Below are 461,373 nucleotides of genomic sequence, written 5' to 3' on the forward strand. Positions count from 1 at the left end.
TATGCTCATTTTTATCTGCAGACAACTGCGAGACCTTTTCGAGTAATTCTTCAACTTTGGCTTCAAGCTCTCTTCGATCTGTTTGTTTGAGGCCAATTTCTTCTCTCAGTTTAGCTAATTTGACCGTTTCTTTTTCAATCAACTGTTTTTTCTCAGCTAATAGGCGTTCTTGGTCTTCTTTGTTTTTAGCAGAAAAGCCTGCCTTTTGATCAAGAATATTTTTCTGCCCTTCTAACTGCTCTATTTTTCTAACAATAGCCACATACTCATCTTGTAGTTTATCTAAGGCCTCATCTTCAACCTTAGCATGCTGATGGCTATCAGCTAATGATGCCTTCAATTGTTTTTGTCGGCTCTCTAAATTAGTTAGTTGCTCTTGATAATGTTCAATTTCTTTCTTACCCAGTTGCCACTGCTCATTTAGCGTTTCAATCTCTACTGCGATAAGGGCAATCTCTATTTCACTCAGAGCTGCTCTCTTTTCTTTGTATAAAAGAGCGGTATTGCGTTGTTTTTCAAGTGGTTCTAATTGATTAGTAATTTCATGTAAAATATCTTCTACGCGGTTTAAATGTTCCTGAGTATCAGAGAGCTTTCTTTCAGCATTGACCTTACGATTTTTATATTTCGCAATTCCAGCAGCATCTTCAAATATTGACCGGCGCTCTTCTGGTTTATTTTGAAAGATTTGTTCAACCTTTCCTTGAGAAATCATGGAGAAGGAATCCTTCCCAATCCCTGAATCCATCAAGAGATCCGTAATATCTTTTAAACGGCACGGCTTCTTATTAATAAAACAATCGCTGTCGCCATTGCGATTGATGCGTCGCGTTAAGCTGACTTCTGTAAAATCAATCGGTAATGTCCGGTCTTCATTGTTAAGGACTAAGGTTACTTCAGCGATATTGATGGGTTTTCTCGATTGAGAGCCCGAAAAAACAATATCATTCATTTTTTTACCGCGCAGGTTACGGGCTGATTGCTCTCCCAATACCCATCTGACAGCTTCAGATAAATTGCTCTTCCCACTCCCATTTGGTCCAACAATAGCCGTTACGCCTTTGTCGAATTCAATGATTGTTTTATCAGCAAAGGATTTAAACCCTGTCATCTCAATTCTTACGAGCTGCAAATAAAACATCCTTTCATAACATTTATTTTTTTAGGGCCTTGTTTAATGCCATTTGAGCCGCATTTTGCTCCGCACTCTTTTTACTTGTACCACTACCGCGTCCAAGCACGTTACCATTCACAAAAACAGCTACTTCAAAATGTTTAGCATGTGACGGCCCTTCTTCTAGCACCGTTTGATATTTAATTTGAATATCCCCGTCTTTTTGCAATTCTTCCTGCAAGAGTGTTTTATAATCCATCGCATGGGAAAAAGCATCCTCTTTAATTTTCGAAAGCACAACACGGTAAATAAAGTCTTTAGCTGCTGGCATGCCTTGATCGAGAAATAACGCACCAATAAATGCTTCGAATAAATCACACAGCAGAGCTGGTCTCTGGCGACCATTCATCCGTTCTTCACCTTTTCCAAGACGAATAAACTGATCAAAGCTACATTCCTTAGCAAAAGCAGCTAAACTTGGTTCGCAGACAATTTGAGCGCGTAGGCGAGTTAATTTCCCTTCATTCCATTCTGGATAATGGTGGAATAAAAACTCAGATACAACAACTTCTAAAACTGCATCTCCTAAGTATTCGACTCTTTCATTATGCTTTAGTTGTAATTGACGATGCTCATTCACATAGGATGAATGAGTAAATGCCTCCTCTAGTAATGAGTCATTACGGAAGCTGACATTAAATTGCATTTGAATCATTTTTTTTAAATCTTCCATTATTCTCCTCCTTTCATCTTTTACATACCCTCATATTATACGTCAAAATAAGCATTCTTGCACCCTTATCCGAAAGAAAGAGCTAGCTATAAAAAAAGGTTCTCTGTCAAATCGTGTTGGTGACCCTATAATAGTCAAAGTGAGAATTAAATTCTCACTTTGGCTTTTTCTTTTTGTCTAGCTTGTTCGTCTTGATAGCGTAATGCCTTGGGCTCAAAATGATTGATAGTCAAGCGGAAACTGACCAGAATACGCGCACGGAGATTCGTATAATTACGATAACCAAACCCAGATCGCTTTATGGTCTTAATTTTATTGTTAATACCTTCAATGGCGCCATTAGAAAGGGTATAAAAACAGGCATTGCTAATACCCACTCGATGTGTCACTAACGTTTGGACGGTGGTACGGATCTTTCTTGGTAATATCTGTTGTCTAGTGTCTTCTAAAATCGTGCTAAATTGTTCAAAATCATGCTGATAAAGGGCGAAACGGAGATGATTGACTAACATGTAAACCTGACGCAACTGTGGATCAAGGGACAATAAATAATCAACCATCATCTTTTCAGTCATCAGACCGTCATAAAGACGATGGGTTCGGTAATCACTCACATTTAATTCCCAGTCATTTTTTAAAAGCAACTTCCATTGTTTCTTTAACTTGCGGTAATCCCTCGGGCGTTTACTGTAGAGATTATTCATCACACGAATACGATGTGTATTGAGTGCGCGATTGAGATGCTGCACGATATGAAAGCGATCAATGACAATTTGGGCGTTTGGAAAACACGTTTTTACCACTGCCATATAAGGCGAATACATGTCCATCGTGACCGTCTTCACGCTATAACGAGACTCTTTTGGATACCGTAAAAAATAATCAATGAGATGATCTTTTCTTCTGTCTTCAACGACATCCATTAACCGATGGTTTTGAGCATCAATAAATAGAAAACTCATCGCACCTGAGACAGCTCCAACTGACTTAAATTCATCAATAGAGAGATGTTGAGGCAAGTAGAGATGCTTAGAAGCTAGCGGTTTCGCAACCTGTCTAAGCACACGAATAACAGTACTCGTCGAAACAGACAAGTGCTGAGCTACCAATGTCATGGACTGTATTTCACGCAGCTCCATCGCAATAGTTTGTTTAATAATAGTGGAGATAAAACAATGGCGTTCAACCAGAGTTGTTTCAGCGATAAAAGTCTGATGACAATGCTTGCACAAGAAACGTTGTTTCTTTAGGCGTAGAAGAAGTGGCTGAAAATTGATGTGCGTCAGCTTAATGGTCGATACTTTTGTTCCATTCTTGATTATATCTTGATGAGATTGATTTAAAACACCACAATTGACGCAACAACGCGGTGTATAGGTCAATTTCCCCTGTATAATCATATGATTGATTTGGTTTAGTTTTTCAAATTCTACAGGAATATCTTCTAAAATAATATTTGGGTCTTTTATTCCGAACATTTTTTTAATACAATGAATTTGGGTCATGTGAATCCTCCTATTATTTGGTGTGGTAACTTAATTATAGGGGTTCACTGACCTTTTTTGTGTTTAAAAATAGAAAAAGGTGTTAGTGAATCATTTGAACTGCCCCCTGTCAAGTAGACAGGTAAATAAACAAAATCTTTGTCCCATGTATGATACTGTTCATGCATGGTTTTTTTATGCCGGAATGCTTAAGCCCATGTTTAATGTCACCCGTTGGGTATTATAAAAACCAATATATTGTTCAATATCACGCTCTAATTCTTCAAAGCTCATATAAGTCTTCAGCCGATACATTTCTTCTTTGATAATGCCCCAAAAGTTCTCCATTGGACCGTTGTCAATGCATTTTCCCACACGAGACATACTGTGGGTGAGTTGATGTTTCTTCACAAAATTATTAAAGTCGTATGACGTGTATTGATATCCCCGATCGCTATGAATAAGCGTTTGGGTTGATATAATCTTGTCTTCAATTTGGCGAACTGTATCACGAACTAAGGCATTATCATTACGTTTCGATAGTTTAAAGGCTACGATCTTATTTTCGCCATAATCCAATATGGCACTAAGATAAGCTTTGGCGTTCTCTCCATACTTAAATTCAGTCACATCGGTTAATAAGACTTCCATCGATTGATAGTCCTTTCGGAATTCTCTATTGAGGATATTATCGGCGATATGTGCAGGATTGTGGGGCTTGTAACGATATCGTTTCCGACGGATAACAGCTTTCAAGTTCAGTAATTTCATCAAACGATAGACACACTTATGGTTTACTTTAGCGTTCATGAAGTGGTTTAGATAGATAGTTATTCGACGATAGCCATAAATACCTTTATGCTTTTCATAGACTTGAAGGATTAATTCAACAAGCTTTCGAAGCCGTTTTTCCGACGCAGTCGGCTTGCGTTTCAACCACTTATAATAACCCGCTCTGCTCACACCCAAAGCATCACAGAGATGGATTACTTTGTATCCTTCTTTTTGTAGTTTCTTGATCGTTTGGTATTCCGCTTCATACCTCGTTTGCGTGACATCAACTCTCTTTCCACTTCTTCTAACTTTTTTAACGCTACGTTCTCCGTTTCTAGATACTCATTTCGTGCTCTTAAAGCTGCATTTTCAGCCCGGATTCTTTCTTCTTCCGTTTGAACAGAGTTTGGTTTGCCGCGACCCCGTCCATCTACTAGTCCGTCAGGACCATGCTTCTTATATTTTTGAACCCATGAATACACGTTATTGTAGGATACCTGATACTTCTCAGCAGTTTTTTTATAAGATAAACTATTAGCTAGGCAGTCTTGGACTATTTTGATTTTTTCTTCTTGTGTTGATTTTTTATCTGTCATCGTATACACCTCGGATTTTGGAGAATAGCTCCTCATTTCTTCCCCTTTAGTATACTTGTTTATCCAGCTCCTGACAGTATCAACTTTTGGGATATTATATTTAACAGCTAGCTGACCTATAGGTAATCTATCTTCTAAATATTCTTTCACGACTAAGTCCTTAAATTCTTTACTATATTTATTGGACTTAGATTTAACTTGAATCCCACTAATTCCATGCTCTTGGTATCTTAAGACTTTATCCCAAAAGGACGTCCAATTAATTAATAAACCATAGGCTTCTTTTAATTCTTTGAAACTGATTCCTTCATTCAGATACATCAAAATATATCTTTCGATTTCTTCAGTTGTATGTTTACTGTTTGAACGCATAAAAATCCCCCTAAAGTAATTTTACTTTTTTAAGTGTCTACTTTAGGGGGAGCATATCAATTTCGATTCACCAACACCATATATTATAGAACCAAAAAAGAAAGAGCTGAATAAATCAGCCCTTTCTTATCATACAATTCGAATTAGTATGCAGTTTCGCTTGTTAATTCTACAACTTCCCAGCCATCAGTTGAACCGTAAGTAATTTCATAGTTCTTAACGCGGTTGTTAACTGCTTGTACTTCTGAACGCCACAATGTTGGAATAACGGGTACGTTATCAAACATGTGTTGTTGCCATTCACGGAATGCTTCGAACTTAAATTCTGGATCGAATGAAGCTTCAGAGTTAATCTTGTCTAGGATAGCAGTATGCTCATCGCTCACATAACGCGTGAAGTTGAATGATGCTGTTTCGCCATATAGACCTGTTGGGTTTGGATCATGTCCTGTTCCCCAAGCAGCTTGGTAAACATCAATTTGCTCATCGTCAGCTTCTAACATATCGTAGAATGCTTGGAATTCAATCAAACGTCCTGTTGCAAGTTGTACGTTCAATCCAATATTTTGCCATTCTTGAATATAGTATTGTGCGATTGGTTCAGCAGTTGCACCACCAGCCATAGATGCAAAGTTAATCACTAGCTCTTCACCTTCTGGTGTTTCACGGAAGCCGTCTCCATCAGTATCTTCGTAACCAGCGTCATCTAAGATAGAAGCAGCTAATTCTGGATCATAGTAGAATCCTTCGATTTCTTCGTTTACGAAATCACCGAATACTGGTGGAATCATTGCTTTCGCATTTTCACGCAGTCCTTGGTAGAACTCAGTTGCGATAGCGTTGTTGTCGATTGCGTAAGCCATTGCTTTACGTAATTCAACATCTCCCATTTTAGCATCTGGGTTAGAAACGTTTTTAGCCGGTTCAGTTACCTTACCATCTTCATCTGTTACAGCTGGTTCCCAGTGTCCTAATTTAAATCCTAGGTAAGTATATGCCAGTTCTTGACGTCCTAATAATGTTACGTTTTCGAAGTCTTTATAAGTATCGTATTGGTCAGTTGGCATTTTAGCAACATCGTAGTTACCATTTTGCATTTCTGATACAATTGTTTCAGGAGCAACAACTTCTGCAACAACGCCGTCTAATTTAGGAGCGCCTTTCCAGTAGTATTCGTTTGCTTCGTATTCTACAGATTCACCTGGTGTGATTGATTTCACGCGGAATGGACCTGCTGAAACAGGATTGCTACGAATTTCTGATGATGCTGCCATGTCTTTAATTGCAACTTCGCCAAGTTGATGTTTAGGCATTGGGTAACCCCAGATACCACCACCTGATTGTAAAATAGATGGGTTAACTTCAATGTATTCAATTGTGATGTTTCTATCATCCGTAATTGTAATACCAGAAATTGTATCTGCTTCACCATTATGGTATTCTTCCATACCAACAATGTTAGCAAAGTCCGCACCATAACGTGCGCCTTCATACTCTGGGCTACCAATCACTTCATAAGAGAATAAGACGTCTTCTGTTGTTAATGGTTCACCGTCAGACCATTTTAGGTCTTCACGCAATGTAATTGCAATTGTTCTTGCTTCTTGGTCAAACTCAAAAGTTGCCATACCATCTTGAGATAGCATGAAGTTCTCATCTACTGAGAATAGTGGTTCATGAGAGAATCCCATCAATTCAGAATCAAATGCATCTTCATAAAATTCTGGTGAGAAAATCCCTTGGAATGGTGAACTTGAAACAAGCGCATAGTTCAATACGCCACCTTCAATTGCTGCTTCATCATTTGACATCACAGTGTCAAATTCTACAACACCTGACGCTTCTCCGCTTTCTCCAGCAGATGAATCGTTCGCTCCATTATCGCTACTATCAGCGTTATCAGAACCATTGCTTTGGCATGCTGCCAAAGTTAATACAAATGCACTCAAAGAAAGTAAACCTAATTTTTTCTTCATCATACATAATTCCTCCCTTTTCTAACCTAATCTTTGTTTAGAGTCTGCCGCACGCTGCAACGCTTGGCCGACATAGTTTATACTCAACATCAATACTAAAATTAATAGTGACGCTGGTAACCAAACCCATGTTTTGTTTTCAATGACATCTGGGGATGTCGCAAACCCAATCAGTGTTCCTAAACTTGGGACAGTTGGTGGTAAACCGAAACCAAGGAAGCTTAACCCTGTTTCAATACCGATATTCCCTGCAAAGTTCAATGTTGAGTTAACAATAATCAATGAACTTAAGTTTGGCATCACTTCGCGGAACATTATTTTGATATCACTTGTACCTAATGTCTTCGATGCATTGACATAATCACGATTAGCTTCAGATAAGGTACGACTCCTAAAAATACGTGCCTTCCCTACCCAACTAAACGCACTCATGATAGCAACAAAGGTGAAGATATTATAGTCGGCAACAACTGATACAAAAACAATAATAATCATATTAATAGGTAAAACCATAATGAAGTCAACGATACGCATGATAATATTATCAACAATACCACCATAGTAACCAGAAATGATTCCTAAACCAATTCCGATAATACCAGTGATAATAGTTACGCTGAATCCGATAATAATCGAGTTACGAGCTCCGATAAATAGTTGGCCGAGAACATCACGACCACCCTCATCTGCTCCTAGAACATATTCCACGCCAGGTGCTTTATAGCGGCTAAGAATATGAACTTTCATTACCTCACTTTGATCAAAAAAGAAATATGATCCAATGAAAATAACAACGAGTAGTGTAATTAGTAAGCCTAGAGAAAACATGGCTAATTTATCTTTTTTAAATTCACGGGCAATAACTTGGAAACCAACTACTGCGCCTTGATCATCTGATGTATCTGGTAAAGGTGTTAAGTTAGAATCAGTATGGTCAACGTGTTCAATTTGCGTTGATACTTCTTCCATTTTACCTGTTTTTTTATCTTCTTCCGTATGCATTTTATTACCTCCTTTTCCTTATCTGCTGCTATTCAATTCGAATACGTGGGTCAACAATACTCATAATGATATCTGATAACAATGTACCAAATAGAGCTGTTAAACCAAACAGTAGAATTAATGCAGTGATGACACTGTAGTCACGAGCCATTAGAGAATCGATAAACAAGCGACCCATCCCAGGGAATGAGAAGATTCGTTCGATAAAGATTGACCCTCCGATAAGACCAGTGATGTCATATCCGATAAAGGAAGCGATTGGTAAGATTGAGTTACGGAAAATATGTTTGTTATAAACTTTGTTCTCAGGAACGCCTTTTGAACGAGCTGTTTTCACATAATCTTCTTGCTTCGCATCAATAACCCCTGTACGTAAGTACTGAATCGTACTTGTCGTAGCTAACAAGGCATAAGATAAAGCTGGTAAAATCAAATGATAAAAACGACTCAAAACGTATTCAAAGGTTCCAGCTTGTAAACCAGTTTGCACTGTTCCTCGAGTTGGGAACCAACCTAGGTTGAATCCGAAAATCCAGATTAATAGAAGTGCAAATACGAATGTTGGGATGGCAAAACTAAAGTAGTTATAGAAACTGATTACTTTGTCTCCCCATGATCCATTGTAACGACCTGCGAACATTCCAAGTGGAATCGCAATAATATAAGTGAAAATTAAAGATACGATTGACAACCAAATCGTGTTACCCACACGTTGTCCAATAACTTCAGAGACAGGGATCTTATAAGTAAATGATTTACCAAAATCACCTTGTAAGGCATTAACAATCCAATCCCAATAACGGATATACCATGGATTATTCAAACCTGCTGCCTCGCGCAAGCGTTCAATTGTTGCAGGATCCATATCCGGCGTAATTAAACCTGTAAATGGGTCACCAGGCATAGCCTGAGCCATTAAGAAGACAAATAGACTAAGAATAATAATTTGCGGAATCATTAAAATTACGCGTCTTAAAATCGTTTTCCACATAATTAGTCACTCTCCTTTACTGAATTAACATTAATTGCTACTTGATGTGTTTCAGTTAGAGGTGATAGATCGTAAACACGACCATTTTGATCATAGAATTTCTCTTGATTTATTTCATATTCCTTCTCAACTGCAATTCTCTCAGCCTTGTGCTTCTTACGGTTGATTGGATCAATCGTCGGAATTGCTGACAATAAGCGTTTTGTATAAATGTGTTGTGGATTTGTGTAAATATCTTTTTTGTTACCATATTCTACAAAGCGACCGCGATACATGATTGCTAAGTCATCACACATGTGTTTAACAACGCCTAAGTCATGAGAAATAAAGAGATAAGAAATATTGTATTCTTCTTGAATACGTTTCATAAAGTTCAATACTTGTGCTTGAACAGACAAATCTAAAGCAGATACAGGTTCATCGGCAATAATCAACTTGGGATTAGTTGCAACGGCACGCGCTACACCAATTCGTTGTCTTTGACCACCTGAAAATTCATGTGCGTATTTAAAGAGTGCGTCTTCGGGCATATTAACAATATCCAATAACTCCATGACACGTTTTTTCGTTTCATCTGGTGATAAGCGTTCAAAGTTATCTAGTGGTTCTGAAATAATATCAATCACGCGTTTTCTCGGGTTTAAACTAGACATTGAATCTTGGAAAATCATTTGAACGTTACGATTGTAATCTGACGTTCTCTTACGTGCTTTGTTTGTTACGTCCTGACCTTCATAGATAACTTGACCCGACGTAATTTTTTCTAAACCAATAATTGATTTACCAATTGTTGATTTACCAGATCCTGACTCACCTACTAACCCGTATGTTTTACCTTCTTCGATTTCTAGGTTAATGCCATCAACAGCATATACATGGTCTGTTACAGTATTCCAAAAGCCACTTCGAATTGGGTAGTGTACTTTTAGATCTTTAATTTGCATAAAACTCAAATTATTCAGCCTCCCCTTCAAAGTGGAAATGTTCATGACACGTACATCTCACAAAGTGATTTGGAGAAACTTCGTGAAGAGTCGGATGGCCTTCATGAGCTTCAGCTGGAATCCACGGGATACGTGAAGCAAAACGACAACCAGTTCTAGGAAGATTTTTTAATGAAGGAACAGTTCCTTGAATAACATGTAATTCTTCTGATTCACCATTTATTTCATCTGATTGTGGCATAGAGTTTAATAATGAACGAGTATAAGGATGTTTAGGATTAGTAAACAACTCATCTGCTGTTGCCATTTCAACCACTTCGCCAGCATACATAACCGCAACACGGTCAGCTGTTTCAGCAACTACGCCCAAGTCGTGCGTAATTAAAATAATGCCTGCTTCAGTCTCATCTTGTAAATCATTGAGAAGATCAAGAATTTGAGCTTGAATTGTTACGTCTAAAGCTGTTGTAGGCTCATCTGCAATAATGATTGGCGGCTTACAAGATAAAGCAATGGCAATAACAACCCGTTGTCTCATACCACCTGATAGTTCATGGGGATATTGTTTAGAAACACGGACTGGATTTGGAATACCAACTTGCTCTAATAGTTCTAAAACGCGAGCTTTTCTTTCATCAGCTGTCATTTTAGTATGATAAATAAGTGCTTCTTCAATTTGATCTGAAATTGTCATTAACGGATTTAAAGCAGACAATGGATCTTGGAAGATCATACCGATATCGTTACCGCGAATACGGTTGTATAATGTCTCATTTAATTCAATTAAGTTTAGATCTTGATATAAAACTTCACCTGTAATCTTGGTATTTGCTTTATTGTGAAGACCTACAATTGTCGTTGCCAGTGTGCTCTTACCAGAACCTGACTCACCTACAATTGCTAAAATTTCATTTTTTTCCAGTGTCAATGACACGTCGTCTACTGCGTCATAGTAGTCATCCTTAATTCTAAAACCGGTATGGAGATGATTAATCTCTAGTAGTGGTTTCCCTGTTGACATGGGATACCCTCCTTCTAATTGTCTATACGTGACATTGTATTGTTCGTATATAGCTTATGTATTTTTAAAAACAACGATTGTTCCTTAGTCACAAACCTTTATATCTGAAGATTATTAGATTGTGAATAATGTTTAACATTAATCAATTATATACAGTAACCATTAGAAAGGCAACCTATTTTTCATTGTTTTTTAATTTATGCACCGCTATTTTTACGTTATTTTGTTAACTTTGCTTATGAAAAAGCAACATTGTCTTTTGTAACAAACGGCAATGTTGCTTTAGTTTATTATTAAACAAATGTTTACCTATTGATTACCGTCGATATAATCAACAGCGTCGCCAATTGTGGTTATTTTCTCAGCATCTTCATCGGAAATCTGGATGCCAAAAACGTCTTCCATTTCCATAATCAACTCAACGACATCTAATGAATCAGCTCCTAAGTCTTCTTGGAACTTTAATTCACGCGTTACTTTTTCCTCATCAACGCCAAAACGTTCGATAATCATTTGGGAAATCTTTGTAAAAGTACTGTTCTCAGTCAAAAAAACACCTCCTGATTGTAATTTTTTCAAAGTATAAAGATCTCGATTTTGAAAATTACATTATCAATTCTACCTTTCAAAATAAGCTTTGTCCATTATTTTTTTTAAGCAGTCATTCAACTATTCATTTTCTTTTTGTTTTTCAAAATGATGAACCAAATCATCAATCACATTAGAAGACAGAATCTTGCGAATTTGCTTAATAGTATAAAAGACCGCTGTCTTATCAGCAGAGCCATGAGTTTTAACAACTGGTGCACGCAGGCCAAACAAAACAGCCCCACCGTGTTTAGAATAGTCCATGATGTCTTTCACCTCACTGAGCGCTCCTTTAACCATTAAGCCACCAATTTTAGCTTTAGCACTACCGTTCATGATGCTGCTCTTCATCAACTTCATCAAACTTAATGCTGTTCCTTCAATTGTTTTCAAAACGGCATTTCCTGTAAAGCCATCTGTCACGATAACATCAGCGTCACCGGTTAGTAACTCTCTCGCTTCAATATTACCAATGTAATGAAGAGAATCATCACCTTCTAATAACTCGTATGCCTTCTTAGACAGTTCGCTTCCTTTACCAGCTTCTGAACCGTTATTAAGCAAGGCAACACGCGGATTTTCGATTCCTAAGACAAACTTGGCATAGTATGAGCCTAAAATTCCGAATTGGTGGATATTTTCTGGCTTGGAATCAGCGTTGGCCCCCACATCCATAAAGACAAATTGTTGGTCATCTTTTCCAATAACAGGTAGAACAGGCATTAGACCCGGACGATCAATTCCTTTAATACGTCCAATAATTAATAACCCTGCTGTTAAAAGAGCCCCTGTATTTCCTGCTGAGAATAAAGCATCTGCTTCTCCTTCTTTTACAGCACGAGCTGCAAGTACCATTGACGCGGTCTTTTTAGAACGAATCGCACGAACAGGTTCATCATCCGACGTAATTTTTTCATCCGTATGAATGACCTTAATGTTCGCTTGATTCACTTTATCTCCTAATAAGGGATTAATTTGTTTTTCATCACCGTAAAGAAGGAACTCAACGTCCGAGAATTCTTTCTCTGCCATTAAAATACCTTCTACGATTGCCTGAGGAGCGTGATCTCCTCCCATTGCATCAACTGCAATTCTCATCTAATAACCTCTTTTCTTTTTCTGTATTACATCTATTTTAAATAAACTCATCTGAAATGTCATCCTTCTATGGACATCATTGTAATTTTTTAGCGGTAACTTGCTCATTCATGACATACTCCTTTAATGGAAGATAACGTTCAGAAGAAAAGAAATCGTCTAAAGTCAACAAGGAAATAGCGTCACGGTTAGCTGCCTCTAAAACATTGGCGTGGGTCACAATATCACCGTATTTAAAATCAGGCATTCCCGATTGTTTAACGCCAAATAAATCACCTGATCCACGTAGCTCTAAGTCTTTTTGACTGAGATAAAAGCCATCGGTGGATTCCGTCATAATTTTCATACGTTCTTTTCCATTTTCAGTTTTGGGGTTGGCAAGTAAAATACAGTAAGATTCTGCACTTCCCCTTCCCACACGTCCTCTTAGCTGGTGGAGCTGTGACAAACCAAAGCGTTCAGCGTCTTGAATCACCATAACAGTGGCGTTAGGAACATTTAAGCCTACCTCAATAACTGTTGTAGAAACGAGTACTTGATAGTCGTTATTTTTAAATTGTTGCATAATGGCATCTTTTTCATCTGCTTTTTGGCGACCATGTAGTAAGCCAACTTGCCACCGCCCTTGATAGTAAGCTTCAACACGTTGGTGCATTTCAGTCGCATTCTTCAAGTCCATCAATTCAGACTCTTCAATCAAAGGCGTAATAATATATGCTTGACGGCCTTGTTGCAGCTGTTTGTCAATAAAATCAAGAGAGGTTTCCATTTGCTCTGATTTACTCCAAACGGTCTTAATAGGAATACGACCAGCTGGCATTTGTTTCAACACCGATACATCCATTTCGCCCATCATCGTAATGGCAAGTGTTCGTGGAATTGGGGTGGCAGTCATATAGAGAACATTAGGACTTTGCCCTTTTTCATTTAATTTTTGACGTTGAGCGACCCCAAATCGGTGTTGTTCATCCGTTACAACCAAGCCTAAGCGATGGAATAGAACATCATCTTGAATCAGGGCATGGGTTCCAATCACTAAGTCCAACTCGCCATTAGCAAGTTGTTCGAGCAATAACCGTCTCTCCTTGGTCTTTGTGCTACCTGTTAATAAGGCTACTGTGAATGGCGTATCACGAAATAAATCGAAAATGGTTTGAAAATGTTGTTCTGCCAAAATTTCTGTCGGTGCCATCAATGCGCCTTGATAACCATCCAGAATAGCTGCTACCAATGAAATAACGGCTACAATTGTTTTTCCACTACCCACATCACCTTGTAATAAGCGATTCATTTCGTAGGGTTCTCTCAGATCACGACAAATTTCATTCACAACTTGTTTTTGGCCATCCGTGAGTTCAAATGGCAAGCTTTGAATAAAATCTTTCAACCGATGAACATCGTATAGGATGGCCGTTCCTTTACTAGACGCCTTGCGATTATAGCGTAGAAGCTGTAATCGCATTTGATAAGTAAAGAATTCTTGGTAGACAATTTGTCGACCGGCTTGTTGAAATTCTTCTTCATTTTTAGGAAAATGAATAGCTCTAATCGCATCTTTGTGCGCCATCAATTGATACTGTTGGTTCAGCTCTTCTGGAATGATTTCAGGAATCAAAGGATAGTAGCGTTCAATAGCTGCTTCAATCAAATTCACAATGGTTTGTTGCTTAATCGACTTATTAGCATGATAAACAGACTCAAATTCTTTTTGTTCATCATCGGAATCGTAAGACCCTAATATTTTAAAGCCAGCTAAATTCTGTCTAATCGAGTCCCATTTTCCAAAAACAGCAATTTCTTCTTCTAGTTGAATGCGACTTTTCAGATAGGGTTGGTTAAAGAAAGTGACACTGACAACCGCATCTTCCATGGCTAATTTAAAGGAAAGTCGGCTTTTTCGGTGTCCATAAAAATTAACGACTGCCTGGGTAACGACTCTCCCCTTCAACGTAACTTTATCCTGATCTTCAATCTCACTCAACCGTTTGACTTGGATATCTTCGTAACGAAAAGGAAAGTGAGTCAGTAAATCATTGATAGTAAAAATACCTAATGAATGCAACGCCTCTAGCCGTTTTGGTCCGACGCCTGGAAGAACGTCAACCTCATCATAAAGGCTTTTTTGGATTAATTCTTCCATTTCTTCCTCCTCAATCTAAAAAAAGGCTTAGGCAAACGCCTTAGCCTTTTTTAGAAATCCTATTCTACAGATATTAAATAACTGTAAACTGGTTGGTTACCAGCTTGAACTTCAAATTCAATATCTTCAAATTCTGCTTCCATTGCTTCTGCAATTGCTTCGCACTCTTCAGCAGTTGTATCTTCACCATAGATTAGCGTTACAATTTCACTGTCTTCATCAATCATGGCACGAAGCGTTTCTTCAACAGCTGATGGACGATCTGGGTTTGATACAACGATTTTACCGTCGATAATTCCCATGAAGTCATCTTTATGAATAGATACGCCTTCAATAGCCGTATCACGCACAGCTGTTGTAATTTGACCACTCTTCACATTATTCAATTCAGCCGTCATAGCTGTCTTGTTATCTTCTAACTCTGCTTGGTCGGTAAAGGCTAGCATTGCTGCCAAACCTTGCAAAATTGTTTTAGATGGCACGACAACAACCTCTTTATCAGATACCGCTGCTGCTTGATCAGCTGCCATGAAGATGTTTTTGTTATTTGGTAAGATAATTGTTTTTTCAGCATTTGCTTCATCAATTGCTTTCATAATATCTTCCGTACTAGGGTTCATTGTTTGTCCACCATTAATGATTGATGATACTCCTAGACTCTTGAATAAATTATGAACGCCTTCTCCAGCAGCAACAGCAATAACAGCATAAGGTTTTACTTCTGCTGGCTGACTTGTTGCTCCTTTAACAGAAACTTCGTCATGTTGCATACGCATATTGTCTACTTTAATTTTAATTAATGATCCGAATTTCTGACCATAATTCATGACTTCGCCAGGATATTCCGTGTGAACATGAACTTTTACGATTTCATCATCAGCAACAACTAATAATGAGTCGCCCACTTCGTTTAAATGATTACGGAATGTGTCATAATCAAATGTATCCGTTACTGTTTCACCTTCACCAAGATTCACCATAATCTCCGTACAGTAACCAAATTTAATATCTTCATTGGAAACCGCATGGGCAATATTACTAAAATTCTCTTGATGAGCAATATCAGTTACTTCAGCCTTTTTAATAGTTGAAGTCGACATAGCCACTTTCTCACCTGTTAAAGATTCTAGGAAGCCTTGATAGATGTACAATAGACCTTGTCCACCACTATCAACGACACCTACTTCTTTTAAGACAGCTAATAGGTTTGGTGTATTATCTAAACTCACTTTACCAGCATCCACTACTGTTTTCATGATATCAATAATATCGTCTGTTTCATTAGCTGCTTCAACACCAGCAGCGGCTGATTCTCTAGCTACTGTTAGAATAGTCCCCTCAACAGGTTTCATTACTGCCTTATAGGCTGTTTCAACACCTTGTGAGAATGCTTGAGCGAACTCTTGTGCATTTAAAACCTCTCTGTCTTCCATAGCTTTTGAAAAACCACGGAAAAGTTGCGATAGAATAACGCCTGAGTTTCCTCGAGCCCCCATCAATAGGCCTTTTGCTAAATCTTTACTCATTTGGTCAACGCGATCTGTCTCAGAATAAGAAACGCGCTCTGCTCCTGAAGTAAATGACAGGTTCATATTCGTACCGGTATCACCATCGGGGACCGGAAAAACATTTAATGAGTTTACATATTCTGCATGTTCACTTAAACGCTCTTGCGCGACCTCCACCATCGCCTTTAAATCAATTGCAGTCAGTTCTGTTTTCTTCACCTTACATATCCTCCTTCACCATGTGGAATGGTGATCTCTCCATTAATCATTCAATACGCGAACACTTTGTACAAAGACATTCACTTGCTCCGCTGCAAACCCAAGTAATTTTTCTAAATTATATTTCACTTGCGTTTGGACATTGCGAGATATTTCAGAAATTTTAGTGCCGTACAAGGCAACGATGTAAACATCAACTGCCACGCCGTCACCATCTTGTCTGACGATAACACCTTTTGAATAATTTTCTTTTTTCAATATTTCACTGATATTATCTCTGATTTGGTTTTTGCTAGCCATACCAACAACACCGTAGTTATCAGTAGCAGCTCCTCCCACAACCGTCGCAATAACGTCGTTTGTTAATTCTATTTCTCCATACTTGGTTTGGATTTTTACTGTCATAATGATACAGCCTCCTTAGTATAATGGGAACAAACACTAATCATCATTCATAATAGCATATAATGCGTCAAAAAATAACTTTTATCTTGAATTTATTATAATAAACAATCAAATTTTAGTGGAATCCGATACATATTAAGTGGTTCTTTCATTAATCTCATTGATTTTTTAAATTAGCTGTCAAGTATTTTTGCTTGAATGGCTTGCATTCAACACAGAGTTATGATAAATTACTAAAGTGTATGAAATTGGAAAGCTAAAGCTCGTAAATCAGTTATTCTGAAAGACTGCTAAAGGAGGTCAAAATCATGTCAAAAGAATGTTACATCACTGGACGTAAAACTCGCTCAGGAAATAATCGTTCTCACGCTCTGAACCACTCAAAGCGTACCTTCAAACCTAACTTGCAAAAAGTTACTATTTTGGTTGATGGTAAACCTAAAAAAGTTTGGGTTTCAGCTCGTGCGTTGAAATCTGGTAAAGTAGAACGCGTTTAATACGCTTATAAAAAAAATCCTCAGATAACGTACGTATCTGAGGATTTTTTTATTTTAATCGTTACTTTGAATAAGAGCAATTAGCCCTTCTTCAAATGAAAATGTCATTTGTTCTCCTAAAAACTCATTGCTGACTAAGGCAATCGGAAACGAAAAATCATGACCAGTCAATGGATACTTTGCATCTTTGATAACAAGCTGTTTAACCGCGGTCATCCCTACAAGAGAAAGGTACTTTTTATCCTTTTCTTTTAGAATATGATAACGACCTGGTCTATAATAAGACAAACTATTGCGACTGTCGACAATGGTAATTTGCGCTAGCAGCTGCTGATAGCTTGGATGGTAAGCAATCCATAGGTTACTCATTAAATGGTCTAGCCGGCCCCCTAAGAGACCTACCATCTTGATTTGGGCATCTGGGTAATACTTTACCACATAATCAAGCGCAGCTTCTGTATCGGTCATATCCTTTTCAGCAGGCAAGATAATGACTGTTTCAACACAATCATTAATCTTTTCTAATTCTTTTGATGAGATAGAATCAAAATCGCCAATCGCCACATGACAATCAAGACCTGCATCAATTAAGCACAATGCTCCCCTATCAACACCAATGACTTTCTTACCTTGCTGAGATTGGCCAACTAATTCAGCCAACCCCTCTACTTGCCCGCCAGATACAATGACAACATTAGAAGTCATTGCTAACAGCTCCTTCTAACTTTTGAAAAGCACGTTCCATATCATCTGCACCGTAAAGATAAGATCCTGCCACAAAAATATCAGCACCCGCTTGGTGACACACTTTAATGGTTTGATCTGTAATCCCACCATCGACTTCAATTAAATAGCGATAGTTGTGTTTTTTTCTTAATTCATTAAGTTCTTTAATTTTGTCGACTGTGGACTCAATAAAGGACTGACCACCGAAACCTGGATTGACGGTCATCACTAACACAAGATCGACATCGCCTAAAACAGCCTTAATAGCATCTACCGGCGTTCCCGGGTTAATGACTACACCAGCTGCAACTTGTTCTTTTTTGATGAGTTGGAGAGCACCATGGATATGTTTGGTTGCTTCAACATGAATAGAAATAATGTCCGCCCCTGCTTTTGCGAAGCTCGGTATGAACTTTTCTGGGTTCTCAACCATCAAGTGACAGTCTAATGGCAGTTTCGTATGTGGTCGGATGGCTTGAACAATATTAGGCCCTAACGTTAAATTGTCAACAAAATTTCCGTCCATGGCATCGATATGGATGTATTTAGCACCTGCCTTCTCAGCACGCTTAACATCGCGTTCAAGATTTGCAAAATCTGCACTTAAAATAGATGGAGCTATTAACATTCTCTTACACACACCTTATTTTTTATTTTTTTGATAGTTAGGTTTTCGATTTTGAATTTCACCCAAGAACTGCAAATAATGATCATATCGCTCTTGATTAATATCGCCTTGAGCAACCAGTTCTTTAATACGACACTTCGGTTCGTTTAAATGCTTACAACCAGAGAATCGACAATCATCTCGATTAGCTAAAAATTCTGGGAAAAGATCTGGTAAATCTTGCTCGTCAATTTCAGTTAGTTCGACGCTAGAGAATCCTGGCGTATCGGCGATAAGTGCCTCACCTACTGGTATGAGTTCAACGTGACGGGTGGTATGTTTACCCCGCCCTAATGCCAGTGATATTTCACTAGTTTCAAGTTCTAAATGCGGAAGTATATGATTTAGTAAGGTTGATTTACCTACTCCTGATTGTCCCATAAAGACTGCTGTTTGATTATCAATCGCTGTTAATAAGGCATCAATAGCTGTTTGATTCGTATGCTGGTCGGATAAAAACACCTGATACCCCAACGACTGGTAAAGCTCCTGATATGTTGCTAACTCTTCTTCCTCTTCAGCATTCAATAAATCTGTTTTAGAAATATAGATAACAGCGGCCATATGCTGCCCTTCTAAATAAACTAAAAAACGATCTAATAAATAAGTTGAAAATTTCGGTTCAACCGCAGACATGACAATCACTCCCACATCAATATTAGCAATGGGTGGTCTCACGAGCTCATTTTTTCTTGCTTTAATGGATTTTAAAATACCTTCTGAAATGGTTTCACTTTCAAATGTAACAAAGTCACCGACTAAAGGCGTTGTATCCTTCACTCTAAAGTTTCCTCTACCACGAGTTTGGTAGGTTTCGCCATTTGAATAAACATAATAGAATCCACTTAGAGCCTTTCTAATCTGGCCTTCTCTCAAGCTAACGCCTCCTTCTCTTTTTATTTCTTTATAATTATAACAAAAACTGTTTAGCTTTGCTTGTTTAGATAGGTGGCCTAAATAAATAAAGGCCGGAACAACTGTTCCGGACCTTACCTCTCGTTACTCTGTTAGGTTTTTCTCTTCTAAAATGATCTTCCCATCTCTCTCAACAACAAAGGCACCACTTTCGCCTTGAAGGATACGGAAGTTTAACGTTGCTTTTGTATCACCTGTAATATCAAACTCCCTAAAGACATCACTGATATTATGATCTGCATCCGACATATAGATGATAATATGATTACTGTTTTCTTGACTACTCTCTGAGCCACTATTATCATCAGAGTTTGATGATATTGTTTCAAATGGAATCGTAATGTCCCGTGTGAAGGTTAGAAACTCAGGTTCAGCTGGTCCTTTCGATAGAACAACGGTTAAGGAGTCACCGCTTGTAAAATTGCTCATAGGAGAAATAGACTGTGAGATAACTAAACCTTCTGCTACATCGTCAGAATAGTCATCTTTGAATTCAACATAAATGCTGTACTCATTAGCAAATGCTTCAACAGCTTCTCGATCTAGTCCCTCAAGACTATCCATCGTAAAGGTTTGTTCCCCCATACTTACCGTTAAAATAACAGTTGTCCCTTTAGGAATAACTTCTTCATTCGGTTCAATGCTCTGTTCTAAAATCGTACCTTCTTCAGCACGGTCATAAGCAAATTCTCGTTCAACAATAAACCCTAACTCGCGAAGCTCTGCTCGAACCTCTGCGTACATGCGATCAATATAGTCATCGAATAGAATGGGCTCAATCCCTTTACTAATATACAAATCAACTTCTGACTGGTCTTGTATCAAACTTCCTGCTTCTGGTTCTGTTTTTATAACGAATCCTTCTTCAATCTCATCGCTAAACTCTTCACTGACATCACCCAGAACAAGATTATGTTCTTCAAGGATTAAGCGAGCCGCCTTCTCACTAACATTGACGATTTCTGGCATTTCAATCGGATCTGGTTCTTGGTTGTTCATAACAGCATAACCAATCACAGCTGCAAGCAAAAGAAGAATGAAGAAGATGGTAAAGCTGATTATTTTTTTCTTTTTATTGTTTTTCTTCGATTGACGTTCCTTCTTCTTATTACCCTCAGTTTTTTCTGCCACCGTCTGTCCAATCGTTGGTGCAGCTTGTGCGGGTACTTTGACAACTTCCAACACCTTAGTTTCGTCTAACATAGCAGCTGGTGTAAAAACAGCTTCATTCAAACGGCTACTATGCAACGATGTTTCTAAGTCATGGAGCATGTCTTCACAAGATTCATAACGATCGATCGGTTCTTTAGCCGTTGCCTTTAAAATGACATTTTCCAAACTTTGTGGAATGGAAGGGTTTTGCTCTCTAACAGACGGTGTCGGTTCTTGGAAATGCTTCAATGCAATAGATACTGCCGATTCACCATCAAAGGGCACTTTCCCTTTTAGAAGTTCGTATAAGACAATGCCTAATGCATAGATATCTGACTTAATCGTTGTCATACTGCCCCTTGCTTGTTCAGGAGATATGTAATGGACGGATCCGAGCAAAGTATTCGTTTGCGTAATTGATGTATCAGAAAGTGCTACAGCAATACCAAAGTCGGTTACTTTTATTGTATTATCTTGATCAATCAATAAGTTTTGCGGCTTAATATCGCGGTGAATAATACGATTACGATGAGCTAACGCCATTGCGGATAGCACTTGACTCATAATATGAACAGCTTCCTCAGGCGTAACATTGCCGTTTTTTTCGATAAATTTCTTAAGGTCTGTTCCTTCAACATATTCCATAATAATATATTGGAGGCCATTGTCTTCATCAACATCATATACGCCTACAATATTTGGATGGATGAGTTGAGTTGCTGACAAGGCTTCTCTTTGAAAGCGTCGTAGCGCCTCTTTATTATTTTGAAAGTCATAGCGTAAAACCTTAATCGCGACGTCGCGATCAAGAATTAAATCATGCCCCAAGTATACATTTGCCATTCCACCCGTTCCGATGTGTCTAATAATTTTATAACGCTCACCAATTTTTCTTCCTATTTCTAACAATCTCAACCCTCCTCTCTATCTGAAAAAGCAGCTAAAATAAGTGAAATATTATCTAAGCCACCTGCATCATTTGCAGCATTAATTAAAGTTTCTACTTTATCATCTAGACTTGACCAATCTTTTAAAATATCTCTTATTTGGTCTTCTTCTATCATGTTACTCAAACCGTCCGTACATAAGATTAATAAATCTTCTGTCGCTAGCGGCATTGATGTTAAATCAACTTGAATGGTCTCTCTTGTCCCTACTGAACGCGTCACAACATTTTTTTGTGGGTGTTTTCTCGCTTCATCCACTGTTATTTCACCTGATTTAACGAGTTCGTAAACTAGAGAATGGTCTTCTGTTAATTGTTTTAACTGATAATTTCGATAAAGGTAGGCTCTGCTGTCACCAACATGAGCGATAACTAGCTCGCGATCAACATAGGTTGCTGCAACGAGTGTTGTTCCCATTCCATCTAAATCAGCATAATCAAGTGATTTTTGGAAAATGAGACGGTTAACTTTTTGGATGGTATCTAAAAGCCAACGCGATACTTGTTCACAATCTCTGAACTCTGTTAATTTCCAAGCTTCTCCCATATGAGAAACAGCCATTTCACTCGCAACATCACCAGCGCGGTGCCCACCCATGCCGTCACACAGCAATAGTAGTGGTTGTTTCGCTCGATTAGCAAACCAACTGACATAGTCCTCATTTACTTTTCGGTTTTTGCCCCTATCGCTTCCATACGCAATTTGCATGTTTTTCTGTCTCCTCTGTTAGTCTTGTTTTTCCAATACACAAATGAAAAAACCATCAGTGCCAAAATCATCTGGAAAAATTTGAATGTATCCTTCAGACGTTACAATTTGTTCAGGAACAGCGACATTATTCGAAGCAGTTCCACTCTGGTTGGCAGGTCGCACACGATAATGAGGAAAGAGAGTTAAGAAGGTTTCAATCACCTCTCGGTTCTCTTCCTTGGCTAATGTACACGTACTGTAAACTAGTCTACCGCCAGTCTTAACCAGTTTTTCAACTGTATTTAAGATGTTTAGCTGTTCTTTTTGTAAATCTTTAATGGTTGTTTCTGTTACACCGTATTTAATTTCCGGTTTTCGTCTCATTAAACCAAGGCCAGAACAAGGCGCATCCACAAATACTACATCAAAGGATTGAGCGTCAAACTTACGATCTGCCTCTTTAGCATCTAACAAATGCGTTTGAACACGGTCTGATACATTCATTCGTTTGGCATTTTCTTCAATCAAGCCAATTTTATGTTCATGAATATCTAACGCATGAACGTGGCCATCCTTTAGGTAACTTGCCATATGAACCGTTTTACCACCTGGTGCCGCACAGGCATCTAAGACTTGATCTGATTCTCTTAGTTTACCAAATAAAGCAACCAATTGACTAGACTCATCTTGGATCGTCACATCACCATTTTTAAAGAATGAACTATTCGTTATTTTTCCTTTTACTAGTCGTAATCCGTTTGGTGAAATGGGACTTTCTTCTGTTTCAATGCCTTCTTCCTTAAGCCCTGCTATGATTTCTGATCGTCTAGATGCATCATGCAAACGAATGGCCACATAAGGTGAGTGTTGTAAGGACAGCAAGATACTTTCCGCTTTTTCTGATCCAAAATCAGTCGTAAACTTTTTAACTAGCCATTCCGGGACACTAGCTCCAATGGATAAGCGTTCAATTGGATTTTCAATCGTTTGCCAATCTTGCCAGCCTTTTCTTTGGAAGTTTCTTAAAATCGCATTGACTAGCTTGGCGATACCTTGATGCCCTTTGTATTTGGCAATCTCAACAGCATCATAAAAAATAGCATGATCCGGAATCTTATCCAAATAAACAATTTGATAAATAGATAGGCGGAGTAAATTAATAACCCAGCTCTCCATTTTTTGTGGTTTACGGACAAATGGTTTCATATAAAAATCTAAGGTTAATTTGCGTTGAATAACACCATAGACTAATTCAGTTAATAAGCCTGTATCAGCAGGACTCAATTGTTCTTTTTCAATCGTCGCATTTAAAAGGATATTAGAATAAGATCCCTCTACTTCTACAGCATCTAAGATTTCCATCGCTAAATAACGAACGGAATGAACAATTTTTGATGGTTTCTTTTTACTCATATTACTCAAATCCTATTCTTTTCACAGCCTCAATATCAACGCCGTTGATAAATTGATGAACAGCCATTTTTTTCTTGCCTGCTTGCTGTAGTTCGGTAATCTCAAGAATACTGCCTTGACCACAAGCAATATATAAGGCTGTTTTTGAAACATCGACAATCGCTCCAACAGCTTGTGTCGTTGTCATGGTTGTTGCTTTGGCTTGCCAAATTTTGCATCGTTGACCTTCCAACATAGCATGGGCAACTGGCCAAGGACGCATCCCACGTACTTTATTGGCAATTTGATAAGCTGTTTGATTCCAGTCAATTCGTTCTTCTTCGCGTGAAATATTAGGCGAAAAAGAAACCTGTGTTTCATCTTGTTCAACAGCCTCAATCTCTCCCGCAAAGAAAGCTGGTAAAGTCGCCATTAATAACTCTTTTCCTAACAAGCTTAATTTATCAAACATACTTTGAACATCATCATCTTCTTCAATTGGAATGGCACGTTGCGCTAACACGGCCCCTGCATCCATTTTTCTCTCCATATACATAATGGAAATCCCAGTTTCTTGATCCCCATTAATAATAGAATAGTGAACAGGTGCGCCACCACGATATTTAGGTAATAATGATGCATGAACATTGATAGCACGATAAGTTGGGGCATTTAATAATTTAGTCGGTAAAAACTGTCCATAGGCAGCAGTCACAATTAAATCAGCTTTTAAGGCAATTAAGTCATCTAACTCTGGAGAGCCGACAATCTTTTCAGGTTGATAGATTGGTACTTGGTGTTTCAAGGCAGCTTCTTTGACAGGTGGCGGAGTTAACACGCGTTTTCTACCAACTGGGCGATCTGGTTGTGTGACAACAGCCACCACCTCATAATCACTCTCAAATAAAGCTTCCAAAATAGGAACTGAAAATGCAGGTGTTCCCATAAAAATAATACGTTTCATTGTTTCGGCATCTTGCCTTATCGCAGATACCTTCTCCCCTTTCATCCACTAACTTACACAATCAAAAGAAATTAACGGGCTCTGTATCAATAGAAATATACAAACCTCTCGCATTATCCTTTTGTGACTGGTCAAGTATCGTTTTTAAAACCCCATGTAGCTGTGGTTCACTCTTGTACTTCACTAATAATTGGAAATAATAACGGTTATTCATTTTAGCAATGGAACTTTTGGATGGGCCAAGAATAATGGTTTCTTGACCCATTTTATTTCTGATTAAAGCATTGATTTCATGAATTTTAACTTGTGCCTTTTTCTCATCGGAATCACTGACTGTTATTTGCGTTGTAAAGTAATAGGGCGGATAGCCACTCAGATGCCTTAGACTCATCTCCTGACGGTAAAACCCATCATAGTTATGGTGTTTAGCATAGGAAATAGCGTAGTGTTCAGGATTAAAGGTTTGAACAATCACCTCTCCTGTTAACTCTGCTCGACCTGCTCGTCCACTCACTTGAGTGAGAAGTTGGAAGGTCTTTTCTGATGAACGAAAATCAGGAAGGTTCAAGGATGTATCGGCATTAATGACACCTACTAGGGTAACAGTTGGAAAGTCTAAGCCTTTTGCGATCATTTGAGTGCCTAGCAAAATATCAGCTTCGCCTTTTCCAAAAGCTTGCAACAATCGCTCATGAGAGCCTTTTTTTCGAGTCGTATCAACATCCATCCGAATAATACGCGCTTCCGGAATAAGCTCTTGTAATTCCTGTTCAACTTTCTGTGTACCCGTTCCGTAATAACGAAATTGTTTGCCAGAGCATTTTGGACAATGACGTGGTTGTGGTTTTTCATGACCGCAATAATGGCATTTCATCGCCTTAGTATCCATATGGAAGGTCATACTAATATCACAATTTGGACATTCCAAAACATAACCACAATCACGGCACATAATGAATGACGAGTAACCACGTCTGTTTAATAGAAGAACACTCTGTTCTTTCTTCATCAAACGATCTCTTAATTTATCTTGCAGGACCTGCGAAAAACTACCATGGTTGTTATTTTGAAATTCTTCTCTCATGTCCACCACTTCAACATCAGGCAGTGGTTTCGCGTTCACTCGTTCTGGTAGTTCCACTAATTTATAAACATTTTTTTGTGCCCGTGCACGCGACTCTAGTGAGGGTGTGGCACTGCCCAAAACAACCGGACAGTTATGGTACTGCCCACGATAAATAGCGACATTTCGAGCATGATAACGAGGATTATCTTCTTGTTTATAAGTCGTTTCATGCTCCTCATCAATAATGACGATTCCTAAATTCTCTACCGGAGAAAAAACGGATGAACGGGCGCCCACTACAACATGAGCCTTACCGCCTTTAATTTTACGCCATTCATCATATTTCTCCCCTGCAGATAACCCACTATGCATAACTGCAACATCATCACCGAATCGCTCTTTAAAATGACGCACCATTTGCGGTGTCAAAGCAATTTCAGGAACCAACATGAGAGCGGTCTTCCCTTTTAAAAGCACATCTCCTATTAGTTGCAAATAAACTTCCGTCTTCCCACTTCCGGTGACACCTTTTAATAAAAATACATCATGTTGGTTCTTGTCACTGGACGCTTTGACTTCATCAAAGGCGCGTTGTTGTGCAGCTGTTAGCTCTTTATTTTGAGTTTGTTTAAATTGCTGATTTTTCAATGGATCACGAAAAACTTCCTTGTTTGCTTCCTCTAGCCAGCCTTTTTTGACAGCTGTTTGAAGGGTAGCGGCAGTCAAATCGAACTGCTCTTGAAAGTCTTTTTGGCTTAGCCATTGGTCTTTTATTTCTTTCAAGGCCATTAATAGGTCTTTTTGTTTACGAGCATTCTTTGCTAGCGAATGATTGGCTTCTTCAATCTCATTATCGGATAATCTCGAACGATAGGCCTTTATCTTTTTACTCTTTGCTTGATTTTTAAGTAGGTAGCGTAAATCAACTGCTCCCTCTTTCTTTAAGTCTAAAAGTTGTGGCAGCAAGTCTCTTTCGATCGCCTTTTCCCACGCTAGATGGTCTTGCCCTTCAAAAAGATCAAGTAAATAGTGGTCGTGACTATCTTCAGTGATGACAAATTCTTTTTCGTACTTGGCCTTTAACATGGTAGGCAACATGGTTTGATAGCAATAGATTTGATAGGAATAAACCTGTTCTGCCATATCTTTTCCTAATTGAATCAATTCATCAGTGAGAACAGTCTCCATATCTAGTGGCCGGATGATTTCCTTTAAGTCGCCGCTATAGTCTGAATCGTAAACAATTTCCGTAATAAATCCTTGAATCGAGCGCGGGCCAAATGGTACTTCAACTCGCATACCTTTTTCCAACTTCTTCATTAGATTGAGAGGAATAGCATAATCAAATGGACGGTTCGTTTGCATCGCTGGTACATCAACAATGACCTTGGCAATTTGTTTCACTGGTTTTCCTCCTTCTCCAATTGTTTCACTATTCATTCTACTAGATTAGTAGATTAAAGTCTTGTTTATTTTCCGAAAATAAACGGACTACAAAATAAAAAGTTGCTGGATTCGACAAGCAAATTCAGCAACTCATATGTCATTTTTAGTTTTGTGAACCGTCTTTAACCGTTAACTCGCCTGCAACGATTTCTTCTAATGCGCGGCCAACATTTTTGTAAGATTTGTATTCATCTAGTAATGGCTCTGCCTTATCATGTAATTCATGAGCACGCTTTGCAGAGACGATGACCATTGAATATTTAGAGTTTACTTGATCTAGTAGTTTGTCAATTGATGGGTATAACATCATTTGTAAATCACTCCTCTTCTTTTGATTACTTACTATCTAAAATACGAGAAACTTTTAAATGCTCGCTTTTAATAATGGCTAATACTTTATTTACAGCATGATTTACTGTATCATTTTCTACTGCATAATCATAGTAGCGAATTAAATTAAGTTCTTCAACTGCTTTTTCCATGCGTTCACGAATAACAGGTGATGCATCTGTACCGCGATTAACAATACGTGATTCTAATTCATCCATATTTGGAGGCGTAAGGAAGATAAAGATACCTTCTGGCATGCGTTCTTTCACTTGCATAGCGCCTTGAACTTCGATTTCAAGAAAGATATCGTTCCCAGCTTCAAGTGTTTTCTTCACATAATCGATTGGTGTCCCATAGTAATTACCAACATATTCTGTATACTCGAGCAATTCATCTTGTTCAATCATTCTTTCAAATTCTTCTCTTGTTTTGAAGAAGTAATCAACGCCATCTACTTCACCCTCACGTTGCTGACGAGTTGTAGCAGAAATTGAATACATAAATTCTTGTTCACCCTGTGAAAAAATCGCTGATCTTACTGTTCCTTTACCCACTCCTGAAGGACCAGACAACACAATTAATAATCCCTTTTCGGTCATTAGTAAATCCACCATCCATCTAATTTGCTTACCTTTGTTATTTCCCACTGAAAAAACGTGTAAGTTATTTCAACTAGTGTACCATAAATCAAGAAGACTGAAAACAATCTAGGCTCTTTTCACATCAAATTTTCAATTTATACACAAAGGACGACAGGAAATTCACCTGCCGCCCTTTGTGTTACCATTATTTTCGGATTGTTTTTTTATTACCCATATCTTTTACTTTCATCATCCGAACAATTGATGAGCGCTCATTTTCTTCAAGCTTCAATTGAATATAACGAATGGTCTCTTCCAGTTGCGGAATCATTTGATATTCCAAGGCATTTACTCGACGTCTTGTCTTCTCAATTTCATCCGCCATTAGTTGGCAGGTTTTTTCAATTTCACTCAGCTCTAGTAAATGAGGAAGAACCGACTCAATCTTACCAATCGATTCATCTAGCTCACTACTTGAATTCAAATACCCGTATTGAATATCCGAACTTACTGCTGATTCCTTGATATTAAAATCCATTTTCGGAACACTAACACTCATAATATTTTTTTCTTGAATGTGGAGCTCCACATTCGTTTCTGCTCCTACAAATAACTCTTCAATAAATTGTTCATTAATCAGTGATTTCGCAACCACAAATTCTCGCATAGAATCCGTCAAATCCGCTTCTACTTGATCTCTTAATTGGTTATTTGATTTAATTAAACCGATAAACTGGCGCATTAATTCATCTTGTTTGTCTTTTAAAAGCTTATGTCCTCGCTTGGATAGCTTTAACCGTTCTTTCAAGTTAGCTAATTCCATACGAGTGGGCTTCACATTTAAACGGGCCATCGGATTACTCTCCTTCCGGCATGAACTCTTCGATCATATCATTCTTGATTCGTTTCAATTCCGTTTTCGGCAAAATAGATAACAGTTCCCAACCTAAATCAAGAGACTCCTCAATCGTTCTATTGGTATAAAAACCCTGATTAATATACTCTGCTTCAAAGCGGTTAGTAAACTCAACATACAGCTTATCAGTATGAGATAGAGCTGATTCTCCAAGAATGACAGCTAACTCTTTGGCTTGTTTTCCTTCTGCGTAAGCAGCAAATAACTGGTTCATTGTCGCTGCATGATCCTTACGCGTCTTGCCTTCTCCCGTTCCCTTATCTTTCAAACGGGATAAAGATGGTAGAACATCAATTGGCGGTTTCACATTAGCGTGATCCAAATCTCTTGATAGAATAATTTGCCCTTCAGTAATATAGCCCGTCAAATCTGGAATAGGATGGGTGATATCATCTTCTGGCATCGATAGTATCGGAATTTGCGTAACTGAGCCCTTCTTACCGATCAGTCTTCCGGCACGTTCATACAAGGTTGATAGGTTCGTATAGAGATAACCTGGATAACCACGTCTTCCTGGCACTTCACGGCGAGCTGCGGAAATTTCACGTAAAGCTTCACAGTAGTTCGTCATATCCGTCATAATTACTAAGACATGCATATCTTTTTCAAAAGCCAAATATTCAGCCACAGTCAATGCCATTTTGGGTGTAGCAATTCGTTCAATAGCTGGATCATTAGCCAAGTTCACAAACATAACAGAACGGTCAATAGCTCCTGTTTTACGGAAATCTTCCATAAAGAACTCTGCTTCTTCAAAGGTAATCCCCATTGCTGCAAAAACAACGGCAAACTTCTCATCACTGTTTAAAACAGATGCTTGACGCGCAATTTGTGCTGCTAGTTCTTTATGAGGCAGCCCTGAACCAGAAAAAACGGGTAATTTTTGCCCACGTACAAGGGTGTTCAGATGATCAATAGCTGAAATCCCTGTTTGAATAAATTCATCAGGATAGTCACGGGAAACGGGATTAATCGCTTGTCCATTAATATCAAGTGATTGCTCGGGGATAATTTCTGGACCCTCGTCAATGACGCGTCCCATCCCATCGAAAATACGGCCAACCATATCTTCAGACACATCGATAGATAATGGTTTCCCTCTGAAACGAACCTTTGTATTCTTGATATTAATACCTGCTGGTCCTTCAAAAATTTGGACCATCGCTTTATCTTCTTCAACCTCTAGAACTTGCCCTGTTCGAATATCACCGTTTTGCATTTGTATTTCAACAAGCTCGTCGTATTTAACGCCTTCTACTTGTTCAATAGCCATTAGAGGTCCGACAACTTCTGTTACTGTTTTATATTCTTTAAGCATGGTCTGTCATTCCTCCTTGAGCTAATAATTCTGTCATCGTTTCTGATAAATCTGTTTTAATTTGCTTAATAAGAGCTAGTTCTTCTTCTGAAATAAACTTGCTTCGAGCAATACGGTCCCGAATATCTTCTGTTCCCGCCATAATTTCAGCAAAGTATGCCCCCAACGACATAGCTTGTTTTGCCTCTTGTTCAAAAGTCAAAATAAGGTCTAACATTAAGAATTGTTTTTCTTGTGATGTGTAGGTATCCACATCATCAAAAGCATTTTGTTGTAAGTAGTCTTCACGAATCGATTCAGCAATTGACATCGTTAAACGATCTGTTTCTGATAGCGATTCAATTCCTACTAATCGAACAATTTCCTGTAATTCTGCCTCTTTTTGAAGAATACTCATCGCATGATTAACCATATTGGACCAATTTGAATCTAGTGTTTCATCTAAGTATTGACCAACTTCGGTATTATATAGCGAATAAGAATCCAACCAGTTCATTGATGGGAAGTGGCGTTTTTGTGCTAAGAGTGCATCCAAGGCCCAGAATACTTTAACAACACGGAGTGTGTTTTGAGTAACTGGCTCTGACGTATCTCCTCCTGGGGGTGACACAGCACCAATGGCTGAAATACTGCCCTCTCTACCCTCGCTACCTAATGTAACAACACTACCAGCACGCTCGTAATATTCTGCAATACGGCTACCTAAATAAGCAGGATAGCCTTCGTCTCCTGGCATCTCCTCTAAACGACCAGACATTTCACGCAACGCTTCCGCCCAACGTGATGTGGAATCGGCCATAATGGCAACACTGTAACCCATATCGCGGAAGTATTCGGCGATCGTAATCCCCGTGTAGATAGAAGCCTCGCGTGCTGCTACTGGCATATTAGATGTATTGGCAATCAGAATCGTCCGTTCCATCAAAGATTCACCAGTGTGCGGATCAACTAACTCAGGAAATTCGTTCAGAACGTCTGTCATCTCATTTCCACGTTCACCACAGCCTACATAGACAACTAGGTCAACATCCGCATACTTGGCGATTTGGTGTTGAACAACTGTTTTCCCAGCACCAAAAGGACCAGGAACAGCTGCTCCTCCTCCTTTTGTAATAGGGAAAAAGGTGTCAATGACACGTTGACCTGTTTTCAAAGGAACATGAGGATTCAATTTTTGTTTAATCGGACGGCCTCTTCTCACCGGCCATTTTTGCACCATCGTAAATGATTTCAAACCATCTTCTGTTTGAATAGTGTAGATTGTATCGTCTAAGGTAAAGTCACCAGACACTTCTATTTTTTCAATCGTTCCTTTTAGACCATAAGGGACCATAATACGGTGCTCAATCACTTTTGTCTCTTGAACAACCCCTACAATGTCTCCAGCTTCCACATAATCCCCCACTGATTTCATTGCTTTAAATGCCCATTTTTTTTGTCGATCAAGAGCATCGACGTGCACACCACGTACAAGGTAGTCACTTGATGTCACTGTTTTAAATGTATTCAAAGGTCGTTGAATACCATCAAACATTTGTGATACGATTCCTGGTCCTAGTTCTACAGATAATGCTTCTCCTGTTGTTACAACGGGTTCGCCCGGTCCAAGACCTGACGTTTCCTCGTAAACCTGAATAGAAGCAACATCCTTACGCATTTCAATTATCTCACCAATCAAACCCAATTCACCAACTTGGCAAATGTCTTGAATGTTTGCGTTCTCCATGTTTTCAGCCATAACTAAAGGACCGGAAACTTTAATAATTCTTCCTTTATTCAAACAAGTTCCCTCCTATTTATAAGATATTTTGACCAACAGCTTTTTCAACATTTTCTTGTATCCGTTGTTTCCCTATTCCTAATGACCCATTTTGGTTTGGAATGAGAATAATAGCCGGTGTCAAGCGATCATCATATCGCTTAATGGTATCTGGTATTTGTGCTGCTAGTGTTTCTGTTAGATAGATAATACCATAATTGTCTTTTGCCAGTTGATCGATTGTTGTTCTCGCTTCTTGTTCGTCGTGACAACCAAAAACGGAAAAACCTAAAATTTTAAAAGGCAGGATGGAATCTTTGTCTCCGACAACACCAATTTTATGCGCCATAAATGGTTCTCATCCTTTCTCTTAATATCGTTTCATCAATCTGATTATCTTTCCCAACTAAAACCAATCGCAGATTAGTAATTTCGGTTTCTTTTGCATAAATGTAACCAAGCAGCGGCATCGGTCCAAAAGCTTGATAGATTCCTTCAGATACAATCTCACTAATTAACTCATCCATGATTTTATCTAGTTTGAGGGTATTAATTTTATTGTCTTCAATAACAACTTCCAACTTACTACCATATACCTTGCTGCTATAATACTTCTTCAATACAGAGACTGCCCCATTAATTGAATCGTCAATTAAGTCCTGTTTAGAAACAGTTCCTGATGAAGATAGGAGCGCATATAAATGACTACGCGGTTTACCTTGATTTAAACTACGGACTAGTGTTGTTAAATTGTAAAGATCAATCAAGATATCTACAATAGCAGAAATATCCTCATTTTGTAAGTCATCAGAAATAGCTCTTAGGTGACGCAAGTAGTAGGTATCCATATAAACCGTCACTGCCTCAATTAATTGCCTCTCTTCGAAATCCTCTTTAGTCAGCCTCACTGCTTCAACCATAAGTGGGTGGGCATTATCGTTCTTTCCACTTGAAACTAAGGTTTTTAGTTGGTCTACAGATAGGCTGCCAATCGGAATTAATAAAGTCTCTTGGTTTGACTCAAGGAATAAATCTTTCAGCAATACTTTTAAATTGTGGTAAGTGTATCTCAGCGTAAATAAATCAAGTAACTGTGGTTGTGGTGCAACTTCATACATTTCTCGATAAACATCTGCTAAGTGAGCCATTAACATCTCATTAAATTGTTTAGTTTGCAAAAGTTCTTCTTGATCAAATTCATAGTCTGTTGCCTTTAAAGTATCTAATGTTGCCTTCAAATCATCTGCTTTCAGCAGCCGTTCAAAATCATCTTTTTGAAGCAGCTTTAATTCGTATGTTCGAATTAACGTATTGATTGCTTTATAATCAATATCTTTTATCAAGATGGCACCTCCTATTCATTTTTTTCAAATGCTAAGGATGCTAATTCGGGAGAAAACTCTTTTTTAATCTCCATTATTAACTGTTCAAAGAAAAAGTTGTAGTCAATCCCATCAATTTCAACAATAAATCCTGCTTTGTTAGGAACTGTTTCCTCTGAGATAGTCATTTGACTATAGCCGTTTTTCAAATGTTCTTTAAACTTTTCTGTGAAGTACGCTCTAGACTGTTCTCCAACAGTCAATTTAAAGTCCTCTCCTTCAAAATGCTTCAAAATACTTTCGGTAAACTGCTGAAATGTTTCATCATCCCAAGCACTCATCTTATCAATAACAGCTTGATAGACAGATTCTAAAATCATTTGCTTTTCTCTTAAGATGGCATTTCGCTTTTTATTTTGTAATGATTGAAGTTGACGATCATAATCAGCTTCACTAGCAAGACGTATGTTGTGCTTACGCTGTTTCTGCTGTTCAACTAAGTGCAAACGACTATCTTCTAATTTTTTTTCCAATTCAACTTCGTGTTTAGCAATCCGATCTTCACCGGACTGTTTAATACGACTTAATATTTGTTCAGAAAGTGCGTCAAGTTGTTTCATCTCTAGTCATCCCTTCGTCCGTATTTTGTTATTTTAGAACGAGTAAGAAAGAAATAACAAATCCTAAAATGGCATATGTCTCAACCATAGCAGCGTAAATAATTCCTTTAGTCGTATGTTCTTCACGTTTAGCTAGAATTTGAATAGCTGCCGTTGCAACACGTCCTTGCGCAATCCCTGATGTCAATCCTGTAAAAGCAATTGGCAATGCAGCCATCATCATATAAAATCCATCTTGCAAGGCCATATCTGAACTCATATTTAAGTAGATAAGAAATCCAACAACAAATCCATACAAACCTTGTGTACCTGGTAGTAATTCTAGAATCAATGATTTACCAAATTTATCTGGTTGTTCTTTAATCAGTGCTGCTGCAGCCTCACCTGTCATTCCCACGCCTCGTGCTGATCCCATTCCAGAAAAAATAACTGCTAGAGCTACTCCAATAGTAGCAAAAATAAATCCTCCGTTGTTTTCGATAAAAAATTGTAGCCATGTTTGGTTTTCCATTATTTTATTCCTCCGATTTATATATAAATATGTTTTTTAAATCAATATGTTCTTCGGATGTCTTTAAGGGGTTTAAGGCTTTGCCGCCACCCTCATAAAACTTACCAAAGAATTCAACAAAAATTAAACGTGCTCCATGAACATAGGCACTTAAGGCTGATAAGCCTATATTCACAAGATGTAAAACAATAAAGAGTACGATACCCACCGTAAACTTAGCAGTCGGTGGTAGGAAATCAATAATCATATTAAATGCAAGTCCGATACTTCCACCTGATACACCTAAAGCCATCAGACGTGTATATGAAACAATATCGCCAAGATAACCACTAATACCATAGAGATTGTAAAGTCCAATCCCAACACCTAGTACTTTATTTGAAGTTGCCATTACCGTTGCAATAATGATTAAGGTGGCACCCGCAATAGCAATCCCAATTCCTATTGTAGATAATAGCTGATTAGGAAAAATCAACTTAGAAACGATTAGTAATATGAATCCAGCTATAATCGTTAGCCAACCAACCCCATCACCCAGTGCCCCATAGATGTTCTTATCTCTTAACATCATATAGGTTTTTAATCCTAGACCAAAAATAATTTGAATAACACCAAATACTACTGATATTAGCAGAATAGTATTCACATCATCCATGGTTGATAACAACATAATTGGCAGTTCTAAGCCAAAGAATGACCCATAAATAATTCCCCATACAATGCTAGCAAGACCCAGTAGTTGAAAGAACGTCATACTACGCTTCAAGGATTTAGAAAGAGGGAATCCTTTCAAAGTAATAGTTGTTACAAGGAACATCATTAATCCGTAACCAGCATCTGCCATCATCATTCCGAAAAAGATCAAGTAAAATGGCATTAAGAATGGTGTTGGGTCGATTTCATTATATTTAGGCAAACTATACATTTCTGTTAATATTTCAAATGGCGCCACATACTTATTATTTTCTAAAACAATAGGAATGCTCTCTATATCATCTGTTTCGACATCCTGAACGACAAAGGCATAGTCTGCTTCGCTTAGATTATCTTGTAAAAGACTTTGAACAACTGACACTTTCTTCGTCTCTAACCAACCTTCTAGTACAAATAAATGTGTTTCATCGATTAAAAATAATTGTCCTTTTAATCGTTGTAATTCCGCATAGGACAACTCTATTAAAACTTTTAACTGCCATTCTTCATAAGTTAAGTGAGATAACTGCTCCCGAGTCGATTTCTGTCTTTCTAACAATTGAGTGTAGTCTTTTTGATTTTTCACCAATTGCTCTTTCGGAGTAAGCTGATAGGGATAATCAAGCTTAAAGAAATGATTAGCATCTAATAAACGCTCAACTTCTTTTTCATTATATTTATCAAACACAACTGCTATACCATATTCATCTCTTGTTTGGAAAATGTCTTCGATAACGATTAAATCTGATTCTCTTAAAGAGCGGATAAAATCATCTGAAGCCGTCTGAGGAATCGTTCCAACTCGCTTTTGAATGTAGCGATAATCACTTTCTTGATTAGGAACCACAGTCAATTTTTCCCATTTTATGAGAAAGTTTTCTTGTTCTCTTAAATCATTCATAGATGATTCATAATCACTCAAATTTCGAATGGCCTCTTGTATGGTCGTCATCAAAATCTCTTGATTAATTTTTTTCCCTTCAAGTTCTAACTCCTCGATTGTTCGCTCCGCTTTCTTTTCCTTTAATACGTTTAAGAACGGTTGCTTAGGTAAATGGATCTGAAGAAAAGATAAATGACTACAATACTCATCATACTTTCGCTCGAGAATCTTTATTTCTTTAACAATCTCTTCTTTTTGAGATGGAGCAGCTAACGATGACGACTCATAGGCTTGAGACATATCTACTAATTCAACACTACCCAGCCCCTGTAATAATTGTAGAATGTCATTCTTTTTTTCTTGCAGGGAAATGAGTTTTATTTTATTCATTTTAGCTATTGCCATATTGTTTCATCACCTCTTCAATGACACGATCAACGAGCTGGTCTTTTTTAGACAGATACTGCTGGTTTAAGTCGACAATTTCTTTTGCTTGTTGTTCTTCTAAAATTTTTGCGCTATCACTGATTTTTTTATTTTTTAGCACTAGTTGCTCTTCTTGGTAATCCTTTATATTTAAATTAATCTGTTCTTTCATTTCTGAAATATTTTGCTCTGATTGTTTTAGCAGATGCGTAACCTTTTCTTGATAGAATGCTTCCAAATCTCTTGCAGCCTGTTCAATTTTATTAACTTCATCAAGTGTATTCATAACCATCACCCCGTTTTCATTAGAAAATTACTTCTTTATTCTAACACTCTTTTTGATAAAAATAAAACTTGATTTTTCGAACAAACGTTCTATAATGAATATATACAAACAAACGTTCGGAGGTATTGAATTGGAAAATTATTATGATGCCCATTCACTAAATATAGCAAAGTCGTCTTATCATCAATCACATATATCTCTTGCTACTAATCCTGAACTCAGTCACGCCGTCATGCCCCTTTATCAAATTATACGCTTCGCTAACCAAGCTGCTGGTCTAAAGAAAAAAGTTTCTATTACTATTGAACGTAAACTTGGTCATGCCCAGTACGAACGTCTTGAGTTAATTGGAACGTTTGGTTCATCAGTGAATACTAACAAACAAATCACATTTAAAGCTGACCAAGGTATGGTCTATATCCTAAAAATAGATCAAATATTGGCCATTCAACAACTTTAATAACCATTTCTTAGAATAAGACCCAGCTGGCTAGGCCAACTGAGTCTTATTCTTTTTTCATTACAAGATTGGCGATAACAAACGTGAAAAATACTGTTTGAATTTTCGCCAAGTTGACTGGGTTTCAAAATAGGCTTCATCAGCAATAAAACTTTTTTCTAAGTCATTGATAAAGTTCGTTTGCAATTCCATCGCTATTGTATCGTCATAAATAAATGAATTAATTTCAAAATTCAATTTGAAGCTTCGAACATCCATATTAGCTGATCCAATGGAAGCAACTTCACCGTCGACGATTAAAACTTTCGAATGGAAGAATCCATCATCATAGACATAAACCTTCGCGCCATACTTAATAATATCCTTAGCAAAATATTCGGTTGCCCGATAAACAAACGGATGATCTGGCTTGCACGGAATCATGATGTTCACATCCACTCCTGACAAGGCAGCCATCTTAAGAATTTCATGAACACTATTATCCGGAATAAAATAAGGTGTTTGAATATAGATCGAGTGTTTAGCCTGACTAATCATCCTGATGAATCCCATTTTGATAGATTGAATATCATCACCTGGTCCACTGGAGACAATCTGCATTGCCGTATCACCTATTTTGGGTGAAATAGGAAAATACTCCTCATCATAAGCACGCTGTTCATGTTTAGATGCAACGGCGTTCCAATCCATAAAAAAACGACTCTGTAAGGTTAACACAGCATTCCCTTGAATCCGAATATGTGAATCACGCCAGTTCCCTAATCGTCCTTGTCCAATATATTCATTACCGATATTGTAACCACCCATATAGCCTACTTTACTATCAACAACTATAATTTTACGGTGATTACGGTAGTTCATACGTAAATTGACAAATGGGATACGGGAGCCGAAGAACACAAGTGTTTTTCCGCCCAACTCTTCTAGTCGCTTAAAGAATTTCGGGTGATTCCCTCTACATCCAAGAGCATCAAATACAACTAATACCTCTACCCCAGCAGCTGCACGATTTTCTAAAGCTGCTACAATACGTTTTCCAAGGTCATCTGATCTAAACGTATAATATAACAAGTGAACATGATGTTGTGCATTCATAATATCTTCGATAATTTTTTCGAACTTAGCTACATTATCAATCATTACTTCAACTTTGTTTCCACTCGTTAGAATTGATTCATTGCTCTCTAAAAACAAAATTGCCGTATGACGTTTAACTTCGCTCTCGTCATCGGTTATGACTTGATCATTTTCTTCCAACATTTCCTTTTGGTAACCTGCAAGTTCGGACATTCCTAAACTCTTTTGCGTTTTAATATCATATATTTTATCTGCAGGTATTTTTTTACCTATAAATGTATACAGGATAAAACCAAAGACTGGTATAAATGCGAGCGTCAATAACCATGCCCAAGTTGTCGGAACATCCCGTTCTTCGTGAAAAACAGTGTAGATTGCTCCGATAAAGTTTATAGCAAATATAATGACGATAATCCATTGCCAAAGATTCATAATGCTACTCCTTTTCCATTATAAAGTACAGAAAAGAGGTGAAAATCATTCCACCTCTTTTAAATCGGTTATTTAGTGTTAAAGTTAATCATTTAATAATTTAGATTTTTCTTTTCTACTTAAAAATGGTGTGTCTCTTGGAATAAATACTTGAGGTAGTACTTTAGCTAGCAATAGGAAAATAAGGATTGCTGCTCCTGCAATTAAAAGGAAGGATAGACCTTCTCTTTTTAAAGCATCAGTAAAAGTAAGCGTAGCATCATCTGATGATACTGATCCGATTAACACCCAAACAAAACTTACTACGGTTCCTAAAACAGATGCTGTTATGATATTTAAGGCTGCATTAGGGAAACGTTTGTTATTTAATGTGCGTTGTGTAAATTTGGCAAAAAAACCAGCAATACCAACAAAGGCAAAGGGACCAAACTGATTAACAAGATTAGTCATCAAGTCTGCATTGCCATTTAGGAAAACTGCAACAATAGCCGTTACAATCCCTGCAAAGAAGCCTTGTAGCATGCCTCTTCTTAAACTGATAAATAAAATTGGTAAGATTGATAGGACAAACTGACTATCGCCTACCGTAATCGGTAAAAATAATAGCCCAATACCAACCCCCGCTGCTATAACGCCTTCTATCCATGCTTTTAAACTAGCTGAACCCATATAACGATAACGCTCCTTTAAGTCTTGAAATTTAAACAATCATCCGTTTATTTTTTTAAATAGCTAGATGCTTCCATAATGATCGGAAGAATAACAGGACGACGTTTAGTCTTATCAAACAAGTAACGACTCAGTGAATCACGAATCTCTTGTTTTAACGTAGACCATTCAAAATCCTTGTTTTCTAGATTATCTTCTACTACTTTTTTCGTGATTTCGGTACTTTCTTTTATTAAATCTTCACTAGCTTTCATATAAACAAAACCTCGAGAGATAATTTCTGGACCTGAAACGATTCTGCCTTGACGACGAGAAATCGTCACAACTGCAATAAATACGCCATCATCTGCCAATAATTTACGGTCCCTTAAGACAATATTTCCAATATCGCCTACGCCAATACCATCAATCAAGACATTCCCTGCTGCTACCTGACCTGCCATTCTCATACGACCATCCTTATATTCAATCACATCGCCTTTACCAGGAATAAAGATGTTTTTATAAGAAATACCCACTTCATGCGCCAATTCAGCATGAGCTGCTTGAACACGGTAGTCACCTTGGACAGGTATAAAGAAAGTTGGATGTAGCAAATTCATCATTAACTTCAAGTCATTTGGTGTAGCATGGCCAGATACTTTAAACGTATCAGAAATTTCTTTTACGCTTCCTCCAGCACCGTATATCATGTTTTTAGTCCGTCCGACAACTTTTTCCATCGATGTTGATGGTGTTGTTGTAATATAAACCAAATCGCCGTCTTTAATGTTGACTTGTTTATGTTTACCTTTTGACATTCTTTGCAGTGCTTCAAAGGGTTCCCCACTTTGTCCTGTTTCTAAAATAACTAGTTCATCATCTGAATATTGATCTAGGTTTTTCTCTGTTACAATAACATTTTTAGATGGTAATATTAGTTTACCTAGGTTAATAGCTGTATCAACCACTTGAACTAGTTTGCTGCCTGTCATAAAGATTTTGCGTTTCGTTTGGTGAGCTGCATCAAAAACTTGTTGAATACGCATCACATTGCTTGCTACGCAAGAAACAATAACACGCCCTTCTGCATTATTAAAGGTGTCGATGATTTCTTCCGTAACACGCATATCACTAACATTTTCAACGTAAGATTCAGCATCACTTGAATCACTCATCAATGCTAAGACATTTTTTTGACCAATTAAAGAAATCGCTGCAAAGTCAGTTTTATACATATCAGAAGCACTTTGATCAAACTTGAAGTCACCCGTGTAAACAATAGTGCCATCTTGTGTATCCAAACAAATAGCAACTGAATCCGGTATAGAATGTGTTGTACGGAAGAATTTAACCGTCACATTATCAAATTCAATTTCTGTTTTTTCATTAATAACATGGTAGTTATTGAAATTTGGATTCAAACCTGTACTTTTCACTGAAATTTTCGCTAATTCGATGGTTAGCTCTGTACCGAAAACTGGTGCATCAATATTTTCTAAGAAGTAAGGCAATGCACCAACCGCATCTTCATGACCATGCGTTAAGAAAATACCAGCAATACGGTTTTTATTTTCTTCTAAATAGGTAAAGTCTGGAATCACCACATCAATACCTAATAATTCATTATCTGGATACATTAATCCACAATCTAATACAAAAATTAAATCGTCTACTTCGACGACATACATATTTTTTCCGTTCTCACGGACTCCACCTAACGGAATGATTTTTATTTCACTCATTCTGACACCTCTTCTATTTATTCATCATTTATTTGCTTATTTAGGAGTTAAGGAAATCTGAGACTATGCTCCTTTAAAAACGACTATCTGTCTTTCTTTCAGAAAGCTCCATTGAATGACTAGTTGGTGACTGACAAATTCTAAATAAAATAATGTCAGTCTTCAACCGTATTCCAATTAGCTATCATGCATGGCGTTCTTTTCTGTTTTTAAAAAGATGATAAAATTTTTTAATAAATTGGATATCACGTTGATATCACTAACCGAAGTTCTCCTAAAATGATTATACCTTATAAAGCCATGTTTTGTAATCATTAGCATTTATTTTGTTAATAAAAGCAAGTGGGCAATAGAAAAAGGTTGGGCTAAACTCCCAACCTCGCTCTTGATTATTAAATAGGATTAAATGAGTTTCATTTTTACCATCGTTTCAGCAATTTGAAGGGAGTTCCATGCAGCCCCTTTAATTAAGTTATCCGATACAATCCATAAATGGAAGCCATTTGCAACATCTGGATCTTTACGAATTCGTCCCACAAATGTTTCTTTCTTGTCTTCTGACTCTGTTGCGAGAGGATAGAGTTGGTTGGCCGGATCATCTTGTACAATCACACCATCTGCTTTTGCTAACAAAGCTTGAAGATCAGCTACCGTGATATCATCTCTATCTATTTCGATATAAACGGACTCTGAGTGACCATATTTAACGGGTACACGCACACATGTTGCCGAAACTTTTAAATCAGGTAGTCCCATAATTTTTTTCGTTTCATTAATCATTTTCCATTCTTCGAATGTATAGCCTTCTTCTGCAAATAAATCAATTTGCGGAATGACATTATAAGCAATCTGATAATGTTTCTTGTCGCCTGATGACGGTAAGATTGCCGCTTGTGGTTTTTCACCTTTTAGAAGGCTGGCATTTTGTTGGTCCAGTTCTTCAATGGCTTCAACCCCAGCCCCACTAACAGCTTGGTAAGTTGAAACAATCACACGGTTTAACCCATATGCTTCATGAATCGGTTTTAAAGCTACAACCATTTGTGTTGTTGAACAATTAGGGTTAGCAATCAATTGTTTGTGGCTTGCTAAGGCCTCTGGGTTTACTTCTGGTACAACCAGTGGTGTTTCAGGATCCATACGGAAGGCACTCGTATTATCAATCACAACTGCCCCACTCTGGCGTGCTGCTTGCTCGAAACGTGTTGTGATAGAGCCACCCGCACTAAATAAAGCTATATCAACACCTTCAAATGATTGATCGGTTGTTTCTTCAATAGTCACGTCAGTTCCTTTAAATGAAACAGTCTTACCAGCAGAACGTTTCGACGCTAATAATTTAACTTTTTTTAAAGGGATTTCTGTATGTTCTAGTAGTTGGATCATCTTTTGTCCAACGGCTCCTGTAGCACCTACTACAGCAACTGTATATTCTTTCATGCTATTCACTCCATCTTCTAAGCCTTAAAAAAGCTCGTTCTAAATGATATGTCACTCATTCTAGCACATAAATGAGATTTTTTTAATCTATTTTATAGATTTATTTTTATTTAAACAAAAAAAAGCTGGGAATCTTATCGATACCCAGCTTTTTGATTACTCTTCGCCTTCTTTTTTCAATAGAGCCTTACGTGATAAGTTAATACGTCCTTGACGGTCGATTTCGATGACTTTAACATCAATCTTATCGCCAATTGCTAGTACATCTTCAACTGCACGAACACGTTCGTGGGCAATTTCTGAAATATGAACAAGGCCGTCTTTACCTTTAATAATTTCAACGAATGCACCGAATTTTTCAATACGTTTAACCGTACCGTTGTAAATTTCGCCTGCTTTAACTTCATGCGTTAATTCTTCGATAATTTCTTTTGCACGTTGAATCATTGCTGCGTCAGCAGAAGCAATACTTACATTACCATCTTGATCGATATCAATTTTAACGCCTGTTTCATCAATTATACCGTTAATAGTGTCGCCACCTTTACCGATAACTACTTTGATTTTATCAGGGTTAATTTGCATCATTTCAATCTTAGGTGCATATGGTGATAGCTCAGAGCGTGGTTCTGCGATTACGCTTGTCATATGATCTAAAATTTCAATACGTGCTTTTTTAGCTTGTGTTAAAGCTTCTTCAAGAATTTGGTTTGTAATTCCTTCGATTTTAATATCCATTTGTAAGGCAGTGATACCATCTTTTGTTCCAGCAACTTTAAAGTCCATATCGCCTAGATGGTCTTCCATACCTTGGATATCAGTCAAGATTGTATAATCGTCGCCATCTTTAACGAGACCCATTGCAATACCTGCAACTGGTGCTTTAATCGGAACACCTGCATCCATCAATGCTAACGTTCCAGCACAGATACTTGCTTGAGAAGAAGAACCGTTTGATTCTAATACTTCAGCAACAAGACGGATGGTGTATGGGAAATCTTCTACATCAGGAATAACTTGTTTTAAGGCACGCTCTCCAAGAGCACCGTGACCAATTTCACGACGACCTGGTGAACCAGCACGACCCGTTGATCCAACTGAGAATTGCGGGAAGTTATAGTGGTGGATGAAACGTTTGCTTTCTTCCACTCCTAAGCCATCTAAGATTTGATGTTCGCCAAGTGGTGCTAATGTTGCTGCAGAAACAGCTTGTGTTTGCCCACGAGTAAACATACCTGATCCATGAACGCGTGGTAGTAAACCAACTTCTGAATCAAGGTCGCGAATTTCATCTAATTGACGGAAGTCAGGACGGATTTTGTCAACCGTAATCAATTTACGGACTTCTTCTTTTTCAATGTCTTCAGCAATTTGTTTCGCATCTTTTAAGATCGCAACAAAGTCTTCAGATTCCATATATTTTTCAGTGAAGTAATCAACAATAGCTGTCATAACAGCTTCAATGTTATCATTACGTTCTTGTTTATCTTTTGTTAAAATCGCATCTTTCATTTGAGCGCTGAAGTTTTCTTGCGCTTCTTTATGAAGGTCTGCATCTGTTTCTAATAGGGTTACTGTCATTTTTTCTTTGCCAATTTCAGCAATCACTTGTTCTTGGAACTCGCACATTGCTTTAACAGCTTCATGTCCGAATAACAATGCTTCTAACATATCTGCTTCTGAAACAACTTTAGCGCTACTCTCAACCATGTTGATCGCTTCTTTTGTACCAGCAACTGTTAATTCAATATCTGATTGTTCTGCTTGTTCAGGTGTTGGATTAAGAATTAATTGTCCATCAACACGACCAACGTTTACACCTGCAATTGGACCTGAAAATGGAATATCAGAGATTCCTAATGCCAATGATGATCCTAACATTGCAGCCATTTCTGGTGTACAATCTTGATCAACAGACATAACAACGTTTGTTACTTGCACTTCGTTACGGAAACCGTCTGGGAACATCGGACGAATTGGACGGTCAATTAAACGAGCCGTTAGTGTTGCATGTTCACTTGGTCTTCCTTCACGTTTAATAAAACCACCTGGGATTTTACCTACTGCATACATTTTTTCTTCATAGTTTACAGTAAGTGGGAAGAAGTTTGTATCTTTTGCTTCCTTGCTTCCTACTGCAGCAGTTAATACAGCTGTGTCGCCGTATCTTACTAATACCGCTCCGTTTGCTTGTTTGGCAACTTGTCCAATTTCAACTTGCAATGGACGACCTGCCCAATCCATTTGGAATACTTTCTTTTCTGTCATTCCTACATTCTCCTTTTAGCATACTTCCCTTTTGCTGACTACTAAACAAAGGTCAACCTTCTCTATAAAAAGGCTCACATTTGTATAGTAGTGCCATGCTCAGGGAGCTAAGTATTATTATAAACGAAATCGCAATGCTTTTGCACACAATTAGTTAAATTAAATAAAGAAATACATAAAAACATGTTAATCGCAAAAAATAAAACGGATTCTCCATGAAGAATCCGTTTTATGATCTATTATTAAGATAGATTAACGACGTAGACCTAATTTTTGGATAAGATCGCGGTAACGTGCAACGTCTTTTTTACGTAGGTAAGCTAGTAAATTACGACGGTGACCTACTTTTTTCATCAAACCACGGTATGAGTGGTGGTCTTTCTTGTGAAGACGAGCATGCTCGTTAAGTAGATTAATTTCATAAGTTAATACAGCAATTTGCACTTCTGGAGAACCAGTATCTCCTTCGTGAACAGCGTATTGACTGATGATTTCGTTTTTCTTTTCTTTTGAAATTGCCATTCTTTTCACCTCTTCGATAAAGTATTCCTTAGTCTGAGTAACACGTTGGTGACTCGTGAAACCAAGAGTAAGGTATTGTGTTTTACACAAAAATAAGATTACCTTATTTTTAGTAAGATTGCAAGTGATAATTCTTATTTGTAAGCAGTTTGTAATTCTAAAATCACATCGCGTAATTCAGCTGCTTTTTCGAAGTTTAAATCCTTAGCAGCTTGACGCATTTCTAGCTGTAACTCCTCAACTAAAATCGCCCGTTGTTGACGATCCATTTGTTTGTAAACCGTCATCGTATCTGCCTCAGGTGCCACATCTTCCGGCGCATGGGTAATGCGAATTAAGTCCCGCACTTCTTTAATAATAGTCTTTGGAACGATACCATGTTCTTCGTTGTAGGCTTCCTGAATCGACCGTCTCCGTTTGGTTTCATCGATTGCCTTTTGCATGGAATCAGTGATGCGATCAGCATACATAATAACCTTCCCATTTTCATTTCGGGCAGAACGCCCAATGGTTTGAATCAAGGCCCGTTCGCTTCGCAAGAACCCTTCTTTATCGGCATCTAAAATCGCTACAAGCGACACTTCCGGAACATCTAACCCTTCCCTCAACAAGTTAATACCGATGAGGACGTCAAACTCACCTAATCTTAAATCACGAATAATCTCTGTCCGCTCTAGCGTTTTAATATCACTATGGAGATACTTAACCTTAATACCGACTTCTTTCAAATAATCTGATAAGTCTTCGGACATTTTCTTCGTTAGAGTTGTAATAAAGACCCGCTCATTCTTTTCAGAACGTATATTGATTTCACTAATTAAATCATCAATTTGACCCGCAATTGGGCGAACCTCAATGATTGGATCCAATAAACCGGTTGGACGAATAATTTGTTGAGCAATCCGATTTGTTTTCTCTCCCTCATAAGGGCCTGGTGTTGCTGAAATATAGATAATTTGATTAACATGGCCTTCAAACTCTTCTAGGCGAAGCGGGCGGTTATCTAAGGCTGATGGTAATCTAAAGCCGTAATCAATGAGTTGTTGTTTACGCGCTCGGTCACCGTTATACATCCCTCTAATTTGAGGCATCGTCATATGCGATTCATCCACAACAATTAAATAATCATCAGGGAAGAAATCCAGTAACGTATAGGGTGCCTCGCCTGGTTGACGACCATCCATATGACGAGAGTAGTTCTCAATGCCGTTACAATAACCCATTTCTAATAACATTTCTAAATCATAGTTAGTCCGTTGTTCCAAGCGCTGTGCTTCCAAGAGTTTGTTTTCTGACCGTAAAAACGTCAGTTGTTCTTTTAATTCTGCTCGAATGGTATCAACAGCACCTAATGTCTGTTCCTCATTCGCCACAAAGTGAGTGGCTGGAAAAATCGGATAATGTTCGACATCATTTTTAATTTCTCCGGTTAAGACATCTACTTCGCGAATGCGATCAATCTCATCACCAAAGAACTCCACCCTAATGGCTTCACTATCGCGTGAAGCTAGGAAAATCTCCACAACATCCCCTCTCACTCGGAAGCGTCCCCGTTGAAAATCAATATCATTTCGTTCAAACTGCATATCGACTAAACGTCGTAATAAATCATTACGAGAAATCTCCATCCCTTGACGAATCGATAGGACGTGCTCTCGGTAGTTTTCTGGATTAACGAGACCGTAAATACAAGAAACTGAAGCAACCACAATCACATCGCGTCTTTCTAATAAAGAACTTGTTGCAGAGTGACGAAGCTTATCAATTTCATCATTGACGCTAGCCTCTTTTTCAATATAAGTATCACTAGAAGGAACATAGGCTTCTGGTTGATAATAGTCGTAGTAAGACACAAAATACTCCACAGCATTATCTGGGAAAAATTCCTTAAGCTCGCCATATAGTTGGCCGGCTAAGGTTTTATTATGCGCTAAAACAAGGGTTGGTTTGTTAACTTCTTGGATAACATTGGCCACTGTAAATGTTTTACCTGTTCCGGTAGCACCTAATAAGGTTTGAGCATGGTGTTTTTCATTCAAGCCCTCCACTAAATAGCGAATTGCTTCTGGTTGGTCTCCACTAGGTTTGTAATTTGATACTAACTTAAATTGATCTTTCATATGCGTACTCCTTATAGTAAGAAATAATAGCCATTCATCTCTCGCTCCGTTCTAGTCTAGTTTACCACCACAAGGCTTTTTCACCAAATAAGGCGATTTAGCTCATATTAATGAAAATAAAAAGTCGGTTTCTTAATTTTTATTGCATTTGCAATCATCTTTAGGTATAATATTGCGTGTTGGTAACAAACATCTGACGTTTTTAACCGAAATACTGAAAGAGGGGTGAACCCATTGCCAAATATCGATTCAGCAATCAAACGTGTTCGTACAAGCGAAAAAGCTAACGAATTGAACAACGCTAAAAAAAGCGCTATGCGTACTGCAATCAAAAAATTTGAAGAAGCTGTAGCTGCAAATGCAGAAAACAGTGAAGCTCTATTACAAGATGCATTCAAAGCTATTGACTCAGCAGCATCTAAAGGCTTAATCCACAATAACAAAGCGTCTCGTGACAAATCACGTCTAGCTAAAAAATTGAACAAATAATAAAAAAACAGACCCCCTTAGGTCTGTTTTTTTATTGGTTAGCATATTTCAGCATAAATAATTCAAACTGGATATCCTTTAATCCATCGCCCGTCTTCATCTTCTTCTCTGCTTCTACGAGGCCTAAATAGGCTGTTTGCAATCGTTTTTCATCCATATTTCGAATTTGCCCACTCGCTAACTTCACCCGGTAAGGATGAATTTTTAATACTTTAGCAATATCAGGCTGTTGGTAGCCTTTCTTAGCCAGCAGTCGAACTTGAATTAACAAGCGAAACTGCCCAAGTAAAATAGCATTAATCTTAATGGGTTCTTCCTTTTGAAGCAATAAATCACGATAAGTTTGAATAGCTTTTTGACTGTCTTTCTTCAACACATAGGTTACAATATCAAAGATATTTTGCTCTAAATTTCGAGGCACTAAGTCTTCTACCATCTGTTTCGTTATCTTTTTATCCGTCATCGCTGCTAAAAATAACTTCCGAAGCTCAGCTATTCCCTTAGACAGATTGTTTTCAATCCTTTCAAAGAAAAAATGTAGGCTTTGACGGTCCATATGATAGCCTTCATTTTGAATGACTTGGTTCAAGTAATTTCTAGTATCTGTTTCCTTTAATGGTGCCACACTAACAACAGTCGCTTTTTTTTGAATGAGCTTACTAATTTTCTTACGATTGTCTAACTTCTCGTAAGCTGCAAAAAAGACAAGAATTGTTGAGTCAGAAGGATCAGTTAAATAACGTTCCAACCACTCCGTATCGTGCTCTATCCCCGCCTTAGCTTTTTCACCAGTTAAAAAAACGGGCTGGTCGACAATAACCAATCTACGATCACCAAAAAAAGGGATTGATTCCGCATCTTCTAACGCATGGCTAAGTGGTACCTCATCTAAGTTATACGTTCCCACATTCAAATCCTGATCTTCTTCAGGCACGGCATGTTCTAATAAGAGCTTACGCGCTTCTTGAATAAAATAGGTTTCTGTTCCTAAAAAAAGATATACGGGACTAAATTGTCCTTTTTTTATTTTTGCTATTTCTGCTGCATAGGTCATTTGCTCACATCTCATTCTGATAAAGTATCTATTCTTATTGTACCATAATCTTGATGGCTTTCTTATCTGAAGTATAGACAAAATGAACAGCTCCATCACGATCAGTCCGAAATACAGAGATCTCTTTTTTTGCTAAACGATCAATTACATCAGCATGTGGGTGTCCGTAATGGTTATTTTCGCCGACTGATACAAAGGCAAGCTGAGGAGATAGTTGATTGATAAAGGCATCGGTCGTTGATGTTTTGCTGCCATGATGGCCTACTTTTAAAACATCTACGTTTAAGTTAGGATAGGTGTTCAACAAGACTGTCTCTCCTTCTTTTTCTAAATCACCCGTAAAGAGCCAATCCAGCCCACCAATTCGACTGAACAAAACTAAGGAATCATTATTTTCGCCCTTACCTTGTCCGTAAGGTGCTAAAACATGAAAGTTAAAACCATTCAATTGAATATTATCGCCTGCTTTCAGCTCGGATCGCCTAATAGACTTATCTATCTGCTCCAACAGCGATAGAAAGTAAGCATCTTTTGCCATTCCATCAGCATAGTAAATGTGGTCAATCGCTAATTGTTCTGATAAAAAAACGAGATTGCCAATATGATCAATATCGCTATGCGTCAAAATAAGAGCATCCAACTTTCTAACCCCTTGCGCTTTAATCGAAGCTGTTAATTGCTTAGCATGGTTTGTTTGATTTACCCTTTCTTGCCATTTTTCGTCCCTTCCAAATAATAGTTTCCCACCAGTGTCAATCAGCACACAACTACGATAAAAGGGACTAATCAAAAGAAAGGCGTCTCCTTGCCCCACATCTAGCATGATGAGCTGTCCATAGGGGGTTAAGTAGGGTGACACATAAAAAATGAGCATTGTCGCCATCAATATGATGGTCGATTTTGAAACCAGCTGTTGCCGTTCTATTGCTATTAAAAAGACTAGACTAGCTAACGCGACTAGAAAATAAAAAACGTGATAAGGCCGTCCCGTTACAACTGAAAAACCATTATAGCTAGCTAAGAAGTGAGTCACCCTTTCGACCATCTCAATGGATCGATCTAGAGCTGTAATCAATGGCTGATAAAACGTGATAGGAACATTCAAGCTAATCAGTAAGGAAATTAACCAAAATAAAGGGAAAAAGCAGACAGAAAAAATAAAAGAAAACACAATATTCACAAACAACCCTATCCAACTCACCTCAAAATAATGGTAACTTAAAAATAAAAAGGATACTGTTGTCATCAAAAACGATAAAACCAAATCATTTAAAAGTCGAATAGAATGGTTATTTAGCCGTTTAGATAGGAGATATAAGACTGCTGACAAACTATAACTCAGCTGAAACGCAAGCGAAAAGACCACATAAGGATTTATCCAAATCGCCAATAAAAGAGTCCATGCGAAAGCATCTAGGGGCTGAAAATCTTTTCTTAAGATTTGAGCGATTAGTAATAGGCCGTTCGTTACAATTGCACGAAAAATTCCCACACTGTAACCAACGACTAGTCCATAAAACAAAATACTAAGGAGTAAGATCGGAACAGTTGTCTCTCTACTAATGCCCAATCGCAACAACACATAACGAAGCAGCTGGATTAAAAAATGAATATGCATCCCTGATATTGAAAATAAATGAATAACCCCTATCTTTTGATAATCTGCCATCGCCTGACTATCAATATCGTCCGTCACATTAAACAAAATTGCCAATAAGTAGTCAGTCGTTTTACCATCAGCCAGTTTCTGTTTAACGGCATGGATGATGTTGAGTCTGAGTCGACTAAACACAGTCGCTATACGTTCATCTTTAGTAATCTGTTGAAGCTCACTTAAGTTAGCCGTCCAGTGAATTTTTCGCCTAAATAAATATGTTTTATAATTGAATTGATAAGCATTTCGAGCAACTGATGGTTCTTTTAACTGCATTGAAGCAGAAAAGGAAATGGGATAAGTTAGGAATTCCCACTGCTTCTTTTCTTCTTCTGAAGGGATTTGGTAGTAAAAGGCTAAGGATTCGTTTTTACCAGCTAATTGCAACTCAACGGTTCCACTAAGTAAATCCCCATCAACCTTATAAGACTCAGGGTTCAAATAAAATATGCCAGACGTCATTGCCTCGTCTAACTGAGTGCGATTGTCTTTTATATGCCATACAGTTACAGCTAGTGTCACTGTAGCAATAACGAGAGCCACTATTAAAAATGCCGGTTCTTTAAAGCTAATAAGTCTTAGTAGTAAAAAACAAAAAAGACCCCAGACATAGCCATTTTCGGGTAGCAAAATGAGTAGAATGAGGTTGATTGAAAATAGAGCAAAGAAACTATAATAGCCTTTAATGATTTTAAAACGTTCTTTAAACTGTTTAACAGCAGTTGTGATTGCCATCTTTCTCCCCCACCGATTCATGATTCGAATGGGTCGGTTTAACAAGCGTTGTAAAATAGCTTGGATCTAATGATACTTTTTCATAGGGTATAGCCATCTCTTCAAGCAAATGAATAGCGTAGGGATCATTCCGATAATCTTCAAGATAGTAAACTTTTTTAATACCCGCTTGCAAGAGCATCTTCATACATTGCAGACATGGAAAATGGGTTACATAAATTTCAGCGCCATCTGTTTGAACGCCTAGCTTGGCACATTGCAAAATAGCATTCATTTCAGCATGAATCGTTCTTAAACAATGTCCATTAATGATATAGCAACCGTCATCAATACAATGAACATCACCTGATACTGACCCATTATAACCGCCAGCAATAATTCGCTTATCGCGGACAATCGTTGCGCCAACTTCCAATCGTTTACATGTACTTCTTAAAGATAATAAGACAGCCTGTGCCATAAAATATTGATTCCATGGAATTCTTTCTTGCATCAATGACCACTCCTTTTACATGTTATCATACACTATTCAGCCTACTTTAACAGATGTTTTTTAGTTGTTTGAAATGGTTATTTTGTCAGCAATGGCTTCAAATGTCTTACTCCCTATACCACTAACGTTCATTAAATCTTCTATTTTACTAAACAAGCCGACATCCTCTCGATATTGAATAATCATTTCCGCTTTCTTTTGACCGATACCATTCAGTTCTTGCAGTTGGCTAGTATCCGCCGTATTAATATTAATTTTATTGCTTTGTTGTTGGAGTTGACCGGGCGTAGAATCCGTTGTAACTGTCGCTAAGTCAACTTCTTCTCCTTCTAATGGCACATATATCAGCATTTGATCACTTAAGTGCTGGGCAAAATTAAGGTGTTTGGTAACTGCGCCATCTGTTAAGCCACCAGCCAATTGGATGGCGTCATAAATCCGCATTTCTTGGTTAACTTGGTAGATACCCGGACGTTGAACAGCCCCTTTAATATCAACAATCCAAATGGTATGACTTTCTTCTAGTGATTCTGGTTCTTCCTCTTCCCAACTTTCTTCAATCATAGGCGTTTCTAGTAATAAACTGGACAATTCTACTTCATCACTCTCCTCCTTATCAGACATTGGAAAAATCCATTGCATCATTAAAAATAATGATTGCACGACCAAGAGAACAACTAGCAATAACCATTTATTGTCTATTAACCACTCTTTAACTGCTCTCATGTTTATTCCTCCTCTACTAATAATATCCGCAAAAGAATTAATTTCCGTTTTTTTATTTTAAAATCTATTTTTGTCTCTTATGGACGTTCAGATGATCATTTACACCTGAACTTTCTCGTCTTATTTTTACTGTCAAAAAAGAGCCCGAAATTTATGAAAAATTTCGGGCTCTTGCTATTTCACTGCTTATATTTTTCAATAACAGCTTGATTAATGGCTGGCGGAAGGAGTTTCGAAACATCTCCGCCAAACATAGCGACTTCTTTTATCAAACTTGAACTTAAAAAGCGATATTCAGCTGATGCCATCAGAATAACTGTTTCAAGTTCTGGATGCTGGGTTTTATTCAACAGAGCAATGCTCTCTTCATATTCAAAGTCCTTAACATTGCGGACTCCTCTTAATAAGGCATGACAGTGATAGTCCTTTGCCATATCAACCGTTAAGCCACCGCTATGCTTCACAACTTTTACAGAGGTTAAATCCTTTAGAACAGACTGAATCAATTCAAAGCGTTCTTCACCATTAAACAAGGATTTTTTAGATGTATTTGTTGAAACTGCTACAATAATTTCATCAAAGACGCGTAAGCCTCTTTGAATGGTATCAATGTGCCCATTCGTTAGTGGATCAAAGCTACCCGCAAATAAAGCGACTTTCTTCAAACTATCCCTCCTATAATGCTTCAAATATTTCTATCGCAATGGTGCCATATTCTACCCGTTTTATTTTTTGATAACCGGCAATTTGATCAGTTAATTGAGTATGTTTATCCATTTCACAAACAAAGGTAGTACGGTCGTCGACTAACCCTTCTTTAACAAGCAATAAAATATCTTCTTCTGTTTTTTCTGCTTGATAAGGAGGATCAATGAACACTAAACGAAACGTTAGATTGTCTTGTTGACTAGCTAACTTCACAACATTTCGTCTAGAATCACCGGCTAAGACCGTAAACTTATCTTGCTCTTTTGTTATTTCAATATTAGTACGGATAACGTCTTGGGCTTTTCTATTTTTCTCAGACAAGAAGGCATGGTCAATGCCACGTGATACAGCTTCAATAGCAAGTCCACCACTCCCAGCAAACATGTCTAAACAACTCCCACCAGCAAAGTAAGGCCCAATAATATTGAACATAGATTCCTTTACTTTATCGGTTGTCGGTCGTGTTGAATCACCTGGAACAGCCTTTAAATGTCTTCCTTTATATTCACCTGCTACTACTCTCATAAAGTTCCCCTTAACCTTCTACTTTCTCTTCCTGATTGCCTTCAAGTGCGTGTTCAAATGTCATATCAATTTCTGGTCGATGCGAAATCTCTACTTTACGCACATAGTGTAAACTGTTTAATCGATCAACTGTATCCGATACTTCTATTTGATCCACATACATAACAATATATTTAAGGCGGCTTGATACATAGTGAATGTAGCCAATACGCTTTAAGTTTTTAATTTGACGTAAGGTGTAAACCCATACGATGATGCCTTGACGTTTCCTTAGTTCAAAGTTCAATGTCTTTCCTCTTTCCTAAATGAATTTCACAAGCTGTTGGCAGGCCGATTAATGATAGCGAGAACGCATCACCTGCGGACACTAGAATATTTGTAGAAACTGATTTTGCTAGTTTATCAGCAATCAAATCCAATTGGACTTGTAGTTGCCGCTCTGCAATACGAAACTCATAGACGACTTCATCTAAGTCCATTTCTCGCTTAGCTTGATATAATTGCTGGCGGTAGCTTAAAAAGTCCGGTGCATATTCACCATAAGGTTCTATCAGTTCAAATTGTTCTTGCTTGCGTTTAAATTGTTCAATTTTAAGTTGTGCTTCTTCAGATGATTCGATTCTTTGCTTGGCTTCTAAATAACCTACCATTGCCTCGCTTTCTAAAATTCGAATAATCAATTGATCACATTGATCTTCCAAAGCTAATAAAGCTTCGTCATAAATCATCTCAATCACCTTTCTTATTTCGATTCATTTACAAATAAGAGTAGATTATCATCCTCTATCGCGATACTCATATCTTGATTATTTTCATTAAGGACAATTCGTTGATTTTCTTTAGTTGAATAAAACAAGCCAAATTTCATAGCTGGGTCATAAACTTGTGTTCCACTCATATATTTAAGCTTAAATGCTTGATCTGGAAATTCAGGATGTCTGTAAGACGTTAGTTCTTTATAGCTTTGGAAGTCAATCGTGTCGTCTCTTAACAAGTCGTTTACGATCGATCGTCCCTCATCAATGTGAGGATAAGGGGCCAAATTAGCATTTAAGCGTAGCACATTGATATACTCTTCGAGCATAGCTTGGTTAATCTGATCATTCGCTAGTCTGTTTCTATTTTTGATTGAAATCCCCTCTTCGTCACTATTCATTTCTTCAATGAAATAATAATTTAATCCTAATATCTTTTCATAAGTCAAATAACGGATTGCATAAATTTCATCACGATCAGGATAAAAATAAAGAATAGCAAATGATTGGTTATCAAATTCAACTAATGGGAAGAGTTCCATATTTCTCTTAGATAACGTCAGTCGATACATTCGGTCACTGTGACTAAACATAAATTGTTCGCCTAATTGCGTTTCATCTAACACATTTTCTCGGCTCATCCCAATTTTCAATGACCCCGTATTAATCGCATCACCTAAAACAAATATGGATTGAATCTCTTGATTGTTAACTTCTATTTGAACATATTCATGACTGTTTTCCAGATAAGACCACCAACTTGTCTGTGGGTCTTGTTCGGACGTTATCATGTGTTCAGGATCGCCATAGCGACTTTGGTAATCAGCTACCGATTGTCCAAGGTAATGTTCATAGCCGCTTACTGGTAATGGGTAAACACCATCTATTTCAAGCGACATAGTTTGTTGATTTGTTTCAATTTTAGGTTGGCTATAGTCAGGTGAAGACATGAAAATCGGTATATAGTAGAGCGCCAATAAAAAAAATAACAATGATGCAATAAATCTTTTAATCATAACACCCGTCCATTTCTAACCGTCTTTCTTATATAAGTTTTATTTTACCAAAAAGGAAGCGCTAATTGGCTTCCTTTTCTAAAATATGCTGATTTAGTCGTTGATTAATGAAAAGGTTATTCATAATTCCAACGGCAATAGATGACACTAACATACTTGACCCACCGTAACTAATAAACGGGAAGGTCACACCCGTTAATGGCATAATACCAACGGCTCCACCTAAGTTAATGGAACCTTGAATTAAAAACATGGCTGCTATACCGATATAAACCAATTGGCCAAATGAGTCTGTCACTTGTAAACTTGTCCGGAAAATAACATAAACGAAGTAGAAGAAAATAGCTAAAATAAAGACGACTCCGACAAGCCCAATCTCTTCTCCCATGATTGGAATAATAAAGTCTGTGTAGGATTCTGGCAAATAGCCCGATTTCTGGATACTTTCACCGATCCCTACTCCAAACAATCCTCCCCTTGCCAGCGCATAGAAAGAATTGACCAACTGAAAGGAAGAATTTTGTACATCTCCAAAAGGATCTAAATACGCAGTGAAGCGATTCAACATATACGAGGGTATAAATGGAATGGTGCCTACTAGTTGAATAAATAAAATAAACACACTGTAGGCTACGCCAGCAATCCCAAACGTTGATAAACTTATTTTAAAGGGCACACCACTCAATAAAATCATGACCACACAAATACTCAGGAGAATAATCACCCCACCTAAGTCTGGTTGAATAAGGATCAAACCAATAAACAGCCCTAAGCAAAGAATAGGCTTTTTAACTACTGTAAAAATTTGGGAAATAATCCCTCTTTTTTTACCGTTCTCTTTAGCAGGACCATCATAAACTCGACCAATATTAGCCAACTTACGTTGATTATTAGATAGAAAGATAGCTAAATACAAGATCATCGCAATCTTGAAAAACTCAGAAGGTTGAATATTAATCGGACCGAAATCAATCCACGCGCTCGCTCCATTAATCGGATCAACTCCAAACGTTACTAAGTAGATCAACATAAATAGTAAAACAAAGAGAACTGAACTAATAAGACCGATTGATTTTAACAGTTTGGTATTAACGACGGAGAATAATAAGACAACAATCAAGCTAATCATTGCATACATCAACTGACGTTGAAAGAAATGCTCCGAATTGTTAAATTGTGTCATAGCAAAATAACTGCTTGAACTATATACCATAAAAACGCCCATACCTAACAAAATAAGGTAAGGAATCAATAAGTTCCAATTAAAATTCGCTAGTTTTTGCTTGATGGAGTGGCTTATTGATTGGTTTACTTGTTGCAACTTTAATTGCCCCCTTCTCTAAGAGGCTTCGTTGTCTTTTGAGTGAAATAATCGGAGTACATATGATTTAATGATGTTTCAAGGTCCGATAAAATTAAGTGCCCTTCTTCTTGTCCCAAAATGCCCAATTGAACTGCAAAATCAATTTGTTTCGATAAGCCAAATAATTGCGTGTCGACCACTTCTTCAAAAGCAGGACAGGCTGCAAAGCATAGGTGTTCTTTTTGACTATTGATCAAGGAATAAATTTTTTCAGCATCTTGCTTCAAAATTTGGCGAGCTTGGTCTTTATTTTGTATAGTCATATGAATCCTCCTTGATTCGAATTTAAAAAGTTTCGTTTATTATAACACAGAACGAGCAGACATTAAGCGCTCTTCCTTAGAAAATAAACAAAAAGTGTACCTTCCAACAAGGAAGACACACTTTTTAAATAAATTAGTCTTGTTCAAGTGCTTTTTTCTTACGTTTAGCAGATTTTTCACGTTCATTTTTATCTAGAATTTGTTTACGTAGACGGATGCTTACTGGCGTAATTTCACAATATTCATCTTCATCCATGAATTCAATCGTTTCTTCTAGTGTTAATTGACGTGGACGTTTGATAACATTCGTTTGGTCTTTATTAGCAGAACGAACGTTAGTTTGTTGTTTTGCTTTCGTAATATTAACGGCAATGTCATTTTCACGGGAGTTTTCTCCGACAACCATACCTTCATAAATATCAACACCAGGCTCGATAAAGATCGTTCCACGGTCTTCAACACCCATGATACCGTAAGTTGTTGATTTACCAGTTTCTGTTGACACGAGTGCACCATTACGACGGCCACCAATTTTTCCAGTTAATTCTGGTAGGTATGCTTCAAACGTATGAGACATAATACCATAACCACGTGTCAATGAAAGGAATTCAGTTGAATAACCAATTAATCCACGAGATGGCACAAGGAAAATCAAACGAATTTGACCATTTCCTGTATTTTGCATATCTTGCATTTCACCTTTACGTTGGCTCAATGATTCAATAACAGATCCCATATATTCTTCCGGTGTATCAATTTGTACACGTTCAAATGGTTCACAACGTTCGCCATCAAAATTCTTGATAATTACTTCTGGACGCGAAACTTGTAGTTCGTAACCTTCACGACGCATATTTTCAATTAAAATTGACAAGTGTAGCTCTCCACGCCCAGATACAATCCAAGCATCAGGTGAACCTGTATTTTCAACTTTAAGTGACACGTCTGTGTGCAATTCTTTCATCAAACGCTCTTCTAATTTACGAGACGTAACGTGTTTACCTTCACGACCTGCAAATGGTGAGTTATTTGTTAAGAATGTCATTTGTAGTGTTGGCTCATCAATATGTAACACTGGTAATGCTTCTTGATGATCAAGCGGTGTGATTGTTTCACCAACGAAAATGTCTTCCATACCAGAAACAGCAATTAAATCTCCTGCTACAGCTTGATCAATCTCTACACGGTCTAAACCGAAGAAACCAAATAATTTTGTAACACGGAAGTTCTTCGTTGTGCCATCAAGTTTTAGAAGTGATACTTGATCGCCAACTTTAATTGTTCCTCTGAAAACACGACCGATACCAATACGACCAACAAAGTCGTTGTAATCTAGTAAAGCTACTTGGAATTGAAGTGGCTCTTCAGAATTATCAACTGGAGCTGGAATATGTTCCAAAATAGTATCAAACAAGAAGTCCATTGTATCTTCTTGATCAGCTGGATCATCTGTCAAGCTTGATGTTCCGTTAATACCAGATGCATAAACAACTGGGAACTCCAATTGGTCATCATCCGCACCCAATTCAATAAACAATTCTAATACTTCATCAACCACTTCAGCTGGACGAGCTGTTGGTTTGTCAATTTTGTTTACCACTACGATTGGTGTTAACTTTTGTTCAAGTGCTTTTTTCAATACAAAACGTGTTTGTGGCATTGTACCTTCATAAGCATCAACAATTAAAACAACACCATCAACCATTTTCATGATACGTTCTACTTCTCCACCAAAGTCCGCATGTCCTGGTGTATCCAAGATATTAACGCGCGTTCCTTTGTATGAAACAGCAGTATTCTTAGCTAAAATTGTAATACCACGTTCTTTTTCAATGTCATTTGAATCCATTACGCGGTCATCTAATTGTGTACGTTCATTCAATGTTTCTGATTGTTTTAACAGTTCATCTACCATAGTCGTTTTACCATGGTCAACGTGGGCAATAATTGCAACGTTTCTGATATCATTTCTTAATTTCATGTTTTTCCTCCAAACATTCACATCCCAAAAAGAAAGACCCAAACTGAATCTAGTTTAAGGGTCGGTCCAACGGTCTCTTGAAAATACTTTTCATCAATTTATCTTTTTATTGACGGTCCATTTCAACTGTTCTATTGTATCATGGCTCTTTTCATTTGGAAAGAAAAAAGATCACTATCAAGTGAAATTAATTATTCTTTCATAAATTTAGAGATAATTTCTTGGTGTGCTTTCGGATTAGCCACAACAATTGGATTCTTAGTCAATAAGTTAACAGCTTTTCCTTCTCTTGTTGTAAACGATAAACCTAATTCGGTTGCCATCATATAGCCTTGAGCAATGTCCCAAGCATTTAATTCATTAGTAACGTAGGCAGATACTCGGTTCGTTAACACTTGTATCATTTCCAAACCAGCAGACCCAATGAGGCGAACTCCCAATGTATCATTGACTAATTCCTGAGTGATTGCTGTTTCTTTAGTCACCATCTTAGTAGAGATTGCAATTAACCCTTCATTTATTGAATGATCAGGGATAGGCTTAAGTTGATCGTCGTTACGAAAAACACCATGACCTTTCACACCCATATAAATGTCGTTGTTAATGACATCATTAATAAATGAAACAACGCCCTCACCATCTTCAAACAAGGCAATCATCGAACAGAAATTACTCTTTTGCTTTACATAGTTTAATGTGCCATCAATGGGATCAATAATCCAAATAAAGCCACTCATGTCTGTGATGTCATCATACGTTCCCTCTTCGCCAAAAATTTTATGGTGAGGAAAGTGTTCTCTAATTTTCTCAACAAAAAAAGCTTCAATCGAACGATCCATTTCTGTTACTAAGTCACTGGCATTCGTTTTTTCTTCTATTTTAATTGATTGATTAGATAATGATTCTCTCAACAAGTCACCTGCCTCTTCTACCCATTGTTTAGCTAGCTCAGCAATCGCTCCATATGTCATGATATCTCCTACTTTCCACTCATTTTAATCGTTTTTAACGTCTTGTCTTGAGCCTTTTTTACCACTTGATATAAGGAATAACCACTATCTTTTTCAAACTGATTAGCGTAGCGTTTCTCCTCGCCCTTCGAAGGGATAACCTCCTTAAAGGCACGGTAGCGGTTTAAAAACACCTCACGTTCAATTTTATTTTCGTAAGCTTCTTCTACTGCATTCCAAAGCTTGATAACTTGATCCATTTCTTGGTATGTCCAATCCAAATCGATTGGGTACTGATAATCTGCCACTAAACATTCTCCTTAGTTCTTTATACCACTATCATATGAAAAAGAGACCTTGAAAACAAGTTCAAGGTCTCTTTTTTAATTTTACAGATTAGATATGGATTGGTAATCCTAATGCTAATTCAGCAGCATCCATAACGGTCTCTGCCAATGATGGATGAGAGTGGATGGTTAATGCAATATCATCAGCGTTCATGCCAGATTCAACCGCTAAACCAAGTTCAGCAATCACATCACTTGCACTTACACCGGCAACTTGTGCACCAACAATAACGTTATCTTCTTTAGTTGTTACTAAACGTACGAAACCTTCAGTAGCGTTAAGAGAAAGAGCACGTCCATTTCCAGATAATGGGAATTTAGATGCTTTAACGTTCAAGCCTTTTGCTTTAGCTTCTTTTTCTGTTAAACCAACTGACGCTAGTTCAGGATCTGTAAATGCTACAGCAGGCATCGCCACGTAGTCAATTGCAGATGGATGTCCAGAAATTGCTTCAGCAGCAATTTTAGCTTCATAACTTGCTTTATGAGCAAGTGCAGCGCCTGGTGTGATATCACCAATTGCGAAAATGTTTGAAATGTTTGTACGACCTTGGTTATCAACTTTAACTAAACCACGATCTGTCATTTCAATGCCAACAACTTCAAGTCCTAAATCATCCGTATTTGGACGACGACCTACAGATACCATTACATAGTCCGCTTCGATCGATTCTTCCTTACCGTTAGATTCATAGTTAATTGTTACACTGTCGCCGTTGTCAATCGCTTCTTTAGCCATAGCATTTGTTACGAAGTTAATGCCTTTTTCTTTGAATGATTTTTCAACAAGTTTAACCATGTCTTTTTCGAACGATGGTAATAACTGTGGTGAACCTTCAAGAATTGTTACTTCTGCACCTAGGTTAGCGTAAGCTGTTCCTAACTCAGAACCAACAACCCCACCACCAATAACAACAAGTTTCTTAGGAACTTCTTTCAAGTTCAAGGCACCAGTTGAATCGATAACGCGTTTTCCAAATTTAAATCCTTTGATTTCAATTGGACGGCTACCAGTTGCAACGATAGCATTTTTGAATGTATAGGTTTGTGCAGCGTCTTCAGTGAATACACGTATTGTATTTGCATCATTAAAGAAAGCAGTTCCCATAATGATTTCAACTTTGTTTTTCTTCAACAAGTATGAAATCCCACTTGTCAAAGTATTAACAACTTTGTTATCTTTCCATTCTTGTGTTTTTGTAAAGTCTAATTTAACACCTTCAGCTGTTACTCCAAAAATTTCTGAGTTCAGTGCTTCTTGGTAACGGTGTCCTGCAGAGATCAATGCTTTAGAAGGAATACAGCCAACGTTTAAACAAACGCCTCCGATGTATTCTTTCTCGATTACTGCAACTTTTTGTCCTAGTTGAGCAGCGCGGATAGCAGCTACATAGCCACCAGGTCCTGAACCAATTACAACTGTATCTAATTCTACTGCGAAATCGCCTACTACCATTCTTCTATCATCCTTCCATTAATAATAATTCTGGATCAGCTAATAAACGTTTAATATTGTTCATAGCTTTTTGAGCAGTTGCTCCATCAACGATACGGTGGTCGAAGCTTAATGAAAGTTTCATTACACGGCCAACAGCAAGTTCACCTTCAGCATTAACGATTGGTTGTTGAGCGATTGTACCAACACCTAAGATCGCAACTTCTGGGAAGTTAATAACTGGTGTAAACCAGCCACCACCAACAGAACCGATGTTAGAGATTGTAATCGAACCATTCTTCATTTCAGCTGCAGTTAATTTACCGTCATGAGCTTTAGCAGCTAATGCGTTAATTTCGTCAGCGATATCAAACATACCTTTTGAATTTGTATCTTTAACGTTTGGTACAAATAAACCTAAATCTGTATCAGTTGCAATACCGATATTGAAGTAGTTTTTGTATACAATTTCTTGAGTTGCGTCATCAATTGATGCGTTCAATACTGGGAAGTCACGAACTGTAGCAGTCAATGCTTTAACAACGTAAGGTAAGAATGTCAATTTAGTTCCGCGGTTAGCAGCAACATCTTTGAATTTCTTACGGTGATCCCATAGTTTAGAAACTTCAACATCATCATGCAATGTTACGTGAGGAGCAGTATGCTTGCTGTTCACCATTGCTTTTGAAATTGCTTTTCTCATTGGTGTTAATTTTTCACGTCTTTCAAGCTCTTGAACATTTGAAGTGTAAGCTTGAGGAGCTGCTACTGCTTTTTCAGCTGGAGCTGCTTGAGTTGTTTCAGTAGCTACTGGAGTTGCTGCTTCTTGTGCTGGAGCCGCTGGTGCTGGAGCCGCTGGTGCTGCTGCAACGCCATTGAAGTTATCGATATCTGCTTTAATGACACGGCCACCTTTACCAGTTGCCGTAACTTGTGTAATATCAACACCTTTTTCACGTGCATATTGACGTACTGAAGGCATCGCTAGTACACGACGGTTAGGGTCTGCTGCTACAGGAACAGCTTGTGCTGTTGGAGCTGCTGCTTCTTGTGCTGGTGCTGCTTGCGCTGCTGGAGCAGAAGCTGGAGCGTCGTTATGACCAGGTGCATCAATTTCTACTAACACATCACCGATAACAGCTACTTGGCCTTCTGGAACAACGATTCTTACGATTTTACCTGTTACTGGAGATGGAATCTCTTCAACAGATTTGTCGTTTTGGATTTCTACTAGCGTATCATCTTCATTGATTGTATCGCCTTCTTTAACTGGCCAAGAAGCGATTTCGCCTTCTATAATTCCTTCGCCTAGTGCTGGTAATTTGAATTGGAAAACGCCAGCTGATGCTGCTGGAGCTGCTGCTTCTTGTGCTGGAGCCGCTGGAGCTACTGGTGCTTCAGTAGCAGGTGCAGACGCTTCACTATCTTCGTAACCAGGTGCATCGATTTCTACCAATACATCACCGATAACAGCTACTTGACCTTCTGGAACAATAATTTTAACAATTTTACCTGTTACTGGAGATGGGATCTCTTCAACAGATTTGTCATTTTGGATTTCTACTAATGTATCATCCTCATTGATTGTATCGCCTTCTTTAACTGGCCAAGAAGCGATTTCACCTTCCATAATTCCTTCGCCTAGAGCTGGCAATTTGAATTTAAAAGCCATTATATTAACATCCCTTCGTATAAAGATCGATTTGTTTTATCCATGTTTAACAGAATAAGAGAAAATACAGTTCTAGTGGTCAGAACCGTATTTGCTCTTTTATCTTGTCATCCATTAATTAGAAGTTATAAGTTTCTCTAACTTTTGCTTCGATATCTGCTGCGTTTGGCAACCATGCGTTTTCAGCTTGTCCGAATGGGTAAATCGTATCAGGAGCTGCAACACGACCGATTGGTGCTTCTAATGAAAGAACTGAACGTTCAGAAATTTCTGACATAACCATTGCACCAACACCAGCTTGACGTTGTGCTTCTTGAACAACAACAACACGACCAGTTTTTTCAACTGTAGCTGTGATTGTTTCAATATCTAATGGAGAAACAGTACGTAAGTCAACAACTTCTACAGAGATGCCTTCTTTTTCTAGGTTTTCTGCAGCTTTAACTGCTTCACGAACCATTGCACCGTAAGTAATAACTGAAACATCAGTACCCTCACGAGTAATAGCAGCTTTTCCTAGTGGAACAGTGTATCCTTCTTCAGGAACTTCTTCACGGAATGAACGGTATAGTTTCATGTGCTCTAAGAAAATAACTGGATCGTTATCACGAATAGCTGAAATTAAAAGTCCTTTTGCATCGTATGGGTTTGATGGAATAACAACTTTGATACCAGGTGATTGAGCAATCAATCCTTCTAGGTTATCAGAGTGCAATTCTGGTGTGTGAACCCCACCACCGAATGGAGAACGGATAACTACAGGCATGTTACGAGATCCACTCATACGGAAACGTGTACGTGCCATTTGAGCTACGATTGAATCCATAACTTCAAATACAAAACCAAAGAATTGAATCTCAGGAATTGGACGGTAGCCTTCTAATGCTAAACCGAAAGCTAAACCACCGATACCAGATTCTGCAAGTGGTGTATCGAATACGCGATCTTCTCCAAATTGTTCTTGAAGTCCTTGAGTCGCACGGAATACACCTCCGTTTTTACCTACGTCCTCTCCAAAAATCAGGACATTTGGATCATTCTCAAGTTCATGAGCTAACGCATCTGTGATAGCTTGAATCATTGTTAATTGTGCCATGATTATTTATTCTCCTTTGCTTCAAAAGTTTCGATTTGTTCTTTAGCAGTTACAAAGCTGTTATCTTCATACATGTTTTTCAAGAATGAAGAAATTTTTTGTTTAGGTGCTTTATCTGCATCTTGAATAGCTACTTTAATTTCTTCTTTAGCAGCTTCAATAACTTCGTTTTCTTTATCTTCTGACCATAGACCCTTTTCAGTTAGGTATTTACGCATACGGATTAGAGGATCTTTTGCTTGCCATCCTTCTAACTCTGTATTATCACGGTAACGAGTTGGGTCATCTCCTGATAGAGTATGTGGTCCAAAACGGTAACAAATTGTTTCAATTAAAACAGGTCCGTTTCCAGCAATTGCGTATTCACGCGCTTTCTTAGTAATAGCGTAAACTGCTAAGAAGTCCATACCGTCTACTTGGATTCCTGGGATTCCAGCTGCAACAGCTTTTTGAGCCAATGTTTGAGCTGCAGTTTGAACATGACGAGGTGTTGAAATCGCCCATCCGTTATTTTGAATGAAGAATAGTGCAGGAGCTTTGTAAGAACCAGCAAAGTTGATTCCTTCATAGAAGTCCCCTTGTGAAGAACCGCCATCACCAGTATAAGTGACTGCAACATTTTGCTTACCGCGTTTTTTAAGTCCTAGCGCTACACCAGCAGCTTGGACGTATTGTGCACCAATGATAATTTGTGGTGGTAATGCTTTAAGATCCTCAGCGAAGTCACTTCCACCTGCATGGCCTCTTGACCATAGGAATGCTTGAGATAATGGTAAACCGTGCTTAATTAATTGTGGAACATCACGGTATCCTGGAAGCAATACATCTTCTTTTTCGATTGCTGCAATACTTCCTAATTGACTCGCTTCTTGACCAGCAGTTGGAGCGTAGAAACCTAAACGTCCTTGGCGGTTCAACGCTGTTGAACGTTCATGTAAAATACGTGACCAAACCATGTCAGACATAAATTGAACAAGTTCTTCGTCTGTAACGTCTGGCATTAAGTCAGGGTTAACGATTTTTCCTTCCTCGTCCATAATTTGAACCATACGAAAATCTGTATTCGTTGGGCTCAGCAATGCGTCAATATCAAATGTTGTTTTCTTTGTAGCCATGCTAACACATTCCTCTCTTTTTCAAATGAATTTCCATTCTACAATGGGTTTTTATACAGCCTGACGAACTGTATTATTCTTGTTACCTCACAACATAAATTTACCACTGACTTGTAGTTTATGCAAGGTGTTGATTCCTTTTTTTATAAAAATGTTTGTCTTAGCAAGGATGGAAACGGTTATTATTTTCGTATTGCTCAATTATTAACAGGTTTGAAACGCTTGGATTTTTGCTGATTTTTATCTTTTTATAGTTCTCTAAAGCACTTTTTCTGTTCTAATCTGTTTTAGTATAGGATTAAAACTGTATTATTATCGAAATTAAAAACGTTATTTTAAGATAAGTTATGTTATAACAGTCTAAGATAAGTTAATTTTAGCAACACATTGGCCTATTTCAACTATTCTTAAAGAAAAAAGGACTTTGTTTTTTTATTTTTCCAAAAAAAACCATTAGATAATTATATCACAAACAAAAATTATACAAAATAAAAGAGGTAAGAGAGGCTATTTTCTGACAAGCAGCCTCTTTTACCTCTTATTTATTAAACGACACCTTGAAAGACCATTGCATTTGCTACATTTAAAAATGATGCAATATTAACGCCAGCTAAATAATTACCCTCTAAATCATATTCTTTAGCTGTTTCTTCAACGGTTTTAAAGATATTTTTCATTATTGCTTTCAATTCTTCATCAACACGTTCAAACGTCCAATGGCCGTGCTGTGCATTTTGCGCCATTTCTAAAGCACTCGTTGCAACCCCACCAGCATTAGCTGCCTTAGCAGGTCCATAGTAAACGCCATTTTCTAAATAAACATGAATAGCATCCAAGTCACTTGGCATATTTGCCCCTTCACTAACGCAATACACACCATTTTTAACAATCTGCGTTGCTTGATTGCCACTAATTTCATTTTGTGTTGCACACGGAAGAGCAATAGCAAACGGAACATCAATATCCCAAACACTACCTTCTACATAGTCAGCACTGTCTTTTCGATCAGCGTACTCAGTTAAACGCTTGCGCTCTACTTCTTTTATTTGCTTAAGTAGTGCCAAATCAATGCCTGATTCATCATAGATATAGCCATTTGAATCAGAACAAGCAATAACAGTACCACCAAACTCATGAACTTTCTCAATAGCGTAAGTTGCCACGTTACCACTTCCAGAAACAACCACTTTTTGATCTTTAAATGATTTACCGTTTGCTTGAAGCATTTCTTCTGTATAATAAACTAAACCATAACCGGTTGCTTCTGTTCTAGCTAAACTACCATTCATACTAACAGGTTTTCCAGTTAATACGCCTGAATGTGCCCCGTTTAAGCGTTTATACTGACCATACATATAGCCAATTTCACGGCCTGAAACGCCAATATCTCCGGCCGGAACATCTTGGATAGGACCAATATATTTTTGTAATTCAGTCATAAATGACTGACAGAAACGCATGATTTCTTCATCTGATTTCCCTTTAGGGTCAAAATCAGCGCCACCTTTACCACCACCAATTGGTAGTCCTGTTAAACTATTCTTAAACATCTGCTCAAAGCCTAAAAATTTTAGAATACTTTCATTTACAGTTGGGTGGAAGCGAATGCCACCTTTATAAGGCCCTAGTGCAGAATTATATTGAACTCGAAATCCCTTATTAATTTGAACAGTTCCATCGTCTGCTACCCAAGGAACTCGGAATGAAACCACTCGTTCTGGCTCAGCCAGTTGTTCTAATATATTCCATTTGATAAATTGAGGATTCTTTTCGATAGCCGGTTCAATTGTATCAAACATCTCGCGAACAGCTTGTAAAAACTCTGCTTGGTGAGGGCCTCTCTTTTCGACTTTCTGATAGACAGTTTCAATATAGTCTTTTGCTGCAGTCATGGCATTCGACCTTCCTTCTTTTGTTTTAATCTAATTCTCATTTTATTATTTTACATTTTTTTGACATTAAGTCAATTAATTTTTAATTCATTTTAAAGAAAACCTTATAAATAAGAGAATATTAACCTTTTTCAATGAAAATAAATCAAATTCAGTTGAAAATTAATTTGTAATTCTATACTATTTAAATATTATATAGTACTATAGTAATGGTATTTTTAAGAACACCACCTGTTCTTTTTTATTTAATGATTCTATTATTAAAGGAGCTATACATGATGATTACAATGGATGACATCGTTCGGGAAGGCCACCCTGCTCTTCGTGAGAAGGCAGCTGAGCTAACGTTCCCCTTATCAAAAGAAGAAATGATACTAGCTAATGACATGATGACGTTTTTAAAAAACAGCCAGGACCCTGAACTTTCTGAAAAGTATGAACTTCGTGCAGGAGTTGGTCTAGCAGCACCACAACTTGCCATTTCAAAACGCATGATTGCTTTACTTATACCGGGTGAATACGAAGATGATCCTCCTGAAATTGAAGAAGTTATGATTAACCCTAAAATCGTAAGCCATTCTGTTGAAGGTGTCTGTCTGAAAGAAGGCGAAGGTTGCCTATCAGTTGATCGTGAAGTGCCTGGTTTTGTTGTCAGACACAGCCGAATTACACTAACTTATCAAGACGTCACAGGCAAAAGTTATAAAAAACGTTATAAAGGTTATAATGCCATCGTTATTCAACATGAAATTGATCACCTAAACGGCGTGATGTTCTATGATCACATCAATGAGAAAGAACCATTTGAACTGGATGATCAAGTCAGTGTCATTGGTTAATATAGGATAATAACGAAAGCCACAAGTGGAAAACATCCGCTTGTGGCTTTTTATTAGGCTTCTTCTTGGAATTGACTGTTATATAAATTGTAATAAAATCCTTCTTGACTCATTAGCTCGTCATGATTACCTTGTTCTATAATTTGTCCTTGATCCATTACCAATATCAAATCAGCATCACGAATCGTAGATAAACGGTGGGCAATCACAAAGCTAGTCCGTCCCTTCATAATCTTAGCCATCGCTTTTTGAATTAACGCTTCTAGTCGCGTGTCCACTGAACTTGTTGCTTCGTCTAAAATTAATACTTTAGGATCAGCAATAAAGGTTCGGGCAATCGTTAGTAATTGTTTTTGACCTAAGGAAATATTAGATGCTTCTTGGTTGATAACCGTTTGATAGCCTTCCCCTAAGGTTTGGATAAAGTGATTCACGTTTGCAGCTTCTGCGGCACTTACAACGTCATCGTCTGTTGCATCCAAACGTCCAAATCGAATGTTTTCCTCAATCGTATCTTGGTACAACCAAGCGTCTTGTAATACCATCCCAAATTGAGAACGATAATCTTGGCGACTAAAATCACGAATGTCATGACCATCTAACTTAATTGCACCTGAATCCACATCATAAAAACGCATCAACAGATTAATCATGGTTGTTTTACCTGCACCCGTTGGACCGACAATCGCAACTGTATCCCCACTCTTCACATCAACATTAAAGTTTTTAATTAGTGTTTGATTTTCTGTATAACTAAATGAGACATTTTCAAAACTAATTTGACCTTCAATCCTATCAGGAAGTGATTGGTTATTCTCTTCCATTATTTCCTCTTCATCAAGGAAACCAAAAATACGTTGTGTTGCTGCTGCTGCGGACTGAATAATAGCCGACAGCTGCGTAATCGTCGAAATCGGTTGGTTAATTTGCCATACATATTGGGCAACTGCTTGTACATTCCCAATTGTCATGCCACCAGCAAGCACTTCTAAAATTCCTAAGACAGCAACCACAATATAAGCACTATTAGAAACAAGAGCAGTAAATGGTGTCATCAATCCTGATACAAAGGCTGCTTTAAATCCGCTCTTTTGTAAATTACCATTAATTCTCTGGAACTCTGCAACAGAGTCGTCCTCTTTACTGTACAATTTGACAACTGAAAACCCAGTTAAATTCTCTTGTACAAAGCCATTTAGTTCACCCAAATATTTCGCTTGTTTTGTAAAATAAGGTTGAGAAAGTTCTGTAATTTTACGAGAGATGACATAGGCTGCTGGAATCATAATAAGCGCCACTAGCGTTAGCTTCCAACTAATTAAAACAAGCATCACTAATGCGAAACTGATACCTAAAATAGCATTCACAATTTGTAGTAACGATTGTTGCAAAGCATTTGAAATAGCGTCAACATCATTGGTTACACGACTCAGCACATCACCAAATGATTGACTGTCAAAAAACGAAACCGGTAGACGATTTATTTTGGAGTCCAAATCACATCTCAAATCACGCATAGCGTATTGGACAACACTCGTCATCAAACGCTGTGAAAAGAGGTTAGTTAATTGATAACCTAAAGCACGTAAGAAATAAAGAATCAAAATATTTCTTAAATAAGGATAGTTAATACCCGCTCCTGGTAAATTTTGAAGCATGGCTGCAGCATTGTTTCCTAATTCAGTAACAGCCAAGCCCAATATAAATGGCTCTAGTACATTTAAAATTGACATCAGAACTGTTAATAGAATTGACGTAATAAAGCGTCCTCTGTAAACACCAACGTATTCCCAAATACGGAATAGGTCATTTAATTTTCGTTCATTATTCATGCGAGTTCCTCCTCCCTTAATTGAGAAGAAGCAATGTCATAATAAATATCACTTGTCTTCAATAACTCTGAATGCGTTCCTTCAGCTACTTTCTTACCTTCATCCAATACAATAATTTTATCAGCATGTAAAATCGTGCTGACACGTTGCGCAACAATAATAACAGTAGACTGACCTGTTTCTTGTTTTAAGCGCCCTCTTAATTTCACATCAGTCGCATAGTCCAAAGCAGAGAAACTATCATCAAAAATATAAATATCCGGCTTACGAACAACGGCACGCGCAATAGATAAGCGCTGCTTTTGGCCACCGGATAAGTTACTTCCCCCTTCAGCCAAATGTTCCTCAAAGCGATCACTTTTCTTTAAAATAAAGTCTTTCGCTTGAGAAATATCAGATGCATCAATTAAATCATTTTCCGAAGCATCCCATTTTCCATAACGCAAGTTATCAGCAATCGTTCCTGTAAATAACAGCGATTTTTGCGGGATGTAACCAATCTTATTTCTTAAGGCATCAAGGTTATAGTCCCTAATATCATGACCATCGATAAGGATTCGACCGTCCGTAACATCATAGAAACGTGGAATCAATTGCAACAATGTTGATTTCCCACTCCCCGTACTTCCGATAAAGGCGATGGTTTGACCCGGTTCAGCAGAAAAACTAACCTGGTCGATAACAGGCGTGTCATGGTTCCCAGGATAAGAGAATGACACGTTTTCAAATTGAATGTAACCATGCGTCTCAGTTTCAGTAATACCATCCTCATTGATTGAAATTGAACTCTTTGTATCGAAGACTTCTTGAATACGGCCAGCTGAAACCGCCGCACGAGGATACATCATAAAGACAATGGCAAAGTTTAAGAATGAGAATAAGGCATGAAATGAATATTCAATATAAGCAACCATATTACCAATTTGCAAAGTCCCTGCTTCTAGTTGAGAAGCTCCAAACCACATAATCCCAATAATAATCCAATTAATAACATGAGAAAAAATTGGCTGTGTCCATGCCATCAAATAAAACAATCGCTTGCTGACATTGCTATAAGCTTCATTTACAACGGCAAAACGTTTCATTTGAAATTTTTCCCTAACAAATGCCCGAATTACTCTTAAACCAGACAATGCTTCTCTTAGAATTAAGTTAATATCATCTAAATTAGATTGTTGGGACTCAGATAAAGGACGTGATTTCTTCCCTATAAGCAATACTGATCCTAATAAGATTGGAAATGCCGGAATCAGCACAGCAGATAAAGAGCGACTCGTCTGAAAAATCATATAAAAACTTGAAAACAACATTAATAAGGTTGCTAGTCCCATACGCAAAATCATTTGACTAAATTGCATTAAAACAAATGCATCATTCGTGACGCGAGTAACCAGAGATGACACACCCAACCGATCAAATTCTTCATGAGAGAAAGTTTGGATAACGTGATACATATCGTTACGCATTTCCTCAATCATTTTAGTTGTTAATTGACTCGTGGCATATGAAACAACACTGCGGCCAATAAAACCGAGAACTGTAAAAGCAAGCATAACTAAAATTGTATTTATAAATAACTCTCGACTCATCCCAGCTATTGTCCCGTTTATTAAACGAGCAAGCATAGTTGGTAAGCCAAGCTCAACGAAAATAAATCCGAATGAACCAATCACATTAAGCAGCAAAAACAATTTATAGCGCTTAATATATTTCCAGATTAAACCCACTTTTTCATCCTCCATTACATTTTATAATAATCATCATTATACATTAGCCAAAGTTGCAACAAATGTCTATAGTCAGATCATATTTTTTGTTTATTTTTTTAACTATAACATTTCCACCCCACATTACGTTAGATTTCTATGCGCATTTAGATGGATTGTGGTAAACTTATACTAACGATTGTATCGAAAATACAAAAAAGACCAGTTTGGCGTTAAATTGTTTTTTCAATGCGAAAAATATAGAAATACCAGGAGTGATCATATGTTATTTAAAGTGACTTATCAAGAAAACAAAATTGTGATTCCGACAAGAGAATCCACAGAATCGCTTTACATCGAAGCTGAAAACCAAGTTGAAGCAAGACGTATATTAGAAGAAAATACCCCCTATAATATTGAGTTTATACAACCATTAGAAGGAAAGCATCTGGAGTATGAACAACAAAATCCAGACTTCCAAGTAACGGTGTTTCCTCAATGAAACCAAATATTCGTAACAACGAAGTAGGAGTATTCGCCTTAGGGGGACTAGGCGAAATCGGAAAAAACATGTATGCCGTACAATACCAAGATGAAATTATCATTTTGGATTCCGGCGTAATGTTCCCAGAAGATGATCTTCTAGGAATCGATTATGTTATTCCAGATTATTCTTATTTAGTGCAAAACCAAAGTAAAATTAAAGGTCTTTTCATCTCTCATGGTCATGAAGACCATATCGGTGGCGTACCTTTCCTCTTAAAAGAGCTGAACATCCCTATTTATGCAGGTGAAATTGCGCTTGCATTAATCCGTAATAAACTTGATGAACACGGCCTTTTAAGAGATGCAGAATTACATGTTATTAAAGATGAAACAGTTGTAAAGTTCAGAAAGACAAGCGTTAGCTTTTTTAGAACAACTCACAGTATCCCAGACACAAGAGGTATTGTTGTAAAAACACCACCAGGTAATATTGTCTTTACAGGTGACTTTAAGTTCGACTTAACACCGGTTGATGGCAAACCTGCTGACTTACATCGCATGGCAAAGCTTGGCGATGAAGGTGTGTTACTTCTAATGAGTGACAGTACTAACGCTGAAGTGCCTGGCTTCACGCAGTCTGAACGAACTGTTGGCCAATCGTTATCCAATATTATTCAACGTATCGATGGTCGGATTATCTTTGCCTCTTTTGCTTCTAATATCTCTCGTCTACAACAGGTAACCGAGGTAGCATTGGAGACAGGAAGAAAATTGGCGGTCTTTGGTAGAAGTATGGAGAATTCGTTCCAAACAGCTAGAGAATTAGGTTATATTGTTGCACCAGATGATACGTTTATCGATGCTCGAGAAATTAACCAATACCCTGCTGATAAAGTTTTAATTCTATGTACAGGTGCTCAGGGTGAACCGATGGCTGCGTTAAGTCGTATCGCTAATGGCACTCACCGTCAAATCAGTATCCAACCAAGCGATACTGTTATTTTCTCAAGCTCACCAATTCCAGGTAACACTGGTAGTGTTAATCGCGTCATCAACCAACTTTTAGAAGCTGGTGCACGTGTGATTCACGGTAAAGTAAATAATGTCCATACTTCTGGACACGGTGGACAAGAAGAACAGAAATTGATGCTTCGTCTAATGAAACCAAAATACTTTATGCCGGTCCATGGTGAGTTTCGCATGTTGAAAATCCACGCTAGCCTAGCTGAGCAATGTGGTATTCCAAAAGAAAATAGCTTTATCATGGAAAATGGTGACATTCTTGCCTTAACAAACGATACTGCTCGTCCAGCGGGTAACTTCCCTGCTGCTGATGTTTATGTTGATGGTAAAGGAATCGGCGATATCGGAAATATCGTTTTACGTGACCGTCGCATCCTATCACAAGATGGTTTGGTTGTTGTCGTCCTAACAGTCGATTTTAAAACAAAACAATTAGCTGCTGGTCCAGATATCTTATCACGCGGATTCATTTATATGCGTGAATCGGGCTCTTTAATTAGCGAAGCACAGTCATTGATTAAACAAGAAGTTAATCGGACACTATCACATGATGATAAAATAAATGAAAAACGTCTAAAAGATGCCATTATCGATGTTGTTCAACCTTTCTTATTCGAGAAAACAGAACGCCGTCCAATGGTTGTACCGGTTATCATGCCGTTATAATGACAATAAAAAGGTTGGAGAATTTTTCTCCAACCTTTTTTGCTATTCAAAACTATAAGAAAAGCGGACAAGTCCGCCTTGGGACCTAGACATTGATGGCTGAACTTATAATCCCCTAGTCTATAAAAAAAGCCATCTTTTTAAGACAGCCTCGTTTACATTTATTCTGTTATTTTGTGGAAAAGGTAAGCCGGTTCATTTAATTTCTCATCAAAGGCAACTTCCAAATTATACCCTGCAAAAAACCATTCATCATTCTCTTCGATAAAGTAAGAGATATCATTCACTCTTTTAAGAGCAACGACATTTTCTGGTTCTGCAACTTGGATACCAACAGAAAAACCGTCATGAATCGGGCTATCGCCATAAATCTTTGCTAAAAAACGAACACCATTATTGTTTGTAATAGCCATTTCTTCTTCAAACCATTTTTGTGCTTTTTCTGTAACTGTAATTTCCATATGCTTACGCCGGATCAAACACTTCCGACTCCTCCTCTCAATTACTTGCTAAATCAATTATAACACAGATAAACAAACTGTATCAACATTATGAACTTATCGTAAAACAAAACTTATTAAAACAAGGTTAACAAGAGACGTAACAGTAATTAAACAAAACAATAACAGTTTACTTGATTAGCTGATGTTTGAAGGCATAAATAGTTGCTTGTGTCCGATCTTCCACTTGTAGTTTCGATAAGATGTTCGATACATGAGTCTTAACGGTCTTCAGCGTAATGAAGAGTTGATCAGCAATATCCTGATTGGAGTGTCCTTCTGCAACTAATAGGAGCACTTCCATCTCTCGAGATGTTAAATCTTCATGTAAGTAATGCTTTGCTTTTCGTGTTAGTTTTTCAAGCATTTTATCGGTCACTTCAGGTTCTAAGACACGTTCACCTTTATAAGAAGATCGAATAGCATCCGCAATTTCATGAGCAGATGAGGTTTTTAACAGATAGCCTGCTGCACCTGCTTCTAAAGCAGGATAAACCTTCTCATCATCAATAAAGCTCGTTACAATAATAATCTTTGCTTCTGGCCATTCCTTTAGAATTAGTTTTGTGGATTCTATCCCATCCATGACGTCCATCACCAAATCCATCAAAATAATATCTGGACGATGTTCTAGCGCCATTTCATACCCTTTTTGACCATCGCTCGCTTCTCCGATTACCTCAATATCGTCTTGAATCGATAGGTAGGCTGAATAGCCTAAGCGGACCATTTCATGGTCGTCTACAATTAACACACGGATCATTTCATTTCACAACCTTTTCAATCATTCATCGTATTAGGAATTCGAATTTCAACAATAGTCCCTTGAGATGGGAAACTAATTATCTTACAAGTCCCACCTAGACCACTCACTCTCTCTTGAATATTTGCTAAGCCATAAGACCCTGCTTTTTTCACTTGGCTATCAAAGCCAACACCGTCATCAAAAACGCGCAAACTAATTTCGTTGATAGTCTGAGTCAGGTATACTTCTAATGTTTTTGCCTTAGCGTGACGAAGGGTATTCGACAATAGTTCCTGGATAATCCGGAAAAGATGGTCTTCGACACCAGGAATCGTATCAATCGGCATAATCTCCCACTTAATTTTGATTTGTATTTTTGTTTTCAGTTCGTTTAATAATTGCTCAATTCCCTTTTTAAGGGTCTTCCCTTCAAGCTTAACAGGTCTCAAATGAAGCAGTAAGGCTCTCATTTCCGATTGTGACTCGTTGACAATTGACTCCACCAATCGCAACGATTGTTTGATCTTTTCAGGTAAGGTATCAGAACGTTCATTCAATGCCGATAACATCATCATTGCTGCAAACAATTGTTGACTCACTGAATCATGCAATTCTCTTGCAATCCGATGACGCTCATTTTCTAAAATTTCTTCTTTGCTTTCTTTACCGATTAATTGGGGTGCACTGCTCAATTCTTGTACTTCCCTTGATAAATGAACCAACTTGTTTCGCAACTGGCTTATCTCTTCCCTAATGGCACTAGACCCATCTCTCGAAAGGACTGAAGACTCCGAGCCATCTAATTGCTCGTCCAAATTATAATTACCTATATTTAAACGATGTAGTCTATCAACAACGTTGCGTTCGATCCGAGTTAAGTTATAGTAAATAACCCATGAAAAAACAAGCGAGAAGCCAATAATAAATACCGGCATGACCATAAAAATAGGCACTTTAAATAAATTTTCAATATCAAGTAAGTCTCTAAAATTTAAAAGAGGTCGAATCGAGAATAATGTTGCAAAAACAGTGACTAAGAGTATGGATAAACTAATGAGAAAGGTTTTGAAAAAAAGTTTTCTTCTCATAAATAAATCACCTCAAAATCACCAAAAAAACTATTTGAGACAATTTTTATTTTCCGACTCGCTTCAGCATAATCATCACTATAAAGAATTAAAGTCTCATTTGATAATTGATAGGTTTCATGTTGAAACGTCACCTGCCCTTGAAGCGCAGCATGATGAAGAGAAACCCCTACACCTGCTGGTACGATAATCCGAGTCTGTCCGAAACCTTTTCTAATCAAGATTATGTTTTCTTCGGCCGGCAATAGTGTATTACCCAAATCAATAATCGTATCTCCCATTAAAACAGACATATTGATATTATTCCATTCAAAAATGTGGTTACCAATCGTTTGATTGCCCATCCACTTTTGCTTGAACCGTTCGCCTGAATGATCAATGGGCCTTTCAACTTCTATTCCTGTATAACTTTTTTTATTCCATGGAAAATCAACCCAATTACTAATATTCAAATCTGAGAATAATTGATCCCCATTCATAATTAAATAGAAGACTGCTAAAATCAGCATAAACCAAACTGTAAAAACAGATAGTAGACTGAAAATGATCAAGGATAGCCCGATCCAAAACAACAGACCATTTTTACGGCCTTTTCTACTGCCTAATTTTAGCAAAATGGAACCACCGATAATAACTGCTAACAATTCGTTATTTTTAATCAATAAAAATAACGTTAATAGGAGCAACATTGCTTCCAAGAAAAGAAATAGTTTAAATGTTTGGCAGCGCAAATGCTTCCCCTCCTTCACTTTTTCTTTTATTATACCGAATGATGACACATGAAGATGTGCACCTAAGATGGAAGCTGCTCTCAGCCTAAAGTCTTAGTCAACTTAATCTTATCATTAAACGAAAAAAATCAGAACAATAAATGTTCTGATTTCTTAATCTAAGGCTATAAAATCATTTTCACGTCAGTAATTTTTACAATCATTTCTCCACCCGGTGTTGCTATGCTGACTTCGTCACCAACTTTTTTACCTAATAAAGCTTTTGCAATAGGTGAATCGTTTGAAATTTTACCTTCTAGCGGGTTAGCTTCTGCACTACCAACGATTGAATAGGATTCCTCATCATCGTAAGGTAGTTCAACAAATGTCACTGTACGTCCCAGTGATACCACATCTGCTTCAATATCTTTATCATCAATAATTTCAGCAAAACGAATCATTTTTTCAAGCGTTGAAATACGACCTTCAACAAATGCTTGTTCATCCTTAGCTGATTCGTATTCTGAATTTTCGGATAAGTCACCATTGCTACGTGCAATTTTAATGCGTTCTACGATTTCTTTTCGTTTGTTAATTTTTAAATCTTCTAATTCATCTTCTAATTTACGTTTTCCATCTAAAGTCATTGGATAAACTTTTTCAATCATACTACCTTCTCCTTTTTTGCCATGTTTAATCCACAATAAAAATGATAGCGTTTTAATTCTTTCTACTGGAAAGAGAGTTTATTTTTACGAAATCAGGCATTCGCAAGGCTATGCGAATACCTGTATCAACGGCTATTTTTACTGTTTCTTTGTTTCTGCTTAACAATGATAATAAAATAACATCATCTGCATAAAAAAGCAATTATTATTTTATTTTTTCTAGTCTTTTGATGACTCTTGAAGAATAGAGGCAATTTTCGTCGTCATTAAATCAATGGCAACCTGATTCTTACCACCTTCAGGAATAATAATATCGGCAAACTTTTTAGTCGGCTCAATAAATTGGTGATGCATTGGCTTAACAACTGCTAGGTATTGATTAATAACACTATCAAGTGTACGGCCTCTCTCTTCAATATCACGCTTAATACGACGAATAATACGAATATCGTCATCCGTATCAACATACACCTTAATGTCCATTAAGTGACGTAATCTTTCGTCCTCTAGAATCAGAATTCCTTCAACAATAATAACTTCCTTAGGGTCTCTTGTAATTACTTGATCACTTCTTGTATGGTTTGCATAATCATAAACAGGTTGCTCGATACTCTTATAGTGAATCAAGTCTTCTAAATCCGAAATAAAGCGATCATTGTCAAAGGCAAACGGATGGTCATAGTTTGTCTTTAAGCGCTCCTCAAACGGTAAGTGACTTTGATCCTTATAATAATAATCTTGTTCTAATAGTAATATTGATAAGTCCGAAAACTTCTCAAAAATCGCTCGGCTAACCGATGTTTTCCCACTACCCGATCCACCGGTAACCCCAATCACGATTGGTCTCTTCATATTTGCGTTCACTTCCATCTATCTTAATAATTATTCTGCTTCTGATTCGCTATCGGGAACTTTAATGTACTTGTCTGAAAGCTCTAGGTGTTCTTCGTAAGTTTCAGCGAAGTAAACTTCCCCTGTCTCTAGATCAGCCAAGAAGTAATAATAATCCGTTTCAATTGGATCTAATACCGCTTTAATGGCGTCTTCTCCTGGGTTATTAAATGGCCCTGGCCCCAAGCCTTTGTTAGCATAAAGGTTATAAGGTGAGTCAACTTCTGTATCTGCATAGGTTACAAACTCTTTATGTTCTCCTAATGCGTAAAGAATACTAATATCTGATTGAATAGCCATATCCGTTTCTAAACGATTTAAGAAAACATCCGCAATCATTTGACGGTCTTCATAGCTAACACCCTCTTTTTCTACTAGAGAAGCGAGTGTTAATACTTGATGCACGGTCATTCCAGATTCTTTAATCTCAGTCAAATAGGGTTTAATAACCTCATTCGTTTTTCTGACCATTTCATAAATGAGATCTTCAACTGTATAGTCTGACAAAATATCATAGGTCGCTGGGAACAAATAGCCTTCTAATCGATAATAATACAAGTCTTCTTGCTTCAAACCCTCAGTTATAAGCTCTGGAAAATCAGCTGCAAGTTTATCGATAAAGGTAACATCCGCAATGACTGATAAAAATTCTTGTTCAGTATAATCTGTTTTTTCTGAAAACTCCTGAGCAATTTCAGCAACCATGGCTCCTTCTTTCACCAAGATTTTATTATCTTCTGATAATGGTGCTGATGTTCCACCAGCCTCTAGCGTTGCAATCACTTGGTCTAATTCCATAGATGGAGAGAATTCATAAAAACCAGCTTGAAAATCAGATGCATTTTGTGTCTTCATATAATAATTAAAGACCGTTGCATCTTTAATAATGGTCTCTTCTTCCAATATCTCTGCGATTCGTTTTGTTGAAGAACCCATGGGTATTTCGACTTCTACAGTCGTTTGATTATTAGAATCAAGCGGTTTAAGAGCAGTCGTGATGTAGTTGTAACCTACAATTCCGACAATCAAAATTAAGAGAATACCTACAAAAATAATTGAAAAAACAATTTTCTTAATTAGTGAGTTTTCTTTTTTTCTCATAACCCATTTTTCCTCAAATTCTGTTTGTGGCGTAGCTGGCTTCTTATTCTTGCTACGCATCTTTTCGGTTTGTCTGGTATCGTCTTTCACCAAATACGAACCTCCTTCTCCAACATTTTCAGTCATAACATACTTAACTCAAATCATTATACATGAAAACTATGAAAAGTGAGTAATTTTAACTATTTTTTATCTATTTCTAAAGTTTTCACCAAAATAAAGGGTTGGGATTTTTGTCCCAACCCTTTATTTCATAGTCTTTAGTTCATGTCTTCGTCTTCGATAAATGTGTTTAGAACTTCTTCAATCATATCCCATTCTTCTTCGGTTTCGATTGGTTCTAAATCGCCCTCAGTTCCGTCAGCATTTTCAACGTAAGAGTAAGCTTGTAATTCAATTTCGTCACCTTCAGGAACACCTGCTGGGTAAACTAAAACGTATGATTTACCAAAATCATCTGATTCAAACGTAAATAATACTTCGTATAGTTCTTCATTACCATTTTCATCTACAATTGTAATATGTTCATGGTTATGGTGGTCATGGTCGTGATCATGGTTATGATCGTGATTATGGTTGTGATCGTGATTATGTTCTGTCATATTAACACCTCGTTATAGTATTTAAGTCATTTTAACCTTATTCAGATTCAATTGCTAATGATATTTCAATGTGCATCCAAATAATTTTGCAATAGAATAACCGCAGCTAGTTTATCAATAACTTTTTTTCTTTTCTTACGTGATACATTGCCTTCATTAATCAGCATCTTTTCAGCTTGAACTGTTGTTAGTCGCTCGTCAACATAATCAACTTCTAAACCAGTCTCAGCCTTAACTAAATCGCCATAGGCTATAGAAGCTTCTGCTCTAAAACCGATACTGTTATCCATATTCTTAGGAAGGCCAATCACGACTTTCTCAACTTCATATTCAGCAATGAGCTCTTTTAAACGGTCCATGCCAAACTTTTCTTCTTCTTCATTGATTTGAATCGTTTCAATACCTTGTGCGGTCCATCCCATTAGATCACTTACAGCAACACCTACTGTTTTAGACCCCACATCTAATCCCATTATTCTCATGATTGTTCACGATTAGTTACTGATAAATAACTTTTCAGTAACTCTTCCATAATTTCATCACGTTCAAAACGACGGATCATGTTTCTCGCATCGTTATGACGTGGAATATAAGCTGGGTCTCCTGACAAGAGGAATCCTACAATTTGATTAACCGGGTTGTAGCCTTTTTCCTCTAGTGCTGCATAGACTGTTGTCAAGGTATCTCTCACATTCTCTTTTTGATAGTCATCGAAGTTGAATAACATCGTTTCGTCTTTTGAATTCATTTAGACACCCCATTTTTATGATATAACCATATTTTACAGGACTTAAACTCAAACTACAACCGAATCTGTCAAAGAAATGAAACCATTATCATAGTCTGAATGCTATTTCTCTGATAAGTAAGTGACCGCTCGTTTTAAGGCATCTGAAATACCAGCCGGGTTCTTTCCACCAGCTTGAGCCATGTCTGGGCGGCCTCCGCCACCACCACCTACTAGAGGTGCGATTTCCTTAATGAGGTCACCCGCCTTAATACCTGCTGCTACCTTATCTTTAGAAACAGCTGCGAGTAAGCTAACTTTTCCATCTAAGTCTGATGCGACAACAAAAACATCTGAAACGGATTGTTGACGCCATTGGTCAGCTAATTGACGCAAGGCATTCATATCTTGGTTTTGAATATGATACGTAATCACACTTACACCGTTAGCATCTTGAATATCATCAAAGATACTTTGTGATTCTGCCTTCATTAATTTTGCATTAAGTGAGTCATTTTCAGCTTGAAGGTCTTTTAGTTCTTCCTTCAAGGTTTCAATACGTTTCGCTACTTCTTTAGTTTGTGGTGCTTTGACTAAGTGCGCAGCTTCTTGCAGTTGCATTTCTTTTTGTCGGAAATATTCATATGCTCCTTGACCTGTGACAGCTTCGATACGTCGTGTTCCAGCGCCAATTCCTGATTCAGATAGAATTTTAAACAAGCCAATATCTTGACTGTTTTGAACGTGGACACCACCACATAATTCAATCGAGTAGTTCCCAATTTTAACAACACGAACTTCTGAGCCGTATTTCTCACCAAACAGTGCCATCGCGCCTAATTCTTTCGCATGGTCAATGCTTGTTTCGATTGTTTCAACTTGTAAAGCATCCCAAATCTTTTGGTTAACTTGGCTTTCCATTTCGATAAGTTCATCAGCTGTTACTTGTCCAAAATGAGTAAAGTCAAAACGTAAATGATTTTCTGATACAAGTGAACCCGCTTGGGTTGCATGACTACCTAAAACATCACGTAATGCTTGGTGTAACAAGTGAGTTGCTGTATGGTTTTTCGTAATACTTCTACGACGACCTGCATCAACTTCAAGTGTGTAAACAGTGTTTGCTGTCATGGTTGCCTTAACTTCAACAATATGTAAGTTTTGACCATTTGGTGCACGTTTAACATCTGTTACAAGAGCAACAACTTGATTGTTATCGTCTTTGATAACGCCTGTATCAGCTACTTGACCACCCATTTCAGCATAAAATGGTGTTTGATTGAAAATGAATTGTGCTGTTTGGCCATCTTCAATTTGTTCTTTTAAGTCATCATCAGCAACTATAGCAGACAACTCCGCTGTTAATTCTGTACGGTTGTAACCCACGAATTCACTCGGAACAATAATATCAGCTAAGATAGCTGATTGCACGTTAAATGAATCTTCCACTTGTCTAGCCGAACGTGCACGGTTACGTTGGTCTTGCATGGCTTCATTGAAGCCCTCACGGTCAACAGTAAAGCCTTTTTCCTCCGCATATTCTTCTGTTAATTCAAGCGGGAATCCATAAGTATCATACAGTTTAAAGGCATCTTCGCCAGAAATAACAGTTTTCTTACGATCAGTTATTTTTGCAAAAACGTCTTGTAAAATGTCTAAGCCACCATGAATGGTTTCTTGGAAACGTTGTTCTTCGTTAGTAATCACTTTGATAATAAAATCTTGGTCTGCCTTAACTTCTGGATAATAGTCTTCCATAATTTCAGCGACAACAGGAACCAACTCAAATAAGAATAAACGATTGATACCCAGTTTTTGGCCGTGCATGACAGAACGGCGAATTAAACGGCGTAAGATGTAGCCTCTACCTTCATTAGAAGGAAGTGCACGATCACCAATCGCAAAACTAACGGCACGGATGTGGTCTGCAATAACTTTGAATGATGTGTCAACTATATTATCTTGTCCATAACGAACACCGTTGCTTAAAGCTTCAATCTTTTTGATAATCGGCATAAATAAATCGGTTTCGAAGTTTGTCGGTGCATCTTGAATAATGCTAACAACGCGCTCTAATCCCATACCCGTATCAACGTTTTTGTGTGGCAATGCTTCATAGCTACCATCTGGTTTGTGATTGAATTCAGAAAATACTAAGTTCCAGATTTCTAAATAACGCTCATTTTCGCCACCTGGATACATTTCTGGATCTTCATCCGGAAGATCTTGGTAAGCTGGTCCTCGATCATAAAAAATTTCAGTATCTGGACCACAAGGGCCTGCACCAATATCCCAGAAGTTATCTTCAATAGGAACAATATGGTCTTCTGATAATCCTACTTTTTCCATCCAAATTCGCTTTGTATCTTCGTCTTGCGGGTAGTAAGTCACATAAAGTAATTCAGGATCGAACGCTAACCATTCTTCACCTGTTAAAAACTCCCATGCCCAAGGAATAACTTCTTCCTTGAAATACTCACCAATTGAGAAGTTACCTAACATTTCGAATAACGTGTGGTGTCTTGCTGTTACCCCAACATTTTCAATATCATTAGTACGAATACTCTTTTGTGCATTGGTAATTCTTGGGTTTTCTGGAACAATTGTACCATCAAAATATTTTTTAAGTGTTGCAACACCTGAGTTAATCCATAACAAGGTTGGATCATTAACAGGTACTAAGGACGCACTTGGCTCAACCTGATGACCTTTTGAAGCCCAGAAGTCTAAGAATAATTGACGAACCTCACTACTTTTCATTTGTTTCATTTATTTCGACTCCTTATATTTTCTTATTTTGAAGAAACAAAAAACACCCCACAGCATTCAAGGGCGTTTGACCGCGGTACCACCTTGATTGCAATGGAATGTTACCATTCTTCATTACTTCTTAAAAGCCGATATCGCTGGCAGCGATGGTATTTCTACCACATTACTAAAAGGGAGCATCATCTAGACTGTCCCCTTTCACCAATGGCAGACTCTCTACTGTTTCTAAATGATATGGCCTTTTATAATCGTTATAAGTATAGCTAAAATAAAGCCTTGAAGCAAGCATATTTTGACATTTCAACCCACTATTACAATTTGTTAATAGTTCATAATCGTGATAAGATTAGGCATTATATCTTACGTTTATTAAAAGGAGTATCAGATGACCATTCGCTATCATATCATCGCCAATCTTCATTCAGGATCGGGAAAAGGTAGAAAAATTTCCCTAGATGTTCACCGTATTCTGGATAAACAAGCGATTCCTTTTACCTTTTACCAAACTGAATACCGTAAACACACTATTACGCTTATCCAAACTATTGCTAGACAACTTAAACAAGACGAGCGATTCCTCATTATTGGCGGTGACGGTACCTTACATGAAGCTGTCACAGGGTTAATTCAAGCTAATTTAAAGATTCCAGTTGCCTACTTGCCAGCAGGAACTGGCAATGACTTCGCACGATCGATTGGGATGAGCAGCCATTATAAAACTGTTTTGAAAGCTATTCTAAAAGCTGACCAACCTACTCTCGTTGAATGTTTTATTTATCATGACGAGGAGAAAGACGTGAAAGGCATCGGTCTTAATAGCTTAGGTATGGGCTTTGATGGTAAAATTATTCAAATTTTGAATGACAAACACACTAAGAAAACGATACTATCAGCTGTTGGCTTAGAAAAACTTATTTACTTAAAGAGCATTTCGTCTGCCTTTAAAGACAGAAAAACCTTTGACATTTCTGTCATTGTTGACGGTGAGACCTATACTGATTCAGATATTCTTATTGTAGGTGCAATGAACCATCCTTATTTTGGAGGGGGAATTAAGATTGATCCTGAATCCCGATCCAACAGCCATGAATTAGCAGTTATGGTTATTAAGAACATGGCTTTTCCAAAGCTCGTTAAATTATTGACTAAGGTACTAACAACTGGCAGCCATATTCATTCTGAGCAGTTCCGCCGGATGAGTGGCAAAAAAATTGCTATCCAAGTTATGGCCACTGCCCCTACCCAAGTGGATGGTGAATCCCTAGCAGAAGATGACTACCACTTTAATTTTGAATTAGCATCATTTTTACTGTGGCAGTAAAGAAAAAGCGTTAGAGAATCTTATTCTCTAACGCTTTTTATATTAATGAATAAAGTCATATGGTGAGATATCAGCCATCCCAATCATTGGATCAATATTACCCTTTTGGATTTTTTCAATTGTTAGCTGATAATCAGGTTCAGTTACAGTGGTTTCAAACTCTTCAACGACTTGACTAATTGTTTCTTGCTTAATCGGTTCAGCTTCAATAATAAATTTATCGCTATTTTGATGGCGAACAACTTTCTCAATCAACATGGTTTTTCTCAAGTCACCAGTGTTCTTAATAGCATATTCAAATGCTTCTACTTCACCACACAAAATCAACTTACTTTTGCTACGAGTTACGGCTGTATAAAGTAAATTTCGCTTTAACATACGGCCATATTGACGAACCATGGGCAAAATAACCATTGAAAACTCGCTACCTTGGGCCTTATGGATGGAGCAACAATAGGCTAATGTAAATTTGTTCCAATCATTCTTTTTATAGGTGACTTCCACGCTATCAAAAACAACCGTTATCTCATCTACTTTATCTTCTGTTTCCTTCGCATATTGAATGCTAACAATTTCACCAATATCACCATTAAAAATATTTAATTCCGGCTGATTAACTAACTGAAGAATTTTATCGCCTACTCGGTATAAGGCATCGAAATACTGCGCTTCTCTTCTTCGTTTATCAGGATTTGGATTTAGAATATCTTGCATCATAACATTCAAAGCATTAATACCAGCCGGCCCCTTATACATAGGTGCCAGTATTTGGATGTCCTTAGCAGTATATCCTTTGGCCTTAGCTTTTTCCACAACAGTACGAATGAGTGGTTCAATTTGATTCGCCTGACAAGCAAAAAACGACCGGTCACTGTGATTACGAGTAAAGTCAGGAGCAAGTCGCCCTTCTTTAATTTCATGAGCTAAAGGAATAATTGAAGACCCACCCGCTTGGCGATAGATACGTCTTAGTTCGACTTGAGGAATAACTTGGCTACTCAATAAATCAAACAAGACTTGTCCTGGTCCAACTGATGGTAGTTGATCTTTATCACCTACAAAAATAACTTGCATACCGGCAGGAATAGATTTTAACAAACGATTCATCAGCCATGTATCGACCATAGATGACTCATCTATAATAAGCAGTTTCCCCTCTAGCTCTTGTGTATAGACGTCATCATTGGGATTCTCTTGACCGGTTAATCCTAGTAGACGGTGAATGGTACTACTTGGAATACCAGTCATTTCATTCATCCGTTTAGCAGCCCGACCTGTTGGTGCTGCCATAATAATGGGATAAATACCATTGAGGTACTCCATTGAATTAACAGGAAGATCATTCAATTCACAAAACAGATTAACAATCCCATTTAATACCGTCGTTTTCCCCGTACCAGGGCCACCCGTTAAGATAAAAAAAGGCCGCGTTAAGGCTTGCTCAATCGCATCAGCTTGAATATCGTCATATTGAATGTTCAGTTTATCTTCCATTTTACTAATTTCTTTTTTGAAATCGACACCTGGATAGTCAATACTTTTACCCTTCTTCAAAAAGCGGTACAGACTAGATGCAATTCCCTCTTCTGCAAAAAATAAAGAGGGTAATGCAAAGCGTTTTTGATCCTCGACAAGTTCCATATTCTCGACCATTTCAACGACACTTTCAATCAAGAGTTGATCCTCGATAACGAAACGGCGGCTTGTTTCAAGCAGTTGTAACGATCGTTCAAATAAGTCATTACTTTCAACATAAGTATCACCATTGGACAAACATAGATCTTGAACGGTTGAAATAATAGCCCCTTTAATTCGGTTCTTATCGTCTGCTTCAATATCAAGCTCCATAGCGAGTTGATCGGCTCGTTTAAAGCCAATACCATCGATATCTTGGATTAACTGATAAGGATTTTCTCTCACGATTTGCAGTGTTTCTGTTTTATAAACTTGCATAATAGCCGCAGCTTGATGATTCGTAAAGCCTAAATTAGCAAGTTCAATAATCGTCTTTTCAGTCCCTTGAACTTGTTGGAGGACATCGTAAATCATCTGTCTTTTTTTCTCATTTAAACCTGAAACCTGCTTCAAACAATCTGGATGATCTAAAATAGCATCTATGGCTTGTTCCCCAAGCGTATCAACGATTTTCTCAGCTGTTCGATTACCTATTCCAGGGAAACGGTCACTAGATAGGAAGGCAATCATCCCATTTTTCCCAGTCGGTTTCTCTCTTTCGTAACTGATGGCTTGAAATTGAATACCATACTTTGGATGAGTGACAGCTGTACCTGTAAAACGATAAACGGTATCCAAGCTAATGTCACCAAAATTACCAGTGACAACAATTTCGTCCTTATCAATAGGGAAATTATTTTCATGAAGTTCGATTAAGAGAACTTTATAAAAGTTCGATGGATTTTCAAAAAAGACAGCTTTTAATTCTCCTAATAAATAAGGCTGCTCATTGTTTTCCATAAGTCGACCTCTCCTTTCCCTTTGTTATCATAGTTTTCATTATAACCTAAAATCAGTCTTAAAAAAACTGCCTCTCACCTAAGTCTTAGCTATAAAAAAAGCTAGGACTCTTGTCCCAGCTCGATAATGATTAAATGTATTGTAATTCTTCTTGGTTTTGGAATGCTTTGTCAATAATACCGCCACCTAGACATTCCATGCCATCGTAAAATACGACTGCTTGCCCCGGTGTAATCGCACGAACGGCTTCATCAAAGACAACTTTTGCTTCTGTTTGATCGTCACTTAACGTTACGGTTACTTTTGTATCTTTTTGACGGTAACGGAATTTAGCCGTACACGTAAATGTTGTTGGCATTTTTTCAGTACGCGTAAAATGAATGTCTGATGCTAATAAGTAGTCTGCATATAAACGCTCATGGTGATAGCCTTGCCCAACTAATAAGGTATTGGTAGCTAATTCTTTACCAACAACAAACCAAGGATCATCCGTTTGGCCACCGCCACCGATGCCCAAACCTTTACGCTGGCCAATCGTATAATGCATCAAACCAGCATGTTCGCCCATTTTCTTACCATCTAAAGTGACCATATCACCAGATACAGCTGGTAAATAAGTCGATAGAAACGTTTTAAAGTTTTTCTCTCCAATAAAACAAATACCTGTTGAATCTTTTTTCTTAGCTGTCGCTAATCCTGCAGCTGCAGCGATTTCTCTTACTTGTGATTTTTCCATGCCACCTAATGGGAACATTGTTTTTGATAATTGTTCTTGCGATAGTTGATTTAAGAAGTAGGTTTGGTCCTTATTATTGTCTACCCCTCTCAATAAATGAGATACACCCTCTTCATCTCTTACCACTTGCGCATAGTGTCCTGTTGCAACATAGTCCGCCCCTAAATCCATGGCATAATCCAAGAAAGCTTTAAATTTGATTTCTTTATTACACATAACGTCTGGATTAGGAGTGCGACCTTTTTTGTATTCATCTAAAAAGTATTGGAAGACTTTATCCCAATATTCCTTTTCAAAGTTTACAGAATAATAAGGAACACCAATTTGTTGTGCTACAGCTTGAACATCTTTGTAATCTTCAGTTGCAGTACAAAATCCAAATTCATCCGTGTCATCCCAATTTTTCATAAAAATACCAATGACATCATAGCCCTGTTCTTTTAGTAATAAGGCTGTTACTGAAGAATCGACGCCACCACTCATTCCTACTACAACTCTGATGTTTGCATTGTTTTCCATTGTCACATCCTCCTCCCTTTCTCGCTACTTCCAAAAAATAAGTAGCATTTACACAAGATAAAATTTTACACTATTCATCTCTATATTTCAAGCCTTTTTACTTACTTTATAAAAGTAAGTAGCAATAATACCCATTGGTGCAATGGATAATAGCTGTACCCTAGCCACTTGGGAAAAGGCGGCAATCGCCAATTCATTTTGACAAGAATCGGAATCAATGCCAACAAAGCAACAGATTGAATGGTTGATGCGAAGAAAACGTGTAAAACTAGTAAACTGACTATGCCCCACCATTTATTTTTATAGAGCATGATATAAATACCCCATCCCATTAAAAAACCATAGATCCCATATTCTGTTAGGTTGCTTAATAACAATGCAATCGGAAATAGTTTTATATGTTCTAAGGAAAAGGCAAAAATCGCTAATGTGAATAGGATATTAAACGGATTGCCAATCTGGATTGTAACGACCATACTGATTAGCCCTGTAACGACTAGCCTAATTAAGTAGTGGGTCATATTTTTTGTCCTCTGAACCCCTTCTATCGTCGTGTAAAGGAATAAGGGAAATGCCATCCGGCCAATAACCCTTAGCCATAGTTGAGAAGGAAATAAAAAGTATCCAATATGATCAATTGTCATTGTTATAATGGCTAGCCATTTAATGCTATTCGTTTTTTGATTCATAACGTCTCCTATCTAACTAAAAAAGGAGAAGACAGCTGTCCACTCCTTTTATCTTTAATCAAAGTATACTGTTTCTCCCTTATTAAGCCAAGAATAAAGCAAACCAATTAGCAAACCGCCACCTACATAATTACCAATCAAAGCAAATAGCCAATTTTTCAAAACAGCTAGTACGCTCATTCCTTCAATCATGCCTCCATTCGAAAAGAAAGCCATGGCAAATGATGAGAAGTTGGCAATAACGTGCTCAAATCCTAGAAAAGCAAAAATAAAAACAATAAAGACTATTGCAAATAATTTTCCGGCATCATCTTTCATACGAGCTGATGCAATAATGGCTGTATTAACAATAATATTAGCAAATATACCTTCCGCTAGTATTTGAGAGGTTGTTTTAGAGAGTTTAGCAGTAACCGTTGTATATAAATAGTGATCACCTGCTAATTGTTGAAAAGTTGACGTTTGAGAGATTAACCAAGCCGAGATAATTCCACCAACTAGGTTACAAACAATACACGTCAATAAGATTTGGCTCGCTCGTTTAGGAGAAACAACACGACGGTGCATGCCGGCTGTCATGTACATCATATTACTTGTTCCGAGTTCAGCATCCATATAGATAATCATCACTAACGACCACGAGAACATAAATGAATAGAAAAACTTACCTAATGAGGGATCAATATGATTCCCTTTATCGCCTACCATCACTGCTATAGCTGTTCCGATGGTTAAAAACATACCTGAAAAAAAAGCTCTTACCATATATTTAGGAATAGAGTGTGTAAATAGGTGGTCTTTCTTTCTTGCATTTTTATCAATGACTGACATTAGACCTTGGTTATCCAGTTCCAATCATGCCAACTCCTTTTTGTGATTTACTGAATTAGTATAGCATATTTTAAGAAAACAGCAATAGAGATATTGACAATGAAAGCTGAAAAGACAATGTTCGTTCACATTTAATCTCTATGTGACAATAAGAACAGATTAGTCTATATTGTATGTAGATACAGCTGCTAAAAATCGGCTGTATCTTACATTTCCACCCTCGAACGTAAGATACAGCACCCCTATTAGTTTCTGTATCTTACATTTTGCCATCCAGGTGTAAGATACAGCCTATCATTTTAAATTGTTTCTTACACCTGCAGAAAAAAACGAGCAGCAAAACGTTTAAATAACGTTTTGCTGCTAGTTTTAAGCTTCTCGTATGACGTTTTCTTCAATCAAACTTGCTAAAATATAGTTAATGTTTTCAACAACTGTTTCCATATTGGCTTTACCATAGACATCTAAAGTTTTTAATCCATTAGCTGTTGTCGTTGACATACGTAAGCTGTCTAGGTCTTTAGAGACAAGAATTTTTAACATAACCGACTGATTACTATTTAGTGGGCTCACGTCACGGAAATATTGAAAATTCCCTGTTTTCGATTCCTGAAAGCCATTATCTCTTAGTGTGTAGCGTTTGACATCATCATGAAGACGGTAGCTTTTTGATGACCCTTTTAAAGTTGTTACTTTATCATATGCCATATTGCGACGCCTGCCTTTTTTATTTTATTCTAGCACAGGACTAGGCAACTTGCTAGTTGTCTGAGTAACGACTTTGAACTTGTGCGATTAAATCAGCCACTAGGACCATGTCCTCTTTCGTATTTTCTTTTCCAAAAGAGAGACGAATAGATTCAAGAATGCGGCGGCTATCCTTGCCATACATGGCTGTTAAAACATGGCTAGGTTCAAGACTGCCCGCTGTACAAGCTGATCCCGCTGAAATAAAGATTTGTTTTAAGTCGCATTGAATCAAAAACTTATCAGATTGAATGTGAGGTAAATAAAGACTTAGAATATGTGGCAAGCCACCTTCTGCCATCCCATTCACCTGGTAAGCAACATCTCGCTTAGTCAGCTCATCTAGTAAATGTTGTTTTAATTCAGCTTTATAGCGGTTATTTTCTTGACGCTTAGTTAGCATATTCTCAACTGCTTTTGCAAAACCAACAATATAGGGTGTATTCTCAGTTCCTGCACGGTGGTCATTTTCTTGTGTGCCACCATGAATATAATGAGGTAAATGCAAATCATTGCGACGGAATAAAAAGCCAATGCCTTTTGGTCCATTGATTTTGTGGGCAGTCACTGATAACAAATCGATATGATAATCCCCCACTGCTATCTCTTGTGATCCGTAAGCTTGAACAGCATCCGTATGAAAAAGCGCCTGATGATCTCTCACGGTTTCACCAATTTCCTTAATCGGATTAATCGCTCCGACTTCATTGTTCCCATAAATAATCGAAACTAAAATAGTATCCGGTCTTAGCGCTTCAGCAACCTGTTGCGCAGTCACGCAGCCTGTATCATCAACTGGCAAATAGGTCACCTCAAAGCCGAGTGTTTCTAAATACTGCATGGTATGTAGTACAGAATGGTGCTCGACTGCCGTCGTAATAAGATGCTGACCTGATTCTCTTCTAGCTAAAGCAGTGCCAATAATTGCGGTATTATTCGATTCCGATCCACCACTTGTTATAATCAAATCTCTTGCCTCAGCACCAATCGAATTCGCAAACACCCGTCTAGCATCTTCTACTAGCTTACGAGCGTCTCTTCCTTTTTGATACAGGCTTGAGGGATTGCCATATTGATGGCGTAGTGCTTCTTCTATCACACTGACCACATCTGCATCAATCGGTGTAGTTGCGGCATGGTCTAAATAAATCATCTGATTTCCTTCTTTCTCTTCAATTAGGCAGTTAAGGTATAGCTCTTAAGCCACTCCGATAATTGACGGTTCAATTCAAGTTCTGCTTTAGTAAACAAGCGCTCTGCTTTCTCATCGATTGTTGGTATCAATTGATGGGCTTTCTCAATGTCTTTTTCAATAAACAAGGCATAGGCAGCTTGCGGAATCGCTACACGACTATAGTAATTCTTTAAAGCTGGATACTCTTCAATAATCGTCATATCTGCCTGAACGGCGTCCTTACGTCCAAAAATAGCATTACAAAATACTTTTTCTACCATAATAATTCTGACATAAGGAGATTTTAAATAGCTCTCTTTAGAAGTCAAACTCGTTAAAATTTTGTCTGCTTCTGGAAAATCTAATTTTTCTAAAAGCTGTTGATAATAAATAAGAACAAGGTACTCCCCTAATAAGCTTGTTTGCGCTTGGCCAGATTTAACTTCTGTAAAGTAATCAGCATCCAATTCCCCATAGGTTTTCCCTGATTTTAACAAAGCCACAACAGTCATTTGCTTAAAGTACAACTGTTTTTCTAGGGGTGATTTGCTAATTTGGCTGATTGTGAGGCCATCTGACAAGCCATATGGCAAAGCATTGGCTAAAAATAAATACATGGGTACCAGTGAGAAGATAAACGCAAATACACTCCATTTACCTTCTAGGAAAAAGGCACCACCATATAAAAAGCCAGCAGTTAATAAGTTTACAATTAACCCACCTGCTAAATAAAGAAGGTAGGGTTGTTTATCTGTCGGAGGCGCCATCAAACACTGACCAGCTAAACCAGGTGACTGACGATTTTTACGCGTCGGCGTTTTAGAATTGGCATCGTATTGAAAAAATGGCAGTTGTAAATAAAGTAATTTATAACCTGTTAACCAACCAAAAAATAAATGTCCCAATTCGTGTAAAACAAGATGAAACATTACTGAATAAAGGGCTAATAAGAAAACTAAAAATAACTCTAAAAATGGAATATCTTGAAAAACTACCGTAAAGCTCAATTGATTAGCGATAAAGTAGGCAGCTCCCATAGCAATTAATACCATGAATACGAGCAAACGTTGACCGATTTTCATTCTTATTTCCCACCTTTTTCTTTAATTGTCATTTCCGGGAATAAGCGATCTAGTATATCACGTGTTAAGCGTCGTGATTCCCCTTCAAATGGATAAATATGCATCATCATCATGGGGTTGAAGTTCGCTTCGATCACACCATAGCCTGGGTTTTCTTTTGTTGATGGTTGCTGATAGTCTTTAATCATCATATCCATGCCTGAAATGGTTGCGCCTAAAACAGTTGCCATCTGTGCTGCTAATTGCTTGTATGACTCATCCATCTTATCCGTATAATCAATCGAATCGCCACCGGTACTCACATTGGAATTATCTCTTAAATAAACACGACTAGCTGCTTCAGGAATATCATCTACTTGATAGCCTTGTTCTTCCAAGGTCATCAACTCGATGTCTCCTAGTTCTATTTTTTCAAGCGGGCTGCGGTGGTTTTTCCCTCTTAATGGGTCTTCATTTTTCATAGCGACTAATTCCTTAATCGTATGAATGCCATCTCCTGTCACATTCGCCGGTACACGAAGCAAAACAGCCTTGGTTTCTTCACCAATAACAAAGAAACGGTATTCTGTTCCTTCAACAAAATCCTCTACTAAGATGGTGTCGTCCTCTTTAAGAGCAATAGCAACGGCTTTAGTAAAGTTAGCTAAATTCGCTCCTTCTTTAAAAATAGAAATACCTAACCCATAGTTTGTAGACTTTGGTTTGACAACAAAAGCTTTGTTGGCAAAGAGTTGATAGTCTCTAACCGCTTGCTCTTGATTTGTATATTCCATACTAGCTGGCACAGAAAACCCATGTTGAGCTAGTATTTTTTTAGTGACCACTTTATTCTCCATAATGAGTGGTGATATGTAGCTATCAAGAGCCGTCATATTACCATTTTTAACGTACTCTAAATGGTCGCCATATTTCAACGAAATAAATTGGTCGCTACGGTCAAGAATAGAAATCTCTAACCCTTGTTGAATGGAATCAAATAACAAAATTTGAGTCGATAATTCCATATCCTCAAATCCTGTTAAGGCATAAGGACGCTCTAATGATGTCTCTTTATAATGAACAGCTGATTGAATAGCCCACTCAGATAAGTCAATCCCCTTTTCTGCCATAGTGACTATTTGACCGCTAATCGTTTTTTCAGGTTGAAGAAAGGCTTGGTATTTGTCTTTAGCAATGTTAAGCAAGTCAAGGGGTGCGTCTATGTCTTCCAACATAGCTAACAACCCTGTCATCATTTGAAGCCCCTCTTCTTGGAAGGCAGATAGCTGTAAAGGGTGTTCAAAGGCAGTTTGACTATTCATGTCACGACCCTTTTGCCAATCAGCTTCATTAGTTGCTTCGTCTATCCATAATAAATACATAAAGAAGCTATGAACAAAGGACATGTCTGCTTTAGAAATACCATATTTACTAAAGGGGTTCAGGTCAAACAAACGGAACTCCAGATAGGCAACGCCATTTTCAAGAACTTGTCTAGCTTTTTTACCACCACGAAAACGAACGGGTGAATAGAATTCTTTTTCTTCAATTAATTTTCCTTCTGAAACCATTCGTTCAATGCTTTCAACATATTCTTCTAAACTATTAAACGATACGTTGACATCCTCGTTATTGACATAGCCATACTTGCTACTTCTTAAGCTTCTAATATAACCACTTGGAATATCATCTGGGATGGTATGATCTTGGAAGTAGTTATCTTTTACTTCAACAGAAGCACCTAATAGATAAGTCAGCATCCACTGGTATCTTAGAAAATTGTGGGTTAATTTAAAGTAAACCGCTGTTTGAAATTCACGAAATGTTTGTATATCATTTTGTTTTTCATAGAGTGCTTGAAGAAAGTCAGGATGAAATTCAAAATTAAAGTGAATGCCGCTCATCATTTGTTTTTTCTTTCCATAGACTTTTGCTAAATAATCGCGGTAGCGAACGTCTTCTTTATTATCCAATTTAGCAATTTGAATCATGTCTTCTTCAGGCATGTGGATCGGCAAACTGAAAGGAAGCATATACTCATCTTCATTAAGCGAAGCATGGACCACATCATGAATAGCAGCCAACCAATCTTCAACTTCTTGCACACTCTCTACTGGTGGTGTAACAAGTTCCAACTGACTTTCTGCAAAGTCCGTTTGAATATAAGGATGAAACGTTCGGTTACCAAATAAATGAGGGTGCTCACTCTCCGTAATCGTTCCGTCCCTCAAAATGCGTTGAGATTCTTTTTCTACCCCAAAAATCGCTTTTGTAAATAAGTTCTCGAACTTATTATCTTTGATGATTGTTTTGATATTCATCTACACTACTCTCTTTCATCTACATTTTTACACTAGTTCTATTATAGCTATAAACCATGCATTTGATAAGTCACTTACTTTTTTTATTTAAAAAAGCTTAAAAACGAATATTTGTTCTATTTCATTATGTCGCTTATAATAGTATCAGAATGAATGAAAGGAATAACCATTATGAAAAAACCACTCGCCTTTCGCATGAGACCAACCAACATCGACGAAGTTGTCGGACAGCAACACTTAGTTGGTCCAAACAAAATTATTAGACGAATGGTAGATGCTCGCATGCTATCATCGATGATTCTCTATGGTCCACCAGGTACAGGGAAAACAAGTATCGCAAGTGCCATTTCAGGATCAACACAGTCTGCCTTCCGCCAATTAAATGCTGCAACTGATTCTAAAAAAGATTTACAAATTGTTGTTGAAGAAGCTAAGTTTTCAGGTCAGGTTATTTTGTTACTCGATGAAATTCATCGTTTAGATAAGCCTAAACAAGATTTTTTACTTCCTCATTTAGAAAGTGGCCTCATTGTTCTCATTGGCGCAACAACAGAGAACCCTTATATTAGTATTAACCCTGCGATTAGAAGTCGAACGCAAATTTTTGAGGTCAAACCGCTTGCTATAACTGATATCGAAGTAGCTTTACAGCGTGCCTTAACAGATGAAAAAAATGGTCTTGGCCACTTAGCGATTAAACTGGATGATAATGCTCTCCAGCATTTCGCAAGAAGCTCTATGGGTGATTTAAGAGGGTCACTTAATGCATTAGAATTAGCAGCTCGTTCAACTCCTGAGAACGATGAGGGCGACATTCATATTACGCTTGCTATTGCTGAGGAATGCTTACAAAGAAAAGCACTGGTCCATGATAAAGATGGCGATGCTCATTATGACGTTATCTCTGCTTTTCAAAAATCATTACGTGGTAGTGATGTTGATGCTTCTCTTCACTACTTGGCACGTTTAATTGAAGCTGGTGAATTGGTTATTATATGCAGAAGACTATTAGTTTGCGCTTATGAGGATATTGGGTTTGGTAATCCAGCAGCCGTGGCACGAACAGTATCTGCCGTTCAAGCTGCTGAAAAATTAGGTCTACCGGAAGCACGAATTCCACTGGCACACGCAGTCATTGATTTAGCCCTATCTCCCAAATCAAATTCAGCGATTGATGCCATTGACGCAGCTTTAAATGACGTTCGTCAAGGAAAATCAGGAGATGTGCCCTTACACCTCAAAGACGCCCATTATCAAGGTGCTGGAAAATTAGGCAGAGGCGTTAATTATAAGTACCCACACGCTTACGACAACCACTGGGTAGCGCAACAATACTTGCCAGACAGTCTGAAATCTTCTCAGTATTATGAAGCCGTAATCACTGGTAAATATGAAAAAGCACTTGCTCAACAAGCAGATTCTCTAAGAAAATCATCCGAAAAATAAAAAAAGAGGTTACGCTTACATCCTTATTAAAACAGCTTTTTAAATAAAAATTAAGTAAGAATTCTTGCATCCAATTCAGGTGTGTGCTACTATACTTATAAGAAGTTCTGAGGTGTACGATATATTCTCAATGTGTTGACCGAACAAATAATTACTATATTGGGATCCTTGATTTATGTTGGATAGCAAGCCATGTCATGTGGAAGCTAGCAAGACATTCTGTGGAGCCCACCTGCTAATACTGCGGGTTCAAAACTAGTAGAATAACATAAACCGGCACCATCGGATTTTCTCTATAAAGTTCTATACTTTAGAAGCCGCTCTTTGAGCGGCTTTTTATTTTTGAAAGGAGTTCTTCTTCTGATGATTAAAGGATTAATAATCACATTTGGCATACTCTTACTAGTCGTTAGTTGGTTTTTAACTCAGAAAGCTAGCGATGCCTTTCTTTTATTTCCAGAAAAATTCACAGATGCTCAAAAACAACAATTAAATCAATTCTTTACGATAAATGGGATGATTTTTGCAGCCTTTGCCCTATCGTCAGTCATTACCTTAATTGTCGATCAAAAAATTGTTTATCTTGTTTTCATCGTAATCGTTTCGCTCTATTCAGCTTATTTTTCAAACAATCTATCTAAGCGGTTAAAATAACGTTTTCATTACTTTCTTTTTATTTCTTTAAAAGTGCGTTACAATAAAGATGTAAGCAAAGAAGAAATGGAGTGATCGTTATGTTACAAGAATACACAACAATTTTGGCCCCTGTCGATGGTTCAAGTGAGTCAGAATTGGCATTTCGAAAAGCAATTGAAGTTTCAAAACGAAATCATTCAAAGCTGGTTATCATCCACGTTATCGATACCAGAGCCATCCAAACCCCTTCAGGCTTCGAAGGTAGTTTTACAGATGAAATTATCCGTCAGACAAAAGTTATGATGGATAGTTATGAAAAAGCCGCTCGTGATGCTGGTTTAAGCGACATTGAAAGTCGTATTGAATATGGCTCACCTAAAGTGATGATTGGTAAAGACTTACCTGAAGAATATCATGCTGACTTAATTATGATTGGCGCTACAGGCTTAAATGCTGTTGAACGTCTCTTCATCGGCTCGGTTTCTGAATATGTGATTCGCCATGCCACATGTGACGTCATGGTTGTGCGAACTGATTTAGAAAATAAAAAAGTAAACTAATCAAAAAAGTTGGGACTGGGAAATAACTAGCCTTAAATAAAAAAAGCGTAATGAAATAATCATAATTCTGATTGTTTCATTGCGATTTTTATTTTTCACTGGATTTTTGTAAAAAGCTTCCGCTTTTCTTCTAGCCTCAAGGGCTAGTTTTGTAAGATTCATGCTCATAAGCATGATCCCGATGTCATTATGAACGGCTTGCTTGCCTCTGACATGAGTTCTGCGCATGCCAAATACACCTTTCATACGACCAAAAACAGTTTCTACGTCGATTTTTCGTTGTGCGTAGATTTCTTTTCCACGATCGCTCTCAAGGCTTTCTTTTACATGCTGCTTGAAGTATTCCCAGTTATAGTTGACCGCTGTCTGGCGCTGGGCACCTTTCGGTGTCTTGGCTAATTGATTGCGCGACTCGTCCTGTTGTTCCACATCAGCCTTGTATACTTTAAATTGTCTTTGAAAACCATTCTTATCATTTCGCGTACTGTAATGCGAGAAACTAAAGCGTACACCGTCTAAATCTGTATAGGCATCCTCGATCTCGTCATAATCCCAGTTATAGCGGTGTTTAGGATTAGAGCGATAGGCTTTAGTGTTTTCTTTATGATACATGCCGTATGGGATGAGCGGAACCTTACCAAAGGTATCCAGAACCGCCTCGTAATTTTCTTCGCTGCCATAACCGGCATCTGCAGCGATATACGTGAATAAATCCAACGTTTGAATGGATTCCAAAAAAGGGATAAACGTGCGTGTATCCGTCGGATTTGAAAAAATATCATAGGCGATGACAAACTGATTGCTCGATGCGACCTGAAGATTATAGCCCGGTTTCAACTCACGGTTCTTCATCGGATCTTCTTTCATGCACATGAACGTTGCGTCCGTATCTGTTTTAGAGAAACTGTTTCGGTCTTCAAATGTGGCGTTTGCTTCTTCATAGCGTTGCTTACGCGGTAAGAAATCTTTTTTACATTTATTCCGGTATTTTTTGAGGATGCGACGACGTCGCTTCTGTTCCGAACCACCTTTAGGAACCACTTTTTCTTCTGTAATCGCAGCTTCGACGGCCACAAGTTCCTTGTCGAGAGAACCGATTATTTCTTTAATACCTTCTGCTGTTTTCAATGTCTCTTCCGATAAAGCGAGGTTTACTTTTGCTTGGACGAGTTCATCATACAATTTCGAAACGTTATCATTGAGTTTTGCTTCATAGCGTTCGATTGCTTTCTTCCAAGTAAAACTATAAATATTTGCATCGGCTTGTATCTTCGTACCGTCGATATATAACGCATCTTCGTGAATCAAGCCGTTGTCACTCAAGAGTGTTGTGAAAAGAATGAAGGCATACTTAATAAGCTTTGATGCATGCTCGCTTGAACGGAAATTGTTGATTGTCTTGTAGCTAACAGAAGTGTCGCCTGTCAACCACTTCATGGGAATCGATTCTTCATTCATGCGTTCCATTTTGCGTCCGGAAAATGTGGTGCGGCTATAGGCAAATAAGCACATCTTCAAAAGCATCGCGGGATGAAAGGCAGGGCGACCTGTATGAGACGTCTCTTCCAGGAGAAATTCCGAAGGAATCGAATCGACGAAACGGCTGATGAGGCGTGCTTCGTGATCACTCGGGATTGTAAAATCCAATTGTAGTGCTAAGGCCGTCTCCATTGTGTTATAATTTTGATACATGGTGAGTCACTCCTTTGGTTTTTGGTCGTACTTAAATTATAAGGTATTTGGCTCACTATGTCTTTTAAAACAATAAAATCCCCAACTCCTTCAATTTAGAAAGAGTTGGGGATTTTCTTTATTCAGGGACTGAGTTTTTTCCCAGTCCCTTTTTTATGCCTTTTTTGTCGATACAGCGTTTAAAAACTGGCTGTATCTTACATTTACATAGCCAAATGTAAGATACAGCACTAAGATATCGAACTGTATGATACATTTGAGGGCAGAAATGTAAGATACAACTCTTTTATTAACTTATTATCTTTTTATTATTACTGCTGTATCGTACAGCTGATCATAAAAAAATGACGGAAGGACTTATGCCCTTCCGTCATTTTCTATTTAGCTTATTTGCTTAAACGAACAACGTCATTTAAGATAACTTTTTCTTCATCTGTTGGAATAAGAAGAACTTGTACTTTAGCAGCATCTGTTGAGATGATTCTTTCTTCTCCACGAACATTGTTTCTTTCATCGTCAATATCACAACCGAACCAGCTAATACCGTCGATAAGGATTTTACGAGTCATAGCAGAGTTTTCACCAATACCAGCAGTGAAGACAATCGCATCAACACCGTTCATTGTTGCAATGTATTGACCAATGTATTTTTGAACCCGATTGTAGAAAATATCCAATGCTAGTTGTGAACGCTCATCACCAGCTTCAGCTTTACTTTCAACGTCGCGCATATCACTTGATACACCTGAAAGACCTAGTAAACCTGATTTTTTATTTAAGATATCAACCATTTCATTAATATCAGTAATTTCAAGTTTATTCATCAAGTAGGGTAATAATGACGCATCGATGTCACCAGAGCGAGTTCCCATTGTAAGACCAGCTAGTGGTGTGAATCCCATAGATGTATCGATTGATTTTCCACCATCTACTGCAGTAATAGACGCACCGTTACCTAAGTGACATGTAATGATTTTCAAGTCTTCGAGTGGTTTGCCTAATAACTCAGCTGCGCGTTGAGAAACGTATTGGTGGCTTGTTCCGTGAGCACCGTACTTACGTGCAGCGAAATCTTCATAGTACTCCATCGGAATGCTGTATAGGTAGTTTACAGCTGGCATGTGCGCATGGAAAGCTGTATCGAAAACAGCTACGCTTGTAATTTCTGGTAATAATTTTTTGAAGGCACGAATTCCTGTTGCATTTGCAGGGTTGTGCAATGGTGCTAATTCACCTAATGCTTCAATTTTAGCAAGAGCTTCGTCATCAATTAATGCTGATTCTTTGAAGTCTTCTCCACCAGCTACAACACGATGTCCAACGCCAGTGATTTCGTTAAAGTCTGTGATAATTCCTAGTTCTGCCAATTGAGTCATTAATTTCTCAACAGCAATTTCATGGTTATCAATATCTTCTGTAACGGAATACTTTTTACCTTCACCATATTTAATTGTGAAAATAGAATCTTTCAAACCAATTCTCTCAATAATACCTGTTGAAATAACGTCTTCTTCTGGCATTTGGTATAAAGTAAATTTCAGACTGGAACTTCCAGCGTTAATTGCAATAATTTTTGACATTCGTTTTTTTCGCTCCTAACAAAGTTTTATGATGGTATCAAACGTATTATAACATCTTTTCACGCCAATTGTTAAAATTTTCTAAAAACTCTTTCATTCGACGCGCATCTTTCAAGTCTGGCATATTAGCAAGTAAAACTTGTTTAGCTTGCTTTGATCCGTTGCCTTTCTTTTGAATCATGACAATTGATTTTTGCATTTTTTCAGACTGGAACAAGGTTTGAGGTAAATGAAGCATAGCTTGTAAGTACCCCGCTCCCTTCAACCATTTCATTAGAACGCCTTGGTTATCACTTTCAAACAGGTCTTTCGGGACAATAAAGACACCCCATCCGCCCTCTTTTAAGTATTTCAAGTGCTGTTCAATCAACAAATAATGGGCAAAGGAATGACCTTCTTTAAATGACGTTTGGAATTTCTTCGCACGATCATCGACTGGATAATAACCAACTGGTAAATCAGAAACTGCCAAGTCAGCTGGCTGAATCAATAGTTCTTGAAGGCTATCAGAATGTGTGAATTGAACGTTTTCTCCCCATCCTTGCAGATGCAACCCATTGGACGCTAGCGAGATTAACAAATCATCATTATCAACTAATTCAGCTGTAACGGACTTTCCTTTACCTTCAAGAGCTTCCATAACAACGGACAAGAGGTTACCTGTTCCAACTGCTAAGTCGTGAACATGAATGGCTTCCTTATTATCTCCCAGAACTACTGCAGTGAAATAGGCAATTAAAGAAGCAATGGTATCCGGTGTAATTTGGTGATTGACTTGGATTTTATCTTCTTTAATAGCTTTGATATAGCTTAATTGTAAGAGTTTGTGTGTCACTTCTCGTGATTCTTCATTTAATTTTAGTTGACGGTAAAGGCGATTCAACTGCTTAACTGTTTCTTCTGAGGGTAAACCATCCATTTGTTGTGCTTGGTTATCGTAGGCGATATTCTGAATTGTTTCTGCTAATGCTTCGATATATGAACCATCTAATTCCTCTTGTAGAAGAAGAACGGCTTGATCGAGTGTCGAAAATAAGTGTTCAAGTTTTGTTGTGTCCATAAAAGACCCACCTTTCGCCTTTCTTTGCTAGAAAAAAAACTTGCGTCAGGAATTACCTTCGCAAGTTCTTTTGTGTATGTAAATTGGAAAAACATTTATTTATTATTGAGCAACAGGGTAAACTGATACTTGTTTTTTGTTACGTCCTAGACGTTCGAAACGTACAATTCCGTCTGTCTTAGCATACAAAGTATCGTCTCCACCTTTACCAACGTTCAATCCTGGATGGATTTTTGTTCCGCGTTGACGGTACAAAATAGATCCACCAGATACGTGTTGTCCGTCTGCGCGTTTAGCACCTAAACGTTTAGCATGAGAGTCACGGCCGTTAGAAGTAGAACCGCCCCCTTTTTTCGTAGCGAACAATTGAAGGTTAAGTTTCAACATGAGTTTGCACCTCCTTGGTTTTAGATTTTATTTAAGTATTAATGGTTTAGTTTAACATAATCAGGATAAGTCTCAGAGACATCCTCTAGCGATAAATACAAATGCTTCAACAAAATTTGAGTCACGCTATCTTGTTGATCCGTTAGCCCAGTTTGAACTTCCGCATACAAGTAACCGCCCTCTTTATCTGCTTGTTCGACAATCATTTGATGATTAGCCATTTTATCTAAACTATTGACAGTTTCAATAGCTAGAACAGAGACAGCAGCACAAACGATATCCTCACCCATATCTGCATAACCAGCATGACCCGTAATCTCAAATGAGACAATGGCGCCTGATTCATTATGGTTAAATCTTGCTTCAATCATAGTTAATCACTTCTCTTATGCGTTGATTGCTTCGATCATAACCTTAGTGTAAGGTTGACGATGACCTTGCTTACGGTGAGAGTCTTTTCTTCTCTTGTAACGGAAAGTCGTAACTTTTTTCTCGCGGCCTTGTTTTTCAACAGTTCCAACGACAGTTGCGCCTTCTACTAATGGAGAACCGATTTTTGTATCTTCTCCACCTACGAAAACAACTTCTTCAAAAGTAACTTTGTCACCTTCGTTTATGTTAAGTTTCTCAACGTAGATTGGTTGACCAACTTCAACTTTTAATTGTTTACCACCTGTTTTGATAATTGCGTACATATTTCTGCACCTCCTTATATACTTAGACTCGCCGAATGAAGTGCCGTAAGGACTTGTAAACTTCAAATCGAGCGGTTGTAGCTGTGGTGCGCACATTTACAACATGAATAGTTTACCAAAATACCGATAAGCAGTCAACAAAAATATTTATAATTCAAAAACTGGACTCTTTTCAGCTGTGTGGTAGTTTAACTTTGAGAATTCTTTTATCGTCATCATGACAACAAAACTTGATAGGTAGGCCGCTGCTAAGAAAATCATGACTGTCTGAACAGTTCCCACATCCATTAAAAATTCAATAATCATTGATGAAAAACCACCTACCGATCGCCCTACATTAATGATTAAATTATTGGCCATTGAATAAACATGCTTTGGATAAAGCTTATTTACAATTGCCCCATAGCCTGCAAACATACCATTTACAAAGAAGCCCACGATTGCTCCACCAATTAACATAGCAAATTCATTTGTCACTAAAGTAAATAAATAAACAGCTGAAGCAGACGTTATTAGGAAACTACCATAAGCAATTCGTGGACCTACTGCATCTAATAATTTTCCAAAAATTAACATCCCAATAGACATACCGATAATCGTTGAAATCATCCATAACGAGCTTCCTGATACTGACAAACCTAGACTTTCTTGCATGATTTGTGGTAACCAGTTCATCAATCCAAAGTAGCCACCGATTTGAATGATTGCCATAACATTAATGATACCGTCTGACGGATGAGTTTAGCTGTTTTAAACAACTCTTTATAGGAAACCTTCTCCTCTGTAACAACGGTTTGTGGATCTTTTTCAGTTGTTTGCTCAATCATCTCATCCGTTACAGTGAACTGTACCCAAGTAACAATCAGTAACGGTAATAAACCTAATAAAAATAAAGCGTTCCAACCAAACCGAGGTAAAATAATAGAAGCACAAAGTGCAGCTACACTATTCCCTACCATACCGGCTACTCCATTATAGGCAGACATCTTACCCATTTTATAACCTGGTGTCACTTTAGCTAGAAGGCTTATGGCAATGCCATACTCCCCACCCGTTCCTACTCCAGCTAAAAAGCGAATAAGATAGACAGTTGGCAAGTTAGTCGCAAAATACATGGCTGCTGTTGCAAAAGAGAATAATAATAACGTGGTCTTAAATAATTTCAAGCTACCATACTTGTCTGCTAAATAACCAAATAATAGACCACCCAATAACATCCCAAAGTTGGTAATCGTCGAGATAGAGCCCGCCTGTGTTTTACTGATGCCTAGGTCTAAAATAATGGTAGACAAAGAAAGAGACAGAAACATATTCGTTAAATCGTCTGTTCCTGACCCTATGATTGCGGCACGTTGCACCCGTATTTTATTTTTATCCATATTTATCTTTCCTTAAAATGAATGCTCTCGTCATTCGTTATTTTATTCCTGACTCATTATACAGCTCAGCACTTATTTTGCAAGAAAGAAATAGGTTGGAACTTTTGTTCCAGCCTATCAACTCTATTTAGAAAATTCTGATGATGAAATAAGTCGTGTGCCGAATTTTTCACCAAAATCAATATCATGCGTCACAACTAAAATCCCTGTTCCGCTTGCGGCTATATCTTGAATGAGTTTACCAACACTATCAGCAGACTCTCGGTCTAACGCAGACGTTGGTTCATCAAAGCAAAGAATTTTAGGATTTAACATCATCGCACGCGCAATGGCTACACGTTGTTTTTGCCCACCTGATAACATAGATGGCATTTTATCCAACTGATCTGCGATTCCCATTTCTTCTAAAAGTTCTTCTACTTTTTGGTTGAGTTCATTTTTAGAACCTAATTTTTGAGCAAGTGGTGCTTCCATCAAATTTTCACGAATCGTTAGATTTGGAAATAAAGCGTAATCTTGAAAAACCATCCCAATTTGATTTTGATAAGCACGACGCTCTTTGCGAGAGACATAGTCTGCTCCTTTTTCACCTTCACGGCAAAGGTAATTTTGATCAATCACAACTGTGCCTTGGTCAGCAGCTTCTAAATTATTTAAAATACGCATCAGAGTTGTTTTTCCTGTACCCGATTTACCTGTCAAAACGACAATTTCACCGGCATCAATACTAAAAGAGAATTGATCAAGAACGGCTTGATTTTGAAATTTTTTAGAAATATTGTTTGCTTGTAATAACATTCTTAATCCTCCTAGTATTTTCCTCTGGCTTCAAACCAATTCAGACCGACTGTAATAAGACCTGTAATGGCTAAGTACAGCAGACCCACTCCTAAAAACGGCACAAGTGAGGCATAGGTATTAGCAGCGATTTGACCAGCACGTAACAATTCGCCGATACCTAGAATATAGACGAGTGACGTATCCTTCACTAAAGAAATAACTTCATTTCCTACTGAAGGAAGAACAATTCGGAAGACTTGTGGAATAATAATACGGAAAAATCCTCTTATTTTACCAATGCCGAGCACTTCAATTGATTCAAACTGCCCTTGTGGAATAGCCATAATTCCGCCTCTAAAGATTTCAGCATAGTAGGCTGCATAATTAATAATAAAGGCTAGAATAGCAGCTGTAAATCGGTCCATTACAATACCAACGAATGGTAGTCCAAAGAAAAAGAACATCAATTGTAAGAGTAAAGGCGTTCCACGCATAACATATACATAGAGTTGTATAATAGCACCAACCCATTTAGGTGCATAAACCCGGATAATAGCGACTAAAAAGCCCAAGGGAATACTAGTGATTCCCACGATAAAAAATATTTTCATTGACATGATGAGACCATCTAATAAAGATGGCCAAATCGTTTGTATTAGTTCCATGATTATCCTTCTTTCATTTATTCAGAGAAGAACCAATTTTGATCAATCTCATCATATGTTCCATCTGCCCGCATTCCCTCAATTGTTTAATCAATTTGAGCTTTTAAATCTGTGTCTTCTTTTCGCATGGCAACCCTACGTGATCTTCACCGAAATTCTCTTCAATAATGGCAAAGAGGTCTTCGTTATTACCTTTCTTAATGAAATAACGGCCATAGCTTTCTCCAACTACAATAGCGTCCACTCGTTTCGCTTCCAAATCAAGAAAATTATTACTATTAGATGGGTAAAGGACCCGGTTTCCATTTAATTTATTATAAATACCTCATTCATCGTTTTTAATCTTATCAATTGAGCTAGATGATTGTTGCATTGAAACGATTTTCCTTCTAAATCAGCTTTGACTTTAATAGCACTGTCCTTACGAACAACAATCGTTTGTGAGTCTGATAGAAAAGGTTCACTTAAGAGAACCTTTTCTTCTCGTTCAGGTATGATCGCATAACCGCTCCAGATTAAATCGATATTTCCTGTATTTAATTCAGTCTCCTTCATTGCGCAATCAATCGGTTGGAAAACAACCTCGTAACCTAATCTGCCGAGTGTTTCTTTGGCTAAGTCGACATCAAAACCAACGAGTTCATTATTACCATCTCTAAATCCCATTGGCGCAAATGTTTCATCCAGACCAACAGTAATTGACTTTATTGACTCGGTTTCTGAAGCAACGGATTCTTATGTTTGGTTTGAACAACCAGCAAAAAGTAAAATACCACTAGCCAGTAATAATCGTTTTTTGATTGGCATTAGTTGGACTCCCTTTTAGGAAGTGGCTTATTCAGCAAACCATGTTTGGTAGATTTCTTGGTATTGACCATTCTCTTGTAAATCAGCCAATCCTTGGTTAATCGCATCTTGCAAGCGAGTATCTTCTTTTCTCATCCCAACGCCGTACTCTTCTTCACCAAAGTTATCATCGAGTACCTTATAATTGTCTGCACCTTTTTGTTTCATAATGTAACGCCCTAAAACTTCGTCAACAACAATAGCATCGCTTCGACCACTGTCTAAGTCATTAAAAACGTCAGTAAAAGTCGCATAAAGGACTGGTTGTCCACCTTCAATTTCAGCGATAATACCTGATACATCGGCTTCAATTGCATCTTGAGATGCAGAAGCTTGTTGCGTTGAAACAGTCTTTCCTGCTAGATCAGCTTTTGTTTGAATATCACTATCTGCTAATGTGACGATAATCTGTTTATTTTCTAAATAAGAATCAGAAAAGGCTACTTTTTCTTTGCGCTCGTCTGTAATCGTATAGCCATTCCAAATCAAGTCAATATTCCCTGTATTTAATTCAGTCTCTTTCATTGTCCAATCAATGGCTTGGAATTCAAAGCTAACGCCAATATCTTCACCGATTGCTTCTGCTAAATCCACATCGAAACCTACAATTTGACCATCTGTATCTCTAAAGCTCATTGGTGCAAAGGTGTCATCTAATCCAATAATATATGTGTCTTTCAAAGCTGCATCTGTTGTCTCATTGGTTGATTCATTGACTTCACTATTGCCACATGCTGCCAGTAATCCTGCTGTTACGAATAATCCTAATAATTGTTTTTTCATTTCCTTTTCCTCCTTGGGTCTGTTTGTTTTCCCTATGAAATGACTATGGCTAACCTGATATTACGTTAGAGGCTGCAGCACAATAACATAAAAAAAGTCCTTTGATTTCCTAAAAATTATAGGAAATCAAAGGACGATAGCTTTTGCTTCGTGGTTCCACCTTTTTTTACATAAGCCTTACAACCTATGCCTTATTGTGTTCAAAACATCTAAACACTAGTGCTGTAACGGGCACTACCGAAAGAACTTACTCGCGACAGGAGTCTTTTCAATTCTTTTGCTCAGAGATGTGTGTTCATTTTACTCAACCACTTGCTTCCACCAACCGCAAGCTCTCTATTGATCTTGAAAAATTACTTTTTCTCTTCTTCGCATTTCTATTAGGTAAAGTTATCATATCACAGCTTTTTCAAATTGCAAGACTTTTTTCTCATCTTTCTCTCATTATCTTTCGTACATCCATTGGCTTAGCTTATAAAAAGGATAATAGACAGCGATAAAAAATAAAACATTGAGAAGTAAGGTCGGTCCTAACCGCAGTGATACAAAATTTTCAAAAGTGAGCTGAGTATACCCTAACATGCTATAACACGCAAAAATAAAACTCTCCAAAAACGATTGGGAAAATACAAACAACAATAAAGAAATAAGTACTGATGGATTCAGATATTTCTGTACTTTCTTCAATAAGTAAATAACCAATGCAAATCCAGCAGCATACAGGCCTATAATACCTGCATAGTAGCTGTCATAAATGACACCAAATAACAAGGCATATAAAAAAAGCGGCTGTTTTGGAAATAATAAGGTAAATAAAACGAGAACGAGTAAAAATAACCTTGGCGTTAATATGTAGTTAGCCGTAATAAACTGCCCTGCAAATAGATTCATTAAAACCCCATCAAGAATTAGGGCTGAAAACAAAAAAATCGGGATTAAATAAGCATGGTTAAGGGAACGATTCTGACTCATTCACTCGCCCCCTCGCTTTTTCTAATAATAACCGTTACAAAACGAATATCTTTTAAGTTTCCAGCTGGTTCAATCGTTACCTCTTGGAATAAGCCGTACTCATCCATGCGAACTTCCTTCACTTTACCAATTAATAATGAACTTGGTGAAACACCGCCTAAACCAGATGTCACTACATTTGTTCCTACTTCAATGGTTACTTCGGGGGCAATTTCAGACATAATCATTAACTCATTTTGGCTATCATAACCATCAACGATACCATGAATCGATTTATCTTTCATTTGTATTTCGGCAGAAAAACGATTAACCAATTCATTAGTTGTCGACATCAGTAACACTTTAGCTGTTGTTGGACTCACTTCTGAGACACGACCAATCAGCCCATTACCTGCCATTACAGACATATTAACGGCAATACCATCTTCGCTACCCTTATCGATAATAATCTGCTCTAGCCAATTGTCAGGATTTCTCGAGATGACTGTTGCAACTGTTTTATCATAATCTGTTAAGACGCTTTGGAGATCAAGTTCTTCTTTCATCGTTGCCTTTTCATTCTCAAGGCTAACAATACGTGCTTGCATCTCATCTAAAGCATCTATCTTTTCTTTTAATGATTGATTTTCTTCATAAGTATTGAGTAATTTATCGACTGAATCGACAAATTTATTTACTACCTCCGCTGGTTTTGCAAAAATACCCGTTGCTAAACCTGCCATATCATTGGCAAACAGTTGCGGAATGGATGCATCTTCCCGGTTACGGGAAATTGAAAACGCAACTGTACTTATAAATATTATGACTGAAATCAACAGTACAATCATCCGCTTGTTGTTGAAAAACTGTTTCACCTTAATTCCTCATTTCTTTTTTATTACCGATCCTCTTCTTGGTAACGTCTGTTTATTAATTGGTTAATGGTCTCTAGGGATTTGCCTATTCCTATGACGACACAGTTCATAGGATTATCAGCAATCATAACAGGGAGTCTCATTGCCTCCGCTACAACACTGTCGAAATCTCTTAATAAAGCTCCACCACCTGTCATAATAATACCATGACTAATGACATCAGCGGAAATTTCAGGAGGTGCCTCTTCTAATAAATGTTTTATCGTATCGATGATTGCATCTACAGGTTTTTGTAAAGCATCCGCAAGGTCTTCAGACATCACACGAATCTGTCTCGGCATACCCGTATCGATATCTCTTCCCCTTACTGACATAACACCATATCGGGCGTCAGCAGATAGAGATGCCGTACCAATTGCGATTTTTAGTTCTTCTGCTACCTTATCACTAATCGTTAACTTAAATTTCTTTTTAATATATTGAATGATTGCCTCATCCATAGCATCTCCAGCCACTTGGGTCACTTGACTCGTCACAATGCCGCCCAAGGATAATATAGCAACATCGGTTGTTCCGCCACCAATATCAACAACCATATTTCCTACAGGATGGTGAACGGGTAGCTTGGCACCGATTGCTGCTGCGAATGGCTCTTCAATTAAAAATGTTTCCTTTGCGCCTGCAGCACGCGCAGCATCCATAACTGCTCGTTTCTCTACTGCCGTAATACTGCTCGGTACACAAATCATAACATAGGGTTTCTGGAGGGCAAACTTACTTGCTTTTTTTAAAAAGTATTGAAGCATGTGTACCGTCGTATCATAATCGGTTACGACGCCTTCTTTCATTGGACGAGAAGTTACTAATTCAGCCGGTTGGTTTTTTACCAACTCAAGTGCTTGATTACCTACTCCTAAAATATCGCCCGTATAAATAGATCTTGCAACGACAGAAGGTTCGTTATAGACAATGCCTTGTCCGTCAATAAACACAATGGTATTAGCCGTTCCCAAATCAATAGCGATTCGTTGCGGCCTAAAACTAAATACTGCCAAACATCCTTCAATCCTTCCATCGTTTCCTACTTTTAACAATTAAAAGTCCATAACATTTTACCACAAAAGCAACAAGGAAAAACTCAAAACAGGAAAACTATAAAATATTTTAAGATCTTGTTTTTATTTTAAAGAAACAGAAAAGGCTGGAACAAATGAATGTTCCAGCCCTTTTATTAGCTAAAGTTAAATTAGATTTTTTCTACGTTAGCAGCTTGTGGTCCACGGTTTCCATCAACGATGTCGAAAGATACTGCTTGACCTTCTTCTAAAGTTTTGAATCCGTCAGTATTGATAGCTGAGAAGTGTACGAATACGTCATCTCCTGCTTCGCGTTCGATAAATCCAAATCCTTTTTCTGAGTTAAACCATTTTACTGTTCCATTTTCCATGAAAAATTCCTCCTCGTGCGTTTGCACAATTTATTATTGTTATTGCAAATGGTACGATCGGAATGTTCATGACATAACTTTCCTTACCTTACAAAAACATATATTAAGTATAACGTAGATTTCAACCCATTGCAAGCGAATCAAAAATTCTTTTTAAGCTTTTTTTAATAAACACTTATCTGTTTATTTTTCTAATTTTTCACCGTTGCTTTCAATAATGTCTTTGTAGCAGTAGAATGATTTTTTCTTATAACGCTTTAATGTACCGCTACCATCATCATGACGATCGACGTAAATATAACCATAACGCTTGCTCATTTCAGCTGTAGAAGCACTCACTAAGTCAATACAGCCCCATGACGTGTATCCCATAATTTCTATTCCATCTTGAATCGCTTCTTCCACTTGTACAAGGTGGTCGTTCAAGTATTTAATGCGATAATTATCCACCACTGTTAGCTCCCCATCAGGCCCTTCAACTAGTTGGTCCTTTGCACCTAAACCATTTTCAACAATAAATAACGGCAGTTGGTAACGATCATAGAAATCATTTAAAACAACTCTCAGTCAAACAGGGTCTACCTGCCACCCCCCATTCAGAGGCTTCTAAATAAGGGTTGGGAATGCCACCTAGAATGTTCCCTTTTGTTTGTTGGTATTTTTCAGGTTCAGATGTTGCTGTTGTAGACATATAGTAACTGAATGAAATAAAATCAACGGTATGCTCTGCTAATACGTCATTTGGATGTGGTGTCATTGGGTAAGCAGGCATAGAAATAATCATGCAGCCTATTTTAAAGTCAGGATTAATCTCATGTCCAATTTTAGTAACCGATGCTGAAGCTACTAATTCATAGCGCTTTTTTATTTTTATAACTATTTTACGTCATAGCTGTACTATACAAAAAGGCTAGGACAAAATCGCCCTAGCATGTCAGTCATTAAATGACACCATATTCTTTTAAACTCAAATAGGTTTTATTACCAATAATAAAGTGGTCCAACAATTCAATGCCCATCATATCCCCACACTCCACCATGCGTTTAGTGAAAACCAAATCCGCTTCTGATGGATCAGGATTCCCAGACGGATGATTGTGTGCCAGAATAATCCGAGCAGCTGAAAAGCGAACTGCTTCTCGAAATATTTCCCGAGGATGAGCGACACTGCTATTCAAGCTGCCTATAAAAATGGTTTTCTTTTTGATAATTTCATTCTTAGTGTTTAAGTATAAGGCAACAACGTGTTCTTGCTGAAAGTCCCGCATCTCAGCCATGAACAAGGTGCCCGCCTCTTTAGTTGAAGTAATCGTCCCATCTTTTAGCTGTGTTGCTTGCGCAATACGAAGTCCCAACTCAATACAGGCTTTTATTTCAATGGCCTTTACTTTGCCTATCCCTTTGACAGCATTGAGTTCTTCCAAGGTTGCCATTTTTAAGGCATATAAGTCCTCAAACTCCATCAGTAAGCCCAATGCCAATTGAACAACATTACTCTCTCTCGGGCCAGTCCTCAACAAAATTGCGAGTAACTCATGTGTTGCCAATGCTTTTTCACCATATTTTTCAAGTCGCTCGCGCGGTCTCGAGGTTACTGGCATTTCATTTAATAAATTTGTCTTTTGCATAATTCCACTCCTTTAACGTCTCTACTAATAGATACGCAAATGATGGAATTATCATTATTTTTCTAGTAAGAAATGTCTCACTTCTGATAAAAAGTATAAAGAACCGGTAATGAGGAAAATATCCTGCTCACCCACAGCTTTGCTTATGGTTTGAATGGCTTCTTGCCAATTTCCATGCTCACCGACAGCTTCAATTCCTAACCCTCTCTTCAGCTCTTCAATTGACGCCACTTGATCAAAATCAAAGGTTGTTAAATGAATAGATGCCTGTGGGAGTTTATTCAACCACTCACCAATTTTATCGAGCTCTTTGGTCGTTAGTGATGCATAGAGAATGTGTAGACGACGGCTAGGAAAATGTGTTTCTAAAGCATTGACTAAAGCTTCCATCGCCGGCTCATTGTGAGCCCCATCTAGAATCGTTAATGGTGAGTGGGAAACAACTTCCATCCGTACTGGCCAAAAAGCACGTTCAAACCCAAGCTTAATTGATTCTTCATCATAAGCAAACTCATTTTGACGACAAAACACTCGAAAAGCATGCAAGGCAGTTGTCGCATTATCAACCTGGTGCTGCCCCATCAAGGAAATCGTAATATCTTCTATAAGACAATCATCTGTTTGATAATCAAACCGTTCGTGGAAGACATCTACAGATGGTTTGCTTTGTTCATGAAAATCAACGTGATATTCTGCAACTTCTGAGTGTTGTTGGTTGGCAATATCTAGTAACACGCTCTTAGCTGCTGGTCCAATATTACCCAAAACAACCGGAACACTTTTTTTAATAATCCCTGCCTTTTGAAATGCAATAGCTTCAATGGTATTACCGAGAATTTTAATATGATCTAAGCCAATCGTTGTTATTAGCGATAGGTTTGGTGTAACAACATTTGTACTATCAAACAAACCACCTAAGCCCACTTCAAGTAAGACAACATCCGGTTGAACTTCAGAAAAATAAAGAAACATCATGGATGTAATGACTTCAAATTCTGTTAAACCACCTAGTTCCGTTTGAGCTATCTCATCATATAGCGGTTGGATGCGATTAGCTAAAGCCAAAATGTCTTCATCTGCTATCGGTTGACCATCCACACTAATACGCTCATTAAACTTCATAATATGAGGTGAGGTAAAACTGCCTACACTATAGTCATGAGCTTGAAATATTGCGGTTAAATAAGCCACTGTTGAGCCTTTGCCATTCGTTCCAGCGATATGAATGGATTTAAATTTTTGTTGGGGATGATCTAATTTCTCCATCATCCATTCCATACGACGAATACCAGGTTTTGGTCCCATGCCTCGTCTTGTATGAATCCATGCTAATGCTTCTTCATATGTCTTAAACATCTTATCATCACCTTACATAAAAGCGGCTAAATTACTTCAGCCGCTTAAAATTATATATCATCGGTTAATCGATTTGTTTTTTCAATGTTGCGATACGTTCCTCGACAATCGTTAATTTCTCACGATAGTCTTTTTCTTTTGCACGTTCAACTTCGACAACTGCGTCAGGTGCTTTACTTACAAATTTTTCATTTGCTAATTTTTTAACAACACGGTCAACTTCTTTTTGTAGTTTCTCAGCTTCTATTTCTAAACGAGCAATCTCATCTTCTAGTTTTACAAGTCCTGCCAACGGCATCCGTACTTCACCACCAGAAATAACAGCTGTTACTGTTTCGCCATCTACTACTAGGTTTTGACCAATCTCTAAATCAGATGGGTTACAGAAACGGACAATATAGGCTTTGTTACGAGCGAAAATAGCTTCTGTTTCTGTATCTATGGCATTAATTTGCATAGGAACTTGCTTAGAAATTGGTGTATTCATTTCGTTACGGATGTTACGAACGCCACGAATTAAACCAATTAATTTTTCCATCGCTTGTTCTGACTCAATATCAACAAAGCTAGCATCGGCAACTGGGTAATCTGCCACAACAATTGATTCACCTTGGTGAGGAGCATTTTGCCAGATTTCTTCTGTTACGAAAGGCATCACTGGGTGTAATAAGCGTAAGATATTGTCTAGAACGAATGCGAGGATACTACGAGCTGTTTTCTTAGCTGCTTCGTCTTCACCTTGCAAGACTTCCTTAGTCATTTCAATATACCAGTCACAGTACTCATCCCAGATAAAGTGGTAGAGGATACGTCCTGCTTCACCAAATTCAAATTTCTCATACAATTCCGTTACTTTCTCTATCGTACGGTTCAGACTAGATAGAATCCATTTATCAGCTAATGTCTTCTCACCTGACAAATCAATCTCTTCATAAGTTAAGCCATCTAGATTCATCAATACATAACGGCTGGCGTTCCAAATCTTATTAATAAAGTTCCAAGCAGCATCCATTTTTTCATAGCTAAAACGAACATCTTGTCCTGGTGACGATCCATTTGCTAAGAACCATCTCAATGCATCGGCCCCGTATTGGTCAATCACTTCCATAGGGTCGATTCCATTACCGAGTGATTTACTCATTTTACGGCCTTGCTCATCACGGATTAAACCATGAATCAAAACATTTTCAAATGGACGTTTTTCTGTAAATTCAAGCGATTGGAAAATCATTCGACTTACCCAGAAAGAAATAATATCATAACCCGTTACTAATGTACTGGTTGGGAAATAACGTTTAAAGTCTTCTGATTCTTCATCTGGCCAGCCCATTGTTGAAAATGGCCATAGAGCTGAACTGAACCATGTATCTAAAACGTCAGTATCTTGTTCCCAGTTTTCAACATCTGCTGGTGCTTCCATACCAACATACATCTCACCTGTTTCTTTATGATACCATGCTGGGATACGATGTCCCCACCATAATTGACGAGAAATAACCCAATCATGAATGTTAGCCATCCAACGGGTAAAAGTCGCTTCAAACCGCTCTGGGAAGAATGTTACTTTTTCATCGGTACTTTGATTTTGAATTGATTTTTCTGCTAATGGAGCCATTTTAACAAACCATTGTGTTGAGATTAATGGTTCTACAACAACATCTGTTCGTTCAGAGTGACCAACAGAGTGAACCATCTCTTCGATTTTAACAAGGTAGCCTTCTGCTTCCATGTCGTTAACAACTGCTTTACGTGCTTGGAAGCGATCCATACCTTCGTATTTTCCAGCTTCAGCATTCATAGTTGCATCGTTGTTCATCACATTGATTTGTGGCAAGTTATGGCGTAAACCAACTTCAAAGTCATTAGGGTCATGGGCAGGTGTAATTTTTACGACACCAGTTCCAAAGTCTTTATCAACGTAATCATCTGCAATAATTGGAATTTCACGGTTCATTAATGGCAATGTAATTGTTTTTCCAATCAAGTGAGCGTAACGTTCATCTTCTGGATGAACAGCAACTGCTGTATCCCCTAGCATGGTTTCAGGACGAGTTGTTGCTAATTCAACAAAGCCTGAACCGTCTGTTAATGGGTAACGGAAATGGTAGAACGCACCATTCACATCCTTATGGATCACTTCAATATCAGATAATGCTGTTTGAGCTTTAGGATCCCAGTTAATCAAGTATGCACCACGGTAAATGAGTCCTTTTTCATATAAAGTCACAAATACTTTACGTACAGCATCTGATAAACCATCATCCAGTGTAAATCGTTCACGGTCATAATCAACTGAAATACCCATCTTTTCCCATTGGTCTCGGATAAAACCAGCATAGTCTTCTTTCCACTCCCATACTTTATTAACAAAGGCTTCACGCCCTAAGTCGTGCCGAGAGATACCATCTTCTGCTAACTTTGCTTCTACTTTAGCTTGAGTGGCAATACCAGCGTGGTCCATTCCTGGTAACCATAAGGTATCATAGCCTTGCATCCGTTTCATACGGATGAGCATATCCTGTAAGGTCACATCCCAAGCGTGGCCTAAATGCAATTTACCTGTTACGTTTGGAGGTGGGATAACGATAGAATATGGCTTCGCCTCTCTATTTCCATTTGGTTTAAATCGTTTCTTTTCTACCCAATTTTTGTATTTTCCTTCCTCAACCGTAGTTGGTTGATATTTAGTTGGCATTGATTGCTCAATTGTCATCATTTACTCTTCCTTTCTAAATTAAAAAACGCCCTACATCATATATGTAGGACGATTTTATCGCGGTACCACCTAAGTTTACAGACTGAATAAGCCTGCTTCTCATTTTTTGTAACGGAGATATCTCCGAATAGTTTATGGCAACCGTTTAGGGTCATCATTCTATTTGCTCGCAAGGCTACCTTCAACTCATGTCCTAAAAAAGCTTTCAGCAAATGCTTTTCTCTCTAAGTAGTGACAAGTCGTTTACTCTTCCCTAGTCAACGCATCATTATTCTTATTTAGTTTATCATCAGTTCATCAAAATCTCAATATTTAAACTAAATCTTTTGCAGCTTCTACTGCTGCTTCATAGTTTGGTTCTGGTCCGCCTGCTTCAGGTAAAATTTCCTTATAGCCAAGTAGACCTGTCTCGTCTAATACAAAGACACTACGTGCTAATAAATCAATTTCTGGCATGTAAACACCGAATGCTTTACCGAATGAACCATCATCAACAAGCATCTCCATGTCTAAGCCTTCAGCTGCACACCAGTCGCTTAGTTCATCTTTATCATTTTTTGAAATCGAAATTAAACGTACGCCTTCAATTGTCGATGCCATTTCGTTAAAACGACGTGTTTGTTGGTCACAAACGCGTGTGTTAATTTTTGGGAAAACACTAATAATGGTTACTTTTCCTTTTAGACTATCCGTTGTGATTTGTTTACCAGCTAAATTTTCTAAAGCAAATGCAGGTGCTTGGTCGCCTACTTTTAATTCAGAACCTTCTAGTTGAACAGTTGTACCTTTAAATGTAATTTCCATTATACTTCCCCCCTTTTATCAATAGGTCTATTATACCAATTCCACTTAGAAAAAGAAGCTATTTCTCTTTTTACAACAAATCTGAAAAATCAAGCTCCTCTTGAACGTCTGTTGGATAGTCAGGCTTAATGTGTGTAATGACAAGATTCGCCATCGCACGATCAATTAACCCTTCTACATCAAGACGGCTTTCATAGTAACGGGCTTTTTCCAGTCTCGGTTTTGTTTTGGGTGCAGTCGGTGCAAATATGGTGCAACAATCCTCAAACGGCTGGATGGATAAATCAAAAGTATCAATCTGTTGAGAAATCTCAATAATCTCTTGTTTGTCCATAGTTGCAACAGGACGAATAATTGGCGTGTTAGTGACATCATTAATAGCAGTCATACTTTCCATCGTTTGTGACGCCACTTGACCTAAACTCTCACCATTAAAAATAGCTAAGGCGTTTCGTTTCTCACGAATAGCATCGGTTAAACGTAACATCATTCGACGGGTTACGGTCATCAGATAACCTTCTGGAACATGTTCTTTAATTGCTTCTTGAATTTCAGTAAATGGCACTTCAATAAATTGAATGCTACCTCCAAAACGAGTGACTTTAGCTGTTAAGTCTTTCGCTTTTTGTAAAGCTTGTGGGCTTGTATAAGGTGGGCTGTGGAAATGAACAGCTTCAATTTCAACACCACGCTTTAAAGCTAGGTAAGCTGCTACTGGCGAGTCAATCCCACCCGATAACATCACGACTCCGCGACCACTTGTTCCAACAGGCAAACCACCTGCTCCTTGGTAAGTCTTCGTTGAAATAAAAAAGTGCTCTTTTTTCACGTCAACTCGAACGCGTATATCTGGCTTTTTAACTTCTACGGCAATGTCAGGAATAGCGTCTAGAACAACTGCACCTAGTTCTGCATTCAACCAATTAGTGTCATGTTCATAGCTGTGATCAGCACGGCGTGTAGCAATTTTAAAGGTCTTGCCGCTTGGCTCCATTTCTTTCACTAGATCGATAATAACTGATTTAGCAAGTTCCAAATCACGCTCAATAATATAGATGGGTGAGAAACTTTGGATACCAAAGACATCTTTTAATTTTTCTTTGACACCTGCTTCATCAGCACCATTTAGATCAATAAAAATAAAATCATGATCGTATTTCACCTTAATCTGATCATATTCTGGCATTGCTCCGCGAATATTTTGAGCTAGTTTTTGAATAAATCGTTTTTTGTTACGTCCTTTTGTTGAAAGTTCACCAAAGCGAACTTGAATACGTGTTTCCATAATATGACCCTCTCTATTTTTGAATGACTTTGAATTTTTCGTGTAGTTGTTTAAAGACTTGAATAAACTGATTGGCTTCTGCAAGTGTATTTCCTTCACCAAAGCTTAAACGTACCGCACATTTGGACCATTTTGCAGGCACGTGCATGGCCTCTAGGGTTGCAGGTAATTCACCCTTTTTACTTGAACAAGCACTTGTCGTAGATATAATAATATTTTCCTCTTCCAATGCATGAACCATGACTTCTCCTCTTACATCCTGCAAAGCAAAACAAAGGATGTGAGCCGCTCCATCTTCTTGACTATAGATTTGCACATTATCGTAAGAAGATAAAAATTGACGAATGTGGTCTTTTATCTGACCTTCATTCTGTTTAGTCGCTTCTCTTATTTCTAAGGTCATTCTCAACGCCTTAGCGGTTGCAGCAATACCCGCTATATTTTCAGTGGTGCTTCGTTGGCCGGATTCTTGGCCACCTCCTGTTAGCAAGGGTGCTAGTCTTCTACCTTGTTTCTTATAAACAATACCTACCCCTCTAGGTCCATGAAATTTATGAGCAGACAACACTAAAAAATCGACCCTTGGATGGGGAATTAAATGATCAAATTCGGTAACTGCTTGAACGGCATCTATATGGAAATGAATAGTTGGATAATCTACTAATACATCACCAATTTCTTGAATCGGTTGAACAGCGCCCACTTCGTTATTAACAGCAATAATAGAAACTAAGATCGTATCTTCTCGAATTGCATCTTTCAAATCTGCTACTGAAATAAGTCCGCGTTCATCAACTTCTAAATAAGTGACATCGAATCCCAACTGCTCCAGTTGTTGCATTGATTTCGATACAGCGGGATGTTCTATCGTTGTTGTAATAATATGACGACCGAATGCTTTCTTTTCAATAGCAGTACCTTTTACAACCCAGTTGTCGCCTTCTGTACCACCACTCGTAAAGACTATTTCTTGAGGTGATACCTGTAATAAATCTGCTACTTGTTGGCGAGACTGTTGTAGCAAACGGTCAGCAACCGTTCCTAACTTATGCAAACTGGACGGGTTACCATAAACCTGTTGGCTAACCTTTACAACTGTATCCAGTACTTGGGGATATAGTTGCGTAGTGGCACTATTGTCAAAATATATCATTTTTTCACTCTTCCTTTTTTAAAACAAAGCTAAAGCTGAGACATAGGTAGAAATCTACGTCTCAGCTTTTTATAAACTACATCATGATTCAATTAAAAAGATTTACGTGATTTATCTTCCAAGTAGTTATTTTCTACTCGTTTTGCAGAACCGGGTTCAACACGGTTAAGAATATCTGTCATCACTGCTAAAGATTTTTCAAACTCATAGTCTTCTTTGAATAAACCGAGTGCTTCTGAAATCGCATGCTCTACTTCTGGATTAGAATGACGATAACGGTTTGCGTATTGAATCGCATACTCCGTTAAGTTGGCATTATCCAAAATATCTTGTGTACGATTTTCAAGCATCTCAATATCTTCTTCACACATTTTAACAAGCGATTCAATCTCATCGACATCAATTTTAACTCTGTTTAATTTTGCTGAAACATCTTCAATACGATCCGAAACAGCAAAGAATAAATCTAAGTAAACTTTAGGTAGACCAGGCAAATGTTGTTTTTCCAATGTACGTTTCATGTTACGCATATCCATCTCAAACAAATCGATAGCATCTTTAGCTTCTTTTTCACGATTGCGCAAGTTGCTTAGTTTAGCAACTAAATCAGATTGTTCTTTATCGATTTCATTTAATTTTTGGTTTAACTTTTCAAAGTAACTTTTTACTGAGCTATAAGCTATTTCATGCTCTGCTAACACTTTTTCATAATGGCGTAATGCTTCATTTTCTTTTAATAGCTGTGTTTCAAAATCTTGCGAACGTGCAAGCTCATTTTGGTTTAAGAAGAAGTTCTGAGACACACGATCAATCTCCAAAAGAACATAACGATTACTTTGTATAACGTGATCCATTTTGCGAGACAAATTTGTCTGATGGCGGTCAACAAACTCCTTTGCTTCCATTTCTTTTTCCATGATAGCGTAAGTGTCATCAACCTGGCGCTCAACTTTGTCCATTTTCTTTTGGGCTTCGTTCACATCAGCAAGTTTAATAGAATCTCTGATTTCTTTAATAACGGCTTCAATATCTTTAATCTTTTCTGGTATATCAACTTTGTCAAAGACATAGTTATCGTTGATTAGTCGTTGATACCCTTCTTGTAGATCTTTAATTTGCTCTTCATACTCTTCATTAATTGTCTTATTTAATTCCGGAATCGTTTCAATTAGACCTTCCATCAAAGTTAAGTCTTGAGAAATACGAACTAGAATTTCTTTAGCTTCCATATGATCGCCTTCGTTTGTTAGAGAATTAAACTTAGTGAAATCAAGTTCCATATAGTTGATGTTTTTCTCTAATGTTTCTAAAGAAGGACCAAAAGTAAAACTATGTGCTAATAATTGTTTACGAATCACATTGTAGCGTTCTTGAACGTCTTCTAATTCTTTACGATTTTTTTGAGCACTTTCTAACAACTCTTCCAAAGCTTTATTGATTTTCTCAACGCTACTATTCGTTTCATCAAGCAGTTTTTCTGCCCCATCAATTGTTTTTTTAGCTTTAACAAAATTCATTTGCTGAATGCTTTGTTCTGCACTTAAAAGGGTTGCTTCAATTTCAGGAAATTGGAAACGAGTGACCGTTTGCCAAGTTGCTTGCCAATTTTCATAAGTTCGTTTCGTTTGTCCTGTTAAGTTAAGGTGTTTTAATGTATATAAATTGTCAGCAACTGGTATTGCCATCATTTTATATTTCTTCTCGTCTAGCTCTTTTATGCGATTTGCTTCTTTTCGATTTAAATAATATACAACGCCATATCCAATCAAGACAATGATGAATATACCTGCTAACCAATAAAGTAAGTTCATTTAAGAATCCTCCGTCTATTCAACTGATGCCCTTTTTGTAAAAGAGGCCACGATATCAACAACCAGTATATCATAGAAGAATTCATAAGAAAAGCGGACAAGTCCGCCTTGGCCTATGAAAAAATAGGAAATTTGACCCTGAATGAGCAGCGAAGCGCGCAATGGGGCAAATTTATCTTTTTTTCAGTAGGCCAGGACTTGGGAGCTAGACATTGATGGCTGAACTTATAATCCCCTAGTCTATAAAAAAAGCAAGCTGTGACGTTTTTTATGAAAGAAGCCATTTTTTTATTTCTAGCTTTTTTAGGCGCTGTATTATGATTATCTTGCATTATTCTACTAATCGTGTTAAGATAGTCTTCGTGTAAAATAATGCAGCGAAAGAAAAGCTTCCGCGTCAACAGTTTATCGCCCATAGAGGTTCAATTGTGTACCCTGTCGGCTGCATAAGGTGAAGATTGAAGGATAACCTGCACGTAAAGCTTCGCTTTCAAACAAATTATTTTACTCCAAACAAACATTATTGGAGGAATAAAATTATGTCACGTTATACAGGACCAAGCTGGAAAAAATCTCGCCGTTTAGGTATTTCACTTTCAGGTACAGGTAAAGAATTAGAACGCCGTCCATATGTTCCAGGACAACACGGACCAACAAACCGTAAAAAACTTTCTGAATATGGATTGCAATTGCAAGAAAAACAAAAACTACGTCATATGTATGGTATGAACGAACGTCAATTTGCTACTCTATTCAAAAGAGCTGGTAAAATGACTGAAGGAACTCACGGTGAAAACTTTATGATCCTTCTAGAACGTCGTTTAGATAACGTTGTTTACCGTATGGGATTGGCTTCTACTCGTCGTCAAGCTCGTCAATTAGTAAACCACGGTCATATCACAGTTAACGGCAAACGTATCGACATCCCTTCATACCAAGTGGAAGTTGGTCAAGTTATCTCTGTTCGTGAAAAATCTAAAGAAATGACTACAATCCGTGCTGCTGTTGATGCACTATTTGGTCGTCCAGAATTCATCACTTTTGATGCAGAAACATTAACAGGTTCTCTAAACCGTCTTCCATTACGTGAAGAGTTAACTGCTGATGTTGATGAGTCATACATCGTTGAATACTACAACAAATTAGGTTAATCACCTTTCATATGATTGGATACGTTGGTATATCGTTGATATATCAGCGTTTTTTTTATATTTCGATTTCATGACATGGCATTCAAATGCCACAAATGGCATTTTTCATGGCATTTAATTTTGAATGGACCTATCAACTGACTGCAGGGCAATGAGGCTGCCTCTCTCAGACTTTGAGAGTGGTTTTTTTTATACACAAAAAAAGCCATACAGTACAGAACTGCTGGCTTAACTATTTTTATTTTGTATTTTTGCTTTCTCCATGAGTAGGACTTTTTCATCCCATTCGAGAGACTTTATCTTAGCTCGTTTAGAATAAGGATAAGCGGTTCCTTTTGATTTGCTAACAAAAAAAGTTACTGGAGTATATACATTACGCTGATTTGATACTTTTCTTAAGCCTAAATTCAAAACTCTTTGTATAGAGTCCTCCATAAAAACAATATCTAAGCGCATCGAGTTCTTGCTATCTTCTTTTGAAACACAAATACATTGTCTTACTTCACGTGTTAGAAAAACACGATTAATAAAATCAATATGTTTAATTCTATCTTTTATTTGATGGAAGCCATCTCTTTTCTTAATTACTTGATACGTTAATTCTCCACTTTTGATTTTATCAAGTTGTTTCGAAGCGCTATCCTTATCAAGTTTATGCAAGCCTAGAAGATGAGGCAAGTCAGTTTCATTAAAAATAATATCGAACCTTAAAAGAGGTTTGTAACTAGTTTCTATTGTTACTTTCCGGCCATGATAGTTATCAAAATAATTTTCATATATAGAAAATAAAGAAGGGCTTGAATTTGCCCTATTAGGTGCTTCTTTTTCCAATAGTGCATATCCGCCCTTCTGTAATTATAAAAAAAACAGGAGTGCAAACATGAAGACGTCTCATGTGGGACCAACGATCGGATATAAAGCCTCCGTCGGGCAACGTGGCGCACTCGTTACCACGTCTGTCTAAACTGGACATCTAGAGATCTGGGCGAAGACAAGGCGGAATGAGAGCTTTATCTTCATCACTATAATACTACTTAAAGTGTCAAAAATGCAACTTTTATTTACTTTTTATCACATTATGTTATATTTTAACACTTTTTTAGACACATAATTATCTGATTAAATACTCAAAAAAACGTATTTAAATTTCAAAAAGAGTACGTTTCTCGGTGATCTGATATGCTGATGCTAGTAATATTATTTTTTGCTATTAAAATGTAGTCGCCATAAAAATCTACTAGATGATAAAACAATTCGTCTCTAACGGGTTCTATGGCGCTCTCCAGAATTTGATACTTTTCTAAACTGGCAGAACCTTCAAATTCTTTTTTCACACTTTTGCCGTCAATTAAATTAAATACAATATCATACTTTTTGATTTCATTACTCATTTTTTACACCTCCTTATTTTTATTATCATATCAAATATTAAACATTTAAGAAGTCACTTTCATAAAATACATATAAAAAGACCAGAGGGAAGCCCCCTGGCCATAAAAAGCTATTTTTACTGCCGGTAACAAGTAGCCTTAAGCTTGTGGTATTAAATCATTTGACGAGTGCTCGACAATCATTTTCTCCATGAGATGCAGTAGCTTCTTAGCATCTGTCTCTGTAGATCCAGAACCGTTGAGGTTAACGGTCGCGCTAGGTGTTACTTGTTGGTACTTGATAATGAAATTACGTTCAGCAATATCGCGCATCAGCTTGATGTCCTCTTCGGTGATAGACACCTCAGACTTAATCTTGCCAATGTCCCCGATCTCTTTGCCTTTACCAAGTTTATCACCAGCGCCGCCATCGTCTCCTGCTCCTAATAGGTCGGAGTAATCTGCTGGCGAACCCGTTAAACCATCCATAACCTCAGCCATTAATCCGTTGTTCTTATCCAGCATGTTCGTGAAATCGCCCAAGCCATTAAAGTCCATATCTCCGAGGTTCTGAACAAAGTTATAACCTGTATCAAAAGAAGCCCCAGGATCCTTAAGATTGTTTCCGATAAACTCGTAACCAGTAAAGGCTGCAAGCTCCATCTTCGGAGCACTCCAATAGTTATCTGGAGCCTCGCCTGGGTTGAACATCTCACTCATGCCCCGGATACTATCGCCAACGGTATTGTTAGCACCAAAGCTTGCCAGCTCTCCCACTGTTCCGATATTAACGCCTGGTATCTTGTTAAGCAGTTCGATCAAACCATTTACGGCTCGTATGGCAATGTTAGCCCCGTTCACGAATGCATTACCCAAAGCCGTTGCTGCACTGCCTGAGCTATCTGCAATGTTGGCCATATAGTCCAGTATGTTCTTGATCAAGTTGTAAAAGAGCATCTGCGTACTATAAACAGGGTTTCGCCAGACGTTCGCAAAGAACTCAACGAATGCAGCGACCACGTTCCACGCATAGGCAAAGATGTTGTAAATGGTCTGGGCAAGCTGGATAAAAATACCGATTGCAAAGACGACAACGTTATAAATCACAGTGCCGACCCACATAAAACCTCCCACGATCCAGCCTGCTACCTGGATGGCTGAAAAGCCCATCTGGTTAAGCGCCCAGGCAACCAAAGCAATCGCCCCAATGAACAGGACTGCCCCGGCGTGCGCATAAAGCCATATCCCTAAAGCGATGACGGCCACGGCAGCCAATACACCGCCTAGGATAACAAAGGCCGTCTGCAGCATATTCGCATTCTGTTGTGCCCAGGTAATGCCGGCTACAATGATATCAAACGCCCAGGATGCGACTTGCGCCAGGATAAAAATGCCATTCGTGATGGATGCAAAGAGCTCCTGCCCAACAGTCGAGTTAATAAAATCATTAAATGTCTGGATGAGCGGCTGAAAAGCATACACCGCTGTATTTTGTATTTGTGTCATCATGTCCGCAAACGTGAGTGGCATTGTCGCAAACTTCGCATTAATCTCGTCTGCAGCGTTAAACATGGCTCTCTTAATGATGTCGGAGGAGATGGCTCCTTCAGAGGCCAGTTCCCGGAGTTCTGCGCGCGTGATGCCCAGTTCGTCCTGGATGGCTTGAATGACAAGCGGCGCCCCTTCCATGACGGAGTTGAGCTCCTCGCCTCTCAAAGCCCCAGCGGCCAAAGCCTGCGTTAACTGCAGCATAGAGCTGGCTTGTTCCTCAACGCTGGCCCCGCCGATCTTGTAGGCCTTGTTCAGTGTCTCAGCGAAAGCGATCAACTCATCGTTATTGGAGAACGCATCCCCCGCATTGATCCCCAGCCTGGCCACAAAGTTGGCCGTATCGGCATAGGCAGAACGGGAACGAATGGCGGCAGCGAGTATCTGGTCTGATAATTGCGCTGTGGTTCGCATGCCGTCATTGATCATGTTGAGTCGGGCCATCGTATTGATAAACGTGTCTGCTTTACTGATTAAGCCGGTCATCATGCTACTGATACGCTGGAGCGCTGCAATGGCCACCCCAAAGTTCATGAGCCTGCTGATACTGTTTAGCTTCTCCTGGGAGGCCGTTGTCCGGTCTATGGAGCCCTTGAAACGGTTCTGATTGTTCAGGTTCCTGAGTATCGCGCCCCCGCCTTTCGTGACAAGGCTAATAAATTTCGTTACCGGCGCGTTAACCCTGCCAAAGATGGAAACAAAGCGCATCGTAGTTGAAACAAGTTTGTTCTGCGATGTTGAAGCGCGCTGCATGGATGCCCGCATTTTCTCCAGCATCTGGACAACGCGGGACTGTCTCAGGTACATATCGCTCCAAATGGTCACGTTTGCGCTCAGACTGGCTTTCAACTTATCGGACAGGAACGGCAGGCGAACCATCCGCGTCGTTACTGCATCGACGCCAGCGGCCAAACGGCTGTAAATTACGTTCGTGCTGTTCAGTTGATTGTTTACCGCTTGCGCTTGTCCCAGGGAGGCAGTCATACCAGCCAACGGGTCAATACTTGCAAGCTGACTCATGGTGCTGCGTGTTCCGGCCAGCTCAATCTCCAGCGTGTTTAGTTGCTGCGTTGCCTGCGTGATGTCGCTATGATCAACAGCTACAGCCGTTTCCATGTCTTGCATCATAAAGCTTCGGAGCTTCTCGGCCTCTTGCATGGCATCCCTTAAAGATGCGTCCTGTGCGTTAATAAAGAGGTTGTAGTCATTATCCACTACATCGGCAAGACGGTTGGATGCAAGGAGCGCATCTTCCACCTCGGACGTTTCTGCACTCATGCGCAAGTCATACCCGCCGCTCATGACTTTGTCCAAAGCAATGAACGTTTTAAGCGTATCCTGTGTCATCTTATTGATCTGCAAGAGCGGTTCAGAAAATTTATCTGTTAGTTGTAAAGATTGTTCTAGTGTTGCCACTTAATCACCTCTTTCTTATTCTGTTTGTTGTTTGGTTCCGTTTTGGTGTACCTCTATCCCCCTACCAAAGAAGATAAGCCCGCCGATCACAAAGCTAGCGGGCTTTCAGGTATTAGACGTTTAAGGCAACGTCCAAGCTTGAAACGTCTGTCATGGACTCCATCACTCCAAAATTTAAGCCTGTGCCAGAAACCACGCTTTCAATGCCTTGCGTTAAGCTTTGGCTAAAATCATCAAAGGCCGCTAACTTTAAATCGGCACTAACGAGTACCCCGCCGCCTGGCGTTGTAAATTCTACTTTGTTCGCTGCTGCTGAGTCCATAATGGCGCGCAGCATGGTTCGATTATCTTTATGTTTCTCCAGCAGTTTTGTGTAATCGGACTCCGCTAATTTAATAGGGCTGTTCAAAAGGTTGACGTCGCTGGTCAGCTTCTCAGGGTCCAGCGTGTCCCACTTAGCAGCTGCAGCTTCATAGCTTCCCCGAAGAGAATGCATCTCGTTGTAAAAGGCATTTCGCGCGTTAGCGATATTGCGATCTAAGTCCGCAAGAGTTTCATAATGCACTTCGTCCGTTATCCGTCTGTTGAAATGAGCTGTGTTAGCCTCTTGTTTTTGTGCCTGTAGTACCTCGATTTTTATCTTTGCTTTCTGAGCTGTTTCCATTAATTTCGTTGCGTAGTTCATTAGTTTTGTCCTCCTTTAGTAAATAGTTCTGCGGGTTGTCTATTGCCATTCTCGGCATAATTGCTTAAAAATGATTCTGGTGTATTAAACATTTGGCGGGATCCGTCCGGGTTAAAGAGATTCTCCGGCAAGTAGGGACGCACTTCTGAAATAAATTGATGCATCGCTGCTTTTTCTGCCCGCTCACTTTGGTTGATCGTTTCCTTGAGCGCTTCTATTTCTGCCTCTTTCTGTCTGATCAAAGCATAATCATCTAAATGTTTATCTTTGATAGCGTTACGATGCTCTCGGATGATATGGGTCGCATCTTCCAATACCAGCGGACCGTTTTCCTCATGAATCCTGTCGTAGTTATCCTGAGCTTTTCTAAGTATTTCCTGCAGCAATGCTACTTTTTCAGCTTGATCATTGCGTGCCTGTAGTTCTTCCAGGGTGCTGCTGTCTGCCAGTGCAGTGAGTTCTGCGTTGGCAATGTCTAGCGCCTCCTCAGCCTGGGCGATTGTCGCATGTAAAGCCTCAAAAGTTGATTGCTGTGCCTGTAGTAGTTCTGTTGCTCCTGTAATGTTTATCATAATTATTCACTCTCCGCATTTTTTAATGTGTCATCAATAATCTTGTTCGCGATCCGCCACTCGTTTTCTGTGAGGTTTCGCTTCATCTTCTCCAGGAAGATCGTTTCAAATATATCTTGCAGCGGTTCGCGTTCCAGAGCGACGGACTCCGGGGCTTCCGGGTTTTGTTGATGCATCCATACGGCAATGCGGCTAACAAAATCATCTTGAAAGGTTTTGGGGTTCTTCACTTTCTTGATAATCGCTGCTTTTTTCTCTTTTTTCTGTCGTTTATATGCTTTGATGATGGCTTTCTTTTTCATTGTTTCACCTCCCAGGCTAGACGCCCATTTCTATAAAATGCCAGACAACCATCGCCCCATAAATTAAGACCCCAGCCACCAGGGCAAAAATAGCCAGTATGGATGCAATGAGTAACAATGCAGCGATAAAAGTAACTGTATACTGCAGGTACCGCATCCGATCACCTCTTTTCTTCTTAATCAAATACTTCTGAGTCCATTCCGAACAAGATAACTGAAAGGTCCTTCGTGGCTTTGTCCAGCTGTCTATAAAAATTAGAGCGGTTAATTCCGAAAGGATTCTCAGTTATGCGCGGCTTGTAGGTTGAGTAATAATCTAGGTAGAACCACTTCATTACTCTAAAACTGTCCTCAAGTTGTGGGTTGTTGCTGAACGTACCATCCCACTGATACGCATAAGATGTACATATCTTTTTATAGGCAGCAATGGATGCATCCACGTACTGCAGCATGGCCGCACTCTTCTGTTTTGACTGCAGGATTACATCAATGTCTTTGTTACCTCCGAAAATCACTGTTTCTATATCAAAAAGCATTTGATCCTCAATGATAGGGAGGTGCTGCGCATCTTCTTTCATCTTCCTGTAGTTCTGCAGGAGGAGCTTCGTATTGCGGAAAAACTTCTCATGTTCTTCTTCCTTTTCTCCTTCACTTTTTGTCTTTGCAGTAGGCAGGTCATAGTCTTCGGCCACTAACTCCACTACTACCCTTCTGATTGTTGCCAGGTCCGCCTCTGTCACTTCATAGCCCATGCATCCTTTTCCCCCTATTTCTAAAACTCAAATATGTCTGCTATGGTGTTTCGGTAATGGAAAGCCGCGTCCTCAAGTTCTTGCCAGTTCTCATCATCGGATCGTTTAGACGTGCTGACTGCTTCTTTAATATGCTCGACTTCGCTGGCAGGAACAGAAAAGCTTTTGCCTTTCAGCATTGAAACGGTCACAGACTGAAGCTTTCTACAGTCTTCATCTTCATAGGTTGCAATCAAGGCACGCACGCCGCTTGCTCCTGGGCGCAAAACCATATCCGGATACTCTTTCAAGATAACGGCCACAACGGGGCGTACTGCTCCGAAACTAGACTCTTTCATCGTCGGCTGCCTCCTTCGTCAAGCGGATCAAGTTCACAACTTCGGTCTGTAGGAGATCCTCCACAATTTTAATGCGTCGGTAGCAATTCCGCTGGACGTCCATGATTTCAGGCAGTCCAATCTTCGCAGCGCGTTGTAGACTTTTAGCCGCATCCTCGCCAGGCTTTTCTGCTACTCGGTTCATGGCATTGGATGCGATTGTAGCCAATTGCAAGGAGCCAGCTAATCCTTTCAGCTCATCTAAAGCAAAGTCCAGGCTCTCTTTGATGTCGTCTATTTCTGTTGATTTTTTCAAGTGTAATCCTCCTCTTCTGGCCACAATTCTGCAGCTGTTGCGTTCAAAGCTTCCATAAAGCCGTCATTTTCGTATGCTTCGCCCGGATCATCATCCCCAAAGTCAAAGCGTTTCAGTAGCTCGGCGATGGCACGCTGCTTATCAGGAAGCTTCACGCGTAAGCCGTCACGGCCGAGGCTCACCTCTTGGATGAGCTGGCCATCTACCTGCTCCGAATTCTTGAAGCGCAGGAACGGCTTTATTTTCTTGTGTTCAATCTTTAGACCCTCGGCGGTATACTCCTCGGACGTTATTTCTTCAGTACCCCATTCAGCAAACTGCCTCATATCGGCCATAGCCTGCTTCAGGAGTTGCGCGTCCAGGTCCATAGCAGTAAAAAAGAGCTCGTTAGCCTTTGCGTCGCGTAGTTCGGCCAGGCGTTCCTGGACTTTATCTTTTTGGAACAACCGCTGTGCGCTGGTTGCTGCTGAGTTATAAGCTGTTCCAGGTCGTGCCCGCATGTATGCCTGGGTTTTGTTGAAGTCCACCATATACTCAAGACAGAACCTTTCTTCTATGTCTGAGAGATCGGACTCACTGAGAACCTCCTCCGTCTCCCGCTGCAGGTCACGCGTCACTTTCTTAGTCACGTCCTGTGTGACTTTTTCCCAGTTGTCACGTGACTTTCTTTTTCGGAGTGTCGCGGGCTTGATGCCGTACTTGTTGGCCAGGTCTGTCATGTTAATGGCCGTCTCTTCATATTCCTTACGTATTGGATCCCAATCAATCAATAACTTTTCACCTCTGTTCTTTAATAAGTTGAGGGAGAGCCGCTGTCTCCCTCTTATTGCGTATTGCATACGTGATCTAACTTAAGGCTTTATTTGCATCCACTGCACCACCTCCAATACTTGAAAAATGAACCTTTGCCATCTAGCTATGCATAACTAATCTTTTGCTATCGAAAGCAGCTTCTATTACATCGTCTTCTGAAAGAACTGGGGAATGACTATTTTTAATTATTTCCACCCCCTAAAATTTGTTGTTACACCCAACCCAACCAACCTCATCCTTTACGATGTAACGATTCCATATAGCGCATTTTTCAAAGAATCGAATCAGCTTCTCTTCTTGCTTTAGATAGGCTATCAACTCATCATCAGCATATATATGAAACTTATGTGTTTTCTGTGGTGGTAACAAATCAATACCACTGGCTTCTATGTTGGTATAAAGATTTACGCTCCATCCAGTCGTGCAACCTTCTGAATATAATTCTCTTTCATCTTTACCATAATTTACCCCTTGCCATTTACGAGTGCCTGGATCATATTCCATCATCTTAAAAGCCATTTTTTTAACATAACTTAGAAATGATTCATTATTCTTTAGCCACTCTAATACTTCTGCCCGGTCTTCTTTGTAAGGCATGTACTGACTTTCCATGAACCTAACATCTTTAATTTCCCTAAATCGTTTTTTAATCTCCATATTCCTCACCTACCTTTTTAGGACAAACAAAATTGTCGCTGTCTTTTTTCTTTTTATTTTCGCCTGTTAGTGTTTCATGAACATAGGACCCTTTCGGCAATTGCCTAAGCCGAAAGTCCTTTGTTCAAACTAACTGACACACGTTTTCTGTCTCCGAAATTACAAACATGGAATGTTGTAATTGGGGTTCACAGTTGTCTAGCTTTAATTGTCGCTATTTGTCTAAAAGGCTATATATAAAGGTTTGTCCCTTATTTGTCCTTGTCTAAATGCGACAATTTATAATGTTTGTCTCTAGTTTGTCCTTGTCTTAAAAGTTCTCTAAAAATATGGACAAATGACTTTTTGTCCTTTGCTATGTCTTACTTTTGCCTTTAGTTTGTCCTTGTCTTACTAGATAAATTTAAATATTTTTCCTTTTTCCATATAAAATATATCTGATTCTTCAACTCGTCTTTCTACTGTTTTTTCACTCATTCCTATAATTCTGGCAATATCCTTCTTATGTGGGGTTTCGCCCGTACCGTTTTCTTTTTCAAACTTTTCACAAGCTGCCGTTAATTCTTTATTAGCTTTTTCTGTTTTAATGTACGACACCTCTTCTGGTGGTGACTCTTGTGATGATTTGCTATCCCAAAAGGCGAAAACTCCCGTACTATAATTCGTTAATAAACCGTCTGCATCCTCTTTTAATAGTGGATAGCGAAAAATATACTGTTCTGTTTGTGGATAAAAAATTCCGCTTGAATAAGCTACCATCTGCCAATACGTATCGTTTTTTATTGGGGTAAATAAGCTGTCGAAAAAATCAAGTGTACGTTTTTCCTCACTTTCACGGATGGCAATTTCTAAATGCCTTCTTAGCTCGTCAACGCTCCTTTCTTTTTTAAAGAAATTATCAGTTATATTCTCCTTGTAATAATCAAATCGATGTTCTTTTAAGACTTCTGTAAAATAATTCTTTACCTGGTTAACCTGTAAATCGTTTAAGTGCTTGTCCTTTAATTTTATTTCTACAAACTCAATGTATGTATCAAATAGTGATAAGAGAATATCGTTATGAATAACATTTAAGTTATCGATGTAAGACTTATCTGAAAACTCTCTTCTAACCGTATGAGTAACAACCACAGAGCAATTACATTCAATCGTTAATCTATCTAATGCTGCAATAGTAGAATGTACTGAATACCCCTCTAATGGCTGCACATAATCGATTGAGTCCAAAATAATTAAGCGGTATGTTTTGCCTTGTTTTCGAACCGAATCAATAACCTGATTAATAACAGTTGGCATTGATGTTTCGCCTTTAATGGTCACATAATCAATGAATTCATAACTTTTGCTCTCTTCCACTTTCTCATACAGTCGTGAAATCCGATTTAACATATTTTGCTTATCAGCACCACATCCGACAATGAGGACATCTCCTTGTTTAACTTCCCAACCTAGCCACTTTTCACCGTCAGCAATCGCTTTGCACAACTGAAGTGACACACTTGTCTTTAATGATCTAGGCGGTGCAGCAATCATCATTTTTTGATTTTTTCTTAATAATCCTTTTATTAAAGAAGCAGATAAAAGGCTAGCTTGATTCCATCTGCTAGAAGAGTTCTCAATCGTTAATCCTTGTTCATTTTGCACATTTTCACCTTCTTTCAACTATATTCACTCTCATAAAGTTAATAGCTCCTCATTAGCATCATTCATGGCACTCACTAAACGATGAACTAAATTGAGTAGGTCAGCTAAGTAAGCTACTTCTTGATAAACTAAGTCTTGAAGGTCTGCTACTGAAATTGGTGTCCCATCTTCATTTGTAATTTCTGATTGTGTAATTGAATAAATACTTTGTACTTGATCCTTCACTGTTTCAGCCTTTGATTGTTCCATTATTTTTTCCTCCATTTTCTGTTATATCCTCTTTCAATTTCCATGATATTGGCCACCCAACTTATACGATCATCAATTTCATTCATCTGTTTATACTCGGCAACTGTTTCGCTTGTCTCAGTTGGTTTATTTAAGCGCTGCAAGAACTGTGACCAGGTTGTTTATCCGTTCTTCCACTTGCTAGCTTTACGTGAGTAGGCCGTCGCAATGGCTAACTGGCCATCGTGTGTTAGTTTTATTTCTTCCAAAAGTTTCCCACCTCCTGTAAAGGTTCTATACTTTACATTTTGAATATGTTATAATGACAGAAAATAGGTACACAAAAAGTACCCACTTTCTAGTCTGGATGCATCTGAGTTTCGTCGGCTCAAAGGGATGCATCCATTTTTTGTAGTTTCTGCAGCTTACTGTTATTAAGTTTTGCTTGTTCCAGTTCGTTTGATTGATTCATTAAAATCTCGCTCATCAAGTCAAGATAAACCTCATGGCGCTGAGAGAGCTTCATCATGGCCATCTTTACATAAACGCCTACACTATCCTCTGGCGCTGCCTCTATTTCATCAGCATACTCTGACCAGTCTTCTGTCATCTGATCGACAAGCACACGCATTTTTTCTATGCTTCCCTTTGAGTCTGAAAGAAAGACGTCTACATCATCCTGGGCAGACCAGGCCTGTTTTTTAATAGCTTCTTTTTCCAAAGGTAACCACGTACCAACTTCTCTGTTCCCCATCATCATCATCATTACCCCCTATTTTTTTGTTCTTCTACCATTTCCAACACTAGGAGCCACATTTTAAGAGCTACAAGCGTCACAGTAATACCCACCAACAAACCACCCAGAAACGTTTCTTCTAAAATTGTCATAACTAACACCCTTTCACTTATACTCATGTTTAAGCTCTGCTGCCCTGCGGATGCTTATTTTTTTGTTTATCTTTCTAAATCAGCCATGAATTCATTGATAGAGTTTTTTGCGATGAGCGTCATATTATCTACCTGAACCATCGGTAACCCCATGAGGATGAGTTTCTGGAGACTTTTGTAGGATATGCCCAGGTATGCGGCAGCCTCTTTCTTATTGAAATAGTCTTTCTTATGAAGCTCGTTGCTTGATACCTCTTCGATGACTTTAAGAGCCGCTTGCCTTAGCAGGCCCTCTATTTGATGCTGTAGGTCATCAGATACATTAAGCGTCAGCTCTGCCATTTTGTTCACCTCCTTATAACGTAACTTTTATAACCTTTAGTCAAAAAAAATTTCATCAATAGTAATATCAGGGAACAAAGTTTTCAATAATTCCTTAAACCTTGCTTTTTCTGAATCCTTAAAAGAAGTTACACCTCTTTCTTTCGCTGAGTAGGCTTGTACTGATATGCCAAAGTCCTTAGCAAGATCCTTTTGATTCATTCCTAACATCCTTCTGTATCCGGCTATTCTGTTAGCCATTTTATAGCCCTCCTTTCTACAAAACGTAACTTTTATAACTTCATACTAATATAAATCTCAAGCAAAGTCAATTAAAAAACGAAACTTTTATAACTTTTTGTTTAATTCCGATTTAGTTTAATGTATAATCAAGTTAAAGGAGGTGCTACATAAATGAAACCTGATTTACGCAAAGTTGGTCGACGAATCTTTGATATACGCACTAAATTGGATTTAACTCAAACTGAATTTGGCGAAATGGTAGATGGCGCTAAAAAAGGGATCGTTTCACGCTGGGAAAGCGGACTCAATCTCCCTAACAGAAAAAGACTGGATATCATTGCAGACGCTGGAGGTATTTCAGTCGATGAGCTTTTATATGGGGATATCGGAGAGTATGCCGCTACATTCTTGGATACTTTTATCGAGGATTTAATAAAAGATGAAGATCCTGACAGCTTTGTCACCCTGCTACTTAAAGACCCATCTCAATTAAAAGAGTTGAAATTTCAGTTTACAACCCTGGTTAAAGAGTATGGTTTCAGCCACTCAGAGATTGAAGCAATGAAAAAGCTTGCCAATGAAACGATTTTCCGCTTTCTACGCGGAGAAGACGACTCAAATAAAGGCGCCATTAATATTACTTACAACACCTTAAAGGACTTATTAAGTACTGTTGACAATATGTTCTTGGACTTAAAAGCTGGCCATGATGTAACAGTATATAAAGACGGTATGGATGCAACCCTGCATGAAAAGCTCACTGAGATTTTGACAGAGGCGATCAACAAAACAGATAATATTAAAAATAATCAATAATATAATGGCCCACCCCGTAACCACTCGGGATAAGGCCACCTCTTTAAAGCCCTGTTGCCCTGCGGTGCAAGAGAAGAGGAAAAGAATATGGCAAGCATTACAAAATACACGAAAAAAGACGGCTCTGCGGCATACAAGTTCCAGGCATACTTAGGCATCGATCCAATGACTGGAAAGCCTAAAAAGACAACGCGCTCCGGATTTAAGACGAAAAAAGAGGCCGACCTTGCCCTCTCCAGGTTAATGCTGGATATAGACAAGAACGGCCTCAGTAAAACGGATAACGATAACATCACTTTCAAGGAAGTATATGAGCTGTGGGTGGATCAATACCGGCACACCGTCAAAGAGAACACGCTGCGCATGACAAAATACTACTTCAATGACTACATTTTACCATCGTTGGGCAAGTACCGCATCAACAACATAACGGTCGCCCAGGTTCAAAAAGCAGTCAACAAATGGGCCGGTCAAGTCGGTATGTATAAACTCATGAACAGTTATGTTTCCATGGTTTACCGTTTCGCTAATAATAGCGGGATCAGTAATATAGACCCTGCTAAAAAAGTTATCATTCCTAAGAAGAAAAAGAAAGTAAAGGCGCAATATGAGCAGGAGGATGGCTTTTACACCCGGGACGAACTGCGGACGTTCATGGATTGCGCCTCTAAAGTAAAAGACCTGAAGAAAGTGGTGTTTTTCCGACTTGCAGCGTACACTGGTGCCCGTAAGAGTGAAATACTGGCGCTGAACTGGACCGATATTGATTTCACACGTAAACAGCTGCATATCAATAAAACGCTCGCAATCGGCTTAAAAAAGGTCATTGTTAACACACCAAAGACAGAGGCATCCATTCGCTCTATCAGTTTGGATGATGAGACGCTGGCACTGCTAAAAAGATGGCGTAAGGATCAGCTGGAAAAGTATCTCAAGCTCGGCATCAATACGAACAGGCCTAACCAGCCAATCTTTACAACCTATCGCAATACGCACATACGCCCGTCTGCTGTGTTCTACTGGCTGAGGGATGTTCTCCAAAAGAATGACCTGAAGAAAATAACGGTTCACGGGTTCCGGCATACGCATGCCTCCCTGTTGTTCGAGGCGGGTGCGTCGCTCCAGGAAGTAAAAGAACGGCTCGGGCATGCGAACATAAAAACAACGATGGATATCTATACCCACGTAACCGAAAAGACTAAGGAAGAAACGGCTGACAAATTCCTCAAATTTATGGAAAACTGAGACAATGGCATTTTTTATGGCATTAATTTTTTCCAGGCATTTGAGAGAACGGCTTAAAAGTCCAGTCATACCAACGTTTATAGACTATCCTGTGAAATGATTGAACCTTACAACAAATTAGGTTAATCTTAATTTTAACCCCCCGTCTTGGATATCCAAGACGGGGGGTTTTTATTTGAAGGTCATTGGTTTACTTATCTTTTCTAGACCATCTCGGTAAGATAGTCGTATGCTGATTTCACCTGTTAATTCATCATAGGATACCACCTTAATTTTTATATTAAATCTATTTACATTTGAGTCAACATAAGAAATAATATCTTCTGTTTGCTGACCAATCGTTAAGCTAATTTTACTTTCTCCACTATTAGTATCTGATGCTATCTTTTCAGAATCCATTATAATTGTTGGATGTTTGTAAAGCACTGTTTCCCCTTCTGAATAATGCCTAATCACTTCAATTGATTGAGGAATATCCTGTTTAGATACGATGAAAATACCATCTTCACTTTTGTCGATTAATGTAACACTGACAATTAGAGCAACAAGTATGATGATGCATCCAACTTTCCTTTTCAGCATAGTCATTACCTTCTCTCTTTTACTAATGAATGATGTATCTATTATAGCTCAGATGATGATTATAAAATATGTCGCGTGAGGGCTAAAAAAATGGATATTAATAAATCGCTACTGGCCCATGTGGCCCTTCAATGACTTCTATGGCTGTTCCAAAAATATCCGATAAAACATCTGCTTTCATAACCTCATTAACAGTTCCAAATCTGACAATTTGTCCATTCTTCATTGCACAAATGTGTTCAGAATACTTAGCAGCAAAGTTAATATCATGCATAACCGTTACAATCGTACGGCCAAACGCCTTAGCTGCATATCTCAAATGCTCCATCATCTGGACTGAACTAGCAACATCGAGATTGTTCAAAGGTTCATCCAATAAAATATAATCCGTTTCTTGGCATAAAACCATCGCCACATAAGCACGTTGTCTTTGTCCACCAGAAACTTCATCGAGATAACGGTTTTCTAATTCTGTTAAACCTAAAAAATCAATGTACTTAGAAATAATAGCTTCATCTTCTTTTGTTAATCGCCCTTTTGAATAAGGAAAACGGCCAAAACCTGCTAATTGTCGAATCGTTAAACGGGTAATAAAATGATTTTCTTGGCGCAGTATGGTTAAAATTTTAGCCAGATCTGCTGATTTTGTTTGGCACACGTCCATATTAGCAATTTTGATATGACCGTCATCCATTTCTAGTAGCCGACCAATCATTAATAAAGTCGTTGACTTTCCCGCTCCATTTGGTCCAATCAAAGAAGTCAGACCTGCTTTAGGAATGGTGACAGTTAAGGGTCCAATTTGGACATCTTTAGAATATGCTTTTTTCACATCTGTTATTTCTATCATAATGAACCCTTCCTTAGTACGACAATTAAAAATGTTAAGCCACCAAAAATTTCAATAATGACCGATACGACACCTTGAGCATTAAATACATGATACATAAAGAAATAGGCAACTGTAATAATGACATAACCAATAACAAATGCCATTGGGAACACATACTTATGGTCGTAAGTCGGTGCTGCTTGATAAGTGAGCGTGGCAACTAAAAAACCAAAGAATGTCAATTGTCCAACTAGAGCTGTTGAAATAGACATCAACACGGCAACAATAACGAGTATAAAGATAACACTCGCTTGATACCGAACACCAAGGGTTTGACACATATCCTTCCCCAGTGCGACAACATTTAAACGCTTAGAATAAACAAATAACAGGATAACTGCAAGCATCACAATTGGAATTGCAATAGGAAAATAATCAGCATCAGCATTATTAACTGATCCCAGTAAACGCGCTTGTAACAGATCATATTCCGAAGGCGTTAAAATCCGCTTCATAAAGGATGACAGCGAACGTAATCCGCTACCGATAATGACCCCAACTAATAACATCAGCTGTAAATCACCATATTTTCCTGATAATAGCCAACCATAAAGTAGTAAGCAGAGTGACACCATAGCGACAACTTGAATAATAAATGGCACTAAACCTGTAAAGCCAACAAAGGCTGTCACTCCGAAGAAAAACATAGTGGCTGTATGAATCGAAACATAAAGTGCTTCAAACCCTAACAAAGAGGGAGTAACCACTCGATTCGTTGTAATAGATTGAAAAGCGACCGTTGATAAGCTTTGGCAAAGTGCAACAATCACCATAGCCGTTAGTGCTGTCGTTCGCCTTTTTACAATCGGCAAAAATGATGGTGATGTTACTGCTACCGGATTTTTATAAACCAATAGACCATAGGAAGCTAAGATAGCTAAGCTAAGTAAAATAATGAGCAATAGCCAGTATCGTTGTTCTTCCTTAGCAGAACGAAAAGCGCCAGTCGATCGGCTTTTAGTTGCTATTTGGTTATTCTTTCTATATGCCGATAACTTTTGCATCTTATCGTCTCCTTTGTCTAAGTAAAATAATGATAAAGATAACAGAGCCTGCCGTTCCTAAAATAAGCGATACAGGGACTTCGAATGGCGCAATAATTATTCTTGAGATAACATCACAAATCATAACAATTCCCATTCCCAATAACCATACCCATGGCAAATTACTTCGAATATCATCTCCACGATACATGGATACAATATTTGGCACAATGAGTCCAATAAAGGGTAAATTTCCAATAACTGCCGAGACAATTCCCACTGCAATTGAAATTAATAAGGTTGCTACTAAAATAATCTGGTTATAGTTAACTCCAACAGATGTCGTAACCTCTTCACCCAACCCGGCTAATGTTAATCGATCAGCATAGATAAAAATAATGACTGTCACTAAAACAATCAACCATAAATACTCATATCGTCCAAACTGAACAGAAGCAAATGAACCAACAAACCAACTTTCCACATTCTGACTCATATTAAAGGCTAAGCCAATAAAAGTAGAAACGGCGGAAACAATGGCTCCCAGCATAATGCCAATAATAGGGACGATTAAAGAAGATTTAAGTTTTACCTTTCGTAAAAAAAAGAAAAAGATTAATGTTCCAACAAACGAAAATATAATAGCCCCAGTCATCCTTAAGACAAGAGATGGTGCGGGGAAAAATAAATAAACAAATACTAATCCTAAACCTGCCCACTCAACCGTTCCAGTTGTTGATGATTCAACGAGCCTATTTTGTGTAATCATCTGCATGACTAAACCAGTCATTGACATAGCCGCTCCAGTTAACATTAAGGATATGGTGCGAGGAACTCGGGTAATAAAAAACATAGTCCAACCATCATCATTCCCTCTAATATCATAAGCACCTATCATTAACGATAGAAGCGCTAGCAACAGAACCAAGATACAAGTCAGAGCAAATGCTTTCGTAAATACTTTTTTTCGACCATGACGCAAGGACTGAGCAAGCTCAGTACTTGTCATGTCTTTAATTGATTGCTTATCCATAAGCAATCACTATTTCGCTAATATTTCAGCTAAGTTGCTAAACAGTTCAAGGTAAGTTTGAATTGATTCATTGTTGTAAGTATCATTTGGTGCGTAGACAATTTGTCCTTCAGTAATAGCTGTTACATTTTGCAAAGCAGGTGCATTATCAATCACGTCTTGCGCAGGGACAGCATCTTCGTTGGATGATACTGCTGCATCACGGTCAAGAACAAAAATCCAATCTGGATTACTTTGAGCAATTGCCTCAACAGAAACGTCATCCCCCTCATGATCAGAAGAAAATTTCTCAACTTCTAGTGCAGGTACCCAACCAAAGATCTCATACATTGGTCCCCAAACACGTCCAGAATGTGGTGCAGAGAATCCAATATCCCCGCCTGAAACAACTAAACTCATCACTGTGTCTGTTCCATTGTATACTGACTTAGCAGCCTCAATTGCTGCATCAAAGTTTGCAATTAGTTGTTCTGCTTCGGCTTCTTTTTCAAAGATTTGTCCTAGGGATACAGTAGAATCTTTTAATCCATTAACAAGATTTTCACCAGGTGTTTCTGAGTCTTCAGAAACATCAATATTCAAATCAATAACAGCTGCATTCGGTACAAGTTCTTTTATTTCCTCGTAATAACTAGCAAAACGTTGTCCAACAATAACCAACTCTGGTTCAACTGCTGCAATAATTTCAAGATTAGGTTCGCGGTGGTTACCAATATCCTTCACATTTTCGTCACTCACATAAGGAGAGTCTGCTGGCATGACACCTTTAGGTACAGCAGCTAATTCAATACTCCAATCAGCTAATGTTTCAAAGGTACGGTTATCTAACACAACTACATTTTTAGGGTTGATTGGAACTGTTACAGTACCATGTGCATCGGTAATAGCCACTGTTGTTGCAACTTCTTCAACTGATGACTCAACAATGGATTCCGTTGTAGCTGATTCTACTGCTTCTGTTATTTCATTCGCTGTTGAACACGCCCCCAAGAATAAGGCTGCTACAGCCATACTATATGACCATTTAACCAATTTATTTTTTCCCATCTGTCTCTCTCCCTATCTCTATAACTCAAATGATTTATTTTTTAAGCCCTATTAGAATGGCTTACCTTTTTCCCACAATACCTTTTCTGATAACTCTTAATGAGAATGATTCTAATTGAGAATCATTCTCAATTAACTTAAGGCTTATTCTACTGTATGTTTATACAAAAAACAACAAAGATATTGATTTAAAGCGCTTTCTCATTAAAATAATATTAAATTAGTCTGTTAATTATGACATTCACATTCTTTTTTAACCAAAAAAAAGAGGCTTTTCGCCTCTTTCATTCTCAATGAGAATAACGCTTCACATATTCAATAACCATTTCAGCTGATTTTTTTCCAGCTTCGATAATAAAGTCATCAAAAGACATAGATGCTTCTTCATCTGCACTATCAGACATCGCTCGTACTACAACAAACGGAACAGACATATTAAAACACGTTTGGGCGATTGATGCTCCTTCCATTTCCGTTGCTGCTGCTTCTGGAAATTCTGCCTTAATACGGTTCATTTCTTCTTTACTAGCGATAAACGAATCACTGGATACAATAAAGCCTCTAGATGGATTCAACCCTACCACTTGAGCAGCAGCCATAATAGCCTCTACACTTTTCACATCGCTCATGTAACGGGCAGGCATCTGAGGAACTTGTCCTTTTTCATAGCCAAATGCCATCGCATCAACATCATGGTAAGCCAATTGCTCAGCTACAACGACATCTCCCACAGCTAATCCTGACTTAATCGCTCCTGCTGATCCCGTATTAATAACCAAATCAGCTTGATAACGATCAATTAAAAAAGCCGTTGCCAATGCTGAGTTTACTTTTCCTATTCCTGATTGGGTAATGACAACATCTGTTTCGCCAATTTTGCCAGAGGTATATTCTAAATGATGAATTTTTTCTGTTTTTTTATTCGACATTACACCAAGTAATACACGTGTTTCTTCTTCCATTGCGCCAATAATACCGATCATAGTTATTCACATTCCTTAACGTTTATTTAAATGACAAATGCCAATACAAAAACTAAAACAATCGCGATAATGAGACTAATAATAGCGATATTATAAAAACGGTCTAATCTTCTTCCTTTTTCTTTAACCGTTAGTCGTGTTTTTGTTTCCTCGGCTGATTTTGTTTTTTTCTTGAGTGATTTCCCCTTTTCCTTACCATTAGTCTGTATATACTCTTGATAATTTTTTCGAGTAATCAATTGTTTTTTTTCTTTTTTTGCCATATTAAGCTTCCTTTTCTAATAAGCGAAGTTTCCAATAGAGCAGCGCATATAGCGTCTTAGCATCACAAATTTCACCACTTTCTCTAAGCGCTAATGCTTCTTCGTAGCTACATAGGACAACTTCAACAAATTCATCCTCATCCTGAGGTAGTGGATTTTCTACAATCTCCAACCCTTCTGCGAGATAGATTATAAATTTTTCATCTAAGTAAGCAGGTGTTGGATACATAGTCTCAATCTCTTCCCAACGACTTGCTGAATAATGGGTTTCTTCTTCTAATTCTCTTTTAGCTGCCTCTAATGGATGAGTATCATCTTTTTCTAGCTTACCTGCTGGAATTTCTACGACTGTCCGTTCTAGGGGTTTGCGATATTGACGGACCAATACCATCCTTCCATCGGCCGTAAAAGGCATCACTGCAACAGCACCCGGATGACGGATAATTTCTCTCACAGATGTTTTTCCATTAGGAAGTAGAACTTCTTCTCTCTCTAAATGAACAAGTACGCCATCAAAAATTATTTCTTTCGTAAGGGTCTTTTCTTCAAACTCCATTTGTTTAGCCTCGCTTTTTATCATTCATTTAAGTCTATCATACCCTAATTCTTTTCTTGAAGACAAGATTCCATTCAATTTTAATGAAAAATCATCCTTTTGACCGATAGTTGTCTCAAGCTGTTATGATAAAATAAAAACAAAGTAAGATTTCACTACTTAAGGAGGGTGACTTATGTTTCAAACAATCAAAAAAAGCTTTATTTATACATTTTCAAATGTCGGATGCTTAATCGCTTTAGCTGTTTTTTTCTTCGTTTTTGAATTTGATTTCATCACGTCATTGGTTCTCACGCTTGTGATGGGAGCTATTTTATTTCATTATCAATCAAAAACAACCACTAAGAAAAACAAGCAGCCACTTGCTAAGCTATCTAGCCAAAAAGAGGAATTCTATCATTCTAAAGGCCTAACAAAAGATGAAATACAGCTATTCCGAAAAACAATGCAGACAGCTAGAGAGCATATTTATGCCATTGAAAAGTCTACCAATAAGAGTAATAAATTAAAGGCAATTGCTATACGTCATAATACGATTGCGATTATAAAAGACTTTTTTAAACATATTGTTGAACAACCTAACCGTCTCCATGAGGTTAACCACTTCCTCTATACCTATTTGCCTAACTTAAAGGAAATCACCGAATCTTATGTTGAAATTGATAGTCATCTAGCAAAAACTAAAGAAACCTATCAATCATTAGAGACTGGTTCGAAGACGATGGAAGATCTTTGCCAATTGATTACGAAAGATTATCTATCCTTCATGTCAAATGATATTGACGACTTAGATATGGAAGTGGAACTTGCTAATCATGTTCTGAACAGAGATAATAAAGAAAATGAACCATTAAGCGATGACTATTAGGAGGGATTATATGGAAGATAAAGATCAAACTGTTAATAAAGAACTAGAAGATTTACTAGCTAACCCATTTGCTGATCCGTATGCTAATCCAGCTGCCCAAGTAGATGTTAAGCAAGAACTAAAAGAAACCGTCGTGGCTGACAAGCTAATTGATCGTTTACCAGAAGAACGTCAAAAACAAGCGGTTGCTCTGGCTGGTCAAATTGATGAAAAAAATATGCAAGCGATCATTAGTTATGGCGCTGCTGCTCAAAAACAATTAGGTGAATTCTCACACTCTATGCTCTCTCATGTCCAAAACCAAGATACTGGTGAGATTGGTGACTCATTAAATGAGTTGATGTTTAAACTAAATGAGACAAGCCCTTCTGATTTAAGAGCAGAAGATAACAATATTTTCCGTAAGATGTTTAGCAAAGTAAAACAAAGCGTTTATGAAATGACCGCGAAATACCAACAGATTGGCGCTCAAATCGATAAAATTGCCGTGAAGCTAGAACGAGAAAAGAATGGCTTGTTAAATGATAATATTATGCTTGAACAACTTTACAAAAAGAATGAAGATTACTTTCATGCCCTTAATATTTATATTGCTGCCGGCGAAGTAAAACTGGAAGAACTGTCGAGTCAGACGATTCCGGCTGCGATTGAGTTAGCCGAACAGTCAAAAAGCCAGATGGATGTCCAAATTGTTAATGACTTAAATCAGTTTTTAGACCGTTTAGAAAAACGAACACATGACTTAAGACTAGCACGACAAATGACCATCCAACAAGCACCACAAATACGTTTAATTCAAAACACCAATCAAGCTTTAGCTGAGAAAATACAAGCGTCAATCCATACCGCTATTCCGTTATGGAAAAACCAAGTAGCCATTGCCATGACCTTGCTTCGTCAAAAAGATGCCGTCACTGCGCAAAGACAAGTGTCGCAAACAACTAATGATTTAATGCTGAAAAATTCAGAAATGTTGAAAATATCAGCTATTGAAACAGCGAAAGAAAATGAACGAGGTGTGATCGATATCGAAACCTTGGAACAAACGCAAAAAGACTTAGTTGAAACCCTTCAAGAGACTTTGAAAATACAACAAGAAGGCCGCATTAAGCGTCGCGAAGCTGAAACAGAATTGTCACACATGGAAAATGAACTGCGTGATCACCTACTCAGCCTTCAAAAAGAAGAAAATCGCTTGAATCAATAAACAAAAAGCCATATCATTTTGAAAATAGCTGATATTCATTTATAATAATGATAGTTAAAGTAATCAATCATTACTTTATATATTTTTTTAAAGGAGGAAACAAAGATGGGATTAATTTGGACGTTAATTGTCGGTGGTGTACTAGGTGCAATCGCTGGAGCAATCATGGGTAGAGATATACCTGGAGGCATTATTGGAAATATCATTGCTGGTTTCGTTGGTTCATGGCTAGGTACGATGTTATTAGGCGAATGGGGACCAGAAATTGGTGGATTCTTCATTGTACCTGCTTTGGTTGGGGCTGTCATTTTAATCTTCCTAGTATCATTCATTCTAGGACGATCAAAACGAAATTAGAATAGTTAGAGTAAAGGCATCAGGGATTGACCTGATGCCTTTACTCTATTTAAAAAGCACACTAATCATTGATCAGTGTGCTTTTGATTATAAGTTTATGAAGTAAGTTATAATTTTTGAAGATTATAATTTTACAACGTTAGCTGCTTGAGCTCCGCGGTTTCCTTCAACAATGTCAAATTCAACATCTTGACCTTCTTCAAGTGTTTTGAAGCCGTCGCCTTGAATTGCTGAGAAGTGAACGAATACGTCGTCTCCGCCTTCAACTTCGATAAATCCGAATCCTTTTTCACCGTTAAACCATTTTACTTTACCTTGTTCCATAATAAAACAAAACCTCCAAAAATTTTTCTAATAACTTGAACCATAATCTTTATGCTTATATTTCAAATTACATATTTAAGTATAATAAAGTTCACTATAAAATGCAAGTTTCTTTCGTAAAACGGTTTCATAAGCAGGATAATAGTTAACATTTTGTTCATAATTAAAAGAGCGTGTAGGAATTCCCCTACACGCTCTAATCTCATTGCTCTTCTTCAGTTGTTAATGCTTCTGGAAAATCATTAATAACAATGTCCGCACAACGGCTACATAATGTTGGCGCTGCTTCAATCGTTCCTACTTCTTCTTTAATGATACGGCAACGGTCGCAAGTTTCGCCATGAGCGTGTTCAACGACAACTCGCATACCATTTTCAGCATCTGCTTCATCATGAAGCGTCACTTGAGACACGATAAATAGTTGAGCTAAGTCAGTATCAATCGATTCAAATAAGTCTTTTACTTCTTGTGAAACAAATAGATTTAAATGAGCTTCAAACGATTTACCGATGACTTTTTCGCTACGTGCTTCTTCTAGTGATTTTAAGATGCTCTGACGTAATGACATAAAGCTATTCCATTGTTCAAGAATCTCATCTTTATCAGCTGCAAATAAAGCTTCAGGTAATTCTGCTAATTGTGCATACTCTTCTTCTTCTTTCAAGTATGTCCAAATTTCCTCTGTTGTATGCGTAATAATTGGTGTCAACAGTTTTGTGATTGCTACTAAAGCATCATAGAAAACAGTTTGCATAGAACGTCTTACTGTATCGTTTTCACGTTCAATATAGACCACATCTTTAGCAAAGTCTAAATAAAATGATGATAGCTCAGCAGTACAGAAATTCATAATCGTTTGATAGATTGTTGAGAAACGATAATCTTCATAAGCTTTTAGACATGTTTCAATAATTTGATTTAGACGGATTGACATAAACTTGTCAACTGAACGTAAGTCTTCATAAGCCACTCGGTCTTCTGCTGGGTTAAAATCTGCTGTATTTCCGATCAAGAAACGCATCGTGTTTCGGATTTTACGATATGTTTCTGATACTTGTTTCAAAATATCATCACTCACACGTACGTCTGATTCATAGTCCACACTCGAAACCCATAGACGAATAATATCTGCTCCCATATTTTTTACAACTTTTTCAGGTAGAATCGTATTCCCTAGTGATTTACTCATTTTACGGCCTTCACCATCTAAGACAAATCCTTGTGATAAGACGCTCTTATAAGGTGCTTCACCGTTAATGGCAACACTTGTTGTTAAACTAGAGTTAAACCATCCGCGGTATTGGTCAGAACCTTCTAAGTACATATCTGCTGGGAAGGTTAAGTTCTCTCTGTTACGTAAAACTGACTCATGAGAAGAACCTGAATCAAACCATACGTCCATAATATCTGTTTCTTTAGTAAAGAGACCATTTGGACTACCTGGATGTGTAAAGCCTGCTGGCAATAAGTCTTTCGCTTCACGCTCAAACCATACATTTGATCCTTCTTGACCAATCAAGGTTGCAACATGGTCGATTGTTTCTGGTGTAATAATAGCTTCACCATTTTCTGCGTAGAAAATAGGTAGCGGCACACCCCAAACACGTTGACGAGAGATTACCCAATCGCCACGGTCACGAATCATATTATGGATACGTACTTTTCCTGATGGGTGGATCCAGTCTACTTTTTCAATTTCATCAAGAATATCTTGACGGAACTTACTGATTGATGCAAACCATTGTGGTGTAGCACGGAAAATAACTGGTTTCTTCGTTCGCCAGTCATGTGGGTAGCTATGTTCAAAGAAATCTAGTTTCAATAGCTGTCCTTTTTCTTCCAATAATTCGGTAATCATTTTGTTTGCTTTATCGTAGAAAACACCTTCAAAACCAGGCGCTTCATCAGTATAGCAACCACGGTCATCTACTGGTGATAGAACATCTAAGCCATATTTTTTACCAATAATGTAGTCATCATCACCATGTCCTGGCGCAGTATGAACTAAACCAGTACCTGCTTCAAGTGTGACATGGTCTCCTACCATAACAAGTGATTCACGGTCATAGAATGGGTGTTGAGCAGTCATGTATTCCATTTCTGCCCCTTTGAATTCTCTCAATGTTGTTACTGATTCCCAACCGATTTCGTTTTTAACGGTTTCTAGCAGGTCAGTTGCCACAATAAATTTACGTCCATCAGCTTCAACTTCAGAATAATTGAAATCAGCATGAACAGAGATACCTAGGTTTGCTGGTAATGTCCATGGTGTTGTTGTCCAGATAATAAATGATGTATCTGTATTTAAAAATCCTTTACCGTCTTTTACTGGGAATGACACATAGATTGAAGCTGATTTAATATCTTTGTATTCAATTTCGGCTTCTGCAAGTGATGATTCACTTGATGGTGACCAATAAATTGGTTTTAGACCTTTGTAGATGTAGCCTTTTTCAGCCATTTTACCAAACACACGGATTTCGCCTTCCTCGTATTCTGGTGTTAAAGTCACATATGGGTTATCCCATTCACCGGTCACACCTAAACGTTTGAAAACAGTACGTTGACCGTCAATTTGTTTCCATGCATAATCTTCACACAGTTTTCGGAATTCTGCTAAACTCATTTGTTTACGGTTAACACCTGTATTGGTTAGGGCTTGTTCAATCGGTAAACCATGTGTGTCCCATCCTGGCACATAAGGTGAACGGAAACCAGACATTGATTTTGAACGAACAATAAAATCTTTACTGATTTTGTTTAAGGCATGTCCCATATGAACAGCACCATTGGCATATGGTGGGCCATCATGTAGGACAAATGTTGGTTTCCCAGCATTCTTTTCTTGACGTTTGTCGTAAACCTGTTGTTCTTCCCACTCTTTTTCACGTTCTTGTTCGCGAACCGGTAAATTTGCTTTCATTGGAAAAGCAGTTTTTCCCAATAGCAAAGTATCTTTCATTTTCATGAACTATATTCCTCCATTTTATTATTATTGTTTAGCCTTCTTTTTACAGCAAAATAAAAAGACTCCGTCCTCAAAAGGGACGAAGTCTTCGTGGTACCACCCAAATTCAAAGCAAAAAATTCATAATACTGCTTTCTTTAGGAACCGTTAACGCTGTTCAGGCGATTAACCTACTAATCCAATCATTGGATGTTCAGCTCATATTTCATGGATGATCCGTTGATTACAGGGACTATTGGCCTTTCACCAGCTGCCAATTCGCTTAAAAGTATCTAATCATTGGGTGTTCCAATCATCAATTAGTTTGATTTTACTTGTTTTCTACTGAAATATCAATAGCTTCTACTTGACCTTCTTCTGATTGCTCATCTTTTTCTGATGATCCTGTCGTTTCAAAGCCAGTTTCTGCCATTAAATCATCCACCTTACGCGTACGATTATTCAAGACATCATCCAGTGTCGGTGTTGGGACATACTTTTCAGGAACTGTGTTTAATACTAATTCCCACTCTTCATTCTTAATTAAGTTTAACTGTGATTCTACCAATACTTGCAGTTTTTGTTTAAAGTTACGGCTCTCACGACGAACATTATCTGTTTCGTGATTAATTTGAGTTGCTTTTTCAGCAGCTTCTTTTAATAAACGGTCTGCACTTTTTTCTGCTTCAAATAGGATAATTTCTGCTTCTTTACGAGCGTTTTCTTTTAAGCGATCCGCTGCATCTTGTGCGACAACAATTGACTTATTAAGAGCATCTTGAAGATTTTGGAAATGTTCAATTTTTTCTTCTGCAAATTTCACTTGTTTCTCTAAATCTTTGTTTTCTTTTAGAACTTGCTCATAACTTTTTTTGATAAGGTCTAGAAAATCGTCTACCTCATCTTTGCTGTATCCCTTAAATTTTGACTCGAATTCTTTATGTTGAATATCTAATGGTGTTAATGACATTCTTAATCATCCCTTTCAACTTAAATTACTTGCGTAGAACGCCTATCTCAATTCGCCACTTGTCTTTTTTAGACTTTCCTTGAATGGCTCGTATTTGTATACGGCCATAGCCACGAATAGAAATAATATCAAAAATACCCAGTTCAAAATCTGGTCGATCGTGTTGAGTCCAATTTAATTTGACCTTGCCAGACCCTACTAATTCCTTAGCACGCTGTCGTGAGATATTATAGACCGATGATATGACGGTATCCATTCTCAACGAACTAACGGTGTCTTGTTCAATGGTCCAATCATCAATGGGTTGGATAAGGTCAGTATAATCACGTTCCTCTATACGAACAGTGATATTCCCCATTTTAGTGACTTGGAGTTTTAAAAACTGAAAGACTGACGCTACAGTAAAAAATTGCCATCTTTCACCGTCAGACATGATGTCACCAAATACTTCACGTTTAACACCTGCGCCAACTAAGGTGCCCAGAATTTTACCATGAGTTAACTGTGTAAATTTAACAGGATAGTTAATCTCTACTAATTGAAGCTCATAATCTTCCTGTTTCGGCTCGAAATATTCCGGATAGAGAATCGCTCGTTTCCGTTCTGCTGCCTCATAGCCGCCAAAAAAAGAAACACGAACTTCTCCTTTTTTTCCAACAAGCATTTCAATAATATATTGTTGTCTTGGATCTAAAAAATCAGTTAGGTAAGGTGAATACTGCTCCTGAACTTGAATAATCCAAGATTCAACTAAATCAATAAAGCTCTGTTCTTCTTTACGAAAATGTTGATACAGCTGCTCCATTTACCCGCCTCCTTTTCGATTAACTAAATAATTGAAGAAGGAATAATAAAACAACATATGCGCCATAATCGACTAGGCGTAAAAATAAAATAGCAAATAACACACTGAAACTTACCATGCCGACTGAAGGAATCAATCGATAGAAGATGCTGAGATAAGGTTCAACGATCCGTGTAATTAGCTGGCCGAATTTTGAAGATAAGGCATTTGGCAACCATGTCATTAGAGCATATATAGCTAAAATTCCTGAATAAATATTAATGACTCGTGGAACGAGATCCATTAAAAATAAGATAATCCTTACCATTCCATCCTCCTTTCTCTTCCTTGGAAGTACAGTTATGATTCTCAACTAGAAGTAGTATTCTGTCTGACTTTCTTCTACTTCTCTGTTGGCAATTTCAAAATTTACTGGTGTACATAAGAAAATACCTTCGCCAACTTGCTGAATATCACCATTTACGGCATAGACAGCCCCTGCAATAAAATCAATGACTTTAGATGCTTGATCCTTTTCCATTCGTTTAAAATTTAAAAGGACTGAATCATTATTTAATAAGTAATCTGCTATTCGCTCTGCTTCTGTAAAGACTCTCGGCTCGATTACATGAATACTTGCTTTTTGAGATTGACTTCTCTGGTTCATTGAAATAACTTTTGACTTCATTTTTTGTGATGGAGCAGCGTGTCTAGTCGGTTGTTCCTGTTGAAAATGAACAGTGTCATAGTGTTCTGATTGTTCTTCCCATTCCGGAGTCTCTTCATCTAAACCAAAAAAGTTCCTGATCATATCTTTTAGGCCCAAGTTATTCCCTCTATTCTTTCGTGATTATCTGCTTTTAGTCAAAAAAAGCAGATCCAATGCGAACAAATGATGCACCTTCTTGAATCGCAATTTGATAATCTCCACTCATGCCCATACTTGTTTGCGTACAAGGTGCAAAAGATAATTTTTTAGCTGCTATTTCTTCCTGCAAACTCTTTAAACGTTTAAAGTAAACACTTAACTCATTTGCATTAGCTTCAATAGGAGCCATCGTCATTAATCCTACTACCAAAACATTGGGATAGATAGCCAGCTCATCAATAAACGATTCTAAACGTTCAGGAGAAACTCCACTTTTAGAAGTCTCTCCTGATACGTTAACTTGCACAAAACATGCCACTGGACGTTCTGCTCGTTTATTTATTTCTTTAGCCAATGACTCTCTATCCAAAGAATGAAGATAATCGATTTGATTGATAATCTGCTTCACTTTTCTCGTTTGCAATGAGCCTATAAAATGCCATTTAATATCTTCTTGCTGGCAAGCAGATTGCTTTTCAAGAAGACCTTCTGGCCGATTTTCTCCAAAATGACGATAACCGACTTCGTAAAGGGCTTGTAAATCTGCAACAGGTCGTTGCTTCGTTACTGCCACACAAGTCACTTCGTCAGCATGACGATTTGCTGTTGCAACGGAGTCTTGAATACGAGATTCAATTCTTTGACAATTCGAAATAATAGTCATTTTTATCTACGTCTCTTACGGAAAAATGGTGGTGTTTCTAATTGATCGTCATTTGAATCTGATACATCTTCATGTTGTTGGTAGCGTGAGTAGTTTTCTTGAGTGGGTTCTGGGCTTACTTCTCTTGACGTTGTTTCTCTCGGGCTGTGATCTCTACGGATATCCCAATCTCCAAACAAGTCTTTTTCTTTTTCTGTTTCTTTTTCAGTTACAGCTGGTTCTTGAAATGTTGGTGCAGGGGTTGATGTAACATTAACATCTTTGCGTCCTTTAAAAGGGCTCCCTCCACGCGCGTTGGACTTTTTTTCTTCTTTACGTTTCTCCGAATCAATACCAGTAGCGATAACTGTAACAACAACTTCATCGCCCAACGCTTCGTTAATTGACGTACCAAAGATAATATTAACTTCAGATGTTGATGCTTGTGCAACAATGTCACTTGCATCTTGTGCTTCGAACAATGTTAAGTCCGCACCACCTGTAATATTCAATAGGATTTGTTCTGCACCGTCAATTGAAACTTCTAGTAATGGTGAAGAAATTGCTTTTTTCGTAGCTTCTGCTGTACGATTTTCACCAGATGCCACACCAATACCCATCAATGCTGAACCTTGGTCCTTCATAACTGTATTCACATCTGCGAAGTCTAAGTTTACGTAACCTGGTGATGTAATTAGGTCTGAAATACCTTGAACACCTTGACGTAATACATTGTCAGCTTCATTGAATGCTTCCAACATCGGTGTCTTTTTATCAACAATTTCTAATAAGCGGTTGTTTGAAATAATGACTAATGTATCAACATTGGCTTTTAATTCTGCAATACCTTCTGCAGCGTAACGTCCTCTTTTTGGTCCTTCAAAGCTAAACGGACGCGTTACAACACCTACTGTCAATGCCCCTTGGTCTTTAGCAATTTTCGCAACGATTGGTGCTGCACCAGTACCAGTACCGCCACCCATTCCGCATGTTACAAAAATCATATCAGCACCAGAAAGTGCTTCTGCCAATTGCACTTCACTCTCTTCAGCTGCTTTACGGCCTACATCAGGAATAGAACCTGCTCCCAACCCTTTTGTTAGTTTAGGTCCAAGTTGGATTTTTGTTTCTGCTTGGGAAGCATTTAATGCTTGTGTATCTGTATTTGCTACGATAAACTCTACACCTTTAACGTCGTCAGCGATCATACGGTTTACGGCGTTTCCACCAGCTCCACCTACACCGATTACTTTTACTTTAGCGCCGCCGCTCATGATTGAATCAAATTCAAGTTCCATTATATTTCCTCCTACTTATCTATCGTTTCTTATTCAAAGATTGATTGAATAAATTGTTTAAATTGATTAACAATTGAATCTTTTTTGTTTTTTTCTTCGTAGTTGTATTCTTCTTCTACAGGAGGTTCCGAATAAACTGGTTCTTCTTTTTGTTGCATAGGCACAACATTTTGTTTGATTTGCTCTGCTTGAGCTGTTGGTCGTTGAACGACTCTATTTTTAGCAACTTGGTATATAGAATCTTGCTCGCCAACATACTTGATTAGCCCAAGACTCGTTGCAAAAATAGGATTTCGCATACCCATTTGTTCTGGAATATACATTTTGACGCTGCATCCAAACATCTCTTCTGCTAATTCCATCACACCCGGAAGAGCAGCACCACCGCCTGTTAAAATAACACCACCTGGCAAGTCAAAGGCTTCAACTTGATCAAGTGCTCGTTTAACGTTATCAAGAATTTGGATCACGCGAGCCTCGATAATTTCTGAAAGGTATTTTTCATCAACACGAACGGGCTCTTCCTTACCAATCACATCTACTGGGAAGTATTCCACATCGGATGTATCTGCAGGAATCGCATAACCGTATTCACGTTTAATTTTTTCAGCATTTTCTAAAGTGGTATTCAAAATGATTGAAATATCTTTTGTAATTAAGCTTCCGCCTTCTTGATCAACATAAACAAATTTCAATTGGTCATCATGCATAACAGATGCGGTTGTTTGTCCGCCACCCATATCTACTAAGATTGTTCCAAAATCGCGTTCACCTTTGTTCATTGCGATACTTGAAACAGCAAGGGGTTGAACAACCATATCTTGAATAATAAGACCTGCACGTTCAACGCAACGTTTGATATTATGAACAATCGTCTTTGGTCCTGTTATCATACTAGCATAAAGTTCTAAACGAACCCCAATCATACCAATTGGGTCTCTAATACCATCAAAACCATCGACAATAAATTCTTCTGGAATAACAGAAATGATTTCACGTTCCGGCGGTAATGCTCGCACTCTAGCTGCATTGAAGACATTTTGAACATCTCCATTAGTTATTTCTTTATTCTCACTTACAACACCATACATGCCGTGGCAAGGTTCGATACTGATTTGATTGCCTGGAATACCAACAATAACGTCTCTTATTTTAATATTTGCTTTTCTTTCTGCTTGCTCAACCGCACGTTTAATTGAATTAACCGTTTCATCAATATCGACGATAATGCCACGATTGAGGCCTTTCGATACTTCATTACCTACTCCAATAATGTTTAATTGATTGTTTACATATTCTGCTACAACGACTTTTATTGAAGTGGTTCCAATGTCTAGGCTGACAAACAAACCTTGATTTTTCATATCTTATTGAAACCTCCGATTTCCTATTGCATTCACATACTGAAGCAACGACTTACGATTTTTTATGACTGTTCAGTATGACTTCTGTTCGTCATTTTTTATCTTTTTTAAAATTACTTATACCTTACCTATTTTAGCACAACAACCTTTTATTTTTAAGGTTTTTAAAGATTAATCCATTAAAAGTTTTATTAATTTTAAAACTCTTCTATTCTTCGTTTAAATCTTCATTATTGACCGTTTCATCACTGTCTTCCTGAGGTCGTTCTTCAGATACAAAAGGTGTGAAAAACACTCCTACTTCCATGTCAATAATGCCTTTTTGGCCACCCAACTCCTCAAGTATAACAGGATAATAGTTCATCTTGCTAATAAACTCATTGAGGTTGGCTTTCACTTGATTGCCATCATTCATATGGATTGTAATAGAATACGGATTTTCCTCGCTTCCTTTATAGGTTATTTCAGATATACTATCTTGAATATCACTAGATGCCTTACTAAATTCTGTAATAAACTTATTTAGTGTAGAGCCGGACTCGAAGCCTTTAATTAACGGGCGATTTCCTATTGGAACCGTTAAGTCATCTAATAAAATGACACCATTTTCTAAAACACTCTGATAGCGATTGCCATTGTCAATGTAAGCCACCGTTTGATAATCAGCTACGTGAACTACAATATCATTTACGCCTTGGATACCAACATCTGCCATTCTGATTTGAGGTAAAGTAGCTTGGATTTGTGCTTCAATAGCAACGCGATTAGACAATGTTCCAATTACAGTCTGTTTGGCTGTAATCTGGCTCGCTTCTATAATCTGTTGCTCGGGAACAATGGTATCCCCTTCAATATAGAGTTGATTAACTCTTCCATAAGGAGAAATCAAATATCCGCTTATCAATAAGCCAAGCACAAAAAAAGCATAAAGCCATAAGTAATGAGGCTTTTTAGATATCGGTGAATCGTTCTGATTAGCTACCTCTCTTAGAGAAGAACTGTATACCGGCTTATTATCTATTGGTTTCCTTTTTTTCTGCTTAGCTTGCTTATTTCGTTGAAACACCTTCCTACACCTCCTCAATCATCAGCCTATCTTAGTATCATTATCTATTCTATCCTAAGATAGGTCCTTTTTGTTGTTAGTATTGTTTCGTTCATTTTACATTATTGTGTCATCAGTTCATCTACTAGCTGGTACAGACGGTCGGCCGCATCAGGAACACCCAAGGCTTTAGCACGATCTGCCATAGTTGCTCTCTTTTCATCATCCGACAACAAATCAGCAATCAAAGTAAACAGACTACTGCCGTCTAAGTCTTTTTCTTCTAAAATTTCAGCAGCATGGTTAAAAGACAAACTCTGTGCATTTTTCAACTGATGATTATTGGTAACATAGGGACTCGGAATTAAAATACTCGCTACCCCTAAAGCTGTTAATTCAGTTAGTGTGGTTGCACCACTGCGACAAGCAACTAAATCAATGCTCTTAAACAAAGCAGGCATATTCTCAACATAAGGAACAACCTTTACATTCGTAACGGTTGGCTGAATCATCTCAATTTGAGCTTGTATAGCATCAAAATGACGCTCTCCTGTCACTAACAACGCTTGATAATCTTTATCTTGGAAATGCTTAGCAGCTTCAATCATTGATTGATTGATTTTTTCTGCTCCCCGACTGCCCCCAAAGACAAGTACAGTAGGAAGCGTATCATCTAAGCCAAATTCAGAAAGCGGTGTTGTTTCGCTTATTTGAGCAACTTCTTGGGCTCGTGGATTTCCTGTGACAATTAGTTTGTCGCTATACTTTTGGAAGTCATCTTTAGCATCTTCAAAACAAAGCGCAATTTTATTAACATAGCGAGCTAAAAATTTATTTGTCACCCCCGCAACTGAGTTTTGCTCGTGAATAATCGTTGGGATATTAAGTTTAGCAGCTGCGTATAGAACAGGTGCACAAACGTATCCACCAGTCCCAATCACAACGTCGGGTTGGAAATCTTTAATGATTTTTTTTGATTTAGAAACACTGGTTAACATTAAATAGACTGTTTTGAGGTTATCTAATGATAAGGAACGTTTTAAACCTTGAATCTCAACAGACTTAAAGGCAATCCCTGCTTTAGGGACTATTCTACTTTCTAACCCTTTGTCTGTACCGACATATAAAAATTCAGCATCTGGGTGCTGTTCTTTAATCCGTTTTGCTAATGCTAACGCTGGATAGATGTGACCACCTGTTCCGCCACCTGATAGTAATAGTTTCATAAGTATGAGAGCTAAATTAGCTCGTCACCTCTTTTCATAGTTAAATTTATTCTAAGCCTTCAACTGCTTCAATAAATTGGTCTCCTCGAATTTCAAAGTTTTTATATTGATCCCAACTCGCACAAGCTGGTGATAGGAGGATGATATCATCTTCTTGACTAATCTGATAAGCTTCTGCTACAGCAGTTGTCACATTGTCAGTTAATATAATCGTTGAAATACCGGCTTTTTCACCCGTTTCTTTTAATTTATCTTTTGTTTCACCAAACAGAACCATTGCTTTAACAGCTGTTAAATGAGGTAACAGTTCATCAAAGCCATTGCCACGATCAAGTCCACCTGCTAGTAGGATAACGTCTTTATCGGGGAAACTAGTTAATGCTGTTTGAGCTGCGATGATATTTGTTGATTTTGAATCATTATAGAACGAACGACCATTCACGTTTTTGACAAACTGAATGCGGTGTTTAACGCCGCCAAACTGTGACAAGGCTTCTGCAATATAAGCGTTGTTCATTTCTTTCAATTTAGCAACGGCTACTGCTGCCAATGCATTTTCAACATTATGGCTACCAGGCACACGAAGTGCTGAGAGTGGACAGACTGCTTCGTCTTTGAAATAAATCATGTCATCTTTTATGTAGACACCGTTCTCGACTTCAGTTTGACGCGAAAATGGAATAATCTGGGCTTTAGATTGCTTAGTTAGTTCTCTTAATTCCTCTTGATCCCAATTTAAGATTAAGTAATCTGCTTCAGTTTGATTTTCAGTGATTCGTAATTTTGCCTTTACGTACTCTTGTCGCGTGCCATGGTAGTCAAGGTGTGCTTCTGTAATATTCGTAATGACAGCAATTTTTGGATGAAGTTGGTCAATTCCCATTAATTGGAAACTCGATAATTCCATAACAATATCATCACCCGCTTTAGCTTCTTGGGCTACAGCAGAAGCTGGAATACCAATATTCCCTGCTTTATAGGCCTTCCCGCTTGAGCGTTTATAGTCTAATAATTCCTGAATCATCGTCGTTGTTGTTGTTTTCCCATTTGTTCCTGTAATAGCAATTAAGTCTGCTTCCATAATAGCAGCTGCTAGTTCAACTTCCGTTAAAATAGGAATCTCTAGTTCGGAAGCACGTTCTAACATAGGATTACTGTAAGGTATGCCTGGATTTTTAATGATATAAGAAAAATTCTCATCTAGTAATTCTACTGGATGGTGACCTGCAATCACTCGAATACCTGATGCGACTAATTCTTGAGCATCAGGATTATTTTCAAGTTCTTTAGCATCATTGACGGTTACGAGTGCGCCTAATTTTAGTAATAATTTTGCAGCATGAAAACCACTTAGGGCAAGTCCTAGAACCAGTACTTTCTTATTTTTAAACACTGTATCTTTCATCCTATGCTTCCTCCATTATACGATTAGTAATAGGCCTAAAACGGCTGCAATAAGTCCCACAATCCAAAAGGTTGTAACGACACGCCACTCACTCCATCCACTCATTTCAAAATGATGATGAATCGGGCTCATTTTAAAGATTCTCTTGCCAGTCAGTTTGAACGATGTCACTTGCATCATCACGCTAGCAGTTTCGATAACAAAAATTAAGCCAATTAATAAGAGGCTCCATTCTTGATGTAACGATATAGAAACAACCGCAAATCCCGCTCCTAGTGCTAGAGAACCGACATCTCCCATAAATATTTTGGCTGGCTTTTTATTGAAAACAAAGAAGCCTACTAACCCACCAATAACAGCTAGACAGAAAATCAATACTTCTACTTGATTTTGTAGATAAGCAATATAAGCATACGCAGCGTAAGCAACACTAGCTGTTCCAGCTACTAATCCATCTAATCCATCTGTTAAGTTAACCGCATTTGAAAAACCAGTAATCCAGATAATAGTAAAGACAGCAAAAAGCACCCAACTTTCTACACGCCCAATAAATGGCAATGCAATTGTTGGTGCAGCGCCGCTTAAATAAAACAAACCAACAAAAAGAATGGAACCCACGATTTGGGCCAAGAATTTTTGTTTAGATGTTAAGCCTTCATTCTGTTTTTTAAAGATACTAATAAAATCATCCCAGAAACCAATAAGTGCAAAAAATAAAAGAACAACAATCAGCATGATCATTGAATAGTTAAAAACAGTTTTCCATACTGCTGTCGCAATCATAATTAAAATGGCAGCAATAACAAAAACAACACCACCCATAGTTGGTGTTCCACTTTTAGCTTCATGCCATAAAGGTCCTTCTTCTCTTGTCGTTTGACCAAACTGTCTAATCTTTAAATAGCCAATATAAATCGGCATGATGCTGATTGTCAGTGCAAAGCTAAAGACAAACGGTATCAGCATTTCTGTCCACTCCATAATATTCCTCCTCGAAATGTTCACGAAACAGGAAGCACTACTTGCTTCCTGTTTCGTATGACATTATAGCCTAACATTTCCTATTCTAAAATAATTTTGATTGATTCTTCAACATTAATTAATGAACCAGCATTTAGTTGTTGGTAAACGACATAACCGTCTCCCTCAAATTCGAAGCTCACACCTGTTAATTCGGCAATTTTTAAAACATCGTCTTTGGACCAACCACGTACATCTGGCATAGTCATTGCGCCTTCAGTCATTAACACAACTTTTTGGTTGAAGAGCGCTTCAGTCTCATTATAAGGAAACTGTTGGACAATTCTACTTCCACTACCGATTAGACTAACAGATGAAAAGCCTGCTGCTTCTAAAGTTGAAATAGCTTCCTCTTTTGATTGACCTGTTACTTTTGGTATCATACCTTTTTTAGTTGTAGCATCCGTTTCAATTCCTAACTCGCTGTAAGAAACTGCTCGGGTCATCATCGGATTAAAGACATCTGTTAAATAGTTGACAAAATTTTTATCTGTATTATTTTTTGGCATTTTTAAAGTGACATATAGAATGTAATCAGGATCCTCAGCTGGTGCAAAACCAACTGCTGAATACAGATATTCATATTGTCCTGTATAATATAATCCTGTCTCCGGATTAACTAATTCTGCTGTCCCAGTTTTAACACCGACTGTGGCATTATCAATCGCATAAGCAGAGGCTGTTCCATAGTCTTCATAAACAACAGTAGTCAAATAATCTAATACGACACTAGCTGTCTCAGCTGTAATTGGAGAGGATAGTTTTTCAGGCTCAATGATCGTTTCTTCTCCTGTTTCAGGATCAACAATTTTATGAATATAGTTTAGCTTCATCATGTCTCCACCATTAGCAACGGAAGTAAAAGCTTGGATAAGCTGGAATGGTGTTACGGTTACCCCTTGTCCAAATGAGGTATTTGCCTTTTCCAATGGGTAGTCATAGTTATAATGACCTGTAGCTTCATTTGCTAGCTTGGATTCTGTTGGTGTTGTCATACCAAATGCTTGCATGTATTCTTCCCAAACATCATAACCCATTTCTTGAACGAGTTTCACAACCATGACGTTACTTGAACGTCCAAAACCTTCTAAGTATGAAATTGGTCCCCAACCAACTAAGTTGTAGTCGCTAATCTTGCCGCCTTCTACCTCAATCGAACCTGATTGATAGGTATCATACGGACGAAAAATACCTTCATTGATTGCAGCAGCAATCGTTAATATTTTAAAGGTTGAACCCGGCTCAAACGCTTCTTCCACTAAAAGGTTTTGCCATCTCTCATCGATGCCTTCCATTGTAGTCGCATTGAAGGTCGGGCGTTGTGTCGCTGCCATAACAGCTCCTGTTTTAGGATTCACTAGCATGGCAACCATTTCTTCTGGCTCCGCCTCTTCATAAACCTTTGTCATCAATGTTTCCAAATAGGTTTGTAGCCTCATATCTAAGGTTAGATAAATCTCTTTCCCATCAATCGGTTTTTCAAGAACCACCTCTGTCCCTGGGATACCATAACCTTGCGAATCTTTTTGATCGGTCACTTTACCATCATGACCATTTAATAAATCATCAAAGGCTTGCTCAATTCCCATCATCCCTACCAAAACGCTATCTTCTGATTCAGAATCAACAGCAGCATAGCCGACAAGATGAGATGCAAAGACACCATTTGGATAGAGACGAGATGGCGTTTCTTCAAAGAAAATACCATTTAACTCCTCTTCTTCAATAGCGGCTTTTATACCATAACTTAAATTAGTACCTGCCAAACCAAATTCAACTTGGTCGACATTTTCTTGATTTAATAGAGATAGAATCTCACTGTTTGACATATCAATATGCTTCGCTAATGCTTCAGCTGTTTGTTCTTTGTCAATGATGTGCTGTGGATTTTTTTCGTCTTGGCTCCATTTATCTGTTAAAACGCCAACTAACGAATAAGAAGTAGCATCCATAGCAATAGGATTGCCACCAATATCATAGATGGTTCCTCTTTTTGCAGGCAGGATGCTACTTCTTGAATACAAGTTATCAATTTGTTCACTTAAATCTACACCGTCTACCTTTTTAGTTAACATAATGGTTGAGAAGCGAACAACAAAGACCAGGAACATCAATCCCGTCAGCAGCATCATAATTTTAGTCATTATACGACGGTTCTTTTGGGGGTTATTCTTATCCTTCATTCGTTTACATTCCTTATGTTAGTTTCATTCATTTTTAAACCGAGTTTTTCTGCAATCTCCATAACTCGGTTGTAGCGTGATAATTCTTGAACTTCTTGACTTAAATTATTATTTTCAGTTGTAATCATGACATTTGTTTGTTGTAAATCTTGATAGCTACGATTCTGGTTTGACAGTGTGACTTGTGTAATCAAACTGCTAAATAACAATATAATTGCTGTAATCCCAATCACTGTCATCGTCATGATTTCTTTTTTTGTAATGATGCTTGTTTTTTTACTAGGTCTAACTATCTCAGGAGACTTTGGCTCTTGGCTTGGCTGCGGACTATAGTTCGGTAGCGTTTGGTTGTAAGTAGACTCTGCATATTCTGGTGTTGCCAAATATCCCACTCCTTCTATTTCATGCGCTTAAGTCCTATTTCACTCGCTCAATAATACGTAATTTCGAACTTTGTGAGCGTCTATTCTCAGATAATTCAAAATCTGACGGTAAAATAGGTTTACGGTTTACTAAGCGGAAGTCAGCCTCAATGTCTTTTGGTAAAACAGGTAGATTAGCTGGTACATCCATAACAGATGATGCTTCCTTGAACATAACTTTAACAATCCGATCTTCCAATGATTGGAAGGTAATAACGCTAACACGTCCCCCGATGCCCACCATCTCTAATGCATCTTCTAGTGAATCTGAAATAGCTGATAGCTCATCATTTACGGCGATACGCAACGCTTGGAAAATACGTTTACCCGGATGTCCGCCCTTACGTCTAGCAGAAGCTGGAATACTCTCACGAATAATATCAACAAGTTCTCCAGTCGTTACAATCTGATGGTCTTCTCTCTCGCGTTCAATTCGTCTAGCGATTTGTTTTGAAAATTTCTCTTCTCCGTAGCGGAAAAAGATTTTTACTAAAGCTTCATAAGGCCATTCATTAACAATTGTCATAGCAGTTAATTCTTGGTCTTGATTCATTCTCATATCGAGTGGCGCGTCAAAACGGTAGCTAAAGCCACGTTCTGCTTGATCAAGTTGCGGTGATGACACACCAAGATCATAGAGAATACCATCAACTTTTTCAACGCCTCTTGTTTCTAATTCTTCTTTTAAATAACGGAAATTTTCTTTAATTAAAGTGACTTGCCCTTTTTCAATATAAGGAGCTAGTTCGCGTTCTGCGTTCTCAATAGCGATACGATCTTGGTCAAAGGCATATAAGTGACCGTTTTCGTTTAATTTTTCTAATATTTTACGACTGTGGCCTGCGCCACCTAGTGTGCAATCAACATAAATACCATCTGGCTTAATTGCTAAACCTTCAATTGATTCATCAAGAAGGACACTGTAATGTTCAAATTCAGTCATATTTTCACCTACAATCCAAAATCAATCATACTCTCAGCAATATCTTCAAATGAGTCTTCTGCCATATCAGCAAAATCTTCCCACTTCGTATTACTCCAAATTTCAATACGATCTGACACGCCGACAACACGACATTCTTTTTCAATTTTTGCATACTCAGCTAAATTGGCTGGTATATTAATTCTTCCCTGCTTATCAATTTCTGCTTCAGTTGCGGCAGAATAAAAGAAACGGACGAATGCACGAGCATCTTTTTTTGCTAGGGGCAATTGTTTTAGCTTTTCTTGAAGGATTTCCCACTGTTCCATTGGATAACCAAATAAACACCCATCCAAACCTCTTGTTAGGATGAACGATTGACCAAGTTCTTCACGGAACTTAGCTGGCATAATAATACGACCTTTTGCGTCCATATTGTGTTTATATTCGCCAATCAGCATGAGAAATCACCCCACTTTACAATATGAATTTAGTCTACCACATTCCCCCACTTCCCACCACCTTATTTCACAAAAATGCAAAAAAAAAATCCTTTTTCTGATTAATTTCAGAAAAAGGATTGATTTTACAAGCTTTATTAACTTTTAAATTGGTGGGGACTTTTCCCATTTTTTGATTATTTTATGCTTTAGACATATCTTCCAATTGGAAATGCGTAGTTTCAACAGCCTGTAATAATGCTTCTGCAGTATCCAAGGACGTCAAACACGGAATATTATTTTCCACAGTTTCTCGACGAATAAGGAACCCATCTGTTTCACTCGTTTGCCCTGTTGTCATCGTATTCACTACTAAGTTGATTCTTCCATTATGAATCGCATCTAAAATATCATTATTACTAGCATTGATTTTATCAATCGTTTCTACTTCAAGTCCAGCTGCTTCTAAGGTTTGCGCAGTACCTTTTGTTGCAATTAAGCGGTAGCCAGATCGAGCAAAGCGCTTGGCAATCGCTATCGCTTCTTCTTTATCTTTATCAGCTACAGTCATTAAAACTGCCCCATAAGCCGGCACACGAATGCCTGAAGCAACGAACCCTTTGTATAAGGCCTTTGGTAAGTTGATATCCTTCCCAATTGCTTCACCAGTTGATTTCATTTCTGGCCCTAATACGGTATCAACCTGTTTCAGCTTGCTAAAACTAAACACTGGCATTTTTACATAGACGCCATCTTGATCGTCTACAAGGCCTGTTGTATAGCCAGCCTCTTTTAAACTTAGCCCCAAAATACCCTTCATAGCTAATTTCGCCATTGGGATAGCCGTTACCTTACTTAAAAACGGAATGGTCCGGCTAGAGCGCGGATTTACTTCAATAATATAAACACGTCCATCACTAATAACAAATTGAATATTCACTAAGCCTACCGTATTGAGTCCTTGCGCCACTCGAATCGTATAGTCTTCAATCGTTTTCCGTAACTCTTCACTTAGTCGTTGCGGTGGATAAACAGCAATCGAGTCACCAGAGTGAACGCCAGCACGTTCAATATGTTCCATAATACCTGGAATCACGACTGTTTCGCCATCACAGATGGCATCCACTTCTAACTCTTGCCCTACTAAGTAGTGGTCAACTAGAACTGGTCTGTCAGGACTAGCAATAACAGCTTCCTTCATGTAACGCTCAAGGTCAGCTTGATTGTAGACAATCTGCATCGCACGTCCACCCAGTACATAAGACGGTCTAACTAAAACAGGATAGCCAATCTCATCAGCAACAGCTACTGCTTCTTCAACAGTAACGGCTGTTTTACCAGGTGCCTGAGGAATATCTAAATCACGCAATAACTGTTCGAATAACTTACGGTCTTCTGCTCGATCCAAATCTTCGAGACTTGTTCCTAAGATATTAACACCGTATTTAACCAGTTTGTCAGCTAGATTAATAGCTGTTTGACCACCGAACTGAACAACAACCCCTTTAGGTTGCTCCAAATCAATAATAGTCATAACATCTTCTTCCGTTAACGGCTCAAAGTAAAGTTTATCCGATACCGAGAAGTCTGTTGAAACAGTCTCTGGGTTATTGTTAATAACAATCGCTTCATAACCCGCTTCTTGAATCGCCCAAACAGCATGAACGGTCGCATAATCAAACTCCACACCTTGTCCAATACGAATCGGTCCTGAACCCAAAACAATGATTTTTTCACGATCACTTGGAATTGATTCCTGTTCAGTTTCATAAGTACTGTAGAAATAAGGCGTCGAAGATTCAAATTCACCCGCGCAGGTATCAACCATTTTGAAAACAGGCACGATGCCATTTTCTTTACGCAAGGTATAAACGTCTTCCGTTGGCATGTTCCATAGTTCAGAAATAATTTGATCGCTAAAGCCATATTTTTTAACGTCAGCCAATAGCTCTAAATCATTTGGATGCTCAACTAATTCTTTTTCAAGATCAATAATATGTTTAAATTTATAAAGGAAGAAGAAATCAATGGTACTCCACTCATGAATAGTCTCAACGGTTACACCACGACGCAGTGCCTCTCCTACATAGAACAAACGCTCATCACAAGCAAGACGAATATGAGATTCAATCTCTTCCATGCTTACTGATTCTGCTTGAGCTTGTGGCAACCCTAAATGGTGCACACCGTATTCTAACGAGCGAACAGCCTTTAACATCGACTCTTCAAAGGTATGGCCCATTGCCATCACTTCACCAGTTGCCTTCATTTGTGTTCCTAAACTACGGTCGCCCTTTTCAAATTTATCAAATGGAAAGCGCGGAATTTTTGAAACAATATAGTCTAGTGTTGGTTCAAAAGCAGCGTATGATGTCCCTGTTACTGGATTTTTCATTTCATCAAGGGTTAGGCCAACAGCGATTTTTGCTGCCATTTTAGCAATCGGATAGCCGGTTGCCTTGCTGGCTAATGCTGACGATCGGCTTACACGCGGGTTCACTTCAATAACATAGTAGTCAAAGGAATGTGGATCGAGTGCGAGCTGCACATTACAGCCACCTTCAATTTTTAGTGCTCTGATAATTTGCAGTGACACATCACGTAGCATTTGATGCTCTTTATCTGACATGGTTTGAGCCGGTGCAACAACGATCGAATCTCCCGTATGAACGCCAACAGGATCAACGTTCTCCATGTTACAGACCACAATGGCATTGTCATTGCTATCGCACATGACTTCGTATTCAATCTCCTTGAAGCCTGCAATTGATTTTTCAAGCAAACATTGGGTTACAGGTGAATAGCGTAAACCATTTGCTACAATGTCACGTAATTCTTCTTCATCGTTACAAATACCGCCACCAGAACCACCCATAGTAAAGGCAGGACGCACAATCAGCGGATAGCCCACTGTTTCAGAGAAAGCCACTGCTTCCTCAACCGTATGAACAATATCACTTTCTGGAACTGGCTGATTTAGCGTCATCATTAATTGACGGAATAAATCACGGTCTTCAGCCTGTTCAATAGAACTCAACTTCGTTCCTAATAGTTCAACTTGAAATTGCTCTAAGACGCCGGCACGGTCAAGTTCAACAGCCATATTTAAGCCTGTTTGACCGCCAAGCGTTGGTAATAAGGCATCGGGTCTTTCTTTACGAATAATATTGCTAATAAATTCTAAGGTTAAAGGTTCCATATAAACCTTGTCTGCAATTTCAACGTCCGTCATAATGGTCGCTGGGTTCGAATTCACTAAGATAACACGGTAACCTTCTTCTTTTAGTGCCAAACAGGCTTGTGTACCAGCATAGTCAAATTCTGCGGCTTGTCCAATAATAATTGGACCAGACCCTATTACTAAAATGGTTTTAATATCAGTACGTTTAGGCATGAACAGTTCCTCCTTGAGCTGGCTGTAAAGCAGCTATAAATTCATCAAACAGATAGTTTGCATCGTGCGGACCTGGTGCCGCTTCTGGATGGAACTGAACAGAGAAAATCGTTTTATCTTTATGTTTTATACCTTCATTTGTACCGTCATTTAAAGCTGTATACGTGGCGATAAAATCAGTCGCTTCTAAACTCGATTCATCTACCGCGTAGCCATGGTTCTGGCTTGTTAAAATAATGTTGTTTTTTTCTAGATTTTTAACAGGATGATTGCCGCCACGATGACCAAATTTTAATTTGTAGGTTTTAGCTCCCGCTGCTAAGGCGATTAACTGATGTCCCAAACAAATACCAAATAGTGGCAAATGGTCTTCTGTAATCAGTTCCTTAACGGTTCGAATCGCTTCTGGAACAGCTTTAGGGTCCCCAGGTCCATTACTTAATATAACACCATCTGGCTGGTAAGCAAGAATAGCTTCTGCTGTTGTGTTCCAAGGAACAACGGTTACGCGACAGTCACGTTTTAACAGTTCAGATAAAATGTTTTCTTTTGATCCGAAATCAATTAAAACGACATGTTTGCCGTTACCGTCATAGGTTTTCGCCTCAGTTATTGCTCGTTTTTGAATCTCATCTTTCGGTAATTGATAGCTTGTTAAGGATGCAATCGTCTCTTCTAAATGATCAATCGTGTTAACTAATGCCCCCCGCATAACGCCAGCACGACGAATTCGTTTAGTAATACTTCTCGTATCGACACCTTGGATCCCTGGAATACCAAAATCCTTTAATGCATCATCTAACGTTTTGGTTGATCGGAAATTACTAGGGTGATCGGCGACTTCGTGAACAACCATTCCTTTTAAGCCAGGATGAACGCCTTCATAATCGTCCTCATTGACACCATAATTACCAATCATTGGATAAGTAAATGTAATAATTTGTCCTGCATACGATGGATCTGACAATGTTTCTTGATAACCAGTCATACCTGTGTTAAAAACAAGTTCCCCAATCGTCTCCCCCCCGGATCCGAATGCGTAACCTGGGTAATAACTACCATCTTCTAAAACTAAATATCTGCGTTGCTTCATATTGTTCCTCCCGACTTTAATAGTAACAGTCCAACTTTCAGCCTCGCATGAAACATTTGAATGTAAGAAAAACGCACCTATTCCAGGCGCGTTTTAACGGTCGTCTAACATCAATCGTTTAGCATGCCTTGTTAGCCTCTCTGTGCTAAGTTAAAGACTTTCGCTATCTTCATATCACGTATGAGAGATAGCTGAGATTAATTTTAGAATATTATCACTTATATTTCAATTGATTTCTATTAAAAAGTGAAAAAAGATTTATTTTTCAACTTTCCTATCTATTTTTAAAGGATTTGCTTTGTTTTATCTCTGTCGCATCTTGATAAGCTTTTTTTAATTGTTTTCCAATTTCTTTAATGTCACGTTGTTGCACAGCTTGTAAACTAGCTTGTTGCAAGGATGGCCATTCCCCTTCTAAAATATGGTTAATTGCCGTATAAAATTCTTCCTGATTACTCGCTTTATAAAGGTGACTACCATCTTGATAATCTGAGTATATAGGGATGTCACGAATAAGACAGGTCTTCCCCATCGCCATCGCCTCTAAAAGGACAATGCCTTCTGTCTCCTCATAAGTAGGGAAGAAAAATAAATCGGTCCCGGCATAAGCTTCCTTTAAGTAATCGGCTGGAACATAACCCGCGAAGGTTAAATTCGGTAACTCTGTTTTTACAGCCTGTCTAATTTCTCTTGGTACTTTTTTTAAATCGAGATAACCAAACCAGATAAACTGATAGTCGGGCATTCGTTTGGCTAAGGCGACAAAATCAAGGATGCCCTTCCGTTTAATGTAAAGTCCTACTGACATAATTATTTTATCAGTCGATGAAAAGCCATAGCGGTCTCGAAATCGCTGGTTCATCTCATTTGTTGATTGATAAAAACTAAGGTCAATCCCGTTGGAGATGGGATAGATCGGAGATTTGACGCCTTCTTTTTCTAAGAGTTGTTTAGCATAAGGTGTTGGTGTTATAACAATGTCACCCAAGTTATAACACCTGATAATCCATTCCCTAAATAACGATGATAATACATTAGAAAATAAAAAAGAATTTTTAAAATCTTCTTCTGTTGAATGCGCATGGTAAACAACTGCTATCCCTTTTTTATTCATCCGCTTGGCAAGTAAGATTGATTTGAAAAAATAAGTATTAATGTGAACACAATCAAAAGAATCATTAGGATCAGTCGTATAAGCCACTTGATTCATTGCTAGTGCTTTTTTTTGATGGCTAATCGCTCTTCCCAGGCCTGACTTTTCAATCCATTTCATTGCTTCTGAATATAACAGTATCTTCATCTTAACCACCTCTGATTCATTGTCAACCTAGCCTCTTATTCGTTGAACAAGTCTTGCAATAACAATAGCATAATACATGATAAAACCAATTATAAAGGCAATCTTTAACCACACTGAAAATACTTTATTTGATTTAACTGTTTTTTTAGAAAAATCAAAATAAAGTGTGATCAATAATCCTAAAGCAAAAACAAGAAGGATATAATGTGGTAAGAGACTGTATGTTAACAAGCGTACACTCAGTAGGTGAATCCCTAACAAGAGTATCGGCATAGTTACATCTGTCACAGATAATTTAAATGTTTTATAGTGTAAAAAAGGTTTGTAAAACAGGGAGATGATGATAATTTCTAAAAGCGGGAAAAGATATAAAAATACTTCAAACAAATCAATGGGTTGCAAGCCATCACGTCCTTTCGTTCATTTATTTTAACCGATACCGTTATTATAAGCTAGGTTTAAGCTGAAAGCTTAATGAAATGACGTAACAGCAATTTTTGGTAACAAAAAAACCGAGGATATACTATCACTCGGTTGAATCGTTTTGGAATTATGCTTCGTTTGATACAACTTCTTTGCCGTCATAGTGACCGCATGAAGCACAAACGTGGTGGCTCTTTTTAAGTTCACCACAATTTGGACAAGCATTCAATCCTGGTACTTCTAATTTAAAATGAGTACGTCTTTTAGCTTTACGTGCTTTTGATGTTCTTCTTTTAGGTACTGCCATTTCCTTACACCTCCCCATAATGTTGCTGCTTTAGCAGCAGGTAGAACTTTATCTTTCGTTTTCTTCGTCTTCCAGAAGAGCCTTTAAATCTGCTAAACGCGGATCGACTTGATCTTCTTTTTCTTGCGCCCGTTTTTGCTGGTAATCATCTTCAGACACAACTGACCAATTAGCGCCTTTCGGCATCTCTTCAGAGCTAAGCTCTTCTTCAGTGAAAACTTGAACAGGAATATTCAACAGAATCATATCTTCTATTGCCGGTGTCAAATCAACTTCATTATTCTCAATTGGAATAATCACATCGACTGACTCTTCTGAAACGTCATATGACGATTCATCTTCCACGTAAGTCTCAAAAATTGGCACAGTTACTTTCAATTCTACCGGCTCCAATGAACGTGACGAAGGCAGGGTGATCGTATAATCGATCTGGAAATTGGCAAGTACTGATCGATTTTCATATAATAGAAAACCAGTTGCTTTAATATCTGAAACTGCCAGGATTTCTCTATCCCTTTTCATCAGTGACGCTTCACAATTGACTGTTTCCTCAAATTGTAGTGGTTCACCACGATGTTCTTGGATTTCTTTTAAGGTCCACTTCATTTCCTTCACCCCTAAAATAACAAATTGAATTATACTAGTGAAAAAATTGTTTGTCAATGGCTTTTACTTTACAAGCTATAGAAAAGTTTCTCATTTAACTCTTAATAACAATTGGTGCGCGCGTATAATTTTGTTCAGATTGTTTTAACTCCAAGCCGAATTGATAAATTTGATCGGCTTGAATCTCTTTTTCATAATAGCTATGATTTTTTTGAGACACATTTGTCAAAATCAGACTATTGGTTGTTTTTTTTATCGCTTTTAAATGGCGACGCCCTTTTTCTGTAAAACCTAGTACACGGATGAGTGGTGGTTGCGAAAAAAAACTCGCAACCGTTTCTTTTCGAATATCGAGTAAAACATACACCGCCAGTCGTTGTAGTCTAACCCAAGTCCAACGTTTATTTTTTACTAGATTGATAAATAAATCAAAAGAATCTGCTTGAGCGGCATATTTTTTTAAGCGATGCTCAATTCCCTCTTCCATTTGATAAATCAAACGTAACTCTTCTGGACTAAGAAGCAACAAACGATAGCGTAATAATGGCCAGAAGTGTACCCAACTGGCAGCTGGACTATGAGCAACGGAACTCTCATCCTTTAGCGGCATCCATTGTTTGGCTTCAGCAAACTTTCTGCTATGAATTAATTGACGAATAGCTGTCCCGCTAGCAAATTGTTGTTCTCGATCAAGCTCCCCTTGATGACCAGCACCCATGCGTTCCACAAGATAGGCTTCAATGGGTCTAGTTGCCCTCAGATTTGCTTTCAAGTAGGCTAAACCTAATTGGCTGTTTGCTTTCCAAAACGTCTCTGGTAGGCTACTAGGGCCTAAGACAGCTTGAATCGCATCAGTCATTTGGCTCGCATATGTCCGTCCATCGTTTCGAACACGTTGAAAAACATGGTTAATAGCGGCTTCTTGTTGAATCAACTGGTCAGCTAACTGAATTAATCGTTCACCATCAGCCGTCTCTGCTCCAAATGAAAAGCTGTCACAACCAAGCGCATCAAGCAGACGAATGCCCGCCTCCGCAAATAAATCTGATGATTGAACACTTCCTAAAACCGACTGTTCAACAACTAAATCGGCACCATTTTCTAGTGCTGCCTTAGCTCGCTCCCACTTATCAAAAATGGCTGGTTCACCTCTTTGAGTGAAATTACCACTCATCGCAATAATCATCACATCCGCTTGAGATTGCTTGCGCGCCTGTTCGATCTGATAAGCATGCCCATAATGAAAAGGATTATATTCCGCTATAATGCCACAACTTTTCATTTCATTCATCCTAACGCATTTACTATTTTTTCGCTGCGAAGAACCAGCGCGTTGTTGTTTCATCAACAGGTGATTCCCCAAAATCAGCTGTTAGTTCTACTGAAGAAAATCCAGCTTCTTTTAATAGTCGTTGATAGGTTTCAAGCGGGAATGAACGCTCTTGATGAATTTCCTGCAGTCGATCGAAACGACCATCTTCATTTTCCACAAAGAAAGTCAACACATGCTCGACCGAATGATCATAATCACCGATGAAACTCTCCCACAAAAAGACCTCTGACTCTTCCTGATAGATATACTGATACCCTGGAAAAACGTGGTCCATTTGAAAAAGCGAATGGACATCAAATAAAAATGTCCCACCTTCACTCAAGTTACGATGAACCCCTTCAAAAACGTGCAAGAGGTCTGATTCTTGGTGCAAATAACATAACGAATCAGAAAAACAAGTCACCATATCGAAAGCTTGAATGTCTGGTAATTCCCTCATGTCACCTTCTATAAGTTGTATCTCTTGATCAGCTTCCTCTATCCGATCTTGAGCAAGTGACAACATATCAGCAGACAAATCATAGCCTGTCACATCATGACCCGCCTCAGCCAATTTAAGCGCAATAATCCCTGTTCCACAAGCCAACTCTAAAATGGCTAGCTGTTCTTTAGATTGATGGTAGCGTTGACGGTAACCTTCCACAAACGACAACCATTGATCGTAGACGGTTTGATCCATTACCATATCATAAAAATGTGAAAAAATGTGATAGCTCATTACTTACTAATCATAGCGCTGATATCAACCATCGGCGCATCACTCCATAGTTTTTCCAAATTGTAATATGACCGCTCACCGGAACTAAAGACATGGACAACCACATCTGCCAAATCTAATAATACCCAGTTTCCTGAGTCTTTTCCTTCTTGGTTTTTAATCTCGATTTTATTTTTGTGGGCTTCATCGACAATGCCATCAATAATCGCACCCATTTGACGCTCGTTACGACCGTTCATAATCACAAAGTAGTCGCCTAAAGTGGTTAATCCACGTACATCCAAAACGGTAATATCTTCTGCTAGTTTATCATCTGCTGCTTTCACAACGACGTCTAAGATTTGTTCACTGTTCAACATATGTTTCCTCCTATTTTCCCATCCATTTATTATAGACATGGAACGTTTCTGGGTAAATCACAATTTCTTTTTTTATCAAGTACAGTAGTGTTTGTTTGATTTTATAAACAACTGCTGATTCTAACGTTTGATCAGCCAGTCGTCTTGCTTCCTCTACACCTGGAAACTGGCGACCTGGTTCAATATAATCTGCTATAAAAACAATCTGACTCACTAATGGCATCATTTGGCCGCCAATGGTATGTTGGGCTATAGCATCCAAAATTGATTGGTCCTGAATACCAAATAGTGTTTGGGCATAATAAGCTGCTGCAGGCCCATGCCAAATTTGACTTCCGAAGTCTAATAGCTCGGGAGGCAAATGGCCTTGATCAACTAAGACTTCAATGTCTGCTCTCGGAATATCTTTGGCGTAATCATGTAAAATGCTCGCAAGGCTAGCGGCTTCAGTTTCTGCGCTATAGTGATCAGCTAATCTGATAGCTGTTTCTTCTACTCTTAAAATATGCTCGTAACGAGCTTCAGTAACACGACTCTTAACTGCCTCTAAAATGGCATCGCGTGTCCAAGTCGTATAACGGTTTGAATACAGTAGCTTAGTCATTGACATATAGCCCCTCTTCCCTAATATAACGCTCTACACTCTCAGGAACAATATACCTTAGCGGACGGCCACAGTTAACCATCGTTCTAATCCTAGTAGAACTAATATCCACTAAAGGAGAATCCACCCAAATAATCGGATAAGGGCTCGTATCTGGATAACCAGGGCGAACAACCCCAACAAAATGAACGAGCGTCATAAGCTCATCAATTCGTTCCCACTTTGGTAAATAGGCAACCATATCGCCACCAATAATAAAATAGTAGTCTGTATCAGGGTTTTTCTCAATTAGTTCCTTCATCGTATCAATGGTGTAGCTTTTACCGCCGCGCTTTAATTCTACATCTTCTAATGCAAACAAATCATTATCCGCAATCGCACGCTTAACCATTTCTTCTCTATGCTTGCCGTCAATAAAAGGCTTCTCGTCAATGTGAGGCGGTTCCGCATCTGGCATAAAGTAAACCTTTTCCAAAGCCAACTGCTGCCCAACTTGCTGAGCAATGATCAAATGACCTAAATGTGGTGGATTAAATGTCCCACCAATAATGCCTACACGCTTGCGCTCTGTAGTCACCTCTTGTGGCTCAACACTCGTCTTTTCCACTACAATAAATTCTGGTATCTGAACATCAAACAACTTGACCATGACTGAAAATTCCACCTTTCTAGAATACGATTCGCTTATATTTTCTTAACTAAAAGAGATAAACGTTGGTTCTTCTCTTTTGATGATTCACGGAAAAAAATAATTGTTTTACCAATTTGTTGAACGACAACTGCGCCAACACGTTCTGCCACTTCAAATGCGACGTCAGCAGCTACCTCATCAGTATTTTGAAGCAAGCTCACTTTAATTAATTCTCTTTTTTCTAAGGCTTCATCAATCTGTCTAACAATTTCATCAGACAAACCACCCTTACCAATTTGGAAAATCGCTTGTAAGTGATGTGCTTCTTTCTTTAAAAATTGTTTTTGTTTTCCTCTTAATTCCATAATAAACCTCTTCCTTAAATAATCTGCTCTCTAATAACAACGTCTACGCCTTCCGGCACCCAAGCTGCCACTTTACCCGGTTTTTGAACGGCTACCCATCCTAAACCAGAAAAGACAATATCTGACGGTTCTTTAACTTGGAATTCTTTACGAACCAACTTCGGAAAATCACCAATGTTAGCTTCATTAGGCGGCTGCAACACCCCACCCTTATGCTTATCGTAGAAGTCAGTGGCTTTTTCAAGCTTAGTCCGATGAATCTTCAAATCATTAGCAAAATAACAGGTAAATGAAGAGCGTTCGCCCTCAACAAAATCAAATCGTGCCACCGCACCCATAAAGAGTGTTTGTGCTGGATTCAATTGGAAAGTGACAGGTTTCATTTCCTTTTGTGGAGACACAATCGTTAAATCTTCTGCCGTTAACACATGAGCCATTTGGTGGCGGTGAATAATTCCCGGCGTATCGATTAATGATGCACCATCATCTAAAGGAATCTTAATTAAATCAAGTGTTGTTCCAGGGAAGCGTGATGTTGTAATCACATCTTCTTTACTTCCGGTAGCAGCTTTAATAATTTGATTCATAATAGTTGATTTACCTACGTTAGTTACACCAACCACATAAACGTCACGACCTTGACGGTTTTCTTCAATAATTTCTAACAAACGATCAATTTGATTAGCCGTCTTACCACTCACAAGTGCCACATCAAACGGACGAAGCCCAACTTGGTGCGCTTGTTGTAACATCCAATGTTTCACACGAGAATGCTTCACTGATTTTGGTAAAACATCTACCTTGTTGCCAACCATCAAGACAGGATTAGATCCTACAAAACGGTGTAAGCCTGGAATCATGCTGCCGTACATATCAAAAATATCCACTACGTTCACAACTAAGGCATTTTTCTCACCAATTTGGTTTAGCATCTCCAAGAACTCATCGTCTGTAGCAGAAACCTTTTCCAATTGGTTATAATGACGCAAACGGAAACAGCGTTGGCAATATAATTCGCCACTTTCAAGTCCTTTTTTCAAGGCACTCATCGGCGTATAACCACGTTCCGTTTTATGGTCTGTTTGAATCTGTGAACCACAGCCAATACAAAACAGTTCTTCTTGTTCTAATTCTTCTATTTCTTCCCTAGTCAAGTCGTTTCCTCCATTTCATATCTGGGTCGTCTTTTAGTAATTTTTTCATAATAATCCGTTCGAAGAAGCGATTAATACGTGTATTCCAAGCATCCGAATTCAAAATCGGTATCACCAAAATCGTTTTCAGTCCTAAACGATTAGCACCGAAAATATCTGTAATCAATTGGTCTCCAACCATCACACATTGGTCCATTGGCACACCAGCTTGTTCTATTGCTTGACGGTATCCTTTCTTTAAAGGCTTAAGTGCTCGCGGAATATAGTGAAGCTTTAAATGCTCTGCTACCTTTTGAACACGGTCTCCCTTGTTGTTTGAAACAATCGTAACGTGAATATTATTTTCTTTCATTTCTTCAATCCATGCTAGTAACTCTTCTGTACCATTTGGATTATTCCACGCAATCAGTGTGTTGTCTAAATCACAAAAGACTGCCTTGATATTGTGTTTTTCTAATTGATCAGCTGAAATTTGATAGACACTTTCTACCATCCACACAGGCTTAAATTTATTAAACATATTGACTCCTTCTCATAAAAAGAAGAGGCTAGGATAAGAAATAAACACAGCGTTACTATAACGCATTCTTTTAGTGCCAATCCAACCTCACGCTCTATTTTTTTAATGATTATGAACACATTATTTTACCTTAATTATATAAGAATAGCAAAGAAATACAAGAAAAGCCTGTTTCTTCTGAGTAGTCGCTCATAAAAATAAAAAAGGACTGATATCCTATCGCTAATGTGAGATACAGCCTCCAAAAAAGTGCTGTATCTTACAGTTAACTGCCCAAATGTAAGATACAGCTTCAATCCAATAGTCTGTATCTTACATTTCTAGCATCGAGTGTACGATACAGCCTGTTTTAAAAAGCTGTATCGTACACTTACGGATAGAAAAAGAGATTAAGCACACAGCTTAATCTCTTTTGGTCTAACTATTCGATTCGAGATCCTTCTTTGTCTATTGTCGTTAAGAAAACGTGGCAATCAGGAAATTCATCTTTAATGCGTTCTTGAATTGTTTCGGCAAGTATTGGCTTGGCCAGCGTCATAATCGTTGTGCCAGCACCACTTAAGTAAACACCGTATGCCCCTTCTTGATTTGCTAGTTGGCGAATCTGATTGAGCTCGGGAATCAAAGTTTGGCGGTAAGGTTCGTGAAAGACATCCTTCTCCATCAAGCGAGCAGCTGTTTCAATGTCCCCTTGGTAAAGTGCAGCTACCATAACATTGGCAACGGCACTACCTTCAACGGCATCTTTTAAAGAGAGACTTTCTGGCATGACTGCTCGACTAGCCGATGTCAAGAGTTCTCGTTCTGGCACCGTTACAATCAATGCACAGTCAGGAAAATCAGTTGTTTTCCAGATGACTTCTTGATTAATCATCGTTCCAATCGCTAAATCACCTGTAATTGCTGGCATAACATTATCTGGATGGCCTTCAATGCGACTAGCTATTTGAATTTTCTCATCAGTTGTCAATTGTAAGTCTGCCAAATGATTAGCTAATTCGATTCCGGCTACAATCGCTGCCGAACTGCTACCTAGTCCTCTTGCTGGTGGAATAGCTGATGTCATTTTCAACCGCTGCGGTGTTAATGGTGTAGCTGATGTTAGTATGGCAGTTTGAATAATAAGGTTTTGATCATCGGACGGGATAGCTTCCCCCATCTCATGGTCAATGAACCACTCTTCAGAAGGTCCTAAAATTTCCAACTCCAAATAAACAGCTACAGCCATTCCAATCGAATCAAATCCCGGTCCTAAATTCGCTGATGTAGCAGGCACTTTAATGACAGTCATAAAGAAACTCCTTTGTATAATTAAATAGATTGATAAACAGCTTCAAATACAAGCTGATGGTCCTTTTCAAGTTGATCTTTTATTGCTTCCAATTCTTGTTTGCTTACTTGCGAAGCATGGATATAATCTTTACCATCTGCGCCATCTAATTGTGTGAGTTGTGGATGAGTAATAGTTAAACCTTGATTCTCAACTTGTTTAAAACGCAATAAGACATCTGTATAAGTCGGATTAGCTTGTCCTAAGACCACATCTGATGTAATCGTTGGTAAACCTTTGCCTGTACGATCTTCTTTAATATTTTTTGCAACTTGTAAGATATCAGCAACCACACTATTTGCAGTTGGCATACGACCTGCTCCCGGTCCATACATCATCGTTTCACCGACAGCTTCTCCCGTCACATAAACGGCATTGTTTTCATTTTTAACATGCGCTAGTGGATGGTCAAGTGGAACTAACATCGGTGCTACTTCAACATTAAGATGGCCGTCAACGACTTTTGAGCTACCGATTAGTTTAATCGTATAGCCGAGTGCTTTTGCACGCTCAAAATCAGCTAAATCAAGAGCAGAAATACCCGTTGTTGGCAGCTGCTCCATTGTAATGGTTTTGCCGAACGCTAACTTAGTTAAAATAACTACCTTACGTGCTGCATCCAACCCTTCAACGTCTCCTGTTGGATCACTCTCTGCAAAACCTAATTGTTGAGCCAAAGCCAATGCATCTGCGTAGCTATAATGTTCTTCTTGCATTTTTGTCAGCATAAAGTTGGTTGTTCCATTAACAATCCCCAGCACTTCTTGCAAATTATCACCAATGTAACTCTCGTTAAGGGCGCGCAAAATCGGAATACCACCTGCCACACTCGCTTCGAAGTAAAGGTCTTTACCCACTTTTTCAGCTAGCGCATAAAGTTCTTCACCATGAACAGCCAATAAATCTTTATTTGCTGTTACAACGTTTTTTCCACTATTAAGAGCTTTAGTAATAAAGTTTCTTGCAACATCAACTGTTCCCATTACTTCAACAACAATTGAAATGCTGTCATCTTGAGCAATCTCCTCAAATTGGTCCGTCAAGGGAATCCCAGCTGCTAGCGCTTCAGGAAAAGCTGCCGTATCATGAACAAGAATTTTACTAACTTCAATATTTATTTGTGTTAGCGATGCATATTTCTCTTGATTGTTTTTCAAAATATCATAGACACCGTAACCAACTGTTCCAAATCCTAATAACCCTATTTTCACTGTTTCCTTCACTGTCGTCTCCCCTATCCCTAATCTATTATTCCCCAGTATACTTAATATTTTTAAATTTCTCTACCCAAAAGTTAAAAATAAATTAGAAACCTTCAATGATAACGCATACATTATAAATAGAAGAAAAAAATCCCGCAAAAGTCAGAATGACTCAGCGGGATTTTTAGTAGACATCATTTTATTTTAGTCTTGTAGTAACTCAAAGATTTCAATTGCTACTAAATCTAAATCATCAAATTGATAAGTTTGATTACTTGCGTGCTCTTCTAACTCAAATGTTTCAGCATCTCGGTTATATTTAACAACGCATCGCTCGTTTCCATCTTTTTCAAAACGGCGAACTTCGATTTCTCCGTTGTCTTCCATCATCACTTCTAGTCGTCGGATGATTGCAGATAATTGTGAAGGTTTCATAGTTTTTCCCCTTTCCAGACTGACTTCTTATCTATTCTAGCATTATTTCGTTTTCATCGCATCAAATTATGCGTAATTTTAGAATTTTATTATCAGTCTGAGGATTTCCTTTACTCTCCCCACCAAAGTTTAATCAAAGCCTGCGTGCCATCATTTTCAATGCCCTTATCTGCTAATTTTTCATAGAGATCTTTAGCTAAAGTTGTGCTTGGTAAATCAATCCCCATTTTATCTGCTTCATCCAAGGCAATCTTCAAATCTTTAATAAAGTGTTTAACAAAGAACCCTGGCGTAAAATCTTTTTTCAAGATACGTGGTGAATAGTTACTCAACGACCAGTTTCCCGCACTACCAGCCCCAACTTGTTCGATTACTTTTTCAATATCCAAGCCTGCTGCTTTAGCATAAACCATTAATTCAGTCATTCCTGTCATTGTTCCAGCAATCATAATTTGATTAGCCATTTTCGTATGTTGGCCACTTCCGGCTACTCCTTGCAACATGACTTTACTTGAGAAGGTATTTAAAATTGCTTCTGCTGCATCAAATGTTGCTTGATCGCCACCGACCATGGTTGTTAATGTTCCATTTTTAGCACCCATGTCTCCACCTGAAACTGGTGCATCAAGCGCTAGTACGCCTTTTTCTTTAGCAGCTTCATAAATTTTAACCGCTAATGATGGTGTACTTGTTGTCATATCAATCACAATATCGCCTGCTTTAGCAACATTCAGAATACCAGTTTCACCAAAATAAGTTTCTTCCACATCGGTTGGGTAACCCACAATTGTAATAATGACATCAGACTGTTTTGTTACTTCTGCCGGTGTATCTTGCCAAATAGCACCTTCTTCAACTAAGGCATCTGCTTTATGTTTTGTACGGTTATAGACATTGACTTGATAACCTGCTTTTAAAAGGTGTCTCACCATCGAAGACCCCATTACACCCGTTCCAATAAATCCAATTGTCTTTGTCATATCCATTCCTCCAATAATCAGTTCTTATCAATTAGTATAGCATTGAACCTCCTAAAAAGTTAACTGTCATGCCAAACAGTCTGTTTAAAGGAGGTTCAAAATTATAGAAATTAGTTTAATTCTTATTTAAAAATGTTTTTAAGTTTTTCTGTTTAACGCCGTTAACTCCCCATACAATAGAAATGATAAGCATGATACAGACTAGTAGGATGATAGAAATCATATTTATTGATTCAAAAATATTGTCAAACAGCATAAACCTTGGTGTTTGACTAAAGTAAAGTAAATTAGAAAAATAGGCGACTATGATGGAAATAAGGAAATAGCCACTAAATAATATGACGTTTTCTAGTGAAATGATCATAAATATATCTTTTTTTCTATACCCAATACTATAGAGTATTGCCAACTCCTTACTACGATTGTAAATATATCCTTTATTTAAAAAGGATATTAAAATACCTGCTACAACAGCAATGATCGTAGATCCTATGACAAGTATATTTACTAGTGATCTATAAATAGTTGAAAGTTCTCCTCTTTTTAAATCATATTGTGAAACGCGTTTATAAGAAGGATAGATTGCTTGTAATTCTTTATTAACGTATTCAATGTTTTGAGAGCTATCGACTTTGACTATCATGGTCATTAAGCCTGTCCCTACAGCAGTCTGATAGTCTTGATAGGTCTTAATCAGTTGTTGATTGAATGTTTCTGTTTGCGGATTTTCTGACAGAACTCGTCTATAGAATTCATACGATTCCTCTGTCCGATATATTTGAGATGCATCTTCCAAAAAATAACCGGTATAAATTGGATACTGACTCTCTACAACATTTCTAAAATTTGTATTATAAACACCGCTAATCTGATAGCTATATTGCTCTATTTCATTTTGAGCGTTTCTAACTTCTAAATTAATTGACTCTCCTACTACTTTACTGAAGTCTTCATTATTAAATGCTAGTAGCGAATAGACATCTGGAATTGCTAGTTCATTACTATTGTCTTTAGGAAAATCACCTGAAATAAAGGTAACATTATCTTTATTATAATCATGAGCTATGTTAAAAGGTACATGATTTTTAACAAAGTTGAATCCTATATTTTCTACTGGTGACACAATGCCAACATATTTTTTCACTGAATCTGTGAAGTCTATCTGAGAAAAGGTTTGGTTAAATGTATTAAAATTAAAATCATAGTTCGATTGAATATCCTCCGACACTAGAATGACTTCCTTTACGTAATCAATATCATTTACACGTTGAACATCTGCAGTTGAAAAACCAATACGCTCACCATCAAAAGAACTTAATATACCCTTATCATTATACGTTTCTACTGTATCTGAGTTTAGTTTTTGCGTATCCAAAACAATCATATTATCTCCGATTCCAGCAAATATTTTCTGAAAAGACAACGTTGAATTAGAACGGTATGCAGAAAAAGCTAAGATGAACATCGTCATAATCATAATTGTTGGGATGGCTGTTAAAAATATTTTCTTCCAAGTCCGTTTCAAATTATTGGTTGTATACTCCCAGACATGATTGCTAGCTTTAGCGTCCTTTAAATTAGTTATTTTACTCTCTTTTTGGGATTTTTTTGTTGAATTTTCATGTTTAGTCTTTATTAAGGTGATTTTTTTATGCTGAAGTTTGTATACAACGTCAGCAGCCTCAGCTAAGGCCTCATCGTGAGTTATAACAACGATTAAAATCCCTTTTTCCTTTAATTTATCTAAGTAAGTCATTATCTTATCTGTTGTCATTCCATCTAGATTGCCTGTCGGTTCGTCCATAAGCAAAATTTGTGGTTCTGTAATAACCGCCCTTGCAATGGCAACTCTTTGTTTTTGGCCCCCACTTAATTCAGATATTAAGTGGTCTTTAACGTCATAGATATCTAAATCTTTGAACACCAAATTGATTTTTTCTTCAGAAAACTGTCCTGAAAGATAAATATTTTCATAGGCAGTAAAGTTTTCCAATAATTTATAATCTTGAAAAACCATTCTCATATCATGTGACCTTATTGAAGCCCACTCATTATTTGAAATAGTAGAAGATTGTTTTTCAAACAACTTAAATTCCCCTGTATAGTCATTATCTAGTCCGAAAATAATATTAAATAATGTTGTTTTTCCACTACCGCTTTCTCCTATAAGCACATGAATTTTAGAAGAATCATCTAAGCTCATTGTAACATCTTCCAATATTAGTTCGCCGTCATACCTCTTTCAGAGATTATTGATTTCAAGCATTTATACTCCTCCAAAAAAAGAGCCAATGTGTTGACTCTTTTTAGAATTAAAAACTTATATATCGAACCATGGCGTATGATAGTACCTAGCTGAAACTAATACTTGTCCTTGTCTATCTAATAGCGGTTGCCCCCAAAAACTTGTAGAAGCGCTCTGATTTGGAGCTAAAAGAACATTTTTATTTCCAATAAACTGATTTCCTGCGCGAATAACTCTTAAAGAAAAATAACCACTTTCATTTTGAGCATTTGCTGTACCAATACTTGAAACTCCATTAGCATCCCACTGCCAACTTGAGTTCCAAGTGCCTTGTGCTGCTTGTACACTAGGTAAAGAGAGACTAAAGATAACTAATAGTCCCAAAATCATTAAAGATAGTTTTTTCTTCATATTTTTCCACTTCCTCTCAATATATTAATATAAATATTTCACTCAGATACTTTCAAAAACTTACAATTTACTTGGCTTCTTCAAGTTCTTTAATTTCAGAATACTTTGTTATATCATAATAGTTCTCTCTAGGGTTATCTGTTGGCTTTACTTCAATACCCTCGCCACTAACGATATAATATTTTTCAGGTTCGATTTCCTCATCACTTATTAATATATTCGAAATATTTTCACTCACTTCATTTTTTCTGACAATAGCCTTTGTCTTTGTAATGTAAATATATACTGAATTCCCGACTTGAATTGCCCCGTAGTTAGCAACTCTTTCGAATCGAGATAAATCTGCGATTCCAACAATATACAGTTGTCCGTCTTGATTCACCATAGTAATATCATTTAAATCCGTAACATCTATAAACTCCCTAGTCTTATCTTGATAGATTTTCCAACTAAAAAAGCCACCAATTAATACAACAAGCACTAAGATACTCAATAAGATACTTTTTTTATATTTCATATTACTTATCCTTTCTCATCCGAGGATGTTTGTCATAAAAATAAAATACTTTTTTATTCTATGATTATATTTAATATAACACAGAATAGTTAATTTCTAACCAAATAGTCATATATGACTATTTGGTTAGAAATTAACTAAAAAGCGCACCCTATTGGGTAAATTGAATAAGAGAATCTATATAATTATTTGTAGTTAACTATACAAGCTAACATCAAAAAAGCCGTGTAAATGTATATAACATCTACACGGCTTTTTACCAATCTTTTATTATGATTTCAGTCTTGAGTAATACTTCAATAAGGACATTGGCTCGTCTTCGGTTTCAAAATAATAATTTTCAATGACATGTTTATAATAGCTAATGACTTTTTTTCCGAAGGTTTCTGAAGATAATTCTTTGATCAATTCTTGTCGCTGGTCTACCCACTCTTGATTTATTTCAGCCTGTTTTTGTTCGATCACATGGTTAACAGCAGCTGGCAGTTCATGATCATCCTTGTAAAGTGATCCTAGCGTCGGATTTTTAATAATACCCTTTAGGTAATCATTTTCCTTCGCTACGACTGGACAATCGTTCATAATGCTCTCTAAATAAGTGAGTCCCTGTGTTTCACTTGCAGACGCACTCACATAAACATCTGCCATTTGATAGCATTCATAAACAGATTCGTTGTTCACTTCGCCTACAAATGTCACAACTTCCTCTAACCCTTTTTCTGCCACTAATTCTTCTAGTGATTGTCGCGCAGGACCATCGCCAACAAATATTAATTTGGCATTTGATTGGCCTTCTAAAATACTTGGGAAAGCGATAATCATTTTATCAAGGTCTTTTTCAAAAGCTAACCGTGATAAGGATAATAAAACAATATCCTCTTCATTTAAGCTTAGCTTTTGTCTTAATTCTTTCTTTATAGAGGGATTTTTTTCTACTCGTGTCACGCCAGTTGGAATCACTCTTATTTCTTTAGAGACATGATACGAACGTAAGGTATCCTTCATGAGTTGGCTAGGAACAATCACGCCTTTTGTTCGGTTACAGAACGCACGCGAGACTATTTTAACATCTCTTACCTTAATAATTTTACCATTGGCAATGTAATGCAAATATTTTTCATACATCGTATGGTAAGTGTGAATGGTCGGTATTTTTAACATATAGGCAACAAATTTCCCAGTCAATCCTAAACTAAATTCAGTATGGGTATGCACAATATCGATCCGTTGTTTTTTCGCTTCTTTTAAAGCCTTAGAAAAACCTTTTATGGCAATTCTTCGGTCCTTAAATGAGAAAAATGGAATACTTTTCAGTCGAACAATACCGTCTTCGCTATCAGGAGCGTTGGGATCTGTTGTTGTAAAGATAATCACATCATGCCCCTGTGCTTCAAGTTCATCTTTCAGAACTTTGATCGAAGTCGATACTCCACTAATTTGTGGGAAATATGAGTCCGTAAACATTCCTACTCGCATGTTTTCACCCTCTATCACTCCAGTAAGTTTTTTTATAAATTAAGTATATAGGAACCCATTCAAAAAAAACACTAGACTTTAGTCCAATAATCAAAAAAGGAGCTAGACAATTACGTCCAGCCTCCACCCTTTTTAACTTAATGATTCTGTTAGTTCTTCAACTAGCGCAATAACTTCTTCAACAGTTGAACACTCATTAATTGCTTTGTGAGCAAGAGCTTCCATTTCTTTTGAATCTAGTTTAGCTAGTAAGCTTCTTGTTTTTAGGATACTTGATGCACTCATTGAGAATTCATCTAAGCCTAGTCCTAATAACAATGGTACTGCTGTTTGGTCTCCGGCCATCTCGCCACACATACCAACCCACTTACCTTCAGCATGAGCTGAATCGATAACGTGTTTCAATAGTGTTAAGATAGCTGGGTTATATGGTTGATATAAGTATGATACGCGTTCGTTCATACGGTCTGCAGCCATTGTGTATTGGATTAAATCGTTAGTACCAACACTGAAGAAGTCAACTTCCTTAGCGAATTGGTGCGCCAATACAGCAGCAGCTGGAATTTCAATCATAATCCCTACTTCGATTTCATCAGATACTGATTGACCTTCAGCAACTAATTTAGCTTTTTCTTCTTCCAACATTTGTTTTGCTTCTCTAAATTCATTTAAAGTTGCAATCATTGGGAACATAATACGAAGTTTACCATATACAGACGCACGTAATAACGCACGTAATTGCGTACGGAACATATCAGGTTCTGCTAAACAGATACGGATTGCACGGTAACCTAAGAATGGGTTCATCTCTTCAGGCAATTGAAGATATGGTAATTCCTTGTCACCACCGATATCCATTGTACGAACAACAACAGCCTTGCCATTCATACCTTCGAGAACGGCTTTGTAAGCTTCGAATTGTTCTTGTTCAGTTGGAAACTGCTCTGAATCCATGTATAAAAATTCAGTACGGTATAAACCAATTGCTTCTGCACCGTTATCATTAACACCTTGTAAATCTTTAGGTGTACCAATGTTTGCGGCTAGTTCAACATGCTTACCATCTTTTGTGACAGTTTTAGCATCTTTTAGTTTAGCCCATTCTACTTTTTGCGTTTCAAAAGCTGTTTGTTTTTCTTTGTATTCTGCTAACGTTGCTTCATCTGGATTAACAATAATGTTCCCATCTAATCCATCGATGATTACCATTACGCCATCAGCAGCTAACTCTGTAATCGTTTTTGTTCCAACGACAGCTGGTATTTCCAACGAACGAGCCATGATAGCTGAGTGAGATGTACGTCCACCAATATCGGTTACAAAACCTTTGACATATCGACGGTTTAATTGTGCTGTATCACTTGGTGTTAAGTCTTTTGCAACAATAACAACTTCTTCTTTAATTGTTGCTGGGCTAGGAATTTTAACCCCTAATAAATGCCCCATAACACGTTCAGTTACGTCGCGAATATCAGCTGCGCGTTCTTGCATATATGGGTTATCAACCATACCTTCGAACATAGCGATAAACAGTCCTGATACATCTGCTAATGCTTGTTCAGCATTTACTTTGTTATCAGTAATATTTGATTTGATTGTATCTAACATTTCTGGATCCGAAAGAACCATCACATGTGCATCAAACACTTGTGCTTCTTCTTCACCTACTGCAATAGCAACATGATCACGGATTGCCTGAACTTCACGCTTCGCATTCTCAAAAGAATCCAGAAGTCGAGTAATTTCGCCTTCTGGATTATCTATTGTTTTTTTAGCAAAGGTTAAATCAGGTTCCGTTAATAGATAGGCTTTACCGATTGCGATACCATCGCTAGCAGCAATACCCATTAAACGGTTTTCCATATTATTCAGCTAACCCTTCTTTTTTAAGTGTTTCGACGATACCAGCCATAGCTTCAGCTTCGTCTTGACCTTCAATTGTAATTGTTACATCTGCGCCTTGGCCAACACCAAGTGACATAACTCCCATGATTGATTTCAAGTTTACTGATTTACCTTTATATTCAAGGTTAATATCAGAGTTGAATTTACTTGCAGTTTGTACAAGTAATGTTGCAGGTCTTGCGTGAATCCCTGTTTCAGCAGTAATATGAAAATCTTTTTTCTCCATTGTGCTAATCCCCTTTTTTATGAATTTATAGGTTAAAAGACCTCTCCTTTTACTCCACAAATTTTTTAAAAATAAGCAAAATAAAAAAACAGGAAATATAACCCTTTCATAGAATAAGATTACCATTTTTTCTCAATAAGAACAACTATTTTCAAAGTAAATCTCATTTTTGATGAGAAAATCTCATCAATTATTATAAATCGATGATTTATTGATGACGCTTATCCTTAAGCCTTTCTCATCTTGCTTGTAAGACATCTAAGTTAAAAAACTTGAAAGTCAAAATTGGTCAATGTATAATAAGATCACAAGGTTAAATGACCTTGAATTGATAAAAAAAGTAATTAAATAACAATACTCATCAGAAAGGAAGTTAAGCCCATGAAATGTATGAATTGTGAAAAAAATGAAGCATCCATTCATTTGTATGCAACCCTCAATGGTCAAACTCAAAAATTAGACCTTTGTCAAAATTGTTATCAACAGTGGCAAGCTTCACAAAATAGAAATCGCGGCGGTATGGGATTCTTTGGTTCGTCTGCTAATAACGGTAACCCTTTTAATATGGGTGATTTGGAACAATTCTTCCGTCAACTCCCTAATCAAAATCGTCAACAACCATCACAAGACCCTGCTAGTCGTCCTAGTAAAGGACAAGGCGGTAGCGGCTTGCTAGACCAATTTGGTGTTAATTTAACGGAGCTAGCTAGACAAGGTGCCATTGATCCTGTTATTGGCCGTGACAGTGAAATTGCTCGTGTCATTGAAATTCTAAATCGACGCAATAAAAACAACCCCGTCTTAATCGGTGAAGCAGGTGTTGGTAAAACATCCGTTGTAGAAGGACTTGCTCAAAACATTGTCGATGGCGATGTGCCTCAAAAGCTACTCGATAAAGAAGTCATCCGATTAGATGTTGTTTCACTTGTTCAAGGAACAGGTATCCGTGGACAATTCGAGGAACGGATGCAACAACTGATGAATGAAGTAAGAGAAAACAAGAAAATCATTTTATTTATCGATGAAATTCATGAAATCGTTGGAGCAGGAAGCGCTGAAGGTAGTATGGACGCAGGTAATATTCTAAAACCAGCCTTGGCTAGAGGTGAACTACAATTAATCGGTGCCACAACCTTAAATGAATACCGTAAAATTGAAAAAGACCCTGCCCTTGAACGTCGTTTCCAACCCGTTCGTGTTAATGAACCTACACCGGAGCAAACCTTGATTATTCTACAAGGTTTACGCAACAAGTATGAAGACTATCACAAGGTGAGCTATTCAGATAAAGCTCTAGAGGCTGCGGTTCATTTATCACATCGCTATATCCAAGACCGTTTTTTACCGGATAAAGCAATTGACTTACTTGATGAATCAGGTTCTAAAAAGAATCTATCACTAAAATTAGTTGATCCCAAAGAAATTGATGACCGTATGGAAACAGCTGAGCAAGAAAAACAAGCTGCTCTTCACGCAGAAGACTATGAAAAAGCGGCCTACTACCGTGATCAAATTACTCACTTAAAGAATATGAAAGAAAATCCCCAAGCAAGTGGTGAAGATAATATCGTTACTGAAAAAGACATTCAGACTATTATCGAAATCAAGACTAATATTCCAGTTGGTGATTTACTTGAAAAGGAACAAGAGCAATTACGAAACTTGGATAAAGACTTGAAGACACATGTTATCGGTCAAGATGAAGCCGTTGATAAAGTTGCCAAAGCAATCCGCCGTAACCGTATTGGCTTTGCTCGTAAAAACCGTCCAATTGGTTCCTTCTTATTTGTCGGACCTACAGGTGTTGGTAAAACAGAATTAGCTAAACAATTATCGATTGAAATGTTTGGCACAGAAGATGCCATTATTCGCTTTGATATGAGTGAATATATGGAAAAACATGCTGTTTCAAAACTGATTGGATCACCTCCTGGTTATGTTGGCTATGAAGAGGCTGGACAATTAACCGAACGTGTCAGAAGAAACCCATATAGTATTGTCTTACTTGATGAAGTAGAAAAAGCTCACCCAGACGTGATGCACCTCTTCCTACAAATTCTTGATGATGGTCGCTTGACTGATTCTCAAGGTCGTTCTATTAGCTTCAAAGATACGATTATTATTATGACCTCTAACGCTGGCACAGGTAGTCAAGAAGCTAATGTTGGCTTTGGCGCTGCCCTATCTGGTCAAACAAAATCGATTTTGAATCGTTTAAGTGATTACTTTAAGCCAGAGTTCATCAACCGCTTTGATGCGATTGTCGAATTTAACTCTCTATCTAAAGAAAATCTATCCGAGATTCTGTCGTTGATGTTGGAGGATGTTAATCGTATTCTTCAAGATAAAGATATCACTATTATTATTAGCGATAAGGCTAAGGAGAAACTAATAGATGTCGGCTACAATCCTGCCATGGGTGCTCGTCCACTTCGCCGTGTCATTCAAGAACATATTGAAGACCGAGTAGCTGACTATTATTTAGATAATCCGCACATTAAAACGATTCTATTTGATGTCAATGAAGATAATGACATTGTTATTAAGGAGAATGACAGCCAGATAGATGATTAAAACTAAAAAGCACTCAAGATTGTACCGACCCCCAAAAGTTAGACCAAAAATCTAACGATTGGAGGTCGGTACATGAACTTGGGTGCTTTTTAATATCAATAAACCTTTTTAATCACTATAATCTATGTGTTGCATCACGTTCTCATCTCATTTTCAAAAAAACAATTGACAGTTTAACAATTTTGATACTATTATAATTTCAGTAAAAGGTTTATAATAGTTTTAACAATACAATTTAACTTAGCGAGGGGTGTGTCACATGAAATTAATCGATGTAACAAACAGCCATTTTGACTTGGTTCGTGAACAATTAGCGAATACTGACGCTTCAATGGTGAAGGTATTCTCACTTGGTCAAACGACAGTCATTTATACTGGCGCCCCGACACACGAAGACATTATATTACTAAATCGTAATCGCCGTGTAAAACAGAATGAGATTGATTTTGTTTTAAATAAGTTATTACAAATGACAGTAGATGATGTTGAAGTGATGCCTGGACACAACTTTGTAGAGCTTTCATATATTAAGTAACATGATAAGAGAAAAAGGAGTGGGAAAATTCCCCACTCCTTTTTTATCGACATTTTATAGTAATGCTTTTAGTTCGATATCTGGATACTTATCTGCAAACCAACGCATTGCAAATTGGTTCTCAAATAAGAATACCGGATGATCAAAACGGTCCTTACATAGTAGGTTACGACTTGAAGACATATTCACATCTAAGACATCCTCATCAATCCAACGGGCAATCTTAGATCCCATCGGCGTCATCTCGACTTCTGCATTATATTCATTCTTCAAACGGTACTCAAAAACTTCAAACTGTAATTGTCCAACCGCACCTAGGATAAATTCTTCGGTATGATAGGTTTTATACAGTTGAATGGCTCCTTCTTGAACCAACTGCTGAATACCTTTATAGAATGATTTTTGTTTCATCACGTTTTTAGGTGTGACCTTCATAAATAATTCAGGTGTAAATTGCGGTAGCGCCTCATATTGAAGAGCTTCTTTCCCTTCATAGATGGTATCACCAATTTGTAAATTACCTGTATCGTATAATCCGATAATGTCACCAGCAACTGCACTCTTCACGCTTTCTCTTGAGTCAGCCATAAATTGTGTTGTATGCGCTAACTTCATTTTCTTACTTGTGCGGTTAACGATAACATCCATACCAGGCTCAAATTCACCTGAACAAATTCTCACAAAAGCAATACGATCACGGTGAGCTGGGTTCATATTAGCTTGGATTTTGAAAACAAAACCTGTTAATTCTTCCTTAGCTGTATCAATATAGTCGCCTTCTTCTGTCTTATGGGCACTTGGACTTGGTGCAAAATCAATATAAGCATCTAGGAAAGTGTGAACGCCAAAACCAGTTAAAGCTGACCCAAAGAAGACAGGTGTTAATTCCCCTTTAGCAATCGCTTCTTCTGAAAAAGCATTTCCAGCTTCATTCAATAGCATTGCATCTTCAATTGCTTGAGTGTAAATCGTTGATTCTTTGATTGGGAAATCACCATCAATTTCACCATCTTCATTGAGTGGTAAGAAATCATTGCCGCCATTTTGCTCAGGATGCGTTAATTCAACACGTTTGTTGTAAATATCATACAAGCCTAAGAATTGTTTCCCCATCCCCATTGGCCAATTCATTGGATAAGCGTCGATTTCTAGCACGTCTTCCAATTCAGCAATTAAATCCAACGGCTCTCTACCATCGCGGTCCAATTTATTGATAAACGTAAAAATAGGAATACCACGCATCCGACAAACTTTAAATAATTTCTTCGTTTGCGGCTCAATTCCTTTACCACTATCAATAACCATGACTGCACTATCAACTGCCATCAAGGTACGATAAGTATCTTCTGAGAAGTCCTCATGGCCAGGTGTATCTAAAATATTAACTTGGAATCCATCATAATCGACTTGCATAACGGAACTGGTTACTGAAATCCCACGTTGTTTTTCAATCTCCATCCAGTCAGATTTTGCAAATTTCCCTGTTTTTTTACCTTTTACTGTACCGGCTTGACGGATTGCACCACCAAAAAGTAATAATTGTTCAGTTATTGTTGTTTTACCAGCATCCGGGTGAGAAATAATTGCAAAAGTTTTTCTTGTTTTCACTTTATCTAATAATGTTTGTGTCATGATATGTCCTTTCTGTCTTTCATTGTCTTGGATATGAGTTCTTATCACATATTGTTCACTTTAAACATGCCTTTGTCATTATATATGAAAGGACATCTTCTAACAAGTGAATGAAAGTATAAAAACACCAATCTCCTAGTTGGAAACTGGTGTTCAATCGCTATGATTTTTGCTTAGGGATCTCTTCGACAACTAAGCGGTCTTCTAATTTAATCGGTTGCTCTTTTACGTACTCGACGCCAATTTTAGCTAGACGTCTGTTATCAAATTCTAAGGCAGACAAGCGTAAGCCTTCAACTTCAATACTCTTTATTTCATCACCATCTGGAAAGTCACCTAATTCAGTCAGAACAAAGCCAGCAATGGTATCTACAAAAGCTGTCTCGATGGTTGTTTTAAAGAAATTGTTGAAGCGGTAAAGTGGTGTCGCCCCATCAACCTCATAGTAACCATCGCGAATCTTTTTAATTAAAGTGTACTTTTCATCGTACTCATCAGCAATGTCACCGACAATTTCTTCTAGAATATCTTCTAAAGTTGCGATACCGACAACCCCACCATACTCATCATAAAGGATAGCTAATTGGTTATGGCTCTTCTTCAAGAAAGCCATCAATTCATCGGTTGAGATGGTTTCTGGAACAAATAGTGGCGGATTTAAAATCTTTCTTAAATCAATTTTTTCTAATGGGGTGTGACGTGATTCTTTTAATAGGTTTTTCAAATGAAGGACACCGACAATATCATCCTTATCGTCATCATAGACAGGAATACGCGTATACGGCGAATTCAAAGTCTTTTGAATATTCTCATAAGTATCTTCTTGAAGGTCTAGCATGAAAGTATCTGTTCTTGGAACCATAACTTCTCTCGCCATTTTATTATCCATTTCAAGAACACCTTTTAGCATATTAAATTCAGCTGCTTCAATGGCTCCTTCTGTACTACTTCTCTCTAATAAACCGCTCACTTCTGAACGTGTGTAGACATCACGGTTATCATCAAACTTAATTGGTGTTATCTTTTGTAACAGACTGGTTGAAAAAGAAAGCAACCGAATAAATGGTTTTAATACTTTTTGAATGGTTGTAATAAAACCTGCTCCGGCATAGGCAATCTTTTCAGGTATTTGCATACCAATTTGTTTGGGCAACAACTCTCCAAACACAAGCGTGATATAAGATAATAACAAGGTTACAATCAGGATAGATGCTTGTTTACCACCTGGAATATTGGCCAATAATGGTTCAAGTTTGCTGGCAAACGTATTGGCAGCAGCCGCACTGGATAGGAATCCGGCAAAGGTAATGGCAACTTGAATTGTGGCTAAAAAGTCATCAGAGTTATCGAGTAAGGCTAATATTTTACGAGCTTTTTCGCTACCTTTTATTGCCTCATTGGCAATCTTATTTTTATTCAATGACACAAATGCAATTTCTGACGAAGCAAAAAAAGCATTGATTAATGTCAGCACGATTATTAATAAAATTTGCCATAATAACGTCTGACTATCAGGATCAGCATTCATAGATCGTTTCCCCTTTTAAAATAGAATGTGTTATTCGTATTATGCCTTCATTTTATCAAAAAAACAAGGACGAATCAGTAAAAGCCTGAATCGTCCTTGCTGTTTATTGGAATTTTATAGATTAAGCTTTGTCAAAACTTTCGACATCAACTGCGTTTCGTGTATTTTCTTGTTCTAGTGCTTTTTGAGCAACTAGGTTCAAGTAGTTCCAAGGACGGTCGAAGTGTGGTTGGAAGAAGAAGTCTACCAATGCCAAATCTTCTACTGTCATGCGGTTTTGAATCGCTAATGATAGCGTGTTTGCAGATTGTGTAACATCGTATTTAGACATTACTTGTCCACCAACAATACGTAATGTATCTTTCTCATAAACAAGTTTTAGCAAGATTTTTTCGTTTGTTGGCATAAATTCTGGACGGTAGTTGTCTTCGAATAATACTGAATTTGTTTCCAAACCAAATGCTGCAGCACTTGCAGCATTAACACCAGTTGATCCGATGTTGAATCCAAATAAATGGAGACCTGAAGTAGATTGTGTACCACGGTATTTCATTTTTGGACCAGCAATGTTTTTACCAACTAAAAGTCCCATACGAACTGCATTAGTTGCCAATGGAATATAAGCATGTCCACCAGTTGGATTGTAGTTTACTGCACAACTGTCTCCAGCCGCAAATACATCTGGGTGGCTTGTACGCATATAGTCATCAACGATGATTGCGCCATTTGGTAACATATCGATTTGACCTTTAACTAGTTCAGTGCTTGGACGGAAACCAACACATAGAATAACAAGTTCAGATTCGTAAGCTCCACCACTTGTTACAACAGTTGTCATATCTCCTGATTGGCTGTCTTCAAATCCTTTAACCATTTCGTTTAGTTGGATTTTAACGCCACGATTTCTTAATTCATCTTCAAGAACTGATGTGAATTCGTGATCTAAGTATTTGTTTAAGATGCGGTCTAAACCATCAACAAGTGTTACATCTTTGTTGTCCATAGCAAAAGCTTCTACAAGCTCGATACCGATGTATCCACCACCGACAACAGTGATTTTTTGTTTGTCTGTTTTACGCGCAATAATTTCTTGTGCTTGATTATAGTTTTTACATAATACAACGTTTTTGCTCTCAATTCCTGGAATTGGAGGGATAATTGGCCATGAACCAGTTGTTAAAACAAGTTTATCAAATGAATCTTCAAATTGTTCACCTGTTTTTAGATTTTCAACAGCCAATGTTTTATTGTTAATGTTAATGTTTGTAACATTGTGTTCCATGCGAACGTCTGCACCCATTGCTTTTAATTCTTCTGGGTTTGAGTAAAATAGCTCTTCAGCTTTCTTTACAACGCCACCTACATATAGTGCAATCCCACAGGATAAGAACGAAACATTATCGTTTCTTTCGTATACTGTTACATCCGCCCCCGGATTTTCTGACAAGATTGTTTTGACTGCTGATGTACCTGCATGCGTACATCCCACTACTACGATCTTCATTTATGTATGTCCCCCTAAATTATAATTGTTCTATTTCGAACAAAAGACCCCAAAATGCTCCCCACTTTGAATCTTTCACATATGATTTTTTTAACAAACTTGGATATTCCTCGCCTGCAAGTATAGATTCTACTCTATTTTTTTACTTTTGCAACTAAAAAGACTTGAAAAATAAAAAAATTGTTTATTAAGATTCTTCCTTTCATTTTTTATTAATGTTACCATAATAATCATCAGATTTTTGAAAAGGAGATTGCTATGCTAGCCTTCAAACAAACACGAGATACACAATCGTCAACCTATCAAGACTCACTTATGATTAGACGACTTGTCTTTATAGAAGAGCAAAACGTTCCAGAAGACATTGAAATAGATGAAAATGAGGCAGCCTGTTTACACGTTGTTGCCTACCAAAGTGATAAAGCAGTTGCAACTGCAAGACTTTATCAATTAGACGACAAGTCTTTTAAAGTACAGCGTGTAGCTGTTTTAGCTGAAGAGAGAGGGAAACATTATGGTAACCATTTGTTGTTAGCCCTTGAGCAAGCTGGAAAAGAACTTGGTGGTGAGCGCTTTATACTTGGTGCACAAAGCTATGCTATTACATTTTATGAGAAATTAGGCTATGTGATTAACAGCGATGAGTACCTAGAAGCAGGAATTTCTCACTACGATATGGAAAAAAGGTTATGAAAAAAGAAGTGGAACTAGTCCCACTTCCTTTTTCATCATTGCGTTAAAATAACTAAAAAATGCTTAGCGATATTAAAATAAATCAAAACACTCGTTAAGTCACTAAAGGTCGATATAAATGGTCCGCTCGCTACGGCAGGATCAAATCCTAATTTATCCATTAAAATTGGAATTAAGCTTCCTGCTAAATTGGCAACTGTAATGGCAACCATCATAGAGAAGCCAATAATCCCACCTAATAGTAAACTTTTCTGCCAAATGCCTACAACCAACATAATTGTCGCTCCTGTAATGATACCTTCGATTAAGCCTGTCATTGTTTCTTGAATAACAACAGCTAACCAACTTCTCTTTTCTGCATCTGGCAAACCGATTTTACGAACGGCAACCGCTAGCGATTGAGTACCTGCGTTCCCTGCTGTTCCAGTAATGAGCGTCACAAAGACTGACAAGATAGCTGCATTAGCAATCAACCCTTCATATTGACTAATTAGAGTGGACGTTCCCATTCCTAAAAATAATAAAGTAATCAACCACGGCAAACGTTTGGATGCCGCCCGAAACGGATTGAGCGTTGTTTCATCAACGTCAACGGCAGCCAAACCAGAATAGTCACTAGTCGCTTCTTCGTGCATAACGTCCATAATATCATCAATTGTAATAATACCTAATAAAACATTATTATCATCCACAACCGGTAATGCTAGGAAGTCGTAGTCACGAGCAACGTGAGCAACAGCTTCTTGATCATCATCCACATTAACTCGGACGATACGATCACTCATGATATCGTGGATCATCTGATCCTCGTGAGAAATAATTAAGTCACGTAAGGAAATAACCCCCAACAACTGCTCTTTATTATTAATGACATAAATATAGTAAATTGTTTCTGCTTCAGGTGCCTTACTCTTTAATATTGCCATAGCAGAACGAACAGTCTGATTTGATTTAATGGCAATATATTCCGTTGTCATAATCGCACCAGCTGTAGCATCCTCATAGACCAAGACCTCACGTAAGTGGGCGGCTTGCTCATCATCCATTAAACGTAAATATTTGGGAACCATATCAGGTTCAAGCTGTTTCAACATATCAACCGCATTATCGGTATACATATTGGCCAACATATCAGCAGCATACTGCTTATTCATCTCTAAAATATAAACTTCAATGGATTCGACATCTTCCTCCAGAATTTCAAACATATCTGACATTTCTTTAGGTGAGAGGTAGTTATAAATTTTCAAACGATTCTCAGAGGGTAGATTACGATAAACCTGGGCTTGGTCATAGAGTGGATAGCTAAAAAAAGTTTCTCGAAAAGCCTCCATATCATCTAAGTCTAGGACTGATTGAATGTGATTAGTCTCTAGCTCCAAATCAAATTCGTATTGCGGTTCCATCATATGATCTCCCTTCTTTCTCTTCTTCTTGTGCCAACCAATCTTTAAAATCAGTTGGAAAATCAGTTTCAATCGTCAATCTTTCTCCCGTTAAGGGATGATTAAATACTAACGCCTTACAGTGCAAGGCTTGACGCTTAACAATGTCATTCTCAGGGCCACCGTATAACGAATCACCAACCAACGGTGCTCCCATATGGGTGAAGTGTACGCGAATTTGGTGAGTCCGTCCCGTATGCAGCTGAATCCGATAAAGATGACCATCTCGGTATCTTCTAGCTGTCCAATATTCAGTTAAGGCATCTTTCCCGCCCTCTTTCACCTGCCGTGTAATAATTGAATCATCAGTTCGAGCAATAGGAGCATTAATAAAGCCATGCTCTTCTTCTAAGCGATTATAAGGTGACGTTAGAGCATAGTAGTATTTTTGAATTACTTTATGTCGTAATTGCTGATCCATTAATGCATGGGTATAGCGATTCTTTGCAAATAACATCAACCCTGTTGTATCTCGGTCAAGTCGTGTAACAATATGAATGACTTGATCAGCATAATTCTGTCTTTTGTAATAGCCTTTTACACGGTTTGCCATTGACAGATGCGGATTTTTCCGAGAGGGAATCGATGCCACACCAGCTGGTTTATCAACAATTAAAATGTGGTCGTCTTCATAAACAATCGCAATCGGAATATCAACTGGCACTGTCGTTTCATGCTCGCCTTCGTCCGGAATTTGAACCCAGATATGATCTCCTTTTTGCAATTTGGCCAATACATTTTCGGTTTTATTATTGAGGCGAATTTCGCCGCCATGGAATTTTATTTTTGCTAATAGGCGCTTAGAAATGCCTTGATTTCTTAAAAAAGTACGTAATAGAATTGATTGTTCATCGTCGTAGTGCCATTCATAAATCACATTAACTTGCTCCACTTCTCATTGCTTCATTAAATAAAACCTGCGGACTAACAGATCAGCAGGTTTAAGCGTTTATTTTTCTCTTAATAACGTTTCTCGTAGTCTACCATATTCAAGCTTGGTTTTCCATTTTCACCATAAGCTTGGGCATTAGGACCAACAACTGAAAAGAGAGCATCACGAAAATGTTCCACCATCCCAGATACGTGAGGGGTAATAAAAATACGGTCGTGTTGCCACAATGGACTGTCCGCTTCTAACGGCTCTGTTTCAAAGACATCGAGAGCTGCAAAAGCGAGCTGGTTTGAATCTAGAGCGGTTAATAGGGCCTCCGTATCAACGGCGTTTCCTCTACCTACGTTAAAAAAAGCTGTTCCTTTTTTCATAGCTTTAAAGCGGTCGCTGTTAAAGAAATCTTTTGTTTCGTCAGTTTGTGGTAAAATATTGATAACATAGTCAGCTTGTTCTAAATAGCGATTGCTCTCTTCTTGAGAAACAGTCTGATCAACCTCTGCTACTTTGTTACCTCTCGTATTCACACCGATTGTGTGAACCCCAAAAGCTTTTAGTAAAGTTGCTAGCCGTCTTCCAATATTTCCAATACCAAAAATAATAGCCGTTTTACCCTCTAATTGTTGAACAGAAACTGCTTGATCCCAATGATTATTCTGTTGATTCAGTTTGATCTGATTAAACGAGCGTGCATGATATAATATTAGACCAATGACATGCTCACTAATTGTATCTTTATGGATGCCAGATGCATTGGTTAACATAACACCATGCTCTCTTAGGCTATCTAAGGGTAATGAATTCACACCCGCAGAAATCGCTTGAATCCATTTTAAAGATATCAAATCGCCTTGCTGCCAGAGCTCGGTCAATTCTTTTGTCCACCCAACGACAATCTCAATACGAGATAACTGACGTTTATCCTCAGGAATGGTCCTAATTAATTCAAAACCCGCTAACGAGTCTTCCAGTTCTTTTATCTGATGATTTTTTAAATCAGTCATTAACAGTAATAGTGGCTTATCTGACAAACCAATCATCCTCTCTTCAATTAACGCTTGTTAGCAATCCCAATAAAGGCATTTTCAACACGATTCCAGAAATGCATATGACGATAACGGGCAAAATGAACTTTTTCATTTGCTACACGGTAAACTAGTTTTTCAATATGTTTATCACGGAATGTCAGGTGGTCAACCGTCACAATTAGCCCATGTTCTTCAATGGGTTTCACGACAATCCATTCATCTTTAGCAATAATCATCGGTGAACTGAGCGTTCGGTAGACCCGATTATTAACAGAGGCCATCTCTGTTAGCTGAATGGCTTCGGTACGTGGGTGAATGACTGCTCCACCCAATGATTTACTGATACCCGTTGAACCAGTTGGTGTCGCAACACAAAGGCCATCTCCTCTAAAGGTCTCGAATAATTCATCTTTAACGAAAACTTCACAGACCATTGTGCCGTCAACCTTCTTTAAAACAGCTTCGTTTAATGCAATTAACCTGTCTGACTGGTCGCTATCACGGTAGTCAATTCGTATATCGAGTAACGGATAACTCACGCTCTCGCCCCGATCATGCTCCAAACTTTCAATAAGATCATCAATTTCATAGTCACGCCAGTCCGTATAAAAACCAAGATGACCCGTATGAACCCCAACAAAGCGGACAGTATTTAGTAACTGTTGGTATTTATGAAAAGCAGATAATAACGTGCCGTCTCCTCCAATAGTAACAACCAAGTTTGGGTTTTCATCGTCTAATTGAATTCCTTTGGCCTTTATTTTACTTAAAAATTCTTCAGCCAATTCTATGGATTCAGCTGTATGGTTATTAACCAACGCGACTCTCATGCTCAAACACCTCTAATTGATATTCTTTTTCTTATCACTGAAATAAAACTGAGCTTCCTTAATTTCTTCTCTTATTTCTGACATTTCATTATCTAATAGGAAGGCAGCCTCTGCTGCACGAATTAATCGGTTATGCAATTCATTTGGGTATTCGCCCTTGTACTTGTAGTTTAAGGTATGTTCAATCGTTGCCCAAAAATTCATCGCAAGAGTCCTAATTTGAATTTCACATAGAATAACTTTTTCTTCCATAATACGTTGGACAGGATATTCAATCACTAAATGATAAGAACGATAACCACTTTCTTTGCGGTTAGTCACATAGTCACGTTCGATAATCACTTTAAAATCATTTCTAGCTTTTAATAATTTAACAACTTCATGAATGTCATCAACAAACTGACACATAATTCGAATGCCAGCAATATCTTGAACATCTTCTTCCAAACGATCAAGGCGGATATTTCTCACTTCCGCTTTTTCTAAAATACTTTCTTTGGTCTTTACTCTTCCAGTAATAAATTCTATTGGTGCGTGTTCTTGATTATCTCGGTACTGTTTTCGTATACTTTTTAACTTTACTTTCAATTCCTCAACTGCTTGTTCATAGGGAGCAAGAAAGGAATCCCAATCTGTTACAAATTTATTTTCCATACTCAAACACCTTATTTATCAGTTTTTAACTATCATTAGTATTTTAACATAATTCATTCTTTTCCTGAAACAGAAGATGATTCAATGTAATCTTTTTACTATCTTAATACTTATGTGATACTATTTAGCTAGGCTTACTCAGAAAGGACGGAGCTGTCATGAGTACACAAATTGAAAAAGAATTTAAAAATTTACTAACAAAAGAAGAATACGAACAACTATTGGTCCACTACCAATTAGATGAGTCAGCGGCTATCCATCAAACCAACACTTATTACGATACCGATGATCGTCAACTGCAATCCTTAAAAATGGGATTAAGAATTCGAACGTACGATGACGATGCAGAACTAACATTAAAAGTTCTCATTCAAGAAAACGAACAACTAGAAATTACGGACGCCCTTTCTTTGGTTGAAGCAAACCAATTGATTTCAGATAAAAAAATCAAAAATGCTGGTCATGTCGCTTCCATGTTAAAAAAGGAAACCATCGATCTTGATCGATTAAAACCAGTTGGCCAATTATCAACCGTTCGTCATACGTTCTCTGGTGAGGGTGGCGTTTACTTTTTAGACAAGAGTTATTACCAAGATCAAAAAGATTATGAACTCGAATTTGAAACAGAAGACTTAGAAAAAGGATTAATCCTCTTTAACACCTTCTTAACCCACCATGAAATCAAAAAGAGAACGACCACTCAAAAAATACAACGCGCTCTTCAATACCCAAACAGCGAAAAAGCAGAGTAAAATAGAGCGCCAGCTGAATAGTTGGCGTCTTTATGAACTTAAATTTACTTTTATTAGCTTTGTTTAACTCTATTACCTGTTGTTATATTGCGCATTAGAAAGTTTTATGTGCTCATTTTGACGAATGTGTGAACATCTGCCTTCTTAGTAAAAGTAAGAAAAGCAAGATATTTTACTTTTGTTTACTATTACGATTATAATAGGTAGTGAATAAAGGACGAAAGAGCCTTTTTGTTCAAAATAAAGTGATAAGAAGGGATATTATGTACAGAAATCAAAATGCCGTTCATGCTCTCTCTTCTTCGCCGAAAATTTATGAAGTTTATCTTTTTGTTAATCCTATTGGGTTAAAATGCTATCGGGCAGAACAAGAAGTCTTGAAGATTATTGATAAGTTGACAGATATTAAAATTCATTTCCGTTTTGTCACGTTCCATAACTTCAATACTGTCTCTCATTATATGAAAAGAATGAATCTACCTTCTAATAATTTACAACTTCGTAATCAGACTTACCATACCATATATGATGCTTGTCTCGCCTACAAGGCTGCCCTCATGCAAGGTAAAAAGCGTGGAAGAAGTTTCCTGTTATTACTTCAAAAGGAACTAACAACTAATCCCATTGAATACAGTGATGACTTATTAGCTACTGTTGCAAAAGGTGCGCGGTTAGATGTTGATATGTTTTTTGAAGATAAGAATTCAGAATTTGTGAAGAGTGCTTATGAATCAGACCAACGTATTGCACAAGAAATGAATATAGTTAGAACACCCTCTTTGGTCATCTTTGATAGTATGAATCAAAACTACGGTGTGCTCATCGATGACAAGTTGACAAGCGATTTAATTGAAGAATCCCTACATCATTTAGGTATTCAAAACCAGCAACACAACAAACTCCTCCAAAAAAAGAATGTCCATGCCATCGGCAAAGACTACTTAAGAGTTATCAAGTAAAAGGGTTCTGGCAAAAAAACTAGTCTCAAATAAGAAAATTGCAATGAAACAATCAAAATTCTGATTGTTTCATTGCAATTTTTATTTTATTCAGGAGCTGAATTTTTTCAGCTCCTTTTCATTTACTCAAGTGTGCGATACAGCTTCAAAAATTGAGCTGTATCGCACACTTTTACCTTGAAATGTAAGATACAGGCCACTTAAAACAGTCTGTATCTTACATTTAGGACCTTGAATGTAAGATACAGCTGATATTTTTAGACTGTATCTTACATCTCGACAAAAAAGAGCTGGGGAAAATCCCCAGCTCCCTGCGTTTCTTTTTTTATTACAGTTCCGCTTCAATTAACGCTTCTAGCTCGTTTAGACGCTCTTCAAAGACTTTCATAGCATCTTCAATATAAGCCGATTTCGTCATATCCACGCCAGCTTTTTTCATCACTTCGATTGGGTAATCGCTGCTACCAGATTTCAAGTAAGTAATATACTTGTCTAGCGCACCCTCTTCTCCATCAATGATTTTCTTAGCTAATGCTGTTGCTGCAGAGAATCCTGTTGAGTATTGGTACACATAGTGGTTGTAGTAGAAGTGAGGGATACGTGACCACTCTAGAGCAATTTGGTCATCACGTTCTACTGCTGGACCATAGTAACGTGCATTTAAGTTACCGTAATAGTCTGTTAATAAATCTTGTGTCAACGGTACGCCTGCTTGTGCTTGTTGGTGAATATAATTCTCAAACTCAGCAAACTGTGTTTGACGAAAAACAGTTCCTTTGAAGCCATCTAAGTAATGGTTCAATACATAAATACGTACTTTTGGATCTGTTTGTGTTTTTAACAAATAGTCCGTTAAAATATTTTCGTTAGTTGTTGATGCAATCTCAGCTAGGAAAATAGAATAATCCCCATAAGCATACGGTTGGTTATGACGTGTATAGTAGCTGTGAACGCTATGACCAAGCTCATGAACCAATGTATACAATTGATTTAATGAATCTTGCCAGTTCATCAAAATGTATGGATTTGTATCGTAGGCACCAGAAGAATACGCACCTGAGCGTTTTCCTTCATTTTCATACCAGTCAATCCAACGGTTATCAAAGGCTTCATTCAAAATACGTTGGTAATCATCACCTAGTGGTTGTAACGAGTCCAAAGTTTTTTCTTTCGCTTCTTCAATATTGTACTTGATTGGCGCTTCCCCTGTTAGTGGCGTATACATGTCATACATATATAACTCATCCACATTCAATAATTTCTTACGCAATGCCACATAACGATGCAACAACGGCAGATTTTTATTCACAACATCTAATAGTGTATCGTAAACACTTTCGGGAATGTTATTGTTTGCCAATGCTGCTGCACGAGCAGACGGGAAATGACGAACCTTAGCTTGATAGTTGTGCGCTTTAACGTGAGTTCCTAAAGTTGTTGCAAACGTATTTTTCAAGCCATCGTATGTTTTATATAAGGCTTTATAGGCTTGTTCACGGACTTCACGGTTTGAACTTTCAATTAACTTACCGTATAGACCATGAGACAATTTCACATCATTGCCCTCTTCGTCTTTAACAGTTGGAAACTCAATATCAGCATTATTTAAAATAGAGAATGTACGGCTAGCACCTGAGAAAATTTCAGCGGCTCCAGCTAGTAATTCTTCTTCTCTTGCAGACAGCACATGATCACGTTGAGAGGTTAATTCTTCCAGCATATGACGATAAGCATTCAACCCTTCATTTTCTACCTCATAAGTGTTCAATGTCTCTTCTGGAATAGCCAATACTTCTGGATTAAACCATGAACTTGCTTCATTCACTTGCGTCAACACTGCAACTGCTTTGTCATGCAAGGTTTGGTAAGTACTATTAGCTGTATCTTGGTCATTTTTTAAATGAGAGTAAACGTAAGCACGCTCAAGTTTTTGGTTAACCGTTAAGATCGCTTCAATAGCCGTTAATAAAGCTTGGCTACTTTCCCCAACCGTTCCTTGAAGAGCCTTCACTTCCTTAGCAAGCTCTGTTATTTCTTCTAATTCTTTTTCAAAAACCGCGTCAGATTCAAAAATGGCACTTAAATCCCATGTTGTTTCTTCAGCTAATTCATGACGTTTTGATAATTGTTTAACTTCTGACATCCACGTTCCTCCTCAAAATAATGGTTCACTCCTATAATCTTATCATAGTCTAAGTAAAATATTAAAAATAAATGATTAAAAAAAGCGCTTTTTCTGCTGCCACACATTTTCAGCCACCCCAGCACAATAACCTAAAGCCACTAAATCAGCCATAAAGGTCTGAAATGGCTGTTCCAACACTTCTTTTGAAATAAAAGGCATTTGGAAAACTGTTAATGTTTCTAGAATAATAGTCCAATCTGACAATGTGATGCTGCCCTTTTTTTCAAACTCACACAAGACGTGATACTTCCAAATGTAGGCAGATTCTTGCAAGCAAAGTGTTTTAGTAGGGAGATAAAAGAGACAGTTTGGTAATTCGGCTAATGGATGACGATTACAATACAACTGCTCTAAAAATGCTTTATTTTCGTCTCCTTGCTGTCTTAATAAAGCCATCCGTTTTTTATTGGATAAGTAATACCGTTTTTTATCTTGTTGTTTTGAGCAAGCTCTCTTACTCCCTGTTTGATAAAGGTTTTTAAAGACTTGCCATGACAAGCTATTGAGGGAATAACGATAACAAACCGCTACGAGATGATTATAACGATTGTAATGTATATAGTCATAAACGTAGAGATCACCGGAGTGACAGTCAAAATAAAGGAAATGAAATCTCCTTTTATGATGACGTAAAAATAAATAATGACTATTCTTCAATCGTTTCTTCAATTGATAATTTGGTCCACATATCCAAATGACTTGATAACCATTTTGTTCATAGCCACTTGTCCGTTTCAATAAATCCCCATAGGAAATGGGACTGCATTGGTATTCTATCGCAATCTGATTGCCTTCTACTGTGGTGACGAGTAAATCCGGACGTTGCTTTAATTTGGGCAACCATGCTTCTAGTTCGACATTTAACCCTTGATTAACGAGCCATTCATAAATCACTTCTTTACCCAATAAATGAGTGGCGGTTTCTCCTTCTGAAAATTGTCGGCAGTCAGACTGTTGGTAATGGGAAAAATGGGCTATTTTTAGTTGCCCTTGTTTCAGAAAGACAGGCGATTTACAGCCTGGACATCTGAACGATTGCTGATTGCTGGCGTCTCCTGCTTTTATTTTTAAGCCGTTTGCGGTTTCTGCATATATCATAGACTCACCCTCCTACTTATATATCCGCAAAAAAACGACATTCCCGTTTTTTAGGAATGTCGTTTTTGGATTATAAGTAACGGCGAAGTGTTTCAGCTAATGCTTCGTAATCATCATCTGTTAAGGTCACTTGACCTGGGTTCATAGCAAATGGTGCATGCCATTCAAATTCATCTTTGTATTTTGGTACAAGATGGAAGTGTAAGTGATGACCTGTGTCACCATAGGCACCGTAGTTTACTTTATCTGGATGGAAGGCTTGGTGTTGAACGTTAGCAACCTTAGCAACATCGCTAAAGAAGCCATTTCTATCTTCATCACTTAGTTCTGTCAATTCACTAACGTGTTGGTTCGAAGCGACAATGACACGTCCTTTATGACTTTGTTTTTTAAACATATAAACCTTGCTGTGGTCCAGTTCAGCGCACAGATACCCAAATGCTGCTAGTAATTCGCCTTCTACACAATATGCACAATTTTGATCAACCATTTTTCTAGCCTCCAACGATCCATTTTTATTGCATGATAACATAGTAAGCGTTTAATCGAGTTAACTGAAAAAAGGCTATTCTTTTTAAATTAGACTGTGAGAGCTTTTCGTCAATAAGAAAAGCGGACAAGTCCGACTTGGGAGCTAGACAGTGATGGCTGAACTTATAATCCCCTAGTCTATAAAAAAAGAGCAGCTGAGCTGCTCTTTTAGAAATAATGTCTTGCTGTATTTAATGCATCGTCACTCATAACGACTTGCCCGTATTCTGAGAGGACTTCTTTCGTTAGTGGTGATTCGTCACCGAATTCAGCTAAGATCATTAATTGTGCTTCTAAATCCGTTTCAATCATCTCATCTAAATGGAAGTCTACTGTTAAGAAATAATAGCCTTCAAAGAAATGAAGTTGTGATGTACCACTCTCTAGTACAAGACGTTTTGATACTTCTAAAAAGTTTTCAAAATTGTAAAATTCAGTTGTTATTTCTAAGTGACTGGGTTGTTCTTCTTCAGTTGGTTTGTCGTCTTTATCAGTTGCTTCTGTGTGTTTTTTTATGTAGTCAATGACTTGTTCTGTCGGGTCAAAACCTTCAAACGAGTTAAAATCATTGTGTTCACCCTTACTAATATACAGTTCAAGTCCATTTCCTTTAGGCAGCACCTGGAATGTAATGGCATCTGTTTCTTGAAATTGATTTTCGACATCGACTTCTTCCAAAATACTATAAAAGAAACTTTCAATTTGTTTTTGATTACCTAAGAGATCTAAAAAAGTAATGCCACGTTCTTCTAAATCTTCATTTTCAATCAAAACACGAATGGTATTCTCATTAACATTTTCCATTTCCATAATGCCACACCTCTTTTCCTTGTTCTTATTGTACACTAATAGCTAGTGAAAGAGAATGAATTCATCTCTTTTTATATCTAGCTGTACAAATTAAAATTATACAATAAGCGCTGAGCTTTTGCAATGAAGCTGCTTACTTTAAGAAAGTCTTGATGATGTCTGCTCTAACTAAGCATCAAAAAGGGAACCTAGGTGTAGGTCCCCTTTTTCGACTATTGGATTAGTTTTTATTATCAAATAAAGTTGTATTTTTAACGTCTTCAATGGTTTGTGTTCCAGCTAATTGCATCACACGTTTGAAATCTTTTTCAAAGTATTCAAGAACAGAGCGAACACCTTTCCAACCACCTAGAGCTAGTCCGTAAAGAACCGGACGACCAATGGCAACAATATCAGCACCACTTGCTAGTGCTTTAAAAATATGTTCGCCACGACGGATACCACTATCAAAGACGATTGGCACCCGACCCGCAACTGCTTTAGAAATACCTTCTAATGTTTCAAATGAACCTGGTGCACCATCTAATTGACGACCACCATGGTTAGAAACCCAAATTCCATCAGCCCCAGCGCCGATTGCCATCAAGGCATCATCTGGTGATTGAATCCCTTTAACAAAGACAGGTAATCCAGAGTATTCTTTCAAGAACTTCACATCATCACGATTAATTTTTTGCTTCGACTGTGAATAGATGTTATTTAATGACATATTTTTACCCGATCCTGTTAAGTAACGAGAAACGATTGGCATACCGAATGGGTAAACAAATTTGTTACGGATATCTGTCTCACGGTTACCACTTAATGTTGCATCAGCTGTTAAGATAATGGCAGTTGCACCATCTGCTTTTGCTTCATCAATAATATTTTTGTTAAACTCGTCATCTTTACTCATATAGATTTGGAACCAACGTGGACCCCCATTTAATCCTTCTTCAATTTCTTCAAACTTAGCACCTGAATAAGCACTAATCGACATAATTGTTCCAAATTCTGATACACCTTTTGCAGTTCCTGCTTCTTTTGTTTCATGGGCTAAACCATGAGCAGCGATTGGGGCCATAATGAATGGTACTTTAATATCATGTCCTAAAATTGATGTTGATGGATCTGGATTTTCAACATCTGCTAATACACGCGGCACAATCCCCTTGTTATTCCAAGCGTTTGTATTTTGTCTTAATGTATATTCATCACCTGATCCACCAGAGATATAGCCAAATCCTCCTGCAGGAACAACCTCACGTGCGCGATCTTCCAATTCATATGTATTAACGACTTCAATATCTTGCACAACAGTTGGCGCTTCATATTTAATTGTTTGTTCGATTGTCATAATTAATTCCTCCATTTTTAAACGTTATTATATGTTATCCAAAAATAAGTTGAATGAGGGGTTGGGCAAATGGTGCTAAAACAACAACCACAATCCCCGTTACTACGATTGACAAGCCCGACATAGCACCTTGAACTTCTCCAATTTCAATGGCTTTAGCCGTTCCCATAGCATGTGCTGATGATCCAAAGGCTACACCTTGTGCAACAGAATCTGTTACCTTTGTTAAGCGAAACAAGGCTGGTCCAATAACTGCCCCAACGATTCCCGTGAAGACAACGACTGCTACAGTTAGGGAAACGATACCACCTATCGATTCAGATACCCCTACAGCGATGGCTGTCGTAATTGACTTTGGAAATAAAGTAGATATCATTTCAACATCAAACTTAAACAGTAAGCCGAATCCGATAATCATTAGCGTATGAATAACGATACCAGATACAATTCCACTTAAAATAGCAACATAGTTTTTCTTTAAGTAAATAAAGTTCTTTTCCAACTTAATTGCTAGAGCAACAGTTGCTGGTGTTACAAAGATTGAAATGAGAGAACCACCTGAATGATAGGTTTCATAAGAAATATTCGTAATCAACAATAAGGCAATAATGACGACAATTGAAAACAGCAAGGGATTAAACAAGGGTATCGGCCACTTTTTATGTAGCTGAGCTGCAATTAAGTAAAAACCGGCCGTCAAACTCACCCATAGATAAGGACTCGCTAACAAAGCATCAAACATTAGCGTCACTCCCTTCTTGAAGCTGCTGATTTTTTTTATCTGTGACAGCTTTAATCTTTTGAACGAGACTACCAACGAACCACATCATAATTGCAGTAGTCACCACCATAGTGATCAATAACTGATACCATACGTCAGCTAAAACATCGAAGTTAGTCATTAATCCTACACCAGCTGGAACAAAGAAAATCGCCATGTTATCCGTTAACCAAGTCCCTACCTCGTCTACTTTCTCCATTTTTAGCCACTTAAAATGAAGGGCTATAAATAGTAATACCATCCCTATCACACTGCCTGGAATCGCAACAACACTTGCAATGGTTTTAGAAACAAGTTCACCTATCAGTGAAAAGAGAAAAATCCAAAATAATTGCTTAATAATTTTCACAACAATCTCTCCATATCTTGTATGACAACTTTATTTTGTAAACGTTTTTCTTCACACATTTATCTTAGCATGGTGCTTATAAATTGTCTCATATCACTTCTTTATGATATGATAAATAAAACTTATATCTTACCGCACTCTTATATATAATGCTTATGTTAATAAAATCACAAAAGGAAGATTACTTTGAATTTACAAGACTTAATCTATTTTCATCACCTATCCGAAAGTCTCAGTTTTACAGCAACCGCTGATTATTTTTATATTTCACAGCCGTCCATATCAATGGCATTAAAACGTTTAGAAACTGAATTAGACACTATTTTAATTGACAGAAGAAAAACTTTGAAGCGGATGGAATTAACAGCTAGCGGTCAACTATTATATAAAAACGCTGAAACGATTCTTGAAATTGTTGAGCAAACAAAAAAACAAATCAAAGATATCAAAATGGAAGCTGTCTATTTTGGTTTTTTACCTACGATTGGCGGCCACTTTTTGCCACAAATTTTACCAAAAATAAGTCGGTTTACTCCCTCTTTAAAATTTGTTGAGGAAGAAAGCTCAGACGTCATGTTGAAATTAATTCTACAAGAAAAGGTCCCCATTGCCATTCTTGGACACCAGACACCGTTTATTGTGCAAAAAAAAATCAAGCAATTACTCTTGCGCGAGGAAGAGATGAGCTTGTGGGTATCATCCAACCATCCTTTGGCTAATCGAGAGATTGTTTCTGCAACAGATATTAACGACCAAGTCTTTATTTCCCTTTCAGAAGGTTACACTCATCAACGTATTTTTGAAAAATGGACGCAAGCCAACCACATAAAAGAACCTAATATCGTTTATGCAAAAGAAATTAAAACCGTACAATCAATCGCTGCATCAACTCACATGATTGCGTTTATGTCTGAGATCCTACTAGATGACCGTAAAGGTTTAGTGAAAGTAACATTGAAAGATGCGCCTAAATTTTATGTGAGTCTCGTTATTAATATTGAGGCTAAACACTCCCTAATTCAACAGCAATTCAACGATGCACTAATGGCTGTGATTCAAGAAGACTTTATGATTCACCCTTAATAAAATAAGAAAAGCGGACAAGTCCGCCTTGGCCTATGAAAAAATAGGAAATTTGACCCTGAATTGTCAGGAGACTTCACGCTTCAGCGGGTTAGTCGAATGATATGCGTTAGCGAGCAGCGAAGCGCGCAATGGGGCAAATTTATCTTTTTTTCACTAGGCCAGGACTTGGGAGCTAGACATTGATGGCTGAACTTATAATCCCCTAGTCTAAAAACAAAACCATGACCGACTTAACGGACATGGTTTTTATGCTTTATTTAGTAGAAGTTTGCCAACTCTTGGGCTTTTCTCAATTCAATTGCACGTACCTCACGAGGTAAGAAACGACGAATCTCATCTTCGTTATAGCCCACTTGTAATCTTTTTTCATCCAAAATAATTGGACGTCGCAACAGACCAGGATTCTCTTGAATTAACGTAAACAAAGTATTTAACGGTAAATCGTCAAGATCCACGTTCATTTCTTGGAATGCTTTCGAACGTGTAGAAATAATTTCTTCTGTTCCCTCTTCTGTCATTTTTAAGATACCTTTGATCTCAATTTCTGACAAGGGTTCAGAAAAGATATTTCGTTCAGTGTAAGGAATGTTATTTTCCTCTAACCATGCTCGTGCTTTACGACATGACGTGCAGCTTGGTGAAGTATATAGAGTAACCATAAGTGGATCTCCCCTTTCATATTAAGCGATTGCTCATCTAGTCAAACCAATATGCTTTATGACTATTATTATACAATAAGAATTATCATATTACTACTCATTTTGTAAACTTTTTTCTTTTTTTTGTCAAACATCGTTCATAATTGCTTTTATTTTTTTTTTGATTACCCTAAGAACATTGTTATACCAACGACAATAAATAATTTGAAACGTTTTTAAAAAAATCTAATTAGAATGGTTATAATTAAGGCATTTGAAAGAACATTTAGAGAAATAACTGCTCACTTAACTAAAATACGTTATAATAGATAAGAAGAATTAAGGAGAGTGATTGATAGTGAAGAAAAAGGTATTTTCTGGAGTACAACCAAGCGGTATCCCAACCATCGGAAACTATGTGGGCGCCATGAAACATTTTGTAGAATTACAAGATGAATATGACTGTACATACTGTATTGTAAACCAACATGCGATTACCGTTCCTCAAGATCCGAGTGAACTAAGAAGTCGAACAAGAGAATTAGCTGCTTTATATTTAGCGCTTGGCATTAATCCAAATAAATCAACTATTTTTGTTCAATCTGATGTCCCTGCTCATGCACAGGCAGCATGGATTGTCCAATGTCACACGTCGATTGGCGAATTAGAACGTATGACCCAATACAAAGACAAATCTGGCAAGCAAGAATCAGTTTCTGCTGGTTTGTTAACTTACCCGCCACTAATGGCTGCTGATATTATTTTATACGATACAGATTTCGTGCCCGTTGGCGATGACCAAAAACAACATTTAGAGTTAACACGAAATTTCGTGCAACGCTTTAACAACCGTTATAGTAAAAAAGATGAGCTTTTAGTAATGCCAGAACCGATGATTGCTGAAGAAGGAAGTCGTATTATGAGCTTACAAGAACCAACGTCAAAAATGAGCAAATCGGATACTAATCAAAAAGGCTTTATTTCCTTATTAGATCCACCTAATGTGATTTTGAAAAAAATTAAGAGTGCTAAAACTGATTCAAGTGGCGTCATTGAATACGACAAGGAAAATAAACCTGGTATTTCAAACTTACTGACTATTTTCTCTGCCTTTAGCGGAAAATCGATTAACGAACTAGAGGCTGAATTTGCTGGCAGTGGCTATGGTGACTTTAAAGTTCAATTAGCAGAAGCCATTATCGCTATATTAGAGCCCATTCAAAATCGTTATCAAGAACTATTAGTATCAGAAGAATTAGACCATGTATTAAAAGAAGGAGCAGAGCGTGCCAATAAAGTGGCCCACGCAACCCTTAAACGCATGGAAACCGCAATTGGTCTTGCATAAAAATTAAAAGGAGCTAAGAAAGAATTCAGCCCCTGAATAAAAAAATAGCAATGAAACAATCAGAATGGTGATTATTTCATTGCTATTTTTTAATTTTTATTGTTCAAATAAGGATTCAGCAAGCTCATCTGCTGTAATGTTACCAAAGTACTTTTTCAAATCAAGTGATTCAAGCTTTTCTTTTACAGCTGCTTTTGTAAAATAAGTTCCTACTAACGCTTCTTCCACATCAGCGATTTCTCCTAGACCAAAGAAATCACCATATACTTTCACACGTTTAATGGTTGATGATTCAATGTTAAAATTGAAATCAATCGTGCCAATTGGGTAACGTTTGCGAATTTCAACATCAAAGCGTGGTGATTTTCCATAGTTCCAATCCCAATTTCCAAAATACTGGTCTCGGATTTCATAAACGCGTTTCCAGTCTTCTTCTGTTAACTGATACTCTTTCACATCCTGACGATCTTCAACATTAAAAATGTAGAGTAGCATAAGGTCACGGAATTCTTCGGTTGTTAGCTCTTTATAGTTATCATCAACAAACGGTTTGATATTTGTGACACGACTACGAATTGATTTAATCCCTTTTGATTCGATTTTTTCTTTACGTGGTTTTAATGCGCTCGTTATAGCATCTAAATCGGAATCAAACAGAATCGTACCATGAGCTGTCATTCGACCATTTGTTGAATACATAGCATTGCCAGAAAACTTTTTCTCTCCAATGGTCAGATCATTGCGCCCCTTTAAGGCAGCGTCCTTCACTCCAACACTATGTAAGAAGCCAATTACTGGCTCGGTAAATTTAGCAAAGTCTCGGAAAGATTGTCCATCATCTTCTGTAATAAAGCAGAATGAGAAGTTTCCTAAATCATGGTAAACCGCTCCGCCACCTGACATTCGACGTACAACATGGATGCCTTGGTCTTCGACATAACCTTGGTTGATCTCTTCAATTGTATTTTGATTACGTCCGATAATAATGGACGGTTCATTGATATAGAAAAGTAGAATCGGCTCATCTAATTTCTTTTCTTTTAGCAAAAACGTTTCAAGTGCAATATTCACACTTGGATCTAAATTATTTTGATTGTCTACGAAATACATTGGAAATATCATCCCTTCTTCACATCTTTGATTTTATAGTTGAATCGTTAAATCTTCTTTTGCTAACGTTACTTTAATATGGCCGGCTGCTAACTGAGCTTCGTCTAACAGACGTTGCCAATCGCCATCTGGTGGTAAGTGAGTCAAGACTAATGACTTAACATCGGCAGCTTTTGCAAGCTCGCCTACTTCCTTAGAAGTCATATGGACTGGATGATTTTCATTTCCTGCATAAAAATTTGTATCGGCTAACAAGAGGTCAGCATTTTGAGAAAATTCAATTAAATCGGCTAAATAACCAGAGTCAGCTGTAAAGACAAACTTTTTACCACTGTCTCTCTCAACGATTGACAAGGCATAGCAAACAACGGGATGAACAGTCCTTAGAAATTGGATATCAAATGGTCCCAACTGCAAGGTTTCGCCCGCTTGATAGTTGATAGCTTCTGATACATGAGGAAAATTTCGCAATTTTTCTAGTTCTGATTCCTGGTGTCCATAGATTGGTAAAATAGTTTTTTCTTTACCATCTTGCCTTTCTTTTAGCAAGAATGTATGTTGCAAAACGCCCAAATCCGCAATATGATCGGGATGATAATGAGTTAGAATCAACGCATCCAAATCTAAGGGATCTAAATGTCTTTCTAAAGCGATAACTGCTTGGCTACCCACATCAATCAACAGTCTAAAATCAGCTGACGTTAGTAAATAAGAGGTCGTACCAATTCCCTTTGACGGATAACCACCCATAAAGCCTAATATTGTTAATTCCATCTTCTAGCCCCCTCTAAAATCTTTTTATGTATTATAACATGATAGGACAAGAAGATAGGAAAGAAACAAGATGTAACAGTAACCACCAAAAGATAATACAGATTTAAAAAATATAAGTAGCTTTCTATTTTATTATACATAAAAAAAACTTTTTAACCTATCTCTTTTTAAAAAACAGGTTAAAAAGCTGTTCCATTTTTATCTTTCATGTAGGCGATTGCTTGCGCTGCTAACCGCTTGCCTTCACCAATGGCATTTCTTAAGCCATATCCTCTCAGACCATTTCCACCAATAAATAATCCTTTATCAGCAAACAGTTGATTGTAAGTTTCTCTGTTCTTTGTTAATCTTTGTCGATCATCTACGGACATATGAGGAATCACATCTGGCCAGCGATAAACGCGTGCATAATGATAGCTTGCTTTTAAATTTATTATTTCTTGTAATTCCTTCTCAATGAATTCCAATATTACCTCGTCTGGTAACTCGATAATGGTATCCTCCTGACGGCGACCTATATCAACAACGATATTGTCATACTTAGCATTCTCAAAAGATGGCCATTTACGGTTGAGAAAAGTAGCTTTGGCAATTTGAAACTCACTTCGTTTAGGAATAACAAAACCATGTCCTACCGGATATGTCCCAATAGCCCCTTTTGGAAACTGAAAAAATACAGTTCCCATACTGGAACTAATTGGTTTAGGTATAAGCAACTGATCATCAATTTGCTCTGAAAACAAATCATAGTTCTCTGAAAGTGGTAAGGTGGAAATGACACAGCCCACTCGTAACTCTTCTTGTTTATTTAGAGTGAGTAAATGATTACCTTTATCAATTTGTGTAATTTTTTCTAATTTTTTATCTGTTTGAATAAATCCCTCAACATCCCTTAACAAACGTTTTACTAAGGTCGACATGCCCTTTTTAAAGGTATATTCTTTCCCCGAACCGTCTGTATAGAAGTCAATTTTTTCAGGATCAAGCTTCATTTTAGAGTCTGTATACTCAAATAAGGTGATAAGATTAGTATCAAAGAATTCAGGTGGGCTGACTTCAATTGATCCATAAATATTTTCAGGATAATTGGGATAGGCAATCAGATCACTAACTTCTTTGCAGAAACGATAGTCTAAAAAACTCGCTGTTGAGATACATAGATTGGCTCCCCTTCCCATATTATTAAACGAACTATTAACAATAACAGTCAATTTATCCTTCAGCGAAAGTTCTTTGTCGTGCATAATATCCTTTAATTGCATAGGAATCCCATGGTAGGTTGGTTTTTCGGTATGAATAAATTCATGACCACTGAATCGATCCATTTTTTCTCCAATACTATATTGAAGTTCATCAGACAAACCTAATTCTTCTATAAAAGGCCGAACATCGCTGTGCCTCAGGTCAAAGCTACTTGCCCCCACGTCAACATAGCCATCTTCCGTTTCAACCGTTTTAATCGTGCCACCCGGACTTAGCCTCTCTTCTAAAACGATAAATTCAAAAGGCAGCTGTTCTTTTTGAATATACTTATTCACTTCATAAGCTGCAACTAAACCGCTAATACCGCTTCCGATAATTGCTATTCTATTTTTCGCTCGCTCCATTTACTCACCTTTTCCATAATCACTACCTATACAAGTTTTGCTTTACCTTATGATACTCTAATACAAACTTTTTTGTGTGACTAAACTGTTACAAATTAAACAAAAAGTTAAAGATAGTAAAAAAAACCTCTTTTAATAAACGTATCGTCTATTAAAAGAGGGCTTTTTATTTAATTTAAGTATAAAGTATGAACAAATTTTGTTTCGATAAACTCCTCAACGCCTTGTCTACCATTTTCTCGTCCTAATCCGGAAAATTTCACACCGCCAAATGGAGCTTCTGCAAACGATACCCCTGTGTTGTTAATAGCTACTAAGCCGTATTCAAGGGTGAGTGATAAGTTTTCTGCCTTTCTTAAACTATTTGTAAAGACATAAGAAGCTAAACCAAAGTCACTATCATTGGCCTTTTCAATGACCTCATCTTCCCTTTCAAATTCGATTAAAGGAATAACTGGTCCAAAAGTTTCTTCATAGAATATGTTCATATCTTGGGTCACACCATCAATAACAGTTGGTTGATAGAAAAAGCCATTTTGATAGTTACCCTCTGTAAGACGATTGCCACCTATTAATAGCTTAGCACCCTTTTCTAAAGCATCTTTCAATTGTTGATCAATCGTACCTCTTGCTTCATCGTTAATAAGGGGACCAACATCGCTCTCTTCTTCCCAGCCGTAACCGACTTTAATAGCTTTTATCTTTTCGGTTAGTTGCTCAGCAAAGGTTTCTTTAACTGATTTTTCAACAAAAATGCGATTAGGCGCTGTACAAGCTTGACCATTGTTTCTAAATTTCATTTTTACAAGAGCATCAACTGCTTCATCTAAGTCACTGTCAGCAAAAACGATATAAGGCGCATGACCACCAAGCTCTAATGATAATTTTTTAAGTGTTTGGCCACATTGTTCATAAAGTAGCTGACCGACTTTGGTGGAGCCCGTAAAGGTTAATTTTCGAACGTCTTTGCTTGTTGTTAACACGTCACCAATATCACTAGCTGATCCCATCACTAAGTTTGCAACTCCAGCTGGCAAGCCTGCTGCTTCGAATAATTCAAAAATAGCAATTGCTGATAGCGGTGTGCTGCTCGCAGGTTTTAATACGACGGTACAACCTGCTGCTAATGCAGGTGCTATTTTCCTTACAATCATACTGGATGGAAAATTCCATGGTGTGATGGCACCAACAACACCAACTGCTTGCTTTTTCACTTCGAATTTATGGTTATTGGGCGCAGGTATTGTTTCACCATAAATACGACGCGCCTCCTCCGCATTCCAATGGATACTTTCAATATTAGTTTGAATCTCACCTTTTGCTTCTTTTAGCGGTTTGCCTTGCTCTAAAGTCATAATAAGCGCCAAACGGTCAGCGTGTTCTTCTAATAGATCGCCCACTTTATGCAAAATACTAACGCGGTCTTTTAGTTCCATTTCTGACCAAGTCTTAAATGCTGCTTTAGCAGCTACCACTGCTCGTTCTGTGTCTTTTTTACTAGCTTGGGCTACTTCTGCGATTGTCTCACTTGTTGCAGGATTAATGACAGCAATCCGTTCTTTCTCGCCATTTTCCCACTTCCCGTTGATGTAGAGTTCCGTATGAACATCCGGTAAGTTCATTTTCTTTTCAGTCATCATACTACCTCCTAGTCTGATATCATTCATTCTTAGCCTAACATACTCTTTCTAGCGTTCAAACCATTTATACTTTTAAAAGATTAGGAAAAAAACAAAGAATATTGACTCGTGATGTGAGATAGACGTTCATTTTTATGGCTGTATCTTGCATGTCCTCACCTAAATGTGAGATACAGCGCAAATTTTCAGCTATAAGTCACATTTGGGTTGCTAGATGTAAGATACTGCCGTCATTCCTACTTTGTATCGACAAAAAAAGAGTTTTAATATGTACTTATCACAAAAGTTCGAATTACAGCTTATAAAAATGGTAAACTAAACAGGAGGAAGGTGAAAAAATGAACCTACAAGAGGCTCGTTCTATTATTCAAGATATCGCAATGAATAAGGAGATTTCAACGGTCGAAAAGCACACTCGTACGGCCGGCGTGATTACCTCATACGTAAAAGAAAAAATTAATGTCACACTAATTGTTGTGGGTGGTCTATCTGTTGAGATGTATACACAGGGTAAGTATATGACTAATGATATTGATTTTGTAGGCCCTGACCATCAAGCTATCATGGACTGTTTAGCCGACTTAGGTTACATCAGCATGGAAGAAGCTGGTATCAATATGCTAGGTGGCAACGTGATGAGATTCCATCCAAAACTAGAATCTTTGGTTGAAATTCCTGATAGTAAGTTAAAAAATGCAGATGAAGACCGGATTATATGCATCCAGACAAGCGATGGCCTTTCTATCAATGTCATTGGTTTGGAAGACATTATTGCTGATCGAATTCGAGCAACTATCCATTACAAAATAGGGATTCACAAGCAACATATTGCTGATATGCTCATGAATAATTCGGTTGATATTCCTTACCTGCAGTCAACACTTTACGGCGAAGAGGTGGACTTACTTGATGCTTATCTGGAAGAAATAGTTAACCCATTTTCTCCAAAAAGTCAGTTAGCACAGCTGCGTCGTAAACTTAGTCTTTCTGATTCCACATTACGTCGGATTTATTCTGATTTTGATGACTTAATTCTCTTCATGATTAAACCTGATACATATATCGGAATGACAACCAATCCGTATTTAATGGTCTACGTCTATAACGAAGATGAAGATGCTATGGAACCTCTTTATGATATCTCAGAAAAGTCTGAAATGACGATGGACGAGATGATTGCATGGTTTTTAGAACCTATCAATACTAACGAGATTGACTTCACATCTTTTACAAAAATGTTAAAAAGTGTGTTAAACGCTGCAGAATAATGTATAATAGATGTGTAACAGATATATAATAAATATCAAATACTGTTACAAAATCAAAAAGGAGGGACACGCATGAAGGTATTAGGACCTGCTGGATTATCACCGCACATGAAACAAGTGCTTTACGTAGAGAAAAAAATCGACGAGAAGTATGGATCGGTGTTTACAAAGCCACGCTCACGTAAACCTGTCAAACGTGAAGCCTTACTTATGATTGAGCGCCGCACAGGAAAGAAAGTCGGCGCTATCTAATCCAAAATCAAACCAGCCCCAAAGGTGTACTCCTTTGGGGCTTTTTTCTATCCTCATATAGATTTACCTACTTATGTGATTATCAAAAATCTTACAGCCGTCATTTCTACTTTGTATCGACAAAAAGACAAAAAAAAGAGAGAGTAGGCATTCGCCTGCTCTCTCAAATTGGTTTAAATTATTTAGCTAGTGCTGCTTTAGCTTGTTCTGCAATTGCAGTGAAAGCTGCTGCATCGTTAACTGCTAAGTCAGCCAACATTTTACGGTTCATTTCATTTCCAGAAACTTTCATACCGTGGATTAGTTTGCTGTAGCTTAGGCCGTTCATACGAGCTGCTGCGTTAATACGAGCAATCCATAGTTTACGGAAGTTACGTTTTTTCTGACGACGGTCTCTATATGCGTACATATGAGATTTCATCACTTGTTGTTTAGCTGTTTTAAATAATGTATGTTTTGAACCATAATAACCTTTAGCCAATTTCAATACTTTTTTACGACGTTGGCGTGTTACTGTTCCACCTTTTACACGTGGCATGGTAATTCCTCCTTATGAGAACTTTCGTCTCTTCTGTATTCGTTAGTGTATACTTATTTCATTTGTGATAACTGTTGGCTGATACGTTTCATATCAGATGCAGATACCATAGATGGGCGACGTAATTGACGTCTTTGTTTCTTAGTTTTTCCGTGGAAACGGTGGCTAGTAAAAGCACTGTAGCGTTTCAATCCACCATTACCAGTTCTCTTAAAGCGTTTCGCTGAGGCACGGTGTGTTTTTTGTTTTGGCATTAGTCTTTCCTCCTAAATAAGTTACTTCTCTGTTTTTGGAGCCAGCATCAAGAACATGCTTCTGCCGTCCATACGTGGATGGGATTCGATTGTAGAAACATCTGAAAGTTCAGATGATAGACGATCTAGGACTTTTTGTCCGATTTCTTTATGAGTAATCGCACGTCCTCTAAAGCGAATAGATGCTTTTACTTTATCGCCTTTTTCCAAGAACTTACGCGCATTACGCATCTTCGTTTGGAAATCATTCTCATCGATGGAAGGACTTAGTCGCACTTCTTTGATGTTGACCACTTTTTGGTTTTTACGAGCTTCACGTTCACGTTTTTGTTGTTCGAAACGGAATTTTCCGTAATCCATAATACGGGCTACTGGCGGGTTTGCATTTGGCGAAACTAATACAAGATCTTGATTCGTTGCTTCAGCTAGTTTTAAAGCTTCTGCTTTCGTTACAACTCCGACTTGTTCACCATTACTACCGATAACTCGCAGTTCACGAGCACGGATGCCGTCATTTACCATCATATCTTTAGCTATGGTCATACACCTCCATAATTTTTGAGAGAAAAGGGCAGAAAAAAATTGACGGGCACATAAAGTACCCGCCAACTCAGTTACAGTATTCCATACTGTAACAAACTTGTACATATCAAGCCCAAGGACACAATTATCAACTTAGGCGAGAAGCGGGTGCTTCTGCTTACATTTCTCAACTTGTATATTATATAATGGACTTCCGAAGATGTCAAATGTTTTTACAATTTTTTCATCCTTAGACGATTTTACTACTCTTACAGTCTTTCTGCAAGAGTTATTTATTATGATTTAATCTTGTTCCCCTAAAACACTTAAGGCAATATCACCTACTGCTTTTGCAGCAACTAAGAGAGCTTTTTCATTTAAATCAAATTTTGGATGGTGGTTCATGTAGTAGTCTTCTGTGTCTGGTTTACAACCCACATTAACAAATGATCCCGGTATTTTTAATAAGTATTGACCAAAGTCCTCTGCTCCATTTGAAGCAGGTCCCGCTACAACCTTATCCATGTAGTCGCCTACACCATATTTTTCTAAAGCTGCAACAACTTTTTCTGTTTGCTCAGGATGGTTGTAAACAGGTGGATAGTCCCACAAATATTCAAATTCTGTTTCAACGCCGAAACTTTCTTCCAAACCACGAAGTAACTGTCTAATTTCTTTCTCGATTTGCTTACCAACTTCAACGTCCATATAGCGCGCATCGCCACGAAGAATCAGACTATCTTTGATGACGTTACTTGCGCCTACTCCTTCAAACGAACCAATTGTGACAACGGCCATATCGTAAGGATTCACACGGCGAGAAACAACCGTTTGTAAATTCATCACTAATGATGACGCAGCAACAATGGCATCATTACTTAAGTGCGGCATTGAACCATGACCGCCCTTACCTTTAATCTTAATTGATAAATCGCTACAGCCAGCAAATGCCCAGCCGCTTGTATAATTGATTTCACCAACGTCAAAATTGGGGAAGAAATGGATACCATAAATTTCATCTAAGTCATCTAAGACACCTGACTCAGCGATACTCTTACCGCCGGATGGTGGAACTTCTTCAGCATGTTGGTGGACAATCTTAATCGTTCCTGACCATTCATCCTTTAATTCAATCAAGCTATCTGCCAAAATCATTAAATAAGCCGTATGCCCATCATGGCCACAAGCATGCATCGCACCCGGATTTTTAGATGAAAAAGCCAAACCTGTTTCTTCTTCTATTGGAAGAGCATCAAAATCGGCACGTAAACCAATTTTTTTGCCTGGAGACTTTCCTTCAATCGTTACAACGATTCCAACACCATTTCCCACATTACGTTGAATATGGACATCTTTACCTTCATAAAAAGCAGCAATCGTATCTGCTGTTTGAAATTCGTGGTGAGAAATCTCCGCATTCTCATGGAAATGACGACGCAATGCAATTATTTCTTCTTCTCGCTCAGTCAAGCGTGTCATTAATTTATCTCGTAACACCTTATTCACCTCTCTATTAAGAAAAACCCCTTAAAAAAGTGAGGGGTTTTTCTTATTAGCGTCTATTTTATTTGAAATTTCTAATTTCGTCCACAACAGATTCTAAATATTTAGCTTTTGACAGAGTATTCATGTCTTTTGAACCATAACGACGAACAGTCACTGTATTTTCTTCCACTTCTTTATCACCAATGACGATTTGATATGGAATTTTTTGCGTTTGTGATGCACGAATCTTATAGCCCATTTTTTCGTTGCGATCATCAACGTCTACTCGCATACCTAGACGCGCCATTTCAGCCTTCAATTCATAAGCTTTATCAGCATGAAGATCTAAATTAACCGGAATGATTGTTGCTTGAACAGGAGCCAACCAAGTTGGGAAAGCCCCCTTATACTCTTCAATCAAGTAAGCTACAAAACGTTCCATTGTTGAAATAACACCACGGTGGATAACAACTGGACGGTGGTTATTTTCACCATCTTCACCGACATAGGTTAAATCGAAGCGTTCTGGTAATAGGAAGTCTAATTGAATTGTCGACATTGTTTCTTCAAGGCCGATAGCAGTCTTGAATTGAACATCTAATTTAGGACCGTAGAAGGCTGCTTCGCCTACTGCTTCAAAATACTCTAGTCCCATTTCATCCATTGCTTCTTTTAACATGCTCTCTGCTTTGTTCCACATATCATCATCGTCAAAGTATTTCTCTTTGTCTTCAGGATCACGGTAGCTCAAGCGGAAGCGATAGTCTGTAATACTGAAGTCTTTGTAAACTTCTAATGTTAATTCAAGTGTACGTTTAAATTCTTCCTTGATTTGATCCGGACGAACAAAAGCGTGAGCATCATTTAATGTCATTTCTCTCACACGTTGTAAACCAGACAATGCGCCTGATTTTTCATAGCGGTGCATCATACCTAGTTCAGCAATTCGAATGGGCAATTCGCGGTAGCTGTGAACATCATTTTTATAAACCATCATATGATGTGGGCAGTTCATTGGGCGTAGCACTAACATTTCACCGTCACCCATATCCATTGGTGGGAACATATCTTCATGGTAGTGATCCCAGTGGCCAGATGTTTTATATAAATCAACATTCGCCATAATTGGTGTGTAAACGTGTTGGTACCCTAAGCTCACTTCTTTGTCGACAATATAACGTTCTAATGTACGACGAATGGTTGCCCCTTTTGGTAACCAGAATGGCAATCCTGAGCCAACTTCTGGCGAAACCATAAACAAGTCGAGTTCTTTACCTAATTTACGGTGGTCACGTGCTTTAGCTTCTTCACGCATTTTCAAGAACTCAGCTAACGCTTTTTTATCAAAGAATGCTGTTCCGTATACACGTTGCATCATTTTGTTGTCTGAGTTTCCACGCCAATATGCACCAGCTAATGATAGTAATTTAAAAATTTGGATTTTCCCTGTCGACGGAACATGAACACCACGACACAGGTCAGTAAAGTCTTCTTGAGTATAGACAGTAATGACTTCGTCTTCAGGTAAAGCTGTAATTAATTCAACTTTATATGGGTCTGCTTTAAACAGTTCAAGCGCTTCTTGACGACTCACTTCTCTGCGAACGATTGGGTAATTTTCGCGGATAATTTTCTTCATTTCTTCTTCAACTAATGGTAATTGCTCTTCAGTTAATTGTTCAGCCATATCAGTATCATAATAGAAACCTGACTCAATCGCTGGCCCTACTCCAAAATGAATACCTGGGAACAAACGTGTTAAGGCATGAGCCATCAAGTGAGCTGTCGAGTGGCGCAAAATAAAGAGCGCATCTTCATGATCAGCTGTTACAATTTCAAGTGTCCCATCTTCTTCAATTGCACGTGTGTAATCAATCAATTCACCATTTAATTTACCAGCCAAAGCTTTTTTAGCTAAGCTATTACTTATACTTTTTGCGACTTCTTCAACAGTCACACCTTGTTCAAATGACTTTATATTGCCATCTGGAAAAGTAATTTTAATTTCTGCCATCATAATTCCTCCATTTTTTATTGAATGAGTGTTTAATTTGGGACCAAAAAACAAAAAAGCCCCATTTCTAAGTGCATTGACACCTAGAAATGGGACGCTTCAATTTTAACGTGGTTCCACCCAAATTCAGTTACCGCCAATTAGGCTGATAACTCTTTAGACGCTATAACGGGCGTGCCCGGCCTTTCCTACTCAATTCAGAAAGTCTTCTCGAAAGTGGTCCAATCCAAAGCTTATTGAGATGTTTCACCAAGCCATCTCTCTCTACAAATAACACTTTAGTTGTGTGTCTTTCTCAACGATTTTTATTATAATCTGACCATATTAAACCACTATCTTTTTTAAAAAGCAAGTTTATTTTTATATTAAGATTCCAAGCGGCGATTTTTACCCGTCATAGTGACTTGCTTAGACAAGTATTTCACCCGTTCCATCAAGCGTTTTGCCTTAATCGGCTCATCTTCACCGCGGTTACCAATTCGTAAATGGTGTTCCAACTCTTCAAAGGTTAAATTCGAAGAAAAGAAAGTCGGCAATTTTTCTTGCATACGGTGCTGCAGAATAACACCTAACACTTCATCGCGAATCCAAGTTGAATTAACTTCAGCTCCAATATCATCCAGCATCAATATTTCACTGTTCTTAATAATTGTTAATTTCTCTTGAACAGTTTGATCAGCGATTGAGGCCTTCATCTCTTGAGTAAAGGTTGGGTAATGCATTAAGGTCGTTAAATGCCCGTGCAAAGATAATTCGTAGGCAATTGCACCAAGTAGGTAGGTCTTCCCAACACCAAAAGGTCCGTGTAAGTATAGCGCTTGGTGGTGGTCTCTAGGATTTTCATGATAGGCTTCAACGAAATTAAAAGCTAATTCCAAAACTTCCATTCGGTCAGAAGTCTGTAAGAACTTCTCCATTGTTGCAGAACGCGCATCCTTAGAGATATTAATCGAGTTAATACGATTACGCAATTCTTTCTCACGTTCCTTACGTATCGTATCTGGACTTGGTTTATAAACCACATCGATATAGCCCGCATTAATCGCTAATTCAGGAATATAACCAGGATTTTGGCCCTCTTCCCCTCTTGCTAACTTTCTTTTTTCTTGAACAAATTCATGCAATTTTGAGTAACTATTGGTTACCACTGCTTGCGATAATTGGTCTTCATGTTTAGACAAAAAGAGTTGAACATCGGAGTCGGCAAGAATGGATTGAACCATTTGTTCAAATTTTTCACTGTTACCGGGACGGTTCAAATAATTTCGAAATCCTTTTCCCACATGATCCATCATGAATCCCCTGCCTTTCCACTATTTCTAAATTTCTTCAATCGTTCATTAAATTTCTTCTGAACATCTTCTGGTAATAATTCTTCCGTAACAGGACCTTGATTGTCTTTGGCCCAATCAGGTAATTTCTCAACCTTTCGGACCACATTTTTACCGTAGTAACGGGCTGAGCGATTTTCTTCTCGTTTTTCTGCAGCAGCTTTTTTCTGACCTACAAACTGTTTGGTCTTTTCAATGGCTTGCTCAGGTCGAGTCACATTAGACTGTGTCCAGTCATTGGCAATCGCCTCAACGATATTTTTCACCAAGGTCGGGTGCTTTTGAATGACTAAGGAATAATAAATAAGCATATTCAAAACAGCTGGCTCTAATTTGTGATCTGCCAGTAAGACAGACACTAATTTTTTCTCAGCAGACGTAACCGTTCCATTTTTTTGCTTCTTTATCCCGCTAATAAAAGCCATCGGTGTCATTCGTTCGCTTTGAAGAACTAACGCAATTTCCGCCGGTGTATAACCTGCTTGTGTTAATTCTTTTTGGCGATCATCAGCTTTTTGGCTCTGTTTCTCAATTGTAGACATCACCTTGTCTTGCAGTGGCATAGCAGGATAAACGAGCTGGTCTCTTTCATCTAAGACACTTTTTTCAAGTTCTCTTAAGTTAATGTGACCTGTTTCCAGGTTAGCTGCACGAAGTAAATAGTTAGCCATTGCCATTTCATCCAGACCATACATGTGGTGATAAACGACTATGGCAGATTGAACCTCGTCTGTTAAAGCGTCCTGGTTAAAAAATTCCTTTTGTAAGAATTGCTTTAACAATTGAAAATCAAATGTCGCTGTACTTAGTTTAGGTGATTGGCCATTTTTAGCTTGTAGATAAGCCTGCCCTTGTGGCAATGCTTGAGCTTTATTGCTATAAGCTTGACTCGATAAATCATAAACCTCTAAAAATGATTTGGTAATCTTTTGAAAATGTGCTTGATCAACGAGTGGATAAGTAAACTTTTCTTGTAGTAACCGTAGTTTGTTCTCTCCCACATATTCCATTAACAATAGACGCATTAAATCATCTTCAAAAAATTGCTTACTCGTCAGAGGTGGGCATGGTTCATAAAGATAATGCTTATCGCCCTCTTTTTTAAGATAGGTATTTAATAATCCAATGGCTTCCAAACGAACCCGAGCCTGATAAAGCTCTGGAATACCTAGCCCTAATGTGCTCAACAAATCAGCATGAAGACGGTCTTCACTCTTATAAAGGCCACCCGTAACTTCAGCTAGCAATAGCATATATAAACTATAGGCATGAGGCCCAATAATGGGTTGATACAGGAGAGTGACAACCTGTTTATCACAATCAGAAATAACGGCAGTTTGGCGAACCGTCAATGAATCTTTTGGACTTAATTCTTTCCACGGATAAGTCATGGTTAAGAATCCTCTCCATCTTGCCCTGATGCTGGGGCATCCGCTTCACGGGGGTCTTTCTTTTCCAATTTTTTCAGCTCATCTAAAAAGGTTTGACGGTCTGAAAATTGGCGGTAAACACTGGCGAATCGAATGTAAGCAACATCGTCAATTTTTACCAATTCATCCATCACATACTTGCCAATCTCTAGAGATGAAATTTCATTCTCACCTTGTGAGCGGATTTCTTTTTCAACGGTATTGACTAAGTCTTCTAATTGTTCCAGTGCAATTGGGCGTTTCTCACATGACCTTACGAGACCACGTAACAATTTTTCACGGCTAAATTCTTCACGCGTGCCGTTCTTTTTAATAACCAATAATGGTGATTGTTCAATTCGCTCAAATGTTGTAAATCGTTGGTGGCAACTCTCACATTCGCGTCTGCGACGAATCGAGTTATTATCATCGATGGGGCGGCTGTCCACAACCCGACTTCCACTATAATGACATTTTGGACATTGCATCTTCTTAACCCCTTTCTAGTCTTCTTTATTACGGCAATTATACCATATTTATCAAGCGCTCGGGCTAGTTTTCAACAGATCTTTTAGCTAGCCATTGATCAACTTGTAAGTAGGTTTCTGCCAAATTGCCACTATTATCAATGACAATATCTGCTTTTTCTTTTTTTATTTCTATCGATAGTTGGCTGTTCATGCGGTCAATGGCTTGAGCTTTGGTTAAGTCATCACGTTGCATCAAACGCTGACACTGTAACTCCTTTGGCGTATAAACAACCATAATAGCATCACAAAGAGGGGCGTAGCCTGCTTCAAATAAGAGCGGAATATCTAATACTAATAAATCAACGCCATTTTGACGATGAAAATCAATTTGATCACGCATCCATTGGCGGATATACCCGTCCAATAAGCCATCGAGGGCTGCTCTTTTTTCAGAATCTGAAAAAATAAGGCTGCCTAATTTCTTTCGATTTAAACTGCCATCCTCCAACAACACGTCTGGACCAAAATAGTCAGCAATGGCCTGTAAGCCAGGACTACCAATTTCAACCACTTGACGAGCTCCTAAATCGGCATCGACAATAGCAATTCCCTTAGAGGCTAAATAGCGCGATACGGTTGATTTTCCAGTTGCGATACAACCCGTTAAACCAAGTACAAACATTTATTTGTCCCCCTCTTGTTCACTAGCGTAATACTGGCAGTTGGGACAAAAATGAGTGCCTCTTTGGCCGACTTTTATTTTTTCAATTGGCGTGCCGCAACGTGGACAAGCTTGATTCTTTTTCCCATAAACATTTAAATAAATTTGGAAATGCCCTTCTTCACCAAAGCTGTTTTTATAGGTTCGGATAGTCGAACCGCCTGCTGAAACAGCACGGCCAATAACCGCTATAATAGCTTGATGAAGTTGCCGACTTTCTGTTTCATTCAGCTCATTGGCTGGTTTTTGAGGATGAACACCTGCTTCAAATAACGATTCATCCGCATAAATATTGCCGACACCTGCCACCACGTGCTGGTCTAAAATAACCGTTTTAATGGCACGACTAGTACGAGATAAGCGCTGTTTAAAATCTGAAAAACGGAAACTTTCTGCTGTTGGTTCTGGACCTAATTTTTTAAAGGGTTCGTAATCATCTTGCTTATCAATGGGTACAAGTGAAAAACGACCAAATTTCCTCACATCAAGGTAACGCAAATCCCTGCCGTCACTTAGATGAAAAACCACATGGGTATGCTTTTTATAGTCTTCCTTACTGTCAACGACTTCGTATTTGCCTTCCATTCTCAAATGGGACACCATAACCCAATTATCCAATAGGAAAATCAAATATTTGCCTCGTCTCTCAACCGTATGAATGGTTTCACCAGCTAATACGTCTTTAAATTTTTCAGATGAAAATGGTGGTGTAATCATGCGACTCCAAAAGACATCCACATGACTAATCGTCGAATGGGCAATCGTTTGATTTAATCCTCTGCGAACAACTTCTACTTCTGGAAGTTCTGGCATACTTATCTTCTCCTTATAAGAACAGAAAAGAAAACAGGCACGCCTATTTTCCTTTCTGAATGATTATTTATTTTGCTTCGTACCAGCTATCACCGTAATTACTATCGACAATTAGCGGCACACTTAATTCAACCGCATGCTCCATCACTTGCGGGACAAGCTCTTCTAAAATAGCCACTTCTTCTTCAGGGCATTCAAAGATTAACTCATCGTGTACTTGTAGGAGCATTTTTGCTTGTAAGCCACGTTTTTCAATCTCATCTTCCATACGAATCATTGCCACTTTAATAATATCGGCTGCTGATCCTTGAATAGGCGAGTTAATTGCAGTTCGTTCTGCAAACGAGCGTAGATTGAAGTTACTACTCGAAATGTCGGGTAAGTAACGTCTACGATGGAAGAGTGTTTCCACAAATCCTTTTTCCTTAGCTTCTTCAACAATATCAGCCATAAATTGTTGGATGCCTGGGTATTTCTCAAAGTAACGGTCAATAAATTCTTTAGCCTGTTTACGTGTAATATTCAAGTTTTGTGACAGTCCATAATCACTAATCCCATAAACGATTCCAAAGTTTACAGCTTTTGCTTGGCGGCGAATATTGCTGTCGACATCCGCTTCATGTTCGATACCAAAGACACGCATAGCAGTTGAGGTATGGATATCTTGATTTTCAACGAAGGCTTCCTTCATATGAATATCACCTGAGATATGAGCCAATACGCGCAATTCGATTTGAGAATAGTCAGATGCAAAAATCTTCCACCCTTCTTTTTCAGCCACAAAGGCTTGGCGAATCTTACGCCCCTCTTCCATGCGAATCGGAATATTCTGCAAGTTAGGATCCGTTGAACTTAAACGTCCAGTTTGGGTTAATGTTTGCACATAACGTGTATGTACCTTACCTGTTTCAGCTTTAATAAACTTCAATAACCCTTCCACATAAGTCGATTGTAGTTTAGCTAACTGTCGATAATCTAAGATCATTTGAGCGATAGGCGCTGTCGCACTTAATTTTTCTAACACATCAACGGCTGTTGAAAAACCTGTCTTCGTTTTCTTAATTGGTGTCAGTCCCATTTTTTCAAATAAAATAACACTTAACTGTTTTGGTGAATTAACGTTAAAGGGTTCGCCAGCCTCTTCATAAATGGCCTCTTCCATTTCATCTAATCGTTTAGAGAATTCTACTTTCATTTTCTCCAATTTCTCTGGCTCTACCTTAATTCCTCTTAATTCCATTTTGGCTAAAACTTTAGCAAGTGGTAATTCCATATCAAAATAAAGGTCATGCTGATTATTTTTTTCCAGTTCGATTTGTAGCGGTTCTTCTAGTTTCAAGATCGCTTGAACTTTTCGAGCTAAATGCTCAAATAAAACTGATTCATCTTCAGGTACAGCTAACTTAGCACCCTTCCCATAAATGGTTTCATCAAAAGAAACATCGGTATAGTTATACTCTTGAGCCACAGCTGCAATATCACTGCCACTATCATTGGTATTAATGATATACGATGCTAATAAAACATCAAACGATACGCCTCTTAAGCTAATACCGCCATAGTGTAACATCGCTATCGTTCGTTTGGCATCATAAACGAGTTTCTCTTTACGATCATCTGCCGCCCATTTTTTAAAGGCTTCTGATTCTAGGACTCGTTCAATTGGCGCGACATATAAATGATTGGCATCTCCCCAAGCCACACCTATCATTTTGCCGTAGTGGTAATTGTCGTCTAGCATTTCAACATAAAGACCCATTTTATCGCTAAAATGTTTATCTGTAATGTCTTCCACACGTTCATAATGGATGTCTTTAAAGGCTTCAGACTGGTCTTCTTCTGAATGACCGAGATTGTCTAAGAAACTATTGAAGTTCATTTCACGGTAAAAGGCTACTAGTTTCTCATGATCTTTCTCACTAAGCGCTAGTTCTTCAAGGTCCATTTCAACTGGTGTAGCGATATCAATAGTTGCCAATTGCTTCGATAAGAAGGCGTTGTCCTTATCTTCAATAAGATTATCCTTCATTTTACTTTTTTTCATGTCATCGACATGCTCATAAAGGTTTTCAACAGAACCATACTCTTTGATTAATTTAAGGGCTGTTTTTTCGCCAACTTTTCTAACACCTGGATAATTATCCGATGTATCGCCCATCAAGCCTTTTAGATCAATGATTTGAAGGGGCTCAATTCCCATTTCCTCTCGAATAGAAGCTGGTGTATAAGCCTTTAATTCAGAAACTCCTTTAACCGTAATATCCACTCGCGTTTGGTCTGAAGCTAATTGAGTCAAATCTTTATCACCAGTTATAATAACAACATCAAAGCCTTGCTCTTCTGCTTGCCTTGCGTAAGTTCCGATAATATCATCAGCCTCGTAATTAACCAATTCATAGGTTTTACTTCCTAGTGCATCAATTAATACTTTAAAATAAGGCCATTGCTCAGCCAATTCTGACGGCATCGATTGACGGCCACCCTTGTATTCTTTGTAAGCTTCTGTACGGAAAGTTGTTTTCCCTGCATCAAATGCAACCAACATATGTGTTGGATTTTCTGTTTCTAACAATTTATCTAAAAAGCGATTAAAAGCAAATAAGGCATTGGTATGCAAGCCATTTTGATTTTTAAAACGATTTAAATCTAATAAACCGTAGAACGATCGAAAAGCCAAACTGCTTCCGTCTAATAATAATAATTTCTTTTTTTCTGCCATCTGTTTAAAACCAACTTTCTCATTTTTATTCAATGGTTTCCGGATGTGAAACAATCAGTTTTTCCGGTGTCTCAACAATTAATTCAGCTTCCAACAAGCGATCACCTGAAAGTGAATTTCCTTCTACCGCAATCGTCACTTGCTCTCTTCGTTCATCTACCCGTTTTACTTCAAACTCAAAGGTAATCGTTGTACTATGGTGGATGGGTTCTAATATATCGAGTGAGACATCAACCACATTTGAACCTGGTCCTGGAAGATGTTTGGAAACATTACTTGTTAAAATTCCAATAATCAAGACAGCTGGCACAATTGGTTTTTTATATTTTGTCAATTGCGTGTAATCATATTGAAGATAGAGCGGATTGTTGTCATTTGTCAATCCTAGATAGAGTAAAATATCTTTCAATTCAATGACTTCCGTTACACTCAGTGAATCCCCTTCTTCAATCTCATCAATCGTTTTACCGATTTTAATATCCTCCAACGCCATCGCTATCGTTCCTTTCTGCACACTTATGATTATCTTTATTTTAGCAAACTCTAACCGACTTATCTATCACAAGCGATTCTACCAGCCTGTTTAACAAGAAAAGCGGACAAGTCCGCCTTGACCTATGAAAAAATAGGAAATTTGACCCTGAATTGTCAGGAGACTTCACGCTTCAGCGGGTTAGTCGAATGATATGCGTTAGCGAGCAGCGAAGCGCGCAATGGGGCAAATTTATCTTTTTTTCACTAGGTCAGGACTTGGGAGCTAGACATTGATGGCTGAACTTATAATCCCCTAGTCTACAAAAAAAGACGGGGATTCTCCCGTCTTTTAGTATCAATTAGTTTGTACGTTTTACACTGTGGCTTAAAAGTTCTTCATATGAAGCAGCGAATTTTTGAATATCGCCAGCACCCATGAAAATCACCACTGCATCTTTATAGGCTAATAATGGTGACATATTGTCAATAACAAGAATTTCGGCCCCTTTTTCTACTTTTCCAGCTAGATCAAGGATAGAAACATCTCCTTTTTGCTCACGAGCAGAAGAGAAAATGTCGCATAAGAATACGGCATCGGCCTCATTCAAGGCTTCCCCAAATTCACTCATCAATGCCACGGTACGCGTAAAGGTATGTGGCTGGAATACGGCAATAATATCACGTTGTGGATATTTTTGCTTAGCTGCATCCAGAGTCGCTTTAATTTCTTGTGGATGGTGGGCATAGTCGTCAATGATGACCATATCTTCCACCATTTTTTCAGTAAAGCGACGTTTCACACCTGTAAAGGTTGTTAATTGGGCTTGAACAGCTTCTTTGTCTAATCCTTCTAAATAACAGAACGTAATCACTGCTAAAGAATTCAAGATATTATGGTCGCCAAATGATGGAATACTAAAACGGCCGTAGTATTGGCCTTTAATAGTTACATCGAAAATAGATCCTGCTGTCGTTTTTTCAACATTCGTTACTACAACATCATTGTCGCTGTTAAACCCATAAAACATAACCGGATAATCTGGATTAAAATGGCGGATATACAAATCATCTCCGCATGCAATAATCCCTTTTTTCACTTGAGAAGCAAATTCTTCAAAAGCTGAAAAAACATCTTTAATATCGGTATAATAATCAGGATGGTCGAAATCAATATTCGTTACAATTGCATAATCAGGAGAATATGCTAAAAAGTGACGACGGTATTCACATGCTTCCAATACAAAAAAATCTGCATCTTCACGGCCGTAGCCCGTTCCATCACCAATTAAGTATGATGTGGGTTTAATGCCACCTAAAACATGTGATAATAAGCCTGTTGTTGATGTTTTTCCATGTGATCCTGTAATGGCAATACTTGTATAGTCATTAATAAATTCGCCAATAAAATTGTGATAGCGAATGACTTCAAGACCAAGCTCTTTTGCTCGGACAATTTCTTCATGATCATCTGAGAAGGCATTTCCTGCAATAACAGTTAACCCTTCTTTAATATTGTCGGCTCCAAACGGATAAATGGTGATGTTCGCTTCATCGAGACCCTTTTGAGTAAAAAAGTAAGTTTCTACGTCTGACCCTTGCACTTGGTAACCTTTACCATGAAGAATCAAGGCTAATGCACTCATACCCGATCCTTTAATCCCCACAAAGTGATAAATTCGTTCATTATTCATTATATTCCTCCACTAACTCGAAACACTTGCCTCTTTAAAATAACTCGACAAGAAACTTATATACGTAAATTTATAAAAAAACACACCTCGAAAGTATACCACTTTCACTAAAAAAAACAAGTCAACTGCTTTGTGGATGACTCTTATTCAAAAAACGAATGAAAGCCACTATGATTCGGTTTAGCTGGACGAGCATTATTTGCTAGTGCTTGATTAGCTAAGCCTTCTTCCTCCATAATCCCTAAAAGCGAGCGATTGAGCGCTTTTTTGGTCTTATTTGGTAATTCAGCTTCAACCTCTTCTTGAACGAGAGGTTTGCTTGTTTTTGAGGGTGGTAATGGCTGTTTAGGATTCAAATCAACCAAAATCAAATCATCATCAGCGACTTGTAGTTCTTTTTTTAGACGTGAATAATCTAGTTTATCATCGGTTTCGGTACGGTAAGTTAAACTATTCCAAAGGGAAGGAACTTCGGTTGGCTTAAACGGTCGACGACTCTTATAAAGCGAAAATGATGTTGCACTAGCCTGTGTTCGTTTTTCCTTTTCGAAGCGTTTTTTTTCTTCGACAAAATAGTCTTTTTGGACAACTTTTTCTTCTTCCTTTTGCTCAAAAAGATGGTCATTAAAGCTGTCTTTTGACTCTCTGAGGAAAGGAATAGTTGGTGTTGCATCCAACATACTCTCCGCTATAAAGGAATCAGCTTGTTTTGTTTCCTTAACCTCTTTATTTTGGTCATTATCTGTTTGTGTGATTAAATAATTAGGAAATGCTTTACGCTGCAAAGGATTTGAGCGTTTTTCCTCATCAAAGTGATTGCGTACCATGGAAGCAACACCCCTTTCTTCTGTTTAGATTATAAGTCGAAAAATGCTTTTCCAGTTTCTGCTTGCTCATCTAGCACTAGGATTCCTTTTTTACCTGTCGGATTTTCTACACCTAGCTCTTTAGCCGAACAAATCATACCATTACTCTTCACGCCACGTAGTTCACCAGGCCAAATAATTAAACCGTCATTCATAACAGCACCAGGCTTAGCAACAACGACTTTTTGACCTTTACGAATATTAGCTGCGCCGCAGACAATTTGTAACACTTCACCATTATCAACTTCTGTTTGTGTCACTGATAAATGGTCAGAATCTTCGTGAGGCACACATTCGGTTACATAACCGACTACAAATTTAGCTGAACGGTCTACAGTAATCTGATCGTCAAAACCAGCTGTTTTAATCACTTGATTAACTGCTGCTTCTTGTTCTTCTGTCAAAATCACTTGTCCATTACCAGTTGGCGTAAAGTGCTCTGAAATACCAAATACATTAAAACTCACTGTTTCATTTGTCTCTGTATTAAATATACGCGTTACGGATCCTTTTGATTCAGTTGATAAATCGTCGCGCGAAATATCCCCTTTTGTTAATGCTAAAACATCCCAACCAACTTGGGCATTATAAAAACTCAACCACATGTTACTGACTCCTTCATTGATTCATTATTTTGATAGTTTTTGATTAATTTCCGTTAAAAAGGCTTCGATTTCTTCTTGGGTTTTGCGGTCAGCGGAAATAAAATCGCCAACTTTTTCGTTTTGGTGGTAAACCACAAAACTAGGAATCCCCATTACTCCTAATTCTTGAGCGAAGTCCATAAATTGATCACGGTCTACTTCAACAATAGTGAAGTCTGGAAAATGTGCTTCAATTGATGGGATAAATGGCTTAATGTACGTACAATCGCCACACCATGTTGTTGTAAACATAAACACTGTACGCTCACTTGCTTTTAACTGATTTAATTGGTCTATTGTTGTTAAAATTTCCATTTCAGTCGCCCCTTTTCTAGTTTCTTTCCATAATCGTTTCATAAGTGCTCTTGTCTAATGACTTGGCAACTTGAATCACCATTTCTTTAGCAGCATCATAGTCATCAATGTGGAACATGGTTTGATGAGTGTGGATATAACGCGCACAAACACCAATAACGGCACTCGGTACACCCTTATTCATTTGATGAGCAGCACCTGCATCTGTGCCACCTTTTGATACAAAATATTGGTAAGGAATCTTATGTGTTTCTGCCGTATCAAGTAAGAATTCACGCATACCACGCAACGTAATCATACCTGGGTCTTGTAGACGTAATAAGAATCCTTCACCTAAATGGCCAAAGGTATTGGTTTTTGTTTGTAGATCGTTGGCAGGTGAACAGTCAACAGCGAAGAATAAATCAGGTTTCAACATATTAACAGCACCTTTTGTTCCGCGTAGGCCAACTTCTTCTTGAACGTTACCACCTGCAATAAAGGTGTTTGGCAATTCTTCATTTTTTAAAGCTTCCAGAGCTTCAATAATAACCGTATTTCCGTAACGGTTATCCCAAGCTTTTGAAATAATTTTCTTTTTATTGGCAGTCCAAATGGTTTCGACTTCCGGTACAATCGCATCTCCTGGACGAACGCCAAATGACATGGCTTCATCAAAGCTATCAAAACCAGCATCAAATAAAATGTCTTCCACTTTCACATCAGCTTGTCCTGCCATACCTCTTAATAGGTGTGGCGGTACAGATGATGAAATAACGGGAATATCTGCTTCTCGTGTTTGTAGTGTAAAGCGTTGCGCCGATACCACATAAGGGTTCCAGCCTCCCAAGGGTACTACTTTTATCATACCGTTTGCTGTGATTTGAGAAACCATGAAGCCCACTTCATCCATATGTGCAGCTACCATGATACGGGGTGCGTCTGCTTGTTTACTTTCGCGGACACCAAAAATGCCACCTAGGCCGTCTGTTTGGATGTAATCAACTAGCGGTGTCATTTTTTCACGCATATAATTGCGAACGCGGCTCTCATTGCCACTTGTTCCTTGTATTTCAGTGAGTTCTTTAATTAATTGAAATGTCTTGTCATTCATGAATGCATAGGAAAGACGTCACTTTCTCGTCTTTCTTCCTCCTCTATTTTTGACTTTATAACTAATCTCTTAACCATTATACAGAAAGAGCCATAAACCGGCAATAAGTCCACTTTAGTCTTTATCTGGTCATGGTAGAATAATCCCCCGCCTTTGTGCTATACTGAGTAAAGAAACGACCTAGCGGGAGGTAATCATCATGCTATTTGAAAAACGCTCTTTTTATGATAAGAATAAAGAATCCATTCTAGCTGGCGTCCTATTTGGATCAGGCCTAGTGATTGGATCGACATTAACGGCACTCTTTTTAAACCGTAATAAAAAAGTAAATGGCGACCATATTTTAGACAATGTCAAAAAAATGTTTTTAGCTGAAGGACCAATCGAAGGGTCATGGATTGAACTTCATCCTGTGCCACTAACGCGTTTCTCATCAGAAACAGACGTATACTACGGCGGTATTTCCAGAAAAGAAAACGGCGAATTGATTCAATACGAATTTATCGCTGATGCCTACACAGGTACAGTTTTAGATATTTATAAGCTGTAAAAGATTGAGCGCTATGCTCAATCTTTTTTTTTGCTCTGAATTTTGTGCGGCATGTAAGATACATCTTGCTAAAAACGTCTGTATCTTACATGGCATGCCCTAAATGTGCGATACAGCTAACGACTTAAGTGCTGTATCGCACATTTTGAGACCTAGATGTAAGATACAGCCCAATTTTTGGAGCTGTATCGACCATTTGCCCATATAAAAAGCCAACTGATCAAACAGACCAGTTGGCTTTTTGAATGATTTTTAAATTAATCTTTAAATTGCGCTTCTACTCGGTAAATCGGTTGCCCTTTTGCAGCAAATTTTTCTTCATATTCAGTTCGAACATTCACTTCATAGTCTGAGGCATGTAGATCAAGCCAAACTTGATTTAAAACCATACCATATTGCGAGAATGAACCAAGCGAATATTCAAATAAGCCTTGATTGTCCGTTTTAAAATGAACCTCACCGTTTGCTTTCAAAATAGTTTGGTAATTTTCTAAAAATGAACGGTACGTTAGTCTTCTTTTTTCATGCTTGTATTTTGGCCATGGATCAGAGAAGTTTAAGTAAACGCGGTCTACTTCGCCAGCTTCAAAATAATCTGAAATCAAGCCACCATCTGTATTTAATAATTTCACATTAGGTAATTCAGATTCTAAAATTTTATCTAGAGCCATAACAGCAACACTGGTTTGGCGCTCGATCCCGATGTAGTTAATATCTGGGTTTTGCTTAGCCATTCCTACAATAAATTGGCCCTTACCAGATCCCACTTCAATATGAATCGGTTGGCTCTTTTCAAAATGGTCATTCCATTTTCCTTTTAATGCTTCTGGATTAGTCACAACATAATTGGTATGTTCAGCTAATTTATCAGCTGCCCATGGTTTATTTCTTACTCTCATTCTTTTTTCCTCCGTTCATTCAAATAGCCCCAGCCAAACAGCTGTGGGCTATTGGTCTTGCTGGTGAAGGCGGTCTTCATAGGCTTCCTTCAAAAACAAGATTTGTCCATTCATCTTAATATTTTCGCCAGCTGAGTGGTATCGTTTAATCAAAATTAAGCGATTCATCATGCTGTACCATTCAATACTATTTTTTAATTCTTCCGGTTGCAGTAAACCATAGCGTTTCAGCCAGTCATACCATTGATCAGGATTAACATACTTCACTAAAATCATGGCTAAATCAGACATCGGATCAGCAATTTTCACCATTTCCCAATCCACTAAATACAAGCGACTGTCATTCGTTAAAATGAAGTTCTTACGATTCAAATCACCGTGACAAACAGCATACTTAGCCCCTTTAATGATAGGCAGACTCTCCTCTAAATAAGTAGCTACCATCGTTAAAAAGCTATTGGTCCGCAATTCCTCATCCAAATCAGCCAAGTAATCCATCATAAACATTTCTGGATCATACACTTGTCCTTTTACCTTACGGAGCATATTGAGTAAATGGTCAGAATAATGGATTTTCTTAAGCAAAGAAAGAATCTCTTCCGATTGCATCTCGTCCCCATTTAAAACACGGCCATTCAACCATTCTTGAGCTGTCAGAACATCACCGTTACCGATTCGTTTCGTCCAAATCAGACGCGGTGTAATACCTTCAACCGAGAGCGCAGCTAAAAAAGGTGACGAATTGCGTTTCAAGAAGACCTTCTCTTCCGCTCGTACCCCCATATAAGCATGCCCTGTATCTCCTCCAATGGGATGAAGTTTCCACCCCGAATCCATCTTATAGTCCATGTTGTTCATTCCTTACTCATTCTCATTTCTGATTGACGCATCGATGCTCAATGTAGTGAATTGGAGAACGGAATGCCCAATCCTCAATCATATCCGTATGGAAACGAAAGTGACCTTTCCGCGCTTACGCACTTATATACGGGAAAAGTCACTTCATTCCATTCTACAGCTATCCGTTCTAATCGTCTTTAATCGCCCTGCCTAAGCAGGCATAATAGTCTACCATTTATTTTAGGTTCATTTCGTCATTCCGTCAAGGTAAACATAGTTACCATTTATTTACATTTTATCAAACATTTATTTTCCTAGACGATTATCCACGTAAAAGAAAACAAAAAAGACTGTAAAACCAAGGTTTGTGCCAACGGAAATGATAGCAATCAGCCAATCTGCTCCCACTAGAGTGGCTAATGAAAATAACACACTAGCTAACCCTAATAAATAAAACAGAATCCGTTTAAAGGCCTGACGCTTTTCTTTGACTGCTTTTGGATACAATTGAGCGAGAATATGCTGGTCTAGCTCGTTGTAGAAAGGAATCAATTGAAAACCGATTAAAAATAATACTAGCGCATTTATGAGCAAGCTCATATAAATTTGGGAAGAAAAAAGTAGAATGCCCATACCAATGACAGCTAAACGACTATAAAGCCCAATATAATCAGCGCCTCTAGCAAACAAGCGGGCATAGAGATACTGATAGGTGTTATTACTTCCCGACATTAGCTTCACTAAGCCATCTAAATACAACCGTCGCTTCGCTTTGTTTTTAACTAGCGGAACATCGGTAAATAGATTAATCAGTCGATTAACTTTTGAAAGACGGTTTTCTTCCATGTTCACTAAATTTTCCCAATCAATGAGTGGGTGGTTTTTAAAAACTGAGCGACTCAGCCACATATGTAAGCCGATTGCACAACCTAAGCTAACGAGTGCTGCCACTAAACTATTCCAGAAAAAGGCTAGTGATAAACCGACAACAGTCACCATGAATAGTCCTTTTTTTAGATAAGCAGCTTTCGGTCTTGCTTCTTTTCTAATAGCAAGTTCTTCTAGTGTTAAGTGACTCCATTTTAAACTCATTAAACTGAATGCTATCAACAGATAATCCATTGAGCCATTACGACCAGCTAATATCAAAACAGGCATAGCCATTCCTAATAACAGCAATAAGAAGGTGGTTGGTAAAACCATACTTCTCTTTTTGGATGCCTTGATATAGGATTGCCAGTTCTCTTCTTTAACAACTAAAAAGACTTGGTCTGCTGCTTCAGCTAGAGTCAGTAATTTTCCAAAAAAGACCGCAAAACTTAAGGCAATAATCCAGACTATCTTCCCAATAACAAGTTGATCAGACCATGTTTTTAACAGCTCAGAATATTGGTAAGCTAATGCTCCTAACAAAAAAACAAGGACAAGCACAAAATGGTCATTAAAGACATACTTGGCGTAGCGACTGAGTTTGCTAAAATATTTTTTACGCCGTTTAATCAGTAAGTCGTCAAAACTCATAGGCCAGTCTCCTCTTTTGTTAACTGGATATAAAGGTCATCCAGTGTCGCTCCTGGCATCTTCATATTAGCTTGCAAATCAGCCAGAGTCCCTGCTACTTTGACTTCTCCCTCATGAAGGAGAACAAAATCATCACATTCTCTCTCAGCAGAACTGAGAACGTGGGTAGACATTAAAATCGCTGCACCAGCTGCTTTTTTTTCTTTAATAATATCTAAAAAGGTATGAATGCCCAGTGGATCAAGTCCTAAGAACGGCTCATCAATCACGTATAGCGGAACGTCCACCATAAAGGCACAAACGAGCATCACTTTTTGCTTCATTCCTTTTGAAAAATAGGCCGGAAACCAATCCATTTTCGCTTCAAGGCGAAAGGCTTTAATATAACGCTCAGCCTTTTGCATGGCTTCTTCGTAAGGCATGTCATAAGCAAGCGCAGTGACTTCGATATGCTCTCTCAAGGTTAACTCTTCATAAAGAACTGGTGTTTCTGGTACAAAGGTAAACTGCTTGCGGTAAGTTTCTGGATCTGCTTTTAGTTGGTTGTTATTAATGGTCACGTTGCCTGAAAAAGGTGTCAGCAAACCGATAATGTGTTTAATAGTGGTACTCTTTCCTGCTCCGTTCAAACCAATTAAGCCGGTTAATTGGCCAGCTTTGATTTGAAATGAGACGTTTTTTATAACAGGAATAGCAGTGTAACCACCTGTTAGGTCGTTTAGTGTCAGTGTCATGCAGGGTCTTCCCTTCTCTTTTTTACTGCTATAATTATAACATAGGTCGGTAGGTAAATTGTGTCATTTAAAAAACAGATGTGGTAAAGTAACGTTAATACAACAAAAGAAATGAGGTAGTATTTGATGACCGATTGTATTTTTTGTAAAATAATTAATAAGGAAATTCCCAGTTACACCGTTTACGAAGATGATGATGTTTTAGCTTTTTTGGATATTTCCCAAGTCAGCAAGGGACATACGCTATTGATTCCTAAGACACATGTGGCGGATATTTTTGAATATGATGCTGAGCTAGCAGCTCGCGTTTTTAGTAAAATCCCTGCTATTGCAACAGCCATTAAACAGCATGATCCAGCTATTAAAGGTATGAATCTTTTAAATAACAATGGCAAACTTGCTCACCAAACCGTCTTCCATTCGCACATTCATTTGATTCCGCGTTATGAAGACACTGCGGTAGATGGCTTTGGTTTGAAATGGCAAACTCATGAAGCTGACTTCGACCAAGAAGCGTTCCAAGCAATGGCAACTGCTATAAAAAATAGATTGGAGGAAGCATGATGAAGAACTTCACTCAAGGGTTAATTTTCGGAACGATTGTTGGTGGCCTCGTAGCCCTATTAAACACACCGGAGAGTGGTGAGGTAAACCGTCGCCGCTTACAAAGCTATATCAAAACCAACACAGATTCTGTTAATGAACTGGCAGAAAGCCTAAACGATTTACAAGGCGCTGTTTCTCGTTTATCAAACGAAGGCATGTTAGTAGCTGACACCTTTTCAAAGGAAGTGACCACATCTATCGAGGACTTTTCACAACGAAATCAACCTCGCATCAGACGAATTACTGACCAAGTTGCACAACTATCAGACACTGTTGAAAAAGAAACTGCAAAATTACAGAAGTAACATGCATGATGAAGCTGGTCAGTGGCCGGCTTCTTTTTTTTCATAATTCAGTCTGTTCGTGAAGAATGTGTGAAACTTTAGAGCATTTTTAAAGATTTCTTTTCATTCGAATTCTCAGTATGTTATAGTTAGAAAGGTTCGTTTTATAAATAAAATAGATACAATTTAAGAAATGGAAGTGTCAATCGAATGAAGAAATTTACAGCATCAGCACTTGCCCTATTGGCAACAATAACGTTAGCAGGTTGTGCATCTAGCGATACCGTAGCAACGGTTGGAGAAAATACAATTACAAAAGACGACCTTTACGAATCAATGAAGTCATCTGTTGGGGAAAGCACCATTCAACGTCTTATTTTAACGCAGGCCTTAGAAAATGTCGTTGGCGAAAATGAATATAAAAAACAAGCTGAAACTGAAGTTTTAGCATCAATCGAATCAGTTGGTGGCATGGATGCATTCCTAGGCTTAATCCAACAAATGGGCTTCACTTCTCAAGAAGAATATACGAGCCAAATTCACTTAAACTTATTAATGGATGACGCATTGCGCGCAAGAACAACCTTCACTGACGAAGAAGTGCAAGCTTTCTATGAAGAATACGAACCTAACATTACAGCTTCTCACATCTTAGTAGAAGATAAAGCAGTCGCTGAAGACTTAATCAAACAAATCAATGATGGCGCAGACTTTGCAGAACTAGCTGCAGAACACTCAACTGACGGATCGGCTTCAAATGGCGGATCACTAGGTTCATTCGGTCGCGGTCAAATGGTAGCAGAATTTGAGGAAGCTGCTTTCGCACTTAAAGAAGGCGAAATGACGCAAACACCTGTTGAGACAGAATATGGTTTCCATATCATCCTTTTAACAGAAAAACCTGAAAAAGGAACATTCGAAGAGGAAGAAGAAAACATCAGAGAAATGATGATGTCAGAAAAATTGTCTGACTCAACTTATCTTGATGAACAAATGACTGCTATCCTAAAAGAAGCTGACATCTCTATTAAAGATACAGATTTAAAATCAGCAATGGATGCTTTCCTAGCTAAAGAAGAAGTTATTGAAGAAGATGCTGTTGAAGACGCAGCATCTGATGAAGCTGCAACTGAAGAATCAGCAGAATAATTTAGTTAAACCAGACTTGGGTTCTTCCTAAGTCTGGTTTTTTATGGTTGGGAGTAGGATATGATCGATACAAACTAAAAAAGTTGGCTGTATCTTACATTTGAGGAGCAATATGTAAGATACAGCTCCCTCTAGCTAGCTTGTATCGTACATTTACGAGTTGAAATGCGCGATACAGCCCTTTTATCCGAGCTGTATCGTACATTAGCCTACAAAAAAAAGAAGTAGCTCCCTGACGAGCTACTTATTTTTACTTATTCAGCTGAAGTTGGGTGACTTGGGTTTGGTTTGTAGAACATTCGATTATCCAATCCAAAAATACGTTCACTGAAGCTACCTTCAGCTGTCCGTTGCAAGGCTGTATCAATCATATTGATTGAAGCATCCAAATTGTCCAAATGATGAATAATTTCAGCTTCAAGCAAATACGGTTTAACTGGCGAACCAAATTCCATTTTCCCATGATGAGCTAAAACTAAGTGTTTCAATAAAATAATATCTTCATTGTCGTCACTAATTTTCAAAGCTTCACAGGCTTTAGTAATTTCTTCATCAATTAACACAATATGACCAATCAGGTTGCCTTTCAACGTATATTCCGTTGATAAACTTCCCGTTAACTCGATTGTCTTTCCAATATCATGTAAAATCACGCCGCTATATAGAAGCGATGGATTAACAGACGGATACAACTTAGCCACTGTTTTAGCCATTCTTAAAATCGAAATAGTATGGAAGCCCAATCCACCTGGAAAAGCATGGTGATGGCGTTTTGCAGCCGGATACTCAAAAAATTCTTTTTGGAATTTCTTTATCAAGAATCGAACCACACGATTAATCGGTGCACTTGTTATTTCAAATAAGGTTTGATTGATTTCTTCAACCATATCCTCTGTCCGAATCGGCGCACGTTCCATATAAAGCTCAGGAGATGATGGCTCCCCTGCTTGCGCTAAACGCATTTTATTAATGCGCAATTGCGGATTATTTTGATACATCTCTCGTTTACCCGTAATATGCACTACCACACCAGCTTGGAAACGATTGATTTCTTCTTCCTTAGCATCCCAAAACTTGCCGTCAATTTGACCACTTTTATCTTGGAAAGTAAAAGCGATAAATGGTTTATTATTTTTTGCCTTACGGACATCAGCGCCCTTAATTAACATAAACAATTCAAATGGTTCATCTAGGTTATATTCAAATACTTTTTTAGTCACAGTAACACTCCCTTTTTACTCGCTATTAGTTTAGCACATTGATCTGCTCTTGACTCATTATTTCGCCGACAGTGTCATCAAATGTAAAAAAGAAAACTTGGATAGACTGGCTGAGTTCCGCCATTAATTCATACATAGTTGCTTTTCGACTGCTGTCAAAATTCACAAAGCCATCGTCAATCAGAATGGGTAAATTGGCGATATCAGCAGTGTTTTTTATAAAGGCAAACCGCATGGCAATATAAAGTTGCTCCACTGTTCCTTGCGATAATTCAAACGGCTCATAAATTGTTCCACTTGCATGTTGGACCTTAATGCCTGATTTTCTAAAAATAATTCGACGGTAGTTACCTGCTGTCAGTCGGACAAAGTAATCCGTCATATCATCTAATAATAATGGTAGCCGATCATCCTTGCCGTAACGCAGTGTTTCCTCTAACCATTCGGCCGCGACTACTTTTTTGGCCCAGTCAACAATCATGTCGCGCATTTCTGTTTCAGCAACCGCGTACTCTTGTAGAAGCGTGCTATAAGTGCCACCCTCCTCAAGCAAACGAATCTCATGTTGGCAGCTGACTTCTTCTTTTTGAAGCCGTTTAATGTCCTCTTGAATAACAACTAAATGATTCTTATGATTAGCCAGACGCTTCAGTGCTTGCTCTTTATCAGGATAACGCTTGAATAGCGCCTCTTTATCATGCAGCTGCTCATCTAAAAACTTCTGCCGTCTCTTTTGTTCAGCCTGTTGGTCTTTAGCATGAAGCAAGTTATAAAATTCCGCTTCCGTTTCGACCTTAGCTGCTTCCAAAATATCTTGTCGTTCTGTCAGATGCTTAGCTAAACTCGCTTCTAAATCCGCTTTTTGTTCGGTAATAGCCGCTAACTTTTCTTCAGCATGCTTAGCCATATTTTCTTCTAAAATGAGCGCTTGGCGTAGCTCCGTAAACTGCCCGACAAAATCACTGCGAGATAGGTGAGTTAAGCCTAGCTGCTGACGAATAAAATCAGCGTCTTCAAACCATTGATCTAAGCTGGCCTCAATAAGAGCTTGCTTTTCACTGATGGCACTTAACTTCTGCTCACGCTCCGCAATTTTTTGAGCTGGTTCTTCCCTTACTACCGTTTCCAGTGAAAAATTCAACGGATAAGCCGCCTGATTGAGCCACTCTCGTTGATTATCTTTTTCCTTTTCAAGCGCCAATTCCAATTCTTCTTGGCGGTTCAGCAGTTGAATAAAGCTCTCCTGTTCGCCTTGCTCCTCCACTGTCAATTCCTTGAGCCGCTCTCTCAGAGCAGCTTGCTGAATGTAATCAGCCATATTAAATTCATCAGTTGGATGATTAGTCATCACCTTAGCTTTTTTAGAGAAATAAACCCCTGCACCAACAGAAAGTACAGCAGCTCCAATCGCGACCAGTCTTAGTGCCGGCGCAAAAATAGCAATCATAGTAGCGATAATCGCCACTACGAAACTAACCATCATCGGAATAGATAGGCTATTTGATTGCACGTCAGCCTTTCCTTGTTCTGCTTTCGATTGCCAGTCTTTAAAGCGACCTTCATCCCAACGGTCAGCCGAAAGTTCTTTTATCTTCATTTCTAAAGAAGCTAACTGATTTTCTTTTTGACTAATCACTTGGTTGAGGTTAGTTAAGTCATGATAAATCTGCTTTTCTTTTTCAAGTAAGGTCTCTGCTATTTGCATCTCTTCTGCCGTTAATGGCTGAAGTATTTGCTCTGAGTGAAGTCCCATTGCCCGCTTAAAGAGAATCAGCTCAGCTTCTTCCTCTTTTCGGTTCTTTTCTAAAAAGAGACTCTCATTGAACGCGCTGGAAATTTTAGTAAAAGCATGATTAAGACTATCCCATTCGGCTTGATGGTCACGATACCACTTAGCTTGGCTGAAGTCGTCTAATTCTTTCAAACTTTGTTTTTCTTGCTCTTGCAAGGCAGTTTGCTTGTTTAATTCCTCAGCTATCTTTTCTTGCAGCCATTCCCAACGTTGACGAACATTGGGTGGCAGATGACTAGCATCCACAGCTGAAATCTCTTGTTCAAGTTGGCGCCATTCTAGATAATAATCATTCAAACGAATGGCTTCACTTAAATCACGATTTTCCGCTTCCCATTTTTCTTGCTTTTGACTTAACTTAGCTAGCTCATCTTGAATGTCAGCTGCTCTTACTAATAGGCCTTCATAATCGCGATTTTTTGCTTTCGCATCTTGCAATTGAAGCCATTTGTTCTCCGTTTCCTTAATTTTCTGATTAAGGGGCGGCTTCGTTCCTGTTGGTAAAAATTCTTTTTTAGCATCTTTACGGTAATCTTCAGCAATTTGTAAGAGCTGTTCACTGCCGCTAGTGCCAATGCCTAATAAATAACGGTTCAAATCTTCTTTCTTAACACGTGACAGATCCAGCAAACGGTCAATTTTAAAGACATAGAGCAACTCATAGGTTTGACGATCAACACCTAACAAATAAGAGGCTAAATGATCGACAACTTCTTGTTGACCATTTTCATGGGTAAGAACTGCCTTACCACGGTTGCGATCCTTCATCCGTTCGACAATTACCTTGCCAAACCGTGTGCCGCTGAGAAACAAGCGGCCACCATAGCTGTCTCCTTGTTTAGGCAGATACAGATTGCTATCTTTCTTACGGGCAGATGGAAAACCAAAAAAGATGGTTTGGATAAATGAAGACAAGGTACTCTTACCAGCCTCGTTATCCCCAAGAAAAACCTGTAAATCAGTTAGCTGATCGAATGTCTGTTGTGACCACTTACCGTAGCCGTAAATGTCAATGGATTCAATTTTCAACTTGTTTCGTCACCTTCTTCAAACGCAATGTCTTCAAACAATAAGTTACGTGCCGATTGAATAATCGTTTCAGCTAACTCCTCGTCCTGTTCCAACTCACTAAACCGACCTCTCATACTTGGATGTTTAAACAGGTCTTGTAAAATTGTCTGTAAGTAGTCCTTTTCCCTAAATGCATGACCACTTTTTTCAAAGCTAGCTTGCATGGCCTCATCATAACGGAATAAAAATTGCTCCTTTAGCGGATTGAGCGACAAATGGTAGAGATAAATGCCTTTGTCCGATTGCTGTTGGTTAAATCCTTCCAACAAGTCGCCCTCTTTAATTCGTTCCAATAAGTCTTTAGAGAGACCATCATAATCATCGAAACGAATCGATAACAAGACTGTCTTCTTCGCTTCTGATGCTCTTTCTAAACAGCCTTCAATTTCAGCGTAAACGCTTTGTAAGCTAGATAATCCTTTCAACGACAACTGTTGTTCTTTCCAAACGATAGGAGCTGTTTCGATAAAGGTCATGGTTGGTTCGCTGCCTTTTTCCAACTCAACTAAATAAACGCCCTTATCGCCACTTTCATTCGGATTTCGCCCTTGTGTATTACCTGAATACGCTACTATTGGCTGCTGGTTCAAAACTTCCCGCTTATGAATATGCCCTAAAGCCCAATAATCATAAGAGCGTTCAAGTAAATCCGCCATAGAAAAAGGCGCATAAACGTCCTCCTTTGAAGCGGATCCTTCAAAGAAACCATGCAACATACCGATATGATAATCGACTGCTCGTTTCCGACTCGGATAATGGTTAATCATCCGCTCTTTCACCCAACGTGATGGGTAACTAAAGCCACTAATAGCAACCCGTTCTTGGCTGGCAGTCGTTAATAATTGGGTTTCCACCTCTGTTTTAAAAATAGAGACATTATCTGGCATCTGAATTCTTAAACTGTCTCTCCCCATAAAATCATGATTACCGTGTAAAAGATAAACCGGAATATGTGCTGCTTGAAGTCGTTTCATCTGTTCTCGAAAGAATGACTGTGCTTTGACACTTTGATTTTCCCCGTCATAGATATCTCCGCAAAGTAAGACGAAATCCGTTTTTTTTTCGATAGCTGTTGTGACAATTTTTTTAAAAGACGCAAATGTTGATTGATGAATAGCGTCAAATAAAGAAGGATGCATTTTTTTCAGTCCTTTAAAGGGACTGTCCAAGTGCAGGTCAGCTGCATGGATAAAACGAATCATCTTCTCACCTCTTTCAATTAGATCTGTAGTCAAATAAAAAAGCTTTGCCTTTTTAACGAAACTGGCTTCTCCAAGCCAGCTCCGTATCAAAAAGACAAAGCCTAGATGTTTATGTTAAGCTATTATGCTTCGTTTTGTGGTGCATTTTCTGCATACATTTCTTGCAATGGGCGAACAATAATTTTGTTGATATCTTCGATAACAACGCTCAATTGTTGTTCTGCAGTCATCATGCCTTTGATCAATTCATTGGTTGATGCACGACCAGCAATGTCTTGTGCTTCTTGAATAAACTCATCAGTTAGTCCTTCACCGCTCATTTGTTTCATTTGGATTTCTTGTTGAACACGAGTGAAGTCTGCAAATAATTGTGCTGCTTCCTCATCTTTAGTAACTGCTTTGTATGACTCTGTGAGTTCAGCAAATGCAGGTTGTTCACGCAATGCGCTTTCTAATTCGTAGGCGATATCATAAATATTTTTCATCATGTCAGTCCTTTGCAATTTTCTTTCTTAATCATACCATTAATGGTAATCAATTTCCATAAAAAAGCCGAAAATATGTTCGTTTTTTCTTTTTTTTTAGCGGAAGAAATCAACAGCTCGGTTAAACCATTCTTTTGATTTTTCCTCTACTTTTCCACCAAACTCCGTAAACTGATCAATGAAGCCATCCACTCGATCAACCCAACTGCTTTCAGGGGTTTGATTACCCAATTCCTCATCAACAGTTCCGACTGCGAAGGTCGTACTTGGGCTCACATTAAGTAAATTCCCCATCTCATTACTAAATAAGTTGTAGAACATCATCCCAATGTCACTCAAGTTATTTTCTTTAGTTGTTTCGTCAAAACCAATCCATGTTGCCACCGTAATATCTGGCGTATAAGCGATCATCCATTTCGTCCGATCGTAAGGCCCATCTTCTCCAATAGCCTCAGACGTCCCCGTTTTACCAGCGACTTGCATGCCATTATAAGGTTGCGCGCCATAACCCGTTCCACCCGGCGCATAAACACCAAGTAAAATCGACGTCATTTTATTAGCGATTTCCGAAGATACCACACGCGTTGTTTGAACAGCCGTATTGTCGACCACCACTGCACCAGTCGCATCCACAATTTTCGTAATAATACGCGGATCTGCTCGCAAACCATCATTAGCAAACGTTGAATACGCACTCGCCATTTGAAGTGGCGACACCCCATCCATATCCCCAAGGGCAATATCGCCGTAAATTTTATCTTCTTCACGAACAGGAATCCCAAACTGAGCCAATTTGTTAACGGCCTTGTCAATGCCCATTTTATCGAGCAAATAAACTGCCGTCGTATTTTTACTTTCTACAATCGCTCGGTGCATGGGAATTTCTGCATACGCACTGTAACGGTCATAATTCTTAACATCATAATCAGTTGGCCCATATGTCAGCGTGTCATCATCCATAATCATACTGTCCACATCATATCCTGCTTCTAGTGCAGGTGTATAAATAGACAATGGTTTAATGGTTGAAGCTGGTGGCACACTCATTTGAGTGGCACGGTTAAATCCACGGAACGTGTGCTCACCGCGCCCACCTACCATTGCTAACACGTCACCAGTTGACGGCTCAATAGCAACTGACGCACTTTGCATCAGTGTACCATCCGCACCGTCAATAAAATAAGCATAATCATAGGTTTGGTCCATTTGGTATTGGTAATCTTGATCTAAACCTGTATAAATTTTATAGCCACGATTCAATAAATCTTCCTCATCAATACCGTAAGTGTAAACTGCTTCTTCAATAACCGCATCAAAATAATAAGGATAATTATAGCTAGAGTATGAGGCATAGTTATCATAAAGATAGATACCTTCCGCCATAGCCGCATCCGCTGTTGCTTGATCAGTAAAGCCATTATCAGCCATCAATTGTAAAACTGTATCACGGCGGTTAATGCTCGCTTCATAATCATCAATTGGATTATACAAGCTCGGGCCTTTTAACATAGCGGTTAAAACAGCCGCTTCTGAAAGAGTGACCTCTGAAGCTGATTTACCAAAGTATTTTTGCGACGCATCTTCCACACCCCATACCCCGTTTCCGAAGTAGGAATTATTCAGATACATCTCTAAAATCTCTTCTTTTTCATACTTTTTCTCAATTTCAAAGGCTAAGAATAACTCTTTTGCCTTTCGAATTAGTGTCTGATCCAAGGTTAAATAAGCATTTTTCGCTAGCTGCTGGGTAATAGTTGAGCCACCACCTGTAATCGCTCCTCGGTTTAAAACAATGCCAACTGCGGCACGAGCAATCCCAATCGGATCGACCCCTTTATGGGTGTAAAACCGTTTATCCTCTGTTGAAATAACGGCATCCTGAATATAAGGTGAAATGTCCTGTAAGGTAGTAAACGTGCCTTTTTGAGAATAAAGTTCCCCTGCTTCTTGGCCGTAACGGTCGTAGACAACAGTCGTTTGTTCTAAACCTGCCCTTAAGTTTTCCACATCAGCAGTTTTGGCTAAATAAACCAAATAACTGCTCCCTATTAAAACGCCTATTAAGGAGACAAGTACCACTAACTTATTAACACGATAGCGTCGCCAAAAGTTTTTCAATTTAGCATACAACTGCGACAGCCATTTTTTTATTTTTTCTTTCCATTCATTTTTCATCATCGTCATCCTTTAATAAAAAACAATCTACTTACCTACCATCTATTCTAGCCCTTTTTCCTCGACTTTCAAACCGACTTTAGTTGTATGTGACTAATATTTTCGCTGAATCAATGAGTCACCATTGCAAATTTATCGATTTGATTTATAATTTTATCATAGTTTATATTAAATAAGGCTAATTTTTTGTTAAATTGTTGATAGGTGGGTGATGACATGGGGCAGTGCCAAACAAAAGTAAAAGAATGATAGACCAAAACCAAGCATGGAAGATGTTTGCTTTTGGTCGTTTCCACACCCTATCTTTACCTACCAGAAGCTTTCTTACACCTATTTCATAAATTGAAATAGCACTATTAGGAGGTGACGCTCAGTTTCTGAGCCCAACATATGTCAATAACAAGTGGATTAATTTTGTTTTTTGTTATTTTATTTATCGCATCATTTTTCGTAATGTCCGAGTACGTCTTAGTAAGGATTCGTCCGTCACGTCTCGACTTTTTAATTAATAATGGAAACAAACAAGCTCAAATCTTAAAAAATATGACCGTTAAACTCGACACTTATCTATCTGCCACCCAACTCGGTATAACGATTACATCATTAGGTCTTGGTTGGTTGGGTGATCCAACCTTTAAACGGATTTTTGATCACTTACTAGAAAATTTTACTCTGCCACGTCAAGTATCAACGTTTTTGTCATTTGTCATTTCCTTCGTGATTTTGACGGCTATTCAAGTTATTATCGGTGAACTAGTTCCAAAAAACATTGCCATTACAAAAACCGAACAACTTGGGCTAAAACTAGCACGAGCATTAAATAGTTGGTACAAAGTGATGTATCCCTTAATTTTCATTTTAAATAAAACGGCCAATGGTATTTCAAAAGGACTTGGTTTCCAAACGTTCTCAGAATCTGATGATAATGTTTCCGAAGAGGAGCTACGTATGATTATGAGTGAAAGTTTGAAGAGTGGCGAAATTAACCATGAAGAATACCAATATGTTGAAAATGTGTTTGACTTTGATGAACGTATGGCTCGTGAAATTATGGTACCACGTACAGAAATGGCTGTATTGTGGGCTGAAGATTCCTTAGAAGATATTGCAGCAACTGTTCAAAAAGAGCGCTATACCCGTTATCCCGTTGTTGAAGGCGACAAGGATAACATATTAGGAACTATTAATGCTAAGGAAATTTTCGCTGCTTATATTGAAGCCGTTCAAACTGGCACGACTGAACAGTTTGATATTCACGAATATGTTCGTCCTGCCATCACTGTTTTTGAAACACTGCCAATTAAAGAATTGTTAGTGAAAATGCAAAAAGAACGTAATCAATTAGCTATTTTAATTGATGAGTATGGTGGAACAAGTGGCTTAATCTCTATTGAAGATATTGTCGAAGAAATTGTTGGTGACATTTCAGATGACTTTGAAACGGAAGAAACACCTGAATTTATCCAACTTGCTGAAAACCACTACCGCATCAGCGCTCGTATGCTGATTGACGAAGTAAATGAAGTCTTTGGCTTAGCGATTGAAGAAGATAACGTCGATACAATTGGCGGCTGGATTCTCAATGAAAAATACGACATTCAAGTCGGTCAAGATATTCACTACAAAGGGATTTTATTTAAAGTCATTCAAAAAGAGAAAAATTCAATTGAATTAATTGATGTCTTTATCAATCACAAACCTGCTATCGAAGACGACGCAGAGTAACTAAAAGAGCTTGGGCTAACGTCCCAAGCTCTTTTTATTTGTCTGGCTGTACGATACAGCTAGATTTTTTTGGCTGTATCTTACATTCACGGTCCAAAAGGTACGATACAGGTCACCGACCATATGCTGTATCGTACATTTGACTAGCTAAGTGTAAGATACAGCTGTTTTTTTCGAACTGTATCCCACACCAGTCTACAAAAAACTCCTTCACCACTTAGAAATGGCGAAGGAGCTTATAATCGTTACTTATTTTGATGTCTTTTCAATAAAGTCATGGTCATTTGGTTGGCGACCAAAACGAGTTTCCACATTAATGTCAGCAATTTTCGCCATATCCTCTTCCGTTAGCGCAAAATCAAATAAATTAATATTTTCCGCAATACGTCCAGGATTCACAGACTTAGGAATAATGACTGTTTGGCGATCAATGTGCCAGCGCAACACAACTTGTGCAGGTGTTTTGCCATAGCGATCACCGATTTCTTTCAATACGGGATGCAATAGCAAGTCACTCTTGCCTTGGCTTAGTGGTCCCCATGCTTGGTGAACGATGCCTTCTTTTGCCATATACTCATGTAATTCATCTTGTGGGAAATAAGGGTGGGTTTCAACTTGGTTAATCATCGGTTTGATGGTCGCGTACTCTTTCATTGATTCCAAATGCTCAATGGTAAAGTTAGACACACCAACCGCCTTAATTTTGCCAGCTTTGTACAATTCTTCCAAAGCTTGCCAAGTCCCTTTCACATCCAAACCGTACCAATGAATCAGATATAAATCTAAATACTCTGTTTGAAGCTTATCAATACTTTCTTGGAAAGCTTGTTTGGTTTTTTCATAGCCTTGCATGTTGTTCCAAACTTTTGATGTTAAAAATAAGTCTTTACGGCACACATCGCAGTCTTTCAAAGTTTGACCTAACACTGCTTCATTACCATAAGCCGCTGCCGTGTCAAAATGACGGTAGCCAACTTGGATGGCTTGTTTTACTGCCCAAGCCGTTTCATTTTCATCTTCCATTAAAAACACACCTAATCCGACTTGAGGGATCGCTATGCCGTTATGTAACGTAATTGTTGACACTGTCATATTGTCCACGTCCTTATTACTTAATGATTATATGTTTATCAAGTTCATCTTGCTGGCTAAAGAAAGGCACTAAATCTTCTATTAATGTTGGTAGTTTTCCTCTTTCATCGCTCTCCATCGTCCAAACCAATAATGGTTCATGTAAACTCAAACGCAGAATAAACCAGCCTTCACCATATTTTCCACTGAAGTTAGCACGAACACCTTCAAGATGATCTTCAATTAATTCAATATCATCTTTTCCTCTTAAAAAGTCCTTAAAGTCGCTAATAATCCGGTTCCCGTTTTCAACAATCGGACCCTTCTCAATGACAAAGCGGTACTCAGTTGTTTCAACCGCTTGTTTCAAATCAATAATCAAATCGCTTAGTGATTTGCCTTCTGCCAACAATGCCGCGTCCGCCATCAGTAGCTTTGCAACTAAATAAGCACCATCATCTAAAAAATAGTTTTCTTTCATAGCAGCATGTCCGCTTGTTTCAATCGCCAAAACAGCATTATCGCCAGCTTTATCCAGTGCAATAGCACGGTTAATCACATTACGATAACCCGTCAGGTAAAGGTCGTGCTTACCACCGCGGTCAGCTAAGAACTGCCCTAGATGTTTGGATGTCGCCGAGTTTGTAACAATTGTTGCACCAGCTTGTTCCTTTAATAAAACAGCTGAAATTAAGGCAATTAGATTGTTACGGTTAAGCGCTTGGCCGTTAGAATCAACGAGCGCTGAACGGTCAACGTCAGTATCAAATATAATACCCAAATCGGCATTCGATTTCAAAACAGCTTCTTTTAAGCTGTTCATAGCTTCTTTATTATCTGGATTAGATTCATGATTAGGAAAGCGACCATCTGGATCTAAAAATTGACTGCCACTTGTGTCAGCTCCTAAAACGTTCAGAACTTGCTCAACGAAAAAGCCGCCTGCCCCATTTCCTGCATCCACAACAATGTGGCGACCAGTTAATGGTTTATCTGGATTTTCAGACTGCTTAATTCCGTTACGGATTTTCTCCACTAAGTCTTTGGCATAAACAGACAAGAGGTTTTGATGACTAACTGTCGCAAGTTGCCCAGTAGTTTGTTCCTCTGAGTAGTCAGCCGCCAAGGCTAAAATCGCTTCGATATCCTCATGCTCTGCCCCACCTGTTGGTGTAAAGAACTTCAATCCGTTATATTCAAATGGCAAATGGCTAGCTGTAATCATAATTGCGCCATCAACCTTAAACTCATCATAGAGAGTTGCCATAAACATAGCCGGCGTCGTCGCTAAACCGCAATCAATAATATGCAAGCCTTCTGACTGCATGCCCTCGATGAGGCCCTCTTTCAGCTCATCGCCTGATAAACGGCTGTCCTGACCAATCGCAATCGTTAACGAATTAGAGTGACCCATTCGACTCTCTAACCATGTTACAAAGGCATAACCAATCTGGCGCGCCCGTTCTTTTGTTAGATTAGCCTGATGTTTCTCCGTACTAATCGCAATTCCTCGAATATCTGATCCATTTCGTAAAGCAAGTAAATCTGTGTCTACTGACATCCATCCATCACTCCTTTGAAAATAGTAAATCCATTATACCTCTTTTAGGTGGCGATTTCATTGCAAAGATTAGCTAAGAGACTTTATAGGATCCTCCAATAAAAAAAGACGTTAGGAAATCATTCCTAAACGCCTTTTTTCGTCTTAAAAACGTGCTTCAAAAGGCAACCCCGACATGCGTTTCCCAAATAATGCTCGGATGGTCTACGACCACCCTGTGATTATTCGGTCCAACGATTCGGGGCTAAACACCTTTTATCGCACTCTCTATTTTTTTAATTTATCATTTTCATAGACATGGCTTTTTTCTAATTGAGGAAAGCCTTGTTGGCGAAGTGCTTCATAAACAATCATACATGCTGTGTTTGACAAGTTTAACGACCGTACATGCTCGTCATTCATCGGAATACGTATGCAATCTGCTTCATGCTCATGCATAAATTCTTCCGGCAGACCGGTTGTCTCTTTCCCAAAAATAAAGAAAACATCTTCATCAGCAGTATAATCTACATCTGAATAGGTCTTTTCAGCAAATTTCGTAATCAAATACAATTTGCGATGTCCAACAAACTCTAAAAATGCTTCTAAGTTGTCATGAGTGTAGATTTCAACCTCATTCCAATAATCCAGTCCCGCACGTTTCAAATGCTTATCATCAATCGAAAAGCCAAGCGGTTTGATTAAATGCAACGGACTGTTTGTAGCAGCGCAAGTTCTTGCAATATTCCCAGTATTTGCTGGGATTTGTGGTTCAAATAAAACGACATGGTTAGTCATTAATACAGTCTCCTTCATTGCCTATTCGGCTAATTCTTCCAATTTATTTAATGCTTTCTCAATTTCAAGACGGGCCTCTTCATCAGCTTCTTTTTCCAATATTTCCTTGAAAAAATCAAGCATATCCGTCGTCACCTCTCGTAAAATCTGACTAATCGCCCAAGCCGATGTTGCCCGAATGACAGGTCGACTATCTTGTTCCATCAACTGCAGTAGCTGCGGGATAGCTGTTCGGTCTCGGTAGTTTGCTAGAGCAATAATGGCGTTTCGTTGCAAGGGTTTCTTGCCGCGCCAAGAGCCTGCTAAGCCACCAAAACGCGCTTTGAAATCGCGGTTAGAAATAGTCAGCATCGGTTGTAAAACTGGTGTTTCCCGGTCTGGTTCGGGCTCCATTTCTGGATGCAAGTGGAAATCTTTGCCCCGATTATAAGGACAGCTTTGTTGGCAAATATCACAGCCATAAATTACATGGCCCATTTTTTTACGGAACTCTTCTGGCATATTACCCTTCGTTTGCGTTTGGAAGGATAGACAGACTTTAGGGTTCAACTCACCGTTGCCCAGTAAGGCACCCGTCGGACAAGCAGTCACACATCGCATACAGTCCCCACATCCAAAAACACCCGGTGCATCTGGTTCGAAGGGAATATCGGTAATAATTTCTCCCAGATAAACGTAAGTTCCAAACTCCTCCGTAATTAAAAGTCCGTTTCGACCAATAAACCCAAGTCCTGCACGTTGAGCAACAACCGTATCAATCAATTCTCCCGTATCGACCATTGGCTTAAAGCGAGCATCTGGAACCCGTTCTTGAATAAATGCAACCAGTTGATTCATCTTATCCCTTAAAATCGTATGGTAATCTGTTCCCCACGATGCTCTAGCAAATGATCCACGCCTTTCCCCTTTTACTCGTTCGGGTTTTTCAAGTGGCTTACTTGGATAAGCCAAAGCAATCGACATAATGGATTTAGGTTGATCAAAAATAAGTTCTGGATAGAGTCGTTCGTCTATAACTTGATGTTCGAAGCCAGATGTATGACCTTTTGCATGTTGTTCCAAAAGAGGTTCTTTCATATAATCAAAAGGATCAGCAGTTGTAAAACCGATCTTATCAATACCGATTTTCTGACATGCTTCCTTAATTTCTTCTTTCAAAACAGCATTCATCATTGACTCACCTTCCTTCATATTCTTTTTCAATAGTATATCATTAATAAAAACACAAAAAAACGTACAGATTCGGTGATAGACACGGCAAACCAATACGTTGGATGATTCATTTTGTATTAATGTATAATGGCAATGATACTAGAAACAAAATGATAGTAACAGTATAGCAAGCTAACATGAACTTGTAAATATCTTTTATGTCTATACATAACTTTTATCAATGTCAGCGTCAAGCTTTTTTTTGCCCCACGAGAATTGACATCGAAACCGTCATGCTTTCCAATGGATTCTTCAACAAAGCTTGTCGCTTGTCCTCCGTTATGTGCCAAGTTAATGGTGTCATATCAACTAACCAAGAAAAAGCTTCTTTTGTAACAGGGACTTCATAAGTCACATGATCATGTAAGCAATTTGGATAGGCCTCTTTAAAGCGATTAATCACCAAATCATTTTCATAATGCTGCTTGTCATCGTCTGCCCCATATAAGCGTTGACGTAATTCAATCAAGTAGTCCGAATCAGGAACCACCTTCACCACTAAACCACCTGGCTTTAACAAACGATCGAACTCTTCATAATGAGATGGCGATAAAATATTGATGATGGCGTCAAATTGCGTTTTGGCGAATGGTGACTGAGCCAAATCAGCTACACAAAAAAAGCCGTCGTCAAAGAAATGACTGGCTGCCAATTGAATGGCATCTTTGGAAATATCAAAACCAATTTTAGCCCCACTCAATCCTTGTTGGTTTAAATAATGTAAATGCGACCCTTCTCCACAACCAACATCTAACACAGCTTCAATCGATCGACTTTCTAGTTTTTCTTTTACCACATTCAACATCGGATGGAAAAAGCCAGTCGCGGCTAAATTTTTTCGACTCGTCAGCATGACTTTATCGTAATCATTTTGGCCGCCTTTCATCAATAGATGGAGGGTGCCTTTTTTTGACAAATCAAACTGGTGATTGGCCACACAATTCAAACTTGTTCCAATGACTGCCTCAAACGCTTGTTGGCAAACCGGACACTGGAACAAGTCTAAGTGTTCTTCTAAAAATAACGCACTTAATTCAATTTTTTTCACCTTAAAACTCCTTCAAAAGCAATTACATCTATTTTACTATACTTCTTCATGATAGACAGAGAAGTTTTCCCAAACTTTTGGATTAGCTGTATTGAACCAGGTTAATACAGCTAATACAAAAGTAAAGGAAACAGCGATGACGATCAAAACTTTAATTAAATGACCTTCGTCATTTTGGAAAGAGAACAAACTTGCTAGTTTAGGATTCTCTAAATAAAAACATTGCAAACCTAATAATCCAGCCGCCCCGAGAGCTGCCATTACAAGACTTGCACCTAAAATATAACAGAAATGAGCTCGAGAAACCATTATACGAGGTCTTTTTATAAATAAGAAAAGCGGACAAGTCCGCCTTGGCCTATGAAAAAATAGGAAATTTGACCCTGAATGAGCAGCGAAGCGCGCAATGGGGCAAATTTATCTTTTTTTCAGTAGGCCAGGACTTGGGAGCTAGACATTGATGGCTGAACTTATAATCCCCTAGTCTATCAAAAAAAATGGACCGAGAGTAGAATCTCAGTCCATTTTTACTGATTAGTGAGTTGCGCCGCCTACTGCTTTTAAATCTTCCTTACCATGAAATTCAACCATGGCTTCAAGAGCAGCTGTCAGCCCTTTGGCAATGTCTTCAATACTCATCGCCGGTTTTTCAGGTTTATCGACAACTTGTTCTGGAATAAACGGAACATGGATAAAGCCTGCTTGTGTTCCTGGCAATTCCTTCTCAGTCAGATAAAGAGCTTGGTACATGATGTGGTTGCAGACAAATGTTCCTGCTGTATTCGATACTGCTGCTGGTATACCTGCTGCTTTTATACGGTCAACCATAGCTTTAATCGGTAAGGTTGAGAAGTAAGCAGAAGCCCCATCCGCTTGAATCGGAACATCAATCGGTTGATTGCCTTCATTATCTTCAATGCGGGCATCATCTTGGTTGATTGCCACACGTTCAGGTGTTAAAGCAAAGCGTCCACCCGCTTGCCCTACACATAGAATCATATCTGGATTAATCTCCAAAGCTTTTTCACGCATCGTTTCAGCAGATTTATGGAAAACAGTTGGAATTTCCAATTTAACAATTTCTGCGCCAGCAATCTCGTCAGCTAATAATTTCACCGCTTCAAGAGCTGGATTAATTTTTTCTCCTCCGAAAGGATCAAATGCTGTTACTAAAATTTTCATGGTCTATTTCCTCCTTTAATTAAAATGCCCAGAAATACATCAAGGCAATATGAACAACAATTAAGACTAGGGCGATTGGTGTTTGAGCTTTAATAACACCATTTGGATTTTTCATTTCCAATAAGGCTGCTGGAAGTGCATTGAAGTTAGCTGCCATTGGTGTCATTAATGTTCCACAGAATCCAGCCGTCATCGCTAAGGCACCGGCAATAACTGGATCTGCTCCTTGCGCAATCACAAAAGGTACCCCAATACCCGCTGTAATAACCGTAAAGGCTGCAAAGCCATTCCCCATAATCATGGTAAAGATAACCATACCTAAAACATAGGCAATAACGCCAACGAAACGATTTCCTTCCGGTACAAAACCAGAAATCATTTCCGCAATCACATCGCCTACACCAGCTGTCGTAAACAACACACCTAAGGCTGCCAACAATTGCGGTAAAATACCAACAGTTCCCACTTGTTGAACCATGCGGTCAGATTCTTTTAAGGTTAGTTTCGGCGAAGCTTTGAAAATGAGCATAGCTAATACAAGCGATAACACGGCCGCAAATCCAATCCCAACTTGACCGCCAAACGGTGTGAATTGGGCAATTAAAACAGCTGCGATAGCGAGCATAACAGCTGGCAAGAAAACCTTGTTGGAAAATTTCTTAGCATAAAGAGCCTGTTCTTCATCAGAATTCGATTCAATCTTGCCAAGTTTTACCTGTTTAAATAAAGTCAAAGCACCCATAGCTAGCAAGAAAGCACCGCTAATAGCATTTGGAATGATTTTTCCACCTGCAAACAATAAGCCGAGTAAAATCCAAAATGCAGCCGTTCCTAGACGAGCAGGATGATCTTTTTGACGTAAAACACAAAATGCCGTGTAGAACAACTGTAGTCCAATTAAAATATAGAACAATTCAAGCAATAACGGTACTAACGTTTCTGTAATGTATTCTGCAGACATAATTAGTCATCCCCCTTTTGATTGTTAGCACGTTTTTTATATTTACGTTCTAACTTTTTATCAATTCGCAAATAATTTAGGGATGCTAAAAGTAACGCAATCAGTGCCACAGGAATCGAAGCTTGTGCCACCGCAACCGGAGAAATATCGTAACCTAACGATTCCATCGTACCTGAAATTAACAAGACACCTGACGCTGCAATAAAGGTATTTTGAGCGAAAAAGTTCCCAAAGTTTTCTGAAGCAGCCGCTTGTGCTTTTAATAAATCCACATCATCTTCATCTAGCTCACCATATTTCGTTTGGGCAGCAGCTTGAACCATTGGATCTACAATAGGACGTACAAACTGCGTTTGCCCTTGAACACGAATAGAGAAGAAAGCAGCAATCTCACGAATCACTTGATAAATAATCAACATAATCCCTGATGTTAACCCATTAATTTTTTGAATCAAATTAGTCGCTTGCGCCTTTAAGCCAAAATGTTCGGACAAACCGATCATTGGCAAGGTTAGTAAAAACAAAGTAACTAAGCGATTATCAACAAATGCCTTCCCTAAAATTTCTAGAATTTCAACAAAGGAAATCCCCGATACTAATCCTGTTACAACTGCAGCAATTAATACAACTGCAATCGTATCTAACTTTAATAAAAATCCTATGACAATAATGACAATACCTATTAATTTAATCCATTCCACGGTAACCCACTCCTATCGTTTCTTAAACAACACACTGGCTAGAACGCCGAATAAACACCCAAACACTAAGCCCAAGAGCATTTTGTCTATTGCAACACCAACAGCTAAGCCGATTCCAATCCCAATTGGCAACCAGTAAGTAGTTGCTGACCCAGTTTGTTTATTTTCAGTAATATCTTCAATAGAATGATCCGTTATAAGTTCATCTTGTTTGACTTGGTCAGCTGCTTTCTCTTGTTCAGATAATTTATTGTCGTTCTTCCTCATCACACTTCCTCCTTTTCTTACTAGTTCAATTATAACAAATTCATTAGGACTTAAAAAATAATTAACACCTAGAATCCGAATGTATGAAAATAGACAAAAAAAAAGCTGGAAACCCAGCTTTTTGACTACTTATATTAATCTAGAATTCGATCACCCATCATCGCTTCCATAAAGCCCCATACCCCATTTGTCAGGGCTAGTTTTTCTTTATCATCTAGCGACACTTGTTTCCGAATCTTATCCTCATTATTATTCAAGACCTTGCTCGCCCAGTTAGGATCAATCAATAGCGAACGCCCAACTGCTACGATGTCCGCATATTCTAGAAGAGCTTCCGCATCCTTTCTTGTTCGGACATCACCAACACCGATCAACGGCAGACGCCCATTTATTTTTTCATAAACGTAAGCTAGCATGCTCTTGTCTTGATAGTCGGTGCTCTGTGATATTTTTGTATAGTCGTTCAAAGAAATATGGAGGTAGTCGAGCGGTTTGTTGGCCAACTGATTCACCAAATATAAGCTGTCCTCGAAGCGAATCCCCGGTGTTTCATACTCTTCAGGTGAAAAACGATAGCCAACGATAAAATTTTTCTGTCCGCTTTCGTCAACAGCCGCTGTTACTGTATCAACTAAGTGATTGATAAAGTTAAAGCGCTTATCTAGGCTACCTCCCCACTCGTCATTTCGTTGGTTAGAGTGTGGCGAGAAGAACTGCTGAATCAAGTAAGTATTAGCGCCGTGCAGCTCAACACCGTCAAAGCCCGCCTTCATCGCACGGATCGTCGCTTCTTTAAAGTCCTGAATCACTTGGAGTATCTCATCATGCTCTAGTGCTCTAGGTGTCTCAGCATCCGGACGTTCTGCTGCTATAGCGCTGGCTGAAACAACTTGAAGCCCTCTTGTAACAGTTGAATTGGTCATACGACCACCATGGAAAATTTGGAGAATCGCTTTAGTACCACTTTGTTTAATGGTAGACGCTAAACGAGACAAAGCTGGAATAAATTTATCATCATAAACACCAAGCTCGCCTTCCCAACCTTTCCCTACTTCTTGAACATTAGCTGCTGCAGTAATGACTGCTCCTAGTTCACCAGAGCGAAGCGCATAATAATCCAGCTCATCCTTGGTCACAACGCCATCATAGAAACTCATTTTTGTTGTCATCGGCGCCATAACAAGCGGATTTTTTAATTCTAAACCACGTGAAAACGTTACTTTTTGATTAATATTAGTCATCCTCAACTCTCCCTATTTAGTTCTTACTTACTATTTTATCGTGAAAGAGCTAGGATTACCAATTGAGTACTAGTTAATTTCGGTTGACGTTGAAAGACTTGCTTTCAGATAGATCTTAACGGCACTCATAGCCGCAATAACAATTAAAATCAGCGCGCCACTAATCAATAACCCCACATTCCCATCTAGTGGATTAATAGCCTGCAAAGCAGCAATTTTAATCGGAGCAGACGCAATCGCAATATTATTCCCGATCAATAAAAGCGAGGTATTACGCTCCTTATTCCCATCATCATTTTGATTGACCTGATTCATCAAGAAAGGGAAAAAGGTTCGTGCCGAAAACCCACACAAAATGACTGCCACCCCATCAGTAAGAAGATTTGATGAGTATGCAAATAACAACATCCCTAATGACAAGCTTAATAAGGAAATCGGTATCGTCCATTTTTTAGTGGTAAGTGTGACTTTTGAAAATAAAAGTCCAGCAGCCATTGCTCCTAAACCGATTAAAGCGAGTAAATTACTACTGCTTGTCGCACTTCCATAGCCTTTCTCCATTAAAATAGCCGTTATTTTGACACCAACGACCATATATAAACTCATCGCTACGACTACCAATAACATTTGTCTCCAAATTGGAGATGACGATTGATCAGCTGTTTTATGTTTCATTACTGGCTTATCCTTTACTTGAATACGAGGTACAAAAATCATGAACAAGACTAAAACTGGAATCGCCAATAGATGGACAAAAAAGGAATTGCGCCAGCCATTAACGAGCAACAGTCCTACTATAAAGGTTGAAAACATCCCACCTAACCCTTCACAAGCACTCTGTAAACCAATTACCTTCGCTAATTCATCACCTTCAAAAAAAGTTGTCGCAAATGAAAAAAGCAAAGGATGAAACAAACCAATCCCAACACCGAATAACACGCGACTCAATGCTAATAACCAGATCGAATGGAAGTAATATGGTAAGACACCTGCAACTAATAATAAGACGATTCCAAAAATAACAAGACTCTTATAGCCCACTATTTTGGCTAATCGATGACTAAATAATACTGTTAAAATGGTCAATAATGACGGCATCGTCATCATAAATTCAATCATAACGCTGTTGATCTGTGGATATTCTGCAATAATAGACGGCAAGTTAGCTGTGATAGCTCCAGCCGTTGTAACCAATAAAGAAACTGATAATAAACCTACTTTTAATAATAAGCGCATCTCATCATCTCGATTCCATTTATAATAAAGCGTTTTCTTTATTATAAATGAACGACCCTATAGCTCGACAATAGCTACGAATCCTTTTCAATTGACCCAAACCTCTTACATCGCTTAATTTTGTCGATTGGAGGAAGTTCAGGGACTATTTTCAGTTTCTATTAACTCATTTTGCTGTTTTGAGTGAATAGAAGTGATTTTTTTTGATTTCTATTCACTTTCATTCTATCTTTAAACACAAAAAAAGACTCAGAAAGAGAAATCTTCCTGAGTCTTACCGTTATATTATAACTGGGGTAGCTGGATTCGAACCAACGAGTGACGGAGTCAAAGTCCGTTGCCTTACCGCTTGGCTATACCCCACTAAAAGAGGGCGACTGATGGGAATCGAACCCACGAATGCCGGCGCCACAAGCCGGTGCGTTAACCACTTCGCCACAATCGCCAAAATTCAAAACAGGGGTAGCAGGAATCGAACCCACACCAACGGTTTTGGAGACCGTTGTTCTACCTTTAAACTATACCCCTATTATGAGTAAAATTATGGAGGGGGGCAGATTCGAACTGCCGAACCCGAAGGAGCGGATTTACAGTCCGCCGCGTTTAGCCACTTCGCTACCCCTCCAGATGGCTTGGGACGGAATCGAACCGCCGACACCTTGAGCTTCAATCAAGTGCTCTACCAACTGAGCTACCAAGCCTTAAATAAAAATTTACTTGAGTATTAATTCTAACATAGTCACTGTTACGAAACAAGTAAAGACGGTTCCGACGGGATTTGAACCCGCGATCTCCTGCGTGACAGGCAGGCATGTTAACCCCTACACCACGGAACCAATGGAGGTTAACGGGATCGAACCGCTGACATCCTGCTTGTAAGGCAGACGCTCTCCCAGCTGAGCTAAACCTCCATGATATAAACAATTTAAGGAAACACTATGAACTTTGTCCAAGTGTATCATGTCTGTAATGTCGCTAAAGCGTCAACAGCCATGATAATGACCCGTACGGGATTCGAACCCGTGTTACCGCCGTGAAAGGGCGGTGTCTTAACCGCTTGACCAACGGGCCATATTTAAAAATAAGCTAACGGAGAGTAAGGGATTCGAACCCTTGAGACAGTTTCCCGCCTACACGATTTCCAATCGTGCTCCTTCGGCCTCTCGGACAACTCTCCAAGTATAAAATGCCAAAACTTAAATTTTTCCAAAAAAAAAGAAAAACTCCGCAAGTAGGACTCGAACCTACGACATCTTGATTAACAGTCAAGCGCTACTACCAACTGAGCTATTGCGGAATAATATATTAAAAAAATATATGCGCGGCAGCGTCCTACTCTCACAAAGGGAAACCCTTCACTACAATCGGCGCTAAGAAGCTTAACTTCTGTGTTCGGGATGGGAACAGGTGTGACCTTCTTGCCATCGCCACCGCACATATTGTCATGGCTGTTGCTGCTAGCAGTTTACAGACATGATACACTTGGGCTATGCCCACAGTGTTTTTTCTGAGGTTGTTCCCTCAAAACTGAATAGTTAACATGAAACCCTTGGTTTGAAACCCATTTTACGTCATTACCGTTTTATTATTGGTTAAGTCCTCGACCGATTAGTACTAGTCCGCTCCATACATCGCTGCACTTCCACTTCTAGCCTATCTACCTGATCGTCTCTCAGGGGTCTTACTCATTTAAAATGATGGGAAATCTCATCTTGAGGGGGGCTTCACGCTTAGATGCTTTCAGCGTTTATCCCGTCCACACATAGCTACCCAGCAATGCCCTTGGCAGAACAACTGGTACACCAGCGGTGTGTCCATCCCGGTCCTCTCGTACTAAGGACAGCTCCTCTCAAATTTCCAACGCCCGCGACGGATAGGGACCGAACTGTCTCACGACGTTCTGAACCCAGCTCGCGTGCCGCTTTAATGGGCGAACAGCCCAACCCTTGGGACCGACTACAGCCCCAGGATGCGACGAGCCGACATCGAGGTGCCAAACCTCCCCGTCGATGTGAACTCTTGGGGGAGATAAGCCTGTTATCCCCAGGGTAGCTTTTATCCGTTGAGCGATGGCCCTTCCATGCGGAACCACCGGATCACTAAGCCCGACTTTCGTCCCTGCTCGACTTGTAGGTCTCGCAGTCAAGCTCCCTTCTGCCTTTGCACTCTACGAATGATTTCCAACCATTCTGAGGGAACCTTTGGGCGCCTCCGTTACATTTTAGGAGGCGACCGCCCCAGTCAAACTGCCCGACTGACACTGTCTCCCCACCCGATAAGGGTGGCGGGTTAGAGTGGTCCTGCTACAAGGGTAGTATCCCAATGACGCCTCCATCGAGACTAGCGTCCCGACTTCAATGGCTCCTACCTATCCTGTACATGTAGCAGAAACAATCAATATCAACCTGCAGTAAAGCTCCATGGGGTCTTTCCGTCCTGTCGCGGGTAACCAGCATCTTCACTGGTACTATAATTTCACCGAGTCTCTCGTTGAGACAGTGCCCAAATCGTTACGCCTTTCGTGCGGGTCAGAACTTACCTGACAAGGAATTTCGCTACCTTAGGACCGTTATAGTTACGGCCGCCGTTTACTGGGGCTTCAATTCAAAGCTTCGCCGAAGCTAACCTCTCCTCTTAACCTTCCAGCACCGGGCAGGCGTCAGCCCCTATACGTCATCTTTCGATTTTGCAGAGACCTGTGTTTTTGATAAACAGTCGCTTGGGCCTATTCACTGCGGCTGACCTTGCGGTCAGCACCCCTTCTCCCGAAGTTACGGGGTCATTTTGCCGAGTTCCTTAACGAGAGTTCGCTCGCTCACCTTAGGATGCTCTCCTCGACTACCTGTGTCGGTTTGCGGTACGGGCAGTTGGTTTCTAACTAGAAGCTTTTCTTGGCAGTGTGACATCAGGAACTTCGGTACTTAAATTTCCCTCCCCATCACAACTTGTCCGTATAGTAGAAAGCATTTGACTCTCTACAAGACTTGTTGCTTGGACGTGCTCTTCCAATCGCACGCATTTCCTTAGCCTCCTGCGTCCCTCCATCGTTCAAACAAAAACAACTGGTACAGGAATATCAACCTGTTGTCCATCGCCTACGCCTATCGGCCTCGGCTTAGGTCCCGACTAACCCTGGGAGGACGAGCCTTCCCCAGGAAACCTTAGTCATACGGTGGACGGGATTCTCACCCGTCTTTCGCTACTCATACCGGCATTCTCACTTCTAAGCGCTCCACCAGTCCTCACGGTCTAGCTTCAATGCCCTTAGAACGCTCTCCTACCACTCAACCTAATGGTTGAATCCACAGCTTCGGTGATCTGTTTAGCCCCGGTAAATTTTCGGCGCAGGGTCACTCGACTAGTGAGCTATTACGCACTCTTTGAATGATGGCTGCTTCTAAGCCAACATCCTAGTTGTCTGTGCAACCCCACATCCTTTTCCACTTAACAGATACTTTGGGACCTTAGCTGGTGGGCTGGGTTGTTTCCCTTTCGACTACGGATCTTATCACTCGCAGTCTGACTCCCGGACTTGAATCCATGGCATTCGGAGTTTATCTGAATTCGGTAACCCGAGAAGGGCCCCTAGTCCAAACAGTGCTCTACCTCCACGATTCGTTTATCCGAGGCTAGCCCTAAAGCTATTTCGGAGAGAACCAGCTATCTCCAGGTTCGATTGGAATTTCTCCGCTACCCACACCTCATCCCCGCACTTTTCAACGTGCGTGGGTTCGGTCCTCCAGTGCGTATTACCGCACCTTCAACCTGGACATGGGTAGGTCACCTGGTTTCGGGTCTACGACCACATACTCATTCGCCCTATTCAGACTCGCTTTCGCTGCGGCTCCGTCTTTTCAACTTAACCTCGCATGGGATCGTAACTCGCCGGTCCATTCTACAAAAGGTACGCCATCACCCATTAACGGGCTCTGACTACTTGTAAGCACACGGTTTCAGGTACTATTTCACTCCCCTTCCGGGGTGCTTTTCACCTTTCCCTCACGGTACTGGTTCACTATCGGTCACTAAGGAGTATTTAGCCTTGGGAGATGGTCCTCCCGGATTCCGACGGAATTTCTCGTGTTCCGCCGTACTCAGGATACTGGTAGAGCTGCGTTAGATTTCGCATACGGGGCTTTTACCCTGTTTCGCGTGGCTTTCCAGCCAGCTTCTGCTATCCATTGCAGTCTCACGTCCCAGTCCTACAACCCCAAAGAGCAAGCTCTTTGGTTTGGGCTTTTCCCGTTTCGCTCGCCGCTACTCAGGGAATCGAATTTTCTTTCTCTTCCTGCAGGTAATGAGATGTTTCAGTTCCCTGCGTGTACCTCAAACACGCTATGTATTCACGTGTTTGTAATATCCTATCAAAGATATTGGGTTTCCCCATTCGGAAATCTCCGGATCATAGCTTACTTACAGCTCCCCGGAGCATATCGGAGTTAGTCCCGTCCTTCATCGGCTCCTAGTGCCTAGGCATCCACCGTGCGCCCTTATTCACTTAACCTATGGTCAAGTTTCAGCCATTGCTGGCCTTTACTATCAAACTGTTTTCGTTAAAAAACTGTTCAACGTGTAACGCGGTAAAATGTTTTGGTTTCTTACTTTATATTTCATGTTATACTATTCAGTTTTCAAGGAACAATGCGTTTGAGAGTTAACCTCTCAAAACTGAACAAGAATGTGAACATCGGCAGGTTCCATATAATTTCCTTAGAAAGGAGGTGATCCAGCCGCACCTTCCGATACGGCTACCTTGTTACGACTTCACCCCAATCATCTATCCCACCTTAGGCGGCTGGCTCCCATAAGGGTTACCCCACCGACTTCGGGTGTTACAAACTCTCGTGGTGTGACGGGCGGTGTGTACAAGACCCGGGAACGTATTCACCGCGGCGTGCTGATCCGCGATTACTAGCGATTCCGGCTTCATGCAGGCGAGTTGCAGCCTGCAATCCGAACTGAGAATGGCTTTAAGAGATTCGCTTGCCCTCGCGGGTTTGCTGCTCGTTGTACCATCCATTGTAGCACGTGTGTAGCCCAGGTCATAAGGGGCATGATGATTTGACGTCATCCCCACCTTCCTCCGGTTTGTCACCGGCAGTCTTATTAGAGTGCCCAACTGAATGCTGGCAACTAACAATAGGGGTTGCGCTCGTTGCGGGACTTAACCCAACATCTCACGACACGAGCTGACGACAACCATGCACCACCTGTCACCTTGTCCCCGAAGGGAACGTCCTATCTCTAGGAGTGTCAAGGGATGTCAAGACCTGGTAAGGTTCTTCGCGTTGCTTCGAATTAAACCACATGCTCCACCGCTTGTGCGGGTCCCCGTCAATTCCTTTGAGTTTCAGCCTTGCGGCCGTACTCCCCAGGCGGAGTGCTTAATGCGTTAACTGCAGCACTGAAGGGTGGAAACCCTCCAACACTTAGCACTCATCGTTTACGGCGTGGACTACCAGGGTATCTAATCCTGTTTGCTCCCCACGCTTTCGAGCCTCAGCGTCAATTACAGACCAGAGAGTCGCCTTCGCCACTGGTGTTCCTCCATATATCTACGCATTTCACCGCTACACATGGAATTCCACTCTCCTCTTCTGCATTCAAGTTCCCCAGTTTCCAATGACCTTCCACGGTTGAGCCGTGGGCTTTCACATCAGACTTAAGGAACCGCCTGCGCTCGCTTTACGCCCAATAAATCCGGACAACGCTTGCCACCTACGTATTACCGCGGCTGCTGGCACGTAGTTAGCCGTGGCTTTCTGGTTGGGTACCGTCAAGGTAAGAGCAGTTACTCTCCTACTTGTTCTTCTCCAACAACAGAGTTTTACGATCCGAAAACCTTCTTCACTCACGCGGCGTTGCTCCGTCAGACTTTCGTCCATTGCGGAAGATTCCCTACTGCTGCCTCCCGTAGGAGTTTGGGCCGTGTCTCAGTCCCAATGTGGCCGATCACCCTCTCAGGTCGGCTACGCATCATCGTCTTGGTAGGCCGTTACCCTACCAACTAACTAATGCGCCGCGGGTCCATCTCCAAGTGACAGCACAAAGGCCGTCTTTCCTTCGGCTTCCATGTGGAAGCTGAAACTATGCGGTATTAGCACCCGTTTCCGGATGTTATCCCCCTCTTGAAGGTAGGTTACCCACGTGTTACTCACCCGTTCGCCACTAACGTCATAAGGAGCAAGCTCCTTAATCAATTCGTACGACTTGCATGTATTAGGCACGCCGCCAGCGTTCGTCCTGAGCCAGGATCAAACTCTCATGTTAAGTGTGGGCTCTTGTACAGAAACCCGACATGAAAAGCTGAATAGCTCTTTTTTGCTGACTTAATGTTTTTGCGATTATTATCGCGATTCGTTGTGTCATTCTTATTAATAAGAATGACCCTGCACGTTTGGTTCGTTCATTCTTTGTTCAGTTTTCAAAGGTCAAATCCGTTATCACGTGTTACGTTGAGTTCGTGTCGTGACAACTTCTATATATTAACACGGTGTTAATTATGTGTCAACAGTTTTTAAAAACTTTTTTTAAAAGTTTTTTAAGCTGCTTTTTGAGAAGCAACTTTTATATCCTATCATCTTGAGAAACCTTTGTCAAAACATTTTTAAAAGTAGACAGGTCTTTCAGACAACTTCTAAATGATAGCATCTGCCTATACAAGTGTCAACAGATTTTTTTAAAAGATCTTAAAAGATGACATAAATAATCATAGCACAGAGCTGGTAACGCTGTCAAACAATACAGTTCAAGAAAAAGGAAGAGCTACAATTGTAGCCCTTCCCCCTTCATCTTAGTAAACAAAGTTCCTTAAACTAAGTACCAACACTACATCCGTTGGTAAATTTTCATTTAACTTCGGTTTGATGTTCCACTTTTAGGGGATCCGATTTTTAATTATCCTTTTTCGGCTTTCCCGTTTATAAAGGAACAATGCCACTAAATGAAGTTGTATAATGCGAAAGTCTTTTACCATCAAACGGGCATCTCGCCTCTCATTTGATTAGACTTTCTTTGATATAGAACTTACAGTGTTCTATACCATACATGAATCGTAAGGTTCCAAGAAACATCTTCAGTAAAAACAAACTTCTAATCTCTTTTTCTGAAATTGTTCTTTCATTTAAACGTTCTTCTTGTCCTGCTACTGACTTTTTCTAGATTTTCATCTCTATACTTAAATCTCTTACATTACATAGAAAGAAGACGTTTCTATTAATAGAACCTTTACGACTCTACGTAAAGAAAGATTTGTATACACTTCTCTCATCTTTACTGCTTTTGTTTCTTACGAAATGTAATTTGTATCCCTCTCTACACTTGTATATTAACATGAAAACGTTTTCTTGTAAAGCGAAATGTCTATTTTTTATGGATTTATATAAAAAATCGAAGACTTGCTAGTCTCCGATCTTTCTCTATTTATTATTAACTGCTTGTAAAATAGCTTCTAAGTTTAAATCCGCAGTATGTTCCACAAATAGATCTGCTGCCTTCATTGATTCAGCGTTACCTACTCCTACAGAGAACATGCCGGCTGCATTAACTGCAGCAATTCCTGCTTCAGCATCTTCTACACCAATGCATTCCTCAGCTTTCAAACCTAATAGTTCAGCACCTTTGATAAAGATTTCTGGATCTGGTTTCCCTTTTGCCAACGATGCAGGATCAACAATCGTACCAAATTCTTCTTTTAGACCCAGACTCTCCAAAATGGCAGGTCCATTTTTACTTGCGCTTGCTAGAGCTAGCTTCAACTGTTTACTTTTACAGTCCTCTATGAATGTCGAAATTCCCGGCAAAATATCTGAAGGTGTAATTTGCTTAATCAACTCTTTATATTGCTCATTTTTTTCGTGGGCAAGAGCTTCTTTTTCTTCCTGTGAATAGTGATTTTGCTTGTTACCTAATTCTAGAATGCGTTCTAAAGAATCCATTCGACTAATTCCTTTTAAATTTTCATTGAATGCTCTATCAAAAGGAATTCCAATTTTTTCACCAAGTTCTTTCCAAGCTAAATAGTGAAATTCTGCGGTATCTGTAATAACACCGTCTAAATCAAAAACAACACCTTTAATCATCTGACATTCCTCCTAGTTATCTGTTTAAAAATCAGCTTGGGAAAAATCCCAAGCTGATTTTTATTTTAATGGTTGTTTAATTGAATCACTTAAAGTAACCACATCGTCCCATAAGAGAACATCTATTGACTCGCCCTCTTCTAAAGATAGACTTAAGCCATCTTTTGCGACATGAACATCCAACAAGCGATCACGGAAGTTAATCTTAAAGTCATAGCTATCCCATTGTTTTGGTAAGAATGGTTTGAATGATAGACGACCATCTACAATACGCATGCCAGCAAAGCCTTGAACAATTGCTAACCATGCACCACTCATTGATGTAATATGTAGACCGTCTTCTGTATCATTGTTATAGTTATCTAAATCTAAACGCGCTGTACGAGAATATAACTCAACTGCTTTATCTTCCATACCTAATTCAGCAGCTAATACTGCGTGAATACTTGGAGACAATGACGATTCGTGAACAGTTAGCGGTTCATAGAAATCAAAGTTAGCTTGTTTTTCTTCTTGTGTGTAGCGATCATTTAAGAAATATATACTTTGAAGCACATCGGCTTGTTTAATGTATGGCGAACGTAAAATTTTATCCCATGACCAGTTTTGATTTAGCGGGCGATTCTCTGGATCTAATTCTGCTACCGGTGTCAAATCTTTATCTAAGAAAGTATCATGTTGAACAAAAATACCTAGCTCATCATCATATGGGTAGTACATTTTTTCAATAATATCTTGCCACTGTTGACGTTCTTCATCAGAAACGGCCAATTCTGCCGCTTTTTCATGAGATAGTTTTGCTAAAGTATCTAGTGTATATTCTAGCGTCCAAGTAGCCATGCGGTTTGTGTGATAGTTATTATTAATATTATTCTCGTATTCGTTAGGGCCGGTTACGCCATGAATCATATAGCGGTCATTGCGTTTAGAGTAATGCACACGATCTGCCCAGAAACGTGAAATCGCAACAAGGACATCCACACCTTCATTTAAAACGTATGACTCATCACCCGTATAATTCGTATAATTGTAAATCGCATGAACCATTGCACCATTACGGTGAATTTCTTCAAATGTAATTTCCCATTCGTTGTGACATTCCACACCTGTAAAGGTAACCATTGGATAAAGAGCGCCCTTCAATCCTTGCATTTGAGCATTGTGAACAGCCCCATCTAGTTGGTTGTGACGATAAACGAGCAAATTGCGAGAAATTTCTGGGTCTGCAACGGATAGATACATCGGTAAAATAAATGCCTCTGTATCCCAATAGGTTGCACCACCATATTTTTCACCAGTAAATCCTTTTGGTCCAACGTTTAGTCGGCTATCTTCACCATAATAAGTAGAGAATAAGCCATATAGGTTAAAACGTAACCCTTGCTGTGCTTCATCATCACCTTGAATTTTCACGTCTGCCTTATTCCAACGCGTTGCCCAAGCTTCTGTATTTTCAACTAAGAGCTGGTCAAAGCCCTTATGAGCTGCAGCTTCTACTAATTGACGAGCCTGTACACCTTGCTCAGAGTCCGCAACATCTCGACTCGTTACAATCGCTACATATTTATTCAATGTTACTGTGTCACCCGCTGCAACTTTTCCACTAAATTCTTCTGCGACCAGCAAAGACTCCGAAGAACTAGCAGTATAATTAACAGCCGTTACTTGGTTAACCATTGCGCCAGTCACTGTAAAACGATCGATACCAAAATTATTTGGAACTGTTTTAGCTGTTAAGTAAGCTGGTTTTTCAACACTCGTTTCTACAGCTTCCCAGAACATTTCTTCATAGTTGGCATCTTCATTTTGTACATTATTATCTAAAGCAGAAGTCAGTTTAATTTCTGGATTTCCTTTTAAAACGTCAGCAGAAATTTGAATAGCAGCAATCTCTTTGTCCACAATACTCAAAAAACGTTTGAAGTTAAAACGGATTTCAATCTCTTCAGATGCACTTTTCCATGTGTAATGGCGATTTAAAACACCTGTTTTCATATCAGATTCGAGATAGAAGTCACTAAAGTTATCGGTCGCTAAATCTACGGGATGTCCATCGACTTCAATACCTACCTTAATAAAGTTCATAGCATTAATCACTTTACCAAAGTATTCTGGGTAACCGATTTTCCACCAGCCGACACGCGTTTTATCTGGGTACCAGACACCTGCTAAATAGGTGCCTTCATGGGTATCTGCAGAATAGCCTTCCTCAAAGTTTCCTCTCTGCCCCATGTATCCATTTCCGATTGATGTTAAACTCTCTTGCAATCGTTTGTCCTCTTTATGTAAGGTTGTTGTTTTTAACTTCCAAGGATCAATATCAAATAATCGTTTCATCGAAATTTCTACTCCTTCCAAGTTATATTCCTCTCGAAGCGAGGATAAGGTTCTTCCTATGATGCATGATCTGTTTGATGACTTGCTTTTTTCTTTCGTTTTGCTATATAGTCCTCTGAAAACTGTGTACGGAAGTAAATCAGTACTAATATCAGCACTAAACCAAACGTTTGTACACTCATAATCATTGAAATATCTGGCATTACTATTCCTAATAGGAAAGCAAGTAAAACGGGAATCCCCATCGCATTCAAAATTAAATTAACACTTTCTTTGTATGTATCGATTTCTATCATCGCACTGCGTCCAGCCAAGCGGATAAAGAAGGCTGATCCAAATACTAATAAAAAATTCATCAAGAGGATCATCCCTGTTATCATGAATGAATAAGTCGCTACAATAAACACTCTGTTGTATTGGAACCACTGGCGGTTTACTTCAGCTTGCAAATCATCCACAGTCTGCCAACCACCCAGTTGGACATCAGCTGTATAGGGAATCTCGCTAACTGGTAAGTCCCCTTCTTTTAGATAGAATCGGTCTTCTGCAAACACGAGAGCGTTTGTCATCTCTAAAGCCTCTTCAATTTCCTGTTCGTCTACGCCACCTAATACGATTCCCGCTTCTTTTTCAAGGATAAAAGGCTCTGTAAAAGTGACCTGCCCTTTTTCGGAAGTGGTTTGATTCAGACTATCAACGACGTCTTCATCAATTAAGTCGTAAATAGCTGGAAAGGTGGACTTTAATTGAATCGCTTCAGTTTGAGTAACGTTCATAACAATAGGAATCATCATGATCCCGTTTAAAAATAGTATTACAAATAGTAGCTTTGGCCAGCTGAGTTGTTTTCGTCCAATAAAATTCTTCACAGGCGTTAAGACACTATTAAAGTAGTTTATAGGAAAGGTTTTGTTTTGCATGTTCATCCATCCTTTTTTAAATCAATTCATTTTATTCTAGTTGAAGCATGCAATTCAAGCAACACGGCAGCCAGTGATTAACCTTTTGTTCCCCCTGCTGTTAAACCAGAAACAAAGTTCTTTTGTAAGAAGAAGAACAGTGTTGCGATTGGAACAGCAATTAAGATTGCCCCCGCAGCAAACAGTGCTACACGTTGGTCTCTTTGGTTATTAATAAATGTTTGTAAGCCGTTAGCAACCGTATAGTTTGCCGGTGTACGGAGTAAGAATCTCGCAAGTAGGTATTCTCCGAACGGTGACATAAATGCCCACAATGCTTGAACAGCAATCATCGGTCTCACTAAAGGTAAAATAATTTGCCAGAATGTACGGAAGTGTCCCGCCCCATCTAGGCGAGCTGATTCATCCAATTCAATTGGAACTGTATCAAAGTAACCTTTCATCAGCCAAGTATTCATTGGAATACCACCACCGATATAAACAAAAATCAAGAACCAGTGTTGATCTAATCCGCCAATTAACAAGGCCATAACATAGAAGGCAGTTAAAGCAGCAGTTGTCGGTACCATTTGAACAATCAAGAAAAACTTCAATGATTGTTTACGTCCAATGAAACGATAGCGACTGTAAGCAAAGCCAGCTAATGTAATAGCTGTTACTTGAATAACCATTGTAGTAATAGCAACTTTTAAGGTATTCATATACCACTGTGGGTACAATGTTTCTTGGAATAAGCGTTTAAAGTTATTCAATGTCCATGGACCTGACAACTTCAAATCGAATGCCATAATGTTTCCCGCACGGAATGCCGAAGTTGCTGTAATCAACAGTGGGTAAATAATAATGATGCTTAAAATAATAAGATAAGCATAGGTAAATACTTTGTTGAGACGACGACTTGTCTTTTGTGTTCTAATTTTCTTTGGTTTAGTCTGTGTCATTTCCATCAATCCTCCATTTCAAATGCACGTGTGCGGCTGAAGATAAGCATTGAGATTGTAATAACAACAGCTGAAATAATCAATGTTACCGCAGATGCAATATTAAACTGTGGTGACTGGCCAGTTGTTAACTTGTAAATCCAAGAAATCAAAATGTCAGTTGAGCCTGCACCTGAGCCGACACTACCAGGTCCCCCCTCGTTAAAGAGGTAGATCATGGAGAAGTTATTAAAGTTACCGGTATACTGTGTCACAAAAATAGGTGCTGCCACAGCAAAAATTTGCGGTAGCGTGATGTAACGGAATTTTTGAACGGACGTGGCACCATCAATAACGGATGCTTCATACCAGTCAGATGGAATAGATTGTAAAATACCCGATACTAATACATAAATATAAGGGAATCCTAACCAACCTTGAATCGCAATAATGGCAATTTTCGTCCAAAATGGATTTGTTTTCCAAGCAATAGCCGGAATATCGACAAATGGTAGGTTATTGATAAACGGAATAACTTGAGAGTTGATTGCCCCCACACTATCATTAAACATATTAGAAAAGGACATAATAGTAATAAAGGCAGGAACTGCCCAAGGTAACAATAAAATTACCCCAAAAATTCGTTTTCCTTTAATAAAGGGTTGGTTTAATACAACCGCGGTTAAGATACCAAGAACCAGCTGTAATGTTGTAGCCGATACGGTCCAAATAACTGTCCAAGAAAAGACATCAAAGAAGGTATCGCGGTAGGTACTCAATGAGAAAATACTTGCAAAGGTTTCGAACCCTACCCAATCCACGAGATTAGCTGGTGGAATATGGTAGAAATCATAGTTAGTAAAGGAAATAAAAATGGTTACTAACACAGGAAAGAGAATAGCAAACAACATGACTAAATAAGCTGGTATTGTAAGCATATACGCGAACCCATTGTTATAGGCATTTAGCAAATTACTTTTCGCTGTGTAATTAACAGACTTAGGATCTAGCGCACGCATTTTCGCAACGCGACGTGCATCATAAATATTAATGGCGTAAATTAAAATAAATACCACCATAATGAGAATTTGCATGGAACCTTCAATTAGCATAAACAGGGAGTGATCTTCCCTTGGGACTGTTCCAAGAGTAACTAACCCTTCAAGAGCCCCTCCTCCAAATACAACCATTTCAATAATAAAAACAATTAAAATAGCAAAAAAGACTAGAGCTTTAAATACTTGCTTATTGTAAAGCTGTCCGAGTCCTGGAATAAGTGAAAGAAGCGTCGCTTTTTTTATATTTTTTTCTTGCTCCTCAGTATAAACAACCGTTTTTTTCTTGCTTTCTTTATCAGCCACTTTAATTCCCCCTCCTCTAAAAATAAAAGTTGTTTTTCAATAAAATTGGCAGAGACAGAATGTCCGTCTCTGCCGATAATGTTGCGTTACTTAGTTTAGCCGCAGATTATCTTAATATTTTTGTTCAATATTTTGTTTAATAATCTCTACAGTATCATTTGCTGATTCTTCAGCTGTCTTATTATTTGATCCCGCGTCAAACATCATTGTTTCTGCACCAGTCCAAACTTCTGCCATTTCTGGAATATTTGGCATTGGAACAGCAGTATTGTATTGTTCGATAACGGCTACAGCTAGTTCATTATCACCTGCATCACTAATTTGTTTGCGTGCTGCTTGGTTAGCAGGAATTTCATTTGTGTAATCTGTGAACAATGCCATCATATTTTCTTCATTTGTTACATAGTTCAACCACTCTTGTGCTAATTCGCCTACTTCTGAGTAAGAAGAGATAACCCAAGCCTTACCACCCGCGAATGGTGCGTATGCTTCACCATTTGGTAATGATGGAACTGGTGCAACACCATAGTTCACGCCACCATCACGGTAGCTAGCAGCTCCCCATGGCCCGTTGGTAATCGCAGCAGTTTTCCCACTAATAAATTGATCATCAATGAAGTTACCTGACGTTGTTTTATCTAACATCCCTTGTGGCCAAATTTCTTGGAACCATTTTTGAGCGTATTCAATCGCTTCAATGGCTTCTGGTGTATTCAAGCCGACATCAGTAACGTTTGTTCCTTCTTCACCAAACACATAACCACCAAACCCTGCTAGTAAACCATATGAGTTATAGAAGTCTACCCAGTTTGCTAAAAAGGCCGTTGATTTACCTGCTTCAGATGCAAATGCAAAGCGCTCATCTTCTGTTAGTGCTTCCAATTCTGCAAACGTCGTAGGAGCAGTGTCAATTAAATCCTTGTTGTAGTACATTACTAATGCTTCAATAACGAATGGTGAACCAAAGTAAGTAGCATCAGCAGTAACTTGAAGTTCATCCGTTGAATCATAACGGCCATCGTCTGGCAATTCAACTTCTAATAAGTGACCTTGTAATCCCAAACCACCTACACGGTCGTAGGGTGCAATCATAACGTCTGGACCTAATCCTGCAGGGCCATCCAATGGCAATGCTTCTAAGTTATCAAACATATCGATCTCTGCTAACTCAATTGTGACACCATACTCTTCTTCAAAAGCTGGAATAATTGATTCAACAAATGATGTATAGTCATCCCCCACTGTTACTTTCAATGTTTGTCCAGAAAAATCTCCTGCTGCATCACTTGTCTCTGTTGTGTCAGCTGTATCTCCTCCAGCTGGTGCTTCGCTTTCAGTAGAATCTCCGCTTCCACCACAAGCAGCTAATAAGAATGCTGCTGACGCTGTAATCAAACCTAATTTTGTTTTTTTCCAATCCGAAACCATTGGACATCCTCCTTTAAATATATGTACTAGTTTTTTATTACAACTCTATTATGTAATTGTTACACCTTTATTGCAAGCGTTTACTCATTGTTATCGGTAACAGAATCATAACAATGAGTTTTTTCTCATTAAACTTGGCTCAACTGAGCCTCGTGAAAATAAGCAAAGATAATTGGCTTTCCACTCGTCAACAAAACGCCATCACGAACAACATACTCTTCATCATGAAGTAGATTTTTATAACTACCATCTGGTACATCCACTTGAATAACATGAGTCCCACCGTCAAGGTTAAAAATACCTACTATAGTTTTTTCGTTATGGATATAGGAACCAAGCACCACTTCCACACCTTCAGCAGCCCTTAAAGAATAAGCACCTTCCCGAACTGCAGCATCCTGTTTGAAACGATAAAGTTTTTGGATCAATTGTGTTAAATCAACATTAGCTTCATTCCATTTCACCACGTCTTTATTAAATAAGTCGGGCAAATGGTCAAACCCTTTTTCTTGTCCTGCAAACAATAAGGCAGTTCCTTTTTGGAAGTAGGAGAAAGCCGTCCAGTTTGCAAGGGCATCAGTGTCTTTAATATAACTCCTAATACGAGGTTGGTCATGATTTTCCAAGAACCTCAACTTCACATAATTTTCAGGATAGATACCATCTTGGAACATCAAAATATCCAAGTAATGCTTCAGCGTAATCTCCTTCCACATATATTGTTCAAAGAAATGATGAACATCATAGTCGTAAGTCATATCAAATGCACGGTAAACTTCGCTATCAGAAAGTCCAACGTTTTTACGATCACGATGTTGTCTTAAAAATGACGTATGCACAGATTCGGCTAGCCAAATGGTATCAGGATTAACTGTAGAGACGGCTTCTCTGGCTTCTTCCCAAAATGCAATTGGAACAAGACTAGCGACATCACATCGAAAGCCATCTACTTTTTCCGCCCACATTTTTAGCGTGTCGATTAAATAGTCCCATAATCCGCGGTGGCTATAATCAAGATCGACAATGTCGTACCATTCTCCTACTTTATTTCCCATCTTGCCGTTAGGTCGGCGGTAGAACCATTCTGGATGCTCATGGACTAAAACAGAATCCGGTGATGTATGGTTATAAACCACATCAATCATCACTTTCATATCATGTTTGTGCACTTCAGAGACAAACTGTTCGAAAGTTTCCATCGTTCCATATTCAGGGTTAATACTGCGATAATCCTGGATAGCATAAGGGCTCCCAGCTACCCCTTTACGCATCACTTCTCCAATAGGATGAATTGGCATCAGCCAAATGATATCGACACCCAGCCCCTTGATTCTTGACAAGTCTGGAATAATTGATTCAAATGTTCCCTCTTGTGTATGATTGCGTACATAAATGGAGTAAATCACTTGATTGCGTAAACGTGTATCAGTTTGAATAGCCATCTAACCTTCCTTTCTTTTATTCATGAGTATCTTCAAAGTCTGTTAATAAAACGACTGCGCCGTAAGGACTTAGCTTGGCATGGTTTTTGATAATACGAACACCTTCATTTTCTAGAATCACCCGACGGTAGTCATTCTCTCCTTCCTCAGAAAGAGGATAGAGTTGTGGTTGATCAGTGACATTACAAATAACGGTCGCTAACTTATTATGGTACTCGCGCTCGTAAACATAGAGCTCAGGACTTGTTTCAATCAATCGATAGTCCCCATAGATAAAGAGCTCGGTCCGTTTTAAATCAAGAACTTTTTTATAATGAACAAGAATACTAGTAGGGTTGGAAGTTTGTGATTTCACTGTATAGGACGGTTCAATATTCACACCACTCCACGGTTTTACTTCTGAAAATCCAGCAAACTCACTATCATTCCACTGCATAGCACCTCTTCCAGCGTCTTTTGACGTTTCCCTCATATTATGGAGCACCCACTCGCGGGTGTAGCCGTATTCAAGTGCTTTTTTATAAAAATCATCGGCTTCTGGTGAATTGAAATCTTCAATCTTATCGATATAAAGATTTTTCATGCCAATTTCTTCTCCGTTATAAATAACAGGTATGCCCTTTTGAAGGTACATCAAAGTGGCTAGCATTTTAGCACTGTTATCTCGGTAAATATGATCATCGCCAACACGAGAAACAACACGGGCCATATCATGGTTGTTCCAGTAAAGAGTTGGGCCGCCAATGTCAGACATTTCCTCTTGCCATTCGTTCATCGTTTCTTTGAAACGGTCGAAGAGTAGCGGTGCACGCTGCATGTTGCCATTTAGGCGCCAGTCCTTACTTTCTTCGTCGACGGGGAAGTAGCGGAAGGTAATCACTGAATTACAACCGCCTTCATTTGGATCGCTGTAGGTTCTCGCTAAGTGAACATCAGCTGATGCGGCCTCGCCAACAATAAAAATATCAGGGAATCGTTCACGTAAACGCGATGTAAACATCTTCATGTAAGTATTTACTTTGGGCAAATTAGCATAGTACTGTTCAGCAATTGCAATCTCCCCTTTTGGTAAATCAAGATCTGGGAATCCATCTTCCTTTTGAATATGGATAAAGGCGTCCACCCGGAAGCCATCAATTCCTTTATCTAACCAGAAGAAACAAATATCTTCTAGCGCACGATGAACATCTGGATTTTCCCAATTTAAATCTGGCATTTCCTTGGCGAATAAATGGAAGTAATACTGGTCGTCACTCGGCTCTTTTTCCCAAACAGAGCCTCGGAAAAATCCTTCCCAATTATTAGGTGGTTCTTGGCCATTGTTCTTACCATCGTGCCAAATGTAGTAGTCACGGTAAGGATTGTCCCTACCTTTAATGGCTTCTTGGAACCAAGGATGTTGGTCAGACGTATGGTTGAGAATGAGGTCAAAAATGACTTTAATCCCTCTAATATGGGCTTCATGAATTAATTGCTCCACATCGGCCATTGTGCCAAATTGTGGATCGATTGCCATATAATTCGAAACGTCGTAACCGTTATCAACTTTAGGTGAAGCAAAAATGGGATTCAGCCAAATCATATTGACGCCTAGGCTTTGAATATAATCTAATCGTTTAATAATGCCTGGAATATCGCCAACGCCGTCTGCGTTGCTGTCTTGAAAGCTCATGGGATAAATTTGATATAGAATCGTTTCGTGCCACCATGGTTGGTGCTCCATTACAATATCCTCCTTTTTATGTTTTTCTTAGCTATAGCTTACCTTGAAATCGGTTAACTTACAAAGACGTTTTAGCTGTTACCGATATCAATTTTAGGCGTAAAAAGTTATAATAAAACTATTGAGGCTGGAAGGAGTGGCAGAATGGATAAAAAAATAGGTTTTATTGGAACAGGTAATATGGCAACCGCCATTATAAAAGGCTTAATTAAGACAGGATTTGCGACAGCAGATCAGATCATTTCGTCTCGGAGAAACCAAGACTTACTCAATCAGTTAAAGAATGACACGGCAATTCAGGTAACGACAGATAATAAGAAAGTCGCTGCCCAGGCAGATGTTTTATTTTTAGCAGTGAAACCACACGTTTATGAGAATGTTATCGCAGAAGTGAAAGATTTAATAAAGGATGACGTCATTGTGGTCAATATTGCAGCTGGAAAGAGTATTGCCTTTATTGAAGAACAATTTGGAAAAAAAGTGAAAGTAGCACGAGCTATGCCGAATACCCCTGCCCTCGTTGGTGAGGGAATGGTCGGATTGTGCTTTAACGATCAACTTACTGCTGATGAAGAGCAGTTAATGGCATCATTATTTGCTAGTGTAGGGAAAGTTGAAATCATTGATGAGGGGTTGTTAGATGCGGTTGTCGGTGCTAGCGGTTCATCGCCAGCTCTCTTGTACATGGTCATTGAAGCGATGGCGGATGCTGTGGTTAGAGCGGGAATGCCGCGCCAGCAAGCTTATACCTTTGCTGCCCAAGCAATGGTTGGAACAGGTAAAATGATTTTAGAAACAGGCACTCATCCTGGTTTGTTGAAAGACCAAGTTTGTTCTCCTGGTGGTTCTACTATTGAAGGCGTTATTCGAGCTGAAGAAACTGGCTTAAGAGCAGCTGTCATGGCAAGTGTGGATGCGACTATTCAAAAATCAATTGAGATGAATAAGTAGAAAGAGTGCGACAAAAGGCGTTTAACCCCGATAGATTTTAGAGGCTGGGGATTTTCCCAGCCTTTTTTTGTCGAGATGTAAGATACAGACTAAAAATATCAGCTGTATCTTACATTCAACGGTCTAAATGTGCGATACAGACTGTGCGAAGCGGCCTGTATCGCACATTTCAAGCTACAAGTGTGCGATACAGCTCATTTTTTGAAGCTGTATCGCACACTTAAGTAAATAAAAAGGCGCTGGGAAAAATTCAGCCCCTAAATAAAATAAAAATCGCAATGAAACAATCAAAATTTTGATTGTTTCACTGCGATTTAGTTATTTGTTAATAACTCTCGTACTATTACGAATGACCAGTTGTGGTGAAAAGGCAATATTTTCAATTTCTTTATCAGGATAGTTGATTTTTTCTAACAAGACAGCCGCACAACTTTCTCCCATTTTATAGACGTCTTGCTTAATAGTCGTTAATTTCGGTTCTGATATCTGGTCTAAAAATACCCCATCAAAGCCAATCACACCATAATCCTCCGGCGCACGCATTCCTGCCTGCCTAATCCCAGTCGTCACACCAATAGCTAAACGGTCAGAACTGCAGACAAAACACGTATCTTTTGGATAATGAGTAAGGTTTTCGCGAATAAAATTGCGTGATAGCGTGGAATGATTACCAAAACGAATAATTTCTGTTTGCAAGCCAGCCGACTCCATAGCTTGCAAATAACCTTGTTCACGCGACCGTTCAAATCGTGCATCCACATCAATTCCAATAAACACAATCTTGGAATAACCATTGGCAATTGCGTAGGAGGTAGCCTTGCGGGTTCCTTCTCTATTATCGGAATCGACATAATTGAAGCCGTAGTCATTCTCTCCAAATAGTACGACCGGTTTGTCAATCTCTGCTATCCAAGCATAATCTTCTTCTCTCATCCCCATTATAATGAAGCCATCGCATTCAGTACGATCGTTGCTGTATGGTGTTACTAATTGCAGTGCGTAATGGTTATTATTCAACTCATTTGCAATACCAATTAACAAATTCATATAGTAGGGCTCGGTAGTATCCAATTCCTCTAAAATCATTACTTTGACAACAAGTGTCCGATTCTGCGCTAAAGCTTTAGCCACTTTATTTGGCCGATAGTCCAGCTCCGTCATCGCCGCATAAACAAGCTCACGTAATTCTTCTGTTACTTGTTCAGGGTGATTGATCACACGTGAAACTGTCATTTTCGACACATTAGCGACTTTAGCCACATCTGATAAAGTTGGCATGCGATTCTCCTCCCTCATCTAGTTCAATGAAGAATAACTTTAATTTGAACTAACATCTTCTATTATAGCTTAGAAAAAAGCTATTTCCTATAGTGGAAACAGCCTAATTTTCGAACTTTTGTTCACTTTTGAGACAATCTGGACAGCTACCATAAACTTCCATTTTATGATGAGAAACTTCAAAACCAATCAAGCTATGTGCTACCTCATCAATGTCATCTAGAACAGGATAATACAAATCAACAACGACACCGCACTTTTCACAAATAGCATGATAATGCTGCGTGTTGGTAAAATCGAATCGGCTGGACGTGTCACGATGGGATAACTCCTTAACGAAACCAATCTTACTAAATAAGTGTAAGTTATTATAAACCGTTGCCTGACTCATATTTGGAAAATCAGCATGCAAAGCGCGATAAATTTCTTCAGCTGTTGGATGGGTATCCGATTCAGCCATATAATGGAGAATCGCTTCTCTTTGCGGTGTGATTCTTATTTTTTCATTACGTAACTTATTAAGGGAATCTCTAACAATAGCGTGCACTCTCTTCTCCCTTCCTTCTGTTGCTTATTGACGAAAACATTCTTTATAAATTGATTATAGCAAAAATACTTTCAATTGGAAATACGCTCCAAGATTGTCTTTATGATCGATGTCGCTTAAAATAGGAGTAAATGACTGATTGGTCTTTCTATTCTCTTTGTTTAGATATATAATATCTGACGTACTTAAATAAAGTGAAAGATTACAATTTAATCTAAATATATATTCCGGAGCTGAAAAAAATGAAACTTGGAGCCCGATCGTTCAAAACAGGACTCGCTGTCGCACTATCCTTATTACTTGCACAATTTTTATTTCCTGAAAGTGGTGTTATTGCAGGTATCTCTGCCGTATCGTCTACGCAACCTACTGTTGCCAGGTCTTATACCTTTATGAAAGAAAGATTATTAGCCAATACCATCGGTGGTGTGCTAGCAGGTCTCATTGCCTGGTCTATCGGTTCCAACCGTCTCATTATTGGCCTTTCCGTGGTCTTACTGATTTCACTTCTTAACTACCTTAACCTAGGCAAGGTGATTTCACTATCCGTTGTAACCATGATCATTATCATGATGTCGACAAGCGACAATCTCTTTTATACAGCGGCTATTCGCGTAGCAGAAACCTTTATTGGTGTTGTGGTAGCCTTTTTGGTCAATTCATTTATTCATCCACCAAAATATGACGATCGCCTCTTTCACACAGTGGACTATGCGACCAGTGAATTTTTAGTTTGGCTACGCGCAGGCCTTCGTAAAAACACAGAATTTTCTATTATGAATAAAGATCTGAAATGGGCTCGCCAACAATTAAGGCTGATGGATAAATATTTCCAACTCGTGCAAGAAAGTCATATGACTTTTAGAAAAAAAAGAATGTTAGAGCTCAAACAGTTAGTTATCTACCGACGCATGCTAGCGTGCTCTCGTTCAGCTTATCATGTTTTAAAAGTCCTACATGATCACGAAAATGTCTTCTTTAGTTTCTCACCAGATATGAGGATTATGATTCGAGAACGGCTTGAAACCTTGATGAGCGGCCACGAACAAATTATGTTGAAATTTAGCGGGCGTGTGCCAGCTGAACAAGTTAACTTCTTTGAAGCTAATAAAGAAGAACGCCAACTATTGGTGAAACGCTTCTTCGATCATACCCGCAAAGAAGGCGAGCTCAGCGACTTTACTAACCAAAAAGGTTACGGTCCCATCCATTTAATGAGTGCCATACTCGCTTATGAGGATGACCTCATCCATTTCAATAAGTTAGTGACTAATTACCGCTCACATGTAACTGACCATGGCTTTTCACCATTGGATAACGTTTAAATAAACCGAGACTTCGCCTCTCGGTTTATTTTTTTGGCTCAATTAGGAGATACAACACTATTTTTTCGGCTGTATCGTACATTTGTTAGGCGAAATGTACGATACAGGAATCTTTCTTGGTGTTGTATCTTACATTTAGGTGCTTGAATGTAAGATACAGCCTTTATTTTCTAGCTGTATCGTACATTTGCGTGGGCACAAAAAAAGTTGGGGAGCCCCAACTTTTTGTTTTATCTAATAACCCACTTCTCAAAGGCGTGAGCAACGCCGTCCTCTTCGTTTGAAAGAGTGACTTGATTTGCGATAGTGAGCAGGCGCTTAGTACCGTTCGCCATCACGACACCTAGGCCGGCAGCGTGAATCATTTCGTAGTCATTTTCGCCATCTCCAATTGCCATCACTTCATCCATAGTAAATCCCAGGTGGTTGGCTAGTTTTTCAAGAGCGGTTCCTTTATGAGTACCCTTCACCATGATTTCGATTAAGAAATCTTGGCTTCTAACAATGTAGAAACGGTCACGGAATTCTGATGGAATGGCTGCTTCAATAACATCTAGATCTTCTTTCGCCCCTACATATAATAACTTCAGTAATTGCGATTGCTCATTCAAGTCATCAATTGTAACCAAGTCAAGCTTCATATTAACAGTATCACTCTCGTCACTCATACGCTTTGAAATTGAGGCAGTTTGTGGATCCTCTACTAATAAAAGAAAATCTTCTTCGTTTAAGATACAAATATCGGCTGGAAAGTTTTTCCCAAATTCATATAATTCATGAAGATCAGCTAGCTGCAAAGCCACTTCTTCTAAAACTTCATGACTGTCTGTCCGTGTTATACAGGCTCCGTTATGTGAAATCACATAGTCTTCTTCGTTTTGAAGTCCCAGTTCTTCTAAATAAGGACGAATTCCTTCCATCGGTCTACCTGTACACAAAACAATTTTTACTCCTTGGTCGATGGCAGTTTGAATGGCTTGATGAACCTTTGGCGTGACAACTTTCTCCTCATTCACCAACGTGCCGTCGATATCAATCGCTACTAATTTGATCATGGCTGCACTCCTTTTCTCTTTCATTCATTGTACCAAAAAACCAGCCCTTTTCACTAAAGGACTGGTCGATTTAATTATTTTTTCAACCGTAGAATAGTTGTAGATAAACCGTCCACGACGATAATTGAACTATTTTTTAACTGTTCTGGATGATCTAAGTTAACAATTTGATTGTTTACCAACACTTCGTAATCCCCTAGCTCCATGTCAAAACTAATCGCATTTCCATTAGCATTAAATAAAACGTAGTAAGCATGATCCTCATCTTCCAGCTGCCAAACCACTTGATAATAGTCCGCCTTTAAAACCGACATATGACGGATGATTTGATCAGCTGTCTGCAGGCGAAAGAGTGGTTCAGACCGGCGCAAGGCAATAAGACCCTTCATATAATCCACCGCAAATTGGTTCTTATCTTTCAACTCCCAATCAAAGAAATTAATTTTATCTGGCGATTTGTATGAATTTTCTACACCATGTTTTGTACGGAAAAATTCTTGTCCAGCATGAATAAACGGAATTCCTTGAGCTAAAAAGGCCATACTTTGCGCGAGCAGATGACGTTTCGCTCGAGTCGATTCATCATCGCCAGGCATATTCAGCTTTAGTTTATCATATAGGGTAAAGTTATCGTGAGCTTCGATATATTGAACAACCTGGTCTGGTTCTTGATAAGTCGCCACATCTTGAGGGTAGTAGGCCCCACCCTGTTGGTTAATTGCCACCCACTGCTCCATAAAACTCTTACCTGTCACAATCCCTGTATCATGACCACCATCCATATCTCGCCCTTTAATAGCAGTGCGAAGGGCATCGTTAAAGTGCGCAATACGTAGCATTTGATGGGCATTTTTAGCATTTGCTTTTTGATCTGCAGGCAAGTTGGTATTCAAATCCCAGCCTTCCCCAATCATGATAATTGATGGATCAATCTCATCAAGAGCTGCCCGTATTTCCACCATTGTTTGCACATCATGAATCCCCATCAAGTCAAAACGGAAACCATCAATATGGTATTCTTCTACCCAATAACGCACACTATCAACGATATAACGGCGCATCATCAGGCGTTCAGATGCCGTATCGTTCCCAACACCTGTTCCATTCGACGGTGACCCATCCGGATTTTGTCTAAAATAATAGCCTGGCGCCACATTGTCAAAGGGATGCCCAATCGGCTCATAAACATGATTGTAGACGACATCCATGATAACGCGAATCCCCGCATCATGTAGCCCTTGGACCATTTGTTTCATTTCACGAATTCGTGTTTTAGGATCGGATGGGTCGGTGGCATAAGATCCCTCCGGCACATTGTAGTTCTGCGGGTCGTAGCCCCAATTATAGCTGGCGAATTGGTATTTTTCATCAACGGTTTGAAAGTCGTACATCGGCAGAAGCTGTAAATGAGTAATGCCCAGTTCTTTCAAATAGTCAAAGCCCGCTGTTTTTCCATTTGTCGTTTTCAGACCTTCTTCAATAACACCGAGGAATTTCGCCCGATTTGTCGCCTTAATCTGTTCAGAAAACGTAAAATCGCGAATATGGGCTTCATAAATAATAGCATCAGTTGGTGCACTGAAGGCGGTCATGCGATTTGTCCAGTTTTCAGGATTAGTAGAAGCTAAGTTAACAACGACCGAGCGCTCACCGTTAAGGGTTACAGCCGTTGCGTAAGGATCCACCGTTTCAATAAAGCTGCCATCTGGATAGTGAACCGCGTACATATAAGCTGTGTTATCTAAGTCATCGGTTACCTCAATCTCAAAGGTCCCATTGGCCACTTCCTGCATCGGCAAATGGCGCTTGCGATTACTATACAAACCGTCATATAAAACCAAATCAACACTAACAGCGACCGGTGACCACAGACGAAATAAAGACGCTTGCGGTGAATATTGCACACCTAACACACCATCGTATGCAAACAAGTCGTCAAAGGCTGGCCCGATTTTTAGGCTGTCAGTCTCTGGCGAATAGATGTCTGTAATGGGCATAGCATAAGAAGCTCCTGCATGGTCTCTATAGTGTCTCACTTTTTTATTCATGTTGTAATCCTTTCTAAACGGCAAAAACTAATTTAATGGTTTCTATCAGTATTTTATAATTATAATGATTTCTATCTTGGTATTATACAGCAACTTTTAGTGCTTTTTAAGCTTTTTTACCTAAATTTAGCAAATCGTTACTTTTGAACGTTTGCTTATTTTATAACACTTGTTCATTGTTTCTATTTCGAAACATTAGGTTTATGAACGATTGAAAAGGTTCGAAAGAATGCAAAAAAACAGAGAACGTTATTAAAAAACGTTCTCTGTTTGAGCTTAAAGACGGATATTTGATTTTTTGGTATTTATGAGAGTTTTTTCATTATTCAGCACTATCTTCAACCTCAGAGAACGCTGGAACTTCAGGCTCAGTTGGTTCTTCTGGCTCAGTTGGCTCCTCGGATGCTGGCGGTTCCTCGGATGCTGGCGGCTCTTCAGATGCTGGCGGCTCCTCAGATGCTGGCGGCTCTTCAGATGCTGGCGGAGTCGGTGTTGGTGTCGGTGTTGGTTGAGTCGGTACTACTGGCGTCGTTGGTGTTTCTGAAGATGCTGGCGGAGTCCAAGTTGGCTCTTCTTCCACAGGTTCTTCCCATCCCCAGTCAGTCTCTTCCTCTGACCATTCTTCTACATATTCTTCCTCAACAACTTCTTCAACACTCTCTTCCTCAGAAGACTCTTCTTCTTCTAAAACTTCGTCAAAAACGATATCTACTTCAGCTGGCTCGCCATCTAAATGGTAGGCAGTCGTCGAATTCACTTTTAACTCTTTTAAATTTTTAAAGAAGAAATCTTTTACTAATGTTTGACCTTCTTCAGTCAAACTACCATCTTCTGTGTATAAACTTTCAATTGTCGCATTATTGGTTGTCAGACTTTCCATCACTTGGTCGTGTAAGTTATAAACAGGCAAGCCATTTTCTTCGCTGATAGCGATCATCTCATTAATTTCAGGTTGGTGGTAGGATTCCACACCATTTTCACCTTCATAAGATTCAACTGGTGGAGGAGTAACGAGAACGACTAGCGTTTCAGGCAAACTCTCCTTAATCGCATCATAAGCTGTGAAAACCTCTGTGATGTTACTTTCGTAAACTGCTTCGCCTTCCCAAGTCCAATCAACGATCTCATTAACTGGCAATGGTGAAAAATAGAAAATAACATCTGGCTGACTTGCAACTAATTCGTCCGTTTTACTTTCTAATCCTTCATCTAAATCAAGGCTGCTCACAAAATTCATTTTCATTTCGCTGAACAAACGCTCGTTAGATAAGGCATTCATATTATCAACAATCCATGCCGCATCCGTTTCTACTTCACCGAAAAAGGTAATCGCTGTGTCGCCTTTACCGTATTTCACATATTGTAAGAAATCTGCGACCGTACTTTCTTCCCTATTTTCATCAAAAGCTGCAAGGAACGATGCACGTCTTTCTTCTTCTTTTTTCTTTTTACGTTCTTCAAATGAATCTGCTTGGCTGATTTCTTGATAGTCTTGGCTGTTTGCTATTTCTTGTCTTTGGTTGCGACTATAAATAAATCCAAAAACAATCACGCCGACTGTTAAGATTCCCATAGCCACTACAAGAAAAATTTCCTTTTTCTTCAATTATATTCGCTCCTGTAATAATAGTTAGTTTTTAATACCCTTCATATAATAATATAAAAACATCACAATTGCACGATAATAACTAAATATTTTTTTATCGTCTTTATTATTGTGCATTTTGTGAAAGGTCAAAGGTTTACTTGACGATGAACTCCTCCATTAGCAGTCTTAGTGAGTAGAAACTGATTTTACTATTTCTATTCACTCCACCAACACCTAATCATAAGAAAAGCGGACAAGTCCGCCTTGGCCTATGAAAAAATAGGAAATTTGACCCTGAATGAGCAGCGAAGCGCGCAATGGGGCAAATTTATCTTTTTTTCACTAGGTCAGGACTTGGGAGCTAGACATTGATGGCTGAACTTATAATCCCCTAGTCTACAAAAAAACAGCCTCGTCAGAGGCTGTCCATCTACTTCATCACTTGTTATTTTTCTGGTGCGACAGCTGACAATATCTTTCATACCAAAGTTCAACATACTCTTTTGAGAATGGACCTTTTTCCTCGTTGATCCAATCAACTAAGATTTTGACATTCTCTTTTAGGATATGGTCAATTTCATTTGGATAACTCATACGCTTGCGGTGCAATTCGTACTCATCCACATCCAACAATCGTTTTTCACCATCTGGGAATACTTTGATGTCCAAGTCATAATCGATATATTTCAACGCTTCTTCGTCAATCGCATAAGGAGATGCCAAGTTACAGTAATAAGAAACACCCTTTTGACGAATCATCGTTACCACGTTAAACCAGTAATGCTTATGGTAGTACAATAGCGCCGGTTCACGCGTTACCCAGCGACGGCCATCTGCCTCCGTCACTAAAGTATGGTCATTACAACCAATAATCGATTGATCACTTGTTTTCAACACCATCGTATCACGCCAGGTGCGATGTAGGCTGCCGTCATGCTTATAACTTTTAATAGTGATGAATTCTCCTTCTTTTGGATGATGCATCACGGTGCCCAACTTTCTATATCTTTTATGGATTAAAAGGCGAATCCTTTTAATCTAACAGTTTTACACTCACAAAGTAGTATAACATAAGATTGAAAGGCTGTGACCATTCTTATTAAAATGATTGCAAGAATTTTCGATTTTCTTTCCAGATTATTTCCCACATTTTCTGTTGCGGAACGGCAAAGGCATAGTCAGGAAAATCAAATCGACTCACCCACTGCATATTTTCTGGCAAGTCCTCTTTCATCTCTTCAACAGCCACATGATGAACCGTAATATCCCACTTACGGTGGCTGAAAACATGGGTGAATGACCCTACTGCCGGCTGAATCTGCTCAGCGGTCATCCTTAATTTTTCATCCAAAAACGTATTTAAAGCATGCATTCCTTCTTCGTTAAGAGGTGCGGGTTCGGCCACCAAAAAGTTAATCTGCTCGATTTTAGGCCAATCGCCCCAGTTTTCCTCGACGAGGGGGAAGGTCCAAAAGTTAGCTAGCAGGCCGCTCTCGGGACGCTTCTCCAAAAGGAAATGGTCGCCGCTTTGAATAACAATGCCCTGCATGGTTTTAGGAACAGGCTTTTTGGCCTTTGATTTAAAGGGATAGAGGTGCATAGTGCCATTTTGGTAGGCTTGGTTGAAATCCTTAATGGGACTTTCTTCCGGACGGGGATTTTTCGGGGCACAAATGTCCGTCCCCAAGTCCATAATGGCTTGGTTAAAATCGCCTGGTCGGTCTGGATCAATGAGGATCCGAACCAAACTTTCAAATATTTTCCGTGTTGCAGGTTTAGCAATATCGTCTCCAATTTCAAACACACGGCTAAATACGCGCATGACATTGCCGTCCACAGCTGGTTCCGGCAAGCCAAAAGCCATACTGGAAATAGCCCCAGCTGTATAAGGTCCGATGCCTTTTAACTTGATAATTTCTTCCGGTTGATTAGGAAAAACGCCATCGTAGTCAGCCATAATTTGTTGGGCTGCTTTTTGGAGGTTACGGACACGGGAATAATAGCCCAGCCCTTCCCATGCTTTCAATAAAACATCCTCTTCGGCTTCAGCTAATTCTTTAATTGACGGAAAGAGCGTCATAAAGCGGTTGTAGTAGGGAATTACCGTAATCACTTGCGTTTGTTGGAGCATAATTTCTGATACCCAAATGCGGTAAGGATCATTGTTCAAACGCCATGGTAAATGGTCGCGCCCTGCTGCGTCATACCAATCAAGCAAGGCTTTTCGAAAAGCTTGAATTTTTTCTTCTGGCCACATGGTGATGCCGTATTTTTCTTTTAATTCATTTATTAAGTCGTTTCTATTAATTGTCATTCTACATCCATTTCCTGTTTCTTTTCTTCTATGTATTGATTAATCAAATCACCGGGAAAGCCTTTTTGATAGAGGTTTCCTTTTACTTTCTGCTCGAGCTCACGGCCCTCAGCCTTGCGACTGTATCGCCGCCAAACTTTATCACCTTGAATGCGCAAGGCGAACAGCTCATCTTCTTCACTTTTTTCACTATCTAATCCTTCGAAGACCTGATTAATAATATCTTTGGGATAGCCTTTTTGTTGGAGATGTAGGCGGACTTTCATCTGGGCATCTTTCGAAGAGGTTCGGCTTTGCTTGTTCATGGCTTTTTCCGCCAGATATTGCGCATTTTCTAGTTGCTGGTTATCAGGATACTCCATTAATGAATGGGCAATCGTCTCATCATCCAACCCTTTTGCTTTCAAATCCTGTGCAATTTGACGCGGGCCCTTGCGGTTGATATTGGCAGCCGTCCGAGTATAACTTTCTCCATAAATCTGGTCATTGATATACATCTGATCACGCAGCCGCTCGAGCGTGGTATGAATATAACGCATCTCAATCTCATTATCCAGCAGCTTCTGCCGGACTTCCTTCTCACTTCTCAAACCATAAGATAAATAATCAACCGCAATCGTGTAAGCCAAATACTGAGAATTTTCCTCCTCGATGGTTTCCTGCCGCTCCTTGGTCAATGTCATCCCCTTATAGAGACCCGTCTTAATCAAAACTGCCTCCGAAATCGGGAACGCATACTCCCCGTCCAAATAAATATTAAACCGATCCTTACGTCGTTTCTGAACCTGAATCATCGTAATCTCCGGTAGCTGCTCAGTCTTCTCTTCCACAAAATCCCCCCTTCCAGTTCTTCTATTATATCAAACAAACGACTTTTAATAAAAGTAAGGCGTTTCCTGCCTCATTTTTGTTCCAGCTTCCTATTGGTATGGTGTTTTGAGGAATGTCAGACTGTTTTTTATCTCTGAACGCCATCGCCATTCAAACGCACCAAAAAACTACCAGCACAACACTGGTAGTTTTATTTTACTTTTTATAGTCGGGCTCAACGTTAGATGGATCGTCTTCTACAACGGTTTCGCCACCAAATGGGTCAGTCGAAATAGGTGTACCATCTTCTTCTACTTCAGGGTGGGAGTCCGAATGATCAAACTGCATATCGGCTAGATTTTGGTTGTCGTCAGCCATGGTTGGATCGCCTTCAACTTCTTCAGCTTCAATTGGTTGCCCAGTCACCTCTTCTTTTAAGTCTGGGGCATCGCCGCCAGCAGAAACTTCGGGTTGTGGATCTGGATGGGGATGGTTTGCTTTCTTACCAGCTTCAATTGAGTGCTGTTCTACATCACCTTTTACATTGTCGTCAGCGTCTGTCCAATCTGGTTTGACATGATTCATTGTGTCCTCCTCCTCTGGTAAGATGCCGTCTCGTACTAAGTATTGTGTGTGCTCTTGACGGACTGGTGGCGCACTGTCGATTAAGAGGACATATTCGCCATTTTCCAACGCATCTTCAAAGCGTTCGTAAGTGTCTTCGTCAATGCCGTAGTTCTCGAACAAATCTTCCTCATCATCACCGTCCAAATCAAGTGTAAAGAACGCTACAATTTTGTCCCATAAACCTTCTTCTTCGTCTGACGTCACGACAACTTCGACCGCAGACTCAGCTACCAATTGACGTGCTTCCTCGTTTCGGCTAATAACAACAAGCTGTTGTGCCGTATACCCCTGATCGAGCATATTCTGAATTGCTACCTGAATATCGTCGTAACTCGCAAATGAACCTTCCACTCTCTTTTCCAAACTTGCCACTCCTTCCCATTCAACTATGTCCATTTTAAGACAGGACCTAGCAAATAACAACTAATAACCATTTAACCATTAAAAGTAAGAAGGAAACTTTTTGGCCAGGAAGTCGTTGATGTCATCAACCAGTGGGTTTTCTTTGAAGGGCTCATCTCGAACAAATTCCCGCCATAAAGACAACATCATCAAAATAACCATCTCCTCCAAAGTGTGCTGCTTGTTAAGACGATTACTGTAATGGATTTGGTGCAATAACGTTGGATTCACTACCTCATCATGTGGCAGCGGAAACATCCCAAATAAATGACACGCCCTATCTAAAAATGAATGCTGGCAGGAAAATAAATAGGATGCCGAATCAATATGACGCCGAAATACATCCATAGCCATATCAATATCGATAGAATGCCGCTTTTTAAATTCAAGACGAATGCGCTTATGCTCTTTCGATAATTTTCTAAAATGAACCAAGTGTCCGAGACTAACCCACGTCACATCTTTTTTACTTGGACCTCTGAGCGGTAAATAACTCGCCTTACCTAAAACATACGGACTGCCGTGGTGAGCTTTACCCTCAATAGCCTGAATAATAAACCGAATTTGATTGTAGCCCACACCAGCTTTACAAAATAATTTTTCCATCACAGTATTAGACGACTCATTTGATTTAATCACAACACCATCTTCATAGAAAACCAACGTCTGATAATCATAATGATCTAAATAATCCGAAACATTAATCACACAAAATATCCCCATATCAATAAAAACTTCATCATAATCTTTCGCATAATTTAAATAATAACGAATACTTTCCTTGTCAGTAATCCGAACCATGGGCGGTAATGGGGACAAGCTTCTCGACTCTACACCTCCCTCAAAAAGATAGCTACTTCCGTTCAAGTAAGCGTATTCATTTGTTTGGTTAAAAAAAGGGATACGTTCTGGAAACGTACGGTACAACGGATGATTCAAGTCCTCTTGCTCTGATTTTTTATAATGAAGGTTTTTAAAATCAAAAAAATAGTCCATAAATGTCCTCCTCTTTTATCGCTCCCTTAACTATACCTCACTTGTGAGAAATAAACCACAATATGTTTAGTTTTTCACAAAAATAACCATATTTATTATGTACCACCTTTTTGGTAATAAATCTCATCTATTTTGGCGTTTTGTCTAACTATACATACTCGGACTATAGTTAGCTCGAACAGTTCTGAGGCCTCAGTAAGTTCATAAATTCACTAAAAGGAATGATTGAGATGAACAAGCTTACTGAAGAAACGATGCAAGCCATACTCCACCAATTCGAAGGCATCATTTATGCCAGCCTTAAAAAACTAACGATCCACAAAGGCAAGCAAGATTATGATGATTTTTACCAATTAGGCTGTTTGAAACTATTCGATGCTTACCATGACTTTGACAAAGACCCCTTTGATGAAACAAACCGTTATCCCTTTGTTTATTATGCCAGCCAACGCCTCCATTGGGCATTCTTAGATGAAATGAGAAAAGAAAATCGCCGAATTGACCGCCAAGAAGCAGATTCCGATGACATAACTGATTTGGCTAGTGAAGATCCCGCCTTTGATGAACTGATCTTTGCCGACCAATTGACACACTTAATGACCCTTCTCTCTCCTAAAGAACGCCTATTTCTAGCAGACCGTTTGCTGGGCCAGCTCTCTATAACAGCTATTGCCAAGAAACACGCTGTCTCACGAAAAACAGTTTATCGGTGGCGCCAGTCGTTGCAGAAAAAGGCTTTATTTTTAAAAGAGGGTAACACTTTTTAAAGTTAATTCGTTGTTATAAGTGTAGGCAGTCATGACACTACACACTAACAACTAGGAGGCATTAACATGATTAAACAATGGGAAGAAGCAAACTTAGAGCTGTATTTTAATGATTTTGAAAACGAAAAAGAAGTGAAGCAGCGTTTTAGTAATTTGAAAGAAAATGTATCTGAACAGCAAATTGGTAATTTTCAAGCAGCGGTCGCAAGTCTAGTGGATTTGCCGGATATGCATGCTGTTGTAACTGAAAAGCACCGCTACTTAAAAGCTTAATCACATTCGAGGAGGAATAAAAAATGACAACGACAACAACATTGGAGTTAAAATTCAAAACTGCTGAAGGCAAAAACCGTAACTTAAGCTTGAAAAACCCTGTAACCGACTTAGCTGCAGAGGACGTGAAGAGCGCGATGCAAACGATTGTAGATACAGACGCGTTTGAAGTAAAAGGCGTCAATCCTTATTCCGGTTTAGATAGTGCCCGTTATATTGAACGCACCGTGACTGATATTTTTGAAGTAGAAGCATAATAATTAATGAGCCGGGACTTGATTCCCGGCTTTTTTTGAAAGGAGAATGACCATGACTTATCCAATTGAAAAACAACTGCTGGCTATTAACCAACAGCCTCTAAGAAAATCGCTCTGTATTATCGCCCATGAATCGGGTAACCCTAATAACGTTGGCGCAAATAGTTTAGCTAATGAAATCGCCTATATGAGACGTCATGCTCATCAAGCATTTGTCTCTCACTGGGTTGGGGGTGGCGGGAAAATTATCCAGCTGGCAAAAGTTGGCCTAGTCCAATGGGGCGCTGGTCCCTATGCCAATCCTTATGCCTATGCACAAGTGGAGTTAGCAAGGACAACTAACTTAGCTACCTTTAATAAAGACTATGCCGCCTACGTTTGGCTGTTACGCCAGCTTGCTATTGAAGCTGGCCTTCCCGTTACCTTAAATACGGGCTATAATTTAGCTGAACCTGGCATCAAGACGCATTCTTGGATTAGCAAACATATCGGTGGCACCACCCATGTCGATCCCGATGGCTACCTCGCTTCTTGGGGCATTTCCATGGCGCAATTCAAGCAGGATATTGAAACACCCACTCTAACCAATCGTTATCTGCTTCACCTCGTCGTCAAAGGCGACACACTTTGGTCGCTCGCACGTAAAAATCAAGTGAGTGTGGCCGATTTGAAAAGGTGGAACAGTTTGAGCTCCGATTTTATTCTCATCGGCCAAATTTTAAAGGTGAAAGCTTTATAAATATGGCATTGAAATAGATTTTCCCTAGCCGAGAGGACGTTCGGACAATTGTTGGCGGCTGAACTTCCCTTCTCCAACTAAACAAACAAAAAGAAGCCCCAAACGGCTTCTTTTTATTTATAAATGATTCTTTTATAATTCATTTCAACAACATTTTTGTCGAGAAATTCTCTAAATAGTTGTTCGGCTTCAGTGACTTCGTAGTCTTCCATCATTTCTAGAAATCGTAGGCAGGAATCGTGGAATAGAGCCGCTTCTTCTTTACTTTTAAAAAGGTATTCTTGAGCTAGGTTGTCGTCTGATAAAAAATAGATAGCGACTGCTAGGCCATCATCTGTCAGTGTCATTCCTAAAAAACTGTTGTTATACATGTGTTCCTCCTAATTTAATCGCGCAGGTGACTGTTGAGTTCCTCGACCAGTTGAAAGACTGTTGTTGAGGGATTGTCCTTGGCTGGTGAATTCGACCGTTTCTCATAGAGTAGTTTGGCGTTTTCAATCGCTAGTGGCTGACGAGGCAGTAATTGCTGGTACATATTGGGTAGGTTCTTCTTATAGTAAGTTTTCATGCGCTTACTAAGCATAGCATTATAGTTAAAGCGGCTGATTGGTTTGGTAATGAGCTCGAAATGCAGCAAATACCACAATTCAAATGCTTCATTACTGTATGCAACCCTAAACCCCTTATCGTGATGAGCTTGACAGAAAAAAACAGCATTATTGAAGCTCACACTAGAAAAAGAATCCTTATCAAAAACCAACCAAACCTCATCAAACTCCTCATCACGCTCATCCAATAGCTGCTCCGCATAATGAACGAGGCTCAAGGTATTGCGACCAGTCCCCCTAATCTCAACCTTGGCAGAGAGAACTTCAAAGCTCCGAAAATAATTGGGCTCAGTCTTCGTCCCTTCGCACACAATCAAAAATGTTTTTCGTGGCAGTCGAGTAGCGACTTCACGTTCGTAGCTCTCCCGTTTTTCACGCCGCCGCTGTTGTTTATGTCGTTTCCCCATTGTCCAACCACCAATCCGTTGGCGGTAAATAAGGCACCGCCCCGTATTTGCCGTTCAAATAATGCCGTTCAAATGAAAAGGAATTTTTCCGCTCCTCTTGGTCAAACTGGTACTCCACCAAGGAAACCAATTCGCTGTTACCCTTACGTTTTTTCTCCACAAACCACACCTGATCGCGCCTGAACAACTCACTATCCAAATTCGAAATATCATGAGTCGAAAAAACCAATTGGGCACAGTGAGGATTAAACTCGCCCCGGAATAGCTCCAATACATAGCGTGTCATCAACGTATGGAAACTTTGATCCATTTCGTCAATCATTAAGAGACTACCTTGCTCCAAAGCTTCAATAATCGGACCCGCTAATGCCAGAAGTTTAACCGTGCCGGCAGACTCCACATCCTTAAAGCGGAAGCCCTCTGGATAAGGCTGAAGACTGCCATCTAGCAAACGTTTCATTTTAATCACAAAGAAATCATCCCGCTTTTTCAAACTCGTTGGATCAGTCGTTTCTCTCACTTCAATGTCGTGAATGGATGGGTCTGCGACTTGAATCAGAGCTAATAAATTATGTTTGTATTTTTTCAAATGCATTTTAGCTAAGGAAATCGAAAAATAAGGATGTTGCACGCCTACAATAATCCGCATTTGGCTAAACCACTTTTCAATTGACGTTATCTTACTAACCTTCATACTAATCAATTCCGCTAAATACAAACGATTCGTTGCCAAATCAATAGCAATAGCCCAACTCCCTTCCACATGACCATCTTGATTACGGTGGAAACAAACCGTCGATCCTTCATACAGGTATTCTTCGATTATGTCGCCCTTGTTGACATAAAAGCCATAGCGATAGAGGCTGTTGTCTATATGAAAACTAACCTCCAGCAAGCTATCCTCTTGTTCACTGCGTTCATCGAGATGGAAGGGTTGGATTTGCATAATCCATTTTTCTTCCTCACCTTTTTTGATAAATAGTCCCTCTTTAATAAGTGCCATCGCACGTAGCAAGTTGCTCTTGCCGCTAGCGTTTGCACCGTAAATACTACTCACTTTATTGAGTTGGAGGTTGTGATGGCTGGCGATCGTTTCTGGATGTTCGGGTATAGTCGTGGCCAACATGGAAAAGGTCGCTTCATCTCGAAAAGAAAGAAAATTCTCAACAACTAGTTCGATTAACATCATGATCCCTCCTTCCCGACTATTATAGCATAAATGAATCCGATTTCACTAAACGAAAAGGTGCTAGGAAAATAGCCTCAAAAAAACCGCAGTGAAATAATCAACATTCTGATTATTTCACTGCGATGTTTATTTATTTAGAGGCTGAATTTTTTCCAGTTCCTTTTCATTTACTCAAATGTGCGATACAGCTTCAAAAATTGAGCTGTATCGCACACTTTTACCTTGAAATGTAAGATACAGATCGCTTCAAACAGTCTGTATCTTGCATTTAGGCTCTTGAATGTAAGATACAGCTGATATTTTTAGTCTGAATCTTACATTTCGAAAAAAATAGAGTGGGGAAAAAAGGAACTTGGCGGTGGGGCTGGTATTATTTCCCCGCCCCTTTCAAACTGGTTACGAAAAAATTTCTTTTTTGCGCTAAATTTGTCCATATTCCTTTTTTTGGCTATGGTTTACGGCGAATTTGGATACTGAACCCATTTGGTCCGACAACCGATTGTTTATCCGATTCATTACTCAAATGATGATAAACCACTTTCGTTGATTCAGAATGGTCAACGACATAGTCTTCTGTTCCTTGATTAAAGTAGCCAACAATTTCGTCATCACCTAAATCACGGCGCACACCAACCACTTGCTCTTCATCCAAGACAACTTCCCATCTCAGCATACCGTAAGATAAAATCGGCTGATAGTCTTTACGCAATTGAATCAAGCCCTTAGTGAATTCATACATATCACGGTCTTGCTTGTCTTCATCCCAAATCATGCAACGACGACATTGCGGATCTGGGCCACCCTTCATGCCAACTTCTGTCCCATAATAAATGCATGGCGACCCGTGCATCAAGAACATAAAGGCTAGGGTTGATTTCACCAAATCAATATTTCCTTCTGCCATGGTTAAAATGCGGGCTGTATCATGAGAATCCAGCATATTAAACATGGTTTCATGGGTTTGTTTACGGTATTGAGCCAACTGTTCATTCATAACATTGGCCATTTTACGAGTCGGAATGATCTTCCCAACAAAGTAGTCGATAATATTTCCAACTAATGAATAGTTCATGACACCGTGGAACTCGTCACCTTCTAACCATGAGCGAGATGAGGTCCAAATTTCCCCTAAAATATAGAAGTCATCTTTCAAGGACAAACACGCTTGGTTAAACTTACGCCAGAATGAGTGGTCAACTTCGTTAGCCACATCCAAACGCCAGCCATCAATATCAAATTCCTTAATCCAGTAAGTTGCGATATTCAATAAATACTCCTGCACTTCTGGATTATGGGTGTTAATTTTCGGCATCATCGGCACATAGGAATAAGTCTCATAAGGTAGGCCTTCTGCATGCTCCATATACATTGGGCCATGAGAACGAATCTCTTCTGCACTTGGCACTGGATATTCCTTAATAAAGAACCAATCTTTGAAACGAGACTCTTCTTGATATTCAGCGACATCACGCCACTGCGTTGATTCAGCCCCAATGTGATTAAAGACCGCATCCAACATCACTCGCATATCACGGCGGTGTGCCTCTTCTACAAACTGACGGAATAAAGCCTTATCCCCAAAATGCGGGTCGATTTCATAATAGTCAGTCGTATCGTACTTATGGTTCGACGGCGCTGTAAAAATAGGCGTCAAATAAATCCCATTAATACCTAAATCTTCTAAATAGTCTAACTTGTCAATAATCCCTTGAATATCCCCACCGTAAAAATCAATGGTCGATAATTCTTCCTTGCTGTCCCATTCTAAAACATTGTCTGGGTCATTTTTCTTATCCCCATTGTTAAAGCGTTCCGGGAAAATCTGATACCAGACGGTTTCCTTCACCCACTCTGGCGCTTTAAAACGGTCAGTTTCATGGAAATAAGGCAAGCGGAAATACGTGCCTGAATTGGTCAGCTGCTCTTTCAAATAAGGGAAAACGCCACGGTCATTGTAAATAACGTCCGTACCATCTTTACCATAAACGTGGAAGGCATAAGCCATCCGCTTGACTGGTTCATCCGTATCAATCAACCAATAGTCATGCAAGTCCGTTGATGACAACAGTTCCATTTCCTTTTCTTCCTGATACCAATCTTTCAAATGTAAGTTAAAGGGATCACCTTGAATAAAGCCAACCTTTGCAACGTCACCCTTTTTCGTGCGAAGTCGAATGTGAACATGCCCTGGTGAGTAAATATAAGCGTACTCGCTCTCTGGACGGTGAAAAAATGCTGCAGTTTCCATTAAAAATCCTCCAATCAATCATTAAACGTACTTGTCGTTTCTTCTCTTATCATCTTAACAAAACACACAATAAGAACAAGCTGATATCTATTGATAGCGGTAACAAAAATAACAACTAAAAAAGCCCTCAGTTAACTGAGAACTTTTTTAGTTGGATGAAGTTTTGGCCATTTAACAGCACCAAGACGCTCTTCAACAAAGGTATACCAGAGTGCTGCAAACCCTAGGGCAAATGCCGGCGATAGCATTAGTGCCCATTGCGGTTCGATAAACTGTCCAACAACAGTAGTAAAGAGGACAATGGCTGTGGTGTGGGTTAAATATAGGCTAAAGGAAATTTTTCCTAAATATAAAAAGATGGGTTGCTTGAATAAGCGGCTTAGCCAAGGTGTTTCCATCACAACTAATAATAAAAGAACAATTCCTAGAGCGGTGACAGGCATGGCATCTCGTCTACCTAAGTCGATTCCCAAACCAGCTGCTACCCATTGGAATGGAATAAGAAATGGTAATAAGATTCCAGATACCATCCTTACCCATGGGCGGCTGGCGACAATCGCTCGCAGTTGTTCAATATGCTTGGACAAGACCGCACCGATAAAGAAAAAGATAAAATAATAATTCGTACGACTTAAGCTTTCGCCCCAATAGCCACCAAGTTGACTAAAGCTATCATTTAGCGTCCAGTTGGCCAATGCGACAACAGCCACCACACGCATGGTAGAGTAGCGAGATAAGGCAGCTGCAATGAAAGGAATAAGGAGGGCAATCCGCCATTCTTGGACGATGCTCCAAAAAGCACCGGCAGTCACATCCATATTCACATCAAAGGCTAAAAATTGCGCAAGGATCTCAAATAAAGACGGCATAATGCTCCACTTAATGTTGAATGAGCCGCTCAATGAGATCGTGCTTTTAAAGCTTGAAAACATAGCGATACAGATTAGGGTGACGATGAGAATCAACCAATAGGGTAGAATCAAGCGTGAAAAACGTTTTTTCACAAAGGCTATAAAATCAATTCGTCGCCCTTCTATATAAGGTTTAGCAATGACGAATCCACCAATCATATAAAAAAGAATCACGGCTTCATTACCTGCCCAAAGCAACTTCAAAGGAGTCAGTGTAAAGGTAGCCCACAGTTTATTTTTAAAGTCTAAGGATGCATTGCTGGCATGCCCCGCTTCAACCATTACAATCAGGTGAAAAACCATCACGATGATGGCCGCCAGCCCTCTCATACCGTCAAAAATCTCAATGCGACGGCTTTTAGTTGTTTTTGTTTGCATAAAAAAGTCCAGCCTCTCGTTCATGTTTATAACACATGGTAACGGGAAAGCTGGTTTAAAAGCAACTAAAAGCCTTTGTGTCACGGAAAATACATGGTGGTGACATCTGGGTGACATATTACTTTTTTAGCGTTTCATCTGTTTCTTTTAAAATATAAATCGGTCGCTTCTTCGTTTCTAGGAAGGTTTGCCCTAAATACTTCCCAAGAATTCCCAGACACAAGAGCTGCAAACCGCCCATGCCCAGAATCATGACTATTAAGGATGTCCACCCACTCGTCGCGTTACCAAACAACAACGTTCGAATAGTGAAAAAGAGCGCCAATAGAACTGCCACTACAAAGGCAATAAAGCCGATGAAAGACGCAATCGCCAGTGGAACCGCACTAAAAGCGATAATCCCATCAAAGGAATACTTCATCAATCCCCAAAAAGACCATGATGTTTTCCCAGCTGGACGTTCGATATTCGAATACTCCATATACTTGGTCTCAAAACCAACCCATGTAAAAATCCCCTTAGAAAAGCGATTATACTCCGTCAATTCCAGCACCGCATCCACCATCTGACGTGTCATCAAGCGATAGTCCCTCGCCCCATCGACAATATGATTATCCGAAATCCGATTAATTAATTTATAAAATCCCTTAGCAAAAAAGGAACGAATAACCGGCTCTCCCTGACGGTCCACACGTTTGGTACCCACACAATCATAATCGCTATTTTTCAAAGTCCGATACATGGTCGGCAGTAAATTTGGCGGGTCTTGAAGATCCACATCCATCACAGCCACAAAGTCCCCCTTTGCGTGCTTCAAACCAGCATACATCGCCGCCTCTTTCCCAAAATTACGAGAAAATGATAAATAATGCACACGACCATCTTTTTCTGCTAATTTTCTCACTTCGCCTAATGTTTCATCAGACGAACCATCATTCACAAAAATCAGTTCAAAATCTACAATCTGAGTGCCTTCCATTATTTCAAGCATCTCCTTATAGAAAAGTGGCACCATTTCTTCTTCATTGAAGCAAGGGATGATGATTGATATTAGGTCTTTTTGCACAAAATCAGCTCCATACGTTCAATCAATTTCTTTTTGTTAATCTTAACATAGATAATAGCAAAAGAACCTTCGAAAATTGAATCGAAGATTCTTTTGCTATATTAGTAAATGTCCATTTCCTGTTTTTCAAACTGCTCATGGGCAGTACCAATTATCTAGATAGCTAAATACGTAAAAAGTCTTACGCTTCCCACTTAACACCCTACTTATTCGATCCATAATTTTCTCGAAATAAAATTCCATCCCATAACCACAAGGGTCGCAAGAACCTTAGCGAGAATATAAAAAATATGCAACATGTCAACAAAAGACCACATTAATAATTGATTCAAAAACAACCCAAATACTGACAAAGCAACAAAAATCAGAAGCTCCTTGTTTTTTTCATCCGGTCCAAATCGACTCTTGAACACATAACGCATGCTGGCCAGATAATTAAAAATAGTCGATATGATAAAACCTACAGCAGCGGATGTCAAATAATGAACACTAAAAACTTCTGTTAATACTGTCAAAATACCAAAGTCAATGATAGTGGCAATGACACCTACAATACCAAACTTCAATACTTGTGCAAATAGTAATTTCACTCTAAATCATCATTCCGTTCTTTTAAGATGTAATGATTCGTTTTTGTTTTGCAAAAAACATCATTTCAATATCCATACATTCACGATATTTTTTTCCACCTTTAATTTAAAATTCCATCATTCAATTTAATTAGGTTATTTGTTAGGTGGAAACCTACTTCCCTTTTAATCGACTCTATCGAAAAAACTAAACTCTTCGAAATATTGCTGTCCTTCAAAAACATCATGGATAAGCATATCGTACTCCCCTAATATTTGCTCTGTTATCTTATCAAAGTTATGTACTCTGTCTATGCCAATATTTCCTATACCATTAAAAATATGAAATTCTTTTTCAAAAGCGGGCAAATAATTTCTTAACTCCCCTAGAAGTGCATAATATCCGGTTAATTTTGAATTCGTCATATCCAATATTTCATTCATATAATAAATTGGACTTATTATCTCTAAATCATTTTTAGGGGTTTCAAAATTTGTATGAATAAAAACAGGCGTTAAATATTTTTTAATTGGTTGGTTGATACTGGTAATACCATACCCTATTGCAGAAGGAAGATGATCTCCCCAAAAAACTGTTAATACTTTTTCATCCAAAGCATCTATTTCTTCTATATAATTTTTTAGCGCATCATCTGAATAAGAAAGACTAGATAAATAATTCAATATATCCATTTTTTCAACCGGACCTTCCACTTCAAAGCCCTGTAAGTTACCAAAGTACCCTACATAGTATGGACCATGTCCTTGCATAGTAACTAAATGAATGAAATCTTTTTCTTCAGATTCTTTCAATGTCTTGTATACTTGTTGATAGGAAGAATCATCAGATATATACAGACTGCTCTCTAATTTTTTTGTATAAATCATATCCTCTTCGAAAATCATTTCATCAAATCCAAAGCTCTCATAAACTTCAGGTCTTTTATACATACTTGATTGAAATGGATGTATAGCAGTTTTTCTCCGTTGATTCGTTTCTACATTATTAAAATAGGTTAGTAAAGTTGGCACATGTTTCATTTTTGAAGTTAGTTGTGTATAGGCACTTGAGATATTAGGTAACATAGGTTCCATTGATATTCCTGATAATGCTTCAAATTCTATATTGGCTGTGCCACCTCCGTAACCTTGCGATAGCATTTGACCAGAGGATGTTTCTTTAATAATTTCTCGATAATTGGGTAATGGGTCTGGCGTAATTGTCCACCCTTCAAATTGGAAGGGATCAGCAAAACTTTCGTTCATCACATATACAATATTAATATCCTGGAGTGATCCTGTCCGGTTTTTATTTTCTTCCTTAGCTATCTCCTCATACTTCATAACAATCTCTTTTACTCTTTCCTTGGAATAATCTATTGGTTTTTCAATAACTTCACTACTCAAATTATATAGTAAACCAGCAATCACACCATTTTGATTGTAATTCTTTATTTGGTTAAAAGGAATCCACTGTACCTCTCCATAAACTTCAAAAATATTTTTTACGATATTATTACTCTTTCCAAAGGTAGCAACCGGATACAGGAGTCCTATTGAAAAGAAAAAGACAGTCATTCTCAATGCAAAAATTTTCAGGCTTACTTCTCTTTTTGAATAAACCTTTTTTGACAAAACAAACAGAAAAACTATGATTGAAAATAAGCCAACTAACAGGAGAATCCGATCTTTATTTTCAATTGAAAATAATAAAAACTTAATATCCTTTAGCATTAAAACATAGGAGGGGTACAATGGTTCAAGCCGATATAGCATTTTTTGATAGTTTCCAAACCCGATAATAGAACTTAACAATCCTGTAATTATTGATCCCATGTATACATTCCCTACTAGGATGGTTATAGGAAGCTGAACTAGAAAAATTATGATAACAGATAAAATGGATAAACTAGTATGCTCATTCAAAAATACTAATACAGATTCTATATTTAAACCGTAGTGAAAGAACTGTATTATAAAAAACGAAAAAATACTTGTTAACCCAAATACTAAGCATTTTAGAATAAAACTCACTATGTTTTTGGCGGAAATTTTTTTCTAATCTATTAATATTCACTTAAAATTATCCCTCAATATCTTCATTTTGATTATTCCTATTAGCAATATAACAAACACTTCTCATTTTACAGTTAAGATTTTTCTTTGTCAATTAGTCTAGATTAATTGTCAAAGACCAAAGTATCCAATATTTTTCTGGATCAAAAAAGATTGCAGGAAGAATACTCTTTTATATTCCTTCTATGAAACTGTTAATGAAGTTGTGGAATCATAGATAGTAGTAGATTCCCTAAGAAGAAAATTTATACTCTCCTAGACCAAAAAACCAAAGCAAGAATTCTGCTTTGGTTTTAGATATATTCTTATCTGGCTTTGAAATATGCATCAATACCTCTTACTACTGCCTGAGCTAGTACTTCCTGGTAGGAATTAGTAGTTAACTTATTAAGTTCAGCTTTATTACTCATAAAGCCTAGTTCCAATAGAACAGCAGGAATTGATGTTTCTCTTAACACAGCAAAAGTGTCTCTTCTTACACCTCTGTCGAAAGCGCCAGTATAATTAATTAATGAGTTGTGAATCTCTTTTGCTAAGGCAGCACTTTCTAAAATCCGTGTAGGATTATTATGCATACTTCCATTAATTTGAGGTGGATAGTCAGGATCATATTCATAGTAGAAAGTTTCGATACCATTTACTCCTGAATTTCCTGGCATAGCATTGTGGTGTATACTAACAAAAATATCTGCTCCAGAATTATTTGCCATTTGTGAACGTTCTGTCTTATGATCGATAAAAACATCAGTAGTTCGCGGCATAATAACAGTATAACCTTGGGCTTCCAATTGTTTTTTCAACTTATTTGCTACTTGTAAATTAATATCCTTTTCCGCTACGCCATAGTAAGAAGCTCCGCTATCTGAACCGCCATGTCCTACATCAAGGAAAACAACTCGACTGGTAATGAGATCATTTTTATTAATCCATCCTATCAAAGTCCCATCATCAGTTCGAACCAATCTAGCAAAAACACCACTTTCAGTTATCGCTTCTTCTGTCACTCTGACTTCTTTGTTATTAAACAAATAAGAGGTATACAAGATAGCTCCATATGTTCCTTTAGGCGAAGTATAAATTCCTTTATTGGAGCTTGAAACTTTTGCTTTATAGTTAACACTAACTGTCTTGTTAATTGCGTCATAAAATGAGATATCAGACTTTTTGATCCAGCCTAAGAAACTATTATTTATAACATCTCTTAGTTTCACATATGTACCTTGATTTGTTTTGGCTTCTTCGATTACTTGTACATCTTTATTATTCATTAAATAAGAAGTATAAAGAACTGAACCTGGTGTACCTTTAGGTTTTGTGTAAATACCTTCATTATTGTACTTTACTCTTCCATAATCATTTAGTGGAGTAACAGAATGTATATTATTATCGATAGAAATATATTCTTTTCTAATCCATCCTAATGTTTGTTCGCTATTACTATTATTAATTTTAAGAAAAGTTCCATTTAGCGTATTAGCTTCCTCTACTATTCGTACATCCTTATTATTATAAAGATAACTAGTATAAAGAATTGAACCAATATCTCCCTTGGGTTTTGTATATATTCCATCATTTCCTGGCAATACTTTTCCGTAGTAGTTAACAGTCTTTCTACTCTTTATAAAATCAGTAGCAGTTAAGTCACTTTTTTTAATCCAACCAATAGTACTACCATCTTCGATTTTTTCAATTTTAACGAATACACCATTCAAAGTGGTTGCCTCTTCGGTAACTCGAACAGTCTTATTGTTATATAAATAAGATGTATAAAGGATAGAGTCAAAAGAACCTTTGGGCTCTGTATAAATTCCATCATTAGATTTTTTTACAACTCCAAAAAACTCATTGGAGAATTTTTCCTGATAAAAATCGTCTGCAGTAATGTCGGAAGCATTAATCCATCCTACTGCCACTTTGTCGTTTAGTGGAGTAATTTTGAAGAAGGTTCCATTTTGAGTAATCGCCTCTTCTGTAATCTTTACAGGTTTTTCGTTTAGAAGATAAGACGTATACAGAATAGATTGATAATTTCCTTTAGGTTGAGTATAAATACCTTCGTTATTTGATTTGACAATACCATACATCCGAACTTCTTGAGAACTTTGAACAAATGAATAAACAGAAAGATCATTTAGATTTATCCAACCCAATTCCCTATTATTTTCGAGAGAGACTAGTTTTGCAAACTGTCCGTGTTCTGTTTCTGTTTCTTCGACTACTTTAACATCTTGCTCATTATATAAATATGAAGTATATAAGATAGAGCCGTATATCCCCTTTGGAAGTGTATAAATACCCTCGTTATTCGTTTTAACTTTTGCATAGTAATTTACTGTCTGGTTATTAAAGCTAGATGAGTAAGAATCTATATATTGGCTATTAATCCAACCTAATATGGTTTCGCTCTCCATATCAGCAAGTTGGGCAAAAGTACCACTCTGAGTTACTGCTTCCGATATTACTTTGACATCCCTATTGTTGTATAGATAACTTGTATACAAGATTGAGTTCTGTGTTCCTTTGGGCTCTGTGTAGATTCCATCATTTGAAGGCTGTATACGAGCAAGATAATCAACATCTTTTATACTTTGGATTGTATCAAATTTATTTATTTGTGTAATAGACATTTCAGGGCTTTCTTCGATAATTTGTTGTTGTTCTTCTTCAGTTTCTTCTAAGCTTACTTCACTCTCGTCAGTTTTGCTTTCTTCCACTGAATTTTCTTTTATCGGTGCTTCTATCGATTCTTCGATAGAAGGTTGTTCATCTACAATGTCCTGCTGAGTTTCATCTATATTTTCTTCAGCGTCAGTAATTAGGGGGACCTCAGTACCTAAATCAGATCCAGTTTCAGCGGTGGCCAAAATATCATTATGGGAAGCAAGTGTCATACATGTTAACCCAGCTAGAAAGAAGCTGAGTTTTTTTATTCTCTGCAAAATAACCCCTCCAAATTATTAAAATTAATTATACCTTATTTATTGTAACTGAATGATCCAAAATAAGGAATGAACATTTTATAAAATCCACCTACATTTTTCTTTTTTAAAAATAGCGAACGATTAATTAGATAAAAAACTGGATTAATTATCAATAAGTTAAGTCAGTTTTTTTAATCCAACCGATTTCAGAACCATTTTCATATTTTACAATTTTTGCATATATACCGGATTGTGTTTCAGCTTCTTCAATCACTCTTACTTGCTTCCAATTATAAAGATAGCTGGTATATAATTTCGCACCATAGGAGCCTTTTGGTAAAGTGTAAATCCCTTGATTGGAAGATTTAACCTCACCAACATAGTTTACCTTTCTGCTTGAAGAAATAGTAGTATAAGCTGCTAGGTCTCTTTTATTGATCCATCCAATAAATCCTTGTGTATCTACACGGACTAATTTTGAATAAGTTTCATTACCAATGGCTATCTCTTCAGTAACACGGACATCTTTCCAATCATATAAGTAGCTTGTATAAAGTAGTGTTCCTGAAACAATTTTTGGTGATGTATAAATACCGGCATTTTTAGATCTAACTTGTGCATAATAATTGGTAGAACCAGAATTAAAGAGTTTTAGATCTTTTTTATTAATCCAACCTACTGTTTTTCCATTATCTGTCACTAACTTAGAATACGTTCCATTAGTCGTTGTCGCTTCCTCAGCTATTTTTACGTTTTTCCCATTATACAGATAGGAGGTGTAAAGGATAGCTCCATAAGTACCTTGAGGGGAAGTATAGATTCCACTATTAGAAGGTTGAACCTGAGCGTAATACTCTACTGATTTTTTCGATTGAATAACGGAATAAAGATCTAAATCATTCTTATTAATCCAACCTAAAACTTTCTTACTTTTTATGTCTACTATTTTGGCAAAAGTTCCACCTTCCGTTGTGGCTTCTTCTACTACATTAATATCTTTATTATTATACAAATAGGAGGTGTAGAGAATAGCTCCGTAAGTATTTTTAGGTACTGTGTAGATTCCCGTGTTATTAGATTTTACTCGAGCATTATATTCGACTTTATAGGTTTTTAAAACTTTATCTAAATCATAATCATAAAGCTTATAAGTATTGATAATATTTAGTATTTTTGATCCATACTTTGTATCAGTAGCGTAAGGACTCTCATTTAAAGCTTTTACTGCATCTAGATAAGTAGATGAATTTTTGACCCAAACTTGATCATAGTACCCTCTATAGCGAATTAAATCCGCATTTCCTTTTAACGCATCAAAATAGGACGGGAATTTTTTGAAATTAGCTAATACATAATATGATTCGCCATTTTTTGTTTCTTCTCTTGTCCACATCTTTACATAATTCCCATTATGCTCGCCCTTTATGCCAGTTAAATTGTAAAATGGCGGAGAAGCCAGTGCACTTTTTCCGTAACCACTTTCTAAGGCAGCTTGAGCTAACATTATAGAAACATATAGAGGTTCCTCACCGGGAAGATTTGCTAGTTCTTTCGCGTAAGGATATAGGTATGAAAAAAATTCTTGAGGCGTTTGGAATTCTCCATTTCCATTTCCTGTGTATAGATGTTTTTTTTCTTCTGTGCTTAACCTACTTTCCACAGCTTCTCTTGTCACAGCTAATTGACTTCCCACCGTAATAAGGTTTATATTTGTCACTTGAGGATTATACACTTGAAGTTGTAAGTTAGAAAGTCCAAACTGCTTTGCTATGGAATTAAAGGTATCCTTCGAACGCACGGTGTAAAAACCATTTACGATAACTGAAGCTGCATTAAGTGCTGTTCTTGTTTTTGTAATTTCAACATCTTTGGGTTCTTCTTGTTGGTCAGTATTATTATTTTCTTCAAAAACTGATTCCTCAACCTGTTCTTGTGGACTAGTAAGTTTTTCTTTATCATCTACATTTTCACTTTTTCCCGGTAATTCCAAAGAATCTTTTTCGCCCTCTGCTTTTTCAGATTCCTCTAATGGGTCATTAGTTTCATCGACTATATCCGATGCTTCATCATTTTCTTCTTTAGTTTCATCGACTATGTCCGATGCTTCATCATTTTCTTCTGAAGACAATAATATTACCTCTACAGATTCAATTTCTACTTTTCCATTTACATAATCAATATGTACTGTTATTGTATATCGATTACCTAGATGAGTATTCATTACTTCGAAGTTAAATGCAGACATACTTTCATCAACTTGAATGCAATAAGTATGTTTTAATTTATCATCCTTTTCGAATACTTCGTATTCCACATCATTGTTAATGATTATTTGATATTCTTGAAGGTTGGGAATAATAACTTCGATTGAATCACCATTTTTTTGATAGAATTCAATGTTTTTTAAAAATTCTTCATCTGATTTATTCAAATTAACAAGAGATGGCTCTTCCATTTCAAGAAAAATACTTTCCGAGCCTTCTTCCTCAACTTCTTCTATATAACTATAATTGTCTGCAATAGCATGTACTTGGGAGACATCTAAGATAGAAGTGAATAACACACTACTTGATAATCCTATTATAATTGCTTTTTTTTTCAATATACCTACCCTCCAAAAAGTTAACAAAAAAATTCAAAACTGTTCCAAATATTACTATACAGTGTTTCCTAATAAAGATGTAGGATAACTTTACTTTTTTATAGATTAAAAATCATAGTCGTCAAAAAGCTGTCATTTTTCAATAGACAGCTTTTTAACGACTATTTATTTAAGCCTAATTCACAATATTTTGGGAGGTCTGTACAACCTTCACATTTTTATTCAATCTCTTAATAAACTCTCTTTGATCGTTATACCACGATTTATTAGTTTCACCTTCGATGATCAAAACAACAACTTCTGAAATATTTTCTTCTGGATCCACTTCTAACACGTTACAAACTTCAATAAAAGTAGCAGAATCAATGGCATGCTCATTTAATTCTTCAAGTAATTTATTAGGAAGTTTCTTTTCAGAAACAAGTAATTTATTTCCTATGTTAGGTTCAACTACTGCAAATAGAAAATCATTTAGTATTTTTCTTTCGATGATTAGTAAATCTTCTTTTCCTACATAATAATTAAATGCATAATTTATTTTCTTAGTATAAATGTGGTAGAACGCAGCAAATACGATTCCTATAACCACACCAACAAATAGAGCTAACAAAATTTCTATTAAAATGAACATCAAGGAATTATCAATTTTTGTAGGAGATACTGTCTCAGCTTCTAAAATTTCTGCAGGAGTATATTCATGTAAATGTGGTTCTTCTATAATTGTAACTTTTTTATCTGAAAGTAATTCAATTTGGTCACTCTCGATAATACCAAAGAAGTATTCTGCAGTCTGCAACCGTTGCTCTTCCGTTCCAATTTTCGCTTGGAATACCAGCGTATCTGTCATAGGATCTCTTCCAAGACCCAATGCTCCCCGATTAGTAAGAGTTGGGAAAAACTCGTTAAGGATTTGTTCTTCTAATATAGGCTGAATTTCCAAACCAGTTTTTTGTTCAATCTCTTTAATGTTAGATTCCGTTAATAAAATATTTTCCAATAAATTATTGTTAATAAACACTGTGTCATAGGGACTTTCTACATATATTCTAAATTGTGCGTATCGTATAGAAGTATCGTTAATTTCTTCTGCAACACTATCAGGAAGATGTTCATCTTCACTAGTTTCCATTGAAAATTTAAGAAATACTCCAAATAGAACACTTCCTATGATTGAAACTAAAAAGATTAATTTTATATTTTCCTTTAGAAATCTTTTTACTTCTCGATAATATATTCTGGTAGTCATCTTACACCTCTTTATCTTTTATTCATTCTTTAACTTCTCAAATAATTTATTGTTGAAAAAATACTTTTGGTTGATGGTGTTCTCCTTGTTCACGTTTAGCTCCTCACAATCTTTTTTTACAACAAAGTATATATATACTAAGGTAAATGCAGTCCATATTACTGAAAGCTTTGTAAAAAAGAATACTTCAATAAGAGCATGAATGATTACGGATAAATATCCGATTAGTAAAGCAATCGATTTTTTTGACAATAATTTTACTTTGGGATGAATTAAAATTAATAAAGGAGCTGTCAAGAACACAATATAAACTACCCCATAAAATAATCCTAAATTCCTTAAGGAACTAAAAATATAATTATGCGGGTCATCTTTCCATACTACCCCAATTCCCAAAGGATTTTGAATAGACTCAGTAAATGCATCTTGCCAGAGAACTTGTCGTGAGCCTACTGTACTTGCTCCTAGCCCTGCACTCAACCCCTCGAGGAGTGTCCTGCCAGGAGGAGTAAAAATCATAAAAACGATAAACAAAGTAAATAAAAAAGCGAAACTTCCGACTAGAGCTTTCTTATTAAAATTCACGTTGATCAGCCCTACAATGAAGTAAATCAACAATGCAAGCACTAAAGAAACAATTGCTCCACGCGAAATTGTAGCAATCAGAGCCACTAAATCAACAATGAAAAAGAATAACCAGTGCTTATCTTTCGAGATAAATTCATAAAGTAAATCAAACGTAATAAAAATTGAAATAAAATTAGATTTTCCAATTAAAGTGGATGCATAATCTTTCAAGTCATAAAATCCAGTAGCACCACTTGCCAGCCCGACAGAGAAATTAAGAAATAATTGGGCGATCAAACTAATCACAAATACTCTAGAAGCAAGAATATATAAATCGTGATTATCTTTAAAATAATAGCTCCCGATAAGTATGCTCAAAAACCCATAAAAGAAAATCAAAGTTCCTGGAATAGAAGTTAATCCATAAGGAGACCACGAATAAGTAAAAATAGAATGGGCAAACAACAGAACATAAATCGCTAATGCTAAAGTTACATAGAAATCATACTGTATTTTCTTGTTGCCTTGAAAATAACTTACTAACAAAACAACAATAGTGCTTATTATCATAATTTCTGAATACTCAATATTGTAACTTAGTTGTTCTATAGGTAATTGTAGAGCCACGCCAGTACTTAAGGCTATAAAAATCAAAATAATGGCTATCAAAACTTCATCTCACCTTCTTCTTTTTGTTGTCAAACCACATTATCATTTTAATGATTTAATTGATTCTAATGATTTTTTTATTGAGTCTTTCTTTAAAAGAACATAAATAATATAAGCAACTGAGTACAATAGTACTCCCTGAATACCACCGATATTCCAATTAGTAAACATGAACAATACTGATAATAGTACTTCAAGAACTATGTCCTTAAATACATTGATTCTAAGAATTTTTCCAATATAGGCCTCCGCAATAATAGCACGAAAAGCTAGCAAAAACACAATCAATAGTATTGTAAGAGTGAGACTATTCCATATTTGTATTGTTAAATAGGAAAGTAAAAAACTTAAGAGTACCGTCATAACATTGTTATACAGCATAATTTTTTCTTTTCTTAGAGCTTTTAAATACGTGTTGATTAGTAAAGATGTCTTACTTTCAAATACTACCAACGGAAATAATAGCGCCATATACCTCAGAGATTCAGCATATTGAGGCAGCCACAATGAAAGTATAATCTGCATTGGATAATAGAATACCAGTATACCCAACAAAGGTAGCATGAGCAAATTCCTTATCGCGATATAAAGTGGTTTTAGCTTGTCCTCAGAAATTCTCTTCAACATAGGAAATATCACAATTCCTAATGAATTAATAAAAACCATTAGCAGATTTGATATTGTAAGCGTCAAAGAAATCTTTCCGAACACCTCTAATCCCCAGTTCCGTTCAATTGAAAATCGAATAATCCCAATTATCAAGGTGCTTGCTATATTCGCAATCATTAGCTTAATACCAGCATTCATATTACTAAATGCATCTTTTATACTAATCGAAAAAGATTCAAGTTTAGAAAAAACGATGTCCTTTGTTAAATATACGGTTCCTAATAGAGAAAAAAGTTTTCCTAATAAATCAGCGAAGATTACACTTTGTAAGGTACGAATCCCCAAAAAGAAAAAGATTAATAGCAAAGAAACAAAAGCTAATTTCTCCAGAATATTCATTTTGGCAAAATCTGAGATTCGATTCGTTCCCTGCAGGATATAAAAAAGTGTCGTTCTAGGGACTACAAATAGACCAGCTATAAAAACATATATCAGTATCTGTAAATTGAATTGAATCGAAAAAAAAGCTGCGATTAATGTGTAAATCCCCATTGAAAGAAAAAGATACATGATTACTAAATACCAAAACTGTGATGAAAACAAACGCTTATCTAACTCTTCATACCGTTTTCCTGCATATCGGAGGTAAATTCCATCACTCCATCCTAGATGGAAAATCCCTATATAAGAATAGTAGAGTAAGTAAAGTTGCCAATAGCTATATACTTCTACATTATAATATCTTGGTAGTACTAAAGTGACGATTGCAGAGACTACCATTTGGAAGATATTGGCGATAAAAGTATAAGAAAAATTGGCGAAGAATTTGAAGAAAGCAGAATTTTTATTCATAACATCCCTCATACTTAGCTATCATTGCTCCTAATTTCAAAATGTATCGTCCTTTCTTAATTATACCCTTTAATTTTAAATATTAGCTTGTTCTCAATGAGGGCAAGTTTAGCAATTCTCTTAAACCATTTTTTCTGACCTGATGAAGCATTATAGTACTTGTTAAGTACAAATAATCGGCTATTTAAATTCATTTTCTTCTTATTTATTTCTGAAGGGAATGATTTAGAAATGCTAACTGAATGCTCATGTATATAGGTTTCGTTTAATAACAAAACTGTTTTCAGATTTGCTTTCCTAAATTTAATAGCAAGCATTTCTTCTTCAGAATAAAGAAAATTAGCTTCATCATACATTCCATATTTCATCATATAATGTGCATTAATCATTAGTAAGGAACCCGGCACCACATCCACTCCTACCCAGTCCTTATTCTCCAAATAACTCTCTTTATAAAATTTATTACTTAAAAATTTTAAATAAAACATACTTGCCGAAAATGCATAATCCCATTTATTCTGAAGCTTCCAAGCTATCAAATTTTGCTTTTCCCCGGAAGGCTTAAGAGCTTTAGGCGCACAAATAGCTGTTTCCAAATTCTCTTTTAAAAAAACCACCATGCCTTTAACACATTCATTAGTAAAATGCACATCTGGATTAGCCACTAATACATAATCCGCATTTAAATTTTTATAGGCATATCGAATTCCTTCATTGTTTCCAAATCCGTATCCACCATTGTTTGAAGTTTGGATTACTTTAACTTTCTCGTCTGCTACTTTCAGAAAACTCTCATATGACTGATTAGTAGAGTGATTGTCAACTACTATAATAGAATTTAACATAGAGTAGTTTCTTATTTCATTTACCAACTGTAACGTAGTATCTGCATCATTGTAATTAAGTATAATACAACTTGTATGAGTCATTGTTAATCCTTTCCTTATATCCTTTTACGTAAAGCATTCCAAACATACCAAGAAAAATAGTAAGCTGCTTTAGGAAATGGTAATTTTTCCAACCTGTAATATGTATTCCATGTTCTTTTCAAAGCATCAACCTTGTTGCTAGATATTGAACCGGGTACCTTACGATAGGAAGTAAGTACTTCATTTAATCCATATGCATAAGGGATATTTCTTAATAACAGAAGCCATGTAGCTGTATCTTGTCCTTTCCGAACAAGCGGCATTCTAAAATCTCCTATAATTTCTCGATCAATTAACACAGTTGAGCAAGCAATCGCAGTATTTTTCAATAACCCGGTATAAGAAATTTTTTCAGGAACATTTACTGTCCCCTTTTTCAAATGTCCTTCTTCCGTAATCGTCTCATAAGAAGTGTAGGTAAAAGGATAATCATTTTCCTGCATAAAAGTCAACTGTTTCTTTAATTTATCAGCTTTCCACATATCGTCACTATCGATAAAAGCAATATAACGACCTTTCGCATTTTTTATTCCCGTATTTCTAGCTACGGCTGCACCAGAATTTTCTTGTAAACGAATATACCTTATTCTGCTATCATTTATTGCTAGACTTTCAATGATTTCTCTACTTAAATCTCTTGAACAATCATCCACAAGTAGCAGCTCGATATTTTCATAAGTCTGATTAAGTACTGATTGAATTGTATCAGCAATGTATTTTTCTGCATTAAAGACAGGGGTAACAATTGATACCAATTCTTCTGTCATTGTATTTCTCCGTTCTATTTTATTGCATTTCTCGTGATCCTTGATGCATAATTCTTAATATATCTGTTATGCTTTTATTTGTCTGATACTCGTTTCTTTTTCGTAATGCTAATTGCAAATTTAACAAGGGATAAAGCTTCGGTTCCATAGCTTTGAAAAGTGCTCCTTTATCTCTATAGAATTTCTCGTTATAGCCCTCGAACCAACTAGATTCGTAATTATAAACATCCGCAATAACCGTTTTTTCTGAATAGACTTTTAAGCCTTTTTTTAATGAGGACCATAAGAATAATGTATCTTCTCCAGAACTATACTTTGCTCCTCCTCCGAACAATAAAGAGAAACTCAAGTTTTTCTTTTGCACGCTCTCTCTCTTAAATGTAAAAGTAACTGTCCCATATCTTAAACTATTCCAATAATGTACGCGACCATTCTTTTTTACTCTTTCTTCTGTTCGATCCGTATAATGCACTCGCACATTAAATACGATAAAATCAGCGTCTGGATATTTTTGGTAAGTAGATTTCACAATTTCCTCATAATTATCAACATAGACCATATCATCATCTGCCATCATGCAAATATCAGCTTTAGCGCGCATTAGGGCGTTATTACGACTTAGCCCTACTCCTCTTTCAGCAAAAGAAAACATTTGTAAAGTATTATTAATACTATTTTTTTTTTGATAATAAGCTATTTCATTGGCTTGGTTGATGATAATTGCGTCACTTTGTATATTCATTTTTTTTGCTAAAGAAAAATCTTTTGAATCTTGCTGCATCGTAGATATTAGCACTTGAATAGTAGACATTTTTACCCTCACTTAATCTGTTATCTATAAATTATAATTTTTTATAACAACCCACGCTATTATAGCAAAAATATAATATGAAAAAAAGCTTAGAAGTAATGAAAACACTTTAGTATATATTAACGGATGTAGTTTTCAGACCTGCCAAGTCCCGATTGGGACAATTCCTTTTCTTCACAACCCATTTCGTTCCATTATAACAAACTTTTCTTGAAGAAAAAATACTGACAAACCTTTCCTATAAGAATCTTTAAAAACATAAAAGGCACAGGAATGTTTTTAAACCTTTCCTGTGCCTAAATTTAATTAAAAGATGATTCGAAACACTAGCGAGAACTGATTTTCCTATGGTAAAGTAGAAAGTTTTTTAATTTTTCAAGATCAATCAATGCCACAAGAAAACTTAGTATAGCAAATACAGTAACAGCTTGATTTCGATAAGTAAACCAATAATGAAAGACAGAGTGGTTTGCTAGCACAATATACCAGAAGTAAGGAAAGACGGAAATGAGAAGCAGCGGCACATACTTTCCTGATTCTTTCAAAGGTTTATGGAAGAATAACCACGTAATTAACCAAAACAAAAAAAACACTAATGCCAGTTTGAAGCCAGGACCTGCAAACATTAACTCAAAATTATCCTGCAGTGCACGTAAAGCAGATACCTCAACTGTCTCGCTGCTTCCTGTAGTCCGAAAAGCTGCCTGCCCTATCGCATCCCCTAATACATTTTTTTGGAGAATCAATGAAGAAAGAATCCATTTAGAAACCCAAGTGAACGCATAAGCAATTCCCCATATAAAAGAAGACGATATGACTAATTGGAGGTTGTTGCTCAAACGAGCATCCTTTTCATACTTATTTTTCAAAAGTATAGAATACACTAATGGAAGACCTAATGTGATTAATGGATACGTAAGAAAGTCGACAAAGTTAACCACTGAGCCAGAGATGAAGAAAAGATATCCCAGCTCCTCCATGCGTTGGTGCTTCGCTAACTGACCTACTCCTAATATAGCCAGCATGGCTACAGCAAAAGATGTAGTGAACTGCATAGACATTGGAAAAATTACTACATAAATCATGGCCATGGACAAGAGAAAGGAAAATGCATCTAGCGTGCCCAATCTCTTTTTAATATCGCTGAAAGCCAGAATAAGTAAGGTCAGTATAAAGAACATATTGATATAACGGATATTGGCATACCCCATCACCAGCAACAAGGGACGCAAAAATAGTTGATAACCATGCCAATAGCGAGGATAATTTCTGACATTATGACTGGCTTTCAAGATGCTAACTTTTTCATCTTTGATTGTACCTTGAAGCATTACGCGATCAGTGAAATTATCGAGCCTTGCCGCAGTGGTTCCACCAAAAGAAACCAACGGGTAATCTCCTTCTCGTTCAATAATCATCAGACTGTCTTCATAATTCCTTTGAATCGTTTCATTAGGCAAGCTATAGACGATAAACAGCGATACCAAGTAAAAAACAATCAAAGAAAGAAAAATCAGCAAGTATTTTTTTATATTATGGAGTTGCAGTCTCATTTTCTACTAACCGATCCTTTCTGTCATATATTTGTTTCAGGAGAGCCATTTCATTCAATCGAACTTCAAATTGAAGACGCTGATTATGGTTAATGACATCCAAAATCAAGCCCGCAAAAAAGGAAAGGATAGCTGTCAACATAATGAAGCCTGAAACGATTAAAGTAGGAAAGCGTAGGACCAGTCCTGTCTCTAGATATTCCAAAAACACAGGTACGAAAAAGAACAGACCGATAATCAGCATCATGATAGAAAGTGTGATAAAGAAAAAAAATGGTTTATAATTTTTGAATAATCTTCCGATAGTTCTTAACACCTTAAAACCGTCCGAGTAGGTATCCAGTTTCGATTCACTGCCTTCAGGTCGATCGCGGTATTCAATTATAACATTTTCAATATGGAGCTTCTTATCTAAAGCATGAATAGTCATTTCCGTCTCGATTTCAAAGCCTTCAGAGATAACCGGGAAAGTCTTTACAAAATTGAAACTGAAAGCACGGTAACCTGTCATGATATCCTTCACATTATTCTTAAAGAGCATATTGATAAGACCTCTAACCACGACATTCCCTATATTGTGAAAGGGACGCTTATTCTCTTGAAAGTAGGTTGAAGAAAGGCGATCTCCTACCACCATTTCGGCTTCTCCATTCAGGATTTTTTCCGCCATTTCAGGAGCAAATTCAGCCGGATAAGTATCATCTCCATCTATCATCACATAGCAGTCCGCCGTAATATCCTGAAACATGCTGCGAATAACGTTCCCTTTTCCCTGCTTCTTCTCATAACGAACAACAGCACCTTCTTGACGGGCTATTTCAGCAGTCCGATCCGTTGAATTATTATCGTATACATAGATAGTAGCCTGTGGAAATACCTGCTTGAAGTCACATATTACTTTCGAAATTGTTTGCTCCTCATTGTAACACGGTATCAAAACCGCAATTCTTTTTTGTTCCATTTCATCCTCCAGAATAAAAGTAGTAAGTTCTAATTAAGAGATAAATGAATTTTCTCTTTAAGTATCAAGAAGCTATACACATGGTGATTCACTAGTTTTCTAAACATAAAATATAACGATTAGTTCTCATGGAATAAATCCCGTGTGTAAACTTTCTCAATAACGTCTTCCAAATCTTTCTCATTACGGTTCGAAACAATTACATCTGATAATTGTTTGAATTCTTCTAAGTCACGAATGACACGTGACTTGAAGAAAGTCTCTTCCTTCAGTGCTGGTTCATACACAACGACTTCAATTCCTTTTGCTTTGATTCGTTTCATGATTCCTTGAATGGATGATGAACGGAAGTTATCTGACCCAGATTTCATTGTTAAACGATAAATACCAACGACACTTGGATTCTTTTTCAAGACCATATCAGCAATGTGATCTTTACGTGTGCGGTTTGAATCGACAACAGCTTGAATCAAGTTGTTTGGTACATCATCGTAGTTAGCTAATAGTTGTTTGGTATCTTTTGGCAGGCAATAGCCCCCATAACCGAATGATGGGTTATTATAATGCGTTCCGATACGTGGATCAAGTCCAACACCTTCGATAATTGACTTGGTATCTAATCCTCTAACTTCTGCATATGTATCTAATTCATTAAAGTAAGCAACTCGAACAGCTAAGTATGTATTAGCAAACAGTTTAACCGCTTCTGCTTCTGTTGATGCCATTAATTTAACTGGAATATCTTTTTTTACAGCACCTTCAACTAATAAATCCGCAAACTGTTGAGCTGTTTCTGAAACTTCTCCTACGATAATACGTGATGGGTAAAGATTATCATAGAGTGCTTTTCCTTCACGCAAAAACTCAGGTGAGAAGATAATATTATTTGTTTGATACTTTTCTTTCATTTCAGTGACATAACCAACAGGCACCGTTGATTTGATAAACATGGTTGCATCTGGTTTTAACTCTAATACATCTTCAATAACCGTTTCAACCGTTGACGTATCAAAGAAGTTTTTCTTGTCATCATAATTAGTTGGTGTCGCAATAACAACAAATTCAGCATTGCGGTAAGCTTCTTCCTTATCAGTAGTCGCTAATAAATCTAATTCTTTCGTTGCTAAGTATTCTTCAATTTCTTTGTCAGCAATCGGTGATTGCTTATTGTTAATCATGTTTACTTTTTCTTCCACAACATCTAAGGCAACGACTTTATTATGTTGCGCTAGAAGAATCGCATTGGATAATCCAACATATCCTGTTCCTACTACGGTAATATTCATTTTCCCATACACTTCTTTCGTCTATTTTTTTAATGTTTTTGCTAGCTCTATAATATGCTCTTTCATTTTATCTGACGTTTCCGCATGGTTTAACCCAATCTCAATATTAGCAACAAGCATGCCATATTTATCGCCAACATCATAACGAGTGCCCATGTATTTATATGCCAACAATGCGTTTTGCTTGTTCAAGGTTTCCAACGCATCTGTTAATTGAATTTCGCCACCTTGATCGGGTTCTTGATTTTCAAGAATCGTAAAGATTTCAGCGGGTAAAACATAGCGTCCAACAATGCCCAGTGTACTTGGTGCTTGCTCGGGTAATGGTTTTTCCACAAGGTGGTTTGTGCTGAAAAGATGTGGTTCAATTTCATCTTTAATATCAATGATACCAAAACGATCTGATTTTTCTTTTGGTATTTGGATTGTCGCCACAATGCCCTTAGCATATTGCTCAGATAAGTCCATTAATGTTTTAGTTAATGGTTGGTCGTTAGGCATAATATCATCGCCTAATAGAACAACGAATGGTTCATCTCCTACAAAGGGACGTGCTTGTAAGATTGCATCTCCTAGTCCTTTTGGATAAGCTTGACGAACATAATGAATAGATGGAATAGTCGTAGACTGCACTTTTTTCAATAGGTCGTCTTTGCCTTTTTCGATTAGGTTGTTTTCTAAGGAAATATTTGCATCGAAGTGATCTTCAATGGCGTTTTTTCCTTTTCCCGTAATAATCAGAATTTCTTCAATACCACTTTTTAGCGCTTCTTCAACTACAAATTGGATACTTGGTGTATCAACAACTGGCATCATTTCCTTAGCCATTGCCTTTGTCGCTGGTAAAAATCGTGTTCCTAATCCTGCAGCAGGAATGACAGCTTTTCTTATTTTTTGCATGCTGACCCCTCTTTCAATTATTATCCTTCTTATTATACCAAATGTTTATCTAAATGAAAAAGACCTCTGAGTAATCTTTAACATTACTTAGAGGTCTCTGCTTTCATTTAGATGTCATACCCATTTGGATTATTTTTTTGCCAGTTCCAAGAATCACGGCACATGTCTTCCAAATCTTTTTCTGTTTGCCAGTTTAACAACTCTGACGCACGAGACGCATCTGCATAACAGGTTCCGATATCACCAGGGCGACGCTCCGCAATTGTATAAGGAATAGCAAGGTCGTTTGCCTTTTCAAAGTTATGAACCAAGTCAAGAACGCTGTAACCAACACCTGTACCTAGGTTGTAAATACCAACACCTGGTAACTTATCAAAACTTTCTAGGGCTTTTAAGTGACCCTTAGCTAAGTCCACAACATGGATATAATCACGGACACCTGTGCCGTCTGGTGTATCATAATCGTTACCAAAGACACTTAATTGTGGTCGTTTGCCTACAGCTACTTGAGTAATGTAAGGCATTAAGTTATTTGGAATTCCTGATGGATCTTCTCCAATTAAACCTGATTCATGAGCACCAATTGGATTGAAGTAACGTAAGAGTGCCATATCCCATTCGTTATCAGATATATGAACATCTTGAAGAATTTGTTCAATCATCACTTTTGTATAGCCATAAGGGTTTGTTGCGCTAGTAGGCATATCTTCAGTTAATGGCGACACGTTATTCATACCGTAAACTGTTGCAGATGAACTAAAAACAATTTTCTTTACATTATTTTCCTTCATGACTTCTAATAACATTAATGTACCAGTAATATTATTGTGGTAATAATTAATCGGCATCGCAACTGACTCACCGACTGCCTTATAACCTGCGAAATGAATGACTGAATCAATGGTTTCTTTTTCAAATATAGCTTCTAAAGCTGGTTTGTCTAATAAGTCTGCTTCATAGAAGGTAAAATCTTTACCAGTAATGGTTTTAATTCGATTTAACACCTCTGGTTTACTATTTGAATAGTTATCAACAATGACAACCTCATAATTATTATTTAATAATTCGACTACTGTGTGGCTTCCGATATAACCTGCGCCACCTGTTACTAAAACTGCCATCTTATCACTCATCCTTTGTTAACTTATTCTAGTTCTAACTCAGTACGTAATAAAGTTTGAATTCGGTATAATTCTTCATCCGGAACAAAGTAGTACCAAATACCGTCTGATAATGTACCACCGCTACCTGATAATTGCTCAGATTGAATATTTCTCGCTGCCGCAAGATAGTCGTTACTCTGTAACTTCAAGTAATCTGATGATTGGAAATTTGTTTGAATATTATTCGACAATGACCCTAAAATATCTTGGTAATTAAACAAAGTTGATGGGCTAATCACTTTATCAATAACGCCTTCAATGATTAATTGCTGACGTCTTTGACGTCCCATGTCACCATCTAAATCTGCATAGCGCATACGAGCAAATGCCAGGGCAGCCTCACCATCCATGTGGTTAACTTGGCTCTCATAGAAGGTATAGCCATCTTGTGTAAATGTAAGTGGACTAACAACATCAACGCCGCCAACTGCATTTACAATTTCTTGAATCCCAGCCATATTAACCGTTACATAATAGTCAATTGGTATATTTAAGAAATTTTGAATGGAGTTAATTGACATACCTGTTCCACCAAAGGCATAGGCGTGGTTAATTTTATCCCAAGTCCCATATCCGACAATTTCAGCGTAGGTGTCACGTGGAATACTCATCAGTGTTGTTTTTTTTGTTGTTGGGTTAACGGTTGCGACCATAATTGAATCCGAACGGCCTTGTTCAGTACGACCTAAGTCTCCTGAATCAACGCCTAACAGTAAAATAGATATTGGTTCTTTACTACTTAAAGTGACCGCACTCCCACGAATATCATCCACTTCTTCTTCAGCAATAGGTGTATAAATATCATCTGTCGCATTATTTAAATGTCTAAAAACATTAAATGCAAATCCTCCTACAGCAATAAGTGCGACTAATAATAAAAATAAAACAATTTTAAGTCCTGTTCTCTTTTTCTTTTTTTTCTTTGACCGATACCGTCTTTCTTCTGCCATTTTTGCACATCCTATTCATTATATTGGTAATCTTCAACATAGTCGTCTTCACTATAATAGCTGTCATAATAGTAGGTATCTAAATAGTTCTTATCAATATCTGATAATTCTAAATCCTCGACATCAATTTCATCTAACTCAAGTTCATTTCTTAAAGTATTGGATATTTTCAATCGTTCATCTGGATTAACATAGAGATAGTAAATCTCATCCAACCATAACTCTTCTCCAATTAGCTTATCTTGCGTGATATTACCCAATGCTTTTCTGTAACCTATCAAAAAGTCAGATAGTTGTTTAAATGATACATTCATTTTCACGTTATCTTCCATGGTCTTTAAAATATTTTGATAATTAGTAATTGTATCAAAACTTAGTACTTTACTTATAATAGCTTCTATTACTAATTTTTCTCTTTTTTGTCTTCCAAAATCTCCTTCTGGGTCGTCTTTTCTCATCCTAGAAAAAGCCAACGTTTCGTGCCCACCCATAAGGTGTGTCTCTCCCTCTACGAAAGAAAATCCTTGGTAGTCAAAAGTTAATGGGCTCTCAACTTCGATTCCTTCTAGCGCATTGACAATATCCATCAGACCTTGCATATTAACTTCTACATAGTAATCAATCGGAATATTTATAAGTTCCTGTATCGAGTTTATAGCCATCTCAGCTTCTCCAAATGCATAAGCATGGGTTATTTTATCGTAGAAGAGCTCTCCTTCATACGTTTCATAGCCTTCCATAATAGCGTATGTATCTCTCGGTATACTAACTAAAGTTGTTTTATTTGTATTAGGATTAATAGTACCTATTATAATCGCATCAGATCTTCCCACTGTATCCAAACGATCAGCCACACCATTATCTACTCCTAAAAGAGCAAATGAAATTGGTTGAGTTGCATTAATTACAACGTCACTACCATCACGTTTATCCTTAATACTAATATCATTAAATAGATTTCCAATTGTTGAGTTGACCTGATTGAACATCACCCAGCCAACTGTATAAATGAGAAAAAATAATGCAATACTAGTAAATATAATTCGTTTATTTCTTCTTTTTTTTCTATGAATGTCTTTACGACTTGTGCTCATTTTGTTTTCTTCCTCTTTTCGCCTTAAAATAGGCCTAACGATTGATAATACTAATCAATAGTATAAGCGAATTGTGAGAATAACAAAAGTCTAAAGTGAACGATTTAACAGAATCGTAAAAAATAGGCTCGTCTTTTCAGACAAACCTATCTATTGTGTTATTTTTCAAAGATTTTTTGAACTGCTTCATAACTTTCAAGCGTTCCAATATCATAACGTTTGCCTTGGAATTGGAAAGCGTGAACGGCTTTATGTTTAATTAAATACGGTACAAAATGCCCTGGCGCATCTGGATTATTGCCTTCTTCTAGGTATTTTTGGAAGAAAGGCAATGTATCTTTTCGATAAAGATAAAAAGCAGGTACACAGAATGAAGATTTTGGCTGTTCTGGCTTCTCTTCAAAGGATAATACGCGACTCTCATCATCAATTTCAATCACACCTGCGCGTTTTAACTGCGCCTCATTAGCTTCATGATAAGTGGTGATGCAATCAGAATCTTTGTTGTAGAAGAAGGTTGCAAAATCTACTAATTCAAATTCAAATAAATTATCTCCTGCGATAATCATTAAATCATCATCAATCTTTAGTTGATCAATCACATACTGAATGTCACCAATAGCGCCTAGTCGTGTGTCGTTTGTTAATGTGCCATCATTAACCACAGTCAACAACTTTGAATAGTCCGCTGTTTTTTTCCATTCTTCAAAATGACCAGCAAATTTATCATTAGTCACAATAATCACTTCATCAATCTCTTTAACACGGTCAACCTTTTCCATTGCATGGTCTAAGATACTTTTACCAGCTACTTTTAGTAGTGGTTTTGGTTGATTCTCCGTTAAAGGATACAAGCGTGTGGCATAGCCTGCCGCTAAAATAACAACTTTCATTTTATTCCACCACCAAATCGTTTATTAAATGGGCACCATCTGCAGTCTTACAAAAGTTGACCGCATAGCTATCCTTGTATTCTGGATGGCGAGCAGGATAGATCTCATCAATTTTCGCTTTAATTTGTTCTTTATAAGCTGGATCAATCAGACCAATAACAGCTCCTCGGTAACCCGCCCCACTAGGACGTGCGCCATAGACGCCTGGGCAATCTTTTAAAATATAGAAGATTGATTTCATTTCAGGAATACCAGATTCATACTGATAGAACGAACTCTCACCCGATTCAAACATTAGTTGACCAAATGTATGTAAGTCACCTTCAGCCCAAGCTTGAGCCCCTTTTTCAACACGAGCCTGTTCGGTATAATAATGAGCTGCACGTTTCCGGAAGCGTTCGGGTAGCTGTTCATTAAACTCATCGTAAATCTTAGATGAAATCTGACGTAATTTAACGTCTTCTAAAGCTGGCGTGTAGCCTTCACCTTTCGCTTCTTGAAGCAACCAGCCAGCTACACGCAATTCATCGGTACGATTATTAAAGTCAGTCGAAATCAGTTGTTTGGAAATACCTGAATAGACAACAACAACTTCAAAGTCTGGCATTGCTTTGCCTTTTGAAACGAGCTGATGTTCGTTTGATAAGCAATCCATCACTAATAATTGATTATCCATACTTAATATATTTGCGGATTGGTCTAAAATACCATTTTTCAGACCGATAAATTGCGTTTCAACCCAGTGGCTATATTGAATTAAGTCTAACTTTGAAACATCAATATCATTTGCGTCACATAGTGCCATCAAATAAGCTGTCGTCACTGCAGCTGATGAACTAAGTCCACCAATGGGGAGTTTACCACTAACAATGGCATTAATGCCTTTTTTAAGGACATAATCTTGACGTAGAGCCATCACTGCACCACGGATATATGTTCCCCAAAAACCGGGAATATATTCAGAGTCATGAGTGACGTGGAACAACTCTTTATCAGGGAAGTCCATACTTTCGATACGCACATAACCATCTTCAGTCGGTGAATAAACCATATCAACACTAGCATCTAAGGTCATACCAGTTACTAAGCCACCCTGATGGTCCGAATGTGCACCGATTGGGCAAATGCGAAGTGGTGATTTAACCGCTCGGATATCAGTCTCTTTGTAACGCAACTTGAATGCTTTAATGAGTTCGTTCATACTATCACCTCACACTAATTAAAAAGTTCTGCAATGCTTCTTTCCAGCTAGGTATTTCAAAACCAGTTTCCTTAGCTTCACTCAAATCCATTACTGAGTGACGTGGACGGTAAGCTTTCTGTGGGTATTCTTCTGATGTGACGGGTGCTACCTCAACAGCTGTGTCTTTTAAAATCTCAGACGCAAATTCATGCCATGAACAGCTATCATCATTCGATAAATGATAAATACCATATGCCGCTTTTGTTTCAGAAAGATGAACTAAAAATTCTGCTAATGTTCGTGTCCAAGTTGGTCGGCCAATTTGATCAGCTACTACCGTTAATTTAGGGTAGGATTCTGCTAATCGTTTCATGGTATAAACAAAGTTAGGTCCAAACTCTCCAAATACCCAAGACGTGCGCACAATGTAGTAGTTGCTACAAATTGCTTGAACCAGTTTTTCGCCCTCTAATTTGGCACGTCCATACTCATTTTTAGGATTAGGAATAGCATCAACTGTATATTCTTCATCTGATGTCCCATCGAAAATATAGTCCGTACTAATGTAATATAGGATGGCTCCGTTTGCTTCTGCAGCTTCGGCGACATGTTTCGTTCCAAGAACATTAACAGCTTCGTTGGCCGCTTTCCCTTCATCTTCCGCTTTATCAACAGCTGTATAAGCTGCACAATGATAAATAACCGTTGGCTTCAACTCACTAATATAACGATCAACTGCTTCTTTATTGGTAATATCTAAATCTTTGTAGTCTGTTGAGACATAAGCTTGCCCGTTTTCATCAAGTAGCTTTCTTAATTCTGTTCCTAATTGACCATTTCCACCTGTTATTAAAATCATTTTCTTCTCTCCTAACAGAAAAAGATAGGATACCCTATCTTTTATTGATTATTTTCTGCATATTTCGCTTCGACTGCAGCTTTTTCTGCTTGCCACCACGCTTGATTATGACGATACCAATCAATCGTTGCTTTAAGACCTTCTTCAAAATTAGTAAACTCTGGCTGCCAGCCTAGTTCTTCGTTCAATTTTGTAGAATCAATAGCATAGCGTAAATCATGTCCAGCTCGATCTTGAACATGGTCGTAAGCATCTTTCGGTTGGTCCATTAAGGTTAAGATTAACTCCAGAACTTCTTTATTATTTTTCTCACCGTCTGAACCAATTAAATAGGTCTCACCAATGTTACCATTTATCAGAATTTCCCAAACTGCAGAAGAATGATCATTCGTATGAATCCAGTCACGAACATTCTTACCTTCGCCATATAGTTTAGGACGAATACCTGATAGGATATTTGTGATTTGGCGCGGGATAAATTTTTCAATATGTTGGTATGGCCCGTAATTGTTAGAGCAATTTGAAATCGTTGCCTTCAGACCAAATGAACGCACCCAAGCTTTGACTAACAAGTCAGAACCAGCTTTTGTGGATGAGTAAGGACTTGACGGATTATAAGGTGTGTCAGCTGTAAATTTCTCTCCTGGACCTTCACCATGACCCGGTAAGTCTTCACGTAGTGGCAAGTCGCCATATACTTCATCAGTTGACACATGATGGTAACGGACATCATATTTACGACATGCTTCAATCAAAACATAAGTTCCAATCAAGTTAGTCTGTACAAACGGATAGGGGTCTTTCAACGAGTTATCATTGTGTGACTCTGCTGCATAGTGAACAACTGCATCAGCATCTTTGACTAATTGATCAACTAATTCAGCATCAGCAATATCGCCAACAACCAATTCTACACGGTCTTTTGGTAGACCCGCTAAATTAGCTTCGTTTCCAGCATACGTTAATTTATCTAATACAGTGATGGTAGCTTCTGGATGGTTATCAGCAACGTAATGAACAAAGTTACTACCAATAAATCCTGCTCCCCCTGTTACAATAATATTCATGTTATTTCTCCTCCCAAACAAATGGATTATCAAACTCAGCTAAGGTAGGATGGTTTTTATCTTTATCTGATAATACTAATTTATCAATTGGCATTGGCCAAACAATCCCAACCGCTGGGTCATCAAAAGCAATCCCACCATCATGTTCTTTTGAATAATACTCATCAACTTTATATTGGACATTACAGTTTGGTGTTAGTGTCATAAAGCCATGCGCAAATCCTTTTGGAACAAGTAGCTGGCGGTGATTATATTCACTTAGAATGTAACCTTCCCATTTGCCATAGGTTGGCGAACCGACACGAATATCCACAAGGACATCGTAGATGACACCTGTTGTTGCACGTACTAATTTTGTTTGCGCCTTATCTGGTGTTTGAAAATGCATGCCACGCAAGACACCTGGTTCAACGGATAAGGAATGATTATCTTGAATAAACTCATGTGTAATCCCAGCATCAACAAAGGTTTTTGCTGAATAACTTTCTGTAAAAAAGCCTCGGTGATCACCAAAGACTGCGGGTTCAATCATTTTAACATCTTGTAAATTTGTATTTATTACCTTCAAACTGTCATCTCCTTAAGATAATGGCTGGTCAGCAAGACGCAATAAATATTGACCATACTCATTTTTCTTTAGTTCTTGTGCTAATTCAATTAATTGTTCCCGATTAATATACCCCATGCGATAAGCAATCTCTTCTAGGCAAGCAACTTTAAGATTTTGACGTTTCTCAATCGTTTCAATGTAAAGAGCAGCTTCCAATAGAGATTCATGTGTACCCGTATCCAACCACGCAAAACCACGGCCCATAATTTCGACGTCTAAATCACCACGTTCAAGGTAAACCTTATTGACATCCGTGATTTCTAACTCGCCACGCTCGGAGGGCTTGATATTTTTAGCAATTTCTACAACATCGTTATCGTAAAAATATAAGCCTGTAACAGCATAGTTACTCTTCGGTTGTTCTGGTTTCTCTTCAATTGAAACAGCGCGCATGTCATCATCAAATTCAACCACACCAAATCGTTCCGGATCGTTAACATGGTAACCGAATACCGTTGCGCCTTTTTCTTTTGTTGCATTTCGTTGTAGCATTGTTGAAAGACCACTACCATAATAAATATTATCACCCAGAATCAAGCAGACTGAGTCGTCTCCAATAAATTCTTCTCCAATGATAAAGGCTTGTGCCAAACCATCTGGACTTTCTTGAACTTTGTATTCAATGTTTAATCCTAATTCGTTTCCATTACCAAATAGTTGTTCAAATCTCGGTGTATCAGTCGGTGTTGAAATGATTAAAATATCTTTAATTCCCGCCAACATTAAGATTGACATCGGATAGTAAATCATTGGTTTATCGTATATTGGCATTAATTGTTTTGAAACAGCCTTTGTTAATGGGTATAAGCGTGTCCCACTACCGCCAGCTAATATAATTCCCTTCATTTCATTTTCCTCCTATTTTTTGTTATAGTATGCGACATACCAATCTGCGAATTTTTGAAGTCCATCTTGAATCGATGTTTGTGGTTTAAAGCCAATTGCTGCTTGCAATTTATCTGTTGAGGCATAGGTTGCTGGTACATCACCTGCTTTAATCGGTTCAAAAATCTTATCAAATTCAACCTCTCTGCCTAATGCATTCGTTAAAGCTGCTTCTAAGGCATGAATAAAGACCATTAATTTTTCAGGATTGTTGTTCCCAATGTTGTAAACTTCATGAGCCACTTTATCTTCTGATTTCTCTGGTGCATGTGGAATTAATTTAACAATCCCCGTTACAATGTCATCAATGTAAGTAAAATCACGATACAAGTCATTATCAAAGTCACCATTATTAAAAATGCTAATCGCTTGGTTATTAAAGTAACGGTCCGTAAATCCAAAGTAGGCCATATCTGGACGGCCCATTGGACCATATACCGTGAAGAAACGCAGTCCAGTAGCTGGAATATTGTAAAGATGGCTATAGGTATGAGCCATTAATTCATTTGATTTTTTTGTTGAGGCATATAAAGATACTGGATGATCAACAAAGTCAGTTTCTTCAAAGGGTACTTTTTTATTCGATCCGTAAACTGAGCTCGATGATGCATAAATTAAGTGGTCAACTGGATAGTGACGACAAGCTTCTAATATATTGTAGAAACCAATAATATTCGATTGGATGTACGCATCGGGGTTCTCAATAGAATAGCGTACCCCTGCTTGTGCGGCTAAGTTAACAACAACATCAAACTTTTCTGTCTCAAATAGGGACATAATGAAGTCTTTATCTGAAATATCACCTTTAATAAAAGTAAAATTTTCTTCTGGCAGCAATGTTTTTAGTCGCTCATTTTTTAGTGCTGGATCATAATAGTCATTTAAATTATCTAATCCGATTACGGTCATCCCATTACTTAACAAGGCTTTACTTAAATAGGAACCCACAAAACCTGCAGCTCCTGTTACTAAAATCTTTTTCATTATTCTTGCTCCTATCTTTTTAAAAAAGGATATGTATCAGCTACATATCCTTTCTTAGGTTAAACATTCACGTTAGCAAATGTAATTAGTTTTTCTCTCAATTCATCATCTGGAATACCTTTTAATGAGTGAACAAAGTCTAGAATGTCTTCTTGTTTATAGAGTGTGCTATTGCCAATAAAAATCTTCTCGTAAACTTGATTTTCTGATAACTGACCATCAACTAAGAGCTCTTCATAGAGTTTCTCACCAGGACGCATGCCTGTTTCAACAATAGGAATCTCACTCTCAGTGTAACCAGATAATTGTACCATCTTCTTAGCTAAATCTAAAATCTTAACCGGTTCTCCCATATCAAGGATAAAGATTTCGCCACCATTAGCCAATACACCAGCTTGAATAACTAAACGGCTTGCCTCTGGAATTGTCATAAAATATCGAATCATTCTAAAGTCAGTAACAGTAATCGGTCCGCCATTTTCAATTTGCTCACGGAAGACTGGAATGACACTCCCACGACTCCCTAAGACATTACCAAAACGGACAGCAGCAAATTTGGTCTTTCCTGCTTGATTTAATGTCGTTACTAAGATTTCAGCAATCCGCTTCGTTGATCCCATAACATTAGTTGGTCGAACTGCCTTATCGGTTGAAATCATCACAAAGTTTTTGACATCAGCATTCAAAGCAGCTTCTGCCATATTCAAACTACCAAATACATTATTCTTTACTGCCTCTGTTGGATTATATTCCATTAATGGCACATGCTTATGAGCAGCTGCATGGAAGACATAATCGGGCTTAAATCGTTCCATCAATTTAAAAATCCGATCACGGTCTTGAATGTCAGCAATGATTGGAACAATATCAATAGTCCGACCATAGAGGTTACGAAGTTCTTTATCAATCAAATAAATGGAGTTTTCACCGTGACCAAGTAAAATCAATTTTTTCGGCTCAAATTTAGCAACTTGACGGCATACCTCTGATCCAATAGAACCACCAGCTCCACTAACGAGAACAACTTTCCCTTCTAATTCGGAAGCTATCATTGTCCTATCCAATTTCACTTCTTCTCTACCTAATAAATCCACAACATCAATTTCTCTAAATTTATTAACACTCAGTTTTCCCTTAATGACGTCTTCAATACTTGGCATTTGATTGACAGTTACATCAGCTTGATTACAAAATTCTAAAATGCGTTCTAGTTGGTCCCCCTTAATAGAGGGAATCGCAATGGTTACTTGATCGATACGATGTTTTTTGACTAGATCAGGGATATCTTCTTCAGTACCTAGAATAGGAATATCGTATAAGTATGAATGCTTTTTATTTAAATCGCCATCTACTAGACCCACAACCTCAATTTCACCTGGATCTTTTAGAATACTACTTAGAAAAAGATTCCCACCATCACCTGCTCCAATTACAAGCGTTCGAATAATGTGATCATAAGTATCATTTTTATTCATTCTGTTTGATAGATTCTCATGATAAAAACGCCAAATCACTCTTGAACCTGGAATAAAAACGAGACAGAACATATACATGAGGAAAATATAGCGAAAACTAACACTTTTTATAAAAATAATTGTTAGAAAAGCAGAAACAGCAAATGAATAGGTCATTAATTTTGTCGCTTTCATTATTTCATAAACACTTGTATATCTAACAATGCGCGTAAACAAGTGATGCCTAAATCCTAAAATCAAATAAAGACAAATACATATCCCAATCATTGCATAATAAAATTTTGTATCTGGTCTAACATACAACTTAACAATATAATGAGCTAAAAAAGCAGATAACAGAATAAAAAATGAATCTACAACCATTAAGATGGATGATTTTTGTTTGCGAGATAACCTTTCCTTCAAATCCTCCAACTCCTTTTAAAATAAGCCAAATCGTTTTTTTCTCTTTTTACTTACTTCTGTAGGTGTTAATAATTGAAGCATATCACCATTAATTAGATCTTTCGCATTTTGTTTATATGCTAGTGTTTTTTCATAGCCAAATTCCTTTTCCATTTTCTTAAAAGCTTCCTTCATATTAAACGCACGGCCTCTCGTATTATGAGCATCTGAAGCCAAGACATGAACCAAATTAGCTTCAATTAATTGTGAACTTAGCTTTGCTATTTCTTTTCCAAAAACCCCTATATAACTACTTGCGGTCAATTGAGCCACTGCTCCTCGTTCAACGAATTCTAATAGCCGATCCGGGTTATCAATAATCTCTTGATTGCGTTCTGGATGAACAATAACTGGCGTTATACCAGCTTGTTGAATTTGGAAAAATAAAGTTTCAGCGTATGCTGGAATCGTCATAGTTGGAAATTCAATTAATAGGTAATGATTTCCTTCATCAGTAAACAAAATTTCATCTTTTTCGATGTCATCTAACACTTCACCGTATAAACGTACTTCTTGACCTGGAAAGACGGTTAAGTCAATATGACGTTTATCTAGTTCATCTTGCAAGTCATTCACATGCTTAATAATATCATACTTTATATTTTCGAATTTTCCATTTTTATGATGTGGAGTTGCTAGAATATGAGTGATTCCTTCAGCAACAGCTAATTCAGCCATTGCCAAAGAATCTTCTAACGATCGTGCTCCATCATCAATACCATGTAATATATGAGAATGGATATCAATCATTTAATCACTCCTCGTCTGTATAACCGTAGCCGTAATATGAATATGAACGATCATTTTTCTTTTCTGCTCCGTTAAAGACTACTCCTAATACATTCGCATGAACCATATCTAATAGTTCTTTAGCGTGTTTTACATCATCTGTATATGCAATACCACGGCGAACAACAAACACAACACCATCGGTCTTAGTCGCCATAATTTGTGCGTCAGTTACTGAAACAACTGGTGGCATATCAAATAGTACTAAGTCATATTCTTTTTCTAATTCTTTAATTACTTCATTCATACGATTAGAATTTAAAAGTTCTGACGGATTCGGTGGTATAGGACCGCTTGTTATAATATCTAAGCCTACTTCTTCAACTGATTGTGCTACTGCACTAACAGTTAATTCTCTGCTAGTAATTAAACTACTTAAACCTATTGTATTTTGTAAACCAAATGTCTTGTAAACTGTAGGCTTTCTCATGTCTGCATCTATGAGACATACCTTCTTACCTTGATCTGAAAACACGGAAGCAATATTGGCTACTATTGTTGATTTTCCTTCGTATGGTCCAGAAGAAGTAAAAATTATAGATTTCAACTCTTTATCGATCATGGAAAATTGAATGTTTGTACGAATAGTACGAAATTGTTCTGCAATTATAGAGTTTGGTTTTGTAACAGTTATTAAAGTTGTTCCTTTTTTTTGTTGCTGATCTAACTTTTGTATTTGTTTTCTATTTTTTCTTCCAAACATTATCATACCCTATACCCTTCTTCTACTTCTAGTCACTGTTGAATTTTTCTCTCTAATAGGAATATTTATCCTAGTCTCATTAATTTCGTTAACTGACATTTCTAAAACAGAACCTAAATTAGTTAAACCCAAATCCTCAAGTGCCTTTATATCCTTAACTCTTTTGTCGGTATACTCCGTGATAAATGCAAGTAAGATACCCACTATAAATCCTAAAATAAAACCAATAGAAACATTGAGGACTGGTGTAGGAGAAACTGGGTTTAAGTTAGGGGTTGCTTCAGACAGTATAGTGACAGATTGTACATCTAAAATGCTGCCTATCTTATCTTCGAATGAATGAGCGATTAGATTGGCTAATTCTGAAGAAGTATAGGGATTATCATTTTTTACACTTATACCGAAAACCAATGAATTGGTCTCAGTTTGAACATTTATCATTTCTCCTAACTCATTTATTGTTAGAGAATTGCCAATTTCATTAATAACTGCCTCTAATATGATAGGTTCTTTTATAATTGATTGATAGGTGTTTATTAAGTTCAAATTAGTCTGAATGTCCGTATTTGTAATATTCTGATTTGTATTTTGTGTTTGATTTACTACAATACGAGTAGTAGATTCGTACATAGGGGTTACAAAGAAAAACGTATATGCCCCTGATATAAATATGCCTAATAAACTCATAAAAACAATTAACTTACTTTTATGCTTCAAAATAACTGCTAATTCTTCCAAAGATATTTCTTCTTCCATTTTCTTCCTCCACTTTTTTTACTCTTTTTCATATTTTACTGCTTAACTAAACCATATATAAACAGAGTGATGTTTTTAAGTTCTGATTTTTTATTATATATATATATAAAATAAAAAATTAAATATATTATTAAAGCAAAAATATTTTCAAGTGACCAAGCTCCTACAATAAATACAGCTATTAAAATTAATTCAATTATGATGTCTCTTAAGACAGACACATTTAAAATTTTAGTCAAAATTAATTCGGCTATAATGGCTCTAATAGCTATTACAAATGTAATACTAAGAATAGCTCCTGTTAAATTCTTAAACACGCTAGTAGTAAGGATTGTTAAAAAGATACTGAATAAAAGTACACTTATATTAATCTTTAAAATATGATTTTCTAATCTCAATGTCTTCATGAAAGAATTAATTAATAAAGTCATTTTACTTTCAAAAATGATTATTGGAAATAATACTCCCATATATTTTAATCCTTCGCTATATTGAGGTAACCAATACAACATAAACGATTTAATAGGAATGTAAAAAACTAATATACCTAACATTAGAATCATTAATCCATCTCTTAAGTTTAGATATAATATTGACAGTCTATCTATTTCTACTCTCCTTAACATTGGGTATACGACAAGCCCAAGTGCATTTATGAAAACCATAAACATATTGGAAATACTGAGTGTCAAAGATATTTGTCCAAAAACCTCAACATTCCAGCTTCGTTCTATTCCTAACCTAACTACTCCTATAAGAAACATATTTGCTATATTTGCAAACATTAGTCTAATTCCAATTTTTATATTTATTTTTATTTCTTGAAAGACATTTGTAAATACATTGCTTCTAATGCTTATGATATCTCTACAAATAAACATAGAATAAATTAAAGAAAATCCTTTACCAATTAAATCTGAAAGAATTAAATTTCGAAAATTTGCACTCTTATTTGTAACTATCAAAATTATAACAACTAAGTAAATCAAGCGATCTGATATTGTAATAAATGAATATTCTTTTATACGATTAGTTGATTGAAGTATATAAAGCAGCATATATCTTGTATTGACAAACAACGTTTGTATTCCAAGCATTTGAAAAACAAACATTCTATCTAAATTTTCAATAAAAAAACAACTAAATATATAAAAAATTAAACCAAAAGCAAGTTGAGATATAAATAAAAAATAAAATTGACTAAAAAAAACAGATTTATTTAAATTCTTATACTCTTCACCACCATATCTTAAATAAATTCCATCATTCAATCCAAAATGTAAAAAACCAATATAAGATGAATAGAATAGATATAATTGCCAATAACCATAAGCAGTTACTCCTATTAACTTAGGTACAACAAATATAACCAATGTTGATATAACTAAAGATACTAAATTAGAAGATAACGAGTAAGAAAAGTTTTGCATTAAATTAATGACATTTTGCTTGACTGATGATTCTTTTTTATTATTTTCCAATTTTATATCCACCTTTTTAGACACTAACCATATTTTAAGTTTTAACGATAAATTTTAATATGTAACAACCTAAAACCTTTTCTTTCTTAAAACTATCCTTGGACAAGATTCCATAAAAAACATTGAAATAGACAACACCCAAAAAGCCATAAAGGTATTAGGAGTAGATAAAACTACATTATTACTAGGCATATAAAAAAATATAGATAATAATAATGATAAAATTATTATCGCAAGCTGGTTTTCTTCGTAAACTGATTTTTTTATAATATATCCGCAATAATAAGAGAAAATAAATACTACAAACAATGCTCCAATAAATCCAACATCATTTGCAATCCATGTAAAAAAAGTATGATAATAAATAGTTGGATGCCAACCTATGCTAGCTAATTTCATTTGATAGGTATTCAAGAAATATTCTTTATTAAAAAGCTCACTAAAATTTGAAATTAAGAAGTTTGAATGACCTATACCAAGCATACTCATATTTTCTAAAGGTAATAACATGGACAGTGCATAGTAGCCTTGTGTAAGATAGCTGGAAATTAATATAACTCCGGTCCCAATAAAATCTGGAGTGTATTTAACAAATATATTTTCCATATCAGGATATATTCCACCAATATGGAAGTTAGCTACAGAATTTATCCTATCACTAATAGATAATATGAAAAATATTATACCAAATAATATTAACATAAAGATTAGAAATCTTAGAAATAGCTTTTTAAAACTAATTGAAATCATTTTGTTAGACTTATTCATCAAGTTATTTCTTAAATATTTTACTAAAAAAACTGTGATAAAAATAAATGCGACACCTATGATCCCTTGATTTGTTCCAATTGATATCCATCTTGTTAATTCAACTAATATTGTCAATACTCCTAGGATTTTAAACAGTGGTCTTACCGTTTTATAGTTGTATAGAAATAGCGGCGTTGAAGAATAGGTTAACGGAGCCAAAACAACCCATGGAGCTGCTGATATACCAAATGCAATAGGTATATTTCCTATTTTTTCATAATAGGAATCACCAGGTTTTGATAGCCCAAGCGACAAATTATTAATTATGTTAGAAAATGACAATGTTTCTATACTTGTATAACTAACTATCCCCCATAATTGATAAAAAAGATTTAGTATAATTAATGTTTCAATAAAAAAAATGAAAAATTTACCTTTAGATTTATATTGTAAAGAACCATTTAATTTTCTATATGCAAGATAAAATCCAAATATTATTAACAGAAAAAGAACCAATAAATATAACGTTAATAACGTAAAATTATCACTTGGCCAATTGTATGGTCCAATTACATACATAATATATGTAATTGATAAATAAATTACTATCAAATTTGGAATCAACCATAATTTTTTTTTCAATTTTTAATCCATCTTTCTAAGGGAAATTTATTATCGAAATAATAATATACAATCCAGTAATATTCTTTTTTTGCTAAGGTAAAATTTTTTATATTTAAATATTACTTTTAAAAAATTTTTGTATTTTCTTTTTTCGAACATCTCAAGTCTTAATAAGTAAAACATTTTTTGATTTTGAAGTAATTTTACTTTTTTATTGTAATTTTCAATTTTATTACTATAATTCATGATTAAATCAAGTAGATTATCAGAAACAGTTAACATTTGTTTTATATTATGAATCATACTTTTTTTATTTCTACTTATTAATGGTGTGTTATTCTCCTCATGTCTTCTAAAATAAATTTTAGGAGAAGAGTAATTATAAAGACCATCAAATAATAGAGATATATTCCATAAAATAGAATCATGTGAAGTATTATCATATGAATACTCTCTAAATAATTCAATTAATTCTCTAGTTATGCAATAAGTACACCCTGGTCTGAGCACAGAATACATTTTCTCAGAAATATTAATTTTGTGAACTGTATTATCATTTTTCATTGTTCTCATAATATTTTTAGATATCTTTATTGTATTTTCCCCTTCGTAAATAGGGGTATAATCTGTTGTTAAAAGTTTTATTTTTTTGTTTTCATTCATTATCTTTAGCATATTTTCAACCTTATTTTCATACCATATATCATCTTGATCGCACAAAAATATATAATCTGCTTCAAATTCATTTAAAATACTACTGAAATTTTGCCTCCATCCAATATTTTGCTTATTTACTCTTATAAACCATTCATTATTTAGTTTGTTTCTCTCAATAAAACTTTGAATTATAGAGTAAGTTTTATCTGTAGATTTATCATCGGAAATTATTACTTTGTCTGGACGTAAAGTCTGATTATATATTGAAATTAGTTGTTCTTCAACATACTTCTCTCCATTATAAGTTGTCATAATTACTAAGGTTTCCATAACTATCCCCCTTATACTTGAATATTCTTCATATATTTTATGAAATATCTAATAATTTCTTATAGAAGCAATCTCTACGCATTTGCAACTTCTCGTAAGTATAGCCTTTAGCAGTCTCAATATTTTTTGAGCTCATTTCTTCTAATTCTTTTGGACTATTTATAAGCTTTATAACCTTATCTGTAAATCCATTAACGTCTTCTGGTTCAAATAAGTACTTACTTTCAATTAATTCTGGAATTCCACTTATCGGAGTCGATAGGCATGGTAGACCTACTGCCATAGCTTCAATAATTGCTCTAGGCAATCCCTCTGCTTTAGTAGGAAAAATAAAAATGTCTCCCTTTAAAAGAATTTCTCTTACCTCATTTGAATCTGGTAATAGTCCTGTGAATGATACATATTTATCAATTCCATATTTTTTTGATAACTTTTCAAACTCTACTCTCTTAGTACCATCTCCAATAAAAATTACATTTGCATCTATATTCTTTTCTCTTAAATTTTTAACTACATCAATTACTATTGAATGACCTTTGTTATCGTTATTTATGCTATTTGCTGTATGTACAATCGTAATACTATTTCCTATATTTTTGTACATACGTTCCTTATAAAAAAAATCCTCTTTCAAATCAATAGTAGAATAATAAGATTCGAAATTATATTTATTTTCACCCGCTATTTTTGCTTTAGACGGATATATATTTTGTAAATATCTACTCGTTACATACGATACACCATTAGCTGATAGTATATCTTTCTTCATTTTTCTAGTAAAATACCATTGAGCTAGCTTATTGTTAGAATAGGCATCATGTGGATCAGCAACTACCTCAATAGAATACGGTTTACCAGTCTTTTTGTATTCATCTAACACTACACTGGCTACAATTGAGGGTAATCTAAAAATAGCTACTTGAGCGTTATCAACAGACCGTTTTGCTGCATTTTTAAGCTTAAAAAAAGATTTCAGATAATCTTTCGTTCCTCTTAGATAAGGTAATTCTACGACATCAACATTATCCCCGTTAACCTTTAGATAAGAATTGGTGTCAATACTATCAATATGCATAGTTCTAGAAACTATTTTTACCTTTTGGAATACCGATAAATACCTAGTCCAAAAATTGTATCCGTAAATAGTCTTAGTCCAATAATTTCCATCTGGTGTTCTAATTATATGAGAATCTGCGACAACTAATATCTCCATTAGATTTCACTCCAAATCATTCTATTAACATAATCTGTATAGCTAACTATTATTCTCAGAACCTTTTCAGAGACATTTGGCATACTATAGTCTACAACTTTTTTAAGAGTGCCGTATTTTTGACTTTCTAAAATAATTAATCCCTGTATAATTCTATTCTTATCTAGTCCAACCATCATAACACTAGCCTCTTCCATTGCCTCCGGTCTCTCATGAGCTTCTCTAATATTTAGAGCTCTAAATCCAAGAATAGATGATTCTTCACTAATTGTTCCACTGTCACTTAAAACAGCTTTAGAATTGATTTGGAGGTTATTATAATCATTAAATCCTAGTGGTTTTAATAATTGGATATTTTTATGGAACTTAATTCCTTTTTCTTCAATTTTATTTCTTGTTCTCGGATGCGTACTTACAATAACAGGCATATCATATTCTTCAGCAATAGCATTCAGACTCTCAACAAGCCCTAGGAAATTCTTATCTGAAGTAATATTCTCTTCTCTATGAGCAGAGACAACAAAGTAATTGTCTTTTTCTAAACCTAGATGATTTAGCACATCAGAATTTTCGATATCCTCTTTGCGTGTATTCAATACTTCAAACATCGGACTACCTGTTTTAATAATACGATCAGCTGGAAGTCCCTCTCTCAATAGGTACTCTCTTGCAATATCACTGTACGTCAAGTTGATATCTGCAGTATGGTCTACAATCTTACGGTTTGTTTCTTCTGGTACACGTTGATCAAAGCAACGATTACCCGCTTCCATATGGAAAATTGGAATATGACGTCTTTTAGCTGCAATTGCAGTTAAACAACTATTTGTGTCTCCTAAAACGAGAAGTGCCTCTGGTTGTACTTCTTCCAGAATTGGATCTATTTTTAAGAAGATATTCCCAATTGTTTCGATTGCAGTTCCAACTGCTGCGTTTAAAAAGTAATCTGGTTTGCGTAATTTGAAATCTTCGAAAAACACTTCATTTAATTCGTAATCATAATTTTGACCCGTATGGACTAAGATGTGTTCGATTGCTTCTGATTCTTCCAATTTATTAATGACTGCTGATAAACGAATAATTTCTGGTCGTGTTCCAACAACCGTCATAACTTTTAATTTTTTCAATGCCTCTATACCTCCAAGAAATATGTATCTGGTGTGTCAGGATCAAATGGTTCATTTACCCACATCACTGTCACCATATCCGTTGTTCCTAAGTTTTCAATATTATGTGTGTAGCCAACTGGAATGTCCACGACTTCAATTTTGTCTCCTGATACAAAATATTCAATTACTTCATTGCTATCAATCTTTCTGAATCGAATAACACCATTCCCACTTACTACAACGAACTTCTCATTTTTAGTATGATGCCAGTGATTACCTTTTGTAATCCCAGGCTTAGAAATATTTACTGATACTTGTCCTCTATCAACAGTCCGTAATATTTCTGTAAATGATCCACGTTCATCGACATTCATTTTTAAGGGATAAGAAAACTCTTTTTCAGGAAGATAACTTAAATAAGTACTGTATAATTTTTTACCCAATCCATCACTCATATTTGGGATGTACTTATCGTCTCTACTAGCTTTAAAACTCTGCAATAGGTCCACAATTTCTCCTAATAGAACTCTGTGCGTAACAGGAACCTCACAAAAATCATTGTCTTTATTCTCGTTACCAATCAGGGCTCGTTTAAGTTCTTGAACCACATCATCAATGTAAACCAATGTCATTTCCACACTCGGATCGTTTACTATAATAGGAATACCGCGAGCAATGTTATGGCAAAATGTCGCGACCGCACTATTGTAGTTTGGACGGCACCATTTACCAAAAACATTTGGAAAACGATAAATTAATACTTTCGCACCTGTTTCTTGCGAATAATCTAGCATTAAGGTTTCGCCTGCTCGTTTACTTCTACCATATGGATTGTCCAACTCTGCTTGTATGGAGGAAGAAATCATGATGGGGCAAGTATTCCTATGTTCTTTTAGATGCTCTAAAAGGTCAGATGTAAAGCCAAAATTACCTGCCATATATTCTTCTTCTGTTTCAGGTCTATTTACTCCTGCTAAATGGAAAATAAAGTCCGCAATTTCAGCATATTCATTTAGTAATCTTGAATCTGTATCTTTATCGAACTCTAAAATGTCATGATTAGTAGTCGCTTTTAAATCAGCAATTAAATTTTTTCCGATAAAACCATTAGATCCCGTCACTAATATTTTCACTATTTACTCCACCCTTTTAATTCATCTTGAATGTAATCTAGTTTTAAGAGCTTTTCTACCATCTTTTCAACAGTCAATTGTTCTGTATTATCTGAGTTGTACTCTCCTAACGTTTCAAGTTGCTCCATACCTTCTTCGAAGAACTTACCATAGTTCAAGTCACGTTTGTCTGACGGTACACGGTAGAACCCTCCCATATCAATTGCATGAGCTGCTTCCTCCTGCGTTAATAACGATTCATACATTTTTTCGCCATGACGAATACCAATTGATTCGACGGGAACATTTGTCCCAAATATTTTTTGAAGTGCTTTTGCTAAAGTGAAGATAGTAGCTGCTGGTGCTTTTTGAACCATGATATCTCCTGCTTCAGCATTTTCAAAGGCAAACATGACTAAATCAACTGCTTCTTCTAAGCTCATCATATAACGTGTCATTTCTCCATCAGTGACTGTTAGAGGTTTGCCTTGCTTTAATTGATCTACAAATAAAGGAATCACACTGCCTCTTGACGCCATAACATTACCATATCTTGTTCCACATATTAATGTTCTCTCAGGATCAACATCTCTTGCTTTAGCAACAAACACTTTCTCCATCATTGCTTTTGATGTCCCCATTGCATTGATTGGATAAGCAGCTTTATCTGTGGAGAGACAAATAACTTTTTTAACTCCTGCTTCAATTGCAGCAGTTAGCACATTATCAGTCCCAATAACATTCGTACGTACAGCCTCCATCGGGAAAAATTCACACGATGGTACTTGTTTCAATGCAGCAGCATGGAAAATAAAATCTACGCCATACATTGCATTCTTAATACTATTAATATCACGTACGTCTCCGATATAGAATTTTATTTTAGGATTATTGTATTTTTTTCGCATGTCATCTTGTTTCTTCTCATCACGAGAAAAAATTCTGATTTCTTTTAAATCTGTATTTAAAAACTTATCAAGAACCGCATTTCCAAATGATCCAGTTCCACCTGTAATTAATAACGTTTTATTTGTAAACATAAGTTGTTCCCCCATCATCTATTTGAAATAATTGTCCATTTCATTTAGTAATTTTGTTTTATTAAAATAACTGTCGTAGTATAATCTAGACTTATTACCCATTTCAGTGATTTCTAATCTATTCATCTTATAAAAATGCAATATCGCTTGAACAAGAGCTTCTACGTCACCAGATTTAGCTACTCTTCCGCATTCTGCTTCATTAACTATTTTTTCTGTTTCTCCATCTGCAGATGCCAGAATAGGTTTTCCACATGCCATATAAGACTGTAATTTTGCAGGAATCGTTTTAGAAAAAACCGGATTATTGTTTAGCGATAGAAATGCAATATCGCTTTCTGCTAGTAACTGAGGTATTTTTTCAGCAGGCTGTCTTCCAATAAAATTGAATATAGTTTGTAATTTTTCTTCTTTGATTTTATTCAACAATATCGTTTTGTACCTACCGTCCCCTACAATCGTGAATCTTATATCCGTGATTTTATATACATCTCTCAGTAGAATGCCTGCTTGAACTAGAATGTCTAATCCTTGTGCTTCACCTATATTACCAGTAAATATGATATCCAACTTAGCTTTTGATTTTCTTTCTACGTTCATCGGGGTATAAAAATCCTCCGCGTATTGTGGCCAATAGGATACTTTTTGGGGTTCCACGCCTCGTAAAACGATAGATTGCACAAAGCTTTCGGAAGTCGTGAATATCTTTGTACAATTGCGATAAATGTAGTCGACCATCTTACCTATATAATTGAGAACTTTTTTATTCTTAACTCCAGCAATGATTTCTACATTTTCAGGCCATAAATCTTGTACGTATAAATAGCAAGGAATCTTGTTTTTATTTGCATACCAAACCCCAGGGAGTGCTTGCGTCATTGGTGAAACCTCAAATATAAAAACAAAATCAGCTTTTATCCTAGTAAATAGTTGCCAGAAAAAACCACTTATGACGAACGAAAGATAATTGAGTGCCAACGTGACTGATTTCTTCCCTCGAGCTACTAATGGTATTCTGATTATTTCAATTCCTTTGTATGACTCTTTTCTCTTCTTAAATAGACCATAATCAGGATAAAATTCCCCTTCTGGATAATTGGGAATTCCTGTTAAAACAGTTACTTTGTAACCTTTATTTATCCACTCTTCGCAAATATCATTAATTCTAAATGGTTCTGGATAAAAATATTGAGAGATAACTAATATATGTCTTTTCATTATATTTCCCTCTCAGTCTTGTTCTGTTAATTTTACCGATTCTTCTAAATTTCTAATTTGATATTTTTCTTTATAGTAACTTAATTCTTGATCATATATAAAATTCCCAAATAATTTCTTAATTGTATTAACTTTAGATAAAACACTAATTAATGGATTGAAAATCCGTATAGTCCAAATTTTTTTATTATGGTATGTTGCGATTTTTTCAACTAATCTACTTGTACATACGTATTCCTTATTTTGAGGATGGAATAAACCACTCTCTTTGTTGTCAATCATCAACTTCAAGAATTCAGTTAAGTTATCTATATGTAACATGCTTCTGTGATTATCGAAATTAGGAAATACTGGTGTTTTTTGAGCTAACTTAGCTAACTTAGGATAATTACCTTTAGATCCCTTCCCATAAATCATCGGTGGTCTTATAATCGCAATTTTAAAGTCATCCGCTTCTAACGGCTTTAATCCTAGTTCTGCTTGCAATTTACTGTCCCCGTAGAAATTATCTGGATCTGGTTTTGTGTTCTCATCGATTACTTCGTTTTTTGTAGCGTAGACAATAATGCTGCTCATAAAAATAAATTGCTTTACACCTTCAGCTTTCGCTTTTTTAGCGACTTCGATTGTTAAATCTCTATTTACTTTGTAATATAAATCTTTTAGTTTAGGGTCCGAAGAATTATGTGCAATCCCAGCTACATGAAACACTACATCATACGGCGAGAAATCAAAGTCTCTCCACTCATCGTTTCTTGTACCCACTGTATCGACTTGATATTCATTCGGGTTTTTAGCTAGCCAATTTTCAAAGGAAGTACCGATATAGCTGTTTTTCCCAGTAATTAAAATCCTTTTCATTCTATAATGGTCTCCTTATCTGTATCTATTTTTGAGTTTGGGCCACCTTCAAGGACACCGTCGCTTTTTGCAACACTAAAAATTGTTCCGAAGAAGCATTTGATATCCATCCATAAACTTATTTTCTTTGCATATTCGCCGTCCAAACTCGCTTTTACATCTATTTCTAGTTCATCTCGTCCATTAATTTGAGCCCAACCGGTTAAACCAACCGGCACATCGTTAGCACCATATTTATCTCTTTCTTCTATTAAATCATATTGATTCCATAGAGCAGGTCTCGGTCCGATAATTGACATCTCACCTTTTAAGATATTTATGATTTGTGGCAGCTCATCTAAGCTGGTTTTTCTCAAGAACTTACCTACCTTGGTAATGTACTGGTCAGGATTCGTAAGTAAATGTGTCGGCATATCCTTAGGTGTATCAATCTTCATTGTTCTGAATTTTAAGATATAAAAATAAGACTTGTTAATCCCTACTCTCTTTTGCTTGAAGAGAATTGGACCTGGTGAATCTAGTTTAATCGCTATGATTAAAATTAAAAACACAGGTGATAGGATTACTAAGCCTAATAATGATAATATAAAATCAATCAGTCTTTTTACATAGATGTACATCTTTATTCCTCCACGAAAAGTAACGTTTTATAGTTCCTTGATTAGTATATATGACTATTTTAAAATTATAAACTTCCAAAGAATTCGAACTGTTTCTGTCAATTTTCCATCACAATCAACATACCTTCAATCAATACAAAGTAAGATTAATCGCTCATACTATTCTAACATTATTTTATAACATTTTGCATAGCTTATTTAGAATATAGATATAAATTCTCGTTTTTATAAAAATAAATCGTTTTCTTATTAATAAACGTTCATTATTCGTTCAAAAACATCATCAGAAAATTAAAAAATAACGTTCCATCTGCATTCGATACAAATGGAACGTTATTTTTGCTAGATCAATTAGATTTCGTAACATCCAAAAACTCATCTCTCATAGGTGTAAAGATATCGAATAATTCTGAATTTACTTCTAGTGGTATACATCCATGCCGTACATGAGGTTCAAATAATAAGCTGTCTCCTGCTTTCACCACAATTTCTTCATCGTCTTTATAAAATCTAAAAGACCCTCTTACAACATAGGTTAATTGTTGATGCATATGCTGGTGCATATTACGATCATCCGTTAGCTGATTAAAACGAACTTTGACCGCCATCAAATCATCATTATATACAGCGATAGCGCGTTCGGAATAATCTGAAATAGGATTAAAATGGTCTTCTTGGTGTACGAACTCACTCATATGATTCTCCTCTCTATAAAGCTACTAGAATTGTCTTAATTTCATACGGTTTGAATGACAAATGAATTGGATTCAACTGTATATCCGATAGGGCTTCTTCTAATAAATTTGTATCCTGCCAGCTTTTATAGGCTATTTTCAACTCAATGCTAGCCTCTGTACTCTTCCCTTCAGATTCATAGAATCGTAGCACAATCGACTCGGGCTGAGTTTCTGCTGGCTTAACCGTTTCACAGATAATATTGTTTGAATCGATCGTTACCAAGCTTTCTTCACCGTTTTCCTTATCCGTAACTGCTTGGATTATAGCGGGATAGTTGAGATCATAGGCTTCTTTGTAAACATCACTTTCTCGAAACGTCCCTTGATGAGGATATAACGAATAGGTAAATTGGTGCCGGCCTTTATCTACCTCAGGTGCGGGATACTGGCTTCCTCTTAATAAAGAGAGATAGAGTGTCTCTTCTTGGATAGCATGCCCATATTTGCCATTGTTTAGAAGACTCAAACCAAATGATTGTTCGGACAAATCAGCCCACTTTTGTGCACAAACTTCAAAGCGCGCCTGATCCCATGATGTATTCAAATGGGTTGGTCTTTCGTAATTTCCAAATTGAATGTCATAGGTTGCCTTACCGACATGGATCGGGGTTGGAAATTTAGCTTTTAGTAACAGGTGCTTTTCATGCCAATCGACTTCCGTTTCAAAATCAATTCGCGTGCTATGTTTAAAAAAAATAATTCGCTGAGTCATTTGTGACTGATTAATGTCACGGATGACTTCAACCACTGTTCTAAGCGGTGTGTTCTTGACGAGTTTAATATGAGCGTCTGTTTCAACTACTTTAGGGTGGTTCAGTGAATGAGCATCAATATTCCAGGCATCAAACTCTTTCGGTAAGTCTGGATAGAGTACCATTTGATTCATAGTCGCTCCTTCTGCCACCATATCACGCTGTAACGCCTTGGCATATAAGCGACTAAGTTCGCCTTTAGTATTAAATGACACGATATAGTGGTCATTTTCTAAGGTATGACTGTCATTCGACCATTGTGAGAGTGTTACTTCATCTTGGTTAGTTAGTTGACTTAGATTTACTTTTTTGACCCCATAAGCAGGAACATGTTCAACTAAATAATCCTTACCTTGGTGGTCGATTAGGATATCTCGTTCAAATGATGTTGTGTTCACAGCTAGATAGTGAGAGCTATCCTGCTGTTTCTTTATGAACGTCCTTAGAAGAACTACCCGGTAAAATATCATGGAATTGATTAATTAAGACTTGTTCCCAAGCTAATTTTAGGTCTAATTCCGGAAGAGGTCGTTTTTGAATAACTAATAAAGCTGCGAGATATTCTGCTTGTTGTAAGAGTGTTTCTGTTTCTCGATTCAGCTTTTTCAAACGGCCATCAGTGGTTAGAACGCCGCGATGTGTTTCGAGATATAATTCACCAGACCATCTCGGTACGTGTTTGTTTTCTAGGTCATGAGCTATGTCTTTAAAAAATTCTAACGGTGTTGAATGCTGAACAATCGGCATATTCGGTACGCCATGCTTAAAAACTTCTGAATACTCGAGCATTTCTTCTGTTGGCCCACCACCACCGTCTCCAAAGCCATACAATTGAATGACTTTATTGGTGAGTTTTTTATTTTTATAGCGTGTCCACGTCCCTTTTGTTTGAGAGGCATTCAAACGCCCGTTATAGGTGGTTCCTACTGAGGAATCTTCTGAATAGTCTGAAGTGGTTAAAAGGTGCGCTAACACTTCGGAACCATCAATCCCTTTCCAATAAAACGTATCATTAGGAATACGATTACTGTCGTTCCATTCCATCTTAGACGTAAAGAAATAGTCTATTCCGCTCTTATTCATAATTTGAGGCAATGAGGCTGAGAAGCCAAAGCAATCGGGTAACCATAGTACATGATTATCTTTATTAAAGGTCTGCTTGAAATATTTTTTTCCGAACATAATCTGACGGATTAAAGACTCTCCATTCGGTAAATTACTATCACTTTCAACAAACATACCGCCTTCTGTCTCCCAGCGTCCGTCTTGAACAAATGCTCTAACGCGTTCAAATAATGCCGGTTCTTCCTCTTCTAACATTCGGTAGAGCAGTGGTGAAGACGACATAAACGTCATCTCTGGATAGCGATCCATGAGATAGACCGCATTGGAGAAGCTGCGGACGACTTTTTCTCGAGTCTGTTTCAACGTCCAAAACCAACTGATATCAATATGAGTATGACCGACGACGTACTCAATAACCGCATCCTCATCTTGATCCAATGTTTGATACCACTCTTCGAGTAAATCCAATGCCGTTTGGGCTTGCTGAGATAAGAGGGCTACGTCTTGAGTAGTCAAATCAACCGTTTCAATCACACGGTTCAAGATTCCTTGAACGTTAAAAGAAAATTGACGCTCTCTCTCAGACACCAACGTTGCCTCGAGCAAGGCCTTGACTTGATAGTACAGATGATAAATGGCGTCATTACGGTAACTTAAGTCAGCTTCTATGAAAACATCCTCTTTTGGCGTATTGGTGTAAACATTTAATGAAACCTCCATGTGCTGTGTTTCTTCTGGAAGTAAGACATAGTTATGATTCATATCAAGTGCACGGATAACGTGTCCATTAACGCTTACAATAAATTGCGGGTTACTCGTATCCCACATATCTTCATCCGCACCTCCGTGTGTTAAATTATTTTTGTGACCACAAATGCACTTAGAAAATCCCTTAAAGCATTTATATAATGGATGATCGCAAAATAGTGTATGAAATCCTTTTGTAGACTTTACTAAACTACTGCACACTTTAGTACAGTATTAGCTGGTTCACTTGAATAGGGAATTGTAAAAAAAGTTCCCTTAGCCTGCACAACAAGATAATTTCGAAACATCCTTATCAAAGGTAAGAGCAGCTAATTTTAATCCTTCTGCCATTGTTAAATATGGTGCAAGGCTGTCTTTTAAATCCTCGACTGTTAATCCAAACTTAACGGCTAATGTCGCCGCATATATCACATCTCCTGCATTTTCAGATACGATATGAACCCCTAGTAATTTTGAAGTTTTTGCATCGGCAACAAGCTTAAAAACGCCTGTTGTTTCACGATTTACTATTGCTCTTGGAACTGCATCTAAAGGCAATACAGATTTTTTTACTTCATAGCCTTTTTCTTTTGCTTGTTCTTCTGTTAAACCAACCGTTGCAATCGAAGGATTTGTAAAAATTACGCCAGGAACAACGGATAAATCTAATTTTTTATTTAATCCGCCAATCGCATTATCGGCAACAATTCCACCTTCATATGCTGCTACATAAACGAATTGAGGTCCTAATGTTACATCGCCTGCAGCATAAATCTTTTCATTACTTGTCCTAGCGTAGTCATTTATCAGGATTTCTTTTCGTTTTCCAACTTCAACCCCTGCGGCACTTAATTTCAAAGCATCTGTATTTGGTTTTCTTCCTGTTGCAACAAGTAACTGCTCTGATTCCACCACTTTTTTCTTACCATCTACTGTTACATGAACCTTTTTGATTTGCCCCTCTTGTTCTACACGCTCAAAAGTTGCCCCTTTTACAAGGTTAATACCTTGTTCAATTAACGCTTTTTCTACGGCTTCTGAAATTTCTTGATCATATTCTTTTAAAAGTCGCTCACTTCTTTGCATAAGCGTGACTTCTGAACCTAAATTATGAAACAATTGCCCAAGTTCCATTCCGATATATCCTGAACCAATAACCGTTAATCGTTTTGGTACCGTTTTTAATTCAAGTAATGTTGTACTTGTTAGATAATCCACTTTTTCAAGTCCTGAAATCGGCGGTAAGGAAGGAGAAACGCCCGTTGCAATTAAGAAACGCTTTGCAGAAAGTTTCTTCCCGTTAACTTCAACTGTATTTTCATCAACAAATATTGCTTCACCTTCAATTAACTCAAAGCCATATTCATCAATTAAATTGACATATTTTTGATTCCGAAGTTCGCTTACTAACTCATCTTTATGCTTTACTAAAGGAGCTAATTCCACTTTTCCAGCAGATGTTTGTAAACCTATAAATGGGTTGACTTTTGCCAAATGATTGATTTCCCCAGCTCTAAGAAGTGTTTTTGATGGCACACAACCAATATTCACACAGGTTCCCCCAACGGTTCCACGCTCAATCATAGCTACTTTTGCCCCATATTCAACCGATTTAATCGCAGCCGAAAAAGCAGCCCCGCCAGAACCAATGATAAGTAAGTCATAGTCTCCCTCATCACCTAAAACTATTTTTTCTTCAGATTGTACTTCTTCTATTTCTCCAGGCTGGTATTTTGCTTCATCAATTGCCTTTTTTGCACTTTCCACCCCAATATCATCGGGTAATTCAAATACTGCTTCACCACGACGAAAACTAGACTCAATATTTTTAGCACCTATCTTTTCAAGTGCTGATTCAACGTGTTTTTCACAACCCGCACAGGTCATTCCTTGAATGTTTACCTTAAATTTATTCATAATAAAGCCCCTTTCGTTAATCTCTCATGTTAATGTTTCTATTATTGGACACGAATGTAATTGCTTTTCATCTGGACATCGTTGTTTTAAGTCGTCTAACATAGTTTCAATTCGTTTTAAATCCTCTATTTGTTTTTGAACTTCCTTTTGTTTTTTAGAAACAAATTCGAACATATCTTGACAACGAACTTCATCTTTATCTACAACACCAAGTAATTTATAAATCTCGTTTAAAGAAAATCCAAGTTCCTGTATTCGTTTGATAAACCCAACACGCTTAACGTCATCATATGAATATATCCGATAACCAGCTTCCGTTCGGTGAGGTTCTTGTAGTAAATTTTTTCGCTCGTAATATCTAATCGTTTCTTTATTAACGCCACATTTTTCTGCAAACTCACTAATGCGGTAAATCATCTTATTTCACCCCATAAATATTATAAACCGTGTACCATAGTACACGGTCAAGTAAATTGGACTATTTTATTTTTTTCCCAACGTATCACTCGTATGTGATTGATACTTTTATAATACTATTGATTGTCCTAACATCCCACTAGAAAATCCGATTTAAACACCAGTTGTTTTTAAACTATTAAAAAAGTAATTCCACTATATATTCCGAAGACCCAAAAAATTATTTTTCATTGTTTTCTTCTAGTTCTTTAATCAAACGCTCCATTTCAGCAATTTCTTCTTCTTGTGCTTGAATAATTTCTTCGCTTAATTGTTGTACACGAGGATCTGATAGATTAGCATTTTTACTCGTCAAAATAGCAGTTGAATGGTGGGGAATCATTGCTTTCATCCATGCTGTATCATCTACTCCAGCTTGTGTTTGAATAAAACCAAAAGACCCGATTGCAAGAACTACTGAAAGAACTAATATCGCTGTGTTTAATTTTTTGTTGTCATACATTTTCCACATAAAGCCCATCATAATAATCGCCATAATCGCACCCATCATTACTGCCATGTAAATACGCGTTTGACTTATTTGAACATGGTCATACTCATTAACATTCACAAACATCATAAAATACATAATAACCGTAGAAGTCAAAATCATAAGTCCGAAACGTGCATATTTATTCATCAATATTCCTTCTTTCTTATTCTTTTCGTCCACATGTGTAGTTTCAAATGTATTCTACATCTCTGCTTCTAAAGTGTCAATTTATAAGCTTCACTTCAAAAAAGCACTAAAAATCTTTAAAGACTCTTAGTGCTTTCTTGTTCAACTATTTTATTTTTATATGGTAATTATGCGTCCACTGGTTTGCCTAAGTAACCTTTCAGCATCCAAATATGTTTGTCCACGCCTTCTTTCATGGCAATTAACATGTCATTTGAAGGGGAGTCTCCGTGCTCTTCAGTTAATTCAACACCCTCTTGTAGAGAATTGGTAATGATTTCTAAATCTACTACAACTGCTTCAACCATTTCATCTTGTGAAAGGTTTTTGTCTTCGACTTTTTCCTCAATGACTGAGTGGTCAATGAATTCTTGAAGTGTTGCATATGGTTCGCCACCAATTGCTAGTAATCGTTCTGCAACCTTATCTAGGTTTTCTGTTGTCTCATCATATAACTCTTCAAATTTTTCATGAAGTGTAAAAAAATGAGATCCTTTTACATACCAATGAAACTGATGCAGGCGAATATAGAATTGTCCTTGAGTAGCCACCACTGTATTCAAATAATCCTTGACTTCTTGACTTGCCATATATATCTTCCTCCTTATATTTTGATCTATTATTATGGTATCGCTTGTTTAGAATATATACAAATAAAACGCCTTAAAATGTGAAAAAATTATTTTATTTGTAATATTCTTCTTGTATTACCTTCTATAATTCTATTCGAATGTCTATTTTATAGCATTCACCTCCTCATTATTCGCTTGAGTTTTTATACACAAACTGTCTTGTTAGAATAAATAATGATTAAAGAGGCAAATCCTTTTTCGTAAAGATAATATGAGATAGAGTATATAAAACTAAAGCAATGATCCCTAAAGCAACAAGTCCCCAGCCAAATTCTCCACCGGCAAGAATTGCATCTGTGTCAAAAAGTGTGGTTATTGTTACATATTCAAGACCATCGGCACTATCCATTAATTGTTGAATCATGGTAATTAGGAAGAATGCAAAAGGTATACCGCCTCCGATTGCTAACGCCATTCCTGTACGGTTAAACAATGTTGATGCGAAGAACGCTATTGAACTCATTGCAAGAATTAATAATAGTAGCCCCAGACTTAACCATAGATACGTTTCAACATCAAATTCTAAAGCTTTATCAACCGATCTAGCGGAAGACACCATCGCGTGATTGGCCATTGATGTAATTTGTTCTTCATTTAATCCGGTTGTTTGTGTAGATAAGACTAAGGGTTCCGCATCTTTAAGCAATGTTAAGTTTTCACTTACTTGATCACTACTTAAGTTTAAAGCTGTTGCAGATGAGTCGATGACTGTTTGCAGTAGCAATTCGGCATTGTCTTCAGTTAATTGTCTTTGCGGAGTTGGTGCTTCTTGTGGAGCAGTTGGTTGTGGTTCTTGCTCTTCTTCTGTTGCTTCTTCTTCGACTTCTTCTGAACTCTCAAGGTCATTCATTTCATCTAGAACAATTTTACGATAATCATTTATTGAAAGACCGTAAACACGTGCACCAGCAGCTAGGGCAGCGTTACTATCTAGAATCATTCCTGGATCTTCCATTAATTCTTCCATCGTAATTTTGATATCTTCATCTTCCATATCATCGTCATCATCATAAATGTCGTAACGCTCGTCTGTAATAATTTCTGCCGCTTCTTCAAAAGAACGCTCACGAATGACATCTTCTAAATAAATCGCATAAGCTTCAGTATCCATATCTCGTGCAATAGAGGCTTCACGCATAACATCTTCATCTTCTTGAATTAGATAAAGTCGCTCGGATAAATAATCTTCATCGTTGTTCAACATTTTAGCTGCTGCTTCAACATCCTCATTTATCGCATAACCCGTCACATTGTTATAATTCAATTGCGAAGCGGTCAACCCTGCTAGTGAAATGACGGTATACATTAATACAACAGAAAGGATTAAGTAAAGTGATTTTGTAAAAATAACACTTGAACGTTTAATAGGTGTTGACAAAGTGTAAGCCATAGATCCTGAATCTACCTCATTAACCACAAGATTATTTGCGGTAAATACTACATAAACAATCCCAAGAATGACAGCAATCAATTTATAAAAGTTTTCTAAACTCCCTAATAGACTCGTTAGAGTGGATAAGATATTAGAAAAAGCTGTCCCTTCAGCAGCTTCCGCAATTGAAGCGTAACCTGCCGCATCATAGCTTATTATGAAACCAGAGATGATCATTGACGCAACAATTGTTATGATCAACCATAGCTTCCAGTTCGATTGTAGGCTTTGTTTAAATATTGGTTTTGATATCATTTATTTTACCTCCTTGAATACTTCAGTAATATAATCTTCAAAATGAACTTTAATTTCTTTGAAATAAACTAAATCAAAATCTTTTAAAGTTTGAATTAATTCATTAATATGTTCATCATGAATTTGAACAAAGATTTGTAAATCCTCTGCTTTTACTTTACTGATTTGATACCCCAAACCAATAAATCGTTTAAAGTCTTCTTCGGTTTTAAATTCCATTCGATATTCTTTATTTTTGTTGTAGCGAATATTTTTCATGTTAACGACTTCTATTATCTTGCCCTCTTGAATGACCGCGACACGATCACAAACTTCTTCAACCTCTTGGAAAATATGGCTCGACATAAATATAGTCTTTCCTTTTTCTTTTTCTTCTTTTAAAAGGTCAATAAAAACATCACGCATCAAAGGATCTAAACCTGTTGTGGGTTCATCCATAATTAAAATATCCGCATCCGAAGCTAAAGCTGAAACAATTGCCGTTTTTTGTTTCATCCCTTTACTCATTGAGTGCACGTTTGCCGTGACATCTAACTGGAGTTGTTCACTCAATTCTTTGGCACGTCCCCAGCTACCTCTTCCAGATAAATAAATTTGTTCCTTCAAGAACTCTTCACCACTCGTGTTTCCTGGAAAATTAATCTCTCCAGGAATATAAGAGACATAACGCTTCACTTCCGCACTACTTTTTGTCGCATCAAGTCCTTGAATTGTAACACTGCCTTCATCTGGTTTAATAAAGCCCATCATATGGCGTATAGTTGTGGTCTTTCCTGCTCCATTAACCCCAACAAAACCATAGATTTCTCCTTTTTCAATTTCTAAAGAGATATCAAAAACGCCGCGACCTTTTTTATAGTCCTTTGTTAAATGTTTTATATCAATATATACCATATTGTAAGTTCTCCTCCCCGTCAGAAACTGACTTCTTACGATCATAGAAATCCATGAAATAATCTTCGAGTGTAAATTTAATTTCAGAAATAAAGTTTACATTCACTTCACTCAATTCTGTAAATAATTGTTGCATTTTTTCATCCGTCAAATTCATTTTTACTTGGTTTTGGTTTGGTCGTTTAACTGGAATTGCAAATGCTGTCTTTCCTAAAAACTTTTCATAATCTTCAAAGCTTGAAAATTCTATTTTGAAGGCCTTATGCGTATTTCTTTTCAGTTGATTAGCTTCAATCATTGAAACAACCATACCATCTTTAATAATCGCAATCCGATCACACGTGGCATCAACTTCACTAAAAATATGACTGGATAACAGAATAGTCTTTCCATCTGCCTTTTCATTCAATATAAACTCAATAAAACGTTCTTGCATAACTGGATCTAATCCTGAAGTTGGTTCATCCAAAATTAATACGTTTGGATTATGCATAAAAGCCGTAACGACAGCTAGTTTTCTTTTATCTCCTAAACTCATTTCTTTTATCTCTTCTGATGTATCTAATTCAAAAAGCTTTTTTAATTCCTCTGTTCGTGACATATCAGAAATATGGCGTTCTTCTGCCATAAACTCAATGAATTGATCACCAGTCATATAATCTGGGAAGGCAAGTTCCCCTGGTAAATAGCCGACATCATGTTTGATCAGTGCAGTTGATTTCCAAGTATCTTTTCCGTTAATATACAATTCGCCTTCATCTGGTTGAATGAAACCCATTAAATGACGAATAGTTGTTGTCTTTCCTGCCCCATTTGGTCCTAAGAATCCAAAGACTTCACCTTTCTTAATTTCAAAAGAAACATCAAAGATACCTCGACCCTGGCCATAATCTTTTGTAACATGTTTTACTTCGATTACTGACATTCGTTTACCTACTTTCATTTATTATTCATTTGATAGTTATTTAACATTTGTTTCTTTATTTACATTTGCCACATTAACGATTATACTTGAATAGAAATCTAGAACAAGAGACATAATTTTGCATCTGTTAATTAATTAACAGATAGGGTTGAAATGTTAGTTAATTATGAAGGAGTAGGTTTTTAAAGTGGAACATTTAGATTTAAGAATTCAAAAAACATATATATCACTTATCGAAGCTTTTGAGAAATTGTTACATGAAAAGGAATTTGAGAAAATTTCAGTGCAGGAATTATGCGATGAAGCGATGATCCGACGCCCAACTTTTTACAAACATTTTTTAGACAAATATGATTTTCTAACTTTTTTCATTAAGCATAAAATGACTATCATTTTTGATCGTGCGTTTCAAAATTTAGAGAATGAAGAAGATAACTTTTTTATTTTGGTTTTCGAACAACTACTAAACCAATTTGATAATTTGCTATATCTCATTTTCAGTCTTCAAATGAATGCGGACATTATTGTAGAGTTAGAAAGTGTTCAAGAGTATGGGCAGCGGATGTTAAGAAACCATGTAAACACAGGCGAGGATAATAGTGATATAACAATGATGAATGAATACAAAGGACAAATTATTATGGGGATTACGATTCAATCCGTCCATTGGTATAAAAATAATCAAGATAAAATTAGTCGTGAAGAAATTATTGAGCTATATAAACAAACTTTAGAAAAATTGGGGTGAACGTAACGAAGACTAAGTTTACTTTGATTTTCCTTCTATAAATGGACATCCTAACTATTACTTTGAAGACGGATAATTGCTGCTAAACCAGTCGATTCAGTTCATATATATTTTTTTAGATCAATTATGGTAAGATGTTTGTAGAGGCTCATCATTATCAACCCTTTCAATAGTTGTCGTCGTAAACACTATTTTACTAGGTTTGGTGTGAAGAGTCTCTTTTGGTGTTGCACTTAAATTGTAAGTTCAAGCTTCTACTTCACCCATTTAAACGCACAAGAGAGTGGGAAAAAAGGCGTTTAGCCCCGAATCGTTGGACCGAAAAAACGCAGGGTGGTCGTAGACCATCCGAGTATTATTCGGGAAACGCATGTCGGGGCTGCCTTTTTGAGCACATTTGCGCAACAATTATTCGTATATAAAAAAGGGACTGGAGTTATTTCCCAGTCCCTTAATTGATTATTGGAAATTCAAGTATAATGGCTAGTCCGCTGCTATTTGAGCGGCTAGCGCTGACAGTAACTTTTAAATCTTGGGCGATTTGTTGGACCAGGTAGAGTCCCATGCCCGTTGCTTTGGCTTTTCCACCGGTGAAGCCTTTATCGAAAATAAATGGCAAATCTTCTTGAGGTATACCTGGGCCGTTATCGCTAATGATTAACTGAATGGTCTCACCTGCTTCAACCGTTAAATCTAGTTTGGGCTGACTCTCGCCAATCCGTGCATATTTACTAGCATTATGAATCAGCTGGCTGAGGATAAACAAGACATGATGGCGGTCGCTCACCACAAAAACTTCTTCCGCCCCAACCAAAGCCACTTCAAATCCCGCTTCATCCAGCAAGGACTGATGATCGACAATCGCCTCTTGACACACCTTAACCAAGCTCATTGGCTGAAACAAATAATCGCGGTGGGCTGTCGATAAACGTGCGAAATATAAAATCTTTTCCACATCACTTTGGATATCATTGCGAGCACGAGTCATCCGCAGATGAACCAATGTGGACATCTCATCATCACGATTATCCAAAACCAAACTCATCAAGGAAATCGGCTTTTTGATTTCATGCACCCATTCTTCAATGTAGGTCTGGTAGTCTCTAATCTGCAAGTCTTGGCGGTTCAACTCATCCGCCTTTTCCCGCAACACGTCCCCTAGCATTCTCAATCGATCCACTTCCGACTTGGGCACAAGAGCACGCAGTTCAGCTTCTTTTTCCATATCAGGTTCGATTAAAAAGGACCGATAAACTGCATCCACCCTGTCCTTCTGCCGACGATTTAGGAGCAAGGGCACTGCCGTTAACACCACACTCACTATAATCATCAAGCTAATCAATAGCCGAAAACTTTCTGGATACGCAATCCACGCTAGGAAAATAAAAAACATAGTCAAAAGTCCAATCACGACCAACCAATAGCGATTGTCATAGAGGTCTTTTTTCATCATTCAACCTCTCTTTCTATCCAGCGATAACCCTGACCACGAACGGTTTCTAATCGATCTGCTAGTCCCCATTGGCGGAGTGTTCTTCGCAATCGTGTCACATTGACTTGAAGGGCATTTTCATCGATAAAATCTGCTGTTCCCCACAACTCTCGGCTCAACTGGTCTTTGGTAATGACTTGGTTTTGAGTTTTTAATAACAATGCGAGCATCCGCCCTTCATTGGGAGGTAGAACTTGAGATTTTCCGGCCACATACATCGTATAGCTATTCGGATCCAACTGAAACCCACCGCCATCTAAAAGGTTTGGAGTCGTTTCGTATCGCCGAAGCAAATTTTTAAGGCGAGCCAATAATTTTTCTTTTGGAAAGGGTTTGGTCATATAGTCGTCGGCGCCTAGATCGAGCGCATGTAGCTCGTCACTCAGCTGGTTGCGGGAGGTGAGCACGAGAACGGCGATATTAGTCTTCGTTTTGAGGGTGCGACAAATGTCAAAACCCGTTTGGTTGGGCAAATTAATATCTAAGAGCACCAAATCGGGTGATGCCTGAATCAGCTGGCTGGCCACATCGGTATTAAAGTCGGTAATCGCAGTCGCCTGATAGCCTGCCCGCTTCAAAAGATGGACCAATTCCTCCTGTACCATCACATCGTCTTCCACCACTATAATCGCCATTTCCATCCCCCCTTATACGATATCACGTGTCGCGGTTTTATAAACCGCCCATGCATACACCCATTGTACCAGAAGAAAGGTCTCCACCATCATTAAAACAAAGGGTAACATGTTAGAAATACTTGGTAAAAAGTCAGCGTTGTAGCGGATGTAGGTTTTCATGGCTGTAATCCCCACCGTGCCGCTCACCATAGCCGGAATGAGTGGGAACAAGAAATAGCTAGCCACTTGTTTTTTCAGCGAATCCTGCATTTGGTCAGTCTTGGCTCCGAGGAAGGACAGCGTTTTGTAACGCGATTTGGTTTGCTTAAGTTGGGTCAAGAACTGCAAGGCCAATACTGTACAACCTATGACAAGAAACAAGAATGCTAGGTAGAGCATGGTATAACTGCCGGCGACCACGTAAAAGAGATGGCGCCCAAAATTTTGAAGGTAACTCTCGACGTAAAAGCCTTTATCATCTAATAAGTCGTTGGCCTCTTTCATGGGCGTCATCAAACCGTCTCGGTCAATTAGCGTTTGCGGTAACCTAAAGTTCCAATAGGTCTCCCTGTTTTCTACTTTGACTAGTTGTTGGAAACGAGTGTCTTTAACAACGAGTGCTGCCATGATGGTAATTGACCGGTCAGTAACGAGGTCTTTCATTGCTAGATTGGGCAGGATTCTCATTTGTTGGCCGTCTAGTTTAAGGAGTGGCTGGTCCTTGTTTTCAACTAACAATTGATTAAGTTCAGGCTGGTTGGCATGGCCAACTGTTGGGTTGACATAGAGCGCCACTTGGTCATCCGTCAATTGAATGGTTGGTTGATTGGACGCTTCTAGAATCCGGTTATAGCCAGATTCAGTAATGAGATAGCCAATTTGGCTGTCTACTAATCCTAAAATATTTTCCATCTCCGGTATTTCGGTACTAATGGTGTAAACTCCCAGTTCAGCCACTTGCGGATCAACCACACCTTCTGGCAAATGGTCGACGATTTCTTTTCTAAAAGCTGACCAATCGACTTGATCGGCTGTTTGGTTATAGCCTAATGTCAGTGGGTTTAGGTGATCAACATAAGGCGCCAGTTCAGCTGACGTGAGGACCTTTTCGATTTCTTTATTGTCCCCTAAAAGAGTGAAATGGTAGACCGATGAGTCGCGGTTTAAATTGTCACCCGAACTTAAAATGGTGGCTGCACCTTCTGCTAGAAACATGACTGACAACATCATTAATAATGAAGAAACAGCCACTGAAATAGCTCGGTTGGCGATATTTTCTTGTAACTGTCTTAAGGTAAAAATCCGCAATCCTTGTGTTTGCTTGGTTTTCATAGCAAGGCTATTAAGCAGTCTAGCCAGTCCGCGAATTAATAAAATGGTTCCAATTATTCCTAAAATAACCGACAAACTAATCATCAGATTGTTGACGAGCCAGAAATAACGTAGCGCCAAATAATAGGCCACGATCAAAATGATTAGTCCAGCCACAAAGGTGAGGCTATTTGTTTTTGTTGTACCTAGTGCTTGTTTTTTGCTAACTTGTCCATTTAATAGTTGTTGCAGTTCACGGTTAAACAATTGGACTGATAAAAATAGTAAGGCTAGGACTTGAATGAAAAGAAAACCAACTGCCGTATAAGCCACTGCTACTAATGAAAAACTAGGCTGATGATCGATAATCCCTTGCCCAATCAAGCGGGAAGTCGCCAAACTAATCATTTCAGCTAAAATGCCACCCATGACTGTCCCAATGGTTAAGGCAAATAATGATGTGAGCAGCCCTTCTGCTAGGAGCAGTGCGAACAGTTTGCGCTGGCGCATTCCCATCATAAGGTACATCCCGAACTCTTTACTACGACGGTCTAACTGGTAGCGGTTGGCGAAGAGCACCAAGAAAAATAATAAAAAGAGCGCGATGCCGTAGAGAATCGGCATGAGTGCGAATAGGCGATCGACGGCCATGCTCTCGAAGTCGCGAAGGTAGAGGATGACGTCCTGACGCTCCAGCGACAAAATCATATAAAAAGATGCTACCGCAGTCACCAAGGTGGCGAAATAAATGAGGTTTTCCTGGCGACTGCGCTTGGCGTTTCGGTAAATCAGCCTAAAGAACATTGGCGCTCCCCCCTCCTAATTGCGCCATCACCTGTAAAATGCGGTCGTAAAAATCTTGGCGAGATTCAGTAGCTTGGTGGCGAAGTTCATGGAAAATAACCCCGTCTTGAATAAATAAAATGCGCGAACAAAAACTAGCGGCATTGGCGTCGTGTGTGACCATCAAGATGTTGTGGTTCTTGTCTCGATTCATACCCTTGAGTTTTTCCATCAAGGTTCGGGCCGACTTGCTATCGAGTGCACCGGTCGGTTCGTCAGCCAGAATAATATCTGGTTCTGGTACTAGGCAGCGGGCTGCAGCGACACGCTGTTTCTGACCACCTGATAGTTGAGACGGAAACTGGTTAAGGACGTGGTCAATTTCTAGGTAGCTGGCGATTTGGTGGAGCTTGTCTTCTGCTTCCTTGTCGTCGAGTCCTCGAATCGCTAAGGGCAGAAGAATGTTTTCTTTTGCAGTTAGGTTGTCCAAAAGTTCGAAGTCTTGGAAGAGATAGCCAATGCGGTTGCCTCGGTAATGGGAAAGGTCCTTGCTAGAAAAGGCGCTTATGTTGTCGTTGTTGAGCAAGATTTGGCCGGATGTGGGCTTGATAATAGTAGCGATACAGTTGAGTAGCGTCGTTTTGCCCGATCCACTCGCTCCCATGATGCCAAGAAATTCGCCCTTTATCACGTCAAAGCTAATGCCGGCTAGCGCCTTAGTTGGGCTACCGTCGCTGTCGTAAATTTTTTCAAGGTTTTCAACTTTCAGTAATTTTTCCATCGTTTATTCTCCTTTAATGGGTACTCGTTTAAGTTACACTTAGTTTACTAGAGCCAGCGAAAGAATAAAACTTACAGATGGTGTAAGAATTTGGCTATTTGTGGCGGTTCAAACTGTTTTTGGGCTTTGAACCTCTGAATTTTACAGTTTTAAAGAGGTTCAGGCTTGTTTTGATCGATGAACCTCTGAATTTTACAGTTTTAAAGAGGTTCAAACTGTTTTTGGGCTGTGAACCTCTGAATTTTACAGTTTTAAAGAGGTTCAGACTTGTTTTGATCGATGAACCTCTGGATTTTACAGTTTTAAAGAGGTTCAGACTGGGTTTGATCGATGAACCTCTGGATTTTACGATTTTTAAGAGGTTCAAACTGACTTTGGGTACGGAACCTCTTTAAAACGCAAAAAAACTGAGAAAGCCTACCAGCTTCTCAGTTTAAATGAAATCGATCTTTATTTTTTAACATGATTGGGGCGATGATGGGTTCTAGTATCATGTAGAAGCCGGCATTGCCTGCCGCGTGAACCAAATCAAAGGGAATTCCAACAACATAGTAAGCCCAAAAGCTAGAGGCGCCGTATAGTTTGGCTGAAAAAATAGAAATGATAAAACCGAACAGAATACCACTTAAAAAAGAATATATGATAAAAATCAGTCTCGATTTCTTTTTTTCATAGAGTGGTTTAATGACGAAGGCGGTGATTATCATGATGATGGCATAAGTCAGCATCTGATAAAAAATCCATGGCCCCATTCCTAAAACCATATTAGATAGGATGAGTGATGCCATAGCAACAATTAAACCATCAGCCACACCTAACGTTAAAGTAATAATCAAAAGAATGGTTGTCATCGGTTGAACGTTGGGTAAGAATTGGAAAACAATTCGTCCCACATAGCAGAGAGCCGTCAAAATCGACAGCATAGCAATTCGTTTTACTGTAAAATGACTTATTTTTTTGGTTAATTCTTTTCTAGTTTCCATTCTATTACGTCTCCTTCTTGGAGTTCCGTTTCATTTGCGCCTTTCATTCCCATTTTACCGTTCACATCAAACAGCCAATATTTTTTGTTGGCATCATCTTGTTTGTAGCCATTGATTGTATTGACAAAGGTATCTGTTTCTTCAATCTCGTAATGTTGCTTCATCACATCAAGAAGAATTGCGCCTTTTTCAACTTCAAGTGTTTTCGTTAAGTCCTCTACACCTTCGCCATCAACTGAAACTTGAATGGTTACACTAATACTTTCCTCCACGACCGAGGAAACAGCCGCTTCACTCGAGGATTCTACCGCCGTATCTGTTGTTGAACATCCTGTTAAAACTAATCCTGCTGCAAGTAATGCTAGAAATTTTTTCATCTTTTCCACTCCTAATTTTTTTATGATAAAAATTTGGAACTGAATAACCGGCAATGGTTTTGTCTTCGTCATTGACGTTCAGTTCCCATCAGCAGTCACGACTTGCTGACGATAGAATTCCTTCATTTTTTGCTAAAATGAAGCTGTTTTGGGTAGAAAAAAAGTCTATGCGCCATTACATAGACTCGAACGACACTGCTTTGCCTCGAAACAGCGAACGCATGCATATTTGCAATCCAAGATAAAGATCTGACTCCATACGTGACGTATGATTACAGTGGCGGTACCGTATTGGGATTTAACCAAACTTCCATACCTTGGTTGTCTTTGAATGGTATTTCTATCACTGCCATTGTAGTCCATTCGATTTTATTATGCAAGAACTTAAGACATAATAAGAAAAGCGGACAAGTCCGCCTTGGCCTATGAAAAAATAGGACATTTGACCCTGAATTGTCAGGAGACTTCACGCTTCAGCGGGTTAGTCGAATGATATGCGTTAGCGAGCAGCGAAGCGCGCAATGGGGCAAATTTATCTTTTTTCACTAGGTCAGGACTTGGGAGCTAGACATTGATGGCTGAACTTATAATCCCCTAGTCGACAAAAAAGCAACCTACTGTGAAAGTAAGTTGCTTTTATTGATTAGTCCTGCAATGTCAAAATCTTTGGTCCATCGGCAGTAATCGCAATGGTATGTTCGAATTGGCAGCTTAATCCACCGTCTTGTGTGCGGGCAGTCCAACCGTTCTTATCCATTTTAGATTTCCATGTTCCCGTATTAATCATCGGCTCAATAGTAATGGTCATGCCTTCTTTTAGACGTAGACCCTTTCCTGCCTCACCGTAATGTGGAACAGATGGGCCTTCGTGCATAGTTGGTCCAATACCATGTCCAATAAATTCACGAACAACAGAGAAGCCTTCTGCTTCAACGTAAGTTTGAATAGCATGACCAATATCACCAATACGATTTCCTGGAATCGCTTGTTCAATCCCTAGGTATAGGGCTTTTTTGGTCACTTCTAGTAAACGCTCAACTTCTGGATTTGTTGACTCACCAACAATATAGCACCAGCAAGAATCAGCCATAGCTCCTTTGTAATTAACAACTGTATCGACTTTTAGTAAATCGCTATCTTTTAAGATTTCTTTTTTACTTGGGAAACCGTGGCAAATTTCATCGTTCAAGCTCATGCAGGTTGCAAATTCATAGCCTTCATAGCCAATTTGCTCAGCGATTGCCCCAGCGTCTTCAATGCGTTTTTGTACAAAGTTATTTATTTCCATTGTATTCATGCCTGGCTTAATAAAGTCACGCAAGGCTACATGAATATCAGCAAGAATTTTTCCTGCTTCTTCCATCGCTTCAATTTCGCGAGGTGATTTCAATGTAATCATATGGTTTTATTCCTCCAATATTCTGTATTCACTTGCCTATTATACCACGCAAAAGAGGACTATGGGGGAGGAAATGCTTCTAGTTACGGTTAAGAAACGCCACCGTTTGGACAAAAAATGTTAAGAAGAAGCTATCCGATTAATCGTCTATCATTTATTTTAAGTCAGGCGGGCCGCAATAGGATATGGCGCCTTTAATGCTTTGTGGCTGTACAGCTTGACTAAAGCCAATGTGACAGTCGGGATTCGTTTGCACAGTCACATATTGAACGGCAATTTGTGCGCCGGCAGAGTCTCCACCAACATATAAATTGGCTATATTTAGCATAGTGTTGCCGCTGTCATTTTGAAGATTGTTTTAGCTATATCCGCACCTCTTCTTCAATTTTATTAGGTGTATATCGGTAAAAGTGGTCTTTGAAAACGATAAATAGCTTTCAAAAGCGCTTTTGTGCTTTAAATTGTTTAACTAGCTTGCGTGCAGCTGTTTCACCTACCTTCCCGCCGCACCATTCCTGCAATACCCTTGCAGTTAACCTGCCCTCTGGAAAAAGTAGGACATAATCTGCCAGCATTCGTTTCGCGCCAGCCAACTTGCCTTCAACCTTTCTACAATGGGGGCATACGAGATAGCGATGCTTATCTGTCATTTTATTGCCCATACAATCAGAGCACCAAATTCCCTTTTCAAGTTCTTCATAAGTGAAGTCATATTTGGATTGATAGGGATTGGTTTGAGGTCGGCTGTCTAAAATAACGTTTGAGATAGAACTATGATAGTCGGTCAGCGCACCCGCACTTTTTTTTATTTCTTCTAGATAGCCTTGCCATTGTGGCCGCATGAGTATAGGAAATTGGGGATCGTGGCCGTAAAGGGTGGCGTTCCATTTTGTAAGTGCCTTTATAGAAATTGTCGTTACGATGGTGAAAGGTTCCTTCAACAGTTTTAATTTCTAACAGCCGGATATGGTGACTTGTGATCACAACGAGGCGCGCAATGGGGCAAATTTATCTTTTTTTTCACTAGGTCAGGACTTGGGAGCTAGACATTGATAGCTGAACTTATAATCCCCTAGTCTACAAAAAAAGCCGTTAACTTACTCATTTAAACGAGTAGGTTGACGGCATTTTTTCTTATTCAATTACAGTAACAGATACAATCCCGATGCCAGCTAGTTGTGGTGGCAGTGATTTAGTCATCGGTGCGTTTTCAGCTAAAACCACGTCAAGTGTTTGGCCTTCTGTTAGGTCTGAAAGATGAACGGCTTGACCAGATGCATCTGTTAATGGCATATCTTCATCCATCAATAATACAACTTCTTCAAAACTCATGACATCCGCACCTTCTTCAGGAATAAGGCTCTCCATATAAATCATCTCATCTGCAATCGTTTTAATCGTTCCAGTATAGGTCACTTTTTTTTCCTCCTCTACGTTACTGTTATTAGCAGAATCAACAGTGCTAGATTCAGTTGTTGAAGCTGTTGGGCTCGTACAAGCTGTTAGGAATAATAGGCTGATTAAAAGCAGGCTGAATTGTTTTTTCATAGCATTCCCCTCTTTTTTGCAAGTTAATTATACAACAATTAATAGACAGTCACTAGTCATATCCTTTACTTTTCTTGAAAATTATAGAAAAAAGGTCTCCAATATGTAACCATCATTGAAGACCTTTTTCTAATTCTAATTTACTTTATACTTTCTTTCTCTTTTTTGAAAACAAAATCGTTAATCCTGAAGCGATCATTATCGCGCCCACCAAGTAGTTCATGATTGTTGATTCTCTACCACCATATGGTAAGATATCTTCATTTTGATCGTTATCCTCTGTGTCTGGTGAGGGATATTTAGTCACTTAACACTACTCTCCGTTAATTATCTCAAACCCATACTGCTTAATATGTTCTTTCAATATATCAATATAATCCTTTGCCAATGGGCTTAACTCCATTTTATTGCGCTTCAACCAACCGAGTGTCATCGAATCATCAACTTCTAATGGAATAGCTACAATTTTATCATCGTTTAATTCGCTCGAAATAATCCCTGAGCTAATGGTATAACCATTTAGACCAACCATCAAATTAAAAATGGTCGCGCGGTCACTCACCTTTATCGATTTTTTATGGTTAATGGTACTTAGTATTTCTTCTGCAAAGTAAAAGGAATTACGTTCGCCCTGTTCGTAGGATAAGTAAGGGTACTCCTCTAAGTCTTCAAGGGTGACACTTTCACGACCGATTAAGGGATTTTGCGATCCTACAAACACATGAGGCTGAGCAACAAATAGAGGTGTAAAAATAAGATCATTGTCTTTAAATAATTTTTCAAGGACTTGTCTGTTAAAGGCATTTAAATAAAGGATACCAATCTCACTCTTAAAGCTAGCTAGGTCTTTCAAAATATTTTCGGTCTCGGTTTCTCTCAAGGTAAACTGGTATTCTTCGGAATCAACGCTACGAATTAATTCAACAAAGGCATGAACGACGAATGCATAGTGCTGGGCAGAAATAGACAGGGCTTGTTTACGGACAGCATTTTTTTGATAGCGCTCTTCAAGCAGGTGAACATTGTCTAGAATTTGCCGGGCGTAAATTAAAAATTCTCGACCATCTTCGGTAAGTGAGACACCTAGTTTACTGCGCAGTAAAATCTGAACGCCCACTTCCTTCTCCAATTCTTTAATGGCATTGGACAAGCTGGGCTGTGTCAAATAAAGGTTTTTTGCTGCTTCATTAATCGATCCCGTTTTAACAATTGCTTCTAAATATTCTAATTGCTCAATCCTCATGTAACTCCTCCTTATTACTTTTATTATTATAATAACTCTTCTTATAGTTTTAAGCTATCACTAACCATTGTTATTGTCAGTTATCTCAATTTTTGAGATAGTGTTATCTTTTTTCTAACAACCGAGGAGGTAATACGATGACACAAACAACCATTATTGGCTTCCCACGACTGGGTGCCCAGCGCGAATTGAAATTCGCAACTGAGAAATATTTCCGCAATAAAATAAGTGAGACTGAACTATTTCAAATCGGTCAAACGATTCGTCAAGACCATTGGCAGTTAGTCAAGGATGCCGGAATCGATTTGATTCCGAGTAATGATTTCTCTTTCTATGATCAAGTCTTAGATACTGCTTTTCTGTTTAATATTATTCCCGATCAAGTTAAAAATAGTTCTCTGTCTGATTTGGAAAAATACTTTGCTCTTGCGAGGGGCTATCAAGGCGATAAGGGCGATATTAAGGCGCTCCCTATGAAGAAGTGGTTCCATACAAACTATCACTACTTAGTTCCAAAATTCGAGGAAGAAACAGTCATCCAACTTTCTACTACTAAAATTTTCGATGAGTTTTTAGAAGCGCAAGCTTTAGGTATTCAAACTCGTCCAGTCTTAATCGGACCCTTTACCTTGCTTCAATTAAGTGACTACGGCGGTCAAGCTCGTGCGGATGATTTTGTTGCTGACTTAGTGACTGCTTATCAAGCTGTCTTTCGTCAGTTAAAGGATATTGGTGCTGATTGGATTCAACTGGATGAGCCAGCCTTGGTTAAGGATATTAATCCTGAGGAGAAGGACTTGTTTGCACGTCTTTATCAACAACTGTTAGCTGATAAAGCTGATATAAAGGTGTTATTGCAGACTTATTTCGGAGACGTTCGTGATGTTTACGATGTAATTGTTCAACTACCACTTGAGGCGGTTGGCTTAGATTTTGTTGAAGGTGTGAAAAATGTTGATCTTGTGGCAAGTGGTTTTCCAGATGATAAAATCCTCCATGCAGGTGTGGTTAACGGTAAAAACATTTGGCGCAATCATTATGAGCAGACATTAGACAAGTTAAAACAACTCAATGTTAAGTCGTTTGTCTTGTCCACTTCCTCTTCATTGCTGCATGTTCCTATTAGCTTAGAGAATGAAGAGTTTCCTGAAAAAATTAAGAATCATTTTGCGTTTGCTAAAGAAAAACTAGCAGAGCTTGTTGATTTAAAGGAAATAGTGGATCATAATCGCACTGATTTATTAGATCAAAACACACAGTTATTTGCGGTCGAACGCTTTAGCCCTAATCGTAAACTTGCAGAAACAATTGGTAAACTTTCTGAGTCTGACTTTACACGACAGCCTACTTTTTACGAGCGCCTAGATTTGCAGAGTCAACTATACGGATTGCCACTTCTTCCAACAACCACAATCGGTTCTTTCCCTCAGACCAAGGAAGTGAAGCAAGTTCGGGCTCGCTTTAAGTCTGGCGAATTAACAGAAGTCGATTACGATAATTATCTTGCCGAGCGAACAAATGACTGGTTAAAGTGGCAAGAAGCTATTGGTTTAGATGTTTTGGTGCATGGTGAATTTGAACGAAATGATATGGTGGAGTATTTTGGGCAAAATTTAGAGGGTTATTTATTTAGTAAGAATGGCTGGGTACAGTCTTATGGAACAAGGGGCGTTAAACCGCCTATTATTTGGGGGGATATTAGCCGATCAGCTCCTATTACAGTCAAATGGTCATGCTATGCGCAATCGCAAACGACTAAACTAGTTAAAGGAATGTTAACCGGACCAGTAACTATTTTAAACTGGTCATTTCCGAGAGAAGATATTAGTATTCGTGAATCAACCTTACAAATTGCCTTAGCCATTCAAGAAGAAGTCTTAGATTTGGAAGCAAGCGGTATTCGAATCATTCAGATCGACGAAGCTGCACTAAGGGAAAAACTCCCTTTACGAAAAAGTGACTGGTATTCTAACTATTTAGATTGGGCAATTCCTGCCTTCCGCCTTGTTCACAGTAAGGTGCAGCCCGAGACCCAAATCCACACTCATATGTGCTATAGCGAATTTAGTGATATTATTTCGTCTATCGAACAAATGGATGCCGATGTGATTTCTTTCGAATCATCAAGGTCTAATTTGAGTCTTCTAGACGACCTACAAGCCCAGCAATTTAAAACACAAGTTGGGCCTGGTGTTTATGATATCCACTCTCCGCGCGTCCCTTCTATTAAAGAAATAACTGAAACAATTCATGCTATTTTAGCTAAAGTACCGAAAGAAAAAGTATGGATTAATCCTGACTGTGGTTTAAAAACACGTGGTGAATTTGAAACTAAGGCCAGTTTAGAAAATATGATTGCAACGGTTAAGCTTGTTCGAGAGGAGTTGTCATGAGTGTCAACTTCTCAATCAAACGTTTCTCTATCATTTGAAGTCTTTCCACCCAACAGCCATGTTGCGACAAAAAAATTACTCGGAACGCTTCAGGAATTGCAAGATTTACAACCCCATTTTATTAGTGTGACCTGTAGCAACCGTGAGTCTCGAATCGAAGAAACGACCGTTCGAATTGCGGACTATCTCCAAAACGACTTGCGAATTCCGTCAGTCGCACATTTGCCTGCTAGCTATTTATCAAAGGAGCAAGTGACAGCTATTATTAACAAAATCGAAAAAGCAGGTATTAAACGTGTGCTCGCGCTAAGGGGCGATTATTTAGATGGCGTTGTAGCTAAAACTGATTTTGTCTATGCCAATGACTTGATTCATTATATTAAAACACTCGCGCCTAACCTTGAAATTTTTGGTGCCTGCTACCCTGAAGTTCACCCTGATGCAGAAAATCGTGTCACTGATATTAAGCACCTTAAGAAAAAAGTTGACGCTGGTTGCAATCAATTAATTAGTCAGCTGTTCTTTGACAATAATATGTTTTATCAGTTTAAAGAAGGTTGTGAGCTGGCAGAGATTAACGTCCCCATTTTAGCCGGCATCATGCCTATCGTCAATCGCCAACAAACGTTACGATTAATTAAAGCGAGCGACTCCCATTTGCCTAAAAAGTTTTTGGCAATTCTTGAAAAATATGAACATAATCCAATCGCCTTACGCGATGCAGGTCTTGCTTATGCTATTGATCAAATTGTTGACTTAGTGACACAGGGAGTCGCTGGTATCCATCTTTATACTATGAATCAAGCAGAAACAGCTCGCCATATTCATGGCGCTACACAATCTTTATTTTTAAACAACTAAATAAGAAAAACGGACAAGTCCGCCTTGGGAGCTAGACATTGATGGCTGAAGTTCCTTCATTAGCGATAATCTTGTAGTTTTTCTATAAACTGTTCTAACTTCCCAACGCTAACACCGTCGTAGTCGCCTTCTTCGCTATAGCGATAGGAAACGGTCATGCTGGCAGTCGTTGGATCGGTAAACCACCCCTTAAACGTAGAATGAACATCGCTGATGCCAGTTTTTTCGATAATCTCCACAACATTGGCGGCAGTGACACCAGCTCCAACGCAAAATGCGATTTGGTCACTGTAGTGCTTTTGTAAGTCGGCCAAAAGAGAAATCCCTTGATCAGCACTAGCTGCTTGGCCGCTCGTTAAAATGCGGTCGATGCCACAGTCGATCAAGTCTCTGACAGCTTGATGCGGATCCGCCGCTCGGTCAAAGGCCCGATGGAAAATGGCCTCTACTCGATTGCGATGACATAAATCAACAAAACGCTTGGTTGTCGCTTTATCAACAGTCAGATCTTCGTTTAGGAAGCCAAAAACAAGGCCGCTTGCGCCGTGATCAATCATGAGCTCGGCATCGGTATACATGGTCTCTTTATCATAATCGCTATAGTGAAAGCCGCCCGCTCGTGGACGCACCATGCTGATAATAGGAATGGTGGTATGCTTTTTGGCCGCGATTAAACTGCCTAAAGATGGCGTCAAACCTCCCAGATGTAAGGCTTGATTTAGTTCGATGCGATCGGCACCCGCTCGTTCTGCCTTGATGCAGTCTTCTAAGCTCGCTGCACAGACTTCTACTTTTATCATTTGTTGTCCTCTCTTTCTAATCTTCGATATAAAAATAAAGGGATTCAATCAGATAGGTCTGGTCATATTTAATGGCTAATTTATGCAGTTGACGCTTAACAGTCGCCAGTTTAGCTTTGCCGGATTGGTAGTTGGTGCAATTTCTTATAAAGGTTGCTTGCTCACTTTTGGTAGCTTTGCCTTTAAAGTAGCCCCAAATATGGTGAGCGGTATTAATAGCAGCTCCAGGATCTGTTTCTTTTTCAAGTGCTGCTTCAATCATACGATAAAATTCAAGAACAGGATAGGCTGTTTTGTCTTTTAAGAGTTGACGAATAACTTGGTAGTCTCGGGGGGATTTTTCAAGCATAAAATACTTGTATCTGCCCCATTCTTTTTCTAAGAGGGAAATGGCTGGTTGATCGGTTGTTGCATTCTGGCATTTCAGGGCTGATAAGTTTTTATCTTTAACCTCTAGCATGATATCAATGGTTTTGTCTTCCAATTTGTTATGGAATTCAAGAAAGTCTTCTATATAAATAGTATCTGTATGAGCACCCAAACGTTTGCCTGTTGCTTGTTGAGAATAGTGAATTTTTTGGTTGCCATCTTCTGGCTTCCAGGTTTTTCGCGTTTCACTAATCCAATAGCCATCATCTTTGGTTGAATCAGCTGGATTAATGGCGTTATGTAAATTATCATAAACGACTGGTATGCCAATGCGATGAGCTAATCCTAAAACATCTTCGACATTAAAAAGGCGATCGTCATTTTCAATAATCAATCTATTTTTGACTGCTTGCGGAATGCCTTTAAAGTTTTCTTCAAAGCGCTCTAAGGCTGTTACTTTGTCGCCGTATACACCACCAACATGCAAAATCAATTTATGGCTGTAGTCCACACCTAGTAAAGTCAGTATTTTTTCTTGATAAACCAAGTCATCCACAGCTCGGCTCACAACACCTTCATCTGGTGAGTTTAAAACGGTATATTGACCGGGATGGAAAGAAACGCGCATACCACTCTGTTTGATTTTTTGTCCGATTGTTATAAAGCGGTCGCGAAAAATCTGCTCCCACTCTAGTTGATTGACTGGACTCGATCCAAATGGGATAAGTCCTGAACTAATGCGGTAAAGTTTAATCTGATTTTTGATATTATAATCAATCATGTTTTCAAACGATTGGAGGTTATAGTCAATTACTTCCATTAATCGTTCTCTTGTGGCATTTTTTTGTATGACACTACGAATCGTGGTGTCTGGTCTGCCAACTTGTAAACAAGCGTAACCGATACTCATGGTCGTCATCCTTTCTCATATATAAGAAAAGCGGACAAGTCCGCTTTGGCCTATGAAAAAATAGGAAATTTGACCCTGAATTGTCAGGAGACTTCACGCTTCAGCGGGTTAGTCGAATGATATGCGTTAGCGAGCAGCGAAGCGCGCAATGGGGCAAATTTATCTTTTTTTCACTAGGTCAGGTCTTGGGAGCTAGACATTGATGGCTGAACTTATAATCCCCTAGTATAGAACAAATGTCCTGCATCGCTCTATTGGTATGCAGGACATTTTCGGTTCTATTAATCGCGTTGCGTTAAGACGCCGTCTTTCATGACATAGACTTTGTCACAGTAATCAATCAAGCGCTCGTCATGGGTAACCATAATCGTTGCTTTATTTTTACTTTTTGTTTCTCTTGCTAAAATTTCCACAACTTCAAAGGCTTTTTCTGTATCTAAGCTAGCAGTTGGTTCGTCAGCAAGAATAACGGAAGGATCATGATAAAGTGCTCGTGCAATAGCAACACGTTGGCGTTCCCCACCAGACAAGTCACTTGGGTATTTGTTTCTTAGTTTGGTGATACCCAATTCTTCGAATAGCTTTTCCGCTTTGTCTTTTTCATATTTGGTTTTTTCGACTTTGTTAACGAGACGCATTTGGTTTTCAACGGTTAGGAAAGGCACCAAGTTTGACGCTTGTAGGATAAAACCAATTTCTTCAAAACGCATTTTACTACGTTCTTTAATGCCGACTTCGCTAAATTTTTGTTCGCGGATCAATACTTTTCCGTCTGTTGGTGTTTGTAGACCACCAATAATCGTTAGGAAAGTACTTTTTCCTGATCCACTTGGTCCAATAATCGCCACAAATTCACCGGATTTTACGGAGAAGTTCGTTTCTTTTAAAGCAAGTACTTCTTTATTACCATCATTAAATTTTTTAGTTACGCCTTGTAGTTCGATTAATTTCATTTTAATGTCCTCCTATCCGATTGCTTCCAATGGATCAATTTTCACAACTGTTCTTACTGAGAATAGTGCACCCATAATAGCGAAAAAGATCAGCATAGCTGTAATCGCTGCTAGGAATACGACATTCGTGCGGTAAGGAACGGATGCTGGCAATACAAGAGATGTTCCCACAGTCAATAATAGACCGGTTCCCACTCCGATTGCTGATAGAAGGAATGTTTGAGCAACAACAGATTTAGAAATGTAGAAGTTCGAAATCCCTTGTGCTTTCATCACACCAAACAAACTTGCTTTTTGAAGCGTTAAAACGTAAATAAAAATACCAATAACAACTGCTGCAATCACAATCAAGAACCCAATCATCAAGCCAAATGTTAGAACTTGCGCTGTATAACCTGGGATTTCATTGATGTAATCTTTGATAGAATAAACGCGTAAATTATCGTTATTTAGTTTAATATCGCTAAGGTCTTCTGTGTCACTTTTTGCGATGATAGCAGACACACGGCCTGTTTCAGATTCATCGATTTGTTCAAAACGAACTTCTTGGTAAGTGCCAACTGTTGTGTAAAGAACCGGCGCTACGTTGAATTTCGCATCTTCCGTAAAGCCAACGACTTCAATCGTTAACTCTGTCCCTGCTAATTCAAGGGTGTCACCAATTTCCACACCGTATTGCTCTTGCATACTGATGTCAGCTACCACTTGGTTGTCTTTCGTAAAGGTTTCGCCATCAATCACTTCCGGCATAATAAACTCATCAGAATTAATTCCAAAAAATGTTACGGTAATTTTTTCGTCATCAGATGTTGATCCTTCTTGACGAACAACGTTAGGTGTTTGACCTAAAATCGCAATTTCAGGGGCTTCCACATCATCGACAACGCTACGTGCCATCATTGACATGTTGATGTTCGAGTTAGATTCATCCGTTAAAATAATGGCATCTGCTCCCCATTTATCCACACTTGTGCGGTTTTCCTGTGCAAGGCCGTAAGCCAGTCCCACTAAGAAATACACCAAGTAAGATACAAGCACCATCACGCCAATAATTAATGCAAATCTGGTTTTTGAGTGTTTAATTTCATTCCATGCTAAGAACATTTTTTCTATCTCCTACATTCAATTTTTATTTTTATCTGTATATCATTCAGAAACATTACAACATGTTCCCTTTCCCCTCTCATTATATACAAGAAAAATCGAACGATAGTAGCTAGCTAAAATCATCAGATAGCTGCTTCATTTTTCCCGGCCCATTTTGATACTTTATCCCTTTGTTGAGATACGTTCAAACAATTGACACCATTATAGTCTATTTTTTTCAAAAAACTAAATAAACAGCTCGTTTTTTTTAATAGTGCAGCAAAAGGCTCTGTGGGGTGGCCTTTTGCTGCACTGTTTATCTATTTAGCTTGATTTGAGTGAATAGAAATGCTTTTTGGCGGCTCTATTCACTCATTTCGCTGGTTCGAGAAAATTCAGACTAATTTTATGTGCTGAAGTTCCTTGATTCGCCATTAATCGCTGTGGCACCGTCTGATGCTAAGAATAGTGCAGTTGCTGCAATTTCAGATGGCTGAAGTAAACGACTTAACATTCCTTTTGAAATAATTAAAAAAAGTAACCCATATCGCTTCTCACTCTGCCGACAATCCTGTCGATACAGCTATAAAAAATGAGCTGTATCTTACAATTGGTAGTCGAAATGTAAGATACACCCCTTCCTAAGCATCCTGTATCTTACATTTAGGTTGTCTGATGTAACATACAGGACTTTTTTGAGTGCTGTATCTTACATATAGGCACAAAAAAGCCGCTCTCACGAGCGGCTTTTTCTTATTTGATTAATTCTTCAATAGCAACGTATTCTTTTTCCAACGATTCTGCGACATCTTTATTGGTTATTTTACCTTGGAAGACGTTGTATCCAGTTAAAATAGTTGGATCAGCTTTAGCAGCTTCAACATGACCCTGGTTAGCAATTTTAACAGCATATGGCAAGGTAACGTTAGTCAAAGCAATGGTTGAGGTGCGTGATACAGCACCTGGCATATTCGGAACAGCATAGTGTAAAACACCATGTTTTACGTAAATTGGATCATCATGAGATGTCACGTGATCTTCCGTAGCGAAAATACCACCTTGGTCAACTGCAATATCGACAATGACAGATCCGGGTTGCATGTCAGCTACCATTTCTTCTGAAACTAATGTTGGTGCTTTACGTCCTGGGATTAAAACAGCCCCCACAACAATATCAGCGTCTTTAATGGCATTGGCAATATTCACTTCGTTAGACATTAAGGTTACGACTTCACTTCCGTATAGGTCTTCGATTTCACTCAAGACTTCTGGTTTAACATCTAAAACGGTACAATGAGCCCCCATACCTAACGCAATTTGCAAGGCGTTACGTCCTGATACACCACCACCAATGATAACAACTTTTCCGTTTCTAACACCTGGTACGCCTCCAATAAGCACACCTTTACCGCCGTATTGGCTTTCTAGGAATTGTGCCCCCATTTGTACTGATAAACGACCAGCAATCACGCTCATTGGGTTTAATAGTGGCAGGTCGCCAGCTTCTCCAATCATCGTTTCATAACCAATTGCGACAACCCCTGCTTCTTCTAGAGCCGTTGCTAAAGCAGGCTCATTCGCTAAGTGCAAGTAAGTGAAAAGAATTAAATCTTTTCTAAAGTATTTATATTCTGATTCTAAGGGTTCTTTTACTTTAATGATCATCTCTGCAGACCAAACTTTTTCTGCAGTTTCTTCAATGGTCGCACCAGCTTCGCGATATTGCTCATCAGTGAATCCGGAACCAACGCCTCCGTTAGTTTCCACCATAACTGTGTGGCCGTTTTGAACGAGCAATTCGACCCCAAGTGGTGTAATTCCTACACGATTCTCGTTGTTCTTAACTTCTTTCGGTATTCCGATTAGCATAAACTATATTCCTCCAATTTTTTTGTTTTCAACTATCTACATACGCTTCTATTTAATGACATTGTGAAATTTCAACCAAAATATTTGTTCGCTTTATTTTGATACAAAAGATAGCTGAATGTGTCATTTCTCTCTAATACCTTAACACTTTTCTACACTTCATTCAAAACATCCGCATTAATTAATGGATGAAAAGATGATTAGAAAACGATTACTTTGTTATTATATCACGAAGTTAAAAAAATGAAAAATTTTTTTAATTTTTGATTATTAGACAAAAAAATAGTCTTTTTTTTGCGGCAAGTATAGAGAATCGTCTGCGTTTCGGCGATCAAAGGACTTAGAGTTCGATTGGTTGGTTTAAATTCATGGTTAAATTCAAGGGCTTCAAATGTTGAGACCGGATTTAAGATAATGGTCGTCTTTATTTTTAAGGTGTGGGCAAATTGCTTGGCTAGTGTTGCGTGTGAAAAAGCCGGTGTTGTCACAAAGACCATTTCCGGATTTTCGAGTGCTACCGCCAAGTCATCTGTCACGCAGTGAATTTTGGCATTTCCGTTGATTATCCCTGAACAATGGATAATTGGATTTTCAATCAGTCCCTCAATGTGGTCACGAGTCCGATTCCACAAGGTGACGTCATTGCCTTCTAGAGTTAAGTGGGCAGCCATAGCTAAGCCCGAGTTGCCAGCACCAATAACAGTTACCTTCATGACCTTCCCCCTTTTGATAACGCTTACATCATTAACTTATTTATAGCACATACAGCTTCCTTCTGTCTAGCTGGGGATATTTAGTGAAAAAAATAAAAAAAAATTCTGCCCGTGTGAGATACAGCCGGCGAAAAGTTGCTGTATCTTACATTTCTACTGCTATATGTAAGATACAGTATAGACCGACTAATCTGTATCTTACATTTTGGCTATCATATGTAAGATACAGCGCTATTTTTAGAGCTGTATCTCACATCAACCCTTAAAAACAGAGCTGTTAGGATTCCTAACAGCTCTACTTAATTTAACCATCGACTTCTAAGACATCGCCTGTTTCGGCATGAATAGTTACATCGCGGTCGTCACTACCTTTAAATTCAACTTCATATTCGGCTTGCATACGATCATCATCGAAGCTTAAATTCCAACCTTCTAGTGTCGCATCCGCCTCAACCTCTTTCCTAGCAATTGAAACAGCTTCGTCTGACGTGATTAAACCATCTAATGTTAAAACATCGCGGTCGTCATCATCCAAACGATCATCTTCCACTTTTTCAACGTTTGACGTTGTGGCATTCATTTCGACTTCATATTCACGGTCCTCTAAAATGCCCGTAATTTGGTAAGTCCATTCTCCCCAGTCCTCATCAAAATCGACTTCCTTGATTTGAGCATCTGGGTATTCTTGCCAAAATACATCCAAAGCTTGGTCCATGCTAATCACATCAGCCATCGCCTGATCTGTTGTTGAACTCTCCACAACACTTGAATTATTTTCAGTCGATGGATCACTTACCGGTGTTTCACCTGGAGATGGTTCATTGCTACAAGCAGCGAGTGCTAAGGCTGAAAATGTAGTAAACGTTACTGTTCTCCATATTTTCATCTTATCTACCATCCTTTCTTAAGTTAATGGTAACCAAAATGACGCCTCAACTCAACTAATACCACTTCTGTAATCAGCTAGTAACTGATCGAAAAAGTAAACCGTTTGGGCAGCCTGATGGGTGTTTGCTGGACAATCGCCATCGCTTAATAGGTGGTCAACTATCATCTGAATATAAGGCAATCCCACATGTTCTGGTGGTTCAAACTGATATTTTTCATCATTAACTCTTAAGTCAGTGACCCCAGTTCCAGATAAATTCATGGTCCCTTTTGTGCCTTGAATATCGACTTGATCAACGTATTCACTGGCTGTATAGGACCAAGTCGCCGTACCAAAGACTTGAGACTTAAATTTGAAACTAGCGACAATCGTATCTTCTACTTCATAAACGCCAGCCCCATTTGTCGCAAACCCATTAACGGCTTCGATATCCCCAAACAACCACATTAAATAGTCGATGACATGAATTTGACTATCTAAAGCTTTACCACCGCCAGCTTCTTTCTTGTAGCGCCAAGGTAAGTCATTCGCTGTTTTGAGTTCTCGATTTAATGGAGAATAATGGCGAATGGTCACTGTCAAAACCTCACCAATAGTACCGTTTTCTAAAAACTGTTTAATCGTTTGAAACTTCTCCAAACCACGACGGTAGAAATTGACATAGAGGGGTAACTCGACTTGTTTAGCTTTTTTAATAATGTTTTGACACGCTATAAAATCACTGGCCATGGGTTTCTCGATAAGCGGAATTTTGCCAGCTTCTAGTACCTTCATGGCATAATCAAAATGGCTATCAGGTGGTGTGGCAATATAAACAGCTTGAACACTTGAATCATCCAGTAACTGTTCGATGGTATCATAGACGATGCCGTGCTGGTGCCGTCTAACCCAATCTTCTGCTCGTTCTTTGGTTCGGCTGTAAACCCCTACTAGCCGTGACCCTTTCGCCGAGTATAAAGCTGGTCCAGTCTTTTTCTCGGTGACATCGCCACAACCGATCATGGCCCACTTGATTTCTTTCATGGTGTCGCCCTCCTTTTTTCTATTATATCATTTTCTTTGTGGGTGTAAGCTAGGTGAAAATTTGGTATACTTTGGAAAAGGATAGTAGAAAGAAGGTTCAACATGGCACAAGCATTGATTGTCTTTGCGAGTTTAACAGGAAATACGGAAGAGATTGCCGATATTACATCGGAATTATTTGAAGAAGCAGGTGTGGATGTGGACGTGGTTGAGTGCGTTCAAGCTGATCCAGCTGATTTTGAAGATTATGACTACTGCGTTGTCGCAAGCTACACGTATGGTGTGGACGGCGATTTACCGGATGAAATTGTTGATTTTTATGAGGAATTAGAAGAATTTGATTTAACTGGAAAAATTTACGGCGTTGTTGGCTCTGGTGATACATTCTACGAGCAATTTTGTACGGCGGTTGATGATTTTGAGCAACAGTTTGAAAAAACTGGTGCTACAAAAGGTGCAGCTGGTGTGAAAGTGGACTTGAACGCTGAAGAAGAAGATGTGGAAAACTTGAAAGCTTTTGTTAAAGCTATGGTTGAAACTTATGAATCAACGCTCGGCAATTAATTAAAGGTGGTGAAGCGGATGGTCTTGTTGGACGATGGAGATATGGCTGTGGATTTGGGGATGGAGTATGAAACGCTGTTGTTACAGTTAGGCGCCCTTTCTCGGAAATTAGCGTTAGCGAAAGAGACACATGATGAGCAACAATCGGCTTTGGATGGTGCTATTAGTCAACTAGAAAAAAAGGCAGCTACTTTAGAAAAAATGGAAAAGGAATCCTTTTCTAATTCTGTCATGAAAATTCTCGGCACTTACGAACAGCGCTACCACCGTGAATCGGAAGAAAAAATCAGTGCCAAACTTGAATTTGATAAGGCCTATGTTTTGAAGATTAATGCTCACCGCTATCTTGGCGATTTAGAGGAAGATATTTTGGAGAAAAAGAACCGTTTGCGCGATGTGAAGGAACAACTCCTACGCCGCAATCCTGAGCTCTTAAATATCGTGTCCGAACGTGAGCAGAAAATGATTCAGTTGAAACACGACTACACGCAAACCGTAGAAGCTGAAGAAGCTGCCAATCAATTGTTGGATGCCATTAGTGATATTTTAACAACCGTTGATTCATCCGATACCATTAACAATTGGGAAATGATTACGGAAATTGATATTTTGTTATCAGTCGTTGATCGCCATCAATTAGATGTGGCTGAAGCGATGATTATTGATTTGGAACGAAAGGTTCATTCCTTAGTTCGCGAGTTAAAGGACTTGGATTATATTTATGATAGCCAATACCAAACACTAACCGAATGTCGGCCGGTTATTAATGACTTTTTCAGTGGCTTATTTTCGGAATGGTCAACGAAACATATTATTGAAAAAAACTTGGAATTATTAGCTTCTCTTCAAAAAAATGTTCAGCATATTTTGAGCATTTTACTAGAACGCAAACATGAATTAGAGCATGATTTCCTGTCTTTTTCTAAGGCTGAATAGCTATATTTTGCGTTGGCGCTATGCTATAATTACTATGGTTCACTTCGGTGCAACCACATAATTAAATCCCCCCAAAGATTTAATTATTTCCTCTGGCCTTGGCTGGGGGATTTTTTATTTTTAATCCTTTTTTATTGTGATATGATAGTAGGATAGAAAACTTAATATAAAGGAGCGTTTTTTAGACATGGTCTTACCAAATTTCGAAGAAAACTTGCAAAAATATGCAAAGTTGTTGGTTTCTAAGGGAATCAACGTTCAAAAAGGTCACACTGTGATTATCAACATCGATGTGGAACAAGCACATTTTGCCCGTCTGTTAGTTAAAGAAGCTTATGCTTTAGGTGCAGAGGAAGTTATTGTGAAGTGGGCTGACGACGTGATTACGCGTGAAACTTACTTACACACACCAGAGGAGCGTTTAACAAATATTCCGCAATACAAAATTGATGAGTCTCACGACATGCTAGATCGTAAAGCGAGCCGTTTATCTGTTCGTTCTGCTGATCCAGATGCATTAAATGGCGTAGACAGCAAAAAATTGGGCGCTGTTATGACAGCAAACAGTAAAGCGTTGATGGCGCAACGTATTGCGACTCAAGCAAACAAAGTATCATGGACAGTTGCGGCTGCTTCAGGTGCTGCATGGGCTGCTAAAGTATTCCCAGAATTAGAAACAGAAGAAGAACAAGTTGACGCACTATGGAATGAAATTTTCAAAACTTGTCGCGTTTTCGAAGCTGATCCCGTATTGGCTTGGGACGAGCACGAAACTCGCCTACGTTCAAAAGCTGACGTTTTAAATGCTGAGCAATTCGATGCATTGCATTATACAACACCTGAAGGTACTGACTTAACAGTGGGTATGCCAGAAAACCATATTTGGGATTCTGCTGGTGCAATCAATGCGCAAGGTGAAGAATTCGTTGCTAACATGCCAACTGAAGAAGTCTTCTCTGCTCCAGATAGCCGTCGTATTGACGGTGTTGTGAAATCAACAAAACCTTTAAGCTACAGCGGAAACATTATTGAAGGTATGACATTTACATTCAAAGATGGCGCTGTTGTTGAAGTCTCAGCTGAAAAAGGTGAAGAAGTCTTGAAACACCTTGTAGAAGATAATGAAGGTGCTCGTTCACTAGGTGAAGTTGCCCTTGTTCCTCACAAGTCACCAATTTCGCAATCAGGTTTAGTATTCTTCAATACTTTATTTGATGAAAATGCTTCTAACCACTTGGCACTCGGTTCAGCTTACGCATTCTCTATTGAAGGCGGAACTGAGATGTCACAAGAAGAATTAGCTGAACGCGGTTTGAACCGTTCAAACGTTCACGTTGACTTCATGATTGGTTCTGAAACAACAAATATTGATGGTATCCGTAAAGATGGTAGCCGTATGCCAATCTTCCGTAACGGAGACTGGGCATTCTAAAAAAAAATGATCTCATGGCCTCTTTAGGCTGTGAGATTTTTTGGTTAAAGAGGTTCAAGCTCGATTTGGCGACTGAACCTCTGGATTTTCGCCAAATTAAGAGGTTCAAAGCTGATTTTGCCACTGAACCTCTGGATTTTTGCCAAATTAAGAGGTTCAAAGCTGATTTTGCCACTGAACCTCTGGATTTTCGCCAAATTAAGAGCTTCAAAGCTGATTTGGCGGCTGAACCTCTGGATTTTCGCCAAATTAAGAGGTTCAAAGCTGATTTTGCCACTGAACCTCTGGATTTTCGCCAAATTAAGAGCTTCAAAGCTGATTTTGCCACTGAACCTCTGGATTTTCGCCAAATTAAGAGGTTCAAAGCTGATTTAGTGGGTGAACCTCTGGATTTTCACCAAATTAAGAGGTTCAAAGCTGATTTAGCCACTGAACCTCTTAATAATAAGTCCTGTACGTTCATTTAACTTACTGAATCTCTTAATCTTATCTTTATTTTTATTTGAAGTCTGATTGCTGTATAATAAGGCTTAGATAGGTAGAAAGATGGGTGAACGAACTTGGAGAAAAATGCAGCTAAAAGAGGATTTCAAAACATGAAACCTGACCCTGAAAATGAATCACCACGTCGTAGTTGGATAATTATTTTTTTGGGTATCGTTCTTATTTTTGGTATTACGTTTATCTTTCAACAGCTGAATGATCCGCCCGTTGAATCAATCGATCCGTATAGCTTCGATCAATTGAAGGATCAAGTTCAAACGATGCATCAAGAACTCAACGAATTGAAAGATGAAAACGAGACCTTAAAAGATCGTATAACGGAACTCGAATCTAACATCGACTAGGCCAAAAGGAATCAGCTAGTCAGCCGATTCCTTATTTTTTTATTATATCTTGGTCCTGTAGCTCAGTGGATAGAGCACTCGTTTCCTAAACGAGGTGTCGGAAGTTCAATTCTTCTCAGGACTGTAATATTATTTTCACAAGTGATATTGTTTGACCTTATTTTCTAACCAATGTATTATTTATTCTTAATACTACATAGAAAGGTCGTGAATGGATGCTTCAAATAGAATCATTTGAGAATGTCATGCAAATTACGATTGAAAAAGAAAATAATTTATTTTTAGTAAAAGAAGATGATGGAATCATCTTAATTGATACAACTGTTGAGTCTGAAGAAATTAGTGAGGTTATTGAATTAATTCAATCTTCTGGCCTCCCTTTAAAAGCAATTGCAATTACGCATAGCCACGATGACCATTTAGATGGCATGCCGGCATTTCAAGAAGCATTCCCAGACACACCCATTTATTTTCCAGAACGTGAGTATCAGCTTGTCTTAAAGAAAGAGCTACTTCCTTCTGACAAACAAGTTCCTTTAAAAGAAGGCATTCCGGACTCGTTGACTTTTAAACCTGCCGGCCTACTTAAAGAAGGCGATAAAGTTGGCGAATTAGACGTTCTCTTTACACCTGGTCATACGCCAGGCCATATTTGTTTCTTCCACCCTACTTTACGTTATTTACTTGTTGGTGATGTTTTGCAAACATTAGGTGGCGCAGCTATTTGTGGTGTTCACCGTGATGCCTTCCCAAAACCAGCTCGTTTGAATTGGGATTTAGCTCAAAGTATTGAAGTCGTTGAACGTTTCTTAACCTTAAATCCAACTTATGTAGGAACAGGACATGGGATTGTTATGCAAGACCCAATGGATGTTCTTCCTCAAACCATTGCAGAAGCACAACATTTACTTAAATAATAACAGCAAGGGAGCTTATCAATAACTCCAGTCCCTTTTTTATATACGAATAATTGTTGCGCATACGTGCTCAAAAAGGCAGCCCCGACATGCGTTTCCCGAATAATACTCGGATGGTCTACGACCACCCTGCGTTTTTTCGGTCCAACGATTCGGGGCTAAACGCCTTTTTCCCCACTCTCTTTACTCTACCTCTAGTATCTAACAATTACTTGATAATATGGGTTGTAATGAGAATTAAAAATGAGGGGAACCCTATTAACAAGTAATGCCAGACCTCCTGCAATCAACAAGCTACGTGCACGTTCCAACACCCATTCATTCTCCCAAGTAAACAAAACTTTTGTTTAGTTTCAATATTTTTAATTCAAAACTTGCCGTGTCGTGTGCAAAACAAGAGCCAATTCTTATGAATAACATAAAAATTGGCTCGTTTAACCTATTTAACTATTACTTTCTCTGTCCATGGTTGAGCAAATTCGCCTACCGCTACATTAAGGTCTTCAATATTTTTACGACCTTCTGTTTACAACCATTCTTGAACGGCTTCTTTACCGTCACGAGCGAAAATAGCTACAGAGTCTTTCCAAGTTGCACGTCCACATCGAACACCGTTAAAAGTTGATCCTGCTTCTTTAGCAAAATGAATAGTGTCTTGGAATAGTTTTTCTGAAACGCCATCACTTAGGTGATTAAGCTTTATCGACAATTTCTGATATGGCATAGCGCGATACAGTCATCACAGCTCCTGATTTCACTTGAATATCAACCTCTTCAACTTGATTGCTCAACTCTGCAAGTCGTGGATTCTGGATTCCTTCTTTTCCTGTATTAACTGCTTGAGCAGCTAACGCCTTGACATCGCTTTCAAATTTGCGTAATAAACCAACTTCAATAAGCATTGGTAAGTTAGAGCCTGTTAATACTTCCACATTATCAAAGGCCGATGCAATAACCATAGCCGTTCTAAATGGCGTGCCGCCTAATCAGTCTGAAAAGACAATCACACCTTCAGTGTCTTGCTGCAAGCTTTCGGTAGCTTGACGTAAGTTTGATTCGTACAGCTATAGCGACTGGTCTTCTCTAAAAGCCACCACTTCAAATTTTTCTTGTTTACCAGCACTCATTTCGACTGCCAGCGATAGACCCGGGGCAAATTCCCCGTGCCTGTGATGACACAACTGATCATTCCATTACCTCCTTATTTTGTATAGGCTACTTCGCCATCTAAATATGTTTTTTCTAGTTTTAATTGGTGGTCAAGGACAATAAAGTCTGCCGCATAACCTGCTTTAATTTGACCGCATAGGTGGTCGATTCCCACACTTTGCGCTGGCACCAAACTCGCCATCTGAATGGCTTCTTCCGGTGTCGCAATGCTCCACTCAACAACGTTTTGTACGGCTTCAATCAGTTCTAGCACACTACCTGCTAGGCTGCCGTTGTGTTTCAAACGTGCTGCTCCGTCTTTAATAATAACGTCAAATTCACCCAAGCTCGATTCACCATCGCCAATACCGCCACCTCGCATGCAGTCTGTGACAAACATTGTTTTGTCGCGACCGTGCGCATCCATGACAATACCTGCTGATACAGGGTGAACATGATGACCGTCACAAATTAATTCTGAGAAGGCCTCTTTTAGGCTAATTGCTGCTCCGACAACACCTGGCTCACGGTGGTGCAAGCCTTTCATACCATTAAAGGTGTGAACGAATATATTCGCACCATGGTCAACTGCTGCCTTACATTGATCATAGGTAGCATCTGTATGGGCAATAGCTGTGTAAATATCATGACTTTTTGCGTAGTCAATGAATGGCAGTGTTCCTTCACGTTCTGGTGCAATCGCAATTTTTTTGACTTTTCCTTTAGCGAGTTCTTGCCATTTCGCTAACTTTTCAACTGATGGGTCGCCCATATATTTAGGGTTTTGCGCCCCTTTATAGACTTCATTAAAGAATGGTCCTTCTAGGAAAATTCCTTGAATTTTTGCGCCTTTAATTTGATCTGCATGGTCACCAATGGTTTGGCAAACATCATTCAATTCTTCAGTTGAAGCTGTTAGGGTGGTTGGTAAGAAAGAAGTTACCCCACCTTGAAGAATGCCCTCTGCAATAACATTTAATCCTGCTACATCATTATCCATCACATCGTGGCCTTTAAAACCATGGATATGGGTATCCACTAGTCCGGGGGCAATTTGCTTGCCGCTGTAATCAATGATTGAGCCATCTGATGGTTTTTCCGTTGAGAATTGACCAAAAACACCGTCATTAATTTCAAGATAACCTGGTCCTTTTGTAGCATCTGGCATGTAAAATGTATCTGCATAAATGTAAGTCTTCATTTTTTCTATCACTTCTTTTCTAAAAATTTGTTGATTATTCTGGCACGTTTTCGTGGATGATAACCCCTTTAACAACTCGGTTTACTGTACCTGTTGGGCTTGGTGTATCAGGTTTGTTTTCAACTTTAAGCGCTGTTACCATGGATACAACTTGTCCAAAAACGGTATACGGTAACGCTAAGTACACATCCGGTAAGTTGCTATAACGTTCATCAAAGTGGAAAGCTTGTCCAGAAAATCCGTTTTCTTGTGTTACTTCTATACTATACACCGTATTAGCGATTTGGTCGCCATAAAGTTCCTCCAGCATATCAAGATCATATTGGCGCGTGTATGGGTCATTGGAAACAAACAAGAATGCTAGCGATTTTTCATCAACAAATGATTTTGGTCCATGACGGAAACCAAGCGATGTATCAAAGGCTGTCGCTACTTTCCCAGCCGTTAATTCTAAAATTTTAAGTTGTACTTCTCTTGCAATACCAGCTAGTGGTCCAGATGCCAAGTAGATGACACGATTGAAATCGCGGTTAATGATCTCTTGAATTTCTGCTTCGCGGCTTAATACCGTGTTGGCCATTTCAGCCATTTGATTGACATAATTAGCCTTTTGTTCTGAGCTTGTTGGATCGAAAACTAGAGCCGCTGTCAGTGTCATACAAGTGAAGCTTCCCGTCATAGCAAATCCTTGGTCATTTGATCGTGCTGGCATGAGTAGCAACAGGTTAGCTACGTCTCCTTCTGCTCGCTGAGCTAATTTCCCTTCAGGCGCACATGTAATCGTAATTTGATAGAAATCATCAACTAATTTCTCACCCAATTCAACGCTGGCAATACTCTCAGGGCTATTCCCACTTCTTGCAAAGGAAACTAAAATAGTTGGGACATCCTTTTTAAAATAACTTTTTGGGTTTGATACTAAACTAGTCGTTGGCACCGCTTGGAAATCAAAGACCACTTCATCCCCTTTTTCCTTTAAATAAGGTAAGACGGTGTCACCTACATAGGCTGAACTACCTGCTCCAGTAAAAATAACCCGAGTGCGTGCATGTTTTGATTTGATGCCGTCTAAAAAAGCATGGATTCTATCTGATTCTTCATGATAATAGCTGAAAACCTCTTGCCATAGTTCTGGCTGTTGCTTGATTTCCCTAACGGTCACTTCAGCACCTAATTTTTCTAACTCACTACTATTCCATTCAAACATTTAAAAACCTCCTCATTTTCTGACATGGCGAATTTTATATGTAAATTGGTCGCCACGAGCAACACTAATCGTAAATTCAATAATTTTGTTATCTTGGTTATAAGTCTTACGGTAAATCCTCAAACAAGCTGAACCTGTTCCAACTTGCAGGCGATCAGATTCTTTCTTTCGCATAACAGATGCAAAAAACTCTTCATCCGCATACTTGATTTCTTGCTTGTATAAAGTGGGATAGAGTTCATACAAGGGCATACTTTCCAACTCTTCTAAGGTTAATCCGGGAAATAGATAGGCCGGTATGAAGGTTGTTTCATACATCAGCCGTTCACCATCGGCGCTGCGGAGACGTCTTACTTTATAGACATCGTCATTAGGGCTTAGTCCAAGATTTTCTGCTATAAACGGAATGGCTTGAACACGCTCAAATGAAACGATATCAGTTTTAGGCGTCTTACCTAAGGCTCTCATTTGATCGGTAAAGCTGTATGATTCTGACAAGTTTTTCATTTCTTTCCAAAGACCTGATACAAAAGTCCCTTTTCCATGACGTTTATAAATAAACCCCATTTCTTCTAATTCATTAAGAGCCATTCTGACGGTTGTACGACTAACGTCATACTTTTCACAGATTTCTCTCTCGGATAACATTTTGTCATCAACCTTTAAGCTAGTCTTGATATAATCCATCAAAACTGATACAAGCTGGTTATATAAAGGGATGGCACTATCCTTTTTCAGCAATTCGGATCACCTTATTTCACTTAATTTTAAACATGTATCTAAGTTGTCATTACTTGTCATTACCAGTTCACCATCATCATAATGCACGCGGTTACATTTGTCAAACTTTTTTTGATTACTGGTCGATACAATCTCTAAATAGTCGCTGTACCTTACATTTTGACCCTCCAATGTAAGATACAGCAGTATTTAATCGATCTGTATCTTACATTTCAACCTCTTCATGTGAGATACAGACCATTTATCTAGGCTGTATCTCACACTTTGTTGTTTTATACAAAAAAAGCTAGGGCAATTTGCCCTAGCTTGAGTCCTTAGTTTATAAAATGGTGTCTCCTTCGCCGTATGATGAACGACCTGCTTCAATAATAGCTTGGTTAGAGCTATCACCGTTGTAGATTGAGTTCTTCACTAGGACGTAGTCACATTTGCGAATTGATGCTAAATCATTTCCACCTGCATAAGAGATCGATGATTGTAAATCTTGTTGCATTTCCGTTAATGTATCAACAAGACGGCCTTTGTATGGTGTTAGAATTTTCTTACCTTCAACGTTACGACGCTCACCTTTTTGGTATTCAGACGCACTACCGAAGTATTCCTTATATTTTTGGCCATTAATTTCTTTAATGTCACCTGGTGATTCGTCATGACCAGCAAATAATGAACCGATCATTACCATTGTTGCACCAAAGCGGACAGACTTCGCAATATCACCATTTGTGCGGACACCACCGTCAGCAATAATTGGTTTGCGAGCTGCTTTTGAACACCAGCTTACAGCTGCTAATTGCCAGCCACCCGTTCCAAAACCTGTTTTAATTTTAGTTGTGCATACTTTACCAGGTCCGATTCCTACTTTTGTAGCATCAGCTCCAGCATTTTCTAATTCACGTACACCTTCAGGCGTTCCCACATTTCCTGCGATTAGGAATGTTGATGGCATAACTTGTTTCACGTGTTTAATCATCTTGATAACTTGATCTGAGTGACCATGAGCAACATCGATGGTTGTGTATTCTGGAATTAAGTTTTTCTCAACTAATTCTTCAACAAATCCAAATTCTGCGTCTTTAATACCTAAACTGATAGAAGCAAACAAACCTTTTTCATGCATTCTTTCGATAAATGGCATACGAGCTGCCTCATCAAAGCGGTGCATAATATAGAAGTAACCGTTAGCTGCTAGTTTTTCTGCCAAGCTTTCGTCAAGAATAGTCTGCATGTTCGCAGGAACAACAGGCATCTTAAAGCTGCGCCCACCCAGTTCTACTGTTGTGTCGCATTCTGAACGACTTTGCACGATACTCTTGTTTGGTATCAGTTGTACGTCTTCATAATCAAATATTTTCATTTTTTATAAATTCCTTTCTGTTAGTGCACCACCAGTGATGGCTTTACACAGATATCAGAACACGAACATTTATTACAGTTGATACAACCATTGTCCTGTCCCAGTAGTACATTACACTATCACTTACTGTTTGTCAAAGGCCCTTTCTTATTTTTAGATTAAGTAAATAAAAGTTAAAAACTTTACTAACTTTTTTACTTAAGTATTGCTTTTATTTTTAACAGGCTTTACAATAAAGACAACTAAATGATGGGAGCGATACCAATGACTTTAATAGAACAATTAAAACAATCATTCGAAACACACTTCAACACTGAAGCAACACATTCATTTTTTTCACCCGGACGCATCAATTTAATTGGTGAACACACTGACTACAACGGCGGACACGTTTTCCCTTGTCCGATTACACTAGGAACTTATGCGGTGGCAGCAAAGAACGGCACGCAGACAATCCGCCTCTATTCTGAAAACTTCCCTGAAGTTGGCGTTATTTCCTTTGATTTAAGTGATCTGTCATTTAAAAAAGAACATTCATGGGCGAACTATGTAAAAGGGATGGTGAAGTATTTAATTGAAGACGGTCACCGAATCGACGAAGGTATTGACCTTGTTATTGAAGGTAATATTCCAAATGGTGCCGGCTTATCATCGTCTGCTTCACTTGAATTGCTAGCGGGAATTGTCTTTGAACGCTTAGCTGGCTTAAAAGTGGATCGTTTGGATCTAGTGAAATTAGGAAAAAAGGTAGAAAATCAATTTTTCGGTTTAAATTCAGGGATTATGGACCAATTTGCAATTGGAATGGGTGAAAAAGACAAGGCCCTTCTGCTGGATACAAACACTCTGAAATACGAAAAAATCCCTGTTGAACTGGGTAATCATGTGATTGTGATTATGAATACGAAAAAACGTCGTGAATTAGTCGATTCTAAATACAATGAACGTTTAGAAGAATGTCAAAAAGCATTAGCGGAATTACAAACGGTTGTGGATGCTAGCTCATTGGGTGATTTGGATGAAGCGACATTTGAAGCTAACAAAGCTGTTTTATCATCTGAAACCTTAGTAAAACGTGCACGTCATGCTGTTACTGAAAACCAACGTACACTTATCGCAGCAGACAAATTAAAATCAGGCGACTTAGATGCTTTTGGAAAATTATTAAATGCGTCACACATCTCCTTACGAGATGACTACGAAGTAACGGGTATCGAACTGGATACTTTAGTTGAAGCAGCTTGGGAACAAGATGGTGTCTTAGGGGCTCGTATGACGGGCGCTGGATTTGGTGGATGTGCCATTGCCATTGTTGCTACAGACAAAACAGCTGATTTTACAAAAGCTGTTGGTGAAAAATATGAGGCAATCATCGGCTACCCTGCTGAATTTTACATTGCTGAAATCGGGGACGGTGCAACAGAACTATGACAAACCAGTTAAGCCAAGCAATTGATAGCTTGTTGCATGTTGCAATTGAGAAAGGTTACATCCATCCACTCGATCGACTATTAAAGCAAAACCAGTTATTAAATTTGTTCAAAGTGGCTGAATATATACAGCCGGAAGAAACAGTTGTCGTTGCTCAAGCAAAAGACTTACTGCCGACTTTCCTAGCTATTGCTCTTCAACACAACTTGATTAACGATAGCCAAACCGACAAAGAAATCTTTAGCGCTAAAATTATGGCTGTTATGACACCCGACACATCGGTTCTCAATCAAACCTTTTGGAATGTCTATAACTCTGATAGTCCTGAGCAAGCAACGGATTACTTTTACGACTTAAGCCAAGATAATAACTATATCCAAACAGAGGCTATTGCCAAAAACATCGCCTTCAAAACAGCATCGCCTTATGGGGATTTGGAAGTAACCATTAATTTATCTAAGCCGGAAAAAAATCCTAAGGCCATTGCAGCAGCTAAATCTATGCCTACTTCGGCCTATCCGAAATGTCAACTTTGTTTAGAGAACGAAGGCTATGCGGGCCACTTGCAACACCCAGCTCGTTCAAACCACCGGATTATCCGTTTTCCATTATTGAATGAAACGTGGGGCTTGCAATATTCGCCTTATGCTTACTATAACGAGCACTGTATTTTCCTATCAGCCGACCATCACCCAATGCAAATTAGCGGGCGGACATTTGAAAACTTGTTCGCTATTGTCGAGCAATTCCCCCACTATTTCGTTGGCTCCAATGCAGATTTGCCGATTGTTGGCGGATCTATTTTGTCTCATGATCACTACCAAGGGGGCCGTTATAGCTTCCCAATGGATAAAGCTCCTGTAATGGAGAGCTTTGACTTGGCAGCTTACCCACAGACTTCCTTTGGTCTGGTGAAATGGCCGCTGTCTGTTATTCGTTTATCTGGTAAGGATAAAGCAGAAATGGAAGCAGCTGCTGTCCATATTTTAGAAAAATGGCGAGCTTACAGTGATCCTGAAGCGGATATTTTGGCCTTTAGTGGTGAAACACGGCATAATACGATTACGCCGATTGCTCGTCGTGATGGCGATGCCTTTATTTGCAACTTAGTTTTGCGAAATAACCGCACAACTAATGAGTATCCAGATGGTCTTTTCCATCCGCACTCTGACGTGCAACATATTAAAAAAGAAAATATTGGCTTAATTGAAGTGATGGGACTGGCGATTTTACCACCACGTCTGAAAGATGAATTAGAAGAAGTAAAAGCCTACTTATTAGGAAAAGAAAACAGTATACAGCCGATGCATCTTAACTGGGCTCGACGACTATCGAATTCTCATGCTATTACAGCAGATAATGTGGATAAGGTTGTTGAAAACGGCGTTGGAAAAGTTTTCCAACGTGTCCTAGAAGACACAGGTGTGTATAAGTTAACTGAAAACGGCCTGGCCGCCTTCAGACGATTTGTAAAATTACTATAATAAAAAGGACATCAGCGCGCTGATGTCCTTTTTGATTTAAGCAGATTCTCGCTTCATCAATCGTGTTGATAGCGATACTTTTTTAGCAATTTGGCGTTCTGACTGCATGCGGTCAACTAAGAGGTCGATCCCACTTGCACCAAGAATTTCCGTTTCAACTTTTACAGTTGTTAGAGCTGGATAAACATAGCGCGCAACATTACTGTCATTAAAGCCAATAATACTCACTCGGTCTGGAATGGAAATTTGAGCATCTTGCAATTCACGCATGGCTCCAATGGCGATTGAATCGTTGGCAGCAAAAAAAATTGTCGGTAGATTATTCCCATGCTCTTGAATAGCCGTCTGCATCATTTCCTGTCCGGATTGGGTAGAGAAATTCCCTGTGTAAAAGTATTCTTCTTGGTACAGCTTAAGAAGTTGGAGGTTGTATCGGAATAGATTTTCGCGTGGGTCTTCCAGTTTATGTGCGCGGTCTTGAGTATATTCCTGGCCGCCTAAAAAGCCGATTTTTTGATGGCCTTTCGCCACAATTAAATCGATAACCGATTGAACGGCATAAGCAAAGTCAACGACCACACTATCTTCGCCAAAACTCATTTGGTCTGAATCAACAAAACATAGCGGTTTATTGAAGCGTTGTAGTTTTTTTACTTGCTTGGAACTGAATTTACCAATCGCACAAATGCCATCGATTTCATCATCAATCGATTGGGGCACTTCGTGATGGATGGATACAATATCCAAGTCATTTTCGCTTGCACGTTTTTCTGCAGCTAGTCGAATCGATTGATAATATAAGTCATCCAACTCTTCTTCTGGGCTATACCACTGAATTAATAAAATCCGGCGTTTAATGGCAGTTTTTTTGATTTTTTTATAATTGAGCTGTTCAGCGATATCAATAATCCGCTGACGGGTATCCTCACCAACTGATAAGGTCGCATCATCATTTAAGACGCGCGATACCGTTGCTGTAGAGACTTTTGCACGCTCGGCGATGTCTTTTAAAGTTGCCATAAGCTCCTCCATTTCGATAAGTAAACTTTTTACTAATTATTTATCAGTATACGGTTTATTAGGCCATTCGTCAATGGAAAGAAAGCCTTTGAATGAGTGCTGGAAAATGTCGAGTGAAGCTTATTTTTGGCGCTAGTCGACATAAAAAGCTGAAATGATGTCGAGTGAGACATTTTTTTAAGCTCAGTCGACATCATTAGCTGAAAAACTGTCGACTGGGCTCTTTTTCCGGCTCCACTCGACAGAACAGCTCATTTAAGCACAAGAAAAGCGGACAAGTCCGCCTTGGCCTATGAAAAAATAGGACATTTGACCCTGAATTGTCAGGAGACTTCACGCTTCAGCGGGTTAGTCGAATGATATGCGTTAGCGAGCAGCGAAGCGCGCAATGGAGCAAATTTATCTTTTTTTCACTAGGTCAGGACTTGGGAGCTAGACATTGATGGCTGAACGTATAATCCCCTAGTCTACAAAAAAACTAGGGAAATTCCCTAGCTCTTCTTGCGGGCACCCTTATTTTTTTGGCTGCGGGCGCGATTTTTCTTTTTATTCTTCTTAACGTCTTTTTTCAGATCGTTATTCGTTTCGAAGCGAGCTTCTCTCTCGATAACAAGCGGTTTTTCCTTGATTTTCTTAGGAGTATCTACTTTTTCCTCTACTTTCGGAAGTTCCGTCACCAGTTTACCTGCATGCAAGAATACTTCCTCGAATTCAGTTGGATTCGGCACGAACTTCTTCACATCTCGGCGGCTGCGTTCATTAACAAGAGACAAGACTGTTCCTTTTTTCCCCATACGGCCTGTTCGACCGGCACGGTGTAAATAAACGTCTTGCGACAGCGGTAAATCGTAGTTGATGACATAAGGTAGGTCCTCAATATCCATCCCACGCGCTGCAACATCGGTTGTTAATAGGAAGGTTACTTTACCGTTACGGAATTCTTCTAAGGCTTTTTTACGTTGAGTCGCTGAGAAATCACTGTGGAGCATGCGCACGCTAATGCGCTCGAAGTGCATTTTTTCAGCTAGATAGTCCAACTCCTGAACCGAATTCACGAAAACAAGAGCTTGCATGCCTTTGATGTTACCTAAACGGCGCAATTGATCCGCACGTCTACGGTTTTCCACAAATAGATAGTGATGAGCGGTTTGATTAAACTGGCTACCACCTTCACGGGCCGTATCCAAATAAATCGGATCGGTGTTGAACCAACGGCTAATATTATCTAGAGCATGGCTTGTCGTTGCCGAAAAGAAGGCCATTTGGCGCTGACCAGGCATTTTTTTGATAAGGTCTCTTAAATTGCTCATATGTTCATCTTGTAATAAATAATCTGCTTCATCCAAAACAACCGTTTTGACTTGGTGCAATTTCAATTTTCGTTGATTCGCTAATTCCATCAAACGACCTGGTGTGCCGACAACCACTTCTGGTTTCTCTTTTAGTTTCTCGATTTGACGCTTAGCGCTTGCCCCCCCAATAATGGTTTGCACCTTTAAGTCAAGCAGTGCCGCCCATTCGGTCAGCACACGCCCCACTTGTACGCCTAGTTCTTGAGACGGCGTTAAAATAACTAATTGCAAACCGTCTTGTTTTTTAACGCGTTCCAGTAATGGTAGTGCATAAGCGAGTGTTTTTCCTGTTCCTGTTGGAGATAATCCGACAACGTCTTGGCCTTCCTTTAGTGGTTCAAAGGCTGATTCTTGGATAGGTGTTGGCAGTTGGAACCGCAGCCCCTTCCAATAGCGTTGGAAATTAGTGTCCATCTTTTCGATCATCATAGTTAACGATCATCCCCTTTTTATTCATTGTCTGCGTCAAAATAAATGCCGGCTTCTTTACGAAGCGTTTCGATCCATCTTGATACATCGTAGCTGAGTTGTTTCCACTCTTGATACTTAGCTTGGTTTTCTGTTGAATCTGCTGACTCGATAACATCCGCAAATGCAATAGCTTCATCCACCATCAAATGGTCGCTCGTTGGTAAAATTAATTGTTGACGTTGATTCTTTTCTGTGTCGTCTAGTTCAACTGATGTAATCACACTCACGCCATCCATCACTAGCGTTTTCTTGCCGGAATGAACTTCAGATGGCGCTGACAAATTAGAAATTTTTGATACATGCATAACCACATCATAGTCCGCATAACGGAAAATAATGGTTCCTGTTCCGTCCACACCTGTTTTAATTTTACGTGCGATATACTGGCCACTTTCCGGTTCACCAAACCAAGAAAGAGCAGCATAAATCAAGTAAACACCTAAGTCCATTAAGGCACCGCCTGAGAATTTCAAAGAGAAAATATTGGCATCTTCGCCAGCCAACACTTGGTCGTAGCGCGACGAATATTTCCCAAAATGAAGAATAGCACCATCAATATGCGGTAACTTAGCAATTTCATTTTTGATTAACTGGAAGTTCTTATCGTGAATATGGCGTGCCGCTTCAAATAAAAACACACCTTTTTCTGCCGCCAAATCAAAGGCTGCCGTCCACTCTTTCATATTAGAAAATGCCGGTTTTTCGACAATAACATGTTTGTGGTGATTTAAAGCAGCTACTGCTTGGTCATAGTGCAGGCTATTTGGTGATGCAATATAAACGACATCAATTTCTTCACTAGATAATAAGTCATTTAAATCGTCAAAAAATAATGTTGCGCCATAAGGCTGACCAAATTCTTCTGCCTTTTCCAGACTACGGCTATATATGGCTTTTACCTCATAACGTTTGGATAAAGTGAGTGCTTTCGCAAACTCGTGTGCAATACTACTTGTCCCAATTATTCCTATTCTTAACATCAGAACTCCCCCTTTTTTTCAAAGTGATGTTGAAAGCTGTAATATCTTCTCTATTCTACTACATTTTAAGAGTGGTTTGAAATATTCTTTCATAATAGTAATTACATTTGGGTGCAACTGTAAGATACAGCTGTTTTTTTAGGTCTGTATCTCACATGAGCATAAAAAAAATAGGCTAGGATAAACTCCTAGCCTATTAACTCAACTATCTCCGTGACCCATGGCGTTTATTTTGATTATTGCCTTCTTTATGGGTAACGGTTTTTTTCTCATCAATATTATTTAAGGTATTAATATCGTCATCGGTTAGCTCGAAATCAAAGATATCGAGGTTTTCTTTCATGCGCTCGTCATGACTGGTTTTAGGAATCGGCACCACATCGCGGTCCACACACCACTTCAAGGCAATTTGCGCAGGTGATTTATCATATTTATTTCCAATGGCAGCCAGCTGTTTATTTTTATTCACCTTGCCGGCACCAAGTGGGCTGTAGCCCATAGTCACAATATTATTGCGGTAGCAGAAATCATCGAGATCTGCATTCATTTGGCTTGGATTAACCGGAATTTGGTTAACGGCTGGGCGAATGCGACCTTCTTTAATGAGTTCATTGAGTTCACCGCGGTTAAAGTTAGACACACCGATACTACGAACCCGACCTGATTCTGTTAAATCTTCCAAGGCGCGCCAAGTGTCTAAATTTTTCCCGTCTTCTGGACTTGGCCAATGAATTAAATACAAATCAATGTAATCCAAACCAAGTCGGTCGAATGAACGGTTAAAAGCATCTGTTGCTTCTTCATAACCCATTTCGTCTTTCCAAGCTTTAGAAACAACGAAAATCTCGTCTCTGGAAATACCAGCATTCACCGCTTTGTGAATCCCTTTTCCTACAGCTTCTTCATTTTTATACCAGCTTGCAGTGTCAATCAGGCGGTAACCCCGCATGATTGCTTTAAAAACAAGTTCTTCAGCGTCACGTTCTGATATTCCCGACGTTCCAAAACCAATTCCGGGAATTGTGTATCCATCATTAAGCGGCAATCGATCCATTACGTTTTTTACCATTGATTTCACACCCCTTTTTTCTTTGCATAGCTTACTCTAATTCTACCCTTTTAGAGATCTGAATACAAAGGAAATAAATGCGCTTTCACGCTTCTGTCAGGCTAACAAAAATCAACTCGGGACGATTGTTAACCCGAAATGGAAACTGAGACGGCCCTAAGCCACGACTGATGACTAGTCGTTTACTTGGATCAGCTGCTAGCGCATGAACACCGCTAGTGTGTTTAGGCAACCGCCCTTGACCAGGTGCAAATAGACCGCCAACTTTTGGAATCCGCACTTGTCCGCCATGAGCATGGCCTGAAAAGGTGATATCGGGTGCCTTCGTTTTATCTTGATGGTAACGTTCAAACAATTCCGGACGGTGAGCCAACAACAAGCGCGTTTGCCCTTGCCAGTCAGGACGAACCATTACTTTACTAAGAAGATTTCTTTTTTGCTTTTTCAAAAGTGACGCAGGTTCTGCCGCCCCCATGATCACAATCGGCCGACGATTTTCAGCCATCACTGAATAGGCATTGTCTTCAAGCAAGGTAATGCCTGCTTCCTGATAAAGGTCGGGGATTTCTTCTGCCCGAGGTGATTGTTGGTCGTGATTGCCGTGAATGGCATAAACAGCTGCAATTTTTCGTAGCGAACAGAAAAAATTAAGCGCCTGTTTACGGTTAAATGATTGGCCGGCATCAAACTGATCGCCAGTTAGAAAGATAAAATCAACTGCTTCATCTGCAATTTTTTCAAGAACTTTCTCTAAGTTCACTTGTGTTCTAGGCAGGTGAAGGTCCGATAAATGAGCTATTTTAAGGCCTTCGTTCTCCTTTTCTAAATTAGTTACAGCTAATGTGTAATGGCTTGTTTGTAAGCTAGTGTTTTGTTGGTGCAAATAAAGAGCTGCCCCACCAGCAAGCACTGTCGTTGTTAGTAGTTTATTTTTAATTGACATTTGTCACACTCCAAACTTCATTAGAATCATTCTGACTCTCTCATCTTACTGTTTATTTTACGGTTTGACCTTATTTTCGTCAAAATTTAGGTAAATCTTTTGAAACACCTATGTCTAGACCCAAAACAGTTTAAACAAACTGTTTCACAACTCCTCAGTTTCTCATTGCAATTAAACATATTTAATGCTATTGTTAAACAGTAAAAAGGTATTGAAGGGATGATGTCAAAATGATTCAACGAAATAAAAAAGCTTTACTAAGCGGTTTCGCAGCACTTTCAGCATTATTTTTAGCCGCTTGTGGAAATACAGATACAGGAAACAGCTCTAATGAAACAGCTAACCCCGATAACACTAGTACAGAAAAGACGGCTTGGGACCGAATTGAAGAATCTGGTGTCTTAAAAGTTGCTACATCTGGTACGCTATTTCCAAGTTCATACCACGGTGATGACAATGAACTAACTGGTTATGAAGTTGAAGTGGTTAAGGAAGTCGCTGATCGTCTTGGTTTGGAAGTTGACTTTATGGAAATGGGTGTTGACGGTATGTTAACAGCTGTTCAAAGTGGTCAAGTAGACGCTGTTGCTAATGGCTTTGATATTACTGAAGCCCGTTTAGAAGACTACCATTTCTCTGATCCTTATAAATACTCTTTCGGTGGACTTGTAGTTCGTGCTTCAGATAACTCTGGTATCGAAACAATGGAAGACTGGGACGGCAAAAAAGCTGCAGGTGGTGCAACAACCGTTTATATGGCACTTGCAAAACAATTAGGCGCTGAGCCAGTTACTTATGATAACGCAACAAATGATGTCTTTTTCCGTGATGTCGCAAGTGGTCGTACTGACTTTATTCCAAACGACTATTATGTTTCAAACACTGCTGTTCAATTTTATGCTGAATTAGGTGTAAAAATGTCAGACTTATATTATAATCCAAGTCAACAAGCGATTGTGTTGAGTAAAGATGACACATCTGTTAAAGAAAAAATTGACCCTATTTTAGCTGAATTAGCTGAAGAAGGCGTTCTAACTGAACTTTCAAAAGAATTCTTCGGTGGTGAAGACGTTTCGAAAGAATTAGACAACGTTGATGAATTGCCAGTTATTGAAATCGAACAAAATTAATAATTTGATGTAGAGGAGGCTTAGGCGTGGATATCACAACAATTAAGTGGGAGTACATCTTCAACTTGCAGACCGCCATTGAAAACTTTGGTTATGTCTTTTCGGGAATTGGTTATACCTTATTGATTTCTGGAATGGGTTTCCTATTTGGTTTAGTATGGGGATTTATGCTTGCATTGATGCGGACTTCCCGCTTCTTCCTCTTCAATAAATTTGCAACACTTTATATTTCATTTATGCGGGGCACACCAACCTTAGTTTTACTGTTTATTTTGTATTTTGGTTTCCCCTTTATCGGTGTTTATTTCGATGCAGTTCCGGCTGCCATTATTGGCTTCAGCTTGAGTTCATCAGCTTATATTGCCGAAATTATCCGTTCTGCCCTTGAAGCTATTGATTATGGCCAATGGGAAGCTGGTATGTCATTAGGACTACCAAGAAAGAAAGTCTTGTTTAAAGTGATCGTGCCACAAGCTTTACGAATCGCTGTTCCGCCTTTATCTAATGTTATTTTAGATTTAGTAAAGAGTTCAGCGCTGGCTGCTATGATTACGGTACCCGATATTTTTCAAAATGCTAAAATTGTCGGTGGCCGCGAAAATGATTATATGACAATGTATATTCTCGTTGCACTCATTTATTGGGCAATTTGTTCCCTTTACGAAGTGCTTCAACGAAAATTAGAAAAACAATTTGGCTCATACTAGCATTTTTATGCTATGATGAAAAACGGAACAATGGGAATTGTATTATTCCTTTTGTTACCCTCACACGAAACGGGCTCAAACAAATGTCTGAGCCCTTTCTCTGGTATTCACTTGTGATTGTATTCACTATTTTCTAGTTCGAGTAGCGACTGTTTGACATCTACCCCGCCACCATAACCGACTAGAGAGCCATTTTTCCCAATCACTCTATGACAAGGTGTGACAATCGAAATTGGATTGCGGTTATTGGCGCCACCTACCGCCCGAACCGCCTTTGGATTACCGATAGCAATCGCAATGTCTTGATAGGATCGGACCTGTCCATAAGGAATATCACGAAGAGCTTGCCAAACCTGTTCTTGGAAAACCGTCCCGTTTGTATCTAGAGGTAAATTAAATTGCGTAAGTTTCCCTTTAAAATAGTCCGTGATTTGACGCTCTGTTTCCATTAATAATGGGGTTGCTTTTTCTTCCATTCTTGCTATTATAGAAGAAATATTATCGAAATCTTTCACATGCTCTAAGCATGAAAGTCCTTTCCCACTATCTACTGCCAAGTACGGACCAATCGGGCTTTTGATGATCTGATAAAACATAGATAACCACCTCTCTTTTCAGTCATTGTATCACGATTTGTCTAGCTAAGCTTTTAATATATAGGAGTCTGTTATATGAAAAAAATACTATTTGTTATTGCTGGATCACTTTCTTTGGGCGTTGGCTCAATCGGTGTCCTCCTGCCCGTTTTACCAACCACACCCTTTTTATTATTGAGTGCCTTTTGCTTTGCTAGAGGGTCTCAAAAATTTGAAGTTTGGTTGAAAGGTACGCGTTTATATCAACATTATGTAGCCGATTATATGGAAACAAAAACCATCCCCAAAGATAGAAAATGGAAAATCCTCTTCAATATCTATCTACTTATGGTTTTTTCTATTTACATTGTGCCATTAACCATTATTAAAATTCTATTGAGTTTACTAACAGTCTTTATTAGCTGCTATTTATTTTTTGTTATTCCCAATACAGCTGAATAAACCAGTTGAGAGAGTCGCTTGACTTTCTTAACTGGTTTTTTTGTGAACTGAACGACTTTTCATCTTGAAATGTCCTATAAATCTTCACTTTTTATTCATATTTGTCTTTTATAATAGTTGTGAATCAAAGCTAATGTGCTAAAAGGAGTGAGACGATGACAAAAGAAATCATATTAGAAGAAATATGGCAGATGATGAAAACCATTCATGATGCCAAAAAATGGGTGGTATCTCCTTTTTCTAAGGAGCTAGGTATTACGCCTTTGCAACTACAGGCTATGATTGAAATTCAAGAGAATGGTGAGTTGTCGTTGAATCAACTGGCTGCTGCATTAGATGCCAACAGTGGCAACACATCCACCATGTGTAAAAAAATGGAAAAAAACGGTTTTCTTGTTCGCCAGCGCCGTGAAGATGATGAGCGCTTCATATCCCTTTTCTTAACAGAAAAAGGTGAAGCGGTCTTGACTGATCTGGATCGTCGAATGGAAGAAACCTACCAACCTATTTTCCATAATGTACCGGAAGATAGGTTGATGCAAATTTACAAAGGTACTAAAGCGTTAAAAGATGTGATGCTACAAATTAATAAACAGAAACGAGAGGATTAAATCTATGCCCCAAGATAACAATAAGCCTAATATGAACTTCCCTTTTCAAAACAACTCAAACAACCGTAAGCCACTCCTTTATTACTTTTTGATTATTTTTTCGGTCATTACGATTTGGAATGTTTTCTTATATCCGAGCATTGAAAACCGTCAAGTTCAGGAAATCCCTTACAGTGAATTTCTGGATAAAATTGATCGCGGTGATGTGAGTGAAGTAAAATTTGAAGCCAATAAAATTATTTTCGTAGCAGAGGATGAGAATAACGAACGCCAAGTATTCAATACCGGTGCTTTAAATGATCCTGATTTAATTAGTCGTTTGGAGAATAATAATGTAGTTTTTGCGACAGACATTCCAACTGAAGCCTCACCAATTCTATCCTTCCTTCTATCGTGGATTCTTCCATTCGCCTTTATTTGGGGGCTGGGAAGCTTACTTTCTCGCCAAATGATGAAGAAAATGGGTGGTGGCGGAGCTGGTGGTGCGCTAGCTTTTGGAAAATCAAATGCCAAAGTCTATGTTAAAGCAGGCGATTCGAAAACTTTCGACGATGTAGCCGGCCAAGATGAAGCCAAAGAAGCCCTCAGCGAAATTGTCGACTACTTGCATCAGCCTAAGAAATATCAAGCCATTGGTGCCAAAAATCCAAAGGGCGTGCTCTTAGTTGGGCCTCCGGGAACAGGGAAAACATTGCTGGCACAAGCTGTTGCCGGTGAAGCCGATGTTCCTTTCTTCAGTATTTCAGGCTCTGAATTCGTGGAGATGTTTGTGGGACGCGGTGCTGCTAAAGTCCGTGACCTCTTTAAGGAAGCCAACGAAAAGGCACCATGTATTGTCTTTATTGACGAGATTGATACGATTGGGAAAAAAAGAGATGGTGGTGGATTTAGCGGTAACGACGAGCGTGAGCAAACACTCAACCAGTTATTAGCTGAGATGGATGGCTTTGAAGAAAATAAGGGTGTTGTGATTTTAGCAGCAACTAACCGTCCTGAATCTTTAGACGCTGCTCTTCTACGTCCAGGTCGCTTTGACAGACGTGTGCCTGTTGAACTACCAGATTTAGCTGGTCGTGAAGCCATTTTGAACGTCCATGCTCAAAAATACCAATTAGATAGTGAGATCGACTTTAATACGATTGCTCGTGCAACAAGTGGTGCTTCTGGTGCAGAAATTGCGAATATTATCAATGAAGCCGCCTTGCGTGCTGTTCGAGAAGGACGCCGAAAAGTCAGCCAAATGGATTTAGAAGAATCTGTTGAAACAGTTATTGCTGGTTACCAACGAAAAAGTGCTGTTATTTCGTCTAAAGAAAAAGAAATTGTTTCTTACCATGAGATTGGTCACGCCCTCGTTGCTGCAAAACAGTTGCACTCGGCTCCGGTTCATAAAATCACCATTATTCCACGGACATCTGGCGCGTTAGGTTACACCATGCAAATTGAAGAAGGCGAAAAAACGCTGATGAGTAAGGAAGAACTCTACAATAAATTAGTTACGCTAGCTGGTGGACGTGTGGCGGAAGAAATTATCTTCGGCAGCAAGTCGACTGGTGCGTCCAATGACATTGAACAAATGACTAAGATTGCCCGTGCTATGATTAGTCGCTATGGAATGAGTGACACCTTTGGCATGATGCAAATCGAAACGCAAAGCAACCACTATTTAGGTGGCGATACTAGTCTGACTGTTTCAGCTGGAACGGCAGAGCGCGTCGATCAAGAAGTGATGGCTCTCATTAAATCCGCTCATCAACAAGCTGGAGAAATTCTAAGTGCTAACATTGATAAGCTTCATGAGCTTTCTCAACAACTTTTAGTTAAAGAAACCATGACAGGCCAAGAATTTATGGCTATCCTCAACGAAACAACCCTTTAGATGAAACTGAGCTTGGGACAAATTGTCCCAAGCTCTTTTCCATGTGAGATACAACTTTTAAAAATGACCTGTATCTTACATCTAGAGGGTAAAATGTAAGATACAGAGCTTTGATGACTAGCTGTATCTTACATTTGAAGGCAGTCATGTAAGATACAGCGGATTTTAACGGGCTGTATCTTACACGAGCCCAAACAAAACCCGTCAGTGCCATAAAGGCACTGACGGGTTTTTGCTTATTTAGGTGCTAATCGCCAATCAACAGATACATCTTCTTCAAATAATAGTGAAGCAAGGCCAGCTTTTTTGAACGGTATGGCTTGTCCAGTCAATTTTTTCACCCATGAGCTGAGTATCGGTTCATGGCCCACACAAATGACGGCAAAGTGCTCATCTAATTGATCTAAGTCTTGTTGGAGTGCATCCAAATCACCGCTAGCAAGAAAATCTTTTTCAACAATTTCATCTAGCTGCAATGCTTGTTGAAAAATAACCGCTGTTTGCTTAGCCCTTAATAAGGGACTCGTCCAAATGAGGTAGGGTTTCTTTTCTAAAATAGGTAATAAGGTTAGCATGAATTCTTCCAACTCAGATTTTCCCTTGTCGGTGAGCATGCGGTCAACGTCCGCTTTGTTCACTTCTCTATTTTCTGCCTTGCCGTGTCTGACTAAAATCAATTCGCCCTTCACAGCTATCACTCCTCCTATAAGTTCAGATCGTCGATTGCAGAAAGTGTCTCATCAATAGCTCGAACCACATCGGTCAACGAACCTTCTTCAAATGGAGATTTAAGGTTAGCGCGTTTGACTATTTCCAAGAAACTTTCTGTTCCACCGATGTCACAAATCGCTAAGTAGTCTGACCAAGCTTCTGGATCCTTATCCACGATAGCACGTTTCCAAAATTGGAAAGCTAAGACTTGCGCCAAAGTATAGTCAATGTAATAGAATGGTGTATCAAAAATATGCCCTTGTCTATACCACAACGTTCCTTGGTCCAGGAATGAATTTTCATCATAATTTTTGTGAGGGTTGTACATTTTTTCGAGTTTGCGCCAAGTTGCTTTTCGTTCAGCAGGCGTCATCTCTGGTTTTTCATAAACCTCATGCTGGAAGTGGTCGACTAAAACACCGTATGGCAAGAATTGCAAAGCTCCTGATAAATGAGAAAACTTGTATTTTTCAGTCTCTTCTTTAAAGAACAATTCCATCCATGGATAAGTAAAGAATTCCATGCTCATCGAATGAATTTCAGCACTTTCACTCGTTGGAAAAACGAGTTCATGTTGTTTAATCCAACGTGATTGGAATACTTGGAACGCATGCCCTGCTTCATGGGTGAGGACGTCAATATCTGCGCTCGTTCCGTTAAAGTTAGCAAAAATAAATGGTGAGTCATAACCCGGTATAAAGGTACAATAACCGCCACTCGACTTGCCTTCTTTGGTTTCTAAATCAAGCAAATCATGGTCATACATGTAATCGATAAAGTGGCCCGTTTCTGCAGACAATTCCTGATACATTTGACGACCCATTTCCATAATATAAGCTGGGTCTCCTTTTGGTGTCGCATTGCCGTTAACAAATTCTAAACTCAAGTCATAGTATTTCAAGTCGTCAACACCAATTCGCTTAGCTTGTCGTTGGTACAGTTTATTGGTTACCGGCACAACTTCATTTAAGATTTGCTGGCGGTAAACTTGAACCATTTCACGGTCATAATCGTAGCGTTCCATACGGATATAGCCTAGTTCTACAAAGTCTTTAAAGCCTAATTTTTTCGCAATTTGATCGCGGACTTTTACTAATTGATCATAACTATCATCAATAGTCGCTTCGTTTGCTTCAAAGAAACCAAAGGCTGCTTCAGCAGCTGCTTTACGAACTGAACGATCAGTCGATTGCTGATAAGGTCCTAGTTGCGATAAATTTAACGTTTTGCCATCGAACTCAATTTTTGCGCTAGCAATTAATTTATTATATTGGCTACTTAATTCATTTTCTTTTTGTAATAATTGAATCACTTGTGGGCTGAATATTTTTAATTTGTATTCTGCCATTTTAAAATATTGCTCTGGCAATACAGCTGTCAATTCATCGCGGTAAGGAGACTCTAAAACAGCGCGGTAATAATCGTTATTGACTTCTTCGTAAAGGGGTGAGTATTCATCCCAATAGTTGATTTCTTCTTCGTAAAAGCTATCCCGTGTGTCAATACTGTGTCTAATGTAAGCAATCTCGCCTTGTTGACTGAGTTCAGACATAAAGCGTGTCATTTCAATGACTCCGCTCACCGCTTCATCAGCTTCTTTAGCATGCTTGATATGGTTAATTGCCTTTTGGGCATTGCTTTTATAACTTTCAAATTCAGGTCTGACATAAGCATATTCGGAAAATATCATGGAAAAATCTCCTCTTTATTTTATAGTGCCTTTATTATAGCACTAGTCTCTATATTACTCATTACTATCGATAAATAAAATACATTTCTACGACCTCTAAACAGTCATAATCGTGATATAATCTATTCAAATAAACTACATAAGGATGGGTATGATTATGATTTGGCAACTTGTCTCTCCAAAGGACCAACGGATTTATAAAATCATTGAGCTTTTATTTGATTCTGACCAAACTGTAACCATTAACAAAATTGCTAAAGAAACTAATTCGTCAATTCGAACCATTAAGTATGATTTGACAGACTTAAAAAAATTCTATCCGCAAATGATGGCTGCCTGACATCTTCTCCGAGTGGAATCAGGATGGAACTGCCTGCCCATATTGGTATCGATGTATTCCAACGTTCGATTTTTAAAACATCGCCAGCTGCTTTTCAACTTTTAGAACTTATTTTTTAAATGACAACTATACATCCAGTGAACTTGAGCAATTATTGTTTATTAGTTGCTCTTCTTTAAAACGACTTGTTGCACAATTGAATGAGGTACTCACTCAATATAAATTATCATTAGATACAAACCCTTTTAAAATAACGGGCGATGAAGCCCTAATCAGGCGATTTTATAGCATGTTTTTTATGGAACGTTGCTCCATTACAGAATGGCCCTTCCATGATGTCAACCGTCAACTCATTTATAATTCACTCCATATTGGCATCCACTACTATGGCCAAAAACCTGATGCCGTCAATATGTTTAGACTAGCTATCTCCTTTGCGGTAGGTATATCCCGTTCACTGCACGGCCACACATCACCCTCTGTTAAGGTTAGTCGGCATTTTGACACTGAAAGACGGCAGTTTGACAGCTTTCATAAAGCAATTGCACCCTTTTTAAAAAATGAAAGCTTGTCCAGAGAAGAACTTATGGTTTATTTCAGTGAGTTTTCTTATTGGAAATACTTACTAAAATTACAAAATCCGCTTGAACGAGAAAAAGAATCACTTCTTCGTCAAAGAGAGGTGACAGCGGTTGAAGAAATGATTAACGAGTTGACTTATTTATTTGACCTACCAACAAATAACTTTGTCTATCTACAAGTCGAATTAAACCAGGCACTTGACTTCTATAGTCAAAATCCCGTGGAAGTTATTCCACGCCCCTACTTGCTCTTTCAACCAAAGGATTATGGCTTAATGGAAGAATTTAAGCACCAGTATCCTATTTTTTATCAAAAACAATTTGGTGTATATTCTACTTTCTAAGTGGTATATGCTATCAAAACATATGCATGACAAATTTTCTCCATGTAAAATTTTACTTTATAGTCATTTTACTATGGAAAACACGCAAGGGTTGGCAGCAGAAATACAGTCGGAGATGGGACAGACTATCGCCATTAGTATTCATGATCCTCACTACATTGATTTAGATACGATTAAAGACTACGATTTCGACATTGTGGTTACTACCACTACCCTTGATTTCAATGCTCATCGTCCTATCTTTTATCTCTACCGAAAAGGAGCAACGTTAAACTTACATAAATTAAGAGAACTGGCAAATCAGGTTATTTCTGATAAAGAAATTGCCTATCGCGCTATGATTAAAGAACGGCAATCTCAATTAAAAAGCGGACAAGCTCACGAGCTTATCCGCTTTTTGTTATTACTGCCACTCACCTGTAATTAAATCAAGTTGGAAAAGTGCTTTTCCTGTTGCATCATATTGGAAAATATGGACTAAGTTAGCATGCTCACCATCCGGCGAATCCATATAAAAATCATATTGGTAGACAAAATTAGAAGGTGTACTATCAATAACAAAGCTATACTCTTCTAGCTCATAAGTTTCTAAAATCAGCTGCAAACCTTCTTCTGCCGTCTCAGCAATATACCATGTTTTTACGACTTCTTCAGGAACAACTTCCTCTTCTTCACCGACATCTTTTTGGTGAATTTGATCGTAAGTTAATTCTTCTTCCGTACTTTCAATAACAACTGGCTGTTCTTCTATGCTAGCGTCATTTACTTCGTTTTTTTCTGGAATAATGACTTCTTCCAGAGCAGGCTCTACTACATCTTCAATGACACTCTCTTCAACCGTTTCTTCAATACTCTCTTCCACAATTACGATTTCGTTAACGGTTTCTACTTGAGGACTCAATAAGGTCGAACCAGCTGTTACTCCGGTAAACGGTGTTCCAGACAACTGACTGCCAGTCATGAATGTTCCCAATAACGCAGCGATAAAGATCAACTTTTTCATAATGATTCCCCCTATCGGAATAATGAACTATCGTTTTTGTTATCATTCGTCCTTATAAGCCCCCTTTTTTTAGAAAACGCTTCCAAAATAAAGTTAATTGAGATTGCGTTTCTCTTTATACTCCTATTATAAGCTATTTTCTCCTTTATGTCATTCTGATTACAACTGTTACGAAAATATAACTGTCGAGTCGAGCTGACTTTTTTCTTCACTCGACAGATTTTATGAAAAAAGTGTCGAGTAGGCTTAATTTAATTAGCCAGTCGACAAAAAAACTCAAAATCATGTCGACTGAATGAAAAAAAACTCCCACTCGACACTTTCAACAAAAAAATTGCTAGAAAGTTTAAAAGCTTCCTAGCAACTTCTCCATTTTAAATCCACTCAACGAATAGATGGTCCATTCGTTATTTACGGTTGAAGCATCTTCGTGATAAGACAAGCTCTTATCCAATGCTAACGCGATATAACGTAAACTAAAACATTCCTGCCCTTGATTGACAAAGACTTCTAGAGAGCTTTCTTCCATAAATAGTCTGATTTCGGTTAAGGGTTCTCTCAACGTCGCCGGCATGCGCTTCATCATGAACTAAACTGTGGACCCCTTCCACCGCCTGTCCTAAGACAATAACTGGAATATTGACCTTTTTAATAGCTGCCATGTGGGCATCGGTGATGACTCCGCCAAATAAAATAATGGCGTCCGCCTTTTGCCGACCCAAAGTATAAATATTTTCAATTTCCCTTTCCACACTCTGACTACTATTCATAATCACCAGTTGCATCTGCCGCTTCAATAACTCCTGATCAATCCCTTCTAAAATCGCATTAGAAGAATAAGAATCGAGGCGGGGAATAATTGTGCCGACAATATTTGTGCGCTTTGCTTTGAGGCTTTGGGCAAAGGTGTTAGGCGTATAACCTGTTTCTGCTACAATCGCATCCAGTTTGGCCTTTGTTTTTTACTAATTGATCCGCCATTCAAATAGCGCGATACCGTACTTTTGGCTACTCCTCCCATTTTCGCAATATCATTAATGGTTACCATATAGTCACCTCTTCAAGCATCTTTCAGCCACTATAGTCATTTCAACTGAAAGCTGTTCGATTCATCTTTATAATAATAACATTCACTTAATTCTTCACTCTCAAAAACAGTAAGCATGTGCTCAAAGTCTTCTGCTAATGGGTAATTCAATAGCTCTCGGCGATTAATCCAATAGACTTCCCCTTCATCGGAAGCCGTTAAAGTACCACTATAATGATTTGTTTTATAAAACATCACCACATAACGGGCATCATCTCTATCTTGAAACTGCTTTACGCCACAAAGTTGGGGCTGTTGGATCGTCAAGCCCGTTTCTTCCTTGACTTCGCGAATAACGGAATCGACAAATGATTCTCCTTTTTCAACGTGTCCACCTGGAAATGTGATGCCAGGCCATTGCTTACTTTGGCGGTCTTGAATTAATATTCGCCCTTCTTTATCGTAAATCATGCACATATTAGTAAAAACCGCTGCTTCACTTCTCGCCATTTTTGCCTCCTGAATATTGATGGTACCAAACTGGTATCACCGTTTTAAAATCATCATAATCTATTAATATTTGCTCTGTCTTCTTCATCATTGTATCAATTTCTGCTTGAGAATACGAGAGTGCCCATGGCAAGGAAGCCAAAGAATTTACGGCTTGATATAAGGCCATTAATTGGAAAAATAAAAGTGGCGGATCATCATTAAAATAACCATCCACTTGGCCAGCAGCGAATGCCGGACTTTCCCCAGATGAAAAATCAATACGATTAAATTCTTCCCATGGGTCGCCAAAATCCCATCGGTTAAAGTCAATAATAGCGAGCTGGTTATCTTTATTAATAATCATATTCCCAGTGTGGTAGTCGCCATGTTGATAAGTTTGGGGACGATTTTCAATCAGATGGCGGTGATTCTCAATAAACTCTAAAATAAAATCATCCTGTGGATAAGACAGTGGGCAGTTTTGATAGTAGGTCCTATTGCGATCCATTTTCCTGTCGAATAAACTGCCCCACTTTTCTATTTCTACTGGTGCTTCAATCTGATGGAACTGATTCAAGCATTGACCAGCTTGATAACCGAGCTGATATTGTTGATTAATAGAGAGTGTTGGTAAAACAATCCCTGCTTCTTCACCTTCTATCCACTTATAAAGTGCATAGGATTGGTTCTCGTAAAGTCCAATTTCCAATGGTTCTGAAACAGGCAATCTCATATCAAATAATTGCTTAATTTTTTCAAATTCTGTTACTTTGTTGGCATGGTTTTTAGAATCAGATAATCTCAGCAATAAGGAATCACCGTTTGATTGTCTCACTCGATACTTCCTATCAGAAGACCAGCCCTTTTCGACGGCTTCAATTGACTCAACATTCCAGTTTTTTAGTAGGTTATTTAGCGTCATGACTTTCGCCTCATTTTTGTTTTAAGATTTTGGCTATTTGCATTACCCTCAACGATAAGTTTCCCATTTTGAATAAGTGTTTTTATTCGGCTCAAATAAAAGCTATCACTGAGTCCAATTTGATAACCCATCAGCCTGCCAATAATATTCCCTATTGGAAAGAACGTTAGTGGAATTTGAGATTCAATCCACGAATCATAAAAATCCATCGGAACGGATAGGATTTGACCATTAATGATGGTTCGCAAAGGTAAAGGGTCACATAAGAGTTCTTGCCATTGCTGAGAATAGTTGTTTTTTTCTACTACTGTTAAGACTGTTTCAATCCGAGCAAGCTCAAAAAGCCTCTCTTGATTTACTTCTGACCATGTTAGATAGTGAAAAATCAACTCATCTTGTATGTCAGTTTTGGGTAATGCTACTACTGTTAAGGAGTGGTTATACTCAAGTAGCTCATCACATAAAAATGCCAAATGACAAAGATCCACAATACGATTTGAGAGCCAAATACGTATAATATAGCCCTCTTTAGCATGTAATTTGATGTTAGCTAACTGTTTAGATTGATTGTCGAAATCTATCCACTTTGAATGAATACCACTATTGATTAATCGCTCTTCTTTAAATACACCGTCGCGCAAAATCCCCATATCCAACTGTAAATCGAATACGTAGCTATCTTCATCGTGGCACATCCCACTTTCTTTTAAGTGGATAAAATCTGAGTAACTAAATACTATATTGATCATAAGCGACCTCCTTCAATCTTATTTAGTTTACCATTATCTTGTTGATAAAGACTAGCTCACTATTATTTAGGTAACCTAACAAAATTGATATTAACATTTAATAAAATCACTATTTTTCACTGTAACATTCCCTTTTCAGTTAGTTGACTTAGCTTAATCATGTCAGAATAGATTTATAACATGTAAGGGTTATCCTACAGAAGGCGAGTGGTGGACAAGTGAATGCGGGCTTCTTTTTTTCCAACTTTTATAGGATTAGGTTTGAGTGAATAGAAACTCTTTTTCAGTATTTTATTCATTCGCTTCATTATTTTTTCCACAAGAAAAGCGGACAAGTCCGCCTTGGCCTATGAAAAAATAGGAAATTTGACCCTGAATGAGCAGCGAAGCGCGCAATGGGGCAAATTTATCTTTTTTTCACTAGGTCAGGACTTGGGAGCTAGACATTGATGGCTGAACTTATAATCCCCTAGTCCACAAAAAAAGAGATTGAGCGCACTCAATCTCCATTTGATTATGATGCCATAAATCGTTTGAACTTACTAGAGCGATCATTTCGTTTAACTAGCCAAAGTGCATAAACAAGGGCTACGGTTGAGCCAATCCAAGCCATTGGATGGCTGAAAATAATCGCTTGGAAACCAAGTAATCCTGTTAAACTTAATGGAATAACGATTCGCATAATCATTTCCATAAAGCCAGCGATTGTTGGGGCAATTGATTTCCCCATCCCCTGCAAGGTATAACGGAAAACAAATAAAATCGATAAGACTAAATAAAATAAAGCAGTCGCCTTAAAGTAGCGATCTACATAAGCTAGACTGTCACCGTTTTCGGCATTGAACAAGGCAACTGCCAGATGTTTACCGAAGAAGAAAAGTGAGCCTCCGACCAGCAAACTATAGGTTAAAGAAATAACGGTACTCGTTTTAACGCCTCGCCAGATTCGATCAATTTGACCTGCCCCATAATTTTGAGCCGCATAAGTTGCTGTTGCCACACCAAAGGAGACAAGTGGCATAGTCGTCATTGATTCAATTTTCGCACCAATCGCATGCCCTTCAACAGCCATCGTTCCTAGTCCATTCAACTTAAGTTGCAGAATAATCGACCCAATCGAAATAATAGATGACTGAATTCCGATTGGCAAGCTGATATTCAGATGAAGTTTAATTTCTCTTTTATCTAGTTTAAAATCATGGCGATTTAAGCGGAAAACCGCTACCTTTTTCATTAAGTAAAGTTGGCATAAAAGGCCGCTAATAAATTGCGATAAAATTGTCGCAATGGCTACACCCATTACTCCCATTGGAATGACTAGAATAAAGAGAAAATCAAAGGCAATATTTAATACTTGCGATAGTGTGATAAAAAATAACAGCTGTGTCGTGCTGCCCATCGAACGAAGAGCATTTACTAAAACACTGTAATACATCAAAACCGCTAAACCTAACATGACAGTGATGAAATAACGATGACCATCAGCATAAAAAGCATCAGGGATATTGATGGCTTTTAAAATAAAGTCGGCAACCCCCATGCTAGCTGCTGTTAACACTGAGACAAAAGCAAGCGAAATCCAAATACTTGCCACAAAGCTGCTATGAATCCGTTCATCGTTACGTGTTCCAAATCGCTGAGCCAATATTAACGATAACCCTGATGCCACCCCTAAAATAAAGCCTTGGACAAAGGCAACTAAACCAGTCACAGCACCGATAGCTCCTAAAGCACCTAGGCCAAGTGTCCTTCCCACAATAACGGTATCAATCAAACTATATAATTGCGAAATAATATTTCCTAATAATAAAGGAATGGTAAAGCGAATAATCAATTTCAAGGGATTCCCGGTTGTCATATCTGCCATTTATCAGTTGTCTCCATTTACTTATTATTTATGATTGCGAATTCATTTTACTACAACTTAGATAGAATGGAAGCATTATCACTTCTTTTATTTATTTTATATGGAATCTGTCGAGTGAAGCTAAAAAATCGGCTGACTCGACACGTTTTCCGCAATTTATGCTGAGTGGCGCCAAAAAAATCGGTCACTCGACAGTTTAGCACCAAAAAAAAATACTCCAAGACCATTTTAAAGGTCCTGAAGTATTTTTAATGATTAGCTTAATAGGCTTGCTGCAGCTTTGTCTACAATAACAACAACGTTATCGTGGTTTTGCAATGCGCTGGCAGGAACGTCTGTTGTGACTGGTCCTTCAACCATTGCTTTGATAATTTCTGCTTTGCTTTCACCAAAGGCAAGCAATAGAATTTGCTTAGCACTCATAATAGATTTAATTCCCATACTGTAGGCTTTCGTGGGAACATCTTCTACAGATTCAAAGAAGCGTTTGTTTGCTTCAATTGTAGAGGTTGTTAGATCAACCAGAGCTGTTTCCCCTTCGAAATCTGACCCTGGTTCATTAAATCCAATATGACCATTTACGCCGATTCCCAACAACTGTAAATCAATTGGGTTTTCCGCAATAATTTGGTCATAGCGTGCTGTTTCTTCGTCGACATTTTCATTTAGACCATTTGGTAAGTAATTGTGTTTGAATGGTTTCTCATTAAATAAATGTTGTTCCATGAAATAACGGTAACTTTGTGGGTGAGAGCCGCTTAGGCCGTAATACTCATCTAAGTTAATGGATGTTGCTTGAGTAAAGTCAATGTCAGATTGAGTCATCATCTCATATAGTTTTTCCGGTGTTGAACCTGTCGCCAATCCGAATACGCTAGCACCTTTCTCTAAAGCTTCTCCAAAATAATCAAAAGCTTTTGCTGATGCTTCTGCAGCTGTATCGAAAACTAAAACTTTCATTGTATAACCTCCACTAAGTGTAATGGCTTTATTTTAGCACAACTTATCTGCTGCTGACCACTTAAATATGAGTTTTTTCGATTGATTGGTCGAGCTTTAACAGCCAACCGCTAGGAATAAATAAGGCTGTAATCAATCCCCATGCAATAAAAGCGCCAATATTCGGCATTACCATATCACTCAAGCGATTGCCGAGTTGTTGTAACTGATAAACTAAGCCATGTTGTTTGGCTTTTGATGTCGTCATTCCTCATCCTCCATTATCATTTGCCTTTATCTTATCCGTTTATTCGTTATTAACAAGTCCCGCTTCTCGTTGTGGATGGCTTTTAAGTATTCTGCTTGCCTACTTGTTTGTTATCTGAGTGAAAAGAATTCAAATTCTAGCTCCCTACTCACTCCTCTATTCAAAAAAAGAGCGCCAGCTTCTGGGCGCTCTTTTTCATGATAGTGGCACTTGTTCCCTGTGACCTTGTCGGTAGACAACAACCTCTGTAACACCATGTTTTTTCAACAAGGCTTTGCTTTTATCAAAATCTAGTTCTAAGTCTGCTGCTTGATGAGCATCAGATCCGAGTGTAAACAAGTGCCCTCCCAATGATTGATAAAGGGGAATGGCATAGTCATATAAATCAAAGTTGCCATAGCGGTACATGCTCTTTGAATTGAGTTCAAAGGCTAAGTCTGCTTTGATTGCCGCCACAAATAACGTCTCGAGTCGATCTTGGTATTTTTTCAATCCTTCAACAGTGAGTTGGTGAATACGTGTACCGTAGTCGAAGTGGGCGAGAATATTGGCTTGCGGAATGGCCGCGATAGCTTCTATCATTTGGTCAAAATAAGCGGCTATCGGATCTGCAACTGCTGTTTTAATGCTGTCATCCATATAGTCGTCTTGGTTATTGTGATGACAGCTCAGTAAAATAACATCAAAGGGATAGGCGGCTAGTTTATCTTGAATTTTATCTGCTAATCCTGGTGCATAGCCGACTTCTACACCTAATCGTAAAGTCACATCATACTTTTCTTTTAAATGGGCTTTTATTTTTAAAAGCTGGTCAAAATCGGGCACATCATCTTGAAAGGCAGTGACGGGATTGTTTAAGTCAAAATGGTCGGTTAAAACGAGTTCTTTGGTCGCTTCAGTTAAATAATTTTCCGGATTTTCATCACAATCAAAGGATAAATAAGAGTGAACATGTTGGTCATAAATGGTCATAGTCATCCTCCTCGCCTACCATTGATCAATGGTTTTTCTTACACGATAGTTTTGCTTATTACCGTGACGACTTGCGAGCTGAGCTTCAACATCTGATAGGTCAACGCCTTGATAGGCTAAAAGGACAAAAAGATGGTAAAGCAAATCGCTACTTTCGCTAACCAGTTCTTCCGCATCATTGTTTTTAGCAGCAATGACCGTTTCAGTTAGTTCTTCCCCGCATTTTTTTAGAATTTTATCGAGTCCCTCTTGTGCTAAATAAGCTGTATAAGAGCCTTCTTCTCGTTTTTCTAGCTTATCTTTTACCGTTTGAAAAAGCTGATTCAAGGAAAAGTCCGTTTGGTCAAAACAACTAGCCGTTCCCAAATGGCAGGTTGGACCTGCTGGCTGGACTTGAATTAACAACGCATCGGCGTCGCAATCTAAGCTCATACCTTTAACATATTGATAGTGTTGGCTCGTTTCCCCTTTTTTCCACAGGCGATTTTTAGTTCGTGAATAAAACCAAACAACATTGTCTTGAATCGTTAAACGATAGGCTTCTTCATTCATAAAGCCATTCATCAACACTTGCTTAGTGTTTACATCTTGGAGAATAGCCGAAATCAACCCATTGGCTTTCTCAAAATTAGGCTTTTTTGTTGGCAGAATCGCAATACCGCCTTCCACTAATCTGCTCTTTAAGTCACTAATCGTCACTGTACCGTTGTGGAAAATGGATGCTGCTAGACCAGCTGAAATCGTGGTCTCTTCAAAAAGAGTCACAAAGTCATCAATCGAACCAGCGCCACCGCTAGCAATAATCGGTAAGGAAACCACTTGGCTAGCTTGTTTTAAGAAGTCTAAATCAAAGCCATTTTGAACGCCGTCTCTGTCTTTATTCGTAATCAATAATTGCCCAAAACCTAGCTTTTCACATTCGATTAACCAGTCAAAAGCTTTCCATTCTGTGCGTTGATTGCCGCCGTGTGAATACACATAAAAATCGCCTTGTTCAGGGTCAAATTGAATATCCACAGCTGCGACCAATTTTTGGCTGCCGTATTTGGCTACTGCTTCAGTTACAAAATCTGGGTCTTTAAGCGCTGCTGTACCGATACTAACTGCACTAGCACCTGCTGCTAAAATACGATCAATATCTGCCAACGTTTGGATACCGCCACCGACCGTTAATGGAATCGAAATCGCCTGAGCGGTTTTTTCAATCACATCTAGCATCAAGTCATGGCCATCTTGCGTTTTTGAAATATCAAGAAAAACTAATTCATCTGCCCCTGCTTGATCATAGGCTCTCGCAAGTTCAACCGGGTCTCCCATGTCTTTTAAATTAACAAAGTTAATCCCCTTTACAACTCGGCTATCTTTCACGTCTAAACATGGAATAATTCTTTTTATACTCATTTGATTCCCTCCCAAAAGGTTGCTTGATGACTCGCTTTTCCAACGACTGCTTGCGTAATGGATCGTTTTGCTAGTTCTTGTAAATCTGCTTGATCTCGAATGCCACCACTAGCAATCACTTGATGGCGCGTTTGCTTGCTGATAGCTTCTGTTTTTTCAAAATTAGGGCCTTGATTCATGCCATCTTTATCAATGTCAGTATAAATAATCGCAGCAAGATCCAAATCCTCGACTTGTTTTAAATAATCGGAAATGGTCCACCCACTATCTTCCGTCCAACCATTGATATAAATCTGGTCGTCTTTGGCATCCATACCGACAATAATTCGACCTGGATAGGCGGAAACCAGCTCCTTTAACCACTCCAAATCTGTAAAAGCCCGCGTGCCAATTATAAAATAATCGATCCCCACTTTCGCATAGTGGTCAATCGTCTCACGGTCTCTTAAGCCGCCACCAATTTGAAGGGGCAAGTGAGTGAGCTGTTTGAGTTGCGTAATCAAGTCCGTTTCAGTTGCCGCTTGATTCAAAGCGCCCATTAAATCCACAATGTGAATCCGTGCCACTTGCTTAAACTGGCTATAAAATTGGATTGCTTCTTGTGGCGTCCGCTTCATAGGCGTTTTACTATCGTAGTCTCCCTTAGTCAAACGAACGTTTTGCCCATTAATCAGATCAATAGCTGGAATAATCTGAATCATTCAATCACTCCTTTAGAAGATGGAATGCCGCCATCAGTTGCTGCCAAAGCACGTTTCAAACTTTGTCCAAATGCTTTAAAAATAGCTTCAATTTCATGGTGGCTATTGCCACCTTTCAATAAGTCGATATGCAAGGTCATCCGGCTGTTCATGGCTACTGCGGTAAAAAATTCCAATACTAATTCCGTATCAAACTGTCCTACCTTTTCTCTTGAAAAATCAGCTTGAAAATTCAAATAAGGTCTGCCCGATAAATCTAGTGCTACCCGAGCTAAGGATTCATCCATCGGAATGTAAAAAGAACCATAGCGTTCATAGGATGCCTTTGATTTATACAAGTCACGAATCGCTTGTCCTAATAAAATCCCTACGTCTTCCACAGTATGGTGAAAGTCAACCTCTAAATCACCCTCCGCTTCAACTTCTACATACAACTGAGAGTGAAAAGCAAATAAGGTGAGCATATGGTCAAAAAAGCCAATACCTGTTTGAATCTTGCTCTCTCCACCTTTATTTTCTGCCAAGGCCAGTGCAATTCGAGTCTCCAATGTTTTTCTTTCTTTACGAATCAATCTGTTCACTCCATTCTCTTAAGGCTTGTTCAAAGCCATCATAGTCTTCTAGGGCAATAATGGAATAGCGCACGGCCTGCTTTAACAAAGCTTCGTCGTACTGACGTGCTTGATAGCCCCTTTCCAATAAAAAGGCTGCTAATTCCGGTGCACGCTCGCCGTAAGTAAAGATAAAATTACTTTTTGATGGGACAATTGTTAGCCACTTATCCACCGTTTTTAAGGCTGTTTCCAAACGCTGTTTAGACTGCTGTTGATAGGCTATAAAATCATTCAACTGATCCTCATCGCTAAATAGCTCATTGGCCAAATTCAAGGACACCGAATTAACCGGATACGGATGGTTGAAGCGCGTCAGCTGGTCAAATGTCGCTTCCTCTGCAATCGCAATCCCGATGCGAAGGCCAGCTAACCCGTATATCTTGCTAAGCGTTCGAACGATAATCACATGTGCCCCTGTCGGCCGCTGATAGTCTGGCGCAAACTCCCCGTATGCCTCGTCAATGACTAAATAACCATCCACTGCTGCCATGGCATCTGCTAACCGCTCTAATTCAGATTCGGTAAATAAGCGACCCGTCGGATTATGTGGATTCGAAATTAAAAATAATGACGGTCGGTACGCTTGAATATCGCGCTCAATATCATCGAAATCGAACTGAAAGTCTGCTCGGCAAGCAATTTGGTGAAAGGGAACCGCCACTTGTTGGCTGTAAACTTGGTACATAACAAAATCAGGATTCAGAGTCATAACACCATTTTGGCCAAACGTTAAGATAAATTTCTGTAACCATTCATCTGATCCATTCGCTAATTCGATATAGTCCGGTGAAAATTGATTGCGTTTCGCATACAAACGCTTAAAGGTTTTTATTTCTTCTTCTGGGTAAAGATTAAAGCTAGTCGCTTTCACTGCTCGTTCGATTTGCCCATCGGTTAAGGGTAAAATGGGACTCGTATTGCGATCCATAGTCACAATCCTTTGCTTAGTCATTTGGTTTCCCCTTTCTAATGGCTAATGATTGGTAGTGAGCATCTAATCCTTCTTTGGCAGCAATCGTTTCTGCCGCACCAACGATTGTTTGATAGGTGCTTTCAGTTAAAGATATGACCGCATGGCTTGTTAAAAAGTCATTTACATTCAAACCGTGACTAAAGCGAGCAGTTCGATTGGTCGGTAACACATGAGAAGGTCCTGCTGCATAATCACCAATGGCTTCTGGTGAATAATGCCCTTCAAAAACGGCTCCGGCATAGTTGATAGCAGCAATAATAGCAGCTGAATCTTGGTGCTGAATGGATACATGCTCTGGTGCAATCTGATTTAGGACAGCAATGAGATTGTCGCGCTTATCCACAATGCCATAATGGTTGTTTTTAAGTGACAAGCTTATGATGTCGGCGCGTACTTGCTTAGCTAGCTGGTCTTGTATTTTTTCTTCTAGTTGTTGAAGAAGGCGTTCTGATTCTGTTAGGACGAAGGTTCTGGCATTGGCATCATGCTCAGCTTGGGCGAAAACGTCAGTGACGACCGCATCCAACTCGGCTGTTTCATCGATATAAAGTAAAATTTCGCTTGGACCGGCAATCATATCAATACCGACTTGACCGAAAACTAACCGTTTAGCTAAGGCCACATAGGCATTTCCAGGTCCAACGATTTTATCAACTTTGGGAATGGTCTCGGTTCCATAAGCAAGCGCAGCGATCGCTTGTGCCCCCCCGACTGTATAAACATTCTCCACACCGCATAAGTAAAGGGTAGCAAAAGTAATATTGTTGTCACTAAAGGTTGGTGTGACAACATGAATTTCGCTAACGCCTGCTACAAGCGCAGGCACAACCGTCATCAACACACTGGACGGATAAAGCGCCGTTCCACCTGGCACATAAACACCCACTTTCTCAAGGGGCCGGTAAACGTATCGGAACTCTCCCAGTGACTTGTCTTGATATTTGATGGCAGTTTCATAAGCTTCGATACGAGCTTTAATCGTTTCAAGGGATGCTTTTACTTGCGGTTCTAGCGCATCATAACTCGCTTTTAACTTTTCCACAGGTACCTTTAGACTTGTTAAGGTTTGTTGATCAAATTGCTGGCTGTAGGTTTTTAGGGCTTCATCTTTGTTTTCTCTAACCTCTTTTAAAATAGCCACCACATCATCGTAGTAGTCAAAACTTTGAGCGACTTCCTTTTTTTGGAAGAGGGTTAAAAATTCTTGGGCGTTCATTTAATCACTCCAATTTCATTTAGAAAGTCATAAATTTCATTTTCTCGTGTGTAAAAGGTCTGCTTATTTGTTATTAATCGTCCGTGAATATCGAGAATTTTCTCATAAACAACTAGTCCATTATCACGGAGGGTATTGCCACTTTGCACGATATCCACAATCCCATCGGCTAACCCTAATAAAGGTGCCAGTTCTACCGAACCGTGCAAGTGAATCAACTCAACGTCTTGCTTTTTCTCTTTAAAATAACGAGCTGAAATATTGGTATATTTGGAAGCTACTGTTTTGAAGTGCTTAATACCGGGCGGTCCCGCTAAGGCAAAGTAACACTCACCGAAGGGTAATTGAGAGACGTTCAAAACATTGAATGTGTCCTCCATGATGATATCTGAGCCGACGATACCGATATCGGCTATCCCATTCTCCACGTAAGTCGGTACATCTGGCCCCTTAGCAAAAACGAATTTGATATTATCGATTTCAATAAAGAGCGCTCTATTTTGATTTTTTAAGACATCTAAATAATGAGGTAAGCCTTGACGGTCTAAGTAGCTGATAAAATCATCCAGTAACCGTCCTTTACTTAAGGCAACTGTTATCATAATAACCCTCCATCCGACAGATTTAATGCAATACCGAATGCATTATTGTTGTATTTCCCACCACTCAACAAGGGATTAACGTAATTCAAAAAGACTTGAAAATAAAAGCCATTATAGTAAGTTTGCGGTGAGCGAAACGACAAGTCTAAAATAACTTTTAACTTATAGTCTTTAACGGTTTCCTTCACTGCTTTAATAAATTGCATTTCTTGGTGGTAGCCAAACTCTTCTTCCACTAATTGATATTGCTGGCTGACAGGGACTGCCATCAATTGATAGATACGGTGGTCCTCCCCTAGTTCCTTTCTTAGTTCAGATAAATTTTTTTCATAAATGAGTTGCTTGATACTGTCATCCAGTTTGTATTTTTCTAAATACAAGTCTAGTAAGAAGTCATTGTTAACAACCATCGAGTGCATAGGTTGCCTTGTATTATCAGTAACAAAAGAAAGATGGAGCATCAAGCTTGCTATAATCTCTGCTTGGCTAGCATCATATAATTCAACGCCTGCTTGATTAAAGGATTGATAATCGCGAATAACGGGACCAAAATAACCAAATAGCCGTTCTTCTAGTAGAAAGTTTTCATTATAGTTTAGGAGCGTTCTTGTCCAGTCACTCCTAATGGCAAACATCTGCTCATTACGTTCAAAGAGAATACTGGATGGTTGGAAATGTTTATCTTTCAAATGGAAGGGCTCAATCATATTTAAATCGATCAAGCGGTAGCCATTTTGGTCGAGACGGTTCATATAGTCATTAACAAGCTGGTATTGCTTTAATATCGTTTGATTGGTCATGCTTTCACCTCGTTTGCTTTATCACTCTACCACTTTACTTCAATAAAGTATTAATATTAAAATAACATAACTGTTAGCAATAAACAATGTTTTTTACCGCTTTATTGTGGTAAAGTGAATAATGAGAGAGTTAGATATAAAAAAGGAGATTTTTGGAAAGATGAATCAATTTAAAGATCAGGAAATGGATGACTTGTTTGAAGGCATATTAGCGTTGGAAACTGTAGAGGAATGCTACCAATTTTTCGTAGATTTATGCACAGCAAATGAATTGTTGTCAATGAAACAACGCCTACAAGTAGCTAAACTGATTCGCTCTGGTGAAACCTATACCCATATTCAAGAAAAAACGGGTTCATCTTCAACAACGATTTCACGTGTGAAACGGTGTTTAGATTACGGTGAGAATGGCTACCATTTGGTCTTAGACCGTGTGGATGCAGATAATAAATAAGAAAAGCGGACAAGTCCGCCTTGGGAGCTAGACATTGATGGCTGAACTTATAATCCCCTAGTCTATAAAAAAGGAAGCTGCTAGGATAATTATCCTAGCAGCTTCCTTTTTTATTTGAGAATAATTGCTTAATCTGTCGAGTAAGAGTGATTTTATTTCCCAGTCGACAGTTTCAGCCGTTATTTTTTTCTAAAATAAGTACGTTTCTAAATCAAGGGGATAAACAGATTGATCACCATTGAAGACGCGCATGTTACCGCCTGATAATTCATCAATTAGAATAACTTCGCCAGTTTCAGCAGAACGGCCAAACTCTAACTTAATATCATAAAGGTCTAATCCTTTAGCCGCTAATTCTTCTTTAATAAGTGTTGAAATTTGAATGGTTTTTTCTTTAATAATGTGGTATTCGTCTTCTTTTAAGATACCTAACAAATTAAGGGCATCTTCACTGATAACTGGATCTTGACGGTCATCATCTTTGATAGTGACTTCCACATAGCTAGCTAGTGGCTCGCCAGATTCGATGTAGGCACCATAGCGACGAATAAAACTACCAAATGCTCTGAAACGGCAAATGACTTCAAGTCCTTGACCAAAGACGGTTGCTTTTTTTACATCCATCGTCTTTTCATCCAAGTCTGCTGCTAAGTAATGTGTCGCAATACCATTCGCTTCTAAGTGTTCAAAAAAGTACTGACTGACTGCTAAACCTGATCGTCCTGATCCATCAACTGTTAAGCCAACTTGATTTTCACCTGGATCAAAAACACCATCTTTCCCTGTCATATCATCCTTAAAAAACAAACGAATGTTGCCGTCTTCCTTAGCATAAACATCTTTGGTTTTACCTTGATAAATGCGTTCCATTGGGCACCTCATTTTCATTTTGATAAATAGATACTATCACACTTTGTTCGTTTTTTAAAGCTTAATTGAAAATAAATTAATATATATTTACTTTAAAAATTCTAAAGACGAATGATTATTATTTTATATTTATTAATGTTTGGTTTTAAAGTTTTAGATATTTGGTTTCATTCATAATCTGCTGCTATTCATGCCTACGCTCTTCCTTTATTTGAATCTCTAGGTGACGACACTAGCCTTTTGGTTAATGTCCTTAACTGCTTTTTATTTAACGAAGAGCTGACTGCATCTTATGAATATAATCATAAACATAAGGCTCTGCTGCTTCTAAATGTTCTTCAACAAGTCGAACAATCCCACTGCCGACGATAACGCCATCAGCCATATTGGAGAAATGAGCAACTTGTTGGGGTTGGCTAATTCCAAAACCGACTGCTACAGGAGTGGTTGTCACTTCTTTAATCTGTTTAACAAGTGTATCGATATCAGTCGTAATATCTTGGCGAACGCCTGTTACCCCCATTGAAGATACTAAATAGATAAATCCTTCTGCTTGCTTGGCAATTTCTTTAATGCGAGAGAGGGACGTTGGCGCGATTAAGGTGATCACTGCAATCCCGTATTGTTTTGCGACTGTCTTCACTTCTTCCTGCTCTTCGAAAGGAAGATCGGGAATAATGATACCGGAAATACCGACCTCTTGGCACTTGGCAAAGAAAGCATCATAGCCGTAAACGAAAACGGGGTTTAAATAGGTCATAAATACCATTGGAACATGCATCTGGTCTTTGATACTAGCGACCATATCAAAAACATGATTCAAACGAATACCAGCTGCTAGCGCACGTACACTAGCATTTTCTACGACTGGGCCTTCAGCGATAGGATCTGAAAAGGGAATACCAATTTCAATCAAATCTGCTCCAGCTGCTTGAGACGCTAAAATATGCTTAGCTGACTGGTCAAGGTTGGGATCCCCCGCCATTAAATAAGTAATAAAGGCCTTTTTGTTGTGAAAAGCATCTTGAATCTTATTCATAAATATCTTCTCCTTTATAGCGCGCAATGGCAGCAACGTCCTTGTCACCACGACCAGATAGGCAAATAACGATGGTTTGGTCCTTGGACATAGTCGGCGCTAACTTTTGTGCATAGGCAACCGCATGTGATGATTCAATAGCAGGGATAATGCCTTCGATCTTAGATAAATATTCAAATGCCGCTACTGCTTCATCATCAGTAATCGCCTCATAGCTCGCCCGTTTGCTAGTATGGAGATGCGCATGCTCTGGCCCAATGCCAGGGTAATCTAAGCCAGCAGAAATGGAATAAACAGGCGCAATTTGCCCAAACTCATCTTGGCAAAACAGGCTCTTCATACCGTGGAAAATTCCGGTTGTCCCTTCAGCCATCGTTGCCGCGTGCTGTCCTGTTGATACTCCCTTCCCAGCTGCTTCACAACCAATTAAAGCCACTTCAGGATGATCGATAAAATGAAAGAAAGCACCAATCGCATTCGATCCGCCGCCGACGCAAGCTAATACAGCATCAGGCAATTTTCCTTCTTTTTCGAGCATACTTTCCTTAATTTCTCGGCTAATAATACTTTGGAAATCACGTACCATAGTCGGATAAGGATGCGGTCCCATCACTGATCCTAATACATAGTGAGTATCGTCAACGCGGTTCGTCCATTCGCGCATGGTTTCATTAACAGCATCTTTTAAGGTACGCGTACCTTTCGTCACACTATTCACTTTCGCTCCCATCAACTCCATACGAAAAACATTTAACGCTTGTCTATCCGTATCTTCTTCTCCCATAAAAACTTCGCATTCCATGTTTAAAAGAGCTGCTGCTGTGGCTGTTGCAACGCCATGTTGACCTGCACCTGTTTCAGCAATTAAACGTGTTTTACCCATTCGTTTTGCTAATAGCGCTTGCCCAAGCACATTATTAATCTTATGCGATCCGGTATGATTCAAATCTTCTCGTTTCAAATAAATTTTAGCGCCATCTAAGTCTTCGGTCATATTTTTAGCATAATACAAGCGTGATGGTCGGCCTGCATAATCATTTAATAATTGCGTTAACTCCTCTTGAAATTCAGGGTCTTCCTTATAAAAATTGTAGGCTTCCTCTACACGGTGAATTTCTGTCATCAAGGTTTCCGGTATATATTGTCCACCGAAATCTCCAAATCTTCCTTTTGTCATCTTGTTTGCTCCCTTACTATTTCCACAAAGGCTCGCATTTTTTGTGGGTCTTTTTTGCCATCTGTCTCAACACCGCTACTGACATCAAGAGCAAATGGTTGAACAACAGCTAGCGCTGCTTGAATATTCTCAGTATTTAATCCTCCCGCTAAAAAGAATGGCTGCTTGTTAAATTCTGAAATAAGCTCCCAATCAAAGGCTTGACCACTACCACCTCGCTCAACAGTTTCTGTATCAAACAAGAGGTAGTCAGCTGATTTAGTACTCGCTTCAACTGTTTTACCGACACTAACGGCCTTAATAACGGGTATTTCTAATGCTTTTTTGAGTGTGTGGATATAGTTGTCGTCCTCGTCGCCGTGCAATTGTACGAGGTCAATCGTTCCTGCCTGAGCAATGTCAACAATTCGAGCGTGCTCTTCATTCACAAATACCCCCACTGCTTGAATGGGCTGATTTAATAACTGACGAAGTCTATTGGCATGGTCTGGTAAAATATAACGCTTTGATTGTTTTACGAAAATAAAACCGATATAGTCGGGCTGACTTAGATTAGCAGCTTCTATATCTGCTTGCGTTTGCAGCCCACATATTTTAACTTTAACCATTTAATCGCCTCTAAGTTCTTTAATTTTCGCTTTTTTGTCATCTGCCCGCATGATGGTTTCCCCAATCAAGACAGCATCGACTTTATTTGCTCTTAAACTGTCAATATCAGCTGCCGTTTGAATGCCACTTTCAGCAACAAAGATGATATCAGCTGGTGCATGCTGACGAAGCGAAATACTATTTTGGAAATCAACAGAAAAATCATGTAGCTGACGATTATTGACACCAACAATCCGGCTGCCAGCTGCAACCGCTGCTTGGACTTCCTCTTGATTATGAGCTTCTGTTAAAACGGATAAGCCAAGTTCAGTAGCTAAGGTAATATAGTCTGTTAATTGTTCATTTGTTAAAATCGCACAAATTAGCAAAATCGCATCTGCTCCGATTGCCTTAGCTTGGTAGATTTGATAAGGATCAATAATAAAGTCCTTACGCAAAATAGGAATTGAAACGGATCGACTAATTTCCGTTAAATAAGCATCGTGACCTTGAAAAAAGTCTGGCTCGGTTAAAACTGAAATAGCTGTTGCGCCTGCTTCTTCATAATCTTTAGCAATGGTCCGGTAGGGGAAATCTTCAGTGATCAATCCTTTTGATGGTGATGCTCGTTTGACTTCACAAATAAATGAAAGGTCTTTTTCTCTTAAGGCTTGTTCAAAGGCAAATGCAGGTCGGTCAGGATATGCTTGTTGTTTCAATTGTTCTAAGGGTAATGCTGCTTGATCCTTAGCTAGCCGTCTTTCGGTTGCAGCTACTATATCATCTAAGATTGTCATGCCGATACCTCCGTTTTCAAAGACTGAGTTGCTTCAATAAATTGAAGTAGTTTAGCCTTTGCCTGCCCACTATCCAGTAAATCTTCTGCTAAGCGAACACAATCACGCAATGACAGATTTTCTTTGCCCATATATAAACAACAGGCTGCATTCATGACGACGATATCGCGACGAGGTCCTTTTTCACCCTCTAATATTTTTAGGGCAATTTGAGCATTCTCTTCTGGTTCGCCACCAATGAGAGCCGATAGATTGCTTCGTTCTAAGCCAAATTGTTCAGGCGTAATAAAGTAACTGGTCACTTTCCCATTATTGACTTCACAGATGGTTGTTGTTCCCGTGATGGTAATTTCATCCAAACCGTCATGACCATGAACAACCATGGCACGTTTAACAGCTAATTTATTTAATACATTCGCCAAAGGTTCAACTAAATTCTCATCGTAAACGCCTAATAGCTGCAGGCTAGCTCCTGCTGGATTAGCTAGTGGCCCCAAAATATTAAATAACGTTCGAACACCTAACTGTTTTCTGACATGTGCCACATGTTTCATAGCAGAGTGATAAGCTTGCGCAATCATAAAACAAATATCCGTTTCTTGAAGAATTTGGGCACTTTGCTCTGCTGTTAAGTTAATATTCGCTCCCAACGCTTCTAAAACATCGGCACTCCCACACTTACTTGAAACACTTCTATTACCATGTTTTGCGACCGGTACGCCGCCTGCTGCAACAATAAACGATGATACGGTTGAAATGTTAAAGCTATTGAGCTCATCTCCACCCGTTCCTACGATGTCTAGAACATCTCGGTTCGTCTTTAGTTTAGTACTTTTCTCTCGCATCACTGCTGCACTAGCTGCTATCTCATCAATGGTTTCTCCTTTCATTCGCATAGCAGTCAAGTAAGCGCCCATTTGCGCATCAGTAGCTTGACCTTCCATCATTAAATCCATGACAGCTCTAGCTGTTTCTGTCGTTAAATCTTTTCCAGAGAAAATAGCACTAATGGCCTCGTTAATCATCATTGACTCCCCCTAATTGAATGAAATTTTTAATCATTTGGCTACCTTGTTTCGTTAAAATTGATTCTGGATGAAATTGCAAACCATACAAATCAAGGTCACGGTGCTTCACTGCCATGACTTCTCCATCCGTGCTCTCAGCAATGACCAATAAATCATCGGGCAAGGTGTGACGATCAGCAATTAGAGAATGGTAACGTCCCACTTCTAACAATGGCGGTAAGCCATTGAAAATAGGGCTGCCACTAGCAACATGAATGGTTGAGGCTTTACCATGAACAAGCGGCTTAGCATGAACAATATCCGCCCCATAAGCTTGGCAAATGGCTTGATGTCCTAAGCAGATACCTAATATCGGTACACGGTCTGCTAGTTCTTTAATCAAGTCTACGGTTATACCAGCCTCCTCCGGTCGTCCAGGACCTGGTGAAATAACAATATGGCTAGGGTTTAGAGCAGCTAGCTCTTCAACAAGTAAGTCATCATTGCGAACGACTTTAATAGCTGTTTGGCTATGCTCTCCTAATAATTGGTATAAGTTATAAGTAAAACTGTCGTAGTTATCAATTAACACAATCATCTACTGTTCCCCCTGAGGAGCTAAAGCCGTCATCATTGCTCTAGCTTTGTTTTTTGTTTCTTGGTATTCGCTGGCAGGATCACTCTCAGAAACAATTCCCGCTCCTGCTTGAACAAAGACTTTGTCGTTCTTTCGAACAGCCATCCGAATACCAATACACATTTCCATATTTCCCGTAAAGTCGATATAGCCTAACGCTCCGCCATAAGGACCTCTCTTTGTTTGTTCGAGCTGATCAATAATCTGGCATGCTCTTACTTTAGGAGCACCGGACAACGTGCCTGCTGGTAGAGCAGCCGCTAATACCTCAAGTGCCGAGACATCTGACCTAACTTTACCTTCTACTTTTGAAGAAATATGGCTGACATGAGAGAATTGCTTGATTTCACGATATTCTGTGACTTTCACACTACCGAACTCAGCTATTTTCCCAACATCATTGCGAGCCAAATCAACTAGCATATCGTGCTCTGCTAATTCTTTTTCATTAGCTAACAACCCCTCTACTAGAGCCTTATCCTCAGCAGCGTCTTTCCCTCTTGGTACGGTTCCTGCTAATGGGAATGATGATACTTGGCCATCCCTTACCGACACTAACGTTTCAGGAGACGCACAGGCAATTTCTAAATCATCAAAGTGAAAATAAACCATGTAAGGCGACGGATTGACGGTTCGCAATACCCGATAAGTTTGTAGTAAGCTACCCTCAAAAGGAGCTGAAAAACGATTGGAAACAACGGTTTGGAAAATATCGCCTTCGACAATATGGTGCTGAACTTTTTCAACCACTCGCTTAAAAGCTTCTTCCGTAAACAAGGGCTCGAACTCGCCTACTTTTTGCTTTAGGTCACTGTCCTTGAAGTCATTTGCCGTTAATAGCGTATCGGCCATATCTTTTAAGTCTTCTACAGCTTGTTGGTAATTAGCTTCTAGTTGATCTATTTTAATGTTGGCAATTAAGATCATCTTCTGGCGGAAATGGTCAAAGGCAATAACCTTATCCATAACCATCAGCTGGTAATCATAAAAGCCTTCGGGATTGTTGTCCGTTAATGTTAGACTCGGTTCCATATATTTCACACAATCATATGAAAAATAACCAACCAATCCTCCTGTAAATGGTGGCAAACCTTCGAGTTGTGGACTGTTATACTCTTGAAGGAGGTCTGAAATAGCGGCCATCGGGTCTTCTACTTTTTCTGTTGATGATTCAGCTAACGTTCGTTTCACTCTACCATCTGTGCAACTTAATACTAAGCTTGGGTTATAGCCTAAAAAGGAATAGCGACTCCAGTTGTCCTTTGTGACAACACTTTCCAGCAAGTAATAATGATCACTTTTTTTTCGAATATTATTTAATGCTTGAATGGATGTTGTTTGATCCGCAAACATCTCATAGGCAATTGGAATCACGCTGTATTCACTGGCTAATGCTTTCGCTTCTGCTAACGTCGGTTTTATCATTACTAACACTCCTTTAAATCAAAATAAAAAACCCGCCCATGACTAATGAAAGTCAAGGACGGGTTTTGTTTATCACAAATCCGCGGTACCACCTTGTATTTACAGACACGACTGCCTGTACGCTCTGCAGGATACAACCATATCCCTCGCAACTGACGTATGCGTCACGTCGCAGAATACTCAGAAGCGATTGCTTCCTTTGACTGCGCCCTCCGTGGTCCATTTGATGCACTGCGTTGTGCGAGGCTCTCAGTAACCCTCACTCCCTGTAACTGCACGTTACACCGTTATCTCCACTTCTTCGGTTTTTATGCTTATGTAATTGTTTATTAGTATACGGTAATTTTTTTCAGAGTCAAGCGATAAATGATAAAAAGATGAGAAAAATAATCATTTACACATTTTTTAAACAGCTGTCTGGAAATACTTCGGTAGCATTTGTTGGCGTTTATCAATGACAATAGAGCTGTCTTCAATCCCGTTCTGTCTCAGTGTTAGAATCATATTGATGATAAATTCGTCACTACCAATCACATAATAAACGGCATCTTTTTGCTGGCAAGTTTGATTAACCCTATCGTAAAAGTCTTTTCTGCACTCGAACCAATGATTCGATAAACAGCCATTGCAAAATTGATCGAGTTCCTCTTTAAAAATAAATTCACCACTTGAATCAATAGTAATATTTTGAATAGTTGGAATATCTGATCGTTCTTTCATCAAGGAAATGATTAATGGTCGAACTGCTGCAATCCCTACTCCCATCGTTAACATGACCAATGGCTTATGACTTTCTTTCAATGATAGATGAGAGACTGTTTTAAATAAAATCAGTTCATCACCAACAGTTAATTCAGCTAAACGCTCTTTAAATTCCGACGAACACTTGGTTCTAGTCGTAAAAGCGATATGGTTCTCACTTGGTAAACTGCAAATTGACATATGCCTTACCCACCCTTTATTTGGACTATCGCCTTCATCAAAGCCGACTAATCCAACGTGTGTCATGGCACCTGCTTCCCAATTAAAATCCTCTGGTTTTTCCAGAATATATGTTTTTGTTCCTTGTGATTCATCTATAATATCGACTATTTTTAGTCTGTGTTTGATCATGTCAATCTCCCCTTTCAGCAATGGAAAATGAGATAAAATTAAAATACGATTAAAAATAATTATATCAAACATTTAAAAAAATGGAAGAGGGAGGACTGATTATTCCACGTCTATCAAGCTTAATCCGTCTTTTTTTAGTTCATAAACGACATCACAGACTTCTCTTAGAAACAAACGATCATGAGAAATAGTGATGATTGCCCCTTGAAAATCACGACAAACTTGACGTAGTTCTGGCTGAGACAATGGCGAAAAGTTACGCGTCGGTTCGTCTAAAAGCAGGACATTTTTACCTAAGAGATCTATTTTTAATAAAAAGAGCTTGGCTTGCTGACCACCAGATAACTCTGCTATTGGGTGGGTCATCTCTTCTCTCGTAAATCGCATACTAGCCAAATACGTCATGATCTGTGTCTTTTCGTCACTATCACCACTTTCTGTTAAAAAAGCAATCGGTGTCTGAGACAAGTCAAACTCATCTTGATAAGCTTGTGGCATATAGGCTGCTGCTATGTCAGGACGATCTTTTAATTTTCCCCACATGAGTTTTAATAAGCTACTTTTACCAATACCATTTTTTCCTACAATTCCTACTTTTTGCTTTCCTCTTAGTAAAAACTGAACAGACTGGATGAGTGTATGACCATCCGGTGTTTGGACCATCTCATCTTCAAGTCGTAAAATGATTTTCCCATCAGCGAGTGGCTGAGTATGAGAAAACTTAAGTAGAATAGCATCTTCTGTAATCGGAATATCTTCAAACTGATCGGATTCTCGTTCAAATCGCCTTCCCATGGCCTTTACGCTATGCATTTTTTTCTTCAGCAAGCGTGCACCTGCTGGGTTTTGACGGCTGATGGTTTCTTGTTCATGGTGAACGCGGCTTTCAATTTGACGATACTTAGCCATCTTCTTCTCGTGCTCTTCACGTTGTTTGAGGGCTAAATCACTTTGTTTTTGAAATTTATTTTGTTTTTCGGTCATATAATCTTGATAGGACAAGTGTGAAACAGTCGCAACGGCTACTGTTTTATGGCGCAATTGTTCAAGATGAATGACTTTAGTAGCAGTGGCTTGAAGAAAGGCTTCATCGTGAGAAATATAAATGACTGTCAATGGTGTTTGCTTAATAAAATTTTCCAACCAAGCTAATGTCTCCAAGTCTAAGTCATTTGATGGTTCGTCTAATAAGAGTAAATCGGGATTCAGTGCTAGCTGTTTCAGTAGCTGAACTTTTATTTTTTCACCGCCTGATAACTCGGCTAGCTTTTGTTTTGACGTCAGGCGATCGGCGTCAAAGCCTAGCTGACTAACCAGTTGGTAGAGCAAGCTAAAATCCATTTCTAAAACATCGTCTTGATTAAAATAGTAGTCTTCTAAAGTTAGATTAAATAGTGGCTCTGGCAAACTTTGAGGTAAGTAAGCCAATCTACTAAAGTGGTTAATTTTTTGACCTTCAGCTTTGATATAATCATTAATTTTTGAGTCATCCATCAACCATTTTAATAGGGTTGATTTGCCATTTCCTTCCTCGCCAATAATGGCTAACTTATCGCCTGGATTAACGACAAACGACAGATCACGAACAAGATCTTTTAAATCCTTTAAATGGTGTAGGGTTAGGTGATTAACGTGTAACATAAATAAAACCTCCTTAAAACAATAAAACCGTCCACAGCTTTCTGTGGACGGTTTTATACAATCACTTTTAAGTAGGCGGAATAAGACCTTTATTCCTAGGCTGCTTGAAAATGGTTTGCTATCTAAAAAACCGTGACAAAGAAAGCTGCTCGGTAAGCAGTTTTTCTTCTTCAATTACCGATTTATTAGATAGTGTACATTTACACACAACCTTCCCTTTATTTGCCTTGATTATAACAAGACAACATTTATCATGCAAGCACTTCCAACTTCTAAAGAGGCCGTACTTGATAACGAAGGACTGTTTTTAAATTCTCAGCCTTTGTCCTTCTAAAATCAGATAAGTAAATTTCTTTATGTCTCAGTGATAAACGTTCATAGCCTTGTTCTGCTGCGTAGGCATCCATTAGGTCAAACCTCCGTCACCTTCTGGTCCTATTTGATACCACTCACTTGTGTGAATATCAAAATCGCCTTCTGTATACTCTTTGCTAGCAATGGCTTTCCCGTTTTCACTTACCATGGCATATGGGGCAAACTTTTCCATATTTTTATAAGTGTTTGGAGCAAACCAAATTCCCATTCCAACTGTTTCACTATATAAATCAGTTGAATCTACTAACAACTTGTTAAAGTCCTCTTCTTCTGCCCGTTCGTATATCATCTCAACTGAACGCGCAACACTTTCTGCTAAGGCGCGCTCTTTCAACATGATTTTGTCAATCTGGTTAGCAGTAGAACTCAATTGTAAGGTCATTCTTTCATCTACAGAATGTAAGATGAGATTTCTTGAATAATTAAACGTTGTCACACTCATTGCAGTTATTGCAATTAATATAGCTGGTATAATCAGCATCAATAAATTAAAACTTAACTTTGGCAATACACGTTTCTTAGTCATTTCCCTCTCTCCACTTCTCCCTAAAAACCTTAGCGACATGACGATATAGTTTATATCGGTATAGTTACAATATTGTTTAAGTAAGAAAGGAGAACTGTCGAGTGAGAAAGAAAAACATGCCCAGTCGACAGTTTTTTGCTAAAAAGTGCTGAGTCGGCTAAAAATAATTGCTCAGTCGACACTTTTAGTGCTTTTTGTGTCGAGTGAGCCTTAATCGTTACGCCAGTCGACAGTTCACGCCATAATAAAAGGCATCAAGAAGTTTTTTACCTTCCTAATGCCTGCATTTTAATATTCAAATGATAAATCGGTAATGCCATCCAATACTTTCGCATAGCGTTCGCTATAGTAGCGTGCCATTGGCAAGTTTTGATCCAAGTAGTTACCACAATCGCGAGCAGCTGCTCCTGGAATTTCTCCCTCAAAGCTCGCCGCAAATTGGAATGTTTCTTTCAGTAATTGTAGGACATCCGCTGGTTGAACAGCTTCTGTTAAAATTAAATAAAAGCCAGTACGGCAGCCCATTGGTCCAAAGTAAATCACATCATCTTTAAAAGTTGGATGATTTCTTAAGAAGGTTGCTCCAATATGCTCGATTGTATGAATCTCTGCTGTATTCATAACCGGTTCAAAGTTTGGTGCTGTAAAACGTAAGTCGTATGACTTAATCGTTTGTCCGCCTACTTTATCCTCACGAGATAAATAAAGTCCTGGCTTTAGGTTTAAATGATCGACTGTAAAACTTGCAATTTTTTCCATGTTAAATCGCTCCTTTTTTTGTTGTAGATTTGGTTTAGATAGTAAAAAAATACCCATCCCTTTGTCTATCAACTATTGATAAACAAAGGGACGGATACTTCCGTGTTACCACCCTTATTCACAGTTGCTTAAGATCAACTGCCTCATTAATTCCGCTCAAATAAGCTGAAATCTGACAAGATAACGGTTGCTGCCGTATAAGTAGCGTAAACCACTTATATACTCCGAGTTCATCTTCACTGCTTTTATCACTGCCCTTTTCCACCAGCCGGGCTCTCTCTATGTGATGCGTGCAGTTACTCTTCTCTTCACTGTATCAACTATGATTAGTGAAACTTTATCATTGTTTTCTAATGTCGTCAATAGCTTTTAGTGAACCTTTTGCACTCTTCCGACAATTCCATTTTCCAGCATCACTTTAATGCCGTGCGGGTGGTTAGGTGATTTGGTCAATAATTTGGCAACGACACCTTCTGTCAGTTTGCCGGTACGTTGGTCTTGTTTTTGAACGACGCTAACGTGAGCGCCAATTGTAATATCTGCTCGTTTTTTTCCATCCATGTTATCTCTTCCTTTCAAAAAGACAGCTGGGCAACAGTTGCCCAGCCATTCTCGTTTCTTTTATAAATCTAATTCGATCAATAGTGGTGCATGGTCTTGACGAGTGCCAGAATCAATAACTTCTGAACGCAATACCTTGTTAGCAATACGATCACTCACGAGGCTGTAATCAATTCTCCAGCCTGAGTTATTGATTTTACTTGTTTTGACACGCTGCGCCCACCACGTATAGACGCCTTCGATGTTTCCATGTAAGTGACGGAAGGAATCGGTAAAGCCGCGCGCAAGTAAGTTAGTAAACCCTTGACGCTCTTCATCGGTAAACCCAGCTGAAAAGTGGTTACGGTCTGGATGAGCCAAGTCGATTTCCTTGTGGGCAACGTTAAAATCGCCCATCGCCACAACTGGTTTTGTTTGGTCTAATTGTGCTAGATAATCAGCATACTTTTCATCCCAAATTTGACGGTCTCCTAATCGAGCCAATTCATTTCCTGCATTTGGTGTATAAACTTGTGTAACGAATAAATCGTCTAATTCAAGTGTAATCATGCGCCCTTCATAATCCATTGTTGTTGGCGCTCCAATTTCCGGGAAGCTGATTACTGGGTTTAATTCGTTTTTGTATAAAAACAGAGTCCCTGCGTAACCCTTACGAGCTGGCTCAACCGAACTACGCCAAACTGCTTCGTAGGCTGGTGCTAAGTCGGCTAGTATTTCTGTATGTTTTTTCGTTAAACCTGCCGCTGATAATTTTGTTTCTTGTATGGCAACCACATCTGCGTCTAGGGCAATAATGTGCTTGAACGTTTCACGTGTTAATAAAGCACGTGCTGAATCGCTAGTTAAACCAGCATTTAATGAATCAATATTCCAAGAAATAAATTTCATGTGTTTCTCCAATCTATGTTTAAATGTGATACTTATATACTACTTTATTTTAAGCCTGCAAGCTAGAAGTTAGGCTTAAAAGACGATCGGTGCCACCGCATTTTGTAAGGCAGCCACAATACTCCAGCCGGCAATGCGTGGTGTGCGCGAATAAATATTCAATTCGGTCTTGATTTCATCGCCTTCGATTTCAATTTTATAATCATCACCGACAAAATCAGGGACGACATCGATGTTTAAGGTTGTTTGGTCTGGGCCAGCGCTAGCTAGTGCTGTCGCAACGGCAACGTTATAGTGGAAGGGCAATTGTTGAATCGCTTCGATCGTTGAACCGGTAAAGGCACGCTCTGGTTCTGTAATAAAGGGATAGTGTGACTTAAATAATGGTGAATAAAATAAAGAACGGATTGATTTTTTAGACGTCATCGTTGCCTTAATAGGACTCATCAAAGCAGCGGTCCTTAAAACATCAAAACCACCGACAGCACCACTAGCAATATAGACGCGCTTACCTGTTTCTCTAGCTGTTTGTTTTACACTTTGGTAAAGGTCTGTATCCGCAAAAGCGCCTGCTGTCACCACAACTAAGTTTGATCCACTTCTTAAAACGTGTTCACTGTAATCTCGGACCGCTTGAGGAGACGCTGCTTCTGATGTGAAGTCAGGTTTTAATGCCATTAATTCCTCAATTGTTGCACAAGATTGGCAATTAAAGTGATCTGCAAAATCGCGTGTGCGCTCGTCATTTCGTCCTAAAACGCCAACTAATTTAAATTCTGGCAACAAGCCATCTTGATAGGCCTGAGCTACAATCCCATTTAAATGCCCCGGTCCAATCAGTGCCAATCGATACTTTTCCATCTCTATTTCCTCCATTATTGCTTTTTATTAACATATTGAAAGACAATATTCAGTTTATCAGATTCCGGGACAGACCTCAATAGATGGTTAGAAGTAGTGGTTGCTTCTGGTGTGAGATACAGGCTGTCAAAATCAGCTGTATCTCACACTAGAAGGTGGAAATGTAAGATACAGCATAGCTCTAGCGACTTGTATCTTACATTTTGACTGCTCAATGTAAGATACAGCACTTTTTTATAAGCTGTATCGTAAATTACGATAAAAAGAAGCTGGGATTTCATCCCAGCTTCGCTTAACTATACTGTTTCTTTCGTTAAATATTTTGCTTCGAAGGCATCTAGCAATGCGCGTGCTTCATCAGTTGTTTGAGTATCCATCAATTGGATTCTCAAATCATTAGCACCTCTAAATTCACGCAAGTAAATTTTAAAGAAGCGACGCAATGGTTTAAACAAACGCGGATTAGCTGCCGAATGTTCATCAAACAACTCTAAGTGGAATCGCATCAAATCAATCAGTTCTTTTGGACTATGGTCTTTTGCTTCTTTTTCAAAAGCAAATGGATTTTGGAAAATACCGCGGCCAATCATGACGCCATCAACACCGTATTTTTCAACTAGTTCAAGCCCTACTTGGTAGTTAGGAATATCACCATTAATGGTTAACAGCGTCTGTGGCGCAATCTCGTCACGCATTTTCTTAATTTCTGGAATCAATTCCCAGTGCGCGTCAACTTGGCTCATCTCTACTTTTGTACGAAGATGGATGGATAGGTTGGCAATATCTTGTTCCAACACATGACGCAACCATGTTTTCCATTCGTCAACTTGAGCATGCCCTAGACGTGTTTTCACACTAACGGGTAATCCACCAGCCTTAGCTGCTTGAATCAGTTCAGCTGCTACTTCAGCACGACGGATTAGACCAGCGCCACGGCCATGTTTAAACACATTCGGTGCCGGGCATCCCATGTTCAAGTCGACACCTTTAAAGCCCATTTCAGCCATACCGATACTCATTTGTTTAAAGTATTCTGGTTTGTCTCCCCAAATGTGTGCCACAATCGGCTGTTCGTCTTCTGTAAACGTCAAACGACCGCGCACACTTTCAATGCCATCTGGGTGGCAGTAACTTTCACTATTTGTAAATTCTGTAAAATAAACATCAGGAGCTGCCGCTTTAGCAACCACATGACGGAAAACCACATCAGTCACATCTTCCATTGGTGCTAAAATAAAAAATGGACGTGGTAACTCTTGCCAAAAATTCTCTTTCATAGTCAATTCCCTTCATCCTTACTCTTATCTAGTCAAAATGAAAAAGCAGGTCTAAGATCTGCTTTTCCCAAAACATATCGAACGTATCGTCTGCAACATTTCTTCAATGACTTATATTAGCACAATCTTGTCTGTTAGAACAGAAATAAGTGCTATTTTTAGCAGACTCTCATCCACTTTTAAAAAGAAAGCAGGTTTGCAATGACTTGACTCAGCGTAAAAAAGTAGACAGATGTATCGAAGTGCGATATACTATTTATACATCGTAGCTCGATACATCTAGACTCGATACAAAAAATGAGGTGACCTTAATGGATCAACGACTGAAACGCATTTATATACCAATGACTGAATCCAGTTTCTATATTTTGTACTGCCTACAAGAAGAAATGCACGGCTACAGTATTGGCAGTAAAATAGAAACACTGACTGGAGGCGATATGACAATTAGCCCCGGCACCATGTACGGTAGCTTATCAAAAATGGAAAAAGACGGACTAATTCGCTTTATTCGAGAAGAAGAGAAACGAAAAATTTACCATATTACCGAACTCGGAAAAACTTTCTTACAAAAAGAAATTAGCCGTATTGAGCGGCTCTACCAAAATAGTAAAGGAGTTGTTACTCATGCCAAACCTATTGAAGTCTTTTAAATTTTTTACTATTGCTGATTATGAAAAAGAGGAAGCCTATCTCTCACAAATGAGCAAAAAAGGCTACCAGCTTAAAGCTGTCCAGTTTCCGGGAATTTATACCTTTGAGAAAGCTGATGCAGAGCCTTACGCTTACAGACTGTATTTAAGAGATGCTAAAAAAGAAGATTTTGACAGTTACATCCAACTTTTCACAGATAGCGGTTGGGAGTATGTGACTGAGTTTGCGACTTTTTCATACTTCAAAAAACCATTAAGCGATAGCAACACAGAATTATTTTCAGACAACCAATCGCGGCTAGATATGGTCAAAGCTATTTTTTATAGTCGGATGTTACCAATATTGGTTATATTTACAGTCATTATCGTGCCTAACACCAATCTGTTGTTTCAGCGTGTTCATTTTGGGGGAAGTGGTGTAATTAACGTTTTATCCCTATTCCTATTAGCCCTCTATCTGCTCTATGTCATTATCATTATCTACTGTGGGTTCGGTTTATACCGTTTAAGTAAACGATATACCGAGCAATAATAAAGTAGCGCCAGCCTTCTCGCTGGCGCTACTTTCATTTATGATAAACCATTTCCGCAAACTGGCCGTATTGGTTGATCTTTTCTAGTTTAAATCGTTTCAAGCCTTCCTTTTGTGTAAAAAGTGGAACACCATTTCCAAGTAAAACAGGCGCAATTTGAATGATTAAGCTGTCTACTAAATCCGCTTCTAATAGTGGTGCTAAAATGGTGTTTCCTCCCACAACCCAGATGTGTTGGTCAGCTTCAAATTGCTGAACAAAGGACACGACATCGCCACTAACGGCTGTAAAACCTTTCGTATCTATCGTTTTTTGATGGGTAAAAACATAATTATCGGTTGTCGGATAAAACTGATCAATGTCTGGATGGTCTTTGATTTCGTCAAAGGTCCGCCGCCCCATTAGTGTTACCGTCATGCTGTTATAAAAATCCTGATAGTCTGTCTCGGCCACGTCACCTGAGTCATATAGCCAGTCCAAGCGGTGGTGACTGTCAGCTAAATAACCATCCATTGTGATGCAACCATAAAAATAAATAGGCATCTTCTTATCCCTCCTTAGCGACTTGTCACTGACATTGTTTTAAAAATTGGCAATTTTTTAAAACAATGTGTGCTTTCCACCATTCTTTACTAATCACCCATGCTTCACTGTCTTCTCCCCAAGTCCAAGGAACAGCCCATGAACCATCTTCCAATTGGCTATTGATGATAAGTTGACACTCTTCAGCAACTAAGGATTGATGATCGCTATAAAATAGGCTTTTTTTATCTGCTATAAACTGAGATGGTTTACAGACATAACCACTTTCCCATTCTGTCGTATCTGTTGTTAGCGTAGCACTGACGAGCTGGCGTAGTTTGTCTGCTAGTTTATTCTGATCAAATAGCTTCACCCCAGCTTCCTGACAGTAATCAAACATGCGGCAGTAGCAACTTAAGACATGCATTTCAGCTGATTCTTCTTCACTCATAATTTGTTGATAAGCTGATTGAATAATTTGGGTTGCTTTTTGATATAAAGGACTATCTTGATCTGCAAAACGAATAATAAAACCAGCTAAACTAGCAGTCGGATTGTAGGTATGAGGAGTCTTATTCGTTTCATCTTCCTGCCACCACGGCGCATGCGAATAGTCATTGTTTGTCACCACGGTATTTAGCCAAAAATCGCCAGCCATATCGGCTCCACTATCAAGATAAGCGATAATCCCTTTGACAATGGGATGATTGCTATCTATCAATTGAATATCATAGAGTATTTCTGTTGCAGCCCATGTTTGAATCGGTGTCGAGTGAGGATTCCAAGCATCTGCTTCTAGGGCATGGCCAAAACCACCATCTTCATTTTGATAGAAAGCTAATGCCTTTAATACGGCTTCTTGACTGCCTCCTTCAAAGTGATATTGCCAACAACTCATTTCAAGGGGACGGGCATGACGATACATAAACTGTGCTGCTTTTTCTCTTGTATTCAAATGGACCACCTCATCTATTATTTGTCTTTATTATACGATCTTTTATATTATTTTAATAAGAAAAGCGGACAAGTCCGCCTTGGCCTATGAAAAAATAGGAAATTTGACCCTGAATGAGCAGCGAAGCGCGCAATGGGGCAAATTTATCTTTTTTTCACTAGGTCAGGACTTGGGAGCTAGACATTGATGGCTGAACTTATAATCCCCTAGTCTATAAAAAAACCTTGCAACTGTCAGTTAGACAATTACAAGATTCAAATGATTATTTAAATTCTTTTTCGTAAGCAAGCAAGGCTTCTGTTTCGTCACCTGTTGTTGAACGAACAGAGTAAACAATATTTAAGAAGTGCTCAGATACACGTTGTAGCGAGAATAAAACAGAGTAGATGTTTTTCGATACTTCGACTGAACAGATTCCTGAGTTCAGACGTGCAACGTGCTCTTTACGTGTTGCAGAAATCATTTTAATAATTTTCTTCTGAAGCTCTGCTACATCTTGGAAGTTATCAACTTCACGCGTTTTCAAGGTGTCGAAACCTAAATCGAACATATCAGAGATATTTCTGTAAATCTCTTGTAATTCCTCTTTCGTTTGTTCTGAGAAGGAAAGCTCACGTTTTTTCAAATCGTTAGTATCTTTAAATAGTAACATCGCATAGTCACCAATACGTTCAACGTCATTGGCAACATGATGTAAACTACCAATTAAAGCTTCATCATCAGCAGATTGCGTTGCAGATGAAATTTTAATAAAGTAGTCTGCAAGTTGACTTGTTAAGAAGTCAATGCGGTCTTCTACTTCATTAATTTGTTTCTTTTCGCTCGTATCTCCTTTGATTAGCGCTGAAAAGGCACGATTCAAGTTTTCTTTTGATAAAACAGCCATATCAAACAATTCCATTAAAGCTTGCTCGATTGCAACTGTTGGTGTTTTCAAGAAACGTTCTTCGATATACTTCAACTCTTGATTGTCTTCTTTTTTATCTTTGATCATTTTATTAACCAAGTTAACGAGTGGATCTAAGAAATAAAGCAAGACAAGTGTGTAGACTGTATTGTAAATCAAATTAAATGTTGCCAAGCTAAACTGTGGTTGAGCTGGGAACATTCTTTCAAAAACGGAAACAATTGGTGCTCTGAAAATCATTAAAATAATAGTAAAGGAAATTGCCCCAATCAGACTTGTTAGTACGTGGAATAAGGCAATGCGTTTTCCTTTAGCATTTGTCGTTAGTGATGCCATAATCCCATCACTACATGTTCCAATGTTTGCTCCCATAACAAGGAAGAAGGATTGGTCAATGTTTTGAATAACGCCAGTTGCTAAAAAGGCAATAAAGATACCTGTTGATGCTGAAGACGATTGGATAATCGCTGTAAAGAGAATACCTAAAATAACAAGTAAAATCGGTTGTTGCATAATTTCAAATTTAAAGACTTTAGACAGTTCAATACTCAATATTGAATCAGCACCGCCGATAGCTGATTCCATTACTTCCATACCGATAAATAACATACCAAATCCGATTAGAAATGGCGCAATTTTATTTAGCTTTTCATTTTCAGTTGAGAAAATAATCAAAACTCCCACGAAAGCGAAAGCCGCAAATACAGAACTGATACTAAAGCCACCCTTGCTAACACCTGAAAGAGCAAATATAAAGGCTGACAACGTTGTTCCAACTTTTGATCCTAAGATAAAGCCAGCACCCTGCTTCACAGATACAATACCTGCATGGGCTAAACCAACTGTCATGATTGATGTTGCGGAAGACGATTGAACAAGTGCGGTGGCACCAATACCGATACCATAGTTCACTGTTCTGTTTTTGTTAATTTTCTTGAAAATATTTCTAATTCCGGATCCTGCGCTCTGTTCTAAACCATTACTCATTTGCTTCATACCAAACATAAATACGGCAACGCCGCCTAGCATAAGCAGTACATCCATTAAAATCTCCATTGTATTTCTCCCAATTTCCCTTCTTGATTTCCTATTTTTTTTACACTTCGTTTCGTTTTTCTAAAAGCACTACGCACTCCACATGTGTCGTATGCGGGAATTGATCAACCGGTTGAACTGTGATCAACTCATAACCAAAATCTCTTAACCAGGTTAAATCATCGGCTAAACTCTTTGGACTACAAGAAATATAAACAACCTTGTCTGTCCCAAAGCGAGCAATACTTCGCATCACTTTTCCACCAGCACCACTTCTAGGTGGATCTAATACGAGTAAATCTGGGAATCCCCATGTTTCTTTTAAGTCGATCAATCCTTGGCGGGCATCACTTACCACAAAATAGGTGTTGTCCAATCCATTGTCGGTCGCATTTCGTCGTGCAGATAAAATTGAATTTTCCACAATTTCAATACCTGCGAGTTCTTTACTTTTTTCGGCAAGCGGAAGACTAAAGGTTCCCACCCCACAGAATAAATCTAGTACGCGCATATCTTTGTTAACGTCGGCCATTTCTAGTGCCAGTTCAACTAGTTTTTCAGCTTGAACAGGATTGGCTTGGAAAAAGGTATCCGGCCAAATGCGGTATCGGAAACCATTTAATTCGTCATTCATGTAGTCTCTGCCATGTAACACATATGTGGCATCGGCTTTGACACGTTCTGTAGCTGAGGCATGTTCAATCCATTGTAAGCTGACTAGATTGGCGAACTGCTTCGTTAAGCGGTCAACCAAATCATCCACTGCTAGTTGAAGTTCCGTTGGTTTTTTGGTTGCATAAACAACAACCATTAACTCGTCTAGCGCAAAGGAATAGCGCAGCAATAAATTACGCAATAGACCCTCTTGTTCGATTTTGTCATAACCAGATAATTGGTGATGATGTTGCCACTCACTAACGATTTTCTTAACCTCAATCATCATTTTAGGCGCTAAAATAGAATCCTCCAAGTCAATCACTCGGCGGAAATTCCCTTGTTGAAAGAGCCCTAGCTCACCATTTGAACCAAACGTAAACTCCATCTTGTTTCGATAGCGGTTTGGTTCATCCATCCCGATAATCGGTTTAACAAGACTTGTATCGAAATTCTTTTCAGCTAGGTAGCCTTTTACCATATCCATTTTATAGGCCAATTGATCCTTGTAATGCATGTATTGTAAAGGTGTACCGCCTGGAACAAGCTTATTCGTTGGAACTTCTAAATTCCGAGTAGGACCTGGCTTCAATAATTCATCATACTCAACGACTGCTTTACCACGACCTTTTGCGTTGTCAATTGTTACACGAACGACATCTCCTACCACAACATTGGTCACATAAATATGTAAACTTTTTCCATTGGACCCTCTGTCAGGTGGGTGGATATGACGGGCATAACCGTAACCATCTGAATTAAGTTTCTGAATTGTAATATCAAGTACTTCTGCTGGATAACGCTTTTTTTCCATTTATTCACCTCAAAGGTTTGTTGTACGACTAAATCTTTGAACTGACACACAGTCATTCATGTAAATTTCTCAATCTTGTTTATTATACTAAAAAAGAATACAAAGCACTATAATATTTAGATGAGAGAATGAAAAAAAATCACATTTGCTTGGACAAGCTTGCTTATTTGGCTAGTCATGAAAGCTTTTAGTGGTTAATTTAGCCATTAGAGATGTGGCAAAATTATTATGCTTTTTTTCTTAGGATTGCACAGGGTGTGAGGTTTTCCAGAGAAGTGTGACTAATTCATTGGGTTAGTTGACTTCCCATACTTATCTTCTAAGAATGCAATCGTAGCAAGTATTAATTTTTCTAGTGCATCAGTGTTTATGTCGGAGAGTCGCTTAGCGTAGATACACGCTTTTCCCATTTTAAATTTACCCAGATTTTCTAATAAATACTCGTGCTCTGGATTTCCTGTAAAGACATATAAGGAGATGGCGGCTTTGCGAGGGGAAAATGCCACTAATGGCCAATCGCCTTCTTGTTTGCTGCGGTCAGACTTATAATGGTACTTTCCAAATCCAATCATCGACTCACCCCACATCTTAGGTGGATAGCCAGTCACTTTTTGCATAAATCTCACTAGTTCAAAACTATCCTCACGCTTTTGTTGGGTGTTTGCGAAGGTGGTGATAAATTCATGAACGTCTCCATCATTTTCCTTAGTTTTTAACTCTGCCATGTTAATTCCTCCTCTGTCTGTGTTAAGTCTATTGTAAAGCAGCACAATGTTAACAACAATGAATAGGATTGTTGGTATCGTAGAATTTGAAAGTCCTTTTCGGTTTCAACTTCCGTTCAAACTAGCAAAACCCTCTTTTGAAAGCTATTTTTTACTTTCAAAGGAGGATTTGATGTGTATTTCCGTTTTTGAAAATGGAATTCTGTTTGCAAGAGAGGTTTTTAGCTCAAATTCCGCTGTTGCAAATGAAAATCTGCTTGCAAAGAACGTTTTTCCGCATAGAGACACAAAACCATCCCAAATCTTTTTGGGATGGTCAAATCTTTATTTTTCTACGCGTGCTAGTGCGACTACGGTTTCCACGTGGAACGAGACAATGCCGTGAATAACAACAGTACAGGGGAACAAATCCACCCTCTATGTGTGCGGGAACATATCGACCAAATAAATCTGAAAAACTGTCAGATAATTTTGCATTCCATCTGCAAGTCATAGGGCTCGTCCTCTATGCAGGAAGCAATGGGATCAGCGCTCCGGCGGAAGCCCATTGCGGTGTAAAAACGAATTGTTTCTTCCGCACTGCAGCAGGAAGCATATAAAGCATGCGCCCCCCGTTTTAAGGCTTCTTGCCTGGCAGCATCAAGCAAGGCGCGTCCTATTCCTCGACGGCGATAATCTGAAGAGACATGAAAACTGTCGATAATCAGGCGGTCTTTGTTCAGTCGTGGAAGTAGCATAATCTCGCCAACTACTCGATTTCCTTCAAAAGCACAGTAGGTCACATATTGCCCGCTGAGAATCTCCTCTGCTTTTTCAATGCGGCGTTCATCATCCCAGTCTTCAGTAAAGGGATTGTAAACCAATCTCAGCTGACCATCTTTTAGACGGTATACATTCTTCACTTCTTGATATCGCCTAAAATCATTAAGAGAATTGCGACCGAAATTGTTTTTATTAGCAAGTTTTATTTCCAATGAATTTATCCTTTCTTACGAATATATTGTATGTAGGCGTAGGCTCATTTCCTATTTTCTTGACAAAAGAACTACCATCTCCACATGCGGTATCACATTAGTCTTATACAATTTAACAAAACTAATTCTCTAGGGGGTAAATTTAGAGTTTTTTACCCCTTTTGATTACACTTACATCGTTGAGTACCTTTTATTTTCACGTTATAAATAATCAAATTCATATTGTAAAAAATATTAATCTTACTTATTGTAATATCTATCACAATAATTCTCTATATATTTTATAGCATTCTCTGTCCCATTTTCTTTAGATAGAGCACTTTTTATATCCTGAGCCTTTTGCTTTACTTCAGCTTTTTCTAATTCTTTAAATCTACTGATTAGTTCTTCAGTTGTAACTTCAATTTCTTTTATGGGTTTTAAAGCATATCCTAACTTATATAGTCTATTTGCCCAAAAAGGCTGATCCACTGCAAAAGGTATAATTATTTGTGGCTTGCCACTTTTTAATGCAGCTGCCATCGTTCCAACTCCACCATGATGTATTATTCCTTTAGCTAAAGGAAATAACAAAGTATGTGGGGCTGCTTTTATTGTTAAAATCTCTTCTTCCTTTTCAAAAGTAATTCCACTATTACCCGCTATAATAATTGCACGATTATCGGTTTCTTTTAGTGCCTTAACTAATTTCTCCTTGAATAGATCTGGTGACTTCAGGGGCATACTGCTAAAGGAGATTACAATGGGTTCTTTTCCCAAATTAATAAACTTCAGTATTTCTTCCTCAAGTACTTCAATTTCCGTATCAAGATAGAAAAATCCTGGTAAATACACTTTATCTGCCCAACTTTTCACATCTTTAAATAAATACGAACTAATAGGATAGATGATAGGTATCTCTCTACCATCAATGTTAAATGTGTACTCACCACTTTTTCGCTTAGGTAAGTTTAATGTTTTCTCTCTAAAATCATTTACTTCCTTAATACTAGCACTTTCTGCCTTATCCATTACTTTATATGTTAATTTATTTATGACTTTACCCAAGTTTCTGGTAGGTGATATTGCTAGATTCGGAAACTCTTCAATTGGATAGGTTATTGGAACGGGCGGCATACTGATACAAGGAATGCCTAAAAACTTTGCTATATCAGGCGCTCCAAAAGCTTTCGGATGATAAATAATTATATCTGCTCCTTGTGCACTTTTATAAAAGTCATCTAATGTTTTTCTAAATGCTGGATTCACCACATCTTTTAAATAGCGCTTAGTCTTTATGGGGTGTTTCAAAGCATCATTAAATACCATTTTCCCTTCTTCAGTCTCAAGCATAGCCATCAAATCACTTGTAGCCTCTTCAAACGCAACACCATTTCCTTCAATAAAATGTTGAAAACTTTTCCCGGTACATATTACTGCACTATGCCCTTTTGATATTGCGGCTTTTGCTAGGGCAACATAAGGTTGCACATCCCCTCTTGAACCAAGTGTAAATATTGCTATTCTCATAAAAATTCCTCCTTATATACAGACTGTTTTAATACTTTCGCCCATCTCTTATATTTCCCCATAATATCATCCAATTCAACTTTTTCATTTAACTTTAATCTATTGGATAAGTAGCCATCCAGTAATAGTATCAACATTTCTATTATTTGTTCTGGTTTTATATCTTCTTTAAATTTTTTAAGTTCTATATTGCTAAAATACTTTTTAATTGTGTCTTCTGCCAAATTAACTGTATCCAAATTTATTATGTTCTGAACGAATTGTTGGTCAGAATTACGGACTTTATCTAAAAAATCTATCAAATATGGATTCTCAGCAAAGAAAATACATTTGTTTTCTATTACTATTTCTAATTCTTCAAAAAAATCAGTTTTATTAGATAAGTCAATTCTAAAGACTTTACTGGCTCTTAGTTCCTCTGCATAATTATATAAAAACGCAAATATGTTTCCTTATTCTTGAAGTAATGAAATAATAAGCTCTTAGATATCCCAGCGCTTTTCGCTATATCTTCTGTAGATGCTTTTTTATATTCAAATCTTGCAAAATATTCAATGCCTGCATTAATTATATCCATCTGCTTTTGTGATTCTAACTGATAAAATCTTTTATTCATACTTCCTCCTATTGAGCAAATCGGTTAATCTATGCATATAAGTATAGTTCGTTGACTATTCTTTTCAAGGCCCTAATTCTTTAAAACTATATGCTCTAAGTAAAAATAGTTTTTATTGTTTGTTCATTATGGTCCATTGTGTTTAATAAGATATCTAATCTGCCTTTAGCACTAAACTTCACCCTTTTGATAAAGGTTTTGACCCCACGGAGTAAGTTTTTGTCACCCCCTTATGCTCATTATGGAAAACCTATGCCTTAACTAAAATATCCTTAGTTCGGCGTAATAGTTAGACCACCTACACAAAAATTCTCTCAAACTCTTAGTCTGAGAGACATAAACGCACTTAAATATTTTCGGTTCTATAATATATGGTGTTGGTGAATCGAAATTGAACTGCCCCCTGTCAAGTAGACAGGTAAATAAACAAAATCTTTGTCCCATGTATGATACTGTTCATGCATGGTTTTTTTATGCCGGAATGCTTAAGCCCATTTTTAATGTCACCCGTTGGGTATTATAAAAACCAATATATTGTTCAATATCACGCTCTAATTCTTCAAAGCTCATATAAGTCTTCAGCCGATACATTTCTTCTTTGATAATGCCCCAAAAGTTCTCCATTGGACCGTTGTCAATGCATTTTCCCACACGAGACATACTGTGGGTGAGTTGATGTTTCTTCACAAAATTATTAAAGTCGTATGACGTGTATTGATATCCCCGATCGCTATGAATAAGCGTTTGGGTTGATATAATCTTGTCTTCAATTTGGCGAACTGTATCACGAACTAAGGCATTATCATTACGTTTCGATAGTTTAAAGGCTACGATCTTATTTTCGCCATAATCCAATATGGCACTAAGATAAGCTTTGGCGTTCTCTCCATACTTAAATTCAGTCACATCGGTTAATAAGACTTCCATCGATTGATAGTCCTTTCGGAATTCTCTATTGAGGACATTATCGGCGATATGTGCAGGATTGTGGGGCTTGTAACGATATCGTTTCCGACGGATAACAGCTTTCAAGTTCAGTAATTTCATCAAACGATAGACACACTTATGGTTTACTTTAGCGTTCATGAAGTGGTTCAGATAGATAGTTATTCGACGATAGCCATAAATACCTTTATGCTTTTCATAGACTTGAAGGATTAATTCAACAAGCTTTCGAAGCCGTTTTTCCGACGCAGTCGGCTTGCGTTTCAACCACTTATAATAACCCGCTCTGCTCACACCCAAAGCATCACAGAGATGGATTACTTTGTATCCTTCTTTTTGTAGTTTCTTGATCGTTTGGTATTCCGCTTCATACCTCGTTTGCGTGACATCAACTCTCTTTCCACTTCTTCTAACTTTTTTAACGCTACGTTCTCCGTTTCTAGATACTCATTTCGTGCTCTTAAAGCTGCATTTTCAGCCCGGATTCTTTCTTCTTCCGTTTGAACAGAGTTTGGTTTGCCGTGACCTCGTCCATCTACTAGTCCGTCAGGACCATGCTTCTTATATTTTTGAACCCATGAATACACGTTATTGTAGGATACCTGATACTTCTCAGCAGTTTTTTTATAAGATAAACTATTAGCTAGGCAGTCTTGGACTATTTTGATTTTTTCTTCTTGTGTTGATTTTTTATCTGTCATCGTATACACCTCGGATTTTGGAGAATAGCTCCTCATTTCTTCCCCTTTAGTATACTTGTTTATCCAGCTCCTGACAGTATCAACTTTTGGGATATTATATTTAACAGCTAGCTGACCTATAGGTAATCTATCTTCTAAATATTCTTTCACGACTAAGTCCTTAAATTCTTTGCTATATTTATTGGACTTAGATTTAACTTGAATCCCACTAATTCCATACTCTTGGTATCTTAAGACTTTATCCCAAAAGGACGTCCAATTAATTAATAAACCATAGGCTTCTTTTAATTCTTTGAAACTGATTCCTTCATTCAGATACATCAAAATATATCTTTCGATTTCTTCAGTTGTATGTTTACTGTTTGAACGCATAAAAATCCCCCTAAAGTAATTTTACTTTTTTAAGTGTCTACTTTAGGGGGAGCATATCAAATGATTCACTAACACCATATATTATAGAATCAAAAAACCATCCCAAATCGCTTTGGGATGGTAAAATTATTATTTTTCTACGCGCGTTAGTGCGACTACCGTCTCAACGTGTAGTGTTTGTGGGAACAAGTCTACTGGTTGGGCTTGAGTTGCTTCATAGCCGTTGTCAGCTAGGATTCTTAAATCGCGAGCTAGTGTCGCTGGGTTACAGCTGACGTAAACGATCCGTTTAGGGTTTACAGCTACGGCTGCTTCAATGAAGGCTGCATCCAATCCTTTTCTTGGTGGATCAACAACGATCACGTCTGCTTTAATACCTGCTTCTGCCCATTTCGGCATAACTTCTTCTGCAGCACCGACTTCAAAGACAACATTGTCAATTTGGTTGTTTGCTGCATTTTCTTTGGCTACTTCAATCGCGTCAGGAACGATTTCCATTGCGTAAACTTGTTTCGCTTTTTGAGCTAATGCCAATGAAATTGTACCAATACCACAATAAGCATCAATCACTGTTTCTTCACCGCTTAGTTGAGCGGCTTCTAATGCAAGCTTATAAAGGATTTCAGTTTGTAGTGGGTTAATTTGGTAGAAAGATTTTGAACTAACACCAAATGTTAAGCCTAATAATTGGTCATGGTAACGGTCTTCGCCGTGCAAGATAATCGTTTCTTCGCCTAAAATCACATTGCTTCGTTTTGGGTTAACATTTTGAACGATACTGACTACTTCTGGCAAAGCTTCCAAGATAGCTGGAATAATTTTGCTCTTAGGGAATAGTTTCGCTGTACGTGTTACTAAAACAATCATCATTTCACCAGTGTAATAACCGCGGCGAACCATAATGTGACGGATATTCCCGATATGTTTACGTTCGTCGTAAGCTTTCACATTGAATTCTTGCAGAATGTCACGAACTTTTACAATCGCTTCATCAATCTTTGGATCTTGAATATGGAAGGTTTCCATTGGAATCAATTCGTGAGTATTTTTACGGAAGAACCCTGTTTGCAGTTTTCCGTCTTTTTCACGAACCGGAATCTGTGCCTTGTTACGGTAGCCCCATGGCTCGTTCATACCGATTGTTGGTAGAACTTCGATATCTGGTAATTTTGCAATACGCTTGAAGTCTTGCGTTACCATATTTTGCTTGAATGCCAGTTGTGCGTCATAACGCAAGTGTTGAAGTGGCATCGTTCCGACACGTGTTCCTAACACGTCACGAGTTGGAATACGGTCTTGAGATGTCGTTAAGCGTTCTTCAATACGAGCGAAGCCATATGATTTGCCTAATTTCGTTACTTTTACAATTGCCGTTTCGCCGGGTAAACCATCAACCACAAATAATGGATAGCCGTCAACTTTCGCTACGCCTAGTCCTTCAGAAGTTAAATCTTCGAAGTTCACCTTTATCTTTTCATTTTTTTTTACAGGAAGTTCCTGATAGTTGTTCGTCATGTCTTGCTCCTTCTCGCTTCTATAATGAGTTCTTACTTATTATACATCAAAGAACGACACTATTCTCTAAAAGCTTATCCAAGTCATGATTTAATTTTGAAAAAGGAATGATTTCTTGCGGTACGACGGGGATTTCCTCGACGAGCAGTTTTCTCATCCAAATGCAATCATACCAACTTTGGAACTTATAGCCGCACTTTGGAAAATGGGCAATGGTCTCATAGCCTAGCTTCTCATGAAATCGGGGGCTGCTATTGGTTAAGTAAGGATTATCTCCTTTTGTGTAGGCGATGCACGCAACGATTTGCAGAATATGCTGTTTTTTTAACAATTCTTCTAATATCTGGTAAAGTCGTTTGCCAAGGCCGTTGCCGCGTCTGTCTTGTTTTAAGTAGATGATCGGTTCAGCGGACCAAGCGTAGGCTGCTTCCTTTCGAAAGGGTGTGGCGTAGGCATAACCGACCACTTCGCCCGCTTCCTCTGCCACTATAAATGGGAATTCTTGGCTGATGGTCTGGTATTTTTCAAGAAAGGCTTGTCGGCTTGGAATGTCGTATTGAAAGGTTATCGCCGTATCGGTCACATAGGGTGTGAAAATGGCCAATAGGTCATCGATATCCGTTTCCTTTGCCAAGCGAATAATGGGTTGTGTCATTTTAATCCTCTAACTTTCATTAGTTGTTTGGTTACTGGTTTTCGAGTTCGCTAATCTCAATATTAACGGCTACTTTCGTACCACCAAATTCTTCTTCGATATAGTCTTGCACTTCTTGACTGTGGTAAAGCTCACCTAGTTTCAAAATGTCTGGATCATCAGCGTTTTCCGTTTGAGTGACTAGGATATTAATATTATTTTTAGTATCTTCGCCTGCTTCCTCATAGAAAAGCGAATCCTCCAACACATTCAGTCCACCTTCAAGGGCGATCGTATTGCTAATAAGAGCCGCATCCACATCCGCCAACACACGCGGTCCTGTTGTATCGTCGATTTCTTTAAAGACCAAATTCTTAGGATTGTCTGTAATATCACTAGTTGTACCAAGGGCATCAAAATCATCTGTTAATGTAATCAGCCCTGCTTTTTGTAATAAGAGTAAGCCACGCGACGCATTCGATGGATTGTCCGCAATCGCAATGACCGCCCCATCTGGCAAGTCGTCTAAGCTAGTGTATTTGTCGGAATAAACGCCCATCGGTTCTAAATAAGTGGTCGCAAAGGCAGCTAAGGACTCCCCCGACTCAGCATTAAAAGATTTTAAATAGGCCCAAGATTGAAAGGCATTGACATCGACTTCTTTATCAGCTGTAGCTAGGTTCAACTGTGGACCGCCATCAATTTCTTCAACCTCGATTGTGATACCTGCCGCCTTAGCAGCATCTGAATTGGCAATAAATTCCCAAATTTGTGCATCTGATGCCTGTGAGCCCACAACAATAGTACGCTCTTCGGCTGCTTGTTGGGATGTTTCTTCTGCTGGTGCTTGGTCTTGGCAAGCTGCTAAAAATAAAGTGGATAGTGCTGTTATTGATAAAAATAAATGCTTCTTTTTCATATCATCATCTCCTATTTTTTAATGCATGGTCATGCCGCCGGTTACATTAATCGCTTGTCCGGTCATATAAGACGCCAGCGGACTAGCTAGAAATAAAACAACATTAGCGACTTCTTCGGGCTGAGCGGTTCTTCCGAGTGGCACTTGCGAGCAATCTTCTTTGTATATGTCGTCGGCAGTCATCTTGCGGATGAGGCCACCTTCGATTCTTTCACGGTGTTTCATTTCTGTTTCCACAATACCGGGACAAACGGCATTGACTAATATCTGGTCGGCTGCTAGTTCCTTGGCCATGGTTTTGGTGAGGCCCAAGACGGCGTGTTTGGATGCAACGTAGGTACCCATTGCGGTATAGCCATTTTTGCCGGCTTGGGAAGCAATCTGAATAATGCGCCCGCCTGCTTGTTTCTTCTGCAATAGTTTACCAACTTTTTTGGAAGTGAGGAATACGCCACGTGCATTAACGGCCATTACTTTATCCCAATCTTCTAGACTGCTATCCACGACTAAATCCATAGTGGAAATGCCTGCGCAGTTGACTAATATATCGATTTTGCCAAAATAATTTAAGCTTGTTTGAAGCCATTTATCAATATCGGCTTCATCAGTGATATCGACTTTTGCGGTCGCAAACTGTTTATTTTCTAGTTTAAAGTCTTCTTGGTAAGCATAGTCTGCTGAAATAACTGCGGCACCTGCTTGGCGTAATTTCTCAACAATGGCTGCCCCGATGCCATTTTTACCACCTGTGACTAAAGCCACCTGCTGACTTAAATCAATTTGAATCACGTCTACATCCTCCTTTTATTGATCAGAATGAAAAATAAAATTGTCTTGAACACAAAAAAAGTCCTTAACAAACAGATCCGTTTGTTAAGGACGAAAAGATTATAGTTAGTCTTTACGTGTTACCACCTTATTTTGTGCCGCCTCACAGCAAGCACCTCACCAGGTACAATTATAATACCCTGTTTCTGTAACGGGAACGCCCGTCAATGTCTCAGGTTTAGCTAGCTAAACGGTCGACAAAGCCACTCAAAGATCATTTTCCAAACAATCGCTATCCCCTCTTCTCAGCTACCGAGGTTTTCTGTCATATATTGATTATCTGTACTTTTCTTTTCATTGTGTTTTTTAATCATTCTCATTTATTTTTCATTTAAAAGAATGATACACTTGAAAATAGGCTTTGTCAATTCATTTTTTATGCAGTAATACCACCGTCTATAACGAATTCAGCTCCTGTTGAATCGTTTGAAGCTAAGAATAAGACTAGTTTGCTGACTTCACTAGGTTCAGCCATACGTTTCAATCGCATCATACCAACCATTGCTTGATTTTGATCGAAGAAATATTAACGTTTGAGCCGTTTTCTGTTTCTGCCACAACCTGTTGCCAACCAACTTCGATAAACAAGCGAACGTGTGATTCGCCCATAGCTGCTGCGCCACCTGTAATAATAGCAACTTTTCCATCCAATTTTCATTTTTAAAAAATGTTTCTCTAGCTTTTATATATCTTTAGATATAGTATATATAGTGAAGTTTTCAATAGATAAACACTATATATGGTGTTTAATGAATATGATAGGAGTGATGGTAGTGGCTACAGAAATTTCCTCCACTTTAAAAAAAGGGTTTGACTCATTGAATCAAGATATCGAGCAATTCGAGGCTGTCTTTCCAATTACGGAAGACATGCATATTACGTATGACGGTGTTGCGCGCTTAGTGATGCTGGATCGCTACTCCTTTAAAGATACGAAAAAAGTCAGTCTAAAAGAGGGTGACTTCGTCCTTTTAACAATAAAAGAAGATCCTAAATATCCCGCTCGTGGTACGGGTACTATTCTATCGCTTGATTGGGATAAAGGGACCGCTCGTATTTTAGTTTCTGAAGAATACCAACAAAATATCGATACATTTGGGATGAAAGAAGAAGGTATCGTCACACGTTCCATTATCTCGCTTGATAAACCGCTTGAATTATTTTATGAACAAATCGCCATGCGTAATGCCCATGGATTGGCTCAAGTTGAGATTTCTCCTGAAAAACGTTATGACGCTTTTGTAAAGTTTTATGAAGAACAAAAAGTGAAAAACTTTATCCCTGCTGGTCGTGTGTTATACGGAGCTGGTTCGGGTACAGATGTGACTTACTTTAACTGCTATGTGATGCCATTTGTTCCGGATTCACGTGGTGGGATTTCTGATCACCGTAAGGAAGTGATGGAAATTATGAGTCGTGGCGGCGGGGTTGGTACAAATGGTTCAACACTTCGTCCCCGTCATGCTCTAGCGAGAGGGGTTAACGGTCGCTCATCTGGATCGGTTTCTTGGCTAGATGATATTGCGAAATTAACGCACTTAGTTGAACAAGGTGGGTCACGTCGTGGTGCTCAAATGATTATGTTATCCGACTGGCACCCAGATATTGCTGAGTTTATTATTTCTAAAATGCAAAACCCACGTATTTTACGTTACATTATCGAAAACTTTGACGATGAACAAATCCGTACGTTGGCTCATGATAAATTAAAATTCACCCCATTCACTGCAAAAGAAATAAATATGTATACCGGTATTGTCAACTACAAAACCATTGCAGGTAATGGTGGCTTTGATGAGTCAGTGATTCGTGATGCTGAAATCAAACTACGTGATGGCGGTACGTACTCCGTTAACGACCCTGAATTCTTGACCGGTGCTAACATTTCGGTATGCATTACCGATGACTTTATGGAGGCTGTTAAACAGGATAGTGTCTATGCTCTACGCTTCCCAGATGTTGAACATTATTCTAAAGAAGAGATGGCAATTTACGACACGGAATGGGTAAACGTTGGTGATGTCCGTAAATGGGAAGAAATGGGTCATGCTGTCCGTACTTACCGTACGATTAAAGCGCGTGATTTATGGAAACTGATTAACATTTGTGCGACTTATGCAGCAGAACCTGGTATTTTCTTTATTGATAATGCTAATAAGATGACAAATGCATCGGCATACGGCCAACAAGTTGTGGCAACTAACCCTTGTGGTGAGCAGCCTCTTGCACCGTACTCAGTATGTAACTTAGCTGCTGTTAACCTGGCTGAAATGGTCAACAAAGACTTGCAAATGGTTGACTTTGCTAAATTGGAAAAAACAGTCCGTATGGGTGTTCATATGCAAGACAACGTTATTGATTCAACGCCTTACTTCCTAGAAGAAAACCGTAAGCAAGCTTTGGGCGAGCGCCGGGTTGGTTTAGGAATTATGGGACTGGCTGATATGTTAATCTACTGTGGTGTTCGTTATGGTTCTAAAGAAGGTAACCAATTAATCGATCAAGTCTTTGAAACCATTGCTGTAACAGCTTATGAAGAAAGTATTGAATTGGCAAAAGAACGCGGCAGTTTCCCATTCCTTATTGGTGAAACAGGTCGTGAAACACAACAGCTACGTGAGAAATTTGTTAACTCAGGCTATATGAAAGGTATGCCTGAACATGTACGTGAAGGTGTCTTGAGATACGGTATCCGTAACTCTCATCTATTAACGGTGGCACCAACTGGTTCAACAGGCACGATGGCTGGCGTTTCAACTGGTTTAGAGCCATACTTCAGTTTTTCTTACTTCCGCTCGGGTCGTCTTGGTAAATTTATTGAAGTAAAAGCTGAAATCGTTCAAGAGTATTTAGACCGTCATCCAGAAACAGATCCGAATAACCTGCCTGATTTCTTTACAACGGCTATGGAATTGTCGCCGGAGGAACACGTTGATGTTCAAACGACCATTCAGCGTTGGGTTGATAGCTCGATTTCTAAAACTGTTAATGCGCCTCGTGGTTATACGGTTGAACAAGTTGAGAAAATTTACGAGCGCCTCTATGATGGCGGTGCTAAAGGTGGTACCGTTTATGTTGATGGTAGCCGTGATTCGCAAG

442 protein-coding genes, 11 tRNA genes, 3 rRNA genes, 1 other RNA gene, 5 pseudogenes, 1 riboswitch and 5 other annotated features (2 of these 468 running past the window's edge) are annotated in these 461,373 nt (G+C 38.3%); of the genes and pseudogenes, 62 read left to right on the forward strand and 400 right to left on the reverse strand.

Features of this window, described 5'->3' with window-relative positions:
* The 15 genes and pseudogenes from smc to BW721_RS04295 form a co-directional block, all read right to left on the reverse strand.
* A protein-coding gene (gene smc, locus BW721_RS04225) for a chromosome segregation protein SMC (protein ID WP_076766426.1) crosses the window boundary here: on the reverse strand, positions 1–1,132 show its beginning. The gene continues 2,426 nt to the left of window position 1, outside the view; the window shows 1,132 of its 3,558 coding nt (coding positions 1–1,132); its start codon is at positions 1,130–1,132; the stop codon falls past the left edge of the window.
* A gap of 22 nt (positions 1,133–1,154) precedes the next feature.
* The gene (rnc, locus tag BW721_RS04230) at positions 1,155–1,847 is read right to left on the reverse strand and encodes a ribonuclease III (protein WP_076766428.1); all 693 of its coding nucleotides are present in this window, start codon (positions 1,845–1,847) and stop codon (positions 1,155–1,157) included.
* A gap of 146 nt (positions 1,848–1,993) precedes the next feature.
* Positions 1,994–3,352 carry an ISL3 family transposase gene (locus tag BW721_RS04235; RefSeq protein WP_076766430.1) on the reverse strand — a complete coding sequence of 453 codons (1,359 nt, stop codon included), beginning with the start codon at positions 3,350–3,352 and terminating at the stop codon, positions 1,994–1,996.
* A 174-nt stretch (positions 3,353–3,526) separates the two neighbouring features.
* A pseudogene (locus tag BW721_RS04240) lies at positions 3,527–4,360 on the reverse strand (IS3 family transposase); the annotation flags it as partial.
* Positions 4,318–5,073, reverse strand: a complete 756-nt coding sequence (locus BW721_RS12240; protein ID WP_076766434.1) for a helix-turn-helix domain-containing protein — start codon at positions 5,071–5,073, stop codon at positions 4,318–4,320. The pseudogene BW721_RS04240 and the gene BW721_RS12240, both read right to left, overlap by 43 nt.
* Before the next feature lie 143 nt (positions 5,074–5,216).
* Entirely contained in the window at positions 5,217–7,052 is a 1,836-nt protein-coding gene (locus tag BW721_RS04250) for an oligopeptide ABC transporter substrate-binding protein (RefSeq protein WP_076766436.1), read from the reverse strand.
* 18 nt (positions 7,053–7,070) lie between these two features.
* Positions 7,071–8,018 (reverse strand): ABC transporter permease, encoded by a 948-nt coding sequence (locus BW721_RS04255; RefSeq protein WP_083686902.1) that lies wholly within the window; start codon positions 8,016–8,018, stop codon positions 7,071–7,073.
* A gap of 61 nt (positions 8,019–8,079) precedes the next feature.
* Entirely contained in the window at positions 8,080–9,042 is a 963-nt protein-coding gene (gene opp4B, locus BW721_RS04260) for an oligopeptide ABC transporter permease (RefSeq protein ID WP_076766438.1), read from the reverse strand.
* Positions 9,043–9,044: 2 nt separating this feature from the next.
* Positions 9,045–9,986, reverse strand: coding sequence for an ATP-binding cassette domain-containing protein (locus tag BW721_RS04265; RefSeq protein WP_076768640.1), 942 nt, complete (start codon positions 9,984–9,986; stop codon positions 9,045–9,047).
* A gap of 10 nt (positions 9,987–9,996) precedes the next feature.
* Positions 9,997–11,007, reverse strand: coding sequence for an ABC transporter ATP-binding protein (locus tag BW721_RS04270; RefSeq protein ID WP_076766440.1), 1,011 nt, complete (start codon positions 11,005–11,007; stop codon positions 9,997–9,999).
* A 309-nt stretch (positions 11,008–11,316) separates the two neighbouring features.
* Positions 11,317–11,556, reverse strand: coding sequence for an acyl carrier protein (gene acpP / locus BW721_RS04275; protein WP_076766442.1), 240 nt, complete (start codon positions 11,554–11,556; stop codon positions 11,317–11,319).
* 120 nt (positions 11,557–11,676) lie between these two features.
* Positions 11,677–12,693: a phosphate acyltransferase PlsX gene (gene plsX / locus BW721_RS04280; RefSeq protein WP_076766444.1), complete on the reverse strand. Its 1,017-nt coding sequence runs from the start codon at positions 12,691–12,693 to the stop codon at positions 11,677–11,679.
* Positions 12,694–12,769: 76 nt separating this feature from the next.
* On the reverse strand, positions 12,770–14,833 hold the full coding sequence (gene recG / locus BW721_RS04285) for an ATP-dependent DNA helicase RecG (protein WP_156892181.1): 2,064 nt from the start codon (positions 14,831–14,833) through the stop codon (positions 12,770–12,772).
* A gap of 59 nt (positions 14,834–14,892) precedes the next feature.
* Entirely contained in the window at positions 14,893–16,560 is a 1,668-nt protein-coding gene (locus BW721_RS04290; RefSeq protein ID WP_076766446.1) for a DAK2 domain-containing protein, read from the reverse strand.
* A 42-nt stretch (positions 16,561–16,602) separates the two neighbouring features.
* The gene (locus BW721_RS04295; RefSeq protein WP_076766448.1) at positions 16,603–16,965 is read right to left on the reverse strand and encodes an Asp23/Gls24 family envelope stress response protein; all 363 of its coding nucleotides are present in this window, start codon (positions 16,963–16,965) and stop codon (positions 16,603–16,605) included.
* Between the two features lie 308 nt (positions 16,966–17,273).
* On the opposite strand from BW721_RS04295, the gene rpmB reads away from it, so the two are divergent.
* Positions 17,274–17,462 (forward strand): 50S ribosomal protein L28, encoded by a 189-nt coding sequence (gene rpmB / locus BW721_RS04300; protein ID WP_076766450.1) that lies wholly within the window; start codon positions 17,274–17,276, stop codon positions 17,460–17,462.
* Positions 17,463–17,516: 54 nt separating this feature from the next.
* Here the strand turns inward: rpmB and BW721_RS04305 are convergent, their stop codons facing one another.
* The 19 genes from BW721_RS04305 to BW721_RS04395 form a co-directional block, all read right to left on the reverse strand.
* Positions 17,517–18,167, reverse strand: coding sequence for a thiamine diphosphokinase (locus BW721_RS04305; protein WP_076766452.1), 651 nt, complete (start codon positions 18,165–18,167; stop codon positions 17,517–17,519).
* Complete coding sequence (gene rpe, locus BW721_RS04310) at positions 18,157–18,816, reverse strand: ribulose-phosphate 3-epimerase (RefSeq protein WP_076766454.1); 660 nt, start codon at positions 18,814–18,816, stop codon at positions 18,157–18,159. The genes BW721_RS04305 and rpe overlap by 11 nt, the downstream gene beginning before the upstream one ends.
* A 15-nt stretch (positions 18,817–18,831) precedes the next feature.
* Positions 18,832–19,731 (reverse strand): ribosome small subunit-dependent GTPase A, encoded by a 900-nt coding sequence (rsgA, locus tag BW721_RS04315; RefSeq protein WP_076766456.1) that lies wholly within the window; start codon positions 19,729–19,731, stop codon positions 18,832–18,834.
* Between the two features lie 123 nt (positions 19,732–19,854).
* Positions 19,855–21,831 carry a Stk1 family PASTA domain-containing Ser/Thr kinase gene (gene pknB / locus BW721_RS04320; RefSeq protein ID WP_076766458.1) on the reverse strand — a complete coding sequence of 659 codons (1,977 nt, stop codon included), beginning with the start codon at positions 21,829–21,831 and terminating at the stop codon, positions 19,855–19,857.
* Between the two features lie 2 nt (positions 21,832–21,833).
* Entirely contained in the window at positions 21,834–22,577 is a 744-nt protein-coding gene (locus BW721_RS04325; RefSeq protein WP_076766460.1) for a Stp1/IreP family PP2C-type Ser/Thr phosphatase, read from the reverse strand.
* Positions 22,578–22,595: 18 nt separating this feature from the next.
* A complete protein-coding gene (gene rsmB / locus BW721_RS04330; protein WP_076766462.1) occupies positions 22,596–23,972 on the reverse strand; it encodes a 16S rRNA (cytosine(967)-C(5))-methyltransferase RsmB in 1,377 nt (458 codons plus the stop codon).
* 1 nt (position 23,973) lies between these two features.
* Positions 23,974–24,915, reverse strand: coding sequence for a methionyl-tRNA formyltransferase (gene fmt, locus BW721_RS04335; protein ID WP_076766464.1), 942 nt, complete (start codon positions 24,913–24,915; stop codon positions 23,974–23,976).
* A 61-nt stretch (positions 24,916–24,976) separates the two neighbouring features.
* On the reverse strand, positions 24,977–27,385 hold the full coding sequence (gene priA, locus BW721_RS04340) for a primosomal protein N' (RefSeq protein ID WP_156892182.1): 2,409 nt from the start codon (positions 27,383–27,385) through the stop codon (positions 24,977–24,979).
* 145 nt (positions 27,386–27,530) lie between these two features.
* Positions 27,531–27,737 (reverse strand): DNA-directed RNA polymerase subunit omega, encoded by a 207-nt coding sequence (rpoZ, locus tag BW721_RS04345; RefSeq protein WP_076766468.1) that lies wholly within the window; start codon positions 27,735–27,737, stop codon positions 27,531–27,533.
* Positions 27,738–27,762: 25 nt separating this feature from the next.
* Positions 27,763–28,356: a guanylate kinase gene (gene gmk / locus BW721_RS04350; RefSeq protein ID WP_076766471.1), complete on the reverse strand. Its 594-nt coding sequence runs from the start codon at positions 28,354–28,356 to the stop codon at positions 27,763–27,765.
* Positions 28,357–28,543: 187 nt separating this feature from the next.
* On the reverse strand, positions 28,544–29,191 hold the full coding sequence (locus tag BW721_RS04355; protein WP_076766473.1) for a V-type ATP synthase subunit D: 648 nt from the start codon (positions 29,189–29,191) through the stop codon (positions 28,544–28,546).
* Positions 29,192–29,195: 4 nt separating this feature from the next.
* Entirely contained in the window at positions 29,196–30,572 is a 1,377-nt protein-coding gene (locus BW721_RS04360; RefSeq protein ID WP_076766475.1) for a V-type ATP synthase subunit B, read from the reverse strand.
* Positions 30,565–32,352 carry a V-type ATP synthase subunit A gene (locus BW721_RS04365; RefSeq protein WP_076766477.1) on the reverse strand — a complete coding sequence of 596 codons (1,788 nt, stop codon included), beginning with the start codon at positions 32,350–32,352 and terminating at the stop codon, positions 30,565–30,567. Before BW721_RS04365 ends, BW721_RS04360 begins: the two co-directional genes overlap by 8 nt.
* Before the next feature lie 16 nt (positions 32,353–32,368).
* On the reverse strand, positions 32,369–32,680 hold the full coding sequence (locus BW721_RS04370) for a V-type ATP synthase subunit F (RefSeq protein WP_076766479.1): 312 nt from the start codon (positions 32,678–32,680) through the stop codon (positions 32,369–32,371).
* Positions 32,670–33,674, reverse strand: coding sequence for a V-type ATPase subunit (locus tag BW721_RS04375; RefSeq protein WP_198031403.1), 1,005 nt, complete (start codon positions 33,672–33,674; stop codon positions 32,670–32,672). The genes BW721_RS04370 and BW721_RS04375 overlap by 11 nt, the downstream gene beginning before the upstream one ends.
* A gap of 11 nt (positions 33,675–33,685) precedes the next feature.
* The gene (locus BW721_RS04380; RefSeq protein ID WP_076766481.1) at positions 33,686–34,273 is read right to left on the reverse strand and encodes a V-type ATP synthase subunit E; all 588 of its coding nucleotides are present in this window, start codon (positions 34,271–34,273) and stop codon (positions 33,686–33,688) included.
* 28 nt (positions 34,274–34,301) lie between these two features.
* Complete coding sequence (locus BW721_RS04385; protein ID WP_076766483.1) at positions 34,302–34,784, reverse strand: V-type ATP synthase subunit K; 483 nt, start codon at positions 34,782–34,784, stop codon at positions 34,302–34,304.
* Positions 34,785–34,788: 4 nt separating this feature from the next.
* On the reverse strand, positions 34,789–36,765 hold the full coding sequence (locus BW721_RS04390) for a V-type ATP synthase subunit I (protein WP_076766485.1): 1,977 nt from the start codon (positions 36,763–36,765) through the stop codon (positions 34,789–34,791).
* Positions 36,752–37,072 (reverse strand): hypothetical protein, encoded by a 321-nt coding sequence (locus tag BW721_RS04395; protein ID WP_076766487.1) that lies wholly within the window; start codon positions 37,070–37,072, stop codon positions 36,752–36,754. Before BW721_RS04395 ends, BW721_RS04390 begins: the two co-directional genes overlap by 14 nt.
* A 130-nt stretch (positions 37,073–37,202) precedes the next feature.
* Here BW721_RS04395 and BW721_RS04400 point away from each other — a divergent pair, with 130 nt between their 5' ends.
* Complete coding sequence (locus BW721_RS04400) at positions 37,203–37,532, forward strand: hypothetical protein (protein WP_076766488.1); 330 nt, start codon at positions 37,203–37,205, stop codon at positions 37,530–37,532.
* Between the two features lie 60 nt (positions 37,533–37,592).
* Here the strand turns inward: BW721_RS04400 and cls are convergent, their stop codons facing one another.
* The 7 genes from cls to uvrB form a co-directional block, all read right to left on the reverse strand.
* Positions 37,593–39,041 (reverse strand): cardiolipin synthase, encoded by a 1,449-nt coding sequence (gene cls, locus BW721_RS04405; protein WP_076766490.1) that lies wholly within the window; start codon positions 39,039–39,041, stop codon positions 37,593–37,595.
* An 84-nt stretch (positions 39,042–39,125) separates the two neighbouring features.
* Positions 39,126–39,749, reverse strand: coding sequence for an energy-coupled thiamine transporter ThiT (locus BW721_RS04410; protein ID WP_232222945.1), 624 nt, complete (start codon positions 39,747–39,749; stop codon positions 39,126–39,128).
* Positions 39,750–39,757: 8 nt separating this feature from the next.
* Complete coding sequence (locus BW721_RS04415) at positions 39,758–41,434, reverse strand: ribonuclease J (RefSeq protein WP_076766494.1); 1,677 nt, start codon at positions 41,432–41,434, stop codon at positions 39,758–39,760.
* A 402-nt stretch (positions 41,435–41,836) separates the two neighbouring features.
* The gene (locus tag BW721_RS04420; RefSeq protein WP_076766496.1) at positions 41,837–42,874 is read right to left on the reverse strand and encodes an aspartate-semialdehyde dehydrogenase; all 1,038 of its coding nucleotides are present in this window, start codon (positions 42,872–42,874) and stop codon (positions 41,837–41,839) included.
* A 156-nt stretch (positions 42,875–43,030) separates the two neighbouring features.
* Positions 43,031–45,142: a polyribonucleotide nucleotidyltransferase gene (gene pnp / locus BW721_RS04425; RefSeq protein WP_076766498.1), complete on the reverse strand. Its 2,112-nt coding sequence runs from the start codon at positions 45,140–45,142 to the stop codon at positions 43,031–43,033.
* A 252-nt stretch (positions 45,143–45,394) separates the two neighbouring features.
* Positions 45,395–45,664, reverse strand: coding sequence for a 30S ribosomal protein S15 (gene rpsO, locus BW721_RS04430; protein WP_076766500.1), 270 nt, complete (start codon positions 45,662–45,664; stop codon positions 45,395–45,397).
* Positions 45,665–45,798: 134 nt separating this feature from the next.
* The gene (gene uvrB, locus BW721_RS04435) at positions 45,799–47,784 is read right to left on the reverse strand and encodes an excinuclease ABC subunit UvrB (RefSeq protein WP_076766502.1); all 1,986 of its coding nucleotides are present in this window, start codon (positions 47,782–47,784) and stop codon (positions 45,799–45,801) included.
* A 234-nt stretch (positions 47,785–48,018) separates the two neighbouring features.
* On the opposite strand from uvrB, the gene rpsT reads away from it, so the two are divergent.
* Complete coding sequence (rpsT, locus tag BW721_RS04440; protein ID WP_076766504.1) at positions 48,019–48,273, forward strand: 30S ribosomal protein S20; 255 nt, start codon at positions 48,019–48,021, stop codon at positions 48,271–48,273.
* 31 nt (positions 48,274–48,304) lie between these two features.
* On the opposite strand, the gene holA is transcribed toward rpsT, so the two are convergent.
* From holA to gdhA, 19 genes are all read right to left on the reverse strand, one after another.
* Entirely contained in the window at positions 48,305–49,327 is a 1,023-nt protein-coding gene (gene holA / locus BW721_RS04445; RefSeq protein WP_076766506.1) for a DNA polymerase III subunit delta, read from the reverse strand.
* A gap of 34 nt (positions 49,328–49,361) precedes the next feature.
* Positions 49,362–51,716 carry a DNA internalization-related competence protein ComEC/Rec2 gene (locus BW721_RS04450; protein ID WP_076766508.1) on the reverse strand — a complete coding sequence of 785 codons (2,355 nt, stop codon included), beginning with the start codon at positions 51,714–51,716 and terminating at the stop codon, positions 49,362–49,364.
* On the reverse strand, positions 51,694–52,212 hold the full coding sequence (locus tag BW721_RS04455) for a ComE operon protein 2 (RefSeq protein ID WP_156892183.1): 519 nt from the start codon (positions 52,210–52,212) through the stop codon (positions 51,694–51,696). The genes BW721_RS04450 and BW721_RS04455 overlap by 23 nt, the downstream gene beginning before the upstream one ends.
* Positions 52,213–52,269: 57 nt before the next feature.
* Positions 52,270–52,935 carry a helix-hairpin-helix domain-containing protein gene (locus BW721_RS04460; RefSeq protein WP_076766512.1) on the reverse strand — a complete coding sequence of 222 codons (666 nt, stop codon included), beginning with the start codon at positions 52,933–52,935 and terminating at the stop codon, positions 52,270–52,272.
* A gap of 179 nt (positions 52,936–53,114) precedes the next feature.
* The gene (gene coaD, locus BW721_RS04465; protein WP_076766513.1) at positions 53,115–53,600 is read right to left on the reverse strand and encodes a pantetheine-phosphate adenylyltransferase; all 486 of its coding nucleotides are present in this window, start codon (positions 53,598–53,600) and stop codon (positions 53,115–53,117) included.
* Between the two features lie 10 nt (positions 53,601–53,610).
* The gene (gene rsmD / locus BW721_RS04470) at positions 53,611–54,168 is read right to left on the reverse strand and encodes a 16S rRNA (guanine(966)-N(2))-methyltransferase RsmD (protein ID WP_076766516.1); all 558 of its coding nucleotides are present in this window, start codon (positions 54,166–54,168) and stop codon (positions 53,611–53,613) included.
* 10 nt (positions 54,169–54,178) lie between these two features.
* Positions 54,179–54,454, reverse strand: coding sequence for a YlbG family protein (locus BW721_RS04475; RefSeq protein ID WP_076766518.1), 276 nt, complete (start codon positions 54,452–54,454; stop codon positions 54,179–54,181).
* Positions 54,444–54,896: a YlbF family regulator gene (locus BW721_RS04480; protein ID WP_076766520.1), complete on the reverse strand. Its 453-nt coding sequence runs from the start codon at positions 54,894–54,896 to the stop codon at positions 54,444–54,446. The genes BW721_RS04475 and BW721_RS04480 overlap by 11 nt, the downstream gene beginning before the upstream one ends.
* Positions 54,897–54,910: 14 nt before the next feature.
* Positions 54,911–55,939: a CAP-associated domain-containing protein gene (locus BW721_RS04485; protein WP_076766522.1), complete on the reverse strand. Its 1,029-nt coding sequence runs from the start codon at positions 55,937–55,939 to the stop codon at positions 54,911–54,913.
* 61 nt (positions 55,940–56,000) lie between these two features.
* Positions 56,001–57,260 (reverse strand): FtsW/RodA/SpoVE family cell cycle protein, encoded by a 1,260-nt coding sequence (locus BW721_RS04490; RefSeq protein ID WP_083686780.1) that lies wholly within the window; start codon positions 57,258–57,260, stop codon positions 56,001–56,003.
* 2 nt (positions 57,261–57,262) lie between these two features.
* Positions 57,263–57,565 carry a DUF1507 family protein gene (locus tag BW721_RS04495; RefSeq protein WP_076766524.1) on the reverse strand — a complete coding sequence of 101 codons (303 nt, stop codon included), beginning with the start codon at positions 57,563–57,565 and terminating at the stop codon, positions 57,263–57,265.
* 133 nt (positions 57,566–57,698) lie between these two features.
* Positions 57,699–59,546: a translational GTPase TypA gene (typA, locus tag BW721_RS04500; RefSeq protein WP_076766526.1), complete on the reverse strand. Its 1,848-nt coding sequence runs from the start codon at positions 59,544–59,546 to the stop codon at positions 57,699–57,701.
* Between the two features lie 191 nt (positions 59,547–59,737).
* Complete coding sequence (locus BW721_RS04505) at positions 59,738–60,517, reverse strand: inositol monophosphatase family protein (protein ID WP_076766528.1); 780 nt, start codon at positions 60,515–60,517, stop codon at positions 59,738–59,740.
* Between the two features lie 8 nt (positions 60,518–60,525).
* The gene (locus BW721_RS04510; RefSeq protein ID WP_076766530.1) at positions 60,526–60,804 is read right to left on the reverse strand and encodes a UPF0223 family protein; all 279 of its coding nucleotides are present in this window, start codon (positions 60,802–60,804) and stop codon (positions 60,526–60,528) included.
* An 88-nt stretch (positions 60,805–60,892) separates the two neighbouring features.
* Positions 60,893–62,299 carry a dihydrolipoyl dehydrogenase gene (gene lpdA / locus BW721_RS04515; protein WP_076766532.1) on the reverse strand — a complete coding sequence of 469 codons (1,407 nt, stop codon included), beginning with the start codon at positions 62,297–62,299 and terminating at the stop codon, positions 60,893–60,895.
* A gap of 7 nt (positions 62,300–62,306) precedes the next feature.
* Positions 62,307–63,950, reverse strand: coding sequence for a 2-oxo acid dehydrogenase subunit E2 (locus BW721_RS04520; RefSeq protein WP_076766534.1), 1,644 nt, complete (start codon positions 63,948–63,950; stop codon positions 62,307–62,309).
* Between the two features lie 118 nt (positions 63,951–64,068).
* The gene (locus BW721_RS04525) at positions 64,069–65,046 is read right to left on the reverse strand and encodes an alpha-ketoacid dehydrogenase subunit beta (protein ID WP_076766536.1); all 978 of its coding nucleotides are present in this window, start codon (positions 65,044–65,046) and stop codon (positions 64,069–64,071) included.
* 2 nt (positions 65,047–65,048) lie between these two features.
* A complete protein-coding gene (gene pdhA / locus BW721_RS04530; RefSeq protein WP_076766538.1) occupies positions 65,049–66,161 on the reverse strand; it encodes a pyruvate dehydrogenase (acetyl-transferring) E1 component subunit alpha in 1,113 nt (370 codons plus the stop codon).
* A 545-nt stretch (positions 66,162–66,706) separates the two neighbouring features.
* The gene (gene gdhA, locus BW721_RS04535; RefSeq protein ID WP_076766540.1) at positions 66,707–68,053 is read right to left on the reverse strand and encodes an NADP-specific glutamate dehydrogenase; all 1,347 of its coding nucleotides are present in this window, start codon (positions 68,051–68,053) and stop codon (positions 66,707–66,709) included.
* 278 nt (positions 68,054–68,331) lie between these two features.
* On the opposite strand from gdhA, the gene def reads away from it, so the two are divergent.
* A complete protein-coding gene (gene def, locus BW721_RS04540; protein ID WP_076766542.1) occupies positions 68,332–68,892 on the forward strand; it encodes a peptide deformylase in 561 nt (186 codons plus the stop codon).
* 53 nt (positions 68,893–68,945) lie between these two features.
* Here the strand turns inward: def and BW721_RS04545 are convergent, their stop codons facing one another.
* Complete coding sequence (locus BW721_RS04545; RefSeq protein ID WP_076766544.1) at positions 68,946–70,724, reverse strand: ABC transporter ATP-binding protein; 1,779 nt, start codon at positions 70,722–70,724, stop codon at positions 68,946–68,948.
* Positions 70,721–72,451: an ABC transporter ATP-binding protein gene (locus BW721_RS04550; protein WP_076766546.1), complete on the reverse strand. Its 1,731-nt coding sequence runs from the start codon at positions 72,449–72,451 to the stop codon at positions 70,721–70,723. The genes BW721_RS04545 and BW721_RS04550 overlap by 4 nt, the downstream gene beginning before the upstream one ends.
* Positions 72,452–72,713: 262 nt before the next feature.
* On the opposite strand from BW721_RS04550, the gene BW721_RS04555 reads away from it, so the two are divergent.
* Positions 72,714–72,932: a DNA-directed RNA polymerase subunit epsilon gene (locus BW721_RS04555; protein WP_076766548.1), complete on the forward strand. Its 219-nt coding sequence runs from the start codon at positions 72,714–72,716 to the stop codon at positions 72,930–72,932.
* Positions 72,929–74,605, forward strand: coding sequence for a ribonuclease J1 (gene rnjA, locus BW721_RS04560; RefSeq protein WP_076766550.1), 1,677 nt, complete (start codon positions 72,929–72,931; stop codon positions 74,603–74,605). The genes BW721_RS04555 and rnjA overlap by 4 nt, the downstream gene beginning before the upstream one ends.
* 161 nt (positions 74,606–74,766) lie before the next feature.
* Here the strand turns inward: rnjA and BW721_RS04565 are convergent, their stop codons facing one another.
* The 11 genes from BW721_RS04565 to alaS form a co-directional block, all read right to left on the reverse strand.
* Positions 74,767–75,066 carry a HesB/YadR/YfhF family protein gene (locus BW721_RS04565; protein ID WP_076766552.1) on the reverse strand — a complete coding sequence of 100 codons (300 nt, stop codon included), beginning with the start codon at positions 75,064–75,066 and terminating at the stop codon, positions 74,767–74,769.
* Between the two features lie 169 nt (positions 75,067–75,235).
* Positions 75,236–75,868 carry a response regulator transcription factor gene (locus BW721_RS04570; RefSeq protein WP_076766554.1) on the reverse strand — a complete coding sequence of 211 codons (633 nt, stop codon included), beginning with the start codon at positions 75,866–75,868 and terminating at the stop codon, positions 75,236–75,238.
* Positions 75,869–75,885: 17 nt separating this feature from the next.
* Entirely contained in the window at positions 75,886–76,938 is a 1,053-nt protein-coding gene (locus tag BW721_RS04575; protein WP_076766556.1) for a sensor histidine kinase, read from the reverse strand.
* On the reverse strand, positions 76,935–77,669 hold the full coding sequence (liaF, locus tag BW721_RS04580) for a cell wall-active antibiotics response protein LiaF (protein ID WP_083686781.1): 735 nt from the start codon (positions 77,667–77,669) through the stop codon (positions 76,935–76,937). The genes BW721_RS04575 and liaF overlap by 4 nt, the downstream gene beginning before the upstream one ends.
* Before the next feature lie 164 nt (positions 77,670–77,833).
* Positions 77,834–78,316, reverse strand: coding sequence for a transcription elongation factor GreA (gene greA / locus BW721_RS04585; protein ID WP_076766558.1), 483 nt, complete (start codon positions 78,314–78,316; stop codon positions 77,834–77,836).
* A 219-nt stretch (positions 78,317–78,535) separates the two neighbouring features.
* Positions 78,536–79,168, reverse strand: coding sequence for a uridine kinase (gene udk, locus BW721_RS04590; protein ID WP_076766560.1), 633 nt, complete (start codon positions 79,166–79,168; stop codon positions 78,536–78,538).
* A 30-nt stretch (positions 79,169–79,198) separates the two neighbouring features.
* Positions 79,199–80,368: an endolytic transglycosylase MltG gene (gene mltG, locus BW721_RS04595; RefSeq protein ID WP_076768645.1), complete on the reverse strand. Its 1,170-nt coding sequence runs from the start codon at positions 80,366–80,368 to the stop codon at positions 79,199–79,201.
* 200 nt (positions 80,369–80,568) lie between these two features.
* Positions 80,569–80,910 (reverse strand): DUF1292 domain-containing protein, encoded by a 342-nt coding sequence (locus BW721_RS04600; RefSeq protein ID WP_076766561.1) that lies wholly within the window; start codon positions 80,908–80,910, stop codon positions 80,569–80,571.
* 65 nt (positions 80,911–80,975) lie between these two features.
* Positions 80,976–81,392, reverse strand: coding sequence for a Holliday junction resolvase RuvX (ruvX, locus tag BW721_RS04605; protein ID WP_076766563.1), 417 nt, complete (start codon positions 81,390–81,392; stop codon positions 80,976–80,978).
* Complete coding sequence (locus BW721_RS04610; protein WP_076766565.1) at positions 81,389–81,658, reverse strand: IreB family regulatory phosphoprotein; 270 nt, start codon at positions 81,656–81,658, stop codon at positions 81,389–81,391. Before BW721_RS04610 ends, ruvX begins: the two co-directional genes overlap by 4 nt.
* A gap of 102 nt (positions 81,659–81,760) precedes the next feature.
* Positions 81,761–84,406 carry an alanine--tRNA ligase gene (gene alaS, locus BW721_RS04615; protein ID WP_076766567.1) on the reverse strand — a complete coding sequence of 882 codons (2,646 nt, stop codon included), beginning with the start codon at positions 84,404–84,406 and terminating at the stop codon, positions 81,761–81,763.
* A 385-nt stretch (positions 84,407–84,791) separates the two neighbouring features.
* Here alaS and BW721_RS04620 point away from each other — a divergent pair, with 385 nt between their 5' ends.
* Positions 84,792–85,727, forward strand: coding sequence for a diacylglycerol/lipid kinase family protein (locus BW721_RS04620; RefSeq protein WP_076766569.1), 936 nt, complete (start codon positions 84,792–84,794; stop codon positions 85,725–85,727).
* Between the two features lie 42 nt (positions 85,728–85,769).
* Here BW721_RS04620 and recD2 read toward each other — a convergent pair whose 3' ends face one another.
* From recD2 to gshAB, 8 genes are all read right to left on the reverse strand, one after another.
* The gene (gene recD2 / locus BW721_RS04625; protein ID WP_076766571.1) at positions 85,770–88,202 is read right to left on the reverse strand and encodes an SF1B family DNA helicase RecD2; all 2,433 of its coding nucleotides are present in this window, start codon (positions 88,200–88,202) and stop codon (positions 85,770–85,772) included.
* Between the two features lie 130 nt (positions 88,203–88,332).
* Entirely contained in the window at positions 88,333–89,457 is a 1,125-nt protein-coding gene (mnmA, locus tag BW721_RS04630; protein WP_076766573.1) for a tRNA 2-thiouridine(34) synthase MnmA, read from the reverse strand.
* A 101-nt stretch (positions 89,458–89,558) separates the two neighbouring features.
* Positions 89,559–90,146, reverse strand: coding sequence for a TraX family protein (locus tag BW721_RS04635; protein ID WP_076766575.1), 588 nt, complete (start codon positions 90,144–90,146; stop codon positions 89,559–89,561).
* 54 nt (positions 90,147–90,200) lie between these two features.
* Positions 90,201–91,001, reverse strand: a complete 801-nt coding sequence (locus tag BW721_RS04640) for a formate/nitrite transporter family protein (RefSeq protein WP_076766577.1) — start codon at positions 90,999–91,001, stop codon at positions 90,201–90,203.
* A gap of 345 nt (positions 91,002–91,346) precedes the next feature.
* Complete coding sequence (locus tag BW721_RS04645) at positions 91,347–91,685, reverse strand: hypothetical protein (protein ID WP_076766579.1); 339 nt, start codon at positions 91,683–91,685, stop codon at positions 91,347–91,349.
* 52 nt (positions 91,686–91,737) lie between these two features.
* Complete coding sequence (locus tag BW721_RS04650) at positions 91,738–92,877, reverse strand: cysteine desulfurase family protein (protein WP_076766581.1); 1,140 nt, start codon at positions 92,875–92,877, stop codon at positions 91,738–91,740.
* A gap of 23 nt (positions 92,878–92,900) precedes the next feature.
* On the reverse strand, positions 92,901–93,980 hold the full coding sequence (locus BW721_RS04655; protein ID WP_076766583.1) for a hypothetical protein: 1,080 nt from the start codon (positions 93,978–93,980) through the stop codon (positions 92,901–92,903).
* A 2-nt stretch (positions 93,981–93,982) separates the two neighbouring features.
* Positions 93,983–96,280, reverse strand: a complete 2,298-nt coding sequence (gene gshAB / locus BW721_RS04660; RefSeq protein WP_076766584.1) for a bifunctional glutamate--cysteine ligase GshA/glutathione synthetase GshB — start codon at positions 96,278–96,280, stop codon at positions 93,983–93,985.
* Positions 96,281–96,451: 171 nt separating this feature from the next.
* Between gshAB and BW721_RS04665 the strand changes: the two genes are divergently transcribed.
* The 4 genes from BW721_RS04665 (at position 96,452) to BW721_RS04680 (ending at position 98,922) form a co-directional block, all read left to right on the forward strand.
* Positions 96,452–97,726: a replication-associated recombination protein A gene (locus BW721_RS04665; protein WP_076766586.1), complete on the forward strand. Its 1,275-nt coding sequence runs from the start codon at positions 96,452–96,454 to the stop codon at positions 97,724–97,726.
* A 101-nt stretch (positions 97,727–97,827) separates the two neighbouring features.
* Positions 97,828–98,019, forward strand: a non-coding RNA gene (gene ssrS, locus BW721_RS04670) — 6S RNA.
* A gap of 70 nt (positions 98,020–98,089) precedes the next feature.
* Positions 98,090–98,380 (forward strand): hypothetical protein, encoded by a 291-nt coding sequence (locus BW721_RS04675; protein WP_076766588.1) that lies wholly within the window; start codon positions 98,090–98,092, stop codon positions 98,378–98,380.
* 80 nt (positions 98,381–98,460) lie between these two features.
* On the forward strand, positions 98,461–98,922 hold the full coding sequence (locus BW721_RS04680) for a universal stress protein (protein WP_076766590.1): 462 nt from the start codon (positions 98,461–98,463) through the stop codon (positions 98,920–98,922).
* On the opposite strand, the gene BW721_RS04685 is transcribed toward BW721_RS04680, so the two are convergent.
* The 24 genes and pseudogenes from BW721_RS04685 to BW721_RS04800 form a co-directional block, all read right to left on the reverse strand.
* Positions 98,923–100,614: an IS1182 family transposase gene (locus BW721_RS04685; RefSeq protein ID WP_076766592.1), complete on the reverse strand. Its 1,692-nt coding sequence runs from the start codon at positions 100,612–100,614 to the stop codon at positions 98,923–98,925.
* A gap of 386 nt (positions 100,615–101,000) precedes the next feature.
* Positions 101,001–102,194 carry an acetate/propionate family kinase gene (locus BW721_RS04690; protein WP_076766594.1) on the reverse strand — a complete coding sequence of 398 codons (1,194 nt, stop codon included), beginning with the start codon at positions 102,192–102,194 and terminating at the stop codon, positions 101,001–101,003.
* 46 nt (positions 102,195–102,240) lie between these two features.
* On the reverse strand, positions 102,241–103,254 hold the full coding sequence (locus tag BW721_RS04695) for a class I SAM-dependent methyltransferase (RefSeq protein ID WP_076766596.1): 1,014 nt from the start codon (positions 103,252–103,254) through the stop codon (positions 102,241–102,243).
* Positions 103,255–103,356: 102 nt separating this feature from the next.
* A complete protein-coding gene (gene rpmA, locus BW721_RS04700; RefSeq protein WP_076766598.1) occupies positions 103,357–103,641 on the reverse strand; it encodes a 50S ribosomal protein L27 in 285 nt (94 codons plus the stop codon).
* Positions 103,642–103,679: 38 nt separating this feature from the next.
* Positions 103,680–104,012 (reverse strand): ribosomal-processing cysteine protease Prp, encoded by a 333-nt coding sequence (locus BW721_RS04705; RefSeq protein ID WP_076766600.1) that lies wholly within the window; start codon positions 104,010–104,012, stop codon positions 103,680–103,682.
* A gap of 15 nt (positions 104,013–104,027) precedes the next feature.
* The gene (gene rplU, locus BW721_RS04710) at positions 104,028–104,336 is read right to left on the reverse strand and encodes a 50S ribosomal protein L21 (protein ID WP_076766603.1); all 309 of its coding nucleotides are present in this window, start codon (positions 104,334–104,336) and stop codon (positions 104,028–104,030) included.
* Between the two features lie 14 nt (positions 104,337–104,350).
* Positions 104,351–104,423: a sequence feature (ribosomal protein L21 leader region), on the reverse strand.
* Positions 104,424–104,483: 60 nt separating this feature from the next.
* A pseudogene (locus BW721_RS04715) lies at positions 104,484–105,715 on the reverse strand (MFS transporter).
* Between the two features lie 123 nt (positions 105,716–105,838).
* A complete protein-coding gene (locus BW721_RS04720) occupies positions 105,839–106,513 on the reverse strand; it encodes an amino acid ABC transporter ATP-binding protein (protein WP_076766605.1) in 675 nt (224 codons plus the stop codon).
* Between the two features lie 11 nt (positions 106,514–106,524).
* Positions 106,525–107,160, reverse strand: coding sequence for an amino acid ABC transporter permease (locus BW721_RS04725; protein ID WP_076766607.1), 636 nt, complete (start codon positions 107,158–107,160; stop codon positions 106,525–106,527).
* A gap of 103 nt (positions 107,161–107,263) precedes the next feature.
* Complete coding sequence (locus BW721_RS11765; protein ID WP_156892185.1) at positions 107,264–107,404, reverse strand: hypothetical protein; 141 nt, start codon at positions 107,402–107,404, stop codon at positions 107,264–107,266.
* A gap of 62 nt (positions 107,405–107,466) precedes the next feature.
* Positions 107,467–107,826, reverse strand: coding sequence for a transporter substrate-binding domain-containing protein (locus tag BW721_RS11770; protein ID WP_156892186.1), 360 nt, complete (start codon positions 107,824–107,826; stop codon positions 107,467–107,469).
* A 168-nt stretch (positions 107,827–107,994) separates the two neighbouring features.
* The gene (locus tag BW721_RS04735) at positions 107,995–108,789 is read right to left on the reverse strand and encodes an amino acid ABC transporter substrate-binding protein (RefSeq protein WP_076766609.1); all 795 of its coding nucleotides are present in this window, start codon (positions 108,787–108,789) and stop codon (positions 107,995–107,997) included.
* A 126-nt stretch (positions 108,790–108,915) separates the two neighbouring features.
* Positions 108,916–109,168 (reverse strand) — a binding site (T-box leader).
* A 65-nt stretch (positions 109,169–109,233) separates the two neighbouring features.
* Complete coding sequence (gene mreD, locus BW721_RS04740; RefSeq protein WP_076766611.1) at positions 109,234–109,761, reverse strand: rod shape-determining protein MreD; 528 nt, start codon at positions 109,759–109,761, stop codon at positions 109,234–109,236.
* Complete coding sequence (mreC, locus tag BW721_RS04745) at positions 109,758–110,615, reverse strand: rod shape-determining protein MreC (RefSeq protein WP_076766613.1); 858 nt, start codon at positions 110,613–110,615, stop codon at positions 109,758–109,760. Before mreC ends, mreD begins: the two co-directional genes overlap by 4 nt.
* Positions 110,616–110,638: 23 nt before the next feature.
* Positions 110,639–111,670, reverse strand: a complete 1,032-nt coding sequence (locus tag BW721_RS04750; protein WP_076766615.1) for a rod shape-determining protein — start codon at positions 111,668–111,670, stop codon at positions 110,639–110,641.
* Between the two features lie 191 nt (positions 111,671–111,861).
* Positions 111,862–112,062 carry a cold-shock protein gene (locus BW721_RS04755; protein WP_076766616.1) on the reverse strand — a complete coding sequence of 67 codons (201 nt, stop codon included), beginning with the start codon at positions 112,060–112,062 and terminating at the stop codon, positions 111,862–111,864.
* A 183-nt stretch (positions 112,063–112,245) separates the two neighbouring features.
* Positions 112,246–112,918: pseudogene (locus BW721_RS11600) on the reverse strand (family 1 glycosylhydrolase); the annotation flags it as partial.
* Between the two features lie 85 nt (positions 112,919–113,003).
* Positions 113,004–113,690 carry a RadC family protein gene (gene radC, locus BW721_RS04770; RefSeq protein ID WP_076766622.1) on the reverse strand — a complete coding sequence of 229 codons (687 nt, stop codon included), beginning with the start codon at positions 113,688–113,690 and terminating at the stop codon, positions 113,004–113,006.
* Positions 113,691–113,744: 54 nt separating this feature from the next.
* Complete coding sequence (locus BW721_RS04775) at positions 113,745–115,046, reverse strand: bifunctional folylpolyglutamate synthase/dihydrofolate synthase (protein ID WP_076766624.1); 1,302 nt, start codon at positions 115,044–115,046, stop codon at positions 113,745–113,747.
* A 64-nt stretch (positions 115,047–115,110) separates the two neighbouring features.
* Positions 115,111–117,759: a valine--tRNA ligase gene (locus BW721_RS04780; RefSeq protein WP_076766626.1), complete on the reverse strand. Its 2,649-nt coding sequence runs from the start codon at positions 117,757–117,759 to the stop codon at positions 115,111–115,113.
* A gap of 44 nt (positions 117,760–117,803) precedes the next feature.
* Positions 117,804–118,032 (reverse strand) — a binding site (T-box leader).
* A gap of 42 nt (positions 118,033–118,074) precedes the next feature.
* Entirely contained in the window at positions 118,075–118,566 is a 492-nt protein-coding gene (gene tpx, locus BW721_RS04785) for a thiol peroxidase (protein ID WP_076766628.1), read from the reverse strand.
* A gap of 70 nt (positions 118,567–118,636) precedes the next feature.
* The gene (gene thiI, locus BW721_RS04790) at positions 118,637–119,854 is read right to left on the reverse strand and encodes a tRNA uracil 4-sulfurtransferase ThiI (RefSeq protein WP_156892268.1); all 1,218 of its coding nucleotides are present in this window, start codon (positions 119,852–119,854) and stop codon (positions 118,637–118,639) included.
* A 10-nt stretch (positions 119,855–119,864) separates the two neighbouring features.
* Positions 119,865–121,004, reverse strand: coding sequence for a cysteine desulfurase family protein (locus tag BW721_RS04795; RefSeq protein WP_076766631.1), 1,140 nt, complete (start codon positions 121,002–121,004; stop codon positions 119,865–119,867).
* A 92-nt stretch (positions 121,005–121,096) separates the two neighbouring features.
* A complete protein-coding gene (locus BW721_RS04800; protein ID WP_076766633.1) occupies positions 121,097–122,815 on the reverse strand; it encodes a septation ring formation regulator EzrA in 1,719 nt (572 codons plus the stop codon).
* Positions 122,816–123,354: 539 nt separating this feature from the next.
* Between BW721_RS04800 and rpsD the strand changes: the two genes are divergently transcribed.
* Positions 123,355–123,966 carry a 30S ribosomal protein S4 gene (rpsD, locus tag BW721_RS04805; protein ID WP_076766635.1) on the forward strand — a complete coding sequence of 204 codons (612 nt, stop codon included), beginning with the start codon at positions 123,355–123,357 and terminating at the stop codon, positions 123,964–123,966.
* 228 nt (positions 123,967–124,194) lie between these two features.
* On the opposite strand, the gene BW721_RS04810 is transcribed toward rpsD, so the two are convergent.
* The 18 genes from BW721_RS04810 to BW721_RS04885 form a co-directional block, all read right to left on the reverse strand.
* The gene (locus BW721_RS04810; protein WP_083686782.1) at positions 124,195–124,797 is read right to left on the reverse strand and encodes a PBECR4 domain-containing protein; all 603 of its coding nucleotides are present in this window, start codon (positions 124,795–124,797) and stop codon (positions 124,195–124,197) included.
* 317 nt (positions 124,798–125,114) lie between these two features.
* Entirely contained in the window at positions 125,115–125,357 is a 243-nt protein-coding gene (locus tag BW721_RS04815) for a hypothetical protein (protein WP_076766637.1), read from the reverse strand.
* A 138-nt stretch (positions 125,358–125,495) separates the two neighbouring features.
* Positions 125,496–128,300 (reverse strand): tape measure protein, encoded by a 2,805-nt coding sequence (locus BW721_RS04820; RefSeq protein ID WP_076766639.1) that lies wholly within the window; start codon positions 128,298–128,300, stop codon positions 125,496–125,498.
* Positions 128,301–128,412: 112 nt separating this feature from the next.
* Positions 128,413–128,985: a hypothetical protein gene (locus tag BW721_RS04825; protein WP_076766641.1), complete on the reverse strand. Its 573-nt coding sequence runs from the start codon at positions 128,983–128,985 to the stop codon at positions 128,413–128,415.
* The gene (locus BW721_RS04830) at positions 128,985–129,557 is read right to left on the reverse strand and encodes a hypothetical protein (protein WP_076766643.1); all 573 of its coding nucleotides are present in this window, start codon (positions 129,555–129,557) and stop codon (positions 128,985–128,987) included. The genes BW721_RS04825 and BW721_RS04830 overlap by 1 nt, the downstream gene beginning before the upstream one ends.
* Positions 129,558–129,559: 2 nt before the next feature.
* Positions 129,560–129,859 (reverse strand): hypothetical protein, encoded by a 300-nt coding sequence (locus BW721_RS04835; protein ID WP_076766645.1) that lies wholly within the window; start codon positions 129,857–129,859, stop codon positions 129,560–129,562.
* A 16-nt stretch (positions 129,860–129,875) separates the two neighbouring features.
* Positions 129,876–130,016, reverse strand: a complete 141-nt coding sequence (locus tag BW721_RS11775) for a hypothetical protein (protein WP_156892188.1) — start codon at positions 130,014–130,016, stop codon at positions 129,876–129,878.
* A 19-nt stretch (positions 130,017–130,035) separates the two neighbouring features.
* Positions 130,036–130,611 carry a hypothetical protein gene (locus BW721_RS04840; RefSeq protein WP_076766647.1) on the reverse strand — a complete coding sequence of 192 codons (576 nt, stop codon included), beginning with the start codon at positions 130,609–130,611 and terminating at the stop codon, positions 130,036–130,038.
* 20 nt (positions 130,612–130,631) lie between these two features.
* Positions 130,632–130,949 carry a hypothetical protein gene (locus BW721_RS04845; RefSeq protein ID WP_076766649.1) on the reverse strand — a complete coding sequence of 106 codons (318 nt, stop codon included), beginning with the start codon at positions 130,947–130,949 and terminating at the stop codon, positions 130,632–130,634.
* On the reverse strand, positions 130,936–131,244 hold the full coding sequence (locus tag BW721_RS04850) for a hypothetical protein (protein WP_076766651.1): 309 nt from the start codon (positions 131,242–131,244) through the stop codon (positions 130,936–130,938). Before BW721_RS04850 ends, BW721_RS04845 begins: the two co-directional genes overlap by 14 nt.
* Positions 131,241–132,014, reverse strand: coding sequence for a terminase small subunit (locus BW721_RS04855; protein WP_076766652.1), 774 nt, complete (start codon positions 132,012–132,014; stop codon positions 131,241–131,243). The genes BW721_RS04850 and BW721_RS04855 overlap by 4 nt, the downstream gene beginning before the upstream one ends.
* 241 nt (positions 132,015–132,255) lie before the next feature.
* Complete coding sequence (locus tag BW721_RS04860) at positions 132,256–132,714, reverse strand: hypothetical protein (RefSeq protein ID WP_076766654.1); 459 nt, start codon at positions 132,712–132,714, stop codon at positions 132,256–132,258.
* Positions 132,715–133,107: 393 nt separating this feature from the next.
* Positions 133,108–134,376 carry an AAA family ATPase gene (locus BW721_RS04865; RefSeq protein WP_076766656.1) on the reverse strand — a complete coding sequence of 423 codons (1,269 nt, stop codon included), beginning with the start codon at positions 134,374–134,376 and terminating at the stop codon, positions 133,108–133,110.
* A gap of 12 nt (positions 134,377–134,388) precedes the next feature.
* Entirely contained in the window at positions 134,389–134,607 is a 219-nt protein-coding gene (locus BW721_RS04870) for a hypothetical protein (protein ID WP_076766658.1), read from the reverse strand.
* Between the two features lie 367 nt (positions 134,608–134,974).
* On the reverse strand, positions 134,975–135,346 hold the full coding sequence (locus BW721_RS04875; RefSeq protein ID WP_156892190.1) for a hypothetical protein: 372 nt from the start codon (positions 135,344–135,346) through the stop codon (positions 134,975–134,977).
* 5 nt (positions 135,347–135,351) lie between these two features.
* A complete protein-coding gene (locus BW721_RS12200) occupies positions 135,352–135,474 on the reverse strand; it encodes a hypothetical protein (RefSeq protein WP_257787747.1) in 123 nt (40 codons plus the stop codon).
* A 66-nt stretch (positions 135,475–135,540) separates the two neighbouring features.
* The gene (locus tag BW721_RS04880) at positions 135,541–135,816 is read right to left on the reverse strand and encodes a helix-turn-helix domain-containing protein (protein ID WP_076766662.1); all 276 of its coding nucleotides are present in this window, start codon (positions 135,814–135,816) and stop codon (positions 135,541–135,543) included.
* A gap of 36 nt (positions 135,817–135,852) precedes the next feature.
* A complete protein-coding gene (locus BW721_RS04885) occupies positions 135,853–136,056 on the reverse strand; it encodes a helix-turn-helix transcriptional regulator (RefSeq protein WP_076766664.1) in 204 nt (67 codons plus the stop codon).
* Positions 136,057–136,209: 153 nt separating this feature from the next.
* Here BW721_RS04885 and BW721_RS04890 point away from each other — a divergent pair, with 153 nt between their 5' ends.
* Both BW721_RS04890 and BW721_RS04895 read left to right on the forward strand, forming a co-directional pair.
* Positions 136,210–136,854: a helix-turn-helix domain-containing protein gene (locus BW721_RS04890; protein WP_076766666.1), complete on the forward strand. Its 645-nt coding sequence runs from the start codon at positions 136,210–136,212 to the stop codon at positions 136,852–136,854.
* Positions 136,855–136,941: 87 nt separating this feature from the next.
* A complete protein-coding gene (locus BW721_RS04895) occupies positions 136,942–138,099 on the forward strand; it encodes a site-specific integrase (protein WP_076766668.1) in 1,158 nt (385 codons plus the stop codon).
* 171 nt (positions 138,100–138,270) lie between these two features.
* Here BW721_RS04895 and BW721_RS04900 read toward each other — a convergent pair whose 3' ends face one another.
* The 8 genes from BW721_RS04900 to BW721_RS04935 form a co-directional block, all read right to left on the reverse strand.
* On the reverse strand, positions 138,271–138,687 hold the full coding sequence (locus BW721_RS04900) for a hypothetical protein (protein WP_156892191.1): 417 nt from the start codon (positions 138,685–138,687) through the stop codon (positions 138,271–138,273).
* A 91-nt stretch (positions 138,688–138,778) separates the two neighbouring features.
* Positions 138,779–139,531: an iron ABC transporter ATP-binding protein gene (locus BW721_RS04905; protein ID WP_076766672.1), complete on the reverse strand. Its 753-nt coding sequence runs from the start codon at positions 139,529–139,531 to the stop codon at positions 138,779–138,781.
* On the reverse strand, positions 139,528–140,577 hold the full coding sequence (locus BW721_RS04910; protein ID WP_076766674.1) for an iron chelate uptake ABC transporter family permease subunit: 1,050 nt from the start codon (positions 140,575–140,577) through the stop codon (positions 139,528–139,530). The genes BW721_RS04905 and BW721_RS04910 overlap by 4 nt, the downstream gene beginning before the upstream one ends.
* A gap of 1 nt (position 140,578) precedes the next feature.
* Positions 140,579–141,589: an ABC transporter permease gene (locus BW721_RS04915; RefSeq protein WP_076766676.1), complete on the reverse strand. Its 1,011-nt coding sequence runs from the start codon at positions 141,587–141,589 to the stop codon at positions 140,579–140,581.
* 9 nt (positions 141,590–141,598) lie between these two features.
* Positions 141,599–142,636, reverse strand: a complete 1,038-nt coding sequence (locus BW721_RS04920; protein ID WP_076766679.1) for a siderophore ABC transporter substrate-binding protein — start codon at positions 142,634–142,636, stop codon at positions 141,599–141,601.
* A gap of 290 nt (positions 142,637–142,926) precedes the next feature.
* Positions 142,927–143,619, reverse strand: coding sequence for a 5'-methylthioadenosine/adenosylhomocysteine nucleosidase (locus BW721_RS04925; RefSeq protein ID WP_076766681.1), 693 nt, complete (start codon positions 143,617–143,619; stop codon positions 142,927–142,929).
* A 26-nt stretch (positions 143,620–143,645) separates the two neighbouring features.
* Entirely contained in the window at positions 143,646–143,882 is a 237-nt protein-coding gene (locus tag BW721_RS04930) for a hypothetical protein (RefSeq protein ID WP_076766682.1), read from the reverse strand.
* 1 nt (position 143,883) lies between these two features.
* A complete protein-coding gene (locus tag BW721_RS04935) occupies positions 143,884–144,438 on the reverse strand; it encodes an NUDIX domain-containing protein (protein ID WP_076766685.1) in 555 nt (184 codons plus the stop codon).
* Positions 144,439–144,613: 175 nt separating this feature from the next.
* On the opposite strand from BW721_RS04935, the gene BW721_RS04940 reads away from it, so the two are divergent.
* The 3 genes from BW721_RS04940 (at position 144,614) to BW721_RS04950 (ending at position 146,870) form a co-directional block, all read left to right on the forward strand.
* Entirely contained in the window at positions 144,614–145,306 is a 693-nt protein-coding gene (locus tag BW721_RS04940) for a 5-bromo-4-chloroindolyl phosphate hydrolysis family protein (protein WP_076766687.1), read from the forward strand.
* 10 nt (positions 145,307–145,316) lie between these two features.
* A complete protein-coding gene (locus tag BW721_RS04945; protein ID WP_076766688.1) occupies positions 145,317–146,513 on the forward strand; it encodes a toxic anion resistance protein in 1,197 nt (398 codons plus the stop codon).
* Positions 146,514–146,618: 105 nt separating this feature from the next.
* Complete coding sequence (locus BW721_RS04950) at positions 146,619–146,870, forward strand: GlsB/YeaQ/YmgE family stress response membrane protein (protein ID WP_076766690.1); 252 nt, start codon at positions 146,619–146,621, stop codon at positions 146,868–146,870.
* A 123-nt stretch (positions 146,871–146,993) separates the two neighbouring features.
* Here the strand turns inward: BW721_RS04950 and cspD are convergent, their stop codons facing one another.
* The 41 genes from cspD to BW721_RS05155 all read right to left on the reverse strand — a co-directional run bounded on the left by cspD (position 146,994) and on the right by BW721_RS05155 (position 188,265).
* Positions 146,994–147,194 carry a cold-shock protein CspD gene (gene cspD / locus BW721_RS04955; protein ID WP_076766692.1) on the reverse strand — a complete coding sequence of 67 codons (201 nt, stop codon included), beginning with the start codon at positions 147,192–147,194 and terminating at the stop codon, positions 146,994–146,996.
* Between the two features lie 202 nt (positions 147,195–147,396).
* On the reverse strand, positions 147,397–150,162 hold the full coding sequence (gene ileS, locus BW721_RS04960; protein ID WP_076766694.1) for an isoleucine--tRNA ligase: 2,766 nt from the start codon (positions 150,160–150,162) through the stop codon (positions 147,397–147,399).
* A gap of 310 nt (positions 150,163–150,472) precedes the next feature.
* Positions 150,473–151,111 (reverse strand): DivIVA domain-containing protein, encoded by a 639-nt coding sequence (locus tag BW721_RS04965; protein WP_076766696.1) that lies wholly within the window; start codon positions 151,109–151,111, stop codon positions 150,473–150,475.
* Positions 151,112–151,136: 25 nt separating this feature from the next.
* A complete protein-coding gene (locus BW721_RS04970) occupies positions 151,137–151,916 on the reverse strand; it encodes a YlmH family RNA-binding protein (protein ID WP_076766698.1) in 780 nt (259 codons plus the stop codon).
* A 19-nt stretch (positions 151,917–151,935) separates the two neighbouring features.
* Positions 151,936–152,223, reverse strand: coding sequence for a YggT family protein (locus BW721_RS04975; protein WP_076766700.1), 288 nt, complete (start codon positions 152,221–152,223; stop codon positions 151,936–151,938).
* A 45-nt stretch (positions 152,224–152,268) separates the two neighbouring features.
* Positions 152,269–152,706, reverse strand: coding sequence for a cell division protein SepF (locus BW721_RS04980; RefSeq protein ID WP_156892192.1), 438 nt, complete (start codon positions 152,704–152,706; stop codon positions 152,269–152,271).
* A gap of 49 nt (positions 152,707–152,755) precedes the next feature.
* The gene (locus BW721_RS04985; RefSeq protein ID WP_076766704.1) at positions 152,756–153,427 is read right to left on the reverse strand and encodes a YggS family pyridoxal phosphate-dependent enzyme; all 672 of its coding nucleotides are present in this window, start codon (positions 153,425–153,427) and stop codon (positions 152,756–152,758) included.
* Positions 153,428–153,429: 2 nt separating this feature from the next.
* Positions 153,430–154,704, reverse strand: a complete 1,275-nt coding sequence (gene ftsZ / locus BW721_RS04990) for a cell division protein FtsZ (RefSeq protein WP_076766706.1) — start codon at positions 154,702–154,704, stop codon at positions 153,430–153,432.
* 29 nt (positions 154,705–154,733) lie between these two features.
* Positions 154,734–156,068, reverse strand: a complete 1,335-nt coding sequence (gene ftsA, locus BW721_RS04995) for a cell division protein FtsA (protein WP_076766708.1) — start codon at positions 156,066–156,068, stop codon at positions 154,734–154,736.
* 208 nt (positions 156,069–156,276) lie between these two features.
* Positions 156,277–157,134 (reverse strand): cell division protein FtsQ/DivIB, encoded by an 858-nt coding sequence (locus tag BW721_RS05000; RefSeq protein ID WP_076766710.1) that lies wholly within the window; start codon positions 157,132–157,134, stop codon positions 156,277–156,279.
* Between the two features lie 101 nt (positions 157,135–157,235).
* Positions 157,236–158,339, reverse strand: a complete 1,104-nt coding sequence (gene murG / locus BW721_RS05005) for an undecaprenyldiphospho-muramoylpentapeptide beta-N-acetylglucosaminyltransferase (protein ID WP_076766712.1) — start codon at positions 158,337–158,339, stop codon at positions 157,236–157,238.
* Positions 158,340–158,385: 46 nt separating this feature from the next.
* On the reverse strand, positions 158,386–159,744 hold the full coding sequence (gene murD, locus BW721_RS05010) for a UDP-N-acetylmuramoyl-L-alanine--D-glutamate ligase (RefSeq protein WP_076766714.1): 1,359 nt from the start codon (positions 159,742–159,744) through the stop codon (positions 158,386–158,388).
* A 15-nt stretch (positions 159,745–159,759) separates the two neighbouring features.
* Positions 159,760–160,725, reverse strand: a complete 966-nt coding sequence (mraY, locus tag BW721_RS05015; RefSeq protein ID WP_076766716.1) for a phospho-N-acetylmuramoyl-pentapeptide-transferase — start codon at positions 160,723–160,725, stop codon at positions 159,760–159,762.
* Between the two features lie 80 nt (positions 160,726–160,805).
* A complete protein-coding gene (locus BW721_RS05020; RefSeq protein WP_076766718.1) occupies positions 160,806–162,947 on the reverse strand; it encodes a penicillin-binding protein in 2,142 nt (713 codons plus the stop codon).
* Positions 162,944–163,330 carry a cell division protein FtsL gene (ftsL, locus tag BW721_RS05025; RefSeq protein ID WP_076766720.1) on the reverse strand — a complete coding sequence of 129 codons (387 nt, stop codon included), beginning with the start codon at positions 163,328–163,330 and terminating at the stop codon, positions 162,944–162,946. The genes BW721_RS05020 and ftsL overlap by 4 nt, the downstream gene beginning before the upstream one ends.
* Positions 163,331–163,364: 34 nt before the next feature.
* Positions 163,365–164,312, reverse strand: coding sequence for a 16S rRNA (cytosine(1402)-N(4))-methyltransferase RsmH (gene rsmH, locus BW721_RS05030; RefSeq protein WP_076766722.1), 948 nt, complete (start codon positions 164,310–164,312; stop codon positions 163,365–163,367).
* Positions 164,313–164,320: 8 nt separating this feature from the next.
* On the reverse strand, positions 164,321–164,752 hold the full coding sequence (gene mraZ, locus BW721_RS05035) for a division/cell wall cluster transcriptional repressor MraZ (protein WP_076766724.1): 432 nt from the start codon (positions 164,750–164,752) through the stop codon (positions 164,321–164,323).
* Positions 164,753–164,933: 181 nt separating this feature from the next.
* On the reverse strand, positions 164,934–168,125 hold the full coding sequence (carB, locus tag BW721_RS05040; protein ID WP_076766726.1) for a carbamoyl-phosphate synthase large subunit: 3,192 nt from the start codon (positions 168,123–168,125) through the stop codon (positions 164,934–164,936).
* Complete coding sequence (gene carA / locus BW721_RS05045; protein ID WP_076766728.1) at positions 168,118–169,218, reverse strand: glutamine-hydrolyzing carbamoyl-phosphate synthase small subunit; 1,101 nt, start codon at positions 169,216–169,218, stop codon at positions 168,118–168,120. Before carA ends, carB begins: the two co-directional genes overlap by 8 nt.
* 274 nt (positions 169,219–169,492) lie before the next feature.
* On the reverse strand, positions 169,493–170,518 hold the full coding sequence (locus BW721_RS05050; protein WP_076766730.1) for a glycosyltransferase: 1,026 nt from the start codon (positions 170,516–170,518) through the stop codon (positions 169,493–169,495).
* Between the two features lie 27 nt (positions 170,519–170,545).
* Positions 170,546–170,920, reverse strand: coding sequence for a DUF3397 family protein (locus BW721_RS05055; protein ID WP_076766732.1), 375 nt, complete (start codon positions 170,918–170,920; stop codon positions 170,546–170,548).
* A 148-nt stretch (positions 170,921–171,068) separates the two neighbouring features.
* A complete protein-coding gene (gene rpmF, locus BW721_RS05060) occupies positions 171,069–171,248 on the reverse strand; it encodes a 50S ribosomal protein L32 (protein WP_076766734.1) in 180 nt (59 codons plus the stop codon).
* A gap of 48 nt (positions 171,249–171,296) precedes the next feature.
* On the reverse strand, positions 171,297–171,854 hold the full coding sequence (locus BW721_RS05065; RefSeq protein ID WP_076766738.1) for a YceD family protein: 558 nt from the start codon (positions 171,852–171,854) through the stop codon (positions 171,297–171,299).
* Between the two features lie 94 nt (positions 171,855–171,948).
* Positions 171,949–173,136 carry a nucleotidyltransferase gene (locus BW721_RS05070; protein ID WP_076766740.1) on the reverse strand — a complete coding sequence of 396 codons (1,188 nt, stop codon included), beginning with the start codon at positions 173,134–173,136 and terminating at the stop codon, positions 171,949–171,951.
* 22 nt (positions 173,137–173,158) lie between these two features.
* Positions 173,159–173,905 carry a class I SAM-dependent DNA methyltransferase gene (locus tag BW721_RS05075; protein ID WP_076766742.1) on the reverse strand — a complete coding sequence of 249 codons (747 nt, stop codon included), beginning with the start codon at positions 173,903–173,905 and terminating at the stop codon, positions 173,159–173,161.
* A complete protein-coding gene (gene rsfS / locus BW721_RS05080; RefSeq protein WP_076766744.1) occupies positions 173,905–174,264 on the reverse strand; it encodes a ribosome silencing factor in 360 nt (119 codons plus the stop codon). Before rsfS ends, BW721_RS05075 begins: the two co-directional genes overlap by 1 nt.
* 10 nt (positions 174,265–174,274) lie before the next feature.
* On the reverse strand, positions 174,275–174,868 hold the full coding sequence (gene yqeK, locus BW721_RS05085) for a bis(5'-nucleosyl)-tetraphosphatase (symmetrical) YqeK (RefSeq protein WP_198031406.1): 594 nt from the start codon (positions 174,866–174,868) through the stop codon (positions 174,275–174,277).
* Positions 174,861–175,508 (reverse strand): nicotinate-nucleotide adenylyltransferase, encoded by a 648-nt coding sequence (locus BW721_RS05090; protein ID WP_442905241.1) that lies wholly within the window; start codon positions 175,506–175,508, stop codon positions 174,861–174,863. The genes yqeK and BW721_RS05090 overlap by 8 nt, the downstream gene beginning before the upstream one ends.
* A gap of 44 nt (positions 175,509–175,552) precedes the next feature.
* The gene (yhbY, locus tag BW721_RS05095; RefSeq protein ID WP_076766752.1) at positions 175,553–175,864 is read right to left on the reverse strand and encodes a ribosome assembly RNA-binding protein YhbY; all 312 of its coding nucleotides are present in this window, start codon (positions 175,862–175,864) and stop codon (positions 175,553–175,555) included.
* 14 nt (positions 175,865–175,878) lie between these two features.
* Positions 175,879–177,018 (reverse strand): ribosome biogenesis GTPase YqeH, encoded by a 1,140-nt coding sequence (gene yqeH, locus BW721_RS05100; RefSeq protein ID WP_232222946.1) that lies wholly within the window; start codon positions 177,016–177,018, stop codon positions 175,879–175,881.
* Positions 177,011–177,538, reverse strand: a complete 528-nt coding sequence (locus BW721_RS05105) for a YqeG family HAD IIIA-type phosphatase (RefSeq protein ID WP_076766754.1) — start codon at positions 177,536–177,538, stop codon at positions 177,011–177,013. Before BW721_RS05105 ends, yqeH begins: the two co-directional genes overlap by 8 nt.
* Positions 177,539–177,959: 421 nt before the next feature.
* Positions 177,960–178,829, reverse strand: coding sequence for a homoserine kinase (gene thrB / locus BW721_RS05110; protein ID WP_076766756.1), 870 nt, complete (start codon positions 178,827–178,829; stop codon positions 177,960–177,962).
* Positions 178,830–178,849: 20 nt separating this feature from the next.
* Positions 178,850–180,091, reverse strand: coding sequence for a homoserine dehydrogenase (locus tag BW721_RS05115; protein ID WP_076766758.1), 1,242 nt, complete (start codon positions 180,089–180,091; stop codon positions 178,850–178,852).
* 183 nt (positions 180,092–180,274) lie between these two features.
* Positions 180,275–180,505: a YkuJ family protein gene (locus BW721_RS05120; protein WP_076766760.1), complete on the reverse strand. Its 231-nt coding sequence runs from the start codon at positions 180,503–180,505 to the stop codon at positions 180,275–180,277.
* 110 nt (positions 180,506–180,615) lie between these two features.
* Entirely contained in the window at positions 180,616–181,485 is an 870-nt protein-coding gene (locus BW721_RS05125; protein WP_076766762.1) for an NAD(P)-dependent oxidoreductase, read from the reverse strand.
* A 115-nt stretch (positions 181,486–181,600) separates the two neighbouring features.
* Positions 181,601–183,688 (reverse strand): ATP-binding cassette domain-containing protein, encoded by a 2,088-nt coding sequence (locus tag BW721_RS05130; protein ID WP_076766764.1) that lies wholly within the window; start codon positions 183,686–183,688, stop codon positions 181,601–181,603.
* A gap of 117 nt (positions 183,689–183,805) precedes the next feature.
* The gene (locus tag BW721_RS05135) at positions 183,806–184,141 is read right to left on the reverse strand and encodes a hypothetical protein (protein WP_076766766.1); all 336 of its coding nucleotides are present in this window, start codon (positions 184,139–184,141) and stop codon (positions 183,806–183,808) included.
* Between the two features lie 67 nt (positions 184,142–184,208).
* Positions 184,209–184,658 carry a hypothetical protein gene (locus tag BW721_RS05140; protein ID WP_076766769.1) on the reverse strand — a complete coding sequence of 150 codons (450 nt, stop codon included), beginning with the start codon at positions 184,656–184,658 and terminating at the stop codon, positions 184,209–184,211.
* A gap of 270 nt (positions 184,659–184,928) precedes the next feature.
* Entirely contained in the window at positions 184,929–186,134 is a 1,206-nt protein-coding gene (locus BW721_RS05145) for a glycosyltransferase family 4 protein (RefSeq protein WP_076766771.1), read from the reverse strand.
* A gap of 132 nt (positions 186,135–186,266) precedes the next feature.
* A complete protein-coding gene (gene ptsP, locus BW721_RS05150) occupies positions 186,267–187,997 on the reverse strand; it encodes a phosphoenolpyruvate--protein phosphotransferase (protein WP_076766773.1) in 1,731 nt (576 codons plus the stop codon).
* Position 187,998: 1 nt separating this feature from the next.
* Complete coding sequence (locus BW721_RS05155) at positions 187,999–188,265, reverse strand: phosphocarrier protein HPr (protein WP_076766775.1); 267 nt, start codon at positions 188,263–188,265, stop codon at positions 187,999–188,001.
* 381 nt (positions 188,266–188,646) lie between these two features.
* Here BW721_RS05155 and BW721_RS05160 point away from each other — a divergent pair, with 381 nt between their 5' ends.
* Positions 188,647–190,839 (forward strand): ATP-dependent Clp protease ATP-binding subunit, encoded by a 2,193-nt coding sequence (locus BW721_RS05160; protein WP_076766777.1) that lies wholly within the window; start codon positions 188,647–188,649, stop codon positions 190,837–190,839.
* A gap of 259 nt (positions 190,840–191,098) precedes the next feature.
* Positions 191,099–191,374, forward strand: a complete 276-nt coding sequence (locus BW721_RS05165; RefSeq protein WP_076766779.1) for a DUF1827 family protein — start codon at positions 191,099–191,101, stop codon at positions 191,372–191,374.
* Between the two features lie 54 nt (positions 191,375–191,428).
* Here BW721_RS05165 and BW721_RS05170 read toward each other — a convergent pair whose 3' ends face one another.
* The 3 genes from BW721_RS05170 to BW721_RS05180 form a co-directional block, all read right to left on the reverse strand.
* The gene (locus BW721_RS05170) at positions 191,429–193,006 is read right to left on the reverse strand and encodes a peptide chain release factor 3 (RefSeq protein WP_076766781.1); all 1,578 of its coding nucleotides are present in this window, start codon (positions 193,004–193,006) and stop codon (positions 191,429–191,431) included.
* A 160-nt stretch (positions 193,007–193,166) separates the two neighbouring features.
* A complete protein-coding gene (locus BW721_RS05175) occupies positions 193,167–194,534 on the reverse strand; it encodes a hemolysin family protein (protein ID WP_076766783.1) in 1,368 nt (455 codons plus the stop codon).
* 121 nt (positions 194,535–194,655) lie between these two features.
* On the reverse strand, positions 194,656–196,038 hold the full coding sequence (locus tag BW721_RS05180; protein WP_076766786.1) for an FAD-dependent oxidoreductase: 1,383 nt from the start codon (positions 196,036–196,038) through the stop codon (positions 194,656–194,658).
* Positions 196,039–196,296: 258 nt separating this feature from the next.
* On the opposite strand from BW721_RS05180, the gene BW721_RS05185 reads away from it, so the two are divergent.
* Complete coding sequence (locus tag BW721_RS05185) at positions 196,297–196,731, forward strand: GNAT family N-acetyltransferase (protein WP_076766788.1); 435 nt, start codon at positions 196,297–196,299, stop codon at positions 196,729–196,731.
* Between the two features lie 35 nt (positions 196,732–196,766).
* Here BW721_RS05185 and mgtE read toward each other — a convergent pair whose 3' ends face one another.
* The 5 genes from mgtE to BW721_RS05210 form a co-directional block, all read right to left on the reverse strand.
* Positions 196,767–198,140: a magnesium transporter gene (gene mgtE / locus BW721_RS05190; protein WP_083686786.1), complete on the reverse strand. Its 1,374-nt coding sequence runs from the start codon at positions 198,138–198,140 to the stop codon at positions 196,767–196,769.
* Complete coding sequence (locus BW721_RS05195) at positions 198,115–199,053, reverse strand: RluA family pseudouridine synthase (protein WP_076766790.1); 939 nt, start codon at positions 199,051–199,053, stop codon at positions 198,115–198,117. Before BW721_RS05195 ends, mgtE begins: the two co-directional genes overlap by 26 nt.
* Positions 199,054–199,136: 83 nt before the next feature.
* On the reverse strand, positions 199,137–200,096 hold the full coding sequence (locus tag BW721_RS05200) for an NAD(P)-dependent oxidoreductase (RefSeq protein ID WP_198031408.1): 960 nt from the start codon (positions 200,094–200,096) through the stop codon (positions 199,137–199,139).
* A 20-nt stretch (positions 200,097–200,116) separates the two neighbouring features.
* Complete coding sequence (locus BW721_RS05205) at positions 200,117–200,923, reverse strand: NAD kinase (RefSeq protein WP_076766792.1); 807 nt, start codon at positions 200,921–200,923, stop codon at positions 200,117–200,119.
* Between the two features lie 12 nt (positions 200,924–200,935).
* Positions 200,936–201,577: a GTP pyrophosphokinase gene (locus tag BW721_RS05210; RefSeq protein WP_076766794.1), complete on the reverse strand. Its 642-nt coding sequence runs from the start codon at positions 201,575–201,577 to the stop codon at positions 200,936–200,938.
* Between the two features lie 158 nt (positions 201,578–201,735).
* On the opposite strand from BW721_RS05210, the gene BW721_RS05215 reads away from it, so the two are divergent.
* Together BW721_RS05215 and BW721_RS05220 are read left to right on the forward strand one after the other, a co-directional pair.
* Complete coding sequence (locus BW721_RS05215) at positions 201,736–202,329, forward strand: CYTH domain-containing protein (protein WP_076766796.1); 594 nt, start codon at positions 201,736–201,738, stop codon at positions 202,327–202,329.
* Between the two features lie 263 nt (positions 202,330–202,592).
* Positions 202,593–203,288 (forward strand): DsbA family protein, encoded by a 696-nt coding sequence (locus tag BW721_RS05220; protein ID WP_076766798.1) that lies wholly within the window; start codon positions 202,593–202,595, stop codon positions 203,286–203,288.
* A 328-nt stretch (positions 203,289–203,616) separates the two neighbouring features.
* On the opposite strand, the gene pepF is transcribed toward BW721_RS05220, so the two are convergent.
* From pepF to BW721_RS05255, 7 genes are all read right to left on the reverse strand, one after another.
* On the reverse strand, positions 203,617–205,431 hold the full coding sequence (pepF, locus tag BW721_RS05225; protein ID WP_076766800.1) for an oligoendopeptidase F: 1,815 nt from the start codon (positions 205,429–205,431) through the stop codon (positions 203,617–203,619).
* A 75-nt stretch (positions 205,432–205,506) separates the two neighbouring features.
* Positions 205,507–206,571, reverse strand: coding sequence for a competence protein CoiA (locus BW721_RS05230; RefSeq protein WP_076766802.1), 1,065 nt, complete (start codon positions 206,569–206,571; stop codon positions 205,507–205,509).
* A gap of 70 nt (positions 206,572–206,641) precedes the next feature.
* On the reverse strand, positions 206,642–207,061 hold the full coding sequence (locus BW721_RS05235) for an HIT family protein (RefSeq protein ID WP_076766805.1): 420 nt from the start codon (positions 207,059–207,061) through the stop codon (positions 206,642–206,644).
* A gap of 209 nt (positions 207,062–207,270) precedes the next feature.
* A complete protein-coding gene (locus BW721_RS05240) occupies positions 207,271–207,912 on the reverse strand; it encodes an adaptor protein MecA (RefSeq protein ID WP_076766807.1) in 642 nt (213 codons plus the stop codon).
* 220 nt (positions 207,913–208,132) lie between these two features.
* Positions 208,133–209,248, reverse strand: coding sequence for a lactate oxidase (locus tag BW721_RS05245; protein WP_076766809.1), 1,116 nt, complete (start codon positions 209,246–209,248; stop codon positions 208,133–208,135).
* Between the two features lie 34 nt (positions 209,249–209,282).
* Positions 209,283–209,990: an LrgB family protein gene (locus BW721_RS05250; RefSeq protein WP_076766811.1), complete on the reverse strand. Its 708-nt coding sequence runs from the start codon at positions 209,988–209,990 to the stop codon at positions 209,283–209,285.
* Positions 209,983–210,378 (reverse strand): CidA/LrgA family protein, encoded by a 396-nt coding sequence (locus tag BW721_RS05255; protein ID WP_076766813.1) that lies wholly within the window; start codon positions 210,376–210,378, stop codon positions 209,983–209,985. Before BW721_RS05255 ends, BW721_RS05250 begins: the two co-directional genes overlap by 8 nt.
* 186 nt (positions 210,379–210,564) lie before the next feature.
* Between BW721_RS05255 and BW721_RS05260 the strand changes: the two genes are divergently transcribed.
* On the forward strand, positions 210,565–211,461 hold the full coding sequence (locus BW721_RS05260) for a LysR family transcriptional regulator (protein ID WP_076766815.1): 897 nt from the start codon (positions 210,565–210,567) through the stop codon (positions 211,459–211,461).
* 260 nt (positions 211,462–211,721) lie between these two features.
* On the opposite strand, the gene spxA is transcribed toward BW721_RS05260, so the two are convergent.
* Entirely contained in the window at positions 211,722–212,123 is a 402-nt protein-coding gene (gene spxA / locus BW721_RS05265) for a transcriptional regulator SpxA (RefSeq protein WP_076766818.1), read from the reverse strand.
* A 337-nt stretch (positions 212,124–212,460) separates the two neighbouring features.
* Here spxA and trpS point away from each other — a divergent pair, with 337 nt between their 5' ends.
* Positions 212,461–213,450, forward strand: coding sequence for a tryptophan--tRNA ligase (gene trpS, locus BW721_RS05270; protein ID WP_076766821.1), 990 nt, complete (start codon positions 212,461–212,463; stop codon positions 213,448–213,450).
* A gap of 96 nt (positions 213,451–213,546) precedes the next feature.
* Here the strand turns inward: trpS and BW721_RS05275 are convergent, their stop codons facing one another.
* The 4 genes from BW721_RS05275 to BW721_RS05290 all read right to left on the reverse strand — a co-directional run bounded on the left by BW721_RS05275 (position 213,547) and on the right by BW721_RS05290 (position 218,578).
* On the reverse strand, positions 213,547–214,560 hold the full coding sequence (locus BW721_RS05275; protein ID WP_076766823.1) for a lipoate--protein ligase: 1,014 nt from the start codon (positions 214,558–214,560) through the stop codon (positions 213,547–213,549).
* 33 nt (positions 214,561–214,593) lie between these two features.
* On the reverse strand, positions 214,594–215,334 hold the full coding sequence (locus BW721_RS05280; protein ID WP_076766825.1) for an MBL fold metallo-hydrolase: 741 nt from the start codon (positions 215,332–215,334) through the stop codon (positions 214,594–214,596).
* Positions 215,335–215,513: 179 nt separating this feature from the next.
* Complete coding sequence (gene hemG / locus BW721_RS05285; RefSeq protein ID WP_076766827.1) at positions 215,514–216,941, reverse strand: protoporphyrinogen oxidase; 1,428 nt, start codon at positions 216,939–216,941, stop codon at positions 215,514–215,516.
* Between the two features lie 170 nt (positions 216,942–217,111).
* Complete coding sequence (locus tag BW721_RS05290) at positions 217,112–218,578, reverse strand: NAD-dependent succinate-semialdehyde dehydrogenase (protein WP_076766830.1); 1,467 nt, start codon at positions 218,576–218,578, stop codon at positions 217,112–217,114.
* 341 nt (positions 218,579–218,919) lie between these two features.
* On the opposite strand from BW721_RS05290, the gene BW721_RS05295 reads away from it, so the two are divergent.
* Positions 218,920–219,849 carry a hypothetical protein gene (locus tag BW721_RS05295; RefSeq protein ID WP_076766832.1) on the forward strand — a complete coding sequence of 310 codons (930 nt, stop codon included), beginning with the start codon at positions 218,920–218,922 and terminating at the stop codon, positions 219,847–219,849.
* 72 nt (positions 219,850–219,921) lie between these two features.
* Positions 219,922–220,101 carry a hypothetical protein gene (locus BW721_RS05300; RefSeq protein ID WP_076766834.1) on the forward strand — a complete coding sequence of 60 codons (180 nt, stop codon included), beginning with the start codon at positions 219,922–219,924 and terminating at the stop codon, positions 220,099–220,101.
* A gap of 178 nt (positions 220,102–220,279) precedes the next feature.
* Here BW721_RS05300 and rplT read toward each other — a convergent pair whose 3' ends face one another.
* The 17 genes from rplT to pepA all read right to left on the reverse strand — a co-directional run bounded on the left by rplT (position 220,280) and on the right by pepA (position 237,460).
* A complete protein-coding gene (rplT, locus tag BW721_RS05305) occupies positions 220,280–220,639 on the reverse strand; it encodes a 50S ribosomal protein L20 (protein ID WP_076766836.1) in 360 nt (119 codons plus the stop codon).
* 53 nt (positions 220,640–220,692) lie between these two features.
* Complete coding sequence (rpmI, locus tag BW721_RS05310; protein ID WP_076766838.1) at positions 220,693–220,893, reverse strand: 50S ribosomal protein L35; 201 nt, start codon at positions 220,891–220,893, stop codon at positions 220,693–220,695.
* 21 nt (positions 220,894–220,914) lie between these two features.
* Entirely contained in the window at positions 220,915–221,436 is a 522-nt protein-coding gene (gene infC / locus BW721_RS05315) for a translation initiation factor IF-3 (protein ID WP_076766840.1), read from the reverse strand.
* 282 nt (positions 221,437–221,718) lie between these two features.
* Positions 221,719–222,912, reverse strand: a complete 1,194-nt coding sequence (locus BW721_RS05320) for an amidohydrolase (RefSeq protein ID WP_232222947.1) — start codon at positions 222,910–222,912, stop codon at positions 221,719–221,721.
* Between the two features lie 67 nt (positions 222,913–222,979).
* A complete protein-coding gene (thrS, locus tag BW721_RS05325) occupies positions 222,980–224,914 on the reverse strand; it encodes a threonine--tRNA ligase (RefSeq protein ID WP_076766842.1) in 1,935 nt (644 codons plus the stop codon).
* A gap of 87 nt (positions 224,915–225,001) precedes the next feature.
* Positions 225,002–225,222, reverse strand: a binding site (T-box leader).
* 57 nt (positions 225,223–225,279) lie between these two features.
* Entirely contained in the window at positions 225,280–226,206 is a 927-nt protein-coding gene (dnaI, locus tag BW721_RS05330; RefSeq protein WP_076766843.1) for a primosomal protein DnaI, read from the reverse strand.
* Entirely contained in the window at positions 226,206–227,636 is a 1,431-nt protein-coding gene (locus BW721_RS05335; protein WP_076766845.1) for a replication initiation and membrane attachment family protein, read from the reverse strand. The genes dnaI and BW721_RS05335 overlap by 1 nt, the downstream gene beginning before the upstream one ends.
* Positions 227,637–227,638: 2 nt before the next feature.
* The gene (gene nrdR, locus BW721_RS05340) at positions 227,639–228,142 is read right to left on the reverse strand and encodes a transcriptional regulator NrdR (RefSeq protein WP_076766847.1); all 504 of its coding nucleotides are present in this window, start codon (positions 228,140–228,142) and stop codon (positions 227,639–227,641) included.
* Positions 228,143–228,206: 64 nt separating this feature from the next.
* Positions 228,207–228,806, reverse strand: coding sequence for a dephospho-CoA kinase (coaE, locus tag BW721_RS05345; RefSeq protein WP_076766849.1), 600 nt, complete (start codon positions 228,804–228,806; stop codon positions 228,207–228,209).
* Positions 228,807–229,658, reverse strand: a complete 852-nt coding sequence (mutM, locus tag BW721_RS05350; RefSeq protein ID WP_076766851.1) for a DNA-formamidopyrimidine glycosylase — start codon at positions 229,656–229,658, stop codon at positions 228,807–228,809.
* A 67-nt stretch (positions 229,659–229,725) separates the two neighbouring features.
* Positions 229,726–232,377 (reverse strand): DNA polymerase I, encoded by a 2,652-nt coding sequence (gene polA, locus BW721_RS05355; protein ID WP_076768651.1) that lies wholly within the window; start codon positions 232,375–232,377, stop codon positions 229,726–229,728.
* 25 nt (positions 232,378–232,402) lie between these two features.
* Positions 232,403–232,870, reverse strand: coding sequence for a MaoC/PaaZ C-terminal domain-containing protein (locus BW721_RS05360; RefSeq protein WP_076766853.1), 468 nt, complete (start codon positions 232,868–232,870; stop codon positions 232,403–232,405).
* A 340-nt stretch (positions 232,871–233,210) separates the two neighbouring features.
* Positions 233,211–234,542 carry a UDP-N-acetylmuramate--L-alanine ligase gene (gene murC / locus BW721_RS05365; protein WP_076766855.1) on the reverse strand — a complete coding sequence of 444 codons (1,332 nt, stop codon included), beginning with the start codon at positions 234,540–234,542 and terminating at the stop codon, positions 233,211–233,213.
* Between the two features lie 143 nt (positions 234,543–234,685).
* Complete coding sequence (locus BW721_RS05370) at positions 234,686–235,369, reverse strand: hypothetical protein (protein ID WP_076766857.1); 684 nt, start codon at positions 235,367–235,369, stop codon at positions 234,686–234,688.
* 29 nt (positions 235,370–235,398) lie between these two features.
* Positions 235,399–236,013 carry a YtpR family tRNA-binding protein gene (gene ytpR / locus BW721_RS05375; RefSeq protein WP_076766859.1) on the reverse strand — a complete coding sequence of 205 codons (615 nt, stop codon included), beginning with the start codon at positions 236,011–236,013 and terminating at the stop codon, positions 235,399–235,401.
* Positions 236,014–236,037: 24 nt separating this feature from the next.
* Positions 236,038–236,367 (reverse strand): thioredoxin family protein, encoded by a 330-nt coding sequence (locus BW721_RS05380; RefSeq protein WP_166162881.1) that lies wholly within the window; start codon positions 236,365–236,367, stop codon positions 236,038–236,040.
* 16 nt (positions 236,368–236,383) lie between these two features.
* Positions 236,384–237,460: a glutamyl aminopeptidase gene (gene pepA / locus BW721_RS05385; RefSeq protein WP_076766863.1), complete on the reverse strand. Its 1,077-nt coding sequence runs from the start codon at positions 237,458–237,460 to the stop codon at positions 236,384–236,386.
* 199 nt (positions 237,461–237,659) lie between these two features.
* Here pepA and BW721_RS05390 point away from each other — a divergent pair, with 199 nt between their 5' ends.
* Positions 237,660–238,010 carry a PepSY domain-containing protein gene (locus tag BW721_RS05390; RefSeq protein ID WP_076766865.1) on the forward strand — a complete coding sequence of 117 codons (351 nt, stop codon included), beginning with the start codon at positions 237,660–237,662 and terminating at the stop codon, positions 238,008–238,010.
* Positions 238,011–238,267: 257 nt separating this feature from the next.
* Here BW721_RS05390 and trmB read toward each other — a convergent pair whose 3' ends face one another.
* From trmB to BW721_RS05410, 4 genes are all read right to left on the reverse strand, one after another.
* The gene (gene trmB / locus BW721_RS05395) at positions 238,268–238,909 is read right to left on the reverse strand and encodes a tRNA (guanosine(46)-N7)-methyltransferase TrmB (RefSeq protein ID WP_076766867.1); all 642 of its coding nucleotides are present in this window, start codon (positions 238,907–238,909) and stop codon (positions 238,268–238,270) included.
* 48 nt (positions 238,910–238,957) lie between these two features.
* Complete coding sequence (locus BW721_RS05400) at positions 238,958–239,758, reverse strand: phosphotransferase family protein (RefSeq protein ID WP_076766869.1); 801 nt, start codon at positions 239,756–239,758, stop codon at positions 238,958–238,960.
* A 297-nt stretch (positions 239,759–240,055) separates the two neighbouring features.
* Positions 240,056–241,270: an ABC transporter permease gene (locus BW721_RS05405; RefSeq protein ID WP_076766871.1), complete on the reverse strand. Its 1,215-nt coding sequence runs from the start codon at positions 241,268–241,270 to the stop codon at positions 240,056–240,058.
* Entirely contained in the window at positions 241,267–242,004 is a 738-nt protein-coding gene (locus BW721_RS05410) for an ABC transporter ATP-binding protein (protein ID WP_076766873.1), read from the reverse strand. Before BW721_RS05410 ends, BW721_RS05405 begins: the two co-directional genes overlap by 4 nt.
* A 126-nt stretch (positions 242,005–242,130) precedes the next feature.
* On the opposite strand from BW721_RS05410, the gene BW721_RS05415 reads away from it, so the two are divergent.
* The 3 genes from BW721_RS05415 to BW721_RS05425 all read left to right on the forward strand — a co-directional run bounded on the left by BW721_RS05415 (position 242,131) and on the right by BW721_RS05425 (position 244,043).
* On the forward strand, positions 242,131–242,568 hold the full coding sequence (locus tag BW721_RS05415) for an HIT family protein (protein ID WP_076766875.1): 438 nt from the start codon (positions 242,131–242,133) through the stop codon (positions 242,566–242,568).
* Positions 242,568–242,915: a YtxH domain-containing protein gene (locus BW721_RS05420; protein ID WP_076766877.1), complete on the forward strand. Its 348-nt coding sequence runs from the start codon at positions 242,568–242,570 to the stop codon at positions 242,913–242,915. The genes BW721_RS05415 and BW721_RS05420 overlap by 1 nt, the downstream gene beginning before the upstream one ends.
* Before the next feature lie 189 nt (positions 242,916–243,104).
* Positions 243,105–244,043: a peptidylprolyl isomerase gene (locus BW721_RS05425; RefSeq protein ID WP_076766879.1), complete on the forward strand. Its 939-nt coding sequence runs from the start codon at positions 243,105–243,107 to the stop codon at positions 244,041–244,043.
* Between the two features lie 254 nt (positions 244,044–244,297).
* Here the strand turns inward: BW721_RS05425 and BW721_RS05430 are convergent, their stop codons facing one another.
* From BW721_RS05430 to BW721_RS05450, 5 genes are all read right to left on the reverse strand, one after another.
* Complete coding sequence (locus tag BW721_RS05430) at positions 244,298–245,212, reverse strand: 3'-5' exoribonuclease YhaM family protein (protein WP_076768652.1); 915 nt, start codon at positions 245,210–245,212, stop codon at positions 244,298–244,300.
* Positions 245,213–245,288: 76 nt separating this feature from the next.
* Positions 245,289–248,084, reverse strand: a complete 2,796-nt coding sequence (locus tag BW721_RS05435) for an ATP-binding protein (protein WP_076766881.1) — start codon at positions 248,082–248,084, stop codon at positions 245,289–245,291.
* Positions 248,081–249,328, reverse strand: a complete 1,248-nt coding sequence (locus BW721_RS05440) for a metallophosphoesterase family protein (RefSeq protein WP_076766883.1) — start codon at positions 249,326–249,328, stop codon at positions 248,081–248,083. The genes BW721_RS05435 and BW721_RS05440 overlap by 4 nt, the downstream gene beginning before the upstream one ends.
* A gap of 122 nt (positions 249,329–249,450) precedes the next feature.
* Positions 249,451–249,813: a YlbF family regulator gene (locus tag BW721_RS05445; RefSeq protein ID WP_198031410.1), complete on the reverse strand. Its 363-nt coding sequence runs from the start codon at positions 249,811–249,813 to the stop codon at positions 249,451–249,453.
* A gap of 96 nt (positions 249,814–249,909) precedes the next feature.
* On the reverse strand, positions 249,910–251,997 hold the full coding sequence (locus tag BW721_RS05450) for a PBP1A family penicillin-binding protein (RefSeq protein ID WP_076766887.1): 2,088 nt from the start codon (positions 251,995–251,997) through the stop codon (positions 249,910–249,912).
* A gap of 381 nt (positions 251,998–252,378) precedes the next feature.
* On the opposite strand from BW721_RS05450, the gene BW721_RS05455 reads away from it, so the two are divergent.
* On the forward strand, positions 252,379–253,713 hold the full coding sequence (locus BW721_RS05455; protein ID WP_076766889.1) for a hemolysin family protein: 1,335 nt from the start codon (positions 252,379–252,381) through the stop codon (positions 253,711–253,713).
* Positions 253,714–253,962: 249 nt separating this feature from the next.
* On the opposite strand, the gene BW721_RS05460 is transcribed toward BW721_RS05455, so the two are convergent.
* The 33 genes from BW721_RS05460 to BW721_RS05615 all read right to left on the reverse strand — a co-directional run bounded on the left by BW721_RS05460 (position 253,963) and on the right by BW721_RS05615 (position 283,182).
* A complete protein-coding gene (locus BW721_RS05460; protein WP_076766891.1) occupies positions 253,963–254,805 on the reverse strand; it encodes an aldo/keto reductase in 843 nt (280 codons plus the stop codon).
* A 16-nt stretch (positions 254,806–254,821) separates the two neighbouring features.
* A complete protein-coding gene (locus tag BW721_RS05465) occupies positions 254,822–256,345 on the reverse strand; it encodes a hypothetical protein (protein ID WP_076766893.1) in 1,524 nt (507 codons plus the stop codon).
* 267 nt (positions 256,346–256,612) lie between these two features.
* Positions 256,613–257,122 carry a tRNA (uridine(34)/cytosine(34)/5-carboxymethylaminomethyluridine(34)-2'-O)-methyltransferase TrmL gene (gene trmL, locus BW721_RS11780; RefSeq protein ID WP_156892193.1) on the reverse strand — a complete coding sequence of 170 codons (510 nt, stop codon included), beginning with the start codon at positions 257,120–257,122 and terminating at the stop codon, positions 256,613–256,615.
* Between the two features lie 21 nt (positions 257,123–257,143).
* On the reverse strand, positions 257,144–258,295 hold the full coding sequence (gene queG, locus BW721_RS05470; RefSeq protein ID WP_156892194.1) for a tRNA epoxyqueuosine(34) reductase QueG: 1,152 nt from the start codon (positions 258,293–258,295) through the stop codon (positions 257,144–257,146).
* Positions 258,296–258,524: 229 nt separating this feature from the next.
* Positions 258,525–259,382, reverse strand: a complete 858-nt coding sequence (locus BW721_RS05475; protein WP_076766895.1) for a methyltransferase domain-containing protein — start codon at positions 259,380–259,382, stop codon at positions 258,525–258,527.
* Between the two features lie 36 nt (positions 259,383–259,418).
* Positions 259,419–259,691 (reverse strand): hypothetical protein, encoded by a 273-nt coding sequence (locus tag BW721_RS05480; RefSeq protein WP_156892195.1) that lies wholly within the window; start codon positions 259,689–259,691, stop codon positions 259,419–259,421.
* A 225-nt stretch (positions 259,692–259,916) separates the two neighbouring features.
* On the reverse strand, positions 259,917–260,564 hold the full coding sequence (pcp, locus tag BW721_RS05485; RefSeq protein ID WP_076766899.1) for a pyroglutamyl-peptidase I: 648 nt from the start codon (positions 260,562–260,564) through the stop codon (positions 259,917–259,919).
* Positions 260,565–260,583: 19 nt separating this feature from the next.
* A complete protein-coding gene (locus tag BW721_RS05490) occupies positions 260,584–261,525 on the reverse strand; it encodes a DUF979 domain-containing protein (RefSeq protein ID WP_083686789.1) in 942 nt (313 codons plus the stop codon).
* A 2-nt stretch (positions 261,526–261,527) separates the two neighbouring features.
* Positions 261,528–262,226 carry a DUF969 domain-containing protein gene (locus BW721_RS05495; protein WP_076766902.1) on the reverse strand — a complete coding sequence of 233 codons (699 nt, stop codon included), beginning with the start codon at positions 262,224–262,226 and terminating at the stop codon, positions 261,528–261,530.
* A 12-nt stretch (positions 262,227–262,238) separates the two neighbouring features.
* Positions 262,239–262,493, reverse strand: coding sequence for a hypothetical protein (locus BW721_RS05500; protein ID WP_076766905.1), 255 nt, complete (start codon positions 262,491–262,493; stop codon positions 262,239–262,241).
* Positions 262,494–262,627: 134 nt separating this feature from the next.
* Positions 262,628–263,734, reverse strand: coding sequence for an NADH-dependent flavin oxidoreductase (locus BW721_RS05505; RefSeq protein WP_076766906.1), 1,107 nt, complete (start codon positions 263,732–263,734; stop codon positions 262,628–262,630).
* Between the two features lie 69 nt (positions 263,735–263,803).
* Positions 263,804–264,970, reverse strand: coding sequence for an MFS transporter (locus BW721_RS05510; RefSeq protein ID WP_076766908.1), 1,167 nt, complete (start codon positions 264,968–264,970; stop codon positions 263,804–263,806).
* A 291-nt stretch (positions 264,971–265,261) separates the two neighbouring features.
* A tRNA-Gln gene (locus tag BW721_RS05515) sits at positions 265,262–265,333 on the reverse strand.
* A gap of 9 nt (positions 265,334–265,342) precedes the next feature.
* Positions 265,343–265,415 (reverse strand) — tRNA-His (locus tag BW721_RS05520).
* A gap of 12 nt (positions 265,416–265,427) precedes the next feature.
* Positions 265,428–265,498 (reverse strand) — tRNA-Trp (locus BW721_RS05525).
* A gap of 16 nt (positions 265,499–265,514) precedes the next feature.
* Positions 265,515–265,595: transfer RNA gene (locus BW721_RS05530), tRNA-Tyr, on the reverse strand.
* 3 nt (positions 265,596–265,598) lie between these two features.
* Positions 265,599–265,671 (reverse strand) — tRNA-Phe (locus tag BW721_RS05535).
* 62 nt (positions 265,672–265,733) lie between these two features.
* Positions 265,734–265,806 (reverse strand) — tRNA-Asp (locus tag BW721_RS05540).
* Positions 265,807–265,808: 2 nt separating this feature from the next.
* Positions 265,809–265,881: transfer RNA gene (locus BW721_RS05545), tRNA-Val, on the reverse strand.
* Between the two features lie 88 nt (positions 265,882–265,969).
* Positions 265,970–266,041: transfer RNA gene (locus BW721_RS05550), tRNA-Glu, on the reverse strand.
* Between the two features lie 19 nt (positions 266,042–266,060).
* A tRNA-Ser gene (locus BW721_RS05555) sits at positions 266,061–266,147 on the reverse strand.
* A 46-nt stretch (positions 266,148–266,193) separates the two neighbouring features.
* Positions 266,194–266,267 (reverse strand) — tRNA-Asn (locus tag BW721_RS05560).
* A 22-nt stretch (positions 266,268–266,289) separates the two neighbouring features.
* A 5S ribosomal RNA gene (gene rrf / locus BW721_RS05565) occupies positions 266,290–266,405 on the reverse strand.
* A gap of 153 nt (positions 266,406–266,558) precedes the next feature.
* Positions 266,559–269,474, reverse strand: a 23S ribosomal RNA gene (locus tag BW721_RS05570).
* A 210-nt stretch (positions 269,475–269,684) separates the two neighbouring features.
* A 16S ribosomal RNA gene (locus tag BW721_RS05575) occupies positions 269,685–271,240 on the reverse strand.
* The 16S, 23S and 5S rRNA genes sit together here with 10 tRNA genes alongside, the layout of an rRNA operon.
* A gap of 1,148 nt (positions 271,241–272,388) precedes the next feature.
* A complete protein-coding gene (gene pgmB / locus BW721_RS05580) occupies positions 272,389–273,051 on the reverse strand; it encodes a beta-phosphoglucomutase (protein ID WP_076766910.1) in 663 nt (220 codons plus the stop codon).
* Between the two features lie 60 nt (positions 273,052–273,111).
* Complete coding sequence (locus BW721_RS05585; protein ID WP_076766912.1) at positions 273,112–275,388, reverse strand: glycoside hydrolase family 65 protein; 2,277 nt, start codon at positions 275,386–275,388, stop codon at positions 273,112–273,114.
* Between the two features lie 56 nt (positions 275,389–275,444).
* Positions 275,445–276,308, reverse strand: a complete 864-nt coding sequence (locus BW721_RS05590) for a DUF1189 family protein (RefSeq protein ID WP_076766914.1) — start codon at positions 276,306–276,308, stop codon at positions 275,445–275,447.
* 77 nt (positions 276,309–276,385) lie between these two features.
* Positions 276,386–277,249 carry a sugar ABC transporter permease gene (locus tag BW721_RS05595; protein ID WP_076768654.1) on the reverse strand — a complete coding sequence of 288 codons (864 nt, stop codon included), beginning with the start codon at positions 277,247–277,249 and terminating at the stop codon, positions 276,386–276,388.
* 5 nt (positions 277,250–277,254) lie between these two features.
* Positions 277,255–278,589 (reverse strand): sugar ABC transporter permease, encoded by a 1,335-nt coding sequence (locus BW721_RS05600; RefSeq protein WP_076766916.1) that lies wholly within the window; start codon positions 278,587–278,589, stop codon positions 277,255–277,257.
* A 111-nt stretch (positions 278,590–278,700) separates the two neighbouring features.
* Positions 278,701–280,017 carry an extracellular solute-binding protein gene (locus BW721_RS05605; RefSeq protein WP_076766918.1) on the reverse strand — a complete coding sequence of 439 codons (1,317 nt, stop codon included), beginning with the start codon at positions 280,015–280,017 and terminating at the stop codon, positions 278,701–278,703.
* A gap of 128 nt (positions 280,018–280,145) precedes the next feature.
* A complete protein-coding gene (locus BW721_RS05610; protein ID WP_076766920.1) occupies positions 280,146–281,459 on the reverse strand; it encodes an alpha-amylase family glycosyl hydrolase in 1,314 nt (437 codons plus the stop codon).
* A 16-nt stretch (positions 281,460–281,475) separates the two neighbouring features.
* On the reverse strand, positions 281,476–283,182 hold the full coding sequence (locus tag BW721_RS05615) for a glycoside hydrolase family 13 protein (RefSeq protein WP_076766922.1): 1,707 nt from the start codon (positions 283,180–283,182) through the stop codon (positions 281,476–281,478).
* 144 nt (positions 283,183–283,326) lie between these two features.
* Between BW721_RS05615 and proC the strand changes: the two genes are divergently transcribed.
* Complete coding sequence (gene proC / locus BW721_RS05620; protein ID WP_076766924.1) at positions 283,327–284,133, forward strand: pyrroline-5-carboxylate reductase; 807 nt, start codon at positions 283,327–283,329, stop codon at positions 284,131–284,133.
* Positions 284,134–284,451: 318 nt separating this feature from the next.
* On the opposite strand, the gene BW721_RS05625 is transcribed toward proC, so the two are convergent.
* Both BW721_RS05625 and BW721_RS05630 read right to left on the reverse strand, forming a co-directional pair.
* Positions 284,452–285,411, reverse strand: a complete 960-nt coding sequence (locus BW721_RS05625; protein ID WP_076766926.1) for a LacI family DNA-binding transcriptional regulator — start codon at positions 285,409–285,411, stop codon at positions 284,452–284,454.
* A 103-nt stretch (positions 285,412–285,514) separates the two neighbouring features.
* On the reverse strand, positions 285,515–285,958 hold the full coding sequence (locus BW721_RS05630; protein ID WP_076766928.1) for a Fur family transcriptional regulator: 444 nt from the start codon (positions 285,956–285,958) through the stop codon (positions 285,515–285,517).
* Between the two features lie 242 nt (positions 285,959–286,200).
* Between BW721_RS05630 and BW721_RS05635 the strand changes: the two genes are divergently transcribed.
* Positions 286,201–287,283, forward strand: coding sequence for an FUSC family protein (locus tag BW721_RS05635; protein WP_076766931.1), 1,083 nt, complete (start codon positions 286,201–286,203; stop codon positions 287,281–287,283).
* A 230-nt stretch (positions 287,284–287,513) separates the two neighbouring features.
* On the opposite strand, the gene BW721_RS05640 is transcribed toward BW721_RS05635, so the two are convergent.
* The 8 genes from BW721_RS05640 to BW721_RS05675 all read right to left on the reverse strand — a co-directional run bounded on the left by BW721_RS05640 (position 287,514) and on the right by BW721_RS05675 (position 297,123).
* Positions 287,514–288,338: a Cof-type HAD-IIB family hydrolase gene (locus tag BW721_RS05640; protein ID WP_076766933.1), complete on the reverse strand. Its 825-nt coding sequence runs from the start codon at positions 288,336–288,338 to the stop codon at positions 287,514–287,516.
* Between the two features lie 74 nt (positions 288,339–288,412).
* Positions 288,413–290,386 carry a type I pullulanase gene (gene pulA, locus BW721_RS05645; protein ID WP_083686791.1) on the reverse strand — a complete coding sequence of 658 codons (1,974 nt, stop codon included), beginning with the start codon at positions 290,384–290,386 and terminating at the stop codon, positions 288,413–288,415.
* A gap of 322 nt (positions 290,387–290,708) precedes the next feature.
* Positions 290,709–291,992, reverse strand: coding sequence for an SGNH/GDSL hydrolase family protein (locus tag BW721_RS05650; RefSeq protein WP_076766937.1), 1,284 nt, complete (start codon positions 291,990–291,992; stop codon positions 290,709–290,711).
* A gap of 420 nt (positions 291,993–292,412) precedes the next feature.
* The gene (gene ntdP / locus BW721_RS05655) at positions 292,413–292,958 is read right to left on the reverse strand and encodes a nucleoside tri-diphosphate phosphatase (RefSeq protein WP_076766939.1); all 546 of its coding nucleotides are present in this window, start codon (positions 292,956–292,958) and stop codon (positions 292,413–292,415) included.
* Between the two features lie 115 nt (positions 292,959–293,073).
* Positions 293,074–294,288: an A/G-specific adenine glycosylase gene (mutY, locus tag BW721_RS05660; protein ID WP_232222892.1), complete on the reverse strand. Its 1,215-nt coding sequence runs from the start codon at positions 294,286–294,288 to the stop codon at positions 293,074–293,076.
* Entirely contained in the window at positions 294,285–295,118 is an 834-nt protein-coding gene (gene recX / locus BW721_RS05665) for a recombination regulator RecX (RefSeq protein WP_083686792.1), read from the reverse strand. The genes mutY and recX overlap by 4 nt, the downstream gene beginning before the upstream one ends.
* A 196-nt stretch (positions 295,119–295,314) precedes the next feature.
* Positions 295,315–296,088: a general stress protein gene (locus tag BW721_RS05670; protein WP_076766941.1), complete on the reverse strand. Its 774-nt coding sequence runs from the start codon at positions 296,086–296,088 to the stop codon at positions 295,315–295,317.
* A 78-nt stretch (positions 296,089–296,166) separates the two neighbouring features.
* Positions 296,167–297,123 (reverse strand): competence protein ComK, encoded by a 957-nt coding sequence (locus BW721_RS05675; RefSeq protein ID WP_076766943.1) that lies wholly within the window; start codon positions 297,121–297,123, stop codon positions 296,167–296,169.
* Positions 297,124–297,353: 230 nt separating this feature from the next.
* On the opposite strand from BW721_RS05675, the gene BW721_RS05680 reads away from it, so the two are divergent.
* From BW721_RS05680 to BW721_RS05695, 4 genes are all read left to right on the forward strand, one after another.
* Entirely contained in the window at positions 297,354–297,890 is a 537-nt protein-coding gene (locus BW721_RS05680; protein WP_076766945.1) for a sigma-70 family RNA polymerase sigma factor, read from the forward strand.
* 66 nt (positions 297,891–297,956) lie between these two features.
* Positions 297,957–298,163, forward strand: coding sequence for a DUF1659 domain-containing protein (locus BW721_RS05685; RefSeq protein WP_076766947.1), 207 nt, complete (start codon positions 297,957–297,959; stop codon positions 298,161–298,163).
* A gap of 23 nt (positions 298,164–298,186) precedes the next feature.
* Complete coding sequence (locus tag BW721_RS05690) at positions 298,187–298,420, forward strand: DUF2922 domain-containing protein (protein ID WP_076766949.1); 234 nt, start codon at positions 298,187–298,189, stop codon at positions 298,418–298,420.
* Between the two features lie 52 nt (positions 298,421–298,472).
* Positions 298,473–299,159 carry a LysM peptidoglycan-binding domain-containing protein gene (locus tag BW721_RS05695; protein WP_076766950.1) on the forward strand — a complete coding sequence of 229 codons (687 nt, stop codon included), beginning with the start codon at positions 298,473–298,475 and terminating at the stop codon, positions 299,157–299,159.
* A 113-nt stretch (positions 299,160–299,272) separates the two neighbouring features.
* Here the strand turns inward: BW721_RS05695 and BW721_RS05700 are convergent, their stop codons facing one another.
* The 54 genes from BW721_RS05700 to BW721_RS05965 form a co-directional block, all read right to left on the reverse strand.
* Positions 299,273–299,530, reverse strand: coding sequence for a hypothetical protein (locus BW721_RS05700; RefSeq protein ID WP_076766952.1), 258 nt, complete (start codon positions 299,528–299,530; stop codon positions 299,273–299,275).
* Positions 299,531–299,544: 14 nt separating this feature from the next.
* The gene (locus BW721_RS05705; protein ID WP_076766954.1) at positions 299,545–300,174 is read right to left on the reverse strand and encodes an RloB family protein; all 630 of its coding nucleotides are present in this window, start codon (positions 300,172–300,174) and stop codon (positions 299,545–299,547) included.
* Positions 300,158–301,360 carry an AAA family ATPase gene (locus tag BW721_RS05710; RefSeq protein WP_076766955.1) on the reverse strand — a complete coding sequence of 401 codons (1,203 nt, stop codon included), beginning with the start codon at positions 301,358–301,360 and terminating at the stop codon, positions 300,158–300,160. Before BW721_RS05710 ends, BW721_RS05705 begins: the two co-directional genes overlap by 17 nt.
* A 451-nt stretch (positions 301,361–301,811) precedes the next feature.
* Entirely contained in the window at positions 301,812–303,611 is a 1,800-nt protein-coding gene (locus BW721_RS05715) for a glycoside hydrolase family 13 protein (protein ID WP_076766957.1), read from the reverse strand.
* Between the two features lie 131 nt (positions 303,612–303,742).
* Positions 303,743–304,900: an acyltransferase family protein gene (locus BW721_RS05720; protein WP_076766961.1), complete on the reverse strand. Its 1,158-nt coding sequence runs from the start codon at positions 304,898–304,900 to the stop codon at positions 303,743–303,745.
* A 118-nt stretch (positions 304,901–305,018) separates the two neighbouring features.
* A complete protein-coding gene (locus BW721_RS05725) occupies positions 305,019–305,915 on the reverse strand; it encodes a glycosyltransferase family 2 protein (protein ID WP_232222969.1) in 897 nt (298 codons plus the stop codon).
* Between the two features lie 257 nt (positions 305,916–306,172).
* Positions 306,173–306,556, reverse strand: a complete 384-nt coding sequence (locus tag BW721_RS05730; RefSeq protein ID WP_076766965.1) for a GtrA family protein — start codon at positions 306,554–306,556, stop codon at positions 306,173–306,175.
* Between the two features lie 165 nt (positions 306,557–306,721).
* Positions 306,722–308,371 (reverse strand): LTA synthase family protein, encoded by a 1,650-nt coding sequence (locus tag BW721_RS05735; protein ID WP_076766967.1) that lies wholly within the window; start codon positions 308,369–308,371, stop codon positions 306,722–306,724.
* Between the two features lie 545 nt (positions 308,372–308,916).
* The gene (locus tag BW721_RS05740) at positions 308,917–311,550 is read right to left on the reverse strand and encodes a GW dipeptide domain-containing protein (protein WP_076766969.1); all 2,634 of its coding nucleotides are present in this window, start codon (positions 311,548–311,550) and stop codon (positions 308,917–308,919) included.
* A gap of 151 nt (positions 311,551–311,701) precedes the next feature.
* Complete coding sequence (locus BW721_RS05745) at positions 311,702–314,134, reverse strand: GW dipeptide domain-containing protein (protein ID WP_076766971.1); 2,433 nt, start codon at positions 314,132–314,134, stop codon at positions 311,702–311,704.
* A 175-nt stretch (positions 314,135–314,309) separates the two neighbouring features.
* Complete coding sequence (locus BW721_RS05750; protein WP_076766975.1) at positions 314,310–315,380, reverse strand: hypothetical protein; 1,071 nt, start codon at positions 315,378–315,380, stop codon at positions 314,310–314,312.
* Positions 315,381–315,398: 18 nt separating this feature from the next.
* Positions 315,399–316,616 carry an O-antigen ligase family protein gene (locus BW721_RS05755; protein ID WP_076766976.1) on the reverse strand — a complete coding sequence of 406 codons (1,218 nt, stop codon included), beginning with the start codon at positions 316,614–316,616 and terminating at the stop codon, positions 315,399–315,401.
* A 42-nt stretch (positions 316,617–316,658) separates the two neighbouring features.
* Entirely contained in the window at positions 316,659–318,077 is a 1,419-nt protein-coding gene (locus BW721_RS05760) for a hypothetical protein (RefSeq protein ID WP_076766977.1), read from the reverse strand.
* 56 nt (positions 318,078–318,133) lie between these two features.
* Complete coding sequence (locus BW721_RS05765) at positions 318,134–319,006, reverse strand: glycosyltransferase (protein WP_076766979.1); 873 nt, start codon at positions 319,004–319,006, stop codon at positions 318,134–318,136.
* Between the two features lie 14 nt (positions 319,007–319,020).
* Positions 319,021–319,773 (reverse strand): glycosyltransferase family 2 protein, encoded by a 753-nt coding sequence (locus tag BW721_RS05770; RefSeq protein WP_076766981.1) that lies wholly within the window; start codon positions 319,771–319,773, stop codon positions 319,021–319,023.
* Positions 319,774–319,792: 19 nt separating this feature from the next.
* Complete coding sequence (locus BW721_RS05775; protein WP_076766983.1) at positions 319,793–320,584, reverse strand: glycosyltransferase family A protein; 792 nt, start codon at positions 320,582–320,584, stop codon at positions 319,793–319,795.
* Positions 320,585–320,910: 326 nt separating this feature from the next.
* Positions 320,911–322,002: a hypothetical protein gene (locus BW721_RS05780; RefSeq protein ID WP_156892197.1), complete on the reverse strand. Its 1,092-nt coding sequence runs from the start codon at positions 322,000–322,002 to the stop codon at positions 320,911–320,913.
* A gap of 115 nt (positions 322,003–322,117) precedes the next feature.
* Positions 322,118–323,098, reverse strand: coding sequence for a DPM/DPG synthase family glycosyltransferase (locus tag BW721_RS05785; protein WP_076766987.1), 981 nt, complete (start codon positions 323,096–323,098; stop codon positions 322,118–322,120).
* 119 nt (positions 323,099–323,217) lie between these two features.
* On the reverse strand, positions 323,218–324,384 hold the full coding sequence (locus BW721_RS05790) for a nucleotide sugar dehydrogenase (RefSeq protein ID WP_076766990.1): 1,167 nt from the start codon (positions 324,382–324,384) through the stop codon (positions 323,218–323,220).
* Positions 324,385–324,405: 21 nt separating this feature from the next.
* Complete coding sequence (gene galU, locus BW721_RS05795; RefSeq protein ID WP_076766991.1) at positions 324,406–325,284, reverse strand: UTP--glucose-1-phosphate uridylyltransferase GalU; 879 nt, start codon at positions 325,282–325,284, stop codon at positions 324,406–324,408.
* Between the two features lie 107 nt (positions 325,285–325,391).
* Entirely contained in the window at positions 325,392–326,405 is a 1,014-nt protein-coding gene (gene galE, locus BW721_RS05800) for a UDP-glucose 4-epimerase GalE (protein WP_076766993.1), read from the reverse strand.
* A gap of 23 nt (positions 326,406–326,428) precedes the next feature.
* Positions 326,429–327,397, reverse strand: a complete 969-nt coding sequence (locus tag BW721_RS05805; RefSeq protein ID WP_083686798.1) for an LCP family glycopolymer transferase — start codon at positions 327,395–327,397, stop codon at positions 326,429–326,431.
* A gap of 11 nt (positions 327,398–327,408) precedes the next feature.
* The gene (locus BW721_RS05810; protein WP_076766995.1) at positions 327,409–328,491 is read right to left on the reverse strand and encodes an LCP family glycopolymer transferase; all 1,083 of its coding nucleotides are present in this window, start codon (positions 328,489–328,491) and stop codon (positions 327,409–327,411) included.
* Between the two features lie 158 nt (positions 328,492–328,649).
* Positions 328,650–329,384: a nucleotidyltransferase family protein gene (locus BW721_RS05815; RefSeq protein WP_076766997.1), complete on the reverse strand. Its 735-nt coding sequence runs from the start codon at positions 329,382–329,384 to the stop codon at positions 328,650–328,652.
* 1 nt (position 329,385) lies between these two features.
* Positions 329,386–330,585, reverse strand: coding sequence for a GHMP family kinase ATP-binding protein (locus BW721_RS05820; RefSeq protein WP_076767000.1), 1,200 nt, complete (start codon positions 330,583–330,585; stop codon positions 329,386–329,388).
* Between the two features lie 4 nt (positions 330,586–330,589).
* Positions 330,590–331,426 (reverse strand): dTDP-4-dehydrorhamnose reductase, encoded by an 837-nt coding sequence (gene rfbD / locus BW721_RS05825; protein WP_076767002.1) that lies wholly within the window; start codon positions 331,424–331,426, stop codon positions 330,590–330,592.
* A gap of 41 nt (positions 331,427–331,467) precedes the next feature.
* Positions 331,468–332,493, reverse strand: coding sequence for a dTDP-glucose 4,6-dehydratase (rfbB, locus tag BW721_RS05830; protein ID WP_076767004.1), 1,026 nt, complete (start codon positions 332,491–332,493; stop codon positions 331,468–331,470).
* A 1-nt stretch (position 332,494) separates the two neighbouring features.
* Entirely contained in the window at positions 332,495–333,061 is a 567-nt protein-coding gene (gene rfbC, locus BW721_RS05835) for a dTDP-4-dehydrorhamnose 3,5-epimerase (RefSeq protein WP_076767006.1), read from the reverse strand.
* A gap of 12 nt (positions 333,062–333,073) precedes the next feature.
* Positions 333,074–333,949: a glucose-1-phosphate thymidylyltransferase RfbA gene (rfbA, locus tag BW721_RS05840; protein ID WP_076767008.1), complete on the reverse strand. Its 876-nt coding sequence runs from the start codon at positions 333,947–333,949 to the stop codon at positions 333,074–333,076.
* Between the two features lie 12 nt (positions 333,950–333,961).
* Entirely contained in the window at positions 333,962–334,972 is a 1,011-nt protein-coding gene (locus BW721_RS05845; protein ID WP_076767011.1) for an SDR family NAD(P)-dependent oxidoreductase, read from the reverse strand.
* Between the two features lie 59 nt (positions 334,973–335,031).
* Entirely contained in the window at positions 335,032–336,810 is a 1,779-nt protein-coding gene (locus BW721_RS05850; RefSeq protein WP_076768658.1) for a polysaccharide biosynthesis protein, read from the reverse strand.
* Positions 336,811–336,867: 57 nt separating this feature from the next.
* Positions 336,868–337,641: a tyrosine-protein phosphatase gene (locus BW721_RS05855; RefSeq protein WP_076767012.1), complete on the reverse strand. Its 774-nt coding sequence runs from the start codon at positions 337,639–337,641 to the stop codon at positions 336,868–336,870.
* Between the two features lie 4 nt (positions 337,642–337,645).
* Entirely contained in the window at positions 337,646–338,383 is a 738-nt protein-coding gene (locus tag BW721_RS05860) for a CpsD/CapB family tyrosine-protein kinase (protein ID WP_076768659.1), read from the reverse strand.
* A 9-nt stretch (positions 338,384–338,392) separates the two neighbouring features.
* Positions 338,393–339,139 carry a YveK family protein gene (locus BW721_RS05865; RefSeq protein ID WP_076767014.1) on the reverse strand — a complete coding sequence of 249 codons (747 nt, stop codon included), beginning with the start codon at positions 339,137–339,139 and terminating at the stop codon, positions 338,393–338,395.
* A gap of 35 nt (positions 339,140–339,174) precedes the next feature.
* Positions 339,175–340,620 (reverse strand): hypothetical protein, encoded by a 1,446-nt coding sequence (locus tag BW721_RS05870; protein WP_156892198.1) that lies wholly within the window; start codon positions 340,618–340,620, stop codon positions 339,175–339,177.
* Positions 340,621–340,689: 69 nt separating this feature from the next.
* Positions 340,690–342,012: a hypothetical protein gene (locus BW721_RS05875; RefSeq protein ID WP_076767016.1), complete on the reverse strand. Its 1,323-nt coding sequence runs from the start codon at positions 342,010–342,012 to the stop codon at positions 340,690–340,692.
* Positions 342,013–342,042: 30 nt separating this feature from the next.
* The gene (locus tag BW721_RS05880; RefSeq protein ID WP_076767018.1) at positions 342,043–342,981 is read right to left on the reverse strand and encodes a glycosyltransferase; all 939 of its coding nucleotides are present in this window, start codon (positions 342,979–342,981) and stop codon (positions 342,043–342,045) included.
* 37 nt (positions 342,982–343,018) lie between these two features.
* Positions 343,019–344,194 (reverse strand): glycosyltransferase family 4 protein, encoded by a 1,176-nt coding sequence (locus BW721_RS05885; RefSeq protein WP_076767021.1) that lies wholly within the window; start codon positions 344,192–344,194, stop codon positions 343,019–343,021.
* The gene (gene wecB, locus BW721_RS05890) at positions 344,194–345,321 is read right to left on the reverse strand and encodes a non-hydrolyzing UDP-N-acetylglucosamine 2-epimerase (RefSeq protein ID WP_076767023.1); all 1,128 of its coding nucleotides are present in this window, start codon (positions 345,319–345,321) and stop codon (positions 344,194–344,196) included. The genes BW721_RS05885 and wecB overlap by 1 nt, the downstream gene beginning before the upstream one ends.
* Before the next feature lie 5 nt (positions 345,322–345,326).
* Positions 345,327–346,436, reverse strand: coding sequence for a capsular polysaccharide biosynthesis protein CapF (locus tag BW721_RS05895; protein ID WP_076767025.1), 1,110 nt, complete (start codon positions 346,434–346,436; stop codon positions 345,327–345,329).
* On the reverse strand, positions 346,436–347,455 hold the full coding sequence (locus BW721_RS05900) for a polysaccharide biosynthesis protein (RefSeq protein WP_076767027.1): 1,020 nt from the start codon (positions 347,453–347,455) through the stop codon (positions 346,436–346,438). Before BW721_RS05900 ends, BW721_RS05895 begins: the two co-directional genes overlap by 1 nt.
* A gap of 18 nt (positions 347,456–347,473) precedes the next feature.
* Positions 347,474–348,673 carry a glycosyltransferase family 4 protein gene (locus BW721_RS05905; RefSeq protein WP_076767029.1) on the reverse strand — a complete coding sequence of 400 codons (1,200 nt, stop codon included), beginning with the start codon at positions 348,671–348,673 and terminating at the stop codon, positions 347,474–347,476.
* A 12-nt stretch (positions 348,674–348,685) separates the two neighbouring features.
* Positions 348,686–349,534 carry an NAD-dependent epimerase/dehydratase family protein gene (locus BW721_RS05910; protein WP_076767031.1) on the reverse strand — a complete coding sequence of 283 codons (849 nt, stop codon included), beginning with the start codon at positions 349,532–349,534 and terminating at the stop codon, positions 348,686–348,688.
* Positions 349,531–350,154, reverse strand: a complete 624-nt coding sequence (locus tag BW721_RS05915) for a sugar transferase (protein WP_076767033.1) — start codon at positions 350,152–350,154, stop codon at positions 349,531–349,533. Before BW721_RS05915 ends, BW721_RS05910 begins: the two co-directional genes overlap by 4 nt.
* A 347-nt stretch (positions 350,155–350,501) precedes the next feature.
* The gene (locus BW721_RS05920) at positions 350,502–350,849 is read right to left on the reverse strand and encodes a cupin domain-containing protein (protein ID WP_076767035.1); all 348 of its coding nucleotides are present in this window, start codon (positions 350,847–350,849) and stop codon (positions 350,502–350,504) included.
* Positions 350,850–350,862: 13 nt separating this feature from the next.
* Complete coding sequence (locus tag BW721_RS05925; protein ID WP_076767037.1) at positions 350,863–352,041, reverse strand: glycoside hydrolase family 38 C-terminal domain-containing protein; 1,179 nt, start codon at positions 352,039–352,041, stop codon at positions 350,863–350,865.
* A gap of 16 nt (positions 352,042–352,057) precedes the next feature.
* Positions 352,058–353,536, reverse strand: a complete 1,479-nt coding sequence (locus BW721_RS05930) for a hypothetical protein (RefSeq protein WP_076767039.1) — start codon at positions 353,534–353,536, stop codon at positions 352,058–352,060.
* 195 nt (positions 353,537–353,731) lie between these two features.
* On the reverse strand, positions 353,732–355,372 hold the full coding sequence (merA, locus tag BW721_RS05935; RefSeq protein WP_076767041.1) for a mercury(II) reductase: 1,641 nt from the start codon (positions 355,370–355,372) through the stop codon (positions 353,732–353,734).
* Between the two features lie 24 nt (positions 355,373–355,396).
* Positions 355,397–355,789 (reverse strand): Hg(II)-responsive transcriptional regulator, encoded by a 393-nt coding sequence (gene merR / locus BW721_RS05940; protein ID WP_017186745.1) that lies wholly within the window; start codon positions 355,787–355,789, stop codon positions 355,397–355,399.
* Positions 355,790–356,009: 220 nt separating this feature from the next.
* Positions 356,010–356,468: a DUF305 domain-containing protein gene (locus tag BW721_RS05945; protein WP_076767043.1), complete on the reverse strand. Its 459-nt coding sequence runs from the start codon at positions 356,466–356,468 to the stop codon at positions 356,010–356,012.
* Between the two features lie 167 nt (positions 356,469–356,635).
* Positions 356,636–357,097 (reverse strand): Dps family protein, encoded by a 462-nt coding sequence (locus BW721_RS05950; protein WP_076767045.1) that lies wholly within the window; start codon positions 357,095–357,097, stop codon positions 356,636–356,638.
* A 220-nt stretch (positions 357,098–357,317) separates the two neighbouring features.
* Entirely contained in the window at positions 357,318–358,826 is a 1,509-nt protein-coding gene (locus BW721_RS05955) for an ABC transporter permease subunit (protein WP_076767047.1), read from the reverse strand.
* Positions 358,827–359,720 carry an ABC transporter ATP-binding protein gene (locus BW721_RS05960; RefSeq protein ID WP_076767049.1) on the reverse strand — a complete coding sequence of 298 codons (894 nt, stop codon included), beginning with the start codon at positions 359,718–359,720 and terminating at the stop codon, positions 358,827–358,829.
* Positions 359,707–360,645 carry an ABC transporter ATP-binding protein gene (locus BW721_RS05965; RefSeq protein ID WP_076767050.1) on the reverse strand — a complete coding sequence of 313 codons (939 nt, stop codon included), beginning with the start codon at positions 360,643–360,645 and terminating at the stop codon, positions 359,707–359,709. Before BW721_RS05965 ends, BW721_RS05960 begins: the two co-directional genes overlap by 14 nt.
* 187 nt (positions 360,646–360,832) lie before the next feature.
* On the opposite strand from BW721_RS05965, the gene BW721_RS05970 reads away from it, so the two are divergent.
* Positions 360,833–361,393, forward strand: a complete 561-nt coding sequence (locus tag BW721_RS05970; RefSeq protein ID WP_076767052.1) for a TetR/AcrR family transcriptional regulator — start codon at positions 360,833–360,835, stop codon at positions 361,391–361,393.
* 451 nt (positions 361,394–361,844) lie between these two features.
* On the opposite strand, the gene BW721_RS05975 is transcribed toward BW721_RS05970, so the two are convergent.
* From BW721_RS05975 to BW721_RS06025, 12 genes are all read right to left on the reverse strand, one after another.
* Positions 361,845–362,846 (reverse strand): sensor histidine kinase, encoded by a 1,002-nt coding sequence (locus BW721_RS05975; protein ID WP_083686800.1) that lies wholly within the window; start codon positions 362,844–362,846, stop codon positions 361,845–361,847.
* The gene (locus BW721_RS05980; RefSeq protein WP_076767054.1) at positions 362,843–363,520 is read right to left on the reverse strand and encodes a response regulator transcription factor; all 678 of its coding nucleotides are present in this window, start codon (positions 363,518–363,520) and stop codon (positions 362,843–362,845) included. Before BW721_RS05980 ends, BW721_RS05975 begins: the two co-directional genes overlap by 4 nt.
* 12 nt (positions 363,521–363,532) lie before the next feature.
* Positions 363,533–365,617: an FtsX-like permease family protein gene (locus BW721_RS05985; RefSeq protein ID WP_076767055.1), complete on the reverse strand. Its 2,085-nt coding sequence runs from the start codon at positions 365,615–365,617 to the stop codon at positions 363,533–363,535.
* On the reverse strand, positions 365,607–366,377 hold the full coding sequence (locus tag BW721_RS05990) for an ABC transporter ATP-binding protein (RefSeq protein ID WP_076767057.1): 771 nt from the start codon (positions 366,375–366,377) through the stop codon (positions 365,607–365,609). Before BW721_RS05990 ends, BW721_RS05985 begins: the two co-directional genes overlap by 11 nt.
* Before the next feature lie 428 nt (positions 366,378–366,805).
* Complete coding sequence (locus BW721_RS06000) at positions 366,806–367,360, reverse strand: ECF transporter S component (protein ID WP_076767061.1); 555 nt, start codon at positions 367,358–367,360, stop codon at positions 366,806–366,808.
* Entirely contained in the window at positions 367,339–367,737 is a 399-nt protein-coding gene (locus tag BW721_RS06005; RefSeq protein WP_076767063.1) for a DUF4430 domain-containing protein, read from the reverse strand. Before BW721_RS06005 ends, BW721_RS06000 begins: the two co-directional genes overlap by 22 nt.
* 186 nt (positions 367,738–367,923) lie before the next feature.
* A riboswitch (adenosylcobalamin (AdoCbl) riboswitch) is annotated at positions 367,924–368,076 on the reverse strand.
* 304 nt (positions 368,077–368,380) lie between these two features.
* Complete coding sequence (gene map / locus BW721_RS06010) at positions 368,381–369,136, reverse strand: type I methionyl aminopeptidase (RefSeq protein WP_076767064.1); 756 nt, start codon at positions 369,134–369,136, stop codon at positions 368,381–368,383.
* 154 nt (positions 369,137–369,290) lie between these two features.
* Positions 369,291–369,464, reverse strand: a complete 174-nt coding sequence (locus BW721_RS11785) for a hypothetical protein (protein ID WP_156892199.1) — start codon at positions 369,462–369,464, stop codon at positions 369,291–369,293.
* Positions 369,465–369,573: 109 nt separating this feature from the next.
* Positions 369,574–370,077 (reverse strand): hypothetical protein, encoded by a 504-nt coding sequence (locus BW721_RS06015; protein ID WP_076767066.1) that lies wholly within the window; start codon positions 370,075–370,077, stop codon positions 369,574–369,576.
* A 193-nt stretch (positions 370,078–370,270) separates the two neighbouring features.
* On the reverse strand, positions 370,271–370,684 hold the full coding sequence (locus BW721_RS06020; protein WP_076767068.1) for a hypothetical protein: 414 nt from the start codon (positions 370,682–370,684) through the stop codon (positions 370,271–370,273).
* Positions 370,685–370,829: 145 nt separating this feature from the next.
* Entirely contained in the window at positions 370,830–370,991 is a 162-nt protein-coding gene (locus tag BW721_RS11790) for an LPXTG cell wall anchor domain-containing protein (RefSeq protein WP_156892200.1), read from the reverse strand.
* Positions 370,992–370,997: 6 nt separating this feature from the next.
* Entirely contained in the window at positions 370,998–371,927 is a 930-nt protein-coding gene (locus BW721_RS06025; RefSeq protein ID WP_076767070.1) for a LysR family transcriptional regulator, read from the reverse strand.
* A gap of 137 nt (positions 371,928–372,064) precedes the next feature.
* Here BW721_RS06025 and metE point away from each other — a divergent pair, with 137 nt between their 5' ends.
* Both metE and metF read left to right on the forward strand, forming a co-directional pair.
* The gene (gene metE, locus BW721_RS06030; RefSeq protein WP_076767071.1) at positions 372,065–374,320 is read left to right on the forward strand and encodes a 5-methyltetrahydropteroyltriglutamate--homocysteine S-methyltransferase; all 2,256 of its coding nucleotides are present in this window, start codon (positions 372,065–372,067) and stop codon (positions 374,318–374,320) included.
* Entirely contained in the window at positions 374,321–375,181 is an 861-nt protein-coding gene (gene metF / locus BW721_RS06035; RefSeq protein WP_076767073.1) for a methylenetetrahydrofolate reductase [NAD(P)H], read from the forward strand.
* Between the two features lie 59 nt (positions 375,182–375,240).
* Here the strand turns inward: metF and BW721_RS06040 are convergent, their stop codons facing one another.
* The 8 genes from BW721_RS06040 to BW721_RS06075 form a co-directional block, all read right to left on the reverse strand.
* Positions 375,241–375,981 (reverse strand): copper homeostasis protein CutC, encoded by a 741-nt coding sequence (locus BW721_RS06040; RefSeq protein WP_198031321.1) that lies wholly within the window; start codon positions 375,979–375,981, stop codon positions 375,241–375,243.
* Positions 375,982–375,997: 16 nt separating this feature from the next.
* Positions 375,998–377,260, reverse strand: coding sequence for a UV DNA damage repair endonuclease UvsE (gene uvsE / locus BW721_RS06045; protein ID WP_076767075.1), 1,263 nt, complete (start codon positions 377,258–377,260; stop codon positions 375,998–376,000).
* Between the two features lie 281 nt (positions 377,261–377,541).
* Complete coding sequence (locus tag BW721_RS06050; protein WP_076767077.1) at positions 377,542–378,213, reverse strand: ABC transporter ATP-binding protein; 672 nt, start codon at positions 378,211–378,213, stop codon at positions 377,542–377,544.
* A gap of 12 nt (positions 378,214–378,225) precedes the next feature.
* Complete coding sequence (locus BW721_RS06055) at positions 378,226–379,317, reverse strand: ABC transporter permease (protein ID WP_076767079.1); 1,092 nt, start codon at positions 379,315–379,317, stop codon at positions 378,226–378,228.
* 735 nt (positions 379,318–380,052) lie between these two features.
* On the reverse strand, positions 380,053–381,168 hold the full coding sequence (gene ald, locus BW721_RS06060; RefSeq protein WP_076767081.1) for an alanine dehydrogenase: 1,116 nt from the start codon (positions 381,166–381,168) through the stop codon (positions 380,053–380,055).
* 227 nt (positions 381,169–381,395) lie between these two features.
* Positions 381,396–381,881 (reverse strand): 2-dehydropantoate 2-reductase N-terminal domain-containing protein, encoded by a 486-nt coding sequence (locus BW721_RS06065; protein WP_076767083.1) that lies wholly within the window; start codon positions 381,879–381,881, stop codon positions 381,396–381,398.
* Positions 381,882–382,185: 304 nt separating this feature from the next.
* On the reverse strand, positions 382,186–382,767 hold the full coding sequence (locus tag BW721_RS06070; protein WP_076767085.1) for a PepSY domain-containing protein: 582 nt from the start codon (positions 382,765–382,767) through the stop codon (positions 382,186–382,188).
* 51 nt (positions 382,768–382,818) lie between these two features.
* Positions 382,819–383,793, reverse strand: coding sequence for a Gfo/Idh/MocA family protein (locus BW721_RS06075; RefSeq protein WP_076767086.1), 975 nt, complete (start codon positions 383,791–383,793; stop codon positions 382,819–382,821).
* Between the two features lie 102 nt (positions 383,794–383,895).
* On the opposite strand from BW721_RS06075, the gene BW721_RS06080 reads away from it, so the two are divergent.
* From BW721_RS06080 to BW721_RS06110, 7 genes are all read left to right on the forward strand, one after another.
* The gene (locus BW721_RS06080) at positions 383,896–384,357 is read left to right on the forward strand and encodes a flavodoxin (protein WP_076767088.1); all 462 of its coding nucleotides are present in this window, start codon (positions 383,896–383,898) and stop codon (positions 384,355–384,357) included.
* A gap of 18 nt (positions 384,358–384,375) precedes the next feature.
* Positions 384,376–385,293, forward strand: coding sequence for a hypothetical protein (locus BW721_RS06085; RefSeq protein WP_076767090.1), 918 nt, complete (start codon positions 384,376–384,378; stop codon positions 385,291–385,293).
* A 187-nt stretch (positions 385,294–385,480) separates the two neighbouring features.
* Positions 385,481–386,725 (forward strand): aminopeptidase, encoded by a 1,245-nt coding sequence (locus BW721_RS06090; protein WP_076767092.1) that lies wholly within the window; start codon positions 385,481–385,483, stop codon positions 386,723–386,725.
* A 65-nt stretch (positions 386,726–386,790) separates the two neighbouring features.
* Positions 386,791–387,192, forward strand: coding sequence for a hypothetical protein (locus tag BW721_RS06095; RefSeq protein ID WP_156892201.1), 402 nt, complete (start codon positions 386,791–386,793; stop codon positions 387,190–387,192).
* A 129-nt stretch (positions 387,193–387,321) separates the two neighbouring features.
* Positions 387,322–387,573, forward strand: a complete 252-nt coding sequence (locus BW721_RS06100) for a hypothetical protein (protein WP_076767095.1) — start codon at positions 387,322–387,324, stop codon at positions 387,571–387,573.
* A 51-nt stretch (positions 387,574–387,624) separates the two neighbouring features.
* Positions 387,625–387,697 (forward strand) — tRNA-Arg (locus BW721_RS06105).
* Between the two features lie 91 nt (positions 387,698–387,788).
* Positions 387,789–388,490 carry an MBL fold metallo-hydrolase gene (locus tag BW721_RS06110; protein ID WP_076767097.1) on the forward strand — a complete coding sequence of 234 codons (702 nt, stop codon included), beginning with the start codon at positions 387,789–387,791 and terminating at the stop codon, positions 388,488–388,490.
* 526 nt (positions 388,491–389,016) lie between these two features.
* On the opposite strand, the gene BW721_RS06115 is transcribed toward BW721_RS06110, so the two are convergent.
* The 6 genes from BW721_RS06115 to BW721_RS06140 form a co-directional block, all read right to left on the reverse strand.
* Positions 389,017–389,214: a hypothetical protein gene (locus BW721_RS06115; protein ID WP_076767099.1), complete on the reverse strand. Its 198-nt coding sequence runs from the start codon at positions 389,212–389,214 to the stop codon at positions 389,017–389,019.
* Positions 389,183–389,449 (reverse strand): hypothetical protein, encoded by a 267-nt coding sequence (locus BW721_RS06120; RefSeq protein WP_076767101.1) that lies wholly within the window; start codon positions 389,447–389,449, stop codon positions 389,183–389,185. Before BW721_RS06120 ends, BW721_RS06115 begins: the two co-directional genes overlap by 32 nt.
* A gap of 242 nt (positions 389,450–389,691) precedes the next feature.
* Positions 389,692–390,840, reverse strand: coding sequence for an N-acetylglucosamine-6-phosphate deacetylase (gene nagA / locus BW721_RS06125; RefSeq protein WP_076767103.1), 1,149 nt, complete (start codon positions 390,838–390,840; stop codon positions 389,692–389,694).
* 34 nt (positions 390,841–390,874) lie between these two features.
* Complete coding sequence (locus tag BW721_RS06130) at positions 390,875–392,047, reverse strand: SIS domain-containing protein (RefSeq protein WP_076767105.1); 1,173 nt, start codon at positions 392,045–392,047, stop codon at positions 390,875–390,877.
* A 12-nt stretch (positions 392,048–392,059) separates the two neighbouring features.
* Positions 392,060–392,788, reverse strand: coding sequence for a GntR family transcriptional regulator (locus BW721_RS06135; RefSeq protein WP_076767107.1), 729 nt, complete (start codon positions 392,786–392,788; stop codon positions 392,060–392,062).
* A 319-nt stretch (positions 392,789–393,107) separates the two neighbouring features.
* Positions 393,108–394,142 carry a GMP reductase gene (locus BW721_RS06140; protein WP_076767110.1) on the reverse strand — a complete coding sequence of 345 codons (1,035 nt, stop codon included), beginning with the start codon at positions 394,140–394,142 and terminating at the stop codon, positions 393,108–393,110.
* A gap of 264 nt (positions 394,143–394,406) precedes the next feature.
* Between BW721_RS06140 and BW721_RS06145 the strand changes: the two genes are divergently transcribed.
* Together BW721_RS06145 and galT are read left to right on the forward strand one after the other, a co-directional pair.
* Positions 394,407–395,573: a galactokinase gene (locus BW721_RS06145; RefSeq protein WP_076767112.1), complete on the forward strand. Its 1,167-nt coding sequence runs from the start codon at positions 394,407–394,409 to the stop codon at positions 395,571–395,573.
* A complete protein-coding gene (gene galT, locus BW721_RS06150) occupies positions 395,570–397,057 on the forward strand; it encodes a UDP-glucose--hexose-1-phosphate uridylyltransferase (RefSeq protein WP_076767114.1) in 1,488 nt (495 codons plus the stop codon). Before BW721_RS06145 ends, galT begins: the two co-directional genes overlap by 4 nt.
* 36 nt (positions 397,058–397,093) lie before the next feature.
* Here galT and BW721_RS06155 read toward each other — a convergent pair whose 3' ends face one another.
* From BW721_RS06155 to BW721_RS06175, 5 genes are all read right to left on the reverse strand, one after another.
* Entirely contained in the window at positions 397,094–398,077 is a 984-nt protein-coding gene (locus BW721_RS06155; protein WP_076767116.1) for a LacI family DNA-binding transcriptional regulator, read from the reverse strand.
* A gap of 491 nt (positions 398,078–398,568) precedes the next feature.
* Positions 398,569–399,858: a DEAD/DEAH box helicase gene (locus BW721_RS06160; RefSeq protein ID WP_076767118.1), complete on the reverse strand. Its 1,290-nt coding sequence runs from the start codon at positions 399,856–399,858 to the stop codon at positions 398,569–398,571.
* 20 nt (positions 399,859–399,878) lie between these two features.
* On the reverse strand, positions 399,879–400,880 hold the full coding sequence (locus BW721_RS06165) for a Gfo/Idh/MocA family protein (protein WP_076767120.1): 1,002 nt from the start codon (positions 400,878–400,880) through the stop codon (positions 399,879–399,881).
* Between the two features lie 205 nt (positions 400,881–401,085).
* On the reverse strand, positions 401,086–401,949 hold the full coding sequence (locus BW721_RS06170) for an aldo/keto reductase (protein ID WP_076767123.1): 864 nt from the start codon (positions 401,947–401,949) through the stop codon (positions 401,086–401,088).
* Between the two features lie 85 nt (positions 401,950–402,034).
* Positions 402,035–402,892, reverse strand: a complete 858-nt coding sequence (locus BW721_RS06175) for a metallophosphoesterase (protein WP_076767125.1) — start codon at positions 402,890–402,892, stop codon at positions 402,035–402,037.
* A gap of 230 nt (positions 402,893–403,122) precedes the next feature.
* Between BW721_RS06175 and BW721_RS06180 the strand changes: the two genes are divergently transcribed.
* Together BW721_RS06180 and BW721_RS06185 are read left to right on the forward strand one after the other, a co-directional pair.
* Entirely contained in the window at positions 403,123–404,022 is a 900-nt protein-coding gene (locus BW721_RS06180) for a transporter substrate-binding domain-containing protein (protein WP_156892202.1), read from the forward strand.
* 32 nt (positions 404,023–404,054) lie between these two features.
* The gene (locus BW721_RS06185) at positions 404,055–404,729 is read left to right on the forward strand and encodes an amino acid ABC transporter permease (protein WP_076768664.1); all 675 of its coding nucleotides are present in this window, start codon (positions 404,055–404,057) and stop codon (positions 404,727–404,729) included.
* 107 nt (positions 404,730–404,836) lie between these two features.
* On the opposite strand, the gene BW721_RS06190 is transcribed toward BW721_RS06185, so the two are convergent.
* Positions 404,837–405,325, reverse strand: coding sequence for a methylated-DNA--[protein]-cysteine S-methyltransferase (locus tag BW721_RS06190; RefSeq protein ID WP_076767127.1), 489 nt, complete (start codon positions 405,323–405,325; stop codon positions 404,837–404,839).
* A 75-nt stretch (positions 405,326–405,400) separates the two neighbouring features.
* On the opposite strand from BW721_RS06190, the gene BW721_RS06195 reads away from it, so the two are divergent.
* From BW721_RS06195 to ftsH, 3 genes are all read left to right on the forward strand, one after another.
* Positions 405,401–405,766, forward strand: a complete 366-nt coding sequence (locus BW721_RS06195) for a YbaN family protein (protein ID WP_076767129.1) — start codon at positions 405,401–405,403, stop codon at positions 405,764–405,766.
* A gap of 155 nt (positions 405,767–405,921) precedes the next feature.
* Complete coding sequence (locus BW721_RS06200) at positions 405,922–406,377, forward strand: MarR family winged helix-turn-helix transcriptional regulator (protein ID WP_076767131.1); 456 nt, start codon at positions 405,922–405,924, stop codon at positions 406,375–406,377.
* Positions 406,378–406,381: 4 nt separating this feature from the next.
* A complete protein-coding gene (gene ftsH / locus BW721_RS06205) occupies positions 406,382–408,256 on the forward strand; it encodes an ATP-dependent zinc metalloprotease FtsH (protein ID WP_083686803.1) in 1,875 nt (624 codons plus the stop codon).
* 236 nt (positions 408,257–408,492) lie between these two features.
* On the opposite strand, the gene BW721_RS06210 is transcribed toward ftsH, so the two are convergent.
* Together BW721_RS06210 and BW721_RS06215 are read right to left on the reverse strand one after the other, a co-directional pair.
* Positions 408,493–408,954 (reverse strand): SixA phosphatase family protein, encoded by a 462-nt coding sequence (locus tag BW721_RS06210; RefSeq protein WP_232222893.1) that lies wholly within the window; start codon positions 408,952–408,954, stop codon positions 408,493–408,495.
* A 5-nt stretch (positions 408,955–408,959) separates the two neighbouring features.
* Positions 408,960–410,657, reverse strand: a complete 1,698-nt coding sequence (locus BW721_RS06215) for a M3 family oligoendopeptidase (protein ID WP_076767135.1) — start codon at positions 410,655–410,657, stop codon at positions 408,960–408,962.
* A 157-nt stretch (positions 410,658–410,814) separates the two neighbouring features.
* Between BW721_RS06215 and BW721_RS06220 the strand changes: the two genes are divergently transcribed.
* The 4 genes and pseudogenes from BW721_RS06220 (at position 410,815) to BW721_RS06230 (ending at position 412,349) form a co-directional block, all read left to right on the forward strand.
* Complete coding sequence (locus BW721_RS06220; RefSeq protein ID WP_076767137.1) at positions 410,815–410,997, forward strand: helix-turn-helix domain-containing protein; 183 nt, start codon at positions 410,815–410,817, stop codon at positions 410,995–410,997.
* Between the two features lie 154 nt (positions 410,998–411,151).
* Positions 411,152–411,235, forward strand: a pseudogene (locus BW721_RS12330) (helix-turn-helix domain-containing protein); the annotation flags it as partial.
* 51 nt (positions 411,236–411,286) lie between these two features.
* Positions 411,287–411,922 carry a hypothetical protein gene (locus BW721_RS06225; protein WP_232222894.1) on the forward strand — a complete coding sequence of 212 codons (636 nt, stop codon included), beginning with the start codon at positions 411,287–411,289 and terminating at the stop codon, positions 411,920–411,922.
* Positions 411,923–411,995: 73 nt separating this feature from the next.
* Positions 411,996–412,349, forward strand: coding sequence for a hypothetical protein (locus BW721_RS06230; RefSeq protein ID WP_156892203.1), 354 nt, complete (start codon positions 411,996–411,998; stop codon positions 412,347–412,349).
* Here BW721_RS06230 and BW721_RS06235 read toward each other — a convergent pair.
* The 17 genes from BW721_RS06235 to BW721_RS06315 all read right to left on the reverse strand — a co-directional run bounded on the left by BW721_RS06235 (position 412,326) and on the right by BW721_RS06315 (position 426,468).
* Positions 412,326–412,925, reverse strand: coding sequence for a hypothetical protein (locus tag BW721_RS06235; protein WP_076767143.1), 600 nt, complete (start codon positions 412,923–412,925; stop codon positions 412,326–412,328). The genes BW721_RS06230 and BW721_RS06235 overlap by 24 nt on opposite strands.
* Before the next feature lie 476 nt (positions 412,926–413,401).
* Entirely contained in the window at positions 413,402–413,872 is a 471-nt protein-coding gene (locus tag BW721_RS12040; RefSeq protein WP_335617482.1) for a hypothetical protein, read from the reverse strand.
* On the reverse strand, positions 413,857–413,973 hold the full coding sequence (locus tag BW721_RS12045) for a LacI family DNA-binding transcriptional regulator (RefSeq protein ID WP_232222895.1): 117 nt from the start codon (positions 413,971–413,973) through the stop codon (positions 413,857–413,859). The genes BW721_RS12040 and BW721_RS12045 overlap by 16 nt, the downstream gene beginning before the upstream one ends.
* Before the next feature lie 36 nt (positions 413,974–414,009).
* Positions 414,010–414,462 carry an 8-oxo-dGTP diphosphatase gene (locus BW721_RS06250; RefSeq protein WP_076767147.1) on the reverse strand — a complete coding sequence of 151 codons (453 nt, stop codon included), beginning with the start codon at positions 414,460–414,462 and terminating at the stop codon, positions 414,010–414,012.
* Entirely contained in the window at positions 414,449–415,366 is a 918-nt protein-coding gene (locus BW721_RS06255; protein ID WP_076767148.1) for an aminoglycoside phosphotransferase family protein, read from the reverse strand. The genes BW721_RS06250 and BW721_RS06255 overlap by 14 nt, the downstream gene beginning before the upstream one ends.
* Positions 415,363–416,115: a DUF3658 domain-containing protein gene (locus tag BW721_RS06260; RefSeq protein WP_076767150.1), complete on the reverse strand. Its 753-nt coding sequence runs from the start codon at positions 416,113–416,115 to the stop codon at positions 415,363–415,365. The genes BW721_RS06255 and BW721_RS06260 overlap by 4 nt, the downstream gene beginning before the upstream one ends.
* 514 nt (positions 416,116–416,629) lie before the next feature.
* Positions 416,630–417,982, reverse strand: a complete 1,353-nt coding sequence (locus tag BW721_RS06265) for an MATE family efflux transporter (protein ID WP_076767151.1) — start codon at positions 417,980–417,982, stop codon at positions 416,630–416,632.
* A gap of 255 nt (positions 417,983–418,237) precedes the next feature.
* Entirely contained in the window at positions 418,238–418,942 is a 705-nt protein-coding gene (locus BW721_RS06270; RefSeq protein WP_076767153.1) for a glucosamine-6-phosphate deaminase, read from the reverse strand.
* 61 nt (positions 418,943–419,003) lie between these two features.
* Positions 419,004–419,189, reverse strand: a complete 186-nt coding sequence (locus tag BW721_RS06275; RefSeq protein ID WP_076767155.1) for a hypothetical protein — start codon at positions 419,187–419,189, stop codon at positions 419,004–419,006.
* A 195-nt stretch (positions 419,190–419,384) separates the two neighbouring features.
* The gene (locus BW721_RS06280; protein WP_076767157.1) at positions 419,385–420,161 is read right to left on the reverse strand and encodes a PHP domain-containing protein; all 777 of its coding nucleotides are present in this window, start codon (positions 420,159–420,161) and stop codon (positions 419,385–419,387) included.
* Positions 420,162–420,176: 15 nt separating this feature from the next.
* On the reverse strand, positions 420,177–421,562 hold the full coding sequence (hisF, locus tag BW721_RS12050; protein WP_076767159.1) for an imidazole glycerol phosphate synthase subunit HisF: 1,386 nt from the start codon (positions 421,560–421,562) through the stop codon (positions 420,177–420,179).
* The gene (gene hisA / locus BW721_RS06290) at positions 421,559–422,263 is read right to left on the reverse strand and encodes a 1-(5-phosphoribosyl)-5-[(5-phosphoribosylamino)methylideneamino]imidazole-4-carboxamide isomerase (RefSeq protein ID WP_076767160.1); all 705 of its coding nucleotides are present in this window, start codon (positions 422,261–422,263) and stop codon (positions 421,559–421,561) included. Before hisA ends, hisF begins: the two co-directional genes overlap by 4 nt.
* The gene (gene hisB / locus BW721_RS06295; protein WP_076767163.1) at positions 422,260–422,835 is read right to left on the reverse strand and encodes an imidazoleglycerol-phosphate dehydratase HisB; all 576 of its coding nucleotides are present in this window, start codon (positions 422,833–422,835) and stop codon (positions 422,260–422,262) included. Before hisB ends, hisA begins: the two co-directional genes overlap by 4 nt.
* A complete protein-coding gene (locus BW721_RS06300) occupies positions 422,825–423,829 on the reverse strand; it encodes a pyridoxal phosphate-dependent aminotransferase (RefSeq protein ID WP_076767165.1) in 1,005 nt (334 codons plus the stop codon). The genes hisB and BW721_RS06300 overlap by 11 nt, the downstream gene beginning before the upstream one ends.
* Positions 423,822–425,066: a histidinol dehydrogenase gene (gene hisD / locus BW721_RS06305; protein ID WP_076767167.1), complete on the reverse strand. Its 1,245-nt coding sequence runs from the start codon at positions 425,064–425,066 to the stop codon at positions 423,822–423,824. The genes BW721_RS06300 and hisD overlap by 8 nt, the downstream gene beginning before the upstream one ends.
* Positions 425,063–425,668 (reverse strand): ATP phosphoribosyltransferase, encoded by a 606-nt coding sequence (gene hisG, locus BW721_RS06310; RefSeq protein ID WP_076767169.1) that lies wholly within the window; start codon positions 425,666–425,668, stop codon positions 425,063–425,065. Before hisG ends, hisD begins: the two co-directional genes overlap by 4 nt.
* Positions 425,665–426,468 carry an ATP phosphoribosyltransferase regulatory subunit gene (locus BW721_RS06315; RefSeq protein ID WP_076767171.1) on the reverse strand — a complete coding sequence of 268 codons (804 nt, stop codon included), beginning with the start codon at positions 426,466–426,468 and terminating at the stop codon, positions 425,665–425,667. The genes hisG and BW721_RS06315 overlap by 4 nt, the downstream gene beginning before the upstream one ends.
* 160 nt (positions 426,469–426,628) lie before the next feature.
* Here BW721_RS06315 and BW721_RS06320 point away from each other — a divergent pair, with 160 nt between their 5' ends.
* On the forward strand, positions 426,629–426,922 hold the full coding sequence (locus tag BW721_RS06320; RefSeq protein WP_156892204.1) for a YerC/YecD family TrpR-related protein: 294 nt from the start codon (positions 426,629–426,631) through the stop codon (positions 426,920–426,922).
* 189 nt (positions 426,923–427,111) lie between these two features.
* On the opposite strand, the gene BW721_RS06325 is transcribed toward BW721_RS06320, so the two are convergent.
* From BW721_RS06325 to BW721_RS06395, 17 genes are all read right to left on the reverse strand, one after another.
* Entirely contained in the window at positions 427,112–427,792 is a 681-nt protein-coding gene (locus BW721_RS06325) for a phosphoribosylaminoimidazolesuccinocarboxamide synthase (RefSeq protein WP_076767175.1), read from the reverse strand.
* 268 nt (positions 427,793–428,060) lie between these two features.
* Positions 428,061–428,831: a tryptophan synthase subunit alpha gene (gene trpA, locus BW721_RS06330; protein ID WP_076767177.1), complete on the reverse strand. Its 771-nt coding sequence runs from the start codon at positions 428,829–428,831 to the stop codon at positions 428,061–428,063.
* A complete protein-coding gene (trpB, locus tag BW721_RS06335; RefSeq protein WP_076767178.1) occupies positions 428,824–430,008 on the reverse strand; it encodes a tryptophan synthase subunit beta in 1,185 nt (394 codons plus the stop codon). Before trpB ends, trpA begins: the two co-directional genes overlap by 8 nt.
* Complete coding sequence (locus BW721_RS11620) at positions 430,005–430,616, reverse strand: phosphoribosylanthranilate isomerase (RefSeq protein WP_083686807.1); 612 nt, start codon at positions 430,614–430,616, stop codon at positions 430,005–430,007. Before BW721_RS11620 ends, trpB begins: the two co-directional genes overlap by 4 nt.
* Entirely contained in the window at positions 430,617–431,393 is a 777-nt protein-coding gene (trpC, locus tag BW721_RS11625; protein ID WP_083686808.1) for an indole-3-glycerol phosphate synthase TrpC, read from the reverse strand.
* On the reverse strand, positions 431,390–432,418 hold the full coding sequence (trpD, locus tag BW721_RS06345; protein ID WP_076767180.1) for an anthranilate phosphoribosyltransferase: 1,029 nt from the start codon (positions 432,416–432,418) through the stop codon (positions 431,390–431,392). Before trpD ends, trpC begins: the two co-directional genes overlap by 4 nt.
* A complete protein-coding gene (locus BW721_RS06350; protein ID WP_076767182.1) occupies positions 432,411–432,998 on the reverse strand; it encodes an anthranilate synthase component II in 588 nt (195 codons plus the stop codon). The genes trpD and BW721_RS06350 overlap by 8 nt, the downstream gene beginning before the upstream one ends.
* Positions 432,999–434,462: an anthranilate synthase component I gene (gene trpE / locus BW721_RS06355; RefSeq protein ID WP_076767184.1), complete on the reverse strand. Its 1,464-nt coding sequence runs from the start codon at positions 434,460–434,462 to the stop codon at positions 432,999–433,001.
* Positions 434,463–434,867: 405 nt separating this feature from the next.
* Entirely contained in the window at positions 434,868–435,575 is a 708-nt protein-coding gene (locus BW721_RS06360; RefSeq protein WP_076767186.1) for a hypothetical protein, read from the reverse strand.
* A gap of 99 nt (positions 435,576–435,674) precedes the next feature.
* Positions 435,675–437,216: an ATP-binding cassette domain-containing protein gene (locus BW721_RS06365; RefSeq protein WP_076767188.1), complete on the reverse strand. Its 1,542-nt coding sequence runs from the start codon at positions 437,214–437,216 to the stop codon at positions 435,675–435,677.
* A gap of 272 nt (positions 437,217–437,488) precedes the next feature.
* On the reverse strand, positions 437,489–437,623 hold the full coding sequence (locus BW721_RS12205) for a hypothetical protein (protein ID WP_257787738.1): 135 nt from the start codon (positions 437,621–437,623) through the stop codon (positions 437,489–437,491).
* On the reverse strand, positions 437,623–438,117 hold the full coding sequence (locus BW721_RS06370) for a PDC sensor domain-containing protein (RefSeq protein ID WP_076767190.1): 495 nt from the start codon (positions 438,115–438,117) through the stop codon (positions 437,623–437,625). The genes BW721_RS12205 and BW721_RS06370 overlap by 1 nt, the downstream gene beginning before the upstream one ends.
* Positions 438,118–438,405: 288 nt before the next feature.
* Positions 438,406–438,876, reverse strand: coding sequence for an S-ribosylhomocysteine lyase (locus BW721_RS06375; RefSeq protein WP_076767192.1), 471 nt, complete (start codon positions 438,874–438,876; stop codon positions 438,406–438,408).
* A gap of 83 nt (positions 438,877–438,959) precedes the next feature.
* Positions 438,960–439,197 (reverse strand) — a binding site (T-box leader).
* A 48-nt stretch (positions 439,198–439,245) separates the two neighbouring features.
* Positions 439,246–439,437 carry a YwbE family protein gene (locus BW721_RS06380; protein ID WP_076767193.1) on the reverse strand — a complete coding sequence of 64 codons (192 nt, stop codon included), beginning with the start codon at positions 439,435–439,437 and terminating at the stop codon, positions 439,246–439,248.
* 60 nt (positions 439,438–439,497) lie between these two features.
* Positions 439,498–440,325: an exodeoxyribonuclease III gene (locus BW721_RS06385; RefSeq protein WP_076767195.1), complete on the reverse strand. Its 828-nt coding sequence runs from the start codon at positions 440,323–440,325 to the stop codon at positions 439,498–439,500.
* A 75-nt stretch (positions 440,326–440,400) separates the two neighbouring features.
* Positions 440,401–441,186 carry an aspartate dehydrogenase domain-containing protein gene (locus BW721_RS06390; protein WP_076767197.1) on the reverse strand — a complete coding sequence of 262 codons (786 nt, stop codon included), beginning with the start codon at positions 441,184–441,186 and terminating at the stop codon, positions 440,401–440,403.
* Between the two features lie 296 nt (positions 441,187–441,482).
* The gene (locus BW721_RS06395; protein ID WP_076767199.1) at positions 441,483–442,463 is read right to left on the reverse strand and encodes a tRNA dihydrouridine synthase; all 981 of its coding nucleotides are present in this window, start codon (positions 442,461–442,463) and stop codon (positions 441,483–441,485) included.
* Positions 442,464–442,774: 311 nt separating this feature from the next.
* Here BW721_RS06395 and BW721_RS06400 point away from each other — a divergent pair, with 311 nt between their 5' ends.
* Both BW721_RS06400 and BW721_RS06405 read left to right on the forward strand, forming a co-directional pair.
* Positions 442,775–443,116 carry a PadR family transcriptional regulator gene (locus BW721_RS06400; RefSeq protein WP_076767201.1) on the forward strand — a complete coding sequence of 114 codons (342 nt, stop codon included), beginning with the start codon at positions 442,775–442,777 and terminating at the stop codon, positions 443,114–443,116.
* Complete coding sequence (locus BW721_RS06405; protein WP_076767203.1) at positions 443,091–443,648, forward strand: DUF2812 domain-containing protein; 558 nt, start codon at positions 443,091–443,093, stop codon at positions 443,646–443,648. Before BW721_RS06400 ends, BW721_RS06405 begins: the two co-directional genes overlap by 26 nt.
* Before the next feature lie 34 nt (positions 443,649–443,682).
* Here the strand turns inward: BW721_RS06405 and BW721_RS06410 are convergent, their stop codons facing one another.
* The 17 genes and pseudogenes from BW721_RS06410 to BW721_RS11925 all read right to left on the reverse strand — a co-directional run bounded on the left by BW721_RS06410 (position 443,683) and on the right by BW721_RS11925 (position 458,925).
* Complete coding sequence (locus tag BW721_RS06410) at positions 443,683–444,192, reverse strand: dihydrofolate reductase family protein (protein ID WP_076767205.1); 510 nt, start codon at positions 444,190–444,192, stop codon at positions 443,683–443,685.
* Positions 444,193–444,217: 25 nt separating this feature from the next.
* On the reverse strand, positions 444,218–445,126 hold the full coding sequence (locus tag BW721_RS06415; RefSeq protein WP_083686809.1) for a hypothetical protein: 909 nt from the start codon (positions 445,124–445,126) through the stop codon (positions 444,218–444,220).
* A 262-nt stretch (positions 445,127–445,388) separates the two neighbouring features.
* Positions 445,389–447,089: a Na/Pi cotransporter family protein gene (locus BW721_RS06420; RefSeq protein WP_076767207.1), complete on the reverse strand. Its 1,701-nt coding sequence runs from the start codon at positions 447,087–447,089 to the stop codon at positions 445,389–445,391.
* A gap of 40 nt (positions 447,090–447,129) precedes the next feature.
* Complete coding sequence (gene rlmD, locus BW721_RS06425) at positions 447,130–448,536, reverse strand: 23S rRNA (uracil(1939)-C(5))-methyltransferase RlmD (protein WP_076767209.1); 1,407 nt, start codon at positions 448,534–448,536, stop codon at positions 447,130–447,132.
* 281 nt (positions 448,537–448,817) lie between these two features.
* Positions 448,818–449,261 carry a DUF1801 domain-containing protein gene (locus BW721_RS06430; protein ID WP_076767210.1) on the reverse strand — a complete coding sequence of 148 codons (444 nt, stop codon included), beginning with the start codon at positions 449,259–449,261 and terminating at the stop codon, positions 448,818–448,820.
* A 461-nt stretch (positions 449,262–449,722) separates the two neighbouring features.
* Complete coding sequence (locus tag BW721_RS06440; RefSeq protein WP_198031322.1) at positions 449,723–450,235, reverse strand: GNAT family N-acetyltransferase; 513 nt, start codon at positions 450,233–450,235, stop codon at positions 449,723–449,725.
* A gap of 240 nt (positions 450,236–450,475) precedes the next feature.
* The gene (locus tag BW721_RS06445; protein WP_076767217.1) at positions 450,476–451,744 is read right to left on the reverse strand and encodes a glycosyltransferase; all 1,269 of its coding nucleotides are present in this window, start codon (positions 451,742–451,744) and stop codon (positions 450,476–450,478) included.
* The gene (locus BW721_RS06450; protein ID WP_156892205.1) at positions 451,741–451,968 is read right to left on the reverse strand and encodes a hypothetical protein; all 228 of its coding nucleotides are present in this window, start codon (positions 451,966–451,968) and stop codon (positions 451,741–451,743) included. Before BW721_RS06450 ends, BW721_RS06445 begins: the two co-directional genes overlap by 4 nt.
* 185 nt (positions 451,969–452,153) lie before the next feature.
* On the reverse strand, positions 452,154–452,360 hold the full coding sequence (locus BW721_RS06455; protein WP_076767221.1) for a TetR/AcrR family transcriptional regulator: 207 nt from the start codon (positions 452,358–452,360) through the stop codon (positions 452,154–452,156).
* 471 nt (positions 452,361–452,831) lie between these two features.
* Positions 452,832–453,665: pseudogene (locus BW721_RS06460) on the reverse strand (IS3 family transposase); the annotation flags it as partial.
* Positions 453,623–454,378, reverse strand: coding sequence for a helix-turn-helix domain-containing protein (locus tag BW721_RS12245; protein ID WP_076767224.1), 756 nt, complete (start codon positions 454,376–454,378; stop codon positions 453,623–453,625). The pseudogene BW721_RS06460 and the gene BW721_RS12245, both read right to left, overlap by 43 nt.
* Before the next feature lie 129 nt (positions 454,379–454,507).
* Complete coding sequence (rlmD, locus tag BW721_RS06470; protein WP_076767226.1) at positions 454,508–455,893, reverse strand: 23S rRNA (uracil(1939)-C(5))-methyltransferase RlmD; 1,386 nt, start codon at positions 455,891–455,893, stop codon at positions 454,508–454,510.
* Positions 455,894–455,939: 46 nt separating this feature from the next.
* Entirely contained in the window at positions 455,940–456,548 is a 609-nt protein-coding gene (locus BW721_RS06475) for a GNAT family N-acetyltransferase (protein WP_076767228.1), read from the reverse strand.
* A gap of 31 nt (positions 456,549–456,579) precedes the next feature.
* Positions 456,580–457,446 (reverse strand): MetQ/NlpA family ABC transporter substrate-binding protein, encoded by an 867-nt coding sequence (locus BW721_RS06480; RefSeq protein WP_076767230.1) that lies wholly within the window; start codon positions 457,444–457,446, stop codon positions 456,580–456,582.
* A gap of 18 nt (positions 457,447–457,464) precedes the next feature.
* Positions 457,465–458,208, reverse strand: coding sequence for an SDR family NAD(P)-dependent oxidoreductase (locus BW721_RS06485; RefSeq protein ID WP_232222897.1), 744 nt, complete (start codon positions 458,206–458,208; stop codon positions 457,465–457,467).
* 442 nt (positions 458,209–458,650) lie between these two features.
* Entirely contained in the window at positions 458,651–458,767 is a 117-nt protein-coding gene (locus tag BW721_RS11800; protein WP_232222898.1) for a hypothetical protein, read from the reverse strand.
* On the reverse strand, positions 458,764–458,925 hold the full coding sequence (locus BW721_RS11925; RefSeq protein ID WP_198031323.1) for a hypothetical protein: 162 nt from the start codon (positions 458,923–458,925) through the stop codon (positions 458,764–458,766). The genes BW721_RS11800 and BW721_RS11925 overlap by 4 nt, the downstream gene beginning before the upstream one ends.
* 116 nt (positions 458,926–459,041) lie before the next feature.
* Here BW721_RS11925 and BW721_RS06495 point away from each other — a divergent pair, with 116 nt between their 5' ends.
* Positions 459,042–461,373, forward strand: the 5' portion of a protein-coding gene (locus tag BW721_RS06495) for a vitamin B12-dependent ribonucleotide reductase (RefSeq protein WP_076767235.1). Its footprint extends 242 nt past the window's final position; 2,332 of the gene's 2,574 nt are visible here — the first part of the coding sequence; it begins with the start codon at positions 459,042–459,044; the stop codon falls past the right edge of the window.

Source organism: Jeotgalibaca sp. PTS2502 (assembly GCF_001975685.1).
GTDB lineage: Bacteria > Bacillota > Bacilli > Lactobacillales > Aerococcaceae > Jeotgalibaca > Jeotgalibaca arthritidis.

What these genes read in the sequence shown, in the direction of transcription:
- BW721_RS04825 (WP_076766641.1), bottom strand. Translation starts at nt 128,985, where the DNA reads ATGAACTACGCAACGAAATTAATGGAAACAGCTCAGAAAGCAAAGATA.
- BW721_RS05965 (WP_076767050.1), bottom strand. Translation starts at nt 360,645, where the DNA reads ATGTCAGTAATCGAAGTAAAACATGTTACAAAAGATTATGGCCAGGGT.
- BW721_RS06365 (WP_076767188.1), bottom strand. Translation starts at nt 437,216, where the DNA reads ATGTTACACGTTAATCACCTAACCCTACACCATTTAAAGGATTTAAAA.
- hisF (WP_076767159.1), bottom strand. Translation starts at nt 421,562, where the DNA reads ATGAGTATAAAAAGAATTATTCCATGTTTAGACGTGAAAGATAGCCGA.
- BW721_RS04610 (WP_076766565.1), bottom strand. Translation starts at nt 81,658, where the DNA reads ATGAATTCAAAAGACGAAACGATGTTATTCAACTTCGATGACTATCAA.
- BW721_RS05430 (WP_076768652.1), bottom strand. Translation starts at nt 245,212, where the DNA reads ATGTTAATTAAGGGCGCTGATGTCCGTAAGGCAAAAAATAATAAACCA.
- BW721_RS04255 (WP_083686902.1), bottom strand. Translation starts at nt 8,018, where the DNA reads ATGGAAGAAGTATCAACGCAAATTGAACACGTTGACCATACTGATTCT.
- BW721_RS04655 (WP_076766583.1), bottom strand. Translation starts at nt 93,980, where the DNA reads ATGAAAATCGGTCAACGTTTGCTCGTATTCATGGTATTAATTGCTATG.
- mutM (WP_076766851.1), bottom strand. Translation starts at nt 229,658, where the DNA reads ATGCCAGAACTTCCAGAAGTAGAAGTTGTTCGCAGAGGATTAAATCAA.
- BW721_RS06200 (WP_076767131.1), top strand. Translation starts at nt 405,922, where the DNA reads ATGACAAAAGAAATCATATTAGAAGAAATATGGCAGATGATGAAAACC.
- BW721_RS05920 (WP_076767035.1), bottom strand. Translation starts at nt 350,849, where the DNA reads ATGAGTGAGTTCGTACACCAAGAAGACCATTTTAATCCTATTTCAGAT.
- rsmH (WP_076766722.1), bottom strand. Translation starts at nt 164,312, where the DNA reads ATGACTGAATTTGAACATTACAGTGTCCTTCTTGATGAATCAATTGAA.
- nrdR (WP_076766847.1), bottom strand. Translation starts at nt 228,142, where the DNA reads ATGCAATGTCCAAAATGTCATTATAGTGGAAGTCGGGTTGTGGACAGC.
- BW721_RS04675 (WP_076766588.1), top strand. Translation starts at nt 98,090, where the DNA reads ATGATTAAAGGATTAATAATCACATTTGGCATACTCTTACTAGTCGTT.
- murG (WP_076766712.1), bottom strand. Translation starts at nt 158,339, where the DNA reads ATGAAACTATTACTATCAGGTGGCGGAACAGGTGGTCACATCTATCCA.
- BW721_RS06315 (WP_076767171.1), bottom strand. Translation starts at nt 426,468, where the DNA reads ATGACCAATCAAACGATATTAAAGCAATACCAGCTTGTTAATGACTAT.
- BW721_RS05155 (WP_076766775.1), bottom strand. Translation starts at nt 188,265, where the DNA reads ATGGAGAAAAAAGATTTTCATATTACTGCTGAAACAGGGATTCACGCA.
- BW721_RS06065 (WP_076767083.1), bottom strand. Translation starts at nt 381,881, where the DNA reads ATGAAGGTAACTGTTATTGGTGCTGGCAACTCGGGCTTAGCTATGGCT.
- BW721_RS05790 (WP_076766990.1), bottom strand. Translation starts at nt 324,384, where the DNA reads ATGAATATTACCGTAGTAGGAACAGGATATGTTGGATTATCCAATGCG.
- BW721_RS06280 (WP_076767157.1), bottom strand. Translation starts at nt 420,161, where the DNA reads ATGACCATTTATGACCAACATGTTCACTCTTATTTATCCTTTGATTGT.
- rlmD (WP_076767226.1), bottom strand. Translation starts at nt 455,893, where the DNA reads ATGACGAACAACTATCAGGAACTTCCTGTAAAAAAAAATGAAAAGATA.
- BW721_RS05460 (WP_076766891.1), bottom strand. Translation starts at nt 254,805, where the DNA reads ATGACAGTGTCAACAATTACGTTACATAACGGCATAGCGATCCCTCAA.
- BW721_RS06160 (WP_076767118.1), bottom strand. Translation starts at nt 399,858, where the DNA reads ATGATGATCGAAAAGATGGACACTAATTTCCAACGCTATTGGAAGGGG.
- BW721_RS05450 (WP_076766887.1), bottom strand. Translation starts at nt 251,997, where the DNA reads ATGACGATGATGAAAAATGAATGGAAAGAAAAAATAAAAAAATGGCTG.
- BW721_RS05900 (WP_076767027.1), bottom strand. Translation starts at nt 347,455, where the DNA reads ATGTTTACAAATAAAACGTTATTAATTACAGGTGGAACTGGATCATTT.
- BW721_RS12205 (WP_257787738.1), bottom strand. Translation starts at nt 437,623, where the DNA reads ATGGATGCCTACGCAGCAGAACAAGGCTATGAACGTTTATCACTGAGA.
- BW721_RS04705 (WP_076766600.1), bottom strand. Translation starts at nt 104,012, where the DNA reads ATGATTGAAGCAAGATTTAACCATAATGAATCAGGCGCCATTGTCTCA.
- trmB (WP_076766867.1), bottom strand. Translation starts at nt 238,909, where the DNA reads ATGAGAGTAAGAAATAAACCATGGGCAGCTGATAAATTAGCTGAACAT.
- BW721_RS05415 (WP_076766875.1), top strand. Translation starts at nt 242,131, where the DNA reads ATGACCGATTGTATTTTTTGTAAAATAATTAATAAGGAAATTCCCAGT.
- BW721_RS05380 (WP_166162881.1), bottom strand. Translation starts at nt 236,367, where the DNA reads ATGGAAATTTTAACAACAATAGACCAATTAAATCAGTTAAAAGCAAGT.
- mgtE (WP_083686786.1), bottom strand. Translation starts at nt 198,140, where the DNA reads ATGATGGAACCGCAATACGAATTTGATTTGGAGCTAGAGACTAATCAC.
- BW721_RS04505 (WP_076766528.1), bottom strand. Translation starts at nt 60,517, where the DNA reads ATGACATATGGAGCGATTGCTGAGCTAGCTAAACAATGGGTAGAAGAG.
- BW721_RS06445 (WP_076767217.1), bottom strand. Translation starts at nt 451,744, where the DNA reads ATGAGAATAGCAATATTTACACTTGGTTCAAGAGGGGATGTGCAACCT.
- yhbY (WP_076766752.1), bottom strand. Translation starts at nt 175,864, where the DNA reads ATGGAATTAAGAGGAAAACAAAAACAATTTTTAAAGAAAGAAGCACAT.
- galU (WP_076766991.1), bottom strand. Translation starts at nt 325,284, where the DNA reads ATGCAAAAAATAAGAAAAGCTGTCATTCCTGCTGCAGGATTAGGAACA.
- BW721_RS05930 (WP_076767039.1), bottom strand. Translation starts at nt 353,536, where the DNA reads ATGTGGGATACGAGTAACCCGCAATTTATTGTAAGCGTTAATGGACAC.
- BW721_RS06300 (WP_076767165.1), bottom strand. Translation starts at nt 423,829, where the DNA reads ATGACTAAGCAAAGGATTGTGACTATGGATCGCAATACGAGTCCCATT.
- BW721_RS06170 (WP_076767123.1), bottom strand. Translation starts at nt 401,949, where the DNA reads ATGGTAAAAAACGTAATGGATCGATTGCCGCTTAATGATGGATACACA.
- pnp (WP_076766498.1), bottom strand. Translation starts at nt 45,142, where the DNA reads ATGACAGAAAAGAAAGTATTCCAAATGGATTGGGCAGGTCGTCCATTG.
- BW721_RS04600 (WP_076766561.1), bottom strand. Translation starts at nt 80,910, where the DNA reads ATGACAGAACATAATCACGATCACAACCATAATCACGATCATAACCAT.
- BW721_RS05695 (WP_076766950.1), top strand. Translation starts at nt 298,473, where the DNA reads ATGACTTATCCAATTGAAAAACAACTGCTGGCTATTAACCAACAGCCT.
- rpsO (WP_076766500.1), bottom strand. Translation starts at nt 45,664, where the DNA reads ATGGCAATTTCAAAAGAAAAGAAAAACGAAATCATCAGTCAATACGCT.
- BW721_RS05760 (WP_076766977.1), bottom strand. Translation starts at nt 318,077, where the DNA reads ATGAATAAAAATTCTGCTTTCTTCAAATTCTTCGCCAATTTTTCTTAT.
- BW721_RS05595 (WP_076768654.1), bottom strand. Translation starts at nt 277,249, where the DNA reads ATGACACAGACTAAACCAAAGAAAATTAGAACACAAAAGACAAGTCGT.
- BW721_RS05440 (WP_076766883.1), bottom strand. Translation starts at nt 249,328, where the DNA reads ATGATTCGTTTTATCCATGCAGCTGACCTGCACTTGGACAGTCCCTTT.
- BW721_RS06430 (WP_076767210.1), bottom strand. Translation starts at nt 449,261, where the DNA reads ATGGCAGAGTTAAAAACTAAGGAAAATGATGGAGACGTTCATGAATTT.
- BW721_RS05500 (WP_076766905.1), bottom strand. Translation starts at nt 262,493, where the DNA reads ATGAGGAAGAACGACAATAAATTATCTGAACAAGAGAAAGCAGCTGAC.
- BW721_RS12045 (WP_232222895.1), bottom strand. Translation starts at nt 413,973, where the DNA reads ATGGTAACCATTAATGATATTGCGAAAATGGGAGGAGTAGCCAAAAGT.
- BW721_RS06225 (WP_232222894.1), top strand. Translation starts at nt 411,287, where the DNA reads ATGTTTTTTATGGAACGTTGCTCCATTACAGAATGGCCCTTCCATGAT.
- mraZ (WP_076766724.1), bottom strand. Translation starts at nt 164,752, where the DNA reads ATGCTGATTGGCGAATATAAACACAATATGGACGCAAAAGGTCGTATT.
- trpC (WP_083686808.1), bottom strand. Translation starts at nt 431,393, where the DNA reads ATGACAATCTTAGATGATATAGTAGCTGCAACCGAAAGACGGCTAGCT.
- BW721_RS05140 (WP_076766769.1), bottom strand. Translation starts at nt 184,658, where the DNA reads ATGAAATATAAAAAAAGTATCTTATTGAGTATCTTAGTGCTTGTTGTA.
- BW721_RS06360 (WP_076767186.1), bottom strand. Translation starts at nt 435,575, where the DNA reads ATGATCAAACACAGACTAAAAATAGTCGATATTATAGATGAATCACAA.
- BW721_RS04915 (WP_076766676.1), bottom strand. Translation starts at nt 141,589, where the DNA reads ATGGATAAGCAATCAATTAAAGACATGACAAGTACTGAGCTTGCTCAG.
- infC (WP_076766840.1), bottom strand. Translation starts at nt 221,436, where the DNA reads ATGACCATAGCTAAAGATATGATGGTAAATGACGGCATCCGTGCTCGT.
- BW721_RS05180 (WP_076766786.1), bottom strand. Translation starts at nt 196,038, where the DNA reads ATGAAGATCGTAGTAGTGGGATGTACGCATGCAGGTACATCAGCAGTC.
- BW721_RS04460 (WP_076766512.1), bottom strand. Translation starts at nt 52,935, where the DNA reads ATGAGAGCAGTTAAAGAGTGGTTAATAGACAATAAATGGTTATTGCTA.
- ileS (WP_076766694.1), bottom strand. Translation starts at nt 150,162, where the DNA reads ATGAAAATGAAAGATACTTTGCTATTGGGAAAAACTGCTTTTCCAATG.
- BW721_RS04395 (WP_076766487.1), bottom strand. Translation starts at nt 37,072, where the DNA reads ATGAATACACTTGATGAAGTTAATAAAATTGAACAGGCTGCAAGAGAT.
- BW721_RS04890 (WP_076766666.1), top strand. Translation starts at nt 136,210, where the DNA reads ATGAAACCTGATTTACGCAAAGTTGGTCGACGAATCTTTGATATACGC.
- BW721_RS06420 (WP_076767207.1), bottom strand. Translation starts at nt 447,089, where the DNA reads ATGGAGATTTTAATGGATGTACTGCTTATGCTAGGCGGCGTTGCCGTA.
- rsmD (WP_076766516.1), bottom strand. Translation starts at nt 54,168, where the DNA reads ATGAGAGTAGTAGCAGGTGAATATAAAGGAAGACATTTAAAGGCTGTT.
- BW721_RS05280 (WP_076766825.1), bottom strand. Translation starts at nt 215,334, where the DNA reads ATGGAATTAACAATATTAGGCTTTATGGGTGGTTATCCGTCAAAGGGA.
- BW721_RS11800 (WP_232222898.1), bottom strand. Translation starts at nt 458,767, where the DNA reads ATGATGCGATTGAAACGTATGGCTGAACCTAGTGAAGTCAGCAAACTA.
- pepF (WP_076766800.1), bottom strand. Translation starts at nt 205,431, where the DNA reads ATGTCAGAAGTTAAACAATTATCAAAACGTCATGAATTAGCTGAAGAA.
- BW721_RS05805 (WP_083686798.1), bottom strand. Translation starts at nt 327,397, where the DNA reads ATGGCAGAAGAAAGACGGTATCGGTCAAAGAAAAAAAAGAAAAAGAGA.
- rlmD (WP_076767209.1), bottom strand. Translation starts at nt 448,536, where the DNA reads ATGGAAAAAAAGCGTTATCCAGCAGAAGTACTTGATATTACAATTCAG.
- BW721_RS04555 (WP_076766548.1), top strand. Translation starts at nt 72,714, where the DNA reads ATGTTATTTAAAGTGACTTATCAAGAAAACAAAATTGTGATTCCGACA.
- BW721_RS04250 (WP_076766436.1), bottom strand. Translation starts at nt 7,052, where the DNA reads ATGATGAAGAAAAAATTAGGTTTACTTTCTTTGAGTGCATTTGTATTA.
- BW721_RS04420 (WP_076766496.1), bottom strand. Translation starts at nt 42,874, where the DNA reads ATGAAAGAATATACAGTTGCTGTAGTAGGTGCTACAGGAGCCGTTGGA.
- BW721_RS06380 (WP_076767193.1), bottom strand. Translation starts at nt 439,437, where the DNA reads ATGGATGGAAAAAAACGAGCAGATATTACAATTGGCGCTCACGTTAGC.
- BW721_RS06270 (WP_076767153.1), bottom strand. Translation starts at nt 418,942, where the DNA reads ATGAAAGTTTTAGTTTTCGATACAGCTGCAGAAGCATCAGCAAAAGCT.
- map (WP_076767064.1), bottom strand. Translation starts at nt 369,136, where the DNA reads ATGATTACATTGAAATCACCTCGCGAAATTGAAGCGATGGAAGAAGCA.
- udk (WP_076766560.1), bottom strand. Translation starts at nt 79,168, where the DNA reads ATGAAGAGACCAATCGTGATTGGGGTTACCGGTGGATCGGGTAGTGGG.
- BW721_RS06370 (WP_076767190.1), bottom strand. Translation starts at nt 438,117, where the DNA reads ATGACTAAGAAACGTGTATTGCCAAAGTTAAGTTTTAATTTATTGATG.
- BW721_RS04885 (WP_076766664.1), bottom strand. Translation starts at nt 136,056, where the DNA reads ATGGCTAACAGAATAGCCGGATACAGAAGGATGTTAGGAATGAATCAA.
- BW721_RS05720 (WP_076766961.1), bottom strand. Translation starts at nt 304,900, where the DNA reads ATGCAAACAAAAACAACTAAAAGCCGTCGCATTGAGATTTTTGACGGT.
- BW721_RS06215 (WP_076767135.1), bottom strand. Translation starts at nt 410,657, where the DNA reads ATGATATTTTCCGAATATGCTTATGTCAGACCTGAATTTGAAAGTTAT.
- BW721_RS05850 (WP_076768658.1), bottom strand. Translation starts at nt 336,810, where the DNA reads ATGGTTGTAGATTCATTTTTTATTCTGTTATCTGCTTTTTTAGCTCAT.
- merA (WP_076767041.1), bottom strand. Translation starts at nt 355,372, where the DNA reads ATGAATAAATTTAAGGTAAACATTCAAGGAATGACCTGTGCGGGTTGT.
- BW721_RS05990 (WP_076767057.1), bottom strand. Translation starts at nt 366,377, where the DNA reads ATGGAAAAATTACTGAAAGTTGAAAACCTTGAAAAAATTTACGACAGC.
- rpmA (WP_076766598.1), bottom strand. Translation starts at nt 103,641, where the DNA reads ATGTTGAAACTTAACCTTCAATTGTTCGCTACGAAAAAAGGGGGCGGT.
- mltG (WP_076768645.1), bottom strand. Translation starts at nt 80,368, where the DNA reads ATGCGTAGCAAGAATAAGAAGCCAGCTACGCCACAAACAGAATTTGAG.
- BW721_RS06390 (WP_076767197.1), bottom strand. Translation starts at nt 441,186, where the DNA reads ATGGAAAAGTATCGATTGGCACTGATTGGACCGGGGCATTTAAATGGG.
- BW721_RS05860 (WP_076768659.1), bottom strand. Translation starts at nt 338,383, where the DNA reads ATGTTTGGAAGAAAAAATAGAAAACAAATACAAAAGTTAGATCAGCAA.
- BW721_RS06405 (WP_076767203.1), top strand. Translation starts at nt 443,091, where the DNA reads ATGCCAAACCTATTGAAGTCTTTTAAATTTTTTACTATTGCTGATTAT.
- BW721_RS05290 (WP_076766830.1), bottom strand. Translation starts at nt 218,578, where the DNA reads ATGACTGAAAAGAAAATGAACTTACCGGATGTTCATACGGAACTCTAC.
- BW721_RS06130 (WP_076767105.1), bottom strand. Translation starts at nt 392,047, where the DNA reads ATGTTTGAATGGAATAGTAGTGAGTTAGAAAAATTAGGTGCTGAAGTG.
- BW721_RS04920 (WP_076766679.1), bottom strand. Translation starts at nt 142,636, where the DNA reads ATGGGAAAAAATAAATTGGTTAAATGGTCATATAGTATGGCTGTAGCA.
- opp4B (WP_076766438.1), bottom strand. Translation starts at nt 9,042, where the DNA reads ATGTGGAAAACGATTTTAAGACGCGTAATTTTAATGATTCCGCAAATT.
- nagA (WP_076767103.1), bottom strand. Translation starts at nt 390,840, where the DNA reads ATGAAGACTTACATTTATGCAGATACATTTTACATGCCAGATGCTACA.
- BW721_RS06190 (WP_076767127.1), bottom strand. Translation starts at nt 405,325, where the DNA reads ATGTTTTATCAGATCATCAAAAGCCCGATTGGTCCGTACTTGGCAGTA.
- BW721_RS04695 (WP_076766596.1), bottom strand. Translation starts at nt 103,254, where the DNA reads ATGGACACAACAAAACTTGAACACTTATTTTCGACACTCGATCAAGCC.
- BW721_RS04635 (WP_076766575.1), bottom strand. Translation starts at nt 90,146, where the DNA reads ATGAATCAAAAAACGAATAGCATTAAATGGCTAGCCATTATAACAATG.
- mreD (WP_076766611.1), bottom strand. Translation starts at nt 109,761, where the DNA reads ATGAGTCAGAATCGTTCCCTTAACCATGCTTATTTAATCCCGATTTTT.
- hisG (WP_076767169.1), bottom strand. Translation starts at nt 425,668, where the DNA reads ATGATAACAGTTGCCTTAAGTAAAGGACGGTTACTGGATGATTTTATC.
- rnc (WP_076766428.1), bottom strand. Translation starts at nt 1,847, where the DNA reads ATGGAAGATTTAAAAAAAATGATTCAAATGCAATTTAATGTCAGCTTC.
- BW721_RS05960 (WP_076767049.1), bottom strand. Translation starts at nt 359,720, where the DNA reads ATGGTATATATTGATATAAAACATTTAACAAAGGACTATAAAAAAGGT.
- BW721_RS05130 (WP_076766764.1), bottom strand. Translation starts at nt 183,688, where the DNA reads ATGAGCTTAGATGATTCTTCTAAAATTCATGTGCTTATAGGAGAAAGC.
- BW721_RS04875 (WP_156892190.1), bottom strand. Translation starts at nt 135,346, where the DNA reads ATGATGATGGGGAACAGAGAAGTTGGTACGTGGTTACCTTTGGAAAAA.
- BW721_RS12200 (WP_257787747.1), bottom strand. Translation starts at nt 135,474, where the DNA reads ATGACAATTTTAGAAGAAACGTTTCTGGGTGGTTTGTTGGTGGGTATT.
- carB (WP_076766726.1), bottom strand. Translation starts at nt 168,125, where the DNA reads ATGCCTAAACGTACTGATATTAAAACCATTTTAGTAATAGGGTCTGGT.
- recG (WP_156892181.1), bottom strand. Translation starts at nt 14,833, where the DNA reads ATGGAAGAATTAATCCAAAAAAGCCTTTATGATGAGGTTGACGTTCTT.
- BW721_RS05865 (WP_076767014.1), bottom strand. Translation starts at nt 339,139, where the DNA reads ATGGAAGAAGAAATATCTTTGGAAGAATTAGCAGTTATTTTGAAGCAT.
- murC (WP_076766855.1), bottom strand. Translation starts at nt 234,542, where the DNA reads ATGAATAATGAACGAATTTATCACTTTGTGGGGATTAAAGGATCGGGT.
- BW721_RS05275 (WP_076766823.1), bottom strand. Translation starts at nt 214,560, where the DNA reads ATGTATTTCGTAGACAATCAAAATAATTTAGATCCAAGTGTGAATATT.
- rpmI (WP_076766838.1), bottom strand. Translation starts at nt 220,893, where the DNA reads ATGCCAAAACAAAAAACACACCGTGCCTCAGCGAAACGCTTTAAGAGA.
- polA (WP_076768651.1), bottom strand. Translation starts at nt 232,377, where the DNA reads ATGGCAGAAAAAAAGAAATTATTATTATTAGACGGAAGCAGTTTGGCT.
- BW721_RS06320 (WP_156892204.1), top strand. Translation starts at nt 426,629, where the DNA reads ATGAATCAATTTAAAGATCAGGAAATGGATGACTTGTTTGAAGGCATA.
- BW721_RS06075 (WP_076767086.1), bottom strand. Translation starts at nt 383,793, where the DNA reads ATGAAAGAAATCAAGTGGGCCATGATCGGTTGTGGCGATGTCACCGAG.
- BW721_RS05425 (WP_076766879.1), top strand. Translation starts at nt 243,105, where the DNA reads ATGAAGAAATTTACAGCATCAGCACTTGCCCTATTGGCAACAATAACG.
- BW721_RS05945 (WP_076767043.1), bottom strand. Translation starts at nt 356,468, where the DNA reads ATGAATAAATATGCACGTTTCGGACTTATGATTTTGACTTCTACGGTT.
- BW721_RS11770 (WP_156892186.1), bottom strand. Translation starts at nt 107,826, where the DNA reads ATGGGATTTAGAGATGGTAATAATGAACTCGTTGGTTTTGATGTCGAC.
- BW721_RS04945 (WP_076766688.1), top strand. Translation starts at nt 145,317, where the DNA reads ATGGAAGATAAAGATCAAACTGTTAATAAAGAACTAGAAGATTTACTA.
- BW721_RS05905 (WP_076767029.1), bottom strand. Translation starts at nt 348,673, where the DNA reads ATGAAAAGACATATATTAGTTATCTCTCAATATTTTTATCCAGAACCA.
- BW721_RS05405 (WP_076766871.1), bottom strand. Translation starts at nt 241,270, where the DNA reads ATGAGTTTTGACGACTTACTGATTAAACGGCGTAAAAAATATTTTAGC.
- BW721_RS05215 (WP_076766796.1), top strand. Translation starts at nt 201,736, where the DNA reads ATGAGTACACAAATTGAAAAAGAATTTAAAAATTTACTAACAAAAGAA.
- BW721_RS04325 (WP_076766460.1), bottom strand. Translation starts at nt 22,577, where the DNA reads ATGCAAATTGCGTATGGAAGCGATAGGGGCAAAAACCGAAAAGTAAAT.
- BW721_RS05105 (WP_076766754.1), bottom strand. Translation starts at nt 177,538, where the DNA reads ATGTTTAATAAATTTAAGCCTGTGTGGATGGTAGAAAGTGTCTATCAA.
- BW721_RS06000 (WP_076767061.1), bottom strand. Translation starts at nt 367,360, where the DNA reads ATGGAAACTAGAAAAGAATTAACCAAAAAAATAAGTCATTTTACAGTA.
- rsmB (WP_076766462.1), bottom strand. Translation starts at nt 23,972, where the DNA reads ATGAGTAAAAAGAAACCATCAAAAATTGTTCATTCCGTTCGTTATTTA.
- BW721_RS05700 (WP_076766952.1), bottom strand. Translation starts at nt 299,530, where the DNA reads ATGTATAACAACAGTTTTTTAGGAATGACACTGACAGATGATGGCCTA.
- BW721_RS04870 (WP_076766658.1), bottom strand. Translation starts at nt 134,607, where the DNA reads ATGGAACAATCAAAGGCTGAAACAGTGAAGGATCAAGTACAAAGTATT.
- BW721_RS05335 (WP_076766845.1), bottom strand. Translation starts at nt 227,636, where the DNA reads ATGACTTATCCGTGGAAAGAATTAAGTCCAAAAGATTCATTGACGGTT.
- plsX (WP_076766444.1), bottom strand. Translation starts at nt 12,693, where the DNA reads ATGAGAATTGCAGTTGATGCAATGGGAGGAGATCACGCTCCTCAGGCA.
- radC (WP_076766622.1), bottom strand. Translation starts at nt 113,690, where the DNA reads ATGCAAAAGACAAATTTATTAAATGAAATGCCAGTAACCTCGAGACCG.
- BW721_RS04495 (WP_076766524.1), bottom strand. Translation starts at nt 57,565, where the DNA reads ATGACTATACAAAATAAAGACCAAGCTCGCCAAATTTTGAAGCAAGAT.
- BW721_RS06055 (WP_076767079.1), bottom strand. Translation starts at nt 379,317, where the DNA reads ATGTTCTTAGCATGGAATGAAATTAAACACTCAAAAACCAGATTTGCA.
- BW721_RS05590 (WP_076766914.1), bottom strand. Translation starts at nt 276,308, where the DNA reads ATGCAAAACAAAACCTTTCCTATAAACTACTTTAATAGTGTCTTAACG.
- BW721_RS05815 (WP_076766997.1), bottom strand. Translation starts at nt 329,384, where the DNA reads ATGAAAGTTGTTATTTTAGCGGCAGGCTATGCCACACGCTTGTATCCT.
- pcp (WP_076766899.1), bottom strand. Translation starts at nt 260,564, where the DNA reads ATGAAAATTTTAGTAACAGCATTTGATCCTTTCGGAGGAGAAAAAATT.
- BW721_RS06375 (WP_076767192.1), bottom strand. Translation starts at nt 438,876, where the DNA reads ATGGAAAAAATTGCAAGTTTTACAGTCGATCATTTAAACCTAAAGCCA.
- BW721_RS06385 (WP_076767195.1), bottom strand. Translation starts at nt 440,325, where the DNA reads ATGAAATTTATTTCTTGGAATATTGATTCATTAAATGCTGGTTTAACT.
- BW721_RS06005 (WP_076767063.1), bottom strand. Translation starts at nt 367,737, where the DNA reads ATGAAAAAATTTCTAGCATTACTTGCAGCAGGATTAGTTTTAACAGGA.
- BW721_RS05050 (WP_076766730.1), bottom strand. Translation starts at nt 170,518, where the DNA reads ATGAAGATACTGTTATATTCAGAAGCAATGAAATGGATTGAAAAGTCA.
- mutY (WP_232222892.1), bottom strand. Translation starts at nt 294,288, where the DNA reads ATGACAATTAATAGAAACGACTTAATAAATGAATTAAAAGAAAAATAC.
- BW721_RS05765 (WP_076766979.1), bottom strand. Translation starts at nt 319,006, where the DNA reads ATGACTCATACAAGTTGTATTATACTTAATTACAATGATGCAGATACT.
- BW721_RS04840 (WP_076766647.1), bottom strand. Translation starts at nt 130,611, where the DNA reads ATGGGCTATGAAGTGACAGAGGCGGACCTGGCAACAATCAGAAGGGTA.
- BW721_RS06175 (WP_076767125.1), bottom strand. Translation starts at nt 402,892, where the DNA reads ATGTCAATTAAAAATAAACTACTAACAACGACAGTGCTTGCTGGTGGG.
- BW721_RS05810 (WP_076766995.1), bottom strand. Translation starts at nt 328,491, where the DNA reads ATGAGCACAAGTCGTAAAGACATTCATAGAAAAAAAAGAAGAAATAAA.
- BW721_RS04985 (WP_076766704.1), bottom strand. Translation starts at nt 153,427, where the DNA reads ATGACTATTATTTCGAATTGTCAAAGAATTGAATCTCGTATTCAAGAC.
- greA (WP_076766558.1), bottom strand. Translation starts at nt 78,316, where the DNA reads ATGATTGAAAAAGTTTATCCAATGACTTTAGATGGAAAACGTAAATTA.
- BW721_RS05675 (WP_076766943.1), bottom strand. Translation starts at nt 297,123, where the DNA reads ATGGACTATTTTTTTGATTTTAAAAACCTTCATTATAAAAAATCAGAG.
- BW721_RS06080 (WP_076767088.1), top strand. Translation starts at nt 383,896, where the DNA reads ATGGCACAAGCATTGATTGTCTTTGCGAGTTTAACAGGAAATACGGAA.
- BW721_RS05480 (WP_156892195.1), bottom strand. Translation starts at nt 259,691, where the DNA reads ATGGTTTCTCGAGCTCATTTCTGTTATATTTTAGGTGCAAGTCTTGTA.
- BW721_RS06235 (WP_076767143.1), bottom strand. Translation starts at nt 412,925, where the DNA reads ATGAAAAAGTTGATCTTTATCGCTGCGTTATTGGGAACATTCATGACT.
- rfbB (WP_076767004.1), bottom strand. Translation starts at nt 332,493, where the DNA reads ATGAATATTATTGTAACAGGGGGAGCAGGATTTATTGGTAGTAACTTT.
- BW721_RS04800 (WP_076766633.1), bottom strand. Translation starts at nt 122,815, where the DNA reads ATGAACTTACTTTATTGGTTAGCAGGTATATTCATCATTGTCTTGATT.
- BW721_RS05295 (WP_076766832.1), top strand. Translation starts at nt 218,920, where the DNA reads ATGAACCTACAAGAGGCTCGTTCTATTATTCAAGATATCGCAATGAAT.
- fmt (WP_076766464.1), bottom strand. Translation starts at nt 24,915, where the DNA reads ATGAAACGTATTATTTTTATGGGAACACCTGCATTTTCAGTTCCTATT.
- BW721_RS06090 (WP_076767092.1), top strand. Translation starts at nt 385,481, where the DNA reads ATGGTCTTACCAAATTTCGAAGAAAACTTGCAAAAATATGCAAAGTTG.
- BW721_RS06480 (WP_076767230.1), bottom strand. Translation starts at nt 457,446, where the DNA reads ATGAAAAAGAAGCATTTATTTTTATCAATAACAGCACTATCCACTTTA.
- BW721_RS06350 (WP_076767182.1), bottom strand. Translation starts at nt 432,998, where the DNA reads ATGATTGTGTTAATTGATAACTACGACAGTTTTACTTATAACTTATAC.
- BW721_RS05125 (WP_076766762.1), bottom strand. Translation starts at nt 181,485, where the DNA reads ATGACAAAGACAATTGGATTTATTGGAACGGGTGTAATGGGGTCTTCG.
- BW721_RS06100 (WP_076767095.1), top strand. Translation starts at nt 387,322, where the DNA reads ATGAAACCTGACCCTGAAAATGAATCACCACGTCGTAGTTGGATAATT.
- BW721_RS06475 (WP_076767228.1), bottom strand. Translation starts at nt 456,548, where the DNA reads ATGACACAACCCATTATTCGCTTGGCAAAGGAAACGGATATCGATGAC.
- BW721_RS06265 (WP_076767151.1), bottom strand. Translation starts at nt 417,982, where the DNA reads ATGGCAGATATGACAACCGGGAATCCCTTGAAATTGATTATTCGCTTT.
- metE (WP_076767071.1), top strand. Translation starts at nt 372,065, where the DNA reads ATGACACAAACAACCATTATTGGCTTCCCACGACTGGGTGCCCAGCGC.
- BW721_RS05250 (WP_076766811.1), bottom strand. Translation starts at nt 209,990, where the DNA reads ATGTTTGATGCTTTGTTAGCGAGTCCTTATCTATGGGTGAGTTTGACG.
- BW721_RS06400 (WP_076767201.1), top strand. Translation starts at nt 442,775, where the DNA reads ATGGATCAACGACTGAAACGCATTTATATACCAATGACTGAATCCAGT.
- BW721_RS04830 (WP_076766643.1), bottom strand. Translation starts at nt 129,557, where the DNA reads ATGATAAACATTACAGGAGCAACAGAACTACTACAGGCACAGCAATCA.
- BW721_RS04665 (WP_076766586.1), top strand. Translation starts at nt 96,452, where the DNA reads ATGAAAAAACCACTCGCCTTTCGCATGAGACCAACCAACATCGACGAA.
- BW721_RS05855 (WP_076767012.1), bottom strand. Translation starts at nt 337,641, where the DNA reads ATGATTGATATCCATTCTCATATATTACATGGTATTGATGATGGAGCA.
- BW721_RS04390 (WP_076766485.1), bottom strand. Translation starts at nt 36,765, where the DNA reads ATGGCAATAGCTAAAATGAATAAAATAAAACTCATTTCCCTGCAAGAA.
- def (WP_076766542.1), top strand. Translation starts at nt 68,332, where the DNA reads ATGATTACAATGGATGACATCGTTCGGGAAGGCCACCCTGCTCTTCGT.
- BW721_RS06165 (WP_076767120.1), bottom strand. Translation starts at nt 400,880, where the DNA reads ATGTTAAGAATAGGAATAATTGGGACAAGTAGTATTGCACACGAGTTT.
- BW721_RS05625 (WP_076766926.1), bottom strand. Translation starts at nt 285,411, where the DNA reads ATGCCAACTTTATCAGATGTGGCTAAAGTCGCTAATGTGTCGAAAATG.
- pgmB (WP_076766910.1), bottom strand. Translation starts at nt 273,051, where the DNA reads ATGATTAAAGGTGTTGTTTTTGATTTAGACGGTGTTATTACAGATACC.
- BW721_RS05735 (WP_076766967.1), bottom strand. Translation starts at nt 308,371, where the DNA reads ATGGGATCAATAATTACAGGATTGTTAAGTTCTATTATCGGGTTTGGA.
- trmL (WP_156892193.1), bottom strand. Translation starts at nt 257,122, where the DNA reads ATGACTAACCATGTCGTTTTATTTGAACCACAAATCCCAGCAAATACT.
- ftsH (WP_083686803.1), top strand. Translation starts at nt 406,382, where the DNA reads ATGCCCCAAGATAACAATAAGCCTAATATGAACTTCCCTTTTCAAAAC.
- BW721_RS06410 (WP_076767205.1), bottom strand. Translation starts at nt 444,192, where the DNA reads ATGCCTATTTATTTTTATGGTTGCATCACAATGGATGGTTATTTAGCT.
- typA (WP_076766526.1), bottom strand. Translation starts at nt 59,546, where the DNA reads ATGAAATTAAGAAATGATATCAGAAACGTTGCAATTATTGCCCACGTT.
- uvrB (WP_076766502.1), bottom strand. Translation starts at nt 47,784, where the DNA reads ATGAAAGATCAATTTAAGTTAGTATCAAATTACAAACCTAGTGGAGAC.
- BW721_RS05490 (WP_083686789.1), bottom strand. Translation starts at nt 261,525, where the DNA reads ATGTCTGCAGAATACATTACAGAAACGTTAGTACCGTTATTGCTTGAA.
- proC (WP_076766924.1), top strand. Translation starts at nt 283,327, where the DNA reads ATGGATAAAAAAATAGGTTTTATTGGAACAGGTAATATGGCAACCGCC.
- cspD (WP_076766692.1), bottom strand. Translation starts at nt 147,194, where the DNA reads ATGGAACAAGGTAAAGTAAAATGGTTTAACGGTGAAAAAGGATTCGGA.
- BW721_RS06250 (WP_076767147.1), bottom strand. Translation starts at nt 414,462, where the DNA reads ATGGCGAGAAGTGAAGCAGCGGTTTTTACTAATATGTGCATGATTTAC.
- BW721_RS11785 (WP_156892199.1), bottom strand. Translation starts at nt 369,464, where the DNA reads ATGCTAAATATAGCCAATTTATATGTTGGTGGAGACTCTGCCGGCGCA.
- BW721_RS06255 (WP_076767148.1), bottom strand. Translation starts at nt 415,366, where the DNA reads ATGACGCTAAATAACCTACTAAAAAACTGGAATGTTGAGTCAATTGAA.
- hemG (WP_076766827.1), bottom strand. Translation starts at nt 216,941, where the DNA reads ATGGAGCGAGCGAAAAATAGAATAGCAATTATCGGAAGCGGTATTAGC.
- BW721_RS04835 (WP_076766645.1), bottom strand. Translation starts at nt 129,859, where the DNA reads ATGAAAAAGAAAGCCATCATCAAAGCATATAAACGACAGAAAAAAGAG.
- BW721_RS05915 (WP_076767033.1), bottom strand. Translation starts at nt 350,154, where the DNA reads ATGTACATCTATGTAAAAAGACTGATTGATTTTATATTATCATTATTA.
- BW721_RS04645 (WP_076766579.1), bottom strand. Translation starts at nt 91,685, where the DNA reads ATGGCATATGATAAAGTAACAACTTTAAAAGGGTCATCAAAAAGCTAC.
- BW721_RS04620 (WP_076766569.1), top strand. Translation starts at nt 84,792, where the DNA reads ATGACCATTCGCTATCATATCATCGCCAATCTTCATTCAGGATCGGGA.
- BW721_RS06260 (WP_076767150.1), bottom strand. Translation starts at nt 416,115, where the DNA reads ATGATCAATATAGTATTTAGTTACTCAGATTTTATCCACTTAAAAGAA.
- pdhA (WP_076766538.1), bottom strand. Translation starts at nt 66,161, where the DNA reads ATGGCTACAAAGAAAACAACATTTGATATTGACGCATTGCTGAGCCCA.
- BW721_RS05880 (WP_076767018.1), bottom strand. Translation starts at nt 342,981, where the DNA reads ATGGAAACCTTAGTAATTATGACAACTTATAATGGAGAGAAGTATGTT.
- rplU (WP_076766603.1), bottom strand. Translation starts at nt 104,336, where the DNA reads ATGTACGCAATTATCAAAACAGGTGGTAAACAATTAAAAGTTGAAGTT.
- BW721_RS04525 (WP_076766536.1), bottom strand. Translation starts at nt 65,046, where the DNA reads ATGGCACAATTAACAATGATTCAAGCTATCACAGATGCGTTAGCTCAT.
- BW721_RS04570 (WP_076766554.1), bottom strand. Translation starts at nt 75,868, where the DNA reads ATGATCCGTGTGTTAATTGTAGACGACCATGAAATGGTCCGCTTAGGC.
- rpmF (WP_076766734.1), bottom strand. Translation starts at nt 171,248, where the DNA reads ATGGCAGTACCTAAAAGAAGAACATCAAAAGCACGTAAAGCTAAAAGA.
- BW721_RS06230 (WP_156892203.1), top strand. Translation starts at nt 411,996, where the DNA reads ATGGAAAACACGCAAGGGTTGGCAGCAGAAATACAGTCGGAGATGGGA.
- BW721_RS04295 (WP_076766448.1), bottom strand. Translation starts at nt 16,965, where the DNA reads ATGACAGTAAAAATCCAAACCAAGTATGGAGAAATAGAATTAACAAAC.
- BW721_RS04880 (WP_076766662.1), bottom strand. Translation starts at nt 135,816, where the DNA reads ATGGCAGAGCTGACGCTTAATGTATCTGATGACCTACAGCATCAAATA.
- yqeK (WP_198031406.1), bottom strand. Translation starts at nt 174,868, where the DNA reads ATGACTAAGCTACTGTATTCAAACCGTTATACGACTTGGACACGCGAT.
- BW721_RS05610 (WP_076766920.1), bottom strand. Translation starts at nt 281,459, where the DNA reads ATGGCTATTCAAACTGATACACGTTTACGCAATCAAGTGATTTACTCC.
- BW721_RS05170 (WP_076766781.1), bottom strand. Translation starts at nt 193,006, where the DNA reads ATGACACAAACATTATTAGATAAAGTGAAAACAAGAAAAACTTTTGCA.
- rpoZ (WP_076766468.1), bottom strand. Translation starts at nt 27,737, where the DNA reads ATGATGTTATACCCATCAATTGACAAACTACTAGATCAAGTAAACTCT.
- BW721_RS05245 (WP_076766809.1), bottom strand. Translation starts at nt 209,248, where the DNA reads ATGACAATCGAACAAACAATTAAATATGAAGCGCCAACTGTTGTGCAA.
- BW721_RS06180 (WP_156892202.1), top strand. Translation starts at nt 403,123, where the DNA reads ATGATTCAACGAAATAAAAAAGCTTTACTAAGCGGTTTCGCAGCACTT.
- BW721_RS05205 (WP_076766792.1), bottom strand. Translation starts at nt 200,923, where the DNA reads ATGAGAGTCGCGTTGGTTAATAACCATACAGCTGAATCCATAGAATTG.
- thrS (WP_076766842.1), bottom strand. Translation starts at nt 224,914, where the DNA reads ATGGCAGAAATTAAAATTACTTTTCCAGATGGCAATATAAAGTCATTT.
- BW721_RS04775 (WP_076766624.1), bottom strand. Translation starts at nt 115,046, where the DNA reads ATGTTTAAGACATATGAAGAAGCATTAGCATGGATTCATACAAGACGA.
- BW721_RS04720 (WP_076766605.1), bottom strand. Translation starts at nt 106,513, where the DNA reads ATGTTATTACAAGCAAACAATATTTCTAAAAAATTTCAAAATCAAGCC.
- pulA (WP_083686791.1), bottom strand. Translation starts at nt 290,386, where the DNA reads ATGAATAAAAAAGTGAGACACTATAGAGACCATGCAGGAGCTTCTTAT.
- BW721_RS05160 (WP_076766777.1), top strand. Translation starts at nt 188,647, where the DNA reads ATGAAATGTATGAATTGTGAAAAAAATGAAGCATCCATTCATTTGTAT.
- BW721_RS04565 (WP_076766552.1), bottom strand. Translation starts at nt 75,066, where the DNA reads ATGGAAATTACAGTTACAGAAAAAGCACAAAAATGGTTTGAAGAAGAA.
- BW721_RS05370 (WP_076766857.1), bottom strand. Translation starts at nt 235,369, where the DNA reads ATGGTACGCAATCACTTTGATGAGGAAAAACGCTCAAATCCTTTGCAG.
- BW721_RS04650 (WP_076766581.1), bottom strand. Translation starts at nt 92,877, where the DNA reads ATGATTTATTTAGACCATGCCGCAACTACACCGATTGATGCAGATGTG.
- BW721_RS05820 (WP_076767000.1), bottom strand. Translation starts at nt 330,585, where the DNA reads ATGAACGAACTCATTAAAGCATTCAAGTTGCGTTACAAAGAGACTGAT.
- BW721_RS06120 (WP_076767101.1), bottom strand. Translation starts at nt 389,449, where the DNA reads ATGGTTATTGCATCGGCCTTTGATAATGTGGAAGTATTAACAGGCTCT.
- BW721_RS04895 (WP_076766668.1), top strand. Translation starts at nt 136,942, where the DNA reads ATGGCAAGCATTACAAAATACACGAAAAAAGACGGCTCTGCGGCATAC.
- BW721_RS04965 (WP_076766696.1), bottom strand. Translation starts at nt 151,111, where the DNA reads ATGTCATTAACACCATTAGATATTCAACATAAAGAATTCGAGTCAAAA.
- BW721_RS05020 (WP_076766718.1), bottom strand. Translation starts at nt 162,947, where the DNA reads ATGAAGGATAAGAATAACCCCCAAAAGAACCGTCGTATAATGACTAAA.
- hisA (WP_076767160.1), bottom strand. Translation starts at nt 422,263, where the DNA reads ATGATTCAGATTATTCCAGCTATTGATCTGATTAATGGGCAAAACGTT.
- trpB (WP_076767178.1), bottom strand. Translation starts at nt 430,008, where the DNA reads ATGACAAAAGGAAGATTTGGAGATTTCGGTGGACAATATATACCGGAA.
- BW721_RS04415 (WP_076766494.1), bottom strand. Translation starts at nt 41,434, where the DNA reads ATGAGTGAAATAAAAATCATTCCGTTAGGTGGAGTCCGTGAGAACGGA.
- BW721_RS05445 (WP_198031410.1), bottom strand. Translation starts at nt 249,813, where the DNA reads ATGAAAAATATTTATGATATCGCCTACGAATTAGAAAGCGCATTGCGT.
- BW721_RS05455 (WP_076766889.1), top strand. Translation starts at nt 252,379, where the DNA reads ATGTCAATAACAAGTGGATTAATTTTGTTTTTTGTTATTTTATTTATC.
- trpE (WP_076767184.1), bottom strand. Translation starts at nt 434,462, where the DNA reads ATGATAAAACCGACGTTAGCAGAAGCGAAAGCATTAGCCAGTGAATAC.
- BW721_RS05420 (WP_076766877.1), top strand. Translation starts at nt 242,568, where the DNA reads ATGAAGAACTTCACTCAAGGGTTAATTTTCGGAACGATTGTTGGTGGC.
- rplT (WP_076766836.1), bottom strand. Translation starts at nt 220,639, where the DNA reads ATGCCACGTGTAAAAGGTGGAACAGTAACACGCCAACGTCGTAAAAAA.
- galT (WP_076767114.1), top strand. Translation starts at nt 395,570, where the DNA reads ATGACAAACCAGTTAAGCCAAGCAATTGATAGCTTGTTGCATGTTGCA.
- BW721_RS06050 (WP_076767077.1), bottom strand. Translation starts at nt 378,213, where the DNA reads ATGAAATTAATCGAACTACAAGGCGTAACTAAAAAATTTAATGATGGT.
- BW721_RS05955 (WP_076767047.1), bottom strand. Translation starts at nt 358,826, where the DNA reads ATGATATCAAAACCAATATTTAAACAAAGCCTACAATCGAACTGGAAG.
- BW721_RS04545 (WP_076766544.1), bottom strand. Translation starts at nt 70,724, where the DNA reads ATGAATAATGAACGAAAATTAAATGACCTATTCCGTATTTGGGAATAC.
- ytpR (WP_076766859.1), bottom strand. Translation starts at nt 236,013, where the DNA reads ATGTGGTTGAGTTTTTATAATGCCCAAGTTGGTTGGGATGTTTTAGCA.
- pepA (WP_076766863.1), bottom strand. Translation starts at nt 237,460, where the DNA reads ATGAATGACAAGACATTTCAATTAATTAAAGAACTCACTGAAATACAA.
- BW721_RS04935 (WP_076766685.1), bottom strand. Translation starts at nt 144,438, where the DNA reads ATGGAGTTTGAAGAAAAGACCCTTACGAAAGAAATAATTTTTGATGGC.
- BW721_RS04900 (WP_156892191.1), bottom strand. Translation starts at nt 138,687, where the DNA reads ATGACTATGCTGAAAAGGAAAGTTGGATGCATCATCATACTTGTTGCT.
- BW721_RS06155 (WP_076767116.1), bottom strand. Translation starts at nt 398,077, where the DNA reads ATGGCAACTTTAAAAGACATCGCCGAGCGTGCAAAAGTCTCTACAGCA.
- BW721_RS05640 (WP_076766933.1), bottom strand. Translation starts at nt 288,338, where the DNA reads ATGATCAAATTAGTAGCGATTGATATCGACGGCACGTTGGTGAATGAG.
- tpx (WP_076766628.1), bottom strand. Translation starts at nt 118,566, where the DNA reads ATGGAAATTACATTTAAAGGTACAACTGTTCAACTAGAAGGTTCTGAA.
- BW721_RS05360 (WP_076766853.1), bottom strand. Translation starts at nt 232,870, where the DNA reads ATGGCGTTGGAGGATATTAAAATCGGTAAAACGATTGATGAGATTGAA.
- BW721_RS05185 (WP_076766788.1), top strand. Translation starts at nt 196,297, where the DNA reads ATGCTAGCCTTCAAACAAACACGAGATACACAATCGTCAACCTATCAA.
- mnmA (WP_076766573.1), bottom strand. Translation starts at nt 89,457, where the DNA reads ATGGAAAACAATGCAAACATCAGAGTTGTAGTAGGAATGAGTGGTGGC.
- BW721_RS05145 (WP_076766771.1), bottom strand. Translation starts at nt 186,134, where the DNA reads ATGCGAGTAGGAATGTTTACGGACTCATATTTCCCACAAATTAGTGGA.
- recD2 (WP_076766571.1), bottom strand. Translation starts at nt 88,202, where the DNA reads ATGGAAAACAATGAGCAGCCTTATTTATTAGGAGAATTAAAAGCTGTC.
- BW721_RS11620 (WP_083686807.1), bottom strand. Translation starts at nt 430,616, where the DNA reads ATGGTTAAAGTTAAAATATGTGGGCTGCAAACGCAAGCAGATATAGAA.
- BW721_RS05770 (WP_076766981.1), bottom strand. Translation starts at nt 319,773, where the DNA reads ATGACAGAAGAATTGGTATCAATTGTTACCCCTGTCTTTAATGCAGAA.
- BW721_RS05725 (WP_232222969.1), bottom strand. Translation starts at nt 305,915, where the DNA reads ATGGTGCCACTTTTCTATAAGGAGATGCTTGAAATAATGGAAGGCACT.
- gmk (WP_076766471.1), bottom strand. Translation starts at nt 28,356, where the DNA reads ATGACCGAAAAGGGATTATTAATTGTGTTGTCTGGTCCTTCAGGAGTG.
- BW721_RS05400 (WP_076766869.1), bottom strand. Translation starts at nt 239,758, where the DNA reads ATGGACTATAAGATGGATTCGGGGTGGAAACTTCATCCCATTGGAGGA.
- BW721_RS05985 (WP_076767055.1), bottom strand. Translation starts at nt 365,617, where the DNA reads ATGTTCTTTAGGCTGATTTACCGAAACGCCAAGCGCAGTCGCCAGGAA.
- BW721_RS04680 (WP_076766590.1), top strand. Translation starts at nt 98,461, where the DNA reads ATGTTACAAGAATACACAACAATTTTGGCCCCTGTCGATGGTTCAAGT.
- gshAB (WP_076766584.1), bottom strand. Translation starts at nt 96,280, where the DNA reads ATGAATATCAAAACAATCATCAAAGATAATAAGTTCGAGAACTTATTT.
- coaE (WP_076766849.1), bottom strand. Translation starts at nt 228,806, where the DNA reads ATGTTTGTACTTGGTTTAACGGGTTGTATCGCAACTGGAAAATCAACC.
- BW721_RS05705 (WP_076766954.1), bottom strand. Translation starts at nt 300,174, where the DNA reads ATGGGGAAACGACATAAACAACAGCGGCGGCGTGAAAAACGGGAGAGC.
- BW721_RS05465 (WP_076766893.1), bottom strand. Translation starts at nt 256,345, where the DNA reads ATGTCAGTAGACACAGATTTACTTGCTTTACGAAATGGATCAGATATT.
- BW721_RS05785 (WP_076766987.1), bottom strand. Translation starts at nt 323,098, where the DNA reads ATGGAACAAAAAAGAATTGCGGTTTTGATACCGTGTTACAATGAGGAG.
- BW721_RS05780 (WP_156892197.1), bottom strand. Translation starts at nt 322,002, where the DNA reads ATGATTATTGAACGAGAAGGAGATTACCCGTTGGTTTCTTTTGGTGGA.
- BW721_RS04235 (WP_076766430.1), bottom strand. Translation starts at nt 3,352, where the DNA reads ATGACCCAAATTCATTGTATTAAAAAAATGTTCGGAATAAAAGACCCA.
- BW721_RS04480 (WP_076766520.1), bottom strand. Translation starts at nt 54,896, where the DNA reads ATGATTTATGACGAAGCTTTATTAGCTTTGGAAGATCAATGTGATCAA.
- BW721_RS06085 (WP_076767090.1), top strand. Translation starts at nt 384,376, where the DNA reads ATGGTCTTGTTGGACGATGGAGATATGGCTGTGGATTTGGGGATGGAG.
- BW721_RS05175 (WP_076766783.1), bottom strand. Translation starts at nt 194,534, where the DNA reads ATGAATGCTGATCCTGATAGTCAGACGTTATTATGGCAAATTTTATTA.
- BW721_RS05615 (WP_076766922.1), bottom strand. Translation starts at nt 283,182, where the DNA reads ATGGAGCACCAACCATGGTGGCACGAAACGATTCTATATCAAATTTAT.
- BW721_RS05220 (WP_076766798.1), top strand. Translation starts at nt 202,593, where the DNA reads ATGTACAGAAATCAAAATGCCGTTCATGCTCTCTCTTCTTCGCCGAAA.
- BW721_RS06220 (WP_076767137.1), top strand. Translation starts at nt 410,815, where the DNA reads ATGATTTGGCAACTTGTCTCTCCAAAGGACCAACGGATTTATAAAATC.
- ftsZ (WP_076766706.1), bottom strand. Translation starts at nt 154,704, where the DNA reads ATGGAACTTGAATTTGATTCAATCATGAGCGGCGGCGCTAAAGTAAAA.
- BW721_RS05685 (WP_076766947.1), top strand. Translation starts at nt 297,957, where the DNA reads ATGATTAAACAATGGGAAGAAGCAAACTTAGAGCTGTATTTTAATGAT.
- BW721_RS05165 (WP_076766779.1), top strand. Translation starts at nt 191,099, where the DNA reads ATGAAATTAATCGATGTAACAAACAGCCATTTTGACTTGGTTCGTGAA.
- cls (WP_076766490.1), bottom strand. Translation starts at nt 39,041, where the DNA reads ATGAATCTTTGGCAATGGATTATCGTCATTATATTTGCTATAAACTTT.
- BW721_RS06115 (WP_076767099.1), bottom strand. Translation starts at nt 389,214, where the DNA reads ATGCCATATCAGAAATTGTCGATAAAGCTTAATCACCTAAGTGATGGC.
- BW721_RS04795 (WP_076766631.1), bottom strand. Translation starts at nt 121,004, where the DNA reads ATGATATATTTTGACAATAGTGCCACTACGCAACTATATCCCCAAGTA.
- rpe (WP_076766454.1), bottom strand. Translation starts at nt 18,816, where the DNA reads ATGTTAATAGCTCCATCTATTTTAAGTGCAGATTTTGCAAATCTTGAA.
- BW721_RS04970 (WP_076766698.1), bottom strand. Translation starts at nt 151,916, where the DNA reads ATGGAGCAGCTGTATCAACATTTTCGTAAAGAAGAACAGAGCTTTATT.
- BW721_RS04575 (WP_076766556.1), bottom strand. Translation starts at nt 76,938, where the DNA reads ATGAGAAGAAAACTTTTTTTCAAAACCTTTCTCATTAGTTTATCCATA.
- BW721_RS04860 (WP_076766654.1), bottom strand. Translation starts at nt 132,714, where the DNA reads ATGGAGATTAAAAAACGATTTAGGGAAATTAAAGATGTTAGGTTCATG.
- BW721_RS05240 (WP_076766807.1), bottom strand. Translation starts at nt 207,912, where the DNA reads ATGGAAATGGAAAATGTTAATGAGAATACCATTCGTGTTTTGATTGAA.
- BW721_RS04360 (WP_076766475.1), bottom strand. Translation starts at nt 30,572, where the DNA reads ATGCTTAAAGAATATAAAACAGTAACAGAAGTTGTCGGACCTCTAATG.
- BW721_RS05635 (WP_076766931.1), top strand. Translation starts at nt 286,201, where the DNA reads ATGAAACTTGGAGCCCGATCGTTCAAAACAGGACTCGCTGTCGCACTA.
- rpmB (WP_076766450.1), top strand. Translation starts at nt 17,274, where the DNA reads ATGTCAAAAGAATGTTACATCACTGGACGTAAAACTCGCTCAGGAAAT.
- BW721_RS06195 (WP_076767129.1), top strand. Translation starts at nt 405,401, where the DNA reads ATGAAAAAAATACTATTTGTTATTGCTGGATCACTTTCTTTGGGCGTT.
- galE (WP_076766993.1), bottom strand. Translation starts at nt 326,405, where the DNA reads ATGGCAGTTTTAGTAACAGGTGGCGCAGGTTATATCGGAAGCCACACA.
- BW721_RS04690 (WP_076766594.1), bottom strand. Translation starts at nt 102,194, where the DNA reads ATGTCAAAAATTATTGCAATTAACGCTGGAAGTTCCAGTCTGAAATTT.
- BW721_RS04980 (WP_156892192.1), bottom strand. Translation starts at nt 152,706, where the DNA reads ATGATCAGGAACTTTTTTGGTTTAGATGAAGAGACTCCGGAATGGGAA.
- BW721_RS04385 (WP_076766483.1), bottom strand. Translation starts at nt 34,784, where the DNA reads ATGGAAAACCAAACATGGCTACAATTTTTTATCGAAAACAACGGAGGA.
- BW721_RS05585 (WP_076766912.1), bottom strand. Translation starts at nt 275,388, where the DNA reads ATGAAACGATTATTTGATATTGATCCTTGGAAGTTAAAAACAACAACC.
- BW721_RS05230 (WP_076766802.1), bottom strand. Translation starts at nt 206,571, where the DNA reads ATGATATATGCAGAAACCGCAAACGGCTTAAAAATAAAAGCAGGAGAC.
- BW721_RS04925 (WP_076766681.1), bottom strand. Translation starts at nt 143,619, where the DNA reads ATGATCGGTATTATTGGCGCAATGGAAGAAGAAACACGTGTATTACTT.
- ptsP (WP_076766773.1), bottom strand. Translation starts at nt 187,997, where the DNA reads ATGGAAAACCGTTTAATGGGTATTGCTGCTAGCGATGGTATCGCAATC.
- BW721_RS04735 (WP_076766609.1), bottom strand. Translation starts at nt 108,789, where the DNA reads ATGAAAAAACAATTATTAGGATTATTCGTAACAGCAGGATTACTGGCA.
- dnaI (WP_076766843.1), bottom strand. Translation starts at nt 226,206, where the DNA reads ATGGATCATGTGGGAAAAGGATTTCGAAATTATTTGAACCGTCCCGGT.
- BW721_RS05775 (WP_076766983.1), bottom strand. Translation starts at nt 320,584, where the DNA reads ATGTCTACTATTCAAGTGCTAATATCTACGATGCAGCAAGATTCAAAA.
- spxA (WP_076766818.1), bottom strand. Translation starts at nt 212,123, where the DNA reads ATGGTTACTCTATATACTTCACCAAGCTGCACGTCATGTCGTAAAGCA.
- uvsE (WP_076767075.1), bottom strand. Translation starts at nt 377,260, where the DNA reads ATGAGTATCGGTTACGCTTGTTTACAAGTTGGCAGACCAGACACCACG.
- BW721_RS05065 (WP_076766738.1), bottom strand. Translation starts at nt 171,854, where the DNA reads ATGAAGTGGACCTTAAAAGAAATCCAAGAACATCGTGGTGAACCACTA.
- BW721_RS05390 (WP_076766865.1), top strand. Translation starts at nt 237,660, where the DNA reads ATGCTATTTGAAAAACGCTCTTTTTATGATAAGAATAAAGAATCCATT.
- BW721_RS05210 (WP_076766794.1), bottom strand. Translation starts at nt 201,577, where the DNA reads ATGGAAAATAAATTTGTAACAGATTGGGATTCCTTTCTTGCTCCCTAT.
- BW721_RS05885 (WP_076767021.1), bottom strand. Translation starts at nt 344,194, where the DNA reads ATGGAGATATTAGTTGTCGCAGATTCTCATATAATTAGAACACCAGAT.
- BW721_RS04450 (WP_076766508.1), bottom strand. Translation starts at nt 51,716, where the DNA reads ATGGCAATCACAACTGCTGTTAAACAGTTTAAAGAACGTTTTAAAATC.
- BW721_RS05710 (WP_076766955.1), bottom strand. Translation starts at nt 301,360, where the DNA reads ATGTTAATCGAACTAGTTGTTGAGAATTTTCTTTCTTTTCGAGATGAA.
- BW721_RS06145 (WP_076767112.1), top strand. Translation starts at nt 394,407, where the DNA reads ATGACTTTAATAGAACAATTAAAACAATCATTCGAAACACACTTCAAC.
- rfbD (WP_076767002.1), bottom strand. Translation starts at nt 331,426, where the DNA reads ATGATTTTAATAACAGGTGGAAATGGTCAATTAGGAACAGAATTAAGA.
- BW721_RS04370 (WP_076766479.1), bottom strand. Translation starts at nt 32,680, where the DNA reads ATGGCGCATAAAATTGGTGTTGTCGGAGACAAAGATTCCATCCTGCCT.
- BW721_RS05235 (WP_076766805.1), bottom strand. Translation starts at nt 207,061, where the DNA reads ATGGTTGATCAAAATTGTGCATATTGTGTAGAAGGCGAATTACTAGCA.
- BW721_RS06040 (WP_198031321.1), bottom strand. Translation starts at nt 375,981, where the DNA reads ATGATAAAAGTAGAAGTCTGTGCAGCGAGCTTAGAAGACTGCATCAAG.
- BW721_RS04815 (WP_076766637.1), bottom strand. Translation starts at nt 125,357, where the DNA reads ATGAGTAATGAAATCAAAAAGTATGATATTGTATTTAATTTAATTGAC.
- BW721_RS05980 (WP_076767054.1), bottom strand. Translation starts at nt 363,520, where the DNA reads ATGGCGATTATAGTGGTGGAAGACGATGTGATGGTACAGGAGGAATTG.
- trpD (WP_076767180.1), bottom strand. Translation starts at nt 432,418, where the DNA reads ATGATTAACGAGGCCATTAGTGCTATTTTCTCTGGAAAAGATTTAACG.
- mraY (WP_076766716.1), bottom strand. Translation starts at nt 160,725, where the DNA reads ATGGAGTGGACAGAAATGCTGATACCGTTTGTCTTTAGCTTTGCACTG.
- BW721_RS04305 (WP_076766452.1), bottom strand. Translation starts at nt 18,167, where the DNA reads ATGACTTCTAATGTTGTCATTGTATCTGGCGGGCAAGTAGAGGGGTTG.
- BW721_RS12245 (WP_076767224.1), bottom strand. Translation starts at nt 454,378, where the DNA reads ATGCGTTCAAACAGTAAACATACAACTGAAGAAATCGAAAGATATATT.
- trpA (WP_076767177.1), bottom strand. Translation starts at nt 428,831, where the DNA reads ATGAATAAGATTCAAGATGCTTTTCACAACAAAAAGGCCTTTATTACT.
- BW721_RS04755 (WP_076766616.1), bottom strand. Translation starts at nt 112,062, where the DNA reads ATGGAAAATGGAACAGTAAAATGGTTTAACTCAGAAAAAGGATTTGGA.
- murD (WP_076766714.1), bottom strand. Translation starts at nt 159,744, where the DNA reads ATGAAAGATACAGTGTTTAAAAATAAGAAAGTACTGGTTCTAGGACTT.
- BW721_RS04265 (WP_076768640.1), bottom strand. Translation starts at nt 9,986, where the DNA reads ATGCAAATTAAAGATCTAAAAGTACACTACCCAATTCGAAGTGGCTTT.
- BW721_RS04685 (WP_076766592.1), bottom strand. Translation starts at nt 100,614, where the DNA reads ATGTATCAAAATTATAACACAATGGAGACGGCCTTAGCACTACAATTG.
- BW721_RS12240 (WP_076766434.1), bottom strand. Translation starts at nt 5,073, where the DNA reads ATGCGTTCAAACAGTAAACATACAACTGAAGAAATCGAAAGATATATT.
- rnjA (WP_076766550.1), top strand. Translation starts at nt 72,929, where the DNA reads ATGAAACCAAATATTCGTAACAACGAAGTAGGAGTATTCGCCTTAGGG.
- BW721_RS04950 (WP_076766690.1), top strand. Translation starts at nt 146,619, where the DNA reads ATGGGATTAATTTGGACGTTAATTGTCGGTGGTGTACTAGGTGCAATC.
- ald (WP_076767081.1), bottom strand. Translation starts at nt 381,168, where the DNA reads ATGCTAATCGGAATACCGAAAGAAGTTAAGAACAACGAGAATCGTGTA.
- BW721_RS05910 (WP_076767031.1), bottom strand. Translation starts at nt 349,534, where the DNA reads ATGAAAAGGATTTTAATTACTGGGAAAAACAGCTATATCGGTACTTCC.
- BW721_RS06070 (WP_076767085.1), bottom strand. Translation starts at nt 382,767, where the DNA reads ATGAAAATATGGAGAACAGTAACGTTTACTACATTTTCAGCCTTAGCA.
- rpsD (WP_076766635.1), top strand. Translation starts at nt 123,355, where the DNA reads ATGTCACGTTATACAGGACCAAGCTGGAAAAAATCTCGCCGTTTAGGT.
- BW721_RS05750 (WP_076766975.1), bottom strand. Translation starts at nt 315,380, where the DNA reads ATGACTACCAGAATATATTATCGAGAAGTAAAAAGATTTCTAAAGGAA.
- ruvX (WP_076766563.1), bottom strand. Translation starts at nt 81,392, where the DNA reads ATGAGAATAATGGGATTAGATGTGGGGTCTAAAACAGTAGGTGTTGCT.
- BW721_RS05975 (WP_083686800.1), bottom strand. Translation starts at nt 362,846, where the DNA reads ATGATGAAAAAAGACCTCTATGACAATCGCTATTGGTTGGTCGTGATT.
- BW721_RS05510 (WP_076766908.1), bottom strand. Translation starts at nt 264,970, where the DNA reads ATGCGCTTATTATTAAAAGTAGGTTTATTATCAGTTTCTTTATTGGTT.
- BW721_RS04725 (WP_076766607.1), bottom strand. Translation starts at nt 107,160, where the DNA reads ATGGAACTAATACAAACGATTTGGCCATCTTTATTAGATGGTCTCATC.
- BW721_RS04270 (WP_076766440.1), bottom strand. Translation starts at nt 11,007, where the DNA reads ATGTCAACAGGGAAACCACTACTAGAGATTAATCATCTCCATACCGGT.
- ftsA (WP_076766708.1), bottom strand. Translation starts at nt 156,068, where the DNA reads ATGAAAAATCAAGGTTTGTTTGTCAGCCTAGACATTGGAACCACTTCA.
- BW721_RS04930 (WP_076766682.1), bottom strand. Translation starts at nt 143,882, where the DNA reads ATGGCAAAAAAAGAAAAAAAACAATTGATTACTCGAAAAAATTATCAA.
- merR (WP_017186745.1), bottom strand. Translation starts at nt 355,789, where the DNA reads ATGATTTACCGCATTAGTGAGTTTGCAGAAAAATGTGGCGTTAATAAA.
- BW721_RS05135 (WP_076766766.1), bottom strand. Translation starts at nt 184,141, where the DNA reads ATGAAGAAAAAACTATCTTTAATGATTTTGGGACTATTAGTTATCTTT.
- BW721_RS04485 (WP_076766522.1), bottom strand. Translation starts at nt 55,939, where the DNA reads ATGATTAAAAGATTTATTGCATCATTGTTATTTTTTTTATTGGCGCTC.
- alaS (WP_076766567.1), bottom strand. Translation starts at nt 84,406, where the DNA reads ATGAAACAAATGAAAAGTAGTGAGGTTCGTCAATTATTCTTAGACTTC.
- BW721_RS05690 (WP_076766949.1), top strand. Translation starts at nt 298,187, where the DNA reads ATGACAACGACAACAACATTGGAGTTAAAATTCAAAACTGCTGAAGGC.
- BW721_RS05300 (WP_076766834.1), top strand. Translation starts at nt 219,922, where the DNA reads ATGAAGGTATTAGGACCTGCTGGATTATCACCGCACATGAAACAAGTG.
- BW721_RS04910 (WP_076766674.1), bottom strand. Translation starts at nt 140,577, where the DNA reads ATGCAAAAGTTATCGGCATATAGAAAGAATAACCAAATAGCAACTAAA.
- ntdP (WP_076766939.1), bottom strand. Translation starts at nt 292,958, where the DNA reads ATGCATCATCCAAAAGAAGGAGAATTCATCACTATTAAAAGTTATAAG.
- BW721_RS04845 (WP_076766649.1), bottom strand. Translation starts at nt 130,949, where the DNA reads ATGAAAGAGTCTAGTTTCGGAGCAGTACGCCCCGTTGTGGCCGTTATC.
- queG (WP_156892194.1), bottom strand. Translation starts at nt 258,295, where the DNA reads ATGATGAATGCTGTTTTGAAAGAAGAAATTAAGGAAGCATGTCAGAAA.
- BW721_RS06140 (WP_076767110.1), bottom strand. Translation starts at nt 394,142, where the DNA reads ATGAAAATATTTGATTATGAAGACGTACAACTGATACCAAACAAGAGT.
- BW721_RS05120 (WP_076766760.1), bottom strand. Translation starts at nt 180,505, where the DNA reads ATGAAACCTTCACAATTATCTGCAATCATCCGACGACTAGAAGTGATG.
- BW721_RS04780 (WP_076766626.1), bottom strand. Translation starts at nt 117,759, where the DNA reads ATGACAATTGAGCAATCAATGCCAACTAAATATCAACCAACTACGGTT.
- BW721_RS05605 (WP_076766918.1), bottom strand. Translation starts at nt 280,017, where the DNA reads ATGGTTTCGGATTGGAAAAAAACAAAATTAGGTTTGATTACAGCGTCA.
- BW721_RS04520 (WP_076766534.1), bottom strand. Translation starts at nt 63,950, where the DNA reads ATGGCTTTTAAATTCAAATTGCCAGCTCTAGGCGAAGGAATTATGGAA.
- BW721_RS05075 (WP_076766742.1), bottom strand. Translation starts at nt 173,905, where the DNA reads ATGAGCTATCACATTTTTTCACATTTTTATGATATGGTAATGGATCAA.
- BW721_RS05950 (WP_076767045.1), bottom strand. Translation starts at nt 357,097, where the DNA reads ATGGCAAGTCAAGAAGTCAAGGATTATTTGAATACAGTGGTGGCTACT.
- BW721_RS06110 (WP_076767097.1), top strand. Translation starts at nt 387,789, where the DNA reads ATGCTTCAAATAGAATCATTTGAGAATGTCATGCAAATTACGATTGAA.
- gdhA (WP_076766540.1), bottom strand. Translation starts at nt 68,053, where the DNA reads ATGACTGCAGCAAAAGACTATATTGAAACTGTCTATCAGAAAGTCGAA.
- BW721_RS04940 (WP_076766687.1), top strand. Translation starts at nt 144,614, where the DNA reads ATGTTTCAAACAATCAAAAAAAGCTTTATTTATACATTTTCAAATGTC.
- BW721_RS05410 (WP_076766873.1), bottom strand. Translation starts at nt 242,004, where the DNA reads ATGACACTGACACTAAACGACCTAACAGGTGGTTACACTGCTATTCCT.
- BW721_RS04380 (WP_076766481.1), bottom strand. Translation starts at nt 34,273, where the DNA reads ATGAAACAACTTGACGCACTTTCTGAACAAATATTAAGTCGTATTAAA.
- BW721_RS05070 (WP_076766740.1), bottom strand. Translation starts at nt 173,136, where the DNA reads ATGAAAAGTTGTGGCATTATAGCGGAATATAATCCTTTTCATTATGGG.
- BW721_RS05680 (WP_076766945.1), top strand. Translation starts at nt 297,354, where the DNA reads ATGAACAAGCTTACTGAAGAAACGATGCAAGCCATACTCCACCAATTC.
- BW721_RS06455 (WP_076767221.1), bottom strand. Translation starts at nt 452,360, where the DNA reads ATGAATAAAAGATTTTATCAGTTAGAATCACAAAAGCAGATGGATATA.
- BW721_RS06395 (WP_076767199.1), bottom strand. Translation starts at nt 442,463, where the DNA reads ATGAAAGAGAATTTTTGGCAAGAGTTACCACGTCCATTTTTTATTTTA.
- rsfS (WP_076766744.1), bottom strand. Translation starts at nt 174,264, where the DNA reads ATGTTGAACAGTGAACAAATCTTAGACGTCGTTGTGAAAGCAGCAGAT.
- BW721_RS06275 (WP_076767155.1), bottom strand. Translation starts at nt 419,189, where the DNA reads ATGACGACATCAAAAGCCAAACAACATGGCTTAGTTTATCAGTTACAA.
- BW721_RS04975 (WP_076766700.1), bottom strand. Translation starts at nt 152,223, where the DNA reads ATGGTAAGGATTATCTTATTTTTAATGGATCTCGTTCCACGAGTCATT.
- BW721_RS05505 (WP_076766906.1), bottom strand. Translation starts at nt 263,734, where the DNA reads ATGACTAATATTAATCAAAAAGTAACGTTTTCACGTGGTTTAGAATTA.
- BW721_RS04355 (WP_076766473.1), bottom strand. Translation starts at nt 29,191, where the DNA reads ATGGCCCGTTTAAATGTGAAGCCCACTCGTATGGAATTAGCTAACTTG.
- hisD (WP_076767167.1), bottom strand. Translation starts at nt 425,066, where the DNA reads ATGAACGCCCAAGAATTTTTAACCCTCTTCCAAAAAAAGGAAGTCGCT.
- BW721_RS06025 (WP_076767070.1), bottom strand. Translation starts at nt 371,927, where the DNA reads ATGAGGATTGAGCAATTAGAATATTTAGAAGCAATTGTTAAAACGGGA.
- BW721_RS05845 (WP_076767011.1), bottom strand. Translation starts at nt 334,972, where the DNA reads ATGAAAAAGATTTTAGTAACAGGAGCTGCAGGTTTTGTGGGTTCCTAT.
- rfbA (WP_076767008.1), bottom strand. Translation starts at nt 333,949, where the DNA reads ATGAAGGGAATTATATTAGCTGGCGGTAGTGGGACACGCTTATACCCA.
- thrB (WP_076766756.1), bottom strand. Translation starts at nt 178,829, where the DNA reads ATGACTGTCATTAAAGTGCCTGCTACATCAGCGAATTTAGGACCGGGA.
- carA (WP_076766728.1), bottom strand. Translation starts at nt 169,218, where the DNA reads ATGAAGCAACGCAGATATTTAGTTTTAGAAGATGGTAGTTATTACCCA.
- BW721_RS06325 (WP_076767175.1), bottom strand. Translation starts at nt 427,792, where the DNA reads ATGGAACGCATTTATCAAGGTAAAACCAAAGATGTTTATGCTAAGGAA.
- BW721_RS11775 (WP_156892188.1), bottom strand. Translation starts at nt 130,016, where the DNA reads ATGCGGTACCTGCAGTATACAGTTACTTTTATCGCTGCATTGTTACTC.
- BW721_RS05715 (WP_076766957.1), bottom strand. Translation starts at nt 303,611, where the DNA reads ATGGAAACTGCAGCATTTTTTCACCGTCCAGAGAGCGAGTACGCTTAT.
- BW721_RS06020 (WP_076767068.1), bottom strand. Translation starts at nt 370,684, where the DNA reads ATGAAAAAACAATTCAGCCTGCTTTTAATCAGCCTATTATTCCTAACA.
- lpdA (WP_076766532.1), bottom strand. Translation starts at nt 62,299, where the DNA reads ATGGTAGTAGGCGATTTCGCAGTAGAATTAGATACAGTTGTAATTGGT.
- BW721_RS04905 (WP_076766672.1), bottom strand. Translation starts at nt 139,531, where the DNA reads ATGATAGAAATAACAGATGTGAAAAAAGCATATTCTAAAGATGTCCAA.
- holA (WP_076766506.1), bottom strand. Translation starts at nt 49,327, where the DNA reads ATGACCTATGCAGCAGAAATAGCAAAAATAAAAAAAGGACAATTTAGT.